At 36.9% G+C, this 381242-nt stretch carries 364 protein-coding genes, 6 tRNA genes, 1 other RNA gene, 3 riboswitches and 1 other annotated feature (1 of these 375 cut by a window edge); of the genes, 185 read left to right on the top strand and 186 right to left on the bottom strand.

What is annotated here, in order from left to right:
- The 17 genes from HMPREF1477_RS09815 to HMPREF1477_RS02550 all read left to right on the top strand — a co-directional run.
- Positions 1-3660 (top strand): YadA-like family protein (locus HMPREF1477_RS09815; protein ID WP_016475710.1); only part of this gene is annotated, 3660 nt, incomplete at its 5' end.
- A gap of 214 nt (positions 3661-3874) precedes the next feature.
- A complete protein-coding gene (gene mraZ, locus HMPREF1477_RS02625) occupies positions 3875-4306 on the top strand; it encodes a division/cell wall cluster transcriptional repressor MraZ (RefSeq protein ID WP_016475709.1) in 432 nt (143 codons plus the stop codon).
- Between the two features lie 9 nt (positions 4307-4315).
- Entirely contained in the window at positions 4316-5248 is a 933-nt protein-coding gene (gene rsmH / locus HMPREF1477_RS02620; RefSeq protein ID WP_005376203.1) for a 16S rRNA (cytosine(1402)-N(4))-methyltransferase RsmH, read from the top strand.
- A 20-nt stretch (positions 5249-5268) separates the two neighbouring features.
- Positions 5269-5673: a cell division protein FtsL gene (gene ftsL / locus HMPREF1477_RS02615; protein ID WP_016475708.1), complete on the top strand. Its 405-nt coding sequence runs from the start codon at positions 5269-5271 to the stop codon at positions 5671-5673.
- Between the two features lie 58 nt (positions 5674-5731).
- Entirely contained in the window at positions 5732-7216 is a 1485-nt protein-coding gene (locus HMPREF1477_RS02610) for a UDP-N-acetylmuramoyl-L-alanyl-D-glutamate--2,6-diaminopimelate ligase (protein WP_016475707.1), read from the top strand.
- A gap of 1 nt (position 7217) precedes the next feature.
- Positions 7218-8576: a UDP-N-acetylmuramoyl-tripeptide--D-alanyl-D-alanine ligase gene (gene murF / locus HMPREF1477_RS02605; RefSeq protein WP_016475706.1), complete on the top strand. Its 1359-nt coding sequence runs from the start codon at positions 7218-7220 to the stop codon at positions 8574-8576.
- A gap of 61 nt (positions 8577-8637) precedes the next feature.
- Positions 8638-9624 carry a phospho-N-acetylmuramoyl-pentapeptide-transferase gene (mraY, locus tag HMPREF1477_RS02600; RefSeq protein ID WP_016475705.1) on the top strand — a complete coding sequence of 329 codons (987 nt, stop codon included), beginning with the start codon at positions 8638-8640 and terminating at the stop codon, positions 9622-9624.
- Positions 9625-9750: 126 nt separating this feature from the next.
- Positions 9751-11115: a UDP-N-acetylmuramoyl-L-alanine--D-glutamate ligase gene (murD, locus tag HMPREF1477_RS02595; RefSeq protein WP_016475704.1), complete on the top strand. Its 1365-nt coding sequence runs from the start codon at positions 9751-9753 to the stop codon at positions 11113-11115.
- Positions 11116-11119: 4 nt separating this feature from the next.
- Positions 11120-12229: an undecaprenyldiphospho-muramoylpentapeptide beta-N-acetylglucosaminyltransferase gene (gene murG, locus HMPREF1477_RS02590; protein ID WP_016475703.1), complete on the top strand. Its 1110-nt coding sequence runs from the start codon at positions 11120-11122 to the stop codon at positions 12227-12229.
- A gap of 15 nt (positions 12230-12244) precedes the next feature.
- Complete coding sequence (gene murC / locus HMPREF1477_RS02585) at positions 12245-13627, top strand: UDP-N-acetylmuramate--L-alanine ligase (RefSeq protein WP_016475702.1); 1383 nt, start codon at positions 12245-12247, stop codon at positions 13625-13627.
- On the top strand, positions 13624-14556 hold the full coding sequence (locus HMPREF1477_RS02580) for a D-alanine--D-alanine ligase (RefSeq protein ID WP_016475701.1): 933 nt from the start codon (positions 13624-13626) through the stop codon (positions 14554-14556). The genes murC and HMPREF1477_RS02580 overlap by 4 nt, the downstream gene beginning before the upstream one ends.
- A 27-nt stretch (positions 14557-14583) precedes the next feature.
- Positions 14584-15552 (top strand): cell division protein FtsQ/DivIB, encoded by a 969-nt coding sequence (locus tag HMPREF1477_RS02575; RefSeq protein ID WP_016475700.1) that lies wholly within the window; start codon positions 14584-14586, stop codon positions 15550-15552.
- Positions 15553-15581: 29 nt separating this feature from the next.
- Entirely contained in the window at positions 15582-16262 is a 681-nt protein-coding gene (locus tag HMPREF1477_RS02570; protein ID WP_005379199.1) for a DUF881 domain-containing protein, read from the top strand.
- Positions 16259-16603 (top strand): small basic family protein, encoded by a 345-nt coding sequence (locus HMPREF1477_RS02565; RefSeq protein WP_005376145.1) that lies wholly within the window; start codon positions 16259-16261, stop codon positions 16601-16603. The genes HMPREF1477_RS02570 and HMPREF1477_RS02565 overlap by 4 nt, the downstream gene beginning before the upstream one ends.
- A gap of 146 nt (positions 16604-16749) precedes the next feature.
- A complete protein-coding gene (ftsZ, locus tag HMPREF1477_RS02560) occupies positions 16750-17793 on the top strand; it encodes a cell division protein FtsZ (RefSeq protein ID WP_016475699.1) in 1044 nt (347 codons plus the stop codon).
- 81 nt (positions 17794-17874) lie between these two features.
- Entirely contained in the window at positions 17875-18447 is a 573-nt protein-coding gene (locus HMPREF1477_RS02555) for an outer membrane beta-barrel protein (RefSeq protein ID WP_005376108.1), read from the top strand.
- 156 nt (positions 18448-18603) lie between these two features.
- Positions 18604-19851, top strand: a complete 1248-nt coding sequence (locus tag HMPREF1477_RS02550) for an aminotransferase class I/II-fold pyridoxal phosphate-dependent enzyme (RefSeq protein WP_016475698.1) — start codon at positions 18604-18606, stop codon at positions 19849-19851.
- A gap of 46 nt (positions 19852-19897) precedes the next feature.
- Here HMPREF1477_RS02550 and HMPREF1477_RS02545 read toward each other — a convergent pair whose 3' ends face one another.
- A complete protein-coding gene (locus tag HMPREF1477_RS02545) occupies positions 19898-20167 on the bottom strand; it encodes a DUF896 domain-containing protein (protein ID WP_016475697.1) in 270 nt (89 codons plus the stop codon).
- Positions 20168-20290: 123 nt separating this feature from the next.
- Here HMPREF1477_RS02545 and nth point away from each other — a divergent pair, with 123 nt between their 5' ends.
- From nth to HMPREF1477_RS02345, 41 genes are all read left to right on the top strand, one after another.
- Positions 20291-20926 carry an endonuclease III gene (gene nth / locus HMPREF1477_RS02540; RefSeq protein WP_016475696.1) on the top strand — a complete coding sequence of 212 codons (636 nt, stop codon included), beginning with the start codon at positions 20291-20293 and terminating at the stop codon, positions 20924-20926.
- Position 20927: 1 nt separating this feature from the next.
- The gene (locus HMPREF1477_RS02535; RefSeq protein WP_016475695.1) at positions 20928-22367 is read left to right on the top strand and encodes a hypothetical protein; all 1440 of its coding nucleotides are present in this window, start codon (positions 20928-20930) and stop codon (positions 22365-22367) included.
- Between the two features lie 102 nt (positions 22368-22469).
- A complete protein-coding gene (locus HMPREF1477_RS02530) occupies positions 22470-22739 on the top strand; it encodes a YdbC family protein (protein WP_005376370.1) in 270 nt (89 codons plus the stop codon).
- A 105-nt stretch (positions 22740-22844) separates the two neighbouring features.
- The gene (locus HMPREF1477_RS02525; RefSeq protein ID WP_016475598.1) at positions 22845-23774 is read left to right on the top strand and encodes an IS481 family transposase; all 930 of its coding nucleotides are present in this window, start codon (positions 22845-22847) and stop codon (positions 23772-23774) included.
- Positions 23775-23903: 129 nt separating this feature from the next.
- On the top strand, positions 23904-24101 hold the full coding sequence (rpmE, locus tag HMPREF1477_RS02520; protein ID WP_004696185.1) for a 50S ribosomal protein L31: 198 nt from the start codon (positions 23904-23906) through the stop codon (positions 24099-24101).
- Between the two features lie 57 nt (positions 24102-24158).
- Positions 24159-25070: a DUF1385 domain-containing protein gene (locus tag HMPREF1477_RS02515; protein ID WP_038148037.1), complete on the top strand. Its 912-nt coding sequence runs from the start codon at positions 24159-24161 to the stop codon at positions 25068-25070.
- 14 nt (positions 25071-25084) lie between these two features.
- Positions 25085-26167 (top strand): peptide chain release factor 1, encoded by a 1083-nt coding sequence (prfA, locus tag HMPREF1477_RS02510; protein WP_009661037.1) that lies wholly within the window; start codon positions 25085-25087, stop codon positions 26165-26167.
- The gene (prmC, locus tag HMPREF1477_RS02505) at positions 26160-27029 is read left to right on the top strand and encodes a peptide chain release factor N(5)-glutamine methyltransferase (RefSeq protein WP_016475693.1); all 870 of its coding nucleotides are present in this window, start codon (positions 26160-26162) and stop codon (positions 27027-27029) included. Before prfA ends, prmC begins: the two co-directional genes overlap by 8 nt.
- A 4-nt stretch (positions 27030-27033) precedes the next feature.
- Entirely contained in the window at positions 27034-28068 is a 1035-nt protein-coding gene (locus HMPREF1477_RS02500) for an L-threonylcarbamoyladenylate synthase (RefSeq protein WP_016475692.1), read from the top strand.
- A gap of 115 nt (positions 28069-28183) precedes the next feature.
- Entirely contained in the window at positions 28184-28624 is a 441-nt protein-coding gene (locus tag HMPREF1477_RS02495; protein ID WP_016475691.1) for a low molecular weight protein arginine phosphatase, read from the top strand.
- An 11-nt stretch (positions 28625-28635) separates the two neighbouring features.
- Positions 28636-29091 carry a ribose 5-phosphate isomerase B gene (rpiB, locus tag HMPREF1477_RS02490; RefSeq protein WP_016475690.1) on the top strand — a complete coding sequence of 152 codons (456 nt, stop codon included), beginning with the start codon at positions 28636-28638 and terminating at the stop codon, positions 29089-29091.
- Positions 29092-29131: 40 nt separating this feature from the next.
- Positions 29132-30373 (top strand): serine hydroxymethyltransferase, encoded by a 1242-nt coding sequence (gene glyA / locus HMPREF1477_RS02485; RefSeq protein WP_016475689.1) that lies wholly within the window; start codon positions 29132-29134, stop codon positions 30371-30373.
- Between the two features lie 185 nt (positions 30374-30558).
- Positions 30559-31185, top strand: a complete 627-nt coding sequence (upp, locus tag HMPREF1477_RS02480; protein WP_005376354.1) for a uracil phosphoribosyltransferase — start codon at positions 30559-30561, stop codon at positions 31183-31185.
- A gap of 181 nt (positions 31186-31366) precedes the next feature.
- Positions 31367-32392, top strand: coding sequence for a sugar-binding transcriptional regulator (locus tag HMPREF1477_RS02475; protein ID WP_005383581.1), 1026 nt, complete (start codon positions 31367-31369; stop codon positions 32390-32392).
- A gap of 51 nt (positions 32393-32443) precedes the next feature.
- Positions 32444-33454: a type I glyceraldehyde-3-phosphate dehydrogenase gene (gap, locus tag HMPREF1477_RS02470; protein WP_005376357.1), complete on the top strand. Its 1011-nt coding sequence runs from the start codon at positions 32444-32446 to the stop codon at positions 33452-33454.
- Positions 33455-33471: 17 nt separating this feature from the next.
- Entirely contained in the window at positions 33472-34650 is a 1179-nt protein-coding gene (gene pgk / locus HMPREF1477_RS02465) for a phosphoglycerate kinase (protein ID WP_016475688.1), read from the top strand.
- A gap of 1 nt (position 34651) precedes the next feature.
- Positions 34652-35422, top strand: coding sequence for a triose-phosphate isomerase (gene tpiA / locus HMPREF1477_RS02460; RefSeq protein WP_016475687.1), 771 nt, complete (start codon positions 34652-34654; stop codon positions 35420-35422).
- 18 nt (positions 35423-35440) lie between these two features.
- Positions 35441-36964: a 2,3-bisphosphoglycerate-independent phosphoglycerate mutase gene (gpmI, locus tag HMPREF1477_RS02455; RefSeq protein WP_016475686.1), complete on the top strand. Its 1524-nt coding sequence runs from the start codon at positions 35441-35443 to the stop codon at positions 36962-36964.
- A gap of 27 nt (positions 36965-36991) precedes the next feature.
- Positions 36992-38278 (top strand): phosphopyruvate hydratase, encoded by a 1287-nt coding sequence (gene eno, locus HMPREF1477_RS02450; protein WP_005379220.1) that lies wholly within the window; start codon positions 36992-36994, stop codon positions 38276-38278.
- Positions 38279-38500: 222 nt separating this feature from the next.
- Positions 38501-39517, top strand: coding sequence for a GspE/PulE family protein (locus HMPREF1477_RS02445; protein WP_016475685.1), 1017 nt, complete (start codon positions 38501-38503; stop codon positions 39515-39517).
- Positions 39518-39524: 7 nt separating this feature from the next.
- Positions 39525-40541 carry an ATPase, T2SS/T4P/T4SS family gene (locus HMPREF1477_RS02440; RefSeq protein WP_038148190.1) on the top strand — a complete coding sequence of 339 codons (1017 nt, stop codon included), beginning with the start codon at positions 39525-39527 and terminating at the stop codon, positions 40539-40541.
- A 9-nt stretch (positions 40542-40550) separates the two neighbouring features.
- Positions 40551-41723 carry a type II secretion system F family protein gene (locus tag HMPREF1477_RS02435; protein ID WP_016475683.1) on the top strand — a complete coding sequence of 391 codons (1173 nt, stop codon included), beginning with the start codon at positions 40551-40553 and terminating at the stop codon, positions 41721-41723.
- Between the two features lie 16 nt (positions 41724-41739).
- Positions 41740-42153: a competence type IV pilus major pilin ComGC gene (locus HMPREF1477_RS02430; RefSeq protein WP_016475682.1), complete on the top strand. Its 414-nt coding sequence runs from the start codon at positions 41740-41742 to the stop codon at positions 42151-42153.
- 11 nt (positions 42154-42164) lie between these two features.
- Positions 42165-42731 carry a prepilin peptidase gene (locus tag HMPREF1477_RS02425; protein ID WP_016475681.1) on the top strand — a complete coding sequence of 189 codons (567 nt, stop codon included), beginning with the start codon at positions 42165-42167 and terminating at the stop codon, positions 42729-42731.
- Positions 42689-43147, top strand: a complete 459-nt coding sequence (locus HMPREF1477_RS02420) for a hypothetical protein (protein WP_016475680.1) — start codon at positions 42689-42691, stop codon at positions 43145-43147. The genes HMPREF1477_RS02425 and HMPREF1477_RS02420 overlap by 43 nt, the downstream gene beginning before the upstream one ends.
- 2 nt (positions 43148-43149) lie before the next feature.
- Positions 43150-43575, top strand: coding sequence for a hypothetical protein (locus tag HMPREF1477_RS02415; RefSeq protein ID WP_227068293.1), 426 nt, complete (start codon positions 43150-43152; stop codon positions 43573-43575).
- Entirely contained in the window at positions 43538-44125 is a 588-nt protein-coding gene (locus tag HMPREF1477_RS09515) for a hypothetical protein (RefSeq protein WP_016475678.1), read from the top strand. The genes HMPREF1477_RS02415 and HMPREF1477_RS09515 overlap by 38 nt, the downstream gene beginning before the upstream one ends.
- Positions 44064-44513, top strand: a complete 450-nt coding sequence (locus HMPREF1477_RS09810; protein ID WP_016475677.1) for a hypothetical protein — start codon at positions 44064-44066, stop codon at positions 44511-44513. The genes HMPREF1477_RS09515 and HMPREF1477_RS09810 overlap by 62 nt, the downstream gene beginning before the upstream one ends.
- A gap of 13 nt (positions 44514-44526) precedes the next feature.
- Positions 44527-45381 carry a hypothetical protein gene (locus HMPREF1477_RS02405; RefSeq protein ID WP_016475676.1) on the top strand — a complete coding sequence of 285 codons (855 nt, stop codon included), beginning with the start codon at positions 44527-44529 and terminating at the stop codon, positions 45379-45381.
- A gap of 88 nt (positions 45382-45469) precedes the next feature.
- Complete coding sequence (locus HMPREF1477_RS02400; RefSeq protein WP_232197153.1) at positions 45470-45937, top strand: hypothetical protein; 468 nt, start codon at positions 45470-45472, stop codon at positions 45935-45937.
- Between the two features lie 10 nt (positions 45938-45947).
- Positions 45948-46340: a hypothetical protein gene (locus HMPREF1477_RS02395; RefSeq protein ID WP_038148034.1), complete on the top strand. Its 393-nt coding sequence runs from the start codon at positions 45948-45950 to the stop codon at positions 46338-46340.
- 116 nt (positions 46341-46456) lie between these two features.
- A complete protein-coding gene (locus tag HMPREF1477_RS02390) occupies positions 46457-47155 on the top strand; it encodes a shikimate kinase (protein WP_016475674.1) in 699 nt (232 codons plus the stop codon).
- Entirely contained in the window at positions 47112-48026 is a 915-nt protein-coding gene (locus HMPREF1477_RS02385; RefSeq protein ID WP_016475673.1) for an ATP-dependent 6-phosphofructokinase, read from the top strand. The genes HMPREF1477_RS02390 and HMPREF1477_RS02385 overlap by 44 nt, the downstream gene beginning before the upstream one ends.
- A gap of 92 nt (positions 48027-48118) precedes the next feature.
- Positions 48119-49201, top strand: coding sequence for an efflux RND transporter periplasmic adaptor subunit (locus tag HMPREF1477_RS02380; protein WP_016475672.1), 1083 nt, complete (start codon positions 48119-48121; stop codon positions 49199-49201).
- 13 nt (positions 49202-49214) lie between these two features.
- Positions 49215-49937 carry an ABC transporter ATP-binding protein gene (locus tag HMPREF1477_RS02375; RefSeq protein WP_005375997.1) on the top strand — a complete coding sequence of 241 codons (723 nt, stop codon included), beginning with the start codon at positions 49215-49217 and terminating at the stop codon, positions 49935-49937.
- Positions 49930-51141, top strand: a complete 1212-nt coding sequence (locus tag HMPREF1477_RS02370; RefSeq protein ID WP_005376250.1) for an ABC transporter permease — start codon at positions 49930-49932, stop codon at positions 51139-51141. The genes HMPREF1477_RS02375 and HMPREF1477_RS02370 overlap by 8 nt, the downstream gene beginning before the upstream one ends.
- Before the next feature lie 128 nt (positions 51142-51269).
- Positions 51270-51734, top strand: a complete 465-nt coding sequence (locus HMPREF1477_RS02365; RefSeq protein ID WP_016475671.1) for a PaaI family thioesterase — start codon at positions 51270-51272, stop codon at positions 51732-51734.
- Between the two features lie 36 nt (positions 51735-51770).
- Positions 51771-52793, top strand: a complete 1023-nt coding sequence (gene pheS, locus HMPREF1477_RS02360; RefSeq protein ID WP_016475670.1) for a phenylalanine--tRNA ligase subunit alpha — start codon at positions 51771-51773, stop codon at positions 52791-52793.
- Positions 52794-52802: 9 nt separating this feature from the next.
- Entirely contained in the window at positions 52803-55247 is a 2445-nt protein-coding gene (pheT, locus tag HMPREF1477_RS02355; RefSeq protein ID WP_016475669.1) for a phenylalanine--tRNA ligase subunit beta, read from the top strand.
- Positions 55248-55326: 79 nt separating this feature from the next.
- A complete protein-coding gene (locus HMPREF1477_RS02350) occupies positions 55327-57774 on the top strand; it encodes a DUF3656 domain-containing protein (RefSeq protein WP_016475668.1) in 2448 nt (815 codons plus the stop codon).
- A 14-nt stretch (positions 57775-57788) separates the two neighbouring features.
- Positions 57789-60167: an endonuclease MutS2 gene (locus tag HMPREF1477_RS02345; protein WP_016475667.1), complete on the top strand. Its 2379-nt coding sequence runs from the start codon at positions 57789-57791 to the stop codon at positions 60165-60167.
- Positions 60168-60288: 121 nt separating this feature from the next.
- On the opposite strand, the gene HMPREF1477_RS02340 is transcribed toward HMPREF1477_RS02345, so the two are convergent.
- The gene (locus HMPREF1477_RS02340) at positions 60289-62376 is read right to left on the bottom strand and encodes a transglycosylase domain-containing protein (protein ID WP_016475666.1); all 2088 of its coding nucleotides are present in this window, start codon (positions 62374-62376) and stop codon (positions 60289-60291) included.
- A 157-nt stretch (positions 62377-62533) separates the two neighbouring features.
- On the opposite strand from HMPREF1477_RS02340, the gene tyrS reads away from it, so the two are divergent.
- The 6 genes from tyrS (at position 62534) to HMPREF1477_RS02305 (ending at position 69987) form a co-directional block, all read left to right on the top strand.
- Positions 62534-63742, top strand: coding sequence for a tyrosine--tRNA ligase (tyrS, locus tag HMPREF1477_RS02335; protein WP_016475665.1), 1209 nt, complete (start codon positions 62534-62536; stop codon positions 63740-63742).
- Between the two features lie 639 nt (positions 63743-64381).
- Entirely contained in the window at positions 64382-64789 is a 408-nt protein-coding gene (locus HMPREF1477_RS02325; protein WP_016475663.1) for a hypothetical protein, read from the top strand.
- Between the two features lie 180 nt (positions 64790-64969).
- Complete coding sequence (gene ppsA / locus HMPREF1477_RS02320; RefSeq protein WP_005376201.1) at positions 64970-67351, top strand: phosphoenolpyruvate synthase; 2382 nt, start codon at positions 64970-64972, stop codon at positions 67349-67351.
- 106 nt (positions 67352-67457) lie between these two features.
- Entirely contained in the window at positions 67458-68105 is a 648-nt protein-coding gene (locus HMPREF1477_RS02315) for a helix-turn-helix transcriptional regulator (protein WP_005379155.1), read from the top strand.
- Between the two features lie 3 nt (positions 68106-68108).
- The gene (locus HMPREF1477_RS02310; protein WP_016475662.1) at positions 68109-68930 is read left to right on the top strand and encodes a pyruvate, water dikinase regulatory protein; all 822 of its coding nucleotides are present in this window, start codon (positions 68109-68111) and stop codon (positions 68928-68930) included.
- A gap of 67 nt (positions 68931-68997) precedes the next feature.
- A complete protein-coding gene (locus HMPREF1477_RS02305; RefSeq protein ID WP_016475661.1) occupies positions 68998-69987 on the top strand; it encodes a deoxyguanosinetriphosphate triphosphohydrolase in 990 nt (329 codons plus the stop codon).
- A 69-nt stretch (positions 69988-70056) separates the two neighbouring features.
- Here the strand turns inward: HMPREF1477_RS02305 and rpmB are convergent, their stop codons facing one another.
- Positions 70057-70245, bottom strand: coding sequence for a 50S ribosomal protein L28 (rpmB, locus tag HMPREF1477_RS02300; protein WP_005386334.1), 189 nt, complete (start codon positions 70243-70245; stop codon positions 70057-70059).
- Between the two features lie 230 nt (positions 70246-70475).
- Between rpmB and recG the strand changes: the two genes are divergently transcribed.
- The 32 genes from recG (at position 70476) to HMPREF1477_RS02140 (ending at position 100040) form a co-directional block, all read left to right on the top strand.
- Positions 70476-72518 carry an ATP-dependent DNA helicase RecG gene (gene recG, locus HMPREF1477_RS02295; RefSeq protein ID WP_016475660.1) on the top strand — a complete coding sequence of 681 codons (2043 nt, stop codon included), beginning with the start codon at positions 70476-70478 and terminating at the stop codon, positions 72516-72518.
- Between the two features lie 126 nt (positions 72519-72644).
- Entirely contained in the window at positions 72645-72830 is a 186-nt protein-coding gene (locus HMPREF1477_RS02290) for a 4-oxalocrotonate tautomerase (protein WP_005379145.1), read from the top strand.
- Between the two features lie 84 nt (positions 72831-72914).
- On the top strand, positions 72915-74372 hold the full coding sequence (gene guaB / locus HMPREF1477_RS02285; RefSeq protein ID WP_005379153.1) for an IMP dehydrogenase: 1458 nt from the start codon (positions 72915-72917) through the stop codon (positions 74370-74372).
- A gap of 12 nt (positions 74373-74384) precedes the next feature.
- The gene (locus tag HMPREF1477_RS02280; RefSeq protein WP_016475659.1) at positions 74385-75107 is read left to right on the top strand and encodes a WecB/TagA/CpsF family glycosyltransferase; all 723 of its coding nucleotides are present in this window, start codon (positions 74385-74387) and stop codon (positions 75105-75107) included.
- Between the two features lie 12 nt (positions 75108-75119).
- Positions 75120-75761: a phosphatidylserine decarboxylase family protein gene (locus HMPREF1477_RS02275; RefSeq protein ID WP_016475658.1), complete on the top strand. Its 642-nt coding sequence runs from the start codon at positions 75120-75122 to the stop codon at positions 75759-75761.
- On the top strand, positions 75754-76425 hold the full coding sequence (pssA, locus tag HMPREF1477_RS02270; RefSeq protein ID WP_016475657.1) for a CDP-diacylglycerol--serine O-phosphatidyltransferase: 672 nt from the start codon (positions 75754-75756) through the stop codon (positions 76423-76425). Before HMPREF1477_RS02275 ends, pssA begins: the two co-directional genes overlap by 8 nt.
- 18 nt (positions 76426-76443) lie before the next feature.
- Positions 76444-77706, top strand: a complete 1263-nt coding sequence (locus tag HMPREF1477_RS02265) for a glycosyltransferase family 2 protein (protein WP_016475656.1) — start codon at positions 76444-76446, stop codon at positions 77704-77706.
- Positions 77707-77723: 17 nt separating this feature from the next.
- Positions 77724-78485 carry a 5'/3'-nucleotidase SurE gene (gene surE / locus HMPREF1477_RS02260; protein ID WP_016475655.1) on the top strand — a complete coding sequence of 254 codons (762 nt, stop codon included), beginning with the start codon at positions 77724-77726 and terminating at the stop codon, positions 78483-78485.
- A gap of 54 nt (positions 78486-78539) precedes the next feature.
- Positions 78540-78623 (top strand) — tRNA-Leu (locus tag HMPREF1477_RS02255).
- Positions 78624-78714: 91 nt separating this feature from the next.
- The gene (locus HMPREF1477_RS02250) at positions 78715-79479 is read left to right on the top strand and encodes a hypothetical protein (protein WP_016475654.1); all 765 of its coding nucleotides are present in this window, start codon (positions 78715-78717) and stop codon (positions 79477-79479) included.
- Positions 79480-79561: 82 nt separating this feature from the next.
- A complete protein-coding gene (gene acpS / locus HMPREF1477_RS02245; protein ID WP_005380493.1) occupies positions 79562-79930 on the top strand; it encodes a holo-ACP synthase in 369 nt (122 codons plus the stop codon).
- Between the two features lie 2 nt (positions 79931-79932).
- Positions 79933-81501, top strand: coding sequence for a bifunctional ADP-dependent NAD(P)H-hydrate dehydratase/NAD(P)H-hydrate epimerase (locus HMPREF1477_RS02240; protein ID WP_016475653.1), 1569 nt, complete (start codon positions 79933-79935; stop codon positions 81499-81501).
- Between the two features lie 4 nt (positions 81502-81505).
- Positions 81506-82444 carry a ComEC/Rec2 family competence protein gene (locus tag HMPREF1477_RS02235; RefSeq protein WP_009661053.1) on the top strand — a complete coding sequence of 313 codons (939 nt, stop codon included), beginning with the start codon at positions 81506-81508 and terminating at the stop codon, positions 82442-82444.
- 168 nt (positions 82445-82612) lie between these two features.
- On the top strand, positions 82613-83704 hold the full coding sequence (locus HMPREF1477_RS02230) for an N-acetylmuramoyl-L-alanine amidase (protein ID WP_005378716.1): 1092 nt from the start codon (positions 82613-82615) through the stop codon (positions 83702-83704).
- Positions 83705-83706: 2 nt separating this feature from the next.
- Complete coding sequence (locus HMPREF1477_RS02225; protein ID WP_009661236.1) at positions 83707-84267, top strand: GerMN domain-containing protein; 561 nt, start codon at positions 83707-83709, stop codon at positions 84265-84267.
- Positions 84268-84365: 98 nt separating this feature from the next.
- Positions 84366-85343, top strand: a complete 978-nt coding sequence (gene thiL / locus HMPREF1477_RS02220; protein ID WP_016475652.1) for a thiamine-phosphate kinase — start codon at positions 84366-84368, stop codon at positions 85341-85343.
- Positions 85336-85827, top strand: a complete 492-nt coding sequence (gene tsaE, locus HMPREF1477_RS02215) for a tRNA (adenosine(37)-N6)-threonylcarbamoyltransferase complex ATPase subunit type 1 TsaE (RefSeq protein ID WP_005378694.1) — start codon at positions 85336-85338, stop codon at positions 85825-85827. The genes thiL and tsaE overlap by 8 nt, the downstream gene beginning before the upstream one ends.
- Entirely contained in the window at positions 85811-86566 is a 756-nt protein-coding gene (gene tsaB / locus HMPREF1477_RS02210) for a tRNA (adenosine(37)-N6)-threonylcarbamoyltransferase complex dimerization subunit type 1 TsaB (RefSeq protein ID WP_016475651.1), read from the top strand. Before tsaE ends, tsaB begins: the two co-directional genes overlap by 17 nt.
- Positions 86567-86568: 2 nt before the next feature.
- The gene (gene rimI / locus HMPREF1477_RS02205) at positions 86569-87018 is read left to right on the top strand and encodes a ribosomal protein S18-alanine N-acetyltransferase (RefSeq protein ID WP_016475650.1); all 450 of its coding nucleotides are present in this window, start codon (positions 86569-86571) and stop codon (positions 87016-87018) included.
- Positions 87015-88049 carry a tRNA (adenosine(37)-N6)-threonylcarbamoyltransferase complex transferase subunit TsaD gene (tsaD, locus tag HMPREF1477_RS02200; protein WP_016475649.1) on the top strand — a complete coding sequence of 345 codons (1035 nt, stop codon included), beginning with the start codon at positions 87015-87017 and terminating at the stop codon, positions 88047-88049. Before rimI ends, tsaD begins: the two co-directional genes overlap by 4 nt.
- A 1-nt stretch (position 88050) precedes the next feature.
- Positions 88051-89418, top strand: a complete 1368-nt coding sequence (locus tag HMPREF1477_RS02195; protein ID WP_016475648.1) for a sensor histidine kinase — start codon at positions 88051-88053, stop codon at positions 89416-89418.
- On the top strand, positions 89419-89988 hold the full coding sequence (locus HMPREF1477_RS02190; protein WP_016475647.1) for an ANTAR domain-containing response regulator: 570 nt from the start codon (positions 89419-89421) through the stop codon (positions 89986-89988).
- A 227-nt stretch (positions 89989-90215) separates the two neighbouring features.
- On the top strand, positions 90216-90497 hold the full coding sequence (gene groES, locus HMPREF1477_RS02185; RefSeq protein WP_004696047.1) for a co-chaperone GroES: 282 nt from the start codon (positions 90216-90218) through the stop codon (positions 90495-90497).
- Positions 90498-90596: 99 nt separating this feature from the next.
- Positions 90597-92222, top strand: a complete 1626-nt coding sequence (gene groL / locus HMPREF1477_RS02180; protein WP_005378685.1) for a chaperonin GroEL — start codon at positions 90597-90599, stop codon at positions 92220-92222.
- Between the two features lie 230 nt (positions 92223-92452).
- Complete coding sequence (locus HMPREF1477_RS02175) at positions 92453-92872, top strand: DoxX family protein (protein WP_016475646.1); 420 nt, start codon at positions 92453-92455, stop codon at positions 92870-92872.
- Positions 92873-92928: 56 nt separating this feature from the next.
- Positions 92929-94185 carry a diaminopimelate decarboxylase gene (locus tag HMPREF1477_RS02170; RefSeq protein ID WP_005379922.1) on the top strand — a complete coding sequence of 419 codons (1257 nt, stop codon included), beginning with the start codon at positions 92929-92931 and terminating at the stop codon, positions 94183-94185.
- Between the two features lie 273 nt (positions 94186-94458).
- Positions 94459-95202, top strand: coding sequence for a Fe-S cluster assembly ATPase SufC (sufC, locus tag HMPREF1477_RS02165; protein ID WP_005378715.1), 744 nt, complete (start codon positions 94459-94461; stop codon positions 95200-95202).
- Positions 95203-95210: 8 nt separating this feature from the next.
- On the top strand, positions 95211-96620 hold the full coding sequence (sufB, locus tag HMPREF1477_RS02160; protein ID WP_005379968.1) for a Fe-S cluster assembly protein SufB: 1410 nt from the start codon (positions 95211-95213) through the stop codon (positions 96618-96620).
- 9 nt (positions 96621-96629) lie between these two features.
- Positions 96630-97676 (top strand): SufD family Fe-S cluster assembly protein, encoded by a 1047-nt coding sequence (locus HMPREF1477_RS02155; protein ID WP_005379869.1) that lies wholly within the window; start codon positions 96630-96632, stop codon positions 97674-97676.
- Between the two features lie 11 nt (positions 97677-97687).
- Positions 97688-98917, top strand: coding sequence for a SufS family cysteine desulfurase (locus tag HMPREF1477_RS02150; RefSeq protein ID WP_005379889.1), 1230 nt, complete (start codon positions 97688-97690; stop codon positions 98915-98917).
- Between the two features lie 11 nt (positions 98918-98928).
- The gene (sufU, locus tag HMPREF1477_RS02145) at positions 98929-99354 is read left to right on the top strand and encodes a Fe-S cluster assembly sulfur transfer protein SufU (protein ID WP_005379947.1); all 426 of its coding nucleotides are present in this window, start codon (positions 98929-98931) and stop codon (positions 99352-99354) included.
- A gap of 2 nt (positions 99355-99356) precedes the next feature.
- Positions 99357-100040, top strand: coding sequence for an HAD hydrolase-like protein (locus HMPREF1477_RS02140; RefSeq protein WP_005378705.1), 684 nt, complete (start codon positions 99357-99359; stop codon positions 100038-100040).
- A 106-nt stretch (positions 100041-100146) separates the two neighbouring features.
- On the opposite strand, the gene HMPREF1477_RS02135 is transcribed toward HMPREF1477_RS02140, so the two are convergent.
- On the bottom strand, positions 100147-100653 hold the full coding sequence (locus HMPREF1477_RS02135; protein WP_005378718.1) for an S-adenosylmethionine decarboxylase family protein: 507 nt from the start codon (positions 100651-100653) through the stop codon (positions 100147-100149).
- A 270-nt stretch (positions 100654-100923) separates the two neighbouring features.
- On the opposite strand from HMPREF1477_RS02135, the gene HMPREF1477_RS02130 reads away from it, so the two are divergent.
- The 43 genes from HMPREF1477_RS02130 to larA all read left to right on the top strand — a co-directional run bounded on the left by HMPREF1477_RS02130 (position 100924) and on the right by larA (position 149583).
- Complete coding sequence (locus HMPREF1477_RS02130; RefSeq protein WP_005378713.1) at positions 100924-101403, top strand: CtsR family transcriptional regulator; 480 nt, start codon at positions 100924-100926, stop codon at positions 101401-101403.
- A 6-nt stretch (positions 101404-101409) separates the two neighbouring features.
- Positions 101410-101949, top strand: a complete 540-nt coding sequence (locus HMPREF1477_RS02125) for a UvrB/UvrC motif-containing protein (RefSeq protein WP_005379925.1) — start codon at positions 101410-101412, stop codon at positions 101947-101949.
- 10 nt (positions 101950-101959) lie between these two features.
- On the top strand, positions 101960-103024 hold the full coding sequence (locus HMPREF1477_RS02120) for a protein arginine kinase (RefSeq protein WP_005379919.1): 1065 nt from the start codon (positions 101960-101962) through the stop codon (positions 103022-103024).
- A 156-nt stretch (positions 103025-103180) separates the two neighbouring features.
- Entirely contained in the window at positions 103181-105631 is a 2451-nt protein-coding gene (locus HMPREF1477_RS02115) for an ATP-dependent Clp protease ATP-binding subunit (protein ID WP_016475644.1), read from the top strand.
- Between the two features lie 155 nt (positions 105632-105786).
- Positions 105787-107163 (top strand): DNA repair protein RadA, encoded by a 1377-nt coding sequence (gene radA / locus HMPREF1477_RS02110; protein WP_016475643.1) that lies wholly within the window; start codon positions 105787-105789, stop codon positions 107161-107163.
- Between the two features lie 70 nt (positions 107164-107233).
- The gene (locus tag HMPREF1477_RS02105; protein WP_016475642.1) at positions 107234-108382 is read left to right on the top strand and encodes a PIN/TRAM domain-containing protein; all 1149 of its coding nucleotides are present in this window, start codon (positions 107234-107236) and stop codon (positions 108380-108382) included.
- Entirely contained in the window at positions 108375-109547 is a 1173-nt protein-coding gene (gene ispD / locus HMPREF1477_RS02100; RefSeq protein WP_016475641.1) for a 2-C-methyl-D-erythritol 4-phosphate cytidylyltransferase, read from the top strand. The genes HMPREF1477_RS02105 and ispD overlap by 8 nt, the downstream gene beginning before the upstream one ends.
- A 2-nt stretch (positions 109548-109549) precedes the next feature.
- Positions 109550-111010, top strand: a complete 1461-nt coding sequence (gltX, locus tag HMPREF1477_RS02095; protein WP_005379940.1) for a glutamate--tRNA ligase — start codon at positions 109550-109552, stop codon at positions 111008-111010.
- 118 nt (positions 111011-111128) lie between these two features.
- Positions 111129-112082 carry a bile acid:sodium symporter family protein gene (locus HMPREF1477_RS02090; RefSeq protein WP_016475640.1) on the top strand — a complete coding sequence of 318 codons (954 nt, stop codon included), beginning with the start codon at positions 111129-111131 and terminating at the stop codon, positions 112080-112082.
- Positions 112083-112346: 264 nt separating this feature from the next.
- Positions 112347-113276 (top strand): IS481 family transposase, encoded by a 930-nt coding sequence (locus HMPREF1477_RS02085; RefSeq protein WP_016475598.1) that lies wholly within the window; start codon positions 112347-112349, stop codon positions 113274-113276.
- 116 nt (positions 113277-113392) lie between these two features.
- Positions 113393-113598 (top strand) — a binding site (T-box leader).
- 49 nt (positions 113599-113647) lie between these two features.
- The gene (gene cysS / locus HMPREF1477_RS02080) at positions 113648-115096 is read left to right on the top strand and encodes a cysteine--tRNA ligase (RefSeq protein ID WP_005379871.1); all 1449 of its coding nucleotides are present in this window, start codon (positions 113648-113650) and stop codon (positions 115094-115096) included.
- Positions 115086-115571: a Mini-ribonuclease 3 gene (locus HMPREF1477_RS02075; RefSeq protein WP_016475639.1), complete on the top strand. Its 486-nt coding sequence runs from the start codon at positions 115086-115088 to the stop codon at positions 115569-115571. The genes cysS and HMPREF1477_RS02075 overlap by 11 nt, the downstream gene beginning before the upstream one ends.
- Complete coding sequence (gene rlmB / locus HMPREF1477_RS02070; protein ID WP_005379873.1) at positions 115564-116301, top strand: 23S rRNA (guanosine(2251)-2'-O)-methyltransferase RlmB; 738 nt, start codon at positions 115564-115566, stop codon at positions 116299-116301. Before HMPREF1477_RS02075 ends, rlmB begins: the two co-directional genes overlap by 8 nt.
- Positions 116302-116310: 9 nt before the next feature.
- Positions 116311-116847 (top strand): NYN domain-containing protein, encoded by a 537-nt coding sequence (locus HMPREF1477_RS02065; RefSeq protein ID WP_016475638.1) that lies wholly within the window; start codon positions 116311-116313, stop codon positions 116845-116847.
- Positions 116848-116975: 128 nt separating this feature from the next.
- Complete coding sequence (sigH, locus tag HMPREF1477_RS02060; RefSeq protein WP_005379936.1) at positions 116976-117644, top strand: RNA polymerase sporulation sigma factor SigH; 669 nt, start codon at positions 116976-116978, stop codon at positions 117642-117644.
- A 5-nt stretch (positions 117645-117649) separates the two neighbouring features.
- Positions 117650-117886: a preprotein translocase subunit SecG gene (gene secG, locus HMPREF1477_RS02055; RefSeq protein ID WP_005377589.1), complete on the top strand. Its 237-nt coding sequence runs from the start codon at positions 117650-117652 to the stop codon at positions 117884-117886.
- A 70-nt stretch (positions 117887-117956) separates the two neighbouring features.
- Positions 117957-120296 (top strand): ribonuclease R, encoded by a 2340-nt coding sequence (gene rnr / locus HMPREF1477_RS02050; protein WP_005379918.1) that lies wholly within the window; start codon positions 117957-117959, stop codon positions 120294-120296.
- 31 nt (positions 120297-120327) lie between these two features.
- Entirely contained in the window at positions 120328-120798 is a 471-nt protein-coding gene (gene smpB / locus HMPREF1477_RS02045; RefSeq protein ID WP_005377596.1) for an SsrA-binding protein SmpB, read from the top strand.
- A gap of 21 nt (positions 120799-120819) precedes the next feature.
- Positions 120820-121200 (top strand): glucosaminidase domain-containing protein, encoded by a 381-nt coding sequence (locus HMPREF1477_RS02040; RefSeq protein WP_005377606.1) that lies wholly within the window; start codon positions 120820-120822, stop codon positions 121198-121200.
- A gap of 154 nt (positions 121201-121354) precedes the next feature.
- On the top strand, positions 121355-121846 hold the full coding sequence (locus HMPREF1477_RS02035) for a hypothetical protein (protein WP_005379883.1): 492 nt from the start codon (positions 121355-121357) through the stop codon (positions 121844-121846).
- Positions 121846-122574: a 6-carboxyhexanoate--CoA ligase gene (locus HMPREF1477_RS02030; RefSeq protein WP_016475637.1), complete on the top strand. Its 729-nt coding sequence runs from the start codon at positions 121846-121848 to the stop codon at positions 122572-122574. The genes HMPREF1477_RS02035 and HMPREF1477_RS02030 overlap by 1 nt, the downstream gene beginning before the upstream one ends.
- Position 122575: 1 nt before the next feature.
- The gene (bioF, locus tag HMPREF1477_RS02025; protein WP_016475636.1) at positions 122576-123739 is read left to right on the top strand and encodes an 8-amino-7-oxononanoate synthase; all 1164 of its coding nucleotides are present in this window, start codon (positions 122576-122578) and stop codon (positions 123737-123739) included.
- 29 nt (positions 123740-123768) lie between these two features.
- Positions 123769-124110, top strand: a transfer-messenger RNA (tmRNA) gene (ssrA, locus tag HMPREF1477_RS09505).
- Between the two features lie 269 nt (positions 124111-124379).
- Positions 124380-125510 carry an efflux RND transporter periplasmic adaptor subunit gene (locus HMPREF1477_RS02020; RefSeq protein ID WP_005379895.1) on the top strand — a complete coding sequence of 377 codons (1131 nt, stop codon included), beginning with the start codon at positions 124380-124382 and terminating at the stop codon, positions 125508-125510.
- Between the two features lie 9 nt (positions 125511-125519).
- Complete coding sequence (locus tag HMPREF1477_RS02015; RefSeq protein WP_005379910.1) at positions 125520-128729, top strand: efflux RND transporter permease subunit; 3210 nt, start codon at positions 125520-125522, stop codon at positions 128727-128729.
- Positions 128730-128879: 150 nt separating this feature from the next.
- Positions 128880-129821, top strand: coding sequence for a manganese-dependent inorganic pyrophosphatase (locus tag HMPREF1477_RS02010; RefSeq protein ID WP_005379914.1), 942 nt, complete (start codon positions 128880-128882; stop codon positions 129819-129821).
- 110 nt (positions 129822-129931) lie between these two features.
- Positions 129932-132121, top strand: coding sequence for a DNA helicase PcrA (gene pcrA / locus HMPREF1477_RS02005; RefSeq protein ID WP_005379893.1), 2190 nt, complete (start codon positions 129932-129934; stop codon positions 132119-132121).
- Between the two features lie 30 nt (positions 132122-132151).
- Positions 132152-134152 (top strand): NAD-dependent DNA ligase LigA, encoded by a 2001-nt coding sequence (gene ligA / locus HMPREF1477_RS02000; protein ID WP_016475635.1) that lies wholly within the window; start codon positions 132152-132154, stop codon positions 134150-134152.
- 64 nt (positions 134153-134216) lie between these two features.
- Complete coding sequence (gene gatC / locus HMPREF1477_RS01995; protein ID WP_005379966.1) at positions 134217-134507, top strand: Asp-tRNA(Asn)/Glu-tRNA(Gln) amidotransferase subunit GatC; 291 nt, start codon at positions 134217-134219, stop codon at positions 134505-134507.
- A gap of 11 nt (positions 134508-134518) precedes the next feature.
- Positions 134519-135979, top strand: a complete 1461-nt coding sequence (gene gatA, locus HMPREF1477_RS01990) for an Asp-tRNA(Asn)/Glu-tRNA(Gln) amidotransferase subunit GatA (RefSeq protein WP_005379952.1) — start codon at positions 134519-134521, stop codon at positions 135977-135979.
- Complete coding sequence (gene gatB, locus HMPREF1477_RS01985; RefSeq protein ID WP_005379876.1) at positions 135976-137424, top strand: Asp-tRNA(Asn)/Glu-tRNA(Gln) amidotransferase subunit GatB; 1449 nt, start codon at positions 135976-135978, stop codon at positions 137422-137424. The genes gatA and gatB overlap by 4 nt, the downstream gene beginning before the upstream one ends.
- A 148-nt stretch (positions 137425-137572) precedes the next feature.
- On the top strand, positions 137573-137938 hold the full coding sequence (locus HMPREF1477_RS01980; RefSeq protein ID WP_005379912.1) for a DUF4229 domain-containing protein: 366 nt from the start codon (positions 137573-137575) through the stop codon (positions 137936-137938).
- Between the two features lie 64 nt (positions 137939-138002).
- Positions 138003-139748 (top strand): B12-binding domain-containing radical SAM protein, encoded by a 1746-nt coding sequence (locus HMPREF1477_RS01975; protein ID WP_005379961.1) that lies wholly within the window; start codon positions 138003-138005, stop codon positions 139746-139748.
- 14 nt (positions 139749-139762) lie between these two features.
- Positions 139763-140740, top strand: a complete 978-nt coding sequence (locus HMPREF1477_RS01970; protein ID WP_005379958.1) for a TIGR01212 family radical SAM protein — start codon at positions 139763-139765, stop codon at positions 140738-140740.
- Positions 140737-141705 (top strand): PhoH family protein, encoded by a 969-nt coding sequence (locus HMPREF1477_RS01965; RefSeq protein WP_016475634.1) that lies wholly within the window; start codon positions 140737-140739, stop codon positions 141703-141705. Before HMPREF1477_RS01970 ends, HMPREF1477_RS01965 begins: the two co-directional genes overlap by 4 nt.
- Before the next feature lie 5 nt (positions 141706-141710).
- On the top strand, positions 141711-142187 hold the full coding sequence (ybeY, locus tag HMPREF1477_RS01960) for an rRNA maturation RNase YbeY (protein ID WP_016475633.1): 477 nt from the start codon (positions 141711-141713) through the stop codon (positions 142185-142187).
- Complete coding sequence (era, locus tag HMPREF1477_RS01955; RefSeq protein ID WP_005379880.1) at positions 142180-143079, top strand: GTPase Era; 900 nt, start codon at positions 142180-142182, stop codon at positions 143077-143079. Before ybeY ends, era begins: the two co-directional genes overlap by 8 nt.
- Before the next feature lie 35 nt (positions 143080-143114).
- On the top strand, positions 143115-144449 hold the full coding sequence (locus HMPREF1477_RS01950) for a hemolysin family protein (RefSeq protein WP_005379916.1): 1335 nt from the start codon (positions 143115-143117) through the stop codon (positions 144447-144449).
- Positions 144436-145137, top strand: a complete 702-nt coding sequence (locus HMPREF1477_RS01945) for a DNA repair protein RecO (protein WP_016475632.1) — start codon at positions 144436-144438, stop codon at positions 145135-145137. Before HMPREF1477_RS01950 ends, HMPREF1477_RS01945 begins: the two co-directional genes overlap by 14 nt.
- 319 nt (positions 145138-145456) lie before the next feature.
- Positions 145457-146203 carry an ATP-dependent sacrificial sulfur transferase LarE gene (gene larE, locus HMPREF1477_RS01940; protein WP_016475631.1) on the top strand — a complete coding sequence of 249 codons (747 nt, stop codon included), beginning with the start codon at positions 145457-145459 and terminating at the stop codon, positions 146201-146203.
- Complete coding sequence (gene larB, locus HMPREF1477_RS01935; protein ID WP_016475630.1) at positions 146200-146955, top strand: nickel pincer cofactor biosynthesis protein LarB; 756 nt, start codon at positions 146200-146202, stop codon at positions 146953-146955. The genes larE and larB overlap by 4 nt, the downstream gene beginning before the upstream one ends.
- A complete protein-coding gene (gene larC, locus HMPREF1477_RS01930; protein ID WP_016475629.1) occupies positions 146952-148250 on the top strand; it encodes a nickel pincer cofactor biosynthesis protein LarC in 1299 nt (432 codons plus the stop codon). Before larB ends, larC begins: the two co-directional genes overlap by 4 nt.
- 55 nt (positions 148251-148305) lie before the next feature.
- Positions 148306-149583 carry a nickel-dependent lactate racemase gene (larA, locus tag HMPREF1477_RS01925; RefSeq protein ID WP_016475628.1) on the top strand — a complete coding sequence of 426 codons (1278 nt, stop codon included), beginning with the start codon at positions 148306-148308 and terminating at the stop codon, positions 149581-149583.
- Positions 149584-149933: 350 nt separating this feature from the next.
- Here larA and HMPREF1477_RS01920 read toward each other — a convergent pair whose 3' ends face one another.
- A complete protein-coding gene (locus HMPREF1477_RS01920; RefSeq protein ID WP_016475598.1) occupies positions 149934-150863 on the bottom strand; it encodes an IS481 family transposase in 930 nt (309 codons plus the stop codon).
- Positions 150864-150950: 87 nt separating this feature from the next.
- Between HMPREF1477_RS01920 and HMPREF1477_RS01915 the strand changes: the two genes are divergently transcribed.
- The 17 genes from HMPREF1477_RS01915 to trmFO all read left to right on the top strand — a co-directional run bounded on the left by HMPREF1477_RS01915 (position 150951) and on the right by trmFO (position 167809).
- The gene (locus HMPREF1477_RS01915) at positions 150951-151484 is read left to right on the top strand and encodes a hypothetical protein (protein ID WP_016475627.1); all 534 of its coding nucleotides are present in this window, start codon (positions 150951-150953) and stop codon (positions 151482-151484) included.
- 96 nt (positions 151485-151580) lie between these two features.
- Positions 151581-151925, top strand: a complete 345-nt coding sequence (locus HMPREF1477_RS01910) for a hypothetical protein (protein ID WP_016475626.1) — start codon at positions 151581-151583, stop codon at positions 151923-151925.
- A gap of 140 nt (positions 151926-152065) precedes the next feature.
- Positions 152066-152245 carry a hypothetical protein gene (locus HMPREF1477_RS01905; protein ID WP_016475625.1) on the top strand — a complete coding sequence of 60 codons (180 nt, stop codon included), beginning with the start codon at positions 152066-152068 and terminating at the stop codon, positions 152243-152245.
- Positions 152246-152373: 128 nt separating this feature from the next.
- Complete coding sequence (locus tag HMPREF1477_RS01900) at positions 152374-153279, top strand: DUF805 domain-containing protein (protein WP_016475624.1); 906 nt, start codon at positions 152374-152376, stop codon at positions 153277-153279.
- A 475-nt stretch (positions 153280-153754) separates the two neighbouring features.
- Positions 153755-154342 (top strand): hypothetical protein, encoded by a 588-nt coding sequence (locus HMPREF1477_RS01890; protein WP_016475622.1) that lies wholly within the window; start codon positions 153755-153757, stop codon positions 154340-154342.
- A 294-nt stretch (positions 154343-154636) separates the two neighbouring features.
- On the top strand, positions 154637-154834 hold the full coding sequence (locus tag HMPREF1477_RS09805; RefSeq protein ID WP_232197150.1) for a hypothetical protein: 198 nt from the start codon (positions 154637-154639) through the stop codon (positions 154832-154834).
- Positions 154835-155167: 333 nt separating this feature from the next.
- Positions 155168-156043 carry a glycine--tRNA ligase subunit alpha gene (gene glyQ, locus HMPREF1477_RS01880; protein ID WP_005379917.1) on the top strand — a complete coding sequence of 292 codons (876 nt, stop codon included), beginning with the start codon at positions 155168-155170 and terminating at the stop codon, positions 156041-156043.
- 1 nt (position 156044) lies between these two features.
- Positions 156045-158096 carry a glycine--tRNA ligase subunit beta gene (glyS, locus tag HMPREF1477_RS01875; protein ID WP_016475620.1) on the top strand — a complete coding sequence of 684 codons (2052 nt, stop codon included), beginning with the start codon at positions 156045-156047 and terminating at the stop codon, positions 158094-158096.
- A 146-nt stretch (positions 158097-158242) separates the two neighbouring features.
- Positions 158243-158614 (top strand): MarR family winged helix-turn-helix transcriptional regulator, encoded by a 372-nt coding sequence (locus HMPREF1477_RS01870; protein WP_016475619.1) that lies wholly within the window; start codon positions 158243-158245, stop codon positions 158612-158614.
- A 170-nt stretch (positions 158615-158784) separates the two neighbouring features.
- Positions 158785-159126 carry a 50S ribosomal protein L19 gene (rplS, locus tag HMPREF1477_RS01865; RefSeq protein ID WP_005377523.1) on the top strand — a complete coding sequence of 114 codons (342 nt, stop codon included), beginning with the start codon at positions 158785-158787 and terminating at the stop codon, positions 159124-159126.
- Positions 159127-159217: 91 nt separating this feature from the next.
- Entirely contained in the window at positions 159218-160123 is a 906-nt protein-coding gene (ylqF, locus tag HMPREF1477_RS01860; protein ID WP_016475618.1) for a ribosome biogenesis GTPase YlqF, read from the top strand.
- Positions 160116-160916, top strand: a complete 801-nt coding sequence (locus HMPREF1477_RS01855) for a ribonuclease HII (RefSeq protein WP_016475617.1) — start codon at positions 160116-160118, stop codon at positions 160914-160916. Before ylqF ends, HMPREF1477_RS01855 begins: the two co-directional genes overlap by 8 nt.
- Positions 160917-161088: 172 nt before the next feature.
- Positions 161089-161490 (top strand): YraN family protein, encoded by a 402-nt coding sequence (locus HMPREF1477_RS01850; RefSeq protein WP_005379862.1) that lies wholly within the window; start codon positions 161089-161091, stop codon positions 161488-161490.
- A gap of 10 nt (positions 161491-161500) precedes the next feature.
- Positions 161501-163072: a YifB family Mg chelatase-like AAA ATPase gene (locus HMPREF1477_RS01845; RefSeq protein WP_016475616.1), complete on the top strand. Its 1572-nt coding sequence runs from the start codon at positions 161501-161503 to the stop codon at positions 163070-163072.
- Positions 163056-164192, top strand: coding sequence for a DNA-processing protein DprA (dprA, locus tag HMPREF1477_RS01840; RefSeq protein WP_016475615.1), 1137 nt, complete (start codon positions 163056-163058; stop codon positions 164190-164192). The genes HMPREF1477_RS01845 and dprA overlap by 17 nt, the downstream gene beginning before the upstream one ends.
- On the top strand, positions 164182-166500 hold the full coding sequence (gene topA / locus HMPREF1477_RS01835) for a type I DNA topoisomerase (protein WP_016475614.1): 2319 nt from the start codon (positions 164182-164184) through the stop codon (positions 166498-166500). The genes dprA and topA overlap by 11 nt, the downstream gene beginning before the upstream one ends.
- The gene (gene trmFO / locus HMPREF1477_RS01830; protein ID WP_016475613.1) at positions 166493-167809 is read left to right on the top strand and encodes a methylenetetrahydrofolate--tRNA-(uracil(54)-C(5))-methyltransferase (FADH(2)-oxidizing) TrmFO; all 1317 of its coding nucleotides are present in this window, start codon (positions 166493-166495) and stop codon (positions 167807-167809) included. Before topA ends, trmFO begins: the two co-directional genes overlap by 8 nt.
- 98 nt (positions 167810-167907) lie before the next feature.
- On the opposite strand, the gene lgt is transcribed toward trmFO, so the two are convergent.
- Positions 167908-168735, bottom strand: a complete 828-nt coding sequence (gene lgt, locus HMPREF1477_RS01825) for a prolipoprotein diacylglyceryl transferase (RefSeq protein ID WP_016475612.1) — start codon at positions 168733-168735, stop codon at positions 167908-167910.
- Positions 168736-168866: 131 nt separating this feature from the next.
- Between lgt and HMPREF1477_RS01820 the strand changes: the two genes are divergently transcribed.
- From HMPREF1477_RS01820 to HMPREF1477_RS01810, 3 genes are all read left to right on the top strand, one after another.
- Entirely contained in the window at positions 168867-170486 is a 1620-nt protein-coding gene (locus HMPREF1477_RS01820; RefSeq protein ID WP_016475611.1) for a glycosyl hydrolase family 18 protein, read from the top strand.
- 80 nt (positions 170487-170566) lie between these two features.
- Positions 170567-173035: a leucine--tRNA ligase gene (gene leuS, locus HMPREF1477_RS01815; RefSeq protein ID WP_016475610.1), complete on the top strand. Its 2469-nt coding sequence runs from the start codon at positions 170567-170569 to the stop codon at positions 173033-173035.
- A gap of 83 nt (positions 173036-173118) precedes the next feature.
- Positions 173119-173598 (top strand): dCMP deaminase family protein, encoded by a 480-nt coding sequence (locus HMPREF1477_RS01810; protein ID WP_005377547.1) that lies wholly within the window; start codon positions 173119-173121, stop codon positions 173596-173598.
- 123 nt (positions 173599-173721) lie between these two features.
- On the opposite strand, the gene HMPREF1477_RS01805 is transcribed toward HMPREF1477_RS01810, so the two are convergent.
- Positions 173722-174951 carry an aminopeptidase gene (locus tag HMPREF1477_RS01805; RefSeq protein WP_016475609.1) on the bottom strand — a complete coding sequence of 410 codons (1230 nt, stop codon included), beginning with the start codon at positions 174949-174951 and terminating at the stop codon, positions 173722-173724.
- A 152-nt stretch (positions 174952-175103) separates the two neighbouring features.
- Here HMPREF1477_RS01805 and HMPREF1477_RS01800 point away from each other — a divergent pair, with 152 nt between their 5' ends.
- The 4 genes from HMPREF1477_RS01800 to HMPREF1477_RS01785 all read left to right on the top strand — a co-directional run bounded on the left by HMPREF1477_RS01800 (position 175104) and on the right by HMPREF1477_RS01785 (position 182608).
- The gene (locus tag HMPREF1477_RS01800) at positions 175104-175733 is read left to right on the top strand and encodes a ComEA family DNA-binding protein (RefSeq protein ID WP_016475608.1); all 630 of its coding nucleotides are present in this window, start codon (positions 175104-175106) and stop codon (positions 175731-175733) included.
- 136 nt (positions 175734-175869) lie between these two features.
- Positions 175870-177885, top strand: a complete 2016-nt coding sequence (locus HMPREF1477_RS01795) for a ComEC/Rec2 family competence protein (RefSeq protein WP_016475607.1) — start codon at positions 175870-175872, stop codon at positions 177883-177885.
- Between the two features lie 14 nt (positions 177886-177899).
- Positions 177900-178880: a DNA polymerase III subunit delta gene (gene holA, locus HMPREF1477_RS01790; protein ID WP_016475606.1), complete on the top strand. Its 981-nt coding sequence runs from the start codon at positions 177900-177902 to the stop codon at positions 178878-178880.
- Positions 178881-178882: 2 nt separating this feature from the next.
- The gene (locus HMPREF1477_RS01785; RefSeq protein WP_016475605.1) at positions 178883-182608 is read left to right on the top strand and encodes a PolC-type DNA polymerase III; all 3726 of its coding nucleotides are present in this window, start codon (positions 178883-178885) and stop codon (positions 182606-182608) included.
- 74 nt (positions 182609-182682) lie between these two features.
- On the opposite strand, the gene poxB is transcribed toward HMPREF1477_RS01785, so the two are convergent.
- Positions 182683-184428 (bottom strand): ubiquinone-dependent pyruvate dehydrogenase, encoded by a 1746-nt coding sequence (poxB, locus tag HMPREF1477_RS01780; RefSeq protein ID WP_016475604.1) that lies wholly within the window; start codon positions 184426-184428, stop codon positions 182683-182685.
- Positions 184429-184675: 247 nt separating this feature from the next.
- Positions 184676-184791: riboswitch (FMN riboswitch) on the top strand.
- 73 nt (positions 184792-184864) lie between these two features.
- Here poxB and ribD point away from each other — a divergent pair.
- The 10 genes from ribD (at position 184865) to HMPREF1477_RS01730 (ending at position 195287) form a co-directional block, all read left to right on the top strand.
- The gene (gene ribD, locus HMPREF1477_RS01775; protein ID WP_051113436.1) at positions 184865-186085 is read left to right on the top strand and encodes a bifunctional diaminohydroxyphosphoribosylaminopyrimidine deaminase/5-amino-6-(5-phosphoribosylamino)uracil reductase RibD; all 1221 of its coding nucleotides are present in this window, start codon (positions 184865-184867) and stop codon (positions 186083-186085) included.
- A complete protein-coding gene (locus HMPREF1477_RS01770) occupies positions 186066-186722 on the top strand; it encodes a riboflavin synthase (protein WP_016475602.1) in 657 nt (218 codons plus the stop codon). Before ribD ends, HMPREF1477_RS01770 begins: the two co-directional genes overlap by 20 nt.
- A gap of 17 nt (positions 186723-186739) precedes the next feature.
- Complete coding sequence (locus HMPREF1477_RS01765; protein WP_016475601.1) at positions 186740-187942, top strand: bifunctional 3,4-dihydroxy-2-butanone-4-phosphate synthase/GTP cyclohydrolase II; 1203 nt, start codon at positions 186740-186742, stop codon at positions 187940-187942.
- A gap of 53 nt (positions 187943-187995) precedes the next feature.
- Complete coding sequence (gene ribE / locus HMPREF1477_RS01760; protein WP_005377561.1) at positions 187996-188457, top strand: 6,7-dimethyl-8-ribityllumazine synthase; 462 nt, start codon at positions 187996-187998, stop codon at positions 188455-188457.
- Positions 188458-188652: 195 nt separating this feature from the next.
- Positions 188653-189531, top strand: a complete 879-nt coding sequence (gene hslO, locus HMPREF1477_RS01755; protein WP_016475599.1) for an Hsp33 family molecular chaperone HslO — start codon at positions 188653-188655, stop codon at positions 189529-189531.
- Positions 189532-189646: 115 nt separating this feature from the next.
- Positions 189647-190576, top strand: coding sequence for an IS481 family transposase (locus HMPREF1477_RS01750; protein WP_016475598.1), 930 nt, complete (start codon positions 189647-189649; stop codon positions 190574-190576).
- Between the two features lie 122 nt (positions 190577-190698).
- On the top strand, positions 190699-191493 hold the full coding sequence (gene mtnP, locus HMPREF1477_RS01745; RefSeq protein ID WP_016475597.1) for an S-methyl-5'-thioadenosine phosphorylase: 795 nt from the start codon (positions 190699-190701) through the stop codon (positions 191491-191493).
- Between the two features lie 43 nt (positions 191494-191536).
- On the top strand, positions 191537-192595 hold the full coding sequence (gene mtnA, locus HMPREF1477_RS01740; protein ID WP_016475596.1) for an S-methyl-5-thioribose-1-phosphate isomerase: 1059 nt from the start codon (positions 191537-191539) through the stop codon (positions 192593-192595).
- 91 nt (positions 192596-192686) lie between these two features.
- Positions 192687-193931 carry an adenosylhomocysteinase gene (locus HMPREF1477_RS01735; protein ID WP_016475595.1) on the top strand — a complete coding sequence of 415 codons (1245 nt, stop codon included), beginning with the start codon at positions 192687-192689 and terminating at the stop codon, positions 193929-193931.
- A gap of 72 nt (positions 193932-194003) precedes the next feature.
- Complete coding sequence (locus HMPREF1477_RS01730; protein WP_016475594.1) at positions 194004-195287, top strand: amidohydrolase; 1284 nt, start codon at positions 194004-194006, stop codon at positions 195285-195287.
- 82 nt (positions 195288-195369) lie between these two features.
- Here the strand turns inward: HMPREF1477_RS01730 and HMPREF1477_RS01725 are convergent, their stop codons facing one another.
- Positions 195370-196119, bottom strand: coding sequence for a class I SAM-dependent methyltransferase (locus tag HMPREF1477_RS01725; RefSeq protein WP_016475593.1), 750 nt, complete (start codon positions 196117-196119; stop codon positions 195370-195372).
- 148 nt (positions 196120-196267) lie between these two features.
- Here HMPREF1477_RS01725 and HMPREF1477_RS01720 point away from each other — a divergent pair, with 148 nt between their 5' ends.
- The 3 genes from HMPREF1477_RS01720 (at position 196268) to HMPREF1477_RS01710 (ending at position 199019) form a co-directional block, all read left to right on the top strand.
- Positions 196268-197206 (top strand): DUF1848 domain-containing protein, encoded by a 939-nt coding sequence (locus HMPREF1477_RS01720; RefSeq protein WP_016475592.1) that lies wholly within the window; start codon positions 196268-196270, stop codon positions 197204-197206.
- 143 nt (positions 197207-197349) lie between these two features.
- Positions 197350-198264, top strand: a complete 915-nt coding sequence (locus HMPREF1477_RS01715; RefSeq protein ID WP_016475591.1) for an HAD family hydrolase — start codon at positions 197350-197352, stop codon at positions 198262-198264.
- 11 nt (positions 198265-198275) lie between these two features.
- The gene (locus HMPREF1477_RS01710; protein WP_016475590.1) at positions 198276-199019 is read left to right on the top strand and encodes a DUF4241 domain-containing protein; all 744 of its coding nucleotides are present in this window, start codon (positions 198276-198278) and stop codon (positions 199017-199019) included.
- A gap of 90 nt (positions 199020-199109) precedes the next feature.
- On the opposite strand, the gene HMPREF1477_RS09710 is transcribed toward HMPREF1477_RS01710, so the two are convergent.
- Entirely contained in the window at positions 199110-199259 is a 150-nt protein-coding gene (locus HMPREF1477_RS09710; protein ID WP_005377529.1) for a hypothetical protein, read from the bottom strand.
- A 152-nt stretch (positions 199260-199411) separates the two neighbouring features.
- Here HMPREF1477_RS09710 and HMPREF1477_RS01705 point away from each other — a divergent pair, with 152 nt between their 5' ends.
- Positions 199412-200710 (top strand): WG repeat-containing protein, encoded by a 1299-nt coding sequence (locus tag HMPREF1477_RS01705; RefSeq protein ID WP_016475589.1) that lies wholly within the window; start codon positions 199412-199414, stop codon positions 200708-200710.
- Positions 200711-200876: 166 nt separating this feature from the next.
- Here HMPREF1477_RS01705 and HMPREF1477_RS01700 read toward each other — a convergent pair whose 3' ends face one another.
- Both HMPREF1477_RS01700 and HMPREF1477_RS01695 read right to left on the bottom strand, forming a co-directional pair.
- Entirely contained in the window at positions 200877-201491 is a 615-nt protein-coding gene (locus tag HMPREF1477_RS01700) for a phosphatase PAP2 family protein (protein WP_016475588.1), read from the bottom strand.
- A gap of 157 nt (positions 201492-201648) precedes the next feature.
- Complete coding sequence (locus HMPREF1477_RS01695; protein ID WP_071600938.1) at positions 201649-203007, bottom strand: VanW family protein; 1359 nt, start codon at positions 203005-203007, stop codon at positions 201649-201651.
- Positions 203008-203120: 113 nt separating this feature from the next.
- On the opposite strand from HMPREF1477_RS01695, the gene HMPREF1477_RS01690 reads away from it, so the two are divergent.
- Positions 203121-204131 (top strand): site-specific integrase, encoded by a 1011-nt coding sequence (locus HMPREF1477_RS01690; protein WP_016475586.1) that lies wholly within the window; start codon positions 203121-203123, stop codon positions 204129-204131.
- Positions 204132-204207: 76 nt separating this feature from the next.
- On the opposite strand, the gene HMPREF1477_RS01685 is transcribed toward HMPREF1477_RS01690, so the two are convergent.
- On the bottom strand, positions 204208-204510 hold the full coding sequence (locus tag HMPREF1477_RS01685; protein ID WP_016475585.1) for a LysM peptidoglycan-binding domain-containing protein: 303 nt from the start codon (positions 204508-204510) through the stop codon (positions 204208-204210).
- 211 nt (positions 204511-204721) lie between these two features.
- Here HMPREF1477_RS01685 and lexA point away from each other — a divergent pair, with 211 nt between their 5' ends.
- Complete coding sequence (lexA, locus tag HMPREF1477_RS01680; protein WP_222859656.1) at positions 204722-205399, top strand: transcriptional repressor LexA; 678 nt, start codon at positions 204722-204724, stop codon at positions 205397-205399.
- 80 nt (positions 205400-205479) lie between these two features.
- On the opposite strand, the gene HMPREF1477_RS01675 is transcribed toward lexA, so the two are convergent.
- From HMPREF1477_RS01675 to cobU, 29 genes are all read right to left on the bottom strand, one after another.
- On the bottom strand, positions 205480-206415 hold the full coding sequence (locus HMPREF1477_RS01675; protein WP_016475583.1) for a bile acid:sodium symporter family protein: 936 nt from the start codon (positions 206413-206415) through the stop codon (positions 205480-205482).
- A 12-nt stretch (positions 206416-206427) separates the two neighbouring features.
- Positions 206428-207270 carry a pantoate--beta-alanine ligase gene (gene panC / locus HMPREF1477_RS01670; protein WP_005379022.1) on the bottom strand — a complete coding sequence of 281 codons (843 nt, stop codon included), beginning with the start codon at positions 207268-207270 and terminating at the stop codon, positions 206428-206430.
- Between the two features lie 77 nt (positions 207271-207347).
- Entirely contained in the window at positions 207348-207740 is a 393-nt protein-coding gene (gene panD / locus HMPREF1477_RS01665) for an aspartate 1-decarboxylase (RefSeq protein WP_005378768.1), read from the bottom strand.
- A gap of 254 nt (positions 207741-207994) precedes the next feature.
- Complete coding sequence (dapA, locus tag HMPREF1477_RS01660) at positions 207995-208882, bottom strand: 4-hydroxy-tetrahydrodipicolinate synthase (RefSeq protein ID WP_005378923.1); 888 nt, start codon at positions 208880-208882, stop codon at positions 207995-207997.
- Positions 208883-208905: 23 nt separating this feature from the next.
- A complete protein-coding gene (locus HMPREF1477_RS01655; protein WP_016475582.1) occupies positions 208906-209937 on the bottom strand; it encodes an aspartate-semialdehyde dehydrogenase in 1032 nt (343 codons plus the stop codon).
- A 36-nt stretch (positions 209938-209973) separates the two neighbouring features.
- The gene (gene dapB, locus HMPREF1477_RS01650) at positions 209974-210771 is read right to left on the bottom strand and encodes a 4-hydroxy-tetrahydrodipicolinate reductase (RefSeq protein WP_016475581.1); all 798 of its coding nucleotides are present in this window, start codon (positions 210769-210771) and stop codon (positions 209974-209976) included.
- 78 nt (positions 210772-210849) lie between these two features.
- A riboswitch (Lysine riboswitch) is annotated at positions 210850-211023 on the bottom strand.
- Positions 211024-211064: 41 nt separating this feature from the next.
- Complete coding sequence (recN, locus tag HMPREF1477_RS01645; RefSeq protein ID WP_016475580.1) at positions 211065-212729, bottom strand: DNA repair protein RecN; 1665 nt, start codon at positions 212727-212729, stop codon at positions 211065-211067.
- Positions 212730-212736: 7 nt separating this feature from the next.
- A complete protein-coding gene (argR, locus tag HMPREF1477_RS01640) occupies positions 212737-213192 on the bottom strand; it encodes an arginine repressor (protein ID WP_005378897.1) in 456 nt (151 codons plus the stop codon).
- A gap of 344 nt (positions 213193-213536) precedes the next feature.
- Positions 213537-214112, bottom strand: coding sequence for a class I SAM-dependent methyltransferase (locus tag HMPREF1477_RS01635; RefSeq protein ID WP_016475579.1), 576 nt, complete (start codon positions 214110-214112; stop codon positions 213537-213539).
- 15 nt (positions 214113-214127) lie between these two features.
- Positions 214128-215012 (bottom strand): NAD(+)/NADH kinase, encoded by an 885-nt coding sequence (locus HMPREF1477_RS01630; RefSeq protein ID WP_016475578.1) that lies wholly within the window; start codon positions 215010-215012, stop codon positions 214128-214130.
- Positions 215013-215023: 11 nt separating this feature from the next.
- The gene (locus HMPREF1477_RS01625) at positions 215024-215827 is read right to left on the bottom strand and encodes a TlyA family RNA methyltransferase (protein ID WP_005378843.1); all 804 of its coding nucleotides are present in this window, start codon (positions 215825-215827) and stop codon (positions 215024-215026) included.
- Entirely contained in the window at positions 215824-216309 is a 486-nt protein-coding gene (locus tag HMPREF1477_RS01620; protein ID WP_005378985.1) for a divergent PAP2 family protein, read from the bottom strand. Before HMPREF1477_RS01620 ends, HMPREF1477_RS01625 begins: the two co-directional genes overlap by 4 nt.
- A 20-nt stretch (positions 216310-216329) precedes the next feature.
- Positions 216330-217208 (bottom strand): polyprenyl synthetase family protein, encoded by an 879-nt coding sequence (locus tag HMPREF1477_RS01615; protein WP_016475577.1) that lies wholly within the window; start codon positions 217206-217208, stop codon positions 216330-216332.
- Positions 217209-217214: 6 nt separating this feature from the next.
- On the bottom strand, positions 217215-217421 hold the full coding sequence (xseB, locus tag HMPREF1477_RS01610; protein WP_016475576.1) for an exodeoxyribonuclease VII small subunit: 207 nt from the start codon (positions 217419-217421) through the stop codon (positions 217215-217217).
- Entirely contained in the window at positions 217396-218619 is a 1224-nt protein-coding gene (gene xseA / locus HMPREF1477_RS01605; RefSeq protein ID WP_016475575.1) for an exodeoxyribonuclease VII large subunit, read from the bottom strand. The genes xseB and xseA overlap by 26 nt, the downstream gene beginning before the upstream one ends.
- 7 nt (positions 218620-218626) lie before the next feature.
- Positions 218627-219565: a glycoprotease/Kae1 family metallohydrolase gene (locus HMPREF1477_RS01600; protein WP_016475574.1), complete on the bottom strand. Its 939-nt coding sequence runs from the start codon at positions 219563-219565 to the stop codon at positions 218627-218629.
- Complete coding sequence (gene nusB / locus HMPREF1477_RS01595; RefSeq protein WP_005378907.1) at positions 219565-219969, bottom strand: transcription antitermination factor NusB; 405 nt, start codon at positions 219967-219969, stop codon at positions 219565-219567. The genes HMPREF1477_RS01600 and nusB overlap by 1 nt, the downstream gene beginning before the upstream one ends.
- 9 nt (positions 219970-219978) lie before the next feature.
- Positions 219979-220350: an Asp23/Gls24 family envelope stress response protein gene (locus tag HMPREF1477_RS01590; protein WP_005383334.1), complete on the bottom strand. Its 372-nt coding sequence runs from the start codon at positions 220348-220350 to the stop codon at positions 219979-219981.
- Positions 220351-220361: 11 nt separating this feature from the next.
- Positions 220362-220751, bottom strand: coding sequence for an Asp23/Gls24 family envelope stress response protein (locus HMPREF1477_RS01585; RefSeq protein WP_005379016.1), 390 nt, complete (start codon positions 220749-220751; stop codon positions 220362-220364).
- A gap of 131 nt (positions 220752-220882) precedes the next feature.
- The gene (gene efp / locus HMPREF1477_RS01580; RefSeq protein ID WP_005378924.1) at positions 220883-221440 is read right to left on the bottom strand and encodes an elongation factor P; all 558 of its coding nucleotides are present in this window, start codon (positions 221438-221440) and stop codon (positions 220883-220885) included.
- 15 nt (positions 221441-221455) lie between these two features.
- Positions 221456-222529, bottom strand: coding sequence for a Xaa-Pro peptidase family protein (locus tag HMPREF1477_RS01575; RefSeq protein WP_016475573.1), 1074 nt, complete (start codon positions 222527-222529; stop codon positions 221456-221458).
- Between the two features lie 70 nt (positions 222530-222599).
- A complete protein-coding gene (locus tag HMPREF1477_RS01570; RefSeq protein WP_016475572.1) occupies positions 222600-223298 on the bottom strand; it encodes a pseudouridine synthase in 699 nt (232 codons plus the stop codon).
- Between the two features lie 35 nt (positions 223299-223333).
- On the bottom strand, positions 223334-223972 hold the full coding sequence (gene cobC, locus HMPREF1477_RS01565) for an alpha-ribazole phosphatase (protein ID WP_016475571.1): 639 nt from the start codon (positions 223970-223972) through the stop codon (positions 223334-223336).
- Between the two features lie 9 nt (positions 223973-223981).
- Positions 223982-225112, bottom strand: coding sequence for a histidinol-phosphate transaminase (locus tag HMPREF1477_RS01560; protein ID WP_016475570.1), 1131 nt, complete (start codon positions 225110-225112; stop codon positions 223982-223984).
- Positions 225113-225125: 13 nt separating this feature from the next.
- Positions 225126-226004, bottom strand: a complete 879-nt coding sequence (locus tag HMPREF1477_RS01555) for a hypothetical protein (RefSeq protein WP_016475569.1) — start codon at positions 226002-226004, stop codon at positions 225126-225128.
- 45 nt (positions 226005-226049) lie between these two features.
- Positions 226050-226937 carry an adenosylcobinamide-GDP ribazoletransferase gene (cobS, locus tag HMPREF1477_RS01550; protein WP_016475568.1) on the bottom strand — a complete coding sequence of 296 codons (888 nt, stop codon included), beginning with the start codon at positions 226935-226937 and terminating at the stop codon, positions 226050-226052.
- A 7-nt stretch (positions 226938-226944) separates the two neighbouring features.
- Positions 226945-227937 carry an adenosylcobinamide-phosphate synthase CbiB gene (cbiB, locus tag HMPREF1477_RS01545; protein WP_038141318.1) on the bottom strand — a complete coding sequence of 331 codons (993 nt, stop codon included), beginning with the start codon at positions 227935-227937 and terminating at the stop codon, positions 226945-226947.
- A gap of 5 nt (positions 227938-227942) precedes the next feature.
- Positions 227943-229469 carry a cobyric acid synthase gene (locus HMPREF1477_RS01540; protein WP_016475566.1) on the bottom strand — a complete coding sequence of 509 codons (1527 nt, stop codon included), beginning with the start codon at positions 229467-229469 and terminating at the stop codon, positions 227943-227945.
- Positions 229462-230040 (bottom strand): bifunctional adenosylcobinamide kinase/adenosylcobinamide-phosphate guanylyltransferase, encoded by a 579-nt coding sequence (gene cobU, locus HMPREF1477_RS01535; RefSeq protein WP_005379783.1) that lies wholly within the window; start codon positions 230038-230040, stop codon positions 229462-229464. The genes HMPREF1477_RS01540 and cobU overlap by 8 nt, the downstream gene beginning before the upstream one ends.
- A gap of 64 nt (positions 230041-230104) precedes the next feature.
- Here cobU and HMPREF1477_RS01530 point away from each other — a divergent pair, with 64 nt between their 5' ends.
- Positions 230105-230443, top strand: coding sequence for a hypothetical protein (locus HMPREF1477_RS01530; RefSeq protein WP_005379051.1), 339 nt, complete (start codon positions 230105-230107; stop codon positions 230441-230443).
- A 38-nt stretch (positions 230444-230481) separates the two neighbouring features.
- On the opposite strand, the gene HMPREF1477_RS01525 is transcribed toward HMPREF1477_RS01530, so the two are convergent.
- The 11 genes from HMPREF1477_RS01525 to HMPREF1477_RS01475 form a co-directional block, all read right to left on the bottom strand.
- On the bottom strand, positions 230482-230997 hold the full coding sequence (locus tag HMPREF1477_RS01525) for a cob(I)yrinic acid a,c-diamide adenosyltransferase (protein ID WP_005379784.1): 516 nt from the start codon (positions 230995-230997) through the stop codon (positions 230482-230484).
- A 21-nt stretch (positions 230998-231018) separates the two neighbouring features.
- The gene (gene ndk / locus HMPREF1477_RS01520; RefSeq protein WP_005378852.1) at positions 231019-231426 is read right to left on the bottom strand and encodes a nucleoside-diphosphate kinase; all 408 of its coding nucleotides are present in this window, start codon (positions 231424-231426) and stop codon (positions 231019-231021) included.
- Positions 231427-231444: 18 nt separating this feature from the next.
- Complete coding sequence (gene htpX, locus HMPREF1477_RS01515) at positions 231445-232305, bottom strand: zinc metalloprotease HtpX (RefSeq protein ID WP_005379787.1); 861 nt, start codon at positions 232303-232305, stop codon at positions 231445-231447.
- Positions 232306-232351: 46 nt separating this feature from the next.
- Entirely contained in the window at positions 232352-233278 is a 927-nt protein-coding gene (thrB, locus tag HMPREF1477_RS01510) for a homoserine kinase (RefSeq protein WP_016475565.1), read from the bottom strand.
- 4 nt (positions 233279-233282) lie between these two features.
- Positions 233283-234572, bottom strand: coding sequence for a homoserine dehydrogenase (locus HMPREF1477_RS01505; RefSeq protein WP_005379061.1), 1290 nt, complete (start codon positions 234570-234572; stop codon positions 233283-233285).
- A gap of 42 nt (positions 234573-234614) precedes the next feature.
- The gene (locus tag HMPREF1477_RS01500) at positions 234615-235064 is read right to left on the bottom strand and encodes an ACT domain-containing protein (RefSeq protein WP_005379031.1); all 450 of its coding nucleotides are present in this window, start codon (positions 235062-235064) and stop codon (positions 234615-234617) included.
- A 16-nt stretch (positions 235065-235080) separates the two neighbouring features.
- Positions 235081-236067: a lysylphosphatidylglycerol synthase transmembrane domain-containing protein gene (locus HMPREF1477_RS01495; protein ID WP_005383313.1), complete on the bottom strand. Its 987-nt coding sequence runs from the start codon at positions 236065-236067 to the stop codon at positions 235081-235083.
- A complete protein-coding gene (locus HMPREF1477_RS01490; RefSeq protein WP_016475564.1) occupies positions 236064-236918 on the bottom strand; it encodes a ChbG/HpnK family deacetylase in 855 nt (284 codons plus the stop codon). The genes HMPREF1477_RS01495 and HMPREF1477_RS01490 overlap by 4 nt, the downstream gene beginning before the upstream one ends.
- A 253-nt stretch (positions 236919-237171) precedes the next feature.
- Complete coding sequence (locus tag HMPREF1477_RS01485) at positions 237172-237966, bottom strand: RNA methyltransferase (protein WP_016475563.1); 795 nt, start codon at positions 237964-237966, stop codon at positions 237172-237174.
- Complete coding sequence (locus HMPREF1477_RS01480; RefSeq protein WP_016475562.1) at positions 237948-239678, bottom strand: ABC transporter ATP-binding protein; 1731 nt, start codon at positions 239676-239678, stop codon at positions 237948-237950. The genes HMPREF1477_RS01485 and HMPREF1477_RS01480 overlap by 19 nt, the downstream gene beginning before the upstream one ends.
- Complete coding sequence (locus HMPREF1477_RS01475) at positions 239678-241393, bottom strand: ABC transporter ATP-binding protein (protein ID WP_016475561.1); 1716 nt, start codon at positions 241391-241393, stop codon at positions 239678-239680. Before HMPREF1477_RS01475 ends, HMPREF1477_RS01480 begins: the two co-directional genes overlap by 1 nt.
- Positions 241394-241591: 198 nt before the next feature.
- Here HMPREF1477_RS01475 and tpx point away from each other — a divergent pair, with 198 nt between their 5' ends.
- Both tpx and HMPREF1477_RS01465 read left to right on the top strand, forming a co-directional pair.
- A complete protein-coding gene (gene tpx, locus HMPREF1477_RS01470; RefSeq protein ID WP_016475560.1) occupies positions 241592-242107 on the top strand; it encodes a thiol peroxidase in 516 nt (171 codons plus the stop codon).
- Positions 242108-242167: 60 nt separating this feature from the next.
- Positions 242168-242563 (top strand): phosphate-starvation-inducible protein PsiE, encoded by a 396-nt coding sequence (locus HMPREF1477_RS01465; protein ID WP_005378783.1) that lies wholly within the window; start codon positions 242168-242170, stop codon positions 242561-242563.
- A 77-nt stretch (positions 242564-242640) separates the two neighbouring features.
- On the opposite strand, the gene HMPREF1477_RS01460 is transcribed toward HMPREF1477_RS01465, so the two are convergent.
- The 50 genes from HMPREF1477_RS01460 to HMPREF1477_RS01215 all read right to left on the bottom strand — a co-directional run bounded on the left by HMPREF1477_RS01460 (position 242641) and on the right by HMPREF1477_RS01215 (position 295463).
- Positions 242641-244542 carry a hypothetical protein gene (locus HMPREF1477_RS01460; protein WP_016475559.1) on the bottom strand — a complete coding sequence of 634 codons (1902 nt, stop codon included), beginning with the start codon at positions 244540-244542 and terminating at the stop codon, positions 242641-242643.
- 161 nt (positions 244543-244703) lie between these two features.
- A complete protein-coding gene (locus tag HMPREF1477_RS01455; RefSeq protein ID WP_016475558.1) occupies positions 244704-245147 on the bottom strand; it encodes a GatB/YqeY domain-containing protein in 444 nt (147 codons plus the stop codon).
- A 120-nt stretch (positions 245148-245267) separates the two neighbouring features.
- Positions 245268-245447 carry a 30S ribosomal protein S21 gene (rpsU, locus tag HMPREF1477_RS01450; protein ID WP_004695751.1) on the bottom strand — a complete coding sequence of 60 codons (180 nt, stop codon included), beginning with the start codon at positions 245445-245447 and terminating at the stop codon, positions 245268-245270.
- Between the two features lie 188 nt (positions 245448-245635).
- On the bottom strand, positions 245636-245980 hold the full coding sequence (locus HMPREF1477_RS01445) for a histidine triad nucleotide-binding protein (RefSeq protein ID WP_005378992.1): 345 nt from the start codon (positions 245978-245980) through the stop codon (positions 245636-245638).
- 16 nt (positions 245981-245996) lie between these two features.
- Complete coding sequence (gene mtaB, locus HMPREF1477_RS01440) at positions 245997-247292, bottom strand: tRNA (N(6)-L-threonylcarbamoyladenosine(37)-C(2))-methylthiotransferase MtaB (RefSeq protein ID WP_016475557.1); 1296 nt, start codon at positions 247290-247292, stop codon at positions 245997-245999.
- Between the two features lie 52 nt (positions 247293-247344).
- On the bottom strand, positions 247345-248076 hold the full coding sequence (locus HMPREF1477_RS01435; protein WP_016475556.1) for a 16S rRNA (uracil(1498)-N(3))-methyltransferase: 732 nt from the start codon (positions 248074-248076) through the stop codon (positions 247345-247347).
- Positions 248073-248936 (bottom strand): 50S ribosomal protein L11 methyltransferase, encoded by an 864-nt coding sequence (locus HMPREF1477_RS01430; protein ID WP_005379093.1) that lies wholly within the window; start codon positions 248934-248936, stop codon positions 248073-248075. Before HMPREF1477_RS01430 ends, HMPREF1477_RS01435 begins: the two co-directional genes overlap by 4 nt.
- A 55-nt stretch (positions 248937-248991) precedes the next feature.
- Positions 248992-250149: a molecular chaperone DnaJ gene (dnaJ, locus tag HMPREF1477_RS01425; RefSeq protein ID WP_005378790.1), complete on the bottom strand. Its 1158-nt coding sequence runs from the start codon at positions 250147-250149 to the stop codon at positions 248992-248994.
- A gap of 16 nt (positions 250150-250165) precedes the next feature.
- Positions 250166-252004: a molecular chaperone DnaK gene (dnaK, locus tag HMPREF1477_RS01420; RefSeq protein WP_005380149.1), complete on the bottom strand. Its 1839-nt coding sequence runs from the start codon at positions 252002-252004 to the stop codon at positions 250166-250168.
- A 27-nt stretch (positions 252005-252031) separates the two neighbouring features.
- On the bottom strand, positions 252032-252583 hold the full coding sequence (gene grpE / locus HMPREF1477_RS01415; protein ID WP_005383290.1) for a nucleotide exchange factor GrpE: 552 nt from the start codon (positions 252581-252583) through the stop codon (positions 252032-252034).
- Positions 252584-252595: 12 nt separating this feature from the next.
- Positions 252596-253612 (bottom strand): heat-inducible transcriptional repressor HrcA, encoded by a 1017-nt coding sequence (hrcA, locus tag HMPREF1477_RS01410; protein WP_016475555.1) that lies wholly within the window; start codon positions 253610-253612, stop codon positions 252596-252598.
- Positions 253613-253890: 278 nt separating this feature from the next.
- Positions 253891-254493 (bottom strand): nitrite and sulphite reductase 4Fe-4S domain protein, encoded by a 603-nt coding sequence (locus tag HMPREF1477_RS01405; protein ID WP_005379020.1) that lies wholly within the window; start codon positions 254491-254493, stop codon positions 253891-253893.
- 81 nt (positions 254494-254574) lie between these two features.
- Complete coding sequence (gene hemW, locus HMPREF1477_RS01400; protein ID WP_005378870.1) at positions 254575-255753, bottom strand: radical SAM family heme chaperone HemW; 1179 nt, start codon at positions 255751-255753, stop codon at positions 254575-254577.
- Position 255754: 1 nt separating this feature from the next.
- Positions 255755-257554, bottom strand: a complete 1800-nt coding sequence (lepA, locus tag HMPREF1477_RS01395; RefSeq protein ID WP_016475553.1) for a translation elongation factor 4 — start codon at positions 257552-257554, stop codon at positions 255755-255757.
- Between the two features lie 38 nt (positions 257555-257592).
- Positions 257593-258654, bottom strand: coding sequence for a tRNA 2-thiouridine(34) synthase MnmA (gene mnmA / locus HMPREF1477_RS01390; RefSeq protein WP_016475552.1), 1062 nt, complete (start codon positions 258652-258654; stop codon positions 257593-257595).
- Positions 258655-258852: 198 nt separating this feature from the next.
- Positions 258853-260091: a methionine gamma-lyase family protein gene (locus HMPREF1477_RS01385; protein WP_016475551.1), complete on the bottom strand. Its 1239-nt coding sequence runs from the start codon at positions 260089-260091 to the stop codon at positions 258853-258855.
- Between the two features lie 17 nt (positions 260092-260108).
- Positions 260109-261032, bottom strand: a complete 924-nt coding sequence (gene miaA, locus HMPREF1477_RS01380) for a tRNA (adenosine(37)-N6)-dimethylallyltransferase MiaA (protein WP_016475550.1) — start codon at positions 261030-261032, stop codon at positions 260109-260111.
- Complete coding sequence (locus HMPREF1477_RS01375; protein ID WP_016475549.1) at positions 261029-261823, bottom strand: class I SAM-dependent methyltransferase; 795 nt, start codon at positions 261821-261823, stop codon at positions 261029-261031. Before HMPREF1477_RS01375 ends, miaA begins: the two co-directional genes overlap by 4 nt.
- 1 nt (position 261824) lies before the next feature.
- On the bottom strand, positions 261825-263783 hold the full coding sequence (gene mutL, locus HMPREF1477_RS01370) for a DNA mismatch repair endonuclease MutL (protein WP_016475548.1): 1959 nt from the start codon (positions 263781-263783) through the stop codon (positions 261825-261827).
- Positions 263783-266404 (bottom strand): DNA mismatch repair protein MutS, encoded by a 2622-nt coding sequence (gene mutS, locus HMPREF1477_RS01365; RefSeq protein ID WP_016475547.1) that lies wholly within the window; start codon positions 266402-266404, stop codon positions 263783-263785. Before mutS ends, mutL begins: the two co-directional genes overlap by 1 nt.
- Before the next feature lie 2 nt (positions 266405-266406).
- A complete protein-coding gene (gene miaB, locus HMPREF1477_RS01360) occupies positions 266407-267723 on the bottom strand; it encodes a tRNA (N6-isopentenyl adenosine(37)-C2)-methylthiotransferase MiaB (RefSeq protein WP_016475546.1) in 1317 nt (438 codons plus the stop codon).
- 8 nt (positions 267724-267731) lie between these two features.
- Positions 267732-268610, bottom strand: coding sequence for an Asp23/Gls24 family envelope stress response protein (locus HMPREF1477_RS01355; protein ID WP_016475545.1), 879 nt, complete (start codon positions 268608-268610; stop codon positions 267732-267734).
- A gap of 20 nt (positions 268611-268630) precedes the next feature.
- On the bottom strand, positions 268631-269455 hold the full coding sequence (locus HMPREF1477_RS01350) for a PHP domain-containing protein (RefSeq protein WP_016475544.1): 825 nt from the start codon (positions 269453-269455) through the stop codon (positions 268631-268633).
- Positions 269456-269631: 176 nt separating this feature from the next.
- Positions 269632-271350 (bottom strand): proline--tRNA ligase, encoded by a 1719-nt coding sequence (locus HMPREF1477_RS01345; protein WP_016475543.1) that lies wholly within the window; start codon positions 271348-271350, stop codon positions 269632-269634.
- Between the two features lie 4 nt (positions 271351-271354).
- Positions 271355-272431, bottom strand: a complete 1077-nt coding sequence (gene ispG / locus HMPREF1477_RS01340) for a flavodoxin-dependent (E)-4-hydroxy-3-methylbut-2-enyl-diphosphate synthase (protein WP_005379002.1) — start codon at positions 272429-272431, stop codon at positions 271355-271357.
- Positions 272432-272455: 24 nt separating this feature from the next.
- A complete protein-coding gene (rseP, locus tag HMPREF1477_RS01335; RefSeq protein ID WP_005379402.1) occupies positions 272456-273472 on the bottom strand; it encodes an RIP metalloprotease RseP in 1017 nt (338 codons plus the stop codon).
- A 1-nt stretch (position 273473) separates the two neighbouring features.
- Positions 273474-274625 carry a 1-deoxy-D-xylulose-5-phosphate reductoisomerase gene (locus HMPREF1477_RS01330; protein WP_016475542.1) on the bottom strand — a complete coding sequence of 384 codons (1152 nt, stop codon included), beginning with the start codon at positions 274623-274625 and terminating at the stop codon, positions 273474-273476.
- A gap of 27 nt (positions 274626-274652) precedes the next feature.
- Positions 274653-275474, bottom strand: coding sequence for a phosphatidate cytidylyltransferase (locus HMPREF1477_RS01325; RefSeq protein WP_016475541.1), 822 nt, complete (start codon positions 275472-275474; stop codon positions 274653-274655).
- Positions 275475-275477: 3 nt separating this feature from the next.
- A complete protein-coding gene (locus tag HMPREF1477_RS01320) occupies positions 275478-276239 on the bottom strand; it encodes an isoprenyl transferase (protein WP_005378832.1) in 762 nt (253 codons plus the stop codon).
- The gene (locus HMPREF1477_RS01315) at positions 276220-276471 is read right to left on the bottom strand and encodes a hypothetical protein (RefSeq protein ID WP_005383252.1); all 252 of its coding nucleotides are present in this window, start codon (positions 276469-276471) and stop codon (positions 276220-276222) included. The genes HMPREF1477_RS01320 and HMPREF1477_RS01315 overlap by 20 nt, the downstream gene beginning before the upstream one ends.
- The gene (gene frr, locus HMPREF1477_RS01310; RefSeq protein ID WP_005378949.1) at positions 276471-277031 is read right to left on the bottom strand and encodes a ribosome recycling factor; all 561 of its coding nucleotides are present in this window, start codon (positions 277029-277031) and stop codon (positions 276471-276473) included. Before frr ends, HMPREF1477_RS01315 begins: the two co-directional genes overlap by 1 nt.
- A gap of 6 nt (positions 277032-277037) precedes the next feature.
- Positions 277038-277763 carry a UMP kinase gene (gene pyrH, locus HMPREF1477_RS01305; protein WP_005378934.1) on the bottom strand — a complete coding sequence of 242 codons (726 nt, stop codon included), beginning with the start codon at positions 277761-277763 and terminating at the stop codon, positions 277038-277040.
- 62 nt (positions 277764-277825) lie between these two features.
- Positions 277826-278506: a translation elongation factor Ts gene (tsf, locus tag HMPREF1477_RS01300; protein WP_005379419.1), complete on the bottom strand. Its 681-nt coding sequence runs from the start codon at positions 278504-278506 to the stop codon at positions 277826-277828.
- 112 nt (positions 278507-278618) lie between these two features.
- On the bottom strand, positions 278619-279338 hold the full coding sequence (rpsB, locus tag HMPREF1477_RS01295) for a 30S ribosomal protein S2 (RefSeq protein ID WP_005379396.1): 720 nt from the start codon (positions 279336-279338) through the stop codon (positions 278619-278621).
- 238 nt (positions 279339-279576) lie between these two features.
- On the bottom strand, positions 279577-280227 hold the full coding sequence (rpe, locus tag HMPREF1477_RS01290; protein ID WP_016475540.1) for a ribulose-phosphate 3-epimerase: 651 nt from the start codon (positions 280225-280227) through the stop codon (positions 279577-279579).
- Between the two features lies 1 nt (position 280228).
- The gene (rsgA, locus tag HMPREF1477_RS01285; protein ID WP_016475539.1) at positions 280229-281092 is read right to left on the bottom strand and encodes a ribosome small subunit-dependent GTPase A; all 864 of its coding nucleotides are present in this window, start codon (positions 281090-281092) and stop codon (positions 280229-280231) included.
- 7 nt (positions 281093-281099) lie between these two features.
- A complete protein-coding gene (gene pknB / locus HMPREF1477_RS01280; RefSeq protein ID WP_016475538.1) occupies positions 281100-283025 on the bottom strand; it encodes a Stk1 family PASTA domain-containing Ser/Thr kinase in 1926 nt (641 codons plus the stop codon).
- 26 nt (positions 283026-283051) lie between these two features.
- A complete protein-coding gene (locus tag HMPREF1477_RS01275; RefSeq protein WP_016475537.1) occupies positions 283052-283753 on the bottom strand; it encodes a Stp1/IreP family PP2C-type Ser/Thr phosphatase in 702 nt (233 codons plus the stop codon).
- The gene (gene rlmN / locus HMPREF1477_RS01270; RefSeq protein WP_016475536.1) at positions 283746-284792 is read right to left on the bottom strand and encodes a 23S rRNA (adenine(2503)-C(2))-methyltransferase RlmN; all 1047 of its coding nucleotides are present in this window, start codon (positions 284790-284792) and stop codon (positions 283746-283748) included. Before rlmN ends, HMPREF1477_RS01275 begins: the two co-directional genes overlap by 8 nt.
- A 30-nt stretch (positions 284793-284822) precedes the next feature.
- Positions 284823-286181 carry a 16S rRNA (cytosine(967)-C(5))-methyltransferase RsmB gene (gene rsmB, locus HMPREF1477_RS01265; protein WP_016475535.1) on the bottom strand — a complete coding sequence of 453 codons (1359 nt, stop codon included), beginning with the start codon at positions 286179-286181 and terminating at the stop codon, positions 284823-284825.
- Complete coding sequence (locus tag HMPREF1477_RS09880) at positions 286165-286989, bottom strand: DUF116 domain-containing protein (protein WP_038148018.1); 825 nt, start codon at positions 286987-286989, stop codon at positions 286165-286167. Before HMPREF1477_RS09880 ends, rsmB begins: the two co-directional genes overlap by 17 nt.
- Positions 286946-287953: a methionyl-tRNA formyltransferase gene (gene fmt / locus HMPREF1477_RS01255; protein WP_016475533.1), complete on the bottom strand. Its 1008-nt coding sequence runs from the start codon at positions 287951-287953 to the stop codon at positions 286946-286948. The genes HMPREF1477_RS09880 and fmt overlap by 44 nt, the downstream gene beginning before the upstream one ends.
- Entirely contained in the window at positions 287946-288434 is a 489-nt protein-coding gene (gene def / locus HMPREF1477_RS01250; protein WP_005378942.1) for a peptide deformylase, read from the bottom strand. Before def ends, fmt begins: the two co-directional genes overlap by 8 nt.
- 12 nt (positions 288435-288446) lie before the next feature.
- Complete coding sequence (gene priA, locus HMPREF1477_RS01245) at positions 288447-290630, bottom strand: primosomal protein N' (RefSeq protein ID WP_016475532.1); 2184 nt, start codon at positions 290628-290630, stop codon at positions 288447-288449.
- An 88-nt stretch (positions 290631-290718) separates the two neighbouring features.
- Positions 290719-291909, bottom strand: a complete 1191-nt coding sequence (gene metK / locus HMPREF1477_RS01240) for a methionine adenosyltransferase (protein ID WP_005379087.1) — start codon at positions 291907-291909, stop codon at positions 290719-290721.
- Between the two features lie 47 nt (positions 291910-291956).
- Positions 291957-292056: riboswitch (SAM riboswitch) on the bottom strand.
- 128 nt (positions 292057-292184) lie between these two features.
- On the bottom strand, positions 292185-293387 hold the full coding sequence (gene coaBC, locus HMPREF1477_RS01235; RefSeq protein WP_016475531.1) for a bifunctional phosphopantothenoylcysteine decarboxylase/phosphopantothenate--cysteine ligase CoaBC: 1203 nt from the start codon (positions 293385-293387) through the stop codon (positions 292185-292187).
- Between the two features lie 54 nt (positions 293388-293441).
- A complete protein-coding gene (gene rpoZ / locus HMPREF1477_RS01230; protein ID WP_005378818.1) occupies positions 293442-293657 on the bottom strand; it encodes a DNA-directed RNA polymerase subunit omega in 216 nt (71 codons plus the stop codon).
- Between the two features lie 4 nt (positions 293658-293661).
- A complete protein-coding gene (gene gmk, locus HMPREF1477_RS01225) occupies positions 293662-294291 on the bottom strand; it encodes a guanylate kinase (protein ID WP_005378959.1) in 630 nt (209 codons plus the stop codon).
- An 8-nt stretch (positions 294292-294299) separates the two neighbouring features.
- Positions 294300-294569 carry an extracellular matrix/biofilm regulator RemA gene (gene remA, locus HMPREF1477_RS01220; RefSeq protein WP_005379012.1) on the bottom strand — a complete coding sequence of 90 codons (270 nt, stop codon included), beginning with the start codon at positions 294567-294569 and terminating at the stop codon, positions 294300-294302.
- A 12-nt stretch (positions 294570-294581) separates the two neighbouring features.
- Positions 294582-295463, bottom strand: a complete 882-nt coding sequence (locus HMPREF1477_RS01215) for a YicC/YloC family endoribonuclease (protein ID WP_016475530.1) — start codon at positions 295461-295463, stop codon at positions 294582-294584.
- A 107-nt stretch (positions 295464-295570) separates the two neighbouring features.
- Between HMPREF1477_RS01215 and HMPREF1477_RS01210 the strand changes: the two genes are divergently transcribed.
- Complete coding sequence (locus HMPREF1477_RS01210; RefSeq protein WP_016475529.1) at positions 295571-297289, top strand: NFACT RNA binding domain-containing protein; 1719 nt, start codon at positions 295571-295573, stop codon at positions 297287-297289.
- A 73-nt stretch (positions 297290-297362) separates the two neighbouring features.
- Here the strand turns inward: HMPREF1477_RS01210 and HMPREF1477_RS01205 are convergent, their stop codons facing one another.
- The 13 genes from HMPREF1477_RS01205 to HMPREF1477_RS01145 all read right to left on the bottom strand — a co-directional run bounded on the left by HMPREF1477_RS01205 (position 297363) and on the right by HMPREF1477_RS01145 (position 308614).
- Positions 297363-297827, bottom strand: a complete 465-nt coding sequence (locus HMPREF1477_RS01205) for a hypothetical protein (protein WP_016475528.1) — start codon at positions 297825-297827, stop codon at positions 297363-297365.
- A gap of 14 nt (positions 297828-297841) precedes the next feature.
- Positions 297842-298333, bottom strand: coding sequence for a pantetheine-phosphate adenylyltransferase (gene coaD, locus HMPREF1477_RS01200; RefSeq protein WP_005378904.1), 492 nt, complete (start codon positions 298331-298333; stop codon positions 297842-297844).
- Between the two features lie 4 nt (positions 298334-298337).
- Entirely contained in the window at positions 298338-298889 is a 552-nt protein-coding gene (gene rsmD, locus HMPREF1477_RS01195) for a 16S rRNA (guanine(966)-N(2))-methyltransferase RsmD (RefSeq protein ID WP_016475527.1), read from the bottom strand.
- Positions 298890-298958: 69 nt separating this feature from the next.
- The gene (locus tag HMPREF1477_RS01190) at positions 298959-299957 is read right to left on the bottom strand and encodes an NAD(P)H-dependent glycerol-3-phosphate dehydrogenase (protein WP_016475526.1); all 999 of its coding nucleotides are present in this window, start codon (positions 299955-299957) and stop codon (positions 298959-298961) included.
- Position 299958: 1 nt separating this feature from the next.
- Positions 299959-300552: a glycerol-3-phosphate 1-O-acyltransferase PlsY gene (gene plsY, locus HMPREF1477_RS01185; protein WP_005383216.1), complete on the bottom strand. Its 594-nt coding sequence runs from the start codon at positions 300550-300552 to the stop codon at positions 299959-299961.
- Positions 300553-300591: 39 nt separating this feature from the next.
- Positions 300592-301926 (bottom strand): ribosome biogenesis GTPase Der, encoded by a 1335-nt coding sequence (der, locus tag HMPREF1477_RS01180; protein ID WP_005381310.1) that lies wholly within the window; start codon positions 301924-301926, stop codon positions 300592-300594.
- A gap of 115 nt (positions 301927-302041) precedes the next feature.
- Positions 302042-303940 carry a bifunctional 4-hydroxy-3-methylbut-2-enyl diphosphate reductase/30S ribosomal protein S1 gene (locus tag HMPREF1477_RS01175; RefSeq protein WP_005378840.1) on the bottom strand — a complete coding sequence of 633 codons (1899 nt, stop codon included), beginning with the start codon at positions 303938-303940 and terminating at the stop codon, positions 302042-302044.
- On the bottom strand, positions 303931-304551 hold the full coding sequence (locus tag HMPREF1477_RS01170; RefSeq protein ID WP_005378899.1) for a 1-acyl-sn-glycerol-3-phosphate acyltransferase: 621 nt from the start codon (positions 304549-304551) through the stop codon (positions 303931-303933). The genes HMPREF1477_RS01175 and HMPREF1477_RS01170 overlap by 10 nt, the downstream gene beginning before the upstream one ends.
- Positions 304552-305226 carry a (d)CMP kinase gene (gene cmk / locus HMPREF1477_RS01165; RefSeq protein WP_016475525.1) on the bottom strand — a complete coding sequence of 225 codons (675 nt, stop codon included), beginning with the start codon at positions 305224-305226 and terminating at the stop codon, positions 304552-304554.
- A gap of 69 nt (positions 305227-305295) precedes the next feature.
- Positions 305296-306546 (bottom strand): NAD(P)/FAD-dependent oxidoreductase, encoded by a 1251-nt coding sequence (locus HMPREF1477_RS01160; RefSeq protein ID WP_016475524.1) that lies wholly within the window; start codon positions 306544-306546, stop codon positions 305296-305298.
- Positions 306543-307268, bottom strand: a complete 726-nt coding sequence (locus HMPREF1477_RS01155) for a pseudouridine synthase (RefSeq protein ID WP_016475523.1) — start codon at positions 307266-307268, stop codon at positions 306543-306545. Before HMPREF1477_RS01155 ends, HMPREF1477_RS01160 begins: the two co-directional genes overlap by 4 nt.
- 13 nt (positions 307269-307281) lie before the next feature.
- Positions 307282-307866: an SMC-Scp complex subunit ScpB gene (gene scpB / locus HMPREF1477_RS01150; protein WP_016475522.1), complete on the bottom strand. Its 585-nt coding sequence runs from the start codon at positions 307864-307866 to the stop codon at positions 307282-307284.
- Between the two features lies 1 nt (position 307867).
- Positions 307868-308614: a ScpA family protein gene (locus tag HMPREF1477_RS01145; RefSeq protein ID WP_016475521.1), complete on the bottom strand. Its 747-nt coding sequence runs from the start codon at positions 308612-308614 to the stop codon at positions 307868-307870.
- 168 nt (positions 308615-308782) lie between these two features.
- On the opposite strand from HMPREF1477_RS01145, the gene HMPREF1477_RS01140 reads away from it, so the two are divergent.
- Positions 308783-310615 (top strand): phosphoethanolamine transferase, encoded by a 1833-nt coding sequence (locus tag HMPREF1477_RS01140; protein ID WP_016475520.1) that lies wholly within the window; start codon positions 308783-308785, stop codon positions 310613-310615.
- A 38-nt stretch (positions 310616-310653) separates the two neighbouring features.
- Here HMPREF1477_RS01140 and HMPREF1477_RS01135 read toward each other — a convergent pair whose 3' ends face one another.
- The 34 genes from HMPREF1477_RS01135 to HMPREF1477_RS00970 all read right to left on the bottom strand — a co-directional run bounded on the left by HMPREF1477_RS01135 (position 310654) and on the right by HMPREF1477_RS00970 (position 339938).
- Positions 310654-311109, bottom strand: a complete 456-nt coding sequence (locus tag HMPREF1477_RS01135) for a DUF523 domain-containing protein (protein WP_016475519.1) — start codon at positions 311107-311109, stop codon at positions 310654-310656.
- Between the two features lie 68 nt (positions 311110-311177).
- Positions 311178-311266, bottom strand: a tRNA-Leu gene (locus HMPREF1477_RS01130).
- Positions 311267-311282: 16 nt separating this feature from the next.
- Positions 311283-311357 (bottom strand) — tRNA-Cys (locus HMPREF1477_RS01125).
- Positions 311358-311369: 12 nt separating this feature from the next.
- A tRNA-Gly gene (locus HMPREF1477_RS01120) sits at positions 311370-311444 on the bottom strand.
- A 7-nt stretch (positions 311445-311451) separates the two neighbouring features.
- Positions 311452-311527 (bottom strand) — tRNA-Phe (locus HMPREF1477_RS01115).
- A gap of 5 nt (positions 311528-311532) precedes the next feature.
- Positions 311533-311608 (bottom strand) — tRNA-Asp (locus HMPREF1477_RS01110).
- A gap of 50 nt (positions 311609-311658) precedes the next feature.
- Entirely contained in the window at positions 311659-312255 is a 597-nt protein-coding gene (locus HMPREF1477_RS01105; protein WP_016475518.1) for an MBL fold metallo-hydrolase, read from the bottom strand.
- Positions 312256-312301: 46 nt separating this feature from the next.
- Positions 312302-313789: a TrkH family potassium uptake protein gene (locus HMPREF1477_RS01100; RefSeq protein ID WP_016475517.1), complete on the bottom strand. Its 1488-nt coding sequence runs from the start codon at positions 313787-313789 to the stop codon at positions 312302-312304.
- Positions 313790-313796: 7 nt separating this feature from the next.
- Complete coding sequence (gene trkA, locus HMPREF1477_RS01095) at positions 313797-315137, bottom strand: Trk system potassium transporter TrkA (RefSeq protein ID WP_016475516.1); 1341 nt, start codon at positions 315135-315137, stop codon at positions 313797-313799.
- A 3-nt stretch (positions 315138-315140) separates the two neighbouring features.
- Positions 315141-316034, bottom strand: a complete 894-nt coding sequence (locus tag HMPREF1477_RS01090) for a S1 RNA-binding domain-containing protein (RefSeq protein WP_005381314.1) — start codon at positions 316032-316034, stop codon at positions 315141-315143.
- A gap of 3 nt (positions 316035-316037) precedes the next feature.
- On the bottom strand, positions 316038-316400 hold the full coding sequence (gene rsfS / locus HMPREF1477_RS01085; protein WP_005378863.1) for a ribosome silencing factor: 363 nt from the start codon (positions 316398-316400) through the stop codon (positions 316038-316040).
- An 11-nt stretch (positions 316401-316411) separates the two neighbouring features.
- Positions 316412-317536, bottom strand: a complete 1125-nt coding sequence (locus tag HMPREF1477_RS01080) for an LCP family protein (RefSeq protein ID WP_016475515.1) — start codon at positions 317534-317536, stop codon at positions 316412-316414.
- Between the two features lies 1 nt (position 317537).
- Positions 317538-318110, bottom strand: a complete 573-nt coding sequence (gene yqeK, locus HMPREF1477_RS01075; RefSeq protein ID WP_016475514.1) for a bis(5'-nucleosyl)-tetraphosphatase (symmetrical) YqeK — start codon at positions 318108-318110, stop codon at positions 317538-317540.
- A 6-nt stretch (positions 318111-318116) separates the two neighbouring features.
- Complete coding sequence (nadD, locus tag HMPREF1477_RS01070) at positions 318117-318731, bottom strand: nicotinate-nucleotide adenylyltransferase (RefSeq protein ID WP_005383777.1); 615 nt, start codon at positions 318729-318731, stop codon at positions 318117-318119.
- Between the two features lie 139 nt (positions 318732-318870).
- Complete coding sequence (locus tag HMPREF1477_RS01065; RefSeq protein WP_016475512.1) at positions 318871-320124, bottom strand: glutamate-5-semialdehyde dehydrogenase; 1254 nt, start codon at positions 320122-320124, stop codon at positions 318871-318873.
- A gap of 11 nt (positions 320125-320135) precedes the next feature.
- Positions 320136-321257: a glutamate 5-kinase gene (proB, locus tag HMPREF1477_RS01060; protein WP_009661082.1), complete on the bottom strand. Its 1122-nt coding sequence runs from the start codon at positions 321255-321257 to the stop codon at positions 320136-320138.
- Between the two features lie 36 nt (positions 321258-321293).
- Positions 321294-321578: a ribosome assembly RNA-binding protein YhbY gene (yhbY, locus tag HMPREF1477_RS01055; protein ID WP_005381303.1), complete on the bottom strand. Its 285-nt coding sequence runs from the start codon at positions 321576-321578 to the stop codon at positions 321294-321296.
- Between the two features lie 8 nt (positions 321579-321586).
- Positions 321587-322858: a GTPase ObgE gene (obgE, locus tag HMPREF1477_RS01050; RefSeq protein ID WP_005381352.1), complete on the bottom strand. Its 1272-nt coding sequence runs from the start codon at positions 322856-322858 to the stop codon at positions 321587-321589.
- Between the two features lie 22 nt (positions 322859-322880).
- Positions 322881-324017: a S41 family peptidase gene (locus HMPREF1477_RS01045; protein WP_038148012.1), complete on the bottom strand. Its 1137-nt coding sequence runs from the start codon at positions 324015-324017 to the stop codon at positions 322881-322883.
- Position 324018: 1 nt separating this feature from the next.
- A complete protein-coding gene (locus tag HMPREF1477_RS01040) occupies positions 324019-325215 on the bottom strand; it encodes a murein hydrolase activator EnvC (RefSeq protein ID WP_016475510.1) in 1197 nt (398 codons plus the stop codon).
- A 10-nt stretch (positions 325216-325225) separates the two neighbouring features.
- Positions 325226-326113, bottom strand: coding sequence for a permease-like cell division protein FtsX (gene ftsX, locus HMPREF1477_RS01035; RefSeq protein WP_016475509.1), 888 nt, complete (start codon positions 326111-326113; stop codon positions 325226-325228).
- Entirely contained in the window at positions 326103-326789 is a 687-nt protein-coding gene (ftsE, locus tag HMPREF1477_RS01030) for a cell division ATP-binding protein FtsE (RefSeq protein WP_005378987.1), read from the bottom strand. Before ftsE ends, ftsX begins: the two co-directional genes overlap by 11 nt.
- 11 nt (positions 326790-326800) lie before the next feature.
- Positions 326801-327733: a transketolase family protein gene (locus HMPREF1477_RS01025; RefSeq protein ID WP_005381356.1), complete on the bottom strand. Its 933-nt coding sequence runs from the start codon at positions 327731-327733 to the stop codon at positions 326801-326803.
- Positions 327733-328569: a transketolase gene (locus HMPREF1477_RS01020; RefSeq protein ID WP_016475508.1), complete on the bottom strand. Its 837-nt coding sequence runs from the start codon at positions 328567-328569 to the stop codon at positions 327733-327735. The genes HMPREF1477_RS01025 and HMPREF1477_RS01020 overlap by 1 nt, the downstream gene beginning before the upstream one ends.
- Before the next feature lie 36 nt (positions 328570-328605).
- Complete coding sequence (gene csaB / locus HMPREF1477_RS01015; RefSeq protein ID WP_016475507.1) at positions 328606-329700, bottom strand: polysaccharide pyruvyl transferase CsaB; 1095 nt, start codon at positions 329698-329700, stop codon at positions 328606-328608.
- The gene (locus HMPREF1477_RS01010; protein WP_016475506.1) at positions 329693-331729 is read right to left on the bottom strand and encodes a DUF5693 family protein; all 2037 of its coding nucleotides are present in this window, start codon (positions 331727-331729) and stop codon (positions 329693-329695) included. Before HMPREF1477_RS01010 ends, csaB begins: the two co-directional genes overlap by 8 nt.
- Before the next feature lie 12 nt (positions 331730-331741).
- Positions 331742-332434 carry an LmeA family phospholipid-binding protein gene (locus HMPREF1477_RS01005; RefSeq protein ID WP_016475505.1) on the bottom strand — a complete coding sequence of 231 codons (693 nt, stop codon included), beginning with the start codon at positions 332432-332434 and terminating at the stop codon, positions 331742-331744.
- Between the two features lie 8 nt (positions 332435-332442).
- A protein-coding gene (gene prfB, locus HMPREF1477_RS01000; protein WP_227041155.1) for a peptide chain release factor 2 occupies positions 332443-333550 on the bottom strand; the annotation gives its coding sequence in 2 pieces (ribosomal slippage) (positions 332443-333492 and positions 333494-333550; 1107 coding nt in all).
- Positions 333551-333675: 125 nt separating this feature from the next.
- The gene (gene secA, locus HMPREF1477_RS00995; protein WP_016475504.1) at positions 333676-336111 is read right to left on the bottom strand and encodes a preprotein translocase subunit SecA; all 2436 of its coding nucleotides are present in this window, start codon (positions 336109-336111) and stop codon (positions 333676-333678) included.
- 201 nt (positions 336112-336312) lie between these two features.
- A complete protein-coding gene (gene hpf, locus HMPREF1477_RS00990; RefSeq protein ID WP_005378989.1) occupies positions 336313-336846 on the bottom strand; it encodes a ribosome hibernation-promoting factor, HPF/YfiA family in 534 nt (177 codons plus the stop codon).
- A 236-nt stretch (positions 336847-337082) separates the two neighbouring features.
- Positions 337083-337280, bottom strand: coding sequence for a cold shock domain-containing protein (locus HMPREF1477_RS00985; protein WP_005379075.1), 198 nt, complete (start codon positions 337278-337280; stop codon positions 337083-337085).
- A 467-nt stretch (positions 337281-337747) separates the two neighbouring features.
- On the bottom strand, positions 337748-338467 hold the full coding sequence (locus HMPREF1477_RS00980; RefSeq protein ID WP_005381311.1) for an amino acid ABC transporter ATP-binding protein: 720 nt from the start codon (positions 338465-338467) through the stop codon (positions 337748-337750).
- Positions 338464-339114, bottom strand: a complete 651-nt coding sequence (locus HMPREF1477_RS00975) for an amino acid ABC transporter permease (RefSeq protein ID WP_016475503.1) — start codon at positions 339112-339114, stop codon at positions 338464-338466. The genes HMPREF1477_RS00980 and HMPREF1477_RS00975 overlap by 4 nt, the downstream gene beginning before the upstream one ends.
- A 14-nt stretch (positions 339115-339128) precedes the next feature.
- The gene (locus tag HMPREF1477_RS00970; protein ID WP_016475502.1) at positions 339129-339938 is read right to left on the bottom strand and encodes a basic amino acid ABC transporter substrate-binding protein; all 810 of its coding nucleotides are present in this window, start codon (positions 339936-339938) and stop codon (positions 339129-339131) included.
- Between the two features lie 857 nt (positions 339939-340795).
- Here HMPREF1477_RS00970 and HMPREF1477_RS00965 point away from each other — a divergent pair.
- On the top strand, positions 340796-341398 hold the full coding sequence (locus HMPREF1477_RS00965) for an HD-GYP domain-containing protein (RefSeq protein WP_005378919.1): 603 nt from the start codon (positions 340796-340798) through the stop codon (positions 341396-341398).
- Positions 341399-341450: 52 nt separating this feature from the next.
- Here HMPREF1477_RS00965 and HMPREF1477_RS00960 read toward each other — a convergent pair whose 3' ends face one another.
- The 36 genes from HMPREF1477_RS00960 to HMPREF1477_RS00790 all read right to left on the bottom strand — a co-directional run.
- On the bottom strand, positions 341451-342176 hold the full coding sequence (locus tag HMPREF1477_RS00960) for a ComF family protein (protein ID WP_016475501.1): 726 nt from the start codon (positions 342174-342176) through the stop codon (positions 341451-341453).
- A complete protein-coding gene (locus HMPREF1477_RS00955) occupies positions 342176-344329 on the bottom strand; it encodes an ATP-dependent RecD-like DNA helicase (protein ID WP_016475500.1) in 2154 nt (717 codons plus the stop codon). The genes HMPREF1477_RS00960 and HMPREF1477_RS00955 overlap by 1 nt, the downstream gene beginning before the upstream one ends.
- The gene (locus HMPREF1477_RS00950) at positions 344329-345093 is read right to left on the bottom strand and encodes a shikimate kinase (protein WP_005378990.1); all 765 of its coding nucleotides are present in this window, start codon (positions 345091-345093) and stop codon (positions 344329-344331) included. The genes HMPREF1477_RS00955 and HMPREF1477_RS00950 overlap by 1 nt, the downstream gene beginning before the upstream one ends.
- 9 nt (positions 345094-345102) lie before the next feature.
- On the bottom strand, positions 345103-346032 hold the full coding sequence (locus tag HMPREF1477_RS00945; RefSeq protein ID WP_016475499.1) for a bifunctional riboflavin kinase/FAD synthetase: 930 nt from the start codon (positions 346030-346032) through the stop codon (positions 345103-345105).
- A 2-nt stretch (positions 346033-346034) separates the two neighbouring features.
- Positions 346035-346970: a tRNA pseudouridine(55) synthase TruB gene (locus HMPREF1477_RS00940; RefSeq protein WP_016475498.1), complete on the bottom strand. Its 936-nt coding sequence runs from the start codon at positions 346968-346970 to the stop codon at positions 346035-346037.
- Positions 346970-347914, bottom strand: coding sequence for a bifunctional oligoribonuclease/PAP phosphatase NrnA (locus tag HMPREF1477_RS00935; RefSeq protein WP_016475497.1), 945 nt, complete (start codon positions 347912-347914; stop codon positions 346970-346972). The genes HMPREF1477_RS00940 and HMPREF1477_RS00935 overlap by 1 nt, the downstream gene beginning before the upstream one ends.
- 17 nt (positions 347915-347931) lie before the next feature.
- The gene (gene rbfA / locus HMPREF1477_RS00930; RefSeq protein WP_005378847.1) at positions 347932-348288 is read right to left on the bottom strand and encodes a 30S ribosome-binding factor RbfA; all 357 of its coding nucleotides are present in this window, start codon (positions 348286-348288) and stop codon (positions 347932-347934) included.
- A gap of 9 nt (positions 348289-348297) precedes the next feature.
- Positions 348298-350757 (bottom strand): translation initiation factor IF-2, encoded by a 2460-nt coding sequence (gene infB, locus HMPREF1477_RS00925; RefSeq protein WP_016475496.1) that lies wholly within the window; start codon positions 350755-350757, stop codon positions 348298-348300.
- Positions 350758-351078, bottom strand: a complete 321-nt coding sequence (locus HMPREF1477_RS00920) for a ribosomal L7Ae/L30e/S12e/Gadd45 family protein (protein ID WP_016475495.1) — start codon at positions 351076-351078, stop codon at positions 350758-350760. It lies immediately after the preceding gene.
- 9 nt (positions 351079-351087) lie between these two features.
- Positions 351088-351357 carry an RNase P modulator RnpM gene (gene rnpM / locus HMPREF1477_RS00915; RefSeq protein WP_005378858.1) on the bottom strand — a complete coding sequence of 90 codons (270 nt, stop codon included), beginning with the start codon at positions 351355-351357 and terminating at the stop codon, positions 351088-351090.
- A complete protein-coding gene (gene nusA / locus HMPREF1477_RS00910) occupies positions 351357-352442 on the bottom strand; it encodes a transcription termination factor NusA (RefSeq protein ID WP_005379049.1) in 1086 nt (361 codons plus the stop codon). The genes rnpM and nusA overlap by 1 nt, the downstream gene beginning before the upstream one ends.
- Before the next feature lie 17 nt (positions 352443-352459).
- A complete protein-coding gene (rimP, locus tag HMPREF1477_RS00905) occupies positions 352460-352918 on the bottom strand; it encodes a ribosome maturation factor RimP (protein ID WP_005378889.1) in 459 nt (152 codons plus the stop codon).
- A gap of 188 nt (positions 352919-353106) precedes the next feature.
- Positions 353107-353799 carry a hypothetical protein gene (locus HMPREF1477_RS00900; protein WP_016475494.1) on the bottom strand — a complete coding sequence of 231 codons (693 nt, stop codon included), beginning with the start codon at positions 353797-353799 and terminating at the stop codon, positions 353107-353109.
- Entirely contained in the window at positions 353783-354337 is a 555-nt protein-coding gene (locus HMPREF1477_RS00895; protein WP_005379024.1) for a lytic transglycosylase domain-containing protein, read from the bottom strand. The genes HMPREF1477_RS00900 and HMPREF1477_RS00895 overlap by 17 nt, the downstream gene beginning before the upstream one ends.
- 62 nt (positions 354338-354399) lie before the next feature.
- Positions 354400-355008, bottom strand: coding sequence for a dephospho-CoA kinase (coaE, locus tag HMPREF1477_RS00890; protein ID WP_016475493.1), 609 nt, complete (start codon positions 355006-355008; stop codon positions 354400-354402).
- Positions 355009-355056: 48 nt separating this feature from the next.
- Complete coding sequence (gene polA, locus HMPREF1477_RS00885) at positions 355057-357681, bottom strand: DNA polymerase I (protein ID WP_016475492.1); 2625 nt, start codon at positions 357679-357681, stop codon at positions 355057-355059.
- A gap of 616 nt (positions 357682-358297) precedes the next feature.
- Positions 358298-358558: a 30S ribosomal protein S20 gene (rpsT, locus tag HMPREF1477_RS00880; RefSeq protein WP_005378787.1), complete on the bottom strand. Its 261-nt coding sequence runs from the start codon at positions 358556-358558 to the stop codon at positions 358298-358300.
- A 90-nt stretch (positions 358559-358648) separates the two neighbouring features.
- Positions 358649-359821 carry a phosphopentomutase gene (locus tag HMPREF1477_RS00875; protein WP_016475491.1) on the bottom strand — a complete coding sequence of 391 codons (1173 nt, stop codon included), beginning with the start codon at positions 359819-359821 and terminating at the stop codon, positions 358649-358651.
- 22 nt (positions 359822-359843) lie between these two features.
- Positions 359844-360377, bottom strand: a complete 534-nt coding sequence (locus tag HMPREF1477_RS00870) for an NUDIX hydrolase (RefSeq protein WP_016475490.1) — start codon at positions 360375-360377, stop codon at positions 359844-359846.
- A gap of 143 nt (positions 360378-360520) precedes the next feature.
- The gene (locus HMPREF1477_RS00865) at positions 360521-362137 is read right to left on the bottom strand and encodes a DUF2828 family protein (RefSeq protein WP_016475489.1); all 1617 of its coding nucleotides are present in this window, start codon (positions 362135-362137) and stop codon (positions 360521-360523) included.
- Positions 362138-362619: 482 nt separating this feature from the next.
- Positions 362620-363105, bottom strand: coding sequence for a lecithin retinol acyltransferase family protein (locus HMPREF1477_RS00860; RefSeq protein ID WP_016475488.1), 486 nt, complete (start codon positions 363103-363105; stop codon positions 362620-362622).
- Between the two features lie 22 nt (positions 363106-363127).
- Positions 363128-363472: a hypothetical protein gene (locus HMPREF1477_RS00855; RefSeq protein ID WP_016475487.1), complete on the bottom strand. Its 345-nt coding sequence runs from the start codon at positions 363470-363472 to the stop codon at positions 363128-363130.
- Positions 363473-363570: 98 nt separating this feature from the next.
- Positions 363571-365289: a nuclease-related domain-containing DEAD/DEAH box helicase gene (locus HMPREF1477_RS00850; protein ID WP_016475486.1), complete on the bottom strand. Its 1719-nt coding sequence runs from the start codon at positions 365287-365289 to the stop codon at positions 363571-363573.
- A gap of 9 nt (positions 365290-365298) precedes the next feature.
- Positions 365299-365478, bottom strand: coding sequence for a hypothetical protein (locus HMPREF1477_RS00845; protein WP_016475485.1), 180 nt, complete (start codon positions 365476-365478; stop codon positions 365299-365301).
- Between the two features lie 13 nt (positions 365479-365491).
- Entirely contained in the window at positions 365492-365965 is a 474-nt protein-coding gene (locus HMPREF1477_RS09475) for a hypothetical protein (RefSeq protein WP_016475484.1), read from the bottom strand.
- A 75-nt stretch (positions 365966-366040) separates the two neighbouring features.
- Positions 366041-368650 (bottom strand): hypothetical protein, encoded by a 2610-nt coding sequence (locus tag HMPREF1477_RS00840; RefSeq protein WP_016475483.1) that lies wholly within the window; start codon positions 368648-368650, stop codon positions 366041-366043.
- 47 nt (positions 368651-368697) lie between these two features.
- Positions 368698-369414 (bottom strand): hypothetical protein, encoded by a 717-nt coding sequence (locus HMPREF1477_RS00835; RefSeq protein ID WP_016475482.1) that lies wholly within the window; start codon positions 369412-369414, stop codon positions 368698-368700.
- A gap of 8 nt (positions 369415-369422) precedes the next feature.
- Positions 369423-369932 (bottom strand): hypothetical protein, encoded by a 510-nt coding sequence (locus HMPREF1477_RS00830; protein WP_016475481.1) that lies wholly within the window; start codon positions 369930-369932, stop codon positions 369423-369425.
- Between the two features lie 48 nt (positions 369933-369980).
- The gene (locus HMPREF1477_RS00825; protein ID WP_016475480.1) at positions 369981-370937 is read right to left on the bottom strand and encodes a hypothetical protein; all 957 of its coding nucleotides are present in this window, start codon (positions 370935-370937) and stop codon (positions 369981-369983) included.
- A gap of 4 nt (positions 370938-370941) precedes the next feature.
- Entirely contained in the window at positions 370942-374400 is a 3459-nt protein-coding gene (locus HMPREF1477_RS00820; protein ID WP_016475479.1) for an ATP-binding protein, read from the bottom strand.
- A gap of 3 nt (positions 374401-374403) precedes the next feature.
- On the bottom strand, positions 374404-377550 hold the full coding sequence (locus HMPREF1477_RS00815) for a hypothetical protein (protein ID WP_016475478.1): 3147 nt from the start codon (positions 377548-377550) through the stop codon (positions 374404-374406).
- Between the two features lie 5 nt (positions 377551-377555).
- Complete coding sequence (locus HMPREF1477_RS00810; protein WP_016475477.1) at positions 377556-378611, bottom strand: hypothetical protein; 1056 nt, start codon at positions 378609-378611, stop codon at positions 377556-377558.
- 237 nt (positions 378612-378848) lie between these two features.
- Positions 378849-379655, bottom strand: a complete 807-nt coding sequence (locus tag HMPREF1477_RS00805) for a hypothetical protein (RefSeq protein ID WP_016475476.1) — start codon at positions 379653-379655, stop codon at positions 378849-378851.
- Positions 379656-379694: 39 nt separating this feature from the next.
- Complete coding sequence (locus tag HMPREF1477_RS00800) at positions 379695-380516, bottom strand: hypothetical protein (protein WP_016475475.1); 822 nt, start codon at positions 380514-380516, stop codon at positions 379695-379697.
- A gap of 149 nt (positions 380517-380665) precedes the next feature.
- Positions 380666-381115: a dUTP diphosphatase gene (gene dut / locus HMPREF1477_RS00795; protein WP_005379026.1), complete on the bottom strand. Its 450-nt coding sequence runs from the start codon at positions 381113-381115 to the stop codon at positions 380666-380668.
- Positions 381116-381125: 10 nt separating this feature from the next.
- On the bottom strand, positions 381126-381242 hold the final stretch of the coding sequence (locus tag HMPREF1477_RS00790) for a polyribonucleotide nucleotidyltransferase (protein WP_016475474.1). It continues 1953 nt past the right edge of the window; only the last 117 of its 2070 coding nucleotides appear in the window; its start codon lies beyond the right edge, outside the window; the stop codon is at positions 381126-381128.

The raw sequence follows: 381242 nt of genomic DNA, 5'->3' as shown, positions 1-381242 counted from the left end.
AAGAACATCGCTGTAAACGCACAAGCTATTGTAGATAATAGTAAACGCATCAATGAAACAAATGTTAAGGTAGAAAATAACACTACTAACATTGCGAACAATACTAAGAACATCGCTGTTAATGCACAAGCTATTGTAGATAATAGTAAACGTATCAACGAAACAAACGTTAAAGTAGATGCTAATGCAGCGGCTATCGTAGATAATAGTAAACGTATCAATGAAACAAACGTTAAAGTAGATGCTAATACAACAGCTATTAACAATGTAAATGTTAAAGTGGACGGTATTAAAGGTGATATTAATAACATTAATGTAAAAGTTGATGGTATTAAAGGCGATTTAGATGGCTTAACTAAACGCGTAGATCAAAATACAAAAGATATTAATGTAGCTGGTACAATTGCCCTTGAAAACCGTAAGTTTATCGGTGATAACAAGGTAGCTATTGAAAACAACACTAAGAATATCAATATCAACGCTAAAGCTATTGATGAATTGAAAGGCAAAGTAGGTCAATCCTCTACAGTTATCAACGATATTAAAACTCAAATCACTAATATCAATGGTAAGGTAGAAAACAACACTACTAACATCACAAACAATACTAAGAACATCGCTGTTAATGCACAAGCTATCGTAGATAATAGCAAACGTATTGATGCAACAAATGTGAAAGTAGATGCTAATACAACTAACATTGCAAACAATACAACAGCTATTAACAATGTAAATGTTAAGGTAGACGGCATTAAAGGTGATATCAATAATATCAATGTAAAAGTTGATGGTGTTAAAGGTGATGTAGCAGGTCTTAAAGAACGTGTAGATCGTCATGATCAACGTTTGGATTACTTACAAGATAACATCACAGATAATTCTACACGTATCAGTGTTGTAGAAGATGGTGTTAAATCCAATACTAAAGCTATTGATGAATTAAAAGGTCATATTGGTACTCAAATCACAAATATCGAAAATACTATTACTAACAAAATTAATGAAAATAATGTAGTTATTAATAAGTCTATCGATAATAAGATTACTGAAAATAATACTACAATTCTTAACAAGGTTGATAAAAATATTGATGTAAAAATCAATGAAAACAACAAACAAATTAACAACACAATCAATACGAAGATTGGTGATGTAAATGTTAAGATTGATGGCGTTAAAGGTGATGTATCTGGCCTTAAAGCTCGCGTAGACCGTCATGATCAACGTCTTGATTACATTGATGGTAACATTATTCATCATTCTGAACGTATCTCTGCTAATGAAGATGCTATCAAGAAATTGAATGGTCAAATTGGTACAACAATCACAAACGTAGAAACTACAATCAATAATAAGATTGAAGCAAATAACACAGTGATTAGAAATGATATCAATACCGCAATTTCTAATAACAACACAGTGATCAACAAGAATATTGAAACTGCTATCAATAATAACAATACAGTAATCAATAAGAATATTGATACTGCAATTAACAACAACAACACAACTATTATTAACAAAGTTGATAAAAATATCGATGCTAAGATTATTGAAAATAATAAAAATATCGATAGCAAGATCAATAATGTAAATGTAAAAGTTGATGCTAATACAAAAGCTATTGAAAATAATAGTAAATCTATTACAGCTATTCAAAATAATGTAGCTAATATTAATAGTAAAGTTGATGTGAATGCAGCAGATATTAAAGCAATACGTACTGATGTAACTAATAATACAAATGCTATTGCTAGTGTATCTAAACAAGTAGCAGGTAACACAGCAAATATTGCAGATGTTTCTGCTAAGGTAAACGCTAACTCCACTCGTATCGATGCAAATGCAGCGGCTATTGGTAACTTGAACGGCAAAGTTGATTCTAATGCGAAAGCTATTGAATCCTTGAAAGGTCAAGTAGGTAAAGGTAACACTACAATCGTTAATGTTGAAAAGAAAGTTGAAAACATCACAAACAACATTAAAGCTCAAAATAGTGTCATCAATGCTAATACTGTAAATATTCAAAACAATACTTCCAACATTAACAACATTAAAGCTAATGTAGTAAATGTTGAAAAGAATGTTAACAATATCAAAGCCGATGTAACTATCGTGAAGAATGATATTACTAACATCAATGCGAAGATTGATGCGAAGATTAATATTGTGAACAACAATGTTGAAAACATCAAGAATGATGTGAAGACCATCAATAATCAAGTTACAAATATTAAGACGGATGTAACAAGCATCAAATCTGATGTAACAAATATTAAATCTGATGTAACAAATGTAAATGCAAAAGTTGAAAACAATATTAAGATTATCAACGGCATCCAAACAGATGTATCTGGCTTGAAAGATCAAGTTGGCAAAAATACACAAGCAATTAAAGACTTGCAAAATGTAAGTGCTGATGTATCTAAGGTAAAAGAACAAGTTAATGCGAATACAATCAAAGCTAATGCTAACGAAGAACGCATTAAAAATGTTCAAAGCCAAGTAGAAGTTAATACTGATAGAATCAAACACAATACTGAAAATATCAATATTAATAAAGCTGCTATCAAACAAAATGCTGAAGCAATTCAAAATACTAACGTAACAGTTCAAAAAGTAATCAACAAGGTTGATGAACACACTGCAGCAATTAATAGTGTATCTGCTCAAGTTAACAAAAATACTAATAATATTGCCACTATCAATGCATCCGTTATTGAAAATACAAACAATATTACAAAAGTAAATAACCAAGTAACAGCAAATACTACTAATATTGCTAAAGTATCTAATCAAGTTACTACGAATATTAATAATATCAATGTAAATGCTAAGAATATTAGTGTGAATACAGAAAATATTAAAAACATTGATAGCCGTGTAACAACTAATGCAAATGCTATTGTTGGTATTACTGAATCTGTGAAAGCAAATGCTACTAATATTAACACTGTTAATAACCGTGTAACAGAAGTATCTAACCAAGTTAATACAAATACACAAAGTATTGCTACTGTAACAAATCAAGTTAATGACAATACTAAATTAACTAAGGCAGTAGGTGCGATTGCATTGGAAAACAATGAACGTATCAATGTAATGGGCTTACAAGTTAACAAGAATACTGCAGATATTAGTACATTAGCTGAAGCTGCAAATTACAGCTTGCGTGCAAGTGCATTAACAATTCAAGATCATGAAACTATTGAACAACATACAGCACAAATTCAAGATAACTCTCGTCGCATTAGCAGTGTAGAACGTGAAGTTAAAACAGTAGGTGCATCTGCAGCCGCATTGGCAGCATTGAAACCTATTGAATACCATGAAGGCCAAAAAGCTCAAATCATGGCAGCTGTTGGTACATACAAAGGTAAAACAGCAACTGCATTAGGTGTTGCTCATTATGCAAATCCTGATTTGTTATTCCACGCTGGTGCTGCTTATGATGGTGATAATGGTGTAATGGCAAATGCTGGTGTAACTATTGGTATAGGCTCCGCTCCTACAGCACCTTCCAAACCTGCATCTCCAGCAACTGTAAAAGTTCTAGAAGATAAGGTTGCTAGCTTAGAAGCACAAAATAAAGAAATTAAAGAAGTGCTTGAAAAAGTATTAGCTGCTAATCCTCAAGTAGCTAAAAAGACAACTAAATAAGATACCTCCCAAAAGGTAGGCACTGAATACCTGTCTATCTAAGGTATGTATAACCGCGTAGTACACTCGTGCTACGCGGTTTTCTTTTGATTTGAAGATGAAGGAAAATTCATAATTTCACCAATTTTTACGTTTTATTTATTGTAACGAGTGGGGGATTGTGGTAAAATTTACCATATAGTGGTGAATGAGGATTGTAAGGCGGTGATGTTAGATGTTCATGGGTGAATATAATCACACTATAGATGCAAAAGGACGGTTGATTATACCTGCCAAAATACGTGAACAACTAGGTGATCACTGTGTACTTTCAAAAGGCCTCGATAACTGCATCGCTATATATACTGCCGAAAGTTGGGAGCAACTTTCAAAAACATTACAATCATTACCATCTAATAAAGCAAATGCGCGTGCTATCAAACGGTTTTACTTTGGTAGTGCTGCAGAACTTGAATTTGATAAACAAGGCCGAATTTTGGTGCCAAGCGCCCTTCGTGAGCATGCGAAGCTACAAAAGGATGCGGTTATTATTGGTACTGGTGATAAGGTTGAAATTTGGAGCCGCGAACGCTTTGATGCATATGATGCGGAAGTGGCTGACAGCGTAGAGTCCTTGGCTGAAGGATTAGAAGGCATTGTGTTGTAGGAGGCTATCGTGGAATTTAATCATGTCAGTGTGTTGTTGAATGAAACGGTGGATTCTGTTGTTACCAATCCTGATGGTATCTATGTTGACTGTACCTTAGGTGGTGCTGGTCACGCTCATGCCGTAGGTGAACGATTGAGTTCACAAGGCATGATTATCGGTTTAGATCAAGATGAAGATGCCTTAGCGGTAGCGAGACAACGCTTGTCTGATTTAACTTGTCAGGTTATGACGATACCTACGAATTTTTCAGATTTAAAACATGCTTTAGAAGAGCAAGGTATTTATGAAGTTGATGGATTTATATTCGATTTAGGAGTTTCTAGTTATCAGCTGGATACACCGGAACGCGGTTTTTCGTATATGAATGATGGACCTCTTGATATGCGTATGGATAAAGAGGCACCTATTACTGCGGAAATAGTCGTGAATGAATATGAATCTGATAAATTATTACAGATTATCCGTGATTACGGTGAAGAACGCTGGGCTAAACGTATTGTTGAATTTATCGTGGCGGCCCGTAATGAAAAGAGAATTACCACTACTGGCGAATTGGTGTCAATTATAAAAAAAGCTATACCAGCAAAAGCAAGACAGGATGGTCCACATCCTGCAAAACGTACATTTCAAGCGATACGCATTGAAGTGAATCGAGAACTTGCCATTTTGCATGATAGTTTTGTAGATGCTGTGAGTATGTTGAAGCCAAAGGGGAGAATTGGTGTTATTACATTCCATTCCTTAGAGGATCGCATCACAAAACAAACATTTAAAGAGCTAAGTACAGCTTGTATTTGTCCGCCAGAATTACCAGTATGTGTATGTCATCATAAGGCTGTTCTTAAGGCTAAAAATAAGGCTATTGAGCCTAGTGCAGGGGAAGTAGAAATGAATCCTCGTTCTAGAAGTGCAAAACTTAGAGTAGGGATTAAATTGTAGTATTGGAAGGGGTTATTTTAATGTTAGCGAGAAAGGCTGTTGTGGGCCACGTTAAACGTGATGTGTTGCTAGGTGTACAAGCGAAAAAAGCGAGAGCTAGTGTTGTTTTTGATATTAGTCCATTGATGAGACAAATCATTCAAGGTATAGCAATCCTTGTTGGCTTTTTGATGATTATGATGGCTATGAATGCATATACTACAAAATTAGGTTATGAAGTAGTTAAAACACAACAAACTGTAGTACAATTAGCAAAGGATAATGATACCCTTGATGTAGAGGTGGCATCCTTGAAATCTCCAGTACGCATTCAAAAAATTGCGGAAGAACAATTGGGGATGGTTTTGCCTGATTCCTTTGTGTATAGCACTAAAAGTACGACTTCAGAACGCAATGTACAAACGAAACAGCAAATTATAGATTAGCAGGCAAAAGCAGCTCTTATGGGCTGCTTTAATTTGCGTATATAGAGGAGAATGTAGTATGAAAACCTTAAAAGATATTATTAGTACATTAGATGTACAACAAGTACAAGGCAATCAAAATGTATCTATTCAAGATATTACAGCTGATTCCAGAGCAGTAAAACCGAATAGTTTGTTCATTGCTCTTGATGGGGCTACAGTTGATGGGCACAATTATATTGATAAAGCAGTTGCAGCCGGTGCTGTTGCCGTTATCGTATCAAAACCGGTTACTGTACCTGACGATGTATGTGTCATCACTGTTGCTGATACACGCCAAGCTATGATGGCCTGTGTTCCATATTTCTTTGATTACCCAGCTAATCGCATGCGTATGGTCGGTGTTACAGGTACAAATGGTAAGACGACTACCACACATATGATTCGCCATATCCTTAAGGCACAAGGCTATAAGGTAGGGGTTATCGGTACTGTCCATATCATGATTGGTGATACGAGTTACCCAATTCATAATACGACACCTGATGTTGTTGATTTACAGCATATTTTACATCAAATGGTTCAAGAAAACGTGGAATACTGTGTAATGGAAGTATCTTCTCATGCATTGGCACTCGGCCGTGTTAGCGGTGTTGAATTTGATACGGCAGTATTTACGAATTTGACGCAAGATCACTTGGATTTCCATAAAACATTTGAAAATTATTTGGCCGCTAAATGTAAATTGTTTGAACAAGTTAGTGCGCCTAATCAAGTAAAAGATAATAAAGGTGCTGTTATTAATATCGATGATTCCTATGGTCATCGTGTTATGGAAAAAACTACAGCTCCAACAATTACATACAGTACATTAGGCAAGGGCACATTGAATGCATCAGATGTTCATATGTCTACTAAGAATAGCCAGTATACTGTGAATTATAAGGGGGAAAGCTACCCTGTATCGATGAATACTACAGGCTTATTTAACGTGTATAATACATTGGCTGCCATTGGAGCTTGTCTACAAGAAGGCATCTCCATGGAAGCGATTGATACGGCGTTAAAAACCTTTAGTTCCGTTCCTGGACGTTTTGAATTAATTGAAGAAGGGCAAGATTTTGCCGTTGTTGTCGATTATGCTCATACACCGGATGGTTTGCAAAATATTTTAGAAACTGCAAAGGCAATTAAAGAAAATCGTATAATTATCGTGTTTGGCTGCGGTGGCGACCGTGATGCTACAAAACGTCCAATTATGGGTCGTATTGCTGCAGAGTACGGTGATAAGATTTATGTAACATCCGATAATCCACGAACTGAAGATCCTGTACAAATTGTTAAGGATGTTGAAGTGGGTGTAAAAGAAGCACTTCGCGACGGTACTTCTTATGAGGTAATTGTCGATCGTAGAGAAGCAATTAATCATGCAATTCATGATGCAAAAGCTGGTGATATTGTTATTATCGCTGGTAAGGGTCATGAAAATTATCAAATATTAAAAAATGAAACAATTCATTTTGATGACCGAGAAGAGGCTCGAAAAGCTCTTAAGGAGATCTAATATGGCAGAATTTACATTACAAGAAATAATTGATGCTACTAGTGGCACATGTAAGGGCGATGTAAGTTTACAATTAAAAGATATATCTACTGATACGCGTACGATTGAAGCGGGATATGTATTTGTAGCCTTGAAAGGCGATACATTTGATGGTCATGATTTTATTAAAACAGCCATCGAAAAAGGGGCCACTGCAGCAATCGTTGAAAAGGGACGCAGTGTAGATGGCATTATTTGCGTGGAAGTGGAAAACACGCTAAAGGCATACCAAGATTTGGCGAACTTTCACAGACGACGTTTTCAAATCCCTGTGGTAGCCATTACTGGTTCATCTGGTAAGACGACGACAAAAGAAATGGTAGCCGCTGTTCTTAGTACTGAGTTTAATGTTTTAAAAACAGAAAAGAACTTTAATAATGAAATTGGTTTACCAAAAACATTATTGCAACTTTCACCAGAACACGAAGCTTGTGTTGTAGAGATGGGGATGCGTGGATTAGGTCAAATTGAAGAATTAGCCCTTATTGCAGAACCGACAATTGGTATTATTACAAATGTAGGAACCAGCCATATTGAATTGTTGGGCTCTCAAGAAGCCATTGCTGAGGCAAAGGGTGAATTGATTAGATGTTTAGGCCCTGATAGTGTGGCCATTCTAAATGAAGATGATCATTTCGTAAAGGCCATGAGTTCCATTGCAGAAGGAAAAACTGTTACTTACGGTATTCATAGCAATGCTACGGTAATTGGCAGTCATTTACGCTATAAAAAGGATGGCATTAAGTTTACCTGCAAATGTTATGACGAAGTATTTGACGTATTTTTGCCTATGATTGGTGAGCATAATGTGTATGATGCGTTAGCTGCTATTGCTGCAGGTCGTGTGTTAGGCGTTAAATCTAGTAAGATTAAAAAAGGTCTTAGTGATTTTACAGGCACACCTATGCGTCAAGAAATTGTAGCATTCGAAGACATTGTTATTCTCAATGATGCGTATAATGCTAATCCTTCTTCTATGAGTGAGTCCATCAAAGCATTGGGTCAATTAGAAGGTAAACGTAAAATTGCTATGCTCGGCGATATGCTTGAACTAGGTGATTTTACGGAGGAAGGCCATCGCCAAGTTGGCAGATTATTGGCCGAAGAAGGGTATAGCGTTGTATTTACCTTTGGTGAGGCGGCAAATTTCATTGCTAAAGAAGCGAAATTAGCAGGTTTAGAGGTGCATCGTTGCAATAGCCATCTTGAAATGGCAAATGCCTACAATGATATTCGTGAAAAGGGCGATGTTATTTTGGTAAAAGGTTCCAGAGGTCTTCGAATGGAACGTGTTGTAGAGGAATTAAAAGAACGTGAATAGAGGTTATAACGGCTAGATTCTTCTAGCCGTATTGGCCGTTATTAGAGAATAGGGGAGTAATATGATTTACCACATTCTATTAGCATTTGTAGTGACATTTATAATTACATTAGTATTGGGCAAGATTGGTATTCCTATGCTTAAATCTTTGCATGCTCAACAAAGTATACGTGAGGAAGGTCCTGAAAGCCATCAAGCTAAGGCTGGTACACCGACAATGGGCGGTGCATTTATGATGGTAGCTCTTACGATCGGTGTGGCTATTTTTGCACCATGGAATGTGGCGACAGGTATGCTGTTATTCCTTACACTTGGTCATTGTTTGCTCGGGTTCTTTGATGACTTTGTAAAAGCTGTTAAAAAACGTAATCTTGGCTTAACAGCAAAACAAAAATTATTAGGCCAATTCATTTTGGCTGCTGTATTCTGTTATTGTATTACTGAAATTATGGTTATTCCTACAACATTATGGATACCAGTTATAGATGCACATGTTCAATTGGGATTTGCTTATTATATTTTGGCTTTCTTGATTATTGTAGGTGCTACGAATGCTGTTAATCTAACGGATGGTCTTGACGGATTGGCATCTGGTACCTCCGCCGTAGCAGCGATTGCGTTTTCTGTAATCGGCTTGATGATATACTCCACTGAAAGTTCTGTGGCTGCTGAAAGCGTAGCTTTCTTTGGCGCTATTGTAACAGCCGTATGTTTAGGCTTCTTGGTATTTAATATTAATCCTGCAAAGGTATTCATGGGCGATACAGGGTCCTTGGCTCTTGGTGGCGCATTTGCAGGCATGGCTATTTTAACTAAAACAGAATTATTACTCGTAGTGATTGGCGGTATTTTTGTAATGGAAGCTTTGTCTGTTATCATTCAAGTCATTTCTTTTAAAACAAGAGGCGTGCGCGTATTTAAGATGAGCCCAATTCACCATCATTTTGAATTATCCGGATGGTCTGAACAAACTGTAGTTAATCGTTTCTGGTTTGGTGGTGCAGTTCTAGCTGTGTTAGGTGTTATACTTGCAACTGTAACTATTTAATATAAGGACCTTATATTTGTAAATTGATAGTTAAATACGTGAAAATACTTAACTTGAAAGGCATTTAATGGTATTCTTATAAGATGAGATAAAAAATTTTCGTGCTTAGTGATTTAGGTGATATAAATGGATTATGGAGAGAAAAATATTCTTGTTCTAGGTGCTGGTTCCAGTGGAATTGGTGCCGCATGGGTATTGGCACAGTTACATGCAAATGTAGTTTTAAATGATTATAAATCAGTAGACTTTGAACCATCAACACGTAAACGATTAGACGATGCTGGTGTAACCATCATTACGGGACGACAAGATAATAGCTTACTTGATGGTGTAGATCGTATTATCATTTCTCCGGGCATTGCCTTATCCATTCCAATCGTACAAGAGGCTTTGCATCGTAAGATTGATGTAGTAAGCGAAGTAGAGCTTGCTTATGATGTTTGCAAATCTCCTATTTTAGGTGTTACTGGCACAAATGGTAAGACCACCACAACCACTCTATTAACGCAAGTTATGGAATCTACTGGCCTTCCTGTCAAGGTGGGCGGAAATATCGGTGATTCCTTAAGTGAAGCTGCGTATCATATGCCAGAAGGTGGTTATTTAGTAGCTGAACTATCTAGCTATCAATTAGAAACAATTAAGTCCTTTTGTCCATTAGGGGCTATTGTATTAAATGTTACGCCCGATCATTTGGCGCGTCATAAGACGATGGAAAACTATGCAGCAGCTAAAGCTCGTATTTTTATGAATCAAACTGCTGGTAATTTTGTCGTCCTCAATGATGATGACCCTATTGTGGCGGCTATGAAACAAGATGCTCACAGTACAATTCTTAGCATTAGCCAACATCATAAGGTTGATAGTGGTGCGTATTTTGAAGGCAATACATGCTATGCCGTATCAGATGGTAAAGCTACTCCGGTTATTGATACAGAACATATCCACATTAAGGGATTTCACAATATTGAAAATATATTGGCTGTAATTGCCTTAACATATGCTTTAGGTGTAAAGGTAGAGCATATTAAACATACCATTGAACAGTTTCATGGTGTAGAACACAGATTGGAACGGGTTACAACATTCCATGATGTTACATTTTATAATGATTCTAAGGCTACTAATACAGACTCTGTAGTAAAAGCTTTAGATGCCTTTGATAAACCTGTTATTTTATTGGCTGGTGGTCATGATAAGATGACGCCTTTAGAAGACTTTATGAATATTGTGAAAGCACATACTAAAGAGGTCATTTTTATGGGGGAAGCAGCAGATCGATTTGAATCCGTTGCTGTAAAAATGGGTGTTCAACATATTCATCGTGCACAGTCTATGAAAGAGGCTGTTGCATTAGGTTATCAATTAGCAAAAGCTGGAGATATAGTATTGCTTTCACCAGCATGTTCTAGCTTTGATTGGTATAGTTGCTTTGAAGAGCGGGGCGAAGATTTTAAAAACTGTGTTAGAGAATTAGAGGAAAGGGGCTAAGGGCGTGAAACGAATCATCATTTCTGGCGGTGGCACAGGTGGTCATATATACCCAGCCATTACGATATATAAGGAAATCATGAAACAGCAACCTGATGCTAAGGTCCTCTATGTGGGAACAGAACATGGTTTAGAAGCTGATTTGGTACCGAAGGAGAACATTGATTTTGTTACATTACCTGTACAAGGTCTGCAACGAAAACTTTCATTAGGTACGTTGGTAACAATGGGGAAAACGGCATTTTCTCTTATAAAGGCCAATTTAATTATTTCAGAATTTAAACCAGATGTTGTTATTGGCACAGGTGGTTATGTATGTGGTCCTATTTTAATGGCTGCAGCATTACGCAATATTCCTACATTAATTCAAGAGCAAAATGTTATTGCTGGTATTACGAATAAAATCTTGAGCCGTTTTGTTGATATAGTCGCAGTTGGTTATAATGAAGCCGCAAAATCATTTAGCAAGGCGAAACGTGTCGTATATACGGGCAATCCAGTGCGCCCTGATGTACTTGTAGATTCTCGTGCAGATGGTCGCCAATTTTTTGGGCTGTCTGATGATATTTTTACAGTTCTTATTGCTGGTGGTTCTCGTGGGGCACGTACGATTAATACGGCCATGATAGATGTACATAAACATTTTCAAGGTAAATCGGGCATTAAGTTGGTACACATTACAGGGAATGGGGAATATAATACTGTATTAGAGCAACTAGGTATTGACGATGGTACTGGTTTGGGAGAATCATCGTTGATTTTGCCATATTTACATGATATGCCAAAGGCGCTAGCCGCTACGGACTTGGCTGTATTTAGATCTGGTGCTATCGGACTGGCTGAATTGGCAGTACGTGGTATTCCATCTATATTGGTGCCATATCCTTATGCTGCAGAAGATCATCAAACGTATAATGCGCGCATTTTCGTACAAGAAGGGGCTGCGCATATGATTGTAGATAAGGTTTTGACGAGCCATGATTTAATTGGTGAAATCGAAATGTTTATGGCAAATCGTGAATTATTGGCTCAAATGGGGGCCAGTGCGTTGCGTTTAGGAAAACCGAATGCAGCTCATGATATTGCTGAATTAGCGTTATCTATTGCGAAATAGTTAAGGAGAGTAATTATGTTAGAAGGTATCCATAAGATTCATCTCATCGGTATAGGTGGATCTGGTATGCGCGCTATTGCGAATATTTTAATTCAAAAAGGATATGAAGTATCTGGTTCTGATGTTAAAGAATCTGATGTAATTGAACGTTTTAGAAAAATGGGGGCTACCGTTCATATCGGTCATAATGCTGATTATGTACAAGGTGTAGATGCTGTAGTTCGTTCCACAGCTATTCGTGAAGATAATCCGGAAATCATAGCAGCAAAGGAACAAGGTATCACTATTTTACATCGTTCTGACATTGTAAAAGCCGTATTGGATGTTACGAATGGTATTGCCGTAGCCGGTGCTCATGGTAAAACATCTACTACATCAATGATTGGTCAAATTCTCGTAGAAGGACAAATGGAACCAACTGTTATTATCGGTGGCGAAGTTGATTACCTCAAGGGGAGTAGTTGTTTAGGTAAGGGTGAATACTCTGTTGTTGAAGCCGATGAAAGTGATGGTTCATTCTTAAAATTAAGACCTAAGACGATTGTTATTACGAATATCGAAGATGATCATATGGATCATTATAAGACGATGGAAAATCTATTGAATGCATTCTGTCAATTCGTTGAAACATTACCTGTTGATGGTAAAGCAGTTGTTTGCGGCGATAATGATAACATTCGTTATGTTATGAGCAAAGTGGAACGTCAATTTATCACATATGGTTTAGAAGAGTCTAATGATTATGTAGCAAAAAATATCCACTATGAAGATAGTTCTTTAGTTTACGATGTAGTTCGTAAAGGTGAAACATTGGGCAGAGTGTCCTTACGTGTACCAGGTAATCATAATGTGCTAAATTCTTTAGCATCTTTTATTGTGGCCCACGAATGTTGTCACGTTCCGGTGCCATCCATTGTGAAAGCATTAGGTAAATTTATCGGTGCTAAACGTCGTTTTGAAACAAAGGGGCATGTAGCTGGTGTATGGGTAGTCGATGATTATGCTCATCATCCAACAGAAATCAAAGCAACTTTAAAAGCCGCTAAGGAATTAGAAAAACATCGTGTTATCTGTGTGTTCCAACCTCATCGCTATTCTCGTACATCCTTATTGAAAGACGAGTTTGCTACGGCTTTCACCAGTGCAGACGAAATTTATATGACAGATATATACAGCTCTGGAGAAGATCCAATTAGCGGCATTGATGGTCATACAATTCCGAATATTATTAGTGAAGTAACGCATCAACATGTAAATTATGTGGAAGATGTAAATGATTTGCCAGCAGTCCTTGCGAAGGTGGTACGACCAAATGATTTGGTTATTACTATGGGGGCAGGTTCGATTAATCAATATGGTCCAAAGTTATTAGCGTTATTGGAAGAAGGTTTACAATGAAAGATAAACATATCATCGTATTAATGGGTGGTCCATCTGCTGAGGCTGAAGTATCTCGTAGAACTGGCGCAGCCATTGCAGAGGCTTTGATTAGCAAGGGGTATCACGTTTCCACATTAGAACTAAATCCTCGTACTGTATTACAAGACATTGAAAACCTTAAGGGCGATGTTGTATTTAATGCGATTCATGGACGTTATGGTGAAGATGGTGCCTTGCAAGGTGCATTAGAGATGGCTGAAATTCCATATACTGGATCCGGTATCATGGCACATTCTGTAGGAATGAATAAAAAAGTAAGTAAAGATGTGTTCAAAGGCGCTCACATTCCTACGGCGGAATCTATTTCCTACAATGGCAATCTACAGTCGAAAGAAGATATCATTAAAGATATTGAATCTAAATTCTCCTTGCCTGTTGTATTGAAACCAGCAACACAAGGCTCAAGTATTGGCGTTACCATTGTAAAAGAAGAAAATCAATTGACTAAGGCTGTTACAGAGGCGCTTACATATGACCCAATTCTTGTGGTGGAACAATATTTAAATGGTCGTGAATTTACCGTTTCTGTATTGGATGGTAAGGCATTGGCTATTATCGAAATTAGACCTCATTCTGGGGAATATGATTACGCTAGTAAATATACAGCAGGTGCTACTGATTATTTAGTACCGGCTCCAATCAGTGCAGATATGACAAAAGAGATGCAAGCTATTGGTGAACTTGTATATCGTGAAGTACAAGCGAGTGGGGCTATTCGCGTTGATGTTATGACTGATGATAAAGATAATATGTATGTATTGGAATACAATACTATTCCAGGTATGACGGCTACTTCTTTGGTGCCAAAGGCTGCTAAAGAGATGGGCATAGATTTTCCTGAATTATGTGAAAAAATCTTATTAACAGCAGGTTATGGGAAGTTTTAAATGCTGTAGTATGTAAGGAGAGTAGTTATGGATGATTTTAAGCAACATCCACCAAACTCAAATCAGATAGATACGGAGCATCATAGACCCGACTTTCTTCATCCTGAGACTGAGCCAATCCACAAGGATGATGGAGATTCAATACATAACAGTGAGCGTGAATTAGCTCGTAAACGTAAACAAGAAAAAGCGGAGGTTAGAAAGAAATTTCTAAAAATAGGTGGTGTTGTAGCCATCGTGTTGTTAGGCTTATTTAATCTACCTATTCCGCTTGGTTCTATTAAAGTTGTTGGATCTGATAAGGTTACTGTACAGGATGTAGAGGTTGCTGGTGATATTGGGGAACCAGTCAATGTACTTCGTATCAATAGAGAAAACTTGCGGCACCGATTATCAAAGGATCTTCGTATTGAAGACGCTCAAATTGGTTACGAATTGCCGTTAACAATGGTGGTTCGTGTAGTCGAGCGTAAGGCTATTGCTGTGATACCAGCTCAATTTGGGTATTTAACCTTGGATAAGAATGGGCAAGTGATTGCATCTGATAGTGTCATTGAAGACACGACGGTGCCTATGATTTCTGGTGTTAAGGGTGGTAATATACTGCTAGGTGATATGGTTACCGATAAGCCGATTGTACAGGCTCTTGATTATCTGCGTGCCTTAGATGATGATACATTTAAGCAAATTGCAGAAATCAATATTGGTGATCCTAATAATATGATGGCGTATACCGTATCAGGTATACAGATTCGACTAGGCGATGGCGAAGATTTGAAAAGCAAAGCCGATTTAACAGCGTCTATGCTAAAAGATTTACCTAAGAGTCAAGGTAATGTTCAATATATAGATGTTAATCCGTCATCTCCTTTCATTAAAACCGATAAGGTAACGGTGCAACCAAAATCTAATAAATCTAAGTCAGACACTAGCCAATCTGAGAAAAAAGATACATCAAAACAAAGTGCTAATGTATCAAAATCAAAACAAGATTAGTTATAAGCACAAAAAGGGTGGATGATGTTGTGAAACACGAACGATGGGCTATTGGTCTTGTCAGCTTTGTATTGGGATTCATGGTCATTACTCAGTACAAGATGACACAAGATAATATTCAAGAGAATATACGGCTACAACGAACTGGTGATTTGGTGGCTCAGTTAAAAGATGCAGAACATGAAAAGGATGCTTTACTAAAGCAAATTGAGCAATTAAAAGCCAGTGGTTCCGGTTCTAGTGCAGATGAAACATTACTTCGCAAAGCCGCATTGACTAATGTCAAAGGACCTGGGGTGACCGTTCTAATAGAGGATAGTGCTAAACCAATTCAAGGGGGCGAAAATCCTAACCTATATGTAATTCATGATGAAGATATTTTACGTATCGTCAATGAATTACGAGCTGGTGGTGCTGAAGCATTGGCAATCAATGATCAACGTTTGATTGGTACGTCCGAAATTCGTTGTTCAGGTCCTACGATTACCGTGAATGGTAAGGTGTATGGCGCTCCATTTACAGTTAAGGCCATAGGGGATCCTAAAACATTGAATTCAGCCCTCACTATGCGTGGAGGTATTGTAGACTCTTTAAAACATTGGGGCATTAAGGTGACCATAAAAGAGGAGCCATCCATTGCCATTCCGGCATTTACCGGTTCTTATAGAGAAGAGCATTTACAATCAAATGAGTTAGGAGGTAAAGAATGAATATTTATATCTTTGCTATCATTGGACTCATAGTAGGTGTTGTGGTAGGATGGTTTACACCATTACATATTCCAGCAAGCTATGCTAATTATACTTCTGTAGCTGTGCTAGCTGCATTAGATGCGGTATTTGGTGGCAGTCGTGCCGCATTAGAGAGACTATTTGATTTAAGTAATTTTATCAGTGGATTCTTCTCCAATGTAATACTTGCTGTTGTATTAGTATATATTGGCGATTTAATTGGGATTAATTTATACTACGTTGCCTTGATTGGTTTTGGGTTACGGGTTTTTATTAATTTAGCTGCTATTCGAAAGAACATTATGACTAAACGTTTCTAATTATCAAGATTCGATTATAGTTGTAGTGGAAAGTTTTTAAATTTTAGTGTAAAATAAATGTAATTGTTATAATTAACTCAGTATATAAATAGATGTATTCGCATTTATATTGACAGAAATAGATAACGATAAGAGGAGGAAGTTCGATGTCTGATTTTGCAAATATTAAAGTTATCGGTGTCGGTGGTGGCGGTAATAACGCTGTTAACCGCATGGTTGAAAGTGAACTAAAAGGGGTTCAATTCTTATCCGTTAACACTGAAAGCCAAGTACTTGAATTGTCCAAGGCTGATGTAACTATTCAAATCGGTGAAAAAGTTACTAAAGGTCTTGGTGCTGGTGCTAACCCACAAATCGGTGAAGCAGCTGCTCAAGAAAGTCGCGAAGATATCATCAAAGCTCTTGAAGGTGCTGATATGGTATTCGTAACTGCTGGTATGGGTGGTGGTACTGGTACTGGTGCTGCTCCTGTAGTTGCTGAATGCGCTAAAGAAGTAGGCGCATTGACTGTAGGCGTTGTAACAAAACCTTTTGCATTTGAAGGTAAACGTCGTCGTGCTGCAGCAGAAAAAGGCATTGAATTCTTGACTCAAAAAGTTGATACAATTATCGTTATTCCTAATGATAAATTGTTACAAGTTGTAGATAAAAAATGCTCCTTGTCTGATGCATTTGGTAAAGCTGATGATGTTCTTCGTCAAGGTATCAAAGGCATTTCCGATTTGATCCAAATCCCTGGTTTAATCAACCTTGACTTTGCAGACGTTAAAACTATCATGACTGAACAAGGCGAAGCTTTGATGGGTATTGGTATAGCTACTGGTGAAAACCGCGCTGCAGACGCTGCTAAGATGGCTATCAACAGCCCATTGTTGGAAACTTCCATCGATGGTGCTAAAGGCATCTTGCTTAATATTTCCGGTAGTGCAAACTTGAGCTTGTTCGAAATTAACGAAGCAGCTGAAATTATTTCTGATGCAGCAGATCCTGATGCAAATATCATCTTCGGTTCTGTTATTGATGAAAGCTTGGGCGATAGCGTTCAAGTTACAGTTGTTGCAACTGGTTTTAACTCCAGTACTAAGAATGTTCCAGAATTCGGTAAAACAACAACTGCTGCACGTCCAGCAACAAATACATCTGCTCCAACAAGTGGTATCCCTGATATCCCTGTATTCATGAAACGCTAATATTTAATATATATACTTATACAATATTAGAATAAAAGTAACTTATTAAGACACATATTTATGTGTGTATAGGAGGTACAAATGAAAAAATTAGTATTATTATCTTTAGCTGCAACAGTGATTACTGGCAGTGCATTCGCTGCATCCGTGCCTGTAACTAAAATCAGTGATAATTCCACAAAAATTCAAGCTGATTATGCGTTCAATCAACGCGTATCTAATAGCGGTGGCACTAACAATGATGGCTTTGGCGTATCTTTAGAACATGATTTAAGCAATAAATCTGCTCTTCAATACTCTTATAACAAAGTAAATGCTAAAAATGGCGATATTAAAGATCACCAATTGGCTTATGTTTACAAAGTACATCCTAATGTAAATATTTACGGTGCTGGTACAGCTATCCGTACACATGACACTGAGTTAGGTGTTCAAGCTGGTGTAATTGGTCACGTGCCTTTGACTGACAAAGTTAACGGCTTTGCTAAAGCTGGTTGGGGCAACGATATTAAACAATCCTATCAAGTAGGTGCTCAATATGAAGTTAAACCTAACATTGATTTGAATGTTTATTATGGTTATGACAAATATAGCGTAAACGATAATGACAAGACTTCCAAAGGCTTACATGCTGGTGTAGGTTACACATTCTAATCATAATAGAGCAAGTAAAACCACTCATCATAGATGGGTGGTTTTTTTGTATGTATTCATGTATACAATATTTTTCATTAATACTCATTGTATAAATGCTTAACTTTAGGTATGATATTGATGTAATAGTTCTTTTTAGTTAGGATGGTGTATGCGATGACAAGTGTAGCAGCGAAACACGCAAGAGGAAAAAAATTAAAAGATGTAATCTTTGTAACTGCAGGACAGGCGGCGGAAGATACAAAATTAAATGGTCGTGAAAATGTAGTAAATGGTACTTTGGGTGCTATTTATGATGAAGAAGGTAATTTAGTATTCTTAAAAACTGTAAAAGAAGAATATTTAAATTTATCTGACACCGAACATATTGGATATGCCCCTATTGCAGGGATTCCACAATATTTGGAATGTGCTGAAAAAGAATGCTTTGGCGATTCTCGTCCTGACGGCTTTATTCGTAGCATCGCAACCACTGGTGGTACAGGCGGTATTCATCATTTGGTACATAACTATACTGAACCTGGTGATGAAGTATTAACTGCAGATTGGTACTGGGGTGCATACCGCATTATTTGCAGTGATAATGGACGTACACTTGTTACATACTCTTTATTTGATGAACATAATAACTTTAATCATGATGCATTCCAACATCGTGTTAAGGAATTAGCTGCTAAACAAACAAATGTTGTTATCTTATTTAATACACCAGGTAATAATCCTACAGGATATTCTGTAGAGGATAAGGACTGGGATTCTATTCTTAGTTTCTTGAAAGAATTAGTTGCTATTGGTCGCAATAACGTCATCATTGGTATTGATGTGGCTTATTTGGATTATTCTGGTGAAAAAGAAGAAGTCCGCACATTCTTTAAAAAGATGGGGCACTTACCAAAGGAAATCCTAGTTTGTGTATGTTATAGCTTATCTAAGGGCTTTACAATGTATGGTCAACGTGTTGGCGCTATGATTGGTATTTCTTCTGATGAAGAAATCGCCGATGAATTCTTAGAAGTGAATAAATCGACTAGTCGTGCAACCTGGTCGAATATTTGTCGTCCAGCAATGCGCACTATGGCTAATATCGTTTCTGATCCTGATAAATTTAAGGCTTATGAGGACGAACGTAATTGTTATTATCAATTGATTCGCGATCGTGCAGATATCTTTAAACAAGAGGCAGCACAAGTGGGCTTACCTATGTTGCCATATCGTGGTGGTTTCTTTATAACTATACCAACTGATTCTGGTACCGCTATTTGTGAAGAACTTAAAAAAGAACATATTTATTGCATTGCGTTAGGCAATGGTATTCGTATTGCTGCATGTGGTATTCCTAAATTCCAAATGAAGGGATTAGCTGGAAAAATCTATGATGCAATGAAACGATTAGGCAAATTATAAAGAAATGAATTTAAAAAGGCACTTCAAATTGAAGTGCCTTTTAGTGTTAGTGAATGTCTTTACACTCTTTAATTTCTTTATCTGCTTTCAAAGCTAAGTTTTCAAGTGCTTTTTTAGGTGCTGTTCGTTCTCCGGTTTTAGGATCGACGAATTCAACGCGATCTAAGGTATCTGTGATTTGCCCCTTAATAAAGCTTAAGTAGATGCTATATAATTCTTTTTTTTCTGCTAATTCTTCTGGTGTTAGTTCTTGACCAGATTTTTTCTTAGCTGCCAGTTCATTTATACGTTTTAATGTATCATTTATATTACTCATAGTTGCCTCCTGTATTCTATATTAGAATAACATGATTTATTATAACATAGAACTTAATGAATACGTATGGTAAGATATAAATTGTACGAGTTCGTACTTTCACAAGTGAGAAAGGAGTTTATCGTGCGTGTTACGAAAGCAATTAAGGCAGAACAATTAGCATTATTAGAAGAACATTATTTTGATGCTAAACCTGCTCTTGAATACACAAATGAATTTGAATTATTAGTCGCTGTTGTGTTATCTGCACAGTGCACAGATGAGAGGGTTAACATTGTTACAAAACGATTGTTCCCTGCATTAAATCATCCTGCTAAGATGCTAGAAATTGGTGTTACAAAACTAGAAACTCTTATCAGGGATTGTGGTTTGTATAAATCGAAGGCGAAGAATTTGATTGACACTTGTCATATACTGGTAGAACAATATCATGGAGAAGTGCCACGCGAATTTGATCAGCTTGTTGAATTGCCCGGTGTAGGTCGAAAAACGGCAAATGTTGTAGTGTCTGTATTATTTGGAACACCGGCTATCGCAGTAGATACACATGTGTTCCGCGTAGCAAATCGATTGAAATTGGGCATTGCAAAAACGCCAGAAGAAATGGAACAAAAGTTACAAAAGGCTATACCAAAAGAGAAGTGGTCTGCGGCCCATCATTGGCTGATTTATCATGGACGACGCGTTTGTAAGGCCCGTAAGCCTCTATGTGAAACATGTTTTTTAAATCATCTTTGTCCGTCAGCAGGAAAGGTTTAATATGAAAAAGAATAATGAAGAATTTATTGCTCTTTGTGCCCAATATGGCATAGAAGGTATTGATATCGTCAATGAATTAATGCGTTTTAAAGTATTAGATCAATTGCTCTCCAGCAATGCAAATTCTCGTGAATGGGGTGTTACACCAGAGGATTTGTATGGATTAGCAGAGAAGTCTACTGTTGAATCCTTTGGACCTATTCCATATGATGTAAACACATTCCGTGCATTGTATGGACCATCCTTTACGGTAGAGCTCTTTGATTTTATTAGTGATACTGGTATTCTAGATGGCCTTGATGTGGGGACTGTATGGGAGACGCCTGTACGTGAAAGTATAGAAGCTCATAGCAAAACGGGGGAACTCGTGTTATATGCTTATGTAGAAGAATATGCTGGCATGATAGAAGAAATCTTGCAGTCCTATGAGGATAAAAAGGTGGTACTCTATACAGCATCTCCTGTATGCTATAGCATTATCTCTCGATTATATCCAATGGCTCAGATTATTAATCAATGGCCTCATCGTAGCTATTTTGACCATATCTTTACAGGTACTGTTGGTATGTTCCAATCCTCTGAAGATATTGTAGAAGAGGTAGCTAATGGTTTGCATAATTTGGTTCCTGAAGGGACTGCTCAATTGTTCTTACCAGCAACAATGGCACAAAATCAATTGGGATTGAATAATATGGCATTACAATTCTTTTTGAACCAAAAACGTGTAGAATCTATTCGCGAATGGACTCCTCTAGGGGCTTATGAAATCATTTATGGTAAATATGATGTTAAAAAGATGCGTGTAGGCCTTCGTGAACGAGTTGGTGATGACTGGAAAGCTATTAATTATATTCCATTACCTCATGGCGTCTTTGCTCAATTACCGGTATTTACTGTATTAAACTACGGTTTGTCTTTACGCTCTATTTTATTGCCTGGCGGTCAAACTGATGTAGCTTTAGGGCAAGATGGCATTTATTGTATAGATAGTCGTGTTTCAGAACTGGGACGTGCGGCACTTCGTGAAAATGGAGCGTATTACTTAGCTTTTACCCGCTATAGTGACCATGTAGATGTGACTATGGGTACAGAAGCACCTAGTACGGGTGTATATTGGATGTTCCCTGATGTAGAATTAGCATATATGTGGTATACATATTTCTCTAGCACAATTGGACAAACCTTAATGCAAGAGATTTCTATGCTCGTTCAAACAGAAGAATCCTTCGGCTATATGCTTAGCAGCGTACGTCGCCGTGTACTCGATGTAAATGATGAATCGCTACTAGTTAATGCGGCCAAAAATATTGATGAAGCGTATAAAGAGACTATCAAATCTGCACGAGCATCATGGCAAGAAAATATGAATTCTTTGGGTGCTGACGTAATGCCTCCGACGACATCCATCGATATTGAAGACTACAGTGACTATAAAAAATAATTGTCAATATAGGTAATTTGGTTTACAATATATCGTATCGATTTAGAACTACATAATTTGACACATAGTGTACACTGTAATTAGGTGAGGAGGGAGGTAACAATGGCTGTTATTAATTTCGAAATTTTCAAAGTTATCGGCACATTATCTGAAGATAAAGATGGCTGGAAAAAACAACTTACATGCACAAGCTGGGGGAAATATAATCCTAAATTTGATCTTCGTGCTTGGGATAGCGAATATACAAGTATGAAAAAAGGGATTACTCTTTCCTTGGAAGAATTGATTGCATTACGCGATCTTTTGAATGAAAGTGATTTAGAAACTATCTTAGCGGAAGCAATTGAAGAAAAACAGGCTTCTAAAGAGTAGTGTAAGAGTATAATACATTTGTGACAAGTGAATAAAAAATGAGAAGGAACTCTGTTATAATGAAGTTGCTTAATCCAAACATTACAACAAAAGGAGTTCCTTCTCATGCATTCTATTATAACTGAAGAATTAAGATTTCGTAAACGAGTATGTGAATATGCTATAAAGTATGGAAATAATGCTGAAGCTGCACGTCGCTATCATACTAGTAGACAACAAGTACAACGTTGGGTGAAGCGTTTCGACGGGACTATTGATTCACTTCGATTGTATAGTCGTAAACCACATTCTCATCCTAATCAACACACTGAGGAAGAACTAGCACTTATCAAGCGTATGCATTCTAAGTTTAAACATGAAGGGCTGTCTCAAGTATATGTTGAGGCAAAAAAGCGTGGTTATAAACGCTCATATGGCTCTATGTGCCGACAAATCAGGTGTCATATTAAAGAGAAAAAGGTTGTTAAATCTGTTCCTAAAAGCAAGTGGAAACCGGATATAATAACATATCCAGGAGAAAAGGTTCAGATTGATATAAAATACGTACCTCGCGAGAGTTTAGCCTTTTCAACACAAGGAAAATCTTACTATCAACTTACAGCTATTGATGAGTTTTCTAGAAAGAGAATTCTAAAAATTATAGATGAAAAAAGTGTTACTAATACAAGTCGCTTCTTATTAAATTTAGAAGCCAAAATGGGATTTCCTATTCATACAATACAAACAGATAATGGTCGTGAATTTACAAACTATGGAGTAAAAGATCGAGAGTGTTTATTTGATATTGTATTAAAAAGATTAGGAATAGAGCATAAAACGACAAGACCATTTTCTCCGTGGCAGAATGGAAAGGTAGAGCGCAGTCATCGAATTGATAGTGAAAGATTTTATTCTCGTAAGTTTAATAGTATGGAGAGTTTTCTAAAAGCACATAGTCGATATGCTAATAGATATAATAACATTGCACAAAAAGTCTTAAACTTTAAATCACCAAACCAAGTTATAACAGAGTACTTTATGAATCAAAAGGCATAAGTATTTGTCACAAATGTTTGATTACTCTAGAAGAAAAACAGGCTTCTAAAGAGTAGTTTCTTGATTTGTACGCATTATCGTGCTATAATCTATAAGAATAATATTGATTGCTGGAAAGAGGTGTATAGAATGAAACAAGGTATTCATCCAGACTATAAAGAAGCTACAGTTACTTGCGGTTGTGGTAACACATTCAAAACTGGCTCTGTAAAAGAAGACCTTCGTGTAGACGTTTGCTCCAAATGCCATCCGTTCTTCACTGGTCAACAACGTGCGGCTCAAGCTCGTGGTCGTATCGAACAATTTAACAAACGTTACGGTAAATAATAGTTTATGTAGCGAAACAATTATTGGCAGGGCTTTGGGCTCTGCCTCTATTTGTTTATGAAAGGAAATCCTTTGGCAAAAGAACGTATTAAGAAGTTCGTTGGTGGACAAGCTGTCATTGAAGGCGTCATGATGCGTGGCCCAGGATATACGGCGACAGCTGTACGTGAGCCTTCTGGTTCTATCGTGGTGCAAAAGGAAGCAACCACGTCCATTCAAGAGCGATATCCTATATTAAAGAAACCTTTTTTACGAGGCTGTATAGCCTTATATGAATCTCTTGTTATCGGTATGAAGGCCTTGTCCTTCTCTGCAAAAGCGGCTGGTGATGAAGAGGAAGAAATGTCGAATAGTGAAATTGTCATTACCATGATTTTTTCAACGCTATTTGCAATCGCTTTATTTGTAGCCCTTCCTACATTTGTAGTTAAATTTATTCCTGGTATTCAAGATAATCACTTTATTTTGAACCTTGTTGAAGGTGCTATTCGATTGGCTTTGTTTTTGCTCTATATATGGGGTATTGGTCAAACTAAGGATATACAACGTGTATTCCAATACCATGGAGCAGAACATAAAACCATTCATGCTTATGAAAATGATCTACCTTTGACCGTAGAAAATGTGCGTGCTCAATCTCGTTTACATCCGAGATGCGGAACTAATTTTCTACTCATTGTAATGGTAGTTAGTATATTTGTATTTGCCTTTTTAGGCTGGCCTAACTTGCTAGAGCGCATTGTGTCACGTGTTTTATTGATGCCTGTCGTAGCAGGTATTGCCTATGAATGTATTCGTTTTGCAGGACGTAGTGAAAACTCTTTTGTAAAATCTCTCGTTAAACCGGGCTTGGCGTTGCAGTACATGACGACTCGTGAACCAGAAGCGGATCAAATCGAGGTTGCCATTCGTGCATTAGAAGAGGTACGTCCTCCAGAAGAAGATGCTTATGAAGATGAAACATATTAAGATTGAGGTTACCTATGTTAGTAGATAAATTACAAGTTATTGAAGATAAATTTATGGATCTAGAGCAACGCATCAGTGACCCTGAAGTCATTGCGCGTCAAGATGAATGGCGTAAACTAACACGTCAACATGCCCAATTATCTGAAACTGTAGAAGCCTTTAGAGAATATAAAAAGGTTTTAGCTGGCATTGATGAAGCCATGGAAGTCATCGAAGACAAATCGATGGATGAAGAATTCCGTGAAATGGCTCAAGAAGAATTGAAAGAATTAAAACCTCAAAAAGAGGAATTAGAAGAAAAATTACAAATTCTTTTATTACCAAAAGACCCTAACGATGATAAAAATATTATCATCGAAATTCGCGGTGGCGCTGGTGGCGATGAAGCGGCATTGTTTGCAGGCGACTTATTTCGTATGTATACAAAATATGCTGAAAGCCAAGGGTGGCGTTGTGAAATCATCGATGCTAATGAACCTGAATTAGGCGGTTTTAAAGAGGTTGTATTCTCTGTAGATGGTGAGAATGTATATTCCAAGATGAAATTTGAATCTGGTGTACATCGTGTACAACGGGTTCCAGCTACAGAAACGCAGGGCCGTGTACATACATCTACGGTTACTGTGGCAGTACTTCCTGAAATGGAAGATGTTGATATTGAAATCAATGATAAGGATTTGAAAATCGATACATATCGCGCCAGTGGTGCCGGTGGTCAGCATATTAATAAAACAGAATCTGCTGTCCGTATTACCCACTTACCAACAGGTATTGTCGTAGCTTGTCAGGATCAACGTTCTCAGCTACAAAACAGAGAAAAAGCGATGCGCGTATTGCGTGCAAAATTGCAAGATAAAGCCGAACAAGAGGCTACAGCTAGCATGGCTGCAGACCGCAAAAGCCAAGTTGGTACCGGTGATCGTAGTGAACGTATTCGTACCTATAACTACCCACAAGGCCGCGTAACAGATCATCGTATCAATTTAACATTGTATAAATTGGATGCCATTTTAAATGGTGATCTCGATGAAATTATTCAAGCCTTAAATGCCGCTGATCAAGCAGCTAAAATGCAGGAGGCTAATACAAATGTATAAGGAGATTTGGACGATTGGTCGTATTCTCCAGTGGACAGAGCAGTACTTTCAAAGCAAGGGGATGGATACACCTCGTCTTGATGGGGAAGTACTGCTTTCTCACGTTTTAGGGAAGAATCGTATATATCTATATACGAATTATGATCAACCATTAGAGCAAGAAGAACTGGATAGATTTAGGCCGCTTGTCATTGAACGGGCTAAAGGACATTCTGTAGCATCTTTAACGGGAACAAAAGACTTTATGGGATTGACATTTGCTGTAAATGATAAGGTCCTCATTCCTCGTCCCGATACAGAAACATTAGTTGAATATGTGTTACATACGTATCATCAACAAGATTCTATTCGAATCCTTGATATGTGTACGGGCCCTGGTACTATTTTACTAAGCCTCTTGCATTATCTGCCTACAGCAACGGGGATGGGCCTTGATATTTCTCGTGATGCACTTGAAATAGCCACAAAGAATCAAGAAGCATTTAAGCTAGAGAATCGTAGCAAATTTCACGAATCGGATATGTTTTCTTATTTAGAAGATCATAATGAGTTGTTTGATGTGATTGTATCTAATCCGCCGTATATTCGATTAGAGGATAAGAAAATCCTGTCTCCTGATGTACTTAATGAGCCTCATATTGCATTATTTGGTGGTGAAGATGGCCTTGATTTCTATCGTCAGTTAGCTGTGGAGTGCGTAAAATATCTTAAACCGTATGGACTTGTAGCTTTTGAGGTAGGATATGATCAGGCTGAAGATGTAAAATCTTTACTGGAGGCTGTTGGCTCCTATGTAGATATATCTTTTGCAGCAGATTTAGCGGGCATTAATCGGGTTGTGACGGCTCGCGTGAAGGGGTGAGAATGTGGAGACTAAAATCATTACCGAACTTACAAGAGATAATCTTCAATTAGTTGCACATGCGTTGCGTCATGGTGATGTTGTAGCAATTCCTACGGAAACCGTATATGGCCTTGGTGCTAATGGTCTCGATTCAGATGCAATGGATAAAATCTATGCTGCTAAAGGTCGTCCTTCAGATAATCCATTGATATTACATGTACCCAATGCGGAAAGCATTAAACCGCTTGTGAAAGAAATACCTAAAACAGCAAAGGCCTTGATTGAGGCTTTTTGGCCGGGTCCTTTAACAATAACATTGCCTAAATCAGATCTCGTGCCTGACCGTGCAACTGGTGGTTTAAATCGCGTGGCATTACGTTGTCCAGACCACGCTGTATGCCGTAACATATTAGAATTGGCCGGTGTGCCCATCGCGGCGCCTAGTGCTAATATTTCAGGCCGTCCAAGCCCGACTACGGCACAATCCGTTTATGATGATATGAATGGACGTATTCCGTATATTGTGGATGCTGGAATCTGTACGATTGGTGTGGAATCAACGGTTGTAGAGGTGAGAGATGATGGAGTGACCATCTTACGGCCCGGTGGAATTACAAAAGAAATGTTAGAACAAGTTGTAGATAATGTGTCTTATGATCCGTTTTTATCGTCTCAAAATGAAGCGCCAAAGGCTCCGGGTATGAAGTATAAGCATTATGCTCCCGATGCACCTATGCGTGCATTTATAGGAAATCCAAAGGATGTGGCGGAAGCTTTCAGTAATGTGATTCGTGAACAGGACACTAAGCGTGGTGCATTCTTGGTTAGTCAAGAAACATATGATTTGTTAAAAGATAGTGTACACGGTGAATTTCATGTATATGGACATAGTGGTGATGCGGTTGCATTAGCTCACGATTTTTATAAGACATTACATCATTTTAATGAATGTGATGTAGACTATATTTTAGCAGAAGGTGTTGTGAATACAGGCCTCGGCGTAGCGGTCATGAATCGCATGGAAAAGGCGTGTGCCGGTCATATTATCTATTTATAAGCAGTTAGGTAATATTTATTATGTCCATTCATAATAGAAAAATGTCTTTACATATTGGATGTATTTGCTATAATGTATAAATAGCCACAGAAATTGTGGCGGTAAGGATGTCATTATGAATATTTTGTATGTATGTACTGGTAATACCTGTCGTAGCCCAATGGCAGAAGGTATTACGCGAACCTTGGCAACAGAGCTTGGTCTAGATGTGAATGTAGTTTCTGCTGGATTATTTGCTGCTTATGGTGCCAAGCCTACAGAAGAAGCTGTGATTGCGATTCAATCTATTGCCGATATTTCTGGCCATGAATCAAGACCTCTTACAATGGAGCTTGTCAATTCAGCGGATTTGATTATTGGTATGACACAAGATCATAAATCTGTGTTACTACGTCAATTTCCTTTTGAAGTAGCTAAAATTCAAACCCTTTCTGAATGGGGGCATGGTGCAGGAGATGTGGTAGATCCTTTCGGTTCAAATCAAGACGTGTATAATCAATGTGCTGAGCAAATTTATAATTTGGTGAAAGCTGGATTAGTAGCATCAAAAGAATAGGAGATAGAGCTATGAAAATTGCTATTGGTTGTGATCATGGTGGATTACATTTAAAACAAGAAATTAAGGAATTATTGTCTACATTAGGCCATGAAGTGGAAGATTTTGGTACACATAGTACAGAATCTTGTGATTATCCGGATATTGCCGAACCAGTAGCACATGCCGTTGTAGATGGTGCAGCAGATCGAGGCATCTTAATCTGTGGTACAGGCATTGGGATTGGTATTGCAGCCAACAAAATTGCAGGTGTACGTGCAGCGCTTTGTCACGATACATTTTCCGCACATGCGAGTCGCGAACATAATAATGCCAATATTCTTACGATGGGGGAACGCGTTATTGGACCGGGCCTTGCAAAGGATATTGTTACGATTTGGCTTAATACAGAATTTGAAGGCGGACGTCACGCGCGTCGCGTAGAAAAAATTTCTGCTCTTGAAAATAATACATCTTTATTCAATTAGTTATCACATTATATTTACATATGTTTCAAGGAGGATTCCCATGAGTTTCTTAGCAAAACAAGACCCTAATGTTAAAGCAGTTATCGATCAAGAATTAATGCGTCAACGCGATAAATTAGAAATGATCGCTTCTGAAAATATCGTATCCCAAGCCGTTATGGAAGCTCAAGGTAGTGTATTGACTAACAAATACGCTGAAGGCTACCCTGGCAAACGTTATTATGGTGGTTGCGAACATGTGGACGTAGTAGAAACATTGGCTATTGAACGCGCTAAACGTTTATTTGGTGCAGAACATGCAAATGTACAACCACATTCTGGGTCTCAAGCTAACTTTGCTGTATATTTTGCTATGTTAAAACCTGGTGACACTATTGTTGGTATGAACTTGTCCCATGGTGGTCACTTAACACATGGTTCTCCTGTAAACGTATCTGGCACATATTTCAATGTTGTTCCTTACGGTGTTAATGCAGAAACTCAACAAATCGACTATGATGAATTCCGCAAAATCGTATTAGAAGCAAAACCTAAATTGATCATTGCTGGGGGCAGTGCATATAGCCGTCAAATCGACTTCAAGAAAATGGCTGATGTAGCTCATGAAGTAGGCGCGATTTTCATGGTAGATATGGCTCACTTTGCTGGCCTTGTAGCTGCTGGTTTACATCCAAATCCAGTAGAATATGCAGATATCGTTACAACTACAACACATAAAACATTGCGTGGCCCTCGTGGCGGTATGATTTTGTGCAAAGAAGAATATGCAAAAGCTATTGATAAAGCTGTATTCCCTGGTATCCAAGGTGGTCCTTTGATGCATGTTATTGCTGCAAAAGCTGTTGCATTAGGTGAAGCATTACAACCAGAATTTAAAGAATACGCTGAACAAGTTATTAAAAATGCAAAAGTATTGGCTGCTGAATTGATAGCTAAAGGTTTGACTATCGTTTCTGGTGGTACAGATACACATGTTATGCTTGTAGATGTGCGCAATACAGGTTTGACTGGTAAAGAAGCAGAACATCTTCTCGATGAAATCGGTATCACAGCTAATAAAAATACAATTCCATTCGATCCAGCTAGCCCATTTGTAACTAGTGGTGTTCGTTTAGGTACACCTGCATTGACAACACGTGGTCTTAAAGAAGACGATATGAAAGAAATTGCAGATATTATTGCTACAGTACTTCAAAACCCAGAAGATACAGCAAAACATCAAGATGCTGCAAAACGCGTAGCTGCATTATGTGAAAAATATCCTTTATATCCTAACTTATAATTTATAGGTATTGGTATAGTAAGAATCAAAAAGGGTGAGTAAGAGTTTTTCTTACTCACCCTTTTTATGTTGTAGTGGTCATATTTATATGGCAGGATTTGTAAATATGTGATAGAGTATGTATGAATAGTAAAAGGCCGAAATAATGATTTCGGATTCGGATTGTTTTTATAGGGGGCATAATCATGAACGTTAATGTTATGACACATCCATTGATTCATCATAAGGTTACATTGATGCGTGATGTACAAACAGGTTCAAAAGATTTCCGCGAATTATTAGATGAAATTACATTGTTGATGGGCTATGAAATTACACGTAATTTGCCATTAGAAGATGTTGAAGTGCAAACACCATTAACTAAGATGACAGGTAAACGCATTGCCGGTAAGAAATTAGGTATTATTCCAATTTTGCGTGCTGGTCTTGGCATGGTAAATGGCATGCTTAGCTTGATTCCAACAGCTAAGGTTGGTCATGTCGGTTTATATCGTGATCCAGAAACATTAAAACCAGTAGAATATTATTGCAAATTACCTAGTGACGTAGGCGAACGCGATTTCATCGTTACAGATCCAATGCTTGCTACTGGTGGTAGTGCATCTGCAGCGATTACGTTATTGAAAGAGAAAGGTGCAAAGAGCATTAAATTGATGTGCCTTGTAGCAGCTCCTGAAGGTGTAGAAGTTGTTAATAAGGAACATCCTGATGTACCTATTTATGTAGCCGCTCTTGATGAAACATTGAATGAACATGGCTATATCTTGCCTGGTTTAGGTGATGCAGGGGACCGTATTTTCGGTACAAAATAATCACGACATATATCTATAAATACGATGTAAAAGACGCCCGAAAGGGCGTTTTTTACTTGAATAAAGTTGTAATAAGGTATAAAATAAATATGTAGAAGTATTTTTTTATTCTAGGTGGGACTAATTTTGTTTGTCTGGGACGAATATCGTTATCCTTATCAAAGGGTAAAGGAGGAACCCTATGAATGAGTTGTTAATGGTATGCGAGCGTATAGCACCGGAATTAATGACCGTCTTAAAGGATCGCTACAAATTATTGAGTCATCTAGCCTATGAAGAACCTCTCGGCCGTAGGAGTTTAGCACTAGCTACGGATATATCAGAACGTGCAGTACGATCTCATGTTGATGCATTACGTGGTAACGGATTAGTTGAAATCTCTAAACCTGGTATCTATCTAAGTGCTGAAGGACGAGAACTAGTTCCCAAATTAAGGAGTATTCTTTATGAATATGAGCGTGTTGGCGAATTAGAGCAACGGTTGAAAGCGGCATTACATATTGATGATGTTATTATCACACCAAGTGAAGGATCATTAATGTTAAAACGCTTAGGTTTTACTGCTGCGAAAGTGGTTCAACGTATGGTAACCGATGAGTCTGTTATAGCCGTTAGTGGCGGTAGTACCATGGCGGCAATGGCTGATGAAATGCCTAGTAGTGTGTTGCATCCCGTGGTTGTACCAGCCCGTGGTGGTGTTGGTGAAGTCGTCGAATATCAAGCGAATGTAATCGCCTCTGTATTAGCAGAACGTTGGCATGGCTCGTATAAGATGCTTCATTTACCAGATGGGCTATCTAAAGATTCCCTAGATATGCTTGTAACATTAGAACCACAAATCAAGGAGATTAGCGAATTAATCCATAGAACTGATATATTGGTTTTTGGTATTGGTCAAGCACTCCATATGGCCGATGTACGACATATACCGGAGGATGTGCGCCGTCAACTCGTTGATGGCGATGCCGTAGGTGAAGCATTAGGTCAGTATTGCTCTATGGATGGTTCTATCGTCTATGCGACGAACAACATAGGGCTTTCATTAAGGGATATAGTAAATATACCGCATGTCGTAGCTGTAGCAGGTGGCTTTGATAAAGCTGGTGCTATTATCAGCGTTATGAGGTCTTGTAAAAAGGGAATCCTCATAATAGATGACCAAGCAGCAGAAGGTATGCGTCAATTACTAAATATTCCTGCGTTATAATTTAGTTTATTATTTTTAGTATTATATAGTTCTTTTGAGGAGGACAAAACAATGGCAGTTAAAGTTGGTATTAATGGTTTCGGTCGTATTGGTAAATGTGTAGTACGTGCGGCAATTAATAATCCAGATGTTGAAGTAGTAGCTATTAATGCGACTGGTGATAATGAGGGTACTGCATTATTGTTAAAATACGATTCCGTACATGGCACAATCCCTAATGAAGTAACATTTGACGATGAAAATATTTATGTAGATGGCAAAAAAATCCGCGTATTCCATGACCGTGATGCTTCTAAATTGCCTTGGTCTGAAGAAGGCGTAGAAATCGTTATGGAATGTACTGGTAAATACCGCGATGCAGAGGAAGCAAAGGTTCATTTGAATCAACCTACTGTTAAGAAAGTATTGATTTCTGCACCTGGTAAAAATGAAGACTTAACAATGGTTATGGGCGTTAACCAAGATATGTACGATCCTGCAAAACATCACATTATCTCTAATGCATCTTGTACAACTAACTGCTTGGCTCCATTTGCTAAAGTATTATGTGATGAATTTGGTATCAAACGTGGTATGATGACTACAATTCATTCTTATACAAATGACCAAAAAATTCTTGATGCACGTCATAAAGACCCACGCCGTGCTCGTGCAGCAGCTATGTCTATCATTCCTACAACAACTGGTGCAGCAAAGGCTGTTGCTAAAGTATTGCCTCAATTAAAAGGTAAATTAGATGGTTTTGCATTGCGCGTTCCTACACCAGATGTATCCGCTACAGATCTTGTTTGCGAACTTGAAAAACCTGCTACAAAAGAAGAAATCAACGAAGCATTCCGCAAAGCAGCAGCTGGTGAATTAAAAGGTATTCTTGGTGTATCCGATGTGCCATTGGTATCCTGTGACTTTAGTTCTGATCCTCGTAGTTCCATTGTTGATGCTGATTTAACAATGGTTATGGATGGTAACATGGTGAAAGTTGTTTCTTGGTACGATAACGAATGGGGCTATTCTGAACGCCTTATCGATATGGCAGCTTTCGTAGCTAGTAAAGGTCTATAATGGGAGGAAATTCTAGGATGAAATTAACCATTTTAGATATGAATGTAGATAATAAACGCGTTTTTGTACGTGTAGATTTCAATGTGCCTATGAAGGATGGTGTCATCACTGATGACACTCGCATTCGTGGTGCACTAGAAACAATTAAATATTTAATCGACCACAATGCTAAGGTAATTCTTGCATCTCACTTTGGTCGTCCAAAGGGTGAACGTAAATCGGATATGACATTGGCTCCTTGTGCTAAACGTTTATCTGAGCTTATCAACAAACCAGTTGCATTTGTCGATGATTGTGTTGGTCCTAAGGTTGAGGCAGCTGTTGAGGCATTGCAACCTGGCGATGTATTGATGCTTGAAAACTTGCGTTACCATAACGAAGAAACTAAAAATGATCCTGAGTTTGCTAAACAATTAGCCTCTCTTGCTGATGTAGCTATCAATGATGCATTTGGTGTATCTCATCGTAATGCAGCATCTGTAGTTGGCATTGCTGATTACATCCCTATGGGTGCAGGTTTATTACTTAAAAAAGAAATTGATGCACTAAGTGCAGCTGTAGTACATCCAAAAACACCTATGGCTGCCATTATCGGTGGTGCTAAGGTAACAGATAAGATTTCTGTTATTTCCAATCTATTACCTAAGGTAGATGTTATGATTATCGGCGGCGGTATGGCGAATGCTTTCATTAAGGCTCAAGGCTGTAACATCGGTAGTTCCTTATATGAAGATGGTCAAGATGCTATCGCTACAGATTTAGTTATGGAAGCACGCGTTGCAGGTGCTAGATTATTGACACCTATCGATGCTGTAGTAGCAGATGCTTTCAGCAATGATGCAAACACAAAAATCGTGGATGTCGATAACATCGAAGATGGCTGGATGATTTTGGATATCGGTCCTAAAACACGTGACCTATATACAGAAGCATTAGCTAATATGAAAACTATCATTTGGAATGGCCCAATGGGCGTATTTGAAATGGATAATTTTGCAGCTGGTACGAATGCAGTAGCTAAAGCTGTTGCAGAATCTGATGCTATGACTATCGTTGGTGGTGGTGATTCTGTAGCTGCTATTGAAAAAAGCGGCTTAGCAGATAAAATTAGCCATATTTCGACTGGTGGCGGTGCATCCCTTGAATTATTGGAAGGTAAGGTTTTGCCAGGTATTGCTGCTTTAACAGAGGCCTAATATGAGAAAACAAATTATTGCAGGAAACTGGAAGATGAACGGAACCATTGCATCTGGTTCTATCTTGATTGAAGCATTTACTAGTTTTCTAGGTGATAAAAACTTGGACTGTGAAGTAGTAGTTTGTCCACCCTTTACTGCGCTTGAGAGAGCTGTGTCCTTAACACGAGATACACAGGTTGGCGTAGGGGCTCAAAATATGGATTATCATGATGCTGGTGCATTTACTGGCGAAGTTTCTCCGTTGATGTTAACGGAACTCGGTGTGTCCTATGTCATTATTGGCCATTCCGAACGCCGTGAGTACTATGGTGAAACAGATGCTATGGTTAATGAAAAGATTAAGAGTGCATTTCATCATAATTTGCAACCTATTGTCTGTGTTGGTGAAAGCCTTACTCAGAGAGAGGCAAATGAAACGATTTCTTTCATTCACGGACAATTACAATGTGCATTACAAGATATTCCAGCGGATCAAGTGGAACAATTGATTATCGCTTATGAACCAATTTGGGCTATAGGTACGGGCAAGACTGCGACTGCTGGTCAAGCAGAGGAAGTATGTAAATCTATACGTGATTATATAGCGGAACTATATACCTCTGCTGTAGCTGAATCAGTTCGAATTCAATATGGTGGTAGTGTAAAGGCTAATAATGCGCGTGAAATTTTAAGTGAGCCTAATATTGATGGGGCCCTCGTTGGAGGCGCTTCGTTAATCGTGGATGAATTTAATGAAATCATCATGGCGGCTCAAGACGTAAGTAAATAACATACTAGAGGTATAAATATGGCAAAATTACAGGCACCCGTAATGCTAGTCATCCTAGATGGCTTTGGTATGGGGGACCAAACAGATACGACGAATGCCGTAGTACAAGCAAAACCAAGTTATTTTAATTATTTGTGGGATACGTATCCTCATACAACATTACAAGCTTCAGGTCTTGCAGTCGGTTTGCCAGAAGGGCAAATGGGTAATTCAGAAGTTGGACATCTCAACCTTGGTTCCGGCCGTATTGTATATCAAGACTTAACGCGTATTACGAAGGATGTAGAGAGTGGCGAGTTTTTTCAAAAGCCTGTAATACAAGAGTTATACAAGCATGCTAAGCATGGTAAATTACAAATTATTGGCCTTGTATCTGATGGCAATGTACATTGTTCTTTAGAGCATATTAAGGCCGTAATTGCTGGTGCTAAACATGAAGGCATTAAAGAGGTATATGTGCATGCGCTTCTCGATGGACGCGATGTGCCACCACAATCAGCATTAACCTATCTTAAGGACTTAGAATCCTTTATGTCCGATATAAACTGTGGGAAAATTGCTACTGTAAGTGGCCGTTACTATGGGATGGATCGCGATAACCGGTGGGACCGTGAGGAATTAGCCTATAATGCTATTGTCAATGGTGTTGGTAATAAGGCTAATTCTGCGTGTGACGCCGTTACACAATCCTATAATGATGGTGTGAATGATGAATTTGTAGTGCCTACAGTTATCGATCCAAACGGGATGATTTCTGATGGAGATGCCGTTATATTCTGTAACTTTAGACCTGATAGAGCTCGTGAATTGACGAAGGCTTTAACTGTACCTGATTTTGAAGGTTTTAAACGAGAACCTATATCTATCTTTATGGCGACAATGACCAAGTATGAAGATGGATTGCCTGTTCATATCGTCTATGAAAAGGATACGTTGCATCATACATTAGGTGAGATCCTTGCTGATGGAGGCTATCGTCAATTACGCATAGCTGAAACAGAGAAATACGCTCATGTAACATATTTCTTTAATGGTGGTAATGAGGTTCCTTTTGAAGGTGAAGACCGTATTCTTGTGCCATCTCCAGCAGTGGCAACCTACGATTTACAACCTGAAATGAGTGCTCCTGAGGTAACCGATAAGGTAGTTGGTGCTATTCATAGTGGTGAATACGATATGATTATCCTAAATTATGCAAACCCAGATATGGTAGGGCATACAGGAGACTTTAAAGCTGCAGTGAAAGCAATTCAAACTGTGGATGCAGGATTAGAACGTATTGCTAAGGCTATATTAGAGGTTGGAGGTCAGCTTTTAGTCACTGCCGATCATGGCAATGCAGAGCAAATGGTCAATCATGAGACTGGAAAACCTCATACAGCCCATACAACGAATGTTGTGCCATTGATTTTAGTGGGAGCTCAGGATATACATAAGCAACTTAAATCAGGTAAATTATGTGATATTGCACCGACTATGTTGGCGTTGGCTCATATTGATAAGCCAAGTGATATGACTGGTGAAAGTTTGTTATTAGATTAAATTAGTATATAAATAAGAGGTAGTATTATGGCAGTAATTGAACAAGTCGTAGCTCGTGAAATTTTGGATTCTCGTGGTAATCCTACAGTAGAAGTAGAAGTATGTTTGGAAGATGGTACAATTGCAACAGCTGCAGTTCCTTCTGGTGCATCTACGGGGATGTTTGAAGCAGTAGAACTTCGCGATGGCGATAAAAAACGCTATGGTGGCAAAGGTGTTTTACAAGCTGTAGACAATGTAAACGCTAAAATTGGTCCTGCTATTATCGGCTATGATGCGACTGAACAAGTGGCAATTGATAATTTGATGCTTAAACTTGATGGCACAGATAACAAAGCTAACTTAGGTGCTAATGCAATTTTAGGTGTATCTATGGCTGTAGCACGAGCTGCTGCTGAATCCTTAGATTTGCCTTTGTTCTTATATCTAGGTGGTTTTAATGCTAAAGAACTTCCTGTTCCAATGATGAACATTCTTAATGGTGGTGCTCATGCTGATAATAACGTAGACCTTCAAGAGTTTATGATTATGCCAGTAGGTGCAAAAACATTTAGTGATGCATTGCGTAGCTGTGCAGAAGTATATCACACATTGAAATCCGTGCTTCACGATAAAGGTCTTAGCACTGCTGTAGGTGATGAAGGTGGTTTTGCACCAAACTTGGCATCCAATGAAGAAGCGTTAGAAGTAATCTGCGAAGCTATTAAACGTGCAGGTTATGAACTTGGTACAGATTTCAAATTAGCTCTCGATGTGGCTTCCAGTGAAATCTATAAAGATGGTAAATATCATCTAGAAGGCGAAGGTAAAGTATTGAGCGCTAGCGAAATGGTTGACTTCTACGAATACTTAGTTGATAAATATCCTATCGTATCCATTGAAGATGGTCTTGCAGAAGAAGATTGGGATGGCTGGAAAGTATTAACAGAACGTCTTGGTAAACGTGTTCAACTCGTAGGTGATGATTTATTCGTTACTAATACAAAACGCCTTGAAAAAGGTATCGACCTTGGCGTAGCTAATTCTATTCTTGTAAAAGTAAATCAAATTGGCACATTAACTGAAGCCTTTGATGCTATGGAAACTGCAAAACGCGCTGGCTATACATGCGTAGTATCTCACCGTTCCGGCGAAACAGAAGATACATTTATTGCAGATATTGCAGTAGCTGTTAATGCGGGCCAAATTAAAACAGGTGCGCCTGCACGTTCTGAACGTGTTGCTAAATATAATCAATTGCTTCGCATCGAAGAAATGTTATACGAAACAGCACAATATAAAGGCGATGCAGTATTCTATAATTTGAAAAAATAGAACAATACATTTTATTTTAGAATAACATACTAGATAAGAGACTCTTTTGAGTAGTAAAAACTCAAGAGAGTCTCTTTTTTTTGTTGTTTTTTTGCGTACATGTACACGCATTGTGGATTTTTTAGAAATAAAGAGGAGTTTTTCTTATTATAAAGAATTACATAGTGCAATGAGCAGAGGTGATGTATAAACACACCGCAAGGTATGAAGGAGGGGGTGGCATTGTATGTAGATGTTGCATTAGATTCAATCATTACGTATGCCATTACGGTTGGTGCTAGTGATATACATTTTGATCCTATTCCAGATGGCGTACAAGTGCGATTGAGAATTGATGGACTGTTAACGGATTATATGTTTATCGATGCTACTGATGCGGATATGATTGTGAACCGCATCAAGGTATTCAGTGGCATGGATATTAGCGAAAAGAGATTGCCTCAAGATGGACGGTGGGAATGGACCGCTAAATCCTATGCTGTAACCATGCGTGTATCTAGTTTGCCTAGTCTATATGGTGAGGCCATCGTGTGTCGTCTAATGGGAAATGAAGGCGTGCACAAAAATTTATTAGAACTGGGGATGTCAGCCAATCTACAAGAGAAGATTATGGCATTACTAAAACGTCCTTATGGGCTCATTACCATTTGTGGACCTACGGGAAGTGGTAAAACGGCTACCTTATATGCCATGTTACGCATGTTGAATTTAAAAGAAACAAAACTTATATGTTTAGAGGATCCTGTAGAGGCGACAATTGATGGAGCCATTCAAATTGGTATTAATGAAAAGATTGGATTTACCTTTTCAAAAGGATTACGTACGGTGTTACGGCAAGATCCTGATTCTATTATGATTGGTGAAATACGAGACCATGAGACGGCACAGCTAGCTGTAAAAGCCGCTTTAACCGGACATCGCGTAATTACCACGGTTCATACGAATACCGCACTAGGTGTTATTGGACGCCTTATTGATATGGGGGTTGAACCATATTTATTACATGCTACGTTAATTGGATCACTATCTCAACGTCTTGTAAGACGTATTAATAGCACTACAAATTCTTATCAAGGACGATTAGGTTTGTTTGAATATGTAGAGATACCATCTAGTGATATTGATTGGAATCATGTTGATACATATCTATATGTTTCACTGCAAGATTCGGCGCAGACTGCTATTAATTCGGGAATTACAACAGTAGAGGAGGTACATCGTGCAGGCATCTTATTGTGATTGTGTAGTGACAACCGACTCGAAGATAACCATAGAAGATGTAATTTCTTTATCGTTAGAGCATAGTGCTACTGATATACATTTAGAGGTGGGAACACCGATTTATATTCGAGCTGCTAATGGGTTGGAATCTATTTCAAGTATTTGTAGTGTGGATATGATTAAAGATGTATTACAACGATGTGGCGTTACACATGATGAATGGCACTCTGTCGATAATGCTTTCACCAGCAATGGCATTCGAATTCGGGCTCATATTTATAGGGCTAATCATAGAATTTGTGGAACATTGAGACTACTCTGTCATGCTAATTTATCGCTAGATACATCTAAAGATAGTGATGTATTAAAACAAATTTGTGAATATCATGATGGGTTAGTCCTTGTTACAGGCCCTACAGGTAGTGGCAAATCATATACCTTAGCTTGTTGCATAGAATATATAAATAAAACTATGAATAAACACATAATAACGTTAGAAGATCCTGTGGAATATGAGTTCATACCCTTACAGTCAATCATTCATCAGCGCCAACTCGGAATTGATGTGGATTCGATGGCGCATGGGATACGTGATGCCTTGCGTGAGGATCCAGATGTCATTATGGTAGGAGAGTTGAGAGACCGAGATACGTTAGAGGCCGCATTACATGCTGCGGAAACAGGTCATCTTGTGCTGGCAACCATGCATACACAACGAGCAGTTATGGCCGTGCAACGCATGATATCTTTATTTCCTGGTGAACAACAAGATGAAGTGCGCAGCCAAGTATCACAAGTATTGCGTGCGGTCATATGTCAACGTTTGTTGCGATGGGAAACCTCGTTTATAACAATACGGGATATTCTGTTAAATACGAATGCAGTGGCAAATCTAATTAGAAATCGAAAGGAACCTCAAATTGTTTCGATTCAAGAAACGCAGGCCCCCATGAAGACATTAGAAATGGCAGTGCGTGATGTAAAAACGCAATATGGCTCAGTTCGCCAATTACATGCTCTATTGGAACAACAATTATCATAGAGGGATTACATGAATGCTTATGAATATACAGCGATAACAACAGACAAGAAAAGAATACAAGGCTTATTATGGGCCGATTCTGAGGATGAGGTTAGCACTAAACTCAAGTTAGAAGGATATGTCATTTGTAGTATCGCAAGATCCTCTAGTAAATCGGTACGTTGGAATCATAAACAAGTGAGCACCACAGCATATCAACTGGGATTACTGCTACAATCTGGTATTTCCCTTAGGCGTTCGTTAGAACTTTTAATGGATGGCTCGAAAACGATGTTATATCGCTCTTTATACGAGGGTATACAACGAGGTCAACCTTTATCAGAGGCTCTTCGAGAAAAGGGCTTTCCTCCTATAGCATTGGCATTACTTGAAAGCGGTGAAATGTCAGGGAATGTTGGAGAAGCTTTACAGTATATAGCTTCTTATTATGAACGAGAACGAAAATACCAACAAAAGATAGTAAGTGCTATTTCATATCCCTTATTCTTACTGGTGCTTATGAATGTATTTTTCTTGGTTACTATATTATTTATTATTCCATCGTTCACCCGCGTATTTGCTACTATGCATATAGAATTACCATGGATGACAAAAGGTTTATTTGTATTAGGAACTTCCCTTCGAGAACATCCATTACTGTATGTTAGTGGGCATGTGGTTTTTATTGGAATACTCATATATGCTTTTAAACAATCTGCAATTCGATATAGATTTGATAGATGGTTATGGCAGTTGGCTCAACATAATACATTTTTAACATCTCTATATTATACGAATATTTTACATATTTGGTCATTATTGCTAGATTCGGGAATTTCAATTATCAATACTATAGATATTACAAAGCATATATGGCGAAATTCGTATGGTGAATCCTGTAGTAATCAAGTTTATAACATGCTTTGTAAAGGACATTCTTTTGGTGAAAGTTTAAAATCATCGTCTGTAGGGAACCCATTTATATGGCAAATGGTCGCTGTTGGAGAAGAAAGTGGTGAATTGGTAGCCATGTTGAATCATTGTAGTCACTATTATGAATCGTTGTTAACACAATATATAGCAAGAATGGAGCACCTTATGGAACCTATACTCCTCACCATTATGGGCGTTGGCATTGCAATCCTCGTTATATCCGTCATGTATCCATTATTTACATCAATATCATCTCTAGGTGGTCAATGAAAGGAGACTTTTTAAAATGCTTATGTATTGTAGAGAACTATTAATCCAATTAGAACGATCGTTTCTTAGATATATTAGTTTGCGTCGTATGCAACGAACTAAACAAGGTGGATTTACACTGGTAGAACTTATGGTGGTAGTAGCTGTTATTGCTATTTTGGCAGCTATTGCAATGCCTCAATTTATGTCCGCTGCCGATAAGGCAAAGAATGCTAAACAAGTGGCAGATATGCAAATCATACGTAATGCGACACAACTCTACATGATTGATAAAAGTTTAGATACGCCACCAACGGTAGAAAAATTATATCAAGAAGGTTACTTAACGGAGCATGTTAAAACTACAAAAGGTAAGGAATATGTTATTACCTATGAACAAGTTGCTGGTAATGCCGGTAAGTCTGTAGTCGTTACAGCTCCTGAAACATAAAGGATTTTGCAATGAAAGGGAGAAAGGAATATATCTGTTTAGTTATATGGATAATGTCAATTGTAATTCCATTAATGTATAGGCATTACACACTATTTGAAATTATATGTTATAGCTTCTTTTCACTATTTCTCGTAATAGGTGCTACCATTGATAAGCTATATTTCATATTACCCGATGAGGGTGCTATCGCTCTTACGATTATAGGTATCCTTTATAGCATCGTTGAACAGCATGCAGTTTTCGACACCTGTATACATGTTTTGATCGTTGCTAGTATCAGTATTGCATTACGTATATTGAGTCGAGGTGGTCTTGGTTGGGGCGATATTAAATGGATGAGTGCTATATCCATATGGCTAACAAATATACAAATTATTGTTATGATTTACGTTTCTTGTTTTGCTAGTACCCTCTATCTCGCCAGCTTATATAGTATTCGTAATACAGGTAGACGGTATATTCCTTTTGGCCCTTTCTTATGCATTGGTGCATGGAGTGCTTTGCATTTTGCTAATGTATGGGAGGCGATATATTGGTCGGTGGTAAAACACATTATTGTAATGGCTCTATATTAGTAGAGTGGCTTGTGGCGATTACCATTCTACTATCCTTGATTGGTATAGGCCTAAGTAGTATCGTTACCATACCATCACGTCATGAGTTGAATAGAAGTACTGAAGAAGTCGTATTAGCTATTAAGAAGGTTCAACTATGGGCTATGCTAGGACACCGGGATGATCGGATGGCACAAGGTGAATTTATTTTAAAGAAACATTCTTATTCAATTCAAGAAGGGCTTATGCAGCATCATGTAGAGATAGAATTACCTGAACATATAGAAAGTGCTCATACGATGAAGCGCGTTTATTTTTCTGCTTATGGATTGCCTTATGATGGGACCGAATTTATTTTACAAGACAGGCAAACAGGTGCGACAAATCGCATATGGATTTCTGTACAAACGGGGCGTATTCGGTGGGAATCATTGTGATTATGACATGTGTACAAATAAGAACGTATCCAAACTACAAACATAGATTACGAACAGAACAATCTGGATTTTTATATGGTGATGCACTTATGGCAGTAACCTTAGTATTACTCATATTGCCAATCATACTTTATGTCTTGAGTAGTACCTTATCGATAGTAAAGACTACGTATACTCATGACTATATATTGCAGGATTCATTATCTTATATAGAAGCAGGGAAAGCGGTATATGATTCTGGTGGTATACCAACAACAGGAACTATCTCATCATCGAATGGACATAATTTATCCAATATAACATTTAAACAAAGTGTTACAGAAGAAGTGGTAAATGGTGTATCTATACTACGATTTATCGTACAAGCTGTTGATAATGGAGTTACTGTTTATGAGATATCTACGTTTCTTGGACCGAGTCATCATTGAAAATCATAGGACAAAATCATTCAATGGATTTATATTACCATCTCTACTTATTAGCATTTTGATTAGTTCCTTCGTGATTCTCGTAATCATGACAATATGTATGACGTGTTATATATGGACCGAACGAATTGATGATAGCTTGGCCATGTTAGAGGATGGCCGTTATACAAGACGCGCTATCGTATCTCATATTATTTGGAATCATTCTATGGTATCCATCAATAATCAGGGAGACCTGTTATCTATCAATGATACAAGCCGTACCGCGTTTACCGTTACTAGAAGGGCCTTATATAGAAAATTAAGTGATGGTAGCTTACAACCCTTGAGTGGAAGCCGCATCATAGGTACTGATGATAAGCGTAAACTGGATGCTACCAAACCGTTTTCTATGAATCCTAATAGATTGGTTACTTTTAAATGGTCTATAAATAACCGGTTTAATAGTCAAACAGAGTATGCAAAAGGGTATGGAGGCATAGCACAGTATGAGGTGGCAACGGCGGTATCAACACATTCAGATTGGTTTAAAAAAACGAAGCATCTCTGACTATTCTTCTGGCATGGTTAGCTATGTAGCCATATATATTATGCTCATTTTATTAGTACTTATTTTAGGAATGAATAGGCTTGCGACCCTGTCACTAAGTAATACAACGGATGAAATGAGACTTATTGCATCTCATTATGCAGCAGAGCGTGGTGCACGATGGTTCGTTACGTATTGCAATAACGATGGCCGATGGGATTATAGCGAGGCTATTGATGTGGAAAAAAGCGATACTATCCATATATATATTAAGGCGGATCCAAAGGTTACTAATCCTAAACATGTGATGAGCTGTGCTGTATTAGATGGTGTATCAAGTCGTGTTCATATATATGTAAAAGAAAAAGAAAATCATACATTAGAGGTTATTAGTGTAAAACCATATTAAGGAGGACATCACTATGAAAGAGAAAAAACAGATACATACAGGGCTTTGTATTAGAGATGATAGAATTGTTGCCACTACAGCACATATTGAAAATAAAACAATGATTATTACTGATGCAATGGAGATGAAACGGTCTAGTACAATTGATGAAGATATAGCTGAATTTATTAATACATATGATCTAGAAGAGGGAGAATATAGTATTGTTGCTTGTATACCTACAGAAATGACGATGGCTAGTTTTGATCCTCATGATTTTGATGTAAAGGAATTTATAAAGTGGAATATAGAAGATACATTTAATTTTGGCGAACATGAATTTGAACTTGATGCTTGTCGTAGAGAGTATCCACGACATAATTATTATTTGTTTTTAGCCGCCGTAGACCGGCATGAACTTGAATTACTACGCCAAGGTATACGCGATACATGTGCACCTGTCGATACTATTGATTGTTGGCCATTACCAGTTACGTATGGATTGATGCATAGAACAGGAACGGTTACGGGTATCGTAGAACCAGCCGGTATGCATTTATGGGCTTGGTGGAAGGATACTTGTGTGAAGGAATGTATTGTAAAGATAAATGGTGCAGATATTAGTACCGCATTGATTGAAATGGAAGAAATGTTGCAGCGATTTGGCGTAGAAGAAATTCAAGGTATACATTTTTATAATACTGATGATTTAAATGAAGAGCAGCGTATCGATATAAGCGCATTACAAGAGGTATACGGAAATACCGAATATATACCTATGATGTTTCTTGGACGAGGTCGCACGCGTTGCACATTAGGTGAATTGGATTGGGATATGGCGATTGGAATGGCTACGCGGGGGTTACGGTGGATTGGACAAGGATGGTAATGAAAGATTAATAAATTTTATGCCCCGTTCATTACGATGGTATATTTGGCTATGTAAATATAAGTTGTATATATACGCTACTGCAGGAGTGATTATATTACTCAGTGCTTTTTGTCTTGGTATGGGGGTCTATTCTTATAAAACTTATACTGAACAGGTAGCGAAGTACGAACAAATACAGATGGATGAACAATCCAAGCATATACGAGATCAATATCATGCTATGGAAGATACCATGTCTCGGTTATTACAACATGGCGCACAATTAGACAATCAATATTGTCTTGTTACATTATTGGATGGAGCTATGTCAACAAGAGGAACCATTACGTTACGACATATAGAATTTTCTGATGGAGGGTTTACTGTTGATGGTGATGCAACAAATGATGAAGCTTATCATTCGTATGTTCAATATATTCAAGCTCATATGAAACAGGTGATTTGTGATGGAAAACAACAAGTGGAAAAAGCAGATGGACCTTGTTCATTCCATTTGGATGGACATACAAAACAGCATGACACCAAACCTAAGGAGGATATTCCTAGCGTGTAGTATAAGTATTATGATTGCTTTTTCTTCATTATGGATATATAGATACTATACAGAGCAATGCGAAGCGGTGGTAGAGAACATTGAATATTACCAATTAGAAACAACAGTAAAAGAGCAATTTTTATCTTCTCATACATATGAGTTGATTTCATCCTTATTGCTGCATGAATATTGGGTAGATGATATATATCAAAGTATAAATAGAGAACCTTTAATTATAACGAGTAGTTCTCATCATGATGATGCATTAGATCTTACTCTAGTTGGAACCAGTCAATCCTTTTTATCTTGGTATAATATGGTGCAACAGAAGATAAAGTATTGTCATATACAGATTATGTCTATTGATACAAAAGGAAATAGTATATTTTTTACATGCAAGGTTACGCCATTAGTGATGTAAAGAAAATGAACATACAATAATGAGTAATAATTCTCATTATTGTATGTTCATTTTTGTTTTTATGCCAATTTTATAGTAAAATAAATTTTAACGTAAGAATAAGGGGCAATAGTAACATGATAGTAAAACGAAATATTATTCTCATTGGGTCCATGGGAAGTGGAAAAAGCCATTTTGGACGTAATCTGGCAGATTTAAAAGGATGGCAATTCGTGGATACCGATCGAGTATTGGAAGGTCGTTTTGGGTTGCCCATTGCAGAAATTTATAAAAAGATTGGCGAAAAAGCATTTCGTCGTGCTGAATTAGAGGTTCTAAAAAAAGTTTCCCTATATCACGAGGCGGTTATTAGTGTAGGTGGAAATTTTCCTATAGAGCATAGAACGCTTAGATCGCTTAAGAAATTTTCTTTTATTATAGGTATACGAGCGGCACAATACCGAATTGTAAGCCGCGTCAATCGTCGTGTGGGCAAACGACCAACGATGGATTATACCAATGTTTCTGCCTTTGTTCATAATATGATTCAGGCATGGAAGCCAGTATATAAACAGTGTGATTATGTATTGGATACGACTAATGGACGTACCTATGATTTTATGAAAGCAATTGAGCGTCAATTGGATACTATAGGTGTTCAATTTAAGGCGCGAAGACAACCCAAAACAACTGAAATTGTGTCTAAAGACATACAAGCTGAACCAAAGCAGCAGAAGGGAAATAGACATGAAAAAAATAGCATTACTAACAAGCGGCGGAGACGCACCAGGAATGAACGCAGCCATTCGCGCCACCACAAGAAAAGCAATCCATGAGGGCTTTAGCGTATATGGTATAGAACGAGGATTTGAGGGCATTATTAATAGTGAAATAAGACCCTTACACGCTCGTGATGTGGGCGGTATTATTACCACTGGCGGTACGATTCTTAGAACGGCTCGCTATCCAGAGTTTAAAAATTTAGATGTGCAGCAACGAGCCTATCGAATATTACAAGATTTTGGTATCGATCATTTAATCGTTATTGGCGGTGATGGATCACAAGCTGGTGCAGAGGCTCTGATGCGGCTCGGTCAATCTACGATAACCATTCCTTGTACCATAGATAACGATATGAATGGTACTCAATATACGATTGGTTTTGACACCGCACTTAATACTGTAGTTGATGCGGTAGGACGTATTCGCGATACATCAAACTCTCATGAACGAGTGGCTATAATCGAAGTTATGGGGCGTCATGCGGGACACATTGCATTACAAGCTGGGTTGGCGAGTGGTGCAGAGCTTGTATTAGTACCTGAATACCCAATGCCATTAGATGAGGTATGTGAACATATTAATAAAACCCATCAATTAGGTAAGGAATACAGTATTATACTCGTCGCTGAAGGGGCCTACTCTAGTGGTGAGGTTAAAGAGTATATTAAACAACATACATACTTCGATCCAAGTTTAACAGTTCTTGGATATTTACAACGCGGCGGGGCACCATCTGCATTAGATGCCATTTTAGCTGCTCGTATGAGTGAGTTGGCAGTGGATTGCTTAGTACGAGGAGAGCATAATTGTATTACTGGGTATGTTGATGGTCAGATTCGAGCTATACCCTATGAAATGGCTAAAACAATGAAGTTTGGCATTGATAAAAGTCAGTATGAATTAATCTCTATATTGAGTCATTAATGTGGAATTGTAAAATTATATTGTATAAACGATAATTTTTTAGTACAATGTAATCCATGAAAATGGAATGACTCATTTATTAAGGAGTATATATGAAAGAATTATTTCAGAAGCACCGTAAACGTATTATTGGTGGTGTTATTGCTATCTGTTTATTAGGTGGTGGTGGCTATTATTATGTTCATACAAATGATAGTGCACAGACCCAGCAGAAATATACCACAGGTAGGGTTGAAAAGGGCGATGTAAAAACGAGCATCAGTGCTACAGGTACTATTAATCCTGTTAATTATGTGGACGTATCTACTAATGTAGCGGGTAAACTTGAAAAGGTATTGGTCAAGGAAAATGATCATGTTACGCAAGGTCAAATTATCGCCTATATTGATACACGACAATTACAAGCTCAGGTCGATAATGCAAAGGCTGCTCTTGATAAAGCACGCTTAGATATGAATCGTTATAAAGCGCTAATCGATCAAAATGCCGTAGCAGCGCAAACTTATGATGATGCTGTGACCGCATATGAACAAGCTCAATCTACATATGATAGAGTATCTGCTGACTTAAGTGATGCTACTATTACTGCACCTATGTCTGGTACCGTAGTAGGGACACCTCTTAAGGCGGGACAAACGATTAGTACTGGTATTTCGACACAAATGATCATTGCGACCATTGCAGATTTGTCTGATTTAGAAATTTATTTGACAGTTGATGAAACTGATATTGGCAATGTAAAAAATGGCTCTAAGGTAGAATTTACTGTTGACTCTAAGCCAGGTCAAACTTTCACAGGCTATGTATCTGAAATTGCAAAAGGGACTAAAGGGAATATGGGTGTTACAAGTAATAGCGTAGTGTACTATACTGTGAAAGTATCGATTCCAGCTGATATTTCCTCGAATTTCTTGCCATCTATGACCGCACGTGCCACAATCTTTGGCGATGATATTAAGAATACCCTTGTTGTACCATTAACAGCGGTACGTACTGATAAACAAGGTGAATATGTATATGTCATCAAAGATGGTCAACCTGTTAGAACTGCTGTATCTACAGGTGTAACGGGTGATACAAATGTTCAAATCTTAAGCGGCGTTTCCGAAGGTGATGAAATTATTGTTAGTGGTGATGTAACGAGCCCTAAGAATAACTCTCGTGGACCATTTTAAGCGTAGGTGAACTATGAATCAGTCAGTTATTGATATTCAAGGTATAACAAAGACCTATGTAAATGGTAAGTTAACGGTTCCCGTTTTACATGGTATAGATTTACAGGTACAAAAAGGTGATTTCGTGTCTATCATGGGGCCTTCTGGTTCTGGTAAGTCTACCTTTATGAACATTTTAGGTTGCTTAGATAGACCTACATCGGGATCCTATCGCTTGAATGGTAATGAAGTAGCTAATCTCAGTGATGATGAGTTAGCGTACGTACGTAACAAAGAAATTGGCTTTGTGTTTCAAAGCTTCAATCTATTAACGAAATTAACGGCTATTGAAAATGTGGCGTTGCCCATGGTGTATGCAGGCATCGATAAAAAAACACGTACTGCTCGTGCAGAGGCTTTGCTTACATCTGTAGGCTTGGGTGACCGTATGGATCATTTACCAGCAGAACTATCTGGTGGTCAACGTCAACGTGTGGCGATTGCTCGTGCATTGGCGAATGACCCTGCTATCATCATGGCCGATGAACCGACAGGGAATTTGGATTCGAAATCGACGATAGATGTTATGAATATCTTTAGAGGCCTTTATGATGAAGGGCGTACCATAATTCTTGTTACCCATGAACCTGAAATTGCAACCTATGCAAGTCGAAACGTTGTATTGCGTGATGGCTTAATTGTGGAGGATAAGAAAAATGTAAATATGACTCCTGTTCAGGAGGTGACACATGTATAAAGAAAGTTTCTTAATGGCCTGGGCATCTTTGATTGCCAATAAAATGAGATCCATTTTAACGATGCTAGGTATTATTATTGGTGTAGCTGCTGTTATTGCCCTTGTGTCAATTGGGAATGGTGTAAAGCAGGATATTCAGAACTCCATTTCTAGTTTAGGTTCCAATCTATTGATGGTTATGCCTGGTGCTCCACGTACACCGGGTGTGCGTCCATCGCAAGGGTCAATGAAATCCTTGAAGGTTTCTGATTATCAAGCTATTAGCAAATTAGATGGCGTCAAGGCAGCAAGTCCATATACAGCTAATTCTTATGTAACTATATACCAAAGTAAGAACTGGACTACTACTGTTAGTGGTGTAAGTAGTAACTTTCAAGATGTAAATAATTGGACCATGGCTGAAGGTCGATTTATATCTAGCAAGAATGTAGAAAATCGTGAACGCGTAGCTGTTGTGGGACAAACCGTAGTTAAGAACTTATTTGCTGGTGAGGACCCAGTGGGTAAGGAAATTCGTGTTAAAAATATTCCGTTCCGAGTTATCGGTGTTCTTAACAGTAAAGGGAATGGTACTATGGGGAATGACCAAGATGATGTCATTTTTATTCCCTATACAACGGCTATGGAACGTGTAGAAGGTGTTGACTATCTTCGTATGGTCTACGTCGTTGCTAGTGACGATAATGGTATTGACCGTTTACAATCGGATATAGAAAATCTATTGCGCGTTCGTCATAGTATTAAAGATACAAACCTTGATGACTTCAACATTCAGAATATGAAATCGATTATGGAAACGATGGAGCAGACCACAGGAACCTTGACCTTGTTCTTAGGTGCTGTAGCTGCTATTTCTCTTGTTGTAGGCGGCATTGGGATTATGAATATCATGCTCGTTTCCGTTACCGAACGGACTCGTGAAATTGGTATTCGTAAGGCCTTAGGTGCTACATACTTTGTCATTGTTACACAATTCTTAATCGAAGCTGTTGTGATCAGTCTCATGGGCGGTCTCATAGGCATTGCTCTCGGTATAGGTGCGTCAAAACTGATAGGATTGGCATCTGGTATGAGTACAGTTATTTCGGTACCGACTATCGTGTTATCCTTTGCATTCTCCATGGCTATCGGTTTGGTTTTTGGCATTTATCCTGCGCGAAAAGCGGCTAAATTAAATCCAATTGATGCGTTACACTATGAATAGTATTGGTAGATGCGGATATTTAGGCAATCTCACATTTATATAATGTAATAGACATATTCGCATACAGTGCGTTGCATGATACAATTAAGTATGATGTAACGCACTATTTTTAATTTAGTGAGGAAATTATGGCAACAACATTATTGGAATATTTTAATGAATTACGTACACAGAATCCTTTTTCCTGGGTAAAAGATTCTGAGGTGACAACTGTAGAACCTGGTCATGCAGAAATGACGTTACAAACAAATGAAACGGAGTACTGCAATTTTAGGGGCCATTTGCATGGTGCTGTTTGTATTGGTTTTGCAGATAGCTTGATGGGAACGGCATGCTTTACTTTAGGAAAATCGGTGAGTACCATTGATATTAATGGTAACTATTTGAAAGCTGTCAAAGGCGGCACAGTATTGCGTGGTGTAGCGAATGTAGAGCACAGTGGTAAAACTACGATGGTGGCTACTGCGCGTATTTATAACGAGTTAGGTGAAGTGGTACATATAGCGAGAGGTACGTTTTTTGTGGTAGAAGAGCGTCCTTTACCGGATTTACCTTGGCGATTCATTGAAGAAGACGACCCAAATTTGATATAATGGGGGATGAACTTTGAAATTTAGGAGGACTGTTGTATGGAACAAGAATTACAACGCATAAAAGAGGTAGCGTTAACAGCTATCAAAGCTGCCACTAATCAACAAGCGTTGCAAGATGTACGCGTAAAATATTTAGGTAAAAAAGGTGAAGTAACAGCTTTATTAAAAGGCTTGGGTAAACTATCCCCAGAGGAACGCCCTAAGATGGGTGCTTTTGTGAATGCTGTACGAGAAACATTAGAAGCAGAACTCGATAAAATCAAGTCCTCTATGGAAACAGCAGCTATGAACGCTCGTTTAGAAGAGGAAAAAATCGATATCACTCTACCTGGTAGAGCTCCAAAAACAGGTCATATTCATCCTTTGACTACTGTTAATGAAATGATTGAAGATTTCTTTATGAAAATGGGCTACACCGTAGAAGAAGGTCCTGAAGTGGAACAAGACTATTACAATTTCGAATGTCTTAATCTACCAAAAGACCATCCTGCACGCGACATGCAAGATTCTTTCTATATTACAGAAAATTTCTTGCTTAGAACTCATACATCTCCTGTACAAGCACGTACCATGCAGCGTCATGAACCTAATAGTCCAATTCGCATGATTGCACCTGGTAAGGTATATCGTTGGGACTATGATGCTACGCATTCTCCTGTGTTCCATCAAGTAGAAGGTTTGATTATTGATGAACATATTACGTTCGCTGATTTGAAAGGAACCATTGAAACATTCCTACGACATATGTTTGGTGATGAAACAAAGGTACGTTTCCGTACAAGCTTCTTCCCATTCACAGAACCATCTGCAGAGGTAGATATCTCCTGTGTAATGTGTGGTGGTGAAGGCTGTCGTGTATGCTCTCATACAGGGTGGCTTGAAATCTTAGGTTGTGGTATGGTACATCCTCGTGTACTTGAGCTTAATGGCTATGATCCTAATAAGGTGAAAGGTTTTGCCTTTGGTATGGGCGTAGAACGTATTGCTATGTTGTTATATGGTATTGGCGATTTACGTCTATTCTTTGAAGATGATATCCGTTTCTTGGAACAATTTTAGGAGGTAGAAATGAAAGCAAGCTTACAATGGATGAATGAATACGTACCTCTTGATCTAAATCGTCCTGCCCAAGAATTAGCGGATGAATTAACACAAGCAGGTATTCCTGTAGAAGAAGTACTTTCTATGGATCCAGGTTTGAAAAAAATCTATACTGGTAAAATCGTAGAAATTACAAAACACCCAGATGCAGATAAATTACAAGTATGCCAAGTACAATGCTTATCTGAAGATGGGGAAGAAATTACTAAGCAAATCGTTACCGCTGCTACGAATGTGGCTGTTGGTCAAATCGTACCAGTTGCGTATCATAAATCTCGTTTGGCAGATGGTACAGAAATCAAAAAAGGTAAATTACGTGGTGTTGTATCAGAAGGCATGTTCTGCTCCGTTGCTGAATTCGGTATTTCCTCTGATTTGGTAAGACCAGAAGAAGCACAAGGCATCTATATTTTCCCTGAAGGTACACCAATTGGTTTAGATATTAAAGAAGCACTTATGCTTGATGATACTGTATATGAATTTGAATTGACAGCTAATCGTGCAGACTGCTTCTCTATGGTAGGTTTGTCCCGTGAATTCGGTATCATGACAAATCAAAAGGCTTTATTCCCAGTTATTATGGTGAATGAAAATGGTGAGTCTATCGAAGGTAAAGCATCTGTAGCTATCGAAGCACATGATCTTTGCACGCGATTTACATCCCGTCTTGTTACGAATGTTACCATCGAACCATCTCCATTGTGGATGCAAAATCGTTTGCGTAACAGCGGCATTCGCCCTATTAACAATGTAGTGGACGTAACAAACTACGTTATGCTTGAATTAGGTCAACCAATGCATGCTTATGATTATGATTGTGTAGCGGACCATACCCTTATTGCACGTCGTGCAAAAGCTGGTGAAACACTTACTACGCTAGACGGTAATGAACGTGAACTCAATGAGTCCATGCTTATCATTGCCGATACAAAGGGCCCAATCGGCGTAGCTGGCGTTATGGGTGGTCTTACTAGTGAAGTAACAGATAAAACTACGAACGTCTTGTTCGAAGCTGCTGTATTTAATGGACCATCTATTCGTCGTACATCCAAAGCATTAGGTATGCGTTCCGAAGCATCTGGTCGTTTTGAACGCGGTGTAAACCATAAATATACAGCATATGCTATCGATCGTGCTGCACAATTGTTACAACAAATCTGTCCTTCTTGTAAGGTGAGTGTTGGCGTTATTGATGTATATCCAGAACCAGTAGAACAACGCACTGTAACTTTCACAGCAGAACAAATCAATGACTATCTTGGCACTTCTATTGAAAAAGATAGAATGGTAGATATTTTAACGAAGCTCGAATTCGGCATTACAGAATCTGGCGATACTATTGAAGCACTCGTTCCAACATGGCGTGATGATGTGACTGTTATGCCTGATATTGCTGAAGAAGTAGCGCGCATCGTAAGCTATGATAATATTGCGCCTACAATTCCTGTAGCGATACTATCCTCCGGCGGTATGACACCTAAGAAAGCGTTAACAAAAGAAGTAACGCATTACTTAGCACATGCAGGTCTTAGCCAAATCATTACATTTAGTTTCATGCACAAAGATGGCCTTACGAATATGATGTTACCAGAAGGTGATAATCGTTATACGGCAATTCCAATCTTAAATCCTATTTCTGAAGAGTTCCCATATATGAGAACTACGTTGGTGCCAGCTGTTATTGAAGCAGCTAAACGCAATATTGCACAACAAAACAAAGATTTGTGGTTATTTGAAACGGCTAATGTATATGAACCAAAGTCATTGCCATTAACAGAAGTACCGCATGAACGCCCTATGGCATGTGGTATTATGATGGGTAAGGTTACAGAGGCCGCATGGAACCAAGCGCAACGCGATACTGATTTCTATGATGTAAAAGGTGTAGTTGACGGTTTACTAGCTAAATTAGGATTGACTCAATATAATATTCAACCATCTAGTGAAAGCTATTACCATCCAGGCGTAAGTGCACATTACACAGTCAATGGTGTAACGATTGCTAACTATGGTGAATTACATCCACAAGTGGTTAAAAACTTCGATTTGTCTGGTAAAGTGTATATGTTTGAAATCGATTTGGAAGCTGTATTATCCATTACAGTACCGCCATTTAGATATCAATCATTCAGTAAATTCCCAGGGACAAGTCGTGACTTGGCTATTGTAGCACCAGTATCTGTTACAAGTGGTGAAATTGTAGCCCTTATTAAGGAACATGGCGGAGAATACTTAGAATCCGTATCTATCTTCGATGTTTACGAAGGGGAACATATTGAAGCAGGCTATCGTAGCTTAGCTTATAACTTACAATTTAGATCGATGGAAGGCACATTAAATGATGAAGACATTGATGGTGCAATTCAAGCGATTATTGATGCATTAGCAACTAAAAATTGTAAATTACGATAAATCATCGTAAAAGGGTTTACCTTATGGTAAACCCTTTTATGTCTATCTATCCCCTGTTGTATAATAGAAGGTATAGGTAATGAGTCAGAAAGGATTTATTATGGAATTATTAGCACCAGCGGGTACGATGGAAAATTTTATGGCCGCCTTAGAATCGGGGGCAGATGCTATATATTTAGGGGGCAAGGTCTTTAACGCACGGGCTCATGCAGCCAATTTTGGTATTGATGAATTGCGTGAGGCTGTACGGTTAGCACATATTTTAGATGTGTCTGTGTATGTAACCGTTAATATCCTGATTGGCGATACGGAACTGAATGACCTTGAACAGTATATTAAGGATTTAGATTCCATTGGTGTAGATGCCATCATCGTGCAGGACTTAGCAGTTGCAGCGATTGCTAAACGAGTGGCACCGAATATTCATCTTCACGGTAGTACGCAAATGACGGCTGCTACACTAGATGCGGTTCGGTTTTATGAGAGTTTAGGCTTTACTCGCGTTGTATTGGCCCGTGAATTAAGTCTTAAGGAAATTCAGCATATCTGCAAACATTGTAAGGCAGAAATCGAAGTATTTGTTCATGGTGCATTATGTGTATGTTACTCAGGTCAATGTTTGATGAGCTCTTTCATTGGTGGACGCAGTGGTAATCGAGGTGCTTGTGCACAGCCTTGTCGCTTACCTTATGAATTACTAGATTCTAAAGGTACGAGTTTGTTACCTAAACATGAAGCCTATTTGCTAAGTCCAAAGGATCTTAACTACAGCGAGCATATGAACGAACTCGTAGCGGCTGGTGTTACATCCTTTAAGGTAGAAGGTCGTATGAAAAAGGTATCCTATGTTCGTCAAGTGATAGGTACTTATAGAGAGATATTGGATGAGGCATCAATTCACGAAAATCAACGTAAAGCACTAGCATCTGGATTTAATCGTGGATTTTCCACAGCCTATTTAGAAGATACGGTAGGTCGACAAATGATGACCGTAGTGGCGCCAAATCATCAGGGTAAGCCAATCGGCGAATCGTATACGAAAAAAGGGGAAGTTTATTTATCTTTAACAGAACCTATTGAACAAGGTTCATTAGTTAAAATATTACAATCTAATGGCAGTGTTACCTATTATACGGTAGATGACGAATGGACATGTGTATCCGATACGCTGTATAAAGGACGACCCGCAGAGGGCTTAGCAGTAGGTCAATTATATTTAGCATCTACACCAAAGAATACAAAGTCACGAGGCTTACAAGAGTTTACCCGTAAATATGATATGTCTGTATATCTCAGTGTTGGTTCTAATGGTGAAACAAATTATACTGAATTAACTGTTATCCTAGACTCTGGTCTTAGTGTGACTGTTACAAATGAGTATGTGCCAGCTATTGCTAATAAAGTGCCCACATCGTTAGAGAAGGTAACAGAACAGTTAGGTCGGTTGGGTAATACGTTATTTAGGCTTTCTTATGTAGATATTCCTGATGGCCCTTATATGTGGCCTGCTAGCGTTCTTAATGCACTACGTCGTGATGCCGTAACTGCTTTAGAAACAGCGGTAATTACACATCATGTAGAATCATGGCAAGCATTGCAAGTAACAGGCGATGTAGATTATGATTTCAAGGCGCAACACGAGTTATCCTATGATACTTGCCCTATGATTTCAGCTCGTGTCGATGAAATAGAAGGTGTGAAAGCAGCAATTTCTGGTGGAGCACAGAAAATCGTTTTTGGTGGTGATAGACTGAGTCGTACACCATATGCGTTATCTATATATGATGAGGTAGCCCGTTTATGTGCTCAATCTGATGTGATTTGCACCTTTGCTACACCACGAGTTGTGAAAGATGATGAAGTAGAAGCATATAAACATACATTAGAGGCAATCGTACAGGCTCATCCAGATAGTATTTCCATTCACGTGCCACAAGCATTATTATGGCTCCGTGAATTAGGATATACAGGTGCCATTGAGGCTGATACAGGCCTTAATATTTTCAATACACCTACATTGCATTTCTGGGAACAGTTACATATAAGTTGTGTAAATCCATCGCAAGAGTTGACCTTAAAACAAATTACGGAACTAGCTAAACATAGTCACGTTCCTATTGAGACGATGATACATGGCTATACGGAAATGATGATTTCCGAATATTGTGCTATTGCAAGTTTTGTTGGCACAGGTAGTAAAGTAAATTGTCCTATGCCATGTGTTAAGGAATCGTATTCGTTAAAGGATAGAAAAGGTGAAATATTCCCAATTCGTACGGATCCATACTGTCGTATGCACATCATGAATAGTCATGAAATGGATATGCGAGCCTATGTACCTATGTTATTACAAAAAGGAATTTCCATATTACGCGTAGATGGTCGTCATATGAAACCAAGTTATGTGAAAGATATTGTATCCCAATATGTTGGCATAGCAAAGGGTACGATGGAGGCACCACCTAAGAAAATAGATTCCCAAGGCGAATCTATTACACGGGGACATTATTTTAGAGGTATTTTATAGAACGAGGTAGTACATTGTTTAATGAAGATGTATTAGATTTTATAAAAATTAAAGAAGAGTTGGCTAGTCATTGTAGCTCTATTATTGCTAAAGAAATGGCTTTAGCATTGGAACCTATGACGAATCGAGAAAAGATTCAAGAGGCTTTAGATGAAACAGCAGAAGCACTGCGCTCTTGGCAAACAGAAATCGAGCAACCTTTAGGGGGGACTCGAGATATACGTGAATCTTGTAAAAAGAGTCGTAAGGATTTTGTGCTTTCACGAGAAGCCATATGGGATGTCTATATAACCATAGGTGCCTATAAACGTATGGCGAAGTTCTTTAGAGCGAAGTATATGGAATACCCATTATTGTCTTTATGGATGCAAGACATGCCGAATATGGACCGTGTGGAACAACGGTTAAAACGTGTATTTGATGAAAAAGGGGAACTGCTCGATACAGCATCTCCTAAATTGGCGAGCCTACGGAATACGATTAGTAAGACGCGAGATCGTATTAAACACGATATTCAAGCCATATTGCATGACAAGGATAATCAGAAATATTTCCAAGAAGCGATTATTACGCAACGCAACAATCGTTATGTAATTCCTGTTAAGCAAGAATATCGCCAATATTTTGATGGTTTAATTCACGATCGATCTGCAACAGGGCAAACATTATATATTGAACCGATGCGACTTGTACAGCTAAACAATGATTTGCAAGAAGCTTTAATTGGTGAGGAGCAAGAGGTATTACGCATTTATAAGGAACTTTCAGCCCTTATCAAACAACATAGTAATGATCTGATGGATGCCTGTGAAAAGGTATCTCATATTGAATTTGTCTATGGTAAAGCAAAACTCGCTATAGCTCAAAAGGCAGTACAAGCCACATTGAGCGAAGGGCGTGACGTCAATTTGATGCGTGCTCGCCATCCGTTGATTCCTGCCAATACAGTTGTACCTACAGATATTCGTTTGGGTACGGATTATCGAATTTTATTGATTACTGGCTCCAACACGGGTGGTAAAACGGTGTCATTAAAAACACTTGGCTTATTATCCCTTATGAACCAAAGCGGTTTATTTATTCCTGCTGATCATGGTTCTATATTGCCGATTTTTCATAATATTTTTGCAGATATTGGGGATGAACAAAGCATTGAAGCTAGCTTGTCTACATTCTCTGCACACATGACACAAGTGATTTCTATTATTAAACATTGTGGTCCTAATGATCTTGTGCTACTCGATGAACTCGGCTCTGGCACAGATCCGGAGGAAGGTAGTGCTTTAGCTGTATCCATACTTGAATTCTTCCGCCAAAAGGGAACTCTCATGATGGTTAGTACTCACTATAATGAGTTAAAGAACTATGCGTACCATACGGCAGGTATCGAGAATGGTCACGTTGAATTTGATGAGCGTACATTAAAGCCTACCTATCGATTACATATTGGCGTAGCTGGAAGTAGTCATGCATTGAGCATTGCAGCGCGCTTGGGGCTACCAAAGGATATCGTCAATCGTGCACGCGATTACAAATCTAAATTTGGCAGTAGTGAAATGGAAAATGTTCTAACCGATTTGAATGAACAATTACGTAAATCATCGGAACGCGAACGGGCACTCAAAAAAGAATTAGATGAAACACGTCGTATGCGCGGTCAATTAGAAAGAGAAAAGAAACAGTTTAATGAAAAACGCAAACAGATGTTAGCGAAGGCTCAAGCTGATGCGGAATCGATGAAACGTAGTCTCCGCGTAGAAGGGGAAGCCATCATTAAAGAGTTAAAGGCTCAATTCTCTGAGACAAATAAGGATAAGCGCCTATCTGCCATCAATGCAGCTCGTAAAGGAATCTCTAATGTTCACGTGCCAGAGGCACCGGTGAACGATGATCGTAAGACATTATCTATTGATGCAGTTGCTATTGGTCAAGTCGTATATGTCACATCTTTGCGCTCGTTAGGGACGGTTTTATCCATTAAGGGCAATCGTGTTACTGTAGATATCAATGGGTTATCTGCTACTGTAAAAGTAAATGAATTGCAATCTACTACGAGAGAAGAATCCAATAAGATTCAACGAGATAATCTTAAGGCCCAACCTAAAACACGCAAAAAAGCAGGTGGCTCTGCCGTACAACGTCAAAAAGAAGTGCGTACAGAGATTAATATTCTCGGTCAAACCGTAGATGAAGCTGTTGTTTCTGTAGGTCGATTTATTGATCAAGCCCTATTAGGCGGCATCAACCAAGTTCGTATCATTCATGGTAAAGGGACTGGTGCATTGCGCGAAGGCGTACATCAGTATTTACGAACCTTGCCACAAGTAGCACATTTTGAAACTGCTGGCTATGATGAAGGTGGCGCAGGTGCTACAAATGTAGTGTTAAAATAATATACAATCCTTACGATAGTGCTAGATAAGAAGCAGACAACTATGAGTCTGCTTCTTTTTTGTAATAGAAAAGAGGCAAAACCATGTGGTTTTGCCTCTTAGTATGTTGCTTCGCTAGTGGTTAGCGATCTTTTTTCTTCTCTTTTTTAGACTTCGATTGACTTGGTTTGGAATCTGTAGATTCTACCTTGGATGATGAGTCATCATCTTTTGAGATGGCATCATTCTTATCCTTACCATCCTTTTTATCTTTGTCATCTTTTTTGTCTTTGTCGTCCTTTTTCGGAGCTTCTTTCACCGGATTATAATGTCCTTCACTAACAGCTGCTTGAGCGCTAGCAGGTACATTAAAGTCGGAAGCAGGGGTATTGGCTAATGCGGCCGACATAAATTGTCTCCACATTACTGCCGGCGTTGAACCACCAGTAATACCTAATGTTTCGGATCCGTAGTCATCACCAATCCAAACAGCAGCAACTAAATCAGGCGTATATCCAACGAACCAAGCATCTTTTTCATCATCTGTTGTACCTGTTTTACCAGCTGCAGGTCTACCGATAGCAGCATTGCCACCAGTACCACCATTAATAACAGATTCTAACATATCAGTGATGATAGCAGCATCTTTTTCTTCAACGACGCGCTTTTCTTGGATGGAATTTTCTTCCACTACTTGTCCGTTGCGGTCCACGATTTTTATGATTGCTGTAGGTTGAACCTTGACGCCACCATTAGCAAGTACGCCATAAGCTTCAGCCATTTCCAATGGTGAAACACCATGAGTTAAACCACCAAGTGCTGTTGATAAGTTGTTATCTTCATCAGTTAAGGTAGTAATACCCATCTTCTTAGCTAAGTCGATAATCTTAGACATACCTACTTCATCAGCAATTTTTACAGCTGGTACGTTACGAGAATGTTGTAATGCATAGCGGTATGTAATATTACCCTCAAAGTTTCGTTCATAGTTTTGAGGACGCCATCCATTAAAATCAACAGGGCTGTCATCAACAATGGAACCTGGAGTTTTACCAGATTGAATAGCAGCTAAGTAAACAAATGGTTTCATAGCAGAGCCTGGTTGACGTTCCGCTTGTGATGCACGGTTAAAGGCATCATCTCCACGACCACCGACCATGGCAACAATATAACCGTTATGTGGATTCATTGCTACAATAGCACCTTGTGGTTGGTGTAGACCATTTTGGTCAGTATACATAGTTGGTAGATTTTGCATTGCTGCAACTGCAGCATTTTGAGCATCCATATCGAGAGTGGTATAAATTTTAAGACCATCTTTATAGATTGCATCATCACCATATTTTTCAGAAATTTGAGCAATTACGTAATTGATAAAATAAGATGCATTGTTGTTTTCGTGAGTTTGCTCTTGCTTAGCAACTAAACCTAAATCTGCTTCGCGAGCTGCATCAGCTTTATCTTGTGTGAGATAACCATACTTGACCATTTGGCCCAATACAACAGCCTGGCGTTTTTTACCGGCTTCTAAGTTGTTGAATGGGGAGTAGTAGTTAGGACTTTGAGGTAACCCAGCAAGCATAGCACATTGAGCTAATGTTAAATCGCGTACATCTTTACCAAAGTAAACATGAGCTGCTGATTGAACACCATAAGCACCTTGACCAAAATAAATTTGGTTCATATACATTTCAAGAATTTCTTGTTTGGTATAGTGCTGTTCGATTTTAAGTGCTAATAAAGCTTCGGAAATCTTACGTTTGAGCGTTCTGTCTTGGGAAAGAAATGCATTACGAGCCAATTGTTGTGTGATTGTAGAACCACCTTCGGATACACCACTATGTACAACATTAACCCAAATAGCACGTAAAATACCGATAGGGTCGATACCGTGATGGCTATAAAAACGGGAGTCTTCAGTAGCTACGAAAGCATCTTGTAATTCTTTTGGTACTTCATTAATTGGGACTGGCAAACGATTCTCTGTGGAGTGAACCGTAGTAATTAAATTGCCATGTACGTCATAGATCTGAGACGATGCAGATGGTCGTACGTTAGATACATCTGGAAGATTAGACATGGTAGCGCTTATAAAACCACAACCGCCACCGGCTACAATAAGAACAAGTAATAATACAATCATCCAAATCGTCTTTTTAGTTGATGCCTTTGGATTGCTCGGGTTAGGAGCTGGTTTACGACGAGCTCTTATATTTGAGTTATTACCCATAGAGTCACCTCTTTTTTAAAGTAAATATAACGTAAAATATATTACGCAGTTATAAATAGTATACCATAAAAGACATAAAACAAACACTATATATAATTGTGAAAGCCTATTTATAATGGTATACTATAAAGAACAGATTTTATGTAGGAGGATTTCCATGATTACAGCACAAGAACAAGTGCGCCAAATTACACATGGCGTATCTGGAATAATTAATGAAGAAGACTTAGTCAAAAAAATAGAACGTTCTATTAAAGAGAATAAACCATTGATCGTAAAATTGGGCCTCGATCCTACGGCTCCTGACATTCATTTAGGTCATACCGTACCACTTCGTAAGCTTCGCTTGTTCCAAGAGTTTGGCCATCAAGTGGTTATTGTAATCGGCGGTTTTACGGCTCGTATTGGTGACCCTACTGGTAAAAGCGTAACACGCCCACCACTTACTAAGGAAGAAGTATTAAAAAATGCGGAAACCTATAAGACCCAAATCTTTAAGGTATTAGACCCTGAAAAAACAATTGTACGCGATAATAGTGAATGGCTTGAATCCATGAACTTCGCTGATGTACTTCGCTTGGCAAGTTCTTATACAGTAGCACGTATGATGGAGCGCGATGACTTTGATAAACGTTACAAAGAAGGTCGTCCTATTGGTGTACATGAATTTATGTATCCATTGATGCAAGGTCAAGACTCTGTAGCATTGCATGCAGATGTTGAATTTGGTGGTACAGATCAAACTTTCAACTTACTTATGGGGCGTCACTTGCAAGAATTGGCAGGACAAGAGCCTCAAGTAGTTATTACTATGCCATTGCTCGAAGGCCTTGACGGCGTTCAAAAGATGAGTAAATCCTTGGGTAACTACATCGGTATCGATGAAGCACCTAAAGATATGTATGGTAAAGCCATGTCTATTCCTGATGAATTGATGATGCGTTACTTCATGCTCGTTACGGATATGTCTATCGAAGATCAAGACGACATGGAAGAACGTTTAGAAAATGGCACATTGCACCCACGTGATGCAAAAATGCAATTGGCAAAAACTATCGTTCGTTTATATCATGGTGAACAATCAGCGCAAGAAGCGGAAGATGAATTTAAACGCGTATTCCAACAACATGCATTGCCAACAGATATTCCTGAATATGCTATTGATACACCTAGCGAAGCTATTTTCGTACCACAATTCTGTACGGATGCGGGTTTGACTGCTTCTAATGGTGAAGCACGCCGCTCCATTAAAGCTGGTGCATTCAAAGTAAACGGTGAAAAATACGGTGAAGAAAACCTAGTTCTTGAAGATGGTATGATTGTTCAAGTAGGTAAGCGTAAATTTGTAAAAATTAAATTTAACTAATATAAAACTGTGATGAGGTTTGAACTGCACCCCAAAAATTGGATACAATTTTTGGAGGTGCAGTTTTTTATGTTTAAATACTCAAAAGAAGTTAAAGAAAAAGCAATTGGCCTTTTTGAAAAAAATTAAGTTCCTTTAGAATTGCTAAGGGGCTTGAAACTCCCAAAAATATTGTAAAAAACTGGCTATACAAATTTAAACTTAGTCATAACTTGACTCATAAAATTGGTAAACGAATATTTTCAGCAGATTTTAAACGTAAAGTTCTTGAAACGAGGTGGAAAGATAAGTTATCCTTTAAATGAAGAAAAAGAAGTACAAAAAATAGATTCGTTAGTAGACAGTGATAGTCCTAAAAATCAAGTAATTCAGATGGTGAAGTCGATAATGTCTATTAAGAGTAGGTAATATAAATGTTAATAAACAATTTACTAGATACAATTTTAATCAAGCTTATTGAAATGCCTGATTATATTTTCAACTCTTTGATTATTTTATTTTTTTGTCTAGTTGGAATATTATTTCCTTGGCTTAATGATGTTGTTTATGGAACATATAAAAGATCTTATAAGGTTGAAAGGTTTACTTTTCTTATTATTTTAATCATCACATTATTTTATATTTTATATGAGTGTTAATATGACAAAATATTTAAAGCTTTTGTTAGGAATATTGATATTTTCTTTGTTGATTTATTCTGTTATTTACAAGATTGATAAAGATAATAAACATGAAACTGCTGAAGCAGTTTTAAATAGAATAGTTGTTGTTTCTAACAGTGAAGATATTAGAATGTCTTATGGTCAGTATAGCAGTGGGGAGTGGATTCAATATCTAGATATGAAGATAAGCCCAGATTACAAAACTGTTATGCCTCAAACCTTAGAAACCATTACCAATATTTTTCCTAATAGTAAAGTAGAAAAAATTGAGACTTCAGAGGCTACATTACTATATCGTATTACTTTAGAGGATGGTATTTTATTTGTTAATGGTAGTGATATGACGCCTGATAATTTAAGATTTATTGTTCATGTTTCAAACTAAAAAAGAGGGTTATAGGACAAAAAAGATGATTGTCTAGTATTAGGCAATCATCTTTTATTTTTAGTTGGGTTTTATTTGTATAATAATGCCTATAAAAATTGACATAATTTTGATTAAGGTATACTATTTATATGTAAAAGGTTTAATGTGTTGCACTAATTACAAACAGGAGGTTCTCACATGAATCGCGAAACAGCTTATGTATTATGGTTTGATGAATTAAAACGTGAAGACGTAAATTTAGTAGGTGGTAAATCCTCATCATTAGGTGAATTAACTTCCTCTACAAATGTACCTGTACCTTATGGTTTTGCAACAACTGCATATGGGTATCGTGAATTTATGAAAGAAACTGGCCTTGAAGATCGTATTCGTCAAGAGTTAGATGATTTGGATGATGTAGAAAACTCTGCATTGCTTCGCGAAGTTTGTACAAAAATTCGCCGTATGATTTGCCAAGAAGAAATGCCTGCTGCATTGGCTGAAGCTATTCGCAAATCCTATGAAGAACTAGGTGAAAAGGTAGGCGAAAAAGATCCATTCGTAGCTGTTCGTTCTAGTGCAACTGCAGAAGATTTACCAGATGCTAGCTTTGCTGGTCAACAAGATACATATTTAAATGTTCGTGGTGCAGATACAATTATTGAAAAAGTAAAAGAATGTTATGCATCTACATTTACTGATCGTGCAACATATTACCGTGTAAAACAAGGCTTTGACCATATGACAGTAGCATTGAGTGCAGCTGTTCAAATGATGGTATTCTCCAAAGCTGCTGGTGTTATGTTTACTGTTGACCTTGTAACAGGTAATGACAACAATATCTTGATCGAAGGTTCTTGGGGCCTTGGTGAATATGTAGTACAAGGTACAGTTACACCAGATAACTTCCGTGTAGATAAACAAAAAATGGTTATCACTGATCGTATGATTAATGATAAAAATATTCGCCTTGTACGTAAAGCTGATGGCGATTGCATAGAAGAAATCGTACCTGCTGATGAAGCTAATAAACAAGTTATTTCCGATGAACAAGTATTGGAATTAGCTGAATACGCTAAAGCTATTGAAAAACATTATGGTTGCTACATGGATATGGAATGGGGTGTAGATGAAAGAAATGGTAAAATCTGGATTCTTCAAGCTCGTCCAGAAACAGTATGGTCCAGAAAAGATAAATCTGAACAAACTGCAGATACAAGCGTAGCAACTACTACAGATCGTGAAATCGTAGTTAAAGGTTTACCAGCATCTCCAGGTAAAGCTGCTGGTAAGGCACATGTTATCATTAATCCTGAAGATATTGATGAGTTTAAAGAAGGCGAGATCCTTGTTACAGCTATGACAGCACCTGACTGGGTTCCAGCTATGAAAAAAGCCAAAGCTATCGTTACAGATGCTGGCGGTATGACTTGCCATGCGTCCATCGTTAGCCGTGAACTTGGTATTCCTTGTATCGTCGGTACTAAGAGCCGTAGCCATGAAGCCACAACTTCTATTAAAGAAGGCCAAATGATTACTGTTGATGCAACTAATGGTATTGTTTACGATGGTGTGTTAGAAGATGTTGTTAAACCAGCTGCGCCACAAGAACAAGCTGTTGTAGCAAGTGAATATATCCCTGTAACGGGTACTAAGATTTACATGAACTTAGGCGATCCAGACTTGGCTGAAAAATATGGTGTATTGCCTTGTGATGGTATCGGTTTGATGCGTGAAGAGTTCATTTGGACTACTTTCATTCATGAACATCCATTACACCTTATTGAAACAGGTCGCAGTGATGTAGCTGTTAATACATTGGCTGAAGGTATGCGTAAAGTGTGTCAAGCACTAGCACCTCGTCAAGTAGTAGTTCGTTTAAGCGATTTTAAATCTAGTGAATACCGCGATCTTAAAGGTGGCGATAAATTTGAACCACATGAATCAAGTGCATTACTTGGCTGGCGTGGCGCTTCCCGTTACTATGATCCTAAATATACACCTGCTTTCAAATTAGAATTAGAAGCCATTAAAAAAGTACGTAATGAATTTGGTTTCAAAAATTTACAAGTTATGATTCCATTCTGCCGTACTGTTGAAGAAGCTGAACTCGTAACTAACTTGATGGCTCAAGAAGGACTTGTACGCGGTAAAGATTTCAAAATCTGGCTCATGGCTGAAATTCCAGCAAATATTATCCTAGCTGACCAATTCAACAAATACGTAGATGGTTACTCCATTGGTTCTAACGATTTGACAATGCTTGTTCTAGGTTGTGACCGCGATAATGAAACAGTCCAACACATTTATGATGAACGTAATTTAGCCGTTCGTAGAGCTATTCGTCATCTTATCGAAGTGGCTCATAAAGATGGTAAAACTGTATCCATCTGTGGCCAAGCACCAAGTGTTTACCCTGAACTTTGTGAATTCTTAGTTAAGAGTGGTATTGATTCCATCTCTGTTAATCCAGATGCGGTTAAAAATACTAAGAAAATGGTGGCTCAAATCGAGCAACGTATGATGATGGATGCACTTACAGGTCGTGGTCGTCAAGATGTAGAAGACCTTGAATGGTAATAAAGATATACTTTATTTGATGATGTAAAGAGGAGGCGAGAGCGCCTCCTCTTTTTCTAAAATGATACATAGGATATAATATTTATATGTGAAAGGAGGGACGGGTGTGAAACTTTCAAAACGACAAGAAGCAATAGCCCATATTGTACGTGAAAAAGGACCTGTTACGGGAAGTGCTATAGCGGAACATTTGGATGTGACACGATCTGCATTGCGTTCGGATTTAGCCGTGCTCACCATGATTGGTGTTCTCGAAGCAAGACCTAATGTAGGATATTACTATGTTGGCTTGTCGCCAAAGGACCAAACTGCTGAAATTTTAAGGTCTTATAGTGTACATGATGTGCTTTCACAAGCCGTTATCGTATCGCCAGAGACCAATCTATATGATACAATCGTGACTATTTTTACAGAGGACGTGGGTACGATTTTGGTTTGCGAAGGTTCCTATTTACAAGGTGTTGTATCACGCAAGGATTTATTGCGTGCCTCCATAGGTCAAACCGATGCACATACAATGCCTATCTCAATGATTATGACACCCGTTAGCAAAGTTATCACCGTAGAACCATCAGATTCGTTAGCTGTGGCGGCGCAAAAAATGATTGACTATGAAGTCGATTGTTTACCTGTTATAGTTAGAGAAGACGATGAATCACAAGACAGTCCTAAGAAACGATTAAAGGTGGTAGGACGTGTATCTAAAACAACTGTGACTAAGGCGTTTTTAGAATGTAGTACACAAGAGGTATAAAGAATGGCAGAAAAAATTATTTATGCGATATCTGACTCCTTAGGCGAAACTGCAGAGGCCGTTGCGAGAGCAACAGCAAGTCAGTACGATAAGGAACAAATTGAAATTGTTCGCATCCCATATATTGAAGATAAGGCTCAAATTGATGAAATTATACGAGATGCTAAAAATGGTAATCACGTAATTTGCCATACAATTGTGTCGTTAGAATTGCGGAACTATTTACACGAAAAAGCGGCAGAGAATAATATTCCTGCTGTTGATATTATGGGCCCTGTATTGGATGCTGTTGGTACAGTGGCATCTACCAAGCCACGTATGACAGCTGGTATGGTTCATAAGCTAGACCAAGAGTATTTCAAAAAGGTAGAAGCTATTGAGTTTGCAGTTAAATACGATGATGGTAAAAACCCATCAGGCTTTGAAAAGGCTGATGTTGTGATTATCGGTGTATCTCGTACAAGTAAAACGCCGTTATCCATGTTTTTAGCGTATAAAAAAATTAAAGCGGCTAACTTACCACTAGTTCCTGAGGTGCCATTGCCAGAGGAATTATTTAAGATTCCGCCTAAGAAAATTGTGGGGTTGATTATTGACCCATATAAATTGAATAATATCCGCAGTGAACGTTTGCGTGCTATAGGCTTAGAAGACGAGGCTAATTATGCCTCTATTGAGCGCATTAATTCTGAATTAGAATATGCAAAAGCTATTATGCGTCGTCTACATTGCCAAGTGCTTGATGTTTCTAACAAATCCATTGAAGAAACAGCATCTCTTGTTATGCAATTAGTAGATAAAAACCGCATGACTGCCGGAAAATAAATAGGGGAGGCGCAAGCCTCCCTATTATTAAATATTATATTGTTAACATGTTTGATAAAGAGGTACTATGAATATTAGAGAACGTATAGAAGAACGAGAAGATATGATCTTATCTCCCTATGCGGCGAGAAGCAGTATGGCATTGCGCGATATTGATGAAGAACCAGATCCACTACGTACCGCATTTCAACGAGATCGGGATAGAATTATACACAGTAAGTGTTTTCGTCGCTTAAAACATAAGACACAAGTATATATTGCACCTGGTGATCATTATAGAACAAGAATGACGCATACCCTTGAAGTAGGGCAAATCGGTCGTACTGTTGCGCGTGCTCTTAGACTTAATGAAGATTTAGTGGAAGCCATTGCGATGGGACATGATGTGGGGCACACGCCATTTGGTCATGTTGGAGAATATGCATTGCGCGATATGGTGGGCCATTTTAACCATAATGAACAAAGTTTGCGCATGGTCGAAGTATTAGAGAAACATGGTAACAGACAAGGTCTTAATCTTACAAAAGAAGTGCGGGATGGCATTTTAGGCCATACGGGACCAACCATACCATCTACATTAGAAGGGCAGATTATACGTATTGTAGATCGTATTGCGTACTTGTGTCACGATTATGATGATGCACAACGGGCTGGTATGCTAGAAGCTAAGGATTTACCAGAAGAAGTGCGATTTTATTTTGGCGATACTCCGTCTAGTATGATTACGGCCATGGTGAAAGATATGGTTGAACAATCGTTGGATAAGCCAGCGATTCAGATGTCTGCTGATATTGAAAGCACGATGAATGTTTTTAGACAGTTTATGTTTAAAAATGTATATCTAGCACCTGCATTAATTCCTGACCGTAATAAGGCAGCTCATGTAGTAAAAAATTTATTTACATACTTTATGGAGCATCCAAGTGATATAGAAACCTATGTAGAACGAAATGGTGTGTATTCCACTGTTGATATTGTCGATTATGTGGCAGGATTAACAGATCAATATGCTATAAAATTATTTAAAGATTACTTTATTCCAAATATTACGCTGTAATAGGGCGACAAAAAGACCGTTACCATTGGGTAACGGTCTTTTTGTTTAAGAGTACATGTACTATTTATTTTACGCGCGTGTAATTTTATTAGAACGAAGGCAGCGAGTGCATACATTTACTTTTTTTGTAGCACCGTCTACAACCGCCCGTACTCTTTGAATGTTCGGTTTCCAAGTTTTTCTTGTGCGAATGTGAGAGTGACTCACGTTCATACCGCTAGATGTGGATTTGCCACATACTTCGCAAAGGTTTGCCATAGTTTCCACCTCCAAGCTTAATCTATAACATAACAAAAGTATATTATCATAAAGACAAGGTTTAAGCAAGTGTTTTTACTACATGCATTGATATTTTATGAAATATACTACAATATTTGGTATACTATAGCTAATATTGTAGTCGAAATCTATGAGATATGGCAAGAGAAATATAAAAATGGATATATTTTCACTATATTCATTAAGTATGTCATATGTGAGGCATTATAATGAACGAAGCACTGACCTCTATTAAGGGAATTGGACCAGGTCGAGAAAAACAACTTCATAAATTAGGCATTGATACTGTATCCAATTTATTGGCTTATTTTCCACGCTCCTATGAAGATAGACGTAAAATTTATTCCATAAAAGAATTGGAAACTGGTATTACTGCGGGGGTTGTAGGTACTGTCGTATCCATTACGGAAAAACGGCCACGGCCTCGCTTATCTATTTTAGAAGTTATCATCACAGATGGAACTAGTCTGATGAAGATTGTATTATTCAATCAAGGATATAAAAAGAACTTTTACAAAAAAGGTCAACGCCTCTATGCGTACGGTAAGGCCGAATTTCAATATGGTTCTATGCAGATGAATTCTCCGCAAATAGAAAATCTCGGGCCAGATGCTATGCCAGATACGGGCATTGTTCCTATTTATCCCTTGGTGGATGGCGTTTCTCAATATGTGGTGCGCGCATCGATTCGAAATTGGTTCGAAGCGCATCATACAATAGATGAAATTTTACCGCCTGAAATCATGAATTATCATGCGAGTATGAAGCGATATGATGCATTTAAAGAAATGCATTTTCCTTCAAGTAGTGAAAGTCATGAAAAAGCACGGTATCAATTAGCCTATGAAGAACTATTTATCATGCAATCTGGTTTGGCTCTGCTTAGAAATAAAGAGCAATGTCACGTAGGGCCTAAGATGGAACCAGATGGGGTACTAATGGCACAATGCAGATCGAATTTACCCTTTAAATTAACTGGTGATCAGGAGCGTGCTGTAACTGAAATTTCACAAGACATGCAAGATGAACGGCCGATGCAACGATTATTACAAGGTGATGTGGGCTCTGGCAAAACTGTTGTAGCTACATTGAGCCTTGTAAAAGCCGTAGAAAATGGATACCAAGCTGTTATCATGGCACCTACAGAAATCTTGGCGACTCAACATTATGAAGGGATAACTGAATTTTGTAAAACTTTGCCTATTAATATTGCATTGCTTACAGGATCCACACCTAAAAAAGAAAAGGATAGAATCTATGAGGAGTTAGCAAATGGAACCATTCAATTGATTATTGGTACCCATGCGCTCATTCAAGATAAGGTTCAATTTAAGAATCTAGGATTGGTTATTATCGATGAACAACATCGTTTTGGTGTTAATCAGCGTGCCGCATTACAACATAAGGGCGTATATCCTCATGTTTTAATTATGACGGCCACACCGATCCCAAGAACAATGACGCTATCTGTGTATGGTGATTTAGCGGTATCCCTCATTAAGGAAATGCCTCCAGGACGTAAACCGGTCAAGACATATGTTGTAGATAGCTCATATAAAGAACGATTGCGCGTGTTCTTTGGTAAGGAAATGGCGGCAGGTCATCAAGTATATGTTGTTTGTCCTCTAGTAGAGGAGTCTGAAAAACTAGATTTGCAAGCTGCAGAAGAACTCTTTTTGGAATTGAAAGACTATTTTTATAAAAGTTTTGAAGTGGGCCTTGTTCATGGGCGTATGAACCCGAAAGAAAAGGATGAGGTGATGCAAGCCTTTCATAATGGTCGTATTCAATTGCTCGTGTCTACAACCGTCATAGAGGTTGGCGTTAATGTTCCTAATGCGACGATTATGTGCATAGAAGGGGCTGAGCGTTTTGGATTATCCCAATTACACCAATTACGAGGTCGCGTTGGACGTGGTGACATTCAGGCGTATTGCATATTAGTTAGCGATTCTAAGGGGGATGTCAGTCAAGAACGGTTGCGGTTGATGGAATCCACGCAAGATGGATTTGAATTAGCCGAACAAGATTTATTACTGCGTGGATCTGGCCAATTGTTTGGACTTGCTCAATCAGGATTACCTGATTTACGGGTCGCTAATATCATAAAAGATATAGATATATTAGTGGCAGCGCGTAATGATGTGCTGTTATATATTCGAGAATTTGGCATCAATCAACTAGAAATTCAAATGAAAGAAGAATTATCAAAAAGATTTGGTGAAAAATTTCTTAGAATATTGTATAATTAAGAGGTAGGGCTAATAATTCTATAAGGTGCGATAATACTAGGTTTTATCTAGGTTTTCCCCTTGTATATAACGGCCTATTCTCGTATAATATAAAAAACAATATTTTTGTATCTATGGAGGTGCCATATGCCATTAATTCATGTTGAACTCGTTGAAGGTCGTACAAAAGAACAAAAGAAACAATTAGGTGAAGCTATCACTAAGGCTACTGTAGACATCGTAAAGGTTCCTGCAGAAGCAGTTAAGGTTATTTTTGTTGATATGAAAAAAGATGATTTTATGGAAGGCGGCATTTTGCGGTCTGAACGCTAATGAAAGCTACGATTATCCGTTCTAGCCCACTGGGCTAGAATGGGTCGTAGTTTTGTTTTTTATTATACGAGAAAGGAAAAACAAATGAGAGACGATAAATTCGGTATGCGTGGATTGACTTTTGATGATGTATTGTTAGTGCCGGCAGCATCTGATGTATTACCATATCAAGTAGATTTAAAGACACAATTAACACGTGATATTTCACTAAATATCCCAATGATTAGTTCTGGTATGGATACTGTTACTGAGTCCCGTATGGCCATTGCCATGGCTCGTGAAGGCGGTATGGGTGTTATTCATAAAAATATGTCCATCGAGGAACAAGCTCATGAAGTTGATACGGTTAAACGTTCTGAGCATGGTGTTATCGTTGATCCGATTTTCCTAAGCCCTCAGAACCTTCTCTCTGATGCAGAAGAGTTGATGCGTAAATATAAAATCTCTGGTGTACCTATTACAGAACATGGTAAACTAGTAGGGATCATTACAAATCGCGATATGCGTTTTGAAACTGATTTATCCCGTCAAATTGGCGAATGTATGACTAGTGAAGGTTTAGTTACAGCTCCTGAAGGTACTTCCTTGGAAATGGCTAAATCCATTTTGAGCAAACATCGTATTGAAAAATTACCATTAGTTGATAAAGATAGTAATTTAAAGGGTTTAATCACTATTAAAGATATTGAAAAAGCTACAAAATATCCTAATTCTGCAAAGGATGCTAGCGGTCGTCTATTAGTTGGTGCTGCTGTTGGTGTTTCTAAAGATATGTATGATCGTCTAGATGCTCTCGTAGCAGCTAAAGCCGATGTTATCATCGTCGATACTGCTCATGGTCATTCTGCAGGTGTGCTGCGTACATTAAAAGAAATTAAACAAGCATATCCACATATTCCGGTTATTGCTGGTAATGTGGCAACGGCAGCTGGTACAGAGGCTCTTATTGAAGCTGGTGCAGATGCTGTTAAAATTGGTATTGGACCTGGCTCTATTTGTACAACACGTGTCATTGCTGGTATTGGTGTACCTCAAATCACTGCTGTCTATGAGTCCGCTCAAGTAGCAAGACGTTATGGTATTCCAATCATCGCTGATGGTGGTATTAAATATTCTGGCGACATTGCGAAAGCGATTGCAGCTGGTGCCAATGTTGTTATGATGGGTAATATTCTGGCTGGTACTGATGAAAGCCCAGGAGAAACGGTTATTTACCAAGGCCGTTCCTATAAAGTATACCGTGGTATGGGTAGCTTAGGGGCTATGAAGCTTGGTAGTAAAGATCGTTATTTCCAATCAGAAGCTAAAAAATTAGTTCCTGAAGGTATCGAAGGTCGTGTACCTTATAAAGGTATGTTGGCAGATACTATTTTCCAAATGGTTGGTGGTTTACGTGCAAGTATGGGATACTGTGGTTGCCATAATATTAAAGAAATGATTGAAAATACTCAATTTATTCAAATTACGGCAGCAGGCTTGAAAGAAAGTCATCCACATGATGTAAGTATCACCGTAGAAGCACCGAACTATAGTGGTTTATAATGGAGTATTATTTTGAGTAAACGTATTTCGGTATTATCCGTCCCTATTGATTGTATCACTATGGACGAAGCAGTTTCAAAAATTATAGAGATGACGAAGCAATCAGGGCTACATCTTGTAGCAACTGCCAATGCTGAAATGGTTATGCTAGCCAATCAGGATCCCGTGTTACACGGGATCTTGAATTCCGCTAGTCTAGTTGTTCCTGATGGAGCTGGTATATTATGGGCAGCGGAACGCATGGGTGAAAGAGTGCCTGAACGCGTTACTGGTGTTGATATTACCAAAGAATTGTTTAAACATGCTGTAAGCAATCAAATCCCCATATATTGTTTAGGTGCTGCGCCTGGTGTAGCACAACAAGCAGTTTCTAATTTACAAGCAATGTATGGTACTATTAATATAGCTGGTATCCATGATGGTTTCTTTGATGAAGCAGAGGAACAACGTATTATTAACGATATTAAATCTTCGGGTGCTAAGCTCGTATTTGTTGCATTAGGTGTGCCAAAACAGGAACAATGGATTTCAGAAAAATTATCCTCTTTACAAGGCGTTGTAGCCATTGGTATAGGAGGGTCTTTTGATGTATTGGCGGGAAATATTCCACGTGCACCTCATTGGATGCAACGCAATCGTTTAGAATGGTTATATAGATTATATCTAGAACCTAAACGTATTGGCCGCATGTTGGCCATACCAAAGTTTATGTGGACTGTTATTAAGAATAAATAGGGGAGTTTAGTTGTGCCTACAGGACCAATAATAAAAGAAGGATTTCCTTTAATCGGAGTGATGCTCTTCATTACGATTATAGCGGCGTATTTTGGATATTATAGTATCGCAATCATTACATTTATTTTGGCATTATTTTTTGTGAACTTTTTTAGAAATCCAAAACGCAACATTCCTACTGATCCAGATGCTATTTTATCTCCAGCTGATGGAAAGGTAATGGAAATTGAAGATGTATATGAAGACTTGTATTTACATCGTGAATGTAAAAAGGTAACAATCTTTTTATCTGTTTTTGATGTGCATGCAAATCGAGCTCCTATTGAAGGTAAAATTACATATCGTCATTATACGATGGGGAGTTTTTTACCTGCTTTTAAAGAAGATGTGGGGTTTGAAAATGAACGTCACACAATTTGTATAGAAAACGATAAAACAGAAGTTCTGGTAACACAAATTGCAGGTTTATTGGCTCGTCGTATCGTTTCTTGGACAGATCTTGATAGTGTATTACAACGTGGCCAGTTATATGGTATGATTAAATTTGGTTCATGTACTGAAATTTACATGGATAAAAATGTAGAGATTTGCATTGAAAAAGGTCAACATATTACTGGTGGCGATACAATTATCGGGAGGCTCCGTCATGAATAAATCAGTTATTCCAAATTTATTTACTAGTTCTAATTTAGCATTTGGTGTTATCGGTATTACATTGTCTGCTACGGGCAATACCTTTGGAGCAGCTATTTGCGTGATACTATCACTGATTGCAGATGGTTTAGATGGACGTGTGGCACGTGCGTTAGGCGTAGCAGGTCCTATGGGACGTGAATTAGACTCTTTATCCGATGTAGTTGGGTTTGGCGTTGCCCCTGCTTATATGCTGTATGTTAACGATTTACAAGGATTAGGCTGGCTTGGCTATGTTCCATTATTAGCCTTTGCCGTTTTAGGTGCTTTTCGTCTAGCTCGTTTTAATATTAAAACAGATGAAGTTCATGGTTATTTTGAAGGCCTTCCTATTCCAGCGGCAGGTTGTTTAGCTGCTACCTATATTTTATGTGGTGTGCAAGTTCCACAACTAGTTGTGTTTGTGTCTATGATTCTTGTTGGAATCCTAATGGTTAGTGAAGTAAAATATCCTGACTTTAAAGGTCACAGTGCAGTTCGTATTAGAAAAATTGCTATCGCATTAGTTGCTATTATCATTATTGCTGCATTGGTATATGATTGGCATACATGGGCTGTTATGATTTTTACTGGTTATGTGTTGTTTGGTCTGTTTAATACGGCGTTAAATATAGTGCGCAAATAGACTGTGGAGGTTTGTCTTATGGATTACCTACTGGATCTGATACTGATTCCTATGCAGGTAATAATCGTAATTTATACGGTTTATTATTTCGTACTTGCCGTTATAGGTATGTGGCGGTCTCGAGTTCATAAAAACTATACGCCAAAAAATTCATTCGCCATTGTTGTGTGTGCTCATAATGAAGAGGCTGTAGTAGGAGAACTCGTAAAAAACTTAAAAGGTTTAGATTACCCAGACGAGCTGTATGATATTTTTGTTGTAGCTGATAACTGTACTGATAAAACAGCTGAAGTAGCCAGTGCTGCAGGAGCTAATGTACACGAACGTTTCAATAAAGAAGAGGTTGGTAAAGGGTATGCCATGGGGTGGATGTTTGACCGCGTGGATAAAATGGATAGGAAATATGATGCATTCCTCATCTTTGATGCTGACAACTTGGTACATCCTCAATTTATGTTAGAAATGAACGATCATCTCGAAAAAGGTGAATCTGTTATTCAAGGTTATCTTAACTCAAAAAATCCAACTGATTCATGGGTGGCTGGTACTTTTTCCATCATGTTCTGGATGGTTAACCATATGTGGCATTTAGCAAAATATCGCATTGGTTTATCAACGGCATTGGGTGGTACAGGCATGTGTATTCGCACATCTATTATTAAAGAATACGGATGGGATTGTACAAGCTTAACAGAGGACATGGAGTTCTCTATGAAGCTATTAACACATGGTATTAAGACGACATGGGCTCATGATGCCATCGTGTATGATGAAAAAGTAACGACTATGATGGCCTCTTGTAAACAACGCTTGCGTTGGGCACAAGGTCAATTTGATTGTGCAGATCGTTATATTCCTAAATTATTTGCAGCGGGCATTAAGCAAGGTAATATTGTTATTTTAGATGGTATTTTGCAGGTTAGTCAGCCATATTTCTTATTGTTGACGACCGTATATTTGGTATTTTCTTATATCAATGCATATGTACCAATTTATACTAATATTTTGTACCAAATTATGCCTATGTCTGTATGGCAAATTATAGGTATTGGACAATATCTATTCCCATTAATTGTATTATTGAAAATTAAGGTGCCACCTAAAATTTGGTTCTACTATTTGTTATATCCAATCTTTGTATATTCATGGGTTCCAGTAAATATTTTAGGATGGTTCCGTCGGCATAATAAGGAATGGTCTCATACGGTGCATACAAGAGCAGTTGGCTTGGGTGATGTTAAATTAACTCGTATGGGAGATATGAATAAGAATAAAAAATAGAATCTATAGGAGTGACTATGCATATCTTAATGTGTAACGATGATGGCATTTTAGCTGATGGCTTACGCCAATTAGCGACGTATTTAAGTCAATATTATCGTGTTACCGTTGTAGCACCTGCTACTGAACAAAGTGCTAAATCCCATGCATTGACGACTGAGATTCCTTTAAAATTAGATGCGTACAATGGCGAGGATGAAAATCCTCGCCTTTATGCACTTACAGGAACTCCATCAGATTGTATGAAATTTGGCCTCAGTTATTTATTAGCCGATGATATGCCTGATCTTGTTATTTCAGGTATTAATCATGGTTTTAATTTAGGTTCTGATGTATTGTATTCAGGAACTGTATCGGCAGCTATGGAAAGTGCATTTTATGGAATTCCTGGTCTTGCTTTATCTGTAGAGCGATATTCTGTTGAGCGTGGCCATGAAATGCATCCGTTTATTCATGAATTGATTGAGAAGATTTATGTAAATGGTAATTTTGAAGGCCTATTAAATGTTAATTTTCCATTGCGCGGTATTTGTGATTGGGACCATTTTAAATTAGTGAGCCAAGGACTTCAAACTTATAGTAATATCATTGATGCTAGAATTAATTCACGAGGTCAAGATTATTATTGGTTGGCGGGTGACTTGGATTGTGGAAAGGAAGACGTACCAACAGATGTTGAATACGCTCGAAAAGGTTATATTACAGGTGTTACTTTGACCTGGAAACAGCAAGATAATGCGGCGATGCATACACTCACAAATATTTTAGAAAAAATATAAAAAATTTGTTGACAGACCTTTGTTATTCCTATATAATTACAAATGTTCCGAGACGCCGGAGTGGCGGAATGGCAGACGCACTTGACTCAAAATCAAGCGGGTAACACCGTGTGGGTTCAAGTCCCACCTCCGGCACCAACTACAAGCGGAAACGCTTGAACAGGTGATAAGAGTAATCTTATCACCTGTTTTTTGTTTATACGATTCAAGTAAAATGATAGAGGTCTCTATGGACATACAACATATTATGGATTATCTACCAATAACATATGCACTGCAACAACAAGATGTTAGCAAGACAATGGTTGATTTAAAACTATTAAAAGAGATACCCATCGATAGTTCTGTCAATCAATGTCAAGGATTCTGTTATAACTCAAAAAAAGATGTATTTGTGTTGGCCTGTATTAATTCTGAAAATACGCGACAAATTATATATGAGCTAGATCCAAGAACATTTGATATTGTTGGAACCTATAAGTTTCGTGATGCTAGTGTATTAGCACATATGAATACGCTTACCTATAATCCGGATACTAATTTGTTATACACTACGAATGCCATGGTTGATGGTCATCGTATTACTACAATAGATGCAGATACAATGAGTATTGGCAATACTATTACGATTCCTGAACGGGTATTTAATTTAGCCTATGATAAAAAGACGAATCAGTTTATATCGATTGTCCCCATAGATGCCACAATGAGACGTATCAATTATTATAACTCTCAGTTTCAACTAATTCGGTCTAAAGATATAGATGCCCATCATGATGATTATAATAATAATGGCGCATTTGCTACTGATGGTAAGACTATATTCGCAACATTATCTACAGTTGTTACAGTAGATAAAACTGGTAATGTTACAAAGATTTCTTCGTTTCCAAAAGATCTTGAAATTGAAGATATGGATATGCGTCATAACATAATGTATGCAGCTGTTAATATGAATCATAAGGTTTTTATTTATAGTATGCTTAACTATTAATGGACTGCACTTCATCAATGATTAATCTAACAAAATTGTGTATAATAAAATGATAGATAATCGATACATAAGAGGTTATGACATGAGATTAGGTACAGATATTATAGAAATTGATCGAATTAAAGGGGCCATAGAGCGGTCAAATCGCTTTCGACTGCGCGTATACACGGAACGTGAAATCGCTTATTGTGAAAGTAAACGTACAGGGGTATACCAATCTTATGCTGGTATTTATGCAGCTAAAGAGGCTTTTTTGAAAGCATTGGGAACTGGACTGCGATATGGCTCATGGCAAGATATTGAGGTGTGCCATGATGAATTCGGGGCACCATTTCTGAGCATAACAGGGGCTTTCAAAAAAATCATTCAAGAACGAATGTATACGGAATGTATAGTTTCTATTAGTCACTGTCGGTCGTACGCTATGAGTACGGTCATCATAGAGGGGTAATTATGTACAGTTTAACGAGAGAAGCATCACAACATATTGATGCCTATGTACCACGTCATCTACATGTGCCATTGGAAGTGCTCATGGAAAATGCAGGTCGAGGTATAGCCGATGCGTTGGTAGATGTAGAAGGAGACCGTTTTAGGGAGGATCCTTTTACAGGTATGGTTCTATTTGTGTGCGGTGTTGGTAACAATGGAGCCGATGGACTGGTAGCGGCTCGTCATTTAATGGAACAAAGAATTCCCGTTACCATTGCATTAGTAGGCAATGTGTCACATGGTAGTGAGCTATTTAATAAACAACTAACCATGGTTCGTGCCATGGGAATTGATATTGTTTCTTTTGAAAGTTTTAGTGATTGGTCCCGTGTTCATGTTGTCGTAGAAGGTTTGATGGGAACTGGTTTTCAAGGTGAATTACGTGAATCTATAACCTCTGTGCTACATGACATCGATGTGGAACGCAACCAATATGGATTTTCCCTATGGGCTATCGATGTGCCAGCCGGTGTTGATGCCACTACCGGACAGGCTTCTGATTATACATTATCCTATGATACGACAGTAACCTTTGGATCTATTAAAGAAGGTCTATTGTTATATCCTGGTAAATCCTTAGCCGGTACCGTAATAATTGCACCATTGGGTGTGCCTTGGGAATTAGCATTAGGAGCAGAGGCGCCATTTAACACATCCCATTATGTTTTGTATGACCGTTTAGCTTCACTAGAACTCAGTGATCGTATGCCACAGGCACATAAAGGTGTTAATGGTAACGCTTTGATTGTCGGTGGTTCTGAATCCATGATAGGGGCACCTATCATGAGTGCAGAGGCAGCTGTACATGGTGGAGCCGGTAAGGTTTCATTAGCTGTTCCTAACGGTGTGCGACCTATCGTACAGTCTAAATGCATACCAGAAGTCATGGTATTGCCATTAGAAAATTTAGGTTCCATTAATTTACAATCGTATGACGTCGTTGCTGTTGGCCCTGGATTAGGTCGCACAGATGAAGCTAAAGTATTGGTAAACTCTCTGTTAGAACGACAATCGGGACATATGGTTATCGATGCTGATGGATTATATGCTCTTGGCACCATAGGACATGTTTATGCACATGGGGATAAGACTATTACTTATGAAGGCAATATGCAGTTTAAAAATTGCATTATGACACCTCATTTAGGCGAGTTTAGCCGTCTTATTGATACATCTATTAATTTTATAGAGAAGCATTATGTAGAGTTAGCGATTCAATTTGCTGTAGCTCATAATGTAGTGCTCGTTTTAAAAGGAATTCCTAGTTTAGTTGCCTTTCCTACCGGTGAAGTATATATCAATATGATAGGCAACCCTGGTATGGGAACAGGAGGAATGGGTGATAGTTTAACGGGGATTATAGCCGCCTTTGTAGCACAAGGTTATTCTTTACAGTCTGCGGCCTTATTAGGTGTCTATGTACATAGTCGAAGCGCTGATATATTGGCTAAAGAAAAACCTTGGGGCTATACACCAAGTGATGTAAGCCAATCCGTTGGTTTGGTACTACAAGAGTTATTGAAAGGATAGGTATATGACGCGATTACAACGAATACTACTCTGTTTAATAGCTTTATTAGTGCCACTGTTTGTGCTAGCAGGTTGTTCGAATTCAGATGTATCCAAAGCGGCTACACAAGCCGTATCGGCATCATCCAATTATTCTATTGATACAAAGCAGACTAATGCAGAAGGGCATGTTGATATCTATATGCTAGATATCGGCCAAGGGGATGCAATACTTCTTAAAGTTGGTGATGAGTATAGCATGATTGATACGGGAGATATAGAACATCGTGAAAATATTGTAGCCCAACTACATAACCTTGGTGTTACAAAGCTTAAAAATGTCATCATCACACATCCTCATGCAGATCATATGGGTGGTTTTTTAGCTATTGCAAAAGCAATGCCTATAGAACATGTATATGATGATGGTATTTCTGTTGACAATAATATGTATAAAACATATGAAAAATGGATTGAGAAAAAGAATATTCAACGCACTACGTTAAAAAAAGGTGGTACTGTTGATTTTGGTCATGGTGCAGTATTTGTAGTATATGCGCCTTGGGATGATATATTAGTAGATAAAAAAGGGCAACCGGATTTAAATAATAATTCTATTGTTGGTAAATTTATATTTGGCAAATTTTCTATGCTCTTTACAGGTGATGCAGAATTACAAGAAGAACAACGGCTTATAAAAGAGCAAAATAGTAAGCTCTTTGCTCGTATTTTGAAGGTGGGTCATCACGGATCACGAACAAGTAGTTCTGAAGATTTCTTAAAATCCGTCAAACCAGAGAGTGCATTAATCTCTTGTGGGTTATATAATAAATATGGTCATCCTCATGATGTGACATTACGTCATTTGAATGAACACAATATCGCCATTTATCGTACAGATACGATGGGACGTATTCACATTAGTACGGATGGGAATGAATGGCAAATTTCTACAGAACGATGATAGATATGTATAATCGGTATACCTATCTTCATGTTTGTATGAAATAATCTATCTATAATCTAACATTAGTTTATGGATAGATTGGAACGATGAGACGAAACATTAGTATCATCGGCTCATCTCTATGGTTTGGACAAAAAGTATGTCAGTTAGATTGGAGTGAATGTATTGCGTAAACTATTTTTAATTTGCTTTGCTTTTCTCATGGCTGTACCACTGTTGTTAAGTCAAGCAAAGGCTGCTAATTTACAGGATGCTCGTTGGGTAACGAGAACTGATGCACCTGTTCCATATGTACGTATGGTTATGGATTTATCTACTCCTGTAAACGCGGCAGCATCCATCAGTAAAGATGGAAAAACGACAACGGTTACTTTGAAGAATACGAAGCTAAAAACGGCGAAGAATACTATTTATATGGATTCTTCCATTGCTAGCGTAGCTCAACTTTCACAAGTAGGCAAAGATGTGGCAGTTACGATTAAAACTCCATCCGCATTGGATACTAATGATGTGAAGGTTTTCTCTTTGAAGAAGGATACAGTCAATCAAAAGCCGTATCGAATTGTTGTAGATGTACAGAAAAAAGGCGTGGCTCCAAAACCTATCAATTATGGTAAGAAACCATCCCCAGCTACAGCGCCAGCAAGTAGCAAAGGGTCCGGTATATACTCTGTATCAGGAGGATTATCCGGTAAGGTGATTACTATTGATCCAGGTCATGGTGGTAGCGACCCAGGTGCTATCGGCCCTACAGGGTTCCAAGAAAAAAGTGCAACATTACCGATTGCTAAATATTTGAAATCAGCTTTAGAAGCTCGCGGTGCTAAGGTATTCCTGACTCGTACTACAGATGCCGATGTATATGGTCCTAATGCGAGTGGTGTTGATGAGTTGGGTGCTCGCGTTAATATAGCAAACTCCCATAATTCAGATGCCTTTGTAAGTGTTCATATTAACTCTTTCAACAACCCAAGTGTAGGTGGCATTGCTACATACTACTATTCTAAAACTGGTAATGACGCTCGCTTAGCACAAAAAGTACAAAATCAAATTGCTAATGTACCAGGCTTCAATGGTGACAGAGGTATCCAAGAAGGTAATTTGTATGTATTAAGACATACAAATATGCCGGCTATTCTCGTAGAATTAGGCTTTATTTCTAACCCTAATGAAGAACGTGCATTGAAGAGCGACCAAACAAAACAAGACTTTGCTAATCGCATTGCTGCTGGTATTGCTAGTTACTTTGGAGGCTAAGGATGAATATTCGAAATCAAATAACAGTGATTGCTTGTATCGGCATCCTAGCTTTTACAGCGGGCTGTAATTCCAATCAAATGCAAAACACAGGTTCTACAAACGTAAGCCAAGAGGTGAAGGTCAATAAAGATGCTGAAACTGCTAAGACTTCTAGTGAATCCGTTAAAATGGTATTCTTTGTTCCTACTGAAGATGGTTCCGGTGTTAAACAACAATCCGTGGATATCGCAGCAGATAAGGTGACGCCGAAGGCGGCATTGCTTGCCATGTTAAAAGCTGATCGCCAACAAAAGTATCCTATCTTTGATAAAGCGATAAAAATCAACTCTGTAACAGTTAAAGATGGAGTTGCTTCTGTAGAGGTGAATAAAGCTTTTGTTGATGGTAAAGGTGGCGACTTAACTGTTAAGTTGCAAATGGCTGCTATTGTTAATACATTGACCTCTTTTGATAATATCAATGGAGTGCTCTTTGTATGTGATGGCAAAAAGGTTCCTATTGTAGGCGCATTCGATACGAAGAGCCCTGTTAAACGGATGGAACAACTCATAAAAAAATAATGTACGAATCGACCTCATCAGTATGATGAGGTCGATTTTTTTTGCATTCCTATATATGTTACAATACATATAGTGTATAAGATAAAAAAGGTGATATTGTGGAACTTAAAACTCTTGGTGAATTTAATTTCATACATAGTATTGAATCGGATACAATATATGACAATAAGACAGTGGTGCAAGGTATTGGCGATGATTGTGCCATTTATAAAGCTAGTGAAGGGTATGATCAGCTTATAAGTACGGATACCATGGTGGAAGGTGTTCATTTTAGCTTTCATTATATGGCGCCCTATGATGTAGGATATCGTTTGATGACGGCTAATTTGAGTGATATTGCTGCTATGGGAGGTATACCACGTCAGGTTGTATTATCTGTATCTGCACCAGGTCATATTGACACGCGAATTTTAGATGAAATTTATAGAGGGATTAAGGATCAGTGCCAACGATATCATGTAAATCTTATTGGCGGTGACACGGTCAGTATAGATGGCCCCATGGTGTGGACCATTACTATCATAGGCGAAGTGCCTAAAGGTAAAGCGATACTACGAAGTGGTGCCCGACCTGGGGATGTGGTGGGCGTTACTAATTATATTGGTTATGCTGCCACAGGGTTAGGATCCTTATCATATAACTTTGATGGCTATCCTATGACGTGCATCGGTCATCAACGACCAGAACCTCAAATTGAATTAGGCCAATCGTTACGCGAACTTGGTATTCACAGTATGAATGATATTAGCGATGGCCTTAGTAGTGAGTTGAATGAAATAGCAAAGGCATCACATGTTTCAATCGTCATTGATGAAGCACTTATCCCATTGCATGAAGAAACATATAAGCTAGCTGCTGTATTACATACTAATCCTGTTGATTATGCCTTATTGGGCGGTGAAGATTTTCAGCTCGTATTTACGGCGCCTAAGGAGCTTTCACAGGCATTAGAACAGTTAGGTTCTATCACGCTTATTGGTGAGGTTATAGAGGGAAAACCGATGGTACAATTGGTGACTAAGGATAAAGAGATACGCTTATTAGAAGCGAAAGGATATAATCATTTTCATGAGTAAAAATAAAGTTACATTAGAAACATATTCTGTAGAGGATACACAATGCTTTGGTGAACGCCTAGGGCAGTGGGTCAAAGAGTCTGCTAGTCCACTATGCATGGCATTAATCGGTGATTTAGGGACTGGTAAGACTCATATGTCTCAGGGCATAGCAAAGGGTCTTGGCGTGTCAGAGGATATTACAAGTCCTACATTTTCTCTTATGAATACATATATGACATTGGCCGGTGAAATATACCATTTTGATTTATATCGTATGGATGATGTAAGTGAATTAGAAAATATTGGATTTTATGAATTTACAGAGGATCAAGTTGCCATTGTAGAGTGGGCGGATAAGTTTGAAGATGAATTGCCCGATGAAACGTTATGGATACATATTGATTCGATTGATACTCACTCTAGACGGATTACATTAGAGAGCGATGTACTTGACGCTGAAACATTGAATACTTTAGGAGGTATGTATGTGGTTGGGAATTGAAACGAGTTCTGTCGTTTCTAGTGTTGCTGTGATGAATGAAAGTCAGTTACTTGGTGAAATTACTATACAAGCAGGATTGACTCATTCTGAGCAGTTGGTACCACATATTCAATCATTGCTAGAGATGACGAGGGTAGAAAAATCTGATTTAAAAGGAATCGTTGTTGCTAGTGGTCCCGGTTCCTTTACGGGTTTGCGCATAGGAATGGGGACGGCAAAGGCGATGGCTTATGCATTACATATACCTTTATATGGGGTTATGACTATGGATGGATTAGCACGTAATATTCCATACACTACTGATACGATTTGCACGGTTATTGATGCACAAAAGAAACATGTCTATGCGGCTCTGTATACATATGATGGAGAGCGTTTACAGTTTAAAGAAGAGCCATTCGTAGTAGAAGCTGCTTCATTAGTAGAACGATTACGAAACCAACATAAACGCGTCGTATTTGTGGGCGATGGTATTAAGCGGATTGCTCCACTAGTAGAAGATGATGAGTTATTAATCATTGGTGATCCTATCTATCGCATACCTAAGGCTAGCTCTTTATTATTAAGCGCCCGCTCTATGATTGAACGAGGTGAAAGTGCTGATCCTATGGATATGGTACCGTACTATATTAGACGGTCTGAAGCAGAAGTATTGTGGGAAGAAAAGCATAAAGATAACCCTGCTATGTTAAAGGAGAATCCTACAGTCACTGTAATCGAAGCGGCAGGTGAAAAATAGACATGACAGTCCGTAGAGCAACGATTGAGGATGCAAAGGAAATTTTTGCTATTGAAATGGAATGCTTTTCTGTTCCTTGGAGTTTAGATTCCATAGAAACAGAATTACTGAATGAAGATAAGAAACTCTATTATGTCATAGAAGATACCAATGGTGTTGTAGGTTATGCAGGGGCATGGCTCGTATATGATGAAGGGCAAATTACGAATATTGCGATACGTCCATCTGCAAGACGCCAAGGCTTTGGTGCTAAACTTACGAGTGCATTGATAGAGGAATGTTTTAAACGAGGCATGCATGAAATCTTTTTAGAAGTTCGTATATCTAATTTGTCTGCTTTATCTTTATACCGACAATTGGGGTTTACTGTAAAAGGTATGCGAAAAAATTATTACTCAGAGCCTAAAGAAGATGCGTATATCATGTCTCTTATTAAAGAGGAAGGAAAATGAGTGTATATACATTAGCATTAGAAAGTAGCTGTGATGAAACATCGGCAGCTGTACTTAAGGATGGCCGTACAGTACTTTCTAATGTCATATCGAGTCAGGTGCCAATTCACCGAAAATTTGGTGGTGTAGTGCCAGAAATTGCATCCCGCCATCATATAGAACAAGTTATCCCTGTTATTGATAAGGCTTTAGCGGATGCTCATGTCACATTGGATGATATCGATCATATAGGGGTTACCTATGGTCCTGGATTAGTAGGGGCCCTATTAGTTGGTGTAGCAGCTGCAAAAGGTTTATCCTTTGCTACGGGTATTCCATTAGTACCTGTTCATCATATGGAAGGTCATATTTTTGCTAATTTCTTAGCTAATCCTACATTAGAGCCACCATTTTTAAGCCTTGTTGTATCCGGTGGTCATACTATGTTAGTTCATGTGAAAGGCTATGAAGAATTCGAGATTTTAGGACAAACACGGGATGATGCGGCCGGTGAAGCTTTTGATAAAATTGCCCGCGTTATGGGGTTTCCATATCCTGGAGGACCTCATATTGATGCATTAGCAAAAGAGGGCAATCCAGATGCTATTGAGTTTCCGAAGGCCCTTAGTGAGTCGGGAAATTTTGAATTTAGCTTTAGTGGCTTAAAATCAGCTGTTCTAAATTATTTAAATAGTAAATCACAAAAGGGTGAAGACATACATAAGGCTGATGTGGCAGCGTCCTTTCAAAAGGCCATCGTAGATGTTCTCGTAGAAAAAACTAAGGATGCAGCTCATACACTAGGGGAAACTAAAATAACCATTGCTGGTGGTGTATCTGCTAACCAAGGCTTACAAGTAGCATTAGAGAATATGTGTAATGAAGAAGGATTTACGTACTATAAACCAGGTAAAATTTTAGCTACTGATAATGCGGCTATGATTGGATGCCGTGCTTACTATATGGCACAAGCCGGAAAATTCTGCGATTTACATTTAAATGCTAAGCCTAGTGTGCCAATTGGTACCGTTGCATGGGTAGAAGGTAACTAGTATGACTGTACATATATATGATGAACTTGTTAAGGAAACAAATCTATCTAGTTTGCAAGCAGCCCTACTAGTTCATATTAGTCATATGATTCGCTTTGGCCAATCGGTGAGTAAACATAAGATTGTTTTGTTTACAGAGATTGCGAATGATGACATGATGTGTATATATGAGTCTAATGACTCATTAGTTACATCTCGCATACCTAGTTCTGATATGTGGAAAAAACTAATCACCACCGGTGAAAGCTTTCAACAATCCACACAAAATGGATTTGAATATCTATTTCCTATTGTCGATAATGGCGGTAAGACTATAGGAGGCATTTCCTTCTCGTATATAGCACCTGCCAATGGTGTGGAAGGGAAACGAGGATTTATCGTAGCCGATACGATGCACCGATTGATGTTGACGGCCACAGATGAACAAATTAAAGAATATGAGCCTATATCGTATTTAGATGGGCTCATCATTTTTGACCAAAATGGGACTATCTTGTACGGCAATGATACGGCGTTACACTTGGCGGATATTGTCGGTGTTGATCGGCGGTTGGTGGGCACATCTATTTTTGGTAGTTCTTTAAAAATATCTGCTATTCATCGTGTCATAGATGAACGAAATGATTTTGTATCCGAAGAAATCTATCATAATATGGTACTAAGACAGCATTTGATTCCTATTCCGATGGGACGCAATGAATGTCGTTGCTTTTTAATACTTCACGATTGTACCCGTGAAAGTAAACAGCAACAAGAACTACTAGTTAAAAATTCCATTATTAAAGAGATACATCACCGTGTTAAAAATAACTTACAAACAGTAGCAGGCTTACTACGGATGGAAGCGCGGCGCTCTGATTTACCAGAGGTAAAATCGGCATTACAAGAGGGTATTTCCCGTATTGAAAGTATGGCCCTTGTCCATGATTTAGTATCTCACTATGATGAAGACTATATTTCTATACGATCTATATATGATGAATTGTGCCGATTATTACGCCAGAGCATGGTAAATCGTAATCAACATGTAGAATTTCGCTATCATGGAGACGATTGTATTATTTCATCTCATCAAGCCAGTTATATTTCTCTTGTATTCAATGAACTGATTTCTAATAGTATTGTGCATGGGTTGGATGGGACTGATGGTGTAATTTCATTATCTGTATCCAGTATGAATGATACTATTGCACTAGTATTTACAGATTCAGGTAAAGGTTTGCCTCGTGATTTTGATATGGCTAAAAGTAAGCGATTAGGCATGCAAATTATTAATAATTTGGTGACTCACGAGCTACAAGGTCATATGACGATTGAAAATGGTGATGTTGGGGTTATTGTTACAATTCATATTCATAAGGAGCAATAAATGCGTATTTTAATCGTTGATGATGAATCTTTAATCCGCATGGATTTGCGAGATATTATAGAATCTGAACAACATGAAGTGGTTGGGGAAGCATCGAATGGTGTTGAAGCTATTACGATGTGTAAAGAACTAAAACCTGATGCGGTGTTAATGGATGTGAAAATGCCTGAGCTAGATGGTATAGAAGCAGCTCGTCAAATTGGATTTAACCACTTGGCACCTGTTGTACTTCTAACTAGTTATAGTCAACAGGATTTAGTGACAAAAGCTCGTGAATCTGGTGTATATGGATATTTAATAAAACCTGTCAGAGAAGAGCAGCTGATTCCAACATTAGAAATGGCATGTGGTCGATTTTTAGATGATTTAGAATCACGTCAACAAATGGCTGATTTAGAGAAAACTCTAGAAGAACGAAAAATAATACAAAAAGCGACAGGCATTCTTATGGATTTATATAAAATTCCGGAGGACGAAGCATATAATCGAATTCGGCAATTAAGTATGAAGAAACGAGAGTCTATTGTCAATATATGTAAGCTAATCATTCAACAAGCATCGTCTAATTAATAAAAACTATAGGGCGATACATATAACCTTCTATATAAGATATAAAAGCTTATATAGAAGGTTATTTTATATGAATTAGTACTTGTAAAAACTAAAAAGTCAAAAAATCAAAATTAGTACTTGCAATTATTTTGACATAGGTTATAATAATACATGTGATTAGCACTCGATAAGTTAGAGTGCTAATGAATTATGAATAATACATAGTAAATAAGGAGTGACATCATATGTTAAAACCATTAGCTGACCGCGTTCTTATCCGTTTAGAAGCAAAAGAAGAAAAAACTAAAAGTGGTATCTTCCTTCCTGATACAGCAAAAGAAAAACCTCAAGAAGGTGTAGTTGTAGCAGTAGGTGCTGGTAAAGTATATGACAATGGTCAACGTGTAGCTCCAGAAGTTAAAGTTGGCGATACTGTTATGTTTGCAAAATACGCTGGTAGCGAATTAGAAATCGATGGCGCTACTCACTTGATTATTAGCGAACGCGATATCTTAGCAGTATTATAATAGCTTTCAAGGCTATACATGTTAATGATACATTCTATATTGCCTTAGGGCATATATTTCTTTACATTGGATAGTGTTACTATCTAGGAGGTAATACATATGGCAAAAGAAATCTTGTTTAATGAAGAAGCTCGTCGCGCATTAGGTCGTGGCGTTGATCAATTGGCAAATGCTGTAAAAGTTACATTAGGACCAAAAGGCCGTAATGTTGTATTGGATAAAAAATTCGGTTCCCCAACAATCACAAATGATGGTGTAACTATTGCTCGTGATATCGAACTTCCAGATCCATTTGAAAACATGGGTGCTCAATTGGTAAAAGAAGTTGCTACTAAAACTAACGACGTAGCAGGTGATGGTACTACTACTGCAACAGTATTGGCACAAGCTATGATTCAAGAAGGTATGCGCAACGTCGCAGCTGGTGCTAACCCAATGATCTTGAAAAAAGGCATTGAAACAGCAGTAAAAACTTTGGTTGAAGAAATTAAAAAACGCTCCATTAAAGTTTCTGGTAAATCTGAAATTGCTCAAGTAGCTAGCGTATCTGCTGCTGACGAAGAAATTGGTGGCTTAATTGCTGAAGCTATGGAAAAAGTAGGTAACGATGGCGTTATCACTGTAGAAGAATCTAAAGGCTTGCAAACTGCATTAAACGTAGTAGAAGGTATGCAATTTGACCGTGGTTACATTTCCCCTTACATGGTAACTGACCCTGATCGTATGGAAGCTGTTATGGATAATCCATACATCTTGATTACTGACCGCAAAATCAGTGCTATCGCAGATATGTTGCCAACACTTGAAAAAGTGGTAAAAGTAGGTAAAGAACTTCTTATCATCGCTGAAGATGTAGAAGGCGAAGCATTGGCTACATTGGTAGTAAACCGCTTGCGTGGTACTTTCAAAGCAGTAGCTGTAAAAGCTCCTGGCTTCGGTGACCGTCGTAAAGCTATGCTTGAAGATATCGCTATTTTGACTGGTGGTACTGTAATTACTGAAGATATGGGCCGCAAACTTGATTCTGTAGAACTTACTGATCTTGGTACAGCTCGTCAAGTTCGCATCACTAAAGATGAAACTACAATCATCGATGGTGTAGGCGATAAAGACGTAATTGCTAAACGCGTTAGCCAAATTCGTGCACAAGTAGAAGAAACAACTTCTGAATTCGACCGTGAAAAATTACAAGAACGTCTTGCAAAATTGTCCGGTGGTGTTGCAGTTATCGAAGTAGGTGCTGCTACAGAAGTTGAAATGAAAGATAAAAAACTTCGTATCGAAGACGCATTGAACGCAACTCGTGCTGCTGTTGAAGAAGGTATCGTAGCTGGTGGTGGTACTACATTCATCGATATCATCCCTGCATTGAACACCTTGGAAGCTACTGGTGATGTTCAAACTGGTATTAACCTTGTTAAACGTGCAGTAGAAGAACCTCTTCGTCAAATTGCTTACAATGCTGGCCTTGAAGGCTCCGTTGTAGTAGAAAAAGTTAAAAATACAGAAGCTGGTGTTGGTTTCAACGCATTGACTGAAGAATATATCGACATGGTAAAAGCTGGTATCGTGGATCCTGCAAAAGTAACACGTTCTGCTCTTCAAAATGCTGCATCCATCGCTTCTCTTGTATTGACTACTGAAACAATCGTAGCTGATAAAGTAGAAGAAAATGCTGCTGCTCCTGCAATGCCTCCAATGGGTGGCATGGGCGGTATGATGTAATCAACTGCTTTTAGCGATACATAGATAATATATTAAAATCCTAATGAATGTAGATTGCTACATTCATTAGGATTTTTTATTCTTAGAATGAGTCTTGATAAATTGATTTCATAAGTAATTTATGATATAATTCTATAGAATTTCATATAAGAGTCTTTGTTTGACAGACACTATTATATAGCATATAATTTTTATATCTAAAAATATCTATATAATAAAGAGGTGTTACTATGTTGAACTTTTTATTTAAAAGTAAACCTGATTATATTAATTTTGGGCTTTTATTCTATCGCCTTGCATTAGGTATTTCCATGTTCTATCATGGATACTTAAAATATGTAAGTGGTGAACAAGGTCTTTATAAGGTAGGGGCCATGCTGTCCGCCTTAGGTGTGCCAAGTGGCTTTGAGGTTATATTAGGTACCATCGCATCTTATGCAGAAATGGTCGGTGGTATTCTTCTTATTATAGGCCTGTTTACACGTATTGGCACGCTTCTAGTTGTAGGTACCTTGGCGGTAGCGACCATATTGAATCTTAACGGCAATTTCTTTAGTTGGGATTATCCGTCCCAAATGGCCTTTGGTGCCATTATGTTGTTCATTGCTGGTGCAGGTCGCTATAGTTTAGATAAGGCATTATTTAAATAATCAGTTAATTAGAAGACTCATCATAGATGAGTCTTTTACTATGTAGAGAGGTTATTATGAATCAAAAAACAGTTCCATTTACATCTGAACAATTAGAAGCAATTATTGCTAACTATCCGACTCCGTTTCATATTTATGACGAAGAAGGTATCGTTAATAATATGAAGAGATTTATCTCCGCATTCTCTTGGAATAAGGGATTTAAACAATATTTTGCTGTGAAAGCTACTCCAAATCCATATATTATGCGTGTGTTGCAAAAATTAGGGGTAGGCGCTGATTGTTCTTCCTTAGCTGAATTACTTCTATGCGAAAAGGTGGGCATTACAGGCCATGACATTATGTTCACATCCAATGACACACCTTATGTAGAGTATAAAAAGGCTTTGGATATGGGGGCTATCATCAATTTAGATGATATTACTCATATTGAATACTTAGAAAAACATCACGGATCTCTACCAGATACATTCTGCGTACGTTATAATCCAGGTCCTTTGAAAGAAGGGGGCAATACGATTATCGGCCTTCCAGAGGAAGCAAAATACGGTATGACTCGTGAGCAAGTATTTGAGGCATATAAGCAATTACAAGCAAAGGGTGTAAAACATTTTGGTTTACATACTATGGTTGTATCCAATGAACTTGATATTGATGGATTGGTAGGTACAGCTGAAATCTGCTTTAACCTAGCTGTAGAAATTAAAGAAAAATTAGGCATCGATGTTGAATTTATCGATCTTGGTGGTGGTGTAGGCGTAGCATATAAACCAGAACAAACGCCTGTTGACTTTGAAAAATTGGGCGAACGTGTTCATGAAGCTTATGATCGAATCATTAAAGGCAATGGTCTTAAGGATATTGCTTTGGCCTACGAATGTGGTCGTATGGTAACTGGTCCATTTGGATATCTTGTTTCCACAGCTATTCACAAAAAGGACATCTATCGTCATTACATCGGTTTAGATTCTTGTATGGCTAATTTAATGCGTCCAGCATTGTATGGTTCTTATCATCATATTACAGTAATGGGTAAAGAAAATGCTCCTAAAGATCATGTGTATGATGTAACTGGTTCCTTGTGTGAAAATAATGATAAATTTGCTATTCAACGAGAATTGCCAAAAATTGATATTGGTGACCGTATCATCATTCATGATGCAGGTGCACATGGTCATTCGATGGGCTTTAACTATAATGGCAAATTACGTTCTGCTGAATTGTTACTGCACAAAGATGGTTCTGTTACACAAATTCGTCGCGCTGAAACATACGATGATTTATTTGGTACATTAGACTTCTCCGATTTATAATATTGAGAATTAAATAGAGTTGAGAACTACTATTAATAAACTATAAGATATACGGATATATAGGGATTTTTTCTAATTCCTGTATATTTTAGTAGGAATATCTTGCTATCATTTAGATAAGAATGTATAATGAGTATAGATTGTTATGCACATACTTGCTAAAGTGGCGAGAGAATACGGCGGTATCACCCTTGTGCGTACCGCCGTTTTTCTATGTGACTATAAAGTTTTAATCATATAATCAGATTATCTGATACGAAGGAGTGAAATATTTTGGCTGAATTACTTCAGATTAAAGATTTGGAAGTGTCTGTAGAAGAGAAGAAAATTCTTAAAGGCATTAATTTAACAATAAATAAAGGTGAGATTCACGTCGTAATGGGTACGAATGGTGCTGGTAAATCCACATTGGCAAATGCTATTATGGGTAACCCATTGTACACAGTCGATAAAGGTTCTATCGTATTTGATGGCAAGGATATTACAGAAGATGCTGTAAATGATCGTGCAAAAGCAGGTATCTTTATGTCATTCCAAAGCCCAATTTCCGTTCCTGGTATTACTGTAGAAAACTTTATCCGTACTGCAAAATCTACAATTACAGGTGAAAATGTACGTGCGTTGGCTTTCAAAAAAGAATTGAAAGAAAAAATGGATGAATTGTCCTTTGACACATCCTATGCACAACGTTATGTAAACGAAGGTTTCTCCGGCGGGGAACGCAAGAAAAATGAAATTCTTCAAATGTCTATTTTAAATCCAAAATTGGCTATCCTTGACGAAACTGACTCTGGTCTTGACGTTGATGCTGTTCGCATTGTATCCGAAGGTGTTAATCGTTTCCATAATGAAGATAATGCAGTATTAATCATTACTCACCACAATCAAATTTTACAAAAATTAAAACCTGATTTTGTACATGTTTTGATCAACGGTAAAATCGTTAAGACTGGTGATGCTTCATTGGTTCGTGAAATTGAAGAAAAAGGTTACGACGCATACAAAGCATTAGCATAGGAGGCAACATGGAAGAAAGAAAGAAAACCCAAGTTGCGGATATGGACCGTGGTGTCTATGATATAAAGAATAATTTTGAGTATTCCTATATTGCTGATGCTGGGTTAACAGAAGATATTATCCGTGAAATTTGGTCTAATAAAAATGAACCGGAATGGATGCTTGACTTCCGTTTGAAATCCTTAGAGATTTACAATCGTATGGAAATTCCTAATTGGATTCCTGATATTTCTGGCTTAGATATGGAACATATTTACACATATGTAAAGCCTAAAGTAGATATGAAGGGCGATTGGAATGAAGTACCTGACGATATTAAGAGCACATTTGATCGCCTCGGTATTCCAGAAGCAGAAAAAACATCTCTTGCAGGTGTAGGTGCCCAATATGACTCCGAAGTCGTATATCACAGCATTCAAGAAGATCTTGTAAAACAAGGCGTAATTTATACTGATATTGAAACAGCACTTCATGAACATGAAGAAATCGTAAAAAAATACTGGATGACATTGATTCCTCCTACAGATCATAAATGGGCAGCTCTTCATGGTGCCGTTTGGTCTGGCGGTTCCTTTGTATATGTTCCTGCAGGCGTGCAAGTGGATATTCCATTGCAATCCTATTTCCGTTTGAATGCACCAGGTGCTGGTCAGTTCGAACACACGATGATCATCGTAGAAGAAGGTGCTAAGGTACACTTTATCGAAGGTTGTTCTGCTCCTAAATACGATGTATCCAATCTTCATGCAGGCGCAGTAGAATTGTTCGTTAAGGATAACGCTACGTTGCGTTATTCCACAATTGAAAACTGGTCTAAGAATATGTACAACCTCAATACAAAACGTTGTGTTGTAGGTAAAGGCGGTACTATTGAATGGGTATCTGGTTCCTTTGGTTCTCACGTATCCTGTTTGTACCCAATGAGTATTCTTAATGGCGAAGGTGCTCATGCTGAGTTTACAGGCGTAACATTTGCTGGTGAAGGTCAATTCCTTGATACTGGTTGTAAGGTGGTTCACAATGCACCATATACGACAAGTAATGTAAACTCTAAATCTATCTCCAAATCCGGTGGCGCTGCTATTTATCGTGGCCTGTTGAAAATTGGTCCTAATGCAGAACATGCAAAAGCAACTGTATCCTGTGAATCCTTGATGTTGGATGAAATTTCTCAATCCGATACAATTCCAGCTATTATTGTAGAAAATGATAATGTCGATTTAGGTCATGAAGCTAAGATTGGCCGTATTTCTGATGAAGCTATTTTCTACCTTATGACGCGTGGTATTAGTGAAGAAGAAGCTCGTGCAATGCTTGTTCGTGGTTTCGTAGAACCAATTTCTAAAGAATTGCCATTGGAATATGCTGTTGAAATGAATAATCTAATCAATCTTGAATTAGAAGGTTCTATCGGTTAAGGAGGTACTATGAGCGAATTACTATTTAATGAACTTCCTAGACCTACCTTTAGATGGTTGCGTGTTAACCATACTCCAGCAAGTCTTTGGGGAGAATCAGACAAAACTACAGCTGTATTGGTAAAAGGTAATGATGCCATTATAAGCCCATTGCCAGCTGGTACAGCTTTGATGAATACAAACTATAAAGGTGCTAATGGTGAGGCTGTAGCTAAGCTTGTAAACGAAGCTGAAGGCTATCGTATCCATGTGCCTGCTAAGGCAAAAGAAGTGGTAGGTATTCGCATTGATGCGAGTGCACGTATTGCCAGTCGTTTCCAATTTATCGTTGAAGAAGGCGCTGACGTAGAAGTACAATTCTTCTTAGATGGTGGTACAAAAGAGGCGACTAATATCCAATATCTTAATGAATACGATGTAAAATCTAATGCCAAGATTGTCGTTAAAAAAGTAAATCTTTTAGATGAAACTGTACAGCATATCGAACATCGCTATACAAAACTAGAGGATAATGCCGATGTGGAATACATCAATGTAGAAATTGGTGGCAAAGAAAACTTCCTAAACTATGAACATGATTTGCAAGGTGAATCTAGTAAAATCGTTCATGACATTGCTTATTTAGGCAATAAGGAACAAAAATTTGATATTGCTATGCTCATGACACATGGTGGTAAAAAATCTTTTAGTGATATTCATACATTAGGTGCCTTAAGCGATACATCTAAAAAATCCTTCCGTGGTACATTGGATTTCCTTCGCGGCGCCGTTGCCTCTGAAGGTGCTGAAGAAGATACATGTTTATTGTTAGATCCTACTGTTAAATCTATTTCTCTACCATTGTTATTGTGTAAAGAAGATAATGTAGTAGGTAATCATGCAGCTAGCGCAGGACAAATTGATCAAAATAAATTGTTCTACCTCATGAGCCGTGGTTTTAGTGAAGTAGAAGCTAAACATATTATTGTAGAATCAATGATTCGACCAATCATCGATCGCATTGGTGATGACGTGATTGAAGAAGCTGCTTTGACTGCAGTACGTAATAAGATTTAAGAGGATTGACTATGAGACCTATTACAGAAGCATATAAGGATTTTCCTATTTTACATAAAGAACATAATGGTCATCGCCTTATCTACTTAGATAGTGGTGCAACGGCGCAAATTCCTCAAATGGTAATGGATCGCCTTACAGACCATATGCTTCATCACAATGGTAATCCACATCGTGGTTCTCATATCCTCGCTATTGAAGCGTCGGAAGCGTATGAAAATGCACGTGACCGCGTTGTTGAGTTTATCAATGCCCGTGAGCGAGAAGAGGTTGTCTTTACCCGTAATAGTACGGAATCGATGAATCTAATCGCTCATAGCTATGGCGCTAATTTTGTTACAAAAGGCGATAAGATTGTCATTACTGTTGCAGAACATCATGCCAATCTTGTTACATGGCAATATGTTGCTGAAAAAACAGGTGCTACATTAGAATATATGTACTTAGATGAATCGGGCCATTTGAAAGATGGTGAAATCAATAAGATTGATGAAAGTACTAAAATTGTGGCATTTGCCCATGTGAGCAATGTTCTTGGCATGGAATTTCCTGTGAAAGAATTGACTGAAAAAGCCCATTCTGTAGGGGCTGTTGTGGTTCTTGATGGAGCCCAGTCTACACCTCATATGAAGGTAGATGTACAAGCCTTGGACTGTGATTTCTTCGTATTCTCTGGTCATAAAATGTGCGCTTCTCAAGGTATTGGTGTGCTATATGGGAAACGAGAATTACTTGAAAAAATGCCACCATTCTTACTTGGTGGCGATATGATTGAATATGTAAAAGAACAATCTACTACATTCAATGAATTACCATATAAATTCGAAGCTGGTACACCAAATGCTCATGGTGCTGTAACATTACATGCCGCTATTGATTATCTCGAATCTTTCGGCATGGATGCTATTGAGGCACATGAAGAAGAATTGGTATCCTATGTATTGCCTAAGATGCTTGAAATCCCTCATGTTCACGTATTGGGATCTCAAAACCCTCGTGAAAAACATGGCGTTATCGCTTTTACAATAGATGATGTACATCCTCATGATGTAGCGACTATTCTTGATTCTAAAGGTATCTGTGTACGCTCTGGACATCATTGTGCACAACCTTTGGGCGCATTCTTTCACGTAGCTGCATCTACACGCCTCAGCATGTATTTATACACGCGTAAAGAAGATTTAGATGCATTCTTAGAAGTATTAAAAACTGTCCGTTCGGTAATGGGCTTTAAAGATTAGGAGACATTCACATGGAAATGGATCAATTGTATACGGAACTTATTTTGGAACATAATCAAGATAAGCGTAATAAACGTGAGTTAAGTGAATTTACTGCTTCCGAACATGGCCACAATCCAAGTTGTGGTGATGATTTGACGCTACAAATTGATGTACAAGATGGCATTATTAAAGATGCAGCTTACACAGGCTCTGGTTGTGCTATCAGCCAAGCTTCAGCATCCATGATGATTGATATTATCAAGGATAAATCTGTAGAAGAAGCATTGCGTTTGGTAGAATTATTCTTGGGTATGATAAAAAAAGAAGTTACTGACGAATCTAAGCTTGAAGATTTGGAAGATGCTATGGCCTTACAAAATATTTCTAATATGCCTGCTCGTGTAAAATGTGCTGTATTAGCATGGCATACATTAAAAGAGGCTTTAAAGAAATAATTATGAATAAGACCATTATTTTTGACTTGGATGGAACCTTAACAGATTCAGAAGAAGGAATTTTGAAGAGTGTCACATATGCACTCGAATCCTTTGGATATGAAATTCCACCTCATGAAACATTGTTATTATTCTTAGGCCCTCCACTTGTAGATTCATTTCAAGAACACTGTGGCATGGCATTAGAAGAAGCAGAAAAAGTATATAAAAAGTTTGGTGAACGCTATGGTACTATTGGTAAATTCGAAAATCAATTGTATCCTAACATCATCGACCTATTGGACAAGGTTAAAAATGAACATTATACTGTGGCCTTGGCTACGGCTAAGCCAGAAGTTTATGCACGCGAGATTTTAGATCATTTTTCTATTACACAATACTTTGATGTCATTGTAGGAGCCAATTACAAAGAAGGCTTGGTTCATAAGAAAGAGATTCTACAAAAGGCTATCGAATTGTGTGGTAATCCATTAACTGATGATACGGGACGTCGTCTCGTATACATGGTAGGGGATAGAAAATACGATGTTGAGTCAGGCAATGAATTAGGTTGTATATCTATAGGTGTTACCTATGGATATGGTACAGAAACAGAGTTAAACGATGCAAATGCAGAATATCTTTGCGATGATGTAGATGATATTGTTATGACCTTGGACTTAGAGGAAATGCTTGTTCGTAGATAAGACTATTAACGTTCATATTAAAAGGCTAGAGATTCGTCTCTAGCCTTTTTGACGCAGTAAAAAGACCTTGTTCGTATTGAGCAAGGTCTTTTAGATTTTTCTTATGTTATTTTTTTAGGCCACTTTTTTTAGCTAATGATTTGATAACCTTAGCGCTTTGTTTTTTGAGTTTGCCTCCAGTTTGTTTTAATTGGATACGTGTACGGAATACACGACCAAGTGTTGTAATTTTGGTTTTGCGACGCGGTTTCATATCGCGTTCGTTACCAAAATCGCCACGTTGGACAGTGGTTGCTTTTACCTTTTCAGATCCAAATGATTGACGTAAGGATTTCATAAATTGTGTAAGTGGTAGAGTACGATTGAAGGCGAATAAATCAACTGCTACATAACCCAATTCCGGATACGCATGTAATGTGAAGTGAAATTGTTTTGCAATAGCAAGAACGACAATTTCATCATCCATAACTTGATAGTTAATTTCGTCTAATTCAATATCTGCTAACTCAAATGCAGCAGCTACACTTTCTTGTACGGCTGCAGCGGAAGAGAGGGATTCTTCATTGCAAGAGTATAAATCTAGTAATAATTGATGACCTAATGCATCTGCCATTGTAGCACCTTCTTTCGTACATACGTTATTATATCTTTAATATTATACATTGAATTCTTATATTAGTCTATTCGTAGAAACATTTACGTACATACATTGATTTGGCGGCGTAATTCATATAATAAATTTACGTATTTTGGTAATAGTCAAATAATAATTTATAAAAATTTGACTTTATATTTGACAATAGTCAAATAGTCAAATATAATAAAACTATATTAAAAGAACAAAAAGACAAATTAAGAGATAAATTTATAAAGAGGTGTTATTATGAGCGTTATAGCTGATAAAATAGAAAAATTTATACTTAATAAATTAACAGAAGAACAAGAAAGATTGATTTTAAAGAGAAATGAGTTGGCCGATGAATTAGATTGTGCACCATCTCAGATTAGCTATGTATTGAGTACGCGTTTCTCTAATGAACGAGGATTTGATGTTGAATCTAGACGTGGATTAGGTGGATATATTAGAATTCGTAAGTTGCAACCAGAATCTTCTAATATGGTACCAGCAGTGACAACCTATCATATCTATGAAGGTCCAAATCGCGTGGAACGGTTAATCGATTTACGCGATGTTGATCAATCTTTATTTCAATTGTTACAAGATAATAAAATTACAAAGCGCGAGGCTCAAATGATGCATAATTCATTTGCCAGCATCATTGAACATGTAGATTATGAATCTAGAAATGATGCTATTCGCAATCTTTATGCATCCATGATAGAGACATTGCGGAAGGAGTGATGTCATATGAAATGCGATCATTGCCATACAAATGAAGCAACAGTGCATATGACAAATATCGTTAATAATCAAAAAACAGAACAACATTTATGTTCGTCCTGTGCTAATAAATTACAAAAAGATGGTAAGTTATCTCCATTTAGTTCTTTCGTAAATGATATTTGGGACAATGACTTTTTCTCCAATGATTTTTTCAAAAATATGGTGTACCCAGACCATATGTTGCAATCACAGCAGATGAAACGCTGTCCAAATTGTGGAAATACATTTGAAGATTTTAATCGATTTGGGAAATTTGGATGTCCTAGTTGTTACGAAACTTTTAAAAATCAGATTGCATCATTGGTTCAACGCATTCAAGGGTCAGTTGAATATGAAGGACGCGTACCAAACCAAGGGCATAATGTGTTTAAAGCACAATATGAAATTAAGCAATTACGACGTCAATTAGAAACGGCCATCGGTGATGAAAACTTTGAAGAAGCAGCTCAAATTAGAGATAAAATCAAAGCTTTAGAATCGAAGGTCGATAGTAAAGAAAATTGAGGAGGATAGTATGTTTGATAATATATTAGATGCAGCCCTTAGTAAATGGCTTCAACATACGCCATCCGATTCAGATCATATCGTTATTTCTAGTCGTATACGATTAGCTCGGAATTTTAGAGACACATTATTTACCAATAAAAATGATGGAGCCGCTCTACATCATGTTGATTCCATTGCACGTGGTTTGGTTACTACGTTAAAAAATTCCGACAATCAAGATTATTACTGTATTAGTCTTGATAAATTATCCGATACAGAGCGTGCTATTCTTGTGGAAAAACATTTGATTAGTCCTGTTATGGCTGAAAAAATGCCATATCGTAGCTTACTTGTATCCGATGACGCATCGGTAGCAATTATGGTTAATGAAGAGGACCATTTGCGCATACAAACTATGGAGGCGGGCCTGAATTTAATAGATGCTTTTCACCATGCAGAACGCATTGATGATGCTATTGATGAGAAGCAACCATTTGCATTTAATGAATCTTTTGGCTATTTAACTGCATGCCCAACGAATGTGGGTACCGGTTTACGCGCCTCTGTTATGCTTCATCTTCCTGCATTAGCAATGACTGGACGCATTAATCGTCTTGTTCGCAGTATTGTTCAGCTTGGCTATTCTGTGCGCGGTTTATATGGCGAAGGCTCTGAAGTATTAGGTCATATGTATCAGGTGTCTAATCAACGTACGATGGGCATTAGCGAAGCCGATACCATTGAGCAATTGACGAAAATTGTAGAAGGTATCATAGCAGAAGAGCGAAAATGTCGCCAAACATTGGTGCACAATGATAAAGATGGTCTTGAAGATCATTTGTGGCGGTCCTATGGTATATTGCGATATGCAAGGTCTATAAGTGGTCAGGAGTCCCTAGAAAAATTAAGCGATGTTCAATTAGGTGTAGATTTAAATATCTTACCAGCATGGTCGAACGATAGTTTTAATGAGTTGTTGGCTATTACAAGACCTAATTTTTTACTTAAATATATGGGAAAAGATGAGATAAGTCCTCAAGAATGCGATAATTATAGAGCAACAGTTATTAGAGAAAAACTTTCACAAAAATAATAAGTGATTTTCCTATTTTCTGTGATATTTAAGAATACTATTCATGGAGATATTCGAGAAATTCCATTTTATATAGATTGATAAAATGTACCTTCATTTCATGAATGAAGTTTATATAAAGAACGCAAACTGATGTTTGCGAACGAGGTAATACATATGATGCAACGGTTTACAGATGATGCACAACGAGTGATATCCTTCGCCCAAGAAGCGGCCTTAGAACTAGGGCATGACTATGTGGGAACGGAGCATGTACTCATCGGGCTCATAAAGGTTAAAAATGGTGTTGCCGCAAAGGCTCTTAATGAGCTTGGTCTCAGTGCAGAAACTATTATTGAAGATGTTGAAGAGCATATAGGACGAGGTAATAAGAAGGCTAGTTCCGTCTATATGACTCCCCGTGTAAAACATGTGCTAGAGTTAGCTGTTGAAGTGGCTAATCATATGAACCACAATTATGTGGGGACAGAACATATTCTATTAGGTCTGTTGAGCGATGGTGGTGGCGTAGCAGTAGGTATATTGCGCAATCATAATATTCGTGCAAATGATATTGTGGATACGATTCGAACAATTCTCGGCTCTTCTGACAGCGCTAGTCATAGTGCGGAAGATAGGAAAGATAATAGTTCATTAGGTGAACTTGCTGATTTTGGCACAGATTTAAATGAATCGGCTAAGCAAGGTAAAATTGACCCCGTTATTGGTCGGGATAAAGAGATAGCGAGGGTCATTCAAATTTTGAGCCGCCGCACTAAAAATAATCCGGTGCTTATCGGTGAACCAGGTGTAGGTAAAACGGCTATTGCAGAAGGGTTGGCTCAGCGCATCGTAAATGGTAATGTGCCAGAAATTCTGCGTAATAAGCGAATTATTTCATTGAGTATCAGTTCCATGCTAGCCGGTGCGAAATATCGTGGCGAATTTGAAGAACGATTGAAAAAAGCCATTGATGAAGTTCAAAAACATGACGATATGATTATATTCATCGATGAAATTCATACATTAGTTGGCGCTGGTGCCACTGAAGGCGCTATGGATGCAGCAAATATTTTAAAACCTGCATTAGCTCGCGGTGAGTTTCAAGTGATTGGCGCTACAACCTTGGATGAATATAAAAAACATATAGAAAAAGATGCTGCTTTAGAACGCAGATTTCAACCTGTTCTTGTTGGTGAGCCATCAGAGGAAGACGCACTTGAAATTTTAAAAGGATTACGTGATCGGTATGAGGCCTTCCATAAGGCAAAGATTACCGACGAAGCATTGGAAGCCGCGGTTTCACTATCCAGTCGTTATATTACGGATCGGTTCTTGCCAGATAAGGCTATTGATGTTGTCGATGAGGCAGCATCTAAGGTGCGGATGAAAGTGTTTTCTGCCGCACCCGATGTGAAAGCATTGGAGACACAATTAGCAGATGTAAAAAAGGAAAAAGAAGCTGCTGTAACCGCTCAAGAATTTGAGAAGGCAGCTGAGATGCGTGATGAAGAAAAGCGCATTGAAAAGGAAATTAACGATAAGAAAAATGCAGCTAAGGAAAACAGCGATGCTAAGTTAGTTGTTACTGATGAAGATATCGCTTCTGTAGTAGCACAATGGACAGGTATTCCTGTTTCTAAAATCGCACAGGAAGAATCTGAATCATTATTACATTTAGAAGAAGAGCTTCATAAACGCGTCATCGGTCAAGATGAGGCTGTTGTGGCTGTCTCCAAGGCTGTTCGCCGCGCGAGGGCCGGTCTAAAAGATCCTAAACGTCCTATTGGATCGTTCCTATTCCTAGGTCCTACAGGTGTTGGTAAAACCGAATTGGCTCGAGCTTTAGCTGTTGCCTTATTTGGTGATGAGACGGCGATGATTCGTCTAGATATGTCCGAATACATGGAAAAACATACCGTATCTCGCTTAGTTGGTGCGCCTCCGGGTTATGTAGGCTATGAAGAAGGCGGTCAATTAACAGATGCAGTACGCCGTAAACCATATAGTGTGATTCTTCTTGACGAAGTAGAAAAGGCCCATGCAGATTTCTTTAATATCTTATTGCAAGTTCTTGATGATGGTCGATTGACAGATAGTCAAGGTCGAACTGTTGATTTTAGGAATACTGTTATTATCATGACAAGTAATTTGGGTGCAAATGCACTTCGCAAGAGTTCTCCTGAGCTTGGATTCTTAGCTGCTAAGAAGTCCGATAGTGCATCTGATGCTTATAATGAGGTCAACTTTAAGGAAGCTAAAAAATCTGTTATGGATGCGGTAAAACGTCATTTCCGTCCTGAATTTTTGAATCGTATTGATGAAATGATTGTATTCCATGCTTTAACGTCAAATGATTTAAAACAAATTGTTACAATTTTAATGGATACTGTAGTAAAACGTCTTGGTGATATGGGACTATCTCTGGAAATTTCCCCAGCAGCTATGGATATGCTTGTGAAAGAAGGATCTGATTTCTCAATGGGCGCACGTCCATTGAAACGAGCTATTCAACGGTTGATTGAAGATCCTATTTCGGATCTGATTTTACAAGGTAATGCTCCTGAAGGTGCTACCATCAAGGCCGATGTAGAAGATGAACACATTATTGTAAAAGCTTCTAATTAATTGGGAATAGATATTGTTCTCATACAGTCTTTTATGTAAAATTTAATGTCAAAATGGTATACTATTAGTGATAATAGTTGACCGTAGTATTAATTATGCACAAAAGGTCATGAGTGAATTATCATTCATGACCTTTTACTTTTCATGGGGGTTGTATGGCAAAGGTAAAAACCGTTTTCTTTTGTAATAATTGTGGTGCTGAATCTGCCAAGTGGATGGGAAAATGCCCTCAATGCGGTGAATGGAATACACTAGTTGAAGAAGTGGTAAAAGATACTAAACACAGTCGTACACCATCTGTACGTGGTGTGGGCACCAATACGACTAAACCCGTGGCATTGCCAGATATTGAAATGTCAGCTGTATCTAGAATTCCTACGACTTATAAGGAAATAGATAGAGTACTTGGAGGCGGTATTGTTCCAGGTGCGTTAATGTTATTAGGTGGCGACCCTGGTATTGGTAAATCAACATTGCTTTTACAAGTATCTCAAAAGGTGGCCGATACAGTTGGTACTGTTTTATATGCATCTGGCGAAGAATCACAATTGCAATTAAAATTGCGAGCTGAACGTTTACATATTAATAGTGAACGATTACATGTTATAGCCGATACAGATTTAGATCATATTCTTGAGGTCGCATTAGAACAGAAACCATCGTTGCTGGTCATCGATTCTATACAAACAATGTTTACTGCAGATATCGAGGCAGCACCTGGTAGTGTTAGTCAAGTTCGTGAGTGTACATCTCGTTTATTACGATTTTGTAAGGAGCAGAATATTTCGACCATTATCATTGGTCACGTAACAAAGGAAGGCAATATTGCAGGGCCTCGTATGCTTGAACATATGGTGGATGTAGTACTTTATTTTGAAGGGGAACGCTCTTATCAGTTCCGCATATTACGAGCCATTAAAAATCGTTTTGGATCTACATCGGAAACCGGTATTTTTACCATGATTGAAGATGGTTTAGCAGAGCTTGCTAATCCGTCGGCGTCCTTGTTAGCTGAACGAGCTGATGATGAAAGTGGTAGTGCGGTCATGATTTATCTAGAAGGGGTTCGTCCCATTCTGGTAGAAGTTCAAAGTTTGGTAGCTACAACAGCATTTGGAATGCCAAGACGTACGGCTATTGGCTATGATTTGAATCGTCTAATTGTGCTACTAGCAGTATTGGAAAAACGGTGTGGCTTTACGCTGGGCAATAAGGATGTCTATGTCAATGTAATTGGTGGGTTAAAGGTTAATGAACCGGCTTGTGATTTATCGATGGCTGTTGCCATTGTATCTAATTTAAAAAATCGCGTAGTGCCTCATGACATGGTGATTCTTGGCGAGGTTGGATTGACTGGTAATGTTCGTAGCATTCCACGCATAGAACAACGGATTAATGAAGCTAAGAAATTGGGCTTTACAAAGTTTATTATCCCAGAAGGGAATTATAAGCAAATTAAGCATGATGATAAGTCCATTCAAATCCGGGGCGTTAAGTCCATTGCACAAGCGATGCAACTCGCATTTTCTTAATACATGTTATAGTTCATAGAAGGCTAATTCATAGAGTATAAACTCTATGGTATTTAAAGGAGGTGATGCCATGATTTATGGCATTTTACGGTATGTGATTGCTATCCTCATTGGTACAGCAGCATACGTAGGTATGGACAATTTAGCCCCTATTATTGATCCTTATTTAGTATCTCAATTTGCAAGCTTTGGTGATATGTCGCTCACTGTGGCACGTATTTCAGTTATTGTAATAGGTACGATTATTGGTATTTTAATAGGTTATTTTATTTCGTCCTTTATTTTAAAACAAGGTTTAGTCATTGCTAGACAATTGGAACGGGTATTAACACATATTCCTAACCAAGAATTGATTGCAGGTACCATCGGTTTATTATTTGGTCTTATTATTGCTAATTTAATTGGTGCAGCATTCAATCAGGTTCCTATTATTGGCCCCTATATTTCAATCATTTTAAGTGCCATTTTCGGTTATAGTGGTGTACGTTTGATGGCCCGTAAGGGACCTGAAATGTATCTTAACTATTTGAAGCAATGGAAACGCAGTGAGGCGGGGACTAAAAAAAGTAGAGGCTTCAACATGTTTGGATCTCACAAGTCCAGTGACTCTAATTCAACTGCAAAGTTATTAGATACTTCTGTTATTATTGATGGGCGTATTAAGGAGCTGTGCGCTACTGGGTTTATTGATGGCCCATTGGTTGTTCCTGTCTTTGTTTTAAATGAGTTACAAATTATTTCCGACTCCGCAGATGCGATGAAACGAAATCGTGGTCGTCGTGGGTTAGATATTTTGAAAGAAATGCAGGATGCAAAACTGGTACCTATTGAAATCGTAGAAGATGACTATGATGATTTACACGAAGTTGATTCTAAATTGATGCGATTAGCCTTAGAGAAACAATGGAAGCTCATGACAAATGATTTTAATCTCAATAAGGTAGCTCGTGTACAAGGTATTAAGGTTTTAAATTTAAACGAATTAGCCAATGTATTAAAACCGGCCCTCATTGCAGGCGAATGGATTCGCGTACAAGTGATGAAGGAAGGTAAAGAGATTCAACAAGGCGTTGCCTACTTAGATGATGGGACTATGATTGTCGTAGAAGATGGTCGTCCATATGTAGGTCAAGAGGTTGAGGTTATGGTTACATCCATTTTGCAAACAAGTGCAGGTCGTATGATTTTTGCGCGTGTAGATGGAGGTAAGCATGAGTAAAGTTAGCTGTATTGTATTAGCTGCTGGCGCGGGACGCCGAATGGGTCATGATGAGAATAAGATTTTCATTAAACTCGGTCAAAAATCGATTATTCAATGGACATTGAGCCATATTAATCAAGTGAAAGCAGTTAGTGAAGTCATTCTCGTCGTTGCTGATGGCGAAGCATCCTATATGGAGCAACATATTGCGTCATTAGGGCTTTCAAAATCAATTGAAATTGTTACAGGAGGCAAAGAGCGTCAAAATTCTGTGTATGCAGGTTTACAAGCGGTTGGCGATGATATAGATATTGTACTCGTTCACGATGGAGCTAGACCTTTAGCAAAGCCAGAGTTATTTGAACGTGTCATTGAAGGGGCAGAAACTCATGGTGCTGTGACTATAGGTGTACCATCTATAGATACGATTAAGCGTGTTGATATTGATGGACAGGTCTTAGAAACATTGAATCGCAATGAGTTGATGAACATTCAAACGCCACAAGGTTTCCAAAAAGATATATTCAAAGAGGCTCAAGAAACGGCTAAGCAAGATGCTTATTTAGGGACGGATGATGTATCCTTAGTTGAGTATATCGGCAAAGATGTGTATATTTTAGATGGCGATTACGAAAACATCAAGGTTACCACACCGAATGATATTGCGGTGGCTAAACGATATTTAGGAATCAAGGAGCAACGTATGCGCGTAGGTTTTGGCTATGATATTCATCAATTAAAGGAAGGAAGACCTTGTATCTTGGGCGGTGTTCATATTGAATCACCTGTTGGCCCTGATGGTCATTCTGATGCAGATGTGTTGATTCATGCGTTGATGGATGCCTTGCTTGGTGCTGCTGGTTTAAAGGATATCGGCTATTATTTTCCACCAGAAGATGATGCATATAAAGGGATTTCTAGCATGATTTTATTAAAACATGTGAATTCCTTGTTGAAAGAAAGAGGCTTAGAAGCCTATAATATAGATATTATGGTTATTTCTGAAACGCCAAAATTAAAGCCACACATCGATACGATGAAGGCTAATTTACAATCTGTTTTAGAAATTCCATTAGATCGCATTAGTATTAAGGCTACTACCAATGAAATGCTTGGTGCCATTGGGCGCCGTGAAGGCATTGCAGCACAGGCAGTAGTTTCCGTATATGAAGGAGAGGTTTAATTATGAAGGTACGTTTTGCACCAAGTCCAACAGGTCCATTTCATATTGGCGGTGCTCGATCCGCTTTGTTTAACTGGCTATTAGCACGTAAGGAAAAAGGTACGTTTGTACTTCGTATTGAGGATACAGATTTATCTCGTTCTACTCGTGAAAGTGAAGAAAATATTAAAGCATCTTTGCAATGGCTCGGTATGAATTGGGATGAAGGCATCGACGTAGGTGGTGAAAATGGCCCTTATCGTCAAACAGAACGTCTTGATTTATACAAAGAAGTAACACAACGCTTACTTGATGAAGATAAAGCTTATGAATGCTTCTGTACAGCTGAAGAACTTGATGAAGTACGTCAGGCGCAAATGGAACGCGGTGAAACCCCTAAGTATAATGGTCATTGCTGCCATCTTACAGAAGAAGAAAAAGAAAAATATCGTGCAGAAGGTAGAAAACCAACTATCCGTCTTCGCGTACCTTTGAATAAAACCTATGCATTCGACGATATGGTTCGTGGTCATGTATCTTTCGAGTCCAATGGTGTAGGTGACTTTGTAATCGTAAAATCCGATGGCATTCCTGTATATAACTTTGCCGTTGTAATGGATGACCACATGATGAAAATCACTCATGTTATTCGTGCGGAAGAACATTTATCCAACACACCTCGTCAAATGGCTATTTATGAAGCACTTGGTTGGGAAATTCCTACATTTGGTCATATCTCCTTGATTCTTGGCAAAGATTATAAGAAGATGTCTAAACGTCATGGTGCTACATCTGTTGATCAATACAAGCAATTGGGCTACTTGCCAGAAGCATTAGTAAACTTCTTGGCACTTCTTGGTTGGGCTCCAGAAGGTGAAGAAGAATTCTTTACACAAGATGAATTGATTCAAGCCTTCTCTATGGATCGCGTTGCTAAGAACCCAGCTGTATTTGATATCGATAAATTAAACCACATCAATTTCCATTACATGAAAAACTTGAGCGATGAAGAATTATTCCGCCTTTGCTTGCCACATTTAAAAGAAGTTGGTTTAGCTCCAGATAGCTTGAATCAATCTGATATTGATTGGTTAACATTACTTTGTTCTACATTCCGTGATCATATTAGCTTTGGTGCTCAAATTAAAGATCATGTAGGCATGTTCATGGGGGAAACAGTATTCCTCGAAGAAGGTCATGAAGAAGAGTTAAAGGCAGTGCTTAACGAGGAATCTGCGCCAACTGTATTGAATGCTTTCAAAGAAAAATTAGCAGACATGGACGAAGTTACACCAGAAGCCGTTAAAAAGGCTATCAAGGCTGTTATGAAAGAAACTGCTTTGAAAGGTAAATTTGTATTCATGCCATTGCGTGTTGCCTTGACTGGTCAAATGCATGGTCCTGACTTAAACAATATTGTTACATTGCTTGGTAAAGAAAAATGCTTACATCATTTAGACAATGTAGGTGCTTTAACTAAATAATAGAACTATTGAAAGGCTCTCATACCAATGGTGTGAGGGCCTTTGTTGTATATAATGTACAGATTTGCTATAATTATCGGCGTATTTTATTTTGATTTTTATGAAAGTGAGTGTTTTGATGAGTTTAATTCGATCTATTAACCATCTCTTCAATAGCTATCTATCTTGGATAGTTTTATTGATGGCCGTATTAGCTTATATGCTACCGACATTTTTTGCATGGATGACGCCATATGTGGCATATATGTTACAATTTGTTATGTTTGCCATGGGTTTAACGTTAACAGCACAAGTATTCCTTGATGTATTCAAACAGCCAATGAAGGTTATCCTCGTATCTGTCATTCAATTTTTATGGATGCCTTTAGCAGGCTTTTTAGTAGCTCTTATCTTTAACTTTCCACCGGAAATCGGGATTGGTTTTATCTTGTTAGGTGCATGTCCAGGTGGTACGGCTTCTAATGTAATGACATTCCTCGCTAATGGCAATGTGCCATTGTCCGTATCTGCTACAACTGTATCTACCTTGTTGGCTCCAATTTTAACACCATTATTCGTAGTATTGTACGCAGGTGCTACATCATCCATTGAAATTCAATTTATGCCAATGTTTATATCCATCGTTAAAATCGTATTGGTTCCAATCATTTTAGGTATTGTATTGAATTACTTTATTGGATCTAAAATTGAACCTGTTAAATCTGTATGTCCTACCATAGCAGCTATTGCAGTATTACTTATCTTGGCAGCCGTAACAGCGGTCAACCAAAAACAAATTGCTGAAACAGGTCTCATCATCTTTGTAGCTTGTTTAGTACAAAACTTGAGTGGTTATGTTGTTACATTCTTTATTTGTAAAATTCTTAACATCGATGTATCATCTCGTCGTGCTATGCAAATTGAAGTGGCTATGCAAAACTCTGCATTATCCGTTTCACTAGCGATGAAACATTTCACACCTCAAGCAGCGGTAGCTGGTGCTGTTTTCTCGATTATTCATAATTTTACAGGCTCTATTTTTGCCGGTATTTGCCGCAAACATGATGATAAAGAGAAGTTAGAACAAGCTTAGTCATTAACTTATTAAGTAAATCGTTCTAATAACTTATAATTGATAATATATTTCAATAAAATATACAGTTAAACCTCCATTTTCATAATCCTTAATATGTTTAATTCCCTTGATAAAGGGGCATATTCAATGGTTTTGAAGATGGAGGTTTTTCTTGTATGTAAGAGTATAATACATTTGTGACAAGTGAATAAAAAATGAGAAGGAACTCTGTTATAATGAAGTTGCTTAATCCAAACATTACAACAAAAGGAGTTCCTTCTCATGCATTCTATTATAACTGAAGAATTAAGATTTCGTAAACGAGTATGTGAATATGCTATAAAGTATGGAAATAATGCTGAAGCTGCACGTCGCTATCATACTAGTAGACAACAAGTACAACGTTGGGTGAAGCGTTTCGACGGGACTATTGATTCACTTCGATTGTATAGTCGTAAACCACATTCTCATCCTAATCAACACACTGAGGAAGAACTAGCACTTATCAAGCGTATGCATTCTAAGTTTAAACATGAAGGGCTGTCTCAAGTATATGTTGAGGCAAAAAAGCGTGGTTATAAACGCTCATATGGCTCTATGTGCCGACAAATCAGGTGTCATATTAAAGAGAAAAAGGTTGTTAAATCTGTTCCTAAAAGCAAGTGGAAACCGGATATAATAACATATCCAGGAGAAAAGGTTCAGATTGATATAAAATACGTACCTCGCGAGAGTTTAGCCTTTTCAACACAAGGAAAATCTTACTATCAACTTACAGCTATTGATGAGTTTTCTAGAAAGAGAATTCTAAAAATTATAGATGAAAAAAGTGTTACTAATACAAGTCGCTTCTTATTAAATTTAGAAGCCAAAATGGGATTTCCTATTCATACAATACAAACAGATAATGGTCGTGAATTTACAAACTATGGAGTAAAAGATCGAGAGTGTTTATTTGATATTGTATTAAAAAGATTAGGAATAGAGCATAAAACGACAAGACCATTTTCTCCGTGGCAGAATGGAAAGGTAGAGCGCAGTCATCGAATTGATAGTGAAAGATTTTATTCTCGTAAGTTTAATAGTATGGAGAGTTTTCTAAAAGCACATAGTCGATATGCTAATAGATATAATAACATTGCACAAAAAGTCTTAAACTTTAAATCACCAAACCAAGTTATAACAGAGTACTTTATGAATCAAAAGGCATAAGTATTTGTCACAAATGTTTGATTACTCTAGATTTGAAGATGGAGGTTTTTCTTGTAATTATTGACATTATATAGCATTATTGGTAAAATTATTTTATATCTTAATAAAGGTATACATTAAAAGCTAAGATTGAAAGAAGTACTCTACAACTAACTTTTTAGCGAGAACCGATGGTGGGAGGGTTTAAGGATAGGTAGACGAAATGCATTCATGAGCTGACATTCCGATTATAGGTAGGTTTGTCCGGTGACGCGCCGTTATGCGATGAGTGGGTACCACATTGGTGCCTAACAGAGTGGAACCGCGGACCATCGTCTCTGTATGAGATGAGGGTTCTTTTTTATTTTTCGAATATGGAGGCATCAGTATCGATGAGAGAAATTACAGTTTATAATACAATGACGCGCCAAAAAGAGGTATTTACGCCTGTAACACCAGGTGAAGCAAAGATGTATGTTTGTGGTGTGACACCATATAATCATCCTCATATTGGTAATGCTCGTCCTTTTGTAACGTGGGATGTAATTCGTCGCTACATGAAACATGTAGGATATAAAGTAACGTATGTACAAAACTTCACTGATGTAGACGACAAGATTATTAATACATCTAATGGTGAAGGCGTGGCATGGGACGTAATTGCTAATCGTTATATCGATAGCTATTTTGAAGTAATGGATGCACTCGGCGTAGAACGTGCCGATGTATACCCACGCGTATCTACTCATATCCCTGATATCCTTAAGATGATTGAGACTCTTATCGATAAGGGTTATGCTTATGAGCTAGATGGCGATGTGTATTTTAGCGTAGAAAAATTTGATCATTATGGTGAATTGTCTGGTCGTACATTAGATGATATGGAAGCAGGCGCTCGTATTGAAGTAGATGGTCGTAAAAAGAACCCTATGGACTTTGCACTTTGGAAAGCTGCCAAGCCAGGTGAACCATTCTGGGAAAGTCCTTGGGGCAACGGTCGTCCAGGTTGGCATATTGAATGTTCCGCTATGAGCCAAAAATATTTAGGCGAAGAATTTGATTTCCATGGTGGTGGTAGTGATTTGATTTTCCCTCATCATGAGAATGAAATTGCTCAATCTGAAGGCTGTTCTGGTCATCATCCTTCTGTAAAATACTGGTTGCATAATGGATTCATTACGATTAATTCCGAAAAAATGTCTAAATCCTTGAACAATTTCTTCTTGGTGAAAGATATTTTGGAACAATATAGTCCAGATGCTTTACGTTACTTCTTACTTAGCACACATTATCGTAGCCCATTGGATTTCTCCGATGAACGCTTAGAAGAAGCAAATAAATCTTTGGAACGATTAGGTACTGCTATCGAAAATCTTTTATATCTTGAAAAATGTGAAGCTGGCCCTTGTGACGATGCTCAACGTTTATTAGAAAAAGCTAAAGAATATGAAGAAGAATTCGAAGCCGCTATGAGCGATGATTTTAACACTGCATTAGCTACATCTAGTATGTTTGGTCTTGCTAAGGAAATTAATATTTACTATCAAGTTGTAACAGGTAGAGAAGGCGTTGTTTGCCAAGATGCTATCGCAGAGGTAAAACGTATCTTCAAATTTATGACAGAGGTTATTGGCGTATTAGAAAAAGCTTGGGAAGGTAATACTGGTGCTGACGCAGCAGAATACGAACAATTGATGGATGTTATTCTATCTGTTCGTCAAGCATGCCGTGAGCAAAAACAATGGGCGCTTGCGGATTGTATTCGCGATCGATTAGCTGAAATTGGTATTACTATTGAAGATTCCCCTACAGGAGCACGGTGGAAAAAGCGTGAAATTTAAGCAATTTCAATTTCTGAAACAAGAAGCTATAAAAAAATTAATACTCTTAGATATGGAGGACCATTCTTTTGTATCTAAACCAGCATCTGAAGTATTAGCTTCAGATGCTGTTATGTTGGCCTATATTGGTGATGCTGTGTATTCTATGTACATTAGACAACGTGTTGTAGAAATGAGTATTTCAAAGGTTCAGGTTCTACATACATTGGTAACCGAATTTATTTGTGCAAAATCTCAGTCAAAAGTATTGGATCAATTAGAATCAGTGCTTACAGAGAATGAACAAATTATTGCTAGACGAGCCAGAAATAGTAATGTCAATGTACCTAAGAGTAGTTCTGTACGAGAATATCGAAATAGTACCGCCTTTGAAGCAGTCCTTGGTTTCCTATATGAAACAGGTCAGCAGGACCGACTTAATGAATTGATGAAAGAGGCCTATTCTATTACATTAAGAGGACTTTCACATGGATAATTATATTGTAGGCAGAAATGCCGTAAAGGAAGCATTAAAAGCAGGCCGTTCTATACAACGCATTTTAGTGAGTGACGATAAAATTAAAACGGGTTTATCTGATATCGTGGGTCTAGCGAAATCCAAGGGGATAGAGGTTCGTCCCACACCTGTTAAACAGATGAATCGATATGAAACGGATGTACCTCATCAAGGTGTTATTGCATTTGTTAATGCTGTAGAATTCAAAGACCTTGGAGAAGTACTGCAAGAGTCGAATCATGAGAATCCATTGCTTATCTTAACGGATGGTGTAGAGGATCCTCATAATATGGGGGCTATTATCCGGACCGCTGAATGTGTGGGAGCTACTGCGGTTTTAATTCCCAAACGTCATAATGCACCAATTAACGCAACGGTTGCCAAAACATCTGCTGGGGCAGTGGAACAAATTCCCCTTGTTCAAGTTGGCAATGTTACACAAACGATTAAACAGCTTCAAAAGCAAGGATTTTGGGTTCTTGGTGCTCATATGGAAGGTGACCGTACCTTGTATGAAGCCGATTTAACTATACCTACCGTCCTTGTTATTGGAAATGAAGGTAAGGGGATTAGTCGTGTCGTAAAAGAAGCTTGTGATTTCCTAGTTACTATCCCTATGTATGGTAATTTAAATTCTTTAAATGCATCTGTAGCAGCTGCTATTCTCATGTATGAAGCAGTTCGACAACGGACTATGAAGGTAAAATAGAGGTGCTACATGTTAAAGGATATTTTAATCGTCGATGGGTATAATGTCATCTTCGCATGGCAAAGTTTAAAAAAACTGGCTAATGAATCCTTGGAACACGCTCGAATGGAATTACGTAATCAGCTTTTAAACTATGGTAAATTTAAAGGCTATGAGGTTATACTCGTGTTTGATAGTAAATATACTAAGTCGATAGCGAGTATCGAAGAAATCACTAAAGGGTTTATAGAAGTATATACCGATGATGGTGAAACAGCAGATTCTTTTATTGAACGAGAAGTATTCTTGCGTCAAGGTAAGTATACTAATGTATACGTCGTTACTTCTGACGGGGCTGAACAAAATCAAATATTAGGTTCTGGTGGACTTCGGATTCCAGCAAGAGAATTGCAAAATGATATGCGTCTTGCCAAGCAAGAGGAACGCTTGCAATATACACATAAACATCATCGTGACCAAATGGTACTCAGGAGAAATGAGGTATATGACCACTTAGATCCCGATGTGGCTAAAAAATTAGAAGCTATACGGAGAGGTACAAAGTAAGCACAACAGATAGACCTGCTGTAGTAGTATGAAGTACATTCTATTTCATAAATATTGCAGAACATATATAATTCAAGTATAATAACATATATTGGTATTTCTACAATATGTGATTGTATGGAGGACCTATGAACAATTTTCATATGCAACAGTCCGATTACAATTTCAAAGAAATGACTGATGAGCAAGTTGTGGTCATAGCTCAACAAGAGCAAAATGAGTTTGCAATCGACTATATAGTCAATAAATATAAAAATTTTGTGCGCGCTAAGGCGCGTACCTATTTTCTTGTAGGTGCCGATCGAGATGATATCATTCAAGAAGGCATGATTGGCTTGTATAAGGCTACTCGTGATTTTAGACATGATAAATTAGCCTCTTTTCGGGCCTTTGCAGAACTATGTATTACACGGCAAATTATTACGGCCATAAAATCTGCGACGCGTCAAAAGCACGCACCACTCAATTCTTATATTTCTTTAAATAAACCTGTGTATACAGAAGAGTCTGAACGGACCTTGTTAGAAATGCTTTCATCAGCACGAAGTACAAATCCAGAGGACCTCATTATTAGCCAAGAAGAGCTAGATGATATAGAAAAAAACATAGGACATATTTTAAGTGATTTAGAGTGGCAAGTGTTAGAAGGCTATTTAGATGGTAAATCATATCAGGAGATGGCAAAAGGTACTGATCGTAGCATCAAGTCGATTGATAATGCTTTACAAAGGGTTAAACGTAAATTAGAGAAGTTTTTGGAACATCGTGTATTAGATGTTCCTACACAGGAAGGATGACTATTGTGACAAATTTTTTGATGGTTTTAGAAATCATTGTGTCCATTTTATTGATTGTTGTTGTAATTGCTCAAACTAGTAAGAGTTCTGGTATGGGCGGTGCCGTTTCTGGTGCGGCAGATTCTACATTCGGCGGTAAAGAACGCGGCTTAGATGGGTTCTTATCTCGCTGTACAATCATTTTAGGTATTATCTTTGCTGTGTTGAGCTTAGTTCTAGGGGCAATGATTAACCAATTCTAATTTGAAAGCCTGCCTAGCAGGCTTTTCTTTTTTTCAGCATATATGAATACTATGCAAAGGAGGTGTTTATATGAAAGAAAAAGTGTTAGCGTTTTATAAATCTATTTATCCCCATACGTATCATATCGATGATGCTGCTATGGATTGTCATATTAAGGGCGGCCGTGAATTGGATGCCTTTATGGATGCTGCTAGAGAACTATTAAAAGAGGGGCGTTTAAGCTTTATACGAAAAGATGTATATGCCTATAATAATGATACAGAATTTATTGAAGGAATTTACAAGGGATATAGAAAATCCTTTGGATTTGTTATTACTGCTCCTGATGAAGAGGATGTGTATATAGCAGAACAAAATAAGGGCACTGCTATGCATAATGATAAGGTTCGGGTACGTATTATCACATCTCGTGATTCACGCCATAAACGAGAAGGTGTTATAACTGAAGTCATAGAACGAGCTAATGAAACTGTTGTAGGTACCTATGATAGACAGCATTCCTTTGGATTTGTCATCCCTGATGATGAACGATTGGGAACAGATATTTACGTTGACTTACATAATACCTTAGATGCTCGTAGTGGTGCTAAGGTGCTTGTAAAAATTATCAAATGGCCAGAAGGCGATAAGAAACCAGAAGGTGTCATTACAGAAGTATTAGGCTACAAAGGTGACGTAGGTCTTGATATTAACTGTATTATGGCTAATTATGACTTGCCATTTTCTTTTCCAGAAGATGTTGTGAAAGCGAGTCAACATATTAATACGACCATTACAGATGATCCTAAACGTTGGGATTTACGCGACGTGCCAATGGTTACCATCGATGGTGAAGATGCAAAGGACCTTGATGATGCTGTGAGTGGTCGTAAACTTGATAATGGTACCTATGAACTAGGTGTACATATTGCCGATGTAAGCCATTATGTAGTGTCGCAAAAGGCTATCGATAGAGAAGCCTATAAACGCGGTACATCTGTCTATCTAGTCGACAGAGTTATCCCCATGTTACCAGAGGTACTATCCAATGGTATCTGTAGTTTAAACGCTGGCGAAGATCGGTATGCCATGACATGTATGATGGAAATTGATACACAAGGCAAGGTTGTTAACTATCGGATTCAACCATCTATCATCCATGTGAATCGCCGTTGCAGTTATAAAGAGATTTATAAAGCATTAACCGAAGATATTATTCCTGATGACTTGGCACCTCTTATGCCGATGATTCACAATTTATCTGACATCGCAAAAACTTTAAATGATATGCGCCGTCGTCGTGGTGCACTGGATTTTGATTTCCCTGAATATAAGGTGCTTTTAGATACAGAAGGCATACCATTGCGCATCGTACGTCGCGACCGGACATTAGCAGAACGTCTTATTGAAGAGTGTATGCTTATTGCAAACGAAACGGTAGCTACTCATCTCAAGAATACAAACCGTATGAGTGTATATCGTATCCATGAAACACCGAGCGAAGAAAAGATGAGTATGTATCAAAAGGTACTCAATTATTTAGGTCAAGATATTCGATTACATCTTGATGAATTGGAACCACGCGTGTTCCAACATATTTTAGATGCTGTTAAGGGAACGGATATTGAACAAGTGGCTCAAATCATGACATTGCGTTCCATGCAACAAGCTAAATATAGCATCGATAATGCAGGTCATTTTGGGTTGGCATCGAAATGCTACACACACTTTACATCGCCTATTAGACGATATCCAGATCTCATGGTACATCGCTTATTAAAAGCTGATATGGGATGGCCTGATGGATATGCAAACCGCGATACTAAAACAGAATTTTTAGAACGTGCTGCTGTCCATTCTTCAGAACGTGAACAAGTGGCTGTAGCTGCTGAGCGCGACACAGTCGATTTAAAGAAAACCCAATATATGGTTCCATTTATTGGCGAAGTCTTTGAGGGTAAAATATCTAGCATCACATCCTTTGGTATGTTTGTAGAGTTAGATAATGGTATCGATGGTCTTGTTCATATGAATATGATGACTGATGATTACTATTTTTACGATGAAGAACATTTCCTATTAGTTGGCAAGCGCACGGGTCAAATCTATCATTTAGGTGATACGGTAACGGTGACATTGGTGAAAGCTGATGTAGAAAAACGTCAAATCGATTTCGTACTTGGCGAAGTGGATAATCTTATGAGAATTCAAGAAATGATGAAGAATTCCGAAGGTTATGTAGGGGTAAGAGAAAAGAAACCGTTTGGTCGTTCTGGTATCTCTAAACAATCCAAACGAAAAGGCAAGGGACATAGCAAGTCTTCTAAACGAAGAGAACGATATTCTGGCTTATCTAGTGTTACAAAGCATAAAAAGGGACGCAAAGACCATAAGGCGTCTAAGAAAAAAGTAAAGAAACGTAAACGATAATAAAAATATTAATACCTATTGTGAGGTGACTATGGCAAAGAAAGATGCTCCATCATTAATTGCAGATAACCGTAAGGCACGTCATGATTTTAATATTCATGAAACCTATGAAGCGGGCATCGCATTGACGGGAACAGAGATTAAATCAATTCGCCAAGGTAAATTAAATCTTAAGGATAGCTTTATCCGCATTGATAAGGGCGAAATGCTTCTCTACGGTGTTCATATCAGTCCTTATGAACAGGGCAATCGCTTTAATCATGAGCCTGAGCGAACACGTAAACTATTGATGCATAAATCGGAAATAAAAAAATTATTCCAACAAGTGAAAGAAAAGGGATTCTCCTTGATTCCGTTGAACTTTCATTTTAGCCGTGGCTATGTGAAGGTAACGGTTGGTCTTGTAACAGGCAAAAAATTGTACGATAAACGCCAAGATATGGCAGAACGGGATGCAAAACGTGACATTGCTAAGCGTTTAAAGGAACAACAAAAATACTGATATATAATAGGAGGATGTTTAGTGGAAGTTAATCAATACTTTTATAGTTTGGCAAAAATATCAGCTCAAAAAGCAGCTGAAAACGGAGTACATGTAGATCCTAAATTTATATATACTCAATGGTATATTGAAACAGGTGGGTTTACATCTCAACTACAAGCAACACATCATAATCTAGGTGGTGTTACAGCATCAGATGGCAGCTGGAGACATTTTACGGATTTTATTGATTTTGCCAACTATTTTGGCAATTACTTGACATACTATAGAGAAGATGGCATGACAAATGCTACATCTTTGTATTCGTATATCAATGCCTTGTATAATGGCGGATACTTTACAGCAGATTTTAATTCCTATTATGGCTCTGTATTACAAGTATTTAATACAATCAATTTCTAAATATGTTAAGGGACTGTGTTACAGTCCCTTATTTTTATGCATATTGTTAACTTAATACAAAATATAAGTTGATAAATATCACATATTTTTTTATAATGTAAACAAAGTGTGATTTATTTAGTTGACAATGTAAGTATATGAAGAGGTGAATACTATGAGTCAAATTCGTCAAATCACAGAAATCGGTATTCTAACAGCTATGATTACAATCTTAGGAGCCATCAAGATTCCTAATCTCGTGCCGGGGATTGAGTTCCAGTTATCGGCTCCACTAGCAGTGGCAATTTGCGCGGCCTTTGGATTTAAAAAGTATATCATCAGCGGTTGTTTATCCAGCCTTATCGGATTGGCATTGGGAACGCAAAATTTTCTAAGTGTTGCTATTGCTATGCAGTTTAGATTGGTTGTTGGTTTCTTATTATGGATTTGCAAAAATCATATGCTTGGTGTAATCCTAAGTGGTCCTATTGCATCTACAGTGGCTCGATTAACATTATCCGTCTATGTAGGTAAAGGTGCTCTCGCTATGGTTATGCTGGCTGTACCAGGTATGATTTTTACCGCTATTGTAGCGCCTATCATGACTGCCGTATTTAAAAAGGTTGTATCCGCTGCCACACATAGTGCACCTCGAAGGGTTGTGTAATGATGGGGCTATATAGTATTCGTATGCGTGGAGCAGAAGGGGGGCCTCATGAAGAAGGGGGGCGCCATATATCTGGGGCTGAACGCATTGTCGATGAACGTGATTTAGAATCTGTAGCATCCTCTTTAATTCATCGTGCATTGCATCATAGTAAAGGAAAATCAGATTTTATAAATATTCGTATAGACGCGGTTCACGATGAAGATATTACATATGTTGATTGTATTGATGTTGATGAACATGAGACTTCATCGGTAAAAGAATCACATGAATTAGCAAAAAACTTACTACAGTCTGTAGTGAGCCATAAGGCAGTAGAAAATGCTTTCACAGAACTAGGCCAACTACCAGGTAATATGCGTGGTGCCATTCTGATGGATGCCAATACAGGTGTGCGATTGGATCAAGATACTATGCGCGGTGTTCGCGTAAGTCATATGGATGCGTGTGGCAACGAAACAAGATCTATGAATGTGCATATGCGTGAAGCACTAGTACTAGCCACAAAGGTGCAGTCATGTCCTGGTATTGTAGGTGAACTTTGTTGGTCCGACGATCCAGATTATACAGTTGGGTATGTAGCATGTAATGGCATATATCATCGCATTCCGAATATGAAAGAAATGGGAAATCCTATCGGGGGCCGTGTATTTTTTGTAGATACAAATAGGCCTATTCGTGAAATTGTTGATTATTTAGAGAATACAACAGTATTGGTACGGTGGTAGCATGGATTATTATCAAGACTTTCAAAAAAAACTAGAGGCTAAGGAGCAAGAACAAAATAAAAGAACGATTAAGACCTACGAGCCCTTAGATGCAGTACGTGTAAAACGCAATGATAGCGAGTATATCATGATGGCATCTAATAATTATTTGGGGCTTACCCATGAACCTCGTGTACAACAAGCGGCTATGCAAGCAATTCAACGATATGGCACCGGCTCTGGTGGTGCTAGACTTACATCAGGATCGTTTCCATTGTTTAAGGAATTAGAAATCGCTATAGCCAATTTTAAAGAAACGGAACAGTCACTTGTGTTTAATACAGGTTATATGGCTAATGTTGGTACGATTACGGCCTTAATGAACAAGCATAGCGTCATCATTAGCGATGAATTAAACCATGCTAGTATCATCGATGGGTGTCGCCTCAGTGGAGCTCATATTGAGCGGTATAAACATAAAGATGTAGAACATGCTGAATACATTCTTAAGAATTATAAATCTGCGTATAAAATGATCATTACTGATGGTGTATTTAGTATGGATGGAGATATTGCACCATTAGATAAGCTGTATGAGTTAAGTAAGGAATATAATGCTCTTCTTATGGTAGATGATGCGCATGCAACTGGCGTCATCGGAAATGGACGCGGCACAGCTCATCATTTTGGTCTAACCGATGTAGATGTACAGCTTGGTACCTTAAGCAAGGCTTTAGGTTCTGTTGGTGGCTATGTGGCGGGTCGTAAGGAATTAATAGAATACCTGATTAACTATAGTCGTAGCTTTATATTCTCTACTGCTCTGTCCCCAGCGGATATCGGTGCGGCTTTAGAGGCCTTACGAATTGTACATGATGAACCATATGTGGTCGGTACATTGCGTGATAACACTGTGTATATGGCACATAAATTACAAGCCATGGGCATTGATTGTGATGACGAAACACCTATATTCCCAATTGTGGTAGGTGAGAATAATCGAGCTTTAACATTGGCCCGTGAGTTGGAGGAACGAGGCATTATTATTACAGCGATTCGACCTCCTACGGTTCCTGTTGGTGAAAGTCGGCTACGCATGACGGTTACAGCCGCTCATAGTAAAGAACAACTTGATTATGTAGCGCAAACGCTGCATGAATTACTAGTTGACATGAATATACATTAGGGGTATGATAGATAAACCAACAAACCCATGGGGATGTAAAGGTTTCGACAGGGGCGAGTGTGGTATAGATAGCGAGTCGGCGTTCCATTGGGCCGTTAAACGGTGGGAAAACATTTAAACGCAGAAGAAAATTTTGCATTAGCTGCATAAGCTACGTCCCTCATACTTGTGCCTACCAAGTGTGAATGGACGTCAAACCGTAGGCTGGCTTAATTTAGTCGTTCATATGAATTAGGCGAGACAACATGAACTGGAGTACTGTAGTTTGTCTGTGAGCGATAGGTACTTGAGACATAAATCATAGACTGTGCTCGGAGAAGTCTATATGGCAACGCTTTTGGACAGGAGTTCGACTCTCCTCATCTCCACCATGAGATGATTCATACCGAAGATTGGTATCTTGTAATGATACTAATCTTCGGTATTTTTTGTTTTGTACACAAATTGTTATAAAAGTCAACAATATATGGTGTGAAATTGTACGCAATTGAATGTTTAAAAATATTGATAATATCTAGCTTTATTAGAGGTTTATAGGATATAGAAATCTTGACTATCGCATGGGAATAAAGTACAATATATTGAGAAATTTATGAATTTGGATCTTATAAATTGAGTGTTATGAAAAGGAGTACATGTAATGAAGTCTCGATATTCACGCATGTTAGCAGTATTAGCAGTATCCGCTTTACTGGTAGCAGGTTGTGGTAGTCAACAACAGCAATCTGCTGATGTGGCGGTAAATTCGTATAAAATCGTATCGCAAAACGCACAAGTTGATCAAACCTATACGGGTACGGTTAAGGCAGAAAATTCTGTGGCTGTACATGCTCGTGTTACTGGTTATGTGGTGGAAAAATTTGTTAAAGGTGGGGACCAAGTAGTAGCTGGTCAACCTTTATATCGCATCGATTCTCGCCAATATGAATCCAATGTAGCAACAGCGGAAGCTAATGTAGCAAGAGCTAATGCAGATTATCAAAATGCAGAAACTGATTTAGGTCGTTACGAAACATTGGCAAGTCAAGACGCGATTGCACGCCAACGCGTAGACACTCAACGTTCTGCTGCAGAACAAGCTAAAGCAGCTGTAGAAGCGCAACAAGCAGCATTGAAAATTGCGCAAGATAACTTGGGTGATACTATCATTTATGCACCATATTCCGGCACATTGAGTATGGATGCTGTTGATATAGGTACATTTGTTAATGCTGGCTCTACGACATTGGTAACCATCGATTCTGTAGATCCTATTTTCGTTGAATTTAGCATGACTGAACAAGAGTATCTTGAATTCATGGCTACTCGTTCTGGTGATGAAAACAGCGGTCTTAATTTGAAATTACGCTTAGCTGATGGCAAGGAATATAATCAAGTAGGCTCTGTTGTTCAAGCGGCAAGAACTTTAGATCCTTCAACAGGTAAGCTCATTTTGAAAGCTTCCTTCCCTAATCCTGATCATTTATTGTTACCTAATATGTTTGCTACCGTTATTTCTCCTGGTGAAAAATTAACGGATGCCATTTTGGTACCTACAAAAGCTATTTTACAAATTATGGATAAAAACTTTGTATATGTCATCGGTCAAGATGGAACAGTATCTCAAAAGGCTGTTGAACTTGGTGGCACTACAGGGGCTTTCACAATCGTTAAATCTGGTCTTGTAAATGGTGATGAAGTTGTTGTAGATGGTTTAACTAAGGTTAAAAATGGTGCAAAGGTACAAGCCACTGAATTGTCTAAAACACAAATTGAAACAGCTAAACAATAGGAGGTAGACGTGTCGAAATTCTTTATTAATCGACCTATCTTTGCCATTGTTATTGCCATCATGATTACATTAATCGGTTTGCTTTCAATGGTTAATCTTCCGGTAGCTCGATATCCACAAATTTCACCACCAAGTGTACGTGTTAGTACCATGTATACAGGTGCTACGCCTCAAGTACTGAATGATACTGTAGCCAGTGTAATTGAGTCTCAAATTGTAGGCGTTCAAGATTTAGACTATATGACATCTGATAGTGCTAGTACTGGTACATATTCTTTGTCATTACAGTTTAATCAAGGTAGTGATCCCGATATGGATACGGTTAATACCCAAAACCGTGTGCAAGCGGCGCTAGCTCAACTGCCTTCAGAGGTCCAACAAGTTGGTGTAACAACGACAAAATCCTCTGGCGATATGGCGTATATTTTCTCCTTGAATTCTCCTAATGGTACCTTTGATAGTACATTCCTTAAAAACTATGGTACAAACTATTTGATGGATGCCATTAAGGGCGTAAAAGGTGTTGGTTCCGTTCAAGAATTCGGTTCTGACTATGCAATGCGCATTTGGTTAGATCCTAGCAAGATGCAAAAATTAGGCATTACCATGTCTGATGTAACATCTGCTATTAAAAGCCAAAATGTACAAGCTGCAGCTGGTACAGTTGGTAAAAATCCTACCAATGGAGAACAAGCATTCCAGTATCCAATTAAAATTGATGGCCGTCTAGTGACAGAGCAACAATTTGGTAATATTGTTATCAAGAACTCTAATGGTACTGTATTACATTTAAAGGATATTGCTCGTATTGATGTGGGCGCAAAAGGGTACGATTTTGTCGCTAAGTCTTCATATCGCGATCCAAATGCTCCATCTGGTGAGATTTTATTTGTTGAACATCGTCCGTCTGCTGGTTTTGCCATTTCTTTACAAAATGATGCAAATGCTTTAGAGACGATTTCAAATGTTCAAAAAATATTGCAAGAACAGTCTAAGTCTTTCCCACAAGATTTGGAATATCACGAAGTCGTAGATAATACGAAATTCGTACGTGCCTCTATTAATGAAGTAGAGCATACATTCTTTGAAGCTTTATTGCTCGTACTCATCGTAGTGTATGTATTCTTGCAATCTTGGCGTTCTACATTGATTCCGATGATTGCAGTACCTGTATCATTACTAGGAACATTTGGCGCGTTTGTATTATTAGATTTCTCCATCAATACATTAACACTGTTTGCCATGGTATTGGCTATCGGCCTTGTCGTCGATGATGCTATCGTAGTGGTAGAGGCTGTTGAATATGAGTTAAAATATAATGGTTTATCTCCAAAAGAAGCTGCCATTGCGGCTATGAAAAATGTACAAGGCCCAGTAGTTGGTATTGCCTTTGTATTAGCCGCCGTGTTCATACCTGTTGCATTTATGGGCGGTATGACCGGTATTTTATATAAGCAATTCGCCTTAACAATTGCCGTTTCTGTGGCGATTTCCGCAGTTGTTGCGTTAATTTTGACACCATCGTTGTGTGCATTGATGTTAAAACCACATGTACAAAATGAACGTGAAGACTTTGTTCATCGTCAACTCAATAAATTTAATCGTGGCCTTGAACGTTTTAGTGATTGGTATGGTAAGGTGTTAGCTCGGTTGAGCCATCGTCTGAGCTTAACCGTTATTACATTACTCGTCTTTGCTGCTGGTACAGGTATCGTATTCCATTTCTTACCTACAAGTTTCGTACCTGCAGAAGATAGTGGATATTTCCTTATTGCTGTAAATGAACCACCAGGAGCAACGTCTGCTCGTACCGTGGAAACTCTTGATAAAATCAAAGATTTCTTAGAGCAAACACCGGGCATTAAAGATAATGTAGAACAAGTATTTACTGTTTCTGGGTTTGACCTTTTAGGTGGCTCTCAAAAATCTAGTGCTGGTGTTTCCTTTGCGGTATTAAAAGATTGGGATCAACGTAAATCATCTAATCAATCTGTTAATGCTATGGTGGGTGCAGTATTTGGCTTTGGTGCGAAGAATGTACCTGAAGCTAGTGTAGTAGCTTTGAATCCACCATCCATTCCAGGCCTTGGTAACACTGGTGGCTTTACAATGTATATCATTAATAAAGCTGGTGATAGTGCTGAGGTAATGGCGGAACGGGCTCAGGCATTTATGGCAGAAGCTAGAACTAATCCGGCTATTCGAACTGTTTACACCACATTTGATACATCATCCCCATCCTTACAATTTGAAATCAATCGTGATAAGGCTGCTCAAGATGGTGTTCAGCTCACTGATATCTTCACCACATTGCAAGGTTTCTATGGTAGTATTCAAGTTAATGATTATACATCGTATGGTAAGAACTATAAAGTTGTTGTTCAAGCAGAGGATCAATTCCGTCAAAATGCTGACAACTTGAATATGCTTGCAGTTCGTAATAGTAAGGGACAAATGGTTTCTATTGCTAACTACATTACGAAAGAAAAGACGGCAACCCCTTCATCTATCACGCGTTTCGATAATGCTATGGCCGTTAAAATTGGTGGCTCTGCGGCTCAAGGATATGCTTCTGGTGATGCAATTCAAGCATTGAAGGATGCAGCTGCTAAAACATTGCCAGCTGGTTATACCTATGATTGGGGCGATCAATCCCGCGAAGAATTGAAGGCTGGATCACAAACCATGTTGATTCTAGGTCTTGGCTTGACATTTGTATTCTTGATTCTTGCTGCATTGTATGAATCCTGGAAAGTTCCATTTGCCGTATTATTCTCCGTACCATCTGGTATGATTGGTGCTGCATTAGTACCATTCTTGTTGAATTTTACAGGTCGATTCCAATTAGCAAATGACATCTATATGCAAATTGGTTTGTTAACATTGGTAGGTTTAGCTGCTAAGAATGCTATTCTGATTATCGAGTATGCGAAGATTCGTGTTGACGAACGCGGTATGGATGTTGTCGATGCGGCTATCGAAGCGGCTAAGATTCGTTTGCGTCCAATCTTGATGACGTCCTTTGCATTCATCCTAGGCGTATTGCCATTGGCAATTTCTACTGGTGCCGGTTCTGGTGCTCGTACATCAATGGGTATCACAGTAGTAGCAGGTATGACAACAGCTACATTCTTTGGTATCTTTATCATTCCAATGCTTTTCATCATCATCGAAAAGATTGGTCCTGGATTCTTTACGAAACGTAAAAAGAATCATTAAATCCAAATTTCATAACACAAATAAAACACGCTTATAACATAGCTTATAGGCGTGTTTTTTTGACTGTTTTATGGTATAATATGCTAGTTAAAACGATTTAATTATCGCCTGGGCGGTATTGTGAAATATTTATATAAAAGAGGTATAAACATGAGTGATGTAAAAACATTTGTGGCTGGTCATAAAAGCCCTGATACTGATTCTATTTGTTCTGCAATTTCTTATGCTAATTTGTTAACACAAATGGGTACACCTGCAACGCCTGTATGTGCTGGTGATGCGAATAAGGAAACTAAATACGCATTGGAACATTTCGGTTTCGAACACCCACAAATCGTTACAAACTGGGAAGAGTTCGCTCCTAATGGTGGCGATTTATACTTAACTGACCACAATGAATCCAAGCAAATCATCGATGGTTACAAATCTATGAATATGTGTGGTGTTATCGACCATCACCGTATTGGTGATTTCGAAACTGATGGCCCTGTATTCATTCGCATGGAACCAGTAGGTTGTACAAATACAATTTTGACTAAACTTTATATTGAAAATAATCAAGAAATCCCTAAGAATATTGCTGGTTTAATGTTGTCTGCTATTATTTCTGATACTGTATTGTTCCGCTCTCCAACCTGTACAGAAACAGACAAGGAAATGGCTCATAAACTAGCTGCCATCGCTGGTGTAGATATTGAATCCTATGGTTTAGAAATGTTGAAAGCTGGCGCAGATATTTCTGATTTAACAAACGATGAAATCGTTCGTACTGATATGAAGGAATTCTCCGAAGCAGGTCAAACGATTTCTATCGGTCAAATTTCCGTTATGGATACAACTGATGTATTGGCTAAACAAGCTGAATTAGTAGCAGCTCTAGAAGCTCTTCGTACAGCTAATGGCTATGTGGCATCCTATATTATGGTTACCAATATTCTTGATGAAAGCACAACATTAATCTATAGCGGTGATGTAGAATCTGTTGTAGTTAACGCATTTGGTAAAGATGTAAAAGATAATGCTGTATTCTTACCAAATACAATGTCCCGTAAGAAACAAATTGTACCTCCAATTTTAGGAGCTATGAAATAATAAAGGATATAGACATATCATGGTAATAAAAACGTTGCTCTTGCAACGTTTTTATTATATGTGATGGTCATTTATAATTACTCATTTTATGTTATAGATAAGGAGATACCATGCAATCATTGTTAGATGGCTTGAATCGGGAGCAACAACAAGCCGTACAACATACCGAAGGACCACTATTGATTTTAGCAGGTGCAGGATCAGGGAAAACAAAGGTATTAACTGTACGTATAGCATATTTACTAGCTCAAGGTGTAAATCCTTATGAAATCTTAGCCATCACTTTTACCAATAAAGCGGCTAAGGAAATGAAAAGCCGTGTAGAAGGCCTTGTAGGAGATGTAGCTAACCGAATTTGGCTAAGTACATTTCACAGCTTTTGTGCCAAATTTTTACGCTTTGAATTAGATAATTTTTTAGGTTACAACAGCAATTTTACAATTTATGATACATCCGACTCTCAAGTCGTTATAAAAGCAGCGTTGAAGGCCCTTAATCTTGATGATAAATATTATCCTATAGGTGCCATGATTAGTGCTATTTCTGATGCAAAAAATAAATTGATGTTCGCTTCGGATTTTAGAAAACAAGCGCGTGACTTTTACCAACAAAAGGTAGCTGATGTATATGAGTACTACGAACGAGAGTTACGTAAAAACAACGCATTAGATTTCGATGATCTATTGCTCGTAGCGGTAAAATTATTACAATCTAACGCTGCTGTACTAGACAAATACAGCAAACGGTTTAAGTATGTGATGATCGACGAATATCAAGATACGAACCATGCTCAATACTTATTGGCGTATTTACTATCATCTCATTGGAAAAATATTGCCGTCGTAGGTGATGCTGACCAAAGTATTTACGCATGGCGTGGTGCAGATATTCAAAATATCCTCGATTTTGAAAAGGACTATCCAAATTGTACATCCATTAAATTAGAGCAGAATTATCGTTCTACTAAAATTATCTTGGATGCTGCCAATGCTGTTATCGACCATAATGAAGGACGTCCAGAAAAGAATCTTTGGACTGATAAGGTAGAAGGAGCTAAAATTCAACACTTTACGGCTCAATCGGAACATGAAGAGGCGGCGTTCATAGGCGATACAATTGTCAAAAAACATGATATTCACGGCGTACCGTATGGTGATATGGCAATCTTATATCGTACCAATGCACAATCCCGTGTGCTAGAAGAAGCATTGATTAAACGTGCCTTACCATACACAATGGTAGGTGGCACTAAGTTCTATGACCGAAAAGAAATCAAAGATGTGCTCGCCTATTTGCGCGTATTATATAATCCGTTTGATGATTTAAGTTTATTGCGTATTATTAATGTGCCGAAGCGTAGTATCGGTGCTACTACGGTATCTAAGTTACAAGATTATGCGCGTGAAAATGGTACATCCTTATTTATGACCTTAACGCAATTACATTTGGTCGATACCATTAAAGGAAAAACGAAAGAGAAACTTGAAGAATTTGGCATTTTAATTTTTACACTTGTTGCAGAAATGGATGATAAATCCGTTCTTGATATTTTAGAAGCTATCCTTGATCGAACTGGCTACTTGGCTCAATTAGAGGAAAGTACGGATCCACAAGATCAAGCGCGGGCAGAAAATATCGGTGAATTATTATCTGTAGCAAAGGATTTCCAAGATACAAATCCAACGGGTACTGTGGAGGATTTCTTGGAACAAGTAGCTTTAGTGAATGATGTTGATTCCTTTGAACAAGAGGAATCTAAGGTTACCTTGATGACATTACATGCTGCTAAGGGTCTTGAATTCCCTATCGTATTCCTCGGTGGCTTGGAAGAGGGTTTATTCCCACATAGTCGTACCTTGATGAATCCAGAGGAAATCGAAGAAGAACGACGCCTTGCGTATGTAGGGATTACGCGTGCTGAAAAGGAATTATACATTTCTAATGCTACAACTCGCACCGTATTTGGTCGTACTAGTAGCTATTTACCATCTCGTTTCATCGATGAAATTCCGGCGGAACTCGTCGATGGTTTACGTGCGAAACGAAGAATTCCTGATGATATTAAACCAACAGTACCACGACATATGTCCGTAGCAAGTCGCCCTGTAACAAAGCCGATTATTCGCAATGAAGTTATCGCTGATTGGAAGGTTGGGGATACTGCGATTCACAGCAAATGGGGGAATGGTAAGGTCGTCAATGTTACCGGTGAAGGGGCTGGCATGAAGTTGACCATTGAATTTCCTACACAAGGTGTTCGTGTAGTTATGGCTAAGTTTGCACCGGTAAAAAAAGGTTAGAACAATCATTGTATGATATAGAGGATAATTATGAATCCTAAAGATAGAATAGAACAATTACAAAAAGAATTGACTCATGCGCAGTATCTATATTATGTAAAAGATAATCCGACGATGAGCGATTTTGAATATGATCAAAAATATCGTGAGCTCGTGGATTTAGAAACGTCACATCCTGAATATATTGTGCCATCGTCTCCGACACAGCGGGTTGGCATCAAAGCGGATGGTCCCTTTGAAAAAGTAGTCCATGGTAGACCTATGCTCAGCTTATCCAATGTGTTTAGTGCGGATGATGTGCGTGCTTTTGACCAACGGGTAACGAAGGAATTGGGACATCAAACAAAGGCTTATGTGTTGGAGTTGAAAATTGACGGCTTAGCTGTTAATTTGCACTATGAAAATGGTATCTTTGTTCGTGCCGTCACACGCGGTGATGGTAAGGTAGGGGAAGATGTAACAGCCAATGTGCGTACCATCAAATCCATTCCTTTATACCTAGAAAATGCGCCAGAATTTATCGAAATTCGCGGTGAAGCGTACATGCCACATAGCGAATTTAAGCGTATCAATGAGGAACGCGATGAAGAAGGGTTACCGACCTTTGTCAATCCTCGCAATGCAGCGGCAGGTTCCTTGCGTCAACAAGACCCTGCTATCACAGCAAGTCGTAATCTTGCGTTCTTTGCTTATGCCATCGGTTCTGAAAGCGGTGCTAATATTCATACGCAAGAGGAATTGTTACATACATTGGAGAATTTCCATTTCTCTGTAAATCCTCATTATCGCGTTTGTAAGACCGTAGATGAAGTTATTGAGGCTATTAATTATTGGGGCGAAAAACGTCATGAACTGCCATATGATACCGATGGTATGGTGATTAAGGTTAATGACTTTGATGACCAAGAGGTGTTAGGATCAACGGCTAAAGATCCTAAGTGGGCTACGGCTTACAAATATCCTCCAGAAGAGGTGGAAACAATTGTCAAAGATATTACCATTAATGTAGGCCGCACTGGTGTATTGACGCCAACTGGAGAACTAGAACCTGTGTTTGTATCCGGCACTAATGTGAGCCGTGTTACACTACATAATCAAGACTTTATCACAGAAAAAGACATTCGCATTGGTGACCATGTCCTCATTCACAAGGCGGCTGAAATCATTCCAGAAGTCATTCGTGTATTGCCTGAAAAACGTACGGGCAGTGAGGTTCCTTTTACAATTCCCAATCGTTGTCCTGTTTGTGAAAGCCCAGCAGTACGCCGCGATGGTGAAGCGGCCATTCGCTGTACCAATAAACATTGTCCTGCTATAGAAAAGGAACAAATCATTCACTTTGCATCTCGCGATGCGATGAATATCGATGGACTTGGCCCAAGTATTGTGGAAAATTTAATCAATGAAAAATTGATTACTAATGTAGTTGATTTATATCATTTGACTACGGAATCTATCATGGGTATGGACCGTATGGGTAAAAAATCGGCAGATAATCTTGTGAAAGCTATTGCAGATTCTAAATCTCGTGGATTAGATCGCGTACTATTTGGCCTTGGCATTCGCCTTATAGGTTCTAAAGCGGCCGGTACAATTGCTAATGTTGTGAAGTCTATGGATAGATTCCTAACCATTACTAAGGATGAATTAGTAGCTGTAGAAGAAATTGGCCCTACCATGGCAGATAGCATTATCGAATATCGAGAAGACCCTCAACATATTGAGATTATCAATGGCTTGATTGATGCCGGTCTAAAAATGGATGTAGATGTGCAAGAAACTGCGGGGAATGAAATGGAAGGAGAAACCGTCGTTCTTACCGGTAAACTTGAGGTTATGGGTCGCAGCGAAGCGGGTAAACTATTAGAAAAACATGGTGCGAAGGTGACCGGATCCGTATCTAAAAAAACAACGCTTGTCATTGCTGGTGAGGATAGTGGCAGTAAATTGACGAAAGCGAATGAACTTGGTATTCGCGTCATTAATGAAGAAGAATTTACTGAATTATTACGTGATTTAGGCGAATTATAATCCTTTATTTTGAAAATAAAACCTATTTGCTTTATAATAATAAGATATGAAAGGATGTGGACCGATGAAAATCAGCCAAGAGGAAATTAAGAAAATCGCTTTACTGTCCCGATTAGAAGTAAAAGAAGATAAAATGGCTAGCGTTGAGAAGGAATTATCCGATATCTTAACGTATGTAGCAGAATTAAATGAATTAGAATTAGATGATGTAGAAGTGATGGCTCATGCTGTTCCTTTGCATAATGTATTTAGAGAAGATGAGACTAAACCTTCTTTAGATCATGATTTAGCATTGTCTAATGCACCTGAAGAAGAAGATGGATACTTTAAGGTGCCTCGCGTTGTACAAGAATAGGAGGTTTCACTGTGGCAACAATTCATGAATTACACACTAAATTAGTGAACAAAGAAATCAGTGCTGTAGAATTAACAAATGCAGTAATTAGTCACAAAGCAAAAGTGGAACCAGAGGTACATGCGTATTTATCTGATTCTCACGAATTAGCATTAGCATCTGCAAAAGCTGTAGATGAAGCAATTGCTAAAGGTGAAGCTATTTCTCCATTAGCAGGTATTCCTGGCGCTATTAAGGATAATATTTGTATTAAAGATCAACCTGCTACATGTGCATCTAAAATGTTGGAATATTTCATTCCTCCATATAATGCATCCGTTATTGAACGATTACATGCTAATCACTTAGTTAGCTTAGGTAAACTTAACATGGATGAATTCGCTATGGGCGGTTCCACAGAAAATTCCGCATTAGCTAAAACAGCTAATCCATGGAATTTGGAATGCGTACCAGGCGGTTCTTCCGGTGGTAGTGCAGCTGCAGTATCCAGTGGTTCTGCTATTTGGGCATTGGGCTCCGATACAGGTGGTTCTATCCGCCAACCAGCATCCTTCTGTGGTGTGGTAGGTATGAAGCCTACCTATGGTAATGTATCACGTTATGGGTTGATTGCCTTTGCATCCTCCTTGGATCAAATTGGACCTGTTACACGGGACGTAACTGATGCTGCATTGGTATTAAATGCCATTGCTGGCCATGACCCTAAGGATTCCACATCAATTCCTGGCGAACGTGTAGATTATACAAAAGCGCTTGTGAACGATGTTAAGAATTTAAAAATTGGTGTACCAAAAGAATTCTTTGGCGATGGTCTTAATGCAGAAGTACGCAAGGCTATCGATGAAGCTATCGAAACTTATAAAAAATTAGGTGCTGAAATCGTTGAGGTTTCCTTGCCTAGCACAAAATATGCTTTGTCTGCGTACTATATTATCGCATTGGCAGAAGCAAGTTCCAACTTGGCTCGTTATGATGGTGTAAGCTATGGTTTGCGTGTGCCTGCAGATAATTTGGTAGAAATGTCTACTAAAACTCGTACAGAAGGCTTTGGACCAGAAGTACAACGTCGTATCTTGCTCGGTACCTATGTATTGAGCGCAGGTTATTACGATGCGTACTATTTGAAAGCTCTTAAAGTACGTCGCGTTATCAAAAATGAATTTGATGCAGCCTTCTCCAAGGTTGATTTGTTATTGGCTCCAACAGCCCCTAACACAGCGTATAAGTTTGGTGAAAAAATCAATGACCCATTAGCAATGTACTTAGAAGATATTTGTACAGTTCCAGCTAACTTAGCAGGTATTCCTGGTATTAGCATTCCAGCGGGCATGAGTAGCGATAACTTGCCAATCGGCTTACAATTATTGGGTCCTGCAATGGGCGAAGAAACATTGTTACGTGCCGCTTTCACATTCGAACAAGCACGTCCAGATTGTCAATTAGTAGCACCAACTGGGGAGGTTTCTCTATGAGTAGTAAATACGAAACAGTCGTTGGTTTAGAGGTTCATACAGAGCTTAAGACTAAGTCTAAAATCTTCTGTGGTTGTACCACTGAATTCGGCGGTGATCAAAATACACATGTATGCCCAGTATGTCTTGGCTTACCTGGTGCTATGCCTGTGTTGAATAAACAAGTAGTAGAATTTGCCATCAAAGTAGGTTTAGCGTTGAATTGTGAAATTCTTAAATTCAACAAATTTGACCGTAAAAACTACTACTATCCTGATTTGCCTAAAAACTATCAAACATCTCAATATGACTTGCCAATCTGCTTGAATGGTCATTTAGATATTGAAGTAAATGGTGAAACTAAACGAATCGGTATCACACGTATTCACATGGAAGAAGACGCTGGTAAATTGGTTCATAGCGGTAATACGATTTCCGATTCCAACTCTTCTAATGTCGACTATAACCGTACAGGCGTACCTCTTCTTGAAATCGTATCTGAACCAGATATTCGATCCGGTGCAGAAGCGAGAGCATACGTTGAAAAATTGCGTTCCATTTTGCAATATTTAGAAGTATCTGACGGTCGTATGGAAGAAGGTTCCTTGCGTGGTGACTGTAACGTATCCGTACGCCTTCGTGGCTCCAAAGAATTTGGTACACGTACAGAAACTAAAAACGTTAACTCCTTAACAGCTATTCAAAAGGTTGTTGAATACGAAGCATTGCGTCAAGCTAAGCTTATCGAAGCAGGCGGCAAAGTAGACCAAGAAACACGTACGTGGGACGATGCACAAGGCATCACTCTTGGCATGCGTAAGAAGGACGAAGAAAATGATTACCGTTACTTCCCAGAACCAGACTTGGTACCAATCGTAATTACGGACGAAAAAATCGAAGAAGTACGTCGTTCCTTGCCTGAATTGCAAGACGCTAAAATTGCGCGCTTTGTATCTGAATATGGCTTGTCTCATGAAGATGCAACCATCCTTACCATGGCTCGTAAGACAGCTGATTATTTAGATGCAGCTGTGAAAGCTGGCGCAGATCCTAAGACTGTGGCTAACTGGATGCTTGGTGATTTGTCTAAGATGATCAATGAAAGCGGCTTAACATTTGGTGAATCTAAGGTAAGCCCTGAAAACTTGGCTGGTATGATTGCTCTTATTGAAAAAGGCACCATTTCTGGTAAAATTGCGAAAAAAGTTATCGTATCCATGTGGGAATCCGGTAAGGATGCTGATGCTATCGTAAAAGAAGAAGGTCTTGTTCAAATTACAGATACTGGCGCTATTGAAGAAATCGTAAAACAAGTTATCGCTAATAACCCACAACCAGTGGCTGACTTTAAGGGCGGTAATGGCAAAGCTATCGGTTTCTTGGTAGGTCAAGTTATGAAAGAATCCAAAGGCCGTGCTAACCCAGGTATGGTTAATCAATTATTACAAAAATTCTTAAACGACTAAGACTATCTTGACTTAGTTCATCATAATATTGTATAAACGAATTGTCCTCTATGGTATATTTACCATAGGGGATATTTTGTTTCCATGACTATTATGGTATAATAAATTGTATAAAATTGATTAATAGTTTTGTGATAAGGAATATATCATGAATAACCAAAATACAATGAATGAAAATAAAGAACAAGAAACTAAGACACGTGTCCTAAGCGATACAGAGCGCCGCGATTTTGATGGCGTTACCATTGATGAAGAAGGGGATACTGTACAAGTTGAATTTACCCCTACTCAAAAAGAAGAAGACCGAAGTGGGTATGATCAATTTCAAGACTATGGTCCTCGTGTGAAGGTATATCATTTTGGCGGTTCTAGTTGGCTAAGCCGTATCATTATGATTATTGTATTAGCTGCAATCTTAGCAGCTATCGTATTCTTTGGCGGCATCATCTTGTCCATCGTTGGCGTGGTCATCCTAGTAGGGGCTATTATCTCCTTTATCTTAGGCTTGTTTTAATGGTATAATATATCTATTATGACAAGACGGTGGCAAGTCCATTCGATGATGCTAAAGGGGTACTATGAACGTAGTTCTATCAACATTAAACTCAAAATTTATACATTCTTCACTAGCCTTGAGATATCTCAAGGCTTATGGTGAAGCCCATGGACAGGCATACGATATAGTGGAATATACTATTAATATGCCTGTTTTGCATATTCTCAGCGATATTACTGAGCATGATATCGATATCCTAGGTTTTGCCTGCTACATTTGGAATATTGAAATGACCTTGCATGTGGTGGATATGGTGAAAGCTGTACGACCAGATATTAAAATCGTATTGGGCGGACCAGAGGTTTCTTTCACAGCCGATGAATTATTAGAACGGTGTCCGAATATCGATTATATTGTACAAGGTGAGGGCGAGGAAGCATTCCATGCCCTTGTAACGGCATTACATCTTGGTAATGATGGATTAGACCCTGTGATTCCTGGCGTGAGAGGACGTAGGGATGGTAGTATTCTAGGATCTTTAGAGGCTGTAGAGGTTTCTGATTTATCGTCTATACCATTTCCATATACAGAAGAAGATATGGATGATTTAGAGCATAAGATTATTTATTATGAATCTTCTCGTGGGTGTCCTTTTTCCTGTCAATACTGTTTATCTGGCAATAAGAATACGGTGCGATTCTTTCCGCAAGAGCGGACATTAAAGGAACTGCAATGGTTTATTGATCATGGTGTGAAGCAAGTAAAATTCGTAGACCGCACCTTTAACTGTGCACCTCATCATCATAGACCACTTATGGAGTTCATGAGAGATAGCGATACAGATATGAATTTCCACTTAGAAATGGAACCGGAGCTTATGACGGAGTGGGAAACTAACATTCTTTGTGAAACGCCGCCTGGACGCATTCAAATCGAGGTAGGTGTACAAAGTACGCATAAGAAAACATTAGATGCTATCAATCGCTATAATGATTGGCCATACATCCAAAAATCTATACGTCCTATTATTCAAGCAGGACGTACGCATGTTCACATGGATCTTATCGTAGGATTGCCTCACGAGGATTTTAAACGATTTGGACAATCTTTTAACGATTTATTTAGCTTACAACCTCATGCATTACAAATTGGATTCTTAAAATTACTAAAAGGATCTGGTGTACGACGGATGAGTGAATATAAATATGTAGCAGATCCGTTGGCTCCATATGAGGTTTTGAGTACTCATGTATTACCTTATGATGATGTACGTTTCTTGAAATATTTTGAAGATGTATTTGAGCGCTTTTATAATAGCGAACGATTTAGAACAACCTTTGGCTATATTGGACAACAATTGATTCACGGTGAAACGGATGCATTTACTTATTTCTGTGATATGACACGTGCATGGCTTAAGGAAGGTAATCATAAGGTCAATCTTAAGGATATAGACCAAATTGAATTCTTATATCGTTTCTTCCTTGCAAAAGGTGATACGATAGCTGCAGAATTATTGCAATACGATACATTGGTAAGTTATCGCGGTAAGGTTCGCAGCGAAGCAGTAGGATTGCCGAAACAAACGAAGGAATTGCTACAAGTAGGCGAAGCGTTCTGGCGCAATGAAGAGATTGCGTCTACATTTATTCCAAATTATACGTTTAAAGAATGGCGTAAAATTCGCCAACAATATGTGGAAATGACAATGAGCCGTGAAACAGCATCATATTTAGGCATTCAACATATACCAGAAGGGGCTTTCACAGTGATCATAGATGTGAATAAAGAGGTGGCCCCTTTCATTCGCCCTGAAAACATACAATGATATAGAGGAGTGTTATGTCAGATACAACGAGACCGAAACGGTACCGGATGGTGTCAAAATTTTATAAAGAAACATATGGTGAAAAGGTATATAAATTACCTGTTGCATTACCTTTAACCTGTCCTAATCGAGATGGATCAGCTGGTGTTGGAGGATGTACATTCTGTGGGGAAATCGGTGCTGGTTATGAAAATAGACCTGCATGGATGACGGTGCGCATGCAATTAGAAGAAAATATTGCACACATTGGACCTAAATATAAGGCTAAAAAATTTATACCTTATTATCAAAACTTTAGTAATACCTATTTACCTCTTGAGGATTTTAAATCCTATATGGAACAAGGTTGTATTGATGAAGCCGTAGGGATTGCAATCGCTACGAGACCTGATTGTATTTCTAATGAGTATTTAGATGTATTACAGGACATACAACAACGATTTCATAAGGATATCTACATTGAATTAGGATTGCAAACCGTTAATTATCATACACTTGAGAAGATTAATCGAGGCCATGATTTAGCGCAATTTATCGATGCGGTTTTACGCATTAAGCGTTATGGATTTAATGTGACCACACATATGATTGTTAATTTGCCTTGGGATACGATGGAGGATACCATTGAAGGGGCCAAAATTTTATCATCCCTTGGCGTTGACCAAGTAAAGTTACATGCTCTATATATTGTGAAACATACATTGATGGCCAAATGGTATGAAGAAGGTCAAATTACCTTGATTAGCGCCGAGGAGTATGCGGAGCGCGTTGTTCAGTTTTTACGTCATCTCCATCCAGATATTGTGTTGCAACGATTAGTGGGTCGTGCCCCAGAAGATAATACATTATTTACCAATTGGTCTATGGGCTGGTGGCGTGTACAGGATTTAATCGACGATATGATGGATGAACTAGATGCACATCAAGGTGATTTATGTGATTATTTAAATGGTAAAGCAGTACGTAAATTTATAGATGGGGGACAAGCATGAGCGAACGGGTATTTACCTTTCCTACCTATGACTTAGCACAATCTATACTAGGTCAACACAATAGATATTTACAAATGATGAATGAAGTCATTCCTGCGGATATTGTATCCCGTGGTGATACAGTTGTCATAAAAGGGGACGAGCTTCACGTAGAGGCGTTGTATCGGACATTACAGGAACTGGTATTCCTCTATAAAGAAGGCAGTACGATTACAGAATCTCAAGTTCGCATTGCTGCTAAGATGGTGATGAATGGCAAAGGGGATGCCCTTCACTCAATGTTCGAGGATACTTTGTCCGTAACGATGCGCGGTAAAAGCATTACGCCAAAGACGGAAGGTCAAAAGCAATATGTAGACAGTATTCGCAAGAATACTATCACCTTTGGCATTGGACCTGCCGGTACAGGTAAAACGTTCTTAGCTGTTGCATTAGCCGCATTTTACTTGAAGAACCGCAATGTAGATAAGATTATTTTGACGCGACCTGCCGTAGAGGCTGGTGAACGACTAGGGTTCTTACCTGGCGAACTACAAGATAAGGTAGATCCATATTTGCGTCCGCTTTATGATGCGTTGCACGAAATGTTTGGTATTGAACAAGTACAACGCTTTATGGAACGGGGCACAATCGAGGTGGCACCATTAGCGTACATGCGCGGTCGTACATTAGAAAATGCCTTCGTCATCTTGGATGAAGCACAGAATACGACGGCAGAGCAAATGAAGATGTTCTTAACTCGTTTAGGTAATAACTCTAAAATGGTCGTCAATGGTGATAAAACACAAATTGACTTGCCTCCGCGTGTCACATCTGGTCTTTTTGAAGCAGAAAAGGTATTAAAACGCGTGTCTGGTATTCATATGGTGTATTTTACAGATCAAGATGTGGTGCGTCATGATTTGGTAGGTCGCATCGTTAAAGCCTATGATGCATACCATCAAAAGCTTTCAAAGGAAGAATAAGAATTATGCATATACAAATTAGTTATGATGATGGTATAACCAGAGATACTAAGATTGAAGAGGTTATACAAAAGGTTTGCGATGAAGTGAGCCGCGTGTATGGACTTGAAGATGATGAGTTAAGCATTCTACTATGCGACAATAAGAAAATTCATGAACTAAATAAGGAATATCGCGGTATTGATAGACCAACAGATGTATTGTCCTTTGCCCTTAATGAAGGGGACGATTACGAAGGTAGTGAAGAGGAACATCACCTATTGGGGGATATGATACTCTCCTTGGAACGAGCTCATGAACAAGCTGTCGAGTACGGGCATAGTTTTGAACGGGAATTAGCCTATTTGACAACACATAGTTGTTTGCATATCTTAGGCTATGACCATATGACCGATGAAGAAAAAAAAGAAATGCGCACAGAAGAAGAATTTGTGCTTTCTAATTTAGGGTATGTACGAGAGGATCAACCATATAATGAATAAAGCAGAACATTTTAAATCCGGCTTCGTAGCCGTTGTAGGGCGACCAAATGTAGGCAAGTCTACCATGATTAATGCCTTGATAGGCGACAAGATTGCCATTGTATCCGATAAGGCACAGACAACGCGTAACCGCATTATTTGTGTTTACACTGATGAAGAAAAACAAATCGTTTTCATGGATACACCTGGCGTACATAAGCCAAAACATAAACTAGGTGAATTTATGGTCGATGCAGCCATTGAATCTTTGAAGGAAACAGAGGCCGTTCTATTTGTTGTGGCAGGTAATGAAAAACGAGGTCCAGGAGATAATTTCATCATTGAACAATTAAAACGCGTGAAAGTACCGGTATTCCTCGTAGTCAATAAAATTGATACACTGCAAAAAGAACAGGTATTAGAAGCTATCGTATCCTATCAAGATGCGTATCCATTTGCTGGTGTCATTCCTATTTCGGCAAAGAATAAAGAAAATTTATCTGAACTTCTTAATGTGCTAGGTGAGCATTTGCCAGAAGGTCCTCAATACTTCCCAGAAGATATGATTACGGACCAACCAGAACGATTGATTATTTCTGATATCGTTCGCGAAAAGATTTTGTTGTCTACCCGTGATGAAATTCCTCATGCCATCGCTGTAGATGTAGATGAAATGAAGACTCGTGATGATGGAACCACTTATATTCGTGCTACTATCTATTGTGAACGAGATTCTCAAAAGGGTATCATCATTGGTAACAAAGGTGCGTTACTACGCAAGATTGGTGCAGAAGCGCGCATGGATATTCAAAAGTTATTGGCTACAAAAGTATATCTTGATTTATGGGTTAAGGTTAAAAAGGATTGGCGTAATAAATCGGGTATGCTTTCAGAATTGGGATATAAAAAATAGATTATTTAGATTGATTATAGTTAGAAAGGATTGTTATGGACAGTATAGATGCCCTGTTACCGATTGGGTTCGGCATAGTATGTATTTTCTTAATTAACTTTTTGGTGGTAGCAAAATTCTCTTTTGCACGGTTGCGCAAGGAACACGTAGAGGATATGGAAATCCTACATGAAAAGGATCGCCAATTCTTGTTAAAGCTATACCAAAATCCTGAGTATTTCCTTAATACTACACAATTTCTAATACTCTTTTTCATTCTCACCTTAGCAGGTACTGGCACATATATCTTTAATAGTTTTGTGGTAGGTATCATGGATATTTTTAATATCCATGGTACATGGGTTCATCATATTTTAGACCTGATCTTGCTTATTATCATTAGTCTTATCGTCCTCATCTTTGGCGAAATTGTACCGAAAGCATTGGGTTTATCATTCCCTACAAAATATGTAAATATGCATAGTCGCATCGTCGTTGGGGTTGGTCGTATTGTATATCCTTTTGTCTGGTTAGCTAGTAAAATATCCAATTGCATCCTTAAATTTTACCAAACAAAATACTTAACTGAACTAGACCTTGTATATACGGAAGAGGAACTACGCATGATGATTTCTAGAAGTCATGAAGAAGGTCAGTTAAATCAGGTAGAATCTGAGTTGATAGACAATGTGTTCAACTTTGTGGAACGTATGGCAAAAGAGGTTATGGTACCTCGCCAAGATGTGGATTGTATTTTCGTGGAAGATGGTTATGACGAAGCCATGAAGGTAATTCGTTCTACATCACATACTAGATACCCATTATGTGTGGAAGATAAGGATCATATTGTAGGCCTTGTACATATTAAAGATTTGATGGAACGTCAAAAGCAAGCTAGAAAAGATTTACGCAATATCAAACGAGATATTTTGACAGTTCCTGAAGTTATGAAATTATCTACCTTATTGCAATACATGCGAACACGTCGTATTTACCAAGCCGTAGTTGTCGATGAATACGGCGGCATGGTTGGGCTTGTAGGGTTAGAGGATATCATTGAAGAATTAGTAGGGGATATTCAAGACGAACATGAACCTCATTTGCCGGCTACGATGAGTTATTCTGATGGCTCCTTTGAGTTTGACGGCAAGGTTCTTGTGGATGAAGTGTCTGAAATGATGAATATTCACATTGAAGACTCCGATTCCGATACGATTGGTGGCTATATCTTCGGTCTATTAGGCCGTACTCCAATTGTGGGGGATACTGTTGATGCTTATGGTTATACATTTGAAGTAATTAAGATGCAAGGTTATCGTATTTCACGTTTGCGTGTAACACCTTTACCTGAGTCTGAAACTGTTACGGATGATGAACATGAACAAGATTAGTGGCGCTTTTAATACGCCGGCCATCGTGGTGAGCCGAAAAAAATACAAGCTCTATTCGGTGTTTACCTTTATCACACCGTCCTTAGGTATTATTAGGGCCTCTTTTCCGCATAAACGATTGCAAACATTGCGTAATGCATCATATTTGCGCCCCTTCAGCGCTATGTATATCACAGTTGTGCAGGACGGAGAATTTGTGAAAGTCACACAAATAGATGGGTCCTATGTGGTGGAATCTCTAGATACGAATCTAGATAATATTGCCTATGCAGCCGTAGCCAGTGAACTGATACAAGAACTATTTGCATCGTATGATGTTGATCGTAATGTATTTAATGCTGTAGTCAATTATTCAAAATCGATACGTCAACGAAATGTACGATTAGGGACTATCATATTGGGATGGCAAATGCTGTCGTTAGCGGGGGTAATGCCACAACATGAGGCTTTTAATACCGGAGATGGAATTGATTTATTCTGGAACGAACTACGGATACATACGCATATGAATCCATCCCTTTCATTACGCAACGCAATGCCCAATATTTTGGCCTATCAATGGGGCGATGCAGCACCTATTGAACTTCCTGGAACTGTATGGAAGGAATTAGAACGATTACTATTTTCTTATTGTGAACAGGAAATAGGTAAACAACTGCAAAGTGTAAAATTTCTGATGAGTTTATAATATATACTGATAAATTGTAGGTATCGATACATAAGACTCCTTATCAAAAATTTTTATAAATTTTAAACCACTTATCTCAAATAGGTTAGATAAACCTATTTAAGATAAGTGGTTTTCTTATATAGAAAAAATATAATGTATTACCTGAATATATATCTCATTTATGAGTTAGAAAATGGGAACAAAAAGTTTTATACTAAATACATTAATGGTTGTTCTATATATAGTAGAGTGATATTAGAGCCTATAGTAATGGCTCTATTTTATTTTTTTATTTTGAAACTATAGATTATAGAAATTTATTAAAGGATTGTATGGAATGGAATTAATCGATTATATAAAGACATTAGGTAATGTAGGTGTGGCTTTATCTGGTGGTGTAGATTCATCCTATTTAGCGTATGCTGTCAAACAATCTGGCATTCCATGCAAAGCATATACTGTTAAGTCTCAGTTTGTGCCACAGTTTGAATTAGATGATGCCAAGAAAATTGCAGAATGTATCGGTATTCCCTTAGAAATCATAGATATTGATGTACTCGAACATGATGATGTAACGAGCAATCCCAGTGATCGATGCTATTACTGTAAACATCATGTATTCACAACGATAAGTGAACAGGCTAAACGCGATGGATTTTCCATATTATGCGATGGAACCAATGCCAGTGATGAGGTAGATGATCGCCCTGGTATGAAAGCAATAGCTGAGCTATCTGTTAAGTCGCCACTAAGAGACTGTGGCTTAACAAAATCTATGATTCGCCAGTTGGCCAAACAGGCTAATTTATTTACCTGGGATAAACCATCCTACGCCTGTTTAGCTACGAGATTTCAAGCAGGACAGCATATAACAGGTAATGATTTAGAACATATTGAAAAAGCGGAAGGGTATTTATTTTCGTTAGGTTTATCAGATTTTAGAGTTCGTCTGATAGGAAATACTGCTAAAATTCAAGTCCCAGAGAATCAAATAGCTATTGTTATTAAGAATAGGATTCAGATTCTCTCATATTTTAAATCTATGTTTGATGAGGTTGTATTAGATTTAGAGGTGCGTTCATGAGCGATAATATTAGATCTCTTTTAGAGCAAGTAAAAAATGGTCAAGTAGATGTGGATGCAGCCTTATTAAAGCTAAAGATGAAACCGATAGAGGATTTAGGGTATGCCAACGTTGATTTACATCGTCAATTACGACAAGGTGTACCAGAGGTTATTTATGGTGCCGGTAAAACTAGTGAACAAATCGTGGGTATTATCTCCTCCATGCAGTCTAATGGGCAAGGTCATATATTGATTACACGATTAGCACCTGATGTGGCTGCAGAGGTTCAAGAACAGCATTCCTTGACATATATCAAGGATGCTTATATCGGCTACGTTGGTGATATGCCTACGAAGAAAACAGCATCCTGTATAGCCATTGTTACTGGCGGTACAAGTGATTATAAAGTGGCTGAAGAATGTGCAATTACAGCTGAATTTTATGGTAATACGGTCAATCGAATTTATGACGTAGGTGTGGCGGGTATTCATCGTTTGTTACAACATTTAGATACTATTATGTCTGCTAAGGTTATCGTTGTCATTGCCGGCATGGAAGGGGCTTTAGCAAGTGTTGTTGGTGGCCTTGTGGATGTACCTGTTATCGCCGTACCAACTAGTGTTGGTTATGGAACGGCATTTGGTGGTGTTACGGCGTTATTATCGATGCTCAATTCCTGCGCTAGCGGTGTTACGGTTGTCAACATAGACAATGGATTTGGTGCTGCTTATACAGCGAATATGATTAATCATATAGGTGAAAGTAAATGAAACGATTATTTTTAGATTGTCAAATGGGCATTGCAGGAGACATGCTGACCGCGACATTACTCGGTTTAGTAGATAATCCTGAAATGTGGATAGCAAAACTTAATCAAATGGGGATACCAGATGTTACCTATACATTAATACCGAAAGAAGATAAGGGATTACAAGGCTATCGGGTAGCAGTAACTATTAATGGAATAGAAGAATCTGAAAATCATAAAGGTAGTCCCCATGACCAGCATCATACTGATCATCACCATCATGATGCTCATTATGAGCATAACAAACATAGTGAGGCACATGGACATGGAGAACATTCGGAGCATCATGTACATAGCGAACATCATGTGCATGGCCGAGGTTTACAGGGGGTAACGGATATAATTAATAGTTTATCTATTTCCGATACGTGTAAACAGAATGCTATCAACGTATATCAGCTAGTAGCTGAAGCGGAGGCCAAGGTTCATAAATCGACAGTAACACAAATTCATTTCCATGAGCTGGGCATGCTCGATGCTATTGCAGATATTGTGGCCGTTTGTGTACTCTTAGAGGCATTGAAGTTTGATGAGATTATCATCTCTCCTATACATGTAGGTACTGGCACGGTTCACTGTGCTCACGGAGAACTGCCTGTGCCAGCACCCGCAACGATGGAGTTATTAGCGGGTATTCCAATGTACGCAGATTATCAAATTAAAGGGGAGTTATGCACACCTACAGGCGCAGCGTTAGCCAAGTATTTTGGCACAGCTTTTAGTTATATGCCAGTTATGACACCAACAAAGGTATCTTATGGATTTGGGACGAAACAATTTGAAAGACCAAATTGTATTCGCGCTTTTGTTGAAATAAACAATGATTTAGAAGACACAATCATTGAAATGTCTTGTAATCTCGACGATATGACGCCAGAAGAAATCGGCTATGCAGTAGAACAGTTATTACTTTCACCAGCACTAGACGTGTTTACCACATCGATTATGATGAAAAAACAACGACCTGGTACGATGCTGACGGTCCTTTGCAAGGAAGGCGACATGGATAAGGTGCGAGATTTAATATTTAGACATACTACGAGCCTTGGTATTCGATACCATCGCTGTAATCGATATATTTTGAACCGGTCTACAGGAGACATAGATTGGGAAGGCAATAGAATTGTTTTCAAAACAAGCAGTGGATTTGGTGTAAAGAGACATAAATATGAATATGATTCACTGGCTACTATTGCTAAGCAAAATGATATGAGTTTATTAGACCTTAAACGACAATTGCGTAAGAAGGAGGATTGATTTGTCGTAGCGGGTTATTTATAGTTTGTTAGTGTTAAGTTAAGGAGTGATTCCCATGAAAACATTTAATGTACCCTATGCAAAAGGATTTGTAGATATCAATATTCCTAATCAAAATATCGCAGGTGTATTAGAATCTAAAGCCCATTCCTATAAGGCTGAGCTTTCACAAGAGGCATTGGTAGAACATGCCCTAGATAATCCTATCGGTAGCCAACGCTTGGAAGAATTGGTTAAGGGTAAATCCAACATGGTCATCATCACAAGTGACCATACGCGTCCAGTGCCTAGCAAAATTACGATGCCAATTCTACTTCGCCGTATTCGTGAAGCTAATCCATCCATCGATATTACTATCTTACTAGCAACTGGTTTCCATCGTCCTACTACACATGAAGAAATGGTAGACAAATTCGGTCCTGAAATTGTAGCCAATGAAAAGATTGTAAACCATATCTCTGGTGATGCTAGCCAAATGACAAAAATCGGTGTGTTGCCATCCGGTGGGGATTGCATCATCAACAAATTAGCTGTAGAAACTGAGCTATTAATTTCTGAAGGTTTCATTGAACCACATTTCTTTGCTGGCTTCTCTGGCGGTAGAAAAAGCGTATTGCCAGGTATTGCTTCTGAAGTGACTGTAATGGCAAATCACTGTGCTGAATTTATCAACAGCCCATATGCTCGTACAGGTATTATCGAGAACAATCCAATTCATAAGGATATGGTATATGCGGGTCGTACTGCGAAATTAGCATTTATTTTAAATGTTGTCATCGATGCGGAAAAACATATTATCAATGCTTTTGCGGGTGATATGGAACAAGCTCATGAAACTGGCTGTGCTTTTGTATCTGAACTAGCTAGTGTGAAAGCTGTACCAGCAGACATCGTTATCACTACCAATGGTGGGTATCCATTAGACCAAAACGTATATCAAGCTGTAAAAGGTATGACCGCTGCTGAAGCATCTTGTAAAAAAGATGGTGTGATTATAATGATTGCCGCTTGTAATGATGGTCATGGTGGGGAATCCCTATATGAAAACCTTAAAAATGCCAAAACACCTCGTGAATTACTAGATTGCATTGCTAAGGTTCCTCGTAATGAAACAATTCCAGACCAATGGGAAATGCAAATCTTGGCTCGTATTCTAGATCAATTTACCGTTATTGTTGTAACAGATCAATGCGATCCTAAGATGCTTACAGATATGCATTTGCAACATGCTAGCACCTTTGATGAAGCATTGAATAAAGCTTTGGAATTAAAAGGTAAAGATGCAAGCATTACAGTTATTCCTGATGGCGTATCTGTTGTGGTGAAAGCGTAATTTACAATAACATATTGAACTCTTAGAAAAATATTATTTAGAGTCATAAAATGAACCACCTATTAAAGATGATTGGTAATCTTTGGTAGGTGGTTTAAAATTTATTAATATTCTTATATAATGTGATATAAATATAAGATTAATAAATTACAAACTTTACTAGATTAAGAGAGAAGGGACTATGAGCTATATACAGGATGAGTATTATATAGGTGTTATAAGTTTATGAAAAGTTTGATTAATAGCGAATATCTAAAGAATATATATAATTGTATAGGTAAAAATGTAAATAATGTATTTGTACTTAGAGATAATTCTTTCTAGAGTAATCAAACATTTGTGACAAATACTTATGCCTTTTGATTCATAAAGTACTCTGTTATAACTTGGTTTGGTGATTTAAAGTTTAAGACTTTTTGTGCAATGTTATTATATCTATTAGCATATCGACTATGTGCTTTTAGAAAACTCTCCATACTATTAAACTTACGAGAATAAAATCTTTCACTATCAATTCGATGACTGCGCTCTACCTTTCCATTCTGCCACGGAGAAAATGGTCTTGTCGTTTTATGCTCTATTCCTAATCTTTTTAATACAATATCAAATAAACACTCTCGATCTTTTACTCCATAGTTTGTAAATTCACGACCATTATCTGTTTGTATTGTATGAATAGGAAATCCCATTTTGGCTTCTAAATTTAATAAGAAGCGACTTGTATTAGTAACACTTTTTTCATCTATAATTTTTAGAATTCTCTTTCTAGAAAACTCATCAATAGCTGTAAGTTGATAGTAAGATTTTCCTTGTGTTGAAAAGGCTAAACTCTCGCGAGGTACGTATTTTATATCAATCTGAACCTTTTCTCCTGGATATGTTATTATATCCGGTTTCCACTTGCTTTTAGGAACAGATTTAACAACCTTTTTCTCTTTAATATGACACCTGATTTGTCGGCACATAGAGCCATATGAGCGTTTATAACCACGCTTTTTTGCCTCAACATATACTTGAGACAGCCCTTCATGTTTAAACTTAGAATGCATACGCTTGATAAGTGCTAGTTCTTCCTCAGTGTGTTGATTAGGATGAGAATGTGGTTTACGACTATACAATCGAAGTGAATCAATAGTCCCGTCGAAACGCTTCACCCAACGTTGTACTTGTTGTCTACTAGTATGATAGCGACGTGCAGCTTCAGCATTATTTCCATACTTTATAGCATATTCACATACTCGTTTACGAAATCTTAATTCTTCAGTTATAATAGAATGCATGAGAAGGAACTCCTTTTGTTGTAATGTTTGGATTAAGCAACTTCATTATAACAGAGTTCCTTCTCATTTTTTATTCACTTGTCACAAATGTATTATACTCTTACAGTATTTGTACTTAGAGATAATTCTTTTAATGAAAGTGAAATAGAATATATATCGGATGGCTGTATATATTTAGAATTTGATAATCAAATTATTAAATTTACAAATAAGTCAATTGAAGGACCTGATCTAGATGACTATCCTAATTTAGATTTTGAGGTATATGAGAATTTAAATGATAATAATTTATTAAGTGAATTTTCTTTATATGCGTTAAATATAACTGGAATTATAAATGATATTAAGATTGTAAATGATGAATTTTCGTCGTGGTGGAATAATGATATTATTTGTGTTGATATAGCTTTGAAGTTTGATATATCTGGTGTCATTTATTATCTAATTTTGTGGGATTCAATTCCTGATACAATAAGTTGGGTTGACAGTAGAAATATTACCTCTGAAAATAATTACAAACTTCGTGATAGAATTAGTGATTTTTGGGTTGGTAAATCTCCTGATTTTAAGTATTTTTATAGAAAAGAAATTTCTATATGTGATAGATTAACTATTTTGTAATTTGAGTGATAAATATAATTGCACCATAAAGACGATATAAAGATATATTAAGTATAGTCTGTAACAGTTAACTTAACTAAGATTTTAGAGGGAATTATGAAGGAGAATATCGCGTTATTATTAGCTATTTTATATCTGATTTATAGATATAAGACTTATAGTAAGGTTAATAAAATAATAGAAGACAGAATAGAAAATGTTCATAAGCCATTTTTTAAACGAATACAGGATGTTTTGCAGTGCTCTAAAGAAGATGCGGAGAAGGTAGGTTTAGCATTAGATAAATATTTTGTACCTTTAGAAAGTGAATTCTATAAAATTGATGATAATACTTACTCATTTGTTAATGCAGGAGGTCTTAAAGGGACTTTCTCAATAAATCAAAACTATGATTTATTGGCATTAGAGTATAATGGTGTAAATTTATTAGCTTTACATTAAAATAGTAATAAAAGTGTTCCTAAATAGACCGATATACTTAGTATTCAATCACATGAATTACTTATATATAGCAATTATGATTTAACTCTTATTTTATTTCTTTTAGTAAATTCATTTTTTTATATAAGGAAATTATTAAAATGGCTGTTATAAAAAAATTCTTTTTCTATGGATTTGCATTATTTGCATTAACATCCATTATATATGGAATGGCTTATGATTTTATGATTGGTGCTGAGATTCACTATGATTTTTATGGTGCAGGTTTTGTTGCTTGGCTAGTATTTTTTGGTATATTGAAAGAAATTTTTGGATTGTGAGAAATCTCTTAAATTTAATAAGTTATAATCTACTTAGTTGAAAATCAGATATGATGATTTAGGTGACTATGTATACTTGTTAGAATTCGGATTAATTTTTTTAGTGTAAAAAGCGTCAGATAAAATAGATGATAAGTGAAGAGATACAACTTATAAAACAAAATATATATGATTTACTCCATAATACACGAATAAATAAGAAGGCCTACCTTATTATATTGATTGGTTTATTCTTTACTTATTTTGTTGGTAATGCAATTATAAACACTTTGTCTATCCAATTAATAGAAATGTATTATTTACGTTATATCTTTAAACTAATGGGTGTATGTTTAGTTATAGAGTTAAGCAGACGTAGATTACATGATTTTGGATTATCAGGAAAATGGATATACTTATGGTTAATAATAAGTTGTAGTATATATGGATATTATATGTATGATCTATTTGTACTTGATGGTTTAAATATAGTGTTTTTTGAAGAAATCTTGCTAAGAGAAGTAGGTATTATATTTATACCAACAATGTTTTTATACTTACTCCCAAGTAATCATAGTAATAATCGATATGGAAATAGTAGTGTTCAATTGATTTCACCAACGAAAACTATTGGTTATTTAAATAACAAGATAACTCTAGAGAATAAAAATGGATTATTAGAGTATATGAAGGATATTTATATACATCAGTCGTTTTGTCTTAAAGGCAGAGCTAAAAGAGTAGAGGCTTATTTTGGTATAGGATCATTTGGTATGATTATTAGCTTAATCGTAAATTTTATCTCAATACTTTTTATGATTAAAGATGAGACAGGAATAGAAATACTTACACCTATATCAATAGGTATATTTTATGTCTTATATTTTTATGCTATTCTATCAATTCTGACATTATGTATTCGTAGATTACACGATAGTTTATATAGTGGTCTCTGGGTCATATTATTATTGGTTCCGTATTTAAATATTTTTATTATATACAGAATATTTGTAAAAAGTAGTTGGGATATAAATAGTTTAAGGGATATGAGCTAATTGCTATTGCCCATTTGTATATGATATTTGTTGAAAGTAATGCATAATGATATTCCAACAGATGAAGGGATTAAATGAGAAGGAGAGAATAATAAATGAAATTAATATATTATGTTTCTACTACATTCTTATTTTTACTCTTTGCCTATAGTGTAGTCCAATATATACGAAAATCTAATAAAGATAAAAATGAATTATATAGCCTGATTAGTTTGGGTATATTTTTATTTGTATTTTTTACGGACTTCAATTTCTTAGATTTTATAAATAAACAATTTAAATATCTAATTGAGTTTTTGCTATTATCATTTAGTACTTACCTGTTTTCACTAATTTTTAAAAATAGTGATAATAAATGGACTTATTATTTATTTTCTTTATTTACTGTATTGTTGTTTTTAATGGCAATCTTATTTGCCCTTTAATAAAGAGCTATTGAATCGGTATTATATTATTAAGAAATAGAGTAAAAATTATGATTAATCATATAAATAAACAGAGTTTAGATACACTTGCAGGTATAATGAATCAACATGTAGATAATATTTTTTCTCAAAAATTATTTGGGTTTACTCCAGATAGAAGTCAAAAAAATTTAGATGAAAATAATGATGTAGTGATATATTTACAAATTCAGGATTCATACATTGAGATTGTTAATGACTATATAGAAACTGAAGAGTATGATGAATACCCTAATTTTGAAATAAAACGTTGTATTAAAATGAATGAAGATACAGATTACCATCAAATAGTATCAAATAATATTAATGGAATCATAGAACAGATTAGTATTGTTAATGATGAATTTACCACATTTTATTCAGATGAAATAAATAGTATTGATATAGCCATAAAAATTACTATTTCTGGTCATGATTACTATATTATTGCTTGGGATGCCATTCAAGGCAATTTAAGTCTTATTGATAAAAGTATAATTTGTAAGGAAGATTTTTGGCTTATTAGAAGTCAGATATCTAAATTTTGGATAAATAAAGATTTAGATTTAAGATACTTTTATAGAAAAGAAATACCCATTACGGATAGGATAAATAAATGAATGAATGTATATAAACAGAAACGTAATTTCATAAGTCTGATTAGGTATAGATTATGGTGTTCTTTATTTATGATAGTTGCATGGACATTAAATGCAATAAATGCTATACCTATTGATGGTATTATTGCGGTCCCACAGGCAACACTAGTATGTACTATTATAGTAGTAATACTTATGTGGCCTCTCATTTGTCATAGAAAACTTTTTGTTTTAATATATCGAAAATATATCAATAAAGGACACTCTACATTTTATTTCTGTTTATGGTTCTTAGTAGGATGGATAGATAAAATTGTGAAAGAAGATGAACTCGATAGTTCTGCTTTTAGACTTTCATTTGAATCCTATTCACTATATGACTATATATGGTTAGTGATTTATATTCTATTTTTGATGTGGACTATATTCTATGCGGATATGAGTAATTGGCAACGCTTAATTGGTTCTGGTAGTGTGATTCTTTTAATCCTTAAATCCTTATATGTAAAGTAACTGCATTACTGGTACCCATTAATTTATATCTGTGTTGACATTCTTCCCTCTATATTGCTACAATATTGTGTATAATATATGCGATGAAGCAGAGTAGTAAACCTCTCTAGCGAGTGAGGATGGTGTAAGCTCACATTTGGTTGAAGGCGCTGTAGAGCATTGGCAGGAACGCAGGTATCTGTTAGTAAAGGCCAACATAGAAAAAAGAGGGCGCAAGCCAAATAGGGTGGAACCGCGGGTATACTCGTCCCTGTAACGTTTTTCGTTACAGGGACTTTTTTGTTTGTAACGAAATGGTTGATTTTATGTCGGTTGTGTAAAGTGGAGGCAGCAATGACATTTCAAGAGATTATACTAAATCTACAAAAGTTTTGGAGTGAACAAGGTTGTATCGTTCAAAATCCATATGACATCGAAAAGGGTGCAGGTACAATGAACCCTGCTACATTCTTGCATGCAATTGGTCCTGAACCATGGGCTGTATGTTATGTAGAGCCTTCTCGTCGTCCAGCAGACGGTCGTTATGGTGATAACCCTAACCGTTTGTTCCAACATCATCAATTCCAAGTTATTGTGAAACCATCTCCTGATAACATCCAAGAATTGTATTTACAATCCTTAGCAACCCTTGGTATTCATGCGGAAGATCACGATATCCGTTTCGTAGAGGATAACTGGGAATCCCCAACATTGGGTGCTTGGGGTCTTGGTTGGGAAGTATGGCTTGATGGTATGGAAGTAACGCAGTTTACATATTTCCAACAAGTTGGTTCCATCGATTGTAAACCAGTGTCCGTAGAAATTACATATGGTTTAGAACGTTTAGCTATGTACATTCAAGGCGTAGAAAATGTATATGATCTTAAATGGAATGAACATGTTACATACGGCGATGTTTGGCATGCTAACGAAGTTGAGCAATCTGTATATAACTTTGAATTAGCTGATACAGATATGCTTTTCAAATTATTTGATATGTACGAAGCAGAAGCAAAACGCGTTTGTGGTGCAGGTTATGTACTACCAGCCTATGATTATGTTTTGAAATGTTCCCACACATTCAACTTGCTTGATTCCCGTGGTGCTATTTCTATTAGTGAACGTACTGCTTTCATCGGCCGCGTTCGTGCACTAGCTCGTATTTGTGCACAACAATACCTTGCTAAACGCGAAGAATTAGGTTTCCCACTTTTGAAAGGAGATAAATAAGATGGCAAAGGATTTATTATTTGAAATCGGTGCAGAAGAAATTCCTGCCGGCTTTATGCCAAATATCTTAGGTCAATTGAAAACATTGGCTGAAACAAAATTAAATGATGCCCATCTTCCTTTTGAAAGCATCGCAACATACGGTACACCACGTCGGTTGGCTCTTATCGTGAAAGGTCTTGCTGACACATCTGCTGAAATTAGCGAACGTCACAAAGGTCCTTCCGCATCTATCGCCTATGATGCTGATGGCAATCCTACAAAAGCAGCTATCGGCTTTGCTCGTGGTAAAGGTCTTGATGTAGCTGATCTCGCTGTAGAAGATGGCTATATTTACGCTGAAACTAAAACTGCTGGCGTACCTGCAAAAGATATTGTCACAGACATGTTGCCACAATTGATTACAGGCCTTAATTTCCCTAAATCCATGCACTGGGGCAATTTAGATGCTAAGTTTGTACGTCCTGTACGTTGGCTTGTAGCATTACTTGATGAAGACGTAATTCCTGTAGAATTTGCTACTGTAAAATCTGGTAATGTAACACGTGGTCATCGCTTCTTAGGTGCTGATGAAATCACTATTAAGAATGCAGCATCCTATGTAGAAACATTAAAAGAAAACTTTGTTATGGTTGATCAAGATGCGCGTCGTGAATTGATTTCTAAACAATTACATGATATTGCAGCTTCTAAAAATGCATCCATCGTTTGGGATGATGATTTGTTAGAAGAAATTAACTATCTTGTTGAATGGCCTACAGCATTGTGCGGCGGCTTTGAAGAGTCCTACTTGGCACTTCCAGATGCAGCCATCATTACACCAATGAAAGACCATCAACGTTACTTCCCATTGGTTGACCAAGACGGTAAATTGTTGCCAATGTTTTTAACCGTTCGCAACGGCTCCGACCATTCCATCGAAGTAGTTCAAGCTGGTAATGAACGCGTATTGCGTGCTCGTCTTGATGATGCGAAATTCTTCTTTAACGAAGACCGCAAGAAACCTCTTATTGACCGTCAAGATGGTTTGACAAAAATCGTGTTCCAAGAAGGTCTTGGTAACTTGGCTGACAAAACAGAACGTTTGTTAACATTAGGCCGTGTATTTAGTGAAGAATGTGAACTACACGAAGATGCGCGCGTCGTATTAGAACGTGCTACTGAACTTGCCAAAACAGACCTTACAACAGGTATGGTTACAGAATTTACCGAATTACAAGGTGTAATGGGTAAAGAATATGCGTTACTCGACGGTGAATCCCCAGAAGTAGCGGAAGCTATTTTTGAACAATACTTACCTCGTTTTGCAGGCGATGTATTGCCTCAAACAGAAGCTGGTAAAGTGTTGTCCATTATCGACAAAATTGATAATATCGTTGCTACATTTAGCCGTGGCTTGATTCCTACAGGTTCTCAAGATCCATACGCATTGCGCCGTCAAACAATTGGTATCTTAAACATCTTGCTTGGTAGCGAATGGAATATTTCCTTGCGCCCAATCATCGTGGAATCTATGAATCTTCTTAATGTGCCTGCAGATAAACAAGATGAATTGCTTGGCCAAGTAGAAGAATTCATTACATTGCGTTTGAAAAATATCTTCCTTGATCGTGAAGTGCCTCATCACGTAATCGACTTGTTGTTATCTAACAATGAATTGTCCGTTGCCGATGCTGAAGGTCTTGTGAAAGCTCTCTTGGCTAACCGCATTGATGAAAATGTTGAATTAGTACAAGCTTTTACACGTATGTATAATCTTGTGAAAGATGTAACATATACTGGTGTTGATGAAAGTCTATTAAAAGAAGAGGCAGAACGTGCCTTGTATGAAATGGCTACGAAAGCATCTGAAGCAAGTATCGATGCATGGGATAAAAATGACTATGACGCTGTTGTGGCAGTACCTGCTACATTGGTGCCTGCCATCAACAAATTCTTTGAAGATGTTATGGTTATGGACAAAGATGAAGCTATTAAAGCTAACCGTTTACAACTGGTTCGTTTTGCATATAGCGTAATGGCTATTATCGGCGATATTAGTGCATTAAAATAACATATATTTTATATAGTTAGGAAATTACATTTGTTTTAACTATGTGAAACTGAGGAAAGGCAACTGCGGTTGCCTTTTCTTTATGCAGGAATTTTGGCATCTATGTCGAATACATAAAGTATACAAAGTTGTAAGGAGATGTCATTATGATTACCAATGTTGAATTATTCAATGCCCTCCGTAATGTGACGGCTAAGCGTGAAGGTTCACGTTATAGAATACTCATGGAACTATATACTATCGGTAAGGGAACGAGCCAACGTGTATTAGTGGATAGTTTACAGATTCGTCCAGCTACCGTATCAGAACAACTGGATGTACTCATACAATTGGGGTTTGTAGAAAAGACCATCGATACGATGGATAAAAGGACAACTGTTGTGACACTAACCGATGCAGGGAAAGAAGAAGCACATAGTTTAGTTGAACATAGGGAACAGCAGTTAACTCATCGGTTTAGACGATTATCGCCAGAGGATCGACAAGATTTGTATGACCTATTAGGTCGTATTGATTAACCTATTTACTTGTATATAGTTGTGGTGAAATGGGTATATAAATCTATACAAGATATAGTGTGCAACCTCTTGCATTGTACATTGACTTGTGATAATATATTACTGTTAATTTGAGACAGTCCGCTGCCTATAAGGTGTAGGTATTGAATGTCTGCAAACAGGAGGAAACAATGAACATTATTAACGTACTCGAACAAGAACAACTTCGTACAGACATCCCTACTTTCCGTGCTGGTGATACAGTACGCGTACACGTAAAAGTAGTGGAAGGTAGCCGTGAACGTATCCAAGTATTCGAAGGCTTGGTAATTAAACGTCAAAACGGTGGCGTACGTGAAACTTTCACAGTTCGTCGTATTGCATCCGGTGTAGGTGTAGAACGTACATTCCCACTTCACAGCCCACGCTTAGCTAAAATCGAAGTTATGCGCCGTGGTGTTGTTCGTCGTGCTAAATTGTACTACTTACGTAACCTTACTGGTAAAGCTGCTCGTATTCGCGAAAAACGCTAATGTTCTTAAAAGGCTGCCGTTGGCAGCCTTTTATTTTTGCTAAAATATAGATATAAATACATTCATACAAGATATATAGAAAGGAGACATTATGGCAGATTCACCTATCGTACATTGGTTCCCTGGGCATATGGCGAAAGCTACGCGCATGATAACGGAGTACATCAAAAAGGTAGATGTTGTTATCGAGTTATTAGACGCGCGTATTCCTCGTTCTAGTGCGAACCCAGTTATCCTAGAGTTAGTTGGTCAAAAACCGCATATTGTACTGTTAAATAAGGTAGATTTAGCAGACCCAAAAGCAACGAAGGAATGGACAGAATTCTTTACGCAACAAGGCATTACTGTATTAGCCATCGATTCCAAGTCTGGTAAGGGTAATAAGAAATTAGTTTCTACTGTAGAACGTCTTAGCAAACCTATCATTGATCGTTGGGTAGCAAAAGGGATTCGTAGCCGCTCTATACGTACCATTATCTTAGGCATTCCTAATGTAGGAAAATCTACATTGATTAATTCCTTGGCTGGTTCTGCAGCAACCCGTACGGCTAACAAGGCAGGTCACACGCGTGGTCAGCAATGGGTTAAAATCGGTAAGAATATGGAATTGCTTGATACGCCAGGCGTATTATGGCCTAAATTAGAGGACCAACGGGCTGCTGCTCGTCTTGCTATGACAGGTGCTATCTCTGATGATGTGTACGATTTAGAACACGTAATTAAGCAATTGTTAAATCATCTATTGACGAATACACCTAATATCTTGGTAGAACGTTATAAATTAAAAGAAGAAGAGATGGCCGATGTGGATACAATTCTTGAAAGCATTGGCCGTCGTCGTGGCTGTCTTGTCAGCGGTGGTATTGTGGACCTTGATAAGGCGCGTCGAATTATTTTGCAAGACTATCGCAATACAAAGCTTGGTACAATTACACTAGACCAAGTTGATGAAGAACCGTATTATCCAGAAGATGGTGAGGAAACATATCATGGATAAGGATATCTTCGCTAAGTTAAAGGTAGCTGATATTAAGGCCCTTTTTGAAACGGAACAAGCTCTGGAAATTTTACCATTAGCACAAGAGGATACTCGTAGTTCCGTTCAAAAATTAGCAGCCTCCTATATTAAACGTCAAGAAAAAGAGCTAAAAGAACAACAACGTTTGATGGGCATGTACGACTATGAAGGCATGTTCTATGATGAAGGGCTATATCATGTGGCTGGCGTCGATGAGGTAGGGCGTGGTCCTATTGCAGGTCCTGTTACGGTGGCTGCCGTTATTTTACCTCCTATGACATTAATTCCAGGCCTTAATGATTCTAAAAAGCTAACTGAAGAAAAACGTGAAGCATTGCATGACATCATTATGGATGAAGCTGTAGCGGTCAGCTGTATCTCCTATGGTCCAGAAAAAATTGATGAGCTCAATATTTATGAGGCCACACGTCAAGCGATGTATGAGGCTATTCGCACCCTTGATGTACCTGCAGAGGCTGTCGTAGCTGATGCCATGAAATTACCCGATTTAACGATACCTGTTGAATCTATCATCAAGGGTGATAGTAAAAGTGCAAATATTGCAGCGGCATCTATCATTGCGAAAGTTACACGGGATCGATATATGAAAAGCCTTGATGAAGAATATCCTGGTTATGGTTTTGGCATACATAAGGGATATTATACAGAACTCCACAAAGAGGCTGTTGAGCAGCAAGGTGTGACACCACTGCATAGAAAGAGTTTTGAACCGATTAAGTCAATTGTTGGATGGCATCGGGAAGAAAAATAAATATATAGATTACTCTATTGTGAAATAAAAATGAAAAATCTATAGAGAAGAGGTTCCTATTGGTCACCTAGGTGACTATTAGGAACCTCTTTTCTATTTACATTCATGGTCAGACCGTCTTATGTTGTATATATAAGTATTCGAAAGCATCTATATACATAAGGAGGTAATCATGAATACGATGAATTGTGAACAAAATTGTAACCTATTAGATGCAAAAGCTCTTGGTAATTGGGGAGAAGATATTGCTCGACAGTATATTGAGCAACAAGGATTAAAAATTGTAACGACCAATTACAAAACAAAGGTAGGTGAAATCGATATTATCGCCAAAAATGGGCTGACCTATCATTTTATTGAAATCAAGGCGCGTCGTGGTGTCACCCATGGATTGCCACGGGAGGCTGTTTCAAAACGTAAACAAAAGCATATTAAGCAGGCAGCTATGTATTTTATACGGGATTTGCGGGCCCAGAATCGCAAATGGAAGGAACTATCCTTTGATGTAGTTGAGGTATATGTACATGAGGATTTTAAGGCCACTGTACACTATATGCCTCAGTGTTTCATGTAGGAGGTCCATTATGTATGCAAAGGTCTATGGTGCTACCATAGATGGTTTAGATGGCGTCGTTGTAACAGTAGAGGTGGACATATCTCAAGGGCTACCTGTCTTTGACATTGTGGGACTCCCAAATCAAGCTGTAAAAGAATCGAGAGAACGCGTACGGGCAGCCATTAAAAATAGTGGATTTGATTTTCCTATGCGTCGTATTGTTGTTAATCTAGGGCCTGCAGAGGTCAGAAAAAGTAGTTCCGGATTAGATTTGCCCATAGCAATAGGTGTATTAGCCGCATCAGGTCAAATTAGGCTACGCAAACCTAAACTAACAAAATTATTACAATCAACCCTGTTTATAGGCGAATTATCATTAGATGGCAGTCTGAAAAAGACACAAGGCATTCTTAGTATGGCTATGAAAGCACTTGATGATAAGCTACTTACAATCTTTACAAGTTCGGATAATGTATCATTGCTGCACAATATCGAAGCAATTACATCCTATGGTGCACATACATTGGCGGATATTGTGAAACTTGTAATGCGACCGGATGAATATCGTGTAGAAACTGTTGATGACGATTGTAATGACGCGGTCAACAGCCTCATTGATTACAAGGATGTACAAGGCCAAGAACTAGGAAAACGAGCCATGGTTATTGCTGCTGCTGGTGTTCACCACGTGATGATGATAGGTCCGCCTGGATCTGGTAAAACTATGTTGGCAGAACGATTACCAACCATTTTACCACCTCTAAGTTGGGAGGAGCGGCTAGAAACAACACGCATTCATGATGTGGCGGGGTTGCTTGAAAAGAATAGGCTGATTGCTAAACGGCCTTTTAGATGTCCTCACCATACAGCAACCTTGGCGAGCATCATAGGGGGCGGTAGTAATGCAAAACCGGGAGAAATTACATTAGCCCATAAAGGGGTTCTATTTATTGATGAAGCACCAGAATTTCCGCGCTATGTATTAGATGCGTTACGTCAACCATTAGAATCTCATATGATTACTGTGAATCGGTTACAAAATAGTTATGACTATCCAGCAGATTTTATATGTATACTCGCCGCAAATCCATGTCCTTGTGGATATTATGGGGACCCTCATAAGGAGTGTGTTTGTAGCTCTACAGAATTAGAAAGATATCAGCATAAAATATCTGGACCTATATTGGACCGCATAGATCTATTCATCCTTGTAGAGAGACCTAGTTTTAACGATATGTTATGTATGGATTCTGATTCTATGAGCAGTGCGGATATGAAACAACTCGTGGAGCAAGGGCGCCAGATGCAATTAGAACGTTTCCAAGACCAACCCTTTAAGTCAAATGGTGCCTTGCCACATGGCGCTATTCGTGAACTTTGTAATATACGCGATGATTGCTGGGGCTTGTTAGGAGATGTATATGAACGATTTCATTTTACAGGGCGTAGCTTTGATCGATTGCTGAAGGTGAGTCGAACCATTGCAGATTTAGATGGGTCCTTATATATAGAAAACGAACATATTTCAGAAGCGATGATGTATCGGCACATTCCATATCATGTGTCGAGGATAGGAGTTCATGATGGAGCAACAGTATGAAAGTAATTTTTACATTGCTGCTATGCAGAGTATTTCTTCACTAGGAGCGGCTACGATACGTGATTTAGTCGAAAAGTTTGGAGATCCTTATGAGGCATGGTGTGCTTTACAAAATCGTAAGAACCTAACGACAATACTAGGCATTCCGTCCACAAAATATAGGCAAATCGAGAAAGAGGCGACCGATGAACGATTACAGACTATCTATAAGGCTCTTAAGAACTGGCATATAGAATATATTACGTATCTTGACGTATTATTTCCTGGGCATTTGCAAGAGATATACAATCCACCAGCCGTCATATTTGTGAGAGGAAATGTATCGTTGTTAGATGATGAAACGATGAAAATTGCCATGGTGGGAGCTCGAAAATGTTCCGATTATGGACGCAATGTGGCACTGCGGATAGGTAAGGAACTAGCTGCGTATAATGTAGCCATAGTCAGTGGTGGTGCGAGGGGAATAGATAGTCATAGCCATGAAGGTGCTTTAGCGGCAAAGGGACAAGTGATCGTTGTAATGGGATGTGGTTTAGATATTGTATATCCGCCGGAGAATAAACGGTTATTTGATGCCGTTCTTAAGAACAATGGTTTATTAGTATCAGAATATCCTCCCGGTACACCGCCGTCAGGTGTCCATTTTCCCGCAAGGAATCGCATTATTAGTGGGCTTTCACAAATCATCATCGTAGTAGAGGCCAAGGCGAGCAGTGGGTCTCTGATAACGGCTGATATGGCCGCCAATGAAGGCCGTGAAATCTATGTGGTGCCTGGCAGTATTTTAAGCAATGTAGCGGAGGGCAATCACTGGCTCATGCGCCAAGGGGCTAATATATTAACGAAAGCACAAGATATAATCGAGGATTATGAGTTAAAGCCCCGTGTAGTTGATACGCAAGGGTCCGATGTGTTAAGCTTTAAGGTGGAATGGGAGGTCGTGTTAAGTACAATTCCTACCGATCAATGTATTAGTGTAGGCGATTTAATCAAGAAAACACACATTCCATTACAACGATTACAAAGTATTTTATTAGACCTTGAAATGAAACATATGATTGAGAATGTTCATTCTAAGGGCTATATTAACATAATCGGGAGTGATGCACTTGTCCATTAAACGATCTATCGTTATTGGGGAACCGAAAGAACCAAAACAAGAAACAAAAAAGAAAAAGACTACGATTAATAAAAAGGTAGCAAAAGAAGCGTTGACACCAGTTGGTATTGTACGCGACAAATCGATTGTTGCTACATCGATGCCACCAGAGCAACGTAAACCTCGCGTATATAATCCGGATGGTAAAATCCTTGTCATTGTGGAATCACCGGCTAAATCTAAGACTATCGAGAAATTTTTAGGCCCTAATTATATTGTGAAAGCCAGTATGGGCCATCTTCGGGATTTGCCTAAATCTCAAATGGGTATCGACATTGATCATGACTTTACCCCACGATATAGTAATCTGGTTGCACGTAAAAAGGTGATTGATGATTTGGTGGCCCATGCCGATGAAAGTAGCGCCGTATTGCTCGCAACTGACCCGGACCGCGAAGGGGAAGCTATTTCTTGGCACTTAGCGTACATTCTAAACGTAGATATCACATCTAATTGTCGTATTACTTTTAATGAAATTACGAAAACTGCTGTTGCAGAGGCCTTAGAGCATCCACGTACTGTGGATATGAACATGGTTGACGCACAGCAAGCACGTCGTGTATTAGACCGTATTGTAGGGTATAAATTAAGCCCTCTATTATGGAAAAAGGTTTGCAAAGGATTGAGCGCTGGTCGTGTTCAATCCGTAGCTGTACGTCTCATTTGTGAACGAGAACGTGAAATACAAGCTTTTGTACCTCAAGAATATTGGTCTATTGAAGGACAATTTAAGACGAAAACTAATGAAGAGTTTGCCGCTGAACTAACTCATGTAAAGGGCGACAAACTAGATATTACATGTGAAGCAGATGCAGTAGCAATCCAAAAGGCTATTGCGGACCATACGGCTACTGTTACATCTGTTAAGAAAAGTAAACGAAGCCGTAAACCAGCTCCGCCTTTCACCACATCTACATTGCAACAAGATGGTGTTCGTAAGCTTAATTTTGGGGCTAAACGGACCATGATGATTGCTCAACATTTATATGAAGGTTTGGAAATCGGTTCTTATGGTCACGTAGGTTTAATTACCTATATGCGTACAGACTCTACACGTATATCCAAAGATATGCAAGAACAGGCAAGAGACTATATTAAGAGAACCTATGGCGATGACTATTGCCCTGCTAAACCGAATGTATATGGTAAGAAGGAATCAGCTCAAGATGCGCATGAAGCCATTCGTCCTACATCTCTTGAATTGACACCTAAAATGGTAGAACCATTTGTAAATCGCGATGAACTAAAGTTATATACACTGATTTGGAATCGTTTTATGGCTAGCCAAATGGCACCACAACAAAATGAGTCCACTACCATTGAACTAGATATTGATGATACTTATACATTTAAGGCAACTGGTTCTCGTGTGTTATTCCCTGGATTTAGTGCAGTCTATGAAGATAGTAAGAAAGAAGATACGCCACAATTACCAGCGTTGAAGAAATCTGATGTGGTGGAAACTGTACTTATCGACCCAGAACAACATTTTACGCAACCGCCTGCTAGATATTCTGAAGCAAGCCTTATCAAAACATTGGAAGAATTAGGCATTGGCCGCCCAAGTACCTATGCGCCAATTATAGATACTATCGTTAGCCGTAACTATGTAGAAACAAATAATAAACAATTCATACCTACAGAACTCGGCTTTGTAGTAGTAGACTTTTTAGTGGACTATTTTGAAAAAATCATCAACACTGGGTTTACTGCGGAGCTTGAAGAGGAGCTCGATGCCATCGCTAATGGTAAGGATACGTATGTGAAGGTATTGACTGATTTTTACAATATATTTAAGCAAGAATTGGATGATGCTAGCGATGTAGACAAAATTCAAATTGCATCCATGGAAAGTGATGAAACCTGTGAGCTTTGTGGTCATCCTATGGTCTATAAATTCGGTCGCTATGGTAAATTCTTAGCATGTTCTAACTTCCCAGAATGCAAGAACACTAAACCGATTACGGTTGGTACCGGTGTTGCTTGTCCTAAATGCGGTGAAGGGGAAATCGTAGAACGGAAATCTAAGCGTGGTCGTATCTTCTATGGTTGTAATCGTTATCCACAATGCGATTTTACGTTATGGGATAAGCCAACTCATGAGTTCTGCGATACATGTGGTAGCATTATCGTTGAAAAAACGTATAAAAACGGTACGACGAAGAAATTCTGCTCCAATGAAACCTGTCCAACTAGACCGCCTAAGAAAACGAGAAAGAAAAAGTCTGATGAGTCAGTAAAGAAAGAAGAGGATACAAAGAGTGAGTGAACATAAAGTTACTGTTATAGGGGCTGGCTTAGCCGGTTCTGAAGCAGCCTGGCAACTTGCCAATCGTGGTGTTACTGTCGATTTATATGAAATGCGTCCTGTAAAGAGTTCTCCAGCCCATCAAACGGATCAGTTTGCTGAACTAGTGTGTAGCAATTCCTTGCGCGCTGGTAATATAGAGAATGCTGTTGGTCTACTAAAGGAAGAAATGCGTCGCTTAGGCTCGTTAATTATGGAATGTGCAGATGCAACAGCTGTACCTGCTGGTGGTGCCTTAGCGGTTGACCGTCATCTATTCAGTGCTATGGTAACTGATAAGATTAAAAGTCACCCTAATATTACAGTGCATCATGAAGAGGTAACATCTATTCCTTCAGAAGGAACGGTTATCTTTGCTTCTGGTCCATTAACATCTGAAACACTAGGCGATGCCATTAGAGAATTAACCGGCAATACGGGATTTTATTTCTATGATGCAGCAGCTCCGATTGTGACCGCAGAGTCTCTTAACTATGATAAGGTATTTGCTGCGTCTCGCTACGATAAAGGCGATGCGGACTATCTTAATTGCCCTATGAATGAAGAAGAGTATAAACACTTCTGGCACGAATTAACCCATGCTGAAGCCGTACAGCCTAAGGATTTTGAAAAGGAAATCTATTTTGAAGGTTGTATGCCTGTGGAAATCATGGCATCTCGTGGAGAGGATACATTGCGTTATGGTCCATTGAAACCAGTAGGCTTAGTGGATAAGCGTACCAATGAAGAATCCTATGCAGTTGTTCAATTGCGTAAAGAAAACAAAGAGGGGACTATGTTTAACCTCGTAGGGTTCCAAACTCATTTAAAATGGGGCGAACAAAAACGCGTATTTGGTTTAATTCCTGGCCTTGAAAATGCAGAATTTATTCGGTATGGTGTGATGCATCGTAATACGTATATCAATTCTCCAGAATTGCTCAATCATGCATTCCAATTACAGTCTGATCATCGACTATTCTTTGCAGGTCAAATGACAGGTGTAGAAGGGTATCTTGAATCAGCCGCATCAGGACTCATGGTAGGGTTACAGGTAAAACGATACCTTGATGATAAGGCATTTATCGACTTCCCTAAAACGACGGCTATCGGATCATTGAGCCATTATATATCTTCCTATGAAGGATCTAATTTCCAGCCTATGAATGTTAATTTTGGTATTATGGAATCATGGCCTCAACGAATTCGTAAGAAAAAAGAGAAAAATGCTCTCATTGCCAATCGTGCATTAGAAGAACTTGACGCATTAAAGGCACAAGAACAACTGTAAATGATGCTTGTCGCTCATAGTCTATCTATAGAATAATTGAATAGATATAAAAAATCCTTCATTCATGGATGTTGTGTATCCGTGAATGAAGGATTTTATTATTTACGTTTCTTTTGTTTTTGTGGTGCTTCTGGCACTGTTTCTGCTACAGTTTGTTGCTTTTTATCTAGATAACCAAAGTAGATAAATAAACAGATACCTACAATCATAACAATGAGGCTCGTCATCTGTGCTGATTTAAGTCCCATTGTGAGGTTTACATAATCACCGCGTAAGAATTCTAAGCAGAATCGCGCTGCGGAATACAAGATAGCGTATAGAACGAACACTTGTCCTTTAGCATGTTTAAATGAGCTAAAGAGTAGTAAAATCACGAAGATTAGAATATCGATTTGGCCTTCCCAAATTTCAGCTGGCCATAATGGCTGATTACCATAGGTGCGGTATGCAAGGGTGCTTTCAGGATAGAGAATACCAAAATTTCCACCCGTAGGATGACCAAAGGCATCGCCGTTAAACAGGTTAGCCATACGCCCAACCGATTGAGCTAAAATGAGGGCTGGCGCAAAAATATCGGCAAAGGCCCAGAAATCGATATTATGTTTTCTTAGATACCAATAACCGGCTAATGTACCGAGTACAACGCCTCCTTGAATGGCCATGCCGCCTTGCCATACGAAAGGAATTTCGAGGAGATGATTGCCATAGTAATGCCAATCGAAGAAAAATACATCCCATAAGCGGGCGCCTATAAGACCTGCTATAGCGACTGTAATGGAGAAATCGACAATGTGCTCGTGCCATCCACGACCGTCTTTTTTGAGTAAGAAATAGGCTACAGAGGCACCGCTAATGATGGCTAGTGCTAACATGACACCGTAGGCCCTGATCGGAAAATCGCCTATGAAAAATAGATATTGATGCATATGAACTCCTTTATGAATAAACGTTCATGCTTTTATAAGCATAGAAATTATAAGTGTCGATATATGTATGATATAATATAGGAATTGTTATGTAAACAAAAGCTAGTCAGCATAAATTATAGGAGACATACATGTTACGTAAATTTGCTATGGTCACTACCTTGGCAGCTGCTGTATTATCTAGTATTTCTGGTAATACTGTACAGGCTGAAGTATTGGTGCCATTACAACAATATTTAAATACGACCAACCGTAATTATGAGGCGAATCAGTATAAGACCTCTTATACAATTTATGTACCACAGTTAGAACTGAATGGTACAACCATTACGATGAATCCTAAAGCCGTTGGAGAGCCGGTTAAATTACCGATTACCAAACGGGATGGTGCCGAGTATGTTGATGTAGAAAATGCAACACCGTTGATAGGCGTCACCTATACAAAGGATGGTGACCACGTTCAATTGACCGCCGCACCAGAGACGATGCAAGTATTGCAAAATAAACCTGTCCAAGGACCTCTATCTTGGGCCTTTGACCCATGGCCTAACCAAGATGCGCCGTATGCGAAAAAATTGAATGTCAGCGGAGATAACATCATTTCTCCAAGTTGGTTCAAATTGCATAGCCTTGGCTTAGAATCTAGTCCTAATATTAATGTGGATTATGTGAAAGCATACAAGGCCAACGGATATCATGTGTGGCCGCTTATTACAAATCGTTTTGATCCAGATTTTACGAGTGGTATCTTAGCCGATGAAGCAGTGTGGAAGAAATACGCTCAAAATCTCATTCAATACGCTTATATTTATGGATTTGATGGATATAATTTTGACTTTGAAAATGTAGACTATTCTGACCGTGATAAATTGACAAGATTCGTAGCATACTTAGCTGACGAATTACATAAGTATAATATTCAATCCTCTGTAGATGTAACGGGATATTCTAATAGTCCAAATTGGTCTCTTGTATATGACCGTAAGTCCTTCGCTAACAGTGTAGATTATGTCGTTTTAATGGCTTATGACGAAACATGGGCCAAGAGTACTACAGCAGGACCGGTTGCAAGTTATCCTTGGGTACGCGATCATGCTGAGAAGATGTTGCAAGAGGTACCAAGTCATAAGCTTGTTCTTGGCATTCCATTCTACACTAGAATTTGGCATGAATCAGGCGGTGTGGCACGGGGTGAAACATTGGCCATTAAAAATGAATCATCTTATTTCACAAATTACGCATCGAATATTATTTGGAATGATACGTTAAAATCTTATTATGCAGCTATTCCAACATCTAGTGGTACCGATAAGATTTGGTTTGAAGATAATAAATCCTTAGGATATAAATTAAATCTAGTGAAAGAATTACAATTGGCCGGCTTTGCTGCTTGGCGCAAAGGCTTTGAAGATGATAATACGATTACAATGATTCAAGGCGTTGATTTAGGTAAAGGAGTACCTAATACAGCACCAGTTGCTGAAGCTCCTAAGCCTGTTATTGAAAAACCATTAACAAAGGCTGAACGTAAGGCTCTTGAAAAAGCAGCTAAAGAAAAAGCAAAAGCAGAAGCTAAAGCGGCTAAGGAAAAGGCAAAAGCAGAAGCTAAAGCGGCAAAAGAAAAGGCGAAAGCCGAAGCTAAAGCATCTAAAGAACGTGCAAAAGCAGATGCTAAGACTACCAATGAAAAACAAAAAATTGATAATGATATAGCGTCTATTGTTCCTGCTGTTCAAGTAGTAAAGAAGTAGATAAATTGACGGTTTATGGTACTAAGTAGTACAATAATACTATTAATTAGAATCACAAACAGATTTGAGGAGGCACCTACATGAACGAAAAATATGTAGCCCAAGATATTGAGAAAAAGTGGCAAAAGTACTGGGATGAGAACCATACTTTTAAAACTGAATATGACGAAAGTAAAGAGAAATACTATGCATTAGAAATGTTCCCATACCCCTCTGGTAATTTGCATATGGGTCATGTGCGCAATTATTCCATCGGCGACGTAGTAGCGCGCTTTAAGAAAATGAATGGCTTTAATGTATTGCATCCAATGGGCTGGGATTCCTTTGGTATGCCTGCAGAAAATGCAGCCATCAAACATGGTATTGCACCTAAAACCTGGACTCTTGATAATATTGAGAACATGAAAAAGCAACAAAAAGCATTGGGCCTTTCCTATGATTGGGACCGTGAAGTTGCCACATGTAAAGAAGATTACTATAAATGGACACAATGGTTCTTCGAACAATTCTATAAAAAAGGGTTAGCTTATAAAAAAGAAGCAAAGGTTAACTGGTGTGAAACATGCCACACTGTATTAGCTAACGAACAAGTTATTGATGGCCTTTGCTGGCGTTGTGATAATCCTGTAGAGAAAAAAGATTTATCTCAATGGTTCCTCCGTATCACTGAATATGCAGATCGCTTGTTAGATGATCTCGATACACTCGATGGTTGGCCTCAACGCGTTAAATTGATGCAAAAGAATTGGATCGGTCGCTCTGAAGGTACAGAATTCTCTTTTGATGTGCCATCCATTAACGAACGTATTTCCGTATATACGACTCGTGTAGATACAATCTACGGCGTAAGTTACGTTGTATTGGCTCCTGAACATCCATATGTAGAACGTTTAATTGAAAATGCACCTAACAAAACTGATTTAGATGCTTTTATTACGCGTATGCGCAACATGAGCGACATCGACCGCACGTCTACAGAAGCACCTAAGGAAGGTATGTTTACCGGTTCCTATGCGGTAAACCCTATGTCTGGCGAACAAGTGCCTATTTGGATTGCTAACTATGTTCTCGTAGATTATGGTACTGGTGCCGTTATGGGTTCTCCTGCTCATGACGAACGGGACTGGGAATTTGCTCATAAATACGATTTGCCTATTAAACCTGTTGTGTCTCACAATGGTGAAAACTACAATTTCGATACATGGGAAGAATCTGACCACGAAGATGGCGTGTTGATTAATTCTGGTGAATTTGATGGTCAAACATCTGAAGAGGCTCGTAAAAATATTACGGCTGCACTTCATGAACGCGGTATCGGTGAAGGTAAAACTAATTTCCGCCTTCGCGATTGGCTTATCTCTCGCCAACGTTATTGGGGCGTGCCAATTCCTGTTGTATATTGCGATACATGTGGTGAACAACTCGTACCAGAAGAAGAATTGCCTGTACGTCTTCCTGAAGATGTTAAATTTGAATCCGGTGCTGTATCCCCATTGGCAACATCAGAAGCTTTCATGAACGCTAAATGTCCTAAATGTGGTGGCCCTGCGCGTCGTGAAACAGATACTATGGATACATTCATCGATTCCTCTTGGTACTTCTTGCGTTACACTGACGCATTGAACGATAAAGCACCATTCGATTCCAAAATTGCTAATTACTGGATGAACGTTGACCAATACATCGGTGGTATTGAACATGCTATCTTGCATTTGTTATACTCTCGTTTCTTTGTGAAAGTTATCCATGATTTAGGCCTTATCGAAGCTAACGAACCATTCCGTGGTCTTTTGACACAAGGTATGGTACTTAAAGAAGGCAGCAAGATGTCTAAATCTAAAGGCAATGTGGTTTCTCCAGAAGAAATCATCAATAAGTACGGTGCTGATACAGCGCGCTTATTCATCTTGTTCGCAGCACCAGTTGACCGCGATCTTGATTGGAGTGACCAAGGTGTTGAAGGTTCCTATCGCTTCTTAGGTCGCGTATGGCGTATTGTTGATGCGTATGACCAAGCAGCAAAAGAAAATCATACGGGTGACCTTACTAAAGACGAAGTGGCATTACGCCGCGAATTACACCGTGTTATTAAAAAGGTTACAGAAGATTTAGATAATAACTTCAACTTTAATACGGCAATTAGTGCGATTATGGAACTTGTTAATGCTATGTATGCACACAAGGACAAAGCAGAATCCGTAAATGCTGATCTTGCTAATGAGTTAACACATAATCTCGTGTTGTTATTAGCTCCATTCGTACCACATATTACAGAAGAATTGTGGCATGAACTTGGCGAAACTGAATCCGTTCATACTATGAACTGGCCAACATACGAAGAATCTGCTCTTGAAGTAGATGAAGTAGAAGTGGTTCTTCAAGTTAATGGTAAGGTTCGCGATAAATTAACTGTTTCTGTGAATATTACGAAAGAAGAATTGGAAGCATTGGCTAAAGAATCCAGCCGTGTTCAAGAGTTTACAGAAGGTAAACAAATCGTTAAGGTTATCTACGTACCAGGTAAACTTGTGAATATCGTTGTAAAATAATATTTCTATATATGATTTGTTAATATAATGAAAGCCCCCAACTACATAAGTAGAAGGGGGCTTTATTATCTAGAGAGGTTATTATGGCAAAACGTAGCGATTATATTTCTTGGGATGAATACTTTATGGGCGTTGCTATTTTGGCTGCGCAACGATCCAAAGATCCTAATACACAAGTGGGGGCCTGTATCGTCAGCAATGATAATAAGATCTTATCCATTGGTTATAATGGCATGCCCTTAAATTGTAGTGATGATGATTTTACGTGGGAACGGGATACGGCGGATGATAATAAATATTTTTATACCGTTCATAGTGAATTAAATGCGATTCTAAACTATCGCGGTGGTTCTTTAGAAGGGTCTAAGATTTATGTAACACTATTCCCTTGTAATGAATGTGCGAAAGCTATCATCCAAAGCGGCATAAAGGCCGTTATTTATCGAGATGATTTGTATAAAGATACTAAAGAGGTTAAGGCTTCAAAACGTATGCTAAAGACGGCCGGTGTAGATATTATCGAATATCAATCGACGGGCCGCGTATTGGAAATAACACTATAATAGATAAAAGAGGGATGGCGTATCCTTCGAAAGCGACTTTGGCCCTGCGGAGGCCGAAGGCCGGAGTCAGACCCGGCCGGTGGAGCTTACGGAGGATGTACCATCCCTTTTATATGTTGTGTGTTATACCAATAAGCGGCCGTCGATCATGATATCTACTTGTTGGCCGTCTTTTGTAATGCCTTTAATATTCATGTTTTCGTGACCAATCATAAAGTCCACATGAGCGAGGGAGTGGTTGAGACCACGTTCTTTGAGTTCATCTTCAGAAAGGCCGTCGCTATTTTTTAGACAAGTTGGATAGGCTGCACCGATTGCTAAATGGCAGGATGCATTTTCATCAAACAATGTTTCATAGTAAATCATGTTAGATTGACTAATAGGACTATAGTGGTCCACGAGGGCCACTTCACCAAGATATTGAGAGCCTTCGTCTGTTTCGATGAGTTCTTTAAGAATATCTAATCCTTCTTCAGCCGTGTAATCAACAATTTTACCGTTTTCAAAAGTAAAGGAGAAGTTAGAAATAGGATTGCCTTGGTAGATAAGTGGTTTTGTACTAACTACTTTACCATTTACACCATTCCATTGAGGTGCACAGAATACCTCTTCCGTAGGTATATTGGCATTAAATTTGATACCCTCTTTGGAGAACTCTTCGCCACCTTGCCAAATATGGTCTTCTGGTAATTCGAGAAGTAAATCTGTGCCATTTTCACATGTGTATCGCAATGCTTTCAAATCAAGAGCGTTTAATGCTTCGCGACGATGGCGTAGCTTAGCCATGTGATGCGCATATGTTTCTTTTGCCTCTACATCATTGAGACGACATAACTTTAGTAATGTAAGCCAGATTTGGTTAAGTTTTTCTTCATCTGATCCTTCATAGCCAAGAAGTTCAGCCCAAAGCACTGTTGGTACAGCGGCTACACACCATGTTACGGATGAGTTCATGATGGCTGTATGGTAGAAGGATAGGACCTTGTTGAGATTGCGTGAGTTTAAGCTAATGCGCTCTGTAGGAATTCCTGCTAACGCCTTTGGATTGGCACTGATAAGTGATAAAAAGGCAGCTTTTTCCTCTACGTATTGCTCGTAATATACAGGAATCCATTTAGCCGGTGTTTCTAGAACCGACGCTTCAGCATGTAATAAGCGTTGTCGTGTAATTGGGGTATGGCGCCAATTGATAATAACCTCTTTGGCACCCAATTGATAGGCTTCTTCCGTAACGATGACTGCAAAATCTTTATTGTCTACGTCAACAGATACGATGAGTGTTTGCTTTTCTTGTAAATTAACGCCAGACTGCAATAAAGTACGGGCGTATTTACGTAATAATTCTTGATTCATTATAGACTCCTTAACATAGTAATAGGATATACCGGTAAAGTATGTTCCTTTAATTCGATATAATTTTGAAAACTCCTGCTTATGTGACTAATAGAGTCACAAGTAGGAGTTATTTGTTGTATATGGAAACTCTAATAGTAGGAGGTGACCATATGAAACAAATGATAGTGTCACATAAGTGGATTATAATAATCCTGTGTATTTTAGTAGGAATTTATTTCCTATGGCCTATTATAACAGAAGGAAGCACAACAATGCCAGATTCGTCTGTATTAGCGGCTAATACGTCAGACGTGAATAGCATTAATCATCATGAAAGTAATTCTATTCATGCTAATAATGGTGTAGTTCAACCTGAACAACATACTGAAGGTACAGATGCTATTGTGTATGTAACGGGTGCTATTCAATCGCCAGGTCTTTATAAGGTGGCATCTAGCTCGACAATTGGCGATGTTATAAAAGGGGCTGGAGGTGCACTACCATATGGAGATGTAGAGTCTATCAATTTAGCAGAGACTGTGACAGGCGGACAACATATTCACATCAAATTTAACTTTCACGGGAATCCTGAATCATTACTACGAAATCAAAAGATTAATATTAACACGGCTACCGTTAAAGAACTCGATTCACTGCCTGGAATTGGGCCAACTATGGCAAAACGGATTGAAGAGTATCGTCAAAGTAAGGGTACTTTTACATCTATAGAGGATATCAAGCACGTCAAAGGTATCGGCGATGGATTATTTAAGAAGATACGCGATAAAATTACAGTCTAATTTACCTATTTATTTGACACTGAATATGCTGATCACCTATTCGGAGATAGCCCATTATATTCTAAGTGGTATCATACTAGGCATTTTATGTGCCTATAGTTCGCATTATGTATTGCTCGATATGAGTTGGTATTGTATGTTTGGTGCTGCTGGCTATCTACTATATACATTGGTTAAAGCTGTGGTTCGCTATAGGTTACAACCGTCTTTGTCAATTAAATATATAGTTGTAACCTGCATCGTCTCTTGTGCATTAAGTGGCATATCATTTTTACATGTAAACCATCAAATTAATCAGTATGTAGGGCACACTAAATTCTTTTTATCACAAGAAGGCGAATATGCACTACTCATTGATTCTCCGGTAGATTTAAAAGTGATTGATGGGAAAGAATATAGATCATTTAGTGCTATATTGTTAGGGTTAGTGCCACACAAGGATACGGCAAAAGGCGTGCATATTAAGGCCGATGGGCATATTAGAGTAACAATACAAGAAAATTCTACACATCTTCATATGGGGGATTCGATTATCGTTCATGGTACGCCTAAATCTCTCTATTTGACAGAAGCGAGAGGCACTATTGATAAGCGAAATAAGGCAATTCGTAATGAAGATATGGGTGCCATGTTTGATGGTACCTATAAGGTGGTGGATTTACATGCTCTAAAACAGTATAAGATAGATTCTTATATCGGTTATTATCAACGCTGTCTTCACATAATTGATTCCATGCGTAGAGCTGTTGAAGTATTGATGGAGCAGTATCTATCAGATACAACCAAATGGCTTGGAATTTCATTAGTTCTAGGAGGCCATTATGGAGAATTAGGTCAAGATGTGCTACGTCAATTTGGCTACACTGGTATCATTCATATTTTATCTATATCGGGTTCCCATATTGCACTGTTATTTTCTATCGTATATGGCCTATGCAGAGTATGTCGTATCAGGAAACGTTATGCTATGATGGGTGGTATTATACTATCTATCTTTTATTGTATAGTGGTTGGTTTCAGTGCACCTGTTGTGCGTTCTACAATAATGGGAATTTGGCTTGCTTTAGCCTATGTAAAGGGCCGTATGTATACGGCGAAGCAAGGATTAGGAGTGACGGCTATACTATTTTTACTATATGATCCGTTACTTATATTAGACGTGAGCTTTCAACTATCCTTTGGAGCTACCTATGGGCTCTTATTATTTGGCATGCCATTATATCGATGGATCACAGTATTGCCACCGATTGTGAAAGCTCCACTAGTACTCTGCATCAGTGCACAGCTTTTATTGATACCGTTCCAGCTCTATTACTTTCACTATTTGAGTTTAGCAAGTCTTTTTGCAGCTATTATTATTACACCTTTACTTGATATAGCTATTGTTATGTTATTTGGTTGTACTATAATATCCTTACTTATACCAATAGGTATGGTGTGGAACGTAATCGACTGGATATTAACTATCTGTTTATATGCAAATGCGCATCTCGCTAACAGTTCTATATGTCTATGGTGGATAGGTACCATTTCTGCCACATTAGGGGTGTTATACTATGGATGTGTGGGATTACTATATATTAATCTAGTCTCATTAAAGCTTAGATTTAGAAATTTCACCAAAGGAATTGTACTCATGGGAATTGGCATAATTGCTATAGCTTATAGTGGCATCTTATATAGGAATGAAACGATTTTGCATATTATACCTATGAAACAGTCAAATGCATTCATCATTGTTAAGCCTTATGAAAAAACGGCTATGGTATATATTGATACGCCTGATGCTATTCCTATGAAAGCTAGTGAAATACGCGTAAGAAATGGACTCCAAAGTTTTGGTATTCCATTAAAAAATGCTCGTGTTCAACGATTTCAATCGACGGGCAAAAATACTGTTTTATACAAAAATGATATATCGTCTGTGATGGTCTATAATAGACAAAATGGTGAAAAAAAACTACAATTAAATGATATGAGGAACACTATTTTGATTACATCTCAGTCGTATATGGTGAATCAAATTGTAGCGTTACATCCGAGTCGGCCTGTGCTTGTTAGTATGCCTCGAGGCGCGATGCGAGACATTGATCCAGATGCGGAACATGTTCATTTATGGGGCTATCAATATATTCCGGACTATCGATTATGAAAGGAGGACTAGCGATGCATCAAGTATATCTAATCTATGGTAATGAACCACAACTCATAGAAGAAGAGAAACAAAAATTTTTCTTATCTCATAAAAATCTAGATGTACGCGTATTGCATGATGAAGCAGGTCCTTCTAAAATATCAGAACAATTGATGGAGGATTCTTTGTTTGGCGATGCCAAGGTATTTTGTCTTATCAATCCTCCTATCTTAAAAAAAGCAGGACAAAAAGAGAGTCAAGAATGGGATGCACTGGCTGATTTACTGATGAATTATACCGGTGATAATCCAGTACTTATTATCTATCACGATATGGTTGATAAACGATTAAAACAAAATAAAAAGATATTAGAATCGATTCCTAACAAGGAATGTAAGCGATTAGAAGGTGACGATTTATTGATGTGGATACGTCAGTATTGCACATCTAATGGATATACGCTAACGCCTGATGGACATGATTATGTATCTCACCTATTGGAGTTATGGCAAGATGTGCCTGTTGCCTTTATGCGCACCGAGTTTGATCGATATTTTCTCTTATTAGGGAATCATAAGAAAATCGACAGGCCTTTTTTAATGGAACATAGTAGTAATTATGGGGCTAAAAATATCTTTACCTTTAAAGAAGCACTATTAAAACAAGATGTGAATACTTTATTAGAATTATTTCCATTTATGTTTAGCTATAAAGAAATCGACCGCGCTATGGGGTATATCGAAGGACAATTGCGTCTCCAATTATTGGTAAGTGAATGTCGTGCTGCTGGTATGACAGCTAAACAGGTAGAAAATTTTTGTAAAGAGAATGGGGCCTCTTATAAACCGTACCCTATAAAACTGGCCTATGAAGCGAGTTCTCGTATTTCTATAAAGGCTTTAAAAGCACTCTTAAAAGGATTATATGAGGTTATATTAGATAGTCGCACAAGCAAAGGGGATATGTGGCGATTTAGGGATTTATGTTTGACCTATTGTGGGTATAAGGGATAAAAATGAAAGTACGTTATCGAGTAGTACCAAAACAGAATAGTAAACCTGCTTTCTATGTGAATTGTGATGATAAACAGGTAACCATTCAAGCAGCAGATTCAGCGTTTAAGACATTGGTGTCATTACAAGAGCGATTAGCTGCTTGGTACAAAGAAAAAAATATTTCCTTTGATACGATTCCTACCAATGCAACTACATCTTGCTGCTTTGCGTGGAAGGTAGATGACGATGATGAAGAATTTGCACCGTACTACTATGCCGGTGGTTGTGGTGTAGGTGAATTTATTGAAGACGTTGAAGCGCATCGTCAGAAATTAGAGGAAGAAAACATGCCAGAGAGAGGAAAGTCCTTTGCTGGCAATAATGATGATGAAATTGATTATGCAGATGAGTTTGTGCCATTTATGGATGCAGTGGAATTGGACTATTTTAATCCAGACCCCACATCGTATGAGTCTGTAACTACGAGAAATCCATCTGTATCTAGTAGCTTATCATCTACATCTTCAGCTAATAGTGGATATCAACACAAAGGGGGCAAGAAATATCCACAACGTGCTCCTAAGGATGCGCCAACTGATGAGGGTATGATTTTAGGTCCACGCATTGAGGGCACGACCTCTAGCATCATGGGCACTGTAGAAACGCCAAGTGTTATTTTTGAAGGTGTGTTCGTTGGCCTTGATAAACGCGATACTAGGACTGGTAAAAGTATCGTAAATGGCAGTATCGTAGATGATACGAACAGTATGAAGTTTATCAAATTTACGAATAATCCAGAAGAAGGGGATGCCTTATTAAAGCAATTAAAGAAATTGCAAAAGGTGCGTGTTCAAGGTAGTGTCAACTTTGATGATCGATTTGATAAGGACTATATTTTATCTATACGTAGTATCGAAGCTATCGAAGAAGACAATATAAATGAACGGACAGAGGACAGACCAGATTCTCGTGTTGAGCTTCATCTTCATACTAAGATGAGTGATAAAGATGCACTCGTATCGATTAAGGATTTATTTAAAACTGTCAAAAAATGGGGCCATCCTGCGGTTGCTATTACGGACCATGGTGTTGTACAAGCCTTTCCTGAAGCACAAGCACTTGGTAAAGAACTTGGTGTTAAGGTTATTTATGGCGTTGAAGGATATCTCGTTGATGATGCGGATTTAGAAAAGGAATTATCCTTAGACGTTGTAAAACGAAAAGATGAAGCGCCTCGTTATCACATTATTTTGTTAGCTCAAAACATGGTGGGCTTACGTAATCTGTATAAAATGATTTCCATATCCCATTTGGAATACTATAAACGGAGACCTCGTTTGCCTCGTTCTATCATTGAAGAGCATCGTGAAGGTATTCTTATAGGGTCTGCCTGTGAAGCTGGTGAATTGATGCAAGCTATCGTTAAAGGTTCTTCTAAAGAGGAGTTATTAACGATTGCGTCATTCTATGATTATCTTGAAATTCAACCACATACAAATAATACATTCTTAATTCGCAAGGGGATTGTTCCAGATGAACAAGCTCTTATCGATATGAATAAGACGGTTATTGAATTGGGTGAAGCCCTCAATAAACGCGTATGTGCTACCTGTGACGTCCATTATTTAACGCCAGAGGAAAAGATATATCGTGAGATTATGTTAACCGCTTGTGGGTTCCCTGATGCGGATGAACAACCGGATTTACATTTGCGTACTACCGATGAAATGTTAGCTTCATTCCCATATTTAAGCGAGGAAAAAGCATATGAGGTTGTTGTTGCGAATACACGGGCTATCAATGATAGCATAGAAGATATTAAGCCGGTCCCAGACGGTACATATTCGCCTAAAATCGAAGGGGCCGATGAAGCTTTCACAGAAATGTGCTATGTAAATGCGAAGAAGATTTATGGTGATCCATTGCCTCGTGTTGTACAAGAACGCCTAGATTATGAGCTCGATTGTATCATCAGTAATGGTTATGGCGTTTTATACTATATCGCACATAAGCTAGTAAAAAAATCGCTAGATGATGGCTATCTCGTAGGTTCTCGTGGTTCTGTAGGCTCGTCCTTTGCAGCGACCATGTCGGAAATTACAGAAGTTAATCCATTGCCACCACATTATATTTGCCCTGAATGTAAGTGGTCGGAATTTTATGAAAATGGTGAATACGCCGGTGGATTCGATTTACCTCGTCGTGACTGTCCTAATTGCGGTCATCCATTACAGACGAATGGCCATGACATTCCATTTGCTATTTTCCTTGGTTTCGAAGGCGATAAGGTTCCAGATATTGATTTGAACTTCTCTGGCGACTACCAAGCGAAGGCCCATAAATACACGGAAGAACTGTTCGGCCGTGATAATGTATTTAAGGCCGGTACCATTGGTACCATTGCAGATAAGACTGCATTTGGGTATGTAAAGAAATATGCAGAGCTTAGAAATATTCAGGCTCGCAGTGGATTCCTTGAACATCTCGCAAAAGGTTTTACAAATGTAAAAAATACGACAGGACAACATCCGGGTGGCATCATGGTTTGTCCTCGTGATATGGACGTGCATCACTTTACGCCGATTCAGCATCCGGCCAATAAAAAAGAGAGTGGCGTATTAACGACTCACTTTGATTATCACTCTATTGAAGGGCGTATGACAAAACTCGATATTCTGGGCCATGATGATCCAACGATTATTCGTATGTTGGAGGATTTGACCGGTATTGATGCGAAGACGATTCCTTTTGATGATCCGAGAACGCTAAGCCTATTCTCATCAACAGAGGGTATCGGATTGACGCCTGAACAATTGCAAGGGGACCAAGTAGCTAGCCTTGCCGTACCGGAGTGTGGCACGAAATTTGTACGGGGCATGCTAGAAGATTCACGGCCACAAACCTTCTCTGATCTTGTTCGTATTTCTGGTTTCTCCCACGGTACGAATGTATGGCTCGATAATGCACAGGAACTCATTAAAAATGGTACTTGTAAATTGAATGAAGCCATTTCTACTCGTGATGACGTAATGAACTTTTTGATTCATCGTGGCATGAATAAGAAAAACAGTTTCTTCGTCATGGAAAATGTTCGTAAAGGGAAGGGCATCGAAAAGAGAAATAAACAAGGCCAAGCGACTACGGAGTTTGAAAAAGAAATGCGAGAAAATAATATTCCTGAATGGTTTATTGAGTCTTGTAAAAAGATTTCCTATCTATTCCCACGTGCCCATGCCGTTGCTTACGTTATGATGGCATTCCGTATTGCGTGGTTTAAGGTATACCATCCGTTGGCATTTTACGCGGCCTATTTCTCTATACGTGCAAAAGCCTTTGATTTACGCATCATGACCGGTGATTTGAATACACAATTGAAAGAATTTAATCGTATCAAAGCGCTCGACCGTGGTGCCAGCCCTAAAGAAAAGGATTTGATGTCCGCCTTGGAGGTATCCATGGAAATGTATCAACGGGGGTATCGTTTTATCAACGTAGATATTCAGCATTCCGGTGCTCGCCGATTTAGCATTAAGGACGGCGCACTATTACCACCATTCTTAGCTATCGATTCACTTGGTGAAACCGTTGCCGATGCGATTGTAGAAGAACGGGAAACAAAACCGTTTACATCCTTAAAAGACTTGCAACGTCGTTGTAAGGTATCTGCTACCATCATTGAAACAATGAAAGCACTTAAATGCTGTGGTGATTTGCCAGAGGACGAACAAATGTCGCTGTTTGGCTAATAAATTTAAAAGGTGTCATCGTTTGATGACACCTTTTTTTTGAAAGTTTTGCAATTTAACTATTTTGGCAGATTTTAGTATAAGGATTTATATTTCATCCAGTTAGTTTTAGCCATTTCTTTAAGTTCTGTACCACGTCCATCAAGGATGGCGTTGATCAAGTATTTACTAAAGCCTTTTGCTTGTTGGTATGCAATTTTTGGAGGCATAGCAAGTTCTTGTTTATCTACACGGACATTGATAATAACAGGACCTTCATTATAGTTTAGAGCTTCCTTGATTTTTTCATCTACTTCGCTAGAGTTTGTAATGCTAATACCTTTGATACCGGCAGCTTCGGCAAGTTTACCAAAGTCAGGATTTACAAAGTCTGTAGCATAATCTAGGTAACCAGATGCTTTCATTTCCATGGCAATGAAGCTAAGTTCTTCATTGTTAAATACGAATACTTTCACAGGAAGATTTAATTGTTTTAATGACAACATTTCGCCCATCATCATTGTGAAACCGCCGTCCCCAGATAGGGAGATAACTTGGCGATTTGGACATGCATTTTGAGCGCCTATTGCGTGCATCATTGCATTGGCCATAGAACCGTGGTTGTAGGATCCAATGATACGACGTTTTCCATTTGTTTTGACATGGCGTGCTGTCCAGATAACAGGAGTACCCACATCGAATGTAAAGATGGCATCATAAGCAGCCAATTTATTAAGACGATTTACGAAATATTGAGGGTGAATTGCTACGCCATCAGGTTCAGCAACAGCATAGCTGTCCAAATCATTGCGGAATTTAGTGTATGCTTTACGAACGGTATCGATGAATTCTGTATCATCTCGTTGTGTAAGGTGAGGGAGTAGTTCGTGTAATGTATCTTTCACAGAACCTATGATGCCTTGTGTTAATGGAACGCGTGCACCTAGGGCGGATGGATTAATGTCTACTTGAATTACCTTAGCATTTTCAGGATAGAATGGACGATAAGGGAAATCGGTACCTAACATGATTAGTGTATCGCATTGCTCAATAGCACGGTAACCGGATGTATAACCAAGCAAACCTGTCATGCCGACATCATAAGGATTATCCCACTCAACCCATTCTTTGCCTCTGAAAGCATGTACAACAGGGGCTTGTAATTTAGTAGCAAGTTCAACCACTTCGTCATGTGCACCGGCACAACCAGCACCACAGAAAAGTGTAATGCGTTTGCCATTGGTTATATGTTGGACCATTTCAAGAATATCCTCTGATTGAGGAATTACGCGTGGCAATTTAGGCGCATGCCATGTAGGTAATTCATCAATTTCTGTTTCCATAACGGCCACATCACCAGGTAGAACGATTACGGCTACATCGCGATTGCCAACTGCGGCATTCATGGCGCGGAATAGGATTTCAGGCATTTGCTTTGGATTAGAAACGAGTTCACAGAAACAAGAGCACTCTTTAAATAAATTTTCTGGATGTGTTTCTTGGAAATAGTTGAGACCGACTTCGGATTGTGGAATATGAGAGGCAATAGCGAGCACTGGTACACGATTGCGATGACAATCAAATAGACCATTTATCAAATGGAGATTACCAGGGCCAGAGCTACCAGCACATACGGTTAATTTACCTGTTAATAGAGCCTCTGCACCAGCAGCGAAGGCTGCAGATTCTTCGTGGCGCACATGTTCAAATTGAATTTTCCCATTACGACGTAAACTATCGTTTACCGAGTTTAAACTATCCCCAGTAATACCATAAATTCTTTCAATACCTGCGTTAGCTAATACCTCTATGAGTACATCTGATATACGTTTTTTTGCCATATTATCACCTCTATATGATAATTAATGTTATTTAAAAATATAATTCATTGTATACTATAAATAGTAGTATCTTATGAATGCATATTATGTGACTTTTATCACAATATATTGTATACATCACAAAATTAGTTCAATTTCTAAAAGTGCTATATAATTGAGATGGATATTAATAAGTTTTCTCATATACAAATGTATAATCTTGCGAAAGTATCATAAAAGTGGTACTATAAACATATAAATTAATATGATAAGTCTTTGGGGATAGGTGAAATTCCTTACCGGCGGTTATAGTCCGCGAGCTATATGGCATGAATCGGTGCAATTCCGATACCGACAGTAGAGTCTGGATGAGAAAAGACAATAGCACATATATTTTGTATGTGTATATATGATGACCCAAGGACTATGTTTATAGTCCTTTTTTTATTGAGGTATTATGATGAACGACGAATTATATATGAAGCGTGCCATTTCTCTAGCGAAAATGGCAACTGGACATACATCGCCCAATCCTTTGGTTGGTGCCGTCGTAGTAAAAAATAATACAATAGTTGGCGAAGGGTATCACCATAAGGCTGGTGAGGCCCATGCGGAAGTGCATGCGTTAGATGCCGCGGGAGACAATGCTAGGGGGGCTACCTTATATGTAACCCTTGAGCCTTGTGCGCATTATGGTAAGACCCCGCCATGTGCAAAGCGTGTCGTTGAATCTGGTATTGCTCGCGTTGTGATTGGTAGTACCGATCCAAATCCACTAGTGGCTGGTAAGGGCATTCAAATTCTTACTGAGGCAGGTATAGAGGTAACTACAGATGTATGTGTGGATGAATGTATTCAGTTGAATGAACATTTCTTTACATTTATTCAAACACATAAACCGTTTGTAACCATAAAAAGTGCTATGTCCCTAGATGGTAAAATTGCTACTTTCACAGGTCAATCTCAATGGATTACGAATGAAAGTTCCCGTAAGGACGGACATATATTGCGAGCGTCTCATGATGCGATGCTTGTTGGTATTGGTACCATCTTGGCTGATGATCCATTGCTTAATTGTAGGCTCACTAGAGATGAATTATATGAAGCAATTATCGACAGACACGATGTCTCCATAGATAATACATTAGAGGTGCATCAGCCAGATATTATTATTCTGGATAGTCAGGGGCGTACGCCAACGGATGCAAAGGTATTTACGATACCAAATCGCAAGGTTATCATTTATGTAGCGAAAGGTTGTCCAGAACAGCGTAGAATTGCTTTGGCTAATGTTGGAGCGATTGTAGAAGAACTCCCAACAAAATCGGTGCGTCAAGGACGTACCACTGATGTAGCTATAGATATTAAGAAGATAGATATTCAAGCGTGTTTGGAACATCTTGGGGAACAAGAATACACATCAGTGCTTGTTGAAGGTGGTTCCACCATTATCAGTTCCTTTGTTGAATCGTTGGCCTTTGATAAAATTGTTACCTATATAGGCAATCTTGTCATAGGGGGCGCGAATAGTACATCTGCTGTAGGTGGTACTGGTTTTGCTACATTACATGAGGCGCCTACACTTGAATTTGCTAGTTCGCGAATACTAGATAATAATATTCGTATAGAATCCTATCGTTTAGGAAGGGAGGGCTCCTATGTTTACAGGCATCGTTGAAGAAGTTGGCAAAATAGTAAACGTTAAAAAGGGTGCTCAATCCTTATTATTGACGATCGGTGGCAATACAATTTTTGACGATTTAAAAATTGGCGATTCTGTAGCGGTTAATGGCGTTTGTTTAACTGCCACATCTATTGGAAATCACCAATTTACTGCAGATGTTATGCCAGAGTCAATAAGTATGACGACATTTACCAATTTAAAGGTAAATCAACCCGTTAATCTCGAACGCGCTATGGCTGCTAATGGAAGGTTTGGAGGTCATATCGTGGCTGGTCATGTGGATGGTACAGGTCGCATTATCAATATGAAACGAACAGATAATGCCATTGTTTTCACTATTTCTGCTCCAAAATCGATTATGGATTACGTCATTTATAAAGGATCTATTACAATCGATGGCATTAGCTTAACGATTATGGAGAGAACTGAATCGACCTTTTCCGTATCTATCATTCCACATACATTAAGCGAAACTGTGCTAGGCCATGCGTCGATTGGTACAGAGGTAAATTTAGAAACAGATATTACAGGCCGTTATATTCGTCATTTTATGACATTAGATGAGCCTACACATACAAGTAAGTCTCAAAAATCCATGGAATCTCTATTAGTAGAGAACGGATTTATGTAAAAGGAGGAGTTGTCTCCATGAATTATACATTGAATACAATTGAAGAAGTTCTTCAAGATATGAAAGTTGGTAAACCTGTTATTATCGTTGATGATGAAAGTCGCGAAAATGAAGGGGATTTAATTATCGCTGCCGAGTTTGCTACTCAAGAAAACATTAATTTCTTTGTTAAATATGCACGTGGTATCGTGTGCACTCCAATGAGACGAGAAGCTTTAGAACGTCTTGGCATTCCTGTAATGGTTACGAAGAATACGGATAACCATGAAACAGCGTTTACTGTTACTGTAGACCATGTAGATACAACAACAGGTGTATCCCCAGCAGAACGGGCCTATACGATTCAAAAACTATTGGATCCTAATGCAAAACCTGCTGATTTCCGTCGCCCTGGTCATGTTTTCCCATTGGTATATAAAGAAGGTGGCGTTCTCGTACGCCAAGGTCATACGGAAGCCTCTGTAGACCTTTGTCGTCTTGCTGGTTTGCAAGAGGCTGCTGTTATCTGTGAAATCACTAAAGATGATGGTGATATGGCACGTTTACCGGATCTAATCGAATTTGCTAAGGAACATGACTTGAAAATTGCGTCCGTAGCAGAACTCATCGAATATCGTAAACAACATGAAGATATGATCGGATTAGGCGCTTGTTCCAAATTACCAACAAAATTTGGCGATTTCAATATCTTCGTATTTAAAAATGATTTAGATCATAAAGAGCATCTTGCAATCGTTAAGGGCGATGTACAAGATTGTGAAGATGTACTTGTACGTATTCACTCCGAATGTTTAACAGGGGATGTATTTGGTTCTAAACGTTGCGATTGTGGTGAACAATTAGAAAATGCATTACGCTCCATCGAAAAAGAAGGCAAAGGCGTTGTAGTCTATATGCGTCAAGAAGGTCGTGGTATTGGCTTAACAAATAAAATTAAAGCCTATGCATTACAAGAACAAGGTCTTGATACAGTAGAAGCGAATGAACAATTAGGTTTCCCTGCAGATATGCGCGAGTATTCATTAGCGGCTCAAATTATTCGTTTCTTAGGTATTAAGAGTATCCGTTTATTGACGAATAACCCTGAAAAACGCCATGGATTAGAACATTGGGGTGTTGATGTACACAAACGTGTACCTCTCATTATTCCTGCCAACAAATTTAATGCAGGCTATTTAAAAACAAAAGAAGAAAAAATGGGTCATATGTTAGAGGACTAATTTTTCTTTACTAACTTAGATATGTAAACTAATCATTCATAGGAGGCTATAACATGATGGTTCAAGAAGGTAATTTGGTTGGTACTGGTAAAAAATTTGCTATTATCGGTTCTCGTTTTAATGAGTTCATTACATCTAAATTAATTGGTGGCGCAGAAGATTGTTTATTGCGTCATGATGTTAAACAAGAAGATATTACAGTCATTTGGGTTCCTGGTGCTTATGAAATTCCTTTGATTGCAAAAAAAGCAGCTTTATCTGGTCGTTATGATGCTGTTATTTGTGTAGGTGCAGTTATTCGTGGTGCTACTACACATTATGACTATGTTTGTAATGAAGTTGCAAAAGGTATTGCTCACGTTTCTTTAGAAACCGGTATCCCTGTTATGTTCGGTGTAGTAACAACTGAAAATATTGAACAAGCTATCGAACGTGCTGGTACAAAAGCGGGTAATAAAGGTTACGATTGCGCTATGGGGGCTATTGAAATGGTTAATCTTATCGATCAAATCTAAATTAACCTTTGAAAACACTCGGTATCATATGATACTGAGTGTTTTTTATATCGAAAATATGTTCTTTTACTAGAAAAGATACTTAAGCAAACATATGTTCCTGCATAATGGAAAATATACATATATCATGCTATACTATATAGGCACTAAAGAGTGTAATACATAATAATTTGATTATATATAAGGAATGATTGAATGGATTATATAAAACGTTTTACCACCCGTGAAGGGGTTCGTATGTCAATAGCCGTTACAACGGATACGGTAGAGACAGCGCGCGTACGTCATGATTTATGGCCAGTCGCAACAGCTGCTCTAGGACGTGCCATGACAGGTGCTCTATTACTGGCGGGTGATTTTAAAAATCACGAGAATGTAAGTCTTCGCATTAAAGGTGATGGCCCACTCGGTGTTGTACATGTCGATGCATTTTCTGATAATACTGTTCGCGGTTATGTAGATGAGCCACATGTGGATGTACCATTAAAACGTGCTGGAAAACTCGATGTGGGTGCTGCAGTTGGCCACCATGGAGAAGTACAAGTTACAAGATTCACTAAATTGGCTCAAGATTATACATCTACTAGCCCTATTCAAAGCGGTGAAGTAGCAGAGGACTTGGCGTATTACCTTTATACATCTGAACAGGTGCCATCTACGATTAGCTTAGGCGTTCTCGTAGACCCAGATTATCATACCATTGTAGCTGGTGGTTTTATCGTACAAGCTTTACCTGATGCTACTGATGCTGCATTGGCTATGGTAGAAAAGAATATCAATGAATTAGGACCTGTGACAGAATATTTAAAAGAACATCCTGATGGTAAAGGTCTTGTTGAGAAAGTGCTAGACGGACTTACTGTTAACGAAGTCTATAACGAACCAGTATCTTTTAAATGTCGTTGTAGTCGTGATCGATTCGCTGGCGTTCTTATGACATTGCGTGAAGATGATAAGAAATCCCTCTTAGAAGATGAAACAACAGAGCTAGTTTGTCATTACTGTAATGAAAAGTATCATTTCTCTAAAAAAGAACTAGAAGATATGTTTACACCTAAAGGACCAATTCAATAATAGAACTTTTTGTAAGAGTATAATACATTTGTGACAAGTGAATAAAAAATGAGAAGGAACTCTGTTATAATGAAGTTGCTTAATCCAAACATTACAACAAAAGGAGTTCCTTCTCATGCATTCTATTATAACTGAAGAATTAAGATTTCGTAAACGAGTATGTGAATATGCTATAAAGTATGGAAATAATGCTGAAGCTGCACGTCGCTATCATACTAGTAGACAACAAGTACAACGTTGGGTGAAGCGTTTCGACGGGACTATTGATTCACTTCGATTGTATAGTCGTAAACCACATTCTCATCCTAATCAACACACTGAGGAAGAACTAGCACTTATCAAGCGTATGCATTCTAAGTTTAAACATGAAGGGCTGTCTCAAGTATATGTTGAGGCAAAAAAGCGTGGTTATAAACGCTCATATGGCTCTATGTGCCGACAAATCAGGTGTCATATTAAAGAGAAAAAGGTTGTTAAATCTGTTCCTAAAAGCAAGTGGAAACCGGATATAATAACATATCCAGGAGAAAAGGTTCAGATTGATATAAAATACGTACCTCGCGAGAGTTTAGCCTTTTCAACACAAGGAAAATCTTACTATCAACTTACAGCTATTGATGAGTTTTCTAGAAAGAGAATTCTAAAAATTATAGATGAAAAAAGTGTTACTAATACAAGTCGCTTCTTATTAAATTTAGAAGCCAAAATGGGATTTCCTATTCATACAATACAAACAGATAATGGTCGTGAATTTACAAACTATGGAGTAAAAGATCGAGAGTGTTTATTTGATATTGTATTAAAAAGATTAGGAATAGAGCATAAAACGACAAGACCATTTTCTCCGTGGCAGAATGGAAAGGTAGAGCGCAGTCATCGAATTGATAGTGAAAGATTTTATTCTCGTAAGTTTAATAGTATGGAGAGTTTTCTAAAAGCACATAGTCGATATGCTAATAGATATAATAACATTGCACAAAAAGTCTTAAACTTTAAATCACCAAACCAAGTTATAACAGAGTACTTTATGAATCAAAAGGCATAAGTATTTGTCACAAATGTTTGATTACTCTAGAGGACCAATTCAATAATAGAACTTTTTCTATAGATTGTTTTATCATTATATGCGAAAATATAAAGATAGAGTATTTTTAATAGGAGGCAACTATGAGTGCAATCGGTGTAATTGGCGGAACAGGTGTTTATGATCCGTCTATATTTGAAAATATTCATGAAGAATCCTTGATGACTCCTTATGGAGAGATTGATTATGTTCAAGGAACATATAAAGGTAAAACTGTGATTTTTGTAGCTCGTCATGGTAAAGACCATACGATTCCTCCACATAAAATTAATTATCGTGCCAATATTTGGGGCCTAAAAAAGCTAGGCGTTAAATTTATTATTTCTACGACTGCTGTAGGTTCTTTGAATAAGAATTTTGAACCTGGTCACTTTGTTTTAACAGATCAATTTCTTGATTTTACAAAAAATCGCGTCACTACATTCTATGAAGGTGGCGAGCGTCCGGTAGCACATTTAGATGTGACAAATCCATATTGTCCTGAGCTTCGTCAAATCATTGAAGCTGTAGGTAAAGAACAAAAATTATCTATTCATAATGGCGGCACCTATGTATGCACAGAAGGACCACGTTTTGAAACACCTGCAGAGATTAAGATGTTTCACATGCTTGGTGGCGATACAGTAGGTATGACGAATGTACCAGAGGTTAATCTAGCAAACGAAGCGGAAATGGCGTATACAACGATCTCTATGATTACGAACTATGCAGCTGGTATTTCTGAAAATGCTCTTACTCACAGTGAAGTAGTTGAAATGATGGGCGAAATGGCATCTCAATTGAAAGCTCTTATTTTAGGTACAATTGAGGCCATTGATATGAATGCAGATTATGCAGCTCATCATCGCATGGCTGAGTATGGTGGTTTTAAATTATAAGAGATCGTATCCATTTTGATATGACAATGTGGAGGGAGTTCTCATGAACAATATTGAATGGCGTGATGGTACGCTCATTTTATTAGATCAAACAAAATTGCCAACTCATGTGGAATATTTACATTGTACCGATTGGCGACAAGTGGCCGAGGCTATAAAGATGCTTCGTGTCCGTGGAGCTCCTGCTATTGGTGTCGCTGCAGGGTATGGCCTTATTTTAGCGGCTGCGGAGGCGAATCGTTTAGCTGTTCCCTTTTCTGAACAGCTATCAACCTTTTATGAGTGGAGTGAAGAATTAAAGGAAACTCGACCGACGGCGATTAATTTAGCTTGGGCTGTTAATCGTATTATAGCGATTGTGAAAGCCGGTCCTTTTGCGTCTATGCATGAAATTATAGACCGCATCACGCATGAAGCCATTGTTATCCATGAAGAGGATGTACAACTTAACACACGCATGGCTATTAATGGGGCCACTTTATTTAAAGGAAAACAAAATTTACGAATCCTAACGCATTGTAATGCTGGTGCTTTAGCGACAGGTGGTCTTGGTACTGCACTTGGTGTGATTCGTAAACTACATGAACAGGGCCAATTGGAAATGGTGTACGCCGATGAAACACGTCCGTTGTTGCAAGGTGCCCGTTTAACGGCTTTTGAACTCCATGAAGATGGTATTCCTGTTACATTAGAGACAGACAATATGGCGGCCTATGCAATGCAACAAGGTTTAATTGACGCTATTATAGTTGGTGCCGATCGTATTACAACAGAAGGTGATGTAGCTAATAAAATTGGTACTTATGGATTAGCAGTGCTTGCAAAATTCCATAATATTCCATTTTATGTAGCTGCTCCATATAGTACATTTGATTTTACACTCAAAGATGGTAAGGATATTCCCATTGAAATGCGCGCTGATGATGAAGTGTTGACATTCCAAGGTGTGCCATCTGCGCCTACGGGTATTCATGTATTAAACCCTGCTTTTGATGTAACACCTCATGAACTAGTAACAGCTATTATTACTGAAGAAGGTGTTTTAACACCAAACTATCAAGAGTCTATTGCTCGCTTACAATCCGTTGTTGACAATAAGTAGATGTCATTACGGCTGTATATAAAACTTATCATGTTAAAGTAAGTTCTTTTCATAACCTGTATATTATTAATTGAAGAATGAAGGGGTACATATGCAATCATTAATTAAAGATATCAATCTCGCTGCTGAAGGCCGTAAAAAAATCGATTGGGTTTCTAATTTTATGCCTACACTAAATACATTAGGCGATTGTTTTGAAAAAGAACAAACTTTCAAAGGTCAAACAATTGTTGTTTCCGTTCACTTGGAAGCTAAAACAGCATACCTTGCAACTGTGTTAAAGCGCGGTGGCGCTGATGTTATCGTTACTGGTTCCAATCCTCTTTCTACACAAGATGATGTAGCAGCAGGCCTTGTTGACATGGGTCTTACTGTATATGCTTGGTACGATTGTACTGATGATGAATATTTTATGTTCCTCAACAAAGCGTTGGATCATAAACCTCATATTATCATCGATGACGGTGGTGACCTTGTTAATCTATTACATACAACACGTACTGATGCAAAAGAACGTTTGTTAGGTGGCAGTGAAGAAACTACAACAGGTGTTCATCGTCTATATGCATTGGAACATGCTAAACAATTGACATTCCCTATGATTGCTGTTAATGATTCTAACTGCAAATACTTATTCGATAACCGCTATGGTACAGGCCAGTCTGTATGGGATGGTATCATGCGCACTACCAACCTTACAGTAGCAGGTAAAAATGTTGTAGTTGCTGGTTATGGCTGGTGCGGTAAAGGCGTTGCCATGCGTGCTAAAGGCTTGGGTGCGCACGTATTTGTTACAGAAGTTGATCCTATTAAAGCTATTGAAGCAGTATTTGATGGCTTCACTGTATTGCCTATGATAGAAGCTGCTAAAATTGGCGATATCTTCTGTACTGTAACAGGTTGTAAAGATGTTATCGTAAAAGAACATTATGAAGTTATGAAGGATAAAGCTGTTCTTTGTAACGCTGGTCATTTTGATTGCGAAGTAAATGTTCATGATTTAGAACAAGTAGCGGTTAGCCATGAACGTGTTCGTCAAAACATTGAAGGCTATACAATGGCTGATGGTCGTAAACTCTATGTATTGGCTGAAGGTCGTCTTGTAAACTTAGCAGCAGGCGATGGTCATCCTGCTGAAATTATGGACTTGTCCTTTGCTATGCAAGCATTGGCTGCTGAACATGTATTAAACAATGGTAAAAACATGGAGCCAAAAGTGTATGTATTGCCTCGTGAACTTGATGAAGAAGTAGCAAACATTAAATTACACTCCATGGGCTACGATTTAGATGCATTAACACAAGATCAAATCGATTACTTAACAAAGGTAAACTAATATAATCTTTAACTTGAACATCTTATTAACCGAGTCTATATAGACTCGGTTATACATATACAAGGAGGCATTATGTCAGATTTATTAATTACCAATGTAGATGTTCTTACCGACAATGGAACATTAAAAAATCATGCTATTGCAATAGAAAATGGTTATATTACTGCTATCTTAACCGGAGAAGAAGCAAAATCTGCACAATCAAAGGAAACACTAGACGGTAAAGGTCACTTGGCCGCTCCAGGTCTCGTCAATACACATACGCATATAGCGATGGGATTATTCCGTAACTATGCTGATGATTTAGAACTTATGGATTGGCTTGAAACAGCAATTTGGCCAACGGAAGCCAAATTGAATGACGATCTGGTTAAATGGGGTACACAACTAGGTATTGCAGAGATGCTACGTTCTGGTACGACTACATTTAGCGATATGTATTTCTTTATGAATACAACAGCTGATGTTGTGAAAGAAACCGGTATTCGAGCTGTATTGTCCCGTGGTCTTGCCGGTGTTTCTCCTACAGCTGATCAAGCGCTTGTGGAAAATGCAGATTTGTTCCGCACTTATCATGGTTATGATAATTACCGCATCAAGGTCCTATTAGGACCACATGCGCCATATACTTGTCCAGATGCGTATATGGAAAAGGTTATTGCTTTATCTCATGAACTAAATTGTGGCATTCATATGCACTTATCCGAAACAAAAGGGGAAGTGGAAAATGTTATAAAAGCGACTGGTAAGACACCAATCGCTCATATGCATGATTTAGGTTTGTTCTGGAATACTACATTGGCAGCTCACTGCGTACATGTAACAGAAGAAGATATGGCTATTATGGCTGAAAATAATGTAGCTGTAGCTCATAATCCACAATCTAACTTGAAACTGGCTAGCGGTATTGCGCCTATTCCTGAAATGATAGAAAAAGGGATTACTGTAGGCCTTGGTACAGATGGATCTGCATCGAATAACAATGCGGATATGCTTGAAGAAGTTCGGTTGGCAGCGACATTACATAAAGCTCGTCTCTATGATCCAAAGGCTATTCCTGCACAAGCGGCTTGGAATATGGGGACTGTAGAAGGGGCCAAAGCTCTTGGATATAATGATCTCGGTAAAATTGCAGTAGGTCAACGGGCAGATATCGTGTTGTATGATGTATCTGGTATGCATTGGATGCCTCGATATAATGATGTGGCAGCACTTGTATACTCAGCTAATAGCTCTGATGCAAATACAGTTATTGTAGCCGGTAAGGTTCTTATGAAAAATAAAGAACTATTGACTATCGATGAAGAAAAATTGCGTAGCGAAATCGGTAAGGCTCAAGAGTATTTTAAAAACTAAGATTATATGCCTCATATAACGAAAACCCACTCATGATGTAGTTCATAGAGTGGGTTTTGTGTTGTCTAGCGTAATACGAATTCTATTTAATAGCTTTCACCAAAAACATAGGCACAGGAATATAAAATTCATCCTCTTCTGCATAGATGCGAGGTCCTACAGTTGTATCAATAGATACAGAACTAGCCCCCATCTTAGTGAGCAATTCTATGTCCCATTGTGGACGTGTAAAGGAAGAAATATCGAGCATATGATAAATGGTATGACAACGTTCCTTTAGTTCATTACTCACATGTTCATGTGCATGATGTACAGATTGTGGTAAATTATGATGATTGCGTGCATGTTCCGCATCATAGTTTAGAATTAATCCGCCAGGACGGATGACACGCAACCATTCAGCATAGGCTTTATCTGGATGTGGTAAATTCCATGTTACATTACGAGCTACAACGATATCAAATGTATTCGTATCAAAACTTAAATTTTCAGCATCCATAACAGAGAAGGTAGCATCAGAATCTAAGGATTGGGCTAATTGCTTTGCCTCTTCAATCATATTAGGTGTGATGTCAATACCATGTACTGTATGACCCAATTCAGAGAGAATAATACTGAAAAAACCTGCACCACAACCAATATCTAAAATACGTAAAGAACGGTCAGAATCAAAAATATGACTCATTAACTCATCACGCCAAAGTTTAAGTTTAGGGCTTTCTAATTCTTTAGCTCGTAAAGAGCCAAAATCACGAGCACGGTCACTCCAATAGGAGGTAATAAACTTTTTATCATCCTTCATAGGATGATTTTTTTCAAATATATCATTCATTTTTTCTGTTCTCCTCATTTTTAATACACTTAATAGTACCATAAAATGAGAATGTACTATACTATAAATATCACACTTACTCCATAAATAATTAATATTGAGTATGATATAATACATCTATATTTTTGTTTTATGAAAGGACAGGACAATGATTTTACAGACGGGACAGCGTACGGATATTCCTGCCTTTTATGGGCAATGGTTAATTAATCGCGTCCGCCAAGGATTTGTAGATGTACGCAATCCCTATAATCCGATACAGATAACACGATATCCTATCAATCATGAGGTTGTAGATGGTATTGCGTTTTGTACAAAGAATCCTTTGCCGTTCATTCCGCTCTTACATGAAATAAATGATTATAGACAGTATTGGCATATGACTATAACTCCATATGGAGCAGATATAGAGACTAATGTACCACAAGTAGATTTAGTAATAGACGGATTTAAACACATATCTACAAAACGTAATCCTCAGTCCATGGTATGGCGTTATGATCCTATTATTTTAACTCACAACTATACAGTTGATTTTCATTTTGAAAGCTTTTATAAAATGGCCAAGTCTCTAGAAGGCTACACAGATACCGTAGTTGTCAGTTTCATAGATATATTTGATAAGGTAGCTCAGAACTTTCCCGAAGGCTATAGACCGAGTTTAGATATTCAAACGAAGATCATTAAAGAATTAGTATCTATAGCGCATTCTCATCATATGATACTTAAAACCTGTGGAGAAGGGGACGTTTTCAAAGAATTAGGTGTTAATACAGAGGGCTGTCTTACGCTAGACTGTTATGAACGGGCTTGGAACGTAAAATTAAAAGCACCGAAACGTACACCAGCTAGACCAGAGTGTAATTGTTATTTACATGGTGATATAGGAGCTTATGATAGCTGTAGTCACTTCTGTCGCTATTGTTATGCCAATACAAATCAGACTGCAGTTCGCCAAAATTGCTTGTTACATAATCCGAACTCTAGCTTGCTTATTGGTACACTTTCAAAAACAGCAATTATTAAAGAGAGTGCGGAAAAAAGTTGGATTGTAGATACAAATTACACACAAGATTCTTTATTTTAAGGAGAATTATAACCTGCTTTTACGCCTATAGCGTTGACGTATCGTGTAAAATATAGACAAAAGGAGTTGGGACATCTCAGGAATATCAGAGGGTGTAAAGCCTATTTTTTGTTTATTGTATTATTATTACAAGGAGGTGGAATATGCTCACCTATAAGACTAAAAGTAAAGATTCATTACAATCACTAGAATCATCTATGCCAGTTCTTGCCATGTGTTATGATTTTGATAAGACCTTAACACCTGATGATATGCAGGCACAAGGCTTTATCCAATCTGTTGGCTATGATGAAGAGCAAATTAAACAGTTCTGGCAAGAATCTAATCAACTGGCTAAGAAAAATGATATGGATAATAATTTGGCTTATATGTACAAGATGATTCAAGAAGCAGTGGGCCGTTTTTATATAACTCGAGAAAAGCTTATGGAATATGGCAATCAAGTGGAACTATATGAAGGTGTTCGCACTTGGTTTGAACGTATTCGTGAATATGGTTTAGAACACGGTGTACGCATTGAACATTACATCATATCTTCTGGCTTAAAAGAGATGATTGAAGGCACTGAAATGGCAAGAAATGGGGCTTTTAAAAAAATCTATGCCAGCGCATTTATGTTTGATGATAAAGGCGTAGCCGTCTGGCCTGCACAAGCCATCAATTACACGAATAAAACCCAGTTCTTATTCCGCATACAAAAAGGTGTGTTAGATATAAATGATCCCGGTGTAAACGATTACATCCGTCCTGAAGAACAACGTGTACCGTTCCGCAACATGATTTATATAGGTGATAGTGATACAGATATTCCTTGCATGAGTCTTGTTAATATCAATGGTGGACATTCAATCGGTGTATATGATCCAGATAGCAAGAATAAAGATAAAGTATATAAAATGATGCAACATCATCGCATTCGTTATTACGCATCGGCTGATTATACAGATGGTTCTGATTTAGACACTGTAGTTAAACAAATTATTCAAAAAACAGCAGCTTATGAGGCGCTAGAACAACAATATGTACGTAATAAGCATGAAGCAGAATCACATAGATAGGAGTTTCTATAATGAATACACAGGATATATCAAAAGAATGGATAGACACATTTAATCATCTCGGCAGTGAGGGAAAATTAAAAGCACCTGTCGATTATCATGCCATATTCGAAGCTGATGAACTATTTGGTAAAAAACTATATACATTGCCGATGGGATATATAACTTTACCAACAGGTCGTATTTTTGCGTGTGATCCATTAACACATTTAGCTGCTGTTGATAATAAGACATATATACGTACCGTAGATCCAGGAACATATCCAATAGAAACTAAAGTAGCTGAACTAGATACAGATTATTATCGTTATGTATTAACTAGGGTGTTGTTTAAGAATACAAAACCTGTACAATATGAGTTAGCTCTTAAAGGTCATGAGGATTTAAGCGAGTTAGAAGATGATGAAAGTTATATTGGTTTTCCTGTAGATGCAGGATTGGCCACCATTGTTGATGAAGCAACTGTAACTGCGTATAGAGAATTTGACCGTCATTGGTATGAACAACATCCTAATGGCAATATTTATGATGATTACTTTGATGAGCTATTTAAATTAAATGCTATCGCTTATCCAAAATTTCAACGTCCAGGTGGCGATTGGATTAACTTCAAAATACCAAATACCGATTTGTATGTACCGATGATACAATCTGGCTTTGGCGATGGTTTATATCCTGTATATTGGGCTTTTGATGAAGCCGGAGATATATGCCAAATTATTATTGAATTCATAAGCTGTAGCTCTAATGAGTAGTAATAAAAATAGTATATAGATCTATGGATAGAAAAATAAGGCGCTTAGCAATGCTAGGCGCCTTTAATGTATTAATTTTTTATTTGATTATTAGATGCCAAAAATCCAGTTAATAACTACACGTAAACAACTGAGACCTACAACGATTTCTGCAAGAAAACGCAAGGAATGTTCCATGCCATTTCCTAGATTTTTTAAACTGCCAATTTTAGCTTTACTTACGATATCACACCAGCACATATAGTAATCCTCCCTTGAGAGTTAATATGAGAAATATACATAGTTTATATGACTATTTTACAACTATATTCGATAAATTTCAATATAGAAAATAAAAATTATGATAAAATAATAATTATTATTATTGTGTTATATAAAAGAGGGTATATTTTATGAGGAGAATTTTTATTGCTTTAACAATACTTCTTGCATTGGGCAATACGGCTGATGCAAAAAACTATATTACGTTAGAATCACCAACAGGAAATACTATTGTTGATGAAACAGGCAAGTGGATTTTAGGTCCTTATAAAGATTTACATGTAAATTACATTATTGACTTTGGAGAGAACTATGCATATGCTTCGTTTTATGATAATGGTCAAAAGCGTTACGTAAATTTAAAGAATATGGCTTATTTACCAGCAGGATATGATTATGAGCTTACTTATGACTATGCGAAAGCTTTGACAAATGATGGATTTAAGTTAGTAAATCCTGATGGGACGTATGCTATTAATGATGTAATAAGTGCTTATTTCCCTATGAGTGATACTTTAATACTAGGGAAAAAAGGAGAATATTGGTATTTATATAATCAAAAAAATGGTTCTCAAATTATTAGAAATCCTATAAAAGACAAGTGGGATAGTATAATTTACTTACAATCTAATGAAGATGAAAAAAAACTATTTAAAATTTATACTGTTGATGGTTATATACAATATATTACCGATGATGGTATTTTATTAAATGAAACTGATGCATATCATTTAATGAACAGTAAGAGTTATGAAATAGTGTACCAAGGTGCGGGTTCAGGTAACAATGAAGATTCGGAACATTTTTTTAGTAGAAAAATATCAATAGAATATAATAGATTTTCACAACTGGATAATAAGAATAATACTATGTTTGGAATGAAAACTATTGAAAATAAAGTTATAATTCCAGCACAATATAAAACAATTGAACATATGGGGGAAGGATTTCAGTATTTTATTGCTGAAAAAGAAAATAACAAGTATGGTATTATTGACGTGTTAAATAATACGATTGTTTCTTTTACATATGATTCATATAAAAGATTAAGTGATCGTAGTTTTGTATTAAAGGATTCATATGGAAGTCATATATTTAATGCTAGTTCAGGTATTTTATTTAATGAAGTATATGATAGTATCGATACATCTAAACCTACATATGTATTAAATAAATTTACTACAGCAACCTACGATAATACAAAATATGTGATTGATACTAATTCAGGTTATAAATTATTTAAATTACCACATTTTGATGATGATATAACATCGTTTTATAAAGATTTATTTGTATATAAATCTTATGGTAAATATGGTTTAATGGATTATAAAGGCAATATAATTATTGAACCTAAATTTGATAAAGTTACTATTGATGAGCCTGAGCTGGCTGAATATATAAAAACAATAGAGTCATATGATAAATAAATTATTTTAATCATTTATTTTGATCTAATTTAAATAAACTAGCTTATAGAAATATAGGCTAGTTTTTCTTTTTTTGTAATTACTTCCGATAACGATAATTTATCGGAAGTAATTTAAGACATAAAAATTGGGCCTAAGCTAGGCCCAATCAATATTTTCAAGGTTATTAGTTTTTACGTTTAAATGTATATGGTTCGTATTCTACTTCGTTTTTACGACCAGTCCAGCAAGACCATAAGGCTTTTGCGATTTTCCATGCAATGCAACCTACGATAATACCTAATACTAATCCAGTTAATACATCTGTTGGATAATGTACAAATAAGTATACTCGTGCAAATGCTACTACACATGCACCAATCAACGCTATAACGCCCCAGAATCTCTTTGTTGGACATATATTACTTAATCCTAAGTATAATGCTGTTGCAGCCGCAAATGATCCAAAACTATGCCCTGATGGAAATGAATATGTTGTTGCTGCTGGTGGCGGTGCTACCAATGGTACTTCAGGGAAATCTACAAATGGTCTTAAACGCGCTACATGAGGTTTTAACCCTTGGTCGCCTATGATGAATACTAAGACTAAGGAAATGAACATTCCAAGGCCAATAACGCGATATTTCTTTTGAATCATTAATATAATAGAAATTAAGATCCATAAAGCACCTGCACTTGTTATTTTTGATAACCAGTACATGATTGGTGTTAAATAAGAACTAATAAAATGTTGTTGTATATAAAATATGACTGTATGGTCAAATTGTAAAATTGTATCCATAGTGAACCTCAACTTATGATTTTAATTGATAATTATTGAGAATGAAATGTGTAATTTTAGCGTTTTCAGGTATAAACACCTTACTACAAGTTAAAATAATAGCCTAATCTATGCATTCGGTCAATAGATTAGGCCATATTTAATAGAATGTTAATATTTATCTTTTAGTTTTACCCTTTGGCGTATCTTTTTTTGCAGGTTCTGGTGCTGCAGGTCTCTTAGTGATAATCGTATCAACTGGATCATATGTAGACTCAAATACGTCTGTTTGAGAAATCCAATTACTATATGTTATTGTACGATACGTATTAATTCTAAACCCAATGTGACCTTCTTCTGTACTATCCTCTTTGGCAGAAGGGTCTATTTTAGTAATCGTTTGATTAGGAATATCTGTACGATCACCGACACTAATGGAAACGGATTTTGGTACGTCTTCTGGTACGCCTATGATATATATAGTTAGTTGGCCATTATTCATAACACTTAATACATAGATATTATGGGCATAGGGATTTTTAAATTGAAAGTCTAAATAACCATAAGCAACGGTTGCATCACGGCCTGCAGGAATATAGCTAACAGGTTCAAAATGAGGCGTCCGCTCAATAATATTCATACCAGATAGTAATGCAGTATTAAATAATGTAGAGCTAACTTGGCAAATACCGCCACCAATACCTGGCACTAATTTTCCATCAACAATAACTGGTGCATCATCATAGCCAGCTTCGGCAGTGCGTTCACCCACAACATCGTTAAAGGAAAAAACCTCTCCAGGTTTGACTAATGTACCGCTAATTTTAGTTGATGCTAGCTCAATATTATGAGTTCTATTGGTGTTAGACGTATCAAAATTTGTAGTATAACTACCTAGAACAGCTGTTAATGGTTTTACATCATCGTTTGTCACACGGACTGTATCCTTAGATGTAAATTCTATAGAAATATTATTGAAATCATTTTCTTCTAGTTGTGTCTTTAATTTTTTTATTGTTTCGTCAATATCAACACGTTTTCCTTCTTTTGAAGGCGTCATCTTAACTTGGCCGTTTTCAACTGTTAAGTATGCATCATGACCTGATACATCAATTTGTTTTGCTAGTTCTGTTAAATATGCTTTTGCAGTTACTTCATCTAGTTTATACACTGGATTCATATGCACTTTATAAATAAAGGCAGTGATTCTATGTATAAGGAGCGTTTTTAAATCATCTTCATAGCCATAGGTAAAAATCTTAGATTCTGTACTATTGGTATCAAGCGTAATTCCCAAATCTTTTACTTTTACTTGTCGTGTACCTTGATTTGGAATTGTTATAGTAATTGTTCGGTTATTATTATCCTCTGTATGAATTAAGGCGCTTACAGCATCTCTAGAATATCCAGAGATATCTTGCTCCCCATAATACAGGCCATATGTAATTGTGCCATCTGTAGGAATTAAGCTACAACCACTAGTAAATAGACAAGAACCGATTAATACTGTACATAATAATTGTTTTAAGTTCATCATTATATCTTTCAAATAAAATTCGAGAAAATTTCGTTCAAAATCATCTAATTATAGCATAATTCGACATTTCTATGTGATACAATAATAGCATAGTGTTAGTAAAAGGATTATATATGTCACAGTCTAAAGAAGAAAAAAAACATTTTTATTTGCGTCATAATGATGCGTTAATGAACAGTACAAAATTATCTATGAAAGCCAAACAAAGTATTCTACTTTCAAAGGCTGAAAATACGGTAAATGCTTATGAGTCAGATTGGGATGATTTTGTCGATTGGTGCAACTACCAAAAGGTATCCTATTTCCCAGCAACACCAGAAACTATTGTCAATTATATTAACGACCTGGCAGATTATGCAAAGGCCAATACAATTGCTCGCCGCATTAGTGCTATATCAGAGAATTATAATGCTTCTGGCTCTAGAGAAAATCCATGTATGTCCCCTCTTGTGAAACAAGCCTTGCGAGGAATACGACGTTTAAAGGGAACATTTCAACAAGGTAAGACACCTATTTTACTTGATGATATAGAGGATATTTTGGAATGCATAGACTCTATCGATATTCCAAAAATTCAAAAACTTCGCGATAAGGCTATTTTACTCATTGGTTTCATGGGTGCCTTTCGTCGTAGTGAAATTGCAGCGTTAACAGTGGAAAATTTAAAATTCTCTCCACAAGGCCTTGAAATATTTGTAGCTTCCTCTAAGGCCGACCAAGAAGGGCAAGGTGCCATTGTAGCCATTCCTAGTCTACAAGGTTCTCCTTTGGATGCTGTACGAGCTTTAAAGAAATGGCTTACTGCTAGCGGAATTACATCAGGACCTGTTTTTAGAGGCTTTACTAAATCAATGTCTTTACGGAAGACGGCTATTTCTGATAAGTCTATTGCGGAAATAGTAAAGAAGTATACATCCCTTATTGGTCTTGATCCTGCTATGTATGGTGCTCATAGTTTGCGTCATGGCTTTGCTACAACAGCAGCCGCATACGGTGTGGAAGAACGTAATATAATGCGTCAAACACGCCATCATAGTGTTAATATGGTACGCCGTTATATTAATGAAGCGAATAAATTTGTCGATAATCCTATTTCTACAATTTTTGAAAAACGATTTAAATAAAACTTTATAACGAAAAATGGCTAGTATGGATTACTTTTTATTAAAGATAATCTATACTAGCCATTTTCATATATATTTAATTTTGAGCCATATAGTCCATAGCTCGTGTTGGACTATCAGTTTTATATACAGGAACCTTTAATTTTGTTCCTGGTGTCAATGTTCCAGAATCAGAGATATTATTTATTTCTTTTACAGTGTGAACTACTTCACGAACATCTATATTGGATCCAGTAGAACGAGATGCGATATCCCATAAGGTATCTCCAGATTTTACAGTTACCTCTTGTACACTTTGCGATTCCATTGCCGGAGTTGTTTGTTGATACCCTATTACCATTGCAAAGCATATACCAAGCATAATCATAATGTGTTTCATAATACATTACCTCTTTTATATATCGAACATAAAATTCAGAACATTTGTTTGTCTACAATGAAATAATAGCACACAAACGGATGTTCGGTCAAGTGTTTTAGAACAAATGTTTGCAAAAGAGGTAAAATACTTATATAATAGTGATATAAATAAAATAATTATAGTATACACTTTTACATATACCATTTTTAGTACATATATGGAGGTTCCTGTGAGACGCCCAGCTACAGATATTAATACAAAACAACGTCGTATATTAGAGTTTATTCGAGACTCTTTACATAATGAATATCGTTGCCCTACTGTTCGCGAAATTTGTGCTTATGTAGGTCTTAGTTCTACGTCTACTGTTCAATCACATCTAAATACATTGGAAAAATTTGGGTATATTAAACGTGATCCTAATAAAAACCGAGCTATTACGATTTTAGATGATAATAAACCTAATATTTCTGTTTCCAAGGATAATAATGAAACCACTAGTTCTGATAATTTTGAATTCCTTGGTGCTGGATTAAAACAAGTGCCTCTTATCGGTACTGTACAAGCAGGTACACCAATTACAGCGGTTGAAAACTTGGAGGCTACATTGACCTTACCTGTTCAGCTTACAGGTGATTCTGATTGCTTTATGCTTCGTGTTCAGGGTGAATCGATGATGAATATTGGTATGTATGAAGGCGATATGTTAATTGTACGCCATCAAAATACGGCTAATAATGGAGATATCGTTGTAGCTCGCATTGATGATGAAGCAACTGTAAAACGTTTTTATAAAGAAAATGGTCACATTCGTTTACAACCTGAAAATGATAACTTTGATCCTATTATTGTGGACGATTGTCACATTGAAGGCCTTGTGATTGGGTTAGTACGAGATAGAATATAAGATATCGGTAACGTATGTAATAAGTCCCCATTTACTGGAGAACCAGTAAATGGGGACTTATTGTATGTTGCTATTTTTTGTTATAGTGAAGTTTTATCTCTACGTATACTAGCGAATATAGCGCCTGATATGTTATGCCATACACTAAAAATAGCACCTACCAGAGTTGCTAGTGGATTTAAAGCAAAATTAGTTGCTGCTAACGTAACGGCTAACCCACTATTTTGCATACCTACTTCTATTGCTAATGCAGTGGTTTTATCGTATCTTAATTTAAGCATTTTTCCTGCACATAAGCCTAATAGTAATCCTAAGATATTATGTATACCAACAACAACAAGTGTTAGTAAGCCAGAAACTAATAGTTTATCCCTATTAACTGCAATAATAGCTGCTATTAATAATATAATAGCAATCATTGAAAATATAGGACTTATACTGGTAAGTGTATTAATATGTGATTTACAAACATATTGAATGACACCACCTAATAAGATTGGTATAATAATGACTTTCACCATTGTAATCATCATAGGTAGCAATGCAACATCTACCCAAGCGCCACCAATATATAAGATTAATAATGGTGTTACAATGGGTGCTATTAATGTCGATGTAATTGTCATTCCTACTGATAGTGGTACATCACCTTTAGCGATGTAGGTTATAACGTTACTAGCCGTGCCACCAGGACAGCAACCAACTAATATAACGCCTATTGCAATATCTGGTGGTAAGGTAAATATATGGCAAATACCCCATGCTAATAAAGGCATGATTGTGTATTGTGCAAGCACTCCAATACAAATATCTTTTGGATGCCTAAAAATATTACATAGGTTTTCAAACTTAATTGTAAGGCCCATGCCGAACATAGCGATACCAAGTAAAAATGGTGTATAAGCAACAGCCCATGTAAAATATGAAGGAACTATATAGGCCATACATGAAAAACCGATGATTAGAACCATTAAGTATTTAGAAATTAACTGAGTCAGTGTTTGTAAATAGTTCATAGTTTCTCCCTTCTAATTTGCATCGAAGGAAAAGTTATCGATAAGTCGCGTAGATCCAATATATACAGCCATAGCGACTAATACTGGAGATGTAATCTCATGAACTGGTTGCATTGTATTAGCATCAACAACTGAAACATAATCTATCTTGGCTAAGGGTTCAGTATTAATAATTTCTGTCATAGTATTAATGATACTATCAGCAGAAGCACCACGTTTAATGGTTTGTTTTCCCATTTGAACAGCTTTATATAATATGGTAGCCGCTTTTCGTTCTTCCTTAGATAAATATGTATTTCGAGAAGATTTTGCTAGACCATCCGATTCACGAACGATTGGCACTCCAATTATATTGACTGGAAAATTTAGATCATAAACCATTTTACGAATAATGGCTAGTTGTTGTGCATCTTTTTCACCAAAGTAGGCATTGGTAGGTTGAATAATATTAAATAGTTTCGTTACAACCGTACAAACACCTTTGAAGTGAATAGGTCTACTAATACCACACAATGTATCAGATAACTCAACAATATTTACAAATGCTTTTCTATCATGATACATTTCATCTGACGTTGGAGAAAATATAATATCCGCCTTATGGGCTTCACAAAGGGATTTATCTCTATTAATATCACGTGGATAAGAATTTAGGTCTTCGTTTTCACCAAACTGAGTTGGATTAACAAATATAGATACAATGACCTTATCATTATCCTTTCTAGCTTGATCTATCAATGCAGCATGACCATCATGTAAATATCCCATTGTTGGTACAAAACCAATAGAATATCCTTTATCTTTCCAATGGTTTACTATGCTGCATATATTTTCGATTGTAGTTATAATTTCCATAATAATGCCTCCGGTACTTATAAATTGTAAATACGAAGATAGTCCTATACAGTCTACTGTAATTCGATCAAAAACAGTTAGTCTTGATCAACTAATAAACCATGTTTTTCATAGTTTTTTATATGACTTATCTTATTATTTTCATCTACAAATACAACAAGAGGCTTATGGCTCTCTACTTCTTTTTCATTTAGTTGAGCATAACACATGATAATTACTTTATCATGTACTTGCACATGTCTTGCTGCAGCGCCATTTAAGCATATAACACCACTGCCTGCTTCGCCAGCAATCGTATATGTGCTAAAACGTGCTCCATTATTAATGTTTACAATTTGAACTTGTTCATATTCTCGAATTCCAGATGCATTCAATAAATCTGTATCGATAGTAATGCTCCCGACATAATCAAGTTCTGCTTGTGTCACAGTAGCTCTGTGAATTTTACCTTTTAACATTGTTAGTTCCATGTTAAACTCCTTGTGTTTTAATGTAATCGCCTTATGGTCGATTCGAAATATCACAATCATTTTGTTTATCATGAATTAACAGTAGACTAGAGTATAGTTAAAAATACTATCTCCATGTGAGATTATATCATAATACAATCTTTATAAGAAAAAAATATATTTATAGGCATATAAAATAATATTTATAATGTATTTCTTATAAAATAAAACCAGTAGTTATAAATCATAGCTACTGGTTTTAGTATCGTAATATTTTATTGTAAATATTCAGCTAATGCCTTATCAATGTATGCAGCTTCTTCTTGAGAAGGTTCACACATAGGTAAGTTGAATATACCTGCTGGTAAACCTAATTTTCGAGCTGCATATTTAACTGGTATTGGATTTGTTGTAATGAACATAGCCTTAATAATTTCAGCTAATTTTTGATGTAATTGTGTTGCTTTTTGATTATTGCCCTCTTCAAAAGCAGCAATCATATCGTTCATATCTTGACCGGCCACATGAGATACTACAGAAATAACGCCTGTGCCACCAACGGAAAGAATAGGCAATGTAAGACCATCATCTCCGCTGTATACCATGAAATCTTCACTAGGCATTAAACGCTTAATTTCAGAAGCAATCATCAAATTACCACTAGCCTCTTTGATGGCACAAATATGTGGATATTCCTTATGGAGGCGTGCTAGTGTAGCTGGAAATATTCCAGTTCCTACGCGACCAGGTACATTGTATACCATGATTGGTAACGTTGTAGCCTCTGCAATAGATTTAAAATGCAAATATTGACCTTGTTGATTAGGCTTATTGTAATACGGTACAACAACTAACAATCCATCAATACCAGGAATCGTAGATACTTCTTTAACAAAGTCTACAGAGCCCTTTGTATCATTGGAACCTACATTAGCTATAATAGTACCTTTATCACCGCACGTTTCAGCAATCGCTTTAAATAAAGCAATCTTGCTTTCACGGGATATAGTAGGATTTTCACCTGTGGTACCACAAACAACTAAGCCATCAGAACCATGATTTAATAGATGCTCTGCAATGGCAACTGTATTTTCAATGTTGACTGATCCATCTTCGTTAAACGATGTAATCATAGCCGTTAATACACGACCAAAGGTTTTCATATGTTTCTCCCCCTTGATAGATATTAAAATGCTTCTTTTTCTACCAAGTATTCTGCAATTTGCAATGCATTTAGTGCAGCACCCTTACGAATTTGGTCACCTACGATCCAGAAATTCATGCCTTTATCATTGTATAAATCTTTACGGATACGACCGATTTCACAGTCATTTTGATTAGATGTATATAGTGGCATAGGGTATTCTTGCTCTGCTGGATTATCTTTTACTTGTAATCCTGGGAATGCGGCACAAGCCTTGCGGAATGCTTCTACAGATACTGGTTCTTCTGTTTCTACTAATACGGATTCAGAATGAGAGCGATATACTGGAACACGAACAGTTGTTGGCACTACTTGAATGGTGTCATCATGAAGAATTTTGTGTGTTTCATTTACCATCTTCATCTCTTCTTTAGTATAATCGTTTTCTAAGAATACATCAATTTGTGGTAACAAATTGAACGCGATTGGGAAGTGTTTTGGTGCAGAACCTGTTGGCAATAAGTTAGCAGTCATTTCCTTGCCTTCAGCATATTCTTTTACTTGGTTTTGAAGTTCTTCAATACCTTCTTTACCAGCACCAGATACAGCTTGGTATGTAGATACTACAATGCGTTTAATTGGAGAAATATCATGCAATGGTTTTAAGCCAAGGCTCATGATGATTGTAGAACAGTTTGGATTGGCAATGATACCCTTATGTTTCAAAATATCTTCAGGGTTAACTTCCGGTACAACGAGTGGCACCTCTGGATCCATACGGAATGCACTTGAGTTATCAATAACAATAGCACCGCGTTTAGCAGCTTCTGGAGCTAATGTTTTAGAAATAGAGCCACCTGCAAATAATGCAATATCAATACCATCAAAGGATTCAGGTTTTGCTTCTTCAACCACATAGGTTTTCCCCTTAACTGTAAGTTCAGTACCAGCAGAACGAGCAGAAGCCAATAGTTTTAAATTTTCATAAGGAAAATTACGCTCTTCAATAAGTGTAATGAATTCTGCCCCTACTGCACCAGTAGCACCAAGAATTGCAAGATTAGGTTTTTTCATTGTGTATCTCCTCAATTAATCAATTGTTGTTCAGTATTATAAATAATGTTCTAAGCCATATGTTAAACCTGGTTTAGAGGCAATTTTCTTACATGCTAGAACGACACCAGGCATGAAGGATAAACGGCTTAAGCTATCATGACGAATTGTTAATGTTTCATCATAGCCGCCAAATAATACTTGTTGATGTGCTACATAACCAGGAAGACGAACGCTATGGATAGTAACATTGTCGACTTTTGCACCACGTGCACCTGGCAAACTTTCACGTGTTAAATCTTCAGAACCTGTCACATTTGCAGCCTCTTTTGCATCATTGATTAATTTAGCCGTCAAAATAGATGTACCAGATGGAGCATCATATTTATGGTTGTGATGCAATTCGATGATTTCTACATCAGGGAAATATGGCGCTAATTCAGCAGCCACTTTCATCATCATCACAGCGCCTAATGAGAAATTAGGTGCTACCAAACAATTGGTATTATGTTTTAAACCGATTTCATTCAATTCGTTGCGTTGTTCTTCAGTTAGGCCTGTTGTGCCTATTACAATATGCACGCCAGCACTAAGAATTTTTTTGGCATTTTCGAAAATAACAGCAGGATTTGTGAAATCAACGATAACGTCAGGTTTAATATCACTCAATACTTCGTCAATAGTCTCAGCCATTGTGATATGTAATGGTTCAATTCCTGCTACAGTGCCCACATCTTGACCTGCTTTAGATGGATCGATGCCACCAACCATTGTCAATTCAGAATCTGCATGTACTGCTTTTACGACTTCGCGACCCATTTTGCCGCCTGCACCGTTTACCATTACTCTAATCATATTTACCTCCAAAAAAGCCAGTGGAGGCATCCACTGGCTTAATATATACGATATATGACACATCGTTCATTAAACAAGAATTATGATAGCACTCCACCAATGTAATATTGGTGACAGTCGTCTACCTATTAAATAGACAACCAGCACGATGATTTGGCTGTCATCCCACTTCGGCAAGTACACCTTTTATCATGAATCATTGTTTGCCAGCTCCTCATGATGACTATTTATACCCGCGCCTCTACCTTATTATTGAGTTAATATAATAAGTATAAGTAATTATGCGTATTTAGTCAATGAAAATGGTCAATAAGTTCTTGCGCCGCAGCGAGTGCTGTATGAGACATTCCCTTGCCGGACATCATGGATGCGATTTGTGAAAGCCGTTCTTCCTCGCTCAATTCAGATAATGTTGAAATGGTGCGGCCTTCTTGTTCTTGTTTAGATAAGTGATAATGCTGTTTTGCAATACTTGCTGTTTGTGGTAAATGAGTAATACAGAATACTTGATTTGTCTTGGAGAGAGCTAAGATTTTTTCAGCTACCTTCAATGCTATATCTCCACTTATACCGACATCGATTTCATCGAATACAAGTGTTTTGTGATTATCTGTACGGAATACGGATTTTAGTGCCAGTGCAATGCGAGCCAATTCACCACCAGATGCAACTTTATGTAATGGTAGCAACTGTTCGCCTTTATTAGCGGTAAATAATAATTCAATTGATTTAGCACCTAATGGTAAAAGTTCTTCACTTTCATCTATGAAAAAACGAATATCCCCTTTTTCCATACCTAAATCAACAATTTCAGCTCGTAGTTGTTTAGCAATTACATCTGCATTTTCACGACGTATAGAAATTAATGCTGCTAAAGCTGTTTTTGCAACCTTTTCTTTTTCCACTAATTGTTGTTCTAAAGCACCTTGTTCACAAACTTCGGATTCTAATTCCTCTAAGCGTTGTTGCGCCTTTTCTTCATAATTTAATATATCTTGGACTGTTTCGCCGTACTTCTTTTTAAGACCATAGATTACAGAGTCTCTATCTTGGCAGTATGCATAGCGTTCTTCGTCATAACTAATAGAATCTCGGTATCGATCAAGAGATTGAGCGGCTTCTTCTAATTGAAAGTATGCGGAATTAACGAGTTCAGAGATTTCTTTAACCTCATCATCATATTTTACAAGATCATTTACTTCTACCTTGATAGCATTAACTGTATCTAATAATGGATGCCTGCCTCCATAAAAAGCATCATAACATGAACCAAGTACCTTATCGATATGATCGAAGCTATCTAAACGTTTCAGTTCTTCAGCAATAGATTCATCCTCGCCTATTTGTAATCCAGCCTCTTCTATTTCATCGATTTGAAAACGAAGCATATCAAGTTCACGGGCTCGTTCAGCCATGTGCTCAGATAAGTTATCTAGCGCTTGCTTGGCCTCTTTATATTCTTTATAGGCTGCTTTATATTCTTTATAAGCCTTACTACCAGCCTGGTTATAACCATCTAAATACTCATGATGTGAATCAGGATTTAATAATTTTTGATTACTGTATTGACCATGAATATCTGCTAATAATAGACCAATCTCTTTAAGCGCCTTTAGAGGAATGGGTTGATCATTAGCCAATATAATAGATTTACCAGATGTATTAAAGGACCTAGATAGAATTAGTTGATTGTCCTCTACCAATATATTTTTTGATTGTAATAAATCTAATAAACTTTGGTGATTGGCAATATCGAATATGCCATCTATAACAAAACTATCTTTACCATGACGAATAAACTCGCTGCTAGCGCGTTCTCCTAATAGAATACTGAAAGCATCCATTAATATGGATTTACCTGCCCCAGTTTCGCCGGTAAAGATAGTTATGCCATCTTTAAATGAAATATTCATTTGCTCAATCAACGCAAAATTTCGAATGCTCATTTGCGTCAACATATAATTACTAATCCTTCATTAAATCTTGAATTCTAGAAAGAATTGCAGGTACCTCAGCTTCGGAGCGCGCGATAAGTAAAATTGTATCATCTCCTGCGAGTGTACCAATTAATTCAGACCATTTTGCATGATCAATAGAAAATGCTACAGATTGAGCAGAGCCAGGAATCGTATGTAGCACGACCTGATTTAAGCTATGATCAACCTTGATCAAGGAATCTTGGAATAAACGGTTAATACGACTACGTGATAATACTACATTTTCTTCTGGAGATAATGCGTATCGATAATGTCCATCGCCAGTTGGTATTTTAATTAACATTAATTCTTTGATGTCACGAGAGACAGTAGCCTGTGTTACTTCTATGCCTTCTTGTAATAAAGCCGCTGCTAACTCCTCTTGTGTTTCAATCGCCTTAGACTGAACAATTTCCTTAATTTTGTTATAGCGATAGCGTTTCATTTTTTGCTCCCTTTTTAAACTTGCACATAAAAGAGAATATTATCTTTCTTACATTATTATACCATATATTCAAAATTAATATATGGTATATTCCGTATATACCATACGTGTTATGCATATTGAACTAATAATTAATAATTAGTTAATTTATGGAGTTTTCACCTCTTATAAACACACATAATATATGGTTCATCTATTTATAGAGAATTTATGATTAACGATTTTTACAGGTGAGTTGCATAAATAAAAGACCCTTTAATGGGTCTTTTATTTCGTATTATGCATTTTTAGTATAGTAAAAGTATAGATTATTTACTATAAGTATAAAATAGCTGTTATGGCAATTATCGTTTTTGAATTAAATATAATTCAGGTGGATTGTTAGCTTGATTTATAGGATGCCAATGGCATACATTATACTTTGCTTGATCTAACTGTGCGATATATTCATGCAATGCTTCTTTCTCTTCCATACCTTCAGGAGTGCCAGGATATGCTACGATAGTAATGATTCCATCCTTAGCGAGTTTAGGAAATGCATTGTTTAGAGCTTCAATCGTATTATGAGGGCGTGTTATGATGCTATGATCTCCACCGGGTAAATATCCTAAATTAAATATAATTAAATCAATGGTATTTTCTTTGATTTCTTGATGAAGTGCAATGTCGTGAGAATTGTGTAAAAATGTAATTGTTACATTTGACTGCAATTTCTTGGATGCTAGTAATTCCCTGCTAGCACTGACAGCCTGTTCTTGAATGTCTATGCCATATAAATGACACTCAGGTTGAGCTCGTTCTGCTAAATACAGTAAATCGTGGCCATTGCCACATGTTGCATCCACTACAACAGAGGCAGATTTCATAATGCGATCCCAAATAAGATGTTGAAATTGAACTGCATTGTTGATATTAATCATATGCGTTCACACTCCTTATAATAACTCGTCCCTACGAGATGCTAATTTTTTAAATAATGTGCCAAAGAAGCATTGATCTTTAAATCGAACAAATAAACAATACACAGGATTCGATGAAATATGTAAAGCTTCTTTGTTAGTAAATGAATAGTCAAATGTACCATCTATGCATATATGCAGTTGAGGTTCACGATCAGGCATTGTAATTTGAATGGTATCATGTTCTTCTAAGACCATAGAGATACCTTGAATTAAATGTGGCGCAACTGGAGTTATAATAATAGATCGATTATCTGGCTTCATAATAGGACCACCAGCGGATAAATTATATCCTGTAGACCCTGTAGCTGATGAAATAATCAGTCCATCAGAAGGATACATCTGCGTATGTTGTCCATTTACAGCTAAATTGATACGCGCCATTTTAGCTGGTTCAGCACGTGTAATAACGACTTCATTAATAATTGGGACTAAGTCTTCTCTTGTTCCGTCTTCCCTATCTATATAGGCATGAAGATGGCCTCGTTTTTCAATTGTATAGTCACCTTGAGCAATGCGTTTAATATGACTTTGTAATTGATGGACTTCAATTTGATTTAAGAAACCAAGTTCTCCTAAGTTAATACCACATACAGGTATATTATAAGAGAAAATTTGACGTGCTAAATGGATGATGGTGCCATCGCCACCAAAACTAAATGCTACATCAATTTGTTTAAAAATCTCTGGTCTAGGAAGTACATTTTCCTTTGGTATTTGTAATACCTTGTAAGTATCAGGTCTTTCAAGATCATCTGGTAAATATACTTCTATTTGCTCTTCTCTACAGATATGAGCTGCCATTTTAAGAACGGCCATGATTGTACTTTTACCCATATTAGGAAAAAAACCAATACGCATATATCTATCTCCTATAGCATGTGAGCCTCATCTACAACTGCTGTAATTAATTCATCAGTTATAGATAATGCACCTTCTTCAGATTTAGTAAAATATCCTAAAAACTCAATATTGCCTTCCGTCCCTTTAATTGGTGAGAAGGTTAATCCGTGTAAATATAATTTGCAATCATAAGCAACCTGTAATATACGTGAAAGTACCTCTTCATGTACTGCTCGCTCTCGAACAATACCTCCCTTTCCGACCTTTTCTTTACCGGCTTCAAACTGAGGCTTGATGAGAGCTACTAATGAACCTGTATTTTTTAATAGTGTAGTAGCTACAGGTAATACCTTATCGAGAGATATAAAAGCTACATCAATAGATATGAAATCTACAAGTTCACCCAATTGTTCTGCAGTAACCGCACGTATATTTTGCTTCTCCATATTGATTACGCGTTCATCTTGGCGAAGTTTCCAAGCTAGTTGGTTATATCCTACATCTATTGCAAACACCTTGGATGCACCATTTTGCAATGCACAATCTGTAAATCCACCCGTGCTAGCACCAATATCAATCATGACTGCATCGGTTAAATCAATGGGATATATTTGAATAGCTTTTTCTAATTTTAAGCCTCCACGACTTACATATGGTAAGGTATTACCTTTTACTGTGAGATTTGCATCTACAGGAACCTTTGTACCAGCCTTATCGATTCGTGTTGTATCCATAAAGATTTGACCAGCCATAATAGCAGCTTTTGCTTTTTCGCGACTTTCAAATAATCCTCGGTTAACAAGGAGAATATCTAAACGTTCTTTATTACTCATATGACACCATTATACACATAGAAATATTGAATATAAGCTATTAGAATACCTAATACTAAACCACCAAATACTTCAACTGGCGTATGACCTAGTAATTCTTTTAATGCAATTTCTCGGTCTTTTAAAATAACAGGAATATTTCGTTTACTAAAATACTCCACAATTTGGTTTAATATTTGTGCTTGTCGACCAGCTTGACGACGTACACCAGACGCATCATACATGACTACAATAGAAAATACTAATGCTACCACAAATATATCAGTAATACCATTATTTTTAAAGTACAAAGCGGCAGTAGTAGAAATTACAAAGGATGTATGTGAACTAGGAAATCCTCCGGAACCTACTAAACGTTCAAAACGCAATGTACGATAACGGACAAGTTGCCATAAGAATTTAATGGCTTGTGCTGAAAACCAGCCCCAAAATGCGGCTTGCGCTATATAATTATGACAAATTTCCTCTAAAATATGGTACATATAACTTTATCCTCTAATGTTTAATGTGTACGATCCATTAAATAATCAATAATAGCACTTAGTATGTGTGTATCATCTTCTATTGTTGCTAAAGCAGCATGTGCCTTTTGTGCGACTATATGTGCTTCATTACGTGCCTCATCAAGCCCTAATAATGAAACATAAGTGGATTTATCTTGTCGTATATCACTACCAGGTGTTTTGCCTAACTCTTCAATGGTTCCCGTTACATCAAGAATATCATCTGTAATCTGGAATAGCAAACCAAGACAATTGGCATATGTCATATAGGCCGCATATTTTGCTTGATCAGCATTAGATAAAATGAGCCCTAACTCAATAGCCGCATTAAATAAAGCACCTGTTTTGCCACTATGTAAAACTTTTAATTCCTCTAGAGGGATATGTTTTCCTTCGGATAGTAAATCAAAAGCTTGTCCGCCAACCATGCCTTCAGGACCAGCTGCGGTCGCTAAACATTGGATAGCCTTGATTTTTTGCTCAGCTGATGCGGTTGTATTTTCACTACAAAGTTGAAATGCATAGGTCAATAAACCATCACCTGCAAGAATGGCCATACCGTCTCCATATACTTTATGGTTGGTTAAATTACCTCGGCGATAATCATCATTATCCATAGCTGGTAAATCATCATGAATCAGTGAGTATGTATGAATACATTCCAATGCACATAGGAACTCTTTATATAATGATGCATCAACCTTCATTGCATCTAAAACAGCTTTGGTTAAGATAGGACGAATTCGTTTTCCCCCTTGTAATAAACTATAGTTCATAGATTCATATAAACGTTTATATTCTGGTATAGGGGAATGTAATACGGCACTTAACCAGTGTTCAATCGATTGTTTGCTAGTTTCTAAATATGTTTTTAACATAGCTTATTACTCTCCGATGCGTACCTCTTCGATAATCTGTTGAATTTCACCTTCCACAGAATCCAGCATATCTGCACATTCCTTAACTAAGGCTAAGCCTTTTTTATATTGATTTAACAGCTCTGACATAGATAATTCACCATCGTCGAGTTGACGAACGATATCTTCAAGAGCTTTATATTTTTTTTCATAACTTTTCAGTGATGTTGCCATCCGGTAATACCTCCTCTACAACTGCTTTTATAGAACCATCACGCAATGTAATTTTAAATACATCTCCTTTGGCCATATTTTGAATTGAACTTATGGTATGTCCCTCTTTTTCAATTTTGGAATAGCCTTTCACCATTAAATGGATTGGATTTTGCAGTGATAATTCCTGTGTTATAAGTGAAAGTTTATGCTTTTCATGTTGCCATCGTTGTGACGCTAAAGTTTGTAATTTCTCCTTATAGGATTGTAAGAGAGAATTTTGTTTATGCAGTAATTGTAATGCAGGAAACCCGAGGCGACGATTAAAAATTGTACTTAATTCAATACGTTTTTGCTGTAATGTTTGATCCATTACATACTGTAAATAATCAAGTTTTTGTTGTAAATCCTGTTGTAGTGTAGTCAACGGAAGCACTGCAATTTCTGCGGCATGACTAGGTGTAGCACCACGCATATCAGCAGCGTAATCAGCTAATGTATAATCTGTTTCATGACCTACTGCAGAAATAATAGGTGTAGATGCATTGTAAATAGCTTCGATAACAACTCTATCATTAAAGCACCATAAATCCTCCATTGAACCACCGCCGCGACCGACGATAATGACATCAACATCTGGATCTTTATCTGCAGCTTCAATTCCTTTAGCTATGATTGGACCCGCTGTTGTTCCCTGAACTGGTACAGAGAATAATTTAAATTGCATAAGCGGATTTCTATGTTCACTAATATGTAATATATCGTGTAAAACAGCACCTGTAGAGGATGTGACAATACCGATACAACTTGATAGAACTGGTATTGGTTGTTTGTGAGCATCATCAAAATAGCCCAATGCGGATAATTCTCTTTGCAGAGCATCGAATTCAAGCTGTAATGGGCTTTTAGAACCAACCTGCATATCCGATGCGATAAGATTTAAACGGCCCATTTTGTTATAGAAATTAACGGATGCCTTGATGGTTACTAATAATCCATTTTGGAATGCATTAGCGAGTCCTTTACTTTGAACCGTACTAGACCACATTGTTACATCTATAGATGATTCCTCATCCTTTAAGGAAAAATATACATGACCACTACTATGACGCTTAGCATTTGTTATGGTACCACTAACATAGACATTTTTTAGTAGATACTCTCTATCTATTGTTCGTTTTATTAAGTTATTTAATTGGGTGATACTCAATACATTCACGATATACCTACTTTTGTGTTGCTAAGAATGCTCCATAAGCATTTCCCGTAGCATTGTCGACAGAAAATTTAGGATTTGCAAAATGAACCGTTACGTTATTCTTATGACAGAACCCATTTAGACGATTGCGTAGTATAGAATTACTCATTACACCACCAACGGCAATTAATGTTGATACTGGTGTATGTTTGAGATGATAGGTTAATAATTTTTCCAGAGAATTTCCTATGCAACTAAATAGTGCCTTACTCATAGATGCAGGTGATGTCCCTTTTTCGATATTACGCAGTGCAGCACTACAAGGACCAGCAAAGCTAATCCATCCTTCTTTAACCGAGGAAGGTAGCGGATCATACGTATCTGTTTGTGAAGCAAGTAGTTCTAATTCTTTGCCACAAGGAAATTGAATACCTAATGCAACACCTACACGATCGACAAATTGTCCGCCTTGTAGATCCTTAGAACCACCGATAATAGAGCTTTCAAAAATCCCCTTACCTTTATATTCTGTTAAAACGAGTTCTGTAGTACCACCAGAAAGATGTAAGCTATAGAATGGAAACGTAGGGACATGTCCAATTTCCCTTAGGGCTGCTAAAATATGATTTTCTTGATGAGCAAATTCATACATTGGTACTTGCATCATATGACTTAGTGCTCTAGCAAAACCATGACCAACAAGAAAGGCCGGCATATAAGAATCATCAGAGCGTCTAGGAAAAGCACTAACACCAATACCCGATAATGGAACTTGAGGTAATTCTTCGATAAGACGAGGCAATACCTTTGTATGTTGAAACACCATATTAGATTGTTGAAGTCCCTTCATTCCTGGCTTTACATCTAATATTTTTCGAGCTTCTCCTACTATATTTAGTTCATCATCAATAATGGCACAGCTCGTCGTATAACAGCTTGTGTCAATTCCTAGAAAATATCGTTTCATTATTTACTCTTATTATAAGCATCTAGAATCGCATTGATTAATTTATAGGATGCATCAGAACCAAAGGATTTTGCTAATTGTACAGCCTCATTGATAACAATAGATGGAGATACCTCTTCACTATTGTAGTTGAGCTCCCAAATCGCAAGACGTAAAATGGCGCGGTCTACTTTATCCATAAGTACAAATTTCCGTTTTGTGCAATATGGTTCAAGTATTGTGTCGATTTCTTCAAGATGGGATAACACACCATCTATTATTTGGTTTGCATAAGCAATATCCATAGACAACGAGATTTCTCCATCTGGGAAAATCACATCATCATTAGAGGTATGAAATTCATTAGCGTATAGAACTTGGAATGCATATTGACGTGCTTCACGTCTATTTCTCTTTTTAGACATATTGTCTCCTTATTCTTTGATAATTCCTTCAATATGTACATCAACCTTTACGTGATCAAGGTCAAGCGTATTCTTTAGTGTTTGTTTAATTTCAGACTGCAATTGTTTTGCTATATCTATTACATTGTATCCGTATAGACAACGGATATACACATTAATTTCGATAAAGCCTTTTCTATGCTTTACATTAATGCCTGGTAAATTTTTTTGTCCAAAAGCGTTCGTTATACCATCAACAATTTCATCATATAAGCGTGGACTTAAAGAATGAATACCAGGAATTGTACTTAAGGGCTTAATGGCAACATCAATGATGACGGAATCTGCAATATCTACTGTTGCTGTATCTAAGCCATAGTTTAATTTATCGTCTTGACTCATAGGCCCTCCTATTATTCGTTACGCTGAATTGGTTCAGGTGTAAAATCATCAAAAATAATATCTTGGACTACGATGTCAATTGTTTCAACTTCTATTTCTGTGTAATTGACGAGTGCAGTTTTAATCCGCTCTTGTAAGCGCAGTGCAATATCAGGTATGCGATACCCATAGGAGATACTCACATATAATGTAACTGAAATTGCTCCGTCATCGTTAAAGGAAATCTTTACACCTTCATGGGCATTTTTACGTCCAAAAAAGGTATTAACACCATCATTAAAGGTAGAACTCATATGATGGATTCCTTTAGTATCTAATGCGGTCATACTAATAATAGTAGCATATACATTGTCTGCGATTTTAATTTTACCAGTTTCTAACTCAGTATTTTTCTTAGTCATATAGGCCTCTTTCAAAAAAGAGCACCTGTCCCTATATAATGACATAGACGACAAGTGCTCAGCTTAACAAAGATATATGGGGGACTATATTACATTTAAAAGATCTGGCCCACTATATCAATGAAATAGTTTTAGGCACGTTCGATGTATTGACCAGTACGAGTATCAATACGAAGTACATCATCTACTTCGATAAAGAGAGGTACTTTTACAGTGTAGCCTGTTTCCAATACAGCTGGTTTATTACCACCTGTTGCAGTATCGCCACGGATACCAGGATCAGTTTCAACTACGCGAAGTTCTACAGCTACAGGTAAGTCAATACCGATTACAATACCTTGGAAGAACATGATGGATACTTCCATGTTTTCAAGAAGGAAGTTTTTAGCATCACCTAGTTGTTCAACATTCAATTCCACTTGATCATATGTTTCATTGTCCATGAATGTGTATGCGCCATCAGCTTCGTATAAGTATTGCATACGACGACGGTCAACATGTGCTTTTGGCACTTTTTCACCAGCGTTGAAAGTACGTTCTACTACGGAACCAGTTTGCAAGTTTTTCATTTTTGTACGCACGAATGCAGCACCTTTACCTGGTTTAACGTGTTGGAAATCAACTACTTGCCATACATTACCGTCGATCTCAACGGTTACACCTGGGCGGAAATCATTACTGGAAATCATCTAACTCTTCTCCTTCTAAATACCTATTTCGATTAACTCTTTTGGACTATGTGTTAATAATTCACAGCCATCAGCTTTAACAATAACACTATCCTCTATTCTCAATCCGATTTCACCAGAAAGATAAATACCTGGTTCTACCGTAATGATCATATTTTCGGAAAATACCGTATCGGACTTTGCATTGGCCACTGGTTCTTCGTGGATTTCTAGACCCACACCATGTCCCGTACCATGATTAAACTCCTTGGTATATCCTCGTTCTCGTATATAGTCACGACATACTGCGTCAAGTTCTTTGCCTGTAATTCCTGCACGAACTGCTGCAACACCTCGTTTTTGAGCTTCTAAAACTATACTATACAAATTCTTTTGTTGCTCTGATGCGGGGCCCATAACGACGGTTCGAGTCATATCTGAATGAAACCCTTTATACACAGCGCCAAAATCAAAGGTGATAAAATCACCGGCATCTATAATCTTATCACTAGCCACACCATGAGGCATACTAGAGCGATTGCCGGATGCTACAATTGTTGCAAAAGAAGGTTTCTCTGAACCTCGTTTTAACATTTCTGATTCGAGTATGATACGCGCGTCATTCTCCGTCATACCCACCTTTAATTGCGGTAATAATGCTGCAAATGCATCGTCTCCAATTTTAGCAGCTTTACGCATTAATTCTAATTCATCTTCTCGTTTTACAGCACGTAATTTTGCAAAATTGATAGATGTAAAATTAAAGCGTTCATCTAAAGTATCACATAAGGTTTCATATGTATCAACAGGCATATATTTTCCTTCAATACCAAAGAGACCATCGTGGATGTGATTGTCATTAAAAATATCTACAAGAGTATCCATAACTGATGTTTCATATTGAATAACCTCATAGCCTTCACATTGTTTTGTAGCTTGCTCTGTATATCTAAAATCGGTAATCATGAAAGCTTTATCTTGTGTGACAATAGCAAATCCTGTGGTACCTGTAAAACCAGCAAAATAATGTAAATTTATAGGGTCAATTAAAACGACACCAGTTAATTCTTGTTCTTTAATATACTTTTGTAGCTGATTTAATCCGTTCATAATCATGCTCCTAGTCTATAAAGTACACCTTATAATACCATAAAATGCCTATATTGAATAGATTTTCATGCTATTTTTTAAAGTCTACTACATCTTGGTCGTCTATTTCTGAATATGTATTAATAGCTTCAATCCCATCTAATGTAATATGACCTATAGACAATCTCTTTAAATAGGTAACTTCGCCTCCAGCGGCTCCAATCATACGTTTAACTTGATGGTACTTTCCTTCTTCAATGGTTATATGTAGAGACTGTTCAGAAAGAACGTCTATATTAGCCGGTTTACATTGGGTTCCATCCCCTAATACTATTCCTGTTTCTATACGTTCAATGCCTTCTTTTGTGAGTTTACCATTAAATTCCACATAGTATACCTTCGGTACATGTTTGTGTCCATTAATAATAGAATGCGCCCAAATACCATCGTTTGTGAGTAATAATAGACCTTCTGTATCTTTATCTAGGCGTCCCACAGGAAATACACCCATTTTCTTAAACTCAGGTGGTAATAAATCCATCACTACAGGATGCGTAGGATCTTCTACAGCTGTAATATATCCAGCAGGTTTATGAAATTTAATATAATACTGTTGTTTTGTTGATATTTGTACGCCATCAACTGCAATGATATCATCATCTATATGTATGGATTGGTCTTTTTTTAGGATAACAGCACCATTTACAGTAACACGTCCATCCTTTATAATTTGGTGAACCTCTTTGCGACTACCAAAGGCTTTATTGGCTAATAGTTTATCTAATCGCATCTTAATTCCTCTTTCATAGCATTTGAAAGAATCAATTATACATGCCCTCTTAAATTATCTACGTGAGCAGTATCATTTAATAAGTTTAAAATATTATGGTCCGATGGTCCCATACCATTGTAAAATATGCGATTAATTGCGGTATTACCTTGGCTGAAATTCCAACAGTGACCAATGGGAATATCAAGCATTTTACATAAAAGTGTACGAATCGTCCCACCATGACAGGTTATTAAAATTGTTTCGTCATCATCATTTTGACTTATAAATTCTGAAAGACCATCCCATGCACGATTTTGTACTTCTTGAAAGCTTTCTCCATTTGGTAGCTTGACAATATCAGGTTGTCGATACATTTGATCAATAAGTCCTGGCCATCGTTCTTCGATGTCTGAGAACAATAATTTTTCCCAGTCACCAAAATCAATTTCTCGCATCCGAGGATCTATTGTAATATCGATATTTCGATTACCACGAATCGTTTCTGCTGTTACGAGGGCTCTAGATAGGTCACTTGATAAAATACGATCAAAATGTACATTCTTCAATGCATTAGCGCAAGCTTTTGCCTGTGCTATTCCATTATCATTCAAAGGAACATCGGTTATGCCTTGATAGCGACCTATCTTATTCCATTCTGTTTCGCCATGTCTAATAATATATAATGTTTTCATGTTGTGTTCCTATTTCTCAAATATGGTACTTAATAAATGAATAAGTTCCACGTTGTGTGCATGATCTTTTATAGCAATCCGCATCCATTTTGGACCTAACCCTTTATAATTAGCACAGCTACGAATTAATAGATTATGTTTTTCTAATCTAGTTTGTACATCTGTAACTGTAATATCAGGATCATTAATTTCCATTAAGATATAATTGGCAGATGGCTTATAGACTACTAAATCTTTAATAGCAGATAATGATTCATACATATACTTTGCTTCATTAGCCAATACCATCTTACTATCGTTAATATACTTAGTATCGGTTAGTGCGGATTCAGTATAAGCTTGTGCCAATGTATTTACAGACCATGCAGGAATATATTGACGCAATTCTTGTATTAATGTAGGATTGGCGAACACTGCACCAATACGAAGTCCTGGTACAGCATAAAATTTTGTAAAAGAATGTACGATAATTACATTGTCATATTGATTAATGAGCTCGCGCATAGAGTGGCTATTGTCTCGTAACGATTCATTACCAATAAAATCAATGAACGATTCATCGATAACAAGTAAGCTATTAGCATCTTTTAACATTTGTGCTAATACCTTGATTGATTGTTTATCCAACAATGTTCCATCTGGATTATTAGGGTTACCTAAAAATACGATAATGCGTCCATCTTGACCTTTTAATTCAGCAGCAAATGTTTGTAATGCTAAATAAGGTACTTCAAAATATGGGGTGCCATCATCATTTTGTCGCTGACGATAAAAAATTTCCCTTACCGGTATGTTCGCAGCATCCATAGAGGATTGGTATTCAGAGAAGCCAGGCGCAGGAACAAAAGCCCCTGTAAATCCAGATAATCGTCCAACTGCATAGAGGAGCTCTGCAGCTCCGTTACCTAGAAGTATAGAATCTTTTTCTATACCATATACATCGGCAATAGTATTCATAACATCATCATTTGTAACATCTGGATAATGAGATATATATCGCAACCGTTCGTTTAGTGCTTCTAAGCCTTTTGGACTAGGTCCTAATAGATTAATATTGGCACTAAAATCAGTTACTTCAGATAGATTTATTTTGTGGTCATGAGAAAATTTAAAGATATTTCCGCCATGTGTATCTGGCATAGGAGATCCTCCTTTATCGTTTTATATATGTTAGTCCTTCATTTGTTGTTTCCACAATATCAATATATTGTAAGGTAGGTAATTTTTTTTCGATGTATCGCTTACATTCATCGATAGCCGTATAATCACTTGGAAATAATAGACCCATTATTGTACCACTGTGAGCAATGATTGTACCGACGCTATGAAAAGCATTACCAATGTCATGAAATTCATATAAATTTGGTTTATATAAAATACGTTGATTAGCAAAGGCACTCAATGTAGCGGCCTGTCCTATTAACGTAATATCATGTGTTTCTAGACCTTTTTTGAAGAGCTCTAGTGATTCTCTAATGATAGGCTCTTTCTCCTGTATTTTATGGGATAAATCTTTTTGTTGATTAAAAGAGATGGTATCAATAGTACCACCTTCATCAAATATGAGTATTTTTAAAGGCGGACACGTTCCTAAAAAATTACAGATGGACCCATTTATATAATCAAATTGTGTAATTCCAGGGTAAAAAGCAGCATCCGTCGGCTCTACTGATAAACAGATGGTTTCTAGCTCTTTTGGTGTTAATGCTCTATTACATGATAAAGCAGTGGCCATTGCGGCTACTGCTATATCCGCAGAGCTAGATGCCATTCCTTTTCCTTGAAGAATATCTGATCTTATATAGATAGCAGTATTGTCACGGCTGGGAATATGTAAAATATCCTTTACTAAGTTGCGAGCTTGACTAGACTTAGGTTGTAAGGAGCAATAATAGTGTGGCAATGGATGTGTTACCTGGCTCAGTGCATAGGAATAGCGATTGATTGGACATGTCACAAGAAATGATTGTCCATCAATGGCCCCTTGGATAAATTCCCCACAAGTGCCTGGTGCACGAACATAATAAGTCACTAAATCCTCCTTACACAATAAAACAATCTATGTATAATTAAATGATTAAAGAATAGGAGCTTTCACAACAGAAGATAATAATGTCAACGTAATTATATATACTAATATCAACAAGACCTCTGTTACTTCAACAACGAAGCCATATGTATCACCAGTCGTTCCACCTAGTTGTTTAACAATATAGTGATTGATAATACGATTAATGATATAGCTAACAATCATCGAGAAAATATTGATTTCCATTAAGCCTACCAAAGCGTATGCTAGGCCAAAAATAGCTATGTTATATGGTATAAATGGAATCGAAAGTATACTTGTTATACCTAAAGCGATTGCATATAGTAACGATAAAAGTAAACAAATAATAATAGGCATACAGAAAGTAGAAATCGTGCTCCATGTGATGACATGTTTTGGTGCATATACTGCAAAGGCCTGCCCCATACCCGATTTTCGAGCATATGGATAAGAGCGAATACTTAAAATCAATGTGTATCTACTCATGAGAGGCATCATTACAAGTATAATAGGTATAAATTCAGGTATAGGAATTGCAGTTAACAGTTGCCATTTTAACAATGTGATAAATACAAAAGCTACAACCCCAAAGGAACCTACACGGCTATCCTTCATTATTTCTAGTTTTTTCTCTCTCTCACGGCCAGAAAAAAGTCCATCACTTGTATCCATTAATCCATCAGCATGTAAGCCACCGGTGAACAAAAATTCACTGATAACGATAATAAGCATTAATGGCATAGGTGACAAAAATTGAGAGAATATAAAATAAATTAGGGTTAAAAATATACCGATGATCAATCCTACAAAAGGAAATGTACCAACAGACTTACCAAAATCTTCCATGGACCATTCTGTTTGATTTACTATTTTTAGTCTAGTTAGAAATTGTAAAGCTATAAAGAAAGGTGTCATCTATGTATTACTCCATAAATTGATAAGCGACTATAGTGGTGATGATTATCATAAGTATTGTTGACAAATACATCATATATATAGATCGAGTAATATGTAGTCGATTTAGTGTTTCTAATGCATCACCCATATATTCACGAAACGTCATCTTTTTAAAGTACTGGTTATAACCGCCTAGGCGAATGTGCAATGCCCCTGCTACAGGCGCTTCTGCATAGCCACCATTAGGGCTAGGATGTTTATAGGCATCGCGAAGACCAATACGAAATGCGGATTTGCCATCAAATCGTAATATAAAGGCAGAAATAACTAATAATAGGAATGTTAGTCGTGCTGGGATCCAATTTAATATATCATCTAAACGAGCCGCCACACGGCCAAAGAACATATATTTTTGATTCTTATATCCCAACATGGAATCCATAGTATTAGCTGTGCGATATAATATAGCTCCTATAGGACCACCTAATATAAAGAAAAATAGTGGTGAAATTATGCCATCAATGGTATTTTCTGATATTGTTTCTACTGTGGCCCGAGTGATTTCACTTTCATCAAGATCTTCTGTATCGCGCCCTACAATCCATGAAACGCGATGTCTTGCATCATCGATACGACCTTGTTTAAGCAATCTATTAATTTCAAATCCAGCCGCGCCTAATGAACGAGGTGAAATTGTAATGTACACGATGAGAACTTGAATAGAATATTCTACCCATTCATTAATGAGACTACCAATCCATAAAATCAATGAGGCTATGATATAAATGGTTAACAATATAAATCCAACTGCAATACCACCATACCAAAGTTTTTTTGTATCATTATCTGTATCTTTATAAAATACAGCCTCATAAAATGATATGACACGACCAATTAGGGCAACAGGATGAAACTTACTATTGGGATCCCCAATAATCGTATCAATAATAAATGCCAAAATTGGAATACACACATAGTTGTAGTGTTTAAACCACTCTAAGAGAATGTTTAAATCCATTAATATCACCCATTATCCTTTAATAGAGTCATAATGTAATCCATATCCAAATGTTCTTCTACGATGTCTGCTAAACGATTATACGCATTGTTTTTATGTTCGAAATAATGGAAAACAACAGGTGTTTCATCTAATCCTTTACGTAAACGCAATTGATTTATAATAAAACGACGGAATTCATCATTATCAAAAACACCATGAATGTAGGTACCCATAACTTGATGACGACCATCGATAAACCCATCTACGACCGTTATAGGAGTTTCACTACGTTTAGTAATGGTAAAACAACGTTTTACAGTATCATCATTTGGTGTTGTATCACCCATATGAATTTCATAGCCTACGAGTTCACTACCAGAAAATGTACCGTTAAGGAAATGTAAATTCTCAACATCAAATGTAACTTGATGTGTCGTTTTTTGATCCTTCATGGTTGTAGTAGAGTTAACTAAACCGAGACCTTCACTCTCCTCAATATCCCCTTCCATGTGATGCGGATCATATATAGCAGTACCAAGCATTTGGTTACCACCGCAAATACCGATTACAGGAGTTCCTTTTTCCGCGAGCTCTTTAATCTCATTAGCTAAGCCGGAGTTTTTTAAATATGTTAAGTCAGCCAATGTATTTTTAGAACCTGGTAAAATAATCAAATCAGGCGTACCAATAACATCTCCAGAACCGACAAAACGAACGGATACATCGGGTTCATAGTTCAATGCATCAAAGTCTGTAAAATTAGAGATTTTAGGTGTTTGGATTACAGCAATTTGAATGTCTTTAGAACCTACATTCTTTTTATTTTCCAAAGCTACAGAATCTTCTTCATCAATATCAAGGTTTTCTATGGCAGGAATAACACCAACTACTTTTTTACCTGTTTTTTCTTCGATGAAAGTCAATGCTGGTTCTAATAACTTAATATCGCCACGGAATTTATTAATTACAATCCCCTTTATTAAATCGCGTTCTTCTGGTTCGAGTAATTCTAATGTACCAACAATAGAAGCAATAGCACCACCTCTATCTATATCGGCAATGAGAAATACAGGCGCTTGTGTCATTTTAGCAATACGCATATTTACGATATCATTAGCTTTTAAATTAACCTCAGCAGGACTACCAGCCCCTTCGATGACAATCATTTCAAAATTTTCATCGAGAAAGGCAAGAGATTCTTTGACCTTATCAAGAGCTGTTAAGGAGTAATGGGTATGATATTCTTTAGCACTATAGACACCAACTGGTTTGCCCATTAATACGACTTGAGATGACTGATTTCCTGTAGGTTTAAGCAATACAGGGTTCATCTGTACAATAGGATCAATACCAGCTGCTTCAGCTTGGGCAACTTGTGCTCGTCCAATTTCATCACCCCATTTGGTTACATAGGAGTTTAAAGCCATATTTTGTGCTTTAAATGGCACAGTTTTATAGCCCATTCGATAAAGAATGCGGCATAATGCAGTACATAAAATACTTTTGCCTACATTAGAGCTCGTTCCTTGGAACATGATTTTTTTAGCCATTTATATGAACCTCCTGAGATTTTAATTCTATGGTTACTCCACTAATTGTTAAGTACATTTTATTGGCAGCACTAGCAACCTCTCGATTTACACGACCAGTTATATCGCGGAAATATCTTGCCAATTTATTTTCCGGTACAATACCTAATCCAATTTCGTTGGTCACAAAAATAACAGTTTTATCATTACTGTTATTAATTTCCTGTAATAATAGTCGTAGCTCTTCTAAAATAATAGATTCAATACGATTAGAATCTTCCTGCGTATTGATATCCCCATGAGCGAAGACGTGATTTGATGTAAACATTGTAAGACAATCAATCAAGATGACATCACTTACATTCTTAATTTGTTCCCAATTTTTGTGTAAGTATAGTGGAATTTCGAAGGTAATCCACTCTTTACCACGGCGCAACTGATGCTTTTTAATACGATCTTTCATTTCGTCATCAAAAGCTTGCCCGGTAGCAACATATGCCTTTCGCCCTTTTAAGGATAAGGCTAATTGTTCTGCAAATTCACTTTTTCCACTACGAGCTCCTCCGGAGCATAGAATAATTGTAGATTTCATAAACCACCTATACAAGTATATATAATTTCTGTATCATTATTAGTATAACAAAAGGAGATACACTATGGAAATTATGAATATGAAATTAAAAATGATGTCTACCCTTTGGGAAAATACCTATCGTGTAGCTATTGAAGATGGTCAAGGTGGATATATTGGTACATGTCGTGTAGTTGTTAATGTACCGCTAGACCCTTCTGAATTACCTCCTAATGCACCTATTGTGGAACCACAAATGTTTGTATTAGTAGAGGATTTTTCTTTTGATGCATCTAAAATTATAAATTTTGAGACAACATTAGCAGATTTATTGCGTGAAAAATTTAGATATCAAATTCCTCATATCTTCTTTTTCTATCCAAGTCCACATGATGTATTGAATCAAGAAATTACACAATCTTAATAAAGAAAAAAGCTATGTGAAGACATAGCTTTTTTTGTTTATTCTTCTCCGATTTCTTCTTCTACACGACTTAATATGAAGCATAAATCAGATAGTCGATTTAAGTATCGCAAATTAGATTCATGTACGCTTTCACCATCGTCTAATACACGCCATAAATCACGTTCTGCACGACGAGCAACTGTTCTAGATACATGTAAGTAGGCAGAAGATTTATTTTCACCAGGTAGAATAAATTCTGCAAGAGGTTCTAATTTTGCATCAAAACGGTCGATAACCTTTTCCAAATGTTTTACTTGTTGATCTGTTATTTGTGGTGCTTGATTCAAGCTAGCAATATCAGCCATTAAGGTCCATAAGGAACGTTCTATATCGAGTAACTCAGCTTGTACTCTTACATTCTTTGCATAGGCTCGAGCTAATCCCAAGAAGGCTTGAAGCTCATCAATCGTACCATAGGCTTCAACGCGAAGAGAAGATTTCTTTACACGTTCACCTGTATAAAGACCTGTTGTACCTTGATCACCTGTTTTTGTATAAACACTACTACCCATGGCTTACCTCCTAATTAGATGTTATTTATATTCTGGGAACCATAAATGAATTTCACGTGCTGCTGAATCAACTGAATCAGATGCATGTACAACATTAGAATCCATAGTTAAGGCATAGTCACCGCGAATACTACCAGGTGTGGCATCTACAGGATTAGTTGCACCATTGATAGTACGTACAGAAGTAACGGCATTTTTACCAGCTAGTACAAAAGCTAGTACAGGTCCAGAAGTGATAAAATCAACCAATTCACCAAAGAATGGTTTATCCTTATGCTCTGCATAATGTTCTTGTGCTAATTCTTTTGGAGTTTGAAGTAATTTCATAGCTTTAATGATTAAGCCTTTACGTTCATAACGTGTAAGAATTTCACCACAGATTTGACGTTTTACACCATCTGGTTTAATAAGAACTAAAGTTTCTTCCATCTTTAAACCTCCCTTTTATTAAAATCTATAATGTGGATTTAGAGATAGTTTTTTCAATCTAGCAATACGATCCTTAGTACTAGGATGTGTGCTAAAAAGATTCGACAAACTAGCACCAATACCCATCATAGGATTAATTATAAACATATGCGCTGTAGCATTATTGGCATTAGGTAATGTTCCATATTTAGAATATTCTTCAATTTTAGCCAATGCCGATGCAAGTCCTAAAGGGTTCTTGCTTAACATAGCCCCACCCTCATCAGCTAAATATTCACGAGTACGAGAAATACTCATCTGAATAATAGCAGCTGCTATAGGCGCCAAAATAACCATACCAATCAACGCAAGTGGATTGACATTATCATCGCGGTCATCAGAGCGACCACCAAAGAACATACCAAAATGGGCAATAGTAGATATAGCGCCTCCAATAATGGCAGCAATAGTACTAATTAGGGTATCACGATTTTTAACATGTGTTAATTCATGACCTAAAACGCCCGCTAATTCATCATCTGTTAATAAACGTTGAATTCCGGCTGTTACAGCTACCGCAGCATGTTCTGGATTACGACCAGTTGCAAATGCATTTGGTACGTCCGTAGGGATGATATAAACCTTTGGCATTGGTAGTTTACCGTTTTTAGCTAATTGTTCAACCATACCATATAGTTTTGGGTTTGATTGAGCGGTAACTTGTTGTGCATTGTATTGTGCTAACACAATCTTATCGCTATACCAATACGATGCTATTGACATGCCTGCAGATATGATGAACATTAACATCATTCCACGAGCGCCGCCAAAGGCATCGCCTAATAATACTAGTATCACTATTAAAGTGGCTAGTAACATTGTTGTTTTAAAATTATTCATAGAGTCCTCCAACATAAGTTTTTGGACTATGCCTTAACTAGATTTATTATACCACATTTTGAATAGTTGTGGCTCCTGCTGTATCTGCCTCTAACACATATACCTTGTTCTCAATACCATGGAAATCAAAGATTTTCCCCATTGCATCAGCTACTGTTTGTACGTGAGCTTTATCTGTATATGCAATCAAGGTAGAACCAGATCCACTGATAGTTGCACCATAAGCTCCAGCGGCTTTTGCAGCAGAGAATACCTTATCACAATGTGGAATCAACGTTTTTCGATACGGTACATGGAGATTATCCTCCAAGGCAACCGCAAGATTATCCAATTGGTTCGTAATTAAACTAGTTACAAATAACGATGCATGACTCACATTTTGAACAGCCTCTTTAAAAGGCACATGATTTGGTAATACAGATCGTGCATATTCTGTAGAAACTAATACCTCTGGTACGACTACAGCAAAATGAAGTGACTCTGGTACAGGGATAACTGTATTCAAGACTTTATCTTTTAGGCCTGTAGCACAACAAAGATTACCAAAAATAGCTGGTGCCACATTATCTGGATGGCCTTCCATACGATTGGCAATGATGAGTAACTCTTCTTTTGAAAGCGGTTTGTTTACGAGATTATTGGCTAGTAATAGACCACCTACAATAGCAGTACTACTACTACCAAGACCACGCGATGGCGGAATTAATGTTTCCGAAGTAATATGACCATATTGAATTGGTTCTTGTGCTTTAGCAAATACTTGTTCAATAGCAATGCCAATGAGATTCTTTTTAGGATCTTCTTTTTCTAATATGTCTGCGCCATATCCATGAAATGTATAGCTAAAAGATGTAGCATTTGCATCAGGTGTAAATTCAAAAATATTATATAGATTTAATGCTAGTCCAAGGCAATCAAATCCTGGACCACAGTTGGCACTTGTAGCAGGTACTTGTACACGAATAGTTGTCATAATATTACGCTTCCATAATTCTGATTACACTGCTTACTTCTTTCACAGAGCGCAAGCTATTAAAAGAATCGATTAAATTTAAAATATAGGAATGTGGACATTTAGAAGTCACAATGGCAAGTACTGCTGTTTCAGGATCTTTATTCCGTTGAACGATTGAAAGAACAGAGATTTTTTGCTCTGCTAATTTTGTAGCAATTTTTGCAAGAACGCCAGTTTTATTATCAACAGCTAATCGCATGTAGTAACTAGATTGTATTTTACCTGGAGAATAAATATTCTTTTGGTCAAAGTAGAATGGTTTAAAACGTCCTGTAGATTCAAAAGCTACGTTTTTAGCAACTTCCATAATATCGCTAACAACGGAGCTGCCTGTTGGTAAACTACCGGCGCCACGTCCATAGAACATGGCATCATCAATGCCATTACCCTTAATATAAATTGCATTGTACGAGCCGCGTACAGATGCAAGTGGATGTGTTAATGGTACGAAAGCCGGGTATACATTGAGAGATAAACCCTTTGACGATTCTTTTGCAATGCCAATAAGTTTAATATTGTATCCGAATTCCTTACCAAAGGAAATATCTTCTGTATCAATGTTAGTAATACCTTCTACAGTTACATCCTCGAAAAATATACGACGGTTAAAGCTAATGGATGCCAAAATAGCAAGTTTACGAGCTGCATCTAATCCTTCTACATCGGCAGTTGGATCAGCTTCTGCATAGCCTAAATCTTGAGCCTCTTTTAATACATCCCCGTAGCTTAATCCTTCATCTGTCATTTTCGATAAAATAAAGTTTGTTGTACCATTCATGATACCAACAAGTTCAGTAATGCGATTACCGCCAAGGGAATCGTATAATGTTCTAATAATTGGAATGCCACCTAATACAGATGCTTCAAAACGTAAATCTACGTGGTTTTTATACGCTAAGTCAAATAAATATGGGCCTGCTTCTGCTAATAAATCCTTATTGGCTGTAACAACACTTTTTCCATGTTTTAAAGCTGCTTCAACACAATCTTTCGCAAATGTAGTGCCCCCCATTAATTCAACGACAATAGCAATCGATTCATCATTAAGCACATCATCGATGTTAGTCACGTATTGTGCAGTGCTTGGTAATGTAATATTTGTGTATTTATCTGGGTTGCGAACAAATATTTTTGAAATCTCGATAGTTACACCGCTTCTGTTAGTAATCAAATCGACATTATCTTGTAATAAATTAAATGTTCCTTGGGAAACAGTACCAAATCCTAATAAGGCTATTTTAACGGTCTTCATAATGGTCCTACTCTCTTCTGACTGGTCAATATAGCATTTATATTATGCTTGACCTAAAATTTCTACTTTAATAATTCCTTTCATATTGCGAATATCATGTAATAATTCCTCTAAGGAACCTTGCAAGTTTTTGGTTTCGAAAGAAATACTACTATTAGCAATACCCTGTAATGGAATATCTTGATTTATGGTCAAGATACTTCCGTTTTTATCGGCTATTGCTTTTAAAACACTTGATAACATACCTGATTCATTGGACATGGAAACGGTAATGCTAACAATTTTTCCTTGAGCAATCTCAAAAAATGGAAATACATAATCTTTATATTTATAATAAGCAGATCGACTTAAATCCATTTTCTCAACAGCTTCATTTATAGTTTTTACTTCACCTAGTTTCAAAATCTCTTTTACTTTAATCGTTTTCTTAATCGCTTCTGGTAAAATATCTTCTTGAACTAAATAAAATTTGTCCTTTTTCGGTTTTGTCATACTAATTCTCCTTACATTAATTAGATGTTTCCTGAGCAACAAACTGACGTCCATATAAAGTTAATACTGCATACATACCTATAAAAAATGGTACATATTCTGCCATCACACGCCACGCCACAGCTATAATACCTACAGTGCCACTCGGTACGAATGGTGCAAAAAGTAAAATGAATAATCCTTCAGCAATACCTGTTCCCCCTGGAGTGGGTGCAAAATAAAGTATTAAATTCAATAATATCATTCTATCTAATATCGTAATAATTGGTACATCATTAGTAAAAGCAAACATCAATGCCGGTGCTATACAGTATAAGCATAATAAACTTAATCCTGATTCGATAAATACAATAAAGGATTGAGTAGGTTTTTTATACAATAATGCAAGCCCTTGATTTAGTGTTTCTAATTTCGCCAACCAATCTTTGGTCTTATGGGCCTTAAAACGTTGTGCTAGATTATATACGAATTTCCTCATATATACCGTTTGTAAAAGATATGTTCCTAATAAGGTGGCCATGACGGCCAAGAAGGAAAATAGTAATAACATATCTCTTGAAATATATGGTATTTCTATGGAGTCATATAAAAACACAATCGGTAACATGATGACTAAAAACATGATTGAAAAAACAGTACGTATCAATACGATTGGAGTTCCCTTACTTATCGGGACATCATAGCTTCTTAATACGAGTACTTGAGCCACAGCTCCACCACTGGCACCTGGTGTGAGCATAGCCATAAAATAATTGCTAAATATAACCCGAAGTACAGCTTTTATTGATAAATGATAACCGCCAATTTTTACAAGGCGCTGCAATCTTAATCCATCAAAATACATCCCTAAAGCAAGTGCAATAATGGCAAGCAACAAAGATTCACCATTAAATGTCGTTATTGTTTTTAGGGCTTCTAAATCGATAGTATAATAAATGATTCCTAAAGATACGGCAAAAAGTAGGACAAACATAAATATGCCGCGTCTCATCATCTTACTCATAACAAATCCCCATAATTAATGAGTTCTATATTATGTTGTGAAATATATCTACGTACATTATCGGATGTCATAGCAGATAATTCATCTTGCCAATGATAACCCCAATTATATTGATTTCTTAAAATTTCATCACTAATACCTGGATGCGTCATAATTTCATGGGCCCCAGATAGAGAGCTAACTTGTTTTAAAATCGATAATAATTCTGTTTCTCCTAAAGCACCACCATTAATCATACCCCAGAAGTATTGTGTAAAGTAAATCCCCTTGTCGCGAATGCTAGGCAATGCTTGAGCAGCCACGGTGCTCAAACCACATTTCCCCATAATACGAACAGGATTATGCACGCCATTTAAAAATGTTATTTTTTCATTTGGCACACGTATAGCTTTAATTTTATATCGCATAGCCTGTTCTAAAACTATAGGTAGAATACTAGGTAATACATGCATATGTTGGTGTCCATCAATATGAGTTACGTTTACACCAGATTCCATAATTTTAGAAACTTGCTTTGTAATCTCTGTTCTCACTTCATCATAATTAATAGAGCCACTATATATGCGCTTCATAAACTCTATATAATTATCAACAAAAACACCTTCGTTTGTTACAAGACTAGGAATTTCACTAGGATCACTTACAGGAGCGATTCCTCCCACCAAAGCAATGTGAATACCTATACCCAACTTTGGATATTCCTTTGCCATATCTACTGCTTCATTAAAAGCAGCACCACTTGCCAATATAGATGTGCTTGTAATAGCACCTTTAGTATGCCCTACGATAATACCTTCATTTATAGCTGAATGAAGGCCAAAATCGTCAGCATTTATAATTAATTTTGACATATGCGTGCCTCTTTATTCGTAAAAACGGAAAAACAATGTTCACTCAGAAAAGATATATGTTATTTTAACAAATACAGGTATATAAAATCAATACAAAATAGTAATACTTGTATACTGGAAACGGACTTTTTATATCGTTTTCACATAATTTATATACCCTTCTATCATAGATAATCATATTTTATACTACTATAGAAAATTATATACCCTGTCATCAAAAATGATCGATGACAGGGTATCGTTATAATATATATTAAATTTGTTCTCTTACTTTATACATACATAGGGCGGCCGCAATTGATACGTTTAAAGATTCTATATCACCATACATGGGAATTGTAATAGCCTGATCACACATTTCAATAATTTCTCTAGACACTCCATTTCCTTCATTACCGAGTATAATCATGGTTCGTTTAGGATATGAAATGGTATGATAAGGTTTTGCATTTTCTAGTGAGGTAACATAGGTTTGTATCGTATTATCCTTTATGAAATCATAAAATTCAGATAATGTTACATCTTCAAAAATAGGAATATTACAAAGCGCACTCATCGTACTACGTACGCATTTTTCGTTATAAGGATCTACGGTTCCTTTTAACAAGAATATACCTTTTGCACCAGCAGCCACCGCTGTACGAATTATGGTACCTAAGTTTCCCGGATCCTGTACACCATCTAGTGCGACATATAATCCATCCTCTACTATCAATGAATGCAAATCATTAACACATTTTTTCGCTATACCTAGTATACCCTGTCCGTTTACAGAGTGCTCAATTTTATCAAATATTGGATCTTGTACTACATAGACGGAAGAAACAGTAAAACCTTTTTGCACTAGCGGTTCCAATTCACTTCGCTTTGATTCTCTAATTAAAATAGAGCGCAAAAAATCTTTTTTTCCTATATCCGTTACAGCACGAATTCCTTCCACCGTATATTCACCAAATTTTTGCCGATATTTTCGCTGTTGTAAACTGATAATATGTTTTATAGTCTTATTGTCTTTCGATTGAATATAATCTATTTTTGGTGATTCCATAACTCGTAAAAATCCCCCTTATGTTGCATAAGCTCATCAAATGTTCCATCTTCCACAATCTTACCATAAGAAAGAACTAGAATTCTATTTGCTTTTTGTACAGTTGATAAACGATGTGCTACATTTATAATTGTTTTTTCACCACGTATAGTTTCAATACTTTCTTGAATTTGTGATTCCGTATGACTATCGATATTTGCCGTTGCTTCATCAAGCAATAAAATCGGTCTATTTAAAATCAACGTTCTTGCAAAGGCTAATAATTGCTTTTGGCCATCTGATAATAGCGATCCCAAATATCCTACTGATGTTTGATATCCATCTGGCAAAGATTCAATCATATCGTGTAATTTGACCTTTTTAGTAGCGTCTATAATAGTGTCCATAGAGATAGAAGAATCATATAAATTAAGATTATCTTGAATCGTACCTTTAAATAAGTATGCATTTTGAAATACATAGCCCATAATATTTCTAATCATTGAAGAATCATATTGGCTAATATCATGACCATTAATATAAATATTGCCTTTTGTAGGGCGCAATATGCCCATCAATAATGAAAGTAATGTTGATTTTCCACTACCAGATAGTCCTACAATACCAAGATACTCCCCTTTTTTTACTGTAAAAGAAATGTTATTCAAAGCATATACATCACTGTTATCATAGGAGTAATACACATCTTTTAATTCAATAGTATCAATCGTTTTAAATTCATTGGGAACAGTTGTTATCAACTCGCGCTTTGGTTCATCCAAAATAGGAATCAATCGTTCTGCACCGGCCAATGCACTTTGCAAGGAATTATATTTATCAGCAATTTCTTTCATAGGTTGAAAGAATCGATCCATATATTGTATAAATGCAAATACCGTGCCTGCATCTGCTACGGATTCTAATAGATTTGTCATTGTAAAAATAACAATAAGTGCTACAAAGAACAAACCATCTACGAGAGGTCTAAAAATAGAAAATGTTGTAACCTCAAATATACCGGCTTTTAAAAACTCACGATTAACAGAATCGTACCGTTGTTCAATACTTCTTTCACCTAAATAAGTTTTTACAATTAATATGTAATTCAACAATTCTTTGATGCTCGAATTAGATGCTGCTACAGAAGAACGAACTTGTCTAAAAGCTTTTCTGGAAAACTTTTGATACACCCAGATAATAAACCCCATTATAGGAATCAACAAGGTCATAACAATTGCTAAGGGCACATTAATAGCATACATAAAAGCTAATATGCCCAAAATCATCAATGCACTGCTTATGAGTTTTAGCAATACATCTGTATATAATGTACGCAATGATTCTACGTCATTGGTAATACGGGTCACCCAATTACCTATAGGCAAAGACTGAAAATCTTCGGCGGATTTATGAAGAATTTTTTCAAATACCGTACTGCGTATATGAAAAATAATTTTCTGCCCAAATGTAGATAATAAATAGTTTTGTAAGAGAATAAAGACAACGCTGCCAACTATAGTTAATGCATATAGTCCAGCATAATGCTGAATAGTATTCAAATCTTTCATAGCAAAGCCTAAATCGATAGCTTGTTTAGAAAGATATGGACGTATAAGCGAGCATAATAGATTACTAATAAGGGCTATACTAGCCAAAATGAGTAGCCATAAATAAGGCCTAATATATTTTGTTAAATATGTAAATAGGCGCCAATCATTATACTTTAGTTTCATTATTGGGCCTCCTTATTTTGAGCTGTATACATCTGATAATATAAACCGTTTTTACACATTAACTCATCATGTGTTCCTATTTCGCAAATCCTACCTTCATCAAACACAATGATACGATCCGCATGCTTGATTACCTCTAATCGTTGGGATATACATAAAATAGTTTTATCCTTTGTAGATTGCAATATTTGTAACATTTTATCTACAGTTATGGCATCTAAAGCAGAGAAGCAATTATCTAATAATAAGTAAGGTGCATTTTTGTAAAATCCACGTGCAATATTGATTCGCTGTTTTTGACCACCTGATAAATCGCGCCCTTCCTCTGCTAATACGCTTAATGGATTCTCCAAATCCTTTCCTAAGTCACGATATAATTGAGCTTTTTTGGCTGCTTCAGCAACGGTAGTATGATTTTTATTTTCATAACCGAAGCTAATATTGTCAGCAATTGTTGAACTTAGTAGATATGACTGGGTTGGTACATAAGAAATCGAATTTCTAACAGTACCAATGGGCAATGTCGTAATATCTTGATTATTAATATAAATAGTCTTTGATGGTGCTTTTTGAAGCCCTAATAACAATTTGAAGAGTGTACTTTTACCAGAGCCAGGCTTACCGACTATACCTACAAACTCTCCTTTTTTGAATGTAATATTAATTTGACGTAATACAGGTGATTTAGATTCATCATAGGTGAAATTTAAATATTTTATATCAATATCGCCTAAACCAAGTTGTTTACCATCAGTGTCATTACATTCTGCAGGAAGACTCATAAAATCAATAATTCGATCAAGGGAGGCCATCCCCTTTTGAACTATGGCTACTAATGAACCCAAAGAAATCAATGGGCCTATAATAAGCATAATAAAAGCATTGATTGTAACGAACTCACCGACAGTCATAAGGCCTTCTACGGCTAACGTACCACATATATACATACTAATACTGATGCATATAAATGGCGCAATCATAGTTAAAGGCGATAAAATAGCATCAAGAATAGCTACACTCATATTATCGGAATAATTTTTCTTGTTAATACGATTAAACAATCCTCCTATAATCGATTCTTTATTAAAAGCTCGTATAACATCCATGCCTTGGAATAGTTCTTGCCCAAATTCTGTCATGTCACTATATGTAGTTTGAGCCTGACGTTGTTTCTTTCGTAAACGCCGGCCTAGTGTAAAAATTGAACCTAAAATAAAAATAACCGGTGTCATAATCTGTAAGGCTAAAATAAAATCAATTTTTTGAATTAATATGATAGAGCCCAATATAGAATATAAAATAATATCAACGACGATCATAACACCTAAACCTAGGGCAACGCGTAATGATGTAACATCATTTGTCATTAAAGCCATTACCTTACCAGGTCCGTTAACATCATAATATGTAGTAGGAATTTCTAAAGCACGAGCACATAATTTTTGGCGGAATAAATACTCCATGCGTCGGATAGATCCTAATAATGTTCTACGTGATATAACTTTCAATACAGTAATAATGATTAATAAACCAATGAAATAAAATATATAAAGAGTTAAGCCCTCTTTATTATGACTCAATGTATCGATGGCACTACCAATTAATTGTGGTACGATTAAAAAAGCTACATCGATTGCGATTAGCATAGTTAATCCGATGAGATAATATATACCTTCACGACGAAAAAATTCCTTGAAAATTGCATATGGATTCATCGACTACCTCCTGTTTTCTTTCTATCGTACCATTTACTACATAATTCTTCTACCTAAAACATTAAACTGAACTATATCCAAAATTAATAACAAACTATATCGAAAAAATTAGTTTACTAAAATGGATAGAAATGGTATACTAACCATAGAAACATTGTTTAATCTATTTAGTATACAAACTCTTAGGAGGAATAAAACATGGAAAAACGTACTGGTGTTGTAACATTTGCAGGTAACCCTATTACATTGGTAGGCCCAGAAATTAAAGTAGGTCAACAAGCACCTGATTTCACAGTATTATCTAATGATTTACAACCTAAAACTTTGAAAGATTATGAAGGTAAAGTAAAGGTAATTTCCGTAGTACCTTCTCTTGATACTAGCGTATGTGATGCACAAACTCGTTGGTTCAACCAAGATGCAACAGGTTTATCTGATGATGTTGTAGTATTGACAATTTCTATGGACCTTCCATTTGCTCAAAAACGTTGGTGCGGTGCTGCAGGCGTAGATAAAGTAGAAACATTGTCTGACCACAAAGATGCTTCTTTCGGTACAAACTATGGTTTCTTAATCGAAGAATTACGTCTATTATCCCGTGGTGTTGTAGTTATCAATAAAGATAACAAAGTAACATATGTTGAATATGTTCCAGAAGTAACTCAAGCTGTTAATTTTGACGCAGCATTAGAAGCAATTAAAGCTGATATCTAATATTGCCTACTTATTAAGGTCGTACATCGTACGGCCTTTTTCTATTCATGGGAGTTATGTATGTGGATTAAATTTTCAAAACTATTATTAACTATAAAAAATATCGCCCTCCTCGGCGTTGGTATAGCCTTGTGTATCGCTTTAGTTAATTCACTAATTAATTTAGGTGTTATTACATGGGCCAATATTAATGATGAAAGCACATATTACAATCTTATTGAAGAATTAATTACCTTCTTCCTCTATTTCGAGTTTATTGCGTTAATTGTAAAGTACTTTAAAAATAACTTTCACTTTCCTTTAGACTTTTTCCTATATATTGGTATTACAGCCATTGTTCGATCAGTAATTATTGCCCATGATACAGCCTTTGACATCCTCATATGGGCTATCTCTATTTTTGTGCTCGTATGTAGTTTAGTATTGGTAAAAAAATATATTGGTCACGATGAATAATATAATTATTTATGATTCTATAATACTCAAAAAGGTCCTACCGATTTTCGGTAGGACCTTTTTTCATATCCAAAGGATTAGAAAATGTTTTTGCTGTAATTGGCGTATTTAGCTTCTAATTCTTCCATTTTGTCATTCATTTCGATTTGTAATGCAGATGCAGTATCATAATCTTCAGATTGTAAAGCTTCTACAATACGTGTGAATAAGGATTTGCGATCATCGCTATCTTTTGCAAGATAGAAACGTAAGTCATTAACTTCTGCAAAGCGTTTGTCATCAATGCTATTACGGCTATCTGTGTGAATGGAAACCATTTTACGTACTGTATCCATATTATCAGGAATGATACGATGAGCCAATACGAGTTTCCAACGTTTCAAAATGGATGCAATGAAGGAATCCATTAAGTCATGAGCAAATGCATCACCTTGTGCCAATGTATTTACAAGTTCAGGATTATTTTTATAACCTTTAATGTTTTCCCATACTGTTGCAGGCGCTACGCCGAACATTTGATTACGTTCTTCTTGAGTGTAGTCTTCGAATACATCTTTTTCAGAACGGAATGCACGTTCTTTAGGTAAGTAATCTGCATCTTGACCAGCTTCTTTGGAAAGTTCTGCTTCCAATTGTGCTTGCGTTTTACCACTTGTAATGGCATATTTCATGCCATCAAATGCAGAGATGAAAATCAATGCTAATGCAGTGTATGTATTTGTATAAGGGTTTGGAGAACGCAATTCATAACGTGTAGCCATAGGATTGTCGATATCGCGAATCAAACCGCAAAGGATTGTACGGTTACGGCTAGGTTCAGAAGGATCATTACCTAAGGAAGTTACGATACAAACTGGAGCTTCGAATCCAGGTTTCAAACGATTCAAGGAATCTGTTGTAGAGCTGATGAATGGGTTAATAGCTTCATAGTGTTTCAATAGACCCATGATTGCACCAATACCTAATGAGCTAGCAGATTCTTTTTTCATATCTTCTGGGCTGAACAAGTTAACAAGTTTGCCAGATTTTAATTTTGCCATTACGCCAAAGTGAGTATGTTCACCAGAACCAGCAACACCGATAATTGGTTTTGCATTGAATGTTACATCAAGACCATTTTCACGGAATACTTCACGAACGATAATACGAGCTTGTAATTCGTTATCTGCTGTTTGTAATGGGTTACCAGAGAATTTCCAGTCGATTTCCAATTGTTCCAATACAACGGATTCATGACCATCTTCATCAAGTTTAGCTTTTACACCACCAACTTCTTTATGGCCCATTTCAGCTACCATACCGTATTTATCAAGACGTTCTACGGCTTGTTCTAATGCAGTACGAACAGTGCCGTGTGTACGTTGCCAGTATTGTTCTTGCAAACGTTGAGAAACGGATAATTCTTTTTTAGTAACTGTTTTAGAAGGTGTTTTTACCCAGAATTCTAATTCAGTAGCAGATGTGAAAACAATATCTACTACATCATCAGCTTTCACATGAGGCATACCAGGTACACCTTTTTCTTTGATCAAGGATAACAATTCTGCACGAACATAGTCACAGCTGCGTTTCAAAATAGAACGAGAATCTACATAGCGGTAATTATGCATCAAGAATGCAGGAATACGAAGTGTACCAGTTGGCAAACCTGTTGCTTCATCAATGTTTTCGTAGTTATAATCAACAAACCAGTTTACACTTGGGTCGCCCCACATATCAACACGAGCATTGTTCAATGTAGCGATATTTGTCAATACTACAGAGGAACCATCAGTTTGAACAGCACGGCCTTCAAAGAATGCTTCATAATCATCAAAGAATGCAGCCATTGGGATTTTTTCATCTGTATCATTACCAGCTAAGTCGATACCTACTAAAGATACGAATTTAATTTCTGGATGTTGTTCTAATAGAGATAAAACACCTTCTTTACCATATTGACCTGCAGGAATGTAATACAATAATTCTTTTGTAGCCATATTTGTTCCTCCTAAACTATAAAAAAAGACTCCAACAATATAGATATACAAACTGCATACCTATCCAGTGGAGTCTTCATTGACTAATTATTTTCTTGAGTACATATTACCATAGTGAGAAAATTCTTGTCAATAAATTTCTATAGAATTTTACCAGAATATTAACCTAGTAATTCTTTTACGATGGTATTTACTAATTTACCATCTGCACGGCCTTTAGTATGTGGCATAACATGTTTCATAACGTTACCCATATTTACATTATCTCCGCACTCAGCAATGGCTTTTTTTACAACATCGCGAATTTCACCTTCTGTCATTTGCGCTGGCATATATTTTTGAAGAATAGCTATTTCTTCCTTAACATGACTAATTAGATCTTCACGACCTGCCTTTTCAAATTCTGTAAGAGAATCTTGGCGTGTTTTCATTTCTTTAGCTAAAATGCCTAATACACCATTATCATCAAGTTCAATTTTATCATTTATTTCAGTATTTTTAATGGCACTATTGACCATACGAATAACAGATAAAGCTATTTTGCCTTCTTCTCGAGCCTTCATAGCAGCTTTCATATCTTCTTTTAATTGATCTTTTAAACTCATGGGAACCTCCTATATGACTCAATCATTAAATACATATTAGCACCTTAAAAACTAATATATAAAGAAACCCTAATTCTGGATTTCATGAAGCCATGAAAAGGCAGAATTAGGGTAATCATCTTATGCTCTGAATTTGCGTTTTCTTGCTGCTTCAGATTTTTTCTTTCTTTTTACGCTTGGTTTTTCGTAGTGTTCGCGTTTTCTTACTTCAGACAAAACACCTGCTTTTTGGCAGGAGCGTTTGAATCGACGAAGAGCACTTTCAAGCGTTTCGTTTTTACCGACTTTAATTTCAGACATCTATATCCCTCCCTCCAAAATTAATCTCAGGGAAGTGCTGATAATTTTATTTACGCACATATACATATTATATGTAGAACACTAGGTTCTGTCAATATATACCGCTATATTTTATAGGAATTTTATTACAAATCAATATTTTTTGATGTCTTACTACTTCAAAATTAATAATTTCCTATTACAAGCTATTACGCTTCAGGCCAACCCATTTCTTCGCCACCTAATAGATGAGCATGCATATGGAATACACTTTGACCAGCTTTTGCGCCAGTATTAAAAATCAATCGATAGCCATCCTTAGAAATACCAAGTTCTTTTGCCACATCACGAACAAATGGTAATAAACCTTCAACATAGTCTTCATTCTTCTCTGTAATATGAGCAATATTAGCAACATGATTTTTAGGAACAATGAGTACATGAACTTTTTTTACGGGTTCAATATCATAAAAAGCATAGAATTTATCGTTTTCTAATACTTTTTTTGATGGAATTTCGCCATTAATAATTTTACAAAAAATGCAGTCGCTCATGGGGACCTCCTCTATCTTATTCAATGATTACAAAATCTTTTTCAACAGCCACCACAGTACCGCCTATGAGATCACCTATAGAGTGTTGACCATCTGATTTAACTCTACCATGAATATATTCATTTGTTAAGCCTGTATAATATCCATTTTCCTCTTTTTCAATGAGGATTTCACCAGATTTACCTATACGAGATGTTGCATACGCATGTAAACCTTTTTCGCTTAGATCATTTAAAAGTGCTACGCGAGCCTTCTTAACGGCTTCTGGTACTTGATTTGGCATTGTTGCAGCCGGTGTACCTTCACGAATAGAATATGGAAATGCATGAATATGAGTAAAGCCAATTTCTTTTACCGTATTCATTGTTTCATCAAAGTCTTCATCCGTTTCTTGTGGAAATCCTGCAATGATATCAGTAGTAATTGATAAATCTGGGATGCGATTTCTTAAATTCTTAATCAAATCTTTATATTCTTGAAGCGTATAATGACGTTTCATCAATGTTAGAACATGATCTGACCCCGCTTGTAGAGGTAAATGTAAATGTGGACATACGCGCTTATCCGTAGCCATTAATTCTATGAGTTCATCCGATACTTCAACAGACTCAATAGATCCAAAACGTATGCGATGTAAATTTGGAATTTCTAAGAGGGCTTTTACCACATCTGCTAGCGTAGGTCTTCCTGGTAATTCAACGCCATAGTTTCCAAGGTGAATCCCGGTTAAAACGATCTCATGAAATCCATGTTCTACTAAACGTTTCGCTTCATTTACAATATCATCCACTTTACGGGACTTTAGTTTCCCACGCGTATAAGGAATGATACAAAATGCACAATAATTATTACAACCTTCTTGAATTTTCATGAAGGCTCTCGATTTATCAGATTCATTACCAAATAATGGCATCTCTTCAAAATTAGACTCTTTCATGATATCGCGAACAGCATTAATTTGACGTTCTGTTGTTTCGAGTTGTTCAACAAGTTCAACAATTTTTGAGCGATTGTTTGTGCCAATAACTAGATTAACGCCATCAATGGCAGCAATTGCATCAGGATCAAGTTGTGCATAACAACCTGTAACGATAACATAAGCATCTTGATTTTGACGTTTAGCTTTACGAATTAATTGACGAGACTTTTTCTCCCCCATATTCGTAACAGAACATGTATTAATAACGTAAATATCAGCCTTAGAATCAAAATCAACAGCTTCATAATCATGTTGTAAAAATAACCCCTTCATAGCATCCGTATCATACTGATTGACACGACACCCTAGAGTTGTAAAGGCAACGGTTTTCATTGCACCTCCCATTTCTTTATATAGATATCATATAGCATATGTATATAGTATTTTATAATTCTAATTCATAGTGAACCATCGATAATGCAGCAATCGCAGCCGTTTCGGCACGTAATATAGTATGACCTAATGTAACTGATTGTCCACCACATTCTATAATATCATTGATTTCTTTCTCTTGAAAGCCCCCTTCAGGGCCAATACAAATTAAGATATCCCTATTAGTTGAATCACTATTAATAGCCTTTAAAGCATCTTTTATGGTATAGCCCGCTTCATTTTCATAAGCAACTAATTTTAAACATTCAGATTCGATGTCTAATACATTAGAAAGGGGCTCATCCACAACAAGCGTAGGTAGCTGTGTGCGCCCGCATTGTTGAGAAGCTTCCAACATAATCTTTTCCCAACGACTATATTTTGACTGTAATTTTTTTGCATCGTACTTAGCAACACAGTTCGAAGTAGGTACAAGATATACGGTATCAACATTAAGCTCTGTAGCTTTTTGTAAAACCCATTCTAATTTTTCACCTTTTAAATAAGATTGTACTAATATGGTTCTATGCATAGATGTAGGAGAATCAATGTATTCTATAAGACTAGCTTGTGCTAAGCCATTTATCTCATCATTAATCTGATAGATACCACAACGGTTATCGCTACCTGTGACAGTAATTGGTTTCTCTATATTATGGCGAAATACATGTAATATATGATGAGTCACATCTTTAGGTAATACAATAGATTCATCTAATGGTGTAGGAATAAATATCTTTTTCATCGTTTTTCCAGCGCAAATGTATGCCAAGGTCCAGCAATGCGCTCCTCAATAATATGCCACTCTTTATTAATATAAGGCATAATCTCATCATACCGATCATCAATAATACCACTAATGATGAGAATACCTTTATCATCAAGTTTTCTACCAATTTGTGGCAATAAAATTTTTAAAGGATCTACTGTTAAATTCGCTAAAATCAATTGAGCGGTTCCCTTAAAATCAGTATCCAAATTACCACAAATGATATCAGCTACGACATGATTATTATCACAATTAATTCTTGCCTGTTTAGCTGCATATTCTTCTATATCGATACCTACAAGATGTTTTATACCCAAATGAGCAGCTACTAACAACAGAATACCTGTCCCAGTCCCAATATCTAAACAAGTAACAGAATCTAAATTCATGGATTTACTATAGGCCTGTAAAAGTTCTGCACAAGTTCTCGTAGTTTCATGAGAACCAGTACCAAATGATATATCTGAATCGATTTCGATAATAGTTTTATTCTGTTCATTATCATATTCTTGCCATGCAGGTTTGATTATTAAATTAGGTAGTATTTCTGTAGGTTCTATATACTGTTGCCAAGAATTGAGCCACGTAGATTCATCTAATATATGTGCATCTATTGATGTGATTTCGATATTGCTTTCGTTAAGACGCCCCTTTATATCAGACACAATCGTGTTAGGATCTAATGATGCATCAGCATAAAGCGTTAATTGTACTAAATTCGGTTGATTATCTACATCTTCTTCTATAATTCCATTGTCTGCATAATCGCCAAAAAGAGTAGTCACCTCATCGGTGGCTACTCTTTCGCAGACAATAGATATTTCTATCCATTGCATAAATGCTCCTTTACTATTGATGCGCAGGAACAAACCATTCACGCATCAGAGCTGTTCATTTAGTTAAACGATCCTTGATTTTCTCGAATAAACTCTTACTAACTTGTAAGTTATTCACATCTTCATTGCCTTCTTTGGCAAACCGAAGTAATAATTCACGTTGTGTTTCAGTTAATTTTTTAGGTGTTTGAACTGTAACGACTACGTGTTGATCACCACGTTGTTTTGGATTGCGTAAATAAGGAATACCTTTGCCCTTAAGTCTGAATGCAGTTCCCGTTTGAGTGCCTTCTGGGATTTTCAATTCTACTTTACCATCTAAGGTATTCACTTGTATAGTTGCTCCTAATGCAGCTTGTGCAAAGCTAATAGTAACACGACTGATAACATCATTGCCATTTCGTTCAAATTCTTTGTGAGGGCGTACGTAAATATAAACGTATAAGTCGCCTTTTGGGCCACCTAATATACCCGGTTCACCTTCATTGGAAACGCGTAGACGAGATCCGTTATCTACACCAGCTGGAATCTTAATATCGATTTTTCGTTTTGCTAAGATTTCACCAGATCCACGACATTTGGAACATGGTTTTTCAATGACCTTACCAGAGCCATGGCAACGAGAACAAGTACGAGCAGATTGCATACGACCAAATGGTGTATTTTGAATAACAACCTCTTGACCAGAGCCATGACAATTAGGACATGTATCAACTTTAGATCCAGGTTCACCGCCGGTACCGTGACAATGATTACATTCTTCATGACGTTGAATATTGATTGCCATTGATTTACCAAAGGCAGCATCCTCAAAGGATATATCTATGTCTTCACGAAGATCATTGCCTTTTTGAGGACCATGTTGTTGGTGTCCACCACCAAACATGCCACCAAAGAAATCACCAAAGATATCACTGAAGCCACCAGCTTGACCACCGAAACCGCCAAAGCCACTTTGGAAACCACCGGCGCCAGCGCCGCCTCCTTGTTTGAAGGCGTCGTGGCCGAATTGGTCATATTGAGCTTTTTTAGTTTCATCAGACAATACTTCGTAAGCTTCGTTAGCTTCTTTAAACTTTGCTTCTGCTTCCTTTGGATTATCTTTATTTACATCTGGATGGTATTGGCGAGCCTTTTTACGGAAGGCTTTTTTAATTTCATCTTGGGTTGCATTTTTGCTGACCCCTAAGATGTCATAATAATCTCGTGCCATTAGTTACCAACCCTTCTTATTTCTTATCGTCATCAACTACAGTGTAATCAGCATCCACTACATTATCGTCAGCTTTTGTTTGTTCACCTTGTTTAGCATCACCAGCAGCTTGTTGTGCTTGTTGAGCAGCAGCATACATTTGTTCAGCTAATTTGTGCAAAGGTTGTTCCAAAGCTTCACTATCTTTTTTAATATCTTCAATGTTGCCAGCTTCGATGGATTTTTTCAATTTATCCTTAGCTTCTTCAACTTCTTTCAACAATGCAGCATCGCCATTACCTTCAAGATCTTTCAAAGCTTTTTCAGCTTGGTATACTAAGGAATCTGCATTATTTTTAACATCTAATTCTTCTTTTCTAGCTTTATCTTCTGCTGCATGAGCTTCTGCTTCTTTAACCATGCGTTCAATTTCGTCTTCTTTCAAGCCGCTAGAAGAAGTAATTGTAATTTTTTGTTCTTTTTGAGTACCCAAATCTTTAGCTTTTACATGTACGATACCATTAGCATCGATGTCGAAAGTTACTTCGATTTGAGGAACCCCACGAGGAGCTGCTGGGATGCCATCCAAGTTGAAACGACCCAATGTTTTATTATCTGCTGCGAATTCACGTTCACCTTGCAATACATGGATATCTACAGATGGTTGGTTATCAGCTGCAGTGGAGAATACTTGAGATTTAGATGTAGGAATTGTAGTGTTACGATCAATGATACGAGTAAATACACCGCCCATTGTTTCGATACCAAGAGACAATGGAGTTACGTCAAGTAACAATACATCTTTAACTTCACCTACTAATACACCACCTTGAATAGCAGCACCGATAGCTACACATTCATCTGGGTTAACGTTTTTAGTTGGTTCTTTACCCAATACTTTTTTAATAGCTTCTTGTACAGCTGGGATACGGCTAGAACCACCAACTAACAACACTTTATCGATATCAGATGCAGATAAGCCAGCATCGTTCATAGCTTTACGAGTAGGTTCAATAGTAGCTTGTACCAAATCAGCAGTTAACTCTTCAAATTTAGCACGAGTCAATGTTACATCCAAATGTTTAGGACCAGTAGCATCAGCTGTGATGAATGGCAAATTGATGTTGGTGCTAGCTACGCCAGACAATTCAATTTTAGCTTTTTCAGCAGCTTCTTTTAAACGTTGGTCAGCCAATTTATCATTGGATAAATCGATACCAGTTTCTTTTTTGAATTCTTCAATAAGGTAGTTCATGATACGTTGGTCGAAATCATCGCCGCCAAGGTGGTTATTACCAGATGTTGCCAATACTTCGAATACGCCATCACCAAGTTCAAGAATGGAAACGTCGAATGTACCACCGCCAAGGTCAAATACAAGAACTTTACCATCTTCGTCTTTATCTACACCATATGCAAGAGCAGCAGCTGTAGGTTCATTGATGATACGAAGTACTTCAAGACCTGCAATAGAACCAGCATCTTTAGTAGCTTGACGTTGAGCATCTGTAAAGTATGCTGGAACAGTAATAACAGCTTGTTTTACAGGTTCGCCCAAATAAGCTTCTGCGTCAGCTTTAATTTTTTGAAGAATCATTGCAGAAATTTCTTGAGGTGTATAAGATTTACCTTCTACAGTTACTTTGTAGTCAGAACCCATATGACGTTTAATAGAAATAATTGTGTTTTCTGGATTGGATACAGCTTGACGTTTAGCCAATTGACCAACTAAACGTTCGCCATTTTTCGCAAAACCAACTACGGAAGGAGTTGTACGTGCACCTTCTTGGTTTGTAATAACCGTAGGTTCGCCACCTTCCATAACAGCAACACAAGAGTTTGTAGTCCCTAAATCAATACCAATTACCTTTGCCATAATATATGACCTCCTAATACTTATAATCTATTCAACAACCTTAACCATTGCTGGTCGAATACAACGACCATCCACAGTATAGCCAGTTTGCAGTACTTCACATACCGTATCAGATTCGTATTCATCTGATGGTACGCGCATAATTGCTTGATGGAAATTTGGATCAAATGGTTTACCAACTGCATCGATAACAGCTAAACCATGCTTAGACAACATAGCCATCAAGTTTTGATGAATCATGATAAATCCATCAAGGAATACCTTTGTATCCCCTTCTGCAGGAGCTTGTACAGCTCGCTCAAAATTATCTAATACAGGTAGCAAATCTTTTAGGACATCGCCCTTAACAAAGCCTGCCAACTGTTCTTTTTCTTGATTAGTACGGCGTTTAAAATTTTCAAAATCCGCTTGTAAGCGTTTATAACGATTATCAAAATCGGCTTTTAATTCTTCTAACACCTCACTTGCATCAACTACAGACTCTTCAGCATTTTGCGCTTCCGATTGTTCCTTCGTTGCTTCTGTAGGCTCAGAAATTTCTTCGTCTACCACATCTTGTTTAATTTTTTCTTCAGACATGCCTTATCCTTTCTATGTTTGATTTCTTGCCATCGTTTCCATTAAATGTTTCATATAGGAAAGCATATTAATAATTCGACTATATTCCATTCGCGTAGGGCCCAATATAGCCAATGTACCAAGTTGATTATTATCTTGAGAAAAATCAGTTTGAATAAGACTCATATCACTTAATGCTTCCATTTGATTTTCTGAACCAATCTTAATCTTAATTGGTTTGTTTGAATTATCTTGCAATATGTGACCTAATTCTTGTTGTTCTTCTAATAATGAAAGTACAGGCTGTACCTTTTCAACCGTTTTAAATTCCGGTTGTCGTAACAACTCAGTAGTACCAACGGAATAAAATAAACGTCGCTTTGTGATGGCCCTTAATAAGGTTTCTCCGATTTGTAATGATACGGATTTTGAACCGTCTATGTGTGCGATAATTGCACTTATTTGAGCCGATGTAATATCACGTAAAAGCTTATTTTGAACGGCATTGCTAAATTGTATAGCTAATCGTTGTAATTCATCAGCTTTCACTGGTGATGTAAAATACATCAATTCATTATCAAGTGCACCGGTTGCAGTTATTACAACCATAACAGCTTGGTGAGCATCAAGAGGTAAAATATGTATATATTTTAACATTGCTTGATCATGTCCAGGGGCTAATAATAAGCTCATACTATGACTGATTTGAGAAACTAATCGAGCCATATGTAATAACATTTCATTGCCAGAAAGCTGCGTATCATTCCATATAGAATGGATTTGTTTCACATCCTCATTCTCCACTGGACCTTGATGCATCATAGAATCAACGTATAAGCGATAGCCTTTTGACGATGGTATTCTACCAGCTGATGTATGAGGTTTTTCTAAATAGCCTAAGTCCTCAAGATCAGCCATTTCGTTTCGCACCGTGGCAGGACTAATACCTAAGTTATAATTTTTAGCAATCGTCCTAGAACCAACAGGCTCAGCAGATTTTACATAATCCTCTATAATCGCTCGTAAGATGCGTTGTTTTCTTTCATCCATAATGACACCTCACTTGTTAGCACTCAAAATATTCGAGTGCTAATCGCATGTATAATATTACCATACCAAAATAAAATGTCAAGTAAATTTATCCTTAAAAACCTAATAAAATCAAGTTTAGTCAAAAAGACAATGTTATTTCACAGAATAATAGGTCAAAAAGACAACTAAATAGATATGGAAAAATAGTCAAAAAGACAAGGCCTATCTATATTTATAAGGTTTTATAGAAATATAAATAGCTCCCAGTCAATTTATCACTAGGAGCTATTGTTAAATTATAAAGTTTTATTTTCTAATGGATTGCCAAGACGTTCTAACAATTTCCCCATCCGTTCCTTTGGTTCCCCATTTTCTGCATACCAATCGATCAGTATATCAGCAGCCTTCTTTGCTTGTTCAACAGATAATTTACGCATTAGTATTTTCCCTGCTTCAGGGCGCATACCAGTATTACCACCTACGGCGAGCATAAATCCTTGAGATGTACCAATAAAGGCAATATCTTTAACCATAGAATCAGGACAATTACGACCACAACCACTAATTCCTATTTTACATTTGTGACTTGTTTTACGACCATAATGTTTACGTTCTATATAATCTGCTAATTCAGCAGTCTCCATCTGACCGTTTTTACATTTTCCTTTACCTACACAGGCAATTAATGAATTGACACCTCTATGAATAACCGTAGTAACCCCATCAGGTAACTCAGCAATCAAAGCCTCTTTATCATCCTTATCAATACCTGTAATTTGTATACCAGTCACCACATGTCTAAAGGAACCACCGTATTTTTCAGCTAATGATATACATGCTTTCATTTGGTCCAAAGAAAATTCATTATGTAATCCATGTATTATAACAGATGTCTTCATCTTTCCTCCTAAATAAGCATGCATATTCATCATCATCCTATTTATCCTAACATGTTACTTATTGAGAAACTATGAGAAATCTTACTCTTTTATGAATTGACTAAACACATAATTTCCATGCTTAGCACCTTCTGGCGTAAGATAATATAAGTCGCCATCTTGTATTATTAAATTCTTTTCAATTAAATTATCTAAAATAGAGCCATATATATCTTCTAATCGTATATTAAATCTGTTAGCAAAATCGACTGTATTGATTCCCCACTTGGTTCGCAAGCTTAAAAAACAATAATCTTCTCTAGCTCTTTTGGAATCGATAACTTCCTCATCTACAACAGGAAATTCAAAGCAGTCTATTTTTCTAGCATAAGGCATGACATTACGATTATTAGCTCTTCTTACACTATCAAAAAATGAATGAGCACCAGCACCAAAACCTAAATAATCACAATATTGCCAATATTTTAGATTATGTTTACTATAGGCCTTATCTTTCGCAAAATTGGATATTTCATAACGCTCAAATCCCAAATCTTGAATCCCTTGCATCATCATGTCATACATCGTATCCTCTGTTGATTCATCAGGTAAAGAAATGACTCCTTTATCAACCAAATGATATAATCGTGTTCCTGGTTCTACTTGTAAACCATAGGTAGAAATATGATTAATAGGCAATGTACTAACAATATCTAAATTTTTATTAATTTCATCAGTTGTTTGATTCGGTAATCCATATATTAAATCGATATTAATATCTTGAAATCCTTCCTTAAAAGCCCATTGAACTGCATGTATAGCATCCTCACGATTGTGACTTCTATGTAAACTTACTAGAGATTTATCATTAAAAGTTTGAACCCCAAAACTGATACGAGAGAATCCTAACTTATGCAGCCCCTTTAAATAAGCCCGATCTACCTCTCCAGGATTTGATTCAATGGTAAACTGACAATCAGGAGATACATTATAGGTAGTTTTAATGGTATTCAAAATTTGTTCTAACTGTAATAAGGATAATTCCGTCGGTGTACCGCCTCCCAAATAAACAGTATCTACAAGTTTAGTACGAGATTTAGGATATGCATCACCGAACATAGTCATTTCTTGAACCAAGGCATACAGATATGTATCGTAATATTCCTCTAAATTTTGATACGCTGGAAAGTCACAATATATACATTTTTGTTTGCAAAACGGGATATGGATGTATATCCCCATATCCCGCTGTACAAACAAATCGTTACGATTTGTTACCATATTAATCTTCTACCTTTAAAATTGCCATAAATGCTTCTTGTGGAATCTCTACAGAACCAACGGCTTTCATGCGTTTCTTACCGGCCTTTTGTTTTTCTAAGAGTTTACGTTTACGAGAAATATCGCCACCATAACATTTTGCTAAAACGTCTTTACGCCAAGCTTTTACAGTTTCACGAGCTACAATTTTTGTGCCTACTGCTGCTTGAATAGGAATTTCAAACATTTGACGAGGAATTAATTCTTTTAATTTCTCAGCTAATGCACGACCACGTGTAGCAGCGCGATCCTTATGAACGATGATAGATAATGCATCTACAGGTTCTCCATTTAACAAGATATCCATCTTAACCATTGGAGATTGTTTATAACCAATCAATTCATAATCAAGAGATGCATACCCCTTTGTAGCAGATTTTAATTTATCAAAGTAATCATAAATGATTTCGCTTAATGGTAAGTGATATACAACGGATACACGCGTTTCATCCAAGTATTCCATGGATTGATATTCGCCACGTTTATCTTGAGACAATTCCATAATAGTACCAACAAAATCCTTAGGTACAATGGTCGTAGCCTTAACATATGGTTCTTCAATATAATCGATTTCCGTTGGAGGTGGTAATTTAGCAGGATTATCCACTTCTAGCATTTCCCCATTTGTTTTATATACCTTGTAGTTAACAGATGGAGCCGTAGTGATAAGTGTTAGATTATATTCACGCTCTAAGCGCTCTTGAATAACATCCATATGTAGTAAGCCTAAGAAACCACAACGGAAACCAAAGCCGAGAGCCAAGGATGTTTCTGCTTCATATTCTAAGGCAGCATCATTAAGCTGCAATTTTTCTAATGCATCACGAAGATTTTCGTAGTCTTTAGACTCTGTAGGGTAGAGACCACAATATACCATAGATACAGCCTTGCGGTAACCTGGTAATGGTTCAGGTGCAGGATTATTAGCTAATGTTACCGTATCACCTACGTGACAGTCAGCTACATTCTTAATACTTGCTGCAATGCAACCTACAGAACCACATGGTAATTCTTGGACAGGCACAAGATTTGGTGTAAAGATACCGAGCTCAGTTACATCAAAATCCTTATTATCATGCATCATACGGATTGTATCTTTTGTTTTAATAGTACCTTCTTTTACGCGCACATAAGCAATAGCACCTTTATAAGCATCAAAGCGGCTATCAAAAATCAATGCTCTTGTTGGTTCATCAGATTTATCTGGTGGTGCAGGCACCTTATTTACAATAGCTTCTAAAATATCTGGAATGCCAATGCCAGATTTAGCAGAACATAATACTGCTTCTGATGCGTCTAAACCAATGATATCTTCAATTTCATGTTTAACCCGATCAGGATCGGCAGAAGGCAAATCTATTTTGTTGATAACAGGAATAATTTCAAGATCATGTTCTAAAGCGAGATACACATTCGCCAACGTTTGAGCCTCTACACCTTGTGCAGCATCTACAACGAGTAATGCCCCTTCACAAGCTGCAAGAGAACGAGATACTTCATAGCTGAAATCCACATGGCCCGGCGTATCAATAAGGTTCAAAATGTATTCTTCACCATCTTGAGCCTTATACAAAATACGAACGGATTGCGCTTTAATAGTAATACCACGTTCACGTTCTAAATCCATGGAATCCAATACTTGAGCTTCCATTTCCCGTTTTTGTAATGTACCAGTATATTCAATTAATCTATCAGCGATGGTAGATTTACCATGGTCGATATGAGCTATAATACAGAAGTTTCTAATCTTTTTCGTTGACATACTATATGAACAAGTTCAAGGAACTTGTATTCTCCTTTCTAACATACGCGATCGATAACAGCACCTCCTAATAATTGAGTGCCATTATAAAAGGCTACGGACTGACCTGGTGTAATAGCCCGTTGTGGTTCATCAAAGATAACCTCCATCGTATCGTCGTCTAAGATACGTGCCGTACAAGGCGATGGGTTGGCTGCGTAACGAATTTTACCTTCCGCCTTTAACTCTTTATGGATTGTATCATCTAAGAAATTATAGAACTTACAAATCATACGATTCGTAAAAAGTCGATCATTAGGTCCTACAATAACTTCATTGCGTTCACCATTAAAGCCAATAACATATAAAGGGTGTTTATAAGCAATGCCTAGTCCTTTACGCTGACCAATCGTGTAATTGAATAAACCCGTATGCTTTCCTAATATTTCACCATCTTCAGTAACAATATTACCAGATTTTGGTTTAGTTTTCATTTCTTCTACTACGAGTTTTTGATAATTACCATGCGGTAAGAAACAAATATCTACACTGTCTGGTTTCTTAGCTACTGGCAAATCATATTCAGCAGCTAATTTACGCGTTTCTGTTTTACATTGGCCACCCAATGGGAACATGAGGTGACTCAAAATACGTTGATTCATATTATACATAACATAGCTTTGATCTTTAGTTGGGTCAACACCTTTATGCAATTCATATAAACCAGTGCCTTCATTATAATTAACCTGTGCATAATGACCGGTTACCATATGTGTTGCACCAAGTTCAAGGGCTCGATTGAGCATCAAATCAAATTTGATATTTTTATTACAGAATACACAAGGATTTGGTGTACGACCATAAGCATATTCTTTTACGAAATAATCTACTACATTCTCGTAGAATACATCGCGAGCATCAATAACATGATGCTCAATACCTAGAAAATCACACATTTTCTTAGCATCTGTTACGGCAAGAGGCACCTCATCATACGGTGTCCCACTCACCCATAGCCATAGGGTAATACCAAATACTTTATAGCCTTGTTTTAGTAGCATTGCAGCAGTCAAAGAACTGTCTACGCCGCCACTCATAGCTACAGCGATAACTTTTTCCATACTTTCTCCTTTTAATGATCTCTTGATCATAAAACTAATCAGGGTGAAAGCCTGACGTGTAAAACACTAGTTCGGTGTAAAAGTCCGAGTAGTATTGCTATGAAATTATAGCAACTTATATTATAGCCTAGAACGAGGTATATTGAAAAGATTTGAAACAAAAGAATCTCTTTCCATCAAAGAAAGAGATTCTAATTATTATCTATGTTTTAATAATTCCTCTGCCGCCCCTAAAATGCCGAGCATAGAATGTTCGAATACAAGACCACCTTGCATGAAGATTGTATATGGAGAGCGCACAGGGCCATCGGCACTAAGCTCAATAGATGACCCTTGTACAAAGGTACCGCCAGCCATGATAATTTTATCTTCATAACCAGGCATATCCCCAGGAATTGGATGCACATGCGCATCTACAGGAGAGTAAGCTTGCATACCTACACAGAAATGCTCCATTTCCTCGCCATTTTTTAAATTAATGGCTTGAATCAAATCATAACGCGCTGCATCTACCTTAGGAAATACTTCATATCCAAGTAATTCACCTACTGCAGCTGTATACACAGCCCCTTTAAGAGCTTGTAATACTACATGAGGAGCCATAAACAAGCCTTGGAAGAATAAACGGTAACCAGGCGCATAAGAGCCCATATGATCACCAAGCCCTGGAGCCGTCAATTGATATGATGCATCTTCAACTAAATCCTCACGGCCCACGATATAGCCACCGGTTGGTGCTAAACCACCGCCAGCATTTTTGATGAGAGAACCTGCCATGATATCAGCACCGGCCTCTAATGGCTCTTGAAGCTCTGTAAATTCACCGTAGCAATTATCTACAAAGCAAATGGTTTCCGGATTCTTAGCTTTCACAACATCAACGATCGCTTTAATATCCGCAATCGACAATGGCTCACGAGTACTATACCCACGAGAACGTTGGATAACCACAGCACGTGTATTGGAATTAACAGCCTGTCCTATAGCGTCCAAATCATAGGTATTATTGTTAAGGGGCACTTCTGTATAGGTAAAACCTTTTTCAATCAATGAACCCTTAACAGGACGAGTATAGCCTATAACGGATTGCATTGTATCATAAGGAGCTCCAACGGCATAGATAAATTCAGTTCCTTTAGAGCCATTTCCCATAATAGCCATCAGTGTGGTGGCTAATGCGTGAGTACCCGATACAAAATGTGGGCGCACGAGAGCCTTTTCGCCTTTGAATACATAGGCAAATACTTCATCTAATTTTTCACGGCCTACATCGTTATAACCATAACCGGTTGTGCCTGTAAAATGATAGTCAGATACTTGACACTCTTTAAATGCTTCTAATACCTTTTTCGTATTTGCTAATGCAATAGGTTCAAACTTTTTAAATTGTGGTTCAGCCATTTCAAGGGCTTTACTACGTATTTCTTCTAATGTCATTCTCTATCCTTTATCCATTAAAAACTTGAGTCAATTATATTACAAGCCATACCATAAATTTCGGCTTCTGTTGTTTGTGAGTCTATGGTAATCCATTCTATGTACGGCATACGTTTATACCATGTAATTTGTCGTTTTGCAAAGTGACGCGTATTTTTCTGAATTAAATCTACACATGCGTCATAACTGATTAATCCTTCTAAATACTGAACAACCTCTTTATAGCCAATACCTTTAAAAGCCTGACAATTTGGATTTACTCCATTTTTTAGTAATTGTTTAACTTCATCCTCTAGACCTTTTTCAAACATAATTTCTACGCGACGATTGATTCGATCATATAAATCACTACGTTCTCGTTGTAATCCAATAACTGGACCTTTATAGGATAAACCCTCTTTTGTTTGCTTTATTAACGATTTATAATCACCAGCAGTCATCAATTCAATAGCGCGGTACAACCGATGTTTATCAGTATATTTAATTTCTATGCCACCTTTTTCTGCCAAATTCTGAGCATACTCACGTAATCCATCTACGCCATATTCAGTATATAACTCATCTAATTTGATTCTTAATTTTGTATTAGGCTTTATATCATTAAAATTATAGTTTTCTAACAAAGACTGAACATATAAACCAGTGCCACCAGATAAGATTGGTACAACATGATTGTCATTTAATTGATCTATTAATGATTTGGCTTGTTGTTGAAAGATAGAAACACTGTAATCATCGTCAGGTTCTAAAATGTTTATGAGATGATGGGGTACAGCAGCTAATTCATCTGTTGTCGGCTTTGCAGTACCAATATTCAACTGTTTATACACCTGATACGCATCACCAGAAATCACTTCGCCATTATAGCTTTTAGCCAATGCTAATGTTAAGTCAGTCTTACCTACAGCTGTAGGACCTACAATTGTTATTAACTTTTTCATTGTAACCCCTTATCACTGTAAACACCATATCCAATACGACTATACTTGCCGCCCACCCATGTGAATGGTGGGAAATCTTTAAATACAGAACTAAACGGCCGTTCTTTAATAATAAAACCTAATCGACAAACGCGCCTAGCTTCCTGAATCACAGAATCTGTGATTCTACCTTCCAAAGTATGCCCACGCAACGGTTTAAATTGAGGACTTTCTTCAATAGGAACTTCAAACATAGGGTCAAAATATAATATATCTACACTATCGTTAGGTAGCCCCTTTAAAAAGCTTTCAAAATTATCATGACGAGCATCAATACGACGTAGTGCATTTGTTACAGTCATATCCTCATGAGTATAATGTTTCAATCCAAACCATGTAGATAGCCATATAGGATATGACGCCTCTAATCCTATAATATGTGCATTAGGGAATGCATAGGACATGATAATACTATCACTGCCAAGGCCTAGTGTACAATCAACTATAGATATGGAATTAGATGATTCAGTTGTTAACAATTCTATAGCGTTTACAAGATGGTCATCATCTCCGCGTTGTAAGCGTAAAATACGCAATTGAGCCATGGATAAATGAAATCTATGCTCCTGTTCTTCGTTAAAATGAATTGTCAATTGATTCTTAGAAACAACCGCAATAGGTGTATCCTCTAATAATAGTTCAGAAATAGGTCTCTTTTGACGATTTAGATATACTAAATCTAATGATTTAGCTAATTCTTTTGTTTCTTCTTTTATCGCTGAAGACGCTTTTTGTGAAGTAGTAATAATCATATTAAGACCTTAAGAATAACTTACCCAATTCATCAGGTGTAAATTTAATAATTGTTGGGCGACCATGAGGGCACACATAAGGTTTATCTGTATGGAATAAATCTTCAATAAGTGTTGTCATTTGGTACATATTAAGATTGTGTCCAGATTTAATGGCACCCCTACACGATGCATAAGCTAGCATTTCATGACGCAATTGAGCTTTAGTAGGCTGTTCATGGTCATGCAAAAAAGTAAATACATAAGATAAAATTTCCTGAGCTTTACTTTCTACTAGATCTACAGGTGCACCAACTAATTTGATTTGATTAGGACCGCCAAGCTCTACTTCAAAGCCTAAATCCAACAAAGCGTCCTGTTCATTCTCAACAAGATTCATTTCATCCTCTGTGGCATTGCTATAAGTCGGTACAAGCAGGCTTTGCATTGGTATAGCTTCCGAAGATTTACACAAACGATCATAACGGACACGTTCGTGTGCTGCATGCTGATCTATAATATATAAATCATCACCTTTTTTGGCTAATATATAACAGGATGCAACCTGTCCCATTGGTAAAAAGCCTGATTTTTGTATATCTCTAGACTCATCTTCTATATGCTGTTCTTGTATTTGATGGAATTTCTCTTTATCTTCCGTCGTATAGCTAGTATAAGCTGTAGGAACTGATGTAAATGAGGATTCCTCAAATGCTTCCTGTTCATACGTCGCTTTTGGAGCTGGTGGTGTAAACCCTTTTTCTTTTAAGGCATCTACAAAATCGCGTGTATCCTGACGTAATACCTCATATCCCTTAGTGCGCCGTCCGCCAAAAACCTTATCATAGTCAATGGCTGTAGCAATATGTTCAGCCGTATCATTATGATCACTCAAAACTTGTGGAGCTTGGTACGAGTTATAGCCACTACCTTGTGATTCAGTTTCTAAAGGTTGAGTAAACGATGATGATTCACGTTCATACCGTTCATGAAGAGGGTTATTTAAGGCATTTAGAATTGCATGATAAACAGCTTTAAATATGATTTTATCATCTTCGAATTTAACTTCACTCTTCCGAGGATGTACATTGATATCCACCATACTAGCCGGTACAGTTATATGTAGTAAAACCAATGGATATCCAGATTTTGGTAATAATGCATGGTACGCATTATCTATGGCTTTCAAAATTGTTTTATCTGATATAACTCGATTATTGACAATAATCGTCTGCCAAATACGCGTGCTTTTTAACAATGTTGGTTTAGATACAACACCTTCGATATAGATATGTTCACTTTCATAAGCGATAGGAAATATATCATTCTTAGTCTTATAACCATATAATGCAGCCACTGTATCTTGTATTGAGCCAGTTCCTGGTGTAATGATGGCTACACGATCATCAATAGTTAATTTAAAAGCAATATGCGGATTACTTAACGCCAATTTACCAACAATGTCTTGAATTTTAGATGATTCAGTTCGTTCAGTTTTAAGAAATTTACGACGAGCTGGTGTATTAAAAAATAATTCCTTCACTTCAATTGTCGTACCAGGTGCTGCACCATAAGGAATACAATCAGTAAAGGTTCCTCCATCGATGAGGATACGTGTACCAAGTTCTTGGTCTACAGTTCTAGTAGTCAAAACAAAATGAGAAACAGAGGCGATACTCGCCAAAGCCTCTCCCCTAAACCCTAAGGATGCAATATCGAATAAATCCTCTACATTTTGAATCTTAGAGGTAGCATGGCGCAAAACTGCAAGGCGGGCATCTTCTTCTGTCATCCCCTTGCCATTATCAGTAATGCGCATATATGCACTACCACCTTCACCAATTTCCACTTCAATCGATGTAGCACCAGCATCAATAGAGTTTTCAATCAGTTCTTTTACAACTGATGCGGGACGTTCTACAACCTCACCAGCTGCTATTTTATTGATTGTAGTTTCATCCAAAACATGTATGGTTGCCATTATTTACCGCCTCCATTACGCGCCTCCGCTTGTAACTGATGAATTGCATTTAGCGCCTCTATAGGTGTCATCGTATTCACATCAATAGCTAATAAGGAATCCACAACAGAATGGGTGAATAAATTGCCAAAATCATCTTGTTCGATAGAAGGTTTTGTATACTTAACAACAGAATCTGATGTTATAACGCGATTATTTAAATCATCGGTGTCGGTATTTTGTTTCTCTAAAGATTCAAGAATCACTTCCGCTCGTTTCAATACTTGAGCCGGCAAACCTGCTAATTTTGCTACGTGAATACCATAGCTCCTATCGGCACCACCTCTAATAATACGGCGCAAAAAGGCAATATCTTTCCCTTTTTCCTTAACGGCTACCGTATAATTCTTTAATCGTGGATATACGTCTTCTAAGGGTATCAATTCATGGTAATGAGTAGCAAACAATGTTTTTGCATGGATATGTTTACAAATATGTTCTACCACTGCTTGTGCAATACTTAAACCGTCAAAGGTACTTGTACCACGACCTATTTCATCAAGGATAATCAAACTTTTAGATGTAGCATTTTCAAGAATATAAGCAACCTCTTTCATTTCTACCATAAATGTACTTTGACCTGTAGAAATATCATCACTAGCACCTACACGTGTAAATACGCGATCTACAGGAGAAATAGTGGCTTCTCTAGCAGGAATGAATGACCCAATTTGAGCCATAATCATAAGTATCGCAACTTGTCTCATATAGGTAGATTTACCAGCCATATTGGGTCCAGTTATAAGCATAAATTCTTCATCATCATGATTGAGTACTACATCATTAGGAACAAAAACCTCTCTTTTTAAGAATTTTTCTATCACTGGATGACGTCCATCGCGAATATTAATTTGCCCATTCATCACAATATTAGGGCAAATATAATTTGACTCATAGGCAACAGTTGCTAATGATGCAAGTACATCCAGTTCTGCTAAAGCCCTAGCTGTTTCCTGAACCTTTTTGATAACCCCTTTAATTTGATTACGTAAATCTTGATAGAGCTGTTGCTCTAAGGAAACAATCTTTTCCTTGGCACTTAGAATTTTAATTTCAAATTCTTTTAAATCAGGTGTAATATAACGCTCTGCATTAACTGTGGTTTGTTTCCGAATAAAATAGGCTGGTACCTTATCAACTTGAGCTTTGCTAACTTCAAAGAAGTAGCCAAAAACCTTATTATATTTTGTTTTAAGTTTAAGACCAGTTTCTTCCCTAGCCTTATCCTCTAACTTTTGAAGCCAAACTTCACTATTAGTAGCCAGTGAACGAAGTTCATCTAATTCTTCATTATAGTCATCTCTAATAACTCGACCATCTTTTAATGTTAACGCAGGTTGCTCTGCGATAGCTCGATTCAATAAATCATATATATCAGCATGATTATCAATGCGAGTATTAATAGATGACAATGAAAGGCCAGAAAATTCTTTAAGAAGATTCTTAATATGCGGTAGTACTTGTAGGGATTCACGAAGCGATGTAAAATCCCGAGGCGATACAGAACCTGTTTCAATACGACCTACGATACGCTCAAAATCATAAATACAATCTAAATAACTTTGAATTTCGCATCTTTCACCATTGCGAGATATGAGTTCCGCAACAGCAGCTTGACGTCGTTGAATAGTAGATATATCCGTAAGAGGACTTTCCAACCATTGTTTTAATAGACGGGCCCCCATAGGTGTTAATGTTCTGTCGAGCACATCTAATAAAGTCCCCTTTACACCGCCATCCCGCAAGTTGTGTGTAATCTCAAGATGACGCAATGAGGATGTATCTAGAATCAAACGATTGCCTACATCCATCTGATGAACATAATTAATATGGGCTATTTCTGTTTTAATTACATCTTGTAAATATAAGAGCATAAAGCCTAATGCAGCTAATACATCTTCCTCCATAAGGCCCATATCTTGAAAGTGATTATTTGCTAATTTACATGCATGTTCTACACTTTCAAAGGAGGCAAAAGGGGATAATACTACATTATTAAATTGATTATGAATGAAATCAACGATAGATTGTGGCAAAATAGTTCCTTCAGGAACAATGATTTCAGCAGGTCTATACATGCTAAGGGAATCATATATTTGACTTATATTGTCTTGAGGTACACGATCCCAAATGACCTCACCCGTAGATACATCGGAGAATACAAGAATCCAGGCCTCTTTAACTAAATAGAATAGAGCTAAAAAGTTATTACTCCGTGCATCATTACCATTTTCTGTCATTACGGTTCCCGGTGTAATGACTTGGATAACATCCCGTTTAACGATGCCTTTTACGGCCTTAGGGTCCTCTAATTGTTCACAAATAGCGACCTTGTACCCCTTTTTAACCAAAGTTTCTATGTAACTTTCAGCAGCATGAAAAGGAACGCCACACATAGGTGTTCGTTCCTCATTGCCTGTTGGTCTACCTGTTAAGGTAATATTCAATTCTCGAGATGCAATTAATGCATCTTCATTAAATAATTCATAAAAATCACCAAGTCGGAAAAATAGAAGCTCATCGCTATGTCGCGATTTAATGTCTAAATATTGTTCCATCATTGGTGTTACTTTTTTTGCCATTCTTACCCCTTTTGAATGGTACCGTAGCAGACCCATGTTTGTGCTTTATCAATATAGGCTGGTACAGTATCACCGATAGTTAACTCATCATCTTTTGGGAATAGTACCATTTTATTCCCGGACGTACGACCGAACCACATGGTTTCATCTTTAGCACTTGGACCTTCTACAATAATATCAAATACTTTGCCTTCCATAGTTTTATTGAGTTCTAAAGAAATTTCATTTTGAATATCCATCAATTGTTGTAGACGAACGCGTTTTACTTCTTCTGGAACTTGCTCATCCATGGTAGCAGCAGGCGTACCAGACCGTTTAGAGTAAATAAAAGTATAAGCCATATCGTAGCGAACATCTTTTAATAATTGAAGCGTCTGTTCAAAATCTTCCTCAGTCTCCCCAGGAAAACCTACGATTATATCGGTTGTTACAACCACATTTTTAATGTTCTCTCTACAGTAGGATAATAATTCTTTATAATGTTCCACCGTATAATGGCGATTCATCTTCTTTAAAATTCTATCAGAACCAGATTGAATTGGTAAATGTAAATGCGTAACGATATTACTAGAGCGCCCCAATGCATCAATCATTGATTTGGTCATATCTTGAGGATGACTCGTCATATAACGAATACGTTCGATGCCTGGGACATGATCAAGGGCATCTACTAATGTGCCAAAATCAGTACCATCTTTAAAATCTAAGCCATAGGAATTTACATTTTGTCCTAACAACGTAATTTCCTTAAACCCTTTTGCACCCAACTCTGTTACTTCTTTAACAATTGCTTCTACGGGACGGCTAATTTCGCGACCGCGCACATGAGGAACGATGCAATAAGTACAAAATTTATTACAACCATTCATAATCGGTACCCAAGCAAAAAATGTACCATTAGGTTTTGCCTGTAATTCTGGAAGTACTGTATTATCCATGTCAACATTGATTTGATGCTTATGGGTACGTTGAACCTCAGCAATCATTTCATTAATATGTTGAATATTATGAGTACCTAGGACAATATCGATATGAGGTGCGCGTTTAAACATTTCAGCTTGATTTTTTTGTGCCATACAACCTGTAATAGCAATGATCAAATTTTTATTTTTTTGTTTTAAACGTTTTAATTCACCGATACGACCAAATACTTTCGTTTCTGCCGTTTCACGTACTGCACAGGTATTCAATAATATTAAATCTGCCGATTCTACATCATCGGTCGGTATATAACCTACTGTTTCAAGTTGATGTGAAAGACGCTCAGAATCAGCGGTATTCATTTGACAACCATAGGTATATATATAATATGACTTCATTCTATCTCCTAAATATGTTTTATAATCTTACGTTTTGTTTCTACAATATTTTTTACTTTTATAGACATCCGCTCTACAGACATGCCCGTAATATATTCTAATTCGTTGCGTACAGATTTTTGTACCTGTTGCATCATTGGTTTAACTGGATGACCTTGTTCAATAACAACTGACATATCTAATATTAAACCATTCTGCCCTTTAGAGCTCTTTTTGAAAGCGATGTCTGATGAGGCATCAACACCAGGAACCTTTTTTAGGCCATTTCTAATTAATTTAATGATGACATCATCATCAAATGTTAGACGACCATAATAACTAAAGGCTGGTCTAACAACGGAACGTTCAAAGCCTTCAGATCCAATTTGACCAATTTTATCAGGATCTTGTTTACGCAATGTACGTCGTCTCCAAATCGTCTTAATTGGATCGATAAGATATCCTTTAAAGTGAGGCTTTAATTCCATGGTTGGCACAGGAATAATATGCTTACCTTCCTTTAAACGAGCATACTGTGCTTTTTCAATTTCTTTAGGGGTTGCCACATCTTCGATGCGAATATATCGATCTGGTTCTTGAATCCCCAATGCCTTTGTAATTTTTTTGACCATATTATCGGATGTACCGATAATCATCAATCGATTCGGCTTGATAACATCTAATTGACTACGAACCTCTTTAACTTGAACCGGATCTTGGAATATAGCACGACGAACGGCCTTTAACCGACTAGATTCTTTTTTGGCAGAAAATCCAGCTACAATTTTATTATCATGAATTAAAATACCATCATCAATAATGCATTCCACACTATTTTCATGAGCTAGTACGAGAGCCCGATGACTTTTACCGGTCCCACTACCACCTACAAAAGCAATAACTTCCATAGTACACCTCACATCTATAATTACGCCGATATACAACGTATGCGTTCGATAAATTGATTTACTAGATTACTATCTACAACATATTCACCTAAATGATAAGGGTATCGATTAGGTATTCCATGATAATCAGATCCACCTGTAACAAATAAATTTCGTTCTTTTGCCATGGTTAAATAATTTACTTCATCATCATAATCATGTTTAGAATGATATACTTCTACACCATCAAAACTATAGTTTAATAGTTCCGCAACATACTCATCATTACGGACTAATTTTGGATGCGCTAATACAGCTAGTCCATTTGCATTATGAATAATATCTAATATTTCTGGTACTTCTAATTTTACTTTAGGTATATAACACGGGCTTTTTGAATTTAATATACCATCAAATACATCTTGTACATCTTTGGCATAGCCATGATCTATTAATAATCTAGCAACATGTGGTCTACCATAGGACTTAGTATTTGGATATAAATTTTGTAATTCAGAAAAAGAAATGTCATAGCCATGAGCAATACATCGACTAATAATTTCTTTTATTCTTGATTCACGTTTTTCTTTGAAAAATTCAATGAATTTCCGTAATCCTTCATCATGATGATTAAATCCATAACCTAAGATATGAATATCCTTACCTTTATAGTGACCACTGAACTCACAACCTGTAATAATTTGAATAGAACTATTATTTTGTAACATTACATCTATACCAGCAATTTCATCGTGATCAGTTAATGCAATCATTTTCAAATCAGCTTCAATAGCATGCTGTAATAGCTGTTCTGGTGTTTCTACACCATCAGAAAATGTAGAATGCATATGAAAATCTACACGCATAATTACCTCCAAATTATTACATTACCCTATCATTTTATTATGACTTATTCCGCTTGTTTATTCAAGTTTTTACAAGGTATTAACTAAAAGTTTTCAATATGAAATTAAATGAATTCACATATATATAAATATAAAAATTGCGATTCCAATGAGCTTTCACTAGAATCGCAATTTAATTATAATTGGCTCAATAATTCTTGTACCTTGTTAGATACTTCATCGATTGGACAATTAATAGCTTCACCTGTTTTACGAACGCGGATTTCAACCTCATTGCTTTCCAACGTATTTTTACTTACTGTAATACGCAATGGATAGCCAATAAGATCAGCATCTTTAAACTTAACACCAGCCCGATCTTTACGGTCATCTAATAATACATCTACTTTATTGTTTAACAATGTATCGTAAATAGATGTACTTGTGGACATTAGAGCTTCATCTTTTGCGTTAATAGGAACAATAACTACTTCAAATGGAGCTATAGCACGAGGCCAAATAATACCATTTTCATCATGATATTGTTCAATAGCTGCAGCTAATGTACGGCTAACGCCAATACCATAACAGCCCATAACCATTGCATTAGGACGACCATTTTGATCAAGGTATGTAGCTTGTAAACTTTCAGAATATTTAGTACCTAACTTAAATACTTGGCCTACTTCGATACCTTTACTGTATTCTAGAGGACTATGGCATTCAGGGCACACATCGTCTTTAGTAATCAAACGAATAGGTGCTACGATAATATCTTCTGTATTAAAATCGCGTTTAGGATTGATATTGATGTAATGAGCATCAGCTTTATTGGCACCACCACAAACATTGTAAGTTTCCATAACAGATTCATCTACAACTATAGCAAAATCATCAGTTTGTTTAAGACCTACTGGGCTGATAAAACCAGCTGTCAATCCAACCTTCTCCAATTGTTCAGGTGTTGCCATTTCAGGTTCTACAGAACCATTAACAGCATGTTGAACAGCCACTTCATTCACATCATGATCACCGCGAACCATAGCTAGAATTACTTTATCTTCAATAGCATATACTACTGCTTTAATAGTTTTTTCCAAAGGTAAATTGAGCATTTCTGCAACAGCTTCAATAGTAGATGCATGAGGTGTATCTACTACTTCTAATTCTTTTAAAGCTTCTTCTGCTTGCTTCATAATGCCAGGTTTACCGATTTCAATATTCGCTGCATAGTCACAAACAGAACAGTGAATAATATCTGCTTCACCAGCTTCAGCAATAGCCATAAATTCATGGGTATTGCTACCACCAATAGCACCGCTATCTGCTTCTACAGGTCTAAAAGTAAGACCGCAACGAGTAAAAATACGACTATATGCATCATACATATTTTTGTAAGAAACATCTGCAGCTGCATCATCAATGTCAAAGGAGTAACCATCCTTCATGATAAATTCGCGGCTACGCATTAAACCATATCGTGGACGACGTTCATCGCGGAATTTACTTTGGATTTGATAAAGATTAACTGGTAATTGACGATATGAATTAATTTCATTTTTTACCAATGTTGTAATCATTTCTTCATGAGTTGGTCCTAAGCAGTACTCCACATCATGGCGGTCATTGATACGCATCATTTCAGCACCATACGCATTCCAACGACCAGATTCTTTCCAAATCTCTGCTGGTTGCAAAATAGGCATCATAATCTCTTGTGCACCAGAACGGTCCATTTCTTCGCGAATGATAGCTTCAATTTTTTTGATGCTTCGCCAGCCCAACGGTAAAAAACTATATAAACCATTAGCAACCTTACGCATAAAACCTGCGCGCAACATAAGCTGTTGACTTACCACATCTGCATCAGATGGAACTTCCCGCAATGTTGGGGCATATAATTTACTGGCTAACATACAATTACTCCTTATCAATTGTTTCTAAATATTGATCTATTTCTCTAAATAAAGTATCTACTAGTTCAGATTCGGGTACGGTTTTTAAAACTTCCCCTTTTCTGAATACGATACCTTGACCTTTACCACCGGCAATACCAAAATCGGCTTCCCTAGCTTCACCAGGTCCATTAACGACACATCCCATTACGGCAACCTTAATAGGTGCAGAAATGGATGCTAGACGTTCTTCTACAATGCTTGCCATATCAAATAAATTAACTTGGCAACGACCGCATGTTGGGCATGAAATCATAGTAGCTCCAAAGTTTCTAAGACCTAAATTGCTTAGAATACTTTTACCCACCTCAATTTCATGAATAGGGTCACCTGTTAAGGATACGCGCAAGGTATCACCGATACCATCTAATAGCAATGCACCAATACCCATAGCCGATTTAATCGTACCTTGTTTAATGGTACCGGCCTCAGTTACACCTAAATGCAATGGATATGGTATTTTATCTGAAAGTTTTCTATAAGCTTCTACCATAAGTGGTACTTCGGTAGCTTTAATAGAAATCTTCATTTGTTTATAGTCCAATTTCTCTAAAATACGTACGTGTTCCAATGCAGTCTCAACCATACCATCAGCTGTTGGATGACCTCCATAAGCGTCTAATATATGTTGTGGTAAAGAACCAGCATTGACACCAATACGAATTGGAATTTGCTTAGGTTTAGCCTTTTCAATAACGGCCAACACCTTATCCTCTCCACCGATATTGCCTGGATTAATTCGAAGGCCATCTACATTATTATCAATGGCTTCTAATGCTAATTTATAATCAAAATGAATATCTGCTATAAGAGGAATGGTTATTCCTGCACGTACCGCTTTTAATGCTTTTGCAGATTCCATTGTAGGAACTGCAACTCGAACTAATTCACAACCAGCATCAGCTAATCGATTGATTTCAGCAATCGCCTTTTCCGTATGTACAGGATCAGTAGTAATCATTGACTGAATACTAACAGGTGCATAGTCGCCAATTTTTACATTGCCTACATAGATACCATTTGTTGGTTTTCTAGTAATCATATATAACTCCTAACTATGACTTATTTATAGTAATTGTAGTATATCTTTTGCAGTAGCATATACAAATATGGTAACTAATAGCGCAATACCAATCATTTGAATATACATCAAAGCTTTAGCCGGTAATTTACGTCTTGTAATGGCCTCTATTAAAATGATGATGAGATGCCCACCATCAAGAACTGGTAACGGCAAAAGATTGATAACACCTAAATTAATACTTAGCAATGCAGCAAAACTCAATAGAGGTGCAAAGCCTTGTTGAGCTATAGAACCTGCCATATGTGAAATGCCAACTGGTCCAGATACTTCAGCCTGCTCTGTACCTACAACCATTTCACGTAGTCCATCTACCATAGCTACAATAATATATCCTGTTTTCTGAACCGCTAGTATGAAAGAATCCCCTATACTATGAGGTATTGTTTCATACGCTTGATATATACCTAACTTTGGTGTATCCTTTTCCATCTTTGGAATTACAGTAGTTTCAACTGTTTCACCATTACGATTTACTACAACGGTAACACCATGATTAGCTGTGCCTTTCAAACGTTCAGAAATCTCTGACCACTTGGAAATAGGTTGGTTATCAATGGAAAGTATAATGTCTCCACCCTGTAATTTTCCTAAATCTGCAGCACCACCTGTAATAACACTGCCAATTATAGGCTTATCAGTAGAAACCATTGTCCCCACGGTAGCATTTAGGCCGAAATAAATGACTATAGCCAATAAGAAATTAAAAATAGCACCAGCAGAAATAACAATAAGTTTTTTATAAGCTGGTTTTGTATAGAATGAACCATCATCTAATGGCTCATCAGGTGTCATTCCAGCGATGCGATTGAAACCACCTAACGGAATACAACGAACAGAGTATAAGGTCTCGCCATACTGTTTTTTTAGCAAAACAGGACCAAAACCAATAGCAAATTCATCAACACGCATGCCCGATAATTTTGCAGTTATAAAATGACCTAATTCATGAATAAACACGATTAGACCAAATACAAATATTGTGGCTAAAGCCGTAATCATACTATCTCCTATTTATAAATTCTGAAGCTTTTATGCGAGCCCATTGATCAATAGCTAGTAAGTTATCGAGAGTAAAATCATCATCTCTTCCCATGGATTCCAAAACAGCGGTAACGATTTTATAGATATCGCTAAATATGATTTTTCCATCTAAAAATGCATATACGGCAGTTTCATTAGCTGCATTAAATACGGCTGGCTTAAAACCACCAATTTTACCAACTTCATATGCTAAATTTAAAGCAGGAAAATCATCCACTCTAGGAGGCATAAACTCAAGAGTGAGTAATTCTTTAAAATCCAAATGTTTCATATCAAGGTGCATCCGTTTAGGATATGTTAAAGCATATTGAATTGGTTCACGCATATCAGGATTACCCATTTGTGCAAGGATAGCACCATCATTTAAACGAATCATAGAATGAATAATACTTTGAGGGTGAACCACCACATCGATATGATCAAAATCAAAGTCGAATAACCAATGGGCTTCAATTACCTCTAGCCCTTTATTAAATAAAGAAGCAGAATCAATAGTAATTTTGCTACCCATATTCCATGTAGGATGTTTTAAACAATCCTCTGCCGTAGCAGAAGCAATACGTTCACTAGACCAGGTTCGAAGTGGCCCACCTGAAGCAGTTAATATCAATGAATCTACATTCGATTTAGCTTGTCCTTCCAAACATTGGAAAATAGCACTATGTTCACTGTCTATAGGTAAAATAGCAACATTATATTCCTTAGCAAGTGCCGTAATTAAAGGTCCACCTGCTACCAATGTTTCTTTATTGGCAAGGCCGATAGTCTTGCGGGCCTTAATGGCCTCTACAGTTGGCTCAATACCAACAGCACCAACAATTGCCGTAACCACCATAGTAGCTTCTTGAATTGTGGCTGCACTAATCAAAGCTTCTTTACCACCTATTATTTTAGTGGAACCATGATAACGTTCTTTAAGAAGCATATATGCTTGTTCATCAACTACACCAGCTATTAATGGATTAAATTCATTAATTTGTTGTTCTAATAAATCAATATTACGGTGAGCAACTAATGCAACGGCTTTAAATTGGTCAGGATGTTGCTTAATAACATCTAATGTTTGTGTACCAATTGAGCCAGTACTTCCCAATATACTTACATACTTCATAAAAGCCTTCTTTTCTGTTTATGTTTATTATGCAAAACATAAAATTAATAATAATGTAACCGGTGCGGTAAACATTAAACTATCAAAACGATCTAAAACCCCACCATGACCAGGTAATAGTGTACCTGAGTCTTTTACATTACATAATCGTTTTAATTTAGATTCAAATAAATCACCTAAAGGTGCTAATACACCACAAATGACGCCAACATAGGCACCCATATAGACTGGTATATGACTGATTACAGCATACACAATACCAGTTACAACACAGCCGATAAAACCGCCAATAAAACCTTCTAATGTTTTATTAGGACTTATGGACGGTACAATTTTACGTTTACCAAATGCACGACCGGCAAAGTATGCAAAGGTATCGCTAGCCCATGTTGAAAACAATAATAACCATAGCATAACTACGCCCCAACTTTCACCAACAATAGGCATTGTTAATGAACTATAGAGCCAGTCATGACGTATCAATAATAATGAGCCTAGTCCCATTACTATATATAGCAAACCAAATAAGCTATAAGAAACGCTACTCATAGAATATGTATTTTCACCAAATGTACACATTAGATAATTGGAAATGATGGCGAATACAAAGCAAGCCATACTTACTGTATAACTGCCAAACCACAAGGATATCATGATAGCGATAATTGAAAGGTATCCCCACAATACCGGTACACGAACATGTTTAGCCTTACTTAGCAGTATAAATTCTCGCCATCCAATAAGTGCTAATAATGTAATGAGTATATCATATGTTAAGCCACCTAGTGTAATGGCACCTAATGCAATGATAAACCCGATAACTGCAGTGATAACACGTGTTTTAAGCATCGATTATTCCTCTTGCAAGCCACCAAAACGACGTTCTCGTTTTTGATAGGCTGCTATAGCTTCTAATAATGTTTCTTTTGTAAAATCTGGCCAATGTAAATCAGTAAACCAAAATTCGGCATATGCTAACTGCCATAATAAAAAGTTACTAATACGATAATCTTTGCTAGGACGTATTAGTAAATCGACATCACTAAACTCTTGCGTATATAAATGACTGCTAACATATTGTTCAGTAATATCTTGAACTGCAAGTTGTCCCTCTAACACAGATTGGGCTATTCCTTGTACAGTCCGTACTATCTCATCACGCCCACCATAATTAATAGCTAATTGTAAGGTTAGGCCTGTATTATTCTTAGTTAATGCTTCGGAATCAGAAATAATCGTTTGTAATTCTTCTGAAAGTCCTTGAATATATCCAATGAAACGTATACGAACATTATGTTCATGCATATATTGTACGTTTTTTTGTAAATATTCTTTAATCAAGGCCATCAAAAGAGAAACCTCTTGCTCAGGCCGTTTCCAGTTCTCCGTTGAGAATCCATATACTGTTAATGCTTTTACACCGATTTCATCAGCAGCAATAACAATTTCTTTTAATACATCAGCACCTGCTCGATGTCCCATTGACCGAGGCATGCCACGACGCTTTGCCCAACGCCCATTGCCATCCATAATAATAGCTACGTGACGAGGCACATTGTGTTCATCTATATTAACTGTAGATGAGGTATGGCGTTTAAATAGTTTCCTCAGCATACATTACCTCCAGAGTATGTCCAAAATCACTTGCAACCATAGGTCTATATAGAATGATATGAAGCATATCCTCAGATTCAGTGATTCTTGCGACATAATAGCCTTCAGAGGCTATCTCAAAAAAGCGATTAAAATTATCGCCTATTATTACCTTAAAAGGAATATGGGCAGCCTGCAATTGAGACTTTGCAAGCTGCCAAGGCATTCCAATAAGACTACTAGAATTAGTCATTATACTTCTAATACGTCCTTTTCTTTAACGGCTTTCAATTCATCGATTTGTTTAATCTTTTTATCCGTTAATTTCTGAATTTGATCTAAACCATCTTTAGCATCATCTTCAGTAATCGTTTTAGCTTTTTCTTCTTTTTTCAATGCATCATTAGCATCACGACGAATGTTACGAACTGCTACCTTTGCATCTTCAGCTTTCTTATGAACTACTTTAACAATTTCTTTACGACGTTCTTCTGTTAATTGAGGAATTGTCAAACGAATAGCCGTACCATCATTACCTGGGTTTAATCCCAAATCTGATTGTAAAATAGCTTTTTCAATAGCACCAATCATGGATTTATCCCATGGTGCAATTAAAATCATGCGAGGTTCTGGTACAGAAATATTAGCTACTTGATTAATTGGCGTAGGAGATCCGTAGTAATCAACCATCACTTTATCAAGTAATGCAGTACTAGCACGACCGGTACGAATAGAAGCAAATTCATGCTTTAAAGACTCGATGGACTTATTCATACGTTCTTCTTGTTGTTGCATTAATTCTTTTAATTCCATAGTGGTTTATTCTCCGCGAACGATAGTCCCTACTTCTTCACCTTTTGCAGCTTTGGTAATATTACCAGGAATATCCATGCTGAAAACGATAATAGGGATATTATTGTCTTTACATAATGTAGTGGATGTAGAATCCATTACTTTTAATTCTTTTGTAATAATGTCATTATATGTTAATTCATCAAATTTAACGGCATTAGGATTTGTTTTTGGATCAGAATCATATACACCATCAGCAAACTTTTTAGCCATCAAAATTGCATCAGCTTCAATTTCTGCAGCGCGCAATGCAGCTGTTGTATCTGTGGAGAAATAAGGTTTCCCAAGGCCTGCGCCAAAGATAACGATACGTTTTTTCTCCAAGTGACGAATTGCACGACGACGAATATAAGGCTCTGCAATTTCCTGCATTTCAATAGCTGTTTGTACGCGAGTATCCACGCCAGCTTGTTCTAATGCATCTTGCAATGCTAAGGAGTTCATCACTGTTGCCAACATGCCCATATAGTCAGCTGTAGCACGATCCATACCTTGATTACTACCAGCTAACCCTCTCCATAGGTTACCGCCACCAACAACAATAGCGATTTCTAAATCAGTGGATTTTGCCAAAGCTGCGATTTCTTGTGCAAACTTTTCAACTACATCAGGGTTAATACCGAAACCTTGATCACCCGCTAATGCTTCACCACTCAACTTCAAAACAATACGTTTAAAGTGTCTCTTTGCCATTTGTATACTCCTCTATTGCAAAATAAGAGAACACGGTACGGTGTTCTCTTATTATGTATTAATTATTTACCAACAGATGCCATTACTTCTGCTACGAAGTCATCTTGGCGTTTTTCAATGCCTTCGCCCAAACCGTAGCGAACAAAACGACGTACGTTGATGTTTTCACCGATTTTTGCAATATTTTCATTAATGATATCAGTAACTGTTTTGTCACCATCTTTAATGAACGCTTGTTCTAATAGGCAATTTTCTTTATAGAATTTTTCAATACGGCCATTAACCATTTTTTCCAAAACAGCTTCAGGTTTTGGTTTACGGCCTGCTTTAACGTCTTCTTCAGCTTCTGCTTTAGCTTGTTCCAACAATACTTGTTTTTCATGTTCGATTACTTCAGCAGGAACCTCTTCACGGTTTAAGTATGTAGGGTTAACAGCTGCGATTTGCATTGCGATGTCGCGTGCTAAGCTTTGGAAATCATCAGTTTTAGCAACGAAGTCAGTTTCGCAGTTAACTTCAACTAAAACGCCGATACGACCACCAGCATGAATGTAAGATTGTACTACACCTTCAGCTGCAATACGACCAGCTTTTTTAGCTGCAGCAGCCAAACCTTTTTCACGAAGAAGGTCAACCGCTTTATCGATATTACCGTCAGTTTCAACTAATGCTTTTTTAGCATCCATCATACCTGCGCCAGTCATGTCGCGCAATTCTTTTACCATAGCAGCAGTAATTGCCATTATTTGTTCCTCCTAGTACTAATTAAGGTAAGGATATAGTCCTTACCCTAATTATATATGTTATAGATTTATCTTTCAAATGCTAATCAATTATGATTAAGTGCTAACAGAATTATTCTGCAGCTTCAGCATTGCCTTCTTCGAAGGATTCACCTTGACGACCTTCAAGAACAGCGTCAGCCATTTTACCAGCCAATAATTTTACAGCACGGATAGCGTCATCATTTGCTGGGATTGGGAATTCAACTTCATCTGGATCGCAGTTAGTGTCAACTGTTGCAACAACTGGAATACCCAATTTTTTAGCTTCTGCAATAGCGATTTTTTCTTTTTTAGGATCAACTACGAAAAGAGCACCTGGCATTTTAGGCATATCTTTGATACCGCCAAGATATTTTTCCAATTTTTCCATTTCATGACGAAGACCGATAACTTCTTTTTTAGGCAATACTTCGAAAGTACCATCTTCTGCCATAGCTTCCAATTGTTTTAAACGTTTAATACGAGTTTCAATTGTTTTGAAGTTAGTCAACATACCGCCCAACCAACGTTCGTTAACGAAGAACATGTTAGCACGAATAGCTTCTTCTTTAATAGCTTCTTGAGCTTGTTTTTTAGTACCTACGAACAAGATTACTTCGCCTTGGGAAGCAACTTCACGTAAGAAATTGTAAGCTTCTTCTACTTTTTTAACTGTTTTAGACAAGTCAATGATATAAATACCATTGCGTTCAGTGAAGATGAATTTCGCCATTTTAGGGTTCCATCTTCTAGTCTGATGACCAAAGTGTACACCAGCCTCTAATAATTGTTTCATTGATACAACTGCCATTGTGGCACCTCCTGTTAATTAACCTCCGCCGCTTCATCCTTCGGGTCACCCAAAATTAGGCACAGTACCGAAGTCCACTGACGTGCATATTTTTCATACCTAGTAATTTTAACAAAAAAATATTCTAAAAGCAAGTAAAGAGTCAGTAATTACAAAAGAATTACTGACTCTTTATATCATAGTATATATCTACAATAAAAAACTTATGATTTTTACTCGAATCCAGATATATTTTATATTAGTTATTACGTATTGCTTCGATCATCTTCGCTCTATCAGGAGCCCCAAATACAGCAGATCCAGCAACTAACATAGTGGCACCTGCATCCTTAATTGGTATGCAAGTAATATCGTTAATACCACCATCAACCTCTATAACAGCATCATTATTACCAGCTGAATCCAATAAAAGTTTCGCTTGTTTTACTTTTTCTACAGCCCGTGGAATAAAGGATTGTCCTCCAAATCCTGGATTGACGGACATGATTAAAATCATATCCAAGTCTCCGGCCACATCTTCTAACATCGAAACTGGTGTCCCTGGGTTGAGCGCAACCCCTGCTTTCATACCAGCGGATTTAATCTGCTGTATCAATCGGTGCATATGAGGAACTGTTTCTTGATGAAAGGTAAAGTATTCAACACCAATTTTTGCATATTCTTCAACATAATCAGCCGGATTAGTGACCATCAAATGTACATCAAACGGCAATGCAGTATGTGGGCGGATAGCTTTTACAATAGGTGCACCAAATGTAAGATTAGGCACAAAGTGTCCATCCATGACATCTATATGAAGATAATCAGCACCAGCAAGTTCAATACTTTTAATTTCATCTCGCAATATTGAAAAATCTGCGGATAACATAGATGGAGCTATTTTAATCATTTTAAAACCTCTTTCTTTGGTTCTGTATATCTTTGCGGATAATCGTGTACGCATCATAGCGACTTTCAAAAATTTTATGATTTGCCAAAGCCTCCTTGATACCACAAATCGGTTCATGCTCATGATAACAAGGATTAAATTTACAAGCTTCTACATAGTCAGAAAATTCAGGAAATAGTGTAGGTAATCGTTCTAATGTAATATCAGTAAATTCAATAGAACTAAAGCCAGGTGTATCCATGATAAATGAATCAGCATTTAAACTAAACAATGAGGCATGACGTGTTGTATGCTTCCCACGTTTAATCTTATCGCTTATCTCACCCGTCTGGAATGCAAATTTTTCATCCACTGCGTTTAAGAGGCTACTTTTACCAACACCGGAAGGTCCTGCAAAAGCAGTAATCTTGTGTTGCAAATGATTGCGTAATTCATCAATACCGATATGATTTATGGCAGATGTAGTGATAACACGATATCCAATCGATTTGTACTTATCGATTAATGCATCTGTCGATGCATCACCTACATCGCACTTATTTATGCACAAAATGACTGGTATATCAGCATGTTCAATCATTACTAACATTTTATCGAGTAATAACTCATTAATGTCAGGATTATGAGAAGCAACAACAAGGATAACTTGGTCGATATTAGCGACAGCAGGACGTATCATTGAATTGTGACGTGGCAAGATAGTCTCAACGAATCCATCTTCTGAAAACTCTACACGATCACCTACAAGCAAACTATATTTCGACTTTTTAATACGTCCCCGCACCTTACATTCATGAATGGTTCCAAATTCATCTTGAATATAAAAGTAACCATTCATATTTTTAATTACAATACCTGTACTCATACGGCCTCTACAACGCAGTATCTTGAACTAATGCACCATTTAGGTACACCTGTATTCGAACATTACCAACACCGGATACATTTTTTACGATACGATCACCAGGTTTGTTAGTATCATCGTAAATAACGGAAGAACCCTCATCATCCTTTACGACAATTTTGACTTCTTGATTTTTAGAACCAGACGGTACAGTTATATCTACAGTCCCTTTCGTTCTATTAGAAGAGCTTTGCTTAGAGTCGTCTTTTTTAGAAGAATCTCCCTTTAATTCAGTAGCTAAGTTCAAGCTACTACCTTCAGAAACCTCTTCACCAGCTTTTATACTTTGTTCTGTAACAATTGATTTATCATCTACTGAACCAGCAATCTGATTAACACCAATATTGTTAGAGCTCAATACTTGGCGAGCATCTTTCAAGGTCATACCAACGAGATCTGGCATTTTAACCTTCTTAGCTTGTGCTTTATTTACAACTAAATCAACAGTAGTGCCTTTGGATACCTTGGAATCACCAGAAGGACTTTGTGCAACTATAACATTATCAGGTTTTCCTTCAACAGATCCTTGTGTGATTTTACCCACAACTAAGCCTAAATCTTTAAGACGTTGACGTGCTTGATCTACAGTCAAACCAGAAAGATCAGGAACTGTAATATCACCAACACCTTTAGATACAACTAAATGTATAGTACGCTGTTCCTTAACTTTTTCCCCAGCACCAGGGCTTTGAGAAATAACTTGTCCTGCTGGAACATCTGTATTAGTTACCTCACTTGTCGATACTCGTAAGTGTTTATCTTCCAAAATATTTTTGGCCACAGAGACTTGTTTACCTACTACATTCGGTACATCAACAGTGGTATTACTCCAAAAATTACCATAACTCAAGAATGCACCTAAAAATGCAATCAAGAAAATAACGGCAGCACCAAGAACTATATATTTTTGTGGTATAGATGCAATCTTACTAAGCATAGATTTCTTTTTTTCCTCATTAGGCGTAGGATCATCGATATCACTGAAATCATCTAATGTATCTGGATCTACAGCCGGAATCATTTGTGTCGCAAAATCGTATGGTTCATGACGTTGTGTTTTTCCCATCGTAAAGCCTTGAGATAAACGTAAGTCCCCCATCATTTCAGATATGGAATCAAATCGATCAGCAGGATTTTTAGCTAATGCTTTCATCACAACCGCTTCTAACAATGGTGGTATCGAAGGATTATATCTTGTAGGTGGAATGACCTTTTCTCGTACATGTTTTAATGCTACTGCAATTGGTGTTTCCCCTTCAAAAGGAACCTTGCCAGTTAACATTTCATATAAAACGACACCTAAGGAATAAATATCTGTATTTCCATCGACAGGTTTTCCACTAGCTTGTTCTGGTGAAAGATAATGAGCAGACCCCATTATAGAATTTGTGTACATAACAGTGTTAGTGGTATTCATAGCACGTGCAATACCAAAATCAGTCACCTTTACACGACCTGTATTTGTAATAATTACATTATGTGGTTTGATATCGCAATGAACAATTCCCATTGCATGGGCATGTTCTAAGCCCTCACCGATAGCAATAGTAATCTTAACTGCTTCGTCAATGGATAATCGATGATGACGGGTAATATATTCTTTAAGTGTTTCTCCGTCTACATATTCCATAATGATATAATGCATGCCTTGATCATAGCCTACATCATACATATTCACGATATTAGGATGATTTAACTTGCCTGCAGCCTGCGCTTCTCGTTTAAATCGACTTACAAATTCATCGTCACTAGCAAAGTTTGAATGTAAAATTTTTATGGCTACTGGACGGCCTAATAAAGTATCTTCACCTTTATATACGTCGGCCATTCCGCCAACACCAATCTTGGTCAGGATACGATAGCGATTATCCAGCAATGTATCTTTAATCTTCATAATATTTATAACTCTCCATATCTAGATTAGATAGTTCCTACTATAATGGTAACATTATCACCGGCACCAGCATCATATACATCAGCAATCAATGTATTTAATACCTCTGTATTATCATCAATATTATGTAATACTTCTCGTATTCTTTCATCGCTAATATACCCAGATAATCCATCTGTACATAATAGAATTCGATCACCGGATTTTACAGGTAGTGTACCACTATCGACATGTAAATCTTCTTCAACACCGACGGCTCTAGTTAATAAATTACGTTGCGGGTGTACAATCATCTCTTCTTTTGTAATTTCACCAGCATCTAATAACTGTTGAACCATAGAGTGATCCGTGGTAATTTGCGTCAATTCATCATTTCTATAAATATAGAGTCTACTGTCGCCGACACTAGCCCAAAGTAGATTATCATCTACCTTAGCAACCACAACAGCAGTAGTTCCCATTCCACTAAGCCGTTCCTCTCGTGCCACACGATTAACTATGCGTGTATTCGCATGTAATATAGCATCAACTAAGGACGTTTCATTAATGGTAGGAGTAGATTGTAAATATTCTTTTATTTCATCAACAGCATAGGTGCTGGCGATTTCTCCGCCTCTATAGCCTCCCATGCCGTCAGTAACAGCACAAATATTATCACTAATAAAAAAGCGATCTTCATTCTGTTTTCTGACTAATCCAATTTTACTTAAACCTACGATATTATTCATGAATCTCCTCTTTCCGACCGTGGGCTACTTTTAATTGTCCACATGCGGCTTGAATAGCATCGCCCATTTCTTTACGAATTGTAACAGAAACACCATAAGAAGCGACAATATCCTTAAATATGTTCATATGTTTACTAGAAGGTTTATACAAATTAATATGTTCATTCCCATTTACAGGAATAAGATTGACATGACAATTAGGAAATGCCTTGCCAATGTTTCCTAACTCATGAGCTTCCTCTAACGATACATTAATTGAATCTATTAAAATATATTCAAATGTTATACGTCGCTGTGTTTTTTCATAATAATATTTTACAGCATCTAAAACCTCGTCTAATTTGTATCGAGATCCAACAGGCATAATCTTGCGACGTATTTCATCTGTTGTAGCATGTAAAGATAACGCTAATGTAATCGGAAGATCCTCATCTGCCAATTTATAAATATTAGGAACCCAACCACAGGTAGAAATAGTCATTTTTCTATAACTAATATCAAATGTCATAGGGTCGTGAATAAGTTTTAACGCCTGCAATACATTGTCATAATTTTGTAATGGTTCACCAGCACCCATGACAACTAAAGAGTGAATATCTTCTTGTTTTAAGGCACTAAAGAGAACAACTTGACCTACAATTTCAGGAACCGATAAATCTCTAAATAATCCCCCTTGTGTAGATGCGCAAAAAACACAGCCCATAGCGCATCCAACTTGGGAAGAAACACATACAGAATTGCCATAATGTTGCTCCATTAGAACGGCTTCAATTCTGCTGTAATCAGTAAGTTCCAATAATAATTTCTGTGTTTTTCCGTCAGGTGATACAGATTGAGTAATCACTTTAGGAATCGATATTATGCAATTAGAATCCAACCAATCTCTCAAGGTCTTAGGGAATTGTGTCATATCTTGAAATACAAAAATATGACGATGATATATGTAATCAATCAATTGTTTTGCACGAAATTTTTGAATTTTATGTTCCTCAAATAACGCTTGCAATTCAACCAACGATTTACCCAACAATTCAATCATGAGTGCTCCCATTCAAAGCTAACAACTTAGTTAAGAAATACGTTGCATTTTAACCATAAAGAAACCATCCATATCATCTGTTGGTGGATATGTTGTAATCATACCACTATTTGACTTAAGTGGGAAATCATCCGCCACAGGAATAATAGAAAACTCCTTATGTTTCTGTAAAAATGCCTCGACTACCTCTTCGTTTTCCTTGTAGTTTAATGTACAAGTGGAATATATTAAATATCCTTTTTCCTTAACAGTCATAGCAGCGCGTTCTAAAATCGCTAACTGTAATGGTGGTAATTCTCTAAGTATCGATTCCTGTTTTCGCCAACGCATATCTAGTTTCTTTTGAAGAATACCTAATCCAGAACAAGGTGCATCTACGAGCACTCGATCAAAATACGAGTTCCATGAATCTGGTAATTTTGTAGCATCCTGTACTTTTGTATGAACAATAGAAGCACCCAATCGTTCAGCATTTGAATTCATGAGTTCAATCTTATGTTCATGTATATCACAACTCATTAATGAACCTACATTATCCATTAAAGTTGCCATGTACATTGATTTACCACCTGGAGCAGCACAGCAATCTAATATACGCTCACCAGGTTTCGGATTTACGAGACGTGCTACTAGCATAGATGCCTTATCCATAAATGTAATATAACCTTTTATAAATGCCTCAGATTTTTCAAGGCTACCACGATGGCTATTAATATAAATTATATCCTTGTAATTAGTATCCTGAGTAACATCCCAACCTTGTTCATTTAATAAAGATAAACATTGCGGAATATCAATAAGAATCGTGTTAATACGTGCCGTCAATTTAGGCTGTTCATTAAACCATACACATAAATCTTCTGTTTTATCACGACCAAACTCACGTATCCATAAATTGATAAGCCAAAGAGGAATATTGTAAATGAAAGAAATAGCTTCTATATCATTAGCCGCCAAATCTTCAATACCAATAGTATCTTGTTCTCGTATAACAGATCTCAATATGGCATTTACGAAGCCAGATAGACCTCGTGTTAATTTCTTCGCTAATTTAACTGATTCATTAACTGCCGCACTTTCCGGTACCTTATCCATATAGATAATCTGATAAATACCTAGGCGCAAAATTTCTACGACCATAGAGGACAATTTTTTTATAGGACGTTTGGCAAAATGTACGATAATAGCATCTAAATAATTGCGTCTACGTACCACACCGTATACAAGTTCTGTAAAGAAGCGTCTGTCTAAGTCAGATAGATTATATTTTGAAATATAGTCCTGTAAAACAATATTAGCATAGGCACCCTTACGATTGATATCAGATAATGCCTTTACAGCCAATAATCGTATATTCTGTTTTTGTCCGTTTTTAGCAATTTCGTTCATAGTTATCCTTATCAATCAGTAACTCTACAGCATCTCGTACCTTGTTAATATCAACAGTCGTATTACAACAAGGTCCATTAGGGCGTTCATTTAATACTCCAATAACAGGAATAGGAAATACATCAGCCATACCACTAGCAAGATCTCGTTCACAAGCTATAGCAATAATCGCTTTAGGTTTTGCTTCTTTAACCTTCATACGTGCCAATGTACCACCAGTGACAACTATAAATTGACAACCATATTCCTTTGCGATTTTCAATAACCCTCCTACCTGACAGCGACCACATTGCTTACAGTTGTATACATCATGTGTCACCTTATGAATACAGGTGTTCTCTTGAAGACAATGAGGTGTTAATAGAAGAATGCGTTCAGGAGGTACTTTATATAAATTCATAACCACTAGATGATTAATTAAATCAATCATAGCTTGACGTAATTCATCTTTTTGTATGCCTATGAAAGCCTTTCCTAGCCCTAATGATAATGGGAAAAGTAAATAAATAAATCGATTAGCTATTCGTAAAACTATAGGATGAATATATCTAAAACCTAGAGAAGCAATAGCTAGAACAAACCAAAGTCCCCAAATACCTAATATTAAGAGTCCACCTATACTTTCACTAATAAAAGCTAAGTTGTATGATATTCTTTCTAATCCTGGCCAAACTATATACATTGAAAAGCCGATGATTATTGAAATGAATAAACAAGATAGAGCCGATAATTTTAAATATAATGGGTATCTTTTGTAAGATATATTACACTTCGTCAAATGCAATACCACCTTTAATTTGATGACCATTAATAAAATCTTGGGCACTAATACGCTTTTTATTTTCTGGTTGTACCTCTGTAAGGAGAATAAAACCTCGGTCACCAGTCGACACAACAAGTCCCTTTGCTGAATGCACTATAGTTCCAGGAGGTGCAAATTCTACAGGAATCTCATTGTTATTTACAAAAATTGTGGCCATCTTATTGTTTACAGATGTAATCTCAACCATTTGAGCAGACCATATCTTTAACCGTTTCCCCTGTAAGAAAGAATAACATCCAGGTGCTGGATTTAAACCACGAATCAAGTTGACAATCTTATGTGCCGATTGATGCCAATCAATAAGCCCCATTTCTTTTGTAATCTTAGAAGTATGGCTTGCTAAAGCGTCATCTTGAGGAGTGGCTGTAATTTCACCTTTCACCCATTTATCTAATACAGGAGAAATAGTGCGAGCCCCTAATTCAGCAATGCGCTCAAATAAAGCGCCTGTTGTTTCGTTTGGAAGTATATCAATTTCTGCAATATCGATAATATCTCCTGTATCTAAACCATCATCCATATGCATAATGGTAACCCCTGTTTTAGTATCACCATTTAAAATAGCATAATGGATAGGTGCTGCCCCCCTATATTTTGGCAATATAGATGCATGGATATTAATACATCCATATTTAGGCAAACGAATAAGCCATGGTGGTAAAATCTTACCATAAGCAATTACGACGATAACGTCTGGTGCAAGATCAATCAATTCCTTTTGAACAGCATCATCACGTAATGTTATAGGTTGATACACGGGCAAATCCAAAGATAACGCAGCTTCTTTAACCGGTGGCATTTGAATCTGCTTGCCACGTCCCTTTTGTTTATCGGGTTGGCAATATACACCTACTATAGAGTGACCAGCCTCAACTAATGCGCGTAACGTAGGAACAGAAAAATCTGGCGTGCCCATAAATACTATGCGTAATGGATTATTGTTAGACAATTTCCTTTTCCTCCGGATGATCTGCAATACGGCGTAAGTTTGTAGCTTTTTCAATAAATAAATGACCTTCTAAATGATCTATTTCATGTTGAAAAATTCTAGCCAAAAAACCTTCAGCTTTAATCATAACTTTTTTATTATGTGGATCGATACCTTTTACGGTAACCTTTTCAAAACGTTCCACATCTCCGAAATAACCTGGTACACTTAAACAGCCTTCTAGCCCAATTTGGCTTCCTTCACCATGAATAATTTCAGGGTTGATAAGCGCTATTAATCCACTACCAGCATGATCATCAACAACTATAATACGTTTGGATACATTAACCTGCGGTGCTGCCAATCCAACACCTTCCGTTTTATACATTGTGTCGGCCATATCTTCTATTAAAGCACGCATTTTTTTATTTACATGTTCTACAGGTTCTGCAACCTCTTTTAATATGGGATGTCCCGCTTTTACTACTTCAAGTACTGCCATATACTCCTCTTATCAAATCGGGTCTACATCGATAAGTAGACCTTCTTGTGTAAAAATCCAAGAATTATATATATAATCTTTTACGGCATCTAAATTTTCTCCGCGAATCATAATCGATAAACGATACATATCGCGAATCTTTTTAATGCCTGCTTCATAAGGACCATTAACATCAATCGATTGTGATTTAAAATTTGTTTCCAAATCATCTACAATTTTTTGAGCAATCGATTCAGCCATTTCTTCCTTCCCATGTCTTATAACCATATAAATCATTTCGCGAAATGGTGGATACCCTAAGTCCTTACGATTTACTATTTCTTCATTGTAAAAGCCCAAATAATCATGAGCCTTACTCTTTATTATAGCATAATTTAAAGGATTATATGTTTGTATAACAACACTGCCAACCTTATCACCACGACCCGCTCTTCCTGATGTTTGCGTTAGTAGATCAAATGCACGTTCAGATGCTGAATAAACAGGTATATTTAAGACAGAATCAGCCGTCAATATACCTACAGCTGTTACATCCTTAAAATCATGCCCTTTAGAAACCATTTGGGTCCCTAATAAAATATCATATTTATGGTTACCAAAATCTTGAAGAATTTCTTCGCCCATATCTTTATGCTTAGTTACATCTTGATCTAAACGCGCAATACGAGCGCCTTTAAAATGTCGGCGTAATTCTTCTTCAACTTTTTGTGTGCCAGAACCAAAGAATTTAATTCTTTTACTATGACATTTAGGGCATACTGAAGGAATTGGTTCATGGTGCTCACAATAGTGACACCGCAACTCTTCACCAGCTTGATGGTACACCATAGCAACCTCACAATGAGGACACATAATCGTTTCACCACAATCACGACACATGACAAATGTGCTGTAGCCACGACGATTTAAAAGAATAATCATCTGATTTCCATCCGCTAATGTACGCTCAATAAGATGTGTCATAGCATCGGAGAACACCGAGTAGTTGCCACGAATCATTTCTTCTTTCATATCTACAATTTGAACATTTGGCATCGGTTGATCAAAAATACGGGTTGGCAACTCTAATAGTTTATATTGTCCTTGTAAAGCCTTGTAATACGATGTAATAGCAGGTGTGGCAGAGCCTAAAATAACAGGACAATTATGAGCCAGTCCTCGCCATAAAGCGACATTTTTTGCATTATAACGAATCATATCTTCCTGTTTATAAGATGTATCATGTTCTTCATCTAATACAATAAGCCCAATATCTTCAGCAGGCGCGAAAACGGCAGAACGAGCGCCAATAATGATATGGCTATCCTTCCTTCGTATACGTTCCCAGTTATTATTTCGCTCACTAATGGTTAGTTTACTATGGAAAACAACAACTTCATCACCAAAGGTAGAAACAAAACGACGAACAATCTGATCGGTTAATATAATTTCAGGAACCAGAATAATGGCGGTTTTACCTTTTCCTATACAACGAGCAGCAGCTTTTAAATAAATTTGTGTTTTACCACTACCAGTTACACCATGCAAAAGGAATGTATTATACGATTCAAGGTCCATCATCTGCTTAATCGGTTCATATACAATTTGTTGTGCTTCAGTTAACGGAATTGTTTCTTCACCACTCAGCAATTCGGTAAAAGAAGTTTTTGTATCTTTAAAGCGTTCTTCAATATGAATGCCATGCTCTTCACCGACCTGTTTAATAACCATATAAGAATAGCCTTTGGCTCTTAATAAAGATTTAGGAGCCCCACCTACCTCGATGAGATAGTTAGCCAACTCACGCTGCTTGCGCTTCTTAGGACTTAATTGATCAATCTTAAACTCTGGCGTTACAACGAGCCATTCTTCTTTTGGTGCATCGTAAGATTTTAATGTTTTATGCACAGTAAAAAGACGTAAAGCATCTCCAAAGGAACACAAAAAATAACGACTAATTTTCTGTGCCGTTTCCATCATTTCCCGAGTAAACCAAGGATCACTATCAAGAATATCTATTATAGAACGCAAAGTAAATGTTGGTTTCTCTAATAGTTCTTCATACCCAATAACGATGCCCTCTTCACGACTACCACCTAAGGGAACTAATACACGAGTCCCTGCTTTCACATCACCAAATTTCTCTGGTAACAAATAGCTTAATGGTTTATGTAATTGTTTGGCAGGTCTATTAATAATAATACTTGCTACGCGCATTAGTTCACCTCCTCTAATCTAATTATTATAACATATCCTAGAGGAGATAAAAAAAGACTTAGTAGACAAGTCTACTAAGTCTTTACTATTATAAGCCAGCTTCGTGACGTAAAATATCAGCTTTATCAGTACGTTCCCATGGAAGATCAACATCAGTTCTACCAAAGTGACCATACGCAGCCGTCTTACGATAATGAGGCTTTAATAAATCAAGCATTTCAATGATACCTGCTGGACGTAAGTCGAAATGTTTGCTTACTAATTCTTGAATTTTTTCTTCTGCAATCTTAGCAGTACCAAATGTATCAACTAAAATGGATACAGGTTTTGCAACACCAATCGCATACGCTACTTGTACTTCGCATTTATCTGCGAGACCTGCAGCTACAACATTTTTAGCTACGTAACGAGCTGCATATGCTGCGGAACGGTCAACCTTGGAAGGATCCTTACCAGAGAAAGCACCGCCACCATGACGAGCCATACCACCATACGTATCAACGATGATTTTACGACCTGTTAAACCAGCATCACCATGAGGACCGCCGATAACGAAACGGCCTGTAGGATTAATGAAAAATTTAGTGTTTTCATCGATGAATTCTGCCGGAAGTGCTGCATCAATAACATAGCGTTTCAAATCATTTTTAATTTGCTCTTGTGTTACTTCTGGGCTATGTTGCGTAGAAATAACGATTGTATCAATACGTTTAGGTTGATTGTCAACATATTCTACAGTAACTTGTGTTTTACCATCTGGACGAAGATATGTTAATGTGCCGTTCTTACGAACTTCTGCTAAACGACGGGATAAACGATGTGCTAAAGAAATTGGCATAGGCATATATTCAGGTGTTTCGTTTGTTGCGTAACCAAACATCATGCCTTGGTCACCAGCGCCAATTTTATCATTGATTTCGCTATTACCATCTTTAGATTCTAATGCTTCGTCTACACCCATAGCGATATCTGCAGATTGTTCATCAATAGATACTAACACACCACAAGTATCACAATCGAAACCATATTTTGCACGAGTATAACCAATTTCTCGAATTGTATCACGTACTACACGAGGAATATCAACATATGTGCTTGTAGAGATTTCCCCTACGACATGGACTAAACCTGTAGTCACAAGTGTTTCACAAGCTACACGAGCCTTTGGATCTTTTTCAATAATCGCATCCAAAACAGCATCAGAAATTTGGTCAGCTATTTTATCTGGATGGCCTTCCGTAACGGATTCAGAAGTAAAAAACATATGTTTTTCTGCCATTTTTGCCTCCTATAATGAAAAAATCCCTCATGGTCTCTCATGAGGGAGACCCATCTATCAGTCCATGACTGTTGGAATTAGCACCTTCTTTTAAAAAGGGTTGCTGTAGCTTCAACGGGCCTTTCCCTCCACTACTCTTGATGAGTTAAATTATGATATAAATTGTATACCATTTTTGTAGAAAAATCAAGTTAATCCACTTTATGTAACGCTAAATCCTGTTCAGCCTTATGTAATGCTACTACACCTACAAACTATAGACAACATTACATAAGCTATTTTACAGCTAACAATTCAATAACTTCTCCAATAATGTATCTAGCTAATTCTGATTTTTGCATATTTGGCATTATTTTAGGCTCTTTATTAGGATATAAAAAATAGCCTTCATTCGTATCTACATTAAACCCAGCATTTGATTTGCTTACATCATTAGCTACTAACATATCAAGGTTTTTACGACGTACTTTATCCATGCCGTAATCGACTACATGTTCTGTTTCTGCAGCGAAACCAACCAGTAATTGATGGGTTTTATGCTCTCCCAGCCCTTTAAGTATATCCGGATTCTTTACGAGCTCTAAAGTCATAGATTCCATTTTTTTGATTTTTTGAGGCGCTTTATTAGCCACCCTAAAATCTGAAACAGCAGCAGCCATTATCACCACATCTGTTGATTCGTAATAGGAATTAACAGCCTCCTGCATAGATTCCGCAGAATCTACAGGTACATATTCAACACCTTTAGGAATTTCTAATGATGTAGGGGCACTCACTAGAATTACGCGAGCCTTTTCCTTAACAGCAGCAGCCGCAATGGCATATCCCATCTTCCCACTAGATCTGTTACCTATATATCTAACAGGGTCGATATTTTCTTGTGTTCCACCAGCTGTAACAAGAACAGTCTTACCAGCTAATTTACCAGTCTCATCTAGAGAATGTAATTCTTCTGTCAACCAATTAACAATCTCTTCTGGTGCTGGCAGTCTACCCACACCTGTTACGCCACAAGCTAGCCAACCAGCATCGGGTTGCATAATATGGTATCCCAAAGATGATAAATCCTTTAAATTTCTCTGTACAATAGGATTATTGAACATCTCTGTATTCATGGCAGGACATAAAAATTTAGGTGCTGGCGTTGCCATAATTGTTGTAGTGAGCATATCATCGGCAATACCAGCTCGTATTTTACCAATTACATTAGCTGTAGCTGGTACCACAATATAGGCATCAGCCCAGGTTGCAAGAGCAATATGTTCTACATTCCAATCGTGGATTTCTTCCCACATATCAACAGCTACAGGATGACCACTAATTTCACCAAATGTCATAGGTGTCGCAATATGAGTAGCATTTTTCGTCATTACCACTTTGACCTCTGCCCCAGCTTTTCGCAAACGACTTACCACTTCAATTGCTTTATATGCAGCAATACCTGCTGAAACACCTACGATAATATGTTTCCCTTTCATAATTCTCCTTTTAAAAATTCCTTGTACAAAATGTACAAGGAATTTTGAGTAAAATTATTTAATACCTTCTTTAGTGCGTTTATATGTTACTTCACCTTCAGCAATCTCATAGAATGCTAAAGATACAGGTTTATCTGTATTATGAATATCTGTAGCAAGACATTCTTCACCATCGGTCAACTCGCGAGCGCGTTTAGCTGCTAGCGTTACCAATGTATATTTACTATCTACACGTTTTTCCAATGCTTTCAATGGAGGTTTTACCATCATACTATCACTTCTCCTTAGACTCTTGATATTGCTTATAAATATATTGAATTTGCTCTTTATTACGACTGATTTTACAAGCTTCAGCACGCAATATAGAAGCAACCTTTAAAGACGCATCCTCTAAATCATCATTGACCACAATATAATCATAACGATGAGCTAATGCTAACTCAGAACATGCCAATGATAAACGCTTATCGATAACCTCTTTTGCATCAGTTCCTCGATTATGAAGACGTTCAGATAATTCGGTTAAAGACGGTGGCACAATATAAATAAATACGGCATCACTAAATCGCTCTTTAACTTGCATAGCACCTTGAATATCGATTTCAAGAAGTACACTCTTCCCTTCATCCAACAAATTCATCACATGTTGTTTTGGGGTGCCATAATAATTATCATATACCTTAGCATACTCTAAAAATGCATCTTCTGACAATAATGATTCAAATTCTTCTTTTGTGCGGAAGAAATAATTAATTCCTTCCTTTTCTCCAACCCGCGGTTCACGTGTGGTCATAGATACAGAATATACAAGATTAGGCATTTCACCTCGTATATTAGAACAAATCGTTCCCTTGCCTGCACCAGATGGGCCGGAGATAACAATTAATAAACCTCGATCTGCCATATTAACTCCTAAGCTTCTACAGTATCTTCATCGACTTCGTGTTGCACAATACGATGTGCCACCGTTTCAGGTTGAATAGCTGACAAAACGATTTGCCCACTATCCATAACGAGCACAGCCCGAGTTTTACGTCCATAGGTTGCATCTATGAGGAGACTTTTATCTCTTGCATCTTGAACCATGCGTTTAATAGGTGCAGATTCAGGACTAATAATAGCGATAACGCGATTAGCAGAAACCATATTACCAAAACCAATGTTTAGTAATTGGATACTCATGAATAGACCTCCTTACTCAATATTCTGTACTTGTTCTCTAACTTTTTCTAATTCACATTTCAATTGTACCACATGGTCTGTCAGTGTTATATCCATCGCTTTTGAGCCAATCGTATTAACCTCACGATTCATCTCTTGAATGATAAAATCTAACTTACGACCAATCGGTTCATCCATCTTAAGTGTATTTGTTAATTGTACCACATGAGACCTAAATCGGACAATCTCTTCCGTAATATCAGTTTTGTCAGCCATAATAGCAACTTCTTGTAGTAAACGATCTTCATTGGCAGTAATGTCAAGACCTTCCATATAGTCCATCATTTTAGTTCGCAAATTTTCTTTATAAGCAATAACAGCATCGGCTTTATGACTGTTAATGTCTTCTATAATATTTGTCATTTGTGAAAGCCGGTGTAACAAATCTTGTTGAATATGAATCCCCTCAGATTGTCGCATACTGACTAATGCATTAAGTGCATTAGTTGTAGTATCAGTAACTAAAGACTGAAGTACATCTTCTGTAACTTCAGAATCTTGGATTTGTACCCAATCATTGGATATGGCCATCACTGCCGATAATGGTACCTCTTGAGGCTCCCTATAAAAACCTTCTGATACCAATAAGTCTTGAATTTGATGTTTTAAAGAACTATTTATTATGAACTGTTTTTCTCTATCCGCTACATCCTGCAATGTTACAAACACATCAACTTTGCCTCGATGTATGGTTTTTTGTATACATTTACGGATACTATGCTCTACAGAATTAACTTGTTTAGGACTTCGTATGTTGAGATCTAAAAATCTAGAATTAACAGATTTAATTTCTATGATACATTGTAAACCATCTACAATTTGAGTTGCTCGCCCAAATCCCGTCATGCTATTCATGGAAGAACCTCCTTTTTATATATTGTATCACGAATTTTAAAGATATCTATTAATTATCTATGTTATACTAAACTATACATTGTGAGTTACCAAATGAAAGGATCACCATGAATTTAGACGGATTAACCATGTCTGTATTGGCAAGAGAATTAAATGAAAGCCTACAGAGTGGACAAATACAAAAACTTTATCAAGTAGATAAACACTCATTACTTTTTAAAGTACGTAATGCTAATCAAGACGTAAATCTGATGATAACTGTAGGTGCCAATCCCGCAATATATATATGTAAACCTATCCAAGATTTGCCCAAAGAACCAAGTTCATTATGTATGTTTCTTCGCAAACATATAGAGGGCAGCCGTATTACATCTGTAGAGCAAATTAACGGGGATCGTATCCTCTGTATCCATATTGATAAGCTTGAAATGGATGGTTCCATCACATCAACATCGATATATATAGAACTTATGGGGAAATATTCTAACTGTATCTTTGTGCAAAATGATATAATTTTAGAATCTATTATTCATGTATCGCCATTAATGAACAGAGAACGTTCAGTAGGTCCTAAGATGGCATATGAATTACCACCTAATTCTAATCGTGTATCTTTACTAGATTTTAATGAGGAAGAAATATTAAATCTTCTTACATCCTTTGGATCTGGTACAGTCACTAATACTATACGCTCTCTCTTTAATGGATTTGGTAAATCACTATTAGATTATGTTCTAACATTATCTAATTTAGATGGCACCGAAGAACTAAAAGCCTTATCAGATGATGCAATTCAAAAATTATCAGGGGCTCTAGAAACTTTAAAAGAAAAATTATTAAACGCTAATCAATTATATGTCTATAAAAATGAAAATGGTAAAAAAATATATATGCCATTTCCAATGGAAACGGATTGTACATTAATAGAAACGTATCCAACCATCTCAAAAGCAATAGAACAGTCTATTGCTGACACTGGTTCAATTCATACGGCTGACAAGGAATTGGAACGTATTATAGCTAATGCTATAAAAAAAGAAGAGTTACGTCACAAAAAGATTAAAGATGAACTAGATGATACTAAAAAGATGGAAACCTATAAATTATATGGTGATCTTTTGATGATTAATAGTCATATACAAGCTCACTATCAATCTTCTATTGACGTACAAAATTTACTTTCAGAATCAGCAGAAACTATAACAATTCCCTTAAAACCTGAATTGACCATTGTGGAAAATGGACAATGGTATTACAAACTATATACAAAATTAAAGAATCGGATTATTAGTGGCCAATACCAACTAGACCAAAGTACGATAAAATTAGAATATTATAGAACAATCTTATACAGTTTATCTTTAGCCACAACTAGAGAATCACTAGAAGAAATACGCCATGAATGTATGGATGCAGGCATTATTAAGAAATCTAAAAAACCTCTCTCCTATAAATTGGGAAAATCGAATTACATTCATCTTGAAATCCCAGAAGGCGAGCTTTATATCGGACGAAATAACCAGCAAAATGAATACTTAACTCATCGTTTTGCAAAACCAAATGATCTGTGGTTTCATACACAGGATATTCAAGGTTCCCATCTTATTTTACGTACGAATCATGAACCTGATGATATGCTCATTTCACAAGTAGCAAAATATGCTGCCTATTTTAGTAAGGCCCGTCATTCATCAAAGGTTCCTGTAGACTATACATATATAAAAAATATCAAAAAACCACCTAAATCACCTTTAGGATTTGTGATTTTTAACACTCATCAAACAATGATTGTTGAACCAGAAAAACCACCTATGTATGAGGAATAACAAAACCCCCGATAGATACCTATCGGGGGTTTTCTCTGCAATCATTAGCATTATCTGTACTGATTACAATATATTATTGATTATCAGTTTTTTGTTCAGTTTGTTGCAAGCTTTCGCGGTTTTGACGAAGGCTTTCCAACGTTTTTTCTAAATTGTTTTCTACATATTTCAATACATCACCAGCATATTGAATAGAGCTAGATTTTAACTCTTCAGAAGATTGGTTTGCAGCATTGATAATTTGATTAGCTTGTTCTTGTGCTTGCTTAACAAGTTCACTTTCAGCAGTCAATTTAGCAATGTAATCTTTAGCTTGATCGATTAATGTTTCAGCTTGACGTTGAGCATCAGCCAATACTTTATCTTTTTCGGCCACAATACGACGAGATTCATCGAGCTCAAGTGGTAAAGATTCTTGAATTGCATCGATAATACGCATAATTTCATCTTCTTCAACCATGCGTTTTGTAGTCATAGGAATACGGCTGCTAGATTCAATAAGAACCTCTAAATCTTCAAGTAATTTTTCTGTTTTCATACAATTCACTCCTATTATTTATTACCATCGATGTTAAAACGTTTTTCTAATTTTATCTTTACATCGTCAGGAACAAGTCCATCTAACTTACCACCAAATTTAGCTAACTCACGAATCCCTGTTGAGCTTACAAAAGAATATTTATTATTGGTCATAATAAACACTGTTTCAATATCATCATCCAAGTATTTTGCAAATAGAGCACGTTGAAATTCATATTCAAAATCACTAAGAGCTCTAAGTCCACGAATAATAATACTTGCATTTTTGGATTTAACATAATCGATGAGCAATCCACCTGTACAGTCGATTTCTACATTAGGAATATGCTTAACCGCATTGCGAATCATCTCAACGCGTTCTTCCATAGTAAACAATGAATTCTTATTAGGATTTGAACTTACAGCGATAATCAACTTGTCTACGAGACGACTACCGCGCTCAAAAATGTCAACGTGACCATTTGTAACGGGGTCAAAACTTCCTGGGCAAACTCCTATCCGCAAGGGTCTAACTCCTTTCACTATGTTTCACAAAATATGAAACAAGGGTGTAACCAAATTTTTGTTCCTTTATACATTCCCATTCTGGTGGCATGGTGAAAGCCTCATCTTTATGATGCTCCAAGACTAAAACACCATCATCAGCTAATGCATCATGAGCCACAACAAAATCAATAGTCTCTTGTATAAAGCCATTTTCATATGGTGGATCAGAAAAAATATAATCGAACTGCTGGTCACCTATAAAATGTTTCAATTGTGAAAGTTTCTTAGGTATGATTTGAATTCGATCCAACACACGACAATGTTCCGCATTCTCTCGAATTAATTTACCAGTGCGATAATCAACAGCAATCGCGGATTCAGCTCCACGACTGAGCGCTTCAATGGCAACAGCACCAGTACCAGAAAATATATCTAATACACGAGTACCATATATACCGCGATGCGCTAATACGTTGAAGATACTTTCACGAACACGATCCAAGGTGGGACGTGTATCCATCCCCTTCGGAGCTTTTATAGTATGGCCCTTTGCAGTGCCTCCGATAATTCGCATACAATCCTCACTAGATTATACTCATTAATTATAGTATATAAATACCTAAAATAAAAGTATCTTTTACAATTATGATACTTCGATTTTACTATCTCGGCCCATCAATTCTTGCAATGCTAATTGAGGGGACTTCTCTTCATATAATACCTCATATAGTGATTGTGTGATAGGCATTTCTACATGGTGTTTTATAGCCATATCACGAATAATAGATGTTGCAAAAAATCCTTCTACCACCATATTCGTATGATTCATAATGTAGTCCATTGTTTTACCATCTGCTAGCTGTTGTCCTGCAGCACGGTTACGACTATGCTGGCTCATACAAGTAGCGATTAAATCCCCCATACCAGCTAAGCCTGCGTAAGTTTCTTTTCTTGCACCGAGAGCTAAACCAAATCGAGTCATTTCATGTAGACCACGAGTTAGTAATAAAGCCTTACAATTATCTCCAAGAGACAATCCATCAACGATACCAGCAGCCAAGGCTATTACATTTTTTGTAGCCCCTGCTAATTCAACACCAATATAATCATCACTAGTATATATACGAAATTCTTTGCTGTGTAATGCCTGTTGTACCTTTTTACCGATGTCCATAGACGTCGTACCTACTACGGCTGCAGCAGGTAAGTTTCTACCGATTTCCTCTGCGTGATTAGGACCGGATAAAACAGTTAAATGGCATCTGACAGAGGATAATTCCTCCTTCATGACTGTAGTCAATAACTTACCACTTTCCCGTTCTACACCTTTAGAGCATAACACGTATATTTGATCTTTGTGAGCATATCTTTTTAAATTCTGTAAAGCTGTGCGCACATGAATAGATGGTGTAACAATCAATACAATATCAGCCTGCTCAATAGATGTTTGTAAATCAGAACTAATGATGAGTTCATCAGGCAATATAACACCAGCTAAATATGACTTATTTTCCTTGTACTTAATAAGTTCATCCTTAAACTCTGAACGTCTGCAATATAAAGTTGTATCATTTCCGGCCACTACAGATTTAATAGCAAGAGCTGTCCCCCAACTACCAGATCCGACGATGCAAACTTTCATATTACTCTCCTTTTTTAACGCGTTCTACCTTTAATTCTTTACCAGCTAGTAAACGAGAAATATTTTCTCGATGACGTATGATAACAAACAATGCAGCTAGCGCACCAAATCCTACAAACCACCAGGATTCACCCATTACATACATCAAAACAGGAACAAGCGCAGCAGCCACTATAGAACCTAGAGAGACTAATTTAGTGAAATATACAATGATGCCCCAAATAGCAAAACAAATAACTGCAACTATTGGAGATAATGCAATGAGTACCCCCAAACCAGTTGCAACACCACGGCCACCTTTAAAGCCAAGAAATACTGACCAATTGTGTCCAACCATGGCCAAAATGCCACCTAGAATCATGTACATGGGATTTAAATGGGAAAACAAAAATACCCCAATGGCACCCTTTAATGCATCACAGAAAAATACAGGAAGTGCTGCCTTTAAACCAATAACACGATATGTATTTGTAGCACCTATATTTTTTGATCCATATAGACGGACATCTGTATTGAAAAATAATTTACCAATAATGAGTCCGCTAGGAATTGAACCGATTACATAGGCTAATAACGCATACCCTATAATAGGCATAAAATCATTCACAACTTTCACCCTTACCCTTTGTAATTATTACTCTTCATCTTCACGTTTTTTACCGCGAAGAATTAATCGAATTGGAGTACCTTCGAAACCAAAACTTTCTCGTAAACGATTTTCCAAAAAGCGCATATACGAGAAATGAATTAATTCGGGTTCATTTACAAATAGGATAAATGTTGGAGGTTTAACACTGGCTTGTGTCATATAGTAAATTTTTGGAATTCTACCATTACGGGATGGAACTGGATTTACAGTTTGAGCATCTTGTAGTAATTGATTTAATGTACCAGTAGAAACACGACGATATTGTTGTTCTGATACGAATTTAAGCATATCAGCTAAACGATGAATACGTTGTTTTGTCAATGCAGAAGCAAATAGAATTGGTGCAAATTGCAAGAATCCTAATTCATCATAAATATCTTCAGTGTATCTCAATGTAGTTTTATCATCTTTTTCTACAAGATCCCACTTATTAACTACAATGATAACACCCTTGCCGGCTTCATACGCATAACCGGCAATTTTTTTATCTTGTTCTGTAACGCCATCAACACCATCTAATACAAGCACAACAATATCAGAGCGATCAACGGAACGAAGAGAGCGAACAATGCTGTAACGTTCAACAGCTTCATCAATCTTGGATTTACGTCTCATCCCTGCCGTATCGATGAGTACGAATTTTTGATCACCGTGTGTCCAATGCGTATCAATAGAATCACGAGTAGTGCCAGCTACATCGGAAACGATAACGCGATCTTGACCTAACAGTGCATTGGTCAATGATGATTTACCTACATTAGGTCTACCGATGATAGCCACATGAATGGTGTCTTCTTCATCTACATTAGTTCCTACAGGTGGGAAATGTTTAACCGTATCATCTAATAAATCACCTAGATTCATTAAATTCTTTGCAGAAATACCAATTGGATCACCAAGTCCCAAATTATAAAACTCATAAATATTAGGTTCTTGATTTACACTGTCAATTTTATTCACTACAAGGACTACTGGTTTTCCACTAGTACGTAAAATATTGGCCACTTCTTCATCAGCCGGTACAATACCTTGCTTGCCATCAACCACAAAGAGGATTACATCAGCTTCTTCAATAGCGAGTTCAGCTTGTAAACGCATCATTTTAGGAATGACATGACTGTTCTCTGTTACAAACTCGATACCACCTGTATCAATCATTGTAAACTCACGATTAAGCCATTCTGCATCGAAGTAAATTCTATCTCGTGTAACGCCAGGTATATCCTCGACGATAGAAATTCGTTTATTAACAATGGCATTAAATAATGTAGATTTACCTACATTTGGACGACCAACTACGGCCACTAATGGTTTTGCCATACTTTCACCTCTTTTATTATCTATATACTTCACTTCATTTTATCATATTAAAGGGAATGTACGCAAAAAGGCTAATCAAGGAAAACCTTGATTAGCCTCATTAAAAGATTCTGAATTATTCAGCGTCTTCTTCTGTTTCTTTTGCTTCCATCAACTCAGTCAAAGCCAAGCCCAATTTCTTTTCATCTTTGTTAAGAGAAATGATTTTAACTTCAACTTCTTGACCACGGTTCAAGTAATCTTCAACTTTCGCATTACGTTGTTTTGTAATTTGAGAGATGTGAAGTAAACCTTGAATATCATCGTTAACAGCTACAAATGCACCGTAAGCTACCAAACGAACAACTTTACCAGTGATTACATCACCAACGTGTAAAGTTTCTTCAGCAACATCCCAAGGGCTCTTAGTTAAAGCTTTTAAGGACAAGGATAATTTGTTGCTTTCAGGGTCGAAGGATTGCAATTTAACTTCGATTTCTTGGCCAACGGAAAGAACATCTTCCACTTTTTTAATTTTTTGCCAAGAAATGTCGGAAATATGAAGTAAACCTTCAATACCACCGATATCTACGAATGCACCATAAGGCATGATTTTACGAACGATACCTTTATAGTTTTCACCAACGTTGATATTTTTCAATGCTTCAGCTAATTTTGCTTGACGTTCCACTTCAAGTACTGCACGGCGGGAAAGAACCAAACGGTTTTTCTTTTCGTCGATTTCAAGAACTTTTGCTTCGAATTCAGTACCAACCAAGTTGTCCAAAGATTTTACGAAATGCACATCACCTTGGGACAATGGAATGAAACCACGAAGGGATTTTACTGTTACCACCAAGCCAGCTGGGATAGCATCGATACCTTTACATACGATAGGTTCGTCTTTTTCTTGAGCTTCGATAACATATTGCCAATCTTCATCTTTAGCCAAACGAGTCATGGAAAGATAAATAGGATTATCTTCTTTGATGTGGTTCATGATAACTGCTTTAATTTCATCACCATTTTTCAACACATCTTTGGCAGAGTTTGGTGCTGGATAAGAAATTTCAGTTCTATTCAAAATTGCTTCAGTTTTGTAGCCAAAAGATACCCATGCGCGTTCATCTTCAACTTGTACTACTTGACCTTCTACAACGTTTCCTTTCTTAAATTCTTCTTGACCTTCTGCTGCTAATAATTCTGCAAAATCTTTCATTGTCTCAATGACCTCCTTAATAATCCAGTCGGGAGTCGATGCTCCTGCTGTTACTCCTACCGTCTGTACTCGGTTAAACCATTCCAGTTGTAATTCAGTAGAAGTTTCAATGTGATATGTTGTACATCCAACGTCTCGACAAACCTCTGCCAATCGATTCGTATTGCCGCTGTTCTTACCACCTATCACAATCATAAGATCTACGTTACGAGCTAATTCAACGGCAGAATTCTGACGCTCCTGAGTTGCATTGCATATCGTTTTGAAAATCTTAAGATTCTTAGATTTTTTCTCTAATATCTCTATTATACTGTTAAATTTGAATTGTGAAAAGGTCGTTTGAACAACTACACCCATTTTTTCAACAACTTGTAGATTTTTGGCGGATTCTTCATCTTCGATGATTATTCCTTTGTTATTCGCCCATAAATTAATACTTTTAACCTCAGGATGGTTTTTTTCGCCTAATATAACCAGTGTCATACCATCTTCGATAACAGATTTTGCATCTTGTTGAGCTTTTTTCACATGTGGACAAGTGGCATCCAAAATGTTTAAGCCTTTCTCTTCTGCTTCTTCGTAAATTGCAGGGCCCACACCATGAGACCGAATAATCATTGTCCCTTCATCAATATCCGACACCTCTTGAATCGGGCTAACACCTTTACTCTCTAAACGACCAACTACTTGTGGGTTATGAATGATAGGACCCAATGTATAGCTTTTTCCATCGCTATCAGCAGCTTCATTGGCCATTTCAACAGCTCGTTTTACGCCATAACAAAAGCCATGATTTTCAGCTAAAATTATTTCCATAACGTCTCCTCTATGCGATTTTCATGATAGGAATCAATCATGCGTTGAATTTCGCCCTTTACGCGATCATTAACCTCTTTAATAGCCTCAGGTGTCGGTTTAGCTTTACTAACAGGTACCTGTTTACCAATGATGCAAGCAACTTGGTTTCTCTTCATATTATGAGAACCGATAATGGCAACTGGGGTAATACCAATTCCTGTACGCAACGCAATGGATGCGGCCCCATCGTGAAAGCGTCCTAATTTTCCATTCTTTTGACGATTACCTTCTGCAAAAATTCCTAATACTTTATTATTCTTTAATAGTCCTAAAGCATGACGAATTGCTATTTTATCTATGGCTCCACGGTTTAAAGGGAATGCACCAAGCCAGGTACAAAAAAATCTTGAAATTGGATTTACAAATAATTCCTGTTTTGCCATAAAGTGTACGTGCCTAGGCAATGCATAGCCGCAAATAGGTGGATCGTTATTACTTAAATGATTTGGCACCACAATAACCGGACCTTCCATAGGGAAATTATCGCGACCATAAACCTTTAATCCATAGCCGACTTTATAGCGCAACCAAAAGGCAGTTCGCCAAAGCCATGTAGAAAATTTGTTCATTTAAATTCGCTCCTGTACTAGATGTAATATATGTTCTACAGTTTCATCAAACGTCATTTCACTGGAATCGACCAATACAGCATCCTCTACCCGTATCAATGGAGATTCCTTTCGATTCTTATCCATATCATCACGTTGCATAACACTGTCTTTAATATCCTCTAAGGTTTGTTCGTTAACTGTACCCTTCACTTCTAAGTAACGGCGCATAGCACGAGCCTCTACAGAAGCGGTTAGATATATTTTTAATTCCGCATTAGGTAATACAACGGAACCGATATCACGTCCATCCAATATAACGCCACCAGCTTCTGCCATAAGTCGTTGTCGTTCAACCAAATATTGACGCACACCTTTATATGAAGCCACTATAGATACAGCATTGTTCACTTGTGGCGTTCTAATAAAATCAGTCACATCTTGACCAGCAATAAAAACCTTACATGAATCATCACTGGCCTCCATAGTAAGATCTAATTCTGGTAATAATGCTTCCACTGCCTTTTGATTATTTACATCAATATGATTATGCAATACAGCCCATGTAACAGAACGGTACATAGCACCTGTATCGATATAAAGATACCCCAGTTTTTTTGCCACTATTTTAGAAATAGATGATTTTCCAGCGCCTGCTGGGCCGTCAACAGCAACGGCAATTTTATGTGTATTCATAATTCCCTGTATCACTTTCACAAATTATATAAAATATACTATTCAATCATACAGCGTAAAATGTCTCTATTAAAACGCTTCAGGGTGAGTTATATGCATAGCTGCTACATATCCTGTAGAAAAGGCAGCCTGTAGATTATATCCACCTGTAAAAGCATCAATATCCAATACTTCACCTGCACCATATAAACCTTTAACCAACTTAGATTCCATAGTTTTAGGATTAAATTCTTTTAAAGAAATGCCACCAGCAGTAACAATTGCCTCTTCTACAGGACGTAATCCTTTCACGGTAAGAGGCATATGTTGCAACATATAACCGATTTGTTGTCGTTCTTCCTTTGAAATCTGATTAATCGGTTTTTGTGGATCAATACCGGCCAATTCAATAATTAATGGTATTAATCGACTTGGTAACAAATCTTTCATCCCATTAATTAATTGTTTCTTAGAATAGAGATCAAAATCTTTTTGTAATCGTTTATCTAATGTCTCTGAAGATAATGCAGGTTTTAAATTGATATCTAAACCTATAGTGCCGATATTTTTTTTGCGCATCAATTTTCCCACCGTATGACTAAGAGATAAAACGATAGGACCGGTAATGCCAAAATGGGTAAACATCATTTCCCCAAACATCTTGGCTTGCACCTTATTCTTAGCAACTACAGACAATTCAACATTCCGTAGGCTAAGCCCCATTAAATCTTTTACCCAGGACTCTTCCGTTACAATCGGTACTAAAGATGGACGGATATCGGTAATCTTATGGCCTACTTGAGCCGCCAAAATATATCCATCACCAGTAGAACCGGTAGCAGGATATGATTTACCTCCCGTAGCAATAACCACGGCATCAGCGTGATAGGTTTCTCTGTCTGTCACAACACCGGTGACAACACCATCATCAATCAAAAGTTTCTTAACTGGTTCCTCAAGATGAACATCTACACCATAGTGTTTCATAAGCTTCATAAAGGTATTTCGCACATCCAGCGCGGAATCTGAAGCTGGAAATACGCGGCCGCCTCGCTCTACCTTGGTTTCTAAACCAGCATCGTGTAATAACTGCAACAAATCTTCATTGGTAAAGCGCTCGTAAGCACCATATAAAAACTTACCATTGCCCGGTGTATTTTTAATAAAATCAGACATATCACAAGCATTCGTAATATTGCAGCGTCCTTTGCCGGTAATGCCCATCTTTTTACCAACATAATTCATTTTTTCGAGAAGCGTTACCTTTGCCCCTTCTCGACCAGCAATGACAGCAGCCATTAGCCCTGCTGCACCACCTCCGATTACTACGACGCGCTTCATTTAGAAGCTCCTAGCGCTTTAAGTGCACTTACTTCACGTTGTGTCAATTGACGAACACCACCGCGCTTAACACCACTTAATGTTAATCCACCATAAGCAATACGTTTTAAATTATGAATTCGGTAACCAAAATGTTCAAACATACGACGTACTTGTCGATTACGACCTTCATGAATAGTAATTTCTACTTCGTGAACCCCATTGTGGTCATCAAATCCTAAATCTACAAGTGTAGCAGGTGCTGTCACACCATCTTCAAGAGGCACACCATCGGCGATAACCTGTAAATCTGTATCATTTACACGCCCCTTAATACGAACTTCATATGTCTTTTCAACGCCTTTAGATGGATGTGTAAGATTCTGAGCTAGTTCTCCATCATTTGTTAAAAGCAATAAACCTTCCGTATGTAAATCAAGTCGTCCAATTGGATAGATACGGCGTTTTTCATTTTTAATATAATCCATTACAGTTTCTCGTCCTTGTGGGTCTATAACAGATGTAATAACACCTTTCGGTTTATTCATTAAATAATACACAGGTTTTTCCACGGCTAATAATTGTCCATCAACCATGACCTTATCTTTCATTGGATCAACCTTAACACCCAGTTCCGTCACTTTACGTCCATTGACACGTACCTTACCAGCCGCAATTAATTCTTCTGCCTTACGACGAGAAGCTACACCACAGCTGGCGATAAATTTTTGTAATCGTTCCATATTATATCCTTTTCTATATGTTCTCTGTTCCATCCTCATTAGGAGATTCTATTAAGCTTTCGTCTTTCACACTGTCTATTGATACACCTGACATATCAGACTCTGCAGTAACTAGCTCTTTGTGCAAATCATCAATGGAAGTAACACCTGTACTTCGCAGAAATTCATCAGTTGTGCCATACAGAATAGGGCGACCTACCGTATCCTTATGGCCCAACTCAGCAATTAATGAGCGAGACAATAATTGTTTAATTACCTTGTCGCTATTAACACCGCGTACCTCTTCAATTTCAGCTTTTGTAATTGGTTGTTTATATGCAATAACCGCTAGTGTTTCCATAGCTGCATTAGATAATTTATCCTCTTTTTTACGTATATGACCAATATACATAGCCGATTCTGGTGCACTTACCAGTTCCACACCAGCAGCAGAGATTCGCACGCGGATACCGCGTTTATGGGATTCTAAATCAGATGCTAAGTGATCTATCAATGTCAAGCTATCTTGTTTTGAAAGCTTAAATATATCTTGAATGACATCAATAGAAATAGGTTTAGCCGCAGAAAACAATACCGCTTCTAAATCTGATATGCCCATGCTACTCCTCCTCTACTTGTACATCCCGTTCACCAATGATAGGTGCGGTAAAAATAATATCATCATTTTCGTAAAACATGACTAATTCTTGTTGTTTTAAAAGTTCTAGCACAGCCATGAATATAGTTACCATACCACTTTTAGATTCTATAGCAACAAGTAGCTCACGAAACGCCAATCGTTCACCACGCCTTGCACGACTCGCTAAGGATACGATCATATCCTCTAAGCGATATGCATCTTTCTCAACAGTTACTTGACGAACCTGTTGTTCATCTTCAGATTCAACGGTCTTATGTAATACAGAATAGAATATATCATATAATTTAGATAGTTCTAAATTATAATAACTATCTAAACCTAATACACTCGTTTCCTCAGGGCGACTAAACACATTCGACTCAACCGATGCTTTTTCCATTAATAGCTGAGTAAAATCTTTTATCTTTTTAAACTCTACTAACTTAGCCACTAATTCATCTCGTGGATCTTCGCTTTCATCTGGTTCCGGTTCAACCTTAGGTAATAGCATACGGGACTTAATTTGTAATAATGTAGATGCCATTACAAGGAATTCACTACTATAATGGATATCAAAATGATTCCAATTATCTAGATATTCTAAATACTGGCTTGTGATTTCAACGATTGGGATATCCGTGATTTCAATTTTATGTTTTTCAATTAAATGTAAAAGTAAATCGAGAGGACCCTCGAATACATCCAATTTATAATTATAGTCCCCCATGAATCCCCATTCCTTACTGATACTACTTCATAACTATATAATTATATCCTAAATTAAAGATTTCTTCTACGTTCACCATATACAATTGTATTTTTTAGTATTCTTTGTTATCTTATAATGTGAAGAAAAATATATATTTGTTGTAAGCTCCTTTAGAAAGGATACATTATGTTATCATCAATGAAATCATTGATTCGAAATCCTATTTTGCGTTTTGGCATTATAGGCATAGTGCTCTACATTGCACTATTTTTTATTTATGAACCAGTTACATTAGGTCTAGATGTTGAGGATATTACAATCCTTGCGGTGCCGACCATGGTTGGAATGTTCTTATTCCAGTACTTTATGAGCTGTACCGTGTTTCATCGTGCATTTCTAGGCTATGGTCTGGTTGGTCTACTTTGGGGACTCACATTCCCTCTATTGTTTCATTGGTCCTATGTAAAGCCCCTCTACTTCTATGAGTTTGCCAATGATTTTTTATTTGGTTTACTCTTATTTATGGGCCTATCCGGCATTCAATATTTAGTAACACAAACGGGTCGGCTGCAGAAATTAACATCTGCTATACTGGCATTATTCTCATCGGTCCTTAGTCTCATCCCATTATTACAAATCGGTTATTATATGACCACTTGGCACTGCTTAACGCCAGCAAGTCTATTAGCAGTATATATGACAAATCCAGAAGAAGCCTTCGGATTCTTAAAGAATGCTGCTGGTATACCCGGTCTTATCGCCATCGTCATAGGCTTAATATTATGGACACTCTTCCTATATTGGTGCAACCTAGGAATGAAACGAGTTGTCGATTTTAACACAACTCGCCCTTTACGATTAGGCGTACTCATCGCATCCATGGTAGCATTTATCGTTTATGTACCATTCTTCTTATTTCCTCAAACATGCATCGTAGCCAATTGGACGGCTGCTGGTAATTATGTTAAAGAAATGCAACAATACAACGATAATCACCATCTTGTATTTGATTCATTCAATTTGGATACAAAGGATACGACACCTACTAAAACGCCTGGAACTATCATTCTCGTTATCGGTGAATCCAGTTCCCGTGATTATATGAAGGTCTATAATCCAAAATTCCAATACGATGACACACCTTGGCAAGAGGATATGCGCGATCACAATAAAGATTTTATCTTCTTTAATCATGCGTACTCTTCCTACGTACAAACGGTACCAACCTTAGAACGTGCCCTTTCAGAGCGCAATCAATATAACGACCGACCATTCTTAGATTCTGCTAATATTTTGGATGTAGCTAAAAAAGCAGGTTACACCACATCGTGGTTCAGTAACCAAGGCGTATTTGGCGAATACGATACAGCTATTTCCTTGATGGCCAAAACGGCGGATACCACAAAATGGGCTCATGAATCCTATGGTTTTTCCGATCTTTATGATGAATCTTTATTACCATTGTTAAAAACAGTTGATCCTAGCAAAAATAATTTTGTTGTAATTCATATTATGGGTAGCCACATTTATTACAATGATAGATATCCTCATGAATTTAGTAAATGGAAAAAAGGCCCTAATCCAGAAGGTATTGAGGCCTATGCAAATAGTCAACTCTACACAGATTGGTTGTTACAACAAATTTATACATATGGTAAGGATAATCTAAATCTTCAAGCCATGGTATATTTTTCTGATCATGGTGAAAGCGTAGATAAATCTCACAACCCAGATACATTTGATTTTGTGATGACACACATTCCATTCTGGATGTACTTATCACCTCAATATCGTGCTGCATACCCTCAAACAGTATCAGCTTTAGATAGCCATGAACATCAATATTTCACTAATGATTTATTGTACGATACATTAATTGGTCTCATGCATGCACCAAATAGTCGTTACGATAAAACAAGAGACTTTAGCAATAGCGCTTATCGATTTAATCTACATAATCTAACAACGCTATTAGGCGAACAACCATTAACTAATGACCCTGTAAATGCAGGACAATAAGATATCCTAATACAACAATAGCGACGATTGAATTTATATCAATCGTCGCTATTTTGCGTTATAAGGGCCGATACATTCTTTTCTGTATAAATCTGTATATCGTGTTGTAATAAGAGCTCTGATGTGACACCAACCCCATTTACGAGGGTTCTCGTAAATGTACCATCATATAGTTCACCATATCCACAACTAGGGCTCTTAGCCTTTAGTAAAGCACACCGACAATTGTTATCTACAGCAGTTACTAAAGCTAATGCTGCACCGCGTTTAAATTGTTCTGTCACATCGATACCATCTCTTGTTAGGACTCGATTACCTACGCGTTCTGCTGGACATCTAGGCGTTAACAGCCCTCCCAGTACCTCCGGACATACCGGAACAAGGTTATAGACGTTCTTAAGCTCTTCTAAGCATTCTATTCGATTATGGTCACCATCATAGCGACAACAAACACCGCAAAGGCATTCACTAATTAATAGATTCGGTTTACTCACGTTATATACCTACTCGTAAATACAATTAAAATTATATACAAAAAAAGACTAACCGAAGTTAGTCTTAATGGTGCCGAGGACCGGAATCGAACCGGTACGGTTATTTCTAACCGACGGATTTTAAGTCCGTTGCGTCTGCCTGTTCCGCCACCCCGGCATGGGTAACGATTTTGTGGAGGCGGCACCCAGAATCGAACTGGGGAATAAAGGTTTTGCAGACCTCTGCCTTACCGCTTGGCTATGCCGCCATATAAAGTTAGTGGAGCGGGAAACGAGATTCGAACTCGCGACCCCCGCCTTGGCAAGGCGGTGCTCTACCGCTGAGCTATTCCCGCATGTACATGGTGCCTCAGGACAGAATCGAACTGTCGACACACGGATTTTCAGTCCGTTGCTCTACCGACTGAGCTACCGAGGCATGAATGGCGACCCCGATCAGATTTGAACTGACGATCTTCGCCGTGACAGGGCGACATGTTAACCGCTACACCACGGGGCCGTATCCAAAGTACTTGCTTAGTATATCGGTTATCAGAGTTTTTGTCAACACTATATGTGTAAATTCTTGATGAAGTTTTTTTCATCTCCCAAAATAGTACTATCTTTATGTCCAGGTTCTACTAATAATGCATCATCTAGCTCCAGTATTTTACATAAGCTTTTATGTAAATCTTCAGCATCGCCATTATAATTATCGCTATTTCCAACATTTTGTTTAAAAATAGTATCACCTGTAAATAGATGGCCTTCTATTTCAAAACATACGGAACCTGCGCTATGCCCTGGTGTATGATACACCCGTATATGAAAAGGGTCAATAATTAGTATGCCTTCTTGCAAGGGAATACATTGAGTAAACATCTTTTTCTTATATACACTTGGGCGCCGGCGAATCAATTGTAATAATTCATGATCCCCCTCATGTAAATACGCAGGAATATTGTAGTACTCACAAATTTCATCGAGTGCCGAAACATGGTCACAATGACCATGAGTTAATAAAACGGCAAGCGGTGTAGAGTCCCCTACCATCTCAATTATATGCTTACTATGAAATCCTGGATCAATTATGAGAGATTGATTGTCTTCTTTTAATACATAGCAGTTTGCCTTATATAATCCTAATGGACGTTTTATTATTTCCATTATACAATCCCTTCCCCCATAATACATCCAGTATACATATAAGCTTCTACAAAATTCTATATCGTTTTGTAGTATCTTTTTTTATAAAATATCCTTCCCAGAACTGTGGATGAAGCATAACTAGAATCGTAAATAACTCCAAACGACCTAATAGCATATCCACAATAGCCACACCTTTTGCACCTAAAGGTAATAATGCAAAGGAATCAGTTGGGCCATAACTGCCAAATGCTAAACCTACATTACTTTGGAATGCAGTTACTATTTGTAGTGCATCACCTGTAGACAGACCAAAACATGTCATAAGAAATACGGATATAACATAAATCATTAAATATAGAAATATAAATTGTTGCGTCATACGCACCCACTTTTCTGGCAATGGTTTTCCATTGATTCGTACCACTTGAACCATATCAGGGTGTATGGCTTTTCTCAAATATATGATACTACTTTTAATTAGTATAATAAGACGGATAATCTTAACGCCACCAGTTGTAGATCCACTACAGCCACCAAAAAAGCTGGATATAAATAACATCATTTGAGCCGCAGCAGGCCATAAATCGTAATCAGATACGGCAAAACCACTACCCGTTTGTATTGATACTAAGGTAAAGGCTGAATCTTGAAAAGCTTGTCCTATATCCATAGAATTAGATTGAAAATATAAGGATATAAAGGTAATAAGAATACCAATAGCTAATACCAGCCAATACATACGCGTTTCAAAATCAGAGAATAACGCTGAGAATCCTTTTTGAACTACATTATAATATACGGCAAAATTACCGCCTGCAATGACCATAAACAGTATAAATACAACACATATATATGTATTTTGACTATATAAAAAAGTACCTGCAGTAGTCGGCGTCAATCCACCAGTAGCAATAATAGAAAAAGCATAATTCAACGCATCAAAAGGATCTATACCACCTAAGCAGAGCATTATAAAACAGATGATTGTAAATATTACGTACAATGTCCATAATTTCGATGCTATAGATTGAATCCGTGGTAACACTACACCTGGTTTTGGCACAGATGCCTCAGCATTGAAAAAATGCGCAGCATCAGCACCAAGATTACGTAAGAATGATAGAATCAACACAATGATTCCCATACCGCCAATCCAATGCATTAATCCACGCCACAGTATGAAAGACTTTGGTATGCTATCAACATCAGAAATAACTGTAGCACCAGTAGCGGTAATACCTGACATAGATTCAAACAGCGCGTCCATCGGGTTGACTAATACACCAGATATAATAAAGGGAATAGCCCCCAATAACATTGTTAAAATCCATGTTGAGCTAACCACTAAGAAGCCATCTCTCAAGCTAAAGGTTTTACTCTTATTTCCACCAAGTACTAGTAGACCACCGAGCAGTATGGATAATATAGCTGTAATACAAAAGGACCAATATGCAGTTTCAAATAGAATACTATATATAAATGGTATAACAAGAAAAGCTCCAAAAATATAGAGTAATTTGCCTACCAAGGACATGACAATCTGTATGCGCATATAACCCCTACGTTAAATAATTCAATAATTTAGTAACAGATTCAGGCAATGAGAATAGTACAATATGATCCCCCACTAATAGCTCTGTATTCCCCCGTGGAACAATCGCTTCATCACCGCGGAGTATAACACCAACTAAGGCTTTACCAGGTAGCCGAATATCTTTTAGTTGTTTACCTGCTACGGGAGATTGTTCTGTAATAAGAATCTCTATAGATTCAGCCTTGCCACCTTCAAAAGTAGATATGGAGACAACACCTTCTCCACTTCGAACAAATCGTAATATTTGTCCTGCAGTCATTAGACGTGGTGAAAATACAATATCTATACCGACTTGTTCCATAAGCATAATATATTCAGGACGTCCCACACGAACAACGGTTTTAGGTATGCCCATATGTTTCCCTACTAAAGCAACTAAAAGATTTAATTTATCATCATCTGTTAAAACAATAATAACATCGTTATCGGCCACTTCTTCGGCTTCTAGTAGATCAAAATCCGTACCATCCCCATTGATGACAATAGCTTTATCCACTTGTGCAGCCAAGGCTTCACAACGCTCAATATCCTTCTCAATAACCTTAACAGTAAATCCTGCTTTTTCCAATAAGATAGCTAGATTACGACCTAATAAACCAGCGCCTACAATAACAGCCCGTTTATGGAAAGTTGCATGATTAGAAAACCATTCTTGTTCTACTTCATTAATACCATCTTTTAAACCTAAAAAGAAAACACTGTCATTAGGTAATAATATGCTTTCACCATGAGGTATAATCATTTCACCTAATCGTAAAATGCCAACCAATAACACACCTTCTGGAAAAGTTAACTCTTTTAAAGGTTTATTTACGAGCGGGAATGTACTATTAATTTTAAATTCCATTAAACGTACAGCGCCTTGACCAAATTCTTCTACGTCCAAAGCGGATGGTGTTTCAATAATATGAAGTAATTCTTGCGCCGTAACCATTTCTGGATTAATGAATAAATCAACACCTAATCGTTCTTTCATATGATCGTCCATATGATCAACGATATTGGTATCCCTCACACGTGCTACAGTAGATGGAACACCTGCTATTTTAGCTACCGCACAAGATAACATATTAACTTCATCTGAATCGGTAACTGAGATAAACATCCCCACATCAGATAAGTCAATTTCATTCAACAACTGAATATCGCTACCATTACCGCATACTAAACTAACATCCAACGTATTTTCTAAATTATGGATACGTTCCTGAGAACGGTCTATAAGATATACGTCATGATCATCTTGCACCAGTCTTTCACACAAGGAATACCCAACCTTACCAGCGCCTACTACAATAATCTTCATAGTTTAGACCTCTTGTGAATTTGGGGTCCATTGTTTACCAGTTTCTGTCAACAATGTCCAACCATCTTCTTGTACTACAAGGCGGGATTTCATTAAATGACCTAACGCTCGTTTAAAAGCAGCCTTGCTGATGTTAAATTTATCCTTAATCAACATGGCTGATGATTCATCACTATAAGGCATTTTACCGCCTCGTTGTAATAGGTATTCCATAATAATCTGACCATCAGAGATTAACGCTTTTTCTTTGATTGGACGCATAGAAACATTAATACGACCATCTTCACGTTTGAACGTAACACGAGCCTCTACCATTTCTCCAACATTTAATTTGCGTGTCATTTCTGATCGATGCAAAAAAGCAATCCATCGCTCAGGAGTAATAAAAAAGGCTCCATCACTAGTCAAATTGTAAATAGCACCACTTACTTGTTGTCCTACAACAGCATCGGTAGCAGCTTTAGAGGCGCGTCTCATCTCATCATCAACGTCCATAGAAACGGCCATACGACCAGATTTATCGGTATATAATTTTACCCATACCTTTTCCCCTACTTGAGGTCTGCCACGCATTTCAGCATGAGGCATAAAAATCCCCCGTTCAGTACCAACCTCAACGAAACAACCAAAATTGGTTACATTAATAACCTCAACATAACCAATTTGACCGACCTTCATAGCAGGCAATCGCATGGAGGCAGTCAAACGTCCCTTAGGGTCACGATATAGAAATACCTCTACATCATCACCTATAGCAACTGGTGAAGTTTGTTGATCCTTATGGAGCAAAATATCATCATTTGTATTTCCCGTTTGACCATCAAGGAAAGCGCCATGATCACTAGTGCGTAGAACACGCAGTGTAGCAATGGTATTTTCCAATAATTCGCTAGCCATAGATTATTCTCCTTCAAAAGGAACACGTCCAGCATCGTTCCATAAGGCTTCTAGTCCATAAAATTCACGAATTTCATCGTTACCAAACACGTGACAAATAATATCACCAAAGTCCAATAATACCCATTCACCTTCGCGATATCCTTCACGATGGAGGACCGTCATACCTTGTTCTGCTGCTATATCCTCAATTTCATCTGCAATACTTTGAGATTGTTTAATATTATTGGCGCTTACAATCATAAAATAATCGCCTAACATAGAAACACCTTCCAAATCAAGTATTTCAATATCATGACCTTTCTTATCATAAGCCGCTTGTGCAAGTGCTAATACATGTTGTTTAATTTCTTCTTTTTGTTTCATTGTATCTCCTATTATTCTTTCTTTTCTGGTTCCGAACCTGGTTCTGATGGTTTTACACGTGTACTTTGTTCTGATTCTACTGCAACAGGCGCCTTTTTAGTTTCAGGTGTAGAAACAAATTGACTTAAATCTTCAGGTGCCAATGTTCCCATCGTTATTCCCACTAAACGTTGAGCTTCAGTTGGATTAACATGCCAATACACAATATCATTAATTTTTTCTTTTTCACCAGGCAAAATATAAAAATGAATATGGTCTTTATCCATTTGACCGATAGAACGCATTAATTTAATAGCATCCCATGTAGATATATTACTTTCATAATGACTCCATAAACGCCATATATGCCAAGCTTTTGTTATAAACCAAGTATCTTGTTCCCGATCAACCCATAATTTCAAGAACCGTTCTTGTCGTTGAACGCGTCCAAAATTATCATTATTTTCGTCTGTGTAGCGTAAATATGCTAATGCATTATCACTGTCTAAATTTTGATAGCCTCTGCGTAAATCTATATCTTTACTACCAGTTTCAGCATCAACATGTTCCATATTCTTTTCTACGTAAAACTGTTGACTACCTAAAACATCACTTGTTTTTTTGAAAGCTGCCTCATCAACGACAACATAGTAAGGTATGCTGATATGGAATATATCCTCTACAACGGCTTTCGTTAGTTCAATATTACCTTCTGCATACATTTGATTTAACATAGATGCAGATTTTTGATCTCTACTTTCAATTTTACTATTGCTAGGAATACCAATTATATCCATCGTATTAGTATTCATATTAATAGACATGAGGAATAATGAGTCAGCTTGACTCGGATTATTTTTATCTCGCCCTACAATTAATACATATACCGGCTTGTCCAATGCTTTCTGTTCTACATTAACCGTATCAGTATGCTTAGGTTCACTGGATTCTTCAATCTCACTTGCAGTATCAGTTTGTGTTACTCGATGATATACATAGCTGATTCCACTATACATACCCCAACCGATGCCACAAATAACAGTAAGTGCTAACACGAATGCGATGATTAGACGGCCCCATTGGAGCTTATTTTTTTTCATCTGACGTTCTCGACGTCTTCTACGACGACGAGCTCGCGCTTTTTCACGTTCATCCATTCTAGGCACCTCCTTTTTTCATATGCTGTATAAGATCATTACGGCTAATAATAGTAAGAGGATAAATAGTATCATCACTATCTATTAAATGTCGAATGGTCATATCAAATCCACACAATACTCCGGCATCAAGAGACTGTTCTGCAGCTGCACGAATATCGTTTACGCCAGGAAAATTACGATTAGGCTCAATATAATCAGCTAAAAATATAACTTTATCCAATTTTGACATGCCCACTTTTCCAGTTGTATGAACACGTATTGCTTCTAATACTTCTCGATTAGTAATACCATAATGAGTATTCGCTAACACCATACCTGCTAAACCATGTAATAAAGCACCGCTATGTAACATATCAACATCACAGTCCAAATCGGCAACTAAATCTTGCATTTCTAATAATGGTAATTCTTTAGCACAGTCATGTAACATCGCTGCTAACCGAGCGTCTTCTACATTAGCCCCATATTTTTTAGCTAAATAAATCGCTGACTCTACAACACCTAAGGTGTGTATAAAACGCTTTTTACTTAATTTATTAGATAAGTCGGTTTCAATTTGTTGTATATCCACCTTTAATTATTCCTTCCGATAAATATCATATTTTTCAATATATTGAACTACACATTTTGGTAACATATATCTGACCGTCAAGCCATGACGCAGTCGGTCTCGTAAATAAGTAGCAGATAATTTCATTTCTGGTACATTCATTAAATGAATTCTATTCTTAGCTTTGGGACCTAATAACTCTAATGTTGTATCAACAACCTGAGATCCATCAGGCCTCATAGCACCAATAAAATGACAATGCTCTAATAATTCATCAATAAATTTCCAATTAGGTAAGTCTCGTATTGTATCTGTACCAGCAATAAAGTAAAAAGAAACAGAATCTCCATATATTTTTTTGAAATGATGAATAGTATCAATTGTATAGGAAGGCCCTTCACGACGCATTTCCACATCGGATATTTCAAAATACGGGTTATCTGCTACCGCCGCAGCCGTCATGGCATAACGATGCTTAGCATCAATAACATCATTATGTTTATGAGGAGGTATTCTTGCAGGAACAAATATAACCTTTTCTAAATGAAAGCTTTCCCTTGCCACCTCTGCAATCATTAGATGTCCTAAGTGGATAGGGTTAAAAGTTCCGCCTATAATACCAATCCGCCGGTTCTCTACCATATATAAGTCACACCCTTTATGACTATAATACAAATCAAGATAAATAATGCTAATGCTTTTACATACGATACCCACTCATAACGACCTTTTGGAGTCTGAATATAACGATAATAGGCTCGTATCAAATAATATAAACGCATCACGAACGAATTTGTCCTGTACCAAATACAAAATATTTATAGGATGTTAATGCTTGTAATCCCATTGGTCCACGAGCATGGAGTTTTTGTGTACTAATGCCAATTTCAGCACCAAATCCAAATTCAAAACCATCTGTGAAACGTGTAGACGCGTTATGATATACAGTAGAACAATCGATAAGATTCATAAAATGCTGAGCGGTTTTCATATTATCTGTTACAATCGCTTCAGAATGATGTGTCGTATATTGATTAATATGTGAAATAGCCTCATCCACAGATGATACGATAGCTACATTTAAATCAAGATCATTATATTCTGTACTAAATGAGTGCTCATCAACAGCAATACCCTTAACAATCTGTAATACATCTGGTGTACCGTGAATCGTTACATGATGGGTCTCTAATTTAGAGTCTAATGCCAACAGAAATTTGGGAGCAATAGATTTATGAACCAATAGGGTCTCCATAGAATTACATACAGATGGACGTTGTACCTTTGCATTCACAGCAATATCAACAGCCATGTCAATGTTAGCTTCAGCATCAACATAGGTATGACAGACACCGCTTCCCGTCTCTATAACGGGTATCATACTATCACGTACAACCCGTTGTATTAGTCCTGCACCGCCACGTGGAATCACTACATCTATATAACGGCGTTGTTGTAGCAATACACTTACAGCTTCACGATCTAATACTTCTACTAACTGGATAGCTGCTCTTGGTAAATCATTGGCTTCTAATACATCTTGCATAATGGATACGATGACGCGATTTGTACGGTATGCTTCCTTACCACCGCGCAGAATAGTGGCATTAGCGGTTTTAAAGCATAAGGCGCCAGCATCAACAGTTACATTAGGACGCGCTTCAAAAATGATACCTATAACACCAAATGGTACGGCACGCTTTTCAATGTGAAGTCCATTAGGCCTATTAATAGTTTCAAGGATGGTTCCTACCGGTGATGGTAATAGACTAACTTGACGAACACCTTCTGCCATTTGATTAATGCGCTCTTTAGATAGTAGTAATCTATCCAACATCGTATCAGGCACCACGTCTCGAGCCGAATCCATATCCATGTGATTGGCGGTTAAAATTTGTTCACTGTGTTGAACTAACGCATCGGCTATAGCACATAATACCTCATTGATGCGTTTCTCTGGTAATTGCTGTAAAACAATAGATGCTGCTCGTGCAGATTCACCCATTTCTTTAAATATACTTTCATATGAATTCATACTGCACCTCATCAATGAATAATTACTAAATTATTTCTGTGAACAACCTCATCATATGTTGTATCAATTTCTAATACACGAGCTATATCTTGCGTATTGTGACCTTTAATCTTAAGTAAATCCGTAGAACTATAATTCACTAATCCTCTAGCGATTTCTTTTCCCTTAGCAATAATTGATACTGTATCACCAGGTTCAAAAGACCCATCCACTTCAATAATACCAGCTGGTAAAATACTAGCTCCATGATTTAATACGGCTTTCGTACATCCTTCATCTATAGTAATGCTTCCACTTAAGCGTTTCCCATAAGCTACCCAATGATGCTTTTGAGAAACACCTTGATCATTAGCGACAAATAATGTACCTATATTCTCACCTTTACATACTTTACGTAAAGAATTATCCGATTCACCACTGGCAATAATCATATGTATACCTGAATTAGTCGCCATATGGGCAGCCTTAATTTTTGTATACATTCCACCAGTACCCATACTTGAACCTGCACCGCCAGCGATTTCATAAGTTTCATCTGTAATTACAGAAACTTCGTGGATTAAAGTAGCTGTAGAATCCGTAGCTGGATTAGCCGTATATAAACCATCAATATCAGATAAAATAATAAGCACATCAGCTTCTACAATCCCTGCTACAGTAGCCGATAATGTATCATTATCGCCTATTTTGTATTCTTCAATAGCTACTACATCATTTTCATTAATGATTGGAATAACATGTAATTGTAATAACGCATGTAATGTATTTCGTAGGTTCAAATAGCTATGACGAGAAGTGCTATCCTCCTTCGTCAATAATATTTGAGCAACCGTTCTACCGTACTCTCGAAACATGCGTTCATACATATGAATGAGTACACCTTGTCCTACCGCTGCGGATGCTTGACGTAACACAAGATCTCTTGGTTTTTCTTTAAATCCTAACGGCGCAAGGCCTGCACCCGTAGCCCCCGAGGAAACAAGAATAACCTCTTTCCCTTGGTTGGCAAGATCTGATAATTGACGGACTAAATGTTCTATCCGTTCTAAATTTAAATGACCATTTGGGTAACATAATGTACTGCTCCCCACTTTTACAACAATGCGTTTAGCATTCTTAATGGCATCTCTCATACAATCATCTCCTATAAGGGAAAAAGGTTATAACTATTATTTCGGTAATATAATTTTTGGTTCTTTTTTAGCTTTATAAAGAACACCATTGAATCCAATAACTTGTACTAACTCAGCACCAAGCATATCTGCTAATTCTTGAAAAATAGCTTTATCTTCTGGGCTATTATTAAGCAATTTAACCTTGATTAATTCACGTGCCATCAGTGCTGCTCGTGCACTATCAATCACGCTATCCTCAAGACCATTTTTACCAATTTGCACAACAGCTGGCATAGTTGCAGCTAATGAGCGTAAATACCGTTTCTGTTTTCCTGTCATTATAACTCCTAGTCTCTGAATGTGAATCGTTGTTCACCAATAACAACTTCATCGCCTTCTTGACATCCTTTTTCACGTAATTTATTATCCAATTCCATGAAACGCCAAATACGTTGGAATCGACGTAAGGATTGATCATCGTCAAGATTGGTCATTGCCACAAGTCGTTCAATACGTTTACCCGTAATATAGAAAGCAGCATCATCACCACGTGTAATAACAAACTCCGTATCTGGCTTTGCTTCATACATAACGGTATCATCAGTGGCTTCAACCTCTGGCTCATAATTTTCTACATAATAATATGCTCGTTCCATTAGCTCAGGTAAACCTTCACCACTCAATGCATTGATTAAGAAAACTTCATAACCTTTGTCTTCAAAATAAGATTTTGTATTTGGAATTGTTTCATCATCAAAGACAAGATCTATTTTATTAAGTGCCACGATTTGTTTCTTATTAGCTAATTTCTCTGAGTATTTACGCAACTCGTCATTAATAGCATCAAAATCTACTTTAGGGTCACGACCTTCCATGCCAGATACATCTAGAACGTGAATCAGAATATTCGTGCGTTCTACATGGCGCAAGAAATTATGACCAAGGCCTACACCTTCACTAGCCCCTTCAATAAGACCAGGAATATCAGCCAATACAAAGCTACGATCACCAGGGAGCGTTACAACACCCAATACAGGAGTTAATGTTGTAAAATGATAAGCCGCCACTTCTGGTTGTGCTTTAGATACTTTGCGTAGAATACTTGATTTACCAACGCTTGGATAGCCAAGCAAGCCAACATCAGCCAATACCTTTAGCTCTAGTTGTAACCAGCGTTCTTCCCCTGGTTCCCCCTTTTCAGCAAAGGTAGGTGCACGATTAGAGCTAGATAAGAATCTCGCATTACCGCGTCCACCGCGGCCGCCTTTAGCGATGATAAAGGTATCACCATCGTGAACTAAGTCACAGAACACCTTACCTGATTCTTCGTCCTTAACAACGGTGCCTAATGGAACAGGAATAATTAAATCTTCTGCACCGCGACCATGTTTATTGGCGCTTTCACCATTACCACCCTTTGGCGCTTTAAATTGGCGTTTATACCGAAAATCTACAAGAGTATTAATATTTTTATCTGCTTTTAAAATAACATCTGCCCCTTGACCACCATCGCCACCGCTTGGTCCGCCATTAGGAACATATTTCTCTCGACGGAAACTAGACATACCGTCTCCGCCATCACCCGCTTTTACAAATACACGAGCGCGATCTATAAACATAATTACATCCTTTTCTGCAAAACTATTTTAATAGTTCTATTGCCTTTTGAATTTGAATATCTGACATATCACTAGATGGTGTAGTTCCCTTTGGTAATTCTAGAACTACATCTGGTTGAATACCAGTTCCATCAATCACACGATCATTAGGAGTATGGTATTTAGCTATAGTCACTTTAATACCTTCATCCTCTAGATTTGGATATACACTTTGAACAGTGCCTTTACCATAACTATTAGTGCCAACAATGGTACCTAATTTTCTATCTTGAATAGCGCCAGCAATGATTTCAGATGCACTAGCAGAACCTTTATTAATGAGAACTACCATAGGTAATGCAGGATTTTTTCCATCAGATACATAATTTTTGGTTTTTTCATCTCGTGTTGTGAAAGATACTAATGTACCTTCTGGCATAATAATGCTAGCAATATCTTGCGCACTATTAAGTAATCCACCAGGATTATCGCGTAAGTCTAGAACTAATGAAGTCATTCCTTCAGATAGAAGCTGCTCATATTGTGTTTTAAAATCACCCGCTGTATGCTCAGCGAATTGACTGATGCGAATATATCCAATGTGGTCTGATAACATCTTACTTTTTACTGTAGGTAATACGATTTCTTCTCTTGTAACGTTAAACGTTAATAATTGATTATCCCGTTCAATCACAATCGTTACATCGCTACCAGCTTCACCACGTATTTTTGAAGCTGCATCTTCAATCGTCATAGAATTAGTATCTACGCCATCGATGGATACGATGTGATCACCGCTTTTGATGCCAGCTTTATAAGCCGGCATATCATCAATCACGGATACTGCTTCTAACCCCTTTGAACCATGTCCAAGAACCATGCCCACACCTGCATAGGTGCCAGAGGTATGCTCTTTCATAGATTCAAAGTCATCCTTGTCTAAATAGACACTATGAGGTTCTCCTAAGGAAGCCACTAAACCTTTCAACATACCATCAAACAATGTGGCTTTACTTACAGGTGTCATAAATTTCTGAGTCGCTATGTAATAGGTTACGACAAATCGTGGTAAACCCATAGCTGATCCAGAAATATACCAAAATACGAGCCACAACATAATGATGGACGCAAGTATATATTTAATTAAGGCTAAACCAATTCTTTTAAAATTATTATTCATTCTATAAATAACCCATAGGATCTACTGGATCCCCGTTTACACGAACTTCAAAGTGAACATGAGGTCCTGTACTATTGCCAGTACTGCCGGCATAAGAAATAACTTGGCCCTTCGCAACGGATTGACCTTCATCTACAGCGAGCTCAGAGTTATGACCATATAGTGTAGAAAGTCCATTACCATGATCGATAACAACAGCATAACCATAGCCGCCCATCCATCCAGACCAAACTACGACGCCACCATCAGCAGCATGAACAGGTGTACCTTCATCAACGCCAATATCAATACCGGAGTGATAAATTGTAGTTCCCCAAATTGGATGAACACGATAGCCATAAGGGGAAGTGATTTCACCACTAACAGGCCAGCCAAGTTGTCCTGTACCTTGTACCCAATTATCTGATGCACCTTGCCCTCCAGAGGATTGAGCCGCTGCCGCCGCCGCTGCCGCAGCTGCGGCACGTGCAGCTTGTCGTTCTTTCAACATAGCACTTACTTGCGCTGAGGAAGCATTAAGTTCTTCAATTGCTTGCATTGCAGTTGCTCTATCATTTTGCGCTTTTTGAAGAACCACATTGCGTTCTGCTTTTTTCTGTTCAATTTCAGCCTGTTTAGCAAGTGCAGATTTTTCTAATTCAACCAACTTAGCACGATCTGCTTCGAGTTTTTGTTTATGAGCTTCAATGTCAGCACGCTCTTTTTTAATTTCGTTAATCAAGGTGATATCAGAATCGATAATTCGTTTTAAAACCTCTAATCGATTAGCGAAATCACTAAAATCTTTAGACCCAATAACTACATCAAGATAACTAAGTCGTCCATTGATATAAATATCACGAACTCGTTTATAAAATACGGATTCTCGACCTTCTAATCGTTTTTGAGCTTCCGCCAATTGACGTTCATTAAGTGTAATATCATTTTCTACAGCTACACGCTGCTCTTTAATCGTACCTAACTCAGCAGTCGCTTGACGAAGTTGTTCTTCAATTTGTCGCAACTGTTCAGAAACGCTTCCAATCACAGTTTCCGCATCTGCTTTTGCAGCATTTTGCTGGTTAACTTGTTGTTGAATCGAATCTAATTGATTTGTTAAATCTTCATCTTCAGCCATAATATAGGCTGGTGTCCCGCATAATACCACTCCCGAAAGAAGGGCTGCTACGAGACGAGTTTTAAATGTATACTGTCTCATAATCCCTCTACTATACTTTCATATATTGTTTCAATGAAATGGTACTGCCAATAATGCCTACGATAATCCCACCGCCAATTAAGCATGCTACTAATTGATAGAAGAATGGGAACATAGGAACTAATGGGAAGAATGCAAGTGAATCGGATACTTCTATGGTAATAAAATGATAGAACTCACCCACGCATAATACGGCAATAATGGACCCAATAAAGCCTAACAACATGCCTTCGATAACAAATGGCCAACGAATAAAGCCATTAGTAGCACCTACATATTTCATAATCGCAATCTCTTTGCGACGAGCAAATACAGTTAAACGAATAGTGTTAGAAATAATAAACAATGTAGCTGCTGCTAAGAAACCGATGAGTACGATACCACCAATACGGATAATTTGTGTAATTCGGAACAATTCCTCAATGATGTCTTGACCATAATGTGTACTTTCTACGCCTTGGAATGTAGTTACTAATTTAGCTGTAGATTTAACATCTTCAGGATTTTCAAAGGTAAGAACATAAGAGTTTGGCAATGGATTTACACCACCTAAGGCGTTCACCAATTGTTGTTGATCCCCCAAGCGCTCCTTAAATTCTTTCATAGCTTGTTCTTTATTAACAAATTCTAAGTGTTTTAGATTTGGAATTGCTTTCACTTGCTTACCAACAGCCATAATTTGCTCTGTAGTAAGACCATCTTTCAAATACACACTTAACTGCACTTGATTCTCTAAGCTCGATGCCATGTTATTAAGATTGATAACACCACAGAGAAATACACCAAGCATAAATAAAGATAATGCTACAGTGGAAATAGACGCTAATGTCATAAGTCCATTGCGTTTCATGGACTTTAAGGCTTCCTTAAAGAAATATTTCATTGTTCTAGGCTTCATTAAATTCTGCACCCCTCATATTATCACTAAGAACACGACCATCTTTTAATTCGATAACTCGCTTATTTAAATAGGTAACAATATCCATATTATGGGTAACCATAATTACAGTAGTGCCAAAATTATTGATATGCTTGAACAAATCTACAATGTCTTTACTCGTATTCGGATCAAGATTGCCAGTTGGTTCATCTGCAATTAATACAGATGGACGATTGACGATAGCCCGTGCAATAGCTACACGTTGCTGTTCACCACCAGATAAATCTTCTGGTAAATCATTCGCCTTATCAGATAAGCCAACTAATTCAAGAACGTGAGCTACCTTCTCTTTAATTACCTTAGGTTTCTCCTCGATAACCTCTAAAGCAAAAGCGATATTTTCAGCTACGCTTTTGTTAGGTAATAATCGGAAATCTTGAAATACTACGCCTAATTTACGTCGCAATTTTGGTATTTTACTACGTTTCAATTTTGTAACATCAAATTCATCAACTATAACAAATCCAGAATCTGGTGTAACTTCATGAGTTAATAATTTAAACAACGTAGATTTACCAGCCCCACTATGACCACAAATCAATACAAACTCACCATCATTAATGGTGATGCACACATTATCAAGTGCAGTAGATCCGTTTTCATATACTTTACTAACATTCTTAAATTCTATCATTGGTTCCCCTTTTATTTACGTGTCACCACTTTTTTAACTGCTTTTACAATAGCTTCAGCTGTTAACCCATATTTCGCCATCAATTCTTTTGGTGTACCACTCTCCCCAAATGTATCTTGAACACCAACGAATTCCATAGGAACTGGTTTATGTGCAACAACAACTTCAGATACAGCAGAACCTAAACCGCCTAAAATATTATGTTCTTCAGCAGTCACAATAGCACCTGTTTCTTCAGCGGCTTTAATGATGGCATTAGCATCGATAGGTTTAATGGATGCCATATTAATAACGCGAGCAGAAATTTGTTCACCTTCTAGTTGTTTAGCTGCTTCAACTGCAGGGCCTACTAAAGCACCACAAGCGATAATTGTCACATCAGAACCATCTTTTAATTGATTGGATTTACCAGGTGTGAAAGTATATCCTTCTGCTGTAACATCATCAACACCAGCACGACCGAGACGTACATAAACTGGACCATTATAATCAGCAGCCCATTGAATGACAGATTCTGTTTCTTTTTCATCTGCTGGCACAATAACAGTCATGTTTGGTAAAACACGCATACATGCGATATCTTCTAAACTTTGATGAGTTGCACCATCTTCACCTACAGTAATACCTGCATGTGTAGCACATACTTTCACATTAAGTTTTGGATAGCATACAGCATTACGGATTTGTTCAAATGCACGACCAGTTGCAAACATAGCAAAGGAAGATACAAATGGAATCTTACCTGCTGCAGCTAAACCGGCACCTACAGAGATTAGATTTTGTTCAGCAATACCTACATTAAAGAAACGTTCTGGACACTCCTTCTTAAATGTATCAGTCTTAGTAGATTTTGATAAATCAGCATCAAGAACAATAATATTAGAATTTTCTTTACCAATTTTTGCTAGCGCATTACCATACGCTTCACGTGTTGCTTTACCCATTATTGTACCCCCATGATTTCATTTACGAATGCCACACCTTGTTCTTCACTAGGTGCCTTACCATGCCAACCAGCTTGACCTTCCATTTCTGCAACACCTTTACCTTTTACAGTATGCATCACGATACATGTAGGGCCATCTGTGAAAGCTTTCGCCTCTTCAATGGCATGATGTAATTCGTCAATATCGTGACCATTTACTTCAATAACATTCCATTTGAAAGCTTTAAATTTATCTGGAATTGGCAATGGGGACATAACTTTTTCAATATCACCATCAATTTGTAGGCCATTATAATCTACAAAGGCAGTCAAATTATTTAATTTATAGTGGCCTGCAAACATAGCAGCTTCCCATACTTGACCTTCTTCAAGTTCTCCATCACCGAGAATGGAATATACACGATAATCAGCATTATCGATTTTACCTGCTAATGCCATACCACAAGCTGCAGAAATCCCTTGGCCCAAAGAACCTGTAGACATATCTACACCAGGTGTATGCTTCATGTCAGGATGACCTTGAAGGAAATGATTAATTTTACGCAAATTGATTAATTCGGATTTAGGAAAATATCCCTTTTCAGCAAGTGTCGCATACAATGCTGGCGCTGCATGACCTTTTGATAACACAAAACGGTCACGATCTTGTTTTTTAGGATTACTTGGGTCTACATTCATTTCTACAAAATATAACAGAGACATTACATCAGCAATGGATAAAGAGCCACCTGGATGTCCAGATTTTGCGGCTGTAACAGACTGTACGATGCTTACGCGAATCGCTTTTGCTTTCTCTTGTACTAATTGTTTTTGATCTTGACTCAATGTAGCCATAAAGACCTCACTTTCTGGATAATCTCCAATTTATATTTAATACTCTTCTAAAAGTGAAATAGCAAATTCCGCATTGCGTTTTGATACCTTACGCAATGTTTGAATGCGATTGAATGAATGTTGATAGGATTCTGTAGATTGTAAAAGTTCTACACATCGATCATATAGAACATTAGAATCTAATTCTGTCATAGTACCAATTGGTTCTTGTTCAATCATATGTAAAAAACTTGTAATTTTAGGGTCATAGGAAATGCCAATAACTGGTTTTCCCATTAAGGAACTAAATACAAGTGCATGTAGGCGTATGCCAATCATTAGATCTACATTGCCAGATAAGGATAGTTGCTCTTCTGTGGTAAAAGGTCCTTCTAATACGATTGGTTTTACCTTCATTAATGAAGCTATAATCTTTGCTTCCTTCGTATCATCAGGATGAGACATAGGTATGAATACTATTTCAGCATCTTGCTCTAAACTTAACCGGCTCAATACATCTGCTAAACTCTGTCTATACGCTGTATCATCCTTCCAACTACGCACAGCAATGCCGATGCGTTTCCTACCACTTTCAATAGGAGCACAATTATATTTGGTTAAAATATTAGCACCGATACTAGGATTGGCCTTATGCATAGCTAATACAGCATCCGCTGTAACCTCAACATCGTAAATTCCTAGAGCATTCAACTCATCTTTCGAAATGGAATCACGAACTGTAATTCCATCTACATATTTCAACATAAATTTAACAGCTCGTTTTGTAGATTTACGATATAAAGGACCAATACCTTGAGAGTACAGCATAACAGGTTTTCCGAGTAATTTTGCAAGCCCCATAATACTTAGATAATAATAGGTATTCCGAATACTTGTAGCATCCTGTAATAAACTACCTCCACCGCTAATCACTAAATCAGCATTACGTATGGCATTCAAAATACCAAAGGCAGCAAATGTTCCAACAGCCTTAATATTATGTTTTCTACTAGTCTCTTGAGGATTGCCGGAGATAACCGTAATATGTGCATCGTCTTCTACATCACGAATAGCGTCGATAATGGCGCAAAGCATAGCTTCATCACCAGCATTACCAAAGCCATAGTAACCGGAAATAACGATATTACTCATGACTGTCCTCCCGATGCATAGCCCATTGCGAGATGTAAATAAGGCAACGAACTGCAAGAATAAGAACAATACCTATAGCACAACCGAGCAACAAACCATCATACCCACGCATAATAGACATGAAGACAGGTGTTCTAATATGACAGAAAGTTTCTACCATAGATGCTACGCCGATAACGCCAGCTATAGTTAATACAAAGTGAATAACCATAGGCCATTTACGTAGGAATGCAAATGTTGCGAGCATCAACAATGGATGACCAATCATAAATTCCTTTTCTCTTGGTCTAGCATATAGTGTATTCTCTAGGAATCTACGCAATACGAGTTCAAATGTTGGAACAGGCACACCTGCCGTATGACCACTACGGCCTACAAATACCCAAGCCGCAGCACCTATAGCAGCAAACACAAAGAACACATACATTTTTACATCTGTAGTTAGAAAGTCTTTAATGAATTGCTTAGCTTCTGTGCCAGAGTTGATCATGCGACCTTTCCATAATGGAAAGCGTTGTAGATATGCGATCATAACAAGGATGATTGGTAATACGAAGGTAAGTTTTACACCTCTAAAGATTTCAAATTCCATAAAGAATTTTGTATTACCTAATAATGCCGCAATATACATGCCACCAATAGCGGCAAATAATGTAGCTATTACGAGATAGAGTAATGCGAGTAGCGTAGATTTCCATGCACCTATAGGGCGTGTACCATCTGATCTACGCCATTCTTCCATAAGAATCACCAAGGCTCCAACAGGTGCTATAATAGCTGCAGATAAAGCCCAAATTTGAACTAATAATGTACCGCTAGTTACAATAAATCCTACAATGGATAGTAGTGATAGTGCAAAAAATAGAACTAATTGTTTGTGTTGTGACATAGCTATAAACATTTGTCCTACATACACAAATAACGCAATACTACCAATCATTGTTAGAACAACTAATAAAGGATTAGGTGTATAGGCAGGATAAATATCTGCTGGCCCAAATTCATAGCCCTTAGCACTCAATTTATCTGTTGCACTATGTACATAGTTAATCGTTGTTTGTAACACAGTTTCATTATTTTGCCCTACTTCATACATAGGGAATAAATTAAATCGAATGTTGCGTTCAATATCGCTAATATAGAATCGTTGAGCCGCTTCTTCCGGAGTAATCTTCTTTAACTCATCTTTAGAAATTGTGTAAACACGACCTACACTGTAATTCTTCTTAGCCGCCATATCTAAGAATCCTAACTGAGGCTCATATTGCAACTGATTAACAGCTTCAATACCAACCAATGGAATATGAAGATTATTCATAGCCTCTAAGGTTTCATCAATATGATCTGGTGCACCTAATGCCTCTTTACCAGCAAATATAATACCTGTTACATGAGGAACCCCATCTAGACGATTAAATACATATTTAATATCATCAGATGTAACATTGCGATAATTAGTAGGTCGAACAATTACATTGAATCCGCGATTGGCCACTTCCATGGCTTGAATCTTAGAGATACCTAAGTTCATCTTCGCATAGCTATCTGAAGTAGCACCTTGTAATTCTAAAACGGGGCCTATACTAGTATTAAGTTCTTTAACCTTTTCTTTACTAATACGATGATATAGGTCTTCGCGAATTTCCTTATAATAGCCTTCTTTACCAGGAATAAGTGCAACATAAGTAGCGCCTGGTTTAATAGAACCACCATTGATACGAACATCGGACATATCTTGTGATGAAAGTAATTTAATTTCACCAGCGTCATTTGCCTTTTCTAATGTTCTATCATAAATGGCAAATGCCGTTATTCCCGCCTCTTTCAGTGCATCAAAAGCATCTTTTTGACTACGTTTTTCAAAAGCATTAGCTCGAAGTACAGCATCATAATCTACTATATTCTCAATATGATTTTGTGCCTTTTCAATTGTATTGCGCTCCATTACTAAATAGAGTGCTGAAATAAGTCCTACTATGATACATAGTATAAGAACTAATGAGTGCTTAGTTTTCTTAACAGTATGCACGATATTTCCTTTCTAATTGAGTACAGGTTTAATCTTAATATGAATTTCTCCATTTTCAACGTTAACAGACTCAGCTTTAACCGGAACTGGGAAATTATTAAAATCATAGATAGCAATAGGATGCAATTGTTGTGATGTAATACCTGCAATAGTCAATCCACTAACTGTAAATCGACTAGGAGCAAATGATAAAACATTATCTTTCAACTGCAAGGCGCCTTCCAAACTAGCTGTTCCTTTCAAAGACCCCATAATGTTAACAGTCCCAGTTAATGCTATACGGTCTTTATTAATTACTACATTAGCATCCTGTAGACCTTCTGTATTCTGAATCAGGAATTTCTTTAAATCATCCTCTAACACAATACCTTCTACATAGGATGGACCAAGACTTAGGACCTCAACCTCATGAGATGCAATGAGAGAAATAGGATTAATAACAATATTATTTGCCTCATAATGAAGACTAGAAAAATTCAACTTTCCTAATTGAACATTTTCCAATGTTCCTACCGCGTGATCTGCTTGCCCGTAAACCAGTTTAAAGGCGGGTGTAGATTCAATAACAACAGTTTGGCTGGAAGGTTTAAGTGATTGATTTAACTCATCTTCTACAATAGATTCCATATATTTTGGAACTACAAATTGAGCACCCACCACACATACAATGATAAGCAAGACGATGAATATTAAAAATTTTTTCATTATAGCACCTATACTGTTAAATTAGCTTCTTTCTTTAAATAGCCTTCTATGAATTGGTCGATATTGCCATCCATAACAGCCTGTACATTACCAGTTTCAACCGATGTGCGATGATCCTTTACCATGTTATAAGGATGGAATACATAGGATCTAATTTGGCTTCCCCATTCAATAGCTTGGTATGTCCCACCAATTTGTTCTTTTAATTCAGCCTGCTTTTCAAGTTCTAATTCAAATAATTTTGCACGTAATAAACGAAGAGCTTGTTCTCTATTTTGCATTTGAGAACGCTGAGATTGACATTGAACTACAATGCCTGTTGGTTTATGCGTCATACGAACAGCAGAATCCGTTTTATTAATATGCTGCCCACCGGCACCACTTGCACGATATGTATCAACTTGGACATCTTTCATATCGATATTGATTTCCACAGTATCATCAATTTCTGGCATTACGTCAACAGCTGCAAATGAAGTATGACGACGTGCTGCAGCATCAAATGGCGATATACGAACGAGACGGTGAACGCCTTTTTCAGATTTTAAATAGCCAAAGGCATTTTCACCTTTAATGAGAAATGTTGCACTTTTGATTCCCGCTTCATCGCCAGGTTGTTCATCCATAAGTTCCACGGAAAACCCTGTCTTTTCTGCCCAACGCAAATACATTCGAATCAGCATAGAACACCAATCTTGTGCTTCTGTACCACCTGCACCAGCATGGAATGTAAGAATAGCATTATTCTGATCATATTCTCCGCCGAGCAAAAGCAATACCTCTTGTTTTTCAACAGCCTCTTGAATGCCATTTACAAATTGTTTAATTTCCCCCTCCATAGAGGTATCTTCTTCTTCTATTGCCATATCCAACATGACACTAGCATCTTCGATATCAGACACTAACTGCTTATACCCCTCTACAGAGTTTTTTAATTGTGTTGCCTCTTGAGAAATCTCACGAGCCTTATCAGGATTATCCCAAAATGTAGGATCACTCATCTGTACATCAAGTGTGAAGATTCGTTCTTCTTTCTGAGCTATGTTAAAGTGAATCCCTCATTCCATAAATTCGCTCTTCTAAACCAGAGATGATTGGTTTTAAATCCTCTAACAATTTATGTTCACCACCTTTATAGAATTACTACATGTACATAGTAACGATTTACTGTATTTTTAAAATGAAAAATGGCCGTTGCCCAGAAGGTGTTTTCCCATTGAGCAACGTGCCATTCACAAATGTTAATCTATGTTTTGTGGCTCCAACACATCTTCATGATGGGGTTGTGCACCTTCTAAGTGATCAACTGGTTCTTCAATTTCTTGAATCAATTGTGCACGAATTTTGTACAATGCCATGATTGTTTCATCTTGAATAGATTCAATCATGTGCTGGAACATATCATAGGCCTCAAATTTATATTCAACCAAAGGATTTTTTTGGCCATATGCACGAAGGCCAATACCTTCACGAAGCATATCCATATTATCCAAATGTTCCATCCATTTACTATCGACAACACGTAGCATAATCGCTTTTTCAAGTTGGCCAAACATCGCTTCACCTAAAAGATCAACACGATCTTGATATTCGCTATGTGCGATTTCGTGTAAACGTTCATCCAATTCTTGACGTGTATATTCTTCCATCTCTTCTGCAGACATAAGTTCAGAAGTCAAGAAGTATTGACTCAAGTGTTTATGTAAACCTTCGTAATCCCACTCTTCAGGATACAATTTTTCATCAGCATATGTATCAACAGCTTCAGTTACAAGCTTGTCAATCATTTCATTAATGGTATCTCTTAAAGATTCATTTCCTAATATACGACGGCGTTGCTCATATAACACTTCACGTTGTTGATTCATAACATCGTCATATTCCAAGATATATTTACGAATATTGTAGTTGTGATCTTCAACTTTCTTTTGAGCACGTTCGATAGATTTTGTGATTAAGGAATGTTCAATTGGTTCATCTTCTTCCATTCCTAGTTTATCCATGATGCCAGAAATATTATCAGCACCAAAGATACGCATCAAGTCGTCTTCCAAAGATAGGAAGAATTGTGAAGAACCTGGATCACCTTGACGGCCGGCACGACCGCGTAATTGGTTATCAATACGACGGCTTTCATGACGTTCAGTACCTAAGATAGCTAAACCACCAAGTTCAGGCACACCTTCACCTAATGTAATATCAGTACCACGACCAGCCATGTTTGTGGCGATTGTAACCATACCCATTTGACCAGCATTGGCAACAATTTCCGCTTCTTGTTCATGATGTTTAGCGTTCAATACCTTATGTGGTACACCAGCGCGCAATAACATATCTGAAAGTTCTTCGGATTGAGTGATAGATGTAGTACCAATCAAAATAGGTTGACCCGTTTGATGACGTTCTACAGCATTGCGTACAACAGCACGATATTTTGCTGCTTTAGATTTAAAGATAAGATCAGATAAATCCACACGAATTAAAGGACGATTTGGAGGAATAGGAATTACTTCCAAGCCATAAATATCATTAAATTCCTTTTCTTCCGTCTTAGCAGTACCAGTCATACCAGACAATTTTTCATACATACGGAAATAGTTTTGGAATGTAATAGATGCTAATGTTTGGCTTTCACGTTCGACCTTAAGACCTTCTTTTGCTTCAATAGCTTGGTGCAAACCATCAGAATAACGACGGCCAAACATCAAACGACCTGTAAACTCATCGACAATAACAACTTCACCATCTTTTACTACATAGTCTGTATCGCGATGCATCATAGCATAAGCACGTAAAGAGGCACCTAGTAAATGGTTGAGTTCAATATTATCAGCATCATATAAATTTTCGATGCCTAACATTTTTTCAACTTTTGTAATACCAGAATCTGTCGGTGCAATCGTCTTTTGTTTTTCATCGATTGTATAGTCTTCATCTTTTACAAGATGTGGTACAACTTGCGCCAATTTATAATAGTTGTCAGTAGAGCGACTACCAGGGCCAGAAATGATGAGCGGAGTTCTCGCTTCATCGATCAAAATAGAGTCAACTTCATCGACGATGGCATAGTTTAATGGACGTTGTACCATTTGAGATACATCGGACACCATGTTATCACGAAGATAATCGAAACCAAATTCATTGTTAGTACCATATGTTACATCTGCAGCATATGCTTCTTTACGTTGATTATAATCGAGATTTGCAACAATTAAACCAGTAGAAAGGCCTAGAAAATTATACAAACGACCCATTTGCTCACTATCACGTGTAGCCAAGTAATCATTGACAGTAACAACATGAACACCTTTACCGGATAAAGCATTAAGATATACAGCTAAGGTAGCAACTAAGGTCTTACCTTCACCAGTACGCATTTCTGCAATATTACCTCTATGCAAGCAAATACCACCTAGCATTTGCACATCAAAATGACGCATACCAAGTACACGTTTAGATGCTTCACGACATACGGCAAAAGCTTCTGGTAAAATATCGTCTAACGTTTCTCCCTTTTGTAAGCGACGTTTAAACTCATCAGTTTTAGCAACGAGATTAGCATCACTTAATTTTACATAATTAGGTTCTAGTTCATTAATATGATCTACAATTTTGCGCATTTTTTTAACTTCTTTTGCGCTATTATTTCCTATAAGACTTTGTAAAAAGCCGAACAAACAAATCACTCCTCTTCGGGATATCTTACATTATTATATCTAATTCATTATAACGAAAAAGCCTTGAATAGTCAAAGAATTCAAGGCTTTTCTATAGATATACAACTAGAAATATAAAATGGATACCATTTCTGGTATCCATTCTATATTTCACTCGATTAAATCAACGTAGAAAGATAATTAATTGAATAATCGATCATATTATTTTAATTCTGGTTCAATCAAACCATAGAAACCATCATGTCTGCGGTATACTACATTCATCGTTTCTGTTTCCGCATTGAAGAACATGAAGAAATCATGTCCAATCAAGTTCATTTGCAAGATAGCTTCTTCTACATCCATAGGACGAACAGCAAAATGTTTACGTTTTACTACTTCAATTTTTTCTTCTTCTACAGGTGTATCAAGAGGTGCTACATCTGGATGGAAAGCTTCTTGACGTTTAAAACGTTTTGCCAAACGAGTTTTATGTTTATGAATTTGGCGAACGATTTTATCTACTACTAAATCGATTGCTGCATACATATCATCATTTGTTTCTACGCCACGAAGTACAATTTTATCAACGAAACATGTAATTTCAATTGTTGCTTTATCACGCACTACAGATAGTACTGCTTGTGCATCTAACTCATCATCAAAGTAACGGGTCAACTTACCCAATCTTTTTTCTACATACTCACGAAGAGCCGCTGTTACTTCAATGTTTTTACCTCTGATTGCTACTTTCATATGTCAACACCCTTTCTAAAAATCAACGACCAGTTGTTAGAATGTTCTTATTACTCTATTTCTGGTGTCTTAATTAGTATTTCTACATCTACATATAAAACTCCTCTTTTTTGATAAAAATTTTTATATTTTTTGTAGAAATATGTATTGTACACTATTAAATGTGCAAAAAATCCCAACAAATAAGATGTTGGGATTTTTTTTAATTTAGTTTTTATGTAATATTTGGTATATGTTTACGCTTTTACAACATTTGCTGCTTGTGGACCACGATTGCCATCAACAATGTCAAATGTTACATTTTGACCTTCAGATAAGGATTTAAAACCTTCGTCTTGAATAGCAGAGAAATGAACGAATACATCGCTACCATCTTCTCTTTCAATAAATCCATAACCTTTTTCTGCACTAAACCATTTTACTTTACCTAACATGGATAATATCCTCCTATAAAATATATATTGTCTTACTGTCGTGCTCTATATTTGTATAATAACATAGCGTGTATAAAATATCAAATTAGAACGCTCGTATTTCATTTAAATTATTATGCAGATTCAACTCTAAAAAATATATAAATTTAATTCTTAATTCCTTTTAATTATTGGTTTTATTCTATATATTCTATAGTATAAAGACTCATATTTATTTCATTATAACTAAAATATATGAGTATTATAAATATTTTTTTGTACTGTACAAATGCATAAACTGTATATTTATCACAAATATTTATATCTAATATCTATTTATATGAATTAACAGATTTAGAAAAATCACTTAATTACAGTATTTCCTAAAGTAAATATATATAATTTATCAAAATTTGTTATAAGATAACGGGTAACAAAAAACACTCATAATTATAAACTACGTAATTATGAGTGCTGTTTCGAAGAATCTATAAAATTTTAGACAAGAATAATTTTGTTCTATCACTAGAAGGTGCATCAAATACTTGTGCTGGTGTGCCATCTTCTAGGATTTGACCACCATCGACAAATAAAACTCTATCCGCAACCTCTTTAGCGAAGCCCATTTCATGTGTAACGATAACCATCGTCATACCTTCATCAGCCAAAGATTTCATTACATCCAATACTTCGCGTACCATTTCTGGATCAAGTGCCGATGTAGGTTCATCAAATAACATTACCTTCGGTTTCATAGCTAATGCACGTGCAATAGCAACACGTTGCTTTTGACCACCTGATAATGAGTCCGGATACATTTGAGCTTTATCAGCTAATCCAACACGTTCCAATAGTTTCATAGCAATGTCTTGTGCTTCTTTCTTATCCGTTTTTCTTACATTTACGGGAGCCAATATCAAATTATCCAATACAGTCATATGTGGGAATAGATTAAAGTTTTGGAATACCATGCCCACTTCTGTGCGTACAGCATTCAATTTATTCTTATCGGATAAATCCATGCCATCCACAATTACATGACCACTGGTAGGTTCCTCTAGATAATTCATCGTCCGCAAAACTGTACTTTTACCAGATCCTGAAGGACCGATGATTACGACAACTTCACCTTTATCAATTTGTAGATTGATGCCCTTTAATACTTCATTTTTACCAAATGATTTTCGCACATCTTTTAATTCTATCATTTTACGTTATATTTCCTTTCAAGGTAAGCAACCAATCGAGAAATCGGTATTGTCATACATAGATAGATAATGGCAACCGTTCCCCAAATTTCAGTAGCCGCATAGGTTTTAGCGATAATTAATTGACCACGACGCATCAATTCTTCAAAACCAATAACAGAAACTAAAGAAGAATCTTTTAACATGGCAATAAATTCATTACCCAATGGAGGGATTGATGCTTTAAACGCTTGCGGAATAATAATAAAGCGCATAGTTTGCCACCAAGACAACCCTAGTGAACGACCGGCTTCCATTTGCCCTTTATTTACAGATTGAATACCCGCACGGAATATTTCGGATACATAAGCACCAGAGTTGATACTACATGCTGCACAGGCTGCTATATAAGGATCGATTCGAGTGCCAATGATTTGAGGTAATGCAAAATAGATCATAAAGATTTGTACCAACATAGGGGTACCACGAATCACATCTACATAGCATTTAGCAATCAATCGAACAATTATGAAATTCGACATTCTAGCTAAAGAAACAATTAAACCGATAATGAAACCACAGCTTACAGCAACAGCTGTAATTTTTATGGTCATTAAAGCCCCATATAATAATAATGGTAAATTACTCGTTATGACATTCCAGTCCATTTACAACTCCCTAATTATTTAAAATCCAACACAACAGGCATATCTGCAGGTGCATCTACATTAAACCATTTTTTATATAATGTATTAAATTCACCATCTGCTTTCATATCAGCAATAGCCTTATTAATTTCCTCTTGTAAAACTTTATTATCTTTATTCAAAGCCAAACCTAAGTACTCTTTTGTATTTGGATATGGCAAGATTTGGATATGCTCATCAGGATGTTTTGTGCTGTAATATTGAGCAACTGGTAAATCAATAACAGTAGCATCAACACCACCATTTTGCAACTCTAACAACGCTTCATTACTATGATCGAATTCTTTTACAGAAGTACCTTCAATCTTATGCGCTAAATCGGAACCAGTTGTCCCCATTTGAGCAGCAATTTTTTTATTCTTCAAATCATCTAAGGAATGAATGCTATTAGAATCTTTATATACAATAGCTAATGCATTTTCATAGTATGGAGATGAGAATAATACCTTTTCACTACGCGCTTTGGTGATTGTCATACCAGAGGCTGCCACATCAATATCATGTGTATTTAATGCTGGAATCAACGCATCAAAGGCAACGTTTTTAAGTTCTACTTCTTTATTAATACGTTTGCCAATTGCACGAATCAAATCGATATCGAAACCTGCATAGTCTTGAGTCTTATCATCCTTAAATTCAAATGGTACAAATGTAGCATTTGTGCCAACAATTAACTTTTTATTAGACGTTGTTGTAGAAGAAGATCCACAACCACCAACTAAAGATGCAACCATAACAACCAGCAAACTACCGAGAACTAATTTTTTTACTTTTTTATTAAACATCTTCTTACCCTCATATATAACTAAGTTTATTTATATAGTATATATACATGGAATAATTATGTCAATAATAATGTATATAACATTTTTAAAATTCCACATTTTAAAGATTTCTCTATTAATTTTTATACACAATACGTATTAATATACACTCTCTGTATACAAAATATAGCTTAACAAACGCAATACCTACAATTTTCATTTATACATCTGTATAAATGAAAAAAGCACATGAGAAAAGCCTCATGTGCCCGTTATACGGCTGACCTGGTCTTTGCCCCCACACTCGCCTGCTGGAAGGTTCGCTCATAAGCCCATAGCTCCCCACTACTACTCCTCTCGGTTTCCCGGCAGGACTTACATCTAAGCCGCACCATGCTCACAGCCCTTTGGACTGCTTATGTGGATCGTTTTGCCTGCGACTGGCCTCGACTTACAACCACAGACCCGTATTTTAATATTATAGATTATAAATTATATCTATGTCTATATCTTTATTATTTGCAGTTAATACAAACATATGTGTTTATCAATATCACTGTTGTGAGAATAAAAAATGCAAGCCTTAATTTCAATGTATAGAAAATAGGAATAGGAATATAAAATAATTCTTCATTTTTCTATTATAATTCTTAAAACACGATTTTTACATCCCATTCTTAATGCATTCCTTTTTTGTCAACACTTTCTATTATGCTAAATATGAATACCTATTCAAAAACCAAACATTATACCGATACACAAAGCATAAAAATTGTTGTATAATACGAATACTGTTAAAGAAGAACGGACTATAAGTTGTACGATGTAAAATCCTTGGGGTTGGGACTTTACATATTTGTATAGTAGAGGGGTTTATTATGTTTATGTTATCATTGATGCAGCCGTCCGGGCTGTATGAACTGGAGAAAGATAGTTTAGAGGCCATTAGTGCTCAACTATTACAAATGATACAAATGAAAAGCTATCACTTGTATACACACTCTGTACAAGTCTCCAATTATGCAGTTAGTATTGCTGCAAAAATGGGATTGCCATTAAATGAAATTGAACAAATCCGTCATGCTGCACTATTACATGATGTAGGTCTTTTGATGATTCCTAATGCGATGATTCAAAAAGCACCATACTTGAACAAGCAAGAAATGTCAAAATATAAACAACATGCTGCTAGTGGTGCTAATATGATTGAAAACTATCCATGTTGTCAACAAATCCTATCATATATTCGTTACCATCATGAAAAATGGGACGGTTCCGGATATCCAAAACATTTACGTGGCGCCAACATTCCACTTGGGGCACGTATCATTGCTGTTGCGGATTACTATGATTCCACTGTGAATCCATCCACTGAATTTTGGGCAAAAACAAAAGCTAAAGCAAAAGAAGAATTGTTTAGCGCATCTGGTTCCCTCTTTGATCCAGATGTTGTAAAAGCATTTATCGATGTACTAGGTTAAACAACATAATTAAGGCTGTAATAGAACAAAAATCTATTACAGCCTTTTATTTTTAAAAACTACCACTAGCTAATGTCAATGCTTCAATATATTGAGGATGATATGCTCTTAGTATTCGTGCAGCTGACTCTAAGGTAGCTCCTGTCGTAAATATATCATCAACTAATAAAATCCGCTTATCATATAACAACGAGGAATCGCAAGTTTCCTTCCACAAAAACGCCTTATCGATTGTGCTATGACGTTCACTACTAGATAAGCTCCACATTTCTTTATGGGTATCCATTTTATATAAACAATCAAACCATTTATAACAGACCTCTTTTTCAGTATTATATCCCATAACTCCATTTACACTGTCATCGCTACTTCTACCATCAATACGATTAGAATTTGAAAATGAGAACACCCAATCATAAAAAAATAGATCTACCTGATTATATCCTCTAACTTTCTTTTTTTCTGCACTTGATGGTATAGGAATCACATAATGAGGCCTATAATCGTGCATCCTCAAGTTGTACGATGCTAAAAAAGGAGCAGCCCCTTTGGACTGCTCCTTTTTTTCGTTAAATTTAACGTCATATATCATGGATTTAATACCACCTCGATAGTCAGCTAGAATCCAAGCAGAATCTAGCGAGGACAGTAATTTAGATGGCACTTGCCTTACATGTAGAACTTCTTCAATACAAGCATCACACCAATCCCCTTGTTGTTGTACATGGGTACCACAATGAGGACAAACAGGAGGAAATAAAAAATCAAATAGATTCATTATCCATCACATCTTCCTTGTAAACGTTCTTTAAATAATGTATATCGTTCTTCACCATTAACCGTTTTAACAGCACGCTCTACAGAACTCTTTGTACCGATCATGATAACCTTTCGCTTGGCTCTTGTCACGGCAGTATAGAGTAAGTTCCGTTGTAACATACCACCATACATAGGAACAAATGGTATAATAACAACACCATATTCACTGCCTTGACTTTTATGAACTGTTATAGCATAAGCAGGCATAATCATATGCGCTTCATCAATAGATAGGCGAACCTCTTTATGAATAAAGCGAATGCAGATATCAGATTTGGTAATGGCATAAATAACGCCGATTTCACCATTAAAAACTTCTAATTCATAATTGTTAAGAACTTGAATTACCTTATCACCAACGCGGAATGTAATTCCATTAACACGCACTTCCCCTTTATAACTATCTGGAGGATTTACGGATTGCTGCACATATTGAGATATACTTGTACTGCCAGCCTTACCTCTACGCATAGGCGAAATGATTTGAATATCAAGTTCATCATCGACAAATTTTTTTTCCCGTTTATACACATCAACGATGGCTTTCATCATATCACCAAGAGAGTTAACGGAAATGAAAGTGAATTCATCACTAGTCGTATCAAGATTTGGCATTTCACCACGGTTAATAGCATACGCACTATCGACGATACTATTACCAGAACTTTGACGATAAATATGTTGTAATCGCGTATACGGAACCATATCACTATCAAGTAAATCTTTCAATACGAATCCAGCACCTATAGGAGGTAGCTGATCCACATCGCCTACGATAATAACATGGGCCTCACGAGGAATCGCCGACATAAGAGAATAAAACAATCGCACATTGAGCATGGATGCTTCATCAATGATAATAACATCTATATCAAGAGGATCATCTTCATTTTTAGTGAAATCATAAGAATCACTGCCAGCTACAGGCATGAGCAAGCGATGTATAGTCGTGGCTTCAAACTCAGTAGCCTCTGTTAAACGCTTTGCTGCACGTCCCGTTGGGGCACAAAGAATAATACGGCCTAATCCACCTAATTGAAAACCTTTAACTAAGGCTTTAATAATCGTAGTTTTACCAGTGCCAGGTCCACCGGTAATAAGCGAAAATTTTTCAAAAAATGATAATTCTATAGCTTCCTTCTGTTCAGGGCCAAAGGTAATATGATTATCTGCTTCAAATCGCTCAATAAAATCTGGAATATCTAGAGATATAGGATCAGATTCAATTAAGAAATCACGCGTATAGTGTACACCTTCTACTTCAGATACATACATTTCAGGTGGATATACATAGAGTATATCATCATAATAGGTACTATACATAATAGCTTGAGAAAGTAATGAGTCAATATGGTTAGCTATTAAATCTGCATCTACTTGCAATAAATCGTAGGTACGCCCTATCAATTCATCGACAGGTAAACACGTATGACCTTGGTTATCTAAATTCCCTAAAATCCAGTTTACACCCGCCTCTAATCGTCGCTCGTCATCAGCATCAAGCCCTAAATTCATAGCTAATGTATCAGCCGTATTGAATAACATATCTGGGGCGATACGCAATAAATTATAAGGATTATCCTGTATGACATCTATAGAGGATGCACCATAATAGGTGTACACAGTGCGAGACCATTTAGAAGAAATTTGATGAGACTCAAAAAAATGGTTTAAATCGGATAATATACCTTCACCGAGTAATGTATTATATAATTCCTCTTTAACGCCTTTGCGTAAACCTGGCACATCTTTAATTTCTTCTGGCCGTTCTTCACGCAGTACATCTAATAACCGGAGGCCGAAATAATCACAGATTTTCTCTACAGATTTTTCGCCTAATCCCTTTATGCCTAAGTTCATCAAATACATTCTAGCAGCACCCATATTATCGGGTTTTAATTTTTCTATACTAGATGCATCAAACTGAATGCCATATTTTTGATGTTCTACATAACGGCCTTTAATCTCAATATCTTCCCCTTCTTTTGGGGCTTCAAAGCGACCAGTACAAGTAATGTATTCCTCATTATAATCTTTCACAAGAAATACACAATACGTGTTCTGTGTGTTCTGATATATAATTCGGTATACAAATCCTCGTAATACTTCCATTATTTCTCCGTATTAGGTAATGCTTCGATAATTTCTTGAACAGCGTCAGTAATGCTGCCTTCATTGCCAATCTTAATATGAGCTACACTTTCATATAAAGGATAACGTTCCTCGTAAACATTAAAAATATATTCAATACTTTCTTTCACAAGTGGACGAATTTCTAAATCCAAGTCATCGAGAATATGGTTAACGTCGCGATTAACAAAGACAACTAAACCATTATTTCTCATGAGATTTACAATTTTTTCAGATGTCACTGTGCCACCACCCGTAGCAATAACAGATGGTTTATTATGAATCAATTCTTTAATTGTTTCGTATTCATACTTACTAAATGCATCTTTTCCATCATAGATAAAGATATTTTGTACGGTTTTCCCCACTTTATCTTGAATCGTTTGATCCAAATCATAGAAATCTCGTCCTAATTCTTTAGCTAACATTTTGCCAACCGTAGTTTTACCGGCACCAGGCATACCAATTAGGAAAATATGCTTATGCATGTGTTCTTTTAAGAACTCATTGCTAATCGAAATAACATCCTTCATATAGGATTCAATATATGTCAACATACGTGGATCGTCACATTCAGTTTTAAGACTAGAAATGATCTCATGATCCCGTTCTTCATCAATCAGTGGTAAATGATGTTCATCCTTATATTTACCAATTGATTTAATGATAGATAAACGTTGTTCAAATAAGTTTACTAACTGTGCATCAATAGTATCTATTTGTTTGCGTGCGTCTTTAATATCCATAGCTCCCCCTTATGGGTTATTACGTAAAATCCGAATTGCTGTTTCCTCATCGACCTTCATTTGGTCAATCAATTCTTGCAAATTATTAAATTTAACCTCACCGCGTATATATGATATAAATTGAACAGTTACTTCTTTACCATATACGTCTTGGTCAAAATCAAATACATGTACTTCACATCGATGATATTGATTTTTGAAAGTTGGATTATCCCCTATATTTCCAACACCATCATACCAAATGCCATCTATACAAACCCGATTAGCATATACCCCATCAGGTGGGATTGCCATCTCATTGGGCAATAAAAAGTTAATTGTTGGAAATCCTAATGTACGGCCTCGTTGATCGCCTTTTATGACGATACCTCTAAACTGGTATGGACGTCCGAGCCAAGCCGCCGCTTGTTCCATATGCCCTTCTTCTATAGCCTTACGTATATTCGTGCTACAAATAGGACCTTCCTCTGTAGATAGCAAAGGTTCAACAATGATATGAATCCCTTTTGCAGACAAACGTTCCCGCATTAACTGAGGATTGCCAGCCCCTTTGGCACCAAATGTAAAGTTAGTACCAATTGCGATACCTACAACATCTATATCACCACAAAGAGCGTCTAAAAATTCATCAGGTGACATATTGAATATGTCCAAATTCATAGGCAATCGTAAGATATAATCTACCTTTAGAGATTCTAAAATTTCATCCATAATATCGGCAGATAATACCCGTTTAGGAACATCCCCAGGTCGCAATATGGTCATAGGATGCGCACTAAATGTGACGAGTACCGTAACGGCATCATGCGCCTTAGCCTCTGCTATTGCATTACCAATGACCCGTTGATGACCACGGTGTACACCATCAAATGTGCCTAATGCGTATACGATTTTACGATTAATTTGACGTAATTCATCAAACGAGTGTAAATGTTTCATACTTATCCTTCAATAAAAATATTTTTATCCACTTTAAGTGAATGTTTCGTTCGTTTTAGAATACCTACAAACCCATGAGGTCCATAGGCTCTATACTTTTCAGATGGAATCGTGTGAGAAAAGGCCTCAACGATTGGTAATTCCTTACCTTGTACCATCATCTTTAATTGTACACTATCTACGTCCACTTTTGAAAGATGAGATACCGCAATATCCGTAGGCAACAACAATTTTTCACCGTGAATCGTTAATTCCTCCGCTATATAAGCAGATTGAATATCAAAAGGCCCCACACAAGTTCTTGTCAAGGAAGTCATGGTCCCAGGAATGCCTAATTGAATACATATATCACGTAACAACGAACGAATATAGGTACCACCAGAACAGGTGACACGAATTGTAAAATAAGGAAAACCATAGGCTACCAATTCAATATTAGAAATCGTAATGGTTCGCATTGGTAACTCTACAGGTATTCCCTTACGTGCATATTCATAAGCCCGTATACCATTAATTTTTATAGCCGAGTACTTGGATGGGCGTTGCTCTTGTGTGCCAACAAATCTAGATAGCACTGATGATAATTCATCCCACGTTGGCGGTATCAATCGTTCATTAATTGCAGAGTGATCCGCCAGTAATGTAACGCCACTAGTGAGATTCATATCATCGTCAGGTAATACCGGCTGTCCCGTACTATCTTCAGTGTCAGTAAAGGTACCAAATTTACATTCTGCTACATAGGTCTTATCAAACCCATCTGTATATTCAATGAGACGTGTGGCCTTCCCCAAAAAGATAGGCAGTACACCATAGGCCATAGGGTCCAATGTGCCACTATGACCAATGCGTTTTTCTTTTAAAATGCGACGACATATACCTACAGCATCATGACTGGTAATGCCAGGAGGTTTTAAAAATGGCAGCACTCCATCCATTATTTGATAACCTCCAATAGACGAGACTTAGCCTCATCGATAGAACCTTCTATGGTACAACCAGCAGCACGTATATGACCACCACCGCCAAAATGATTAGCAATAGCATTCACATCTGTCCCCTTAGATCGAAGGCTGATACGCGTGCGATTTGGGCTTTCACCTTTCAATAAAATGGCCACATCAACAGTATCTACATTACGAATAATGTCGACAAATCCATCTGTATCATCGCCTAATATAGACATAACCTCTGGAGATAGCTCGATAGTAGCAACGCGATTATCCTTATAAAAAGCAATAGTTTGCATTACCTGTTTCGTTAATTCAAGACGTGCTGCACTTACGGACTCAATCGTTTCGGAAATAACATTAGGGCGAGCCCCAGCAGCGACACAACGGCTAGCCATTTTAAGTGTATTAGCTGTAGTATTGCTAAATTTAAAGAATCCACAGTCGGTGGCAATCGCCATATAAAGAGCATTGCCCATAGACTCTGTAATAGGCCAATTCCATTGTTCGCACAAGTCCGAAATAATTTCACCAGTAGCCGCAAAATCAGGTTTTAAATATAGATGATCTGCAAATTCTGAATTAGAAATATGATGATCTATATTAAAAATAGGTGCACTAAAGAGTGCACCTACGCGGCCAATCCGTTCATACGTGCTAGCATCTAATACCATTAGCATATCAACCTGTACAGGATGCGTTTCAAAATAGGCAACATCCTTAATTTGATCGATATACGATAAAAAGGAATATTTTTCAGGTATTACATCATCCACAACCATATACACAGTCTTGCCTTGCGCTACGAGAGCCTCATAAAAGGCAACCATAGAACCAATAGCATCGCCATCTGGTCGTACGTGGACAGTGAGCATTATAGAATTAGCTTCACACAGAGCCATGTGTAATTGATTAATTGTGATCTTACTCATGTTCTGTATCCTTTGTGTTAATTTGTTTCTTCATCCTTTTTGATTTCATTCAAAAGGGATTCAATATGCATGCTGTAATCCAAAGATGAATCCTTATCAAAGGTAATCGTTGGAATATGGCGCAATTTTAATACCTTGCCAAGCTCGGTACGCACATGGCCAGATGCATGTTTTAAAGCGATAAGAGTATCTTCTTTCTCTTTATCAGAACCAAACAAGGAAACATAAATCGTAGCTTCACGCAAATCACCTGTCACGTGGACATCGGTAACTGTAGTAAAGCCGATGCGAGGGTCTTTCAACCCACGCATCAACATTTGACTTACTTCTTGTTTGATGAATTCTTGTAATTTTCTTACACGAACATCACTCATAGTAACCTCCTAAATTTGAGGTGCAACTTCTTCCATCAAGTACGCTTCGATTACGTCGCCTTCCTTGATGTCGCGGTAACCTTCCAAGGAGATACCGCATTCGAAGGATGTTTTAACTTCTTTCACTTCGTCTTTGAAACGACGTAAGGAATCAACCTTACCTTCAAATACGACAATACCATCACGGATCAAACGTACTTCGGAATCGTTCGTAATACGACCTTCCGTTACATAGGAACCAGCAACGATGGCCTTAGGTGTGGAGATAACTTGACGCACCTCTGCACGACCAACGACAACCTCTTTAAATTGAGGTGCTAACATACCGCGCATAGCAGACTCAACGTCATTAATAGCATCATAGATGACACGATATGTACGTAAATCTACCTTTTCTTGTTCCGCAGCACGGCGAACATTTGCATCTGGACGTACATTAAAGCCCATTACGATTGCATTAGATGCAGATGCCAACATGATATCAGATTCGTTAATAGCACCTACGGCAGCATGAACGATAACGATACGAACTTCAGGGTTTTTAATACCTTCCAAGGATTGACGCAATGCTTCTACGGAACCTTGAACGTCCGCTTTGATGATAATGTTAAGGTCTTTTAACTCACCTTGTTGAATTTGGTTGAAGATATCATCCAATGTAACCTTGTGAGTAGCTTGTAATTCTTGTACACGTTGTTTAGCAATACGTTTTTCAGCGATTGTACGTGCTTCATTATCATCCATACCATGAATGATTTCACCAGCTTGTGGAACTTCGGAGAAGCCCAAGATTTCGACTGGCATAGATGGACGCGCAACCTTAACCTTTTCTCCACGTTCATTTGTCATGGCACGGACTTTACCATATGCAGTACCAGCAAGAACTGTATCTCCTACGCGAAGAGAACCTTTTTGAACGAGCACTGTACATACAGCACCACGGCCCTTATCAAGTTGAGCTTCGATAACTACGCCATATGCTTTACGGTTAGGGTTCGCTTTTAATTCCATAACCTCTGCTACGAGCAAGATATTTTCGAGCAAATCATCGATACCTTGTTTTTGTTTAGCAGATACAGGAACCATGATAACATCGCCGCCCCACTCTTCTGGCAATAAACCATGTTCAGATAATTGTTGTTTAACATGATCTGGGTTAGCGCCTGGTTTATCCATTTTGTTGATAGCTACGATAATAGGCACATCTGCAGATTTAGCATGGTTAATAGCTTCAATTGTTTGAGGCATTACACCGTCATCAGCAGCTACTACGAGAACTGCGATATCTGTAGATTTTGCACCGCGTAAACGCATCGCTGTGAAAGCTTCATGGCCTGGTGTATCAAGGAATGTAATCTTATTGTCATTATAACGAACTTGGTACGCACCGATATGTTGTGTAATACCGCCGGCTTCGCCAGCGGTTACATTGGTTTGACGAATTACGTCCAACAAGGATGTTTTACCATGGTCAACGTGACCCATGATTGTTACAACAGGAGGACGAGGTTTCAATGTTTCTGGTGCATCTTCAATTTCGATGATATCTGTAGGATCTTCTTCTGGTTCTACTTCTATTACGGTTACACCAAAATCTTCTGCTACGATGGTAGCTGTATCAACATCTACCTCTTGGTTAATGCTAGCCATAACACCTAAAAGCATCAATTTTTTGATGATTTCAGATACTTCACGGCCCATTTTTTCAGCCAATTCTTTTACTGTTAAAGGACCGCTTAATTCGATTTCCGTAGCGATTGCTTCTTGTGCTTTACGTTCTTCTTCCGCTTTATGTTGCAAGTATTGCTCGTTACGATGTTTTACCTTATTTTTCTTCTTTTGCATGGAAGTGGACAATAAGGATTGTGGGCGATTGTTACCTTTTTTATTTTTCTTATTACGGCGATCATTGCCATTTTGTTGGTTACCGCCATTATTGTTGCGATTATCTACACGGCCATTGCGGTTGCGGTTATCTGCATTACCATTGTGACGGTTGTCATTTTTTTGACCTTGTTGACCATCATTCTTTTGGCCTTGTTGATTACCATTTGGACGATTTTGTTTTTGATGGTTACGACCATCTTGTTTTTGGCCATTATTTTGTTTTTTAGTAGGCTCATTAATTTGTACATGACGAACATTAGATTTCTTATCGTCATGTTTCTTATCATCATGTTTAGCCTCTTTTTTATGGCTCTGTTCTTTTGCTGGTTTATCTGTTTTTACAGCTTTATTAGGTGTTGCAGCTTTTTCATGTTTGCTTGGATTAGCAGGAGCAGCTGCTGCCTTTGTATCATCCCCATTAGATTTGCCACCTAATTGGTTTTTCACCACAGTATAACCTGCATCATCTACTGTATTAACGGCTTTTGTAACATTAAAATTATGTTGTTGCAAAATAGAAATAACCTGTTTACTTTCAACGCCAAATTCCTTAGCGATTTCATGTACGCGCTTTTTGGACATCTACATACCCCCTTCTTTCTGATCAATCTCTTTTAGTAATGCTTTTACAAATCCATCATCCTCTACGGCTACTACTACACGTACTTCTTTGCCTATAGCCGTACCTAATGTTTCTTTACTGCCGACTTTACGCAATGGGATATGATGTAATTCTGCTAATTGTATGTATTTCTTTTCATTATTGGCCGCACAATCACCTGCTAATAGAACAAGCTTAGGGGTTTTCTTTTTCATCGCTTTCTCTACGATGAAATCTCCGGAACTCAATTTTCCGGCCCGTTGTGCCAAGCCTAAGAGATTTAAAACTTTATCTTCATTCATATGCTGAAATTATTCATGACCTTCCAAATCGTGCTTCAATGCTTCATATACCTCTTTTGATACAGCATGCTTCAAAGAGCGTTCTAGTTTTTTACCCTTATACGCAGCCTCAAAACAGTCCATGGATGCACAGATATAAGCACCACGACCAGGGGCTTTACCAGTTCTGTCGATACTGATTGTCCCTTCTGGGCTTAGAGCAACACGCATTAACTCGCGCTTACTCTTTGGTTCACCACAGCCTACACAGGTGCGCATAGGTTGAGATTTGGTTTTCATTAGTCTTCGCTTTCCGCTGCTTCAGTACTTGTAAAACCTGTAAAAGGATTTTCTGCAGCTTGTGTTTCACTCTTAATGTCGATTTTCCAGTTTGTCAATTTAGCTGCTAAGCGAGCATTTTGACCAGCTTTACCGATAGCCAAGGATAATTGGTAATCAGGTACTACAACATAAGAAGATTTTTCTTCTTCGCTAACATCTACAGAGATTACCTTTGCAGGACTTAAAGAGTTCGCAATATAAATGGCAGGATCTTCATCCCATTTTACAATGTCGATTTTTTCATCGTGCAATTCATCTACAATGTGTTGAACGCGTTGACCTTTAGGACCTACGCAAGCACCAACTGGATCAATGGATTCATCGCGGCTATATACGGCGATTTTAGAACGCATACCAGGTTCACGAGCTACAGATTTAAGTTCTACTACGCCTTCATAGATTTCTGGCACTTCTAATTCAAACAAGCGTTTTAATAGGCCTGGATGAGTACGGGAAATCATAATTTGAGGGCCTTTCGTAGTTTTCTTAACCTCTACGATATAGCATTTAATGCGGTCCCCTTCATGATATGTTTCTGTACCGATTTGCTCAGTTGGAGGTAAAATAGCTTCTGTTTTACCTAAATTGATATATACGTTTTTACCTTCAACGCGTGTTATAACACCCGTAATGATATCACCTTCACGGCTATAATATTCTTCGTATACAACACTGCGTTCAGCTTCTTTCAAACGTTGAATCAACATTTGTTTAGCTGTATGAGCTGCACTGCGACCAAAGTTAGCAGGTGTTACATCTGCTTCAACAATATCGCCAATTTCATAGCGTTTATCGATTTTACGAGCATCTAATAGGCTGATTTCGGTTTCTGGGAATTCTACAGTTTCTACAACTTGTTTCTTCGCCATTACCTTATAAGCACCAGTTTCACGATTCAATTCCACATACGCATCTGGATTAGAATGTGGTTCCTTACGATATGCTTGTAATAATGCAGCTTCTAGGGATTCAAAAATAACCTCAGGTGCAAAACCTTTTTGTTTTGTCAGCACCATAACTGCTTGAATTAATTCTTGACTCACTCGTATGCCTCCATATATTAAAAATCAAGATGTAATCGAATTTGTGCAATGGCAGAACGTTCAAATGTTACGCTTTCACCATTGATTGAAAATTCTATCGTTGTATCTGTAAAGCCTTGTAGTACACCCGTATATTGTTTACTGCCATTAATAGGTTTAAACAATTGGATATCTACATCACGGCCATTATAGCGAATGAAATCTTTATCCTTTTTTAGAACTCGATCAAGACCAGGAGAAGACACTTCAAGCAAATAATTTTCTGCAATAGGGTCTTTCTCATCGAGAGCTGCGCTCAATTTTTCACTAACCATTTGACAGTCATCCAAATCGACACCACCTGGTTTATCAAGGTACACGCGCAAATACCAATCCCGTTCTCGAACATAGTCGACATCGACTAATTCCAGATTCGTGCCAGCTATAACGCCTTCAACTACAGAGGATACAAATTCCTCTACGGCCTCTCTTTTCATAGCCATCGCCTCCTTATAACATACTACATATCAATTATATACGCTGTTTTCATCATACAATTTGATACAATTATATGACTAATTTCACCCAATCATAAACGAAAGAGTGAGCAAAAAATAGCCCACTCTTAAAAAAGTTTATATAAAAGTCATGTATAGTATAGCATAATTCCGCTAAAATGTACAATTTAACCGCGTGAATTTAGTTCACACAGTATATTTTTTAAATGTTCAGATAGTACATGTTCCAAATCATCTAATGACTTAGCATCAAGATGATGATCAATTTCTGGATAATTTTGATACCGTAATTCTGCAAAGAATTCATCGCGATATTCATTATAATACAACAATAATCCTGTACATTCATCCATCTTTCGATATTCACCTATGATATAGGAACCATTAATCATGCGCACCGCATTTTTAGGTGTTATATCTCGTACAAATCCTTCTAACTCAGCGGGCATAACAGATTCATAATCCCAATTTTGTAGCCCCTTGCGCATATAGGTATAGGTAAAATTTTCTGCACTGTTGATTAGTAATTTTGAAAGCCCCTGAACACAACGTTCTTGTAGGCCCTGCCAATACGGTTCGAACTCTTGGCGCACAAAAGATATATCTACAAATGTGAACAAAGGCATCACTACGTGCACGGTATAATCCTCTACCTCTTTATCATAGAGAGCACACCACTTCCAACCTAAATCATTTTCATAGTGAAATAAAGGTAAAGTCAACACGGCTTCACCTGCAGCTAATGTTTCTTGCGCTTTCACAATTTCATCGGGCCCTGTCACATTGAGTTTAAAATTACCAATCTCCGGTGGCAACCAAGAATAGTCTAAAGACTTACAGGTTTCAATGATGTTCTCCATATAGTGACTCATACCTTTCTTGATAGGTTAAAACGGTTTTAACATACATACGCGTTTCTGGAAATGGAATCGTATCAACCATGCCATTCCAATTTTTTTCCTTAATCCATGATTCTACATGTCCACGACCTGCATTATAAGCAGCTAACGCTTGCACTTCATCACCGTTAAATTCTTTTAATAAATACCCTAAATACCACGTACCTAGCTGAATATTTGTTTCTGGCTCTTTTAGCTGACGATCTGTGTAGTTACCATGTCCCATTTGTTGTGCTACCCAACGGGCTGTATCCGGCATGAGCTGCATCAGTCCAAGCGCCCCCGTCTCGGATTCCGCCGTATTCTTATATTTACTTTCAGCTAAAATAACACTAGCCACCAACGATGGTGACACCTCTTCTTTTTCCGCAGCCGATACAACTACATCTCTATAATCAAAGGGGTATGCCGTATAGCGTGCTACAGGATCTTGCATATGGTTAAAATAAAACCAGCCCAACACGACAACAGCCAATGCTGTTGCTGTATTTCGTTTCATACATCCTCCCCTTAATCCTAACCGTATATATTTCGAATCGATTCAATCACATATATTGATGATTATTTATTATACAACGGTACTAGTTTCTCATGCCACAATTTTTCTAACTGAATATATAATTCATCAGGTGTACCATCATTATTAATGATGACATCTGCAAATGAGCGTTTATCATCTAATAACATTTGACTTTGAATACGCGCTAATGCGTCCTTTTTTGAGTATCCATTGCGCTCCATTAACCGGCGAATCTGCACCTCTGGCGATACATAGACAAGCCAAACCGTATCTAGTCGCTCATACCACTTACCTTCAATGAGAAGAGGAATATCATAAATTACAGTTGGAGCTTCTTCCTCTTCATACATAGCACTCAATTCATCAATACGCTGACGAATGAAACCATGTAAGCAGCTATTTAACTGTAGGCGTTTTTCTTCATTATGAAAGACGATACTACCAAGTGCTTCACGATTTAATCTACCATCATCGAGAATCACTGTATCACCAAATAATTCACGGATAGCAGCGAGTCCAGGCGTGCCAAAATCAACCACTTCACGTGCTACTACATCGGCATCAATATAAGGTACATTCTTCTTTTTAAAAAAATCTAGTACTGTACTCTTGCCAGATGCAATTCCACCTGTTAAACCTATTTTTAACATATGTGCCTCCTGCATCTATCCTTCTACTCTAAACGTTATATGTAAAATTTATTTTACAAGTGCCCAGTTTTCCGCATTATGTACATCAACGATAAGTGGAACATGTAATGCTACAATGGATTCCATAGTTTCCTTAAGCAACGTTTGAATAGCATCCAATTCTTCATTTACCACTTCTAATACAAGTTCATCATGCACCTGTAATAATAAGCGAGATTTAAACGTCTTCTCTTCTAAAATGGATTCTACCTTGTTCATAGCGAGCTTAATAATATCAGCAGCAGTACCTTGTATCGGTGTATTCATAGCCGTACGCTCTGCAAAGGAACGACGGTTAAAATTACGACTATTAATATCTGGTAACTCGCGCATACGACCAAACATCGTACGCACTTTACCCGTTTCATGGGCTTCTTTTACCATGTTATCCATATATTCTTTAACCTTTGGATAGCGGCTAAAATAAAGCTCAATATAGTTTTTTGCTTCTTGACGCGTAATGCCTAAATCACGAGATAAACCGAAATCTGAAATACCATAGATAATGCCAAAGTTGACAGCCTTTGCATGAGACCGTTCTTCGCTGGTTACCTCATCCTGAGACTTACCAAGCACTTCGGCAGCGGTAAATCTATGAATATCTTTACCATCGTTGAAAGCCTTAATTAACGCTTCATCACCAGACAAATGCGCCAAGATACGGAGCTCGATTTGTGAATAATCGGCACTCACTAGTGTATCAAAGCCTTCTCCAGGATAGAATAACGCTCTAATTTCACGACCCTTTTCTGTACGAACAGGAATATTTTGTAAGTTTGGATCTGAAGAGCTCAAGCGTCCAGTAGCTGTTACCATTTGGTTAAATGTGGTATGAATGCGATGTGTTTCAGGATTGATGAGGACCGATAAGCCTTCACAATAGGTAGAAACTAATTTAGCTACGGAACGATAAGCTAAAATCTTCTCTACAATAGGACTTTCATGACGAAGCATATCCAATACTTCTGCATCTGTAGAGTAACCTGTTTTCGTCTTTTTAATAACAGGTAGATTCATCTTTTCAAACAAGATGATCCCCAATTGTTTGGGAGAATTAATATTAAACGTTTCCCCTGCCAATTCATAAATTTCTTCCTGAACAGCTTCGAGTTCCGCCTTGAATTTAACAGTTGTTTCTTCTAATTTTACAGGGTCAATATAAATACCATTTTTCTCCATAACTAATAATGTATGAATCAATGGCAATTCAATATTGTTATATAAATCCCATAAGGATTCGTCTTGCAATGATTTAACAGCAGCATCGTCCATAGCCAGCAATGCTTTCACCATAGAGACGCATTCTACATCTACACTACCTGTGGCAATAGATGGCACACTAAAACGCTCTGTTAAATAGAGATATCCATAATTGGTACGCGTTGGGTCCAACAAATAGGCCATCAAGGATACATCGTGAATGCGGGCTACACCATCTTCATATAAACGAATCTGAGCTGGTTCATCGTGGCAAAGAACCTCCATCAATTCCTTGCTTTGCGTCGTTACAACCGTCTTTGCACCATTCAATGCATTCAATAATTTGTCATTATGAGAACCATCTAATTTGATGATGCTTTCACCATTATTAATGAAAGCAGACGTAATCGTACGGAACGGCGCTTTGCCATCCGTAATAATATGAACACCAATGGTTTTATTTTTATAAAACTCCTCAGTAAGAGCAGATGCATCTAACAGTTCTTCGATTTTAATCTCTTCGGCCATACTAAAGAGTCCACCAAAATTCTCTGCGTCGTCACCTTCTGCGCCCATCACACTAGCCAAACGAGGTGTCAATTTTGTAAAACCTAATGTTTCAAACATAGGTTTCACTTCGCCAATGTGGAAATTCTGTACAAATTGATCAAGTGTATAGGACAAGTCCATGTCAGTCTTGATGGTAGCCAATTGACGAGATAAGAAGGCTAACTCTTTATTTTCAACAAGACGTTCTTTTAATTTCTTGCCAGAAATGTTATCGATATTCTCATATACAGACTCTAAATCACCGTATTCATTAATCAATTTAAGAGCTGTTTTTTCACCAACCCCTGGAACGCCTGGAATATTATCGGAAGAATCACCCATAAGCGCCTTCATTTCGATAACTTTATCTGGGCCATAACCATATAATTCAGCCATATTATCCAAGGTAACCTCAAGCATATCCGAGATACCTTTTTTCGTTAAGAATACATGACTGTAATCGGTAACAAGCTGTAAATTATCGCGGTCACCAGTAATAATTTGCACTTCTAAATCAGAAGATCCAAATTTCTTAGACAAGGAACCAAGAATATCGTCCCCCTCATAACCTTCCTCTTCAATAACACAAATGCCAAGAGCCTTCAACACATCTTGAATCAAACTAAACTGAGGCCGTAAATCCTCTGGTGCATCAGGGCGATTACCTTTATATTCACTATACATTTCCGTACGGAACGTTTGACGACCTTTATCAAAAGCTACAGCAATGTAGTCAGGTTTAATCTCTTCATATAATTTAATGAGCATTGTCAAAAAACCATATACTGCATTGGTTGGTGTGCCAAGAGCAGACTTCAACGGAGGAAGCGCAAAAAAGGCACGGAATAATAGGCTGCTGCCATCTATAATCATTAATTTTTTCATAAGTACACCTCGCTTAATCATATGTTTCATTATAGCATATTGAGGCGTAATAAAATTGATTTTTAATCGCTTATACGAATGTAAAAATATATGTACTACGCATTCTTACTTAAGAAGAATGGGAACACGGGTGGCCTAAAGCTTCCACCGGCCGGGTCTGTCTACGGCCTGCGGCCTCCGCAGGGCCAAAGTCAGCTTTAGGCCACCCGTGTTCCCCCATATCAATCATTTAAAACATATATACATATATTTTTACATTCTGCTTCTACGATATATAAATCAATTTTATTACTACACTAATTTTACTATTTTATGAAACGTATGATTAAGCGTTCGCCAATCCCGGCCGTAAAGAACAGGACCGATGACAGCCCCAAAACCTCCACCGGCCGGGTCTGACTACGGCCTACGGCCTTCGCAGGGCCAAAGTCGGTTTTGGAGCTACCCTCAGTCCACTCCCATAAGGTATTCAAAATGTTATGCATATATTTTATGATTACAGCATTTATCACTAAATATCAATTTTATTAATGCCGGGTACAAGAAAAAAGGACGCCTTTTGGCGTCCTTTGGGTATAAAAAAAGCCCATCATCGATGGGCTTTGGCTCTATAAAATTATAAAGCGTTTACTTTAGCTGCAAGGTTGGATTTTTTGCGAGCTGCAGTGTTTTTATGAAGTACACCTTTGGAGGCTGCTTTATCAATTACGCTAGTAGCTTGAACAAGTGCTTGTTTTGCTTCTTCTACTGCGCCTGCTTGAACAGCTTCAACGGTTTTACGAGCTGCTGTACGGATTTGAGATTTCACAGCGGCGTTTTTCGCACGACGTTCAGCATCCGTTTTTACGCTTCTAATACTGGATTTAATGTTTGGCAATTGAGTCACCTCCTTAAAAATCGTTTCTTATACCTGAATGATTATATCATACAAGATATTGTGACGCAAGGATTATATTACACAATACGACTATTTCATAATATCTTTTAAAAATGATGTGCCTACTGCATATGGTGAAAGTCCAAAGTTCGCCAATACGGTTTGTCCTATATCACCAAAACTATGGCGTAAACCTAAATCGATAGCCCCTTTCATACTTGGGCTATAGGCAAGTAATGGAACATGTTCACGCGTATGATCTGTACCATGCCATGTAGGATCATTACCATGATCGGCTGTGATGATAAGCAAATCATCATCTTTCAATAATGGCAATAATCCACTCAATTGGTAATCGAAATCTTCGATGGCACGTTTATAGCCTTCTACGTTACGGCGATGACCATATAAACTATCAAACTCTACAAGGTTTACCATCATGAGGCCACTTTCAAAGGAGGAACCTAATAAGTAAGGCACCACATTCATGCCGTGAGCATTCGATTTGGTTGGATAGCTTTCATCCCATCCGACATGAGCATAGATATCACCAATTTTGCCGACGGCCACCGTAGGAATTTTAGCAGCTTGTAATTCCTGTTGCACCATGCGGTGTTCAGGCATACGGCTATAGTCATGGCGATTGGACGTGCGCACAAAATGACCTGGTTTTCCTACAAACGGACGAGCAATGATACGTCCTACATAATAGTCACCCACGCATACCTTGTTGCGTGTAATTTCGCACATCCGATACAAATCCCCTAAAGGAATCACATCCTCGTGAGCCGCAATTTGGAACACAGAATCCGCAGAGGTATACACAATAGGTTTCCCCATTTTCATGTGCTCTACGCCGAGACGCTCGATGATTTCAGTACCGGATGCAACCTCATTACCAAGATACCCATAACCAGTTTCTTTAGTGAAAGTATCCATTAACTCCTTAGGAAAACCATCATAAAATGTTGGAAACGGAACCGTCACAGGATGGCCCATCATTTCCCAATGACCACTAGTTGTATCCTTCCCTGTGCTAACTTCCTCCATTTTCCCATAAGCACCCATAACAGGTGTTTCATCGGTCTTAATATCAGCAATATTCGCCAATCCTAGCGACCGCAATGTAGGACAATGAATCAAACCTGCAGTTGCTTCGATATGTCCTAATGTATTAGATCCTTCATCATTAAATTTTGCCGCATCTGGGGCATGACCACTGCCAACAGAATCCATAACTAATATAATGATTCTTTTATACATAATAACACCTCCCAAAGGAAGCCTACTTAAGATAAGGCATAGCTAACATTAGAGCTGCTAAGGATTTACTATCCTTAATTTGTTCATTCTTAATAGCCTCTAGCAGTTCAGGTAATGTAAAGTACTCAAGCTCTACGTATTCATCTGGATCCCAATGAGTTTCACCCATGGTGAGATCTTTGGCTAAGTATAGATGTAATACTTCATTACAAAATCCAGGACTTGTGGCAATGGTCCCTAAGGAAATCCATTCTTTAGCGCGGTAACCAGTTTCCTCAGCTAATTCACGTTTAGCACAATTAATAGGTTCTTCGTTAGGATCTAATTTACCTGCTGGAATTTCAAGCAAAGGTTGTTGTAAAGCATAACGGAATTGACGTTCCATTACAATTTTGTTATCTTCTGTAACGACAACGATAGCAGTTGCCCCTGGATGGTGCACCACCTCACGCCACGCATCATTTCCATTTACATCAGCTATATCATAGGTAACCTTAATTAGTTTACCATCAAACATCATTTCGCTAGATTTTTGTATTTCTTTGCTAATTGCCATACTTAATTCCTCGTATATATAAAATGATTGTTATAGTATAAAATCTACAACTCATTATATCACAAATTAATTACACAAAAAGAAGGTTCCTACTAGTCATATTGTGACTAATAGGAACCTATTTTAATGAGATTATATAAATGTTACGCTACCTTTACATAGCCTTGTAATACTGTATCTACAATACTACATTTAGCATCTAATTCGGCTTTGAGTGCCATTTCAGGATCGAGTTCTCTAGATACCACCATATCTACGATGGATTTAGAGAATCCAGATACGAGAATGACACCACTGGGATGCATTTGTACAGGAATTGTATTATGTGCATAGACAGATACGTTCCAGAAAATGAGCCGTGGCATAGTATATCCAAGGGCCTCAAATTTCTGACGACATGATTCAATAACGGTCGTGTTATCCTCATGCTTTGTAGCCTGATCAAACTGCATATCAGAAATAATGAGGCACGCTGAAGGTAATTCCTCTTGACGCAGATGATGTCTAACAGCTGTGTCAAGAATTAAGTCAAAAGTTGCCTCTATATCCGTATTGCTGTAATCGTCAAAGCGATGTAAGCGTCTAAGCTTATCTCGCAAAGTTTCACACATCGAAATGTCTACCATCTGAGGGCGATTGCTAAAGGTAATGAATCGATTTTTAAAGGATTCATTCTTGTTATGCTGTGCACAATACAATGCAATCGAATCTGCTACGCTAAGTGCGGTAACGGAACTATTACCAGATAGTTGTTGCCCCATAGATCCAGATCCGTCGCGTATAACTAAGATATCGTCATAATCCTTAGGAGATTCTTGGGCATTCCATAATTGCTCTAATGTTTCGTCATATGGATTTAGAATACTGTCCCAGCAACTATCCGCCTTTACGTATGCTTGCACAATATCATATAAGAACATAGAGTTCGCATTAATCTTAACTGAGTCGTCTCCCTTTTCTAATGATGTAAGATACGCCTGGCGGCGTTCTTCATCATGTTTTAAAAAGGCATTACGATATTTAAGATTCGCCTTAGATGGTACATGATTATAATTAATATCGTTCCATTGGTTTAGCGATGCCTTGCGATCTACCACCGCTAGATGTTCGCGCAATCTAGACAGAGTTTTACGGTACTCTCGTGCACTTAGATGTAATAAGGATTGTAAAATAACCGCCTCAGAACGTTTTTGCTTAGACGATGTATTATTGGACGGCATCCATTTTGCTAACAAACTAATAGAATCGCCCAGTCCGCACCCCATTACATCACGTCTAAACTGATTGGCAATTAATTCACCTAGTCCATCGTGTAAAATACCGCTTGTCGTATCAAAGAAGATGCGTAGCACATCATCCCAACGACCATAGTTCCATAACTCGGTGCCGATGATGAACTGCAATGCCATCTCTGGATACAAGTCACCAATTTTAGTGAGCATCATACGAAATACATCGCGTTCGCCAAGTCCTAGCTTAATATGGCGAGCATACATAAGCCATTTCATGGTATATAGAGGGTCTTCATCATAGGATGTAATAAATAAACGCAATGCATCCACTGCATCCATAGAGCGATGTGTACCATAGAAATATCGATCATGTTTACTTTTACCATAAAAATTAACTGCGACCTGACGCAATGTAGGCACAGAGAAATTAAGGTCCACAAGAGGACTACCACTCGTATGATAAGCAGTACCATCATTAGCTGTATAGGATTTTTCATTATTTGTTAAAGCGTCCATAAATGTATTCATAGTTCATATCTCCTTGGCATATAAAAAACCGCTGCGGATTATCACAACGTAAATTTTGAAAGCAAAATAAACAAGACAACCATGAGCGGTTACAATACAAAGTTCAAGACAATTACTAACCTCACTGAGGCTAAGGATAACTAGACACGATACTCTAGACCAAAGGGTCTCCATAACTACTTTTTCTGGTTATTTAATCAAATAATTGCTGCTAGTGTCTAACCTTATGAATCGTTTATGAACGATAACTATGAAATTATACTAGATTCTATACTCATCTTAATCAAGTTATGTATGTGATAGGATTGCTGTTAGAATCTAAGTCTTTCTGTTCTACATGTTGGTGATTTCTTTCACCTGATGATGTAATTATAATACACGTATCCGTGTGTGTCAACAATTATTTTTTAATATTTTGCTTTTTTTGAAAGTTAGAACTAGCAACACATGTTTTACTGCATTGCTAGTTCCATATGGTTCTACTAATACTTGGCCTCAACTCGCCAAATTTCATCAACCAACCATTTCATTGGTCCCCACGAAGGTTTAAATACTCTTGCTGCCATACCTTCTATGCTGAGTTGAGTTGATTTATTAAGGTCTGTTTTACACCAAATAGCAAAGTGCTCGCAGTTATGATTAAATAAATTATAATCGCCTTTACCAATCATAGATCTAGCACGTTCTACAGTTTTACGTGGTCCATAAAAGGTAGATGTCACATCTGCATCTTGGAAAATAGATAATAAACTATCGTCCTCGGCAATATATAATGTATCTCCGTCACAAAATTCTTCAATGCTAGTCTCAGCAATTCGTCCGTCTAGTGGAGAATCCCCTTTTACGTAATGGATAATTTTATGATAACCCGCATATACGCCATAATGTTGATATAAGTTGCGGCCCAATAATCCACTACGTCGTTCACAAAAAACAATATCACCTAATTTTAACTTTCTTGAACCCATTATTACTTTCCCATACAACTCATTATTTATTATTATTTATATACGTAATAATATCATCTAAAGAAATATTTTGATTCTTGCCTCGTAATAATCGCCATACCTTTCTAACTAATTTATAGAACAGATATAAACCTGCCAATGGCCAGAATACACCAAATGGGTTTTGTTCAAATGGATTCCGTGGATGAGGAAAAGGTCCAGGCAAAGGTCCTATAATATTAGGCCAATTGTGTTCATGATACACCCCTTCAGGATGAACACCAGTTTTATTTTTATTAGAAGAAATATACTCTACTACATCCTCGTATAATTTAGGATCTTCTTTTTTTACACTTTCAAGAGCTTCTTTGATAACATCTGTTTTCATACCATACACCTCTATACTACAAAACAACATTAGAATAACTAACTGATTACATGTATATTGTACAAAAGTGTATGCGAAAAAAATAACGCATCAAAATATTATTTTAATAAATTGAGACCAAAAGTTTCTAATAAAGCTTCTTTACTAGGTCCATTGATTTCATTTACACCTAAATGATTTAGAATGGACTTATAATCTTCATTAGGTACATTCTCATAAAATGCTAATTGTAAATATGTATTTGCCCGCGATGAACCAACATAGACTAACCGTTTATGTAATTCATTAGTGAGGCGATTGACTAAAATATCAATTAGTAAAACTGCTTTAGCCTCTAAACCTTTAAATTTACGAACTGATGTGAACAATATATTATTTTTCTTTGGCTCAGTAGAGATAGATACTCCGTTTATAGCAGAAATATTTTTTAACATACTATTAGGAACACTACTTGTAGTAAGAATAACAATGTCTTCAGATCTTACCTTATCTTGAATCATTTTTGTAACAAACTTTGTAACGATGGTACGTAATTCATTTTCATTCTTATAAAATGATCCAAGTGGTTTTATCCCAGATAACTCATTTATGTAAGCATCTTTCTTAATATCACTTAATGTTGTTCCTACAGTTTTAGCTATTTCTGCAGTATTGCGACAATTTTTATACAATACAAGGCGACAATCCCCATAAGTATCTAACCAATGCGTCGATTTATGCATCATTATGTACTGATTCTTATCGTAGAACACATAATAATGACCGCCTAACATGTCTACTAATATAGAAATATGTTCCAATATACGTTCATCAATATCTTGACCTTCATCAATGACTACATTTTCATAAGACCATTCTAAATCATCGTATTTATTTTGAAAGTACTCAATAAATTGAGGAATAATTTCTGCTATAGAGTAATTGGCATTAGGCATCAAATTCTCAGCCAGAGACCTAATATTATGAAAGACTATATTATCGCACATATAGTGCTCTTTTACATAGGATAGTAAGAACTCATTAAAGCATAAATATAAGACTTTCTTACCTTCCGCAGCTAGCATTTTAGCCTTTTCAATAGCAAGCATCGTTTTACCGGTCCCTGCAGGACCATGAATAACAGCCGTTGGTTGCTCACGTAAAAAATGTAGTATAGATGCTTGTTGTTTCGTCATCTGAATATAACTTTTCGTTGATTCAAGAGCTGTACTTGCAACTGATTCAACAATATTAAATGTAGGCATTAACGTCTTAATCATATTCTGAAAATCATTAACTGATAATTCAGAATCTCTAAATCCTAAATTAGATTTCCAATAGCTAAAAGCTTTATCCATAGATTCCGATACATTAAGTAAAGAATCTACATCAAAAACAATCTCTCTATTTACTTCTAATGGTAATGAAATCTTATTATGAATAGCTATAGATGGGAACCATACGGCTCGACCAATAACAGGCATCTGCCCATTATAATGTTTACGTAAATAGTTCTGAATCCTAAATTGACTTTCTGCAGCTTGTCCCAAAGGATCTATAATTTTTTCTTCTTTTGTATTGCGATTCGTTTGAATCCAGTTCCCATCACGATAGGATATCCCACCAGCTTTTACCTCTATGGATAAAATGCCTTTTTTAGGATGTAAAATAACAAAATCTGCTTCACCTTCACTCCGCCGTTGGTTCAATTCGCCTAACCATCTATAAGAATGAAAAATTACGTATTCGTTATTTAATTTAGAGAGCGCCTCATATACGAGACGCTCTCCTTCACTACCGTGGAAACTATTTATTATTGTTGGGTAGAATTTTGGCATAATGTTTTCTTATTTTTCAACAACAGAAATAACTTCTATTCCATGTAGACTATTAGCATAACGTGCTTTTACTTGATTACGTGCATCACACATAGTAGAAGCAGTAACCATGGTTGCATTTACCCCATTTCGAGATGTTGATTTAGGATCAGATTTAATTCTAAATTTTACTTGAAAACGTTTTGACATGATATATTCTCCATTAATTCAATTTTAAAGAATAAATTTTAAGTGGCTCAAATGATGGACTTTCCATATCTTCAGTTAGTGCCACAGTATATTCAATAGCATCTGGAGCTATTTTTCTAATAAAGAAATAACCATCTTCATTTACATATTCATCATCTATATACATAATTTCGTAATTAGATTCTGACACAGGCATATTATGTGATTGTGCTCTAGCTTCCTTGGTATAATATAATTCCATCTCATTACCTATACACGGAAGAAATCTAGCCCATATACCGTATCCAACATTTTCACCAATTAAAACATCAAAGCAAGAATTACGATCCTCACAACCTAGTAAATAGGGAAATAAAATTTCGCTATCTTTAGTCATTGCTGCATTTAAAATATGAACATCTCTACCACTTTCACGGCTTCTTATTAGGCCAAATGCTACACCAGTTTTACCGGTTTTAATCCGATCTATCGATATTAGTTTTTCCATTTACTAACCTTTAATCCTATAAAGTACAAAGTTCCTAACCATAAGAAAGATGAACTATAAATATATTAATTTTATTTACTCTAGGAATAATAATTTTTCTAAATCAAATGGTGAATTCTTAACCACATCCAATTTCTTTAAAGTTTCAATATTAAACTTAGTGCCTAGAGGTGGGTATAATTTAAATATAGGTTTTAAATTATCTTTTCTACCATTTATCTTCTTCAGATCATTCAATTCAGCTATTATACGTGAAACAAATTCTTCTTGTAAAATTCTTGATTTACAAGAGTTACCTGCTAAAAGTATATGCAAAGGTGACGTCATTTTATCCTGGTATTGTTTTGCTACACGTAAATATGTATTAAAAAAGTTATCAATTCCATCTCTTATATGGTTACGTATTATATCCTGTAATTCATCAAGATTTACACGTAAATTAACCGTTTTCTCTTTACCATTTACTGAAAATAATTTAATAGTTATTGTATCTTCATTATATTTAGCTTCATAATCATTAGTTTCTTCCCATAAGTCACGTAATTCAGATGCAATAAGTTTTAAATTTAAATATGAAGACTGATCAGCATTCTCTTCATTTTTTATTAAAACTTCAGATCCAGAAAAAGCTTGAGATTTTGGAGGAATAACTATAGGGATTGCTTCTTTCCTTAATACATCCAAATTATCTTTATAAACTTCAAATGCTAAAACATTTAATAAGTTTTCCCCACCTAAATAAACATCTCCACCATTTCCTAATTGTTCTATTTCAAATTTATACTTTATACTATCTGGAATATATTCAATACCGAAATCAAAATCTGTAGTACCGCCACCAAAATCAAAAACTCCATATGAAACTACTTTTGACGTTTCTTCTTTTAAAGGTTCCACACCAAATGAGTTTAGTGCAGTAATAGCATAACTAGCAGGCTCACTCCCTCCTATAGATACTTTGAATCGTTTCATGACATTAGCGTCATTAAGCACAGTATTAGGGAGTGATTTTTTTAAGCCTCTTTCAAAACTTTCAATAATTTTATTTCTAACAGCCAATTCATAATTCACAGGAAAAGATAATAGATACTTTATATATATTCCTGTATGCATATTATTAATATTAAGTCCTAAAAAGTATGCATAAATTTCTATTGGATCAAAATCATCTTTCTCTAGTGACAAATATGGCTTTAAATTAATAAATTCTCCATTATAATCTTGAAGAATCTGATTTCTATACTTTGAATTCGCCCACTGTTTTAATTCACTAAATACGGAGTAAAACCGTGTCTTATCAAAATTTGTTTTATATATCTCTTTTGCAGCATCATGAGAAACTTGTAAATCTTTATACTCAGTATTAGGTCTGCCTGCGGACGACTTATAATTGTTAATAAAATGTTCATAGTCAATAATATGAATAACAGTAGGATTCTCATAATCTTCTACCCTTGGTTCTTCTAGAAAATTACTAGCACCAACACGTAAAAGTTTATCATCTTTATCATGACATACAACAACAGTACTTTTAGTACCAAAATCAATACCACAAACAGCTTTCATGTTGACATCTCGTAATGGATTTCTAGCTACTAATACTTTATTTTTGGGTACCTTACAAAGATATGTATTTGCATTATACTCATCAGCAAATGATTCATAAACATTCCAATGTCCATTATTTATATCTTCCAACATATCATCAGTATATGGTGAAATATTAGCACGTTTTAAGTCACAATTTTTTAATTCATTAATATATAACTCGTATATATCATTGACACTAAAACCACCTAAACACTTTTTATAGTCTTCTATTTTTTCAACATGCTGAAATTCTTTTTTGTAGTATTTAAGTATACCATTTACTAATACATCAATATTTCCAAAAATATTTTTAATTTTACAATCTAAAACAAAAGATCTAAGTTTGTCAAAATACTTATTGTCATATTTTGATAACTTAACATGATTAGGTTCACATAAATTCCTTATGACATAATTAGTAAAATCATTAAAAGTTTTAACATGTATTCTTTTAGAAAATACAATATTAAAATTTTTATCTGCAGATATAAGTCCCTTTGTTCCAATAGCAATATATTTATTTTTTAGTTCTAATAATCTTATTTTCGATGATTTTGATGACTCTGTTAATAATTGATTATTTAATAAACTATCTAACCAATCGGGAATTATAAGATTATTATTTTTAAAATAGTTCAAAATAGGATTAAAATCTATTTTCTTTAATAATACAGTTAAATCATCTCCAACAGTAGTATATCCATTAATGAAATTTTTTAATTCTATAATAAATTTATCAATTTCCTTATAACCATTGCCAATTCGATATTCAATATAACGTGAAAACTTACTACGCTTCGTATCTATAAACAGAATTTTATCTGTATTAGACTCTAATGGTACGATTCTTTTTTCATTACCAAAATAAGCAACACCACTCTCTTTGAATATCAAATATGGTTCATCTAATACAGCCTTTAAATCATGTATATACTCATAAATTTCATTTTTAATTTTTTCTAACACGATATTATTTAATATCGATTTAGATACACAAAAGTAATCAACTGCTATAGAATCATTGCTCAGTACTCTTGCTTGCTGAGCTTTCCATAATTCAATTGATGAGTTATCTTGTCCACTGTTCATATTCATACATTCTTCTTATTTGAATTAATTATCTAACTTATATTTGTAATGTTCTATCTTGGTTCACTAACTTCAAAATTCATATTTTTAGTTTTTTCTTCTAAGTACTGAGCACGCGGATCCTTTATATTTGATTGTTCCACACAAATAGAATGTTTAACTACTATTTTTTCAGCATTTTTTTTATACTTAGTTTTTTTATATGTTTTTTTTCTTAATGAGGTCTTAGGAAAAACTACTTTTGCAGATGTTAAAGCTTCTTTTGTATTAAGATTAGTTGAATCCGTTTTCATATCAATAAAGTTGTATTCAACACAGTTTGTTGTGACAATATTATACTTAGTGTTCTCAAAAACCACATAATTTTGACTAAATTTCCAATTACCTAAATTAAGATTCTTACTACTAAAAAAAAGGTCGTTAAGAGATTTATTAGTCCATTGAATTGACTTTTTTATTCCGTCACTATTAGCAACAACATTATGAGATTCAACTAATTCATTTAATACTTTAAATATAATTCTTGCATTCTCAGATTCTAACTCACATAAATATAATGCAGCAATATAGGTAGAAGACATATATCCAGCAGATTCACATAAATCTTGCCATACCTCTTCTCTAAAGTCTTGCTTACGATTAATATACATAGATATATCAATTTCATAAGAACCTTTTATAGTTTGTAATTCTAAACCTTTATTTGGTCTTGGAGCATCAACAAAAAAAAATATTTTTGTATCTGATATTATACATAGCAATCTATTCACTATATTATTTACTCCTTTTCAATCCATTTACTTCGTAAAGTCTTATCAATTTCTTCTAATTCAGATAATTCTAATGATAAATTTTTTATATTTTCCAAACTAACATTTATTTTCTTTAAATAATTCTCTTTTAGAGCATTAGAATTCAATAGATTATTACTTTGTTTGATAAACGGAGACTCAAAAGAGTCTCCGTTGGCTACATTATTAATCGTTTCTAATTCTATATGCTTTTTTATTGATGAGAATCTATAAATACTATTTCCAAGTATATTTGTTATTTTAACCTCATCAATATCCTCTTTAGGTCCCTTATATAAATAAGCATCTTTATTCATAGTAACATCAATATCATATTTAGATCGTTTATTTGATACACAACTCTGTCCATTTTCAACATTAAAACGACCTTCACCAAGAACTTTATCCATATTACTTAAATTGTAATTATGTTGTTCATGATTTTCTTTAAAGTTACTAAAACTGATCCACTCAGCTTCTAATGGTTTCTTCTTCATAATTTCATATCTTCACATCAAAAATTTAAAATCTATGATTGAATATCCTTACCCCATATTTTTATATTCATTTTCTAAAGAATTCTTATCAAATAATCTCTCTCCTAAATCTGCATATGAATCGAATTTATCTTTTAATGGTTCCATAAATTTTATTTCTTCAACAGCAGTCTTCATATTAGCTAACTCATTTATAGCTTCATCATCAGTTATAGTTATTCCTTTATTTTCATATATTTCTTTTAATTTTGATACAATAGTCAAATTATATTTTTTTGTAATATCAGGATCTAATTTACCTTCACGTAAATCTGAAAACTTAACTGCAGAAAAGCCCATTTCTTTGGACGCATCAATTATTGCTTGCACACGTTCTGGCGTAAAAGCTTTTAATGCTGAAAAAATTAGGAAATCTTGAGAAATAGTAATTTCTTCTCTTTTTTCTAATCGATCCCAAAGTTCTGACATTGCTATGGCTCTACGTTTCATAGATTCAACAGACAATTTTTCTACAGGCTTAATTTCAACATTCTCTTCCTTAGCTTTAGATTTTAGATATTCATAATGTTCATTAACAGTATGAAATTTATCTCCATTATCCCAATTATTTTTTTCAGACTCCTCAAGAAGTGCACCATACTCTTCTATCTGTTCATTATCAAGGTGCTTCTCATTAGCAGGAGTTAATAAGCTCACAAAAATATCATTTATAACATCCATAATTATGCTTGTAACTACAGGAGCCAAAGGACCTAACACAGGTGTTAATAACTTAGTTACAGCCTGACTAATTCCATGTAATAGATTAGCACCTTTGGGACAGATTTCTTTTAATGTCTTAATCGTTGTTTTAACTAATTTACCTAATGTAGATATACCACTTTTTATAATTGATCCTACTCTATCAATAGCAGCTGATAAACCAGAACTTATAGTACTAACAACGTTACTAATTCCACTTGCAATACTACCAATAGCACTACCAACCCAACTGAAAAAACCCATAATATTAGACCTCCTTATTATAAATAGTTCTTATACTATTAAAAATTGCTTTATATCCATCTTCAAATTCCATCTGCTCTAAACCAGAAGTAATTGATGAAAGCTTAGTATATTTATCAATATACATTAAAACATAACTTATTAATTCATTAATACAAGAATGTATACCTAAACGAATACTTATACCTGACCGACCAAGAAGCCAATAAATATATTGATTCATAACTCCTTTATCTTTAATATTTTTTAATGTCATAGAGATATCTTCAATCTGCTTAATTAATCGTTTCTGTAAAACTTCAATATCTCTAGATCCAATATTTTCAGCAATACTATCATAATCTAAATAATAATCAACTAGCTTAGATAATTCATTATTGTTAATTCCTAACATGGAACAAAATGTAAAATACAATCCTATGTCATCCATAGAAATATTATCAGAAAAATATTGTATACCTGGCAATACACCATTTTTATGATTTTCTATATAATACTCAAAAATTCTACGTTTTATAATGTCTTCTGAAATATCAGGTACACCAGTTGTATTACTTAGTAGTTCTATCTGAACTTGAACTGGTTTTTTCCAACCATCCGTAATAACAATAGCACGACCTTTCTCTAAGTATGACAAAAAGTTTTTCTGTTCATCATTAAGTGCCAATGTATTGCCTATAGCATCCTTATCATCTTGTGCAAAAATTTTATGCACAATTTTTGTATTTGTATTTTTTAATACTTCCGGAGTCATTTTATTAGGAATTTGATCAACTATAATTAATGATTCTCCATATTTCCGGACTTCTGCTAACATATCCGCAAATACTTCTACACCTCTTTTTTTATTAGAACTATCACCTGGTTCATATTTACTAAGCAACCGATGTGCCTCTTCAATCAATGTAATATGCTGAAACTTTGAATTTTGTTTGTATTGATACTTTACAGCCTCTAATAAATTTGTAATGATAAATCCCATTAACAGTGATTTTTCACTTCCATCTTTAATATCCTCTAATTCAAGAACAACCTTTTGTTTAACTAAATTCTTAAAGTCTATACTTCTAGGAGTATTAAGCATCATCCCTTTTGCCCCTACTAATAAAGCTTGTAAACGTGCTTTTAATGAGCCTAAATATTCGGCTTCCATTTTATCACCAAAGCCCTGCTCTTTAGTAACAAGTTCGATAGAATTAATATAATCGCTCAAAGTAGGAAATGCAAAACTATCTGCTTTAAAAGGATCATCTATTTTATTCGTATCAGGATTCATCCATGTTGAATTATTTATATTCCAACCTTTGCGTTTATAAACATCATATGCTGCCGCTTCTATTAGCTGTGGCATTGCAGCCTCCATATCAAAAGCTGACTGCATAGTAGCCTTGATCATATCTACCCGGCTTGTAATAGACTCACCTTCAAAAATTTCAAAAGGATTTATATAAAATGGAGCAACATTCTGATTACCTAATGTAAAATAATAAATCTTTTCCTTATCTAATTTATTAGCTAAAGTTCTATATTCTGTTTTAGCAGGCTCAATTACTAAGAATGGTAAATCCGATTGTAATAGTATATTTTGACATGTCGTAGTCTTACCAGTTCCTGTCACTCCACAAATAAATGTATGTGTTTTTAAAGTTTCTTTTTTTAAATGTATAGGTGTATTCTTGATATCACCATGATGAATCAATCTTCCAATTTTAATAAATTCATTAGTACGATTTTCTCCAGGAAGATCTACATTTAATCCATATTCCACTTCATCCCTTGTAGATACTCCTAAGACTTCCTTTCTAGGCATCCCCATGAGAAGCCCTAATTCATCGGTATTCAGCCAAGTTCCATAACATTCTTTTCCTAGTGCAGTATAGGTAATTTTAGAAAAGATTGATTTCCAAATAGGAGTAGATGAATCTAATAATGGAACTTGTAAATTGGATAAACATAATTTAATATTATTCAATTCTTTCGATTGTTGTTTTTGAAATTCTATAAACTGTAATGGGTTTATATTTCCTTTATCACCACCATAAAGTCCCAAAATAGAATTTGCCAATCTGAATAAAGTTGTTCTAGTCTTATCAGCAAATAAATAACTAACAACAGAATAGGCTCCTTTACCTCTAGAGGCATCAACTCGCAACAATAGTTCATCATCGATATATTTAAGCCAATTTAAAACTGATTTTTTTTCTAGCTCAATAGACCTTGAAAATTGCGTTGAATTACTATCATGTTTACTTTTACGTTCAGAATATGAAAGATTATCATTTATTGAAGTACTCTTTTGAAAAGAATTTTGTGTTGTGTCAATCGTATTATTAGACTCTGAATTATTTTCACTAACCGATTCGGAAGAAGTAACAGACCATTGTTGTGAATCATTAATGCTATCTGATTCATTATATTGGTAAGAAGTACTATCATCATTACTAGAACTTAAAGTATTAGTATTATTTGTTGAACTGCTACTATTGTGATTCTCAATATTATTTTCTGAAGTATTTTGGGAATTTGCATAGCTTGACGATTTTGCTATATTTTCAGATTTTTGTATACCTTTTGTTTGAGATTTACTTGAATTATTCTGTTTATTATTATCCGTTCTATGATCATGACCAGTTATTTTACTTTTAGAGTGTATAGATATAGAATCCTTATTGGTACATAATCCAATTGCTCTACTATTAGTAGAGTTTTCTTCAGTTCCCTCTTGAGTTTGAGTTGATTCTGATGACTGAATTAAATATTTAGAAAGTGGGCTTAATGTATCATGTACTTGTATGATATTACGATTAAACTGAATTATATCAATATCCTTACATGGAGTTGCAATAACAACTAATCCAAATTCATTGCCTACCATGGTATCTACAAGGCGCTCAACGCCTTGAAAATCACTTTTTTCTCCATTATTTTCATCTATAAAACCAGGGATACCATTAATAAGTCCAGAGTAACTACCATTTTGTAGTCTTTGTAATATTCGTTCCTTTTCTTTAGGCTCTATTTTTGTAATTGTACTACCAACAAAGTTACCTTTTATACTAGGTTGTAAAATATCATCAGCATAGTCTTTTAGTGCAAGGCCAGTAGAATAACTATAATCCTGTAAATGTAAGTTTTTAGAAACACCAATATAAAAATTTACTTTATCTTTATCTCCTAAAATCATGTAAATCAAATTAACATCTTGATAATTTCTAAAGGAAGATAAGACGTTTTCCATTGCCTCTCGACGTGGTCCATCTTTCTTTGAAAACACAATTTCATCAATTCGATATAAAAAGAAATTACGAAGATCTATTTGTCCACCCTCTAAATACTCTTCAATATCTGAATTTATATACTCATCATCTGAACACAAATTTAATACATTTTGTTCATCATATTGACTTATTGAATTCAGATATGAATGACCTTTTTCTATAATTTGATCAATTTTTTTCTTCATAATTTATCCTATTATTACATTACTATATACATGAAGATTTGCAGTATCACCATTAAAATCTGTATCTGCTACAACATACTCAATTATATTAATTCCAACTTTTCTAATAAAAATCTTATAATCTTCATTAATATCAGCTTTATCAATCTTACATACTTTTAATGATGTCTCACTAATTGGTAAAGTATTATCATATAACGCTCTATTATCAACTGTATAATACAATTCAAACCTTTTCTCATCCGCCCAGTCAAAAGGCGCCCATGTATTGTAAGGAACATCAATAGAAATAACCGTTTTAAACATACGATTATCACCTTCTACACCAAGATAGAATGGGAATTTAATTTCATCAATATCAGTAAGGTTCTCATTATTAATACGAACATCTTTTCCGCCTTTACGGCTTCGTAGGAGGCCAAAAACTACCCCAGTTTTACCTGTTCGTATTTGATTAAGAGGAGTATTATTATCAATAACATTTAAAATACTAGTATCAACCAATATACGGCGTAATATAACTAAATCATCCTCATTGAATAATTTTTCAATTTTATTAAAAGCAAAATTTGTACCTAATGGCGGATAGAGTTTATATAAATCTAAATTTTCTACATCGCTGTCATCTTTATGAGTATTAATGAAATCTTTAACAGAATCTACAAGGGTATGAACAAATATTTCTTGTAAAATAGATGACTTACAAGAATTACCTGCAAGGAAAATATGTATTGGATATGATTTCAATTTTTTCTTGTTAAAAACTGCATACATTTGATTAATAAAATTTTTAACCCCAATCTCAATATGTTCTTTAAGTAATTCTTTTAGGCTTTCAATATTTATTTTTAATGAAATATCTATTCCATGCATATCTTGTTTATCAATAGGAAATAACCTTACAGTCTTGAAACCTTCATTGAATTCATCCTCAGCATCTTTGATTTCTTCCCATATCGGTCTTAATAAATGCATTAAAACTCTTATATTAGAATATGCTTCTTTTGTAGCAACATCATGACTCATTACTAGTAATTCATATCCAGGAATCTTTTCCGCCTTTGGAGGAAGAACTATTGGGATACGATTTTTAAGCATATCAATCTTATTTTCGATATATACTTTATACGCTAATAATTGTAAAAGATTCTCTCCACCTAGATAAGGGTCTCCCCCCTTACCAAATTGAGTTAATTCAAATCTACGTCTACCATCAGTAGGCTTAACTTCAATGCCAAAATCATAGTCAGTGGTTCCACCACCAAAATCAAATACACCATATGCAATTTCATCATCACTAGTTGGCTCTAAAGAGTACATCTCTAATGCACTTATGGCATATGCAGCTGGTTCACTTGCACCAGCATATACATCAAAATCCTCCATCAATTCTTCATTATTTAATATGCTAGTAGGTAATGATTTTCTTAATCCTTTTGTAAAGCTTGCTAATAGTTTATCCTGAACTTCTTTTCCATAATTAACTGGAAAAGATAAAATATAATTTAAATATATACCATTAGTCATATTATTAATATATAGCCCCAGGTAATAAGCATATAATTCTATAGGATCAAAATTATTTTCATTCTCTAATTTTTTATATGGAACTAATCTAAATTCTTCCCCTTGTCTATCACGAATAATTTGATAACGATTAGAATCATTTGCCCACTGTTTTAATTCACTAAATGTAGCATAAAAATTATCTTCATTAGTAATATCATTAAAGAATCTTTGTTCCGCTTCATGTGATATTTTCAAATCTTTCCAATTAGTAAAAGGACGTCCTTCTCGAGTATGATAAGAGTTAATGAAACTAAAAAAATTGTCAAAATATATTGTTGTTGGGTTTTCATAATCGGTTTTACGAACTTCTGAAAAGTAATCACCAGTCCCTATACGGAGCAATACTTCTTCTTGGTCTCGAATTGCAACCACAGTACTTTTAGTGCCAAAATCTATAGCACAAATTGCACCCTCTTTAACATCTAATATTGGATTTCTAGCATAAAACCCATCTACATTTGTTGTCTCTTCTGAAAAAGAATATTCAATAGAGTCCTCATAAATTTCCCAATGTCCATGATTAGGATCATATAAAATCGATTGAGTTTCACCTTGAATATTAGCTCTATTTCTATCAATATCAAGATAAAGCTTTCCTAATCCTTCTTTTGAAAGAAGTAATAAATCTTCTAACGTTAGATTACACCTATTTAGAATAGCAATCACTTGTAATTTAATAGAATTTAACTCTGGTCTTTCTAATAGATTTTTAACTACATTCCCAGATATCACACCAGTTTGCAATAATTCACCAATACGTTTTAAGTCTATACAGAATTTATTAATCTTAATTACTTCTTTTTCTTCAAGCCACTCTTTAGGAATTTTATTATTCAGTAATGTATCAAGAAATTTGTAATTTTTATTCTCAAATCCATATTCAAATAGATACGTTTTAATAATATCTGTATCTTCATATTTCATTTGATATAAATTATGGGTTTCACAATCATACACTGTCATCATGAGACGCTTAAGCTCATTGAACTCTTCCAGTGTTAAAGATGCTGGTTTAGAGATATGAAAATATTCACCAAGGATATCATATGCTCTAGCATAAGTAGGATCATGAAAATTAATTAAAAAAACCACTCCCAAAATTCGATCTGAAATAGACCTACCATCAAGTCTCTCTAGGTTAACAATTTTATCGATATCTACAGACTTTTTATCTTTAATTGCTTTAAATTCATGAAAAAAATCTATTTTTTCTTTTGTATTATAAGAATCTAATTTATCAATTAAATATTGATACCTTTCAACAATTTTTACATTATCCACACAATCATTTTTAGTAACCAATTTAGAATTACCAAAGTTCAAATCTGCTTGATCTACGCCATTAACTTCAGGATAATCTGATATAAATTTATCTATTGTTTCACATTGATAAATATCATCATATGCATCAAAATTAGAAAGCACTTCTAAAAAACTTTTAGATTGCGAAATTTTGGCTATTTCTATATCAACAGAATCATTAAAAATAGTATTATTAATCTCTTGTAATATACACTCTAAATGATTTACATAATGACTTTTTATATCACAAAAAGAAACTTTAAAGGGTCTGTTCATCATAGTAACTATTCCTCAACTAACACATAAGATTTTTCTACTCTTTTACCTATAAAACTATTTGTAAAACCTAAAATATATATTTTAGAGACATGTCCATATGATATATTTTCATTTTTACTTTCATGATCGTGTACAGAATATGTATCACCAATTTGTACGTTATCAATAGTAAAAACATCTTCACCTTTAGCCTTATTGTGTAGAGATATCATTTCCTTAAAATATTGCCACAATATATTAAAGGAGACTTCATCACCATTATTTATTGCCATTTTTGCAACAGACCATATATTGCTAAGTGACTTTCCATTTGTAACACTACTTATAATAAAAGTTTCAAAATTATCTAAATTAATCGGTTTCCCTAATTCTTTTATATATATCGAATCCAATTCTTTTATATTACTATATAGCTCTCTAGACTTCTTAAATATATTATCCAATTCATCGTTCAAATTAGATATCTTAGATATTAATTCATTTTTATCTATATTATATCTTTCTATTAATGACTTATTAGCTTCTTTTACTTTAAAGACTTCTTTCTCTTGTAATATTTTATATTTAGAAAATTCCTCTTCTTTTTCTTTATATTGTTCATATAATCTATCTCGTTGACTTTTAAAATCAATAAGCTTTTGATTTATATCGCTTATTTCATTTAATAACTCCTTTTTCTCATTCTTTAAATTATTAATTTCAATATCTTTTAATTTCTTATATTCAAAATACTCATCTTCTAATAATTTATATTGTTGTTTTAAATTATCACGTTCATTTTTAAGCTCAGTAATTTCTTGATTTGAATTACTTATTTCGTTAAAAAGCCCTTTATTTTTTATGTCATTAACTTCAATATTTGTTTCTGTCAACAGATCTATATAATTACTTTCTTTATTTTCATTTACCTTAATAGCATCATATTTATTAGTAAACTTCATATTATCAACATCTTGTTTAAATAGTAATTCATTTAATGTTTCAATAATCAACTCTTTAATATTGTTTCTAAATAAATCAGAGTCTATACTAATTTTTCCAGTTATAAGCTTCTTTTCCATTTACTTCACCAACTGTATCTATTATTCATTAATTTGCCAAAACAACTATTGCTATCCAATCAAATTTGAATTATTTAATATGGATTAATTTCTTACCATATTCTACCAATAAAATATTATTATATATTTAATATTTCATAAATTCTTCATAAAAGAATTCATCTTGTGCTCATAAACTAGAATCATAAAAGGCTACATAAATTCATATGTAGCCTTTCTCCTTCCTATCCCAAACAACTAACTAATTTTTTGTAGCAAATCATAATAAGTCTTGTAAATTGCTTGTTTAACTTTTCCTTCTTGTAATTCTGCCCAGATTTCATTGATATAATTTGGACAGTAAGATATATAACAATCTAATGAATTATTAGGTATAAAAGATATTAGTTTTTGAATTGGTAAGTAATCATCATAATAGATTTCTTCTAAGTCTGATTTTATATGCCAATAGTATGTCAATGGTTTGGCATTACAATACCATTCTGGGTCTTGTAGATTTTCCTCAAGTGTTACATAGGCTTTCATAAAGATTGTTCTTAATTCGTTAGTTAATGAATTAGGTTTATAAGTTTTCTCTTTTAAATAAGCTAGTATCGCAAATAATTCTTCGCTCCAGGCAAGATCAGGTACGATAAACTTATCAAATAAATAAGGAAGTTCATTATCATGACTATTAAGTCTTGTATGTAACAAATCTTTTACTTGTTTTTTTATTTCATTATAGGGTCCACTTTTAATACACGGAATAATCATAGGTCGCCCCACACCATGAAAACCTTCTAGCAATTCCTCCATTCGAATTTTTATTTCATTTATGATGAGAAGCTCAAAATTTTCTTTAGATTCAAAATTTGATTCAATATATGTATCAAATGAATCCAAATGCTTAAATGCCTCTATAATTTCATTTTTTTTAGGTTTTAAACCTTTTGCATCCCAATCAGCCTGTTTGATTTCTGCTTCTTTCAATTTTACATTCAATATTTTTTCAAATAGATTTAAAACAGATTCTTTTGATTCTTCATTAACTAACATATTTCTCATATACAAACACTCCTTAGCTCATATAAATAATCTATACTACTATTGATACAAAGAATTATATAACCCTTTGCATTTTTCTTTGAAAGTATTTACATGCTTATTCTTGATACTCCAATTAATTGAATGAGCGTAATACATAACATCACATTCATAAGGACTACCAGGCAATATAGCTAATAGTTCTTCTACTGGATTTAGATCATCTAAGTACAAATACTCCCATTCATCTTCTAAATCCACATAATACTCAAAGGAATGAGCATCACTGTATTCAACTTTTTCTGGCAAATTTCTATCTAGCAATGTAAACACATTTGTATATATTTCTTTTAATTTGTCTGAAAATGATCCTTTCATATAAAAATCATTAGTCAAGAAGGCTTTCATAGCAAGTAACTCTTCATTCCATTGTAAAAGTGGCACAATTTCAACATCAAAGATGTTAATAATTCTTTGGTCATGTTCTTCTAAAGCTTCTTCTAGATTACGTTTTACCTTTTCTTCAGCTTCATCTCTTGAACCACTTTCAGAGGGAATAAAAATTTTCATTAATGCAGCGCATTCGGATGCTTCTCGAATGGATTCAATAGAACGTAAGCGTAGTTCTTCGTTTATTACAGCTATAAAAGTATTTACATCTCCCCATATGTCTATTACCCAATCCTTAAAATGTTCTTTGTCAGCAAAGGTTTCCTTTAATTCATCTCTATACTTCTTTAATCCTTTTACAGCCCATTCTGCATGTAATCGATCATAGCGATCACCAAAATCCTCATCTTCTCTTGGAACATCAAATTCTGCTTTTTCAATTTCTGCTTTAATGTCTTCTACTGTGATGATGTTTTCTTTTAAAGTTTTCATAGCTAATCTCCTCATAACACAACTAAAAACAATAAGTCTTATGGATTAACTTTAGTATACCGAAGCCTATACGTAATTTTTTACACACCAAAAAGCCGCCCAACCTAAGTTGAGCGGCTTTCACCATTCTAATCAGAATTATATGTAGTTTACATAGTCCCAGTACTACCGATACCACCTGTACGTACGCCTGTTGCGTCGTCATCGTTGGTGATAAGGTATTTAGAGAAAATGCCTTGTGCAACGCGTTCGCCTTTTTCAAGGGTAACAGGTTCATTGCCAAAGTTTAGGAGGGCGATCATAATATGACCTTCATTCTCCTCATTATTGTAGTAATCGCTGTCAATAATGCCTGTGCTATTCACAAGAGCTAGTTTGCGTTTGATAGCCATGCTAGAACGGATATGGATGGCAAGGTATTCGTCGTATGCCATGAAAGCCTTAAGACCTGTTGGCACGAGAACTACTTGATTAGGTTCTAATGTAACAGCTTCAGCGCATTCAATATCATAGCCTGCGCTTTCTGTGGTTTTACGTGTTGGTAAATTGATATTTTGTTCTTCAAAAGCAGAAACTACTTCAAAGCCACGAATATCCATGTAACACCTCTTATTTCAAACAATCTTTACGGGACAAGTTAATACGGCCTTGTTTATCGATTTCGATAACCTTAACCATAATTTCGTCGCCTACATTTACAACGTCTTCTACATTTTCAACGCGTTC

Origin of the sequence: Veillonella sp. HPA0037, from assembly GCF_000411535.1 — a bacterium.
Classification (GTDB): domain Bacteria; phylum Bacillota; class Negativicutes; order Veillonellales; family Veillonellaceae; genus Veillonella; species Veillonella atypica.
This window is presented reverse-complemented; position numbering and strand designations above follow the sequence as displayed.

Bases quoted from the DNA above. Each gene is read 5' to 3' on its own strand.
- mraZ (WP_016475709.1), top strand. From the start codon at position 3,875: ATGTTCATGGGTGAATATAATCACACTATAGATGCAAAAGGACGGTTG.
- ftsL (WP_016475708.1), top strand. From the start codon at position 5,269: ATGTTAGCGAGAAAGGCTGTTGTGGGCCACGTTAAACGTGATGTGTTG.
- HMPREF1477_RS02610 (WP_016475707.1), top strand. From the start codon at position 5,732: ATGAAAACCTTAAAAGATATTATTAGTACATTAGATGTACAACAAGTA.
- murF (WP_016475706.1), top strand. From the start codon at position 7,218: ATGGCAGAATTTACATTACAAGAAATAATTGATGCTACTAGTGGCACA.
- mraY (WP_016475705.1), top strand. From the start codon at position 8,638: ATGATTTACCACATTCTATTAGCATTTGTAGTGACATTTATAATTACA.
- murD (WP_016475704.1), top strand. From the start codon at position 9,751: ATGGATTATGGAGAGAAAAATATTCTTGTTCTAGGTGCTGGTTCCAGT.
- murC (WP_016475702.1), top strand. From the start codon at position 12,245: ATGTTAGAAGGTATCCATAAGATTCATCTCATCGGTATAGGTGGATCT.
- HMPREF1477_RS02580 (WP_016475701.1), top strand. From the start codon at position 13,624: ATGAAAGATAAACATATCATCGTATTAATGGGTGGTCCATCTGCTGAG.
- HMPREF1477_RS02575 (WP_016475700.1), top strand. From the start codon at position 14,584: ATGGATGATTTTAAGCAACATCCACCAAACTCAAATCAGATAGATACG.
- HMPREF1477_RS02565 (WP_005376145.1), top strand. From the start codon at position 16,259: ATGAATATTTATATCTTTGCTATCATTGGACTCATAGTAGGTGTTGTG.
- ftsZ (WP_016475699.1), top strand. From the start codon at position 16,750: ATGTCTGATTTTGCAAATATTAAAGTTATCGGTGTCGGTGGTGGCGGT.
- HMPREF1477_RS02555 (WP_005376108.1), top strand. From the start codon at position 17,875: ATGAAAAAATTAGTATTATTATCTTTAGCTGCAACAGTGATTACTGGC.
- HMPREF1477_RS02550 (WP_016475698.1), top strand. From the start codon at position 18,604: ATGACAAGTGTAGCAGCGAAACACGCAAGAGGAAAAAAATTAAAAGAT.
- HMPREF1477_RS02545 (WP_016475697.1), bottom strand. From the start codon at position 20,167: ATGAGTAATATAAATGATACATTAAAACGTATAAATGAACTGGCAGCT.
- HMPREF1477_RS02535 (WP_016475695.1), top strand. From the start codon at position 20,928: ATGAAAAAGAATAATGAAGAATTTATTGCTCTTTGTGCCCAATATGGC.
- HMPREF1477_RS02530 (WP_005376370.1), top strand. From the start codon at position 22,470: ATGGCTGTTATTAATTTCGAAATTTTCAAAGTTATCGGCACATTATCT.
- HMPREF1477_RS02525 (WP_016475598.1), top strand. From the start codon at position 22,845: ATGCATTCTATTATAACTGAAGAATTAAGATTTCGTAAACGAGTATGT.
- rpmE (WP_004696185.1), top strand. From the start codon at position 23,904: ATGAAACAAGGTATTCATCCAGACTATAAAGAAGCTACAGTTACTTGC.
- HMPREF1477_RS02515 (WP_038148037.1), top strand. From the start codon at position 24,159: ATGAAAGGAAATCCTTTGGCAAAAGAACGTATTAAGAAGTTCGTTGGT.
- prfA (WP_009661037.1), top strand. From the start codon at position 25,085: ATGTTAGTAGATAAATTACAAGTTATTGAAGATAAATTTATGGATCTA.
- prmC (WP_016475693.1), top strand. From the start codon at position 26,160: ATGTATAAGGAGATTTGGACGATTGGTCGTATTCTCCAGTGGACAGAG.
- HMPREF1477_RS02495 (WP_016475691.1), top strand. From the start codon at position 28,184: ATGAATATTTTGTATGTATGTACTGGTAATACCTGTCGTAGCCCAATG.
- rpiB (WP_016475690.1), top strand. From the start codon at position 28,636: ATGAAAATTGCTATTGGTTGTGATCATGGTGGATTACATTTAAAACAA.
- glyA (WP_016475689.1), top strand. From the start codon at position 29,132: ATGAGTTTCTTAGCAAAACAAGACCCTAATGTTAAAGCAGTTATCGAT.
- upp (WP_005376354.1), top strand. From the start codon at position 30,559: ATGAACGTTAATGTTATGACACATCCATTGATTCATCATAAGGTTACA.
- HMPREF1477_RS02475 (WP_005383581.1), top strand. From the start codon at position 31,367: ATGAATGAGTTGTTAATGGTATGCGAGCGTATAGCACCGGAATTAATG.
- gap (WP_005376357.1), top strand. From the start codon at position 32,444: ATGGCAGTTAAAGTTGGTATTAATGGTTTCGGTCGTATTGGTAAATGT.
- pgk (WP_016475688.1), top strand. From the start codon at position 33,472: ATGAAATTAACCATTTTAGATATGAATGTAGATAATAAACGCGTTTTT.
- tpiA (WP_016475687.1), top strand. From the start codon at position 34,652: ATGAGAAAACAAATTATTGCAGGAAACTGGAAGATGAACGGAACCATT.
- gpmI (WP_016475686.1), top strand. From the start codon at position 35,441: ATGGCAAAATTACAGGCACCCGTAATGCTAGTCATCCTAGATGGCTTT.
- eno (WP_005379220.1), top strand. From the start codon at position 36,992: ATGGCAGTAATTGAACAAGTCGTAGCTCGTGAAATTTTGGATTCTCGT.
- HMPREF1477_RS02435 (WP_016475683.1), top strand. From the start codon at position 40,551: ATGAATGCTTATGAATATACAGCGATAACAACAGACAAGAAAAGAATA.
- HMPREF1477_RS02430 (WP_016475682.1), top strand. From the start codon at position 41,740: ATGCTTATGTATTGTAGAGAACTATTAATCCAATTAGAACGATCGTTT.
- HMPREF1477_RS02425 (WP_016475681.1), top strand. From the start codon at position 42,165: ATGAAAGGGAGAAAGGAATATATCTGTTTAGTTATATGGATAATGTCA.
- HMPREF1477_RS02415 (WP_227068293.1), top strand. From the start codon at position 43,150: ATGACATGTGTACAAATAAGAACGTATCCAAACTACAAACATAGATTA.
- HMPREF1477_RS09515 (WP_016475678.1), top strand. From the start codon at position 43,538: ATGAGATATCTACGTTTCTTGGACCGAGTCATCATTGAAAATCATAGG.
- HMPREF1477_RS09810 (WP_016475677.1), top strand. From the start codon at position 44,064: ATGAGGTGGCAACGGCGGTATCAACACATTCAGATTGGTTTAAAAAAA.
- HMPREF1477_RS02405 (WP_016475676.1), top strand. From the start codon at position 44,527: ATGAAAGAGAAAAAACAGATACATACAGGGCTTTGTATTAGAGATGAT.
- HMPREF1477_RS02395 (WP_038148034.1), top strand. From the start codon at position 45,948: ATGATTGCTTTTTCTTCATTATGGATATATAGATACTATACAGAGCAA.
- HMPREF1477_RS02390 (WP_016475674.1), top strand. From the start codon at position 46,457: ATGATAGTAAAACGAAATATTATTCTCATTGGGTCCATGGGAAGTGGA.
- HMPREF1477_RS02385 (WP_016475673.1), top strand. From the start codon at position 47,112: ATGAACGCAGCCATTCGCGCCACCACAAGAAAAGCAATCCATGAGGGC.
- HMPREF1477_RS02380 (WP_016475672.1), top strand. From the start codon at position 48,119: ATGAAAGAATTATTTCAGAAGCACCGTAAACGTATTATTGGTGGTGTT.
- HMPREF1477_RS02375 (WP_005375997.1), top strand. From the start codon at position 49,215: ATGAATCAGTCAGTTATTGATATTCAAGGTATAACAAAGACCTATGTA.
- HMPREF1477_RS02370 (WP_005376250.1), top strand. From the start codon at position 49,930: ATGTATAAAGAAAGTTTCTTAATGGCCTGGGCATCTTTGATTGCCAAT.
- HMPREF1477_RS02365 (WP_016475671.1), top strand. From the start codon at position 51,270: ATGGCAACAACATTATTGGAATATTTTAATGAATTACGTACACAGAAT.
- pheS (WP_016475670.1), top strand. From the start codon at position 51,771: ATGGAACAAGAATTACAACGCATAAAAGAGGTAGCGTTAACAGCTATC.
- pheT (WP_016475669.1), top strand. From the start codon at position 52,803: ATGAAAGCAAGCTTACAATGGATGAATGAATACGTACCTCTTGATCTA.
- HMPREF1477_RS02350 (WP_016475668.1), top strand. From the start codon at position 55,327: ATGAGTCAGAAAGGATTTATTATGGAATTATTAGCACCAGCGGGTACG.
- HMPREF1477_RS02340 (WP_016475666.1), bottom strand. From the start codon at position 62,376: ATGGGTAATAACTCAAATATAAGAGCTCGTCGTAAACCAGCTCCTAAC.
- tyrS (WP_016475665.1), top strand. From the start codon at position 62,534: ATGATTACAGCACAAGAACAAGTGCGCCAAATTACACATGGCGTATCT.
- HMPREF1477_RS02325 (WP_016475663.1), top strand. From the start codon at position 64,382: ATGACAAAATATTTAAAGCTTTTGTTAGGAATATTGATATTTTCTTTG.
- ppsA (WP_005376201.1), top strand. From the start codon at position 64,970: ATGAATCGCGAAACAGCTTATGTATTATGGTTTGATGAATTAAAACGT.
- HMPREF1477_RS02310 (WP_016475662.1), top strand. From the start codon at position 68,109: ATGGCAGAAAAAATTATTTATGCGATATCTGACTCCTTAGGCGAAACT.
- HMPREF1477_RS02305 (WP_016475661.1), top strand. From the start codon at position 68,998: ATGAATATTAGAGAACGTATAGAAGAACGAGAAGATATGATCTTATCT.
- rpmB (WP_005386334.1), bottom strand. From the start codon at position 70,245: ATGGCAAACCTTTGCGAAGTATGTGGCAAATCCACATCTAGCGGTATG.
- recG (WP_016475660.1), top strand. From the start codon at position 70,476: ATGAACGAAGCACTGACCTCTATTAAGGGAATTGGACCAGGTCGAGAA.
- HMPREF1477_RS02290 (WP_005379145.1), top strand. From the start codon at position 72,645: ATGCCATTAATTCATGTTGAACTCGTTGAAGGTCGTACAAAAGAACAA.
- guaB (WP_005379153.1), top strand. From the start codon at position 72,915: ATGAGAGACGATAAATTCGGTATGCGTGGATTGACTTTTGATGATGTA.
- pssA (WP_016475657.1), top strand. From the start codon at position 75,754: ATGAATAAATCAGTTATTCCAAATTTATTTACTAGTTCTAATTTAGCA.
- HMPREF1477_RS02265 (WP_016475656.1), top strand. From the start codon at position 76,444: ATGGATTACCTACTGGATCTGATACTGATTCCTATGCAGGTAATAATC.
- surE (WP_016475655.1), top strand. From the start codon at position 77,724: ATGCATATCTTAATGTGTAACGATGATGGCATTTTAGCTGATGGCTTA.
- HMPREF1477_RS02250 (WP_016475654.1), top strand. From the start codon at position 78,715: ATGGACATACAACATATTATGGATTATCTACCAATAACATATGCACTG.
- acpS (WP_005380493.1), top strand. From the start codon at position 79,562: ATGAGATTAGGTACAGATATTATAGAAATTGATCGAATTAAAGGGGCC.
- HMPREF1477_RS02240 (WP_016475653.1), top strand. From the start codon at position 79,933: ATGTACAGTTTAACGAGAGAAGCATCACAACATATTGATGCCTATGTA.
- HMPREF1477_RS02235 (WP_009661053.1), top strand. From the start codon at position 81,506: ATGACGCGATTACAACGAATACTACTCTGTTTAATAGCTTTATTAGTG.
- HMPREF1477_RS02225 (WP_009661236.1), top strand. From the start codon at position 83,707: ATGAATATTCGAAATCAAATAACAGTGATTGCTTGTATCGGCATCCTA.
- tsaE (WP_005378694.1), top strand. From the start codon at position 85,336: ATGAGTAAAAATAAAGTTACATTAGAAACATATTCTGTAGAGGATACA.
- tsaB (WP_016475651.1), top strand. From the start codon at position 85,811: ATGTGGTTGGGAATTGAAACGAGTTCTGTCGTTTCTAGTGTTGCTGTG.
- rimI (WP_016475650.1), top strand. From the start codon at position 86,569: ATGACAGTCCGTAGAGCAACGATTGAGGATGCAAAGGAAATTTTTGCT.
- tsaD (WP_016475649.1), top strand. From the start codon at position 87,015: ATGAGTGTATATACATTAGCATTAGAAAGTAGCTGTGATGAAACATCG.
- HMPREF1477_RS02195 (WP_016475648.1), top strand. From the start codon at position 88,051: ATGACTGTACATATATATGATGAACTTGTTAAGGAAACAAATCTATCT.
- HMPREF1477_RS02190 (WP_016475647.1), top strand. From the start codon at position 89,419: ATGCGTATTTTAATCGTTGATGATGAATCTTTAATCCGCATGGATTTG.
- groES (WP_004696047.1), top strand. From the start codon at position 90,216: ATGTTAAAACCATTAGCTGACCGCGTTCTTATCCGTTTAGAAGCAAAA.
- groL (WP_005378685.1), top strand. From the start codon at position 90,597: ATGGCAAAAGAAATCTTGTTTAATGAAGAAGCTCGTCGCGCATTAGGT.
- HMPREF1477_RS02175 (WP_016475646.1), top strand. From the start codon at position 92,453: ATGTTGAACTTTTTATTTAAAAGTAAACCTGATTATATTAATTTTGGG.
- HMPREF1477_RS02170 (WP_005379922.1), top strand. From the start codon at position 92,929: ATGAATCAAAAAACAGTTCCATTTACATCTGAACAATTAGAAGCAATT.
- sufB (WP_005379968.1), top strand. From the start codon at position 95,211: ATGGAAGAAAGAAAGAAAACCCAAGTTGCGGATATGGACCGTGGTGTC.
- HMPREF1477_RS02155 (WP_005379869.1), top strand. From the start codon at position 96,630: ATGAGCGAATTACTATTTAATGAACTTCCTAGACCTACCTTTAGATGG.
- HMPREF1477_RS02150 (WP_005379889.1), top strand. From the start codon at position 97,688: ATGAGACCTATTACAGAAGCATATAAGGATTTTCCTATTTTACATAAA.
- sufU (WP_005379947.1), top strand. From the start codon at position 98,929: ATGGAAATGGATCAATTGTATACGGAACTTATTTTGGAACATAATCAA.
- HMPREF1477_RS02140 (WP_005378705.1), top strand. From the start codon at position 99,357: ATGAATAAGACCATTATTTTTGACTTGGATGGAACCTTAACAGATTCA.
- HMPREF1477_RS02135 (WP_005378718.1), bottom strand. From the start codon at position 100,653: ATGGCAGATGCATTAGGTCATCAATTATTACTAGATTTATACTCTTGC.
- HMPREF1477_RS02130 (WP_005378713.1), top strand. From the start codon at position 100,924: ATGAGCGTTATAGCTGATAAAATAGAAAAATTTATACTTAATAAATTA.
- HMPREF1477_RS02125 (WP_005379925.1), top strand. From the start codon at position 101,410: ATGAAATGCGATCATTGCCATACAAATGAAGCAACAGTGCATATGACA.
- HMPREF1477_RS02120 (WP_005379919.1), top strand. From the start codon at position 101,960: ATGTTTGATAATATATTAGATGCAGCCCTTAGTAAATGGCTTCAACAT.
- HMPREF1477_RS02115 (WP_016475644.1), top strand. From the start codon at position 103,181: ATGATGCAACGGTTTACAGATGATGCACAACGAGTGATATCCTTCGCC.
- radA (WP_016475643.1), top strand. From the start codon at position 105,787: ATGGCAAAGGTAAAAACCGTTTTCTTTTGTAATAATTGTGGTGCTGAA.
- HMPREF1477_RS02105 (WP_016475642.1), top strand. From the start codon at position 107,234: ATGATTTATGGCATTTTACGGTATGTGATTGCTATCCTCATTGGTACA.
- ispD (WP_016475641.1), top strand. From the start codon at position 108,375: ATGAGTAAAGTTAGCTGTATTGTATTAGCTGCTGGCGCGGGACGCCGA.
- gltX (WP_005379940.1), top strand. From the start codon at position 109,550: ATGAAGGTACGTTTTGCACCAAGTCCAACAGGTCCATTTCATATTGGC.
- HMPREF1477_RS02090 (WP_016475640.1), top strand. From the start codon at position 111,129: ATGAGTTTAATTCGATCTATTAACCATCTCTTCAATAGCTATCTATCT.
- HMPREF1477_RS02085 (WP_016475598.1), top strand. From the start codon at position 112,347: ATGCATTCTATTATAACTGAAGAATTAAGATTTCGTAAACGAGTATGT.
- cysS (WP_005379871.1), top strand. From the start codon at position 113,648: ATGAGAGAAATTACAGTTTATAATACAATGACGCGCCAAAAAGAGGTA.
- rlmB (WP_005379873.1), top strand. From the start codon at position 115,564: ATGGATAATTATATTGTAGGCAGAAATGCCGTAAAGGAAGCATTAAAA.
- HMPREF1477_RS02065 (WP_016475638.1), top strand. From the start codon at position 116,311: ATGTTAAAGGATATTTTAATCGTCGATGGGTATAATGTCATCTTCGCA.
- sigH (WP_005379936.1), top strand. From the start codon at position 116,976: ATGAACAATTTTCATATGCAACAGTCCGATTACAATTTCAAAGAAATG.
- rnr (WP_005379918.1), top strand. From the start codon at position 117,957: ATGAAAGAAAAAGTGTTAGCGTTTTATAAATCTATTTATCCCCATACG.
- smpB (WP_005377596.1), top strand. From the start codon at position 120,328: ATGGCAAAGAAAGATGCTCCATCATTAATTGCAGATAACCGTAAGGCA.
- HMPREF1477_RS02035 (WP_005379883.1), top strand. From the start codon at position 121,355: ATGAGTCAAATTCGTCAAATCACAGAAATCGGTATTCTAACAGCTATG.
- HMPREF1477_RS02030 (WP_016475637.1), top strand. From the start codon at position 121,846: ATGATGGGGCTATATAGTATTCGTATGCGTGGAGCAGAAGGGGGGCCT.
- bioF (WP_016475636.1), top strand. From the start codon at position 122,576: ATGGATTATTATCAAGACTTTCAAAAAAAACTAGAGGCTAAGGAGCAA.
- HMPREF1477_RS02020 (WP_005379895.1), top strand. From the start codon at position 124,380: ATGAAGTCTCGATATTCACGCATGTTAGCAGTATTAGCAGTATCCGCT.
- HMPREF1477_RS02010 (WP_005379914.1), top strand. From the start codon at position 128,880: ATGAGTGATGTAAAAACATTTGTGGCTGGTCATAAAAGCCCTGATACT.
- pcrA (WP_005379893.1), top strand. From the start codon at position 129,932: ATGCAATCATTGTTAGATGGCTTGAATCGGGAGCAACAACAAGCCGTA.
- ligA (WP_016475635.1), top strand. From the start codon at position 132,152: ATGAATCCTAAAGATAGAATAGAACAATTACAAAAAGAATTGACTCAT.
- gatC (WP_005379966.1), top strand. From the start codon at position 134,217: ATGAAAATCAGCCAAGAGGAAATTAAGAAAATCGCTTTACTGTCCCGA.
- gatB (WP_005379876.1), top strand. From the start codon at position 135,976: ATGAGTAGTAAATACGAAACAGTCGTTGGTTTAGAGGTTCATACAGAG.
- HMPREF1477_RS01980 (WP_005379912.1), top strand. From the start codon at position 137,573: ATGAATAACCAAAATACAATGAATGAAAATAAAGAACAAGAAACTAAG.
- HMPREF1477_RS01975 (WP_005379961.1), top strand. From the start codon at position 138,003: ATGAACGTAGTTCTATCAACATTAAACTCAAAATTTATACATTCTTCA.
- HMPREF1477_RS01970 (WP_005379958.1), top strand. From the start codon at position 139,763: ATGTCAGATACAACGAGACCGAAACGGTACCGGATGGTGTCAAAATTT.
- HMPREF1477_RS01965 (WP_016475634.1), top strand. From the start codon at position 140,737: ATGAGCGAACGGGTATTTACCTTTCCTACCTATGACTTAGCACAATCT.
- ybeY (WP_016475633.1), top strand. From the start codon at position 141,711: ATGCATATACAAATTAGTTATGATGATGGTATAACCAGAGATACTAAG.
- era (WP_005379880.1), top strand. From the start codon at position 142,180: ATGAATAAAGCAGAACATTTTAAATCCGGCTTCGTAGCCGTTGTAGGG.
- HMPREF1477_RS01950 (WP_005379916.1), top strand. From the start codon at position 143,115: ATGGACAGTATAGATGCCCTGTTACCGATTGGGTTCGGCATAGTATGT.
- HMPREF1477_RS01945 (WP_016475632.1), top strand. From the start codon at position 144,436: ATGAACAAGATTAGTGGCGCTTTTAATACGCCGGCCATCGTGGTGAGC.
- larE (WP_016475631.1), top strand. From the start codon at position 145,457: ATGGAATTAATCGATTATATAAAGACATTAGGTAATGTAGGTGTGGCT.
- larB (WP_016475630.1), top strand. From the start codon at position 146,200: ATGAGCGATAATATTAGATCTCTTTTAGAGCAAGTAAAAAATGGTCAA.
- larC (WP_016475629.1), top strand. From the start codon at position 146,952: ATGAAACGATTATTTTTAGATTGTCAAATGGGCATTGCAGGAGACATG.
- larA (WP_016475628.1), top strand. From the start codon at position 148,306: ATGAAAACATTTAATGTACCCTATGCAAAAGGATTTGTAGATATCAAT.
- HMPREF1477_RS01920 (WP_016475598.1), bottom strand. From the start codon at position 150,863: ATGCATTCTATTATAACTGAAGAATTAAGATTTCGTAAACGAGTATGT.
- HMPREF1477_RS01915 (WP_016475627.1), top strand. From the start codon at position 150,951: ATGTATTATACTCTTACAGTATTTGTACTTAGAGATAATTCTTTTAAT.
- HMPREF1477_RS01910 (WP_016475626.1), top strand. From the start codon at position 151,581: ATGAAGGAGAATATCGCGTTATTATTAGCTATTTTATATCTGATTTAT.
- HMPREF1477_RS01905 (WP_016475625.1), top strand. From the start codon at position 152,066: ATGGCTGTTATAAAAAAATTCTTTTTCTATGGATTTGCATTATTTGCA.
- HMPREF1477_RS01900 (WP_016475624.1), top strand. From the start codon at position 152,374: ATGATAAGTGAAGAGATACAACTTATAAAACAAAATATATATGATTTA.
- HMPREF1477_RS01890 (WP_016475622.1), top strand. From the start codon at position 153,755: ATGATTAATCATATAAATAAACAGAGTTTAGATACACTTGCAGGTATA.
- glyQ (WP_005379917.1), top strand. From the start codon at position 155,168: ATGACATTTCAAGAGATTATACTAAATCTACAAAAGTTTTGGAGTGAA.
- glyS (WP_016475620.1), top strand. From the start codon at position 156,045: ATGGCAAAGGATTTATTATTTGAAATCGGTGCAGAAGAAATTCCTGCC.
- HMPREF1477_RS01870 (WP_016475619.1), top strand. From the start codon at position 158,243: ATGATTACCAATGTTGAATTATTCAATGCCCTCCGTAATGTGACGGCT.
- rplS (WP_005377523.1), top strand. From the start codon at position 158,785: ATGAACATTATTAACGTACTCGAACAAGAACAACTTCGTACAGACATC.
- ylqF (WP_016475618.1), top strand. From the start codon at position 159,218: ATGGCAGATTCACCTATCGTACATTGGTTCCCTGGGCATATGGCGAAA.
- HMPREF1477_RS01855 (WP_016475617.1), top strand. From the start codon at position 160,116: ATGGATAAGGATATCTTCGCTAAGTTAAAGGTAGCTGATATTAAGGCC.
- HMPREF1477_RS01850 (WP_005379862.1), top strand. From the start codon at position 161,089: ATGAATACGATGAATTGTGAACAAAATTGTAACCTATTAGATGCAAAA.
- HMPREF1477_RS01845 (WP_016475616.1), top strand. From the start codon at position 161,501: ATGTATGCAAAGGTCTATGGTGCTACCATAGATGGTTTAGATGGCGTC.
- dprA (WP_016475615.1), top strand. From the start codon at position 163,056: ATGGAGCAACAGTATGAAAGTAATTTTTACATTGCTGCTATGCAGAGT.
- lgt (WP_016475612.1), bottom strand. From the start codon at position 168,735: ATGCATCAATATCTATTTTTCATAGGCGATTTTCCGATCAGGGCCTAC.
- HMPREF1477_RS01820 (WP_016475611.1), top strand. From the start codon at position 168,867: ATGTTACGTAAATTTGCTATGGTCACTACCTTGGCAGCTGCTGTATTA.
- leuS (WP_016475610.1), top strand. From the start codon at position 170,567: ATGAACGAAAAATATGTAGCCCAAGATATTGAGAAAAAGTGGCAAAAG.
- HMPREF1477_RS01810 (WP_005377547.1), top strand. From the start codon at position 173,119: ATGGCAAAACGTAGCGATTATATTTCTTGGGATGAATACTTTATGGGC.
- HMPREF1477_RS01805 (WP_016475609.1), bottom strand. From the start codon at position 174,951: ATGAATCAAGAATTATTACGTAAATACGCCCGTACTTTATTGCAGTCT.
- HMPREF1477_RS01800 (WP_016475608.1), top strand. From the start codon at position 175,104: ATGAAACAAATGATAGTGTCACATAAGTGGATTATAATAATCCTGTGT.
- HMPREF1477_RS01795 (WP_016475607.1), top strand. From the start codon at position 175,870: ATGTTTGGTGCTGCTGGCTATCTACTATATACATTGGTTAAAGCTGTG.
- holA (WP_016475606.1), top strand. From the start codon at position 177,900: ATGCATCAAGTATATCTAATCTATGGTAATGAACCACAACTCATAGAA.
- HMPREF1477_RS01785 (WP_016475605.1), top strand. From the start codon at position 178,883: ATGAAAGTACGTTATCGAGTAGTACCAAAACAGAATAGTAAACCTGCT.
- poxB (WP_016475604.1), bottom strand. From the start codon at position 184,428: ATGGCAAAAAAACGTATATCAGATGTACTCATAGAGGTATTAGCTAAC.
- ribD (WP_051113436.1), top strand. From the start codon at position 184,865: ATGATGAACGACGAATTATATATGAAGCGTGCCATTTCTCTAGCGAAA.
- HMPREF1477_RS01770 (WP_016475602.1), top strand. From the start codon at position 186,066: ATGTTTACAGGCATCGTTGAAGAAGTTGGCAAAATAGTAAACGTTAAA.
- HMPREF1477_RS01765 (WP_016475601.1), top strand. From the start codon at position 186,740: ATGAATTATACATTGAATACAATTGAAGAAGTTCTTCAAGATATGAAA.
- ribE (WP_005377561.1), top strand. From the start codon at position 187,996: ATGATGGTTCAAGAAGGTAATTTGGTTGGTACTGGTAAAAAATTTGCT.
- hslO (WP_016475599.1), top strand. From the start codon at position 188,653: ATGGATTATATAAAACGTTTTACCACCCGTGAAGGGGTTCGTATGTCA.
- HMPREF1477_RS01750 (WP_016475598.1), top strand. From the start codon at position 189,647: ATGCATTCTATTATAACTGAAGAATTAAGATTTCGTAAACGAGTATGT.
- mtnP (WP_016475597.1), top strand. From the start codon at position 190,699: ATGAGTGCAATCGGTGTAATTGGCGGAACAGGTGTTTATGATCCGTCT.
- mtnA (WP_016475596.1), top strand. From the start codon at position 191,537: ATGAACAATATTGAATGGCGTGATGGTACGCTCATTTTATTAGATCAA.
- HMPREF1477_RS01735 (WP_016475595.1), top strand. From the start codon at position 192,687: ATGCAATCATTAATTAAAGATATCAATCTCGCTGCTGAAGGCCGTAAA.
- HMPREF1477_RS01730 (WP_016475594.1), top strand. From the start codon at position 194,004: ATGTCAGATTTATTAATTACCAATGTAGATGTTCTTACCGACAATGGA.
- HMPREF1477_RS01725 (WP_016475593.1), bottom strand. From the start codon at position 196,119: ATGAATGATATATTTGAAAAAAATCATCCTATGAAGGATGATAAAAAG.
- HMPREF1477_RS01720 (WP_016475592.1), top strand. From the start codon at position 196,268: ATGATTTTACAGACGGGACAGCGTACGGATATTCCTGCCTTTTATGGG.
- HMPREF1477_RS01715 (WP_016475591.1), top strand. From the start codon at position 197,350: ATGCTCACCTATAAGACTAAAAGTAAAGATTCATTACAATCACTAGAA.
- HMPREF1477_RS01710 (WP_016475590.1), top strand. From the start codon at position 198,276: ATGAATACACAGGATATATCAAAAGAATGGATAGACACATTTAATCAT.
- HMPREF1477_RS09710 (WP_005377529.1), bottom strand. From the start codon at position 199,259: ATGTGCTGGTGTGATATCGTAAGTAAAGCTAAAATTGGCAGTTTAAAA.
- HMPREF1477_RS01705 (WP_016475589.1), top strand. From the start codon at position 199,412: ATGAGGAGAATTTTTATTGCTTTAACAATACTTCTTGCATTGGGCAAT.
- HMPREF1477_RS01700 (WP_016475588.1), bottom strand. From the start codon at position 201,491: ATGGATACAATTTTACAATTTGACCATACAGTCATATTTTATATACAA.
- HMPREF1477_RS01695 (WP_071600938.1), bottom strand. From the start codon at position 203,007: ATGATGAACTTAAAACAATTATTATGTACAGTATTAATCGGTTCTTGT.
- HMPREF1477_RS01690 (WP_016475586.1), top strand. From the start codon at position 203,121: ATGTCACAGTCTAAAGAAGAAAAAAAACATTTTTATTTGCGTCATAAT.
- HMPREF1477_RS01685 (WP_016475585.1), bottom strand. From the start codon at position 204,510: ATGAAACACATTATGATTATGCTTGGTATATGCTTTGCAATGGTAATA.
- HMPREF1477_RS01675 (WP_016475583.1), bottom strand. From the start codon at position 206,415: ATGAACTATTTACAAACACTGACTCAGTTAATTTCTAAATACTTAATG.
- panC (WP_005379022.1), bottom strand. From the start codon at position 207,270: ATGGAAATTATAACTACAATCGAAAATATATGCAGCATAGTAAACCAT.
- panD (WP_005378768.1), bottom strand. From the start codon at position 207,740: ATGGAACTAACAATGTTAAAAGGTAAAATTCACAGAGCTACTGTGACA.
- dapA (WP_005378923.1), bottom strand. From the start codon at position 208,882: ATGAAAACCTTTGGTCGTGTATTAACGGCTATGATTACATCGTTTAAC.
- HMPREF1477_RS01655 (WP_016475582.1), bottom strand. From the start codon at position 209,937: ATGAAAAAACCTAATCTTGCAATTCTTGGTGCTACTGGTGCAGTAGGG.
- dapB (WP_016475581.1), bottom strand. From the start codon at position 210,771: ATGATTAGAGTAATGGTAAACGGTGCAGGCGGCAAAATGGGTCGCGAA.
- recN (WP_016475580.1), bottom strand. From the start codon at position 212,729: ATGTTGACGCAAATGAGCATTCGAAATTTTGCGTTGATTGAGCAAATG.
- argR (WP_005378897.1), bottom strand. From the start codon at position 213,192: ATGAAACGCTATCGCTATAACAAAATTAAGGAAATTGTTCAGTCTAAG.
- HMPREF1477_RS01635 (WP_016475579.1), bottom strand. From the start codon at position 214,112: ATGATTAATATCAACAATGCAGTTCAATTTCAACATCTTATTTGGGAT.
- HMPREF1477_RS01630 (WP_016475578.1), bottom strand. From the start codon at position 215,012: ATGCGTATTGGTTTTTTTCCTAATATGGGTAAAAGTACAATCATGGCC.
- HMPREF1477_RS01625 (WP_005378843.1), bottom strand. From the start codon at position 215,827: ATGAGTAATAAAGAACGTTTAGATATTCTCCTTGTTAACCGAGGATTA.
- HMPREF1477_RS01620 (WP_005378985.1), bottom strand. From the start codon at position 216,309: ATGTACCATATTTTAGAGGAAATTTGTCATAATTATATAGCGCAAGCC.
- HMPREF1477_RS01615 (WP_016475577.1), bottom strand. From the start codon at position 217,208: ATGTTAAAAACATATTTAGAAACTAGCAAACAATCGATTGAACACTGG.
- xseB (WP_016475576.1), bottom strand. From the start codon at position 217,421: ATGGCAACATCACTGAAAAGTTATGAAAAAAAATATAAAGCTCTTGAA.
- HMPREF1477_RS01600 (WP_016475574.1), bottom strand. From the start codon at position 219,565: ATGAAACGATATTTTCTAGGAATTGACACAAGCTGTTATACGACGAGC.
- nusB (WP_005378907.1), bottom strand. From the start codon at position 219,969: ATGTCTAAAAAGAGAAATAGACGTGAAGCACGTCAATATGCATTCCAA.
- HMPREF1477_RS01590 (WP_005383334.1), bottom strand. From the start codon at position 220,350: ATGAGTCAAGACGATAAATTAAACTATGGCTTAGATACAGCAACAGTA.
- HMPREF1477_RS01585 (WP_005379016.1), bottom strand. From the start codon at position 220,751: ATGACTAAGAAAAATACTGAGTTAGAAACTGGTAAAATTAAAATCGCA.
- efp (WP_005378924.1), bottom strand. From the start codon at position 221,440: ATGATTTCCAGTAATGATTTCCGCCCAGGTGTAACCGTTGAGATCGAC.
- HMPREF1477_RS01575 (WP_016475573.1), bottom strand. From the start codon at position 222,529: ATGAACGGATTAAATCAGCTACAAAAGTATATTAAAGAACAAGAATTA.
- HMPREF1477_RS01570 (WP_016475572.1), bottom strand. From the start codon at position 223,298: ATGCGATTAGATAAACTATTAGCCAATAAAGCCTTTGGTAGTCGCAAA.
- cobC (WP_016475571.1), bottom strand. From the start codon at position 223,972: ATGAAAACATTATATATTATTAGACATGGCGAAACAGAATGGAATAAG.
- HMPREF1477_RS01560 (WP_016475570.1), bottom strand. From the start codon at position 225,112: ATGCCAGATACACATGGCGGAAATATCTTTAAATTTTCTCATGACCAC.
- cobS (WP_016475568.1), bottom strand. From the start codon at position 226,937: ATGACACCTTTCTTTATAGCTTTACAATTTCTAACTAGACTAAAAATA.
- cbiB (WP_038141318.1), bottom strand. From the start codon at position 227,937: ATGGATTTAAACATTCTCTTAGAGTGGTTTAAACACTACAACTATGTG.
- HMPREF1477_RS01540 (WP_016475566.1), bottom strand. From the start codon at position 229,469: ATGGCTAAAAAAATCATGTTCCAAGGAACGAGCTCTAATGTAGGCAAA.
- cobU (WP_005379783.1), bottom strand. From the start codon at position 230,040: ATGAAATCTACAATTATTCTATGCTCCGGAGGAGCTCGTAGTGGAAAA.
- HMPREF1477_RS01530 (WP_005379051.1), top strand. From the start codon at position 230,105: ATGGAAATTATGAATATGAAATTAAAAATGATGTCTACCCTTTGGGAA.
- HMPREF1477_RS01525 (WP_005379784.1), bottom strand. From the start codon at position 230,997: ATGGGTAGTAGTGTTTATACAAAAACAGGTGATCAAGGTACAACAGGT.
- ndk (WP_005378852.1), bottom strand. From the start codon at position 231,426: ATGGAAGAAACTTTAGTTCTTATTAAACCAGATGGTGTAAAACGTCAA.
- htpX (WP_005379787.1), bottom strand. From the start codon at position 232,305: ATGAATAATTTTAAAACAACAATGTTACTAGCCACTTTAATAGTGATA.
- thrB (WP_016475565.1), bottom strand. From the start codon at position 233,278: ATGACAACTATTCGTGTACAAGTACCTGCTACAAGTGCCAACTGTGGT.
- HMPREF1477_RS01505 (WP_005379061.1), bottom strand. From the start codon at position 234,572: ATGAAGACCGTTAAAATAGCCTTATTAGGATTTGGTACTGTTTCCCAA.
- HMPREF1477_RS01500 (WP_005379031.1), bottom strand. From the start codon at position 235,064: ATGACAAAACCGAAAAAGGACAAATTTTATTTAGTTCAAGAAGATATT.
- HMPREF1477_RS01495 (WP_005383313.1), bottom strand. From the start codon at position 236,067: ATGAGTAAGATGATGAGACGCGGCATATTTATGTTTGTCCTACTTTTT.
- HMPREF1477_RS01490 (WP_016475564.1), bottom strand. From the start codon at position 236,918: ATGTCAAAATTAATTATAAATGCTGACGATTTTGGCCTTCATTCAGCT.
- HMPREF1477_RS01485 (WP_016475563.1), bottom strand. From the start codon at position 237,966: ATGGAATCACCAAAAATAGATTATATTCAATCGAAAGACAATAAGACT.
- HMPREF1477_RS01480 (WP_016475562.1), bottom strand. From the start codon at position 239,678: ATGAAACTAAAGTATAATGATTGGCGCCTATTTACATATTTAACAAAA.
- HMPREF1477_RS01475 (WP_016475561.1), bottom strand. From the start codon at position 241,393: ATGAATCCATATGCAATTTTCAAGGAATTTTTTCGTCGTGAAGGTATA.
- tpx (WP_016475560.1), top strand. From the start codon at position 241,592: ATGGAAAAACGTACTGGTGTTGTAACATTTGCAGGTAACCCTATTACA.
- HMPREF1477_RS01465 (WP_005378783.1), top strand. From the start codon at position 242,168: ATGTGGATTAAATTTTCAAAACTATTATTAACTATAAAAAATATCGCC.
- HMPREF1477_RS01460 (WP_016475559.1), bottom strand. From the start codon at position 244,542: ATGGCTACAAAAGAATTATTGTATTACATTCCTGCAGGTCAATATGGT.
- HMPREF1477_RS01455 (WP_016475558.1), bottom strand. From the start codon at position 245,147: ATGAGTTTAAAAGATCAATTAAAAGAAGATATGAAAGCTGCTATGAAG.
- rpsU (WP_004695751.1), bottom strand. From the start codon at position 245,447: ATGTCTGAAATTAAAGTCGGTAAAAACGAAACGCTTGAAAGTGCTCTT.
- HMPREF1477_RS01445 (WP_005378992.1), bottom strand. From the start codon at position 245,980: ATGAGCGACTGCATTTTTTGTAAAATTATTAATGGCGAAATTCCATCA.
- mtaB (WP_016475557.1), bottom strand. From the start codon at position 247,292: ATGAAAACCGTTGCCTTTACAACTCTAGGGTGTCGTGTCAATCAGTAT.
- HMPREF1477_RS01435 (WP_016475556.1), bottom strand. From the start codon at position 248,076: ATGAAAAAGATATTTATTCCTACACCATTAGATGAATCTATTGTATTA.
- HMPREF1477_RS01430 (WP_005379093.1), bottom strand. From the start codon at position 248,936: ATGCAATGGATAGAAATATCTATTGTCTGCGAAAGAGTAGCCACCGAT.
- dnaJ (WP_005378790.1), bottom strand. From the start codon at position 250,149: ATGGCACGAGATTATTATGACATCTTAGGGGTCAGCAAAAATGCAACC.
- dnaK (WP_005380149.1), bottom strand. From the start codon at position 252,004: ATGGCAAAGGTAATTGGTATTGATTTAGGGACTACAAACTCTTGTGTT.
- grpE (WP_005383290.1), bottom strand. From the start codon at position 252,583: ATGTCTGAAGAAAAAATTAAACAAGATGTGGTAGACGAAGAAATTTCT.
- hrcA (WP_016475555.1), bottom strand. From the start codon at position 253,612: ATGGATGAAAGAAAACAACGCATCTTACGAGCGATTATAGAGGATTAT.
- HMPREF1477_RS01405 (WP_005379020.1), bottom strand. From the start codon at position 254,493: ATGAAGACATCTGTTATAATACATGGATTACATAATGAATTTTCTTTG.
- hemW (WP_005378870.1), bottom strand. From the start codon at position 255,753: ATGGTAACAAATCGTAACGATTTGTTTGTACAGCGGGATATGGGGATA.
- lepA (WP_016475553.1), bottom strand. From the start codon at position 257,554: ATGTCAACGAAAAAGATTAGAAACTTCTGTATTATAGCTCATATCGAC.
- mnmA (WP_016475552.1), bottom strand. From the start codon at position 258,654: ATGGAAAAAGTTATCGCTGTAGCTATGAGTGGCGGCGTAGACAGTTCT.
- HMPREF1477_RS01385 (WP_016475551.1), bottom strand. From the start codon at position 260,091: ATGACATTAGAAGAAATACGTAGTAAAGCCCTTGAAATGGCTGAACCA.
- miaA (WP_016475550.1), bottom strand. From the start codon at position 261,032: ATGAAAAAGTTAATAACAATTGTAGGTCCTACAGCTGTAGGTAAGACT.
- HMPREF1477_RS01375 (WP_016475549.1), bottom strand. From the start codon at position 261,823: ATGATTATTACTACTTCACAAAAAGCGTCTTCAGCGATAAAAGAAGAA.
- mutL (WP_016475548.1), bottom strand. From the start codon at position 263,783: ATGGCAACCATACATGTTTTGGATGAAACTACAATCAATAAAATAGCA.
- mutS (WP_016475547.1), bottom strand. From the start codon at position 266,404: ATGGCAAAAAAAGTAACACCAATGATGGAACAATATTTAGACATTAAA.
- miaB (WP_016475546.1), bottom strand. From the start codon at position 267,723: ATGAAGTCATATTATATATATACCTATGGTTGTCAAATGAATACCGCT.
- HMPREF1477_RS01355 (WP_016475545.1), bottom strand. From the start codon at position 268,610: ATGGAAGTTATTGCTTTTGTAGGTGGTAGTGGGACCGGTAAAAGTCAT.
- HMPREF1477_RS01350 (WP_016475544.1), bottom strand. From the start codon at position 269,455: ATGCGTGTAGATTTTCATATGCATTCTACATTTTCTGATGGTGTAGAA.
- HMPREF1477_RS01345 (WP_016475543.1), bottom strand. From the start codon at position 271,350: ATGTTAGCCAGTAAATTATATGCCCCAACATTGCGGGAAGTTCCATCT.
- ispG (WP_005379002.1), bottom strand. From the start codon at position 272,431: ATGATTACTAGAAAACCAACAAATGGTATCTATGTAGGCAATGTAAAA.
- rseP (WP_005379402.1), bottom strand. From the start codon at position 273,472: ATGATTACGGCTTTAGCCACAATATTTGTATTTGGTCTAATCGTGTTT.
- HMPREF1477_RS01330 (WP_016475542.1), bottom strand. From the start codon at position 274,625: ATGAAGTATGTAAGTATATTGGGAAGTACTGGCTCAATTGGTACACAA.
- HMPREF1477_RS01325 (WP_016475541.1), bottom strand. From the start codon at position 275,474: ATGCTTAAAACACGTGTTATCACTGCAGTTATCGGGTTTATCATTGCA.
- HMPREF1477_RS01320 (WP_005378832.1), bottom strand. From the start codon at position 276,239: ATGCTGAGGAAACTATTTAAACGCCATACCTCATCTACAGTTAATATA.
- HMPREF1477_RS01315 (WP_005383252.1), bottom strand. From the start codon at position 276,471: ATGACTAATTCTAGTAGTCTTATTGGAATGCCTTGGCAGCTTGCAAAG.
- frr (WP_005378949.1), bottom strand. From the start codon at position 277,031: ATGGAATTAAAAGAATTAATGCAACAACAAGAAGAACGTATGAATAAG.
- pyrH (WP_005378934.1), bottom strand. From the start codon at position 277,763: ATGGCAAAGAGACACTTTAAACGTATTGTTTTGAAGTTGAGTGGTGAA.
- tsf (WP_005379419.1), bottom strand. From the start codon at position 278,506: ATGGCAATTACTGCTGCTATGGTAAAAGAATTGCGCGACATGACTGGC.
- rpsB (WP_005379396.1), bottom strand. From the start codon at position 279,338: ATGGCAGTTGTATCAATGAAACAATTATTAGAGGCTGGTGTACACTTT.
- rpe (WP_016475540.1), bottom strand. From the start codon at position 280,227: ATGATTAAAATAGCTCCATCTATGTTATCCGCAGATTTTTCAATATTG.
- rsgA (WP_016475539.1), bottom strand. From the start codon at position 281,092: ATGAGTACAGGTATTGTAATTAAAAATATGAATGGTTACTTTTATATT.
- pknB (WP_016475538.1), bottom strand. From the start codon at position 283,025: ATGAAGATTAAAGATACATTGCTGGATAATCGCTATCGTATCCTGACC.
- HMPREF1477_RS01275 (WP_016475537.1), bottom strand. From the start codon at position 283,753: ATGAATAATATCGTAGGTTTAAGTAAAATTGGATTAGTCAGAAAACAG.
- rlmN (WP_016475536.1), bottom strand. From the start codon at position 284,792: ATGATTGAATTGTTGGGTAAATCGTTGGTTGAATTGCAAGCGTTATTT.
- rsmB (WP_016475535.1), bottom strand. From the start codon at position 286,181: ATGAACGAAATTGCTAAAAACGGACAAAAACAGAATATACGATTATTG.
- HMPREF1477_RS09880 (WP_038148018.1), bottom strand. From the start codon at position 286,989: ATGGTCATCAAATTAAAGGTGGTATTGCATTTGACGAAGTGTAATATA.
- def (WP_005378942.1), bottom strand. From the start codon at position 288,434: ATGGCAGTACTTGAAGTAGTAAAAGCGGGACATCCCATATTAAAAGAG.
- priA (WP_016475532.1), bottom strand. From the start codon at position 290,630: ATGCGCGTAGCAAGTATTATTATTAATAGACCTGCCAAACAATTACAT.
- metK (WP_005379087.1), bottom strand. From the start codon at position 291,909: ATGGCAGAAAAACATATGTTTTTTACTTCTGAATCCGTTACGGAAGGC.
- coaBC (WP_016475531.1), bottom strand. From the start codon at position 293,387: ATGAAAGGGAAACATATTATCGTAGGTGTTTCAGCAGGTATTGCTGCA.
- rpoZ (WP_005378818.1), bottom strand. From the start codon at position 293,657: ATGATGGTAAAACCTCCATTGAAAGCATTGGAAAAACGTGTAGATAGT.
- gmk (WP_005378959.1), bottom strand. From the start codon at position 294,291: ATGGCAGATCGAGGTTTATTAATTGTTATCTCCGGCCCATCTGGTGCA.
- remA (WP_005379012.1), bottom strand. From the start codon at position 294,569: ATGAGTATCCAATTACTAAACATTGGTTTTGGTAATATGGTTTCTGCT.
- HMPREF1477_RS01215 (WP_016475530.1), bottom strand. From the start codon at position 295,463: ATGAATAGCATGACGGGATTTGGGCGAGCAACTCAAATTGTAGATGGT.
- HMPREF1477_RS01210 (WP_016475529.1), top strand. From the start codon at position 295,571: ATGAATTTAGACGGATTAACCATGTCTGTATTGGCAAGAGAATTAAAT.
- HMPREF1477_RS01205 (WP_016475528.1), bottom strand. From the start codon at position 297,827: ATGAAAACAGAAAAATTACTTGAAGATTTAGAGGTTCTTATTGAATCT.
- rsmD (WP_016475527.1), bottom strand. From the start codon at position 298,889: ATGCGAATTATCGGAGGCACTGCAAAGGGCCATACTATAAAAGCTCCG.
- HMPREF1477_RS01190 (WP_016475526.1), bottom strand. From the start codon at position 299,957: ATGAAAGTTTGCATCGTCGGATCTGGTAGTTGGGGGACAGCTCTTGCT.
- plsY (WP_005383216.1), bottom strand. From the start codon at position 300,552: ATGCCTATTATAGGGTATGCGTTATTAGCCTATGTAATCGGTTCAATT.
- der (WP_005381310.1), bottom strand. From the start codon at position 301,926: ATGGCAAAACCATTAGTGGCCGTAGTTGGTCGTCCAAATGTAGGTAAA.
- HMPREF1477_RS01175 (WP_005378840.1), bottom strand. From the start codon at position 303,940: ATGGAAATAATTTTAGCTGAAAATCATGGCTTTTGTTATGGCGTAAAA.
- HMPREF1477_RS01170 (WP_005378899.1), bottom strand. From the start codon at position 304,551: ATGAACAAATTTTCTACATGGCTTTGGCGAACTGCCTTTTGGTTGCGC.
- cmk (WP_016475525.1), bottom strand. From the start codon at position 305,226: ATGAATACACATAAAATTGCCGTTGCTGTTGACGGCCCAGCAGGCGCT.
- HMPREF1477_RS01160 (WP_016475524.1), bottom strand. From the start codon at position 306,546: ATGAAGCGCGTCGTAGTAATCGGAGGTGGTGCAGCAGGGCTAATGGCT.
- HMPREF1477_RS01155 (WP_016475523.1), bottom strand. From the start codon at position 307,268: ATGGAACGATTACAAAAATTTATCGCCAGCTGTGGTGTAGCTTCTCGT.
- scpB (WP_016475522.1), bottom strand. From the start codon at position 307,866: ATGGGCATATCAGATTTAGAAGCGGTATTGTTTTCTGCGGCTAAACCT.
- HMPREF1477_RS01145 (WP_016475521.1), bottom strand. From the start codon at position 308,614: ATGGGGGACTATAATTATAAATTGGATGTATTCGAGGGTCCTCTCGAT.
- HMPREF1477_RS01140 (WP_016475520.1), top strand. From the start codon at position 308,783: ATGTTATCATCAATGAAATCATTGATTCGAAATCCTATTTTGCGTTTT.
- HMPREF1477_RS01105 (WP_016475518.1), bottom strand. From the start codon at position 312,255: ATGGAAATAATAAAACGTCCATTAGGATTATATAAGGCAAACTGCTAT.
- HMPREF1477_RS01100 (WP_016475517.1), bottom strand. From the start codon at position 313,789: ATGCGCATACAGATTGTCATGTCCTTGGTAGGCAAATTACTCTATATT.
- trkA (WP_016475516.1), bottom strand. From the start codon at position 315,137: ATGAAGATTATTGTAGTAGGCGCTGGTAAGGTTGGGTATTCCTTGTGT.
- HMPREF1477_RS01090 (WP_005381314.1), bottom strand. From the start codon at position 316,034: ATGGCTAGCGAATTATTGGAAAATACCATTGCTACACTGCGTGTTCTA.
- rsfS (WP_005378863.1), bottom strand. From the start codon at position 316,400: ATGAAACAAAAAGAAGAAATTAAACAACATGTATTAGCACTTGCACAA.
- HMPREF1477_RS01080 (WP_016475515.1), bottom strand. From the start codon at position 317,536: ATGGATGAACGTGAAAAAGCGCGAGCTCGTCGTCGTAGAAGACGTCGA.
- nadD (WP_005383777.1), bottom strand. From the start codon at position 318,731: ATGGTAGAGAACCGGCGGATTGGTATTATAGGCGGAACTTTTAACCCT.
- HMPREF1477_RS01065 (WP_016475512.1), bottom strand. From the start codon at position 320,124: ATGAATTCATATGAAAGTATATTTAAAGAAATGGGTGAATCTGCACGA.
- proB (WP_009661082.1), bottom strand. From the start codon at position 321,257: ATGAGAGATGCCATTAAGAATGCTAAACGCATTGTTGTAAAAGTGGGG.
- yhbY (WP_005381303.1), bottom strand. From the start codon at position 321,578: ATGACAGGAAAACAGAAACGGTATTTACGCTCATTAGCTGCAACTATG.
- obgE (WP_005381352.1), bottom strand. From the start codon at position 322,858: ATGTTTATAGATCGCGCTCGTGTATTTGTAAAAGCGGGTGATGGCGGA.
- HMPREF1477_RS01045 (WP_038148012.1), bottom strand. From the start codon at position 324,017: ATGAATAATAATTTTAAAAGAATTGGTTTAGCCTTAATTAAATATATA.
- HMPREF1477_RS01040 (WP_016475510.1), bottom strand. From the start codon at position 325,215: ATGAGACAGTATACATTTAAAACTCGTCTCGTAGCAGCCCTTCTTTCG.
- ftsX (WP_016475509.1), bottom strand. From the start codon at position 326,113: ATGAAGCCTAGAACAATGAAATATTTCTTTAAGGAAGCCTTAAAGTCC.
- ftsE (WP_005378987.1), bottom strand. From the start codon at position 326,789: ATGATAGAATTTAAGAATGTTAGTAAAGTATATGAAAACGGATCTACT.
- HMPREF1477_RS01025 (WP_005381356.1), bottom strand. From the start codon at position 327,733: ATGGGTAAAGCAACACGTGAAGCGTATGGTAATGCGCTAGCAAAAATT.
- HMPREF1477_RS01020 (WP_016475508.1), bottom strand. From the start codon at position 328,569: ATGGCTACATTGAGTCAAGATCAAAAACAATTAGTACAAGAGAAAGCA.
- csaB (WP_016475507.1), bottom strand. From the start codon at position 329,700: ATGAGTAATATCGTTATTTCCGGTTACTATGGCTTTGGTAATGCTGGT.
- HMPREF1477_RS01005 (WP_016475505.1), bottom strand. From the start codon at position 332,434: ATGAAAAAATTTTTAATATTCATCGTCTTGCTTATCATTGTATGTGTG.
- hpf (WP_005378989.1), bottom strand. From the start codon at position 336,846: ATGAAAGTAGCAATCAGAGGTAAAAACATTGAAGTAACAGCGGCTCTT.
- HMPREF1477_RS00985 (WP_005379075.1), bottom strand. From the start codon at position 337,280: ATGTTAGGTAAAGTAAAATGGTTTAGTGCAGAAAAAGGTTATGGATTT.
- HMPREF1477_RS00980 (WP_005381311.1), bottom strand. From the start codon at position 338,467: ATGATAGAATTAAAAGATGTGCGAAAATCATTTGGTAAAAATGAAGTA.
- HMPREF1477_RS00975 (WP_016475503.1), bottom strand. From the start codon at position 339,114: ATGGACTGGAATGTCATAACGAGTAATTTACCATTATTATTATATGGG.
- HMPREF1477_RS00970 (WP_016475502.1), bottom strand. From the start codon at position 339,938: ATGTTTAATAAAAAAGTAAAAAAATTAGTTCTCGGTAGTTTGCTGGTT.
- HMPREF1477_RS00965 (WP_005378919.1), top strand. From the start codon at position 340,796: ATGTTTATGTTATCATTGATGCAGCCGTCCGGGCTGTATGAACTGGAG.
- HMPREF1477_RS00960 (WP_016475501.1), bottom strand. From the start codon at position 342,176: ATGAATCTATTTGATTTTTTATTTCCTCCTGTTTGTCCTCATTGTGGT.
- HMPREF1477_RS00955 (WP_016475500.1), bottom strand. From the start codon at position 344,329: ATGGAAGTATTACGAGGATTTGTATACCGAATTATATATCAGAACACA.
- HMPREF1477_RS00950 (WP_005378990.1), bottom strand. From the start codon at position 345,093: ATGGATATTAAAGACGCACGCAAACAAATAGATACTATTGATGCACAG.
- HMPREF1477_RS00945 (WP_016475499.1), bottom strand. From the start codon at position 346,032: ATGAAACATTTACACTCGTTTGATGAATTACGTCAAATTAATCGTAAA.
- HMPREF1477_RS00940 (WP_016475498.1), bottom strand. From the start codon at position 346,970: ATGGATGGAGTGCTGCCATTTTTAAAACCTCCTGGCATTACCAGTCAT.
- HMPREF1477_RS00935 (WP_016475497.1), bottom strand. From the start codon at position 347,914: ATGAGTAAGATCACAATTAATCAATTACACATGGCTCTGTGTGAAGCT.
- rbfA (WP_005378847.1), bottom strand. From the start codon at position 348,288: ATGAGTGATGTTCGTGTAAGAAAATTACAAGAATTCATCAAACAAGAA.
- infB (WP_016475496.1), bottom strand. From the start codon at position 350,757: ATGTCCAAAAAGCGCGTACATGAAATCGCTAAGGAATTTGGCGTTGAA.
- HMPREF1477_RS00920 (WP_016475495.1), bottom strand. From the start codon at position 351,078: ATGAATGAAGATAAAGTTTTAAATCTCTTAGGCTTGGCACAACGGGCC.
- rnpM (WP_005378858.1), bottom strand. From the start codon at position 351,357: ATGAAAACCAAATCTCAACCTATGCGCACCTGTGTAGGCTGTGGTGAA.
- rimP (WP_005378889.1), bottom strand. From the start codon at position 352,918: ATGAAAAGAGAGGCCGTAGAGGAATTTGTATCCTCTGTAGTTGAAGGC.
- HMPREF1477_RS00900 (WP_016475494.1), bottom strand. From the start codon at position 353,799: ATGGAGAACATCATTGAAACCTGTAAGTCTTTAGACTATTCTTGGTTG.
- HMPREF1477_RS00895 (WP_005379024.1), bottom strand. From the start codon at position 354,337: ATGAAACGAAATACAGCAACAGCATTGGCTGTTGTCGTGTTGGGCTGG.
- coaE (WP_016475493.1), bottom strand. From the start codon at position 355,008: ATGTTAAAAATAGGTTTAACAGGTGGAATTGCATCTGGCAAGAGTACA.
- polA (WP_016475492.1), bottom strand. From the start codon at position 357,681: ATGAAAAAATTAATGATTATAGATGGCAGCAGCCTATTATTCCGTGCC.
- HMPREF1477_RS00875 (WP_016475491.1), bottom strand. From the start codon at position 359,821: ATGTATAAAAGAATCATTATATTAGTTATGGATTCTGTTGGCAGTGGT.
- HMPREF1477_RS00870 (WP_016475490.1), bottom strand. From the start codon at position 360,377: ATGGCAATTAGCAAAGAAATACAAAAATCTAGCGAAATGATGTTTGAT.
- HMPREF1477_RS00865 (WP_016475489.1), bottom strand. From the start codon at position 362,137: ATGAATACATTTATGGACGCTTTAACAAATAATGAAAAATCCTATACA.
- HMPREF1477_RS00860 (WP_016475488.1), bottom strand. From the start codon at position 363,105: ATGGGTTCAAGAAAGTTAAAATTAGGTGATATTGTTTTTTGTGAACGA.
- HMPREF1477_RS00855 (WP_016475487.1), bottom strand. From the start codon at position 363,472: ATGAAAACAGATGTTATCAAAGAAGCTCTTGAAAGTGTAAAAAAAGAA.
- HMPREF1477_RS00850 (WP_016475486.1), bottom strand. From the start codon at position 365,289: ATGCCAAAATTCTACCCAACAATAATAAATAGTTTCCACGGTAGTGAA.
- HMPREF1477_RS00845 (WP_016475485.1), bottom strand. From the start codon at position 365,478: ATGTCAAAACGTTTTCAAGTAAAATTTAGAATTAAATCTGATCCTAAA.
- HMPREF1477_RS09475 (WP_016475484.1), bottom strand. From the start codon at position 365,965: ATGGAAAAACTAATATCGATAGATCGGATTAAAACCGGTAAAACTGGT.
- HMPREF1477_RS00840 (WP_016475483.1), bottom strand. From the start codon at position 368,650: ATGAATATGAACAGTGGACAAGATAACTCATCAATTGAATTATGGAAA.
- HMPREF1477_RS00830 (WP_016475481.1), bottom strand. From the start codon at position 369,932: ATGAAGAAGAAACCATTAGAAGCTGAGTGGATCAGTTTTAGTAACTTT.
- HMPREF1477_RS00825 (WP_016475480.1), bottom strand. From the start codon at position 370,937: ATGGGTTTTTTCAGTTGGGTTGGTAGTGCTATTGGTAGTATTGCAAGT.
- HMPREF1477_RS00820 (WP_016475479.1), bottom strand. From the start codon at position 374,400: ATGAAGAAAAAAATTGATCAAATTATAGAAAAAGGTCATTCATATCTG.
- HMPREF1477_RS00815 (WP_016475478.1), bottom strand. From the start codon at position 377,550: ATGATGAACAGACCCTTTAAAGTTTCTTTTTGTGATATAAAAAGTCAT.
- HMPREF1477_RS00810 (WP_016475477.1), bottom strand. From the start codon at position 378,611: ATGGAAAAGAAGCTTATAACTGGAAAAATTAGTATAGACTCTGATTTA.
- HMPREF1477_RS00805 (WP_016475476.1), bottom strand. From the start codon at position 379,655: ATGAGAAATATGTTAGTTAATGAAGAATCAAAAGAATCTGTTTTAAAT.
- HMPREF1477_RS00800 (WP_016475475.1), bottom strand. From the start codon at position 380,516: ATGAAAACTTTAAAAGAAAACATCATCACAGTAGAAGACATTAAAGCA.
- dut (WP_005379026.1), bottom strand. From the start codon at position 381,115: ATGGATATTCGTGGCTTTGAAGTAGTTTCTGCTTTTGAAGAACAAAAT.